This window comes from Kocuria sp. MNB10, from assembly GCF_054073685.1.
In genome coordinates, this window is the sequence record NZ_CM133411.1 from 1,206,944 (window position 1) to 1,668,316 (window position 461,373).

The 461,373-nt window shown below is 68.2% G+C and carries 396 protein-coding genes, 8 tRNA genes, 1 other RNA gene, 11 pseudogenes and 5 riboswitches (2 of these 421 only partly in view); of the genes and pseudogenes, 192 read left to right on the forward strand and 224 right to left on the reverse strand.

All coding sequences use genetic code 11. The features are described from left to right. The 9 genes and pseudogenes from ACW9PK_RS05405 to ACW9PK_RS05445 form a co-directional block, all read right to left on the reverse strand. Nucleotides 1–1,304 carry the 5' portion of a chorismate-binding protein gene (locus ACW9PK_RS05405; RefSeq protein WP_457017167.1) on the reverse strand. Its footprint begins 865 nt before the window's first position, so the window shows 1,304 of its 2,169 coding nt (coding positions 1–1,304); the start codon lies at nt 1,302–1,304; its stop codon lies beyond the left edge, outside the window. A 175-nt stretch (nt 1,305–1,479) separates the two neighbouring features. After that, on the reverse strand, nt 1,480–2,499 hold the full coding sequence (locus ACW9PK_RS05410) for an NADP-dependent oxidoreductase (RefSeq protein ID WP_239321488.1): 1,020 nt from the start codon (nt 2,497–2,499) through the stop codon (nt 1,480–1,482). 171 nt (nt 2,500–2,670) lie between these two features. Beyond that, nucleotides 2,671–2,786 (reverse strand): annotated as a pseudogene (locus ACW9PK_RS05415) (ribosomal protein bL36). A gap of 40 nt (nt 2,787–2,826) precedes the next feature. Next, entirely contained in the window at nt 2,827–4,401 is a 1,575-nt protein-coding gene (locus ACW9PK_RS05420) for an ATP-binding protein (RefSeq protein WP_457016941.1), read from the reverse strand. Then, nucleotides 4,398–5,843, reverse strand: coding sequence for a glycosyltransferase family 2 protein (locus ACW9PK_RS05425; protein WP_400697164.1), 1,446 nt, complete (start codon nt 5,841–5,843; stop codon nt 4,398–4,400). The genes ACW9PK_RS05420 and ACW9PK_RS05425 overlap by 4 nt, the downstream gene beginning before the upstream one ends. Then, nucleotides 5,830–6,927, reverse strand: coding sequence for a HEAT repeat domain-containing protein (locus ACW9PK_RS05430; RefSeq protein WP_318545911.1), 1,098 nt, complete (start codon nt 6,925–6,927; stop codon nt 5,830–5,832). Before ACW9PK_RS05430 ends, ACW9PK_RS05425 begins: the two co-directional genes overlap by 14 nt. A gap of 6 nt (nt 6,928–6,933) precedes the next feature. Further along, nucleotides 6,934–7,317, reverse strand: a complete 384-nt coding sequence (locus tag ACW9PK_RS05435; RefSeq protein ID WP_126874166.1) for a response regulator transcription factor — start codon at nt 7,315–7,317, stop codon at nt 6,934–6,936. A 121-nt stretch (nt 7,318–7,438) separates the two neighbouring features. Beyond that, nucleotides 7,439–8,065 carry a YdhK family protein gene (locus tag ACW9PK_RS05440; protein ID WP_368844621.1) on the reverse strand — a complete coding sequence of 209 codons (627 nt, stop codon included), beginning with the start codon at nt 8,063–8,065 and terminating at the stop codon, nt 7,439–7,441. A gap of 105 nt (nt 8,066–8,170) precedes the next feature. Then, nucleotides 8,171–8,686, reverse strand: coding sequence for a DUF4396 domain-containing protein (locus ACW9PK_RS05445; protein WP_239321478.1), 516 nt, complete (start codon nt 8,684–8,686; stop codon nt 8,171–8,173). A 213-nt stretch (nt 8,687–8,899) separates the two neighbouring features. Here ACW9PK_RS05445 and ACW9PK_RS05450 point away from each other — a divergent pair, with 213 nt between their 5' ends. After that, on the forward strand, nt 8,900–9,748 hold the full coding sequence (locus tag ACW9PK_RS05450) for a restriction endonuclease (RefSeq protein ID WP_457016946.1): 849 nt from the start codon (nt 8,900–8,902) through the stop codon (nt 9,746–9,748). 553 nt (nt 9,749–10,301) lie between these two features. Here ACW9PK_RS05450 and ACW9PK_RS05455 read toward each other — a convergent pair. After that, nucleotides 10,302–11,549 carry an IS256 family transposase gene (locus ACW9PK_RS05455; RefSeq protein ID WP_457016209.1) on the reverse strand — a complete coding sequence of 416 codons (1,248 nt, stop codon included), beginning with the start codon at nt 11,547–11,549 and terminating at the stop codon, nt 10,302–10,304. 267 nt (nt 11,550–11,816) lie between these two features. On the opposite strand from ACW9PK_RS05455, the gene ACW9PK_RS05460 reads away from it, so the two are divergent. From ACW9PK_RS05460 to ACW9PK_RS05475, 4 genes are all read left to right on the forward strand, one after another. After that, nucleotides 11,817–12,947 (forward strand): tyrosine-type recombinase/integrase, encoded by a 1,131-nt coding sequence (locus ACW9PK_RS05460; RefSeq protein WP_098055584.1) that lies wholly within the window; start codon nt 11,817–11,819, stop codon nt 12,945–12,947. After that, nucleotides 12,944–13,300 (forward strand): helix-turn-helix domain-containing protein, encoded by a 357-nt coding sequence (locus ACW9PK_RS05465; protein ID WP_035962946.1) that lies wholly within the window; start codon nt 12,944–12,946, stop codon nt 13,298–13,300. The genes ACW9PK_RS05460 and ACW9PK_RS05465 overlap by 4 nt, the downstream gene beginning before the upstream one ends. After that, the gene (locus tag ACW9PK_RS05470) at nt 13,293–13,922 is read left to right on the forward strand and encodes a hypothetical protein (RefSeq protein WP_098055586.1); all 630 of its coding nucleotides are present in this window, start codon (nt 13,293–13,295) and stop codon (nt 13,920–13,922) included. Before ACW9PK_RS05465 ends, ACW9PK_RS05470 begins: the two co-directional genes overlap by 8 nt. Before the next feature lie 535 nt (nt 13,923–14,457). Further along, nucleotides 14,458–15,816 carry a hypothetical protein gene (locus tag ACW9PK_RS05475; RefSeq protein ID WP_156960903.1) on the forward strand — a complete coding sequence of 453 codons (1,359 nt, stop codon included), beginning with the start codon at nt 14,458–14,460 and terminating at the stop codon, nt 15,814–15,816. Nucleotides 15,817–15,963: 147 nt separating this feature from the next. Here ACW9PK_RS05475 and ACW9PK_RS05480 read toward each other — a convergent pair whose 3' ends face one another. The 3 genes from ACW9PK_RS05480 to ACW9PK_RS05490 form a co-directional block, all read right to left on the reverse strand. Further along, complete coding sequence (locus ACW9PK_RS05480) at nt 15,964–17,202, reverse strand: heparan-alpha-glucosaminide N-acetyltransferase domain-containing protein (RefSeq protein ID WP_457016949.1); 1,239 nt, start codon at nt 17,200–17,202, stop codon at nt 15,964–15,966. 84 nt (nt 17,203–17,286) lie between these two features. After that, nucleotides 17,287–18,138, reverse strand: a complete 852-nt coding sequence (locus ACW9PK_RS05485; protein WP_019310368.1) for a F510_1955 family glycosylhydrolase — start codon at nt 18,136–18,138, stop codon at nt 17,287–17,289. Further along, on the reverse strand, nt 18,135–19,661 hold the full coding sequence (locus ACW9PK_RS05490; protein WP_029603314.1) for a multicopper oxidase family protein: 1,527 nt from the start codon (nt 19,659–19,661) through the stop codon (nt 18,135–18,137). The genes ACW9PK_RS05485 and ACW9PK_RS05490 overlap by 4 nt, the downstream gene beginning before the upstream one ends. Before the next feature lie 158 nt (nt 19,662–19,819). Here ACW9PK_RS05490 and ACW9PK_RS05495 point away from each other — a divergent pair, with 158 nt between their 5' ends. The 8 genes from ACW9PK_RS05495 (at nt 19,820) to ACW9PK_RS05530 (ending at nt 27,050) form a co-directional block, all read left to right on the forward strand. Then, on the forward strand, nt 19,820–20,530 hold the full coding sequence (locus ACW9PK_RS05495) for a response regulator transcription factor (RefSeq protein ID WP_144829076.1): 711 nt from the start codon (nt 19,820–19,822) through the stop codon (nt 20,528–20,530). Further along, nucleotides 20,527–21,666, forward strand: coding sequence for a sensor histidine kinase (locus tag ACW9PK_RS05500; RefSeq protein ID WP_457016953.1), 1,140 nt, complete (start codon nt 20,527–20,529; stop codon nt 21,664–21,666). Before ACW9PK_RS05495 ends, ACW9PK_RS05500 begins: the two co-directional genes overlap by 4 nt. A gap of 84 nt (nt 21,667–21,750) precedes the next feature. Then, a complete protein-coding gene (locus tag ACW9PK_RS05505) occupies nt 21,751–22,089 on the forward strand; it encodes a heavy-metal-associated domain-containing protein (protein ID WP_035962930.1) in 339 nt (112 codons plus the stop codon). Between the two features lie 100 nt (nt 22,090–22,189). Then, the gene (locus ACW9PK_RS05510; protein ID WP_098055597.1) at nt 22,190–22,855 is read left to right on the forward strand and encodes a DUF305 domain-containing protein; all 666 of its coding nucleotides are present in this window, start codon (nt 22,190–22,192) and stop codon (nt 22,853–22,855) included. Nucleotides 22,856–22,934: 79 nt separating this feature from the next. Continuing rightward, nucleotides 22,935–23,210, forward strand: a complete 276-nt coding sequence (locus ACW9PK_RS05515; RefSeq protein ID WP_098055600.1) for an SHOCT domain-containing protein — start codon at nt 22,935–22,937, stop codon at nt 23,208–23,210. Continuing rightward, a complete protein-coding gene (locus tag ACW9PK_RS05520) occupies nt 23,207–24,691 on the forward strand; it encodes a multicopper oxidase family protein (RefSeq protein WP_457016957.1) in 1,485 nt (494 codons plus the stop codon). Before ACW9PK_RS05515 ends, ACW9PK_RS05520 begins: the two co-directional genes overlap by 4 nt. A gap of 87 nt (nt 24,692–24,778) precedes the next feature. Then, nucleotides 24,779–26,110 (forward strand): APC family permease, encoded by a 1,332-nt coding sequence (locus ACW9PK_RS05525; protein WP_457016959.1) that lies wholly within the window; start codon nt 24,779–24,781, stop codon nt 26,108–26,110. Nucleotides 26,111–26,174: 64 nt separating this feature from the next. Next, the gene (locus tag ACW9PK_RS05530; protein ID WP_035962920.1) at nt 26,175–27,050 is read left to right on the forward strand and encodes a potassium channel family protein; all 876 of its coding nucleotides are present in this window, start codon (nt 26,175–26,177) and stop codon (nt 27,048–27,050) included. Nucleotides 27,051–27,105: 55 nt separating this feature from the next. Here ACW9PK_RS05530 and ACW9PK_RS05535 read toward each other — a convergent pair whose 3' ends face one another. The 10 genes from ACW9PK_RS05535 to ACW9PK_RS05580 all read right to left on the reverse strand — a co-directional run bounded on the left by ACW9PK_RS05535 (nt 27,106) and on the right by ACW9PK_RS05580 (nt 36,925). After that, nucleotides 27,106–28,527 (reverse strand): NADH-quinone oxidoreductase subunit N, encoded by a 1,422-nt coding sequence (locus ACW9PK_RS05535; protein ID WP_253270487.1) that lies wholly within the window; start codon nt 28,525–28,527, stop codon nt 27,106–27,108. A 15-nt stretch (nt 28,528–28,542) separates the two neighbouring features. Then, complete coding sequence (locus ACW9PK_RS05540) at nt 28,543–30,039, reverse strand: complex I subunit 4 family protein (protein WP_457016962.1); 1,497 nt, start codon at nt 30,037–30,039, stop codon at nt 28,543–28,545. Continuing rightward, nucleotides 30,036–31,946 (reverse strand): proton-conducting transporter transmembrane domain-containing protein, encoded by a 1,911-nt coding sequence (locus tag ACW9PK_RS05545; protein WP_035962911.1) that lies wholly within the window; start codon nt 31,944–31,946, stop codon nt 30,036–30,038. The genes ACW9PK_RS05540 and ACW9PK_RS05545 overlap by 4 nt, the downstream gene beginning before the upstream one ends. After that, entirely contained in the window at nt 31,943–32,245 is a 303-nt protein-coding gene (locus ACW9PK_RS05550; RefSeq protein ID WP_019310381.1) for an NADH-quinone oxidoreductase subunit NuoK, read from the reverse strand. The genes ACW9PK_RS05545 and ACW9PK_RS05550 overlap by 4 nt, the downstream gene beginning before the upstream one ends. Further along, on the reverse strand, nt 32,242–32,805 hold the full coding sequence (locus ACW9PK_RS05555; RefSeq protein WP_019310382.1) for an NADH-quinone oxidoreductase subunit J: 564 nt from the start codon (nt 32,803–32,805) through the stop codon (nt 32,242–32,244). The genes ACW9PK_RS05550 and ACW9PK_RS05555 overlap by 4 nt, the downstream gene beginning before the upstream one ends. 3 nt (nt 32,806–32,808) lie before the next feature. Continuing rightward, the gene (locus ACW9PK_RS05560) at nt 32,809–33,744 is read right to left on the reverse strand and encodes a complex I subunit 1 family protein (RefSeq protein ID WP_029603322.1); all 936 of its coding nucleotides are present in this window, start codon (nt 33,742–33,744) and stop codon (nt 32,809–32,811) included. Further along, nucleotides 33,737–34,972 carry a hypothetical protein gene (locus tag ACW9PK_RS05565; protein ID WP_457016965.1) on the reverse strand — a complete coding sequence of 412 codons (1,236 nt, stop codon included), beginning with the start codon at nt 34,970–34,972 and terminating at the stop codon, nt 33,737–33,739. Before ACW9PK_RS05565 ends, ACW9PK_RS05560 begins: the two co-directional genes overlap by 8 nt. After that, nucleotides 34,963–35,307, reverse strand: a complete 345-nt coding sequence (locus tag ACW9PK_RS05570) for an NADH-quinone oxidoreductase subunit A (protein WP_019310385.1) — start codon at nt 35,305–35,307, stop codon at nt 34,963–34,965. The genes ACW9PK_RS05565 and ACW9PK_RS05570 overlap by 10 nt, the downstream gene beginning before the upstream one ends. A 104-nt stretch (nt 35,308–35,411) precedes the next feature. Further along, nucleotides 35,412–36,098, reverse strand: a complete 687-nt coding sequence (locus ACW9PK_RS05575) for a DUF305 domain-containing protein (protein WP_098055718.1) — start codon at nt 36,096–36,098, stop codon at nt 35,412–35,414. Nucleotides 36,099–36,514: 416 nt separating this feature from the next. Beyond that, nucleotides 36,515–36,925, reverse strand: coding sequence for a four-helix bundle copper-binding protein (locus ACW9PK_RS05580; RefSeq protein ID WP_019310387.1), 411 nt, complete (start codon nt 36,923–36,925; stop codon nt 36,515–36,517). Between the two features lie 631 nt (nt 36,926–37,556). Further along, nucleotides 37,557–37,705, forward strand: a riboswitch (cyclic di-AMP (ydaO/yuaA leader). A gap of 5 nt (nt 37,706–37,710) precedes the next feature. Between ACW9PK_RS05580 and ACW9PK_RS05585 the strand changes: the two genes are divergently transcribed. Beyond that, nucleotides 37,711–38,373 (forward strand): C40 family peptidase, encoded by a 663-nt coding sequence (locus ACW9PK_RS05585; protein ID WP_186317164.1) that lies wholly within the window; start codon nt 37,711–37,713, stop codon nt 38,371–38,373. 139 nt (nt 38,374–38,512) lie between these two features. Here ACW9PK_RS05585 and ACW9PK_RS05590 read toward each other — a convergent pair whose 3' ends face one another. After that, complete coding sequence (locus tag ACW9PK_RS05590; protein WP_312918225.1) at nt 38,513–39,274, reverse strand: class I SAM-dependent methyltransferase; 762 nt, start codon at nt 39,272–39,274, stop codon at nt 38,513–38,515. Nucleotides 39,275–39,415: 141 nt separating this feature from the next. Between ACW9PK_RS05590 and ACW9PK_RS05595 the strand changes: the two genes are divergently transcribed. The 3 genes from ACW9PK_RS05595 (at nt 39,416) to ACW9PK_RS05605 (ending at nt 40,580) form a co-directional block, all read left to right on the forward strand. Beyond that, nucleotides 39,416–40,081 (forward strand): Y-family DNA polymerase, encoded by a 666-nt coding sequence (locus tag ACW9PK_RS05595; RefSeq protein WP_050899464.1) that lies wholly within the window; start codon nt 39,416–39,418, stop codon nt 40,079–40,081. Beyond that, nucleotides 40,081–40,344 (forward strand): DinB/UmuC family translesion DNA polymerase, encoded by a 264-nt coding sequence (locus tag ACW9PK_RS05600; protein WP_147436644.1) that lies wholly within the window; start codon nt 40,081–40,083, stop codon nt 40,342–40,344. Before ACW9PK_RS05595 ends, ACW9PK_RS05600 begins: the two co-directional genes overlap by 1 nt. A 71-nt stretch (nt 40,345–40,415) precedes the next feature. Next, a complete protein-coding gene (locus ACW9PK_RS05605) occupies nt 40,416–40,580 on the forward strand; it encodes a DUF4113 domain-containing protein (protein ID WP_019310392.1) in 165 nt (54 codons plus the stop codon). 891 nt (nt 40,581–41,471) lie between these two features. Here ACW9PK_RS05605 and ACW9PK_RS05610 read toward each other — a convergent pair. Next, a complete protein-coding gene (locus tag ACW9PK_RS05610; protein ID WP_457016971.1) occupies nt 41,472–42,764 on the reverse strand; it encodes an MFS transporter in 1,293 nt (430 codons plus the stop codon). A 175-nt stretch (nt 42,765–42,939) separates the two neighbouring features. Between ACW9PK_RS05610 and ACW9PK_RS05615 the strand changes: the two genes are divergently transcribed. Next, entirely contained in the window at nt 42,940–43,413 is a 474-nt protein-coding gene (locus tag ACW9PK_RS05615; RefSeq protein ID WP_330445967.1) for a MarR family winged helix-turn-helix transcriptional regulator, read from the forward strand. 24 nt (nt 43,414–43,437) lie between these two features. Here ACW9PK_RS05615 and ACW9PK_RS05620 read toward each other — a convergent pair whose 3' ends face one another. After that, nucleotides 43,438–44,190, reverse strand: a complete 753-nt coding sequence (locus tag ACW9PK_RS05620) for a helix-turn-helix domain-containing protein (RefSeq protein WP_457016973.1) — start codon at nt 44,188–44,190, stop codon at nt 43,438–43,440. After that, nucleotides 44,118–44,456, reverse strand: coding sequence for a hypothetical protein (locus ACW9PK_RS05625; RefSeq protein WP_457016975.1), 339 nt, complete (start codon nt 44,454–44,456; stop codon nt 44,118–44,120). Before ACW9PK_RS05625 ends, ACW9PK_RS05620 begins: the two co-directional genes overlap by 73 nt. Nucleotides 44,457–44,595: 139 nt before the next feature. Between ACW9PK_RS05625 and ACW9PK_RS05630 the strand changes: the two genes are divergently transcribed. Next, nucleotides 44,596–44,889 carry a hypothetical protein gene (locus tag ACW9PK_RS05630; RefSeq protein WP_457016977.1) on the forward strand — a complete coding sequence of 98 codons (294 nt, stop codon included), beginning with the start codon at nt 44,596–44,598 and terminating at the stop codon, nt 44,887–44,889. A 76-nt stretch (nt 44,890–44,965) separates the two neighbouring features. After that, nucleotides 44,966–45,814 (forward strand): alpha/beta fold hydrolase, encoded by an 849-nt coding sequence (locus ACW9PK_RS05635; RefSeq protein WP_457016979.1) that lies wholly within the window; start codon nt 44,966–44,968, stop codon nt 45,812–45,814. 28 nt (nt 45,815–45,842) lie between these two features. Here ACW9PK_RS05635 and recQ read toward each other — a convergent pair whose 3' ends face one another. Both recQ and ACW9PK_RS05645 read right to left on the reverse strand, forming a co-directional pair. Continuing rightward, entirely contained in the window at nt 45,843–47,693 is a 1,851-nt protein-coding gene (gene recQ, locus ACW9PK_RS05640; protein WP_457016981.1) for a DNA helicase RecQ, read from the reverse strand. 70 nt (nt 47,694–47,763) lie between these two features. After that, nucleotides 47,764–48,906: a Fic family protein gene (locus ACW9PK_RS05645; protein ID WP_457016983.1), complete on the reverse strand. Its 1,143-nt coding sequence runs from the start codon at nt 48,904–48,906 to the stop codon at nt 47,764–47,766. Between the two features lie 504 nt (nt 48,907–49,410). On the opposite strand from ACW9PK_RS05645, the gene ACW9PK_RS05650 reads away from it, so the two are divergent. Then, complete coding sequence (locus ACW9PK_RS05650; protein ID WP_457016985.1) at nt 49,411–49,914, forward strand: FBP domain-containing protein; 504 nt, start codon at nt 49,411–49,413, stop codon at nt 49,912–49,914. An 88-nt stretch (nt 49,915–50,002) separates the two neighbouring features. On the opposite strand, the gene ACW9PK_RS05655 is transcribed toward ACW9PK_RS05650, so the two are convergent. The 11 genes from ACW9PK_RS05655 to ACW9PK_RS05705 all read right to left on the reverse strand — a co-directional run bounded on the left by ACW9PK_RS05655 (nt 50,003) and on the right by ACW9PK_RS05705 (nt 59,979). Next, on the reverse strand, nt 50,003–51,352 hold the full coding sequence (locus ACW9PK_RS05655) for a threonine/serine exporter family protein (protein WP_400697140.1): 1,350 nt from the start codon (nt 51,350–51,352) through the stop codon (nt 50,003–50,005). Nucleotides 51,353–51,478: 126 nt separating this feature from the next. After that, nucleotides 51,479–52,786, reverse strand: a complete 1,308-nt coding sequence (gene dnaB, locus ACW9PK_RS05660) for a replicative DNA helicase (RefSeq protein WP_231885474.1) — start codon at nt 52,784–52,786, stop codon at nt 51,479–51,481. 307 nt (nt 52,787–53,093) lie between these two features. Further along, a complete protein-coding gene (locus ACW9PK_RS05665) occupies nt 53,094–53,399 on the reverse strand; it encodes a hypothetical protein (RefSeq protein WP_305143042.1) in 306 nt (101 codons plus the stop codon). A 153-nt stretch (nt 53,400–53,552) separates the two neighbouring features. Continuing rightward, nucleotides 53,553–54,002: a 50S ribosomal protein L9 gene (rplI, locus tag ACW9PK_RS05670; RefSeq protein WP_035962847.1), complete on the reverse strand. Its 450-nt coding sequence runs from the start codon at nt 54,000–54,002 to the stop codon at nt 53,553–53,555. A 20-nt stretch (nt 54,003–54,022) separates the two neighbouring features. After that, the gene (gene rpsR / locus ACW9PK_RS05675; protein ID WP_012399405.1) at nt 54,023–54,259 is read right to left on the reverse strand and encodes a 30S ribosomal protein S18; all 237 of its coding nucleotides are present in this window, start codon (nt 54,257–54,259) and stop codon (nt 54,023–54,025) included. 66 nt (nt 54,260–54,325) lie between these two features. After that, complete coding sequence (locus ACW9PK_RS05680) at nt 54,326–54,973, reverse strand: single-stranded DNA-binding protein (RefSeq protein WP_457016989.1); 648 nt, start codon at nt 54,971–54,973, stop codon at nt 54,326–54,328. A gap of 124 nt (nt 54,974–55,097) precedes the next feature. Continuing rightward, the gene (gene rpsF / locus ACW9PK_RS05685; RefSeq protein ID WP_012399407.1) at nt 55,098–55,403 is read right to left on the reverse strand and encodes a 30S ribosomal protein S6; all 306 of its coding nucleotides are present in this window, start codon (nt 55,401–55,403) and stop codon (nt 55,098–55,100) included. Between the two features lie 129 nt (nt 55,404–55,532). Continuing rightward, entirely contained in the window at nt 55,533–55,952 is a 420-nt protein-coding gene (locus ACW9PK_RS05690; protein ID WP_239320638.1) for a TM2 domain-containing protein, read from the reverse strand. Between the two features lie 50 nt (nt 55,953–56,002). Continuing rightward, nucleotides 56,003–57,172 (reverse strand): hypothetical protein, encoded by a 1,170-nt coding sequence (locus ACW9PK_RS05695; RefSeq protein ID WP_457016992.1) that lies wholly within the window; start codon nt 57,170–57,172, stop codon nt 56,003–56,005. A 9-nt stretch (nt 57,173–57,181) separates the two neighbouring features. Next, nucleotides 57,182–58,441, reverse strand: coding sequence for a glycosyltransferase 87 family protein (locus tag ACW9PK_RS05700; RefSeq protein WP_457016994.1), 1,260 nt, complete (start codon nt 58,439–58,441; stop codon nt 57,182–57,184). A 113-nt stretch (nt 58,442–58,554) separates the two neighbouring features. After that, nucleotides 58,555–59,979 carry a CCA tRNA nucleotidyltransferase gene (locus ACW9PK_RS05705; RefSeq protein ID WP_457016996.1) on the reverse strand — a complete coding sequence of 475 codons (1,425 nt, stop codon included), beginning with the start codon at nt 59,977–59,979 and terminating at the stop codon, nt 58,555–58,557. Nucleotides 59,980–60,201: 222 nt separating this feature from the next. Here ACW9PK_RS05705 and ACW9PK_RS05710 point away from each other — a divergent pair, with 222 nt between their 5' ends. The 6 genes from ACW9PK_RS05710 to ACW9PK_RS05735 all read left to right on the forward strand — a co-directional run bounded on the left by ACW9PK_RS05710 (nt 60,202) and on the right by ACW9PK_RS05735 (nt 67,266). Further along, nucleotides 60,202–60,702, forward strand: a complete 501-nt coding sequence (locus ACW9PK_RS05710) for an NUDIX hydrolase (protein ID WP_064845478.1) — start codon at nt 60,202–60,204, stop codon at nt 60,700–60,702. A gap of 65 nt (nt 60,703–60,767) precedes the next feature. Beyond that, on the forward strand, nt 60,768–62,423 hold the full coding sequence (gene murJ / locus ACW9PK_RS05715; protein WP_206478822.1) for a murein biosynthesis integral membrane protein MurJ: 1,656 nt from the start codon (nt 60,768–60,770) through the stop codon (nt 62,421–62,423). 67 nt (nt 62,424–62,490) lie between these two features. Then, on the forward strand, nt 62,491–64,371 hold the full coding sequence (locus ACW9PK_RS05720) for a hypothetical protein (RefSeq protein ID WP_457016999.1): 1,881 nt from the start codon (nt 62,491–62,493) through the stop codon (nt 64,369–64,371). A gap of 102 nt (nt 64,372–64,473) precedes the next feature. Continuing rightward, nucleotides 64,474–65,511 carry a thioredoxin-disulfide reductase gene (trxB, locus tag ACW9PK_RS05725; protein WP_206399043.1) on the forward strand — a complete coding sequence of 346 codons (1,038 nt, stop codon included), beginning with the start codon at nt 64,474–64,476 and terminating at the stop codon, nt 65,509–65,511. 88 nt (nt 65,512–65,599) lie between these two features. Next, nucleotides 65,600–65,935 (forward strand): thioredoxin, encoded by a 336-nt coding sequence (gene trxA, locus ACW9PK_RS05730; RefSeq protein ID WP_085107233.1) that lies wholly within the window; start codon nt 65,600–65,602, stop codon nt 65,933–65,935. Between the two features lie 152 nt (nt 65,936–66,087). Further along, nucleotides 66,088–67,266, forward strand: a complete 1,179-nt coding sequence (locus ACW9PK_RS05735; RefSeq protein WP_085107230.1) for a peptidoglycan-binding protein — start codon at nt 66,088–66,090, stop codon at nt 67,264–67,266. A gap of 156 nt (nt 67,267–67,422) precedes the next feature. Here ACW9PK_RS05735 and ACW9PK_RS05740 read toward each other — a convergent pair whose 3' ends face one another. The 8 genes from ACW9PK_RS05740 to rpmH all read right to left on the reverse strand — a co-directional run bounded on the left by ACW9PK_RS05740 (nt 67,423) and on the right by rpmH (nt 73,894). Continuing rightward, nucleotides 67,423–68,631: a ParB/RepB/Spo0J family partition protein gene (locus tag ACW9PK_RS05740; RefSeq protein ID WP_408649550.1), complete on the reverse strand. Its 1,209-nt coding sequence runs from the start codon at nt 68,629–68,631 to the stop codon at nt 67,423–67,425. 867 nt (nt 68,632–69,498) lie between these two features. Next, on the reverse strand, nt 69,499–70,359 hold the full coding sequence (locus tag ACW9PK_RS05745) for a ParA family protein (protein ID WP_370520549.1): 861 nt from the start codon (nt 70,357–70,359) through the stop codon (nt 69,499–69,501). 261 nt (nt 70,360–70,620) lie between these two features. Beyond that, nucleotides 70,621–71,211: a 16S rRNA (guanine(527)-N(7))-methyltransferase RsmG gene (rsmG, locus tag ACW9PK_RS05750; RefSeq protein ID WP_457017169.1), complete on the reverse strand. Its 591-nt coding sequence runs from the start codon at nt 71,209–71,211 to the stop codon at nt 70,621–70,623. Nucleotides 71,212–71,348: 137 nt separating this feature from the next. Continuing rightward, entirely contained in the window at nt 71,349–71,891 is a 543-nt protein-coding gene (locus ACW9PK_RS05755) for a Jag family protein (protein WP_457017003.1), read from the reverse strand. 13 nt (nt 71,892–71,904) lie between these two features. Then, nucleotides 71,905–72,885, reverse strand: coding sequence for a membrane protein insertase YidC (yidC, locus tag ACW9PK_RS05760; RefSeq protein ID WP_457017005.1), 981 nt, complete (start codon nt 72,883–72,885; stop codon nt 71,905–71,907). Next, nucleotides 72,882–73,319: a membrane protein insertion efficiency factor YidD gene (gene yidD / locus ACW9PK_RS05765; RefSeq protein WP_064845486.1), complete on the reverse strand. Its 438-nt coding sequence runs from the start codon at nt 73,317–73,319 to the stop codon at nt 72,882–72,884. Before yidD ends, yidC begins: the two co-directional genes overlap by 4 nt. A 67-nt stretch (nt 73,320–73,386) precedes the next feature. Then, nucleotides 73,387–73,707, reverse strand: a complete 321-nt coding sequence (gene rnpA / locus ACW9PK_RS05770) for a ribonuclease P protein component (protein ID WP_241180851.1) — start codon at nt 73,705–73,707, stop codon at nt 73,387–73,389. A gap of 49 nt (nt 73,708–73,756) precedes the next feature. Next, entirely contained in the window at nt 73,757–73,894 is a 138-nt protein-coding gene (gene rpmH / locus ACW9PK_RS05775) for a 50S ribosomal protein L34 (protein ID WP_035962803.1), read from the reverse strand. Between the two features lie 458 nt (nt 73,895–74,352). Here rpmH and dnaA point away from each other — a divergent pair, with 458 nt between their 5' ends. From dnaA to ACW9PK_RS05830, 11 genes are all read left to right on the forward strand, one after another. Beyond that, nucleotides 74,353–75,981 carry a chromosomal replication initiator protein DnaA gene (dnaA, locus tag ACW9PK_RS05780; protein WP_064845487.1) on the forward strand — a complete coding sequence of 543 codons (1,629 nt, stop codon included), beginning with the start codon at nt 74,353–74,355 and terminating at the stop codon, nt 75,979–75,981. A 599-nt stretch (nt 75,982–76,580) separates the two neighbouring features. Beyond that, a complete protein-coding gene (dnaN, locus tag ACW9PK_RS05785) occupies nt 76,581–77,705 on the forward strand; it encodes a DNA polymerase III subunit beta (protein ID WP_064845488.1) in 1,125 nt (374 codons plus the stop codon). A 4-nt stretch (nt 77,706–77,709) separates the two neighbouring features. Next, on the forward strand, nt 77,710–78,957 hold the full coding sequence (gene recF, locus ACW9PK_RS05790) for a DNA replication/repair protein RecF (RefSeq protein WP_457017009.1): 1,248 nt from the start codon (nt 77,710–77,712) through the stop codon (nt 78,955–78,957). Continuing rightward, nucleotides 78,954–79,547 carry a DUF721 domain-containing protein gene (locus ACW9PK_RS05795; protein ID WP_064845489.1) on the forward strand — a complete coding sequence of 198 codons (594 nt, stop codon included), beginning with the start codon at nt 78,954–78,956 and terminating at the stop codon, nt 79,545–79,547. The genes recF and ACW9PK_RS05795 overlap by 4 nt, the downstream gene beginning before the upstream one ends. Before the next feature lie 239 nt (nt 79,548–79,786). After that, entirely contained in the window at nt 79,787–81,856 is a 2,070-nt protein-coding gene (gene gyrB, locus ACW9PK_RS05800; RefSeq protein ID WP_085107213.1) for a DNA topoisomerase (ATP-hydrolyzing) subunit B, read from the forward strand. Nucleotides 81,857–81,930: 74 nt separating this feature from the next. Next, on the forward strand, nt 81,931–84,657 hold the full coding sequence (gene gyrA, locus ACW9PK_RS05805; protein ID WP_457017012.1) for a DNA gyrase subunit A: 2,727 nt from the start codon (nt 81,931–81,933) through the stop codon (nt 84,655–84,657). Then, nucleotides 84,654–85,136 carry a DUF3566 domain-containing protein gene (locus tag ACW9PK_RS05810; RefSeq protein ID WP_457017014.1) on the forward strand — a complete coding sequence of 161 codons (483 nt, stop codon included), beginning with the start codon at nt 84,654–84,656 and terminating at the stop codon, nt 85,134–85,136. The genes gyrA and ACW9PK_RS05810 overlap by 4 nt, the downstream gene beginning before the upstream one ends. 92 nt (nt 85,137–85,228) lie before the next feature. Next, nucleotides 85,229–85,302, forward strand: a tRNA-Ile gene (locus tag ACW9PK_RS05815). Nucleotides 85,303–85,351: 49 nt separating this feature from the next. Further along, nucleotides 85,352–85,474 carry a hypothetical protein gene (locus ACW9PK_RS05820; RefSeq protein WP_255359867.1) on the forward strand — a complete coding sequence of 41 codons (123 nt, stop codon included), beginning with the start codon at nt 85,352–85,354 and terminating at the stop codon, nt 85,472–85,474. A gap of 53 nt (nt 85,475–85,527) precedes the next feature. Beyond that, a tRNA-Ala gene (locus tag ACW9PK_RS05825) sits at nt 85,528–85,600 on the forward strand. A gap of 262 nt (nt 85,601–85,862) precedes the next feature. After that, nucleotides 85,863–87,158: an Nramp family divalent metal transporter gene (locus ACW9PK_RS05830; protein WP_064845492.1), complete on the forward strand. Its 1,296-nt coding sequence runs from the start codon at nt 85,863–85,865 to the stop codon at nt 87,156–87,158. Nucleotides 87,159–87,360: 202 nt separating this feature from the next. Here ACW9PK_RS05830 and ACW9PK_RS05835 read toward each other — a convergent pair whose 3' ends face one another. Further along, nucleotides 87,361–88,266 (reverse strand): hypothetical protein, encoded by a 906-nt coding sequence (locus ACW9PK_RS05835; RefSeq protein WP_098053827.1) that lies wholly within the window; start codon nt 88,264–88,266, stop codon nt 87,361–87,363. Between the two features lie 167 nt (nt 88,267–88,433). Between ACW9PK_RS05835 and ACW9PK_RS05840 the strand changes: the two genes are divergently transcribed. From ACW9PK_RS05840 to ACW9PK_RS05850, 3 genes are all read left to right on the forward strand, one after another. Beyond that, nucleotides 88,434–88,979, forward strand: coding sequence for a peptidylprolyl isomerase (locus tag ACW9PK_RS05840; protein WP_064845494.1), 546 nt, complete (start codon nt 88,434–88,436; stop codon nt 88,977–88,979). A gap of 103 nt (nt 88,980–89,082) precedes the next feature. Then, on the forward strand, nt 89,083–89,841 hold the full coding sequence (locus ACW9PK_RS05845; RefSeq protein WP_457017017.1) for a rhomboid family intramembrane serine protease: 759 nt from the start codon (nt 89,083–89,085) through the stop codon (nt 89,839–89,841). A 509-nt stretch (nt 89,842–90,350) separates the two neighbouring features. Then, nucleotides 90,351–91,601, forward strand: a complete 1,251-nt coding sequence (locus tag ACW9PK_RS05850; protein WP_457017019.1) for an MFS transporter — start codon at nt 90,351–90,353, stop codon at nt 91,599–91,601. A gap of 37 nt (nt 91,602–91,638) precedes the next feature. On the opposite strand, the gene ACW9PK_RS05855 is transcribed toward ACW9PK_RS05850, so the two are convergent. Together ACW9PK_RS05855 and ACW9PK_RS05860 are read right to left on the reverse strand one after the other, a co-directional pair. Further along, entirely contained in the window at nt 91,639–92,175 is a 537-nt protein-coding gene (locus ACW9PK_RS05855; protein WP_457017021.1) for a hypothetical protein, read from the reverse strand. A gap of 169 nt (nt 92,176–92,344) precedes the next feature. Continuing rightward, nucleotides 92,345–93,499 (reverse strand): alpha/beta hydrolase, encoded by a 1,155-nt coding sequence (locus ACW9PK_RS05860; protein WP_312794762.1) that lies wholly within the window; start codon nt 93,497–93,499, stop codon nt 92,345–92,347. 154 nt (nt 93,500–93,653) lie between these two features. On the opposite strand from ACW9PK_RS05860, the gene lysX reads away from it, so the two are divergent. Beyond that, on the forward strand, nt 93,654–96,983 hold the full coding sequence (gene lysX, locus ACW9PK_RS05865) for a bifunctional lysylphosphatidylglycerol synthetase/lysine--tRNA ligase LysX (RefSeq protein ID WP_457017023.1): 3,330 nt from the start codon (nt 93,654–93,656) through the stop codon (nt 96,981–96,983). A 132-nt stretch (nt 96,984–97,115) separates the two neighbouring features. Next, on the forward strand, nt 97,116–97,790 hold the full coding sequence (locus tag ACW9PK_RS05870; protein WP_064845497.1) for a DedA family protein: 675 nt from the start codon (nt 97,116–97,118) through the stop codon (nt 97,788–97,790). On the opposite strand, the gene ACW9PK_RS05875 is transcribed toward ACW9PK_RS05870, so the two are convergent. Then, nucleotides 97,774–98,151 carry a hypothetical protein gene (locus ACW9PK_RS05875; RefSeq protein ID WP_368835666.1) on the reverse strand — a complete coding sequence of 126 codons (378 nt, stop codon included), beginning with the start codon at nt 98,149–98,151 and terminating at the stop codon, nt 97,774–97,776. The two genes, ACW9PK_RS05870 and ACW9PK_RS05875, sit on opposite strands and share 17 nt — an antisense overlap. 140 nt (nt 98,152–98,291) lie before the next feature. Between ACW9PK_RS05875 and ACW9PK_RS05880 the strand changes: the two genes are divergently transcribed. After that, nucleotides 98,292–99,548 (forward strand): MFS transporter, encoded by a 1,257-nt coding sequence (locus ACW9PK_RS05880; protein ID WP_457017026.1) that lies wholly within the window; start codon nt 98,292–98,294, stop codon nt 99,546–99,548. A gap of 93 nt (nt 99,549–99,641) precedes the next feature. On the opposite strand, the gene ACW9PK_RS05885 is transcribed toward ACW9PK_RS05880, so the two are convergent. The 3 genes from ACW9PK_RS05885 to ACW9PK_RS05895 form a co-directional block, all read right to left on the reverse strand. Further along, nucleotides 99,642–101,303, reverse strand: coding sequence for a thiamine pyrophosphate-dependent enzyme (locus ACW9PK_RS05885; protein WP_457017028.1), 1,662 nt, complete (start codon nt 101,301–101,303; stop codon nt 99,642–99,644). 202 nt (nt 101,304–101,505) lie between these two features. Next, entirely contained in the window at nt 101,506–102,936 is a 1,431-nt protein-coding gene (locus tag ACW9PK_RS05890; RefSeq protein WP_457017030.1) for a sugar porter family MFS transporter, read from the reverse strand. A 255-nt stretch (nt 102,937–103,191) separates the two neighbouring features. Beyond that, nucleotides 103,192–104,448, reverse strand: coding sequence for an ROK family protein (locus tag ACW9PK_RS05895; protein ID WP_457017032.1), 1,257 nt, complete (start codon nt 104,446–104,448; stop codon nt 103,192–103,194). Between the two features lie 338 nt (nt 104,449–104,786). Between ACW9PK_RS05895 and ACW9PK_RS05900 the strand changes: the two genes are divergently transcribed. Beyond that, nucleotides 104,787–105,641, forward strand: coding sequence for a phosphatase PAP2 family protein (locus tag ACW9PK_RS05900; protein ID WP_167317875.1), 855 nt, complete (start codon nt 104,787–104,789; stop codon nt 105,639–105,641). A 147-nt stretch (nt 105,642–105,788) separates the two neighbouring features. Here ACW9PK_RS05900 and ACW9PK_RS05905 read toward each other — a convergent pair whose 3' ends face one another. From ACW9PK_RS05905 to ACW9PK_RS05920, 4 genes are all read right to left on the reverse strand, one after another. Continuing rightward, nucleotides 105,789–106,199 (reverse strand): universal stress protein, encoded by a 411-nt coding sequence (locus ACW9PK_RS05905; protein ID WP_064846944.1) that lies wholly within the window; start codon nt 106,197–106,199, stop codon nt 105,789–105,791. A gap of 41 nt (nt 106,200–106,240) precedes the next feature. Next, on the reverse strand, nt 106,241–107,749 hold the full coding sequence (locus tag ACW9PK_RS05910; RefSeq protein WP_457017037.1) for an APC family permease: 1,509 nt from the start codon (nt 107,747–107,749) through the stop codon (nt 106,241–106,243). A gap of 245 nt (nt 107,750–107,994) precedes the next feature. Next, nucleotides 107,995–109,506, reverse strand: a complete 1,512-nt coding sequence (locus ACW9PK_RS05915) for a peptide MFS transporter (protein ID WP_085108195.1) — start codon at nt 109,504–109,506, stop codon at nt 107,995–107,997. Nucleotides 109,507–109,712: 206 nt separating this feature from the next. Beyond that, nucleotides 109,713–110,543: an aldo/keto reductase gene (locus ACW9PK_RS05920; protein WP_085108198.1), complete on the reverse strand. Its 831-nt coding sequence runs from the start codon at nt 110,541–110,543 to the stop codon at nt 109,713–109,715. A gap of 145 nt (nt 110,544–110,688) precedes the next feature. Between ACW9PK_RS05920 and ACW9PK_RS05925 the strand changes: the two genes are divergently transcribed. After that, nucleotides 110,689–111,027, forward strand: coding sequence for a hypothetical protein (locus ACW9PK_RS05925; RefSeq protein WP_144932800.1), 339 nt, complete (start codon nt 110,689–110,691; stop codon nt 111,025–111,027). Nucleotides 111,028–111,105: 78 nt separating this feature from the next. Here the strand turns inward: ACW9PK_RS05925 and ACW9PK_RS05930 are convergent, their stop codons facing one another. Further along, nucleotides 111,106–111,798 (reverse strand): hypothetical protein, encoded by a 693-nt coding sequence (locus tag ACW9PK_RS05930; protein WP_457017040.1) that lies wholly within the window; start codon nt 111,796–111,798, stop codon nt 111,106–111,108. A 43-nt stretch (nt 111,799–111,841) separates the two neighbouring features. On the opposite strand from ACW9PK_RS05930, the gene ACW9PK_RS05935 reads away from it, so the two are divergent. The 4 genes from ACW9PK_RS05935 to ACW9PK_RS05950 all read left to right on the forward strand — a co-directional run bounded on the left by ACW9PK_RS05935 (nt 111,842) and on the right by ACW9PK_RS05950 (nt 116,350). After that, nucleotides 111,842–113,179: a CynX/NimT family MFS transporter gene (locus ACW9PK_RS05935; RefSeq protein WP_457017042.1), complete on the forward strand. Its 1,338-nt coding sequence runs from the start codon at nt 111,842–111,844 to the stop codon at nt 113,177–113,179. Nucleotides 113,180–113,264: 85 nt separating this feature from the next. Further along, the gene (locus tag ACW9PK_RS05940) at nt 113,265–113,750 is read left to right on the forward strand and encodes a MarR family winged helix-turn-helix transcriptional regulator (RefSeq protein WP_064846950.1); all 486 of its coding nucleotides are present in this window, start codon (nt 113,265–113,267) and stop codon (nt 113,748–113,750) included. Between the two features lie 29 nt (nt 113,751–113,779). After that, the gene (locus ACW9PK_RS05945; protein ID WP_457017045.1) at nt 113,780–115,744 is read left to right on the forward strand and encodes an ABC transporter ATP-binding protein; all 1,965 of its coding nucleotides are present in this window, start codon (nt 113,780–113,782) and stop codon (nt 115,742–115,744) included. A gap of 3 nt (nt 115,745–115,747) precedes the next feature. Further along, nucleotides 115,748–116,350 (forward strand): DUF421 domain-containing protein, encoded by a 603-nt coding sequence (locus ACW9PK_RS05950; protein ID WP_085108210.1) that lies wholly within the window; start codon nt 115,748–115,750, stop codon nt 116,348–116,350. Between the two features lie 134 nt (nt 116,351–116,484). On the opposite strand, the gene ACW9PK_RS05955 is transcribed toward ACW9PK_RS05950, so the two are convergent. Next, nucleotides 116,485–117,789: an ISL3 family transposase gene (locus tag ACW9PK_RS05955; RefSeq protein ID WP_457015429.1), complete on the reverse strand. Its 1,305-nt coding sequence runs from the start codon at nt 117,787–117,789 to the stop codon at nt 116,485–116,487. A 155-nt stretch (nt 117,790–117,944) separates the two neighbouring features. Here ACW9PK_RS05955 and ribA point away from each other — a divergent pair, with 155 nt between their 5' ends. After that, entirely contained in the window at nt 117,945–119,363 is a 1,419-nt protein-coding gene (ribA, locus tag ACW9PK_RS05960) for a GTP cyclohydrolase II (protein ID WP_368845101.1), read from the forward strand. 63 nt (nt 119,364–119,426) lie between these two features. Here ribA and ACW9PK_RS05965 read toward each other — a convergent pair. The 5 genes and pseudogenes from ACW9PK_RS05965 to ACW9PK_RS05985 form a co-directional block, all read right to left on the reverse strand. Next, a pseudogene (locus ACW9PK_RS05965) lies at nt 119,427–120,176 on the reverse strand (lysylphosphatidylglycerol synthase transmembrane domain-containing protein); the annotation flags it as partial. Nucleotides 120,177–120,190: 14 nt separating this feature from the next. Beyond that, nucleotides 120,191–121,012, reverse strand: a complete 822-nt coding sequence (locus ACW9PK_RS05970) for a class I SAM-dependent methyltransferase (RefSeq protein ID WP_343902889.1) — start codon at nt 121,010–121,012, stop codon at nt 120,191–120,193. After that, nucleotides 121,009–122,067, reverse strand: coding sequence for a glycosyltransferase family 4 protein (locus ACW9PK_RS05975; RefSeq protein WP_343902890.1), 1,059 nt, complete (start codon nt 122,065–122,067; stop codon nt 121,009–121,011). The genes ACW9PK_RS05970 and ACW9PK_RS05975 overlap by 4 nt, the downstream gene beginning before the upstream one ends. Further along, a complete protein-coding gene (locus ACW9PK_RS05980) occupies nt 122,048–122,428 on the reverse strand; it encodes a 6-pyruvoyl trahydropterin synthase family protein (RefSeq protein ID WP_343902891.1) in 381 nt (126 codons plus the stop codon). Before ACW9PK_RS05980 ends, ACW9PK_RS05975 begins: the two co-directional genes overlap by 20 nt. A gap of 10 nt (nt 122,429–122,438) precedes the next feature. Next, nucleotides 122,439–123,443 carry a zinc-dependent alcohol dehydrogenase gene (locus ACW9PK_RS05985; RefSeq protein WP_343902892.1) on the reverse strand — a complete coding sequence of 335 codons (1,005 nt, stop codon included), beginning with the start codon at nt 123,441–123,443 and terminating at the stop codon, nt 122,439–122,441. 119 nt (nt 123,444–123,562) lie between these two features. On the opposite strand from ACW9PK_RS05985, the gene ACW9PK_RS05990 reads away from it, so the two are divergent. Next, a complete protein-coding gene (locus ACW9PK_RS05990; RefSeq protein WP_368845102.1) occupies nt 123,563–124,351 on the forward strand; it encodes a CDP-alcohol phosphatidyltransferase family protein in 789 nt (262 codons plus the stop codon). Here ACW9PK_RS05990 and ACW9PK_RS05995 read toward each other — a convergent pair. Then, nucleotides 124,348–125,028, reverse strand: a complete 681-nt coding sequence (locus ACW9PK_RS05995) for a TrmH family RNA methyltransferase (protein WP_372711353.1) — start codon at nt 125,026–125,028, stop codon at nt 124,348–124,350. The genes ACW9PK_RS05990 and ACW9PK_RS05995 overlap by 4 nt on opposite strands. Before the next feature lie 16 nt (nt 125,029–125,044). Here ACW9PK_RS05995 and ACW9PK_RS06000 point away from each other — a divergent pair, with 16 nt between their 5' ends. Continuing rightward, nucleotides 125,045–127,234: an alkaline phosphatase PhoX gene (locus ACW9PK_RS06000; RefSeq protein ID WP_368845103.1), complete on the forward strand. Its 2,190-nt coding sequence runs from the start codon at nt 125,045–125,047 to the stop codon at nt 127,232–127,234. Nucleotides 127,235–127,295: 61 nt separating this feature from the next. Here ACW9PK_RS06000 and ACW9PK_RS06005 read toward each other — a convergent pair. Then, nucleotides 127,296–127,709: pseudogene (locus ACW9PK_RS06005) on the reverse strand (transposase); the annotation flags it as partial. A 130-nt stretch (nt 127,710–127,839) separates the two neighbouring features. Between ACW9PK_RS06005 and ACW9PK_RS06010 the strand changes: the two are divergent. After that, nucleotides 127,840–129,144, forward strand: coding sequence for an ISL3 family transposase (locus ACW9PK_RS06010; protein ID WP_457015429.1), 1,305 nt, complete (start codon nt 127,840–127,842; stop codon nt 129,142–129,144). Between the two features lie 4 nt (nt 129,145–129,148). Here ACW9PK_RS06010 and ACW9PK_RS06015 read toward each other — a convergent pair. Further along, nucleotides 129,149–129,415: pseudogene (locus tag ACW9PK_RS06015) on the reverse strand (IS982 family transposase); the annotation flags it as partial. Nucleotides 129,416–129,537: 122 nt separating this feature from the next. Between ACW9PK_RS06015 and ACW9PK_RS06020 the strand changes: the two are divergent. Continuing rightward, a complete protein-coding gene (locus ACW9PK_RS06020; protein WP_457017051.1) occupies nt 129,538–130,845 on the forward strand; it encodes an ISL3 family transposase in 1,308 nt (435 codons plus the stop codon). Between the two features lie 3 nt (nt 130,846–130,848). Here ACW9PK_RS06020 and ACW9PK_RS06025 read toward each other — a convergent pair. The 3 genes and pseudogenes from ACW9PK_RS06025 to ACW9PK_RS06035 all read right to left on the reverse strand — a co-directional run. After that, nucleotides 130,849–131,091 (reverse strand): annotated as a pseudogene (locus ACW9PK_RS06025) (IS982 family transposase); the annotation flags it as partial. An 88-nt stretch (nt 131,092–131,179) separates the two neighbouring features. Then, complete coding sequence (locus ACW9PK_RS06030; RefSeq protein WP_368844989.1) at nt 131,180–131,620, reverse strand: recombinase family protein; 441 nt, start codon at nt 131,618–131,620, stop codon at nt 131,180–131,182. Nucleotides 131,621–131,743: 123 nt separating this feature from the next. Further along, on the reverse strand, nt 131,744–132,613 hold the full coding sequence (locus ACW9PK_RS06035) for a LysR family transcriptional regulator (protein WP_230403920.1): 870 nt from the start codon (nt 132,611–132,613) through the stop codon (nt 131,744–131,746). A 123-nt stretch (nt 132,614–132,736) separates the two neighbouring features. Between ACW9PK_RS06035 and ACW9PK_RS06040 the strand changes: the two genes are divergently transcribed. Then, entirely contained in the window at nt 132,737–133,798 is a 1,062-nt protein-coding gene (locus tag ACW9PK_RS06040) for a YeiH family protein (RefSeq protein WP_029212122.1), read from the forward strand. A gap of 103 nt (nt 133,799–133,901) precedes the next feature. Here the strand turns inward: ACW9PK_RS06040 and ACW9PK_RS06045 are convergent, their stop codons facing one another. The 3 genes from ACW9PK_RS06045 to ACW9PK_RS06055 all read right to left on the reverse strand — a co-directional run bounded on the left by ACW9PK_RS06045 (nt 133,902) and on the right by ACW9PK_RS06055 (nt 138,576). Beyond that, nucleotides 133,902–135,239 carry an ISL3 family transposase gene (locus tag ACW9PK_RS06045; RefSeq protein WP_207387849.1) on the reverse strand — a complete coding sequence of 446 codons (1,338 nt, stop codon included), beginning with the start codon at nt 135,237–135,239 and terminating at the stop codon, nt 133,902–133,904. 304 nt (nt 135,240–135,543) lie between these two features. Then, nucleotides 135,544–136,848, reverse strand: coding sequence for an ISL3 family transposase (locus ACW9PK_RS06050; protein ID WP_368845122.1), 1,305 nt, complete (start codon nt 136,846–136,848; stop codon nt 135,544–135,546). A gap of 402 nt (nt 136,849–137,250) precedes the next feature. Next, nucleotides 137,251–138,576, reverse strand: coding sequence for an ISL3 family transposase (locus tag ACW9PK_RS06055; protein ID WP_457017055.1), 1,326 nt, complete (start codon nt 138,574–138,576; stop codon nt 137,251–137,253). A 401-nt stretch (nt 138,577–138,977) separates the two neighbouring features. Between ACW9PK_RS06055 and ACW9PK_RS06060 the strand changes: the two are divergent. Further along, a pseudogene (locus ACW9PK_RS06060) lies at nt 138,978–139,589 on the forward strand (ISL3 family transposase); the annotation flags it as partial. A gap of 94 nt (nt 139,590–139,683) precedes the next feature. On the opposite strand, the gene ACW9PK_RS06065 reads toward ACW9PK_RS06060, so the two are convergent. After that, the gene (locus ACW9PK_RS06065; protein WP_259462927.1) at nt 139,684–139,818 is read right to left on the reverse strand and encodes a hypothetical protein; all 135 of its coding nucleotides are present in this window, start codon (nt 139,816–139,818) and stop codon (nt 139,684–139,686) included. A gap of 157 nt (nt 139,819–139,975) precedes the next feature. Here ACW9PK_RS06065 and ACW9PK_RS06070 point away from each other — a divergent pair, with 157 nt between their 5' ends. From ACW9PK_RS06070 to ACW9PK_RS06095, 6 genes are all read left to right on the forward strand, one after another. Continuing rightward, nucleotides 139,976–141,142, forward strand: coding sequence for an ABC transporter ATP-binding protein (locus ACW9PK_RS06070; protein WP_144997545.1), 1,167 nt, complete (start codon nt 139,976–139,978; stop codon nt 141,140–141,142). Further along, the gene (locus tag ACW9PK_RS06075) at nt 141,139–141,942 is read left to right on the forward strand and encodes an ABC transporter permease (RefSeq protein WP_240919029.1); all 804 of its coding nucleotides are present in this window, start codon (nt 141,139–141,141) and stop codon (nt 141,940–141,942) included. Before ACW9PK_RS06070 ends, ACW9PK_RS06075 begins: the two co-directional genes overlap by 4 nt. Then, a complete protein-coding gene (locus tag ACW9PK_RS06080) occupies nt 141,939–142,616 on the forward strand; it encodes an ABC transporter permease (RefSeq protein WP_064846971.1) in 678 nt (225 codons plus the stop codon). The genes ACW9PK_RS06075 and ACW9PK_RS06080 overlap by 4 nt, the downstream gene beginning before the upstream one ends. Next, nucleotides 142,613–143,599, forward strand: coding sequence for an ABC transporter substrate-binding protein (locus ACW9PK_RS06085; RefSeq protein WP_457017059.1), 987 nt, complete (start codon nt 142,613–142,615; stop codon nt 143,597–143,599). Before ACW9PK_RS06080 ends, ACW9PK_RS06085 begins: the two co-directional genes overlap by 4 nt. Before the next feature lie 512 nt (nt 143,600–144,111). Continuing rightward, the gene (locus tag ACW9PK_RS06090; protein WP_457017061.1) at nt 144,112–146,076 is read left to right on the forward strand and encodes an amylosucrase; all 1,965 of its coding nucleotides are present in this window, start codon (nt 144,112–144,114) and stop codon (nt 146,074–146,076) included. A gap of 415 nt (nt 146,077–146,491) precedes the next feature. Further along, nucleotides 146,492–147,100, forward strand: a complete 609-nt coding sequence (locus tag ACW9PK_RS06095; protein ID WP_368835657.1) for a hypothetical protein — start codon at nt 146,492–146,494, stop codon at nt 147,098–147,100. Nucleotides 147,101–147,180: 80 nt separating this feature from the next. Here ACW9PK_RS06095 and ACW9PK_RS06100 read toward each other — a convergent pair whose 3' ends face one another. Beyond that, a complete protein-coding gene (locus ACW9PK_RS06100; protein ID WP_457017063.1) occupies nt 147,181–147,837 on the reverse strand; it encodes a GNAT family N-acetyltransferase in 657 nt (218 codons plus the stop codon). A gap of 162 nt (nt 147,838–147,999) precedes the next feature. Here ACW9PK_RS06100 and ACW9PK_RS06105 point away from each other — a divergent pair, with 162 nt between their 5' ends. Next, on the forward strand, nt 148,000–148,620 hold the full coding sequence (locus tag ACW9PK_RS06105) for a superoxide dismutase (protein ID WP_035962724.1): 621 nt from the start codon (nt 148,000–148,002) through the stop codon (nt 148,618–148,620). A gap of 179 nt (nt 148,621–148,799) precedes the next feature. Beyond that, nucleotides 148,800–149,777 carry a 2-hydroxyacid dehydrogenase gene (locus ACW9PK_RS06110; protein ID WP_144933048.1) on the forward strand — a complete coding sequence of 326 codons (978 nt, stop codon included), beginning with the start codon at nt 148,800–148,802 and terminating at the stop codon, nt 149,775–149,777. 108 nt (nt 149,778–149,885) lie between these two features. Here the strand turns inward: ACW9PK_RS06110 and ACW9PK_RS06115 are convergent, their stop codons facing one another. Continuing rightward, nucleotides 149,886–151,322 (reverse strand): cysteine desulfurase family protein, encoded by a 1,437-nt coding sequence (locus ACW9PK_RS06115; protein ID WP_457017066.1) that lies wholly within the window; start codon nt 151,320–151,322, stop codon nt 149,886–149,888. Between the two features lie 71 nt (nt 151,323–151,393). On the opposite strand from ACW9PK_RS06115, the gene ACW9PK_RS06120 reads away from it, so the two are divergent. Continuing rightward, nucleotides 151,394–151,726, forward strand: coding sequence for a cupin domain-containing protein (locus ACW9PK_RS06120; protein ID WP_085108234.1), 333 nt, complete (start codon nt 151,394–151,396; stop codon nt 151,724–151,726). Here the strand turns inward: ACW9PK_RS06120 and nadC are convergent. From nadC to ACW9PK_RS06140, 4 genes are read right to left on the reverse strand one after another with little or no spacing between them, the layout of a single operon-like run. Continuing rightward, a complete protein-coding gene (gene nadC, locus ACW9PK_RS06125) occupies nt 151,723–152,622 on the reverse strand; it encodes a carboxylating nicotinate-nucleotide diphosphorylase (protein WP_167317881.1) in 900 nt (299 codons plus the stop codon). The two genes, ACW9PK_RS06120 and nadC, sit on opposite strands and share 4 nt — an antisense overlap. After that, nucleotides 152,600–154,378 carry an L-aspartate oxidase gene (locus ACW9PK_RS06130; RefSeq protein ID WP_457017069.1) on the reverse strand — a complete coding sequence of 593 codons (1,779 nt, stop codon included), beginning with the start codon at nt 154,376–154,378 and terminating at the stop codon, nt 152,600–152,602. Before ACW9PK_RS06130 ends, nadC begins: the two co-directional genes overlap by 23 nt. 3 nt (nt 154,379–154,381) lie before the next feature. Continuing rightward, nucleotides 154,382–155,713: a quinolinate synthase NadA gene (gene nadA / locus ACW9PK_RS06135; protein ID WP_457017071.1), complete on the reverse strand. Its 1,332-nt coding sequence runs from the start codon at nt 155,711–155,713 to the stop codon at nt 154,382–154,384. Next, entirely contained in the window at nt 155,710–156,417 is a 708-nt protein-coding gene (locus tag ACW9PK_RS06140) for an NUDIX hydrolase (RefSeq protein WP_193519169.1), read from the reverse strand. The genes nadA and ACW9PK_RS06140 overlap by 4 nt, the downstream gene beginning before the upstream one ends. Nucleotides 156,418–157,097: 680 nt before the next feature. On the opposite strand from ACW9PK_RS06140, the gene ACW9PK_RS06145 reads away from it, so the two are divergent. Beyond that, entirely contained in the window at nt 157,098–159,455 is a 2,358-nt protein-coding gene (locus ACW9PK_RS06145) for an AAA family ATPase (protein WP_457017073.1), read from the forward strand. Between the two features lie 6 nt (nt 159,456–159,461). Here the strand turns inward: ACW9PK_RS06145 and ACW9PK_RS06150 are convergent, their stop codons facing one another. Then, nucleotides 159,462–160,892 carry an amino acid permease gene (locus ACW9PK_RS06150; RefSeq protein ID WP_457017075.1) on the reverse strand — a complete coding sequence of 477 codons (1,431 nt, stop codon included), beginning with the start codon at nt 160,890–160,892 and terminating at the stop codon, nt 159,462–159,464. 287 nt (nt 160,893–161,179) lie between these two features. Here ACW9PK_RS06150 and ACW9PK_RS06155 point away from each other — a divergent pair, with 287 nt between their 5' ends. Then, nucleotides 161,180–162,739, forward strand: a complete 1,560-nt coding sequence (locus ACW9PK_RS06155) for an AbgT family transporter (protein ID WP_457017077.1) — start codon at nt 161,180–161,182, stop codon at nt 162,737–162,739. 300 nt (nt 162,740–163,039) lie between these two features. After that, nucleotides 163,040–163,255, forward strand: a pseudogene (locus ACW9PK_RS06160) (ISL3 family transposase); the annotation flags it as partial. A gap of 419 nt (nt 163,256–163,674) precedes the next feature. Here ACW9PK_RS06160 and ACW9PK_RS06165 read toward each other — a convergent pair. The 5 genes from ACW9PK_RS06165 to ACW9PK_RS06185 form a co-directional block, all read right to left on the reverse strand. Next, on the reverse strand, nt 163,675–164,463 hold the full coding sequence (locus ACW9PK_RS06165) for an IclR family transcriptional regulator (RefSeq protein ID WP_085108252.1): 789 nt from the start codon (nt 164,461–164,463) through the stop codon (nt 163,675–163,677). A gap of 147 nt (nt 164,464–164,610) precedes the next feature. Next, nucleotides 164,611–165,864: a M24 family metallopeptidase gene (locus ACW9PK_RS06170; RefSeq protein ID WP_085108255.1), complete on the reverse strand. Its 1,254-nt coding sequence runs from the start codon at nt 165,862–165,864 to the stop codon at nt 164,611–164,613. A 47-nt stretch (nt 165,865–165,911) separates the two neighbouring features. Further along, complete coding sequence (locus tag ACW9PK_RS06175) at nt 165,912–166,691, reverse strand: creatininase (RefSeq protein WP_313362545.1); 780 nt, start codon at nt 166,689–166,691, stop codon at nt 165,912–165,914. Continuing rightward, nucleotides 166,688–168,481 carry a BCCT family transporter gene (locus tag ACW9PK_RS06180; protein ID WP_368844269.1) on the reverse strand — a complete coding sequence of 598 codons (1,794 nt, stop codon included), beginning with the start codon at nt 168,479–168,481 and terminating at the stop codon, nt 166,688–166,690. Before ACW9PK_RS06180 ends, ACW9PK_RS06175 begins: the two co-directional genes overlap by 4 nt. 283 nt (nt 168,482–168,764) lie before the next feature. Continuing rightward, nucleotides 168,765–170,072: an MFS transporter gene (locus ACW9PK_RS06185; RefSeq protein ID WP_368844268.1), complete on the reverse strand. Its 1,308-nt coding sequence runs from the start codon at nt 170,070–170,072 to the stop codon at nt 168,765–168,767. Between the two features lie 733 nt (nt 170,073–170,805). Between ACW9PK_RS06185 and ACW9PK_RS06190 the strand changes: the two genes are divergently transcribed. Continuing rightward, on the forward strand, nt 170,806–171,054 hold the full coding sequence (locus ACW9PK_RS06190; RefSeq protein WP_240505790.1) for a cysteine hydrolase family protein: 249 nt from the start codon (nt 170,806–170,808) through the stop codon (nt 171,052–171,054). Nucleotides 171,055–171,210: 156 nt separating this feature from the next. On the opposite strand, the gene ACW9PK_RS06195 is transcribed toward ACW9PK_RS06190, so the two are convergent. Further along, a complete protein-coding gene (locus ACW9PK_RS06195; protein WP_368844267.1) occupies nt 171,211–171,864 on the reverse strand; it encodes a GntR family transcriptional regulator in 654 nt (217 codons plus the stop codon). A gap of 224 nt (nt 171,865–172,088) precedes the next feature. Here ACW9PK_RS06195 and glyA point away from each other — a divergent pair, with 224 nt between their 5' ends. The 14 genes from glyA (at nt 172,089) to ACW9PK_RS06265 (ending at nt 187,599) form a co-directional block, all read left to right on the forward strand. Continuing rightward, nucleotides 172,089–173,426: a serine hydroxymethyltransferase gene (glyA, locus tag ACW9PK_RS06200; protein ID WP_085108784.1), complete on the forward strand. Its 1,338-nt coding sequence runs from the start codon at nt 172,089–172,091 to the stop codon at nt 173,424–173,426. Then, complete coding sequence (locus ACW9PK_RS06205; protein ID WP_064845408.1) at nt 173,426–174,643, forward strand: sarcosine oxidase subunit beta family protein; 1,218 nt, start codon at nt 173,426–173,428, stop codon at nt 174,641–174,643. Before glyA ends, ACW9PK_RS06205 begins: the two co-directional genes overlap by 1 nt. 11 nt (nt 174,644–174,654) lie before the next feature. Next, nucleotides 174,655–174,951 (forward strand): sarcosine oxidase subunit delta, encoded by a 297-nt coding sequence (locus ACW9PK_RS06210; RefSeq protein WP_085108782.1) that lies wholly within the window; start codon nt 174,655–174,657, stop codon nt 174,949–174,951. Further along, nucleotides 174,948–177,860: a sarcosine oxidase subunit alpha family protein gene (locus ACW9PK_RS06215; RefSeq protein WP_368844265.1), complete on the forward strand. Its 2,913-nt coding sequence runs from the start codon at nt 174,948–174,950 to the stop codon at nt 177,858–177,860. Before ACW9PK_RS06210 ends, ACW9PK_RS06215 begins: the two co-directional genes overlap by 4 nt. Next, nucleotides 177,853–178,569 carry a sarcosine oxidase subunit gamma gene (locus ACW9PK_RS06220; RefSeq protein ID WP_457017083.1) on the forward strand — a complete coding sequence of 239 codons (717 nt, stop codon included), beginning with the start codon at nt 177,853–177,855 and terminating at the stop codon, nt 178,567–178,569. Before ACW9PK_RS06215 ends, ACW9PK_RS06220 begins: the two co-directional genes overlap by 8 nt. A 79-nt stretch (nt 178,570–178,648) precedes the next feature. Next, complete coding sequence (gene purU, locus ACW9PK_RS06225) at nt 178,649–179,539, forward strand: formyltetrahydrofolate deformylase (RefSeq protein ID WP_064845405.1); 891 nt, start codon at nt 178,649–178,651, stop codon at nt 179,537–179,539. Between the two features lie 216 nt (nt 179,540–179,755). Next, nucleotides 179,756–180,883: a YkvI family membrane protein gene (locus ACW9PK_RS06230; protein WP_342358289.1), complete on the forward strand. Its 1,128-nt coding sequence runs from the start codon at nt 179,756–179,758 to the stop codon at nt 180,881–180,883. A 4-nt stretch (nt 180,884–180,887) separates the two neighbouring features. Continuing rightward, entirely contained in the window at nt 180,888–182,264 is a 1,377-nt protein-coding gene (locus ACW9PK_RS06235; RefSeq protein WP_457017086.1) for an L-serine ammonia-lyase, read from the forward strand. 16 nt (nt 182,265–182,280) lie between these two features. Beyond that, on the forward strand, nt 182,281–182,793 hold the full coding sequence (locus ACW9PK_RS06240; protein ID WP_457017088.1) for a metallophosphoesterase family protein: 513 nt from the start codon (nt 182,281–182,283) through the stop codon (nt 182,791–182,793). A gap of 9 nt (nt 182,794–182,802) precedes the next feature. Then, a complete protein-coding gene (gene thpR / locus ACW9PK_RS06245) occupies nt 182,803–183,444 on the forward strand; it encodes an RNA 2',3'-cyclic phosphodiesterase (protein ID WP_457017090.1) in 642 nt (213 codons plus the stop codon). Next, entirely contained in the window at nt 183,441–184,688 is a 1,248-nt protein-coding gene (locus tag ACW9PK_RS06250; RefSeq protein WP_457017092.1) for an MFS transporter, read from the forward strand. Before thpR ends, ACW9PK_RS06250 begins: the two co-directional genes overlap by 4 nt. Before the next feature lie 50 nt (nt 184,689–184,738). After that, the gene (locus tag ACW9PK_RS06255; protein WP_260850481.1) at nt 184,739–185,218 is read left to right on the forward strand and encodes a zinc-binding metallopeptidase family protein; all 480 of its coding nucleotides are present in this window, start codon (nt 184,739–184,741) and stop codon (nt 185,216–185,218) included. 33 nt (nt 185,219–185,251) lie between these two features. Next, nucleotides 185,252–186,427, forward strand: coding sequence for a CaiB/BaiF CoA transferase family protein (locus tag ACW9PK_RS06260; protein WP_457017094.1), 1,176 nt, complete (start codon nt 185,252–185,254; stop codon nt 186,425–186,427). Next, complete coding sequence (locus ACW9PK_RS06265) at nt 186,424–187,599, forward strand: acyl-CoA dehydrogenase family protein (RefSeq protein ID WP_368835642.1); 1,176 nt, start codon at nt 186,424–186,426, stop codon at nt 187,597–187,599. The genes ACW9PK_RS06260 and ACW9PK_RS06265 overlap by 4 nt, the downstream gene beginning before the upstream one ends. Nucleotides 187,600–187,611: 12 nt before the next feature. Here the strand turns inward: ACW9PK_RS06265 and ACW9PK_RS06270 are convergent, their stop codons facing one another. Both ACW9PK_RS06270 and ACW9PK_RS06275 read right to left on the reverse strand, forming a co-directional pair. Continuing rightward, nucleotides 187,612–188,613, reverse strand: a complete 1,002-nt coding sequence (locus ACW9PK_RS06270) for an N-acetylglucosamine kinase (protein ID WP_457017097.1) — start codon at nt 188,611–188,613, stop codon at nt 187,612–187,614. A 30-nt stretch (nt 188,614–188,643) separates the two neighbouring features. Further along, nucleotides 188,644–188,967: a putative quinol monooxygenase gene (locus ACW9PK_RS06275; RefSeq protein ID WP_064845396.1), complete on the reverse strand. Its 324-nt coding sequence runs from the start codon at nt 188,965–188,967 to the stop codon at nt 188,644–188,646. A gap of 134 nt (nt 188,968–189,101) precedes the next feature. Between ACW9PK_RS06275 and ACW9PK_RS06280 the strand changes: the two genes are divergently transcribed. After that, nucleotides 189,102–190,460, forward strand: coding sequence for an MFS transporter (locus tag ACW9PK_RS06280; RefSeq protein WP_206399078.1), 1,359 nt, complete (start codon nt 189,102–189,104; stop codon nt 190,458–190,460). Between the two features lie 199 nt (nt 190,461–190,659). On the opposite strand, the gene ACW9PK_RS06285 is transcribed toward ACW9PK_RS06280, so the two are convergent. The 3 genes from ACW9PK_RS06285 to ACW9PK_RS06295 all read right to left on the reverse strand — a co-directional run bounded on the left by ACW9PK_RS06285 (nt 190,660) and on the right by ACW9PK_RS06295 (nt 192,597). Next, nucleotides 190,660–190,851: a CsbD family protein gene (locus tag ACW9PK_RS06285; RefSeq protein ID WP_035965533.1), complete on the reverse strand. Its 192-nt coding sequence runs from the start codon at nt 190,849–190,851 to the stop codon at nt 190,660–190,662. 194 nt (nt 190,852–191,045) lie between these two features. Next, nucleotides 191,046–192,008 carry a hypothetical protein gene (locus ACW9PK_RS06290; protein WP_239320055.1) on the reverse strand — a complete coding sequence of 321 codons (963 nt, stop codon included), beginning with the start codon at nt 192,006–192,008 and terminating at the stop codon, nt 191,046–191,048. A 121-nt stretch (nt 192,009–192,129) separates the two neighbouring features. Further along, on the reverse strand, nt 192,130–192,597 hold the full coding sequence (locus tag ACW9PK_RS06295) for a MarR family winged helix-turn-helix transcriptional regulator (protein ID WP_144931903.1): 468 nt from the start codon (nt 192,595–192,597) through the stop codon (nt 192,130–192,132). Nucleotides 192,598–192,780: 183 nt separating this feature from the next. On the opposite strand from ACW9PK_RS06295, the gene ACW9PK_RS06300 reads away from it, so the two are divergent. After that, the gene (locus tag ACW9PK_RS06300) at nt 192,781–193,251 is read left to right on the forward strand and encodes a MaoC family dehydratase (RefSeq protein WP_457017101.1); all 471 of its coding nucleotides are present in this window, start codon (nt 192,781–192,783) and stop codon (nt 193,249–193,251) included. Between the two features lie 104 nt (nt 193,252–193,355). Here the strand turns inward: ACW9PK_RS06300 and ACW9PK_RS06305 are convergent, their stop codons facing one another. Continuing rightward, complete coding sequence (locus tag ACW9PK_RS06305; RefSeq protein ID WP_368844257.1) at nt 193,356–194,228, reverse strand: NAD(P)-dependent oxidoreductase; 873 nt, start codon at nt 194,226–194,228, stop codon at nt 193,356–193,358. 778 nt (nt 194,229–195,006) lie between these two features. Between ACW9PK_RS06305 and ACW9PK_RS06310 the strand changes: the two genes are divergently transcribed. Then, on the forward strand, nt 195,007–195,846 hold the full coding sequence (locus ACW9PK_RS06310) for a hypothetical protein (RefSeq protein WP_457017103.1): 840 nt from the start codon (nt 195,007–195,009) through the stop codon (nt 195,844–195,846). A gap of 110 nt (nt 195,847–195,956) precedes the next feature. On the opposite strand, the gene ACW9PK_RS06315 is transcribed toward ACW9PK_RS06310, so the two are convergent. Both ACW9PK_RS06315 and ACW9PK_RS06320 read right to left on the reverse strand, forming a co-directional pair. Further along, nucleotides 195,957–196,751 carry a nuclear transport factor 2 family protein gene (locus ACW9PK_RS06315; protein ID WP_457017105.1) on the reverse strand — a complete coding sequence of 265 codons (795 nt, stop codon included), beginning with the start codon at nt 196,749–196,751 and terminating at the stop codon, nt 195,957–195,959. 31 nt (nt 196,752–196,782) lie between these two features. After that, nucleotides 196,783–198,201, reverse strand: a complete 1,419-nt coding sequence (locus tag ACW9PK_RS06320; protein WP_085106739.1) for a gamma-aminobutyraldehyde dehydrogenase — start codon at nt 198,199–198,201, stop codon at nt 196,783–196,785. Between the two features lie 250 nt (nt 198,202–198,451). Between ACW9PK_RS06320 and ACW9PK_RS06325 the strand changes: the two genes are divergently transcribed. Next, nucleotides 198,452–198,835, forward strand: a complete 384-nt coding sequence (locus ACW9PK_RS06325; protein WP_035960951.1) for an RNA-binding S4 domain-containing protein — start codon at nt 198,452–198,454, stop codon at nt 198,833–198,835. Here ACW9PK_RS06325 and mptB read toward each other — a convergent pair. Beyond that, entirely contained in the window at nt 198,832–200,394 is a 1,563-nt protein-coding gene (mptB, locus tag ACW9PK_RS06330) for a polyprenol phosphomannose-dependent alpha 1,6 mannosyltransferase MptB (RefSeq protein ID WP_144997489.1), read from the reverse strand. The two genes, ACW9PK_RS06325 and mptB, sit on opposite strands and share 4 nt — an antisense overlap. Nucleotides 200,395–200,687: 293 nt before the next feature. On the opposite strand from mptB, the gene ACW9PK_RS06335 reads away from it, so the two are divergent. Both ACW9PK_RS06335 and ACW9PK_RS06340 read left to right on the forward strand, forming a co-directional pair. Further along, a complete protein-coding gene (locus ACW9PK_RS06335) occupies nt 200,688–202,013 on the forward strand; it encodes a glycosyltransferase 87 family protein (RefSeq protein WP_457017109.1) in 1,326 nt (441 codons plus the stop codon). A 130-nt stretch (nt 202,014–202,143) separates the two neighbouring features. Next, the gene (locus ACW9PK_RS06340; protein ID WP_457017171.1) at nt 202,144–203,454 is read left to right on the forward strand and encodes a glycosyltransferase 87 family protein; all 1,311 of its coding nucleotides are present in this window, start codon (nt 202,144–202,146) and stop codon (nt 203,452–203,454) included. Nucleotides 203,455–203,493: 39 nt separating this feature from the next. Here ACW9PK_RS06340 and ACW9PK_RS06345 read toward each other — a convergent pair whose 3' ends face one another. Further along, nucleotides 203,494–204,732: a hypothetical protein gene (locus ACW9PK_RS06345; protein WP_313362475.1), complete on the reverse strand. Its 1,239-nt coding sequence runs from the start codon at nt 204,730–204,732 to the stop codon at nt 203,494–203,496. 147 nt (nt 204,733–204,879) lie between these two features. Between ACW9PK_RS06345 and ACW9PK_RS06350 the strand changes: the two genes are divergently transcribed. Both ACW9PK_RS06350 and ACW9PK_RS06355 read left to right on the forward strand, forming a co-directional pair. After that, nucleotides 204,880–206,163, forward strand: a complete 1,284-nt coding sequence (locus tag ACW9PK_RS06350) for an MFS transporter (protein WP_368844251.1) — start codon at nt 204,880–204,882, stop codon at nt 206,161–206,163. 184 nt (nt 206,164–206,347) lie between these two features. Next, nucleotides 206,348–207,805: a benzaldehyde dehydrogenase gene (locus ACW9PK_RS06355; protein ID WP_457017112.1), complete on the forward strand. Its 1,458-nt coding sequence runs from the start codon at nt 206,348–206,350 to the stop codon at nt 207,803–207,805. Nucleotides 207,806–207,965: 160 nt separating this feature from the next. On the opposite strand, the gene ACW9PK_RS06360 is transcribed toward ACW9PK_RS06355, so the two are convergent. The 3 genes from ACW9PK_RS06360 to ACW9PK_RS06370 are packed head-to-tail and all read right to left on the reverse strand — an operon-like array spanning nt 207,966 to nt 211,120. Beyond that, nucleotides 207,966–209,471: a tripartite tricarboxylate transporter permease gene (locus ACW9PK_RS06360; RefSeq protein ID WP_457017114.1), complete on the reverse strand. Its 1,506-nt coding sequence runs from the start codon at nt 209,469–209,471 to the stop codon at nt 207,966–207,968. Beyond that, entirely contained in the window at nt 209,472–210,122 is a 651-nt protein-coding gene (locus ACW9PK_RS06365) for a tripartite tricarboxylate transporter TctB family protein (RefSeq protein ID WP_457017116.1), read from the reverse strand. Then, complete coding sequence (locus ACW9PK_RS06370; RefSeq protein ID WP_085106747.1) at nt 210,119–211,120, reverse strand: tripartite tricarboxylate transporter substrate binding protein; 1,002 nt, start codon at nt 211,118–211,120, stop codon at nt 210,119–210,121. The genes ACW9PK_RS06365 and ACW9PK_RS06370 overlap by 4 nt, the downstream gene beginning before the upstream one ends. Nucleotides 211,121–211,330: 210 nt before the next feature. Here ACW9PK_RS06370 and ACW9PK_RS06375 point away from each other — a divergent pair, with 210 nt between their 5' ends. From ACW9PK_RS06375 to ACW9PK_RS06395, 5 genes are all read left to right on the forward strand, one after another. Continuing rightward, entirely contained in the window at nt 211,331–211,687 is a 357-nt protein-coding gene (locus ACW9PK_RS06375) for a universal stress protein (RefSeq protein ID WP_035960942.1), read from the forward strand. A 155-nt stretch (nt 211,688–211,842) separates the two neighbouring features. Continuing rightward, nucleotides 211,843–213,234, forward strand: a complete 1,392-nt coding sequence (locus tag ACW9PK_RS06380) for an MATE family efflux transporter (protein WP_419720592.1) — start codon at nt 211,843–211,845, stop codon at nt 213,232–213,234. Nucleotides 213,235–213,344: 110 nt separating this feature from the next. Next, nucleotides 213,345–214,340, forward strand: coding sequence for a universal stress protein (locus ACW9PK_RS06385; protein WP_167317905.1), 996 nt, complete (start codon nt 213,345–213,347; stop codon nt 214,338–214,340). A 53-nt stretch (nt 214,341–214,393) separates the two neighbouring features. Further along, on the forward strand, nt 214,394–215,284 hold the full coding sequence (locus ACW9PK_RS06390; protein ID WP_457017120.1) for a universal stress protein: 891 nt from the start codon (nt 214,394–214,396) through the stop codon (nt 215,282–215,284). A 138-nt stretch (nt 215,285–215,422) separates the two neighbouring features. Then, nucleotides 215,423–216,412, forward strand: a complete 990-nt coding sequence (locus ACW9PK_RS06395; protein WP_064846422.1) for a TPM domain-containing protein — start codon at nt 215,423–215,425, stop codon at nt 216,410–216,412. Nucleotides 216,413–216,487: 75 nt separating this feature from the next. On the opposite strand, the gene pdxT is transcribed toward ACW9PK_RS06395, so the two are convergent. After that, a complete protein-coding gene (gene pdxT / locus ACW9PK_RS06400) occupies nt 216,488–217,144 on the reverse strand; it encodes a pyridoxal 5'-phosphate synthase glutaminase subunit PdxT (RefSeq protein WP_085106751.1) in 657 nt (218 codons plus the stop codon). After that, on the reverse strand, nt 217,141–218,070 hold the full coding sequence (pdxS, locus tag ACW9PK_RS06405; RefSeq protein WP_131332123.1) for a pyridoxal 5'-phosphate synthase lyase subunit PdxS: 930 nt from the start codon (nt 218,068–218,070) through the stop codon (nt 217,141–217,143). Before pdxS ends, pdxT begins: the two co-directional genes overlap by 4 nt. A 177-nt stretch (nt 218,071–218,247) precedes the next feature. Here pdxS and ACW9PK_RS06410 point away from each other — a divergent pair, with 177 nt between their 5' ends. From ACW9PK_RS06410 to ACW9PK_RS06425, 4 genes are all read left to right on the forward strand, one after another. Then, nucleotides 218,248–219,420: an ATP-binding protein gene (locus ACW9PK_RS06410; protein WP_167317909.1), complete on the forward strand. Its 1,173-nt coding sequence runs from the start codon at nt 218,248–218,250 to the stop codon at nt 219,418–219,420. Continuing rightward, on the forward strand, nt 219,417–221,081 hold the full coding sequence (locus ACW9PK_RS06415) for an aminotransferase-like domain-containing protein (RefSeq protein WP_457017124.1): 1,665 nt from the start codon (nt 219,417–219,419) through the stop codon (nt 221,079–221,081). The genes ACW9PK_RS06410 and ACW9PK_RS06415 overlap by 4 nt, the downstream gene beginning before the upstream one ends. Nucleotides 221,082–221,144: 63 nt before the next feature. Beyond that, nucleotides 221,145–221,786, forward strand: coding sequence for a hypothetical protein (locus ACW9PK_RS06420; RefSeq protein ID WP_239316959.1), 642 nt, complete (start codon nt 221,145–221,147; stop codon nt 221,784–221,786). Between the two features lie 80 nt (nt 221,787–221,866). Further along, nucleotides 221,867–222,316 (forward strand): hypothetical protein, encoded by a 450-nt coding sequence (locus ACW9PK_RS06425; protein WP_457017126.1) that lies wholly within the window; start codon nt 221,867–221,869, stop codon nt 222,314–222,316. Nucleotides 222,317–222,463: 147 nt separating this feature from the next. Here the strand turns inward: ACW9PK_RS06425 and ACW9PK_RS06430 are convergent, their stop codons facing one another. The 3 genes from ACW9PK_RS06430 to ACW9PK_RS06440 all read right to left on the reverse strand — a co-directional run bounded on the left by ACW9PK_RS06430 (nt 222,464) and on the right by ACW9PK_RS06440 (nt 225,511). Next, nucleotides 222,464–224,911, reverse strand: coding sequence for a heavy metal translocating P-type ATPase (locus tag ACW9PK_RS06430; protein ID WP_457017128.1), 2,448 nt, complete (start codon nt 224,909–224,911; stop codon nt 222,464–222,466). Further along, nucleotides 224,898–225,107, reverse strand: coding sequence for a heavy-metal-associated domain-containing protein (locus ACW9PK_RS06435; protein WP_035960929.1), 210 nt, complete (start codon nt 225,105–225,107; stop codon nt 224,898–224,900). The genes ACW9PK_RS06430 and ACW9PK_RS06435 overlap by 14 nt, the downstream gene beginning before the upstream one ends. Nucleotides 225,108–225,193: 86 nt before the next feature. Further along, nucleotides 225,194–225,511, reverse strand: coding sequence for a metal-sensitive transcriptional regulator (locus ACW9PK_RS06440; RefSeq protein WP_457017130.1), 318 nt, complete (start codon nt 225,509–225,511; stop codon nt 225,194–225,196). 586 nt (nt 225,512–226,097) lie between these two features. On the opposite strand from ACW9PK_RS06440, the gene ACW9PK_RS06445 reads away from it, so the two are divergent. Further along, nucleotides 226,098–227,948 carry an NAD(P)-binding domain-containing protein gene (locus ACW9PK_RS06445; RefSeq protein ID WP_457017132.1) on the forward strand — a complete coding sequence of 617 codons (1,851 nt, stop codon included), beginning with the start codon at nt 226,098–226,100 and terminating at the stop codon, nt 227,946–227,948. Nucleotides 227,949–227,987: 39 nt separating this feature from the next. Here the strand turns inward: ACW9PK_RS06445 and ACW9PK_RS06450 are convergent, their stop codons facing one another. The 3 genes from ACW9PK_RS06450 to ACW9PK_RS06460 all read right to left on the reverse strand — a co-directional run bounded on the left by ACW9PK_RS06450 (nt 227,988) and on the right by ACW9PK_RS06460 (nt 230,101). Further along, the gene (locus tag ACW9PK_RS06450) at nt 227,988–228,269 is read right to left on the reverse strand and encodes a hypothetical protein (protein ID WP_193519133.1); all 282 of its coding nucleotides are present in this window, start codon (nt 228,267–228,269) and stop codon (nt 227,988–227,990) included. Nucleotides 228,270–228,598: 329 nt separating this feature from the next. Beyond that, nucleotides 228,599–229,288 carry a metal ABC transporter solute-binding protein, Zn/Mn family gene (locus ACW9PK_RS06455; protein WP_457015352.1) on the reverse strand — a complete coding sequence of 230 codons (690 nt, stop codon included), beginning with the start codon at nt 229,286–229,288 and terminating at the stop codon, nt 228,599–228,601. A 339-nt stretch (nt 229,289–229,627) separates the two neighbouring features. Then, nucleotides 229,628–230,101 (reverse strand): DUF805 domain-containing protein, encoded by a 474-nt coding sequence (locus ACW9PK_RS06460; protein ID WP_457017173.1) that lies wholly within the window; start codon nt 230,099–230,101, stop codon nt 229,628–229,630. 192 nt (nt 230,102–230,293) lie between these two features. Here ACW9PK_RS06460 and ACW9PK_RS06465 point away from each other — a divergent pair, with 192 nt between their 5' ends. Both ACW9PK_RS06465 and ACW9PK_RS06470 read left to right on the forward strand, forming a co-directional pair. Continuing rightward, nucleotides 230,294–232,372 carry a glycoside hydrolase family 15 protein gene (locus tag ACW9PK_RS06465; RefSeq protein ID WP_457015353.1) on the forward strand — a complete coding sequence of 693 codons (2,079 nt, stop codon included), beginning with the start codon at nt 230,294–230,296 and terminating at the stop codon, nt 232,370–232,372. A 134-nt stretch (nt 232,373–232,506) separates the two neighbouring features. Further along, nucleotides 232,507–236,115, forward strand: a complete 3,609-nt coding sequence (locus ACW9PK_RS06470) for a bifunctional proline dehydrogenase/L-glutamate gamma-semialdehyde dehydrogenase (protein WP_457015354.1) — start codon at nt 232,507–232,509, stop codon at nt 236,113–236,115. A gap of 149 nt (nt 236,116–236,264) precedes the next feature. Here the strand turns inward: ACW9PK_RS06470 and ACW9PK_RS06475 are convergent, their stop codons facing one another. The 4 genes from ACW9PK_RS06475 to ACW9PK_RS06490 form a co-directional block, all read right to left on the reverse strand. After that, nucleotides 236,265–236,465 carry a hypothetical protein gene (locus tag ACW9PK_RS06475; RefSeq protein WP_144931944.1) on the reverse strand — a complete coding sequence of 67 codons (201 nt, stop codon included), beginning with the start codon at nt 236,463–236,465 and terminating at the stop codon, nt 236,265–236,267. A gap of 71 nt (nt 236,466–236,536) precedes the next feature. After that, nucleotides 236,537–237,859 carry a VWA domain-containing protein gene (locus ACW9PK_RS06480; protein ID WP_457015355.1) on the reverse strand — a complete coding sequence of 441 codons (1,323 nt, stop codon included), beginning with the start codon at nt 237,857–237,859 and terminating at the stop codon, nt 236,537–236,539. Between the two features lie 244 nt (nt 237,860–238,103). After that, nucleotides 238,104–240,767 (reverse strand): excinuclease ABC subunit A, encoded by a 2,664-nt coding sequence (locus tag ACW9PK_RS06485; RefSeq protein WP_457015356.1) that lies wholly within the window; start codon nt 240,765–240,767, stop codon nt 238,104–238,106. A gap of 739 nt (nt 240,768–241,506) precedes the next feature. Further along, on the reverse strand, nt 241,507–242,559 hold the full coding sequence (locus tag ACW9PK_RS06490) for a hypothetical protein (protein ID WP_239316977.1): 1,053 nt from the start codon (nt 242,557–242,559) through the stop codon (nt 241,507–241,509). A 75-nt stretch (nt 242,560–242,634) separates the two neighbouring features. On the opposite strand from ACW9PK_RS06490, the gene ACW9PK_RS06495 reads away from it, so the two are divergent. Next, on the forward strand, nt 242,635–243,882 hold the full coding sequence (locus tag ACW9PK_RS06495) for an MFS transporter (protein WP_457015357.1): 1,248 nt from the start codon (nt 242,635–242,637) through the stop codon (nt 243,880–243,882). On the opposite strand, the gene ACW9PK_RS06500 is transcribed toward ACW9PK_RS06495, so the two are convergent. Further along, the gene (locus ACW9PK_RS06500; RefSeq protein ID WP_085106765.1) at nt 243,854–244,684 is read right to left on the reverse strand and encodes a hypothetical protein; all 831 of its coding nucleotides are present in this window, start codon (nt 244,682–244,684) and stop codon (nt 243,854–243,856) included. The genes ACW9PK_RS06495 and ACW9PK_RS06500 overlap by 29 nt on opposite strands. Then, nucleotides 244,681–245,832, reverse strand: coding sequence for a helix-turn-helix domain-containing protein (locus ACW9PK_RS06505; RefSeq protein WP_457015358.1), 1,152 nt, complete (start codon nt 245,830–245,832; stop codon nt 244,681–244,683). The genes ACW9PK_RS06500 and ACW9PK_RS06505 overlap by 4 nt, the downstream gene beginning before the upstream one ends. Before the next feature lie 173 nt (nt 245,833–246,005). On the opposite strand from ACW9PK_RS06505, the gene ACW9PK_RS06510 reads away from it, so the two are divergent. Continuing rightward, entirely contained in the window at nt 246,006–247,916 is a 1,911-nt protein-coding gene (locus ACW9PK_RS06510; RefSeq protein WP_457015359.1) for a P-loop domain-containing protein, read from the forward strand. Nucleotides 247,917–248,086: 170 nt separating this feature from the next. On the opposite strand, the gene ACW9PK_RS06515 is transcribed toward ACW9PK_RS06510, so the two are convergent. After that, complete coding sequence (locus ACW9PK_RS06515; protein ID WP_167317948.1) at nt 248,087–249,649, reverse strand: nucleobase:cation symporter-2 family protein; 1,563 nt, start codon at nt 249,647–249,649, stop codon at nt 248,087–248,089. Nucleotides 249,650–249,747: 98 nt separating this feature from the next. Between ACW9PK_RS06515 and ACW9PK_RS06520 the strand changes: the two genes are divergently transcribed. Then, nucleotides 249,748–250,251, forward strand: a complete 504-nt coding sequence (locus tag ACW9PK_RS06520; RefSeq protein ID WP_064846448.1) for a phosphoribosyltransferase — start codon at nt 249,748–249,750, stop codon at nt 250,249–250,251. A gap of 135 nt (nt 250,252–250,386) precedes the next feature. On the opposite strand, the gene ACW9PK_RS06525 is transcribed toward ACW9PK_RS06520, so the two are convergent. Further along, nucleotides 250,387–251,619 carry an acetate/propionate family kinase gene (locus ACW9PK_RS06525; protein WP_457015360.1) on the reverse strand — a complete coding sequence of 411 codons (1,233 nt, stop codon included), beginning with the start codon at nt 251,617–251,619 and terminating at the stop codon, nt 250,387–250,389. Between the two features lie 118 nt (nt 251,620–251,737). Further along, nucleotides 251,738–253,831: a phosphate acetyltransferase gene (gene pta, locus ACW9PK_RS06530; protein WP_457015361.1), complete on the reverse strand. Its 2,094-nt coding sequence runs from the start codon at nt 253,829–253,831 to the stop codon at nt 251,738–251,740. Nucleotides 253,832–254,026: 195 nt separating this feature from the next. Between pta and ACW9PK_RS06535 the strand changes: the two genes are divergently transcribed. Next, nucleotides 254,027–254,380 carry a thiamine-binding protein gene (locus tag ACW9PK_RS06535; RefSeq protein ID WP_064846451.1) on the forward strand — a complete coding sequence of 118 codons (354 nt, stop codon included), beginning with the start codon at nt 254,027–254,029 and terminating at the stop codon, nt 254,378–254,380. A gap of 81 nt (nt 254,381–254,461) precedes the next feature. Next, nucleotides 254,462–255,394, forward strand: coding sequence for a spermidine synthase (locus ACW9PK_RS06540; RefSeq protein WP_457015362.1), 933 nt, complete (start codon nt 254,462–254,464; stop codon nt 255,392–255,394). Nucleotides 255,395–255,465: 71 nt separating this feature from the next. Here the strand turns inward: ACW9PK_RS06540 and ACW9PK_RS06545 are convergent, their stop codons facing one another. Beyond that, a complete protein-coding gene (locus ACW9PK_RS06545) occupies nt 255,466–256,926 on the reverse strand; it encodes an NCS2 family permease (protein WP_186317157.1) in 1,461 nt (486 codons plus the stop codon). Between the two features lie 134 nt (nt 256,927–257,060). On the opposite strand from ACW9PK_RS06545, the gene ACW9PK_RS06550 reads away from it, so the two are divergent. Beyond that, nucleotides 257,061–258,542: an FAD-dependent oxidoreductase gene (locus ACW9PK_RS06550; RefSeq protein WP_370520556.1), complete on the forward strand. Its 1,482-nt coding sequence runs from the start codon at nt 257,061–257,063 to the stop codon at nt 258,540–258,542. A gap of 193 nt (nt 258,543–258,735) precedes the next feature. Here ACW9PK_RS06550 and ACW9PK_RS06555 read toward each other — a convergent pair whose 3' ends face one another. Continuing rightward, entirely contained in the window at nt 258,736–260,070 is a 1,335-nt protein-coding gene (locus ACW9PK_RS06555; RefSeq protein WP_457015363.1) for a D-arabinono-1,4-lactone oxidase, read from the reverse strand. Nucleotides 260,071–260,332: 262 nt separating this feature from the next. Here ACW9PK_RS06555 and ACW9PK_RS06560 point away from each other — a divergent pair, with 262 nt between their 5' ends. The 5 genes from ACW9PK_RS06560 to ACW9PK_RS06580 all read left to right on the forward strand — a co-directional run bounded on the left by ACW9PK_RS06560 (nt 260,333) and on the right by ACW9PK_RS06580 (nt 262,721). Continuing rightward, on the forward strand, nt 260,333–261,280 hold the full coding sequence (locus ACW9PK_RS06560) for a universal stress protein (RefSeq protein WP_131332147.1): 948 nt from the start codon (nt 260,333–260,335) through the stop codon (nt 261,278–261,280). Between the two features lie 215 nt (nt 261,281–261,495). Then, a tRNA-Glu gene (locus tag ACW9PK_RS06565) sits at nt 261,496–261,568 on the forward strand. Between the two features lie 89 nt (nt 261,569–261,657). Beyond that, nucleotides 261,658–261,731 (forward strand) — tRNA-Asp (locus tag ACW9PK_RS06570). A 75-nt stretch (nt 261,732–261,806) separates the two neighbouring features. Further along, nucleotides 261,807–261,879: transfer RNA gene (locus ACW9PK_RS06575), tRNA-Phe, on the forward strand. A 386-nt stretch (nt 261,880–262,265) separates the two neighbouring features. Beyond that, a complete protein-coding gene (locus ACW9PK_RS06580) occupies nt 262,266–262,721 on the forward strand; it encodes a hypothetical protein (RefSeq protein ID WP_457015364.1) in 456 nt (151 codons plus the stop codon). An 81-nt stretch (nt 262,722–262,802) separates the two neighbouring features. On the opposite strand, the gene ACW9PK_RS06585 is transcribed toward ACW9PK_RS06580, so the two are convergent. From ACW9PK_RS06585 to ACW9PK_RS06595, 3 genes are all read right to left on the reverse strand, one after another. Next, nucleotides 262,803–264,605: a glycoside hydrolase family 13 protein gene (locus ACW9PK_RS06585; RefSeq protein WP_457015365.1), complete on the reverse strand. Its 1,803-nt coding sequence runs from the start codon at nt 264,603–264,605 to the stop codon at nt 262,803–262,805. Between the two features lie 182 nt (nt 264,606–264,787). Next, the gene (locus ACW9PK_RS06590; protein WP_457015366.1) at nt 264,788–265,702 is read right to left on the reverse strand and encodes a hypothetical protein; all 915 of its coding nucleotides are present in this window, start codon (nt 265,700–265,702) and stop codon (nt 264,788–264,790) included. 3 nt (nt 265,703–265,705) lie between these two features. Further along, nucleotides 265,706–266,512, reverse strand: coding sequence for an exodeoxyribonuclease III (locus ACW9PK_RS06595; RefSeq protein ID WP_064846570.1), 807 nt, complete (start codon nt 266,510–266,512; stop codon nt 265,706–265,708). A 345-nt stretch (nt 266,513–266,857) separates the two neighbouring features. Between ACW9PK_RS06595 and ACW9PK_RS06600 the strand changes: the two genes are divergently transcribed. Then, nucleotides 266,858–268,117 carry a phosphatidylserine/phosphatidylglycerophosphate/cardiolipin synthase family protein gene (locus tag ACW9PK_RS06600; RefSeq protein ID WP_368844231.1) on the forward strand — a complete coding sequence of 420 codons (1,260 nt, stop codon included), beginning with the start codon at nt 266,858–266,860 and terminating at the stop codon, nt 268,115–268,117. A 108-nt stretch (nt 268,118–268,225) separates the two neighbouring features. Here the strand turns inward: ACW9PK_RS06600 and ACW9PK_RS06605 are convergent, their stop codons facing one another. The 3 genes from ACW9PK_RS06605 to nadE all read right to left on the reverse strand — a co-directional run bounded on the left by ACW9PK_RS06605 (nt 268,226) and on the right by nadE (nt 271,502). Further along, nucleotides 268,226–269,602, reverse strand: a complete 1,377-nt coding sequence (locus ACW9PK_RS06605) for an LLM class flavin-dependent oxidoreductase (RefSeq protein WP_457015367.1) — start codon at nt 269,600–269,602, stop codon at nt 268,226–268,228. Nucleotide 269,603: 1 nt separating this feature from the next. Continuing rightward, on the reverse strand, nt 269,604–270,368 hold the full coding sequence (locus ACW9PK_RS06610) for a 3-oxoacyl-ACP reductase (RefSeq protein ID WP_368844230.1): 765 nt from the start codon (nt 270,366–270,368) through the stop codon (nt 269,604–269,606). Between the two features lie 306 nt (nt 270,369–270,674). Next, entirely contained in the window at nt 270,675–271,502 is an 828-nt protein-coding gene (gene nadE, locus ACW9PK_RS06615; protein WP_457015368.1) for an ammonia-dependent NAD(+) synthetase, read from the reverse strand. A gap of 156 nt (nt 271,503–271,658) precedes the next feature. Between nadE and ACW9PK_RS06620 the strand changes: the two genes are divergently transcribed. The 4 genes from ACW9PK_RS06620 (at nt 271,659) to ACW9PK_RS06635 (ending at nt 275,491) form a co-directional block, all read left to right on the forward strand. After that, complete coding sequence (locus tag ACW9PK_RS06620; RefSeq protein ID WP_098053563.1) at nt 271,659–272,441, forward strand: enoyl-CoA hydratase; 783 nt, start codon at nt 271,659–271,661, stop codon at nt 272,439–272,441. Nucleotides 272,442–272,565: 124 nt separating this feature from the next. After that, on the forward strand, nt 272,566–272,967 hold the full coding sequence (locus ACW9PK_RS06625; RefSeq protein ID WP_064846464.1) for a TOBE domain-containing protein: 402 nt from the start codon (nt 272,566–272,568) through the stop codon (nt 272,965–272,967). Nucleotides 272,968–272,987: 20 nt separating this feature from the next. Next, nucleotides 272,988–273,758, forward strand: a complete 771-nt coding sequence (modA, locus tag ACW9PK_RS06630; RefSeq protein WP_368835984.1) for a molybdate ABC transporter substrate-binding protein — start codon at nt 272,988–272,990, stop codon at nt 273,756–273,758. Beyond that, a complete protein-coding gene (locus tag ACW9PK_RS06635) occupies nt 273,755–275,491 on the forward strand; it encodes an ABC transporter permease (RefSeq protein ID WP_457015369.1) in 1,737 nt (578 codons plus the stop codon). The genes modA and ACW9PK_RS06635 overlap by 4 nt, the downstream gene beginning before the upstream one ends. Nucleotides 275,492–275,502: 11 nt before the next feature. On the opposite strand, the gene ACW9PK_RS06640 is transcribed toward ACW9PK_RS06635, so the two are convergent. Continuing rightward, complete coding sequence (locus ACW9PK_RS06640; RefSeq protein ID WP_457015370.1) at nt 275,503–275,916, reverse strand: hypothetical protein; 414 nt, start codon at nt 275,914–275,916, stop codon at nt 275,503–275,505. Nucleotides 275,917–276,019: 103 nt separating this feature from the next. Beyond that, nucleotides 276,020–276,160, reverse strand: a complete 141-nt coding sequence (locus ACW9PK_RS06645) for a hypothetical protein (RefSeq protein WP_367402624.1) — start codon at nt 276,158–276,160, stop codon at nt 276,020–276,022. Between the two features lie 500 nt (nt 276,161–276,660). Here ACW9PK_RS06645 and ACW9PK_RS06650 point away from each other — a divergent pair, with 500 nt between their 5' ends. Together ACW9PK_RS06650 and ACW9PK_RS06655 are read left to right on the forward strand one after the other, a co-directional pair. Next, complete coding sequence (locus ACW9PK_RS06650) at nt 276,661–276,954, forward strand: putative quinol monooxygenase (protein WP_064846468.1); 294 nt, start codon at nt 276,661–276,663, stop codon at nt 276,952–276,954. A gap of 9 nt (nt 276,955–276,963) precedes the next feature. Beyond that, nucleotides 276,964–277,596, forward strand: coding sequence for a hypothetical protein (locus ACW9PK_RS06655; RefSeq protein WP_457015371.1), 633 nt, complete (start codon nt 276,964–276,966; stop codon nt 277,594–277,596). Nucleotides 277,597–277,743: 147 nt separating this feature from the next. Here ACW9PK_RS06655 and ACW9PK_RS06660 read toward each other — a convergent pair whose 3' ends face one another. Beyond that, nucleotides 277,744–278,823, reverse strand: a complete 1,080-nt coding sequence (locus ACW9PK_RS06660) for a permease (RefSeq protein ID WP_457015372.1) — start codon at nt 278,821–278,823, stop codon at nt 277,744–277,746. 226 nt (nt 278,824–279,049) lie between these two features. On the opposite strand from ACW9PK_RS06660, the gene ACW9PK_RS06665 reads away from it, so the two are divergent. Continuing rightward, nucleotides 279,050–279,196 (forward strand): hypothetical protein, encoded by a 147-nt coding sequence (locus ACW9PK_RS06665; protein WP_183085809.1) that lies wholly within the window; start codon nt 279,050–279,052, stop codon nt 279,194–279,196. Nucleotides 279,197–279,275: 79 nt separating this feature from the next. Here ACW9PK_RS06665 and ACW9PK_RS06670 read toward each other — a convergent pair whose 3' ends face one another. Continuing rightward, a complete protein-coding gene (locus ACW9PK_RS06670; protein ID WP_368835990.1) occupies nt 279,276–281,189 on the reverse strand; it encodes an AMP-binding protein in 1,914 nt (637 codons plus the stop codon). Between the two features lie 278 nt (nt 281,190–281,467). On the opposite strand from ACW9PK_RS06670, the gene ACW9PK_RS06675 reads away from it, so the two are divergent. Further along, nucleotides 281,468–282,226, forward strand: a complete 759-nt coding sequence (locus ACW9PK_RS06675; protein WP_085106800.1) for an SDR family NAD(P)-dependent oxidoreductase — start codon at nt 281,468–281,470, stop codon at nt 282,224–282,226. Between the two features lie 208 nt (nt 282,227–282,434). Here the strand turns inward: ACW9PK_RS06675 and ACW9PK_RS06680 are convergent, their stop codons facing one another. The 3 genes from ACW9PK_RS06680 to ACW9PK_RS06690 form a co-directional block, all read right to left on the reverse strand. Continuing rightward, nucleotides 282,435–283,355 (reverse strand): NADP-dependent oxidoreductase, encoded by a 921-nt coding sequence (locus ACW9PK_RS06680; protein WP_457017175.1) that lies wholly within the window; start codon nt 283,353–283,355, stop codon nt 282,435–282,437. Between the two features lie 146 nt (nt 283,356–283,501). Further along, complete coding sequence (locus ACW9PK_RS06685) at nt 283,502–284,524, reverse strand: DMT family transporter (RefSeq protein WP_085106802.1); 1,023 nt, start codon at nt 284,522–284,524, stop codon at nt 283,502–283,504. Nucleotides 284,525–284,625: 101 nt separating this feature from the next. Then, nucleotides 284,626–284,979, reverse strand: coding sequence for a hypothetical protein (locus ACW9PK_RS06690; protein WP_239317171.1), 354 nt, complete (start codon nt 284,977–284,979; stop codon nt 284,626–284,628). A gap of 132 nt (nt 284,980–285,111) precedes the next feature. On the opposite strand from ACW9PK_RS06690, the gene ACW9PK_RS06695 reads away from it, so the two are divergent. The 9 genes from ACW9PK_RS06695 (at nt 285,112) to ald (ending at nt 294,785) form a co-directional block, all read left to right on the forward strand. After that, nucleotides 285,112–285,735, forward strand: coding sequence for a thymidine kinase (locus tag ACW9PK_RS06695; protein WP_035960877.1), 624 nt, complete (start codon nt 285,112–285,114; stop codon nt 285,733–285,735). A gap of 30 nt (nt 285,736–285,765) precedes the next feature. Then, a complete protein-coding gene (gene pyrE, locus ACW9PK_RS06700) occupies nt 285,766–286,347 on the forward strand; it encodes an orotate phosphoribosyltransferase (protein ID WP_457015373.1) in 582 nt (193 codons plus the stop codon). Next, nucleotides 286,340–287,035 carry a TrmH family RNA methyltransferase gene (locus ACW9PK_RS06705; protein ID WP_457015374.1) on the forward strand — a complete coding sequence of 232 codons (696 nt, stop codon included), beginning with the start codon at nt 286,340–286,342 and terminating at the stop codon, nt 287,033–287,035. Before pyrE ends, ACW9PK_RS06705 begins: the two co-directional genes overlap by 8 nt. Nucleotides 287,036–287,120: 85 nt before the next feature. Continuing rightward, complete coding sequence (locus ACW9PK_RS06710) at nt 287,121–288,494, forward strand: lipase family protein (RefSeq protein ID WP_240505638.1); 1,374 nt, start codon at nt 287,121–287,123, stop codon at nt 288,492–288,494. Between the two features lie 248 nt (nt 288,495–288,742). Beyond that, nucleotides 288,743–289,765, forward strand: a complete 1,023-nt coding sequence (fbaA, locus tag ACW9PK_RS06715; RefSeq protein WP_085106806.1) for a class II fructose-bisphosphate aldolase — start codon at nt 288,743–288,745, stop codon at nt 289,763–289,765. 120 nt (nt 289,766–289,885) lie between these two features. Beyond that, nucleotides 289,886–291,280, forward strand: coding sequence for an amidohydrolase (locus ACW9PK_RS06720; RefSeq protein WP_085106807.1), 1,395 nt, complete (start codon nt 289,886–289,888; stop codon nt 291,278–291,280). Nucleotides 291,281–291,339: 59 nt separating this feature from the next. After that, on the forward strand, nt 291,340–292,974 hold the full coding sequence (locus ACW9PK_RS06725) for an AbgT family transporter (protein ID WP_085106808.1): 1,635 nt from the start codon (nt 291,340–291,342) through the stop codon (nt 292,972–292,974). A gap of 111 nt (nt 292,975–293,085) precedes the next feature. Beyond that, nucleotides 293,086–293,508, forward strand: coding sequence for a DUF3151 domain-containing protein (locus tag ACW9PK_RS06730; RefSeq protein ID WP_064846478.1), 423 nt, complete (start codon nt 293,086–293,088; stop codon nt 293,506–293,508). Nucleotides 293,509–293,696: 188 nt separating this feature from the next. Next, nucleotides 293,697–294,785 carry an alanine dehydrogenase gene (gene ald / locus ACW9PK_RS06735; protein WP_085106809.1) on the forward strand — a complete coding sequence of 363 codons (1,089 nt, stop codon included), beginning with the start codon at nt 293,697–293,699 and terminating at the stop codon, nt 294,783–294,785. A gap of 94 nt (nt 294,786–294,879) precedes the next feature. On the opposite strand, the gene ACW9PK_RS06740 is transcribed toward ald, so the two are convergent. Continuing rightward, nucleotides 294,880–296,373, reverse strand: a complete 1,494-nt coding sequence (locus ACW9PK_RS06740) for an amino acid permease (RefSeq protein WP_242670561.1) — start codon at nt 296,371–296,373, stop codon at nt 294,880–294,882. Nucleotides 296,374–296,579: 206 nt separating this feature from the next. On the opposite strand from ACW9PK_RS06740, the gene ACW9PK_RS06745 reads away from it, so the two are divergent. Then, nucleotides 296,580–297,758, forward strand: a complete 1,179-nt coding sequence (locus ACW9PK_RS06745) for a polysaccharide pyruvyl transferase family protein (protein ID WP_457015375.1) — start codon at nt 296,580–296,582, stop codon at nt 297,756–297,758. A gap of 115 nt (nt 297,759–297,873) precedes the next feature. Here the strand turns inward: ACW9PK_RS06745 and ACW9PK_RS06750 are convergent, their stop codons facing one another. After that, entirely contained in the window at nt 297,874–301,734 is a 3,861-nt protein-coding gene (locus ACW9PK_RS06750; RefSeq protein WP_457015376.1) for a S8 family serine peptidase, read from the reverse strand. 283 nt (nt 301,735–302,017) lie between these two features. Here ACW9PK_RS06750 and ACW9PK_RS06755 point away from each other — a divergent pair, with 283 nt between their 5' ends. Further along, on the forward strand, nt 302,018–303,307 hold the full coding sequence (locus ACW9PK_RS06755; protein ID WP_064846482.1) for an adenylosuccinate synthase: 1,290 nt from the start codon (nt 302,018–302,020) through the stop codon (nt 303,305–303,307). Nucleotides 303,308–303,392: 85 nt separating this feature from the next. Here ACW9PK_RS06755 and ACW9PK_RS06760 read toward each other — a convergent pair whose 3' ends face one another. The 3 genes from ACW9PK_RS06760 to ACW9PK_RS06770 form a co-directional block, all read right to left on the reverse strand. Then, nucleotides 303,393–304,934 (reverse strand): amino acid permease, encoded by a 1,542-nt coding sequence (locus ACW9PK_RS06760; RefSeq protein ID WP_085106813.1) that lies wholly within the window; start codon nt 304,932–304,934, stop codon nt 303,393–303,395. A 127-nt stretch (nt 304,935–305,061) separates the two neighbouring features. After that, nucleotides 305,062–305,403 carry a DUF202 domain-containing protein gene (locus ACW9PK_RS06765; protein ID WP_085106814.1) on the reverse strand — a complete coding sequence of 114 codons (342 nt, stop codon included), beginning with the start codon at nt 305,401–305,403 and terminating at the stop codon, nt 305,062–305,064. Further along, nucleotides 305,400–305,792, reverse strand: coding sequence for a YidH family protein (locus ACW9PK_RS06770; protein WP_064846485.1), 393 nt, complete (start codon nt 305,790–305,792; stop codon nt 305,400–305,402). Before ACW9PK_RS06770 ends, ACW9PK_RS06765 begins: the two co-directional genes overlap by 4 nt. Nucleotides 305,793–305,974: 182 nt before the next feature. Between ACW9PK_RS06770 and ACW9PK_RS06775 the strand changes: the two genes are divergently transcribed. Then, nucleotides 305,975–306,418, forward strand: coding sequence for a DUF4190 domain-containing protein (locus tag ACW9PK_RS06775; RefSeq protein WP_085106815.1), 444 nt, complete (start codon nt 305,975–305,977; stop codon nt 306,416–306,418). 60 nt (nt 306,419–306,478) lie between these two features. Here the strand turns inward: ACW9PK_RS06775 and ACW9PK_RS06780 are convergent, their stop codons facing one another. Next, the gene (locus tag ACW9PK_RS06780; protein ID WP_457015377.1) at nt 306,479–308,476 is read right to left on the reverse strand and encodes a M13 family metallopeptidase; all 1,998 of its coding nucleotides are present in this window, start codon (nt 308,474–308,476) and stop codon (nt 306,479–306,481) included. A gap of 316 nt (nt 308,477–308,792) precedes the next feature. On the opposite strand from ACW9PK_RS06780, the gene ACW9PK_RS06785 reads away from it, so the two are divergent. Beyond that, nucleotides 308,793–310,100, forward strand: coding sequence for an ISL3 family transposase (locus ACW9PK_RS06785; protein ID WP_457015378.1), 1,308 nt, complete (start codon nt 308,793–308,795; stop codon nt 310,098–310,100). Between the two features lie 122 nt (nt 310,101–310,222). Here the strand turns inward: ACW9PK_RS06785 and ACW9PK_RS06790 are convergent, their stop codons facing one another. The 8 genes from ACW9PK_RS06790 to paaA all read right to left on the reverse strand — a co-directional run bounded on the left by ACW9PK_RS06790 (nt 310,223) and on the right by paaA (nt 317,689). Further along, a complete protein-coding gene (locus tag ACW9PK_RS06790) occupies nt 310,223–311,530 on the reverse strand; it encodes an ISL3 family transposase (RefSeq protein WP_457015379.1) in 1,308 nt (435 codons plus the stop codon). Nucleotides 311,531–311,795: 265 nt separating this feature from the next. Then, complete coding sequence (locus tag ACW9PK_RS06795; protein ID WP_368835920.1) at nt 311,796–312,656, reverse strand: formate/nitrite transporter family protein; 861 nt, start codon at nt 312,654–312,656, stop codon at nt 311,796–311,798. A 189-nt stretch (nt 312,657–312,845) separates the two neighbouring features. Then, the gene (locus ACW9PK_RS06800) at nt 312,846–313,619 is read right to left on the reverse strand and encodes an enoyl-CoA hydratase/isomerase family protein (protein WP_457015380.1); all 774 of its coding nucleotides are present in this window, start codon (nt 313,617–313,619) and stop codon (nt 312,846–312,848) included. Between the two features lie 111 nt (nt 313,620–313,730). After that, entirely contained in the window at nt 313,731–314,930 is a 1,200-nt protein-coding gene (gene paaE / locus ACW9PK_RS06805; protein WP_457015381.1) for a 1,2-phenylacetyl-CoA epoxidase subunit PaaE, read from the reverse strand. Between the two features lie 2 nt (nt 314,931–314,932). Then, nucleotides 314,933–315,514 carry a 1,2-phenylacetyl-CoA epoxidase subunit PaaD gene (paaD, locus tag ACW9PK_RS06810; protein ID WP_260850448.1) on the reverse strand — a complete coding sequence of 194 codons (582 nt, stop codon included), beginning with the start codon at nt 315,512–315,514 and terminating at the stop codon, nt 314,933–314,935. Between the two features lie 5 nt (nt 315,515–315,519). Further along, nucleotides 315,520–316,356: a 1,2-phenylacetyl-CoA epoxidase subunit PaaC gene (paaC, locus tag ACW9PK_RS06815; protein ID WP_457015382.1), complete on the reverse strand. Its 837-nt coding sequence runs from the start codon at nt 316,354–316,356 to the stop codon at nt 315,520–315,522. Next, nucleotides 316,353–316,649, reverse strand: coding sequence for a 1,2-phenylacetyl-CoA epoxidase subunit PaaB (gene paaB, locus ACW9PK_RS06820; RefSeq protein WP_012397288.1), 297 nt, complete (start codon nt 316,647–316,649; stop codon nt 316,353–316,355). Before paaB ends, paaC begins: the two co-directional genes overlap by 4 nt. Before the next feature lie 2 nt (nt 316,650–316,651). Continuing rightward, complete coding sequence (paaA, locus tag ACW9PK_RS06825; protein WP_457015383.1) at nt 316,652–317,689, reverse strand: 1,2-phenylacetyl-CoA epoxidase subunit PaaA; 1,038 nt, start codon at nt 317,687–317,689, stop codon at nt 316,652–316,654. A 246-nt stretch (nt 317,690–317,935) separates the two neighbouring features. On the opposite strand from paaA, the gene ACW9PK_RS06830 reads away from it, so the two are divergent. The 4 genes from ACW9PK_RS06830 to ACW9PK_RS06845 all read left to right on the forward strand — a co-directional run bounded on the left by ACW9PK_RS06830 (nt 317,936) and on the right by ACW9PK_RS06845 (nt 320,885). Further along, complete coding sequence (locus tag ACW9PK_RS06830; RefSeq protein ID WP_368844215.1) at nt 317,936–318,346, forward strand: PaaI family thioesterase; 411 nt, start codon at nt 317,936–317,938, stop codon at nt 318,344–318,346. A gap of 4 nt (nt 318,347–318,350) precedes the next feature. Beyond that, nucleotides 318,351–319,688 carry an AMP-binding protein gene (locus tag ACW9PK_RS06835; protein WP_368835923.1) on the forward strand — a complete coding sequence of 446 codons (1,338 nt, stop codon included), beginning with the start codon at nt 318,351–318,353 and terminating at the stop codon, nt 319,686–319,688. 107 nt (nt 319,689–319,795) lie between these two features. Continuing rightward, complete coding sequence (locus tag ACW9PK_RS06840; RefSeq protein ID WP_064846497.1) at nt 319,796–320,422, forward strand: TetR/AcrR family transcriptional regulator; 627 nt, start codon at nt 319,796–319,798, stop codon at nt 320,420–320,422. 49 nt (nt 320,423–320,471) lie between these two features. Next, nucleotides 320,472–320,885: a GNAT family N-acetyltransferase gene (locus ACW9PK_RS06845; RefSeq protein WP_064846498.1), complete on the forward strand. Its 414-nt coding sequence runs from the start codon at nt 320,472–320,474 to the stop codon at nt 320,883–320,885. Between the two features lie 39 nt (nt 320,886–320,924). On the opposite strand, the gene ACW9PK_RS06850 is transcribed toward ACW9PK_RS06845, so the two are convergent. The 3 genes from ACW9PK_RS06850 to paaZ all read right to left on the reverse strand — a co-directional run bounded on the left by ACW9PK_RS06850 (nt 320,925) and on the right by paaZ (nt 324,810). Further along, nucleotides 320,925–322,085, reverse strand: coding sequence for an ATP-binding protein (locus tag ACW9PK_RS06850; protein WP_144997047.1), 1,161 nt, complete (start codon nt 322,083–322,085; stop codon nt 320,925–320,927). 68 nt (nt 322,086–322,153) lie between these two features. Then, the gene (locus tag ACW9PK_RS06855; protein WP_368844764.1) at nt 322,154–322,678 is read right to left on the reverse strand and encodes a GNAT family N-acetyltransferase; all 525 of its coding nucleotides are present in this window, start codon (nt 322,676–322,678) and stop codon (nt 322,154–322,156) included. Further along, nucleotides 322,675–324,810, reverse strand: a complete 2,136-nt coding sequence (gene paaZ / locus ACW9PK_RS06860; protein ID WP_457015384.1) for a phenylacetic acid degradation bifunctional protein PaaZ — start codon at nt 324,808–324,810, stop codon at nt 322,675–322,677. The genes ACW9PK_RS06855 and paaZ overlap by 4 nt, the downstream gene beginning before the upstream one ends. Before the next feature lie 183 nt (nt 324,811–324,993). Between paaZ and ACW9PK_RS06865 the strand changes: the two genes are divergently transcribed. After that, entirely contained in the window at nt 324,994–325,476 is a 483-nt protein-coding gene (locus ACW9PK_RS06865) for a hotdog fold thioesterase (protein WP_144997051.1), read from the forward strand. A gap of 298 nt (nt 325,477–325,774) precedes the next feature. Here the strand turns inward: ACW9PK_RS06865 and aceA are convergent, their stop codons facing one another. Further along, nucleotides 325,775–327,061: an isocitrate lyase gene (gene aceA, locus ACW9PK_RS06870; protein ID WP_064846502.1), complete on the reverse strand. Its 1,287-nt coding sequence runs from the start codon at nt 327,059–327,061 to the stop codon at nt 325,775–325,777. A 277-nt stretch (nt 327,062–327,338) separates the two neighbouring features. On the opposite strand from aceA, the gene ACW9PK_RS06875 reads away from it, so the two are divergent. Both ACW9PK_RS06875 and rraA read left to right on the forward strand, forming a co-directional pair. Continuing rightward, the gene (locus ACW9PK_RS06875) at nt 327,339–328,808 is read left to right on the forward strand and encodes an XRE family transcriptional regulator (RefSeq protein ID WP_144932551.1); all 1,470 of its coding nucleotides are present in this window, start codon (nt 327,339–327,341) and stop codon (nt 328,806–328,808) included. Between the two features lie 122 nt (nt 328,809–328,930). Continuing rightward, the gene (rraA, locus tag ACW9PK_RS06880; protein WP_064846504.1) at nt 328,931–329,398 is read left to right on the forward strand and encodes a ribonuclease E activity regulator RraA; all 468 of its coding nucleotides are present in this window, start codon (nt 328,931–328,933) and stop codon (nt 329,396–329,398) included. Between the two features lie 91 nt (nt 329,399–329,489). Here rraA and ACW9PK_RS06885 read toward each other — a convergent pair whose 3' ends face one another. The 6 genes from ACW9PK_RS06885 to ACW9PK_RS06910 form a co-directional block, all read right to left on the reverse strand. Beyond that, nucleotides 329,490–329,936: a hypothetical protein gene (locus ACW9PK_RS06885; protein ID WP_368835926.1), complete on the reverse strand. Its 447-nt coding sequence runs from the start codon at nt 329,934–329,936 to the stop codon at nt 329,490–329,492. Nucleotides 329,937–330,007: 71 nt separating this feature from the next. Further along, complete coding sequence (locus ACW9PK_RS06890; protein WP_144997055.1) at nt 330,008–330,874, reverse strand: 3-hydroxyacyl-CoA dehydrogenase family protein; 867 nt, start codon at nt 330,872–330,874, stop codon at nt 330,008–330,010. Next, entirely contained in the window at nt 330,871–331,662 is a 792-nt protein-coding gene (locus ACW9PK_RS06895; RefSeq protein WP_144997057.1) for an enoyl-CoA hydratase/isomerase family protein, read from the reverse strand. Before ACW9PK_RS06895 ends, ACW9PK_RS06890 begins: the two co-directional genes overlap by 4 nt. A 7-nt stretch (nt 331,663–331,669) precedes the next feature. Then, complete coding sequence (locus tag ACW9PK_RS06900) at nt 331,670–332,893, reverse strand: thiolase family protein (RefSeq protein WP_131332200.1); 1,224 nt, start codon at nt 332,891–332,893, stop codon at nt 331,670–331,672. A gap of 198 nt (nt 332,894–333,091) precedes the next feature. Continuing rightward, nucleotides 333,092–334,519, reverse strand: coding sequence for an MFS transporter (locus tag ACW9PK_RS06905; protein ID WP_098053538.1), 1,428 nt, complete (start codon nt 334,517–334,519; stop codon nt 333,092–333,094). Between the two features lie 354 nt (nt 334,520–334,873). Next, the gene (locus ACW9PK_RS06910) at nt 334,874–336,085 is read right to left on the reverse strand and encodes a cobalamin-independent methionine synthase II family protein (RefSeq protein WP_457015385.1); all 1,212 of its coding nucleotides are present in this window, start codon (nt 336,083–336,085) and stop codon (nt 334,874–334,876) included. A 14-nt stretch (nt 336,086–336,099) separates the two neighbouring features. Beyond that, nucleotides 336,100–336,186, reverse strand: a riboswitch (SAM riboswitch). 250 nt (nt 336,187–336,436) lie between these two features. Between ACW9PK_RS06910 and ACW9PK_RS06915 the strand changes: the two genes are divergently transcribed. After that, complete coding sequence (locus ACW9PK_RS06915; RefSeq protein WP_457015386.1) at nt 336,437–337,186, forward strand: 3-hydroxybutyrate dehydrogenase; 750 nt, start codon at nt 336,437–336,439, stop codon at nt 337,184–337,186. A gap of 212 nt (nt 337,187–337,398) precedes the next feature. On the opposite strand, the gene ACW9PK_RS06920 is transcribed toward ACW9PK_RS06915, so the two are convergent. After that, the gene (locus tag ACW9PK_RS06920; protein ID WP_457015387.1) at nt 337,399–338,202 is read right to left on the reverse strand and encodes an IclR family transcriptional regulator; all 804 of its coding nucleotides are present in this window, start codon (nt 338,200–338,202) and stop codon (nt 337,399–337,401) included. 152 nt (nt 338,203–338,354) lie between these two features. On the opposite strand from ACW9PK_RS06920, the gene ACW9PK_RS06925 reads away from it, so the two are divergent. From ACW9PK_RS06925 to ACW9PK_RS06950, 6 genes are all read left to right on the forward strand, one after another. Beyond that, entirely contained in the window at nt 338,355–339,149 is a 795-nt protein-coding gene (locus tag ACW9PK_RS06925; protein ID WP_085107960.1) for a CoA transferase subunit A, read from the forward strand. Beyond that, on the forward strand, nt 339,146–339,823 hold the full coding sequence (locus ACW9PK_RS06930; RefSeq protein ID WP_085107957.1) for a CoA transferase subunit B: 678 nt from the start codon (nt 339,146–339,148) through the stop codon (nt 339,821–339,823). Before ACW9PK_RS06925 ends, ACW9PK_RS06930 begins: the two co-directional genes overlap by 4 nt. Next, a complete protein-coding gene (locus ACW9PK_RS06935) occupies nt 339,820–341,010 on the forward strand; it encodes an acetyl-CoA C-acetyltransferase (RefSeq protein ID WP_457015388.1) in 1,191 nt (396 codons plus the stop codon). Before ACW9PK_RS06930 ends, ACW9PK_RS06935 begins: the two co-directional genes overlap by 4 nt. A gap of 150 nt (nt 341,011–341,160) precedes the next feature. Continuing rightward, a complete protein-coding gene (locus ACW9PK_RS06940) occupies nt 341,161–341,685 on the forward strand; it encodes a DUF2243 domain-containing protein (protein WP_085107952.1) in 525 nt (174 codons plus the stop codon). Beyond that, entirely contained in the window at nt 341,685–342,566 is an 882-nt protein-coding gene (locus ACW9PK_RS06945) for a cytochrome c oxidase assembly protein (RefSeq protein WP_457015389.1), read from the forward strand. Before ACW9PK_RS06940 ends, ACW9PK_RS06945 begins: the two co-directional genes overlap by 1 nt. Continuing rightward, a complete protein-coding gene (locus ACW9PK_RS06950; RefSeq protein WP_457015390.1) occupies nt 342,563–343,957 on the forward strand; it encodes a short-chain fatty acid transporter in 1,395 nt (464 codons plus the stop codon). Before ACW9PK_RS06945 ends, ACW9PK_RS06950 begins: the two co-directional genes overlap by 4 nt. Nucleotides 343,958–344,036: 79 nt before the next feature. On the opposite strand, the gene ACW9PK_RS06955 is transcribed toward ACW9PK_RS06950, so the two are convergent. Further along, nucleotides 344,037–344,609: an NAD(P)-dependent oxidoreductase gene (locus ACW9PK_RS06955; RefSeq protein ID WP_338066031.1), complete on the reverse strand. Its 573-nt coding sequence runs from the start codon at nt 344,607–344,609 to the stop codon at nt 344,037–344,039. Here ACW9PK_RS06955 and ACW9PK_RS06960 point away from each other — a divergent pair. Beyond that, on the forward strand, nt 344,551–345,117 hold the full coding sequence (locus tag ACW9PK_RS06960) for a LysR substrate-binding domain-containing protein (protein WP_457015391.1): 567 nt from the start codon (nt 344,551–344,553) through the stop codon (nt 345,115–345,117). The two genes, ACW9PK_RS06955 and ACW9PK_RS06960, sit on opposite strands and share 59 nt — an antisense overlap. Here the strand turns inward: ACW9PK_RS06960 and ACW9PK_RS06965 are convergent. Both ACW9PK_RS06965 and ACW9PK_RS06970 read right to left on the reverse strand, forming a co-directional pair. After that, nucleotides 345,114–345,608: an N-acetyltransferase family protein gene (locus tag ACW9PK_RS06965; protein ID WP_457015392.1), complete on the reverse strand. Its 495-nt coding sequence runs from the start codon at nt 345,606–345,608 to the stop codon at nt 345,114–345,116. The genes ACW9PK_RS06960 and ACW9PK_RS06965 overlap by 4 nt on opposite strands. Then, on the reverse strand, nt 345,605–346,234 hold the full coding sequence (locus ACW9PK_RS06970) for a TetR family transcriptional regulator (RefSeq protein ID WP_457015393.1): 630 nt from the start codon (nt 346,232–346,234) through the stop codon (nt 345,605–345,607). Before ACW9PK_RS06970 ends, ACW9PK_RS06965 begins: the two co-directional genes overlap by 4 nt. Nucleotides 346,235–346,351: 117 nt before the next feature. Here ACW9PK_RS06970 and bioB point away from each other — a divergent pair, with 117 nt between their 5' ends. The 4 genes from bioB (at nt 346,352) to bioD (ending at nt 351,177) form a co-directional block, all read left to right on the forward strand. Beyond that, nucleotides 346,352–347,749: a biotin synthase BioB gene (bioB, locus tag ACW9PK_RS06975; RefSeq protein WP_457015394.1), complete on the forward strand. Its 1,398-nt coding sequence runs from the start codon at nt 346,352–346,354 to the stop codon at nt 347,747–347,749. A 76-nt stretch (nt 347,750–347,825) separates the two neighbouring features. After that, the gene (gene bioA, locus ACW9PK_RS06980; RefSeq protein WP_457015395.1) at nt 347,826–349,193 is read left to right on the forward strand and encodes an adenosylmethionine--8-amino-7-oxononanoate transaminase; all 1,368 of its coding nucleotides are present in this window, start codon (nt 347,826–347,828) and stop codon (nt 349,191–349,193) included. After that, nucleotides 349,190–350,464, forward strand: a complete 1,275-nt coding sequence (locus ACW9PK_RS06985) for an 8-amino-7-oxononanoate synthase (RefSeq protein ID WP_457015396.1) — start codon at nt 349,190–349,192, stop codon at nt 350,462–350,464. Before bioA ends, ACW9PK_RS06985 begins: the two co-directional genes overlap by 4 nt. Continuing rightward, nucleotides 350,461–351,177 carry a dethiobiotin synthase gene (bioD, locus tag ACW9PK_RS06990; RefSeq protein WP_064846517.1) on the forward strand — a complete coding sequence of 239 codons (717 nt, stop codon included), beginning with the start codon at nt 350,461–350,463 and terminating at the stop codon, nt 351,175–351,177. The genes ACW9PK_RS06985 and bioD overlap by 4 nt, the downstream gene beginning before the upstream one ends. 20 nt (nt 351,178–351,197) lie before the next feature. On the opposite strand, the gene ACW9PK_RS06995 is transcribed toward bioD, so the two are convergent. Further along, on the reverse strand, nt 351,198–352,724 hold the full coding sequence (locus ACW9PK_RS06995; protein WP_457015397.1) for a gluconokinase: 1,527 nt from the start codon (nt 352,722–352,724) through the stop codon (nt 351,198–351,200). A 265-nt stretch (nt 352,725–352,989) separates the two neighbouring features. On the opposite strand from ACW9PK_RS06995, the gene ilvD reads away from it, so the two are divergent. The 3 genes from ilvD (at nt 352,990) to ACW9PK_RS07010 (ending at nt 358,136) form a co-directional block, all read left to right on the forward strand. After that, the gene (gene ilvD, locus ACW9PK_RS07000; RefSeq protein ID WP_167318001.1) at nt 352,990–354,828 is read left to right on the forward strand and encodes a dihydroxy-acid dehydratase; all 1,839 of its coding nucleotides are present in this window, start codon (nt 352,990–352,992) and stop codon (nt 354,826–354,828) included. 40 nt (nt 354,829–354,868) lie between these two features. Then, nucleotides 354,869–356,518, forward strand: a complete 1,650-nt coding sequence (locus ACW9PK_RS07005) for an amino acid permease (RefSeq protein WP_457015398.1) — start codon at nt 354,869–354,871, stop codon at nt 356,516–356,518. Between the two features lie 130 nt (nt 356,519–356,648). After that, nucleotides 356,649–358,136 carry an alanine/glycine:cation symporter family protein gene (locus tag ACW9PK_RS07010; RefSeq protein WP_457015399.1) on the forward strand — a complete coding sequence of 496 codons (1,488 nt, stop codon included), beginning with the start codon at nt 356,649–356,651 and terminating at the stop codon, nt 358,134–358,136. A gap of 165 nt (nt 358,137–358,301) precedes the next feature. On the opposite strand, the gene ACW9PK_RS07015 is transcribed toward ACW9PK_RS07010, so the two are convergent. Next, entirely contained in the window at nt 358,302–359,552 is a 1,251-nt protein-coding gene (locus ACW9PK_RS07015; protein ID WP_457015400.1) for a YkvI family membrane protein, read from the reverse strand. Between the two features lie 160 nt (nt 359,553–359,712). Here ACW9PK_RS07015 and ACW9PK_RS07020 point away from each other — a divergent pair, with 160 nt between their 5' ends. Further along, nucleotides 359,713–360,288 carry a hypothetical protein gene (locus tag ACW9PK_RS07020; RefSeq protein WP_457015401.1) on the forward strand — a complete coding sequence of 192 codons (576 nt, stop codon included), beginning with the start codon at nt 359,713–359,715 and terminating at the stop codon, nt 360,286–360,288. Nucleotides 360,289–360,337: 49 nt separating this feature from the next. On the opposite strand, the gene ACW9PK_RS07025 is transcribed toward ACW9PK_RS07020, so the two are convergent. Both ACW9PK_RS07025 and ACW9PK_RS07030 read right to left on the reverse strand, forming a co-directional pair. Beyond that, on the reverse strand, nt 360,338–360,829 hold the full coding sequence (locus ACW9PK_RS07025; RefSeq protein WP_167318004.1) for a CoA-binding protein: 492 nt from the start codon (nt 360,827–360,829) through the stop codon (nt 360,338–360,340). Beyond that, a complete protein-coding gene (locus tag ACW9PK_RS07030) occupies nt 360,826–362,250 on the reverse strand; it encodes an O-acetylhomoserine aminocarboxypropyltransferase/cysteine synthase family protein (RefSeq protein WP_457015402.1) in 1,425 nt (474 codons plus the stop codon). Before ACW9PK_RS07030 ends, ACW9PK_RS07025 begins: the two co-directional genes overlap by 4 nt. Before the next feature lie 61 nt (nt 362,251–362,311). Then, nucleotides 362,312–362,409, reverse strand: a riboswitch (SAM riboswitch). 305 nt (nt 362,410–362,714) lie between these two features. Between ACW9PK_RS07030 and ACW9PK_RS07035 the strand changes: the two genes are divergently transcribed. Genes ACW9PK_RS07035 through ACW9PK_RS07045 form a run of 3 tightly spaced genes read left to right on the forward strand, consistent with a single transcriptional unit; the run spans nt 362,715 to nt 365,487 of the window. After that, nucleotides 362,715–362,972 (forward strand): FeoA family protein, encoded by a 258-nt coding sequence (locus ACW9PK_RS07035; RefSeq protein WP_457015403.1) that lies wholly within the window; start codon nt 362,715–362,717, stop codon nt 362,970–362,972. 32 nt (nt 362,973–363,004) lie between these two features. Next, nucleotides 363,005–364,900 carry a ferrous iron transporter B gene (gene feoB, locus ACW9PK_RS07040; RefSeq protein WP_457015404.1) on the forward strand — a complete coding sequence of 632 codons (1,896 nt, stop codon included), beginning with the start codon at nt 363,005–363,007 and terminating at the stop codon, nt 364,898–364,900. Further along, the gene (locus ACW9PK_RS07045) at nt 364,897–365,487 is read left to right on the forward strand and encodes a NifU family protein (RefSeq protein WP_457015405.1); all 591 of its coding nucleotides are present in this window, start codon (nt 364,897–364,899) and stop codon (nt 365,485–365,487) included. Before feoB ends, ACW9PK_RS07045 begins: the two co-directional genes overlap by 4 nt. A gap of 19 nt (nt 365,488–365,506) precedes the next feature. Here ACW9PK_RS07045 and ACW9PK_RS07050 read toward each other — a convergent pair whose 3' ends face one another. The 7 genes from ACW9PK_RS07050 to ACW9PK_RS07080 all read right to left on the reverse strand — a co-directional run bounded on the left by ACW9PK_RS07050 (nt 365,507) and on the right by ACW9PK_RS07080 (nt 372,938). After that, nucleotides 365,507–366,202 (reverse strand): succinate dehydrogenase/fumarate reductase iron-sulfur subunit, encoded by a 696-nt coding sequence (locus ACW9PK_RS07050; protein WP_145003731.1) that lies wholly within the window; start codon nt 366,200–366,202, stop codon nt 365,507–365,509. Beyond that, nucleotides 366,202–367,176: a succinate dehydrogenase cytochrome b subunit gene (locus tag ACW9PK_RS07055; RefSeq protein WP_457017178.1), complete on the reverse strand. Its 975-nt coding sequence runs from the start codon at nt 367,174–367,176 to the stop codon at nt 366,202–366,204. The genes ACW9PK_RS07050 and ACW9PK_RS07055 overlap by 1 nt, the downstream gene beginning before the upstream one ends. Before the next feature lie 145 nt (nt 367,177–367,321). Continuing rightward, nucleotides 367,322–367,840 carry a DUF3995 domain-containing protein gene (locus tag ACW9PK_RS07060; protein ID WP_457015406.1) on the reverse strand — a complete coding sequence of 173 codons (519 nt, stop codon included), beginning with the start codon at nt 367,838–367,840 and terminating at the stop codon, nt 367,322–367,324. A gap of 9 nt (nt 367,841–367,849) precedes the next feature. Continuing rightward, entirely contained in the window at nt 367,850–369,982 is a 2,133-nt protein-coding gene (locus ACW9PK_RS07065) for an AMP-binding protein (protein WP_457015407.1), read from the reverse strand. Between the two features lie 112 nt (nt 369,983–370,094). Continuing rightward, the gene (locus ACW9PK_RS07070; protein WP_457015408.1) at nt 370,095–371,084 is read right to left on the reverse strand and encodes an ABC transporter permease; all 990 of its coding nucleotides are present in this window, start codon (nt 371,082–371,084) and stop codon (nt 370,095–370,097) included. Continuing rightward, nucleotides 371,081–372,130, reverse strand: a complete 1,050-nt coding sequence (locus ACW9PK_RS07075) for an aliphatic sulfonate ABC transporter substrate-binding protein (RefSeq protein ID WP_064846527.1) — start codon at nt 372,128–372,130, stop codon at nt 371,081–371,083. Before ACW9PK_RS07075 ends, ACW9PK_RS07070 begins: the two co-directional genes overlap by 4 nt. A 4-nt stretch (nt 372,131–372,134) precedes the next feature. After that, on the reverse strand, nt 372,135–372,938 hold the full coding sequence (locus ACW9PK_RS07080) for an ABC transporter ATP-binding protein (RefSeq protein WP_368844784.1): 804 nt from the start codon (nt 372,936–372,938) through the stop codon (nt 372,135–372,137). A gap of 7 nt (nt 372,939–372,945) precedes the next feature. After that, nucleotides 372,946–373,037, reverse strand: a riboswitch (SAM riboswitch). A 128-nt stretch (nt 373,038–373,165) separates the two neighbouring features. Beyond that, a riboswitch (SAM riboswitch) is annotated at nt 373,166–373,280 on the forward strand. Between the two features lie 77 nt (nt 373,281–373,357). Here ACW9PK_RS07080 and ACW9PK_RS07085 point away from each other — a divergent pair. The 3 genes from ACW9PK_RS07085 to ACW9PK_RS07095 all read left to right on the forward strand — a co-directional run bounded on the left by ACW9PK_RS07085 (nt 373,358) and on the right by ACW9PK_RS07095 (nt 376,665). Next, a complete protein-coding gene (locus ACW9PK_RS07085; RefSeq protein WP_457017180.1) occupies nt 373,358–374,785 on the forward strand; it encodes an LLM class flavin-dependent oxidoreductase in 1,428 nt (475 codons plus the stop codon). Between the two features lie 285 nt (nt 374,786–375,070). Continuing rightward, complete coding sequence (locus ACW9PK_RS07090) at nt 375,071–375,463, forward strand: SdpI family protein (protein ID WP_457015409.1); 393 nt, start codon at nt 375,071–375,073, stop codon at nt 375,461–375,463. Nucleotides 375,464–375,600: 137 nt separating this feature from the next. Next, on the forward strand, nt 375,601–376,665 hold the full coding sequence (locus tag ACW9PK_RS07095) for an alcohol dehydrogenase (RefSeq protein WP_457015410.1): 1,065 nt from the start codon (nt 375,601–375,603) through the stop codon (nt 376,663–376,665). A 181-nt stretch (nt 376,666–376,846) separates the two neighbouring features. On the opposite strand, the gene cls is transcribed toward ACW9PK_RS07095, so the two are convergent. From cls to purS, 5 genes are all read right to left on the reverse strand, one after another. Next, entirely contained in the window at nt 376,847–378,337 is a 1,491-nt protein-coding gene (cls, locus tag ACW9PK_RS07100; RefSeq protein ID WP_457015411.1) for a cardiolipin synthase, read from the reverse strand. A gap of 13 nt (nt 378,338–378,350) precedes the next feature. Further along, a complete protein-coding gene (locus ACW9PK_RS07105) occupies nt 378,351–378,866 on the reverse strand; it encodes a GNAT family N-acetyltransferase (protein WP_457015412.1) in 516 nt (171 codons plus the stop codon). Between the two features lie 39 nt (nt 378,867–378,905). Further along, the gene (purL, locus tag ACW9PK_RS07110) at nt 378,906–381,203 is read right to left on the reverse strand and encodes a phosphoribosylformylglycinamidine synthase subunit PurL (protein WP_457015413.1); all 2,298 of its coding nucleotides are present in this window, start codon (nt 381,201–381,203) and stop codon (nt 378,906–378,908) included. 160 nt (nt 381,204–381,363) lie between these two features. Beyond that, nucleotides 381,364–382,155 carry a phosphoribosylformylglycinamidine synthase subunit PurQ gene (gene purQ, locus ACW9PK_RS07115; RefSeq protein ID WP_064846534.1) on the reverse strand — a complete coding sequence of 264 codons (792 nt, stop codon included), beginning with the start codon at nt 382,153–382,155 and terminating at the stop codon, nt 381,364–381,366. 2 nt (nt 382,156–382,157) lie between these two features. Next, the gene (gene purS, locus ACW9PK_RS07120; protein ID WP_035960791.1) at nt 382,158–382,415 is read right to left on the reverse strand and encodes a phosphoribosylformylglycinamidine synthase subunit PurS; all 258 of its coding nucleotides are present in this window, start codon (nt 382,413–382,415) and stop codon (nt 382,158–382,160) included. 234 nt (nt 382,416–382,649) lie between these two features. Between purS and ACW9PK_RS07125 the strand changes: the two genes are divergently transcribed. Together ACW9PK_RS07125 and ACW9PK_RS07130 are read left to right on the forward strand one after the other, a co-directional pair. Further along, nucleotides 382,650–383,492, forward strand: a complete 843-nt coding sequence (locus ACW9PK_RS07125; RefSeq protein WP_457015414.1) for an SDR family oxidoreductase — start codon at nt 382,650–382,652, stop codon at nt 383,490–383,492. A 104-nt stretch (nt 383,493–383,596) separates the two neighbouring features. Next, complete coding sequence (locus ACW9PK_RS07130; RefSeq protein ID WP_457015415.1) at nt 383,597–385,414, forward strand: glycoside hydrolase family 15 protein; 1,818 nt, start codon at nt 383,597–383,599, stop codon at nt 385,412–385,414. 39 nt (nt 385,415–385,453) lie between these two features. On the opposite strand, the gene ACW9PK_RS07135 is transcribed toward ACW9PK_RS07130, so the two are convergent. The 7 genes and pseudogenes from ACW9PK_RS07135 to ffs form a co-directional block, all read right to left on the reverse strand. Beyond that, nucleotides 385,454–385,825, reverse strand: coding sequence for a Rieske 2Fe-2S domain-containing protein (locus ACW9PK_RS07135; RefSeq protein WP_085107873.1), 372 nt, complete (start codon nt 385,823–385,825; stop codon nt 385,454–385,456). Nucleotides 385,826–386,055: 230 nt separating this feature from the next. Further along, nucleotides 386,056–386,952: pseudogene (locus tag ACW9PK_RS07140) on the reverse strand (3-methyladenine DNA glycosylase); the annotation flags it as partial. Then, nucleotides 386,945–387,466 carry a MarR family winged helix-turn-helix transcriptional regulator gene (locus ACW9PK_RS07145; protein ID WP_457015416.1) on the reverse strand — a complete coding sequence of 174 codons (522 nt, stop codon included), beginning with the start codon at nt 387,464–387,466 and terminating at the stop codon, nt 386,945–386,947. The pseudogene ACW9PK_RS07140 and the gene ACW9PK_RS07145, both read right to left, overlap by 8 nt. 14 nt (nt 387,467–387,480) lie before the next feature. Then, entirely contained in the window at nt 387,481–388,767 is a 1,287-nt protein-coding gene (locus ACW9PK_RS07150; protein WP_144997114.1) for an aspartate kinase, read from the reverse strand. A gap of 143 nt (nt 388,768–388,910) precedes the next feature. Further along, a complete protein-coding gene (gene recR, locus ACW9PK_RS07155) occupies nt 388,911–389,516 on the reverse strand; it encodes a recombination mediator RecR (protein ID WP_064846538.1) in 606 nt (201 codons plus the stop codon). 48 nt (nt 389,517–389,564) lie between these two features. After that, nucleotides 389,565–393,206: a DNA polymerase III subunit gamma and tau gene (locus ACW9PK_RS07160; protein WP_457015417.1), complete on the reverse strand. Its 3,642-nt coding sequence runs from the start codon at nt 393,204–393,206 to the stop codon at nt 389,565–389,567. A 64-nt stretch (nt 393,207–393,270) separates the two neighbouring features. Further along, nucleotides 393,271–393,367, reverse strand: an RNA gene (gene ffs / locus ACW9PK_RS07165) — signal recognition particle sRNA small type. A gap of 280 nt (nt 393,368–393,647) precedes the next feature. Here ffs and ACW9PK_RS07170 point away from each other — a divergent pair. Continuing rightward, nucleotides 393,648–393,732, forward strand: a tRNA-Ser gene (locus ACW9PK_RS07170). A 178-nt stretch (nt 393,733–393,910) separates the two neighbouring features. Next, nucleotides 393,911–394,624: a tyrosine-type recombinase/integrase gene (locus ACW9PK_RS07175; protein ID WP_457015418.1), complete on the forward strand. Its 714-nt coding sequence runs from the start codon at nt 393,911–393,913 to the stop codon at nt 394,622–394,624. A gap of 6 nt (nt 394,625–394,630) precedes the next feature. Here the strand turns inward: ACW9PK_RS07175 and ACW9PK_RS07180 are convergent. The 4 genes from ACW9PK_RS07180 to ACW9PK_RS07195 all read right to left on the reverse strand — a co-directional run bounded on the left by ACW9PK_RS07180 (nt 394,631) and on the right by ACW9PK_RS07195 (nt 399,424). Then, nucleotides 394,631–395,778, reverse strand: a protein-coding gene (locus tag ACW9PK_RS07180; protein WP_457015419.1) for an IS3 family transposase whose coding sequence is annotated in 2 segments (ribosomal slippage) — nt 394,631–395,505 and nt 395,505–395,778 — 1,149 coding nt in all. Because the reading frame shifts where the segments join, the coding sequence is not laid out codon by codon here. 147 nt (nt 395,779–395,925) lie between these two features. Beyond that, nucleotides 395,926–396,354 carry a hypothetical protein gene (locus ACW9PK_RS07185; RefSeq protein WP_457015420.1) on the reverse strand — a complete coding sequence of 143 codons (429 nt, stop codon included), beginning with the start codon at nt 396,352–396,354 and terminating at the stop codon, nt 395,926–395,928. A gap of 20 nt (nt 396,355–396,374) precedes the next feature. Next, entirely contained in the window at nt 396,375–399,104 is a 2,730-nt protein-coding gene (locus ACW9PK_RS07190; RefSeq protein WP_457015421.1) for a DNA methyltransferase, read from the reverse strand. A 65-nt stretch (nt 399,105–399,169) separates the two neighbouring features. Continuing rightward, a complete protein-coding gene (locus ACW9PK_RS07195) occupies nt 399,170–399,424 on the reverse strand; it encodes a hypothetical protein (protein WP_457015422.1) in 255 nt (84 codons plus the stop codon). 194 nt (nt 399,425–399,618) lie between these two features. On the opposite strand from ACW9PK_RS07195, the gene ACW9PK_RS07200 reads away from it, so the two are divergent. From ACW9PK_RS07200 to ACW9PK_RS07210, 3 genes are all read left to right on the forward strand, one after another. Next, nucleotides 399,619–399,741 carry a hypothetical protein gene (locus ACW9PK_RS07200; protein WP_457015423.1) on the forward strand — a complete coding sequence of 41 codons (123 nt, stop codon included), beginning with the start codon at nt 399,619–399,621 and terminating at the stop codon, nt 399,739–399,741. A gap of 155 nt (nt 399,742–399,896) precedes the next feature. After that, entirely contained in the window at nt 399,897–400,472 is a 576-nt protein-coding gene (locus ACW9PK_RS07205; RefSeq protein ID WP_457015424.1) for a WhiB family transcriptional regulator, read from the forward strand. Between the two features lie 227 nt (nt 400,473–400,699). Further along, nucleotides 400,700–401,242: a transposase gene (locus ACW9PK_RS07210; RefSeq protein ID WP_457015425.1), complete on the forward strand. Its 543-nt coding sequence runs from the start codon at nt 400,700–400,702 to the stop codon at nt 401,240–401,242. 311 nt (nt 401,243–401,553) lie between these two features. Here ACW9PK_RS07210 and ACW9PK_RS07215 read toward each other — a convergent pair whose 3' ends face one another. Then, entirely contained in the window at nt 401,554–402,084 is a 531-nt protein-coding gene (locus tag ACW9PK_RS07215; RefSeq protein WP_457015426.1) for a hypothetical protein, read from the reverse strand. 134 nt (nt 402,085–402,218) lie between these two features. Here ACW9PK_RS07215 and ACW9PK_RS07220 point away from each other — a divergent pair, with 134 nt between their 5' ends. After that, complete coding sequence (locus ACW9PK_RS07220) at nt 402,219–403,646, forward strand: terminase large subunit domain-containing protein (protein WP_457015427.1); 1,428 nt, start codon at nt 402,219–402,221, stop codon at nt 403,644–403,646. Next, nucleotides 403,647–405,323, forward strand: a complete 1,677-nt coding sequence (locus ACW9PK_RS07225; RefSeq protein WP_457015428.1) for a hypothetical protein — start codon at nt 403,647–403,649, stop codon at nt 405,321–405,323. 347 nt (nt 405,324–405,670) lie between these two features. Here the strand turns inward: ACW9PK_RS07225 and ACW9PK_RS07230 are convergent, their stop codons facing one another. The 3 genes from ACW9PK_RS07230 to ACW9PK_RS07240 all read right to left on the reverse strand — a co-directional run bounded on the left by ACW9PK_RS07230 (nt 405,671) and on the right by ACW9PK_RS07240 (nt 408,291). After that, nucleotides 405,671–406,975: an ISL3 family transposase gene (locus ACW9PK_RS07230; RefSeq protein WP_457015429.1), complete on the reverse strand. Its 1,305-nt coding sequence runs from the start codon at nt 406,973–406,975 to the stop codon at nt 405,671–405,673. 116 nt (nt 406,976–407,091) lie between these two features. After that, entirely contained in the window at nt 407,092–407,523 is a 432-nt protein-coding gene (locus ACW9PK_RS07235; RefSeq protein ID WP_457015430.1) for a hypothetical protein, read from the reverse strand. Between the two features lie 111 nt (nt 407,524–407,634). Beyond that, entirely contained in the window at nt 407,635–408,291 is a 657-nt protein-coding gene (locus tag ACW9PK_RS07240; protein WP_457015431.1) for a hypothetical protein, read from the reverse strand. 310 nt (nt 408,292–408,601) lie between these two features. On the opposite strand from ACW9PK_RS07240, the gene ACW9PK_RS07245 reads away from it, so the two are divergent. Continuing rightward, nucleotides 408,602–409,198 carry a hypothetical protein gene (locus ACW9PK_RS07245; protein ID WP_457015432.1) on the forward strand — a complete coding sequence of 199 codons (597 nt, stop codon included), beginning with the start codon at nt 408,602–408,604 and terminating at the stop codon, nt 409,196–409,198. Between the two features lie 283 nt (nt 409,199–409,481). Continuing rightward, nucleotides 409,482–410,629 (forward strand): IS3 family transposase gene (locus ACW9PK_RS07250; RefSeq protein ID WP_457015419.1). Its coding sequence is split into 2 segments (ribosomal slippage): nt 409,482–409,755 and nt 409,755–410,629, totalling 1,149 coding nucleotides; the frame shifts between segments, so codons are not numbered across the junction. 32 nt (nt 410,630–410,661) lie between these two features. On the opposite strand, the pseudogene ACW9PK_RS07255 reads toward ACW9PK_RS07250, so the two are convergent. Beyond that, nucleotides 410,662–411,318 (reverse strand): annotated as a pseudogene (locus ACW9PK_RS07255) (ISL3 family transposase); the annotation flags it as partial. 263 nt (nt 411,319–411,581) lie between these two features. On the opposite strand from ACW9PK_RS07255, the gene ACW9PK_RS07260 reads away from it, so the two are divergent. Next, the gene (locus ACW9PK_RS07260) at nt 411,582–412,889 is read left to right on the forward strand and encodes an ISL3 family transposase (RefSeq protein WP_457015433.1); all 1,308 of its coding nucleotides are present in this window, start codon (nt 411,582–411,584) and stop codon (nt 412,887–412,889) included. A gap of 173 nt (nt 412,890–413,062) precedes the next feature. Here the strand turns inward: ACW9PK_RS07260 and ACW9PK_RS07265 are convergent, their stop codons facing one another. The 9 genes and pseudogenes from ACW9PK_RS07265 to ACW9PK_RS07305 all read right to left on the reverse strand — a co-directional run bounded on the left by ACW9PK_RS07265 (nt 413,063) and on the right by ACW9PK_RS07305 (nt 422,484). Beyond that, nucleotides 413,063–414,058 (reverse strand): 5'-nucleotidase, encoded by a 996-nt coding sequence (locus tag ACW9PK_RS07265; protein WP_368814162.1) that lies wholly within the window; start codon nt 414,056–414,058, stop codon nt 413,063–413,065. Between the two features lie 547 nt (nt 414,059–414,605). Further along, entirely contained in the window at nt 414,606–414,998 is a 393-nt protein-coding gene (locus tag ACW9PK_RS07270; protein WP_314315074.1) for a hypothetical protein, read from the reverse strand. Between the two features lie 171 nt (nt 414,999–415,169). Continuing rightward, nucleotides 415,170–415,364 (reverse strand): hypothetical protein, encoded by a 195-nt coding sequence (locus ACW9PK_RS07275; protein ID WP_239317638.1) that lies wholly within the window; start codon nt 415,362–415,364, stop codon nt 415,170–415,172. Between the two features lie 241 nt (nt 415,365–415,605). Next, a complete protein-coding gene (locus ACW9PK_RS07280; RefSeq protein WP_457015434.1) occupies nt 415,606–417,561 on the reverse strand; it encodes an ExeM/NucH family extracellular endonuclease in 1,956 nt (651 codons plus the stop codon). Between the two features lie 193 nt (nt 417,562–417,754). Next, a pseudogene (locus ACW9PK_RS07285) lies at nt 417,755–418,917 on the reverse strand (endonuclease/exonuclease/phosphatase family protein). 5 nt (nt 418,918–418,922) lie between these two features. Continuing rightward, a protein-coding gene (locus ACW9PK_RS07290; protein WP_457015435.1) for an IS3 family transposase occupies nt 418,923–420,070 on the reverse strand; the annotation gives its coding sequence in 2 pieces (ribosomal slippage) (nt 418,923–419,797 and nt 419,797–420,070; 1,149 coding nt in all). Nucleotides 420,071–420,392: 322 nt separating this feature from the next. Further along, on the reverse strand, nt 420,393–420,686 hold the full coding sequence (locus ACW9PK_RS07295; RefSeq protein WP_098053504.1) for a type II toxin-antitoxin system VapB family antitoxin: 294 nt from the start codon (nt 420,684–420,686) through the stop codon (nt 420,393–420,395). Nucleotides 420,687–420,839: 153 nt separating this feature from the next. Then, nucleotides 420,840–421,505 (reverse strand): TetR/AcrR family transcriptional regulator, encoded by a 666-nt coding sequence (locus tag ACW9PK_RS07300; RefSeq protein ID WP_064846550.1) that lies wholly within the window; start codon nt 421,503–421,505, stop codon nt 420,840–420,842. A gap of 151 nt (nt 421,506–421,656) precedes the next feature. Next, complete coding sequence (locus ACW9PK_RS07305; protein WP_368835957.1) at nt 421,657–422,484, reverse strand: hydroxymethylpyrimidine/phosphomethylpyrimidine kinase; 828 nt, start codon at nt 422,482–422,484, stop codon at nt 421,657–421,659. 121 nt (nt 422,485–422,605) lie between these two features. Between ACW9PK_RS07305 and ACW9PK_RS07310 the strand changes: the two genes are divergently transcribed. Next, nucleotides 422,606–423,352, forward strand: coding sequence for a queuosine precursor transporter (locus ACW9PK_RS07310; RefSeq protein ID WP_457015436.1), 747 nt, complete (start codon nt 422,606–422,608; stop codon nt 423,350–423,352). Nucleotides 423,353–423,416: 64 nt separating this feature from the next. Here ACW9PK_RS07310 and ACW9PK_RS07315 read toward each other — a convergent pair whose 3' ends face one another. Beyond that, on the reverse strand, nt 423,417–424,277 hold the full coding sequence (locus tag ACW9PK_RS07315) for an MBL fold metallo-hydrolase (RefSeq protein ID WP_457015437.1): 861 nt from the start codon (nt 424,275–424,277) through the stop codon (nt 423,417–423,419). Next, nucleotides 424,274–425,584, reverse strand: coding sequence for a tRNA guanosine(34) transglycosylase Tgt (gene tgt, locus ACW9PK_RS07320; protein ID WP_094067146.1), 1,311 nt, complete (start codon nt 425,582–425,584; stop codon nt 424,274–424,276). The genes ACW9PK_RS07315 and tgt overlap by 4 nt, the downstream gene beginning before the upstream one ends. 82 nt (nt 425,585–425,666) lie before the next feature. On the opposite strand from tgt, the gene ACW9PK_RS07325 reads away from it, so the two are divergent. Together ACW9PK_RS07325 and ACW9PK_RS07330 are read left to right on the forward strand one after the other, a co-directional pair. Beyond that, entirely contained in the window at nt 425,667–425,948 is a 282-nt protein-coding gene (locus ACW9PK_RS07325; RefSeq protein WP_457015438.1) for a hypothetical protein, read from the forward strand. Then, the gene (locus ACW9PK_RS07330) at nt 425,948–426,139 is read left to right on the forward strand and encodes a hypothetical protein (RefSeq protein WP_457015439.1); all 192 of its coding nucleotides are present in this window, start codon (nt 425,948–425,950) and stop codon (nt 426,137–426,139) included. Before ACW9PK_RS07325 ends, ACW9PK_RS07330 begins: the two co-directional genes overlap by 1 nt. A 26-nt stretch (nt 426,140–426,165) precedes the next feature. On the opposite strand, the gene ACW9PK_RS07335 is transcribed toward ACW9PK_RS07330, so the two are convergent. Further along, nucleotides 426,166–426,708, reverse strand: coding sequence for an NUDIX hydrolase family protein (locus tag ACW9PK_RS07335; protein ID WP_457015440.1), 543 nt, complete (start codon nt 426,706–426,708; stop codon nt 426,166–426,168). Nucleotides 426,709–426,770: 62 nt separating this feature from the next. Further along, complete coding sequence (locus ACW9PK_RS07340) at nt 426,771–427,949, reverse strand: glycoside hydrolase family 76 protein (RefSeq protein ID WP_457015441.1); 1,179 nt, start codon at nt 427,947–427,949, stop codon at nt 426,771–426,773. 1,590 nt (nt 427,950–429,539) lie between these two features. Here ACW9PK_RS07340 and ACW9PK_RS07345 point away from each other — a divergent pair. Further along, a pseudogene (locus ACW9PK_RS07345) lies at nt 429,540–429,659 on the forward strand (hypothetical protein); the annotation flags it as partial. Nucleotides 429,660–429,944: 285 nt separating this feature from the next. Here the strand turns inward: ACW9PK_RS07345 and idi are convergent. Then, nucleotides 429,945–430,487, reverse strand: a complete 543-nt coding sequence (gene idi / locus ACW9PK_RS07350; RefSeq protein WP_064846559.1) for an isopentenyl-diphosphate Delta-isomerase — start codon at nt 430,485–430,487, stop codon at nt 429,945–429,947. Nucleotides 430,488–430,561: 74 nt separating this feature from the next. Here idi and ACW9PK_RS07355 point away from each other — a divergent pair, with 74 nt between their 5' ends. Continuing rightward, on the forward strand, nt 430,562–431,548 hold the full coding sequence (locus tag ACW9PK_RS07355) for a pseudouridine synthase (protein WP_457015442.1): 987 nt from the start codon (nt 430,562–430,564) through the stop codon (nt 431,546–431,548). A 274-nt stretch (nt 431,549–431,822) separates the two neighbouring features. Next, nucleotides 431,823–432,851, forward strand: coding sequence for a CAP domain-containing protein (locus ACW9PK_RS07360; protein WP_457015443.1), 1,029 nt, complete (start codon nt 431,823–431,825; stop codon nt 432,849–432,851). Between the two features lie 110 nt (nt 432,852–432,961). Here ACW9PK_RS07360 and ACW9PK_RS07365 read toward each other — a convergent pair whose 3' ends face one another. From ACW9PK_RS07365 to ACW9PK_RS07405, 9 genes are all read right to left on the reverse strand, one after another. After that, nucleotides 432,962–434,068 carry a DNA-formamidopyrimidine glycosylase family protein gene (locus tag ACW9PK_RS07365; protein ID WP_457015444.1) on the reverse strand — a complete coding sequence of 369 codons (1,107 nt, stop codon included), beginning with the start codon at nt 434,066–434,068 and terminating at the stop codon, nt 432,962–432,964. A gap of 220 nt (nt 434,069–434,288) precedes the next feature. Then, the gene (locus ACW9PK_RS07370; RefSeq protein ID WP_457015445.1) at nt 434,289–434,492 is read right to left on the reverse strand and encodes a CopG family transcriptional regulator; all 204 of its coding nucleotides are present in this window, start codon (nt 434,490–434,492) and stop codon (nt 434,289–434,291) included. Nucleotides 434,493–434,516: 24 nt separating this feature from the next. Beyond that, nucleotides 434,517–439,517, reverse strand: coding sequence for an Lhr family ATP-dependent helicase (locus tag ACW9PK_RS07375; protein WP_457015446.1), 5,001 nt, complete (start codon nt 439,515–439,517; stop codon nt 434,517–434,519). Next, complete coding sequence (locus tag ACW9PK_RS07380) at nt 439,507–440,337, reverse strand: DUF4232 domain-containing protein (protein WP_144997143.1); 831 nt, start codon at nt 440,335–440,337, stop codon at nt 439,507–439,509. Before ACW9PK_RS07380 ends, ACW9PK_RS07375 begins: the two co-directional genes overlap by 11 nt. A 12-nt stretch (nt 440,338–440,349) precedes the next feature. Further along, the gene (locus tag ACW9PK_RS07385) at nt 440,350–443,226 is read right to left on the reverse strand and encodes an FAD-binding and (Fe-S)-binding domain-containing protein (RefSeq protein ID WP_457015447.1); all 2,877 of its coding nucleotides are present in this window, start codon (nt 443,224–443,226) and stop codon (nt 440,350–440,352) included. A gap of 124 nt (nt 443,227–443,350) precedes the next feature. Next, a complete protein-coding gene (locus tag ACW9PK_RS07390) occupies nt 443,351–443,677 on the reverse strand; it encodes a 2Fe-2S iron-sulfur cluster-binding protein (protein ID WP_085106094.1) in 327 nt (108 codons plus the stop codon). A 200-nt stretch (nt 443,678–443,877) separates the two neighbouring features. Then, nucleotides 443,878–444,699, reverse strand: coding sequence for a thioesterase family protein (locus tag ACW9PK_RS07395; RefSeq protein ID WP_457015448.1), 822 nt, complete (start codon nt 444,697–444,699; stop codon nt 443,878–443,880). Nucleotides 444,700–445,030: 331 nt separating this feature from the next. Beyond that, nucleotides 445,031–446,149, reverse strand: a complete 1,119-nt coding sequence (locus ACW9PK_RS07400; protein ID WP_457015449.1) for a fatty acid desaturase family protein — start codon at nt 446,147–446,149, stop codon at nt 445,031–445,033. 118 nt (nt 446,150–446,267) lie between these two features. Beyond that, entirely contained in the window at nt 446,268–447,320 is a 1,053-nt protein-coding gene (locus ACW9PK_RS07405) for a flavin reductase family protein (protein ID WP_144997151.1), read from the reverse strand. A gap of 284 nt (nt 447,321–447,604) precedes the next feature. Here ACW9PK_RS07405 and ACW9PK_RS07410 point away from each other — a divergent pair, with 284 nt between their 5' ends. Further along, nucleotides 447,605–449,209 carry a fatty acyl-CoA synthetase gene (locus ACW9PK_RS07410; protein WP_457015450.1) on the forward strand — a complete coding sequence of 535 codons (1,605 nt, stop codon included), beginning with the start codon at nt 447,605–447,607 and terminating at the stop codon, nt 449,207–449,209. Beyond that, a complete protein-coding gene (locus ACW9PK_RS07415; RefSeq protein ID WP_457015451.1) occupies nt 449,206–449,997 on the forward strand; it encodes an enoyl-CoA hydratase/isomerase family protein in 792 nt (263 codons plus the stop codon). Before ACW9PK_RS07410 ends, ACW9PK_RS07415 begins: the two co-directional genes overlap by 4 nt. 67 nt (nt 449,998–450,064) lie before the next feature. On the opposite strand, the gene ACW9PK_RS07420 is transcribed toward ACW9PK_RS07415, so the two are convergent. From ACW9PK_RS07420 to ACW9PK_RS07440, 5 genes are all read right to left on the reverse strand, one after another. After that, nucleotides 450,065–450,154, reverse strand: a tRNA-Ser gene (locus tag ACW9PK_RS07420). Between the two features lie 63 nt (nt 450,155–450,217). Then, entirely contained in the window at nt 450,218–450,700 is a 483-nt protein-coding gene (gene tadA, locus ACW9PK_RS07425; RefSeq protein WP_370520569.1) for a tRNA adenosine(34) deaminase TadA, read from the reverse strand. A gap of 6 nt (nt 450,701–450,706) precedes the next feature. After that, nucleotides 450,707–451,375 (reverse strand): DUF1129 domain-containing protein, encoded by a 669-nt coding sequence (locus ACW9PK_RS07430; protein WP_312795040.1) that lies wholly within the window; start codon nt 451,373–451,375, stop codon nt 450,707–450,709. Nucleotides 451,376–451,429: 54 nt separating this feature from the next. Further along, on the reverse strand, nt 451,430–452,713 hold the full coding sequence (locus tag ACW9PK_RS07435) for an ABC transporter permease (RefSeq protein ID WP_457015452.1): 1,284 nt from the start codon (nt 452,711–452,713) through the stop codon (nt 451,430–451,432). Beyond that, nucleotides 452,710–453,639: an ABC transporter ATP-binding protein gene (locus ACW9PK_RS07440; protein ID WP_085106102.1), complete on the reverse strand. Its 930-nt coding sequence runs from the start codon at nt 453,637–453,639 to the stop codon at nt 452,710–452,712. Before ACW9PK_RS07440 ends, ACW9PK_RS07435 begins: the two co-directional genes overlap by 4 nt. Nucleotides 453,640–453,795: 156 nt before the next feature. Here ACW9PK_RS07440 and upp point away from each other — a divergent pair, with 156 nt between their 5' ends. The 3 genes from upp (at nt 453,796) to ACW9PK_RS07455 (ending at nt 456,079) form a co-directional block, all read left to right on the forward strand. Next, a complete protein-coding gene (upp, locus tag ACW9PK_RS07445; RefSeq protein ID WP_064845136.1) occupies nt 453,796–454,431 on the forward strand; it encodes a uracil phosphoribosyltransferase in 636 nt (211 codons plus the stop codon). Between the two features lie 232 nt (nt 454,432–454,663). Then, complete coding sequence (locus ACW9PK_RS07450) at nt 454,664–455,464, forward strand: winged helix-turn-helix domain-containing protein (RefSeq protein ID WP_144997161.1); 801 nt, start codon at nt 454,664–454,666, stop codon at nt 455,462–455,464. 93 nt (nt 455,465–455,557) lie between these two features. Next, complete coding sequence (locus ACW9PK_RS07455) at nt 455,558–456,079, forward strand: SixA phosphatase family protein (protein WP_167318033.1); 522 nt, start codon at nt 455,558–455,560, stop codon at nt 456,077–456,079. An 80-nt stretch (nt 456,080–456,159) separates the two neighbouring features. Here ACW9PK_RS07455 and ACW9PK_RS07460 read toward each other — a convergent pair whose 3' ends face one another. Further along, on the reverse strand, nt 456,160–457,329 hold the full coding sequence (locus ACW9PK_RS07460; RefSeq protein ID WP_144997165.1) for a GmrSD restriction endonuclease domain-containing protein: 1,170 nt from the start codon (nt 457,327–457,329) through the stop codon (nt 456,160–456,162). A 96-nt stretch (nt 457,330–457,425) separates the two neighbouring features. Continuing rightward, nucleotides 457,426–457,498, reverse strand: a tRNA-Arg gene (locus tag ACW9PK_RS07465). 315 nt (nt 457,499–457,813) lie between these two features. On the opposite strand from ACW9PK_RS07465, the gene ACW9PK_RS07470 reads away from it, so the two are divergent. The 3 genes from ACW9PK_RS07470 to ACW9PK_RS07480 all read left to right on the forward strand — a co-directional run. Beyond that, nucleotides 457,814–459,679 carry a phosphoenolpyruvate carboxykinase (GTP) gene (locus ACW9PK_RS07470; protein WP_368844079.1) on the forward strand — a complete coding sequence of 622 codons (1,866 nt, stop codon included), beginning with the start codon at nt 457,814–457,816 and terminating at the stop codon, nt 459,677–459,679. A 127-nt stretch (nt 459,680–459,806) separates the two neighbouring features. Further along, nucleotides 459,807–460,295: an RrF2 family transcriptional regulator gene (locus tag ACW9PK_RS07475; protein ID WP_368835153.1), complete on the forward strand. Its 489-nt coding sequence runs from the start codon at nt 459,807–459,809 to the stop codon at nt 460,293–460,295. 56 nt (nt 460,296–460,351) lie between these two features. Next, on the forward strand, nt 460,352–461,373 hold the 5' portion of the coding sequence (locus ACW9PK_RS07480) for a globin domain-containing protein (RefSeq protein WP_457015453.1). The gene runs 169 nt beyond the window's last position; the window shows 1,022 of its 1,191 coding nt (coding positions 1–1,022); the start codon lies at nt 460,352–460,354; its stop codon lies off the right edge, out of view.

Below are 461,373 nucleotides of genomic sequence, written 5' to 3' on the forward strand. Positions count from 1 at the left end.
TCCAGCAGCGGGGCGGCCTTCACGAGGGTCTCGAACGCCTCCCCGTCCGGGTCCGAGTCAGCGACGATCCCGCCGCCCACACCCAGGCGCACCATGGTGCCCGAGAACTCGAACGTACGGATGGCCACGTTCATGGCCAGCCCCGCCACGGGACTCGCGTACCCGATCCCACCGGTGTAGACGCCCCGCGCGGTGGTCTCCAGGGCGTTGATGATCTCGGTGGCCCTGACCTTCGGCGCCCCCGTGCACGAACCGGGCGGGAACGTGGAACGCAGGAGGGCGGCGTCGTCGAGCCCGGGGCGCAGCGTGCCGTGGACATCCGCGACCAGGTGGTGGACGCCCGTGTGCGGCTCCACACGCGGCACGGCGGGGCTCAGGACGGAGCCGGGGACGCACACGCGGGAGAGGTCGTTGCGCATGAGGTCCACGATCATCACGTTCTCGGCGCGGTTCTTGGCGGAGGCGTGCAGCTCGCGGGGGTCCGAGTCCGCGGGCGCGGTGCCCTTGATCGGGGAGGTGAGCACGGCGGTGCCCGTCCGACGCAGGTAGAGCTCGGGCGAGAAGCTGGCCACCGCGCCGCCCGGCACGCGCAAGAACCCGGCGAAACGCGGCCGCAGCCGCTCGTACCCGGCGCAGAACAGGTCCAGTGGGTCACCGTCGAATGCCGCTGTGAGCTCTCGGCAGATGTTCGCCTGGAAGATGTCCCCGTCCCGGATGTGCGCCAGCGCGCGCCGCACCGCCTTGGCGTGGGCCGCGCCGGTCACGGCGGCCTCGAACGGCCCGCACCGGTACGAGCGCGGCGCGGACGCCCCGGACGATGACGCCGGGCCGGCCCCGAGCGCCCGCTCCACCGCCGCAATCGTCTCAGCCACCCGGGCAGGGTCCGCACCGGGCAGGGACTCACAGAACCAGCGGTCCGCAGCGCTGTCGTGCAACAGGACGTGGTCGTAGCGCGCCAGGTGGTGCTCCGGCAGACCGCCCGAGTGCGGAGGTGCGGGCGGGAGCGACTCCAGGCGGCGCGAGAGCTGGTACCCCAGGTAACCGAGCCACCCGCCACCGAAGCGGGCGGGATCGGCGCAGGGGCGAGCCAGAACGCAGAGATCGTGCCGGTTCCCGCCCGTGCTGGGCGGGGCGGCGCGCGCCACGGTGGGAGGATCGTCGTCGTCCGCGGAGCCCAGAGCGGCGAACGGGTCCTCGTCCGCACCGAGCACGCGCGCGGGCCGGATGCCGATCACCGCGTCCCCGTGCATCCAGTCCCCGAGCAGCGCCGCGAGACCGGGTTCAGCATGCAGCGCGCGCAGCATCTGCACGGGTCTCACGCGATGCGGCAGAGGGTGTCGGGGCACGGTTTCCTCTCGTGGGGCGCCGGGGAGCAGCTCGGACGCGGCCATGATATGGAGAGGAACCGCCACGCAGAGCAGCGGAGCGGTTCCTCGACGACGGTCACAGCGCCGCGCAGCCACGCGGCGAGGACGTCACTCAGATCTTGACGACCATCTTGCCCTTGTTCGCGCCCTTCATCATGTCCAGGAACGCGTCCACGGCGTGGTCGATGCCCTCCACCACGGTCTCATCGTGGGCGACCTTGCCGGAGGTGAACCACTCACCCATCCGCTGGCGGTACTCCTGGGCGACGTCAGTGTGGTCACCCATGGTGAAGCCCTCCAGCATGAGGGAGTTCTTGATGATGTTGCCCATGTTGTCCGGGCCGCAGGGGCGCTCGGTGGAGTTGTACTGGCTGATCGCGCCGCACACGGCCACACGGCCGTGACGGTTGAGCACGTCCAGAGCCGCCTCCAGGTGGTCGCCGCCCACGTTGTCGTAGTACACGTCCACGCCATCCTCACCCACAGCATCGGCCAGCTGCTCACGGATGGGGGCATCCTTGTAGTTGAGCACCTTGTCGAAGCCGTACTTCTCGGTGAGCATCCGGGCCTTCTCGTCCGAGCCGGCGGAACCGATCACGTAGGAGGCGCCCAGCAGCTTGGCGATCTGACCCGCGATGGAGCCCACGGCGCCGGCGGCACCGGAAACGAACACGCGGTCCCCCTCCTTCAGCCCGGCGATGCGGGTGAGCCCGGTGTACGCAGTCATCCCTGTCATGCCCAGCACGCCCAGGTACACGGACAGCTCGGCGTTGGGCAGCTCCTCAACCTTGGTGAACTCCTTGGCAGATCCCTGGGCGAGGTCGCGCCAGCCGTACTGGTGCAGCACGGGGGTGCCTTCGGGGAGATCCTCGGAGCGGGACTCGACCACGCGGCCGATGGCGCCGCCGGTCATGGTCTCGTTCAGGGCGAACGGCGGGACGTAGCTCTTCTCGTCCCGCATGCGCCCGCGCATGTACGGGTCCACGGACATGAACTCGTTGCGCACGCGCACCTCTCCGTCCTGCAGCTCCGGCAGGTCCACGGTGACGGTGCGGAAGTTCTCGTGCTCGGGCCACCCCTCCGGGCGGGAGACGAGCTGGATCTGTGTGCTGGTGGAATCGGTAGTAGCCATGTCGCCATAGTGGCATGCACAAACGTTTGCCACAGCAAGGATTCGCGCCCAGCGGACGCTACCCCCGGTTACTCGTCACATGGGGCAGCCCAGGAGTAATTTACGCACCCCACGGTGATCGCCGACGCCGCACGGACCGGTTCCCGGGGGCGCCCCGCGCGCGGCTCAGCCCTAACGAGCCTTCATGCGCCGATTCTTCCTGTTGATCACATCGGTCGTGCCCCGGTGGCGGACCACCTGCGAGCCGGGATCTGCTTGAGGGAGCGGAGCGAGGTGCGAACCTTCACGGAACCTCATGGTTGCGAACAATTCTCATTCAGGAGAGCATCACGGAGCATCGGTAGCCACAACCCGCTGCACCGGTTCGCTCCGCTGGGTCGCCAGGGGGAGATTCAGCGTGACGGTGGTGCCTTCCCCCTCCACCGACTCCAGGGCCACGGACCCCCCGTGCTGCTCCACGATGGTGCGCATGATCACGAGCCCCAGTCCCGTTCCGGGCACCTGCTGGGCCGTGGCGTTGGAGGCCCGGGTGAAGCTCGTGAAGAGGGACCCCACCTCTTTCTCGGGAATGCCCATCCCGGTGTCCGTGCACGTCAGGCGGACTCCCGTGCCATCGGGCGTGCCTTCCAGCGTCAGCGAGACGGCACCGTGGGGCGGGGTGAACTTGATGGCGTTACCCACCACGTTGGTGACGGCCCGCTCCAGACGGTCCCGGTCCCCGAACACGGGCCACGAACCGTCCGTGTCCGCGTGGACGGTCACCTCGCCCGCCGCGGCCTGGGGAACGAGATTGGTGACCACCCCGGACACGCACTCTGCGAGGTCCAGCACACAGTGGCGCGCCGAGCGGTTCTCCTGGTCCTGGTCCAGCTTGTTGATCAGCAGCAGGTCCTCGATCAGCAGCCGCAGCCGTTCCGTGTTGCGCCGCACCACTTCCAGCACGCGGGCCTGTTCCGGGCCGACACTGCCGAAGTCCCCGTCCTGGAGCATCTCCACATAGCCGCTGATGGATGTGAGCGGGGTTCGCAGCTCGTGGTTGGTGGTGGAGACGAACACGGATTTCTGGCGGTTGAGCTCCGTGAGCTGCTCCAGGGTGCGCTCCCGCTGCTCCACCACGTCCCGGGCCTCGCGGGTGAAGGCGTTGAAGGACGCGGCGAGGCCCACCACTTCACGAGCGCCGTGGGAGGTTTCCGCGACGGCGTCGTGATCGCCCGCGCGCTGCCTCGCCACCGTGCACTGCAGCGCGAGCAGCGGCGCCCCGAGGGCGCGGTCCGCGCGGCCCAGGACGAGGAACGCCACCGCGATCGACAGCATCGCGGCAGTCACCACGGCGGCCGCGGCCAGGGTCATGGACCGGTTCAGATCCGCTCTGCGCTGCTCCCGCAGGCGGGAGGCGTCCGCCCGGACGTCCTCCAGTGTACCGAGGGCCCGGTCCATGGCGGATGTCGTAGTGGGCAGGTCCAGAGATCTCCGCGGGGTGTCCCTCCCTGGTTCCCGGGTGAGGCCGAGCCACGTGTCCACGGACTCGTTCAAGGACCGCAGCTGCGGCAGCCGCCCGGCCGCCACCTCACCCAGGACGTCCTGGGCTGCACTGAGGTCCGCAGTGGCCTCAGCGTACTCCCGCGCGAAAGCCTGGTCTCCGCTGACCGCGTAGCCACGCGCGGCCGTCTGGGCGCGCAGCAGCGTGGCCTCCACCTGGTGCGTGGCATCCATCAGGGGTGTGATGGTGGTGCGCGTGGCAGCCACGTTCAGCTGCACCGTGTGCAGTCCCCACAGTGCGGTGGCGCCGGTGAAGAGCAGTGCGAGGCACAACAGGGCGAGCACCTGCAGGAGGATGGCGCGCACCCCGCGGTGGCGGACACCGTCCCGCACGCGGGTCAGTGCCGGGAAGCGGGCGCTCATCCGTCCACCTCCGTGAAACCCGAACGGGTCATGGTGCCCCACTGCTGGCGGCGCCCCAGCAGGGAGGCCACCCAGCCCTCCATGCGCCACCACGCCGTGAGCTGGCGGTAGCCCAGGTTCTCCAGGACCACCGCGCCCAGCGTGATGCCCAGGTCCCGCCAGCGGGGGTACTTGTGGTAGCTCAGCTCCTCGATCGTCACGGCCGCGAGGGTCACGATGATCGCGTACGCGTAGGCCACGAGCATGAACAACAGGAAGTACTGCCAGGACACGAGTCCCAGCGCGAAGCCCAGGGCGATCAGTACCAGCCCGGCGAGTTCCAACAGCGGGGCGATCAGCTCGAAGAGCCAGTAGTACGGAACCGCAACGAGACCCAGCCGGCCGTAGCGGGGGTTGAACAGCATGTCCCGGTAGGCCCACAGGGTCTCCCACAGACCCCGGTGCCAGCGCGCCCGCTGCCGCCGCAGCACGGGCAGGGTGCTAGGGACCTCCGTCCAGCAGATGGGCTCCGTGAGAAAGGTGACGCGGTAGGGCCGGCGCTGCCTGCGGAAGGTCCGGTGCAGACGCATCACCAGTTCGAAGTCCTCACCGATGCTCGAGGCGTCCAGGCCTCCCACCGCCACGAGGGCATCCCGGCGGAAGACACCGAACGCGCCGCTGATCAGCAGCAGCGCGTTGATCCGGGACCAGCCTGCGCGTCCCAGGTGGAAGGCTCGCAGGTACTCCATCACCTGGATGTCCGCGAGCGGCGTGCCCGGCATGCGCACCTCCAGGACACGGCCGCCCTTCACGCGGCACCCGTTGACGGCGCGGATCACTCCCCCGGCGGCGACCGTGGAGATCGGGTCCTCGATGAAGGGCCGGGACACCGTCAGCAGCGCCCCGGGGTCCAGGATGGAGTCCGAGTCCACGAACAGCACCAGGTCCTCGCGGGCCAGGTTGATGCCCACGTTGATGGAGTCGGAGCGGCCCGAGTTGCGCTTGTGCACCACGGTCAGCCGGGTCCGCCCGTCCCGTGGGACGTGAATGCTGGCCGGTGCCTCCCGCACCGGAACGTCCTCGGGCATCTGCCGGGACACCGGCACCAGGTCGAAGGCCCGGCGCAGCACCTCGAAACCGTTGTCGGTGCTGCCGTCGTCCACCACGATCACCTCGTGGCGCGGGTGCTGCAGCGACAGAAAGGACTCCACGGCCACGCGGATGCCGACCTCCTCGTTGTGCATGGGTGCCACCACGCTGATGCCGGGCATGGTGCGGGAGCGCATCAGTTCCTCCCGCCCCGCGAACGGGATCCGGCGGCGGTAGGCCACGAAGTCCACCGCCGCCAGGACGATCATCACCAGGTAGGACGTGTTGATCAGCAGGAAGTAGATCAGCACCGGCACCGCAATGAACGCCAGGATCCCGGCCACAGCGCCGCGCAGCAGCTCAAGCCACTCCACGGCCGGCTCCTCTCATGGCGCTCAGCTGCAGCGCGTAGTGGGCGGGGTGCACGGCAGGGGTGTCCCCGTCCAGGGCGCCCAGCAGCCGCTCCCTCCCGGCAGGGCCCAGTTCGGTGAGAGCCACCGCGGCCCGCTCCGCCAACCGGGGCCGGGTGTCCTCGACCAGGGGGCCCAGGGCCGCCACAGAGGCCGGCAGACCCAGCCGTTCGAGGGACTCCACGGCGGCGAGCGCCACGCTCTCGTCCCGGTGGCGGGCGAGCTCGGACAGGACGGCGAGGTCCTGCGCTCCCCCCACCCATCCCAGGGCGCCGACGAAGGCGGTGAGGGCCCGGGGGTCGGTCTCCTGTGCCAGGCGCTCACGCACGACGGGAGCGGCACCTGGCACGGGGCGCACTCCGATCACAGTTGCCGCCACATGGCGCACCGCCGGGTCCGGGTGCAGGGTGGCCTCCTCGATCACGGGTGCCGCTGCGTCGTCGAAGGCGCACAGGGACTCCACGGCCACCCAGCTGGGCAGTCCGCGGGGACGACGCCGCGGCGCCACCGCGCGCAGCACGGCGCGGGCCGCGGAGCCGTCGCCGAGCAGCGCCAGGGCACGGGCGGCGGCAACCACCACGTCCGCGGAACGGTCCTGGAGCAGGGGCAGGAGCCGGGGCGCGGACTCGCGAGCGCGCATCAGCCCGAGGGTCCAGGCGGCGTGGGCACGGCGCACCGCGCTGTGGGAGGAGAGCCCCGTGATGGCCCACTCGGCGCGTCCGTGGGCGTCGAGCACCCGGGCCAGAGCACGGGCGGGCTCCCCCCTGACCTTGGAGAGCATCGCGGAGACGGCGCGGTCCACCACCGGTACGCGGCGCCGGGGCACCGCAGTCAGGCGGCGCAGGGCGGAGGCGTCGTCGTCCTCACCGGACGCGACCTCGAGCATTGCGGGGCGCAACTCACCGAGCAGCTTCGCGTCCCGGCGTTCACGCCACTGCCGGCCTGCACGCGATCCCAGGACGGTCGCGAGGAGCAGGGCCGCGGCCCATACCAGAACCCACAGCACCCAGGACAGCAGCTGCGCGGAGACCACCGTGGGGGTCGCCACTGCGGGTCACCGCCCCCGGCCGAGGAGGCTGTTCACACGGTGCAGCAGCTCACGGGGGCTGAAGGGCTTGGTGACGTACTCGTCCGCACCGGTGTTGTACCCGTCGTCCACGTCCGTGTCCCTGGCCCGGGCGGTCAGCAGGACCACTTTGAGGTGTTTCAGAGCCTCGGTGGCACGGATCTGGCGCAGCACGTCCAGTCCGCTGAGACCGGGCATCATGACGTCCAGCACCACGACGTCTGGGATGCCGTCCTCCAGCGCGCTCAGCGCAGCGGTGCCATCCTCCACCGCCCGGACCTCGTATCCCGCCTGTTGCAGTTTGAAGACCACGAGGTCGCGAATGTCGGGGTCGTCGTCCGCAACGAGGACGGACGGGTGTTCAGGGCTCACGAGGGCGCTCCGTGTGTCTGGGGGGATGGACACGCTCCGAATCCGCGGCAGCGGAGGAGATGAAGCCAAGAGTATTCAAAAACATGCAGGTTGGCGGGAGATGACACTTGGTGCGGTGAAATCAGCCGCGGGGCTCCATCTCCTTCTCCACGACCCACTTGTGGTTGGTCATGGTCATGCCGTCCGCCTTGTAGTCCACCATGTAGACGGTCTGGGTGGTGGAGGAGGCAACGGTGCCCGTGGCGCCCTTCATGCCCTCCATGTGGTCCGCCTCGATGGTGACCTCGGTGCCGTCCGCGAGGCGCTCCGAACCGGCACCCTGGAGCTCCTCCTGGACCACCCACTTGTGGTTGATGACCTCGGGCCCGCCGTCCGTGGGGGTGTAGTTCACGGCGTAGGCCACGGTCTTGTAGGCGCCCACCACAGTGGCCGGGGCGTCCCTCATGCCCTCCATATGGTCGGTGGTCAGCGTAACCTGCGTGCCCACCGGGTAGGTGGGCTTCTCCGCGGCGGCGATGCCCTGCGGGGCGGGGCCACCGTCCATGGCGTGCATGTGCTCGTGCCCGCCCTGGCTCGCACTGGGCGTGCCACTCGCGGGCGACGACGCCGCCTGGCTCGTCGCGCTGGAGGTCGCGCTGGTCTCGTGGCCCTCGTGGGCGGAGTGGTCCGCGGAATCGGAACCGGCGGAGCATGCGGTGGCGGTCACCAGGATGGCGAGACCGGCGAGGGTGAGGGGAAGTCGACGCATGGGAAAGGATCCTTTCTGCGGGCCCGCCCGGGTTGCTGGACCCCGGTACGGGCGGGTTTCTGGTGGGAATGCGCGGTGGCAGCGGGGCCCCGCTGCACTTGTTCCCTACAAGAGGGTACCGAGGGACGCGACGAAGCCGCCCAGCATGAACGCGCTGATGCCGTACGCCAGGGGGCGGTTGTCCATGGGGCCGCCGCCGGAGGCGTGGTGGGTGATGGCGTGGCCCTTGCCGCGGCGCAGCAGGGCCTTGTTCACCGGGTATGCCGCGAAGTACGCGATCACGAGGGACAGGGCCATGGAACCCCAGAACAGGGCGTCCAGCAGGCCGGCGTCCATGGCGCCGGGGACCAGCCACATGACGAGGTTGTCCACGACCTCCATGGTGAGGATGGAGACGGTGTCCGTGGCGGTGCTGGTGACGTTGCCCCACCCGAACACGGTGGCCAGGATCAGGCCGAGGATCTCGCCGATGGAGCAGCCGGTGAGGCAGTGGAGGGTGGCGCTGGCGGCCATGTTGGACATGTCGTGGCCTGCGTGGTTGGAGGGGGTATGGTCGTGCATGTCGTGGCCCGAGAGGGAGTCCGAGTGATCGGTGGGGTGGGTGGTGGCGGGCGTGTTCATGCCATCGACTATATACCCTGGGGGGGTATTATTGATATGGATTTCTTTACATGCGTTGATCGGGTGCTGGCACAGCCATCTCTACACTGGACAGGTCGCAGTCGGTTGCATGAACCTATTCATACCTCAAGGCGGTTTCACATGACATCCCCTAATGCTCGCCCCACCGAAGTTCCCACGTGGCCGGAGCTCCTGAGGCCCGTTTTATCGGTCATGACATCCGGGGAAAACCTGCACCGCAAGGACATATTTGATCGCGCCGCCGAAGCCGCCGGATTGAGCGACTCCGCCAAGAGTGAACAGCTGAACACGGGCAGCCTCCGATATGAACAGCGCATGCAGTGGGTGTTGAGCCATTTATCCCGCGCAAACCTGGTGGATCGCCCTGCGCGGGGGTACTACCGGCTCAATGATGCGGGACGGGCATGGACCAAGGAACATCCGAGAGGCATGACATTCAGAGAGGCCAACCAATACTTCAAGCCGTTCTGGAGCCCGGAGGTCTCGAAGCAGCCGAACAGCACGACAACGCCAAAGGTGGCAGAGCTAGAACCCCTTGAAAAAATCGACGAAGGGATTAATCAGCTTACGGCCGAGACAGCGGAAGATCTCTTGGAACGCCTGCGCGGCACCCACCCCGATTTCTTTGAGGAGGCGGTTGTGCAGGTGCTTCTGAAAATGGGGTACGGCGGGGCGGACAAACGAGGGCGCCGCATTGGCGGGTCTGGAGACGGGGGTGTAGACGGGGTCATCGACCAGGACCCCCTGGGCCTCGATCAGATTTACATCCAGGCCAAGCGCTACGCAGAGAAGAACACCGTAGGCCGGGAGGCAATTCAGGCCTTCGTGGGCGCACTTCATGGCAAGGGCGCAACGAAGGGCATCTTTATCACCACAAGCACATTTACTGCGGGCGCGAAAGACTACGCCGCAGTAGTCCCCTCTCGCCCCGTCCTCATCGATGGCGAGCGCCTGGTGGCCTTGATGCTCAAGTACCGGGTGGGAGTGCAGGTGAGGCAGACCTTTGATGTCTTAGCCGTAGACGAGGATTTCTTCGAATAGCGATCCCCGCACATCCGCCGCCGCTGAGATGCAGCTCACGCCCGGCCTCCCGAACCTTTACTCACCGTAATAGGTGCAGTGATCAGCCGTCTTCGCCCTGGCTCATCAACGCGAACACTGTATTCCGCGAAGACGTCGTTGTAAAACCATGAAAATGCGCCTCATCCTTTACGCAGTTGGCCTAGCGTCAATGATCATGCCGCGCGGAGGACCTCGGGCATCCCCATCAACTCGGGAACGTCACGGAACCCTCTAGTTCAACTGACCTCATCATGCCGGCTGAACGGTAACGTTCGTGGCTGGTGACGAGTTCGGCGATCTCGGCAGGCGGATCCCCGTGGGCCCCGATGTTAAGCACTGCGTGGGGCACCCACTCATCGGCCTCATCCCGCCCCTTTCCCAGGAACAGCATTTCAACACTATGGATGCTGGGGGTGGCCGATCGTCGATTCCGGGGGTCCTGCGAGGTAGTTGGCATGACCGTTAGAGCCCAGGACGTTCCCTTCCCCCACGGTCAAGCCCCGAGAAGTGGTGTAGCGATCTTTCGTAGGGGTCAGGCAGTGAGGGCGGTCAGGGGGTCGGGGATCACCTCGCTTCCGGTGCGGGCCACGGGGGTGAGCCGGCAACGGGTGAGGACCTCGAGTCCGAGGTAGCGGCGGCCCTCGGCCCACTCATCGGTCTGCTCGGCCAGCACCGCGCCCACGAGGCGAACGATGGCGGCTCGGTTGGGGAAGATCCCGACCGCGTCGGTGCGCCGGCGGATCTCCTTGTTCAGCCTCTCGGCGGGGTTGTTGGACCAGATCTGCATCCACACGTCTTTCGGGAAGCCGGTGAAGGCCAGCAGGTCCTCCCGGGCGTCGGCCAGGTGCTCAGCCACCTCGGGCAGCTTCTCGGCGACGTAGTCGATCAGCCGGTCGAACTGGGCGTTCACCGCGGCGGCATCGGGCTGGTCATAGACCGAGTGCAGCATCGCCTTCACGGCCGGCCACATGCTCTTCGGGCAGATCGACATGAGATTGGCCGCGTAGTGGGTGCGGCACCGCTGCCAGGACGCCCCGGGCAGGTGCGCGGCGATCGCGTCCTTGAGACCGGCGTGGGCGTCACTGGTGACCAGGCGGACTCCGCCCAGGCCCCGGGCCACCAGGTCGGCGAACAACTCGTTCCACGCCGCCCCGGTCTCGGCCGTGGCCACCCGCATCCCGAGGACCTCCCGGTGGCCGTCGCCGTTGACCCCGGTGGCCAGCAGCACGACCGCGTTGACCACCCGCCCGCCCTCTCGGACCTTCATGGTCAGCGCGTCGGCGGCGACGAACGTAAAAGGGCCGGCCTCGTCCAGTGGCCGGTGGCGGAAGGACTCCACGTGCTCGTCGAGGTCACCGGCCATGCGCGAGACCTGGGACTTCGACAGGGAGTTGATGCCCAGGGTCTTCACCAGCTTGTCCATCCGACGGGTCGAGACCCCGGCGAGGTAACAGTCGGCGACCACGGTGATCAGCGCGGACTCAGCCCGTTTGCGCCGCTCCAGCAACCACTCGGGGAAGTAGGTGCCGGTGCGCAGTTTCGGCACGGCGACGTCGATCGTGCCGATGCGGGTGTCGAGCTCACGGTGCCGGTAGCCGTTGCGCTGCGCAGACCGGGTCGGGGTGGGCTTGCCCCATTCGGCGCCGACCACCGCCTCGGCATCAGCAGACAAGAGAGCGTTGATCACCGTCTGCAACAAGCTGCGCATCAGATCCGGGGACGCGTCGGACAGGGCTTCGCCGAGCAGGCCGGCAGGGTCGACAATGTGAGGAGCGGTCATCGTGATGATGTCCTTTCGAGGGTGCTGTGAGAGGTGAACTCGAAAGATCTCACGGTGGCCGCGCTCTCGTCGGCGACGACGAGCAAGACCACCGCGCTACACCACTATCGGGGGCTCAACTATTAGGTGCACGATTTCGCGTGATGACAGTACCGACGTTCGGCGTCAAGGTGTCTGTCCGATCCGGTGAACCCCTCGTCATGCAGAAGGCCCCGGAATAGTCTCTGCATCAGATGCATGATTCGCCCATTTGGTGATGGGGTTCTGATGGTGAAGGTCGAAGTGCCGCAGGGGGCGGCCTCCTTGGTGCTGGCCCCCGGTGTGACCTTTCTGCAGGAGGAAGAATCCGTATTCGAGGCCATGGTCCAGGGGTGGTCGGCGCAGATGATCGGTGGGCGGGGACTTCAGCGGCGGTCCGTGGCCGCGGTGGTGTCCACGGTGCGGCGGTTCCAGGCCAGCACCAGCGAGTGGCCGTGGCGGTGGAGTCCGCAGTTGTTCGATGAGTGGATGACGGACCGGGTCCGCACTCGGGCGCTGGCCCCGACGACCATCCGTTCCTACCAGTACGCGGTGCGTTCTTTCTGCACCTACCTGTGCTCGGAGCACTACGGGTGGGTCGCGGAGTGCGAAGAGCGCTTCGGTGGGCACCCGAGCCAGATCTACCACGAGGAGAACACCGCCCAGCACCTGCAGGGCTACGAGGGGCGCCCGGGGCGCCGACCGTTGAGCCGAGATGAGCTGCAGAAGTTGTTCGATCAGGCCGATGCCGAGGTGGCGGCCCGGCTGGATGCCGGGCGCAAGGGCGCGGTGATCGCCTATCGGGATGCGACGCTGCTGAAGGTCGTCTATGGCTGGGGCTTGCGCGCCAACGAGGCCGCTCATCTGGATGTCACCGACTTCTACCGCAACCCGCACGCTGCCCAGTTCGGTGATTACGGGGTGCTGCAGGTCCGCTTCGGAAAGGCCTCCCGGGGTGGTGCGCCCAAGCGCCGCTCGGTCGTCTCCCTCTTCGACTGGGCGGTGGAAGCCGTGGTCGACTACATCGCCAACGTCCGTCCCCTAGTCGTGAAGAGCGCTTCCAGTGCGGCCTCGAATGCGCTGTGGCTGACCGAGCGCGGGACCCGGCTGCAGGCCCGTGACGTCGCTGACCGGTTCGGGTTCTACCGCGATGAGCTCGGCTTGGATCCGGCGTTGAGCCCGCACTGTCTGCGCCACAGCTACGTGACCCATCTGATCGAGGACGGGGTGGACCCCCGCTTCGTCCAGGAACAGGCCGGCCACGTCTACCAGTCCACCACCGGGCTCTACACGGCCGTGAGTGGGGACTTCAAGAACAAGATGCTCCATGACGCGATCCGGGCCGTGCTGCCCACGAACCCGGGAGGGCAGAGACAGTGAAGGTCATCGGCTATGAGTGGAAGCTGCGGCAGGTAATGGCGGCCGCGGGCATGTTCAGCACCACCAAGCTCATCCCGGAACTGGAAGCGAGGGGTATCCATCTGTCGGCCAGCCAGGTCTACCGGCTGGCCGCGGAGAAACCGGAACGGCTGAGTTTGCACGTGCTAGCGGCCCTGATGGACATCTTCGGCTGCACGGCCAATGACCTCATCACCCGTGTCGATCTCGGCGCGGCCACCGCTCGCACCGGCACCGGCACCGATGCGGGGTCGCCCGAGGCTTCGGCGGATGCGCTGCGTGCCTCCGGGGCTCGGCCCAAGCGGGCCCGGATCGTGCCTCCCAGCGATGAGTGAGCACCCGGGGCGGCCCATCGCCGAGCTGATCAGCACGGTGGAGGCCGGTGTGCCCGCCGATCGCCTCCGGGAGATCGTGGCTGCCATCGTCGTGCGGCCCCACTCCGGGGCCCGGCAGCTGGGTCAGCTGCACGTGGATCCGGGGTTGTTGACCTCGGCCGACAACGCGATGCCGACCCTGCTGCAGCGCATCATCGCCGCCCTGCTCGAGGCCGGTGCCACCTCGGTGCGCCTGCCGCGCTGCACCGGCTGTGGTCTCGAGCGGATGTTGCCCGAACGCCTCGACGGGCACCGGGTCTGCTCCAAGTGCAAGAAGCGGGCCGGTACCAGGGCCATCACCTGTCATTGCTGCCGACGAGAGCGTCAGCTCGCCTCCTTCGTCGGGGACGCCGACTACTGCGGGGCCTGCTGGCGGGACATGTACGGGCAAGCATCGGCGATCTTCGTCGCGGCCGCCCACGGCCTGATCCCCTCCCTGGATCCTGCGGTCCTGGGGGGTCTTCGCCCAGCTTCCCGCCTCGCCCGGGCGCCGGTTGCGCTTGGCCCTGGACATCGCCGACTACGGAGCGGATTGGTTCGCAGCCCCTGCCCGGGGGTCGGCCCTCTTCGGTGTCCTCTATGATCAGCTGGCCCGCCAGGCGCCCGAGTTGCCGCCGGCGTGCTGCGGGCACTGCGGGCAGCACCGGTCGCTGACCAACGTCTATGAAGGTTTACGCTGCTGCTCCCGGTGCTACACAGCACTGCGGTCCCAACCGTGCGACGGATGTGGGCGTACGGGCCCGATCGCACGGCGGATGCCCGACGAGGCCCGGCTGTGCCAGGGGTGAGCGAAGGCCCTCCCCGACGGCTGGGGCATCTGCAGCCAGTGCGGCACCCACCAGCACATCGTCTACCGCGGCCCCGCCGGACCCGTCTGCGCCCCGTGCCGGTTCGCAGCCCAGGTGGACACGTGCACCCGGTGTGGGCGCACTACACCGTGCCGGTTCCCCGGCACCTCGGGCGCGGTGTGCGAGAGGTGCCGCAAACCCAGGCAACCCTGCTCCCGGTGCGCCCAGGAGCGGATTGTCGCCACCCGGGACGAGTCCGGCGCCCCGATCTGCCACAGCTGTCACCACATTCTCGAGGACTGCAGCGTCTGCCACCGGCACCGGCGCGTCGTGGGACGAACCGAGGGGGCGCCCCTGTGCGAATACTGCTACCCGCGCCACCCGGTCAGCTTCCGCGACTGCACCCGCTGCGGCCGCCATGCCAAGCTGCGACAGACCGGGCTGTGCGACCGGTGCACCGCCGATGACCAGCTCGCCACCTTGTTCCCGCCCGAGCTGCTCGAGCGCCACGAGACCGCCCGCACGATGCTCACCGCCCTCCAGGCCGGGGACCCGGCCACGGTCCGCGCGGCCTTCCATCGCCACCGCGCCGTGGAACTGCTGCGCACGGTGTTGGCCACCCCCGATCTGCTCGACCACGAGGCCCTCGACGATCTCGGGCCCGAGTACACGACCCGGGCGGTGCGGGCGCTGCTGGTCGAGCACGGCCTGCTGCCCGCCCGCAACCTGCCGCTGGCCCGCTTCCAGGCGTGGATCATCACCACCGCCCAGCTGATCGAGGATCCGGGTGAGCGGCAGGCCTTTGTCCAGTTCGCCACCTGGAAGCACCTGCGCGATCTCAGAAGCCGCGCCGAGCCCCTGTCCGGTCCGCTGGTCACCAGCCGCCGGCACGAGCTGCGGGTCGTGCTTGACCTGCTCGCCTGGGCCCGAGACCGGGGCAAGACCCTGGCGAGCCTGGACCAGGCCGACCTGGACCACTGGGCCACCACCGGGGCCGAGAAATACCTCGTGGCCGGCTTCCTCACCTGGGCCCACACCAACGGCCGCAGCCAGCCTCTGGAGATCACCCGACCGCCCAGGACGTACCTGTTGGTGGGAGGTCTCAGCGATGACCAGCGCCGCCGAGTCCTCGACGGCGTCCTGAACCACGACACGATCACGGCGGGGACGAAGCTGGCCGCCGCCCTGGTGCTGGTCTTCGGCTTCCGCCCTGCCCAGATCACCCGGATCCGTCTGGACGACATCCGCTCCACCGGGGAGGCGCTGCAAGTCACGGTCGGGAAGGAACCGCTGCTCCTGCCCGAGCCGCTGGCCGATCTCGCTACCCAGACCGCAGCAGATCGCAGCGCGCGTCGGATGTTCACCCCTGCCCAAGACCACCACTGGCTGTATCCCGGCGCTCAGCCGGGGACACCCTTGTCAGCGGCCGCTCTGGTGCGCCGGCTGGCCGCAGTCGGTGTCCTGGTGAGCCCGGCGCGAACCGGGGCACTCACCTCACTGTCCCAACAGCTGCCACCACCCGTGCTCGCCGACCTCACCGGCATGCACCTGGCCACCGCCGTCCGCTGGCGCAGCACCGTCGCCGCCAGCAACGCTCACTACGCCGGCCTGCTGCTCGCCTCCGAAGAGAGCCCAACCGCAGTGCTGCGAACTGTGCTTTCCTCGGCATCCAGCACAGAGCCGCCCTGAGCGTCGCAAGACGGAGTAGTCCGCGGCCTGAGAAGCGCCTGCCCAACGAGGTCGGTCGGCCGCCCAGGTTTTGCCGCGCACCGCTGTTCACGGGTGAGCAGGCCAGGGTCGACGAGCTTCTTCATGTGGTGGCTGACCACCGTGTCCTCATTCTCGATCGGCGCCGGAGGAGGAAGGCAGGACGGTGGTGCTGGCTTTCTTGGCGGCCGTGCTGACGAGCCGTTCCAGAGGGCCTTGCCCGAAGGCACGTTTCCAGGCGAGGGCGAAGATCGCCGCCAGAACGAGGTAGAGCAGGAACCACAGCTGGGGCTGGTCGTAGTGCAGCTCGAAGGAGAGCAGCACCAGCTGGGTGGAGTAGAGGGTCAGGGTCATCGCCCCCATCGCCGACAGGGGCAGCAGCCACGGACCGACCTTGCGGGCTAGTAGCAGGAACGCCCCGAGCGCGGCCAGGCTCACCCCCAGGCTCCAGGCGATGGCCAGGGGCATGTTGGTGTGCGGGGTGGTGATGGCCAGCCACCACCAGGAGCCCGCGGGCAGCGCGTCGTCGGGGCCCCAGATCAGGATCCCGGCCAGAGTCTCCTCGTCCAAGGACGCGGCGTGGGTGAGCTGGTGATAGCCGCCGAAGATGTAGAGCACCAGCCAGGAGGCCAGCCGGGCCGTGACCGCCAGACCCACCCCGATCACCAACAGACGGGTTTGGATCTCGACGTGGTGCAGGTGCAGGCGTCCGATGCCCAGGCCCACCAGCAAGTAGGTCAGATAGGGCAGGGCCGGGTAGGTGCCGGTGAGCAGCAATTGGGCGAGGGTGGCGCCGGGGTCGGTGAGCACGTCGATGACGGTGGGATTGCCGGAGGAGAATTCCGGGGCCTGGTCGCCCAGCTCCAGCATCAGGACCGGTGCCGCCACCGCGAACCCAGCTGCGCTGAGGAACAGCGTCCGGGCGGGCAGGTGCAGGAAGGGGATGGTCAGCACGAAGAAGATGCCGTAGTAGGTGAGGATGTTGAACGCCGGTGGGTCCTCGGGCATCAGGGAGTTGATTGCCACCCCGAGGGCGAAGATCAGCAGGGCCCGCACCGCCACGCCCACCCGCGCTCCCGTCATCCGTCGGCCTGTTCGGGGGTGTCGGCCACCGGTGGCGAAGGCCAGGCCCACCCCTGCCAGCAGGGCGAACAGGGCGGCGGAGTCTCCGGAGAACAGGGTCCAGCTCAGCGTCGCCTCGTGGGTCTGTTCGTTCTCGGCGGGCAGGAAATGGATGGCGGTCAGCCCGATCAGCGCCAGCCCGCGCGCCGCGTCGATGCCGGTCAGCCGTTTCCGCGGGACACGTCCGGCCTCCGCCGGCATCGCGGCATGGGTGGCGTCCTGGTGCGTAGAGTCGTCCTTACTCATGATGGCCCCCTACTCCCTTGTTGCCTGGCGCGCTGTCAGGCGTGAATGGTCGCCGACTGTGCCTGGGGGCACGAGCGGTGGTGTTCACAGCAGCTGCTCCGTCGTGGCTCCACCGTCCAGGCTCCGCAGCACCCGGGGGCCCTCCACCAGCAGCGCCTCGACCTCCCCGCCGTCGGTCAGACCTGCTCCCAGGGCTACGACCTCGCCGACCGGGTCCCGACTGGCTGTCCAGGTGTCCCCGGCGTCACGGCTGGTCAGCAGGCGCCCGTCGATGCCGGCGCCCACCATCGTTTCGTCGTCGGCCCAGGCCACCCGGGACATCAACTGCGGGGTGTCCACCGTCGTCCACGTCGTGCCGTTGTCGGAGGAGCGCAGCAGGCCGTCCTCGGTGGTGGCCAGCACCGTGCCCGTACCCGGGGCGACCGCCAGAGAAGCAGGGGCGGAGGGGATGGCGGCGGTGTCCCAGTTGCGGCCGTCGGCGCTGATGCGCAGCTGCCCGTCGAAGCCGATGACCCCGTTCGGGCCGGCGGCCAGGGCATGGAAGTCCGATTCCCCGGCCCGCGAGAGCACTCTCCAGCTCTCACCGGCGTCGGTGGACTCGATCAGCCCGACCGGTTCAGGCAGGTCCACGCCCAGACCCGGGTGGCCGGAGGCGAGGTAGCGCCCCTCGCCGGTGGTGGTGAAGCCCATCAGGTCCACCACCGGGCCGACCTGGGTCAGGTCCTGGTCGTCCAGGCGGAACAGGCCTTCGTGGGTGGCCAGCAGGATCGTCCCGGCCGCATCGCGGGTGATGGCGTGGACGTGGGTGATGGCGGTGCCCGTGCTGGAGGCCGGGGCGGTGGAGTTCCCGGACTGTGGTGAGCAGGCGGTGACGGCCAGTCCGGTGCCGGCGACCAGGCCGAAGGTGAGCAGGGAGCGGCGGGAGAGGGTGGTCATGGGCGGTATCTCAGTTCGGTCGTCATGCCGGCTTCGGCGTGGTAGATGTTGTGGCAGTGGATCAGCCAGTTCCCGGGGTTGTCCGCCTGCACGTCGATGGCCATCGATCGCATCGGGGCGATCAGGACGGTGTCCTTGCGCAGGCCGTTGGGCAGCGCGAAGGTGTGCCCGTGCAGGTGCAGGGGGTGGGCCATCATCGTGTGGTTGGCCACGGTCAGCCGCACCCGCTGTCCCTCCTGGATCTGCACAGGATCGTGCTGCCCGTAGGGGGCCCCCTTGAATCCCCACTCGTAAGGGTTCATCTGCCCGGTCATGGCCAGGTCCAGGGACACGTCGGGGTCCCGGGCCTCCAGCCGGGCGCTGTCCGCCGGTGTCAGGTCGGCGCCGATGAGCACGGATCTGTCCAGTTCCGCCGGTCGTACTGACGACGGCGGTGGATTGCCGGCCCCGGTGCGCACCAGGGCCATGGCCTGCCCATCCTTGCCCAGCGGCACGGCCACGAAGGGGAAGACCCCTTCGGCCAGGGTGACGGTCGCGTCGTAGCGTTCTCCCATGCCCAGGTAGAGGGCATCGGTGTCCTGCGGCTGCACCGGGAACCCATCGGTGTGTGTGACGGTCATGCGATGCCCGCCCAGGGCGACCGTGAAGATGGTGTCCGCGGCGGCGTTGATGATCCGCAACCGCACTTTCTGGCCCGGCTTCGCCGTGAGCACCTCCGGGTCCGCGGGAACCCGCCCGTTGACCAGGTAGTGCGGGTAGGACACGTCCCCGGCGTCATCGCCGTACGGGGAGTCCCCGGCGCTTATCGCCCCGTGGTCCATCCCAGCCATGCCCTCCGAGGAGCCGGAGGACATGTCCATGCCCTCCATCCCGCCCATGTTGCCGTGGTCCATCCCGGGCATCCCGCCGTTGTCCCGGGAGGAGGTCAGGGCGGCCAGGACCTCATCGGGGGTACGGCCGGTGCCGTCGACCCAGTCGTCGAGGACGAGGATCCACTCGTGGTCGTAGGCGCCGGGTTCTTGCGGGTCGTCGATGATCAGCGGGGCGTACAGACCGCGGTCCAGCTGCACCCCGACGTGCGGGTGGTAGAAGTAGGTCCCCGGGTCCGGGGCGGTGAAGTCGTAGGTGTAGGTCGCCTCGGCGGCGATCGGATCCTGGGTCACCCCGGGCACCCCATCGGCGCCATTGGCCAGGGCGATGCCGTGCCAGTGCACGGTGGTGTCCGCCGGCAGGCGATTCTCGACCCGGATGCGCAGCCGGTCCCCGGCCGTGGCGCGGATGAGCGGACCGGGGAGACTGTCGCCGTAGGCCCACGTCGCCACCGTCGATCCGCCCAGATCGAGCGTGACCGGCCGGGCGGTGAGCGCCGTGTCCACGAGGCGCTGACCGGCTCCGGCGGAGGCCGTCCCGGCCCCCACCCCTGCTGGGAGGGACGGGGCAGGTGAGGAACAGGCCGCCAGGGCGCCGGAGCCGAGCAGGCCGAATCCGGCGACGAGCAGACTTCTACGGGAAAGGGTGTCCATGATTCCTTGTCGGGTCACCAGAAAATGCGGGGGTTGAGAACCATTCTGGCAGGCCACCGGCAGGCGGGAGCCCAGATTCCATGAAGGTTTGGCGAAGATTGCGGACCATCCGGCCCCCGAGTGGCTTCTACGTCGGGACGGCGGGACACACTGGGATCATGGTGATCTCCGCAGACAGGGATGCGTCCTCAGCCGGGCGGGTGCTGGTGGTCGACGACGAAAAGCCTCTGGCGCAGATGGTCGCCACCTACCTGTCCCGCGCCGGCTACGCCGTCGCCCAGGCGCACACCGGCCCCGCCGCCCTCGAGACCGCCCGCACGGAGCACCCGGACGTCGTGGTCCTGGATCTGGGGCTGCCGGGGCTGGACGGGGTCGAGGTGTGCCGGCGGCTGCGGGCCTTCTCGGAGTGCTACGTGCTGATGCTCACCGCCCGCGGGGACGAGGAGGACAAGCTGGCCGGGCTGGCCGCCGGGGCCGATGACTACATCACCAAGCCCTTCAGCGTGCGCGAGCTCGTCGCCCGGGTGGCCGCGGTGCTGCGCCGGCCCCGCCCCACCGTGGCCCCGGCCGAACCGGCGCGGGTGTTCGGGGACCTCGTCATCGACCTGACCGCCCACGAGGTGCGGGTGGGCGGCGATCCGGTGGCGCTCACCCGCACCGAGTTCGACCTGCTGGCGGCCCTGTCGGCCCGCCCACACCAGGCGTTCTCCCGTCGTCAGCTCATCGACATCGTGTGGGACCCGGCTTGGGTGGGCGACGAGCGGATCGTGGACGTGCACATCGGCCACCTGCGCCGCAAGCTGGGCGAGGAACCGACCGCCCATATCGACACGGTGCGCGGGGTCGGCTACCGGATGGGGGCCCGATGACCCGACGCCCCCGGGGGCTGGTCTCCCGGTTCCTGCTCGCCCAGCTGCTGGTGGTGGCCGCCAGCCTGCTCGCCGCGGTCGTGGTGGCCTCCCTGGCCGGCCCGGCGATCTTCCACGAGCACCTGATCATGGCCGGGCACCCGGAGAACTCCCCGGAATTGCTGCACGTGGAGCAGGCCTACCGCGACACCAACCTCATCACCCTGGGCGTGGCCCTGGGCACCGCCCTGGTCTGCGCCCTGGTGGTCAGCGCCTGGTGCTCCCGTCGTATCCGGGGGCCGTTGGAACGATTGACCGAGGCGGCCCAGGGCATGGCCCACGGCCGCTACGACACCCGGGTCCCGGCGATGGGCGCCGGGGCGGAGGTCGAGGCCCTTGCCTCCTCGTTCAACACCATGGCCGCCCGTCTGCGGAGCACCGAGGACACCCGCCGGCGAATGCTCTCAGACCTGGCCCATGAGATGCGCACCCCCATCGCGGTGCTCACCGTCTACTGCGAGGCCCTCCAGGACGGGGTCACCCACTGGGATGAGACCACCAGTGAGCTCATGAGCGAGCAACTGGCCCGACTGACCCGGCTGGTGGACGACATCAACGACGTCTCCCGCGCCGAGGAGGGCCGGATCGACCTGGACCGCACCGAGCAGCCCGTCGGTGAGCTCCTCCGGAGTGCCGTGGAGGCCCACCGGGAGGGCTACGCCGCCAAGGGCGTAGCCCTGGAGCTCGACGTCGACGAGTCGGCCGGGACCGTGGACGTGGACCGGCAACGGATGGGCCAGGTACTGGGCAACCTGCTCACCAACGCCCTGCGCCACACCCCGCTGGGCGGAAAGGTGATCCTGAGGGCGGCCCGGCAGGGTCCCGGGCAGATCGCCATCCACGTGGCCGACACCGGTGATGGCATCAGCGCCGAACACCTGTCCCACGTCTTCGAACGCTTCTACCGCGGGGACACCGCCCGCGACCGCGACCACGGCGGCTCCGGGATCGGCCTGACCATCTCCAAAGCACTGGTCGAAGCCCACGGCGGCACCCTGACCGCCGCCTCCCCCGGCCCCGGTCAGGGCGCGGTGTTCACCATCCAGTTGCCGCCCCCCCAACTGGCCGATCTGCCTCCCGCTCGGGAAGCTCACTGACATCCTTGCACTATACCCCCCCAGGGTATATACCTGAGAGGCGAGGGGCGTTCCCCGTTCCCTCACGATCCGAAGGAGCCCACCATGACCAGCTCGCCCCGCCGCCCCCTGCCGATGGCCGCCACCGGTTGCGCCTGCTGCGCTCCCTCCTCTGTCCCTGAGGAAGCGGGGACTGCCGTCGAGGCGCAGTCGCCGTCCTCGGACGGCACCGCCACGACCTACCAGGTGGAGGGCATGACCTGCGGCCACTGCGCCGGCCGGGTCACCGAGGCCCTCACGGCGTTGGAGGGGGTCCTTGACGTGCAGATCGACCTCGTAGCCGGCGAGGCTTCGGCCGTTACCGTGACCAGCACCACCCCTGTCGCAGAGGAATCCGTGCGCGCCGCAGTGGCGCGTGCCGGATATGCGGTCACCTCTTCCTGAGCGTGCCGGGACCGGATCCCCCACGGCCCGACCCGGCTCCCGGTCTCCAGGCCCTGCCTGGGGCCACCACCACCCAACCACCCCACGTAAGGACATCCCCATGAACCGAGCCTCTTCCCTCACCGCCGTGGCCCTCGCCTCTGCCCTGGCCCTGGCCGGCTGCGGCACCGGAGGCGAACAGAACACTGACGCGGCCTCCGAGACCACCAGCTCCACAGCTGCCGCCACCGGGGCCGGTAGCCCCTCGAGCACCCCGTCGGGCGCTACCTCAGGGGAGCCGATCGCTGAAGAGCACAACGACGACGACGTGATGTTCGCCCAGATGATGATCCCCCACCACCAGCAGGCCGTGGACATGAGCGAGACACTGCTGGCCAAGGACGACATCCCCGCCGATGTCCAGGACTTCGCCCAGAAGGTCATCGATGCCCAGGGCCCGGAGATCGAGCGCATGAACCAGATGCTGCAGACCTGGGAAGCGCCGATGTCCGGCGAGGACTCCACGTCCATGGACCACGGGGCCGGCGGGATGATGAGCGAGGAGGACATGGGCATGCTCACCGACGCGCAGGGGACGGACGCGGCCCGGCTGTACCTGGAGCAGATGACCGTCCACCACGAAGGCGCGGTCGAGATGGCCCAGGAGCAGATCGAGCAGGGACAGAACCCCCAGGCCGTCGAGCTCGCCCGCCAGGTGGTCGAGGACCAGGAGGCGGAGATCACCGAGATGGAGCAGATGCTCCAGGAGCTGCCGGACGGTTCCTGACTGCCCCGGTGACCGGCGTCGCCGCCCACGGGCGGCGCTCTGCAGGAAGCAGCAAACCGATCGATGAAGGAGGACCGCGATGATGTGGGGCGACGGCATGGGAGGAGGCACGGGCTGGATGTGGATCTTCTGGCTCCTGCTGATCCTGGGCACGGTGGTGCTGATCTTCGTGCTCGTGAAGGCGTTCACCGGGAACTCGGGCGGCGGGACCCGGCAGGGCGGGAGCGCCCCGCCGCCGACGGGCGCGGGTCCGCGCCGGTCCCGGGAGATCCTCGAGGAGCGCTACGCCCGCGGGGAGATCAGCACCGAAGAGTATCGCGAGCGGCTGCGGACCCTGGAGGAGGGCGACCGGTGAGCCCGCTGACCCGCCGGCAGCTGCTGGCCCTGGGTGCGGCCGGGGCCGGCGCCGCGGCCGTGGGCGGGGCCGGGCTGTGGTGGACCGGCGGCGGTGGCGAGGCCCTCGGCGGCGGCCGGGAGCTGCTGCAGCCCGAGGTGCTGTCCAGCCGGGACGGGGCCCTGGACCTGGCCCTGGAGGCCGCCCCCGCCCGGGTGCGGATCGGGGCGCGCACCGCGCACGTGCAGGCGTTCAACGGCTCCCTGCCGGGGCCCACCCTGCGGGTCCGCCCCGGCGACACGCTCCGGGTGGCGATGACCAACGGCCTGGAGGCCCCCACGAACCTGCACGCGCACGGGCTGCACGTCTCCCCGGAGGACAACGGGGACAACCCCTTCGTCAGCATCGCCCCCGGGGACTCCTTCGACTACGACTTCTCCCTTCCGGACGACCACCCGCCCGGCACCTACTGGTACCACCCGCACCGGCACGGGCACGTGGCCGACCAGCTCGCGGCGGGTCTCTACGGGGCCATCGTCGTCAAGGACCCCGACCCCGTGCCCGGGGCCCGGGAACGGGTGCTGGTGGTCTCGGACCTCACCCTCGACGACTCCGGGAACCTGGCCGAGGTCTCCCCGCCGCAGCGGATGATGGGCCGGGAGGGCGAGACCGTGCTGGTCAACGGCCAGGTCCGGCCCCGGGCCGGCGCCGCACCCGGGGAGCGGGAGCTGTGGCGGGTCGTCAACGCCTGCCCGGCCCGGTACCTGCGCCTGACCCTCGACGGCCAGACGCTGCGGCTGCTCGGCCGCGACGTCGGCCGCCTCCCCGAGCCGGTCGAGCTCACCGAGGTGACCCTGGCCCCGGGCAACCGGGTGGAGCTGCTCGTGGACACCCGCGAGGGCGCCTCCACCCTGACCGCCGCCCCCGTGGACCGCGGCAGCATGGACGGCATGATGGGCGGGGCGATGCCGGGGGACGGCCCCGGCACCGACGAGCCGATCGAGCTGCTCACCCTCGAGGTCACCGGGGACCGGGCCGCGGACGCCGGCCCCGTCCCCCCGGGTCCGGTGCTGCGGGACCTGCGCGAGGAGCCGGTCGCGGCCCGGCGCACCCTGGACTTCGCCATGGGCATGGGCATGGGCGGGATGATGGGCGGCATGCGCGGCCCCGGGCAGATGATGTCCTTCACGATCGACGGGCGGCCGTTCGACGCCGAGCGCACCGACCAGCGGGTCCGGGTGGGCACCGTGGAGGAGTGGACCCTCACCAACTCCAGCCCCATGGACCACCCGATGCACCTGCACGTGTGGCCCATGCAGGTCGTGACCGAGGCGGGCCGCGAGGTCGCCGCACCGCGGTGGCTGGACGTGGTCAACGTCCCGGCCTTCGGAGAGGTGACGGTCCGGGTGGCCTTCGACGACTTCGCCGGCCGTACCGTCTACCACTGCCACATCCTCGACCACGAGGACCTCGGCATGATGGGCACCCTCGAGGCCCGCTGAGCACCGTGGGCCGGCCCACCGACCCTGTCCGAACCACCCCACCGCCGGGGGCACTCACCGCCCGGCAGGAAGGACGTGCACCTCCTCATGGACCACGACACGCAGACGCAGCAGAAGCTCTCCCTGACCGGTTCCGTCGCCCTCGGGACGGGGGTGATGATCGGCGCAGGCATCTTCGCCCTCGTGGGGCAGGTCGCCGAACTGGCCGGCGGCTGGGTGCCCTGGGCGTTCCTCGCCGGAGCCGTGGTCGTGGCGTTCAGCTCCTACTCCTACATCCGCTACTCGGCCACCAACCCGTCCTCCGGCGGGATCGCGATGCTGCTCAAGGCCGCCTACGGCCCCGGGGTTCTCGCCGGGTCCTTCTCCCTGTTCATGTACGTGTCGATGATCCTGGCCGAGTCCCTGCTGGGCCGCACCTTCGCCTCCTACCTGCTGCGCCCCTTCGGCCTGCAGGGCTCCGAGGTGTGGGTGGCGGTGCTGGCGGTGGTGGCGATCGTGGCCGCCGCCCTGGTCAACCTGGTGGGCAACCGGTGGGTGGAGCGCTCCGCCACGGTGACCGCGGCGCTCAAGATCGTCGGGATCGCCGTGCTGGCGATCGCCGGCATCCTCGCCGCCGGGGTGTCCTCCCTGGGCCGGCTGTTCAGCGCCGCCGACCGCACCCCGCCGGAGGCGGGATGGCTGGGCTTCCTGGCCGGGGTCGCCCTGTGCATCCTGGCGTACAAGGGCTTCACCACGATCACCAACCAGGGCGCCGACCTGCAGCAGCCGGAGCGCAACATCGGCCGCTCCATCATGATCTCCCTCGCCCTGTGCACCGTGCTCTACCTGCTGATCACCGTCGCGGTGACCGGCAGCCTGACCGTGCCGCAGATCGTCGAGGCCCGGGACTACGCCCTGGCCGAGGCGGCCGAGCCGATGTTCGGCGCCTGGGGCGTGACGCTGACCGTGGCGATCGCCGTCGTCGCGACCCTGTCGGGGCTGATCGCGAGCCTGTTCTCGGTCTCGAAGCTCTACGACATGCTCCGCGACATGGGCCAGGCCCCCGGGCTGCCGGGTCAGGAGGGCCACCAGTCCCTCTACATCACGGCGGGACTGGCCATCGTCATGGCGGCCTTCTTCGACCTGGGCCAGATCGCCTCCCTCGGCGCCATCCTCTACCTGGCGATGGACATCGCCATCCACCTCGGCATCCTCCGCCACCTCAAGGACGACGTCGGGGCCAAACCGTGGATCCCCTGGGTCGCGATCGCCCTCGACGTCACGGTGCTCGTGCCGTTCGTGCTGCTGAAATCCCAGTCGGACCCGTTCACCCTGGTAATCACCGCCGTGGTGGCCCTGGTCATCGTCGTGGCGCAGTGGTTCACCGTGCGACACCGCTCCGACGAGGACGCGCGGCAGGGCGAGCACGAACAGCACTGAGGACCGGTGAGCCGCCCCGTAACCCGGGGACCGGAAGAACAAAAACCAACGACGGAGGTCGATCATGGACGTACTGCTGACAGCTCTGGGGATCGTGGTCATCGTGGCCGGGCTGATGGACATGTTCCACACCCTGTTGCACCCCAGCGGCCAGGGACGTCTGAGCCGACTGGTGCTCTCCACGGTGTGGAAGGTCTCGAAGGCCACCGGTCACCGGGCCGGCTCCGCCGTGGGGCCGGCGGCGATGGTGGCCGTGGTGCTCCTCTGGGTGGTGCTGCAAGCAGCGGGGTGGGCGCTGATCTACTACCCGCACGTCCCGGGCGGGTTCATGTACTCCTCCGGCATCGACGCGGCCGCCTACCCGGACGCGGTCGAGGCCGTCTACGTCTCCGTGGTGACGCTGTCGACGCTGGGCTACGGGGACGTGGTGGCCACCGACTCGTGGATCCGGGTCGCTGCCCCGTTCGAGGCCTTGACCGGGTTCGCGCTGTTGACCGCGGCGCTGACGTGGTTCACGCAGATCTATCCTCCCCTGATGCGGCGCCGGGCGCTGGCCCTAGAACTCAAGGGGCTGGCCGACGCCGACTATGCCGAGACGATCGAGGAGGTCGAGCCGGTCATCGCCTCCCGGGTCCTGGATTCCCTGCAGGCGGATCTCACGAAGATCTCCGTGGACTTCACCCAGCACACCGAGGGTTTCTATTTTCAGGAGAGCGACCCCGATCTGTCCTTGGCACGGCAGTTGCCGTATGCGCTGCGGCTCCGTGATGCGGCCATGGCCCGGTCCGAGCCGGCGGTGCGGTCCAGCGCCCAGCGGCTGTCCTCGGCCCTGGACCAGCTCGGGTCCGAGATCAAGGACGACTTCGTGGGCACCGGGGAGCACCCCGGTGAGGTCTTCGCCGCCTATGCGGCCGAGCACGGCCAGAGCACCCGGGCCTGAGTTCGCCCCTCTCGGCGTTGCGCACGGGCGGTCCGGGGCGCGAAGGTCGCCGCACCTACATTCCCAGGGGGCCCTCGAGGGCCGCCCACAGGGCGCCGGCCAGGACACCCAGCACCAGGCTCGCGACCGCGGCGACCCCGGCGGTGACGGCCGGCCAGGCGGCCGCCCCGCCGCGGCCGGGGAACCCCGCGGCGTGCTGCTCCGGGCGGGCGAAGACGGGGGCGAACCAGCGCAGGTAGTAGAAGAGGCTGAGCACGCTGCTGAGCATCACCACCAGGGCCAGCCAGCCGTGCCCGCCGTCCCAGGCGGCGGTGGCGGTGGTGAGCTTGCCGACGAACACGGCCAGCGGCGGGGTCCCCACCAGCCCCAGCAGCGCCACGAGCAGCGCCAGCCCCAGGCCGGGGCGGGAGCGCGCCAGGCCCCGGTAGTCGGCCAGCTCCCGGTGCTCGGGCAGCGCGGCGGTGACGGCGAAGGCGGCGACGTTGGTGACGGCGTAGGCGGCGAGGTAGAACAGCAGCGAGGGCAGGGCCAGGTCGCTGCGCCCGGCCGCGGCCACGGGCACGAGCAGGAACCCGACCTGGGCCACCGTGGACCAGCCCAGCAGCCGGCGGGGGTCGGTCTGCCAGTACGCCGCGAGGTTGCCCAGGACCATCGAGGCGGTGGCCAGCAGTGCGGCGACGAGCAACCAGGAGCCGTCCCCGGCGGAGACCGTGGCCACGAGCCGGTACACGGCCACCAGCGCCCCCACCTTCGGGACGGTGGTGAGGAACGTGGCGGCGGTGGCCCCGGTGCCCTGGGCGGCGTCGGGCACCCAGAAGTGGAAGGGCACCCCACCGGCCTTGAAGAGCAGCCCGGCGAGCACGCCCAGCACGCCCGCGCCCACGGCCGCGGCCGGGGCCGCGGGCAGCGTCTCCTGGAGCAGGGCGTAGTCGGTGCCCCCGGCCAGGGCGTAGAGCACGGTGACCCCGAGCATGAGCAGGATCCCGGACAGCGCCCCCATGAGGTAGGTCTTCATGGCGGCCTCGGCCCCGGCGCGGCCGCCGGTGAGGCCGACGATCCCGTACAGGGGGATGCTGGCCAGCAGGAACCCCACGATCAGCACGAGCAGGTCGGTGGACCCGGCCAGGACCATCACCCCGGTGGTGGCCAGCAGCAGCAGCGCGTACGTGTCCGACTCCCGCGGGGACCCGGCGATCTCCCCGGAGGCCACCCCCAGGACCAGCAGGGTGGTCAGGGCGGTGATCACCCGGGCGGTACCGGTGGCGGTGTCCACGGTGAAAGTGCCGCTGAAGGCGCTCTGCGCGGGCCCGGCCATGGCGAGGGCCGCGGCGGCCGCGGCACCCAGCAGGGCCAGGGCTGCGGCGGCGCGGGCGATCCACTGCCGGTCGCGGGGCAGGAAGGATCCGCCCAGCAGCACCACCAGCCCGCCGAGGAAGACGAGAATCTCGGGCAGCAGCAGCTCGGGGCGCATCTGCATCGAGGCCTCCATCGGCTACCGTCCCACCAGGCCCACGAGGGCGGCCGAGGCCGGCTCGATCACCTCGAGCAGCACCCGGGGCAGCACACCGATGAGCAGGGACAGGCCCAGCAGGGGACCGGCGGACCACAGCTCCGGCGCCCGGAGGTCCTCGAACCCGGGGGTGTGCCCGGCCGCCGGGCCGGTGAAGACCCGCTGCAGGGCCCGCAGGAACAGTGCGGCGGTGACCAGGATGCCCACCAGGGCGACCGCGGTGACCGGGGCCACCGCCACGCTGCCGGCGAAGATCTGGAACTCGGCGATGAACCCGGAGAACCCGGGCAGGCCCAGGGAGGCGAAGGCCCCGACCGCGAACAGCGCCGCGTAGCGCGGGGCGGGGGCGGCCAGCCCGCCGTAGGAGCCCATGTCGTAGGAGCCGGCCCGGTCCTGCATCACCCCGGCGAGCAGGAACAGGGCGGCGGTGATCAGCCCGTGGCTGACCATCTGCACCACCGCGCCGGTGACCGCCACGGACCGGGCCTGGGCGGCGCCCTCGGCGAGGACCCCGACCGCGCCCAGGGCCAGGACGATGTAGCCCATGTGATTGACCGAGGTGTAGGCGATCATCCGCTTGAGATCCGTCTGGGCCAGGGCCACGAACGCCCCGTAGAGCACCGAGACGACGCCGACGGCCACGATCACCCAGGCCCACGCCCGCCACGCTTCGGGCAGGATCGGCATGGCGATGCGCACGAACCCGTAGGTGCCCATCTTCAGCAGCACCCCCGCCAGCACGGCCGAGCCGGTGGCCGGGGCGTCCGTGTGGGCCGGGGGGAGCCACGTGTGGAACGGCACGGTGGGGGTCTTCACGGCCAGGCCCACCAGGATCGCCGCGAGCACCAACCCCCCGGTGAGCGGATCGCCCGCCAGAGGTGCGGCCGCGACGAGCTCGGGGATGTCGAAGGTGTGCGGTGCCGCCGCCACGTAGAGCCCGATGAAGCCCAGCAGCAGGGCCAGGGAGCCCAGGAACGTGTAGAGGAAGAACTTCAGCGCCGACCGGACCGCGTTGCCGTGGCCCCACCCGGCGATCACGAAGTACATGCCCACGATGGACAGGTCGAAGAAGACGAAGAACAGGATGAGGTCGGCCGCCACGAACACCCCGAGGCTCACGCCCTGCAGGAACAGGAACAGTGCGGCCTGCACGCGCGGGCGGTCCGGGTCCCGCAGGGCGTGGACGGCGCAGGCCAGGAACACGACGGCCGTCATGGCCAGCAGCGGCAGGGAGAGCCCGTCCACGCCCACGTGGTAGCTGCTGTTCACCCCGGGGATCCACGGCACCTGCTCCTCGAACGCCAGCCCGTTGGGTCCCGGGTCCTCGTAGCCCGCCCACAGCACGCCCACGAGCAGCAGCTCCACGACGCTCACCGCCACCCACGCCCACCGCGCGGCCGCGGCCCCGATCGAGGGGACCACGGCCAGGACGGCGGCGGCGGCCAGGGGCAGGAAGACGATCAGGCTCAGCATGTTCATCCCATCACGGCGTAGACGGACCAGACCATGACGCCGACGGCGAGCACCGCGACGGCCTGGAGGAAGTACTGGTGGACTGCCCCGGTCTGCGGGGCCCGGGCCAGCTGCCCGAGCCGGCGGACCCGGCCGGCGAGGCCCTCGACGGCGCCGTCCACGACGTCGTCGTCGAGCCGGGCCGCACCCCGGCCGGTCGCGTCGGCGGCGTGCGCGGTGGCCTCGACCCCGGTGTCGAGGGCCCGGTCGTCGAACCGGGCCGCGGCCCGTGCCAGCACCGGGACGGCCCCGGCGGCGGCGGTCACGGCCCGGTCCAGGACGAGGTCGTCGAACCGGGCCAGGGCGTGCGCCAGGCCCAGTGAGGGGCGGACGACGACGGCGTGCGCGGCGGCCTCCAACCCTAGCCACCGCACGGCCCATCCCGGCTCGGGGACGCGCAGGCGCAGCATGAGCAGCAGGACCACGAGGGCGATCGCGGCCGAGACGAGCAGCTCGGCGGCCGCCACCTCACCGTGCCCGCCCACCGCCTGGGCGAGGGTCGTGCTGACCGGGGGCAGGGCCAGCACCCCGAGGGCGGCCGCGCCGACGGCGAGCACGACCAGCGGGACCTGCTCCAGCACCCCCACTCCCCCGGTGCCGCCCTCCTGGGCCTCAGCGCGGACACCCCGATACCAGATCGTCCACAGGACCTTGCCCGCGTAGGCCGCCGACAGGGCCGCCGCCACGAGCCCGGCGGCGTAGAGCCACGCCGAGGCCTCGAGGGCGGCGGCCAGCACCGCGTCCTTGGTGGCCCACAGGGACAGTGGGGCGATCCCGGCCAGGGCCAGCGCCCCCACGGTCGCGCTCACGCCCACGACCCGCCACCGGCGGCCGGCCCCCCGCAGTGCCGCGAGCTCCTCGGTGCCCAGGGCCGTCAGCCACGCCCCGGCGGCCAGGAACAGCAGCGCCTTGGTGGAGGCGTGGGCCACCAGGTGGGCCGCGCCGCCGCTGACCGCGCCCACCCCGGCGGCCAGCACGACGAAGCCCAGCTGCGCCACCGTGGACGCCGCCAGCAGCTGCTTGAGCTCCCGCTGGGCCAGCGCCACGAACCCCATCAGCACCGCGGTCACCGCCCCGATCCACGCCGCGGCCGGGCCCGCCCACCCGGTGGAGGCCAGCAGCGGCTCCACCCGGAGCAGGAGGTAGCCGCCCATGGCGACCATGGCCGCGGAGTGCAGCAGCGCGCTCACCGGGCTGGGGCCCTTCATCGCCCCGGAGAGCCAGAAGGAGAACGGCAGCTGCGCGGCCTTGCCTAGGGCCGCCACGAGGATCCCGGCCGCGATCACGTGCCGCCACGGGCTCTCGGCGGCCGGCAGGGCGGACAGGGCCATCCCGGCGCCGCCGGCCAGGGCGGCGCCGGCGGCGACGTAGAGTCCCAAGTCCGCGGTGCGGGTCGTGATGAAGGCGGTGAGTCCGGCCGAGACGCGGTCGGCGTCCCGCCACCAGAACCCGATCAAGGCGTAGGACGTGGCGCCCATCAGCTCCCAGGCGAACAGCAGCGCCGGCAGGCTCGCGGCCGTGACCGTGGTCAGGGCCGCGGCGGCGAAGAGCAGCATCAGCCCGTGGAAGCGCGGCCGTGCCGCCCGGATGCTGCCGGCCGCGAAGACCAGCACCAGGAGCGTCACTCCCGCGACCATCGGGAGGGTCAGTGCCGCGAGGGCGTCGGCCTCCAGCGCGAAGTCGGCACCGGCCACGAACGGATACGCCAGGGCGGGCCGCGCCAGGGCGGCGACCGCCGCGAGCACCGTGGTCACCGCGGCGGTCGCCACCGCGACCGGGGCCGCGGCACGCTCCGCCCGGGTGAGGGCGAGCACCGCCCCCACGGTGGCCGGGAGCACCACCACGGCCAGCAGGACGGCCTGGGCCGCGGTCATCGGGAGAGCTCCTCGGCCATGTCCGTCATGTCGGTCTGGCGCCTGCGGTGCAGCAGCGTGGCCACGGCGAAGCCCATGGCCATCTCCACGGTCATGGCCGCCAGGATCACCAGCAGCAGCACCTGCCCGGAGGGGTCCGGGGCGAGGAACCACCAGAAGCCCGCGGCGGCCAGGAGGACCCCGTTGATCATCAGTTCCAGGCCCATCATCACCATCACCACCACCTGCTGGGACAGGGCGCCGTAGAGCCCGACGGCGAACAGTGCGGCGGCCACGACCAGCACGGCTTCCAGGGTCATCGGCCCACACCCCCCGGCTGGGGGTCGTCGGCCGGGCGGCGGCGCAGGTCGTCACCGAGCCGGTCGTAGCGGGTGCGGTGGGCGGCCAGGACCACCCCGGCCACGATGGTGGCCACCATGACAGGGCCCACCACGGCCATGACCAGCATCTTCTCGCCCATGATCTCCAGGCCCAGCGCGTGCGTGAGGTCCTCCGGCGGAGCACCGCGCCGCTGCGGCCACGGCACGAGCAGCGCACCGGCGGCCAGCAGCACGAAGACCCCGGCCGAGGCGACGATCGCGGTCTTCTTCCCGTGGGTCATGTCCATGGGCATCAGCGCCGGGTTCATGCCCATGAACATCACCATGTAGACCGCCATCACCGCCATCTCCATCACCATCATGAGGATCGTGATGATCCCGAGGTAGCTCTGCCCGAGCAGCAGAATCTGCACCCCCACCGCGATGAACGACAGCGCCAGGGCATAGGTGGCCCGGGCCATGGAGTCCACCACGAACACAGCTGCCCCCGCGGTCACGGCCACCACGGCGAGCACCCAGAATACGATTCCGACCAGCACGGCTCAGCCCTTCCAGACGACGACGAGGGACACGACCAGGTCCTGGAGCACGGCGGCCGGGAGCAGGACCATCCACCCGATCTCCATGAACCGGTCCGGGCGCAGCAGCGGAAGCTTCCGCCGCAACCACACGAGCACCGCGAGCACGGCCACGGTCTTCACCAGGACCCACGCCCAGCCGGGCAGGACCGGCCCGGCCCCACCCCCGAGGAACAGCGGCACCGAGAAGGCGGCTCCGGCGGTCAGGAACAGGTAGCGCCCGGCCTGGAGGACGAGGCGGTCGACCCCCGAGAGCTCGGCCAGCACGCCGCCGCCGATGTCGGCGGCCAGCGCCGGGGCGAACGGGCCCCACACGGAGAAGCCGGTCACGCCGATGAGGAACACGAGGAACGCCACCGGCATCCAGACCACGAACCACACGCCGTCCTGGGCCGCCGCGACATCGCCCACGGCCAGGCTGCCGGCGGCGATCGCCGGGGCCACCAGCGCGAACATCAACGGCAGCTCGTAGGCCAGCCCGTGCGCCAGGAAGCGGTAGCCGCCCACCAGGCCGTGGGCGGAGTTCGCACCCCAGCCGGCCAACCAGACCAGCGCCCAGACCATGACGTCCACGGTGTTGAACCACACGACACCGACGTCCAGGTCCGCCAGCGTCCACTCCCCCAGCGGGATCACCGCGATCATCAGGAACGCCCCGACCAGCATGCCCGCGCCACCGATCCGCCACAGCAGGGTGTCCGCGGCCACGGTGCTCCGGCGCCGCTGCCGCAGCAGCCTCGCCGCACGGCCCAGCGGCGCGCCCCATCCGCCGCCGGTGCCCTGCGCCCGGGCCGAGAGCGCCGCATCCAGCGCCACGGCGAAGAAGGCCAAGCCGCACAGGAGGATCCCCGCCAGCACGGCCCATCCTCCGGGGACGGTCGTCACCACGCTCTCAGCCATGCCCCACCGCCTGGACGGCAGGATGCGGATCGAGATCCAGGCTCGCCACGGCCAACCGCACGGAGCCCAGCTCCAGCCCGGTCACCAGCTCCGGCAGCACCGCCCACGGCACCGCGGCGTCCTCCACCGGGACCGGCTCCGCGCCGCCGGCCTCGGCCCGGATCCGTTCCACCCGGGCCAGCAGCCGGTCGTGGGCGTCCCCGAGGCAGCGCCGCGGCAAACCATGCTGCTCCAGGTCGGACGGGTCGAGCGGCAGCACGCCCCGCAGCGACCAGCGGAGCAGTCGTGATCTCCGGATCGTCCGGTGCAACCGCTCGGCGGCGGCCCGGGCGGCGTCCTCGTCACCGCACAGCAGGGCGTCCCGGGCGCGGCGGGCGCAGGCCGCCGCGTCCTCGACCCCCGCGAGAGCCAGCAACGCCATGACCTGGTCGCACCACACCACCGCCGCCGGCGCGGGACCGGGACCCGGTCCGCCTGCTCCGGCGCCGTCGACCACGGAGGCTTCGGCGTCGACCACGACATCCCCCTGCAACGAGCAGCGCAGCACGAGCCCGGCCGGCCAGAACGGCAGCACGGGACCCAGCGGCAGGTGGAGCACGTCCATCTCCAGCCCGTCACGGTCCTCCCCGCCCCCGGCCAGGGCGATTCCCCCCGGGGCCATGTCCATCCCGCCGTGGCCACTGTGGTCCATGCCGCCATGACCGCCGTGGTCCATCTCGCCGTGGTCCATGCCCCCGTGGTCCATCCCGCCGTGGCCGCTGTGGTCCATGCCGCCATGACCGCCGTGGTCCATCTCGCCGTGGTCCATCTCGCCGTGGTCCATGCCCCCGTGGCCCATGCCCCCGTGACCCCCATGATCCGCGTCCTCGGGGATCTCGGGTTCCTGCGCCCGCTCCTGGGCGTCCGTCCGGTGGTGCGGGGTGTCGAGAAGGAGGGCTGCGGCGGCGTCGAGGGCGGAACCTACAGTTCCGGGCGAGGTGATGTCGGCGCGGACGCGGGGACCGGGCATCTGCTCCCAGAGCCGGTCCACGAGCTCCGAGAGCTCGGGGCCGGGGACACCGCACACCGCCAGGACGTCCGCGTCCGCTGGTGTCCACGCCGGTCGCCACCCACGGCGGAGCAGCTGGTGCTCGACCTCCATCCGGGTCGCCCAGTGCCCCGGGACCTCGACGACGAGGACCCGGGTGGCCCGGACCGCGAGCCGGGCGAGAGCACCGCTTAGGCCCATCGGAAGGCTCCTTCGCGCCAGGCCCAGGCCACGGCGACGAGCAGGGCCCCGAGGAACAGGAACATCTCCACGACCGCGGAGATCCCCTTCTCGATCACGACCACCGCCCACGGATACATGAAGAGCATCTCGACGTCGAAGGCCAGGAACACGATTGAGGCGAGGTACCAGCGGGCGTGGAATCGGGACAGCGCGTGCTCCTGGGGCATCCACCCGGATTGGGCGGGCAGAACCGTCAACGGCTCGGCGGTGATGACGGCAGCGCGGTGGAGTGCATAGAGGAGAACGACGACCGACAGCGCCACCAGGGCCATGGCCACGATCCCGGAGTACACGATGGTCTCCCCTTTCGCGCGGTCGGAACATGGAAGTCTGTCGTTGATCGGTGGGGGCCACCCTAACAGGTGGCCCCACCGATCGCGCTGTTTCAGCTCGGTGATCAGGCGCGGCCGGCGAGCCAGGTGCGGAAGTCCGCGACCTGGGCCTGTTGGGTGGTGATCCCCGCGGTGGCCGCCACTCGCAGCTGCGGGTGCACGGCACGGGACTGCGGCTCGAGGAACTCGATGATCCCGCTGTTGTGGTGCGGAATCATCTTCTGCACGAAGGCGACGTCGAAGTCCTCACCGGCCTCCACGGCCGAGAGTTCCTCGATCATCATCTGGGTCTCCTCCTCCAGGATCTTCATCTCCTCCTGGGCTTCTGCCGGGACCTGGGCCATGGCCTCTTCCGGGGTCAGCCCGTACCACTCCTCCAGCCACCGGGTGAACTGGTCGATCTGGTGCTGCTGGTTGGCGATGATGTTCTCCGCGTGCGTGCGGATGTCGGGACTGGTGCCGCGCTCCAGCTCCAGTTCGGCCATCTCGATGGCGGCGCGGTGGTGCGGGATGATCTCGGCCAGGAACGTGATCTCCAGTTCCTCGCCTTCGAGGCCGGCCAGGGTCTCGCCGAACTCGTAGGCGGTCGGGGAGGTGGGCTCGGGCTGGAGAGTCTCGGTCTGGGTATGGGCAGAGACCGGGGTGGCCTCCCAGCGGGCGAAGGCCGGGGCGGTCGCCCCGCCCAGCAAGGCGGTGGCGACGGCGATAGTGGCGGCCACCGTGGGGCGGCCACGGAATGGGGTGGAACCCATGATGATGTCTCTCTTCCACGACGAGGGAGCTCGACCCTGAGATGCCGGCTCGGTGATCACCCCGCCGCCGGGGCGGGAACGATCCGCGCGGGCGGGGCTGTGCTCAATGAGATACGGGGGGAAGAAAGAACCCCCGCCTCCGGAGGTGCCCGGTCAACGGATCAGATTCCTCTTTCACCGACGGAGGCCCATCCACGGCCTCCGTGGGTCAGCGTCGGCCTCCAGAAGAGGCCCGGTTTCCGTGGAGGAACTTCTCCCCAGGTGATCAGTCACCCGGGGCATCACCCGGGCGGTGGGTGTGTCATGGCGTCGCCCGACTTGTGCAGCTCGGGCTTGCTCCGCGGCCTCGCTCCCAGCCAGCCCCGGAGCTTCTCACCGCCGTCCGCCACCCGGGTGATGGGTCCGCGGGGGCAGGCTCAGCCCAGGGCGGCGACCAGCTCGGCGCAGGTGGCCTCGCAGCGCCGACAGGCCTCCGCGCAGATCCGGCAGTGCTCGTGCATCGAGGCGTGCTTCTCGCACTCGTCCGCGCAGGCCTTACAGGCCATCTGGCAGGCCCGGATCGCATCCAGGGTGATGTTCGCGTCGTAGCCGGTGTGCCGGGAGAGAACCCGCCCGGTGGCCTCGCACAGATCCGCGCAGTCCAAGTTGGTGCGGATGCACTTGGTCAGCTCCGCGACCATGTCCTCGGACAGGCACGCGTCGGCGCAGGCGGTACAGGTCTGGGCGCACTGGAAACAGGCCTCGATGCAGGCGGCTAGCTTCTCCTCGTCCACCCCGCCCAGGTCCTTCGGGTAGGTCTCCAGCATCGACGTCACATGATGAGTCATGGCTTGCTCCTTCGTCGGTTCGGCCGAGGAGACGAACCGGCCGGAGCCAATCCGCCATACAACCGACAGCAAACTGCGGATCTGGCCGGATGAAGCACTTACTCCTTGAAGATTCCGTGAAGAAATCCCGAGAGCGAGGCGCGCGCCACGCCACGCATCCATTTCCTTTTGTGAAAGATGCATAGGAACCATGAAGATCTCATGAAGAAATCTCTCTCGCGCCGCCGGAAGAGAACGACTTCCTGAAAATAGCCTGGATGATTTCCTAGCCTTTTCTTACCAATCCCTGTGGGGCGGCAGGGGCTGGCAGCTGCGCTCTTGCACCCCTCTGACGGAGCCGCAGGTACAGGAGGGCCTGGGCGCACACCGCGTAAATCCGCTAGTCGCCGTCAGATATGCACCTCTTCGGCAGCAATGTGCTGGGGCGCGAGTAGAAGGCGGCCGCCGCCTCGGCTGTCACTCCCGAGCGTCTCTCCGTCCCGCTCGGCGGTGAAACAAGGGGGGAGGAGCGGCCGTAACCGTAACGTGACTTTTCCGTTATCTGTTCGCTACTGTCCTCTGCGTGCCGATCGCCGATCCGGTTGGCATCCCCGGGTACATCGCCGAATTCTGCCGGTGCCCGGGGTCCGCTGAAAAGACATCGCTTGGCAGAAGCGGGGGAACCATACACGGTCCCGCCCTTGGGGCCTGGGGGTTAAGCCGGCCGGACGCGCGCGTCCGCCCGGCCGGGTGTCTCCCACCCGCATCCGACAGCTCACCTCGCAGGCAAAGGGAGGAATCCACTCATGCCCATGTTCCAGCGCCGTACTGCTCGCCACCGCGCCCAGACCCCGTCCCGCCTCGTTCGCCGCACCACTCTCGCAGCCGCCGCTGGTGCGACGGTGCTCGGCTCGGTGGCACCCGCCCAGGCCTACGCCGAGCTACCGACCCCCTCGAACACCGCCTCCTCCACCCCCGCCCCCGTGGTGGCGACCCTGGCCTCGTCCCCCGCCGCGGCCCCGATCGTCCCGGCAGCCACCCCGGCCCCTGGGGCGCAGGCGGCCTCGACGCCGCAGATGGCCTCGGCCTCGGATGTTTCCGTCCAGTCCACCGACACTACTGCTGTCTCCACTTCCGGGAGCGGGCTCGTGGGCACCGCCATGCAGGGTGTGGGCGGTGGTTACGTCTGGGGTGGTACCGCCTTCGGCGCCTGGGACTGCTCCGGGTTCACCCAGTGGGTCTACGCCCAGAACGGCATCGAGATCCCCCGCACCAGCCAGGCCCAGTGGGCGGCTGGTACCCCGACCGCCAACCCCCAGCCCGGTGACCTTGTCGTCCAGAACGGTGGCGGCCACATCGGGGTCTACCTGGGCGGCGGCAAGATGATCTCCGCGCTGAATCCGACCCAGGGCACCTTCGTCCACGACGTCAACGCCATGCCCGTGGTCGGCTACGTCACCTTCCGCTGACCCACACCACTGGATGCCTTGGGCATCCACCCAGGGGCTCCCGGAGAAGCCGCCCCCGTGCTGTGGGGGCCCTGTCAACGACAGGGCCCCCACAGCACGGGATCTCATCCCGCAGTCCAGGCCTGGTTGCCAACGCAGGTCACCGCGTAGCTGGCTTCTGGGCAACAAAGCGTAGAATCCGCCCACCGAAGGACAACCGGAGGGCGAGGAGCTCCAGGCCGACCTGGTCGAGAACTGGTTCGAAGGCTCCGGGGTCGATGAGTCGGTGGGGAGAGCGATCGGCCCGGTGCACCAAGGAGGCCATCCGTGAGGCAAGCAGGTCGTATCCCACCAATGCCCCGCCCGGCCGCAAAACCCGGGACCCCTCGACCACCGCGTGTTCCCACTCGATGACGTGGTGGAGCATCAGGAAGCTCACAACCGTGTCAAATGACTCGTCCTCGAAGGGCAGGCGGGTGGCGTCGGCCTGACAGGCCTCAGCATGGGGGAATCTGACAAGGCATTGCTGCGCAACCTCAACCATCACCGGGTCGGCGTCGGTCGTAGTGAGCCGCACCCAAGGGTTGGCTTGGACGATCGCTTCGGCCATCGCCCCGCTGCCCCCGCCGATTTCCAGCACGTTCCCGGTGACGGGGAAGCCTTGGGTCGCCCAGGGGACCATTCGCCGGGCCAAAAGACTCCATGGCGCACTGCGGCAGCACGAAGCTTCTAGAGCGGACATCCTCGGCATGGACTCCCCCTCCCGGTGCATCCGGATCGTGTGCGCCGAGCCTAGTTCCACGATCGACAGCAGTGAACCGGCTCGGCAAGGACGAGGCGACCTCGCTATGCACACCGCCCGGGGTGGGCGCGGCCGCTGATTCGAGGAAGCTAGGTCCCTGGCCTCCGGACCCCCACCCATGCCCCCTCACGCGGGGTCAGCAATGATGTCGCCTCCGGCGGCTATACCTGCTCTCATGGGCAGGGATCAGATCTCCAAGCACAGGGAACATCGCAAGAACGAACATCGCGACATACCAACACGCCCCGTGGGGCGCTCGGCGTGATCGCCCTGGTGGACGTGAACAACTGCTACGTGTCCTGCGAACGTCTTTTCGACCCGTCCCTGCTCGGCAAGCCCACTGTGGTGCTGAGCAACAACGACGGGTGTGTGGTCGCCCGCTCCGCCGAAGCCAAGGCCCTGGGGATCCAGATGGGAGATCCGTGGTTCAAGATCGCCGCCGATGCCCGCCGGTGGGGCTTGCAGCGTAGATCCTCGAACTACCCGCTCTACGCCGATCTCTCCCAACGCACCATGGCTCTGCTGGACCGCTACGCCCAGGCACAGGAGATCTACTCGATCGACGAGTGCTTCCTGACCCCTCCCCCCGGGCACACACGCGAGCTGCTGGCCTGGGGCCGGGAGCTGCAGCGGTTGGTAGCGCGCAACGTGGGGCTGCCCGTCAGCGTGGGCATCGCCCCCACCAAGACCCTGGCCAAGCTGGCCACCGAAGCGGCCAAGAAGATCCCCGCCACCGGGGGCGTGGTGCACTGGGAGAACACCCCGCCGGGCTTCTGGGGCCGGCTTATGGGCACCCTGCCAGTGACCGAGGTGTGGGGGTGGCCGCGCGCACCGCCCGCCGCCTGGCAGCCCAGGGGACCACCACCGTCGCCGAGCTGCGCGACGCTGACCCGGTACGGATCCGCGATCGGTTCTCCGTGGTGCTGATGCGCACCGCGCTCGAGCTCAACGCGGTGCCGGCGATCCCCGTGGAAGAAGAGACCGCCACCAAGCAGCAGATCCTGGTCTCCCGCTCCTTCCCCGAACCAATCCTCGACCCTGCCCTGATCGCAGAGGCGGTGGCCGATTTCGCCCAGCGGGCCGCGCGCCGGCTGCGCAAGGAGGACCAGGAAGCCGCACGTCTGACGGTCTTCGCCGCCACCTCACCCCACCGCCCAGGCCCTGACCACACCACCCCAACGCTCATGTAAGGCTGCCTGCTCCGACACACGAGCCCGGGGCGCTGGCCGCTACGGCCCGCAGGGCCCTGGAGCCGCACCTGGTGCACGGGATCCCGTACATGCGCGCCGGGGTGATGTGCCTGGAGCTCACCGACACCGGTGCTGCCGCGCCCCTGCCCGGTACCGCCCCCACCACAGCGCCCATCGGGTCCCTGATCGACGCCGTCAACACCCGGTTCGGCACCGGCACGGTCGGCTTGGGCTGATCCGCGACCAGCGCCCCCAGCCCTGGGACAACCACCAGGCAGCCCTCTCCCCCGGCTACACCACCGACTGGAACGCCTTGCGCACCGTCAGCTGATTCCTGTTTTTGGCCTGCCTGGCGACACACCAGCGGCGGTTTGTGTACGAATGCAGAATCATGGGGCATACTTTGTCACATGACTGACAAGGGGGCGCGCCGCATACCTCGCGCCTTGGGGCCTATGGTTCCCCTCGTCATCCAGATCCCGCAGGAAGTGGAAACCGCCATCCGCTCCGCTGCGGCGCAGGACGACGTGAGCATGTCATGGTGGATCGTCGCTCAAGCAGCACGGAGCCTCGATCTACCCCAATACGAATACCCGCCCGCACATGACTGAAGGCGGCCCCCCGCCAGGGACCGCCTTCAAAGTCTCGAACACCGTTCCAGCGACCAAACTCTCGCGGTGTTCCGATAGCAACGAAAGTTCCTCATGAGACACCAGGTAAAGCACCCATCGAGGTGTTGCTATGTCTAGGCTACCAGCAGACTTAGCGACGCCGCTAACCCCATTATCCCCATTGGAGGCACGGGGGTTGGTGGGGGCACAAGCCCCCGCAACCCCCGCCCGTCGTCGGAGCATGTGCCGCAGCGCCCAGCGGTTCCCGGTGACCGAGGCCCACACTCCCCGTGCGCGCACGGGCAAGTCCTGGACCCCGGACCCGGCGGAGGGCGCGGAGGCGCGGGTGCCGTGCTGGTGGTCCCGTGACCAGTGGATCCAGGAAGAGAGGGCACCGCCTGGCGCGGAGACGACGAGACGCGCCCACCCGGCCCCTCACCGTCGTCGTCCCCGAACGCAGCCGTACAACGGAAAGGGGCCCGCAGTGAAAACCACGGGCCCCCGAAAGAGCGAACCTCAGTCCACCACGAGCCGCCCCCGCTTGGCGTGCGGGTGCCGCCCGTGAACCGCGTGGTACAGCACGGCGGCAACGACTACCAGCACGGCGAGAACCGCGTACATGGCCCCGAAACCGGCGGCGGAGAGCAACAGACCCAGAATCACGGGACCCACGCCCACGCCCACGTCCATGAGCAACAGCAGCGTGGAGATGCCGGTGCCCAGCTTGTGGGCGGGCACCGCGCTCACGGCGATGGCCTGCGCGGCGGGCATGAGGGTGCCGTAGCCCAGACCGGTCATGGCGCCGGCCACGACCACCTGCCAGTCCTGGTTGGCCACCGCCAGGATGCCCAGGGCCACAGCGAAGCAGACGAGGCCCAGGTAGACCACCACGTTGTCGCCGCGCTGGTCCTGCACCTTGCCCAGCACTAGGCGCATGATCAGCATGGCCACGGCGTACGCCACGAAGAACAGAGCGGCGCCGGTGGTGACTCCGCGGTCCTCGGCATAGGCGTTGAGGTAGGTGATGACGCCCGCGTAGCAGACGCCCACCACCAGCATGAAGGAGCCGATGGGCAGCACTGCCGGGTGGGCGATGTCGCTGAGCGAGAAGGCGGCGCGCTGCTTGTCCACCTCCTGGTTGGCCTGGGCTTCACGCTTGACCAGGGGCTCCCGCAAGAAGACACCCAGCACCAGGCCGAGCACGGCGGTGACGAGGGTCGTCCAGAACAGCCACGTGTAGTTCAGCGAACCCACCAGGAAGAGCCCCAGCGCGGGCCCCACCGCAGTGGCCAGCGTGGTGCCCAGCGCGAAGTACCCGGTGCCCTCGCCGCGGCGGGAGTCGGGGATCACGGACTGCGCGATCGTCATGACGGCGGTGCTCGCGAACGCGTACCCGAAACCGTGCAGCAGACGCACCCCGATCAGCACGGGCAGAGACCCGGCAGGCAGGTACAGCGCGCACGCGACCACCACGACCACGAGCGCGATCAGCAGCATCTTCCGGCGGCCAAGGATGTCCACGAGGTATCCGGAGACCAGCCGCGCGACGGTCGCCCCCACCACGAACGCACTGGACGCGAAACCGCCCACCGCGTCCGAGGCGGCAAAGCTCTTTACCGCGTACAGCGCCATGGTGGTGACCAGCATGTAGAAGGTCAGGTACTGCAGGAAGTTGACCACCCACGCCACCACGAACGTGGGAGTGACCAGCCGTGCCGGGCCCGCCGAGTGCGCGGGACCGGGCGTGGCCTGCTCCACCACAACCGGCAGTTGACCTGTGGGAACGTCGTCCTTCGCGTCGACCGACACGGGCACCTCCTGGAGTTTTTGGGTTTGTATAGTGCAAGATATTACCCCAGGATTTGTATTATGCAATTTTTGTCGACGACCCCGCTCCCCCGTCTTTCCGCCCCGCCTACCGTTGAGAGCTGCCACGGCGGCAGCCCCTCGGAAGCCGTCCACCCGGGGATGAAAGGATGGAACCGTGCACAGCGATGACTCAGTGAGCGAACTCGTCTACGAGAACATGCTGCTCTCGAGATACGCCCTCCAGGGAGCGCCACCCCAGTCCCGCCGAGAGGCGCTGGACCGCAGCTCCACCGTGCTCCTCGCCCGTCTGCAGGCCGGCGGCCCCATGAGTGTGGCCGAGCTGGCCCAGTCCTTCGGCCTGGACATCTCCACCGTCCACCGGCAGGTCGCAGCCGCCATGAAGAGCGGTCTGATCGAGCGCATCAAGGACCCTGAGGGCGGCGTCGCCAAGAAGCACCAGCCCACCGAGGAGGGCGTGCGCCGTCTTGCGGAGGAACTGGAGGTCCGCCGCGAGTCCTACCAGCGTTTCATTGCGGACTGGCCGCAGGAGGACGTCACCGCGCTGGCCCGTCTCACCCGCCGCTTCAACGAGAGCGTGGAGGCCACCCTCGGCCACAGCTGGCCGCGCGACTACCCCACCGAGTCCTAGCGCACGACGCCGCCCGGGCCGTCCTCAGCACCCCTCCACCTCCGTGATCAGCAGCGCCACGTGCAGGGACGTCCGCGACTCCGGATCGTCCAGCGACACCCCCAGCCTGCGTTCCAGCCGGGCCAGCCGCCCGCAGAGCGCCGGGCGGGAGAGGTGGATCCGCTGGGCCAGCAGGCTCTTGTTCCCGTCGCACGCCAGGAACTGTGTCAACAGCTCACGGTCCTCGTGGCGCTCCACGTCCAGGACGCTCCCGAGTTCCGCGCGCGCGAACATCTGCGCGCGCTCGTCCCCGCGCAACATCGCGAGCAGCCCGCGCAGCCGCACGTCCTGTGCGCGGAAGCACCGCCGCCGCGCGGAACCGGAGCGCACAGAACCGGACCGGGCGGCGTCCTGCCGTGCCGCGCGGTCCGCCACGGTCCCGTCCTGCGAGGGGCCACCTTCCGCGCAACCGTCCCGCACGAGCAGGGACACCGCGGCCTCCGCGATCATTTCGGCCTCATCCAGACGGACGGCCGCGCCAATCATCCGCGACTCTGGATCGGAGACCCCCGCGAGCACCCGCCACGCTCCCTCCAGGCGCTGCTCCGCCGCCGTAAGCACCCGTTCCACCACGGCGCCCTGAGGGGTGCGCGCGGCCAGCGGCACCAGCACGGCCACGGAGGCAGCGCCAAGACGGCCAGCAAGCGCCGTCGTGCGCTCCCGGCTCAGCGCCCATGCGAGCGCATCGAGCACGGCGCCGCCGCCGGGCGCTCCCAGCGCACGACCACTGGCAGCCACGCGGCCGGGGCCGCCTCGCTCAGCACGCCGATCCCGAGTTCGCGCGCACGCCGCCGCGCGGAGTTCTCGTCCACGTTCCACGGGCGCCGAAGCTCGTGCAGCAGGGCGGTCTCCGCCTGGCGCTTCTCATTCCGGCGGCTGCGCTCGGACAGCAGCGTGAGCGCCACCGCCTGCCCCGCCCGCTCCAGCACGGTGGCGCGCAACGCGGGCCCGGCACCCCGCGGCTCGGCGGACAGCCACCCGACCGTCTCCCTCGCGACCACCACGGGAACGGCCCCCCCTGTCCTCCGGTGACGACGACGCCGCACGCCGCCGCCACACGACCTCGGCACCCAGTAGCCGCCCGGCTTCCACAACGATCCGCTGGACCGGGGCAGCCTCCAGGGTCAGCTGGGTGAAGACCTCGTGGATGCGGCGGTCCGTCTCCAGCTGCTCGAGCTGGCGCGCGGCGATCCGGCGGTGCACCTCCTGCGTGACGGCCACGAACCGCACTTGGCGGCTCAACAGGTACACGGGCAGCTCCCGGTGAGCGGCCGCCGCGCGCAGCACCCGCACCACGGGCTCCCGCCCGGAGAGCACCTCGACCGCGAGCGCCCCGGTGAGGGCGCCGTGGGCAAGGTCGTGCTGATCGGACTGGCCGTGGTCGTGACACCGTTCACCGTCCTGGTCATCATTGGGCGCGTCATCGGGTTCTTCTAGACCCGCTCCGCCGCAGACCCACCCCAGGTCCGGGGCCACGGCTGACGAGCCCCTCCGTGCGCCATAGGGTGGAGGCATGACTCGGATCACCAGCTTCACGCGACAGGGACTCACGTTCGACGTTCTCGACCAGGGCCCGGAGGACGGCCCCGTGGTCCTGTTGCTGCACGGTTTCCCGCAGGATGCCCGCGGCTGGGACGACGTCGCCGCACGGCTGAACGCGCAGGGGCTGCGCACTCTCGCCATGGACCAGCGTGGGTACTCCCCGGGCGCCCGACCCACCGAGCTGGCCTCGTACCGCCGCGAGGAGCTCTCCGGGGACGCGCTGGCCCTCGCGGACGAGGCCGGAGCGGAGCGGTTCCACCTGGTGGGCCACGACTGGGGAGGGGTGCTCGCCTGGGACATCGCCCTGCGCGCACCGGAGCGGGTGACCTCGCTGACCGTGCTGTCCACCCCGCACCCCACCGCGCTCGGGCACGCGCTCAAGACCCCGGACCAGGTCAAGAAATCTTGGTACATCGGCATGTTCCAGATCCCCGCCGTACCGGAGCGTCTGCTCGCCGGTCGCGTGGGAACCCTCACCCGCCGTGCGGGCATCCCCGAGGAGGCCGCGGAACGCTACGAGCGTCGCTTCGCCACCGCGGACGACCTGCGCGGGCCCATCAACTGGTACCGCGCCATGCTGCGCAAGGACGGCGTGACCGGTAAGAATGCTGGAAACGGCATCATCACGATGCCCACCACGTTCGTGTGGGGCAACCGGGATCCCGCCCTGGGCCGAACGGCCGCGGAGGAGACCGAGGTGTACGTGCACGCGCCGTACGAGTTCATCGAGCTCGATGCCGGGCACTGGCTGCCCGAGCGGGAGGCCCCCGCGGTGGCCGAGGCCATCGTGGACCGCATATCCTCCGTCACGTCCGACTGACGCCGAACGGCCGGGGCAGTTCTCACCGTCAGGACCCCGGGGAGCCCAGCACCTCCAACACGGCGTCCCCGTATTCGGCGAGCTTCTTGGCGCCCACTCCGCTGATGCCGCTGAGCTGCGCGGTCGAGGCCGGGGCGGCCTCCACGATGCCGACGAGCGTGGCGTCCGAGAACACCATGTAGGGCGGGATCTGCTTCTCCTTGGCCACCGATGTCCGCCACTCCCGCAGCGCCTCGAAGGTCTCCTTCGCGGCCTCGTCCAGGGTGTCCGCGGCCCGTGAGCGCCCGCTGCCCCCGCCGCTGCGGGCGCGTCCGTTCGCGCGCGCCGTGGGCGTCCTGTCCACCGCCAGCTCCAGGGTGCCCTCACCGCGCAGCACGGGTCCGGCCTCCGGGCCGGGAACGAGCACGCCGAAATCACCGACGGCCTCCACGACCCGGCGGGCAAGCAGCTGCCGCAGTACCGAGCGCCACTCCCGCTCGGAGAGGTCCTGCCCGATCCCCCACACGCTCAGCTCCTGGTGGCGCGACGCCTCCGTGCGCTCGTTGCTGCGGCCCAGCAGGATGTCGAAGACCTTGCCGGAGCCGAACTGCTCACCGCGTTCGCGTTGCAGCCTGATGAGCGTGGACAGCAGCTTCTGGGCGGGCACGGTGGCGTCCCAGACCTTGGGCGGGTTCAGGCACGTGTCGCAGTTGCCGCACGGCTCGGAGTCCTGTCCGAAGTACCGCAGCAGCTGCACACGACGGCAGTCCGTGGTCTCGCACAGGGCGAGCACGGCGTCCAGGTGCGAGCGCGCATTGCGTTTGTGCAGGTCAGATCCGTCTCCCTGGTCGATCATGCGCCGCTGGTTGACCACGTCGCCCAGGCCGTACGCCATCCATGCCGTTGCGGGCATACCATCGCGACCAGCGCGGCCTGTCTCCTGGTAGTACCCCTCGATGCTCTTAGGCAGGTCCAGGTGGGCGACGAAGCGGACGTCCGGCTTGTCGATGCCCATGCCGAACGCGATCGTGGCGACGACGACGATCCCCTCCTCCCGCAGGAACCGCACCTGCGTGTCCTGGCGCACTGCGGCGTCGAGACCCGCGTGGTAGGGCATGGCGTCGACCCCGCGGGCGCTGAGCCACGCGGCGGTGGACTCCACGCTCTTGCGGGACATGCAGTAGACGATGCCCGCCTCCCCCGGGTGCTCCGACTGGATGAGCCGCAGCAGCTGGTCCTTCGCGCGGTCCTTGGACTCGATCCGGTACTGGATGTTGGGGCGGTCGAAGTTGGAGACGAAGTGCCGCGCGTTCTCCATGCGCAGCCGCTCGGTGATCTCCTGGTGGGTGGCCCGGGTGGCGGTCGCGGTGAGTGCGATGCGGGGAACATCCGGGAAGGCGTCCGCAAGCACGGACAGCCCCATGTAGTCGGGGCGGAAGTCATGCCCCCACTGGGAGACGCAGTGCGCCTCGTCGATCGCGAACAGGGCGATCGGTGCGCGCTTCAGCAGCTCAACGGTGCGCGACAGGATGAGCCGTTCGGGGGCCATGTAGAGCAGGTCAATGTCCCCGGCGAGAAGCTGCCGCTCCACCTCCTGCGCCTCGTAGGGCTCCAGGGTGGAGTTGAGGTACGCGGCGCGGATGCCCACGGCCTCGAGCGCGGCCACCTGGTCCGCCATGAGCGCGATCAGCGGGGAGACCACCACGCCCGTACCGTCCCGCAGCAGTGCGGGGATCTGGTAGCACAGGGACTTGCCGCCGCCGGTGGGCATCAGCACCACGGCGTCCCCACCGGCCACCACCTGCTCGATGATCTCCGCCTGCTCCCCACGGAAGGCGTCGTACCCGAAAACCTCCTGTAGGACGCCCAGGGAGGTGGTGGCAGTGGCGGAGGAAGTCATGCCTCCAGGGTAGGTGCTGAGCACTGGAGCATTGTGCGCTCACCTGCCGTCGCGTGGACAGTCCCGCACCTCAGTCACGCAGGATAGCCGGGAGCATGTCCAACTGGTTGAGGCGGCGCACCACGTGCTTGGTCAGAACGTTGCGATGCAGACTCACCACGTACCGCCCCGGCCCTGACATCTTCTGTAGCAACCCGGACTCGACCATGCGGCGCAGACGGTGGCTCCTGTTCGACGGAGACCCCTTGATCACGTCTTCGAGATCGCCCGCTTTGGCCTTCCCTTGGCGCGCCACCGCGTAGATCACATCTGCCTCCGTCTCCGTGAGCTCCCCCGCCGCGAGGGCGGCATTGACCGAGGGCCCCACGACCTCCTCGGAAATGAAGCGGGGGGCAGCAAGCCGACTGACCCTGTCCATGTCGTCCTTGAGGCCGTGGATCACATACCCGGCCCAGGCCAGCACCCCCTCCGGGCTCAGGGAGTCCGCTCCCGCGAGGTGGTCGTAGTACGACTGCCGGTCGGCACCAAAAACTGCTGTGGGGTTGAGCGGACGCGCGGCGCTCCTGGAGGTGTAGCCCTGGTTGCTCAGCATGGCGTACGTCAGCAGGCGTGAGACCCGCCCGTTACCATTGGCAAACGGATGTATCCAGACGAACCGGTGGTGGACCAGCGCGATCTGGAGGAGTTGGTGCTGTGCGGGTACTTCCTTGTTTGCAAACTCCAGGAGCTGGTCCATGTCCGCCTGGACGGACCCGGGTGCGGGCGGGACGTGGGACGCTCCAGCGATCCCGACGGGGATTGTTCGATAGCTGCCCGGGTGCTCGTCACCCTCACGTTCGAGTCCCTGCACGGCGAGCTGGTGGAGTTCACGGATCAGCCCATGAGTCAGGGACAGCCTTCCATGGGCTGCCAACTCGTCCATGTAGTCAGTTGCCTGCTCCAGCTGCAGAATCTCTCGCACGGCGTCTGCTGCTGGCTGTCCCGTGGCCGCGGCCCGCCGGGCTTCGGCCACGACATCCGCCACCGTGGTCCGGTTCCCTTCGATGCGTGCCGACATGACGCTCGTGAGACCTTGGAACAGCCTGCGCAGCTCCAGGCCAAGAGGGTCGTCAAGGTGCTCAGTACGAAAATCCACGCGCACCCGCTCCAGGGCGAACAGATCCGTCACGAGCGCACTCGCGAAATCGACCTCGGGGAAGACCATGGGTTGCATGTATCAAAATTTAGCCGAGGATTAGACAAATTTGAACATCGGAGCCTCTGTCCCCTAGAAACACGGGGAAAGGGGGTAATACCCACTTGTAAATTCTTGACTTCTACGAGTATGGGAACTTGATGCTCACCTCCAGCGGGATACCCTTCTGGGCGACCCGATGCCAGGTGGTGGGCAGCCCACGGTGGATCTAAACTGTCCCCGTACGTTTTCGAGATCCACAGCCGTGGAGGAACGAGGCTTTCGTGCGTCAGGGGGTTGCCGGCTTCTTCACCGCCGGCACTAGACAGCGCTGACCGGACGCGGCGGGTGAAGACCAGCCCGTCGCGCGCTTTCACCCACCCTTTTCCACCTCCCCGCGGCGACCGCGCTCCACGAGCGCGCCGAACGCCGTCACCCCCCCCCCCCGCACCACGCGGCACTCCTTGGCACCCGGGTGCCCGCGCGCCGTCCTGACCCGCACGTGGCAGGCAGGGGGAGACCATCCTCGAAGGACCAAAGAACATGAATACGCATACAGAAACCGAGATCCGCAAGAGCTTCGTCAACTGCTCCAAGGGCGCCGCGCAGCGCATCAACATCCCGCAGGACGTGCTCCACGGGGACTGGGAGTCCCAGATCTTCCTGGGCTGGTACGACCCGAAGTCACCGCGGGCGGGCTACGTCGTCGTCGAGACCGAGCACGGGCTGCGCGGGCTGGTGCTCAAGAAGAGCGCGCAGAAGGCGAGCGGTGGCGCACGTATGTGTCAGATCTGCCTGACGTTGCACCCGGCCAGCGGCGTCTCACTGGTGTCGATCCAGCGTTCCAAGACCGCGAAGGACCGCTACAACTCCGTGGGCACCTACGTGTGCTCGAACCTGGCGTGCAGCGACTACACGCTGGGGCGCCGCAAGCCCGAGGGCATCCGGCAGATGGAGGAGACCATGAGCCCGGAGGAGCGCGCCGATCGCGCGCTCGCCAACATGCGCGGGCTCGTGGAGCGCGTGGCCGAGGTCATGGGGAAGTAGCGGCCTCCGCGGCGGGGCGGACGCGGGCAGGACCCACCCCGCCGCCGGGCGCGCAGCGCGGACCGCCCCAGCTTGATCTGCGCCCGCGTCAGCTGGTGAAGGGCTTGGAGAAGATCGGAACCATGATGTCGCTGAAGTTCTCCTCGTTCGCCATCTCGCGGCGGAACTTCTGGCCCGGGTGGTGACGCACGAACTGGCGACGCCGCCCGGCCCAGAGGATCTCGGACGCCACGTACTGCCCGAGCATGCCGCCCATGCACAGGCAGAACGCGGTGATGGCAGCCTCGAGGACGTTCTCCCCGGCGTCTTCGAGGCCGAAGATCACGCCCAGGACACCCTGGTAGACGAGCATTCCCGGGAACAGCGGGAGCAGGACGACCATGAGCGTGGCGTTCGAGGCCAGGTTCAGGGCGCGGGTGAGGGTGACGCTCAGGATGCCCGCGACGATCGAGGCGATCAGAATGGCACCGAACGAACTGATGCCCGTGGCGGTGATGGCGAGGACCCCCAGCTGCACCAGGCCGCCGAATAGACCGAGGGACGCCAGCTTCCACCCACGACCACCCGAGGCGAGCGCGAAACCGGCGGAGACCACGGCGGCACCAAGGACGGTGAGGGCCCAGCGGGAATCGTCCATCTGCAGCGTCTCGATGTAGTCCACGGAGTCCCCCACGAGCGGCCGCATGGCGTGGATCCCGATGGTCACACCAGCCACCAGACCGGCAGTGCTCGTGATGGCCTCGAAGATGCGCCCGGAGGCGGAGACGTACCACCCGGTGATGACGTCGTGCACCGCACCGTACGCGGCGATCCCGGCGAGCCACGCGGCCAGCGCGGCCACGATGCACACGGCCGTCTGGGTGATGTCGAAGAGCACCCCCGCCACGGTCGCCCCCAGCACCGCGGTCAGCCCCCCGGCCGCCAGGCTGAAGACCTCGGGGGCCTTGACGCGCTGGACGAAGGCGTAGACCCCGTAGACGGCCGCGGAGACGATCGCGGCCGTGATGGCGGTGGGCCAGCTTCCGCCCAGGATGAGAGCGAACCCGACACCGAACATCCCGAAACCGGTCACCGTCAGACGGTGGCCGATGTGCCGGGACTCCGCGAGGATCTCATCCATGCGCTGGATGCCCTCCTCTGCAGAGATCCGGCCGAGCACGAAGTCCTCCAGCACCTCGCCCGTGTCCGTGCGCAGCTGGATGTCCAGGGTTCCGGGCTGGGACTCGAACACGCGAGTGCTCGGCGCCTTGTCCGGCGCATCCTGGTGGCTGATGGTCACCTGCCCCAGGCCCACGCTCACCGTGACGTCCCGCAGGTCCGTCTTGCGAAAGATCGACAGCAGGGACTTGGTGGTGTTGGCGGACCCGGCCCCGCTGCGGATCAGGGCGTCCGCAATCTGGAAGGCGAGTTTGTAAGCAGCCTGTTCAGTGGTAAGCACCGACAAAGCGTAGTGGGACGGGCCGGTTACGGGCGAGGTGGGTGCGATCCCAGGGGGGTGAGAGGTTGGACGCAAGGCGCAGCTCGGCTTGCCCGGAACGCAGCACAAGACGGGGAGCTGAAGACTTTAGAACCCCTCCAGCGCCATGTTCGCGAACCGTGAGTAGTGGCCCTGGAACGCCACCACGATGGTCTTCGTGGGACCGTTGCGGTGCTTGGCCACGATCACGTCCGCCTCACCGGCGCGCGGGGACTCCTTGTCGTAGACGTCCTCGCGGTGCAGCAGGATGACCATGTCCGCATCCTGCTCAATTGACCCCGATTCACGCAGATCACTCACCTGCGGCTTCTTGTCCTGGCGCTGCTCGGAACCACGGTTCAGCTGGGACAGCGCCACCACGGGCACGTCCAACTCCTTGGCGAGCAGCTTGAGCGCACGCGAGAACTCGGAGACCTCCTGCTGGCGGGACTCCACCTTCTTGCCAGAACTCATGAGCTGCAGGTAATCCAGCACCACGAGCTTGAGGTCGTGCTTCTGCTTGAGCCGGCGGCACTTGGCGCGGATCTCCATTAGGGACATGTTGGGGGAGTCGTCGATGAACAGGGGCGCCTCGTTCATCTTGCCCATGATCTGCGCGATCTTGGCCCACTGCTCGTCCTGCAGGGTGCCCGCGCGCAGGTCCTGCATGTTCAGGGTGCCCTCCGCGGAGAGCAAGCGCATGGCGATCTCGTTGCGGCTCATCTCCAGGGAGAAGATCACGGACGTCATGTTGTGCTTGATGGACGCGGAGCGTGCCACGTCCAGGGCGAGCGTGGACTTACCCATGGCCGGACGCGCCGCGATCACGATCATCTGTCCGCCCTGGAACCCGTGGGTGAGCTCGTCCAGTTCGATGAACCCCGTGGGCACACCCTGCATCCCGGAGCGGTTGCCTGCGGCCTCGATCTCGTCCACGGTGGCTTCCATGACGTCCTTGAGCGGGACGTAGTCCTCCGCCGTGCGCCGCTCGGCCACCTGGTAGATCTCGCCCTGGGCCTCGTTGACGATGTCGTCCACTTCACCGTCGTGCGCGTAGCCCAGCTGCACGATCTTGGTCCCGGCCTCCACGAGCCGCCGCAGCACCGCGCGTTCCCGCACGATCTCCGCGTAGAACCCCGCATTGGCGGCCGTGGGCACGGATGCGATCAGCGAGTGCAGGTACGCGATCCCCCCGATCCGTTCAATCTCACCGTTCTTGGTGAGCTCGTCTCCCACGGTGATCGCGTCCGCCGGTTCGCCGCGCCCGTACAGGGAGACGATGGCGTCGTAGATGTTCTCGTGCGCCGGCTTGTAGAAGTCCACGCCCCGCAGCACTTCCACCACGTCCGCGATGGCGTCCTTGGAGAGCATCATCCCGCCCAGCACCGACTGCTCGGCCTGGTTATCGTGCGGCATGGTACGGCCGTAGTCCTCGCGCGGCCCGGACGAATATTCCGACACCCTCACTCACTTTCCTTGCAGACGAATGCGCCCACCTCGAGCGGCGCACCCGTTCATTCTCCCACCGCTCTCCGACCCCCATAGCCGCCCGTGCTCGTTGCAGAACCGGTCGCTGAGTAGACGACGACGCGAGGCCCGGTGGCGCGCCGTCGTCGTCCACGGCCTGTGGAAAAGTACGTGGAAAACATGTGGAAAACGCCGTGCAGTGCTGTGCACGGGCTGTGGAGAGATCTGTGGAAAACCCGTCGCAGCTGTGGGTAACTCACCCAAGCAGCGCGAAGAAGAGCAGCCAGAGCAGGGGCGATGTCACGATGGCCAGGAGCAACACCAGAACGTAACGGCCCCGCAGGGCCGGGAAGGCCACGGTGCCCGCAATGCCTAGGATCAATGCCACAAGGGACGCGACCACGCTCAGGATGAGGCCGACCACCAGGACGACCACCGCACCGCGCGGCGCCAAGGAATTGCCGGCGAGGAATGCCCCCAGGAAGAACACCAGGGTCAATGCCACGCACCCCAATGCCACCCAGAACAGCGTGCGGCCCGTGCTCAACCTGCGTGCGCTCATGATCATGACCGGCATCCTCCCACGGTGCTCTGCGCAATCTCTGGAAGCCCGAGGAGGGCAAGAACCCCGTGGAACGACTGTTCCACGGGGTTCTCAGACATCACCCGCGAGCCCCGCGAACAGCTCAGGGGCCCGGATGCACTCGAGGTGCGATCAGGCGGGGACGACCTCGAACTCCACGTTCGCGTTGACGTCCTCGTGCAGGTGGATCACGGCCTGGTACACGCCGGTGGTCTTGATGCGCTGGGTCAGGTCCACGCGACGCTTGTCGATGGAACCCAGACCGGCGGTCTCGACCGCGGAGGCGATGTCCCCGGCGCGGACCGTACCGAACAAGCGACCCTCGGCACCGGACTTGACCGGGACGGTCAGGGTGGTGGAGGTCAGCTTGGCGGCGAGAGCCTGGGCGTCCTCGAGGGAGGACAGCTCACGGGCCGCACGAGCCTGCTTGATGGAGTCGATCTGCTTCTCGGCGCCGCGGGTCCACGGGGTCGCGAAGCCGCGGGGGAACAGGAAGTTACGGGCGTAGCCGTTCTTCACGTCCACCACGTCACCCGCGGAACCGAGCCCGGAGACTTCCTGGGTCAAAATGATCTTTGCCATGAATTCTCAGTCCTCTCTGATCAGCGGCCGGCGCCGGAGTAGGGCAGCAGTGCCACTTCACGAGCGTTCTTGATCGCCTGGGCGATCTTGCGCTGCTCCTGAACGGACACGCCGGTCACGCGGCGAGCGCGGATCTTGCCGCGATCGGAGATGAACTTACGCAGCAAGGCGACGTCCTTGTAGTCGATCTCGGTGACGTCGGCCGCCTTGAGCGGGTTCTGCTTCGGTTTCGGCTTGCGAATTTCAGCCTTGGCCATCGTGGTGCTCCTTTTCTGGTGCGGAGCCCGCAGGCGTACCTGCGGGATGGGTTGGAATGGTTGTGTTTAGAAGGGGGGCTCGTCCTCGGCGCCAGCTCCCCAGTCGTAGTTCCCACCGGAGGACTGACCCCAGGGATCGTTGCCCTGCTGACGCGGTTGCTGGCCCCCGCGGCCGCCCTGGTTCCCGTTGAACCCGCCGCCCTGGTTGCCACCGCCGGGGTTGCCGCCACCCTGGTTGCCGCCGAAGCCGCCACCCTGGTTGCCGCCGAAGCCGCCACCCTGGTTGTCGTTGAAACCGCCCTGACCGCCGCCGAAGCCTTGGTTCCCGCCGTAGGAGTTGCCTCCGCCGCGCGAGTTCCGGTTGATCTTGGCGGTCGCGTACCTCATGGAGGGGCCGATCTCGTCCACTTCCAGCTCGGTGCTGGTGCGGCGCTCCCCTTCCTTGGTCTCGTACGAGCGTGCCTTGAGCCGACCCTGGACGATCACGCGGGTTCCCTTGGTCAGGGACTCCGCCACGTTCTCGGCAGCCTCACGCCACACCGAGCAACGCATGAAAAGGGTCTCCTGATCCTTCCATTCGTTGCTCTGCCGGTCGAAGGCGCGCGGGGTGGACGCAACGGTGAAGTTGGCCACGGCGGCTCCGGACGGCGTGAAGCGCAATTCGGGGTCTGCAGTCAGATTTCCGATCACTGTAATGACGGTGTCGCCAGCCATGTGAACCTCCGGATTCTGTGGACGCTGGATGCGAGACTCAGTGGGGTGAAAATCATCTCACGGGGACTCTCACGAGCCCGCGGTGAGTGCATGCTGTGCAGCCCGGGTGGGCCGCACGCTCACCTCACTTGCCGTGGATCTTCTGCTCTTCCGGACGGATGATCTTGGTGCGCATCACGGCCTCATTGAGGCTCAGCACGCGGTCCAGTTCCTTGGCGGTCTGCGGCTCGGCGGTGAAGTTCACCACGGCGTAGATCCCCTCGGACTTCTTCTGGATCTCGTAGGCCAGACGACGACGGCCCCAGATGTCGAGCTTATCGACGGTGCCGTTCTCCTTGGTGACGACCTCGAGGAACTTCTTGAGGGTCGGCTCGACGGCGCGCTCCTCCACCTCGGGGTTGAGGATGACCATCAGTTCGTATTCACGCATGTAAAGAACCCACCTCCTTCGGGCTAAGCGGCTGCGGTCCTTCCGCAGCAGGAGGTTCTGTGCGTATGTCGGTGCCGGCAGCGATCGGCGCACGGCACACAGACTTCCCCACTTTACTACAACGGGGGCTCAGTAGCCACCGACGCGTCGGGCCAACCGAGCGTTGAGCGCGCCCACGCGCAGGGGGATCACGAACAGGTCGATCAGCATGAGCAGCCACAACAGACCCAGGAAGAACCAGCCGATCAGGATCCCCACGGTGAGCCACCCGATCGCGGAGAGCACCAGGTAGAAGATCCCTTGGAAGGGCTGGGCCAGGTAGAACTTGTGGACGCCGAAGTTGCCCAGGAAGAACCACAGGACATAGGCCAGCACGATGGACCTGCCGCCCACCACGTTGACGTTGACCGGCTGGCCGACGGGGCGCTGGTGACCCCACCCGGGCGCGGTGCCTGCGGGGCCGAAGCCGACGCCCTGGCCGTAGCCGCGGGACGGCTCGTCGCGGCGCGGTAGCGGTTGTGCCGTGTAGTACTCCGGTTCGTCGGCCATGATGAACCCCTCTTCCACTCCCCGGTTGCCTTGATGCAACCGATCCCATCCTAGGAGCGCTGGCTGGCCCTCTCCCGCTCGGTCAGCGTCGAGCGCAACTGCACGTCCGTGTCCAGGTCCTCACCGTTGGTCCGGGCCGTCACGTCGATCCCGAAGCCCACGGTCCCCGAGTGCTGCCGCCCGTTCTGCAGCCAGGTCACGGTGGCCACCGCGGGGCGGAACCGCACGGCGTGGAAGGCCAGGGGATCGTCGTCATCCTGTGCCAGGAGCAGTGACGGGCGGGACTGCAGTTCCCACCGAATGTTGGACACGCCCGGCGGGACCTCCGTGGGAGCCCCGGTGGGTGAAGCACTGGGCGAAGCGGAGGGTGACGCCGCGGGCCCGCCTCCCAACTGCGCGGGCAGCGGGCACTGCGCAGCGTCGAAGCGCAGCACGCGTTCGCATTGGCCCACGGCGTCCTGAACGGCCCGCTCCGCGCCCTCCCACATGTGCGGCGACGCTGTGAAGTCCAGTTCGACCGCGGCGGACCGGGGATCGCTCATGGATATTTCCGCGGAGGCATGTTCGCTGGCCAGGAGATACGAGTCCTCGGGCATCGCGATGTCGTAGACCCCGGGCAGGCCCTCGAACTGCCACGTGCGCGCGGGTGACCCGGGATCGGAAGGGTCCGTGGGGAAGAGCTCGGAACCGTGCGGACGCACCTTGTTGCCGTTGACGGACGCCGCGTCCACCGCCGCGGGCAGTCGGACGTCCACAATAGCGTTGTCGCGTTCCACCAATCGCCACGAGTCGTTGAAGGGGCCCCAGGACGCCACCTTCTCGACCGTGTACTCACGGTGCACGGTGGAACCGTCCCCCAGGTGGATGTCCACCCCCACCGCGGCGTGTTCCCCGTGCTTCTGTACCCCCACGAAGTCGTGGCCCTGCGGGCGGTTTGCGGCATCCCGGTACACCCCGTTGGACAGCAGCTGCGCCAGGGGGCGGTCCCCGCCGATCAACAACGGTGCGAGGACCTGACGGGAACTGCCGCCCTCGAGGTACCCCAGGTATCTGCCCACGGGAGCCTCGGGATCCCGCGAGACCAGGAAGTAGTTGGCGAGCGCGGCCCACACGGTGGACACGACCGCGACGAACACCAGCACGAGCAACAGGGGTAGGCGGAGGGAACGCCAGGACGGCAGCCTCAGACGAGCGAGGGTCTCGGAGTCGCGCGGTGCCATGCCGGGTTCTTACTGGACCGCGGACGCGCCGAGCGCCGCAGCCTTGCGTCCCCGGAACATGTCCACCACGACCGCCACCACCAGATAGATGAGAAAGACATAACGTACTACGGCCAATATATCTTGGGCACTCCAGCCGAGTTCCTCGACCCACGGCAGGGTGGGCCATGCCGAGGCCGGCAGCACCACGGTGGCCCAGTAGAGCACTTCCACCACCTGCCACAGCCCGAACTCGGTCCAGTTGCGACGGCACAGGATGACGAGGGGCACGAGCCACACCACGTAGGTCAGGGAGTACTCCTTGGCCAACAGGATGTAGAGCGCGAGCAACAGGAACGTGATCTGCACGGCCGAGGGCTCCCGCTTGCTGAGCAGCGCGATCAGGAGCACGAACACGAGCGCCAGGATCATGCTCAGCAGGACGTACTGACCGTCCGCGCCGGTTCCCAGGGACACCCCGGTGCGCGGTTCAACGGTGGAGCTCCACACGTTCCACAGCGAGGGTTGTTCGGTGTCGGAGCGCACCATGTCCCCGAACTGGGCCCGCCAGCGGTCCCACGCCGTGATCATGTACGTCCCGTTGATCAGGGCCCACGCGACCACGGCCCAGATGAACGCGGAGAGGATGTCCTTGAGGAACCGGTGACGCGCGGCCATGATCAGGATCGCGAGCAGCACCACCACGGGGAAGAACGCCACGGAGGCACCGAAGCCCACCATGATCCCCGCGAGCGCCGGGTTCCCGCGTACGTAGCCCAGCAGGGCGAGCATCATGAACAGCACGGCCCACAGGTCCCAGGACTGGAATCCCACGAGCACGATCACGGGGGCCAACGCCATGACCAGGGCATCGGAGCGCCGGTTGCCGCTCAGCGAGGAGACCACGCCCACGATGGCCAACCACACGAGGGCCAGAAGGATCAGGGAGAGGTCCAGGTAGAAGCCCTGGCCCACGTCCAGACCCAGCAGGGAGGTCAGGTTGGAGGCGAACCACCCGATGATCGTGGTGATCATCCCCACGAGCACCGGCTGATCCCCCGTGGGACCCCCGGTGAAGAACCCCCCGGCCACGTCCGACGAGCGCACACTGAGATCCCCGGTGCCGATCACCGTGGCACACAGCTCGGGAACCTGCTGGGCCATGTTCCAGTCCGGTACCCGGCACGGGATGCGCAACAGGTAGGCCATCATGACCGTGTACAGGCCGAGGCCCAGCAGCATCAGACCGGCATTGCCTCCCGATCTGTTGCGCGCACCTTCCAGGCTCATGCGGGATCTCCTCGGAACGCGGGTACGGATGCTGTCAGTGTTCCACGGGGGCGGAGAGTCCACGCGTCATGGCGCGAGTGTTCCGCTGCGGTACCTCGGCGTGGCCCTCTCCGTCAGGAGTCGATGACGCCCTTCTCACGCGCCCAGGACACGAGGCGCTCGCGTGCCACGTCCTCCCCCACGGCGCCCTCGTCCAGACGCATCTCCAAGAGGAATTTGTACGCGCGGCCCACCTGGGGCCCGGGCGGGATGCCCAGGATCGCCATGATCTGCTGGCCGTCCAGCTCGGGCCGGACGGCGTCCAGCTGTTCCTGCTCGGCGAGCTGGTCGATGCGGTGTTCGAGCTCGTCGTAGTGCCGGGCGAGCCGGGAGGCCTTGCGCTTGTTGCGGGTCGTGACGTCCGAGCGGGTGAGCCGGTGCAGCCGCTCGAGTTCGTCCCCCGCGTCCCGCACGTACCGGCGCACTGCGGAATCGGTCCAGTCGGCGTCACCATATCCGTAGAAACGCATATGCAGTTCCACAAGGCGGGTGACCCGCTTGATCGTGTCATTGTCGAAGCGCAGCGCCTTCATCCGCTTGCGCGTGAGCTTGGCCCCCACCACCTCGTGGTGCCGGAAGCTCACGACGCCGGATGGTTCGAAGCGGCGCGTGGCGGGTTTTCCCACGTCGTGCATGAGCGCCGCGAAGCGCAGCACGAAGTCCGGGGCGGGCACAGGGCCGTCCGGACCGGTCTCCTTCTCCGCGGCCTGTTCCATGACCGTGAGGGAATGTTGGTAGACGTCCTTGTGATGATGCGCCTCGTCGGTCTCCAGCTGCAGCGCGGGCACCTCCGGGAGCACGATCTGCGCGAGTCCCGTGTCCACCATGAGTTCGGTGCCCCGGCGGGGATGGGCGCCGCAGATCAGCTTGACCAGTTCCTCGCGCACCCGTTCGGCGGAGACGATCTCGATCCGCTCGGCCATCGCGGTCATGGCCTCCCGCACGGGCTCCGCCACGGTCAGACCCAACTGGGAGCTGAACCGCGCGGCACGCATCATGCGCAGGGGATCGTCCGTGAACGAGTCCTCCGGGGTCCCGGGGGTGCGCAGCACACCGGCGTGCAGATCCTTGATCCCGCCGAACGGGTCCACGAGCTCCATGCCCGGCAACCGCAGGGCCATGGCGTTGACGGTGAAGTCGCGGCGTCGCAGGTCTTCGGTCAGATCGTCCCCGAAGGCCACGGTGGGCTTGCGGGAATCGGGGTCGTACGCCTCGGCGCGGTAGGTGGTGACCTCCAGCTGCATGCCGGACTTGCGCATCCCGATGGTTCCGAATTCTCGGCCGATCTCCCAGTGTGCATCCGCCCAGTCCCGGATCAGCTCGAGGGTCTGATCGGGGCTCGCGTTCGTGGTGAAGTCCAGGTCCAGCGCGTCCCGGCCCAGCAGGAGGTCGCGTACGGGCCCGCCCACCAGGGACAGCTCGTATCCGGCGCTGTCGAAGAGGCGCCCCAGCTCGTGGGAAACGGGGTGAAGTGAGGAGGTGTCCAGCAACTGCGTCATGATGAGCGTCATTATCGCATCACGGCGAGCGCCGTCGGCCGGCTCGGGGCGGCGTCTGCGTCGGCGGGTGCGAGCGGAATGTGCCGTCGGCCGGCCCGGCCGGCCCGACCGGAGCGGGCGTCGTCGGGCCCGCGGCGGTACAACCGCTCTCGACCGCAGCGGACGGACCGCCGCCGGACCCATATCAGGGAGTGTCCCGGGAATGTCGCTAAGGTAGATGGCATGGCTTTCCCCGTACCCAGCGCGCCCAAGAGGCGACCGAACCAACCGGTCTCCGCGCTGCCCACGGTGGAAGAGGTGTCGGCCGGTGGGATCGTGGTGGACCTGTCCGATCCCACGCATCCGGTGGCCATCATTGCTCGGATCAACCGCGGTGGACGGCTCGAGTGGTGCCTTCCCAAGGGTCATCCCGAGGGCGAGGAGACCAACGAGGAAGCCGCCGTGCGGGAGATAGAGGAGGAAACCGGAATCATGGGCCGCGTGCTCTCCCCGCTGGGCAGCATCGACTACTGGTTCACGGTCTCCGGACACCGCGTGCACAAGACCGTCCACCATTTCCTGCTGGAGGCCATCGGCGGATTTCTGACCACGGAGAACGACCCCGACCACGAGGCCGTGGATGTAGCGTGGTCCGGGATCGACGCCCTCGGCCGGAAGTTGTCCTTCCCCAACGAGCGGCGCATCGCGGACATCGCCCGGGAATACATCATTCACCAGTTGTAGGCTGTCCCGTCCGATCCGTCGTGCGCCGTATCCGGCCCGTCCCCCCGCGCAGGAGGCCTTGATCCATGCAGAAGTCCGGTGCGCGCTCCAGCGCGATCATGGCCTCCGGGACCCTGGTGTCTCGCATCCTGGGGTTCGTCAAGACGTTCCTGATCACGGTGGCCATCGGTTCCGCCGCGACCATGGCGGACGTGTTCCAGCTGGCCAACACACTGCCCAACCTGATCTACGTGCTGATCGCGGGCGGTGTGTTCAACGCGGTGCTGGTGCCGCAGATCATCAAGGCGTCCAAGGCGCAGGACGAGGGCGCCGATTACATCTCCCGGCTGATCACACTCGCCGTGATCGCGCTGTTGGTGATCACCGCGGCGGTCGTGCTGTTGGTGCGCCCCATCATGAATCTCATGGGCCCGGGGTGGTCGGATGCCCAGCTGGCCATGGGCACCACGTTCGCGCTGATCACGTTCCCCCAGATCTTCTTCTACGGCCTCTACACGGTCGTGGGTCAGGTGCTCAACGCCAAGGGTGCGTTCGGTGCGTACATGTGGGCCCCGGTGCTCAACAACGTCATCGCGATCGCCGCCCTGCTGGTCTTCATCCAGCAGTTCGGTCCGTTCCGCACCAACCCGCACACCCTCGAGAACTGGACCTCCGCCCAGACCTTCTGGCTCGTGGTCATGGCCACGGTGGGTGTCGCCGCGCAGGCCTTCATCCTGTTCTGGCCGCTCTCCCGGCTGGGACTGCGGATCCGCCCGCGCTTCGGGTGGCGCGGGATCGGGCTGTCCACCGCGGCGCGCCTGGGCGGCTGGACGCTCGCCACCGGCGTGATCGCCAACCTCGCGTTCATGGCCCTGTACCGCACCGCGGCGATCCCCACGGGTGCCCGGGCGGACATCGCGTCCGGTCCGGGTGGGGCGCCCCCCATCGCGGGTACGGCCGTCCTGGACCAGGCCACCATGCTCTACGCGCTGCCCCACGGGGTGATCGGGCTGTCCATCGCCACCGTGTTGTTCAACCGCATGGCGGCCGCGGCGTCCGAGAAGGACCGTGACTCCCTGGTCTCGTCCCTGTCCTCGAGCCTGCGGGTCACCGGTGTGGCCACCGTGTTCTGCATGGTGGCCCTGATCATGTACGCGGGTCCGCTGGGCATGCTGTTCTCCGGTGGTGTTCCCGCCGCGGGCGCGGTGATCGGTCAGGTCATCACGGTGATCGCCATCGGCGCGCCGTTCATGTCCACCGCGTTCATGCTGGGCCGCGCGTTCTACGCCCAGGAGGACGCGCGCACCCCGTTCCTCGTGCAGCTGGGGGTGTCCGTCTTCACCGTGATCGCCGCCGTGCTGATCGCCCGGGTCTTTCCACCCGAGCACATGGTGTTCGCCGTCGCGGCCTGTTATGCCATCCAGAACGTGCTGGCCACGGTGATCTACCACTACGCCCTCACGCGGCGGATCGGGGACTACGGCCTGTCCCGGATCGTGAGCAGTCACGTGCGCATCCTGGCCGCCTCGCTCGTCGCGGGCGTGGCGGGAGTCGTGACGCTGTGGTTGCTCGGCGGGTACCGCACCGACGGTTTCCCGTGGGGTAATCAGGCAGCAGCCCTGATCAGCCTGGCCGTGGGCGGGCTCGTGATGGCCGCCGTGTATGCCGTGGCCCTGAAGCTGTTCCGAGTCCAGGAGTTCACGGGTTTGCTGGCCCCGCTGCGCGCCAAACTCGGCCGGTAGACTGCCCGAAAGATCGTTCTCGCGCCCGTGCGACCCCCGTGGCGCCCGATTACCAGAGGGAGCCACCGTGTCCCAGCCCATTGCGCTTGGAGCCGTTCTGGGGGGCCGTTACAAGGTCACCGCGTCCCTGCTGAGCACCGCCGAAAACGATCACGTGCTCCAGGGCGAGGACCAGATCCTGCGCCGCCGGGTCTCGATCCTGGTGCCCTCCCCGGCTCACGAGTCGCTGCTCGTGGACAACGCGCGTTCCCTGGCCGCCGGCGCCGGGCACAGCGGCTTCCAGGTCCTGGACATGGGTCAGACCGAGGACTCCACCTACCTGGTCACCTCCTATGCACCCACCGCGGACCTGTTGGACGCGCTGCTGGTCCAGGACGACGACGCCGACGACTACTCCCTCTCCGACGACATCTTCGGGGACTCCCGCTCGGCCGCCTCCTCCGCCTACATCTACGAGGAGCCGGACCCCACACAGCCGCAGCAGACCGTCTCCCGGGATCTTGAACCCTCGGCGCGCCCCGCCGTCACGCGCTGGAACGCCTCCGACTACGACGATTACGACGACGCCCCCGCCGCCCCGTCCGTGCGCAACAAGCTCGGCTTCGCGCGCAAGGTCCGCCCCGACGCCGTGCGCTCCACGATGTTCGACCGCGCAGCCACCCGGGGCGCTGCCGCCGGGGCGACCGCAGCAACGTCGGCCGAGGCGATCGATCCCACCTACGACGGCGACAACCGCTACGAGAGCTACGAACGGACCGAGGGCAAGCCTGGGCGCCTGGATGAACAGCCCTCCGCGCCCCGCTCGGCCCGCGATGACGACGCCGCTCACGACGGCACCGCGGCCATCCGCACGGTCGCACCGGCCTCCCGTGCAGCGGCCGGGCATGCTTCGGCATCGGACGACGACGCCGCGTCGCTCCCCGACACGGCCCCTGGTGACGACGCTGCTCCCCTGGACGATCCCGCCGCCCCGGCCAGGACGGCCGCCGGTGGTTCGGATGCCGCCGCGTCCGCCGAGAGCGTGGGTACGGCCCATGCCGCCGGGGGCGGGATGATGAACGCCGCGGCGACCACCGCGGCGGCGGGCGGGATCGCGGGTGCGGCAGCGGCGTCGTCGGCGAACGCATCCGCAGGGCACTCCCCCGCGGGGACGGACACCGCAGCGGCGCGCACCGCGGACGGGGCGAGGGAGCCCGCGGCCGGCGGCGCAGCCGCACGCACCGCCCACGCCGCCGAACGCGAGCATGCCGTTGATCCGGCGGGCGCGGGTGGCGCCCGGCCCGGCTCCACCGAACGATCCCGCAAGGGTCCGCTGCGGTGGCTGTTGCTGGTGTTACTGATCATCGCGCTGATCGCGGCGATCGTGCTGGGTTTCCGCGGGCTCGGTGCGCTTACCGGGCAGTTCGGACAGGGCGGGGCCCCGCAGGAGAACGCAGCGCCGAGCGGGCCCGCGGGCTCCCCCGCGGCGTCGAACACGCCGAGCCCGGCCGCCACACCGCAGGTCGGGACGGTCACGCGGGTGACCCAGGACCCGAACTTCATGACCGACACGGACGCCACGCTGGGCCAGGCCACGGACGGCAACCCGGGGACCTCGTGGCTGAGCTACGGTTTCTCGAACTCCCAGTTCGGGAACCTAGTCCAGTACGTGGGACTCGCCGCGCAGCTGCAGGACCCCGCACCCGTCCGGGAACTCACGATCCAGCAGGACGGTGGCACCGGCGGACAGTTCACGGTGTACGTCTCGGACAGCCCGTCGCTCGACGGCGCGCAACAAGTGGGCACGGGCTCGTTCACCGGGCCGCAGGTCAGCGTCCCGCTCTCCGAGGCCGCGCAGAACGACCCGCACCGGTACGTCCTGGTGGTGTGGAACGAATTGCCGCGACTGAACAATCCCATCGGCGGCTACCCGTACGGCTTGCGGATCAGCGAGCTGTCCGTGCGCTGAACCCGGTGACGCCGCCGAACGGAATATCTGGCGGTACTCCCCACGTTCTTGGGTGTAGTTGACATCCGCACACGCGGTGACTCGTGGAAAGGTTTCGTACCAGTGAGCAATCAGCCCGGCATTTTCGCGAATGCTGTGAACCTCAAGGTCGGCGGCGCGGCGGAGGCCTCCGCTGCGTCCGAGGACGCCCGCACCACCTCCGCGGACGACGCCGTTCACGACGTCGTCATCGTGGGTTCCGGTCCCGCGGGGTACACCGCCGCCATCTATACGGCGCGCGCAAACCTCAACCCCGTGGTGCTGGCCGGGTCCGTGACCGCCGGTGGTGAACTCATGAACACCACGGACGTGGAGAACTACCCGGGGTTCATCGACGGCATCATGGGCCCGGACCTGATGAACAACATGCAGCAGCAGGCCGAGCGCTTCGGGGCGGACATCCGCTACGAGGACGTCGTCTCCGCGGAACTCGACGGAGAGATCAAGACCGTGACCGTGGAGGACGGGACCGTGCTGCGCGCCCGCGCGGTCATCATCTCCACCGGTTCCGAGTACCGCAAGCTCGGTCTCGAGGACGAGGAACGGCTCTCCGGCCACGGTGTGTCGTGGTGTGCCACGTGCGACGGGTTCTTCTTCAAGAAGCAGAACATCGCGGTGGTGGGCGGCGGTGACTCCGCGATCGAGGAGGCCACGTTCCTGACCAAGTTCGCGGACAAGGTGACCCTGATCCACCGCCGGGACCGGTTCCGTGCGTCCGAGATCATGCAGCAGCGCGCGTTCGACGACCCCAAGATCGAGATCCTCTGGAACACCAAGGTCACCGGGATCCAGGGCGCGGACAAGGTGGAGTCCCTGGCCCTGGAGGACACCGTCACGGGTGAGGCCTCTGAGCTGGCCGTGACCGGTCTGTTCGTGGCCATCGGCTCGGACCCCCGCGTAGGACTCGTGAAGGATCAGCTCGAGTTGACCGTGGACAACACGATCGCCGTGGACGGGCGCAGCTCCACGACCTCGCTGGCCGGTGTCTTCGCCGCCGGCGACGTGGTGGACGCGACCTACCGCCAGGCGATCACCGCCGCGGGCTCGGGCTGTGTTGCCGCGGTGGACGTGGAGCACTACCTCGCGGCCCTCGACAGCTGATCCGAACCCACCCGACAACCCACTCCTGCCCGGAACCGCCGGAACGATTCGGCGACCGAGCGGGGAAACCCATCGAAAGGAAACGCACATGAGCTCTGCAAAGGACGTCACCGACGCCAACTTCAAGGCCGAGGTGCTCGAGAACTCCAAGCCCACCATCGTGGACTTCTGGGCCGAGTGGTGCGGTCCGTGCCGCCAACTCGGACCCGTGCTGGACGCGATCGCCGCGGAGCACGCGGATCACGTGGACGTGGTGAAGGTCAACGTGGACGACAACCCCGCGATCGCCTCCCAGTACGGCATCACCTCAATCCCCGCGGTGTACCTCTTCGCGAACGGCGAGGTCGCCAAGACCTCGATCGGTGCCAAGCCCAAGTCCGCGCTCGAGAAGGAGTTCGGGGACTACCTCAACCCCTCCGCGTGACTCATCCGACCCGGGCCCGCATCATATACGTGCGCGGGCCCGGGTTTTCTCGAACCCAATTGCAGTGTGCGAACCACACCGTGGGAGTGGCTCGCCGACCCCAGGGAGACCACGTGCCGCCATCCACCCCCGGAGCCGCGCTCAGACACGGTATGACCGACCGCCGCATCACGGGTCTCAGGGAACGCCTCGTCAGGGCAGGGGGCGAAGACCTACCCCTGGCCGGCGACAGCGTGCCGGACCCCACGGTCTTCGACGACTGTGTGGACCACGCCGTGCGGGTGTTCCAGCAGCGCAAGGGGCTCATTGTGGACGGCGTGGTCGGTCCGGAGACCGAGGCAGCACTCAACGACGCCCAGTACAGGCTGGGTGACCGTCCACTGTTCTTCGACGAGGTGGCCCCGTTGCACGGCGACGACGTCGAGGAGTTGCAGGACAACCTTTCGCTGTTGGGTTTCTACTACGGGCACCTGGATGCGGTGTTCAACCGACAGACCGAGTACGCCGTGAAGGAACTCCAACACAGCCTGGGTGTCCCGAGTGACGGCACCGTGGGTCTCGATACCCTCTCCGGACTGGCTCGCGTGCGCAAGAAGATCACCTCAGCCAAGGCCTTCTCCTTACGAGATCACCACCGGCTGGAGAGCCTCCAGGAGGCCCTCCGTGATCGCCTGGTGCTCCTGGTGCCCTCCGGTGCCGGTCCTCAGGTGTCCCCAGCCGGGGCCCCGGATTCGTTCGCCGCGGATCAGGATGCTATCACCCTCGACGTCGCGCAGCGCACCCGCGACCTTCTCCGCGCGGTAGGCGCCAAGCCCGTGATCGCAGCAGCCCAGGGCGCCGGCGCTTCATCGTCAAGTGCTGGACCGGAGGACTTGGACGGGAGCGTCCCAGAGGTCCCCGAGGTCCTCCCCGACGACGCCCTTGTGCTCACCCTGCAGTGTGAGTGGAACTCCTCGCCCCTGGCCCAGGGTGTGGCCACCTTCTTCTGGGGTGCACCGGACACACGTCAGGCGTACTCCCCCGTGGGTCAGCTCGCGTCGGACATGATCCTGCGTGAGCTGGTGGCCCGCACGGGTGCCCTGGACCTGGGGAGCCATGCGCGGCAGTGGAGTGCACTCCGTGAGGTCCGTACCGCGGCGGCATGGGTCGATCTGGGATACCTTTCGAACGAGGATGAGGCCTCCCGGCTGCGGAGTGGTGAGTACCGCGCCCGTTTGGCGGAGGCGCTTCTGTGTGGCCTCCAGCGTGTTCTGGCGTCCACTCCGGAACCCACCGCCACGGGAACCATGAGCCTGGCGGACATCCAGGACTATTACCGTAGGGACGGCTGAACGCACCTCATCATGGGGCGATAGCGACTCGTTGGAGACAAGGCTGATCGCCTTGCTGGTGACACTCAATCTCCCGGCTGATCTGTTTAGGTGATGGAAGTAGGGCCGCGATGTTTCACGTGAAACATCGCGGCCCTTATTCGTGGCTGCGGAAGCTCAGTTCGCGTCCAGCTTGGGGTCCAGCACGTCGATGATGCGGTTGAGGTCCTCGACCGATGCGAACTCGATCGTCATCTTGCCCTTGCGTGCACCGAGCTGGATCTTCACGATCGTGTCCAACTTGTCGGAGAAGGCATCTGCGATGTAACCCAGTCGGTCATCGTGGCGGGTTACGGGGGTCTTCCGCTTGGTCGCGTGTCGCTTGAGACCGTCGGAGAGGGCGACGAGCTCCTCCGTGGCGCGCACCGACAGCCCCTCCGCCACGATCCGCTGGGCGACCCGCTCCATCTCGGCGGGATCCGTTAGCGCCAACAGGGCACGCGCATGTCCCGAGCTCAGTACCCCCGCGGCCACGCGACGCTGCACGAGCGCCGGGAGTCGGAGCAGGCGCAGAGTGTTGGAGATCTGCGGCCGGGAGCGTCCGATCCGTTCCGAGAGCTGCTCCTGAGTGGCCCCGAACTCCTCCATGAGCTGCTGGTACGCGGCGGCTTCTTCAAGGGGGTTGAGCTGAGCCCGGTGCAGGTTCTCCAGCAGGGCATCCCGCAGGAGATCATCGTCCGCCGTGTCCCGAATGATGGCAGGGATGACGGCCAGACCGGCCTCCTGAACGGCTCGCCACCGCCGTTCGCCCATGACGAGCTCGTACTTCTGCTCTCCCTTCTCATGACTGGGACGCACGACGATGGGCTGCAGGACACCGAGTTCTTTCACCGAGAAGGCGAGCTCGGCGAGCTCGTCCTCATCGAAGTCCTGGCGCGGCTGTTTGCGATTGGGGTGGATGTCCATAACCGAGATCTCCGCGAAGGTCGCTCCGGGGATGCTCTGCAGGTCTTCCTGGGCAGAGTGTTCGGTAGTCACGGCCTGTCGCTGTGATGCGATGACATCCGCCGCGGGGATATTCTCTCCGACGGTGTCTGCAGCACCATCGGCGGAGGCGGAAGGAGGCGCTATGTTCTGCGTGGTAGAAGATTGGACCGATGTTTCACGTGAAACGTCGGCAGAACCGGACTTTACCTGCTGGTTCTCCTGACCGGCATTCGTGGGTGTATTGCGCACGGTCTCCTGGTGGGACCCATCCGCTGCACTCGAGGGGGTCACCTCTCCGGCCTGCGAAGAGTCACGGACTTCGTCGGTACGCGAAAAGTCGTCAGAGTTTTTCGCATCAGTTTCTTCGTCACCACTCGATGGTAAGAAGAACATGTCCACCGGGCGGCGCACATTCGTTGTACTGCGTAGGGCCTGGCCCATGTCCCTCCGGGTCCGTGGCGACTTGCTTCCACGTGATGCCGGAGCCTTCGGGGAATCGGATGTTTCACGTGAAACATCGTCGGATCGTGACCCAGCGACGTCGGCACCGTCTTTGGTCGTACTCACCTGCGTCTTAAGCTTGGCCGCGTCTGGTTTAGTGCCCACACCCTTTTCGGAGCCCGCTTCCCCCGTTTTAGTCGATCGCGAAGACCGACGTACTGAGGTTCCACCTCTATTGCCGTCACCGGTCGGGCCGGCTTTCTTACCAGCTGCCTCAGCGTCGGCGCCTGATGCCTCGGTCTTGTTGCTCTTCGCCGCGGTCTTCTTGGGGGTTGCCGTCGCCCGTGGAGTTGCCTCCTGGCGATCCTCGTCGGCAGACTTCAAGGCGAGGGTGGCCCGTACGCCCTTGGCAGTACCGGCTTTACGAGACGAGCTCCGACCGGGGGTCTCGGTCGCGCCGCTTCGAGAGGACTGCTTGCCACTACTTGCGGTCTCCCCAGGGTCGACCGCCGGCGGTGTCGTTTGCTCCTGGGCGTCCCCGCTGGGGATGAGAGCGCCTAAACCGCGCCCGAGACCACGACGTCGTTCTGCCACGATGAATTCCTCCCGGTGGTGATGGTGTATCCATCGTAGTCAAGAACGGATCGTTCATATGACCCATTCACCGGCGGTAACCGCGCGCCTGACATCAGATTGCCCCGGATGTTTCACGTGAAACATCCGGGTCATGATGGAAAGATCTATTAGCGCAGCGTTTTGCGACCTGGCGCCCGCCAGCTCCAACTAGGCAGACAGGGGCTGCATTGTTCGCGGTATCGGAGATGCCTACTCGGCCGCACCGGATCCGCGGCTGGCCAGTTCCGCCGCAGCCTCCAGGTACGACAGCGCTCCGGTGGAACTGGGGTCGTAGGTGATGACGCTCTGCTGATAACTCGGTGCCTCCGAGACACGAACCGACCGGGGGATCATGGTCTCCATGACCTCCCGGGGGAAGTGCTGCCGGACTTCGTCGGCCACCTGCGACGCCAGGTTCGTCCGCCCGTCGTACATCGTCAGCAGGATGGAGGACACCACGAGCTTCGGATTCAAGTGCTTCTGGATCATGGCGATGTTGTTGAGCAGCTGGCTCAGCCCTTCGAGCGCGTAGTACTCGCACTGGATGGGGATCAGTACCTCGGTCGCCGCGACGAACGCGTTGATCGTGAGGAGGCCGAGGCTGGGCGGGCAGTCGATGAACACGTAGTCGAGACGGGGGAGCCCATGCTCCTCGCGCGATGTCGCGTACTCCGCCAGAGCCCGCTGCAATCGCTGTTCACGAGCCACCACGGACACGAGTTCGATCTCGGCACCGGCAAGGTCGATGGTCGCCGGGAGGACCCACAGGTTGGACACCTCGGGGGACTCCTTAACCACCTCGGCCACCGGCACCTCGTCGATGAGCACGTCATAGACGGAGTCCGCATCCGCACCGTGGGGAATCCCGAGTGCGGTGGACGCGTTGCCCTGCGGATCGTTGTCCACGACCATCACGTTCTGGCCCTGCTGCGCGAGCGCCACGGCGAGGTTGACCGACGTACTGGTCTTCCCTACACCACCTTTCTGATTGCTGATGGTGATGTAGCGCGTGTTCTCGGGGCGGTCCAGGTGCACGTTCTTGAGCTTGGCGCGGCGCTTGTTCTCTTCCACGAGTTTCCTCCCCAGGGCGGTATCCGCCACCGCGTCTTGTGCCGTCACTCCTGCTTGACCGTCTGTTTCACGTGAAACATGGCGTCCGCGATCAGGAACAACTTTTTTTGTTTGCGAAATTGGATCAGGCGGCAATCCGAAGTCGTGTCCACGGGTACGTCCTGAGGTGGGCCGTTCCGGCTCGGTCATCGACTGTCCCTTCCGTGACTGGTGCGGTGCTCCTAGTAGCTTATCGACAAGGCCGCACCGGCAACGACGGATTCACAGCACGAGCCGGACCACCGTGGTGGGTTCCTCCAGGAGGTCCTCGCCCACGGTCACGACCTCCGAGGACCGAACCCCGAAACGATTGAACTTCTTGCTCGCCTTGCGCAGCTCGTCCTGGGCGGAGCGTCCCTTGAGCGCGAGCAGCTCACCTGAACCCTTCAACAGCGGCAGGGTGATGTCCACCAGACCGATGAGCGCGGAGACGGCTCGGGCCGTGACCACATCCACCGGGCCCACCTGGTTCTTCGCCTGTTCGGCGCGCGCCCGCAGCACACGGACGTTGTCCAGGCCGAGATCCGCCGCAATCTCCTCGAGCCACGCGACACGGCGCTCCAGCGGCTCGATCAACGTGATGGACAGATCGGGCCGGGCGATCGCGAGGCACAGGCCGGGAAGGCCGGCCCCCGAGCCCACGTCCGCGACGTGAGCGTTCCGCGGGATCAGGCTCTCCACCACCGCGCAGTTGAGTACGTGACGTTCCCACAATCGCGGGGCCTCACGGGGACCGATCAGTCCACGGACGATGCCCGAGGACGCCAGGTGCTCCGTGTAGCGCCGCGCCAGGTCGAGGCGGTCATCGAAGATCGTGCGCGCCGCGGCCTCGTGCTCACCGAGCTCGGGGGCTGGCTGGGGCTCGGGAGCGGGACGCGACGCGCCCTCGGCGCCCGACCCGTTCTTGTCCTGCCCGGACGCGGCGGGGTGCGGGGTGGAACGCGACACGGTCACTGAGCCGCCGAGACCACGATGTGGCGCCCGGCGCCGTCGCCCTCGGACTCGGAGACCAGACCGGCGTCCGCGATGGCGTCATGGACGATCTTGCGCTCGTACGGGGATAGCGGGGGCAGGTGCACGCTGCCGCCCTCGGACTCGACCTTGGCCACGGCGTCCTGCGCCATCTCGCGCAGCTCCGAGGCTCTCTCGTCACGGTGCCCCGCGATGTCCAAGATCAACCGGCTGCGCCGCTGCGTGGCGCTGAGGACACACAGCCGCGCGAGTTCCTGCAGCGCCTCGACCGTCTCGCCGTTCTCGCCCACGAGCTCTCGCAGAGGGGAGTCGTCACCGTCCTCCGCGACCACGGAGACGTACGTGCGGCCGTCCCGGACCTCGATGTCGATGTCGCCGTCGATGTCCGCGGTGTCGAGGAGCTCTTCGATGTAGTCCGCGGCGATCTCACCCTCCTCCTCGAGGGGGGAGAGCTCGGAGGTCTGCGCGTCGGAGGACGCGTCCTGCGAGGGCAGCTGCTGCTGTTCGTCGATGTCGTTCATCGGGTGCGACCTCTCAGCCGTTCTTCTTGGCCTGTTGCTTCTGGCGCTTCTTGGACACGGGCTGCTGACGCTGGCCCGCCGCCGCGCGTTCACGCTGCTCCTCGAGCTTCTCCTCGTGTTCCTTCTTGGTCATGCCCACCGGGGGCAGACCCTTGGCCGCACGGCGTTCGTTGAGTTCACGCTCCGCCTGGGACCCCTTGGTGGGGTTGTTGCGGATGACCCACCACTGCTGGCCCATGGACCACAGGTTCGAGACTGTCCAGTAGATGAGCACACCCAGCGGGAAGTTGATGCCACCGATCGCGAAGATGAGCGGGAACAGGTAGAGCATCATCTGCTGCTGGCGGTACATGGGCGATTCCTTGGCGGCATCGCTCATGTTGCGCGCGGTCAGCTGCTTCTGTGTGATGAACTGCGTGGCACACATGGCCACGATCATGACGATCGCCAGCACGATGGTGGCCGTGTGGTTGCCCGCACCCGGCTGCATCAGGGTGGAGAACAGGGGAGCGCCGAAGATCGTGGAGTCGTTGAACTGGTGGACCAGCTGCGGCGTGAGGACGTGGATGGACTCGTCGTTCTGGGCGGCCTGCGGGACCGAACGCAGCACCTGGAACAGCGCGAAGAAGATGGGCATCTGCACGATGATCGGCAGGCACGCCGCGAACGGGTTGGAACCGTGTTCCTTGTACAGGGCCATCTGCTCCTCGGCCATGGCCTGGCGGGAGAGCTGGTCCTTCTTGCCCTTGTACTTGGCCTGCAGCTTGGCCATCTCCGGTTGCAGTTCCTGCATGCCGCGCATGGACTTGATCTGCTTGAGGAACAGCGGGATGGTCAGTGTACGCATGACCAGGGTCAGGCCCACGATGCACAGCACCCAGGTGACACCGGAGGCCGGATCCATCCCGAGGGCGGTGAACAGTTCGTGGAACACCCACAGCACGGCGGAGACGATCCACCTGAAGGGGAAGAGAATGATGTCGAAGAAGTTCATCGAGCGTTGGCTCCTTGAGCCGCGTGGTCGTCACGGGCCGGGCAGTCGTGCACGTGGTCGCGCACGAGGGTCGGGTGGTTGAGCAGAACGATTTTGGGGGTCGAGGCCACGGAGGGGAACTCCCGACCGCCGCTCGGGACCCTATCGATCCCGCCGGCCGCCCACGGGTGGCAGCGCAGCAGACGTCTGACGCTCAGTCCCAGTCCGCGCACCGCGCCGTGCACGGTGAACGCCTCCAGCGCGTATGCGGAACAGGAGGGGAAATACCGGCACACGTCTCCGTACAGCGGGGAGACAATCGTGCGGTAGAGCTTGAGCAGGGCGATGCAAAGATTCTGCGGAAGATGCTTCATGGTGCGCACGAGGCCACCGCCGGGGTTGTACTCGTGCGGCGCGCGCGCGAGGAGTTGCTCGGGAGACGGACGTGATGTCACGTGCGGGCCTCCTTCTCGACTCTGTACAAGCAACGTTACGGCATCCGCCGCGTACGCAGCGGGGAGGTCATCGCGCCTTGCGCAGCGCGGCATGCAGGGCGTCGCGGTAGTCACGCCCCAGTTCGTCCCACCCTGCCGCGGCGGCCGCGGGCAAAGCACGGACGACGACGTCGAGCCCGGCCGGGTGTTCGCGGACGGTCACGGCAGCGAGTTCACGCAGGCGGCGCTTAACCTTGTTCCTGACCACGGCGTTGCCCACCGCCTTGGAGACGATGAACCCCACGCGGGACGCCTGCTCCGTGGTGCTTCGCACGGATACGACGACGTTCCGGCGGCCACTGCGGGCGCCGGAACGTACGGTGTCTGAGAACTGCGCCGAGGTCCGCATCCGATGCCTGGTGGGCAGCACGATGCGAACCTCGCGAGTTGACGATGAGTTAGGCCGACAGGCTGGCGCGGCCCTTGCTGCGGCGGGCGCCGATGATGGCGCGGCCGGCACGGGTGCGCATGCGAGCACGGAAGCCGTGCTTGCGAGAGCGGCGGCGGTTGTTGGGCTGGAAAGTCCGCTTGGGCATTAGTCACTCCACGAGGTTGGACAACGGCGCGCCAACTGCGACGGATCACAGGGGACGCACGCGGTACGTATTTGGGGGCATGCGGACGCGCAGAAATCGCAATCCTACACGCACAAGACTGATTCACAGTAGTCAAAAGGGCCACACCGGTCAAATTGCCGCACACTACGATCGGCGGTCCGGTGGGCTGCCAGACGGGCGGCCGTGTCCCTCCACAAGTGTGTACACCGCCCCCCGGGAGCATGTGGAAAAGCGCCGGATCACACCCCGCCAGAGCAAGTTATCCCCAGGTGGGAACTACACAGTTGTAGTTCTGTGCACCGGCTCCGACGGGCTATGTCGAGCCCGGAACCATGCTCTAGGCTGAGGTTTGCGGCCGCCCCCACGAGGTTATCCACCGCTGTGTACAAGTCTGTGGAAAACTGGGGCTTCCCCGTATCTCACGTCAGGAGTCGTTCATGCAGCAGGACAACAGGGCTTTGCTCGAGCAATGGGCAGAGTGCGTCCGCGTCATGAACGAGAACCCGCGGGTCACGGGACGGGCACGCGGGACCATCGCGGTGTGTGAACCCCGCGGCCTGATGGGCACCACGCTGCTGATCGCGGTCCCGAGTGAGGCCACGCGGGAATTCCTGCAGAACCGCCCCATGTCCGAGATCCTGGACGAGAGCGTAGGCCGGGTTCTGGGAGCGGACACGCTCGTGGCATTCGTCGTGGACCCCGAGCTCGAGGTCCAGCCGCCCACCACTCGCGCCGCGACCGACGCGCGGTCCTCCGACCGCACCATCCCCTCGCTCAACGAGCTCGAAGCCGAACGTACGCCCGGACTCTTCCAGCCTGCTCCCGGCCGCGATGCGCCGTCGGGCGAGAGCGTCCCGCGCTCCCCGGCCGGCCTGGCAACCACCGAGCCCGGCGACGGCGCCGGCGAGTACGACGATCTGCCCCCGCGCCGCCTACCCGAAGCCGCGCCCCCGGGGCCGCAACAGCGCGAGGTGCTCAGCACCGGCAACGGTTCGGACACCAGCCCGGCGGATTCGGAATGGGACAGTTCCGCCCGACTGAACCCCAAGTACGTCTTCGACTCCTTCGTGATCGGCCAGTCGAACCGGTTCGCCCACGCCGCAGCCTTCGCGGTCGCAGAGACCCCCGCCAAGGCATATAACCCGCTGTTCATCTACGGGGATTCGGGTCTCGGCAAGACCCACCTGCTGCACGCGATCGGGCACTACGCCAAGCGGCTCTACCCCAAGCTGCGCGTGCGGTACGTGAACTCGGAGGAGTTCACCAATGACTTCATCAACTCCATCCGCGACGACGAGGGCTCGTCTTTCAAGGGCATCTACCGCAACGTGGACCTGCTGCTGATCGATGACATCCAGTTCCTCGCGGGCAAGGAGCACACGCAGGAGGAGTTCTTCCACACCTTCAACGCGCTGCACAATCACGAGAAGCAGATCGTGATTACCTCGGACATGCCGCCCAAACAGCTCACGGGATTCGCCGAGCGGATGCGCTCCCGCTTCGAGTGGGGACTGATCACGGACGTGCAGCCGCCCGAGCTCGAGACCCGGATCGCGATCCTGCGCAAGAAGGCGATCAGCGAGGGGATGGACGCCCCGGACGATGTTATGGAGTACATCGCCTCCCACATCTCCACCAACATCCGCGAATTGGAAGGGGCGTTGATCCGGGTCACGGCCTTCGCGTCCCTCAACAAGCAACCGGTGGATCTCCCGCTCGCAGAGCTCGTGCTGAAGGATCTGATCACCGACGACGGGGGACAGGAGATCACCGCGGCCTCGATCCTGGGGCAGACCGCCGCGTTCTTCAACATCACCCTGGACGAGCTGAAGTCCAAGTCCCGCACGCGCACCCTGGTGACCGCGCGCCAGATCGGCATGTACCTGTTGCGGGAACTCACGGACATGTCCCTGCCCAAGATCGGTCAGGAACTGGGCGGGCGGGACCACACCACGGTCATGCACGCGGACCGTAAGATCCGCACGCTCATGGCCGAACGCCGACAGATCTTCGATCAGGTCACGGAGCTGACCAACCGGATCAAACAACAATCGCGCGAGGGCTAAGACCCGCCCCGATCACGCGACACCCGGAGACGGGCCCTCGGAACACGGTTCCGGGGGCCCGTTCTTCTTGTGATTCGTCCACAGGCCGAGCCCGCGGATCCACTGCTTTCGCCGCCCACGGTGCACAGGAAAATTCGGGGGTGTGGACGCGCTGTGCACAGTCCTGTTCAGCGCCGTGTGGAAAAATCTGTGGACAACGCAGAACAGGCGGTGGACAACCGCCGCGCATCGGTGGGCGAGCCTGTGGAATCCGCGGAATCACGCGGAAGTTGTGCACTCGGCACGCACAAGGCAATCCACAATCGTCCACACCGGATCAACACCCTCGAACCGCGGGATTGCTGAGGAACAGGCAGTTATCCACAGAGTCCACAGGGGTTATTAACACTTCTACCCCTTAAGAAAAGATCGACCGAATAACAAAAATCCGGTTCTCTCCGGCCGAACGGCTCCCCGGGATCTCTGTAATTACAAGAATCCAGGAACCGCCACGGGCGGATCCTGTCCGAACCCGACGATCCGGGGGTTCGGATGACGTCCCCGCAGCCGGATACCATGCAGACAAAACACTTCGGTTCCGAACCAAAGAGGGGCACCCCGTGAAGTTCTCGGTCGAGCGCGACGTACTGGCTGAAGCAGTCACCTGGACTGCCCGTTCGCTGTCACCGCGGCCTCCCGTCCCCCTGTTGTCCGGACTGCTCATCAAGGCGGAGAACGGTTCGCTGTCCATCGCAAGCTTCGACTACGAGATCTCCGCGCGCCTGACCATCAGCGCAGATGTCCTCGAGGAGGGCACCACCCTGGTCTCCGGCCGTCTGCTCGCGGACATCTGCCGCTCGCTGCCCTCCGCTCCTGTGCAGCTCGAGGCCGACGGCGGCAAGGTCACCCTCACGTGCCGTTCCGCCAAGTTCAACCTCGCGGCCATGCCCGTGGACGACTACCCCCAGCTGCCCGGACTGCCGGACCTGTCCGGCGTCGTGGCCGGGGACGAGTTCGCGCACGCCGTGGCACAGGTCAACATCGCGGCGTCCAAGGACGACACCCTGCCGATCCTCACGGGCATCCGCATGGAGATCGAGGGCGAGAAGATGACCCTGCTGGCCACCGACCGCTACCGGTTGGCCATGCGGGAACTGACCTGGCGGCCCTCCGATCCCACGATCTCCACGGCGGCCCTGATCAAGGCCAAGACGCTCAACGACATCGCCAAGACCCTGGGATCCTCCGGGGACGTGAACATCGCGCTCGCTCAGAACACGGAACTCGTGGGATTCGAATCCGGCGGACGACGCACCACGAGCCTGCTGATCGACGGCGAGTACCCCAAGATCCGCTCGCTGTTCCCGGATCACACACCGATCACCGCCGTGGTGAAGACCTCGGAACTCGTGGAAGCGGTGCGCCGCGTGTCCCTCGTAGCCGAACGCAACACCCCCGTGCGGCTCGCTTTCAGCGAGTCCCGGGTCGCGCTCGACGCGGGAACCGGGGAGGACGCCCAGGCGTCCGAAATTCTGGACGCCCAGCTCAACGGGGACGACATCACCGTGGCCTTCAACCCCACCTACCTCTCCGAGGGACTGCACGCGTTCGACTCCGACTACGTCCGGTTCTCGTTCACGGCACCTCCGAAGCCGGCCGTGCTCTCGGCCCAGAGCGAGCCCGACGGCGAGGACAGCGTGGACTACAAGTACCTGCTCATGCCGGTGCGTCTGCCCAACCAGTGATCGTGTGTTCGTAGACCACCTGTCGCTCGCCAACTTCCGGACCTACCCCGGTCTGGACCTCCCACTCGCCCCGGGTCTCACGGTGTTCGTGGGACCCAACGGTGTGGGCAAGACCAACATCGTGGAGGCGATCGACTGGGCCGCGACCCTGGGCTCCCACCGCGTCTCGGGCAACGGACCGCTCATCACCACGGGATCGGACCAGGCGATCATCCGGGTACGCGTCAACCGCGGGGGACAGCGCACAGTCCTCGAGTACGAACTCAACGCCGCGCGGGCCAATCGCGTGCGGATCAACCGGGCGGCCCCGGTCCGCGCCCGTGAGGCCCTGGGGACCCTGCACACCGTGTTGTTTTCCCCGGAGGACCTGACCCTGGTCAAGGGGGATCCGTCCCACCGGCGGCGGTTCCTGGACGATCTCGCCACGGCCATGCGGCCGGTGCTCGGTGCCGCGCGCTCGGACTACGACCGGGCGCTGAAGCAGCGCAACGCCCTGCTGAAATCGGCGCGGCGCTCCCGGGGGTTCTCGGACTCGGATCGTGCGACGCTCGCGGTGTGGAACGACCAGCTCGCGCGCGCCGGCGCGGCCGTGATGGGTGCGCGGTTGCAGTTGCTCAAGGCTTTGGAGCCCGAGGTGGACCGGGCATACCAACAGCTCACGGACGGACCCAAGCACGTGTCCCTGGGCTACGAGAGCTCGTCCGTGGCACCCGGTGCCGATCAGGAAGCGCTCGAACACTTCTCGGTCACGGACCTCTACGAGCTCATGATGAATGCCTTCGAGCGCATGGCACGTCATGAGCGGGATCGCGGGATCACCCTGGTGGGACCGCATCGGGACGACCTCGTGATCCGGCTGGGCGACACCCCCGCCAGGGGCTACGCGTCCCACGGGGAGACCTGGTCCACGGCCCTGGCCCTCCGCCTGGGCTCGTGGTATGTCCACCTCGCCGACGATCCGGCCCGGGGTTCGGCGCCCGTGCTGATCCTGGACGACGTGTTCGCGGAACTGGACGCGCGCCGTCGACGCCGCCTGGCCGAGCTCGTGCGGCAGGCCGAGCAGGTGCTCGTAACCGCCGCGGTGGACGAGGACCTACCCGCGGCGCTGCTCGAGGACTCGCCCACGGTGATCGAGGTAGAGCCGGGGGCGGTATGGAACCGCGCAGCGTCGTCGGCCGAGCCCGAGCCCGAGCCCGGACCCGAGCCCGGGTCCGGCGGGAACCAGAACGCTCCCCAGGCGGAGCAGCCGTGAGCGAGCCCGTGCATCGCGACGTCGTGGACGCGGCGGCCGTGGCCCTGCAACGGGCCCGGAAGGCCGCCCGCGACCGCGGGGACACGCCCCTGTCAAAGGCGGCCGCGGCCAAGAACATGCGCGCCTTCGGCACGGCCATGGAGGAGGGAACGGGCTCCCCGGCATTGCGCGCGCGGGACCGCTACGGCGTGGATCCGCGGCAGCTCGGGGGCTTCTCGGGACCGGGGCGTTCCGCGCGGGACCCCCGAGCGCTGTCCACCGTGGTGGACGCGCTGATGACCCACAGGGGCTGGAAGACGCCCGTGAACGTGAGCAGTGTGCTCGCGGACTGGCCATCCCTCGTGGGGGCGCGCAACGCTGAGCACACGTGGCCCGAGAGTTTCGAGGACACCGTGGTGCGCGTGCGCTGCGACTCCACGGCCTACGCGACCCAGCTGCGGTTGATCCAACCCCAGATCATCAGGAAGTTCTCGGACAAGCTGGGGGAGGGGATCGTCACGCGGCTCGAGATCCACGGTCCCGTGGGGCCGAGTTGGAAACGGGGGCGCTGGTCGGTGCAGGGCAGGGGGCCGCGGGACACCTACGGGTGAGCTGAAAGCGCCAAAAACGCGCCAGAAGCGCGCGAGGCGCACCGCACCCCGAAAATGGGTCCACCCAGCGCGGCGGGGCTCCGGGGCGTCTGCGGGCCGTCCAGCGCTTCATGCGGTAGAATGGGAAGCCAAAGATCTTCCCGTCCCGCCAGCCGATGAGCCGCGAGCCGTCTCATCGGCTGTATTCATATGGGCCGGGTGATGATCGCCATCGATTACGCAGGAGGACCGGAGACCCCGTGGCTACAGAGGATCCCCTACAGCACGAGTACGGCGCGAGCGACATCACCGTTCTGGAAGGCCTCGAGGCGGTCAGGAAGCGCCCGGGGATGTACATCGGTTCCACTGGCCCCCGCGGCCTGCACCACCTGGTCTACGAGGTGGTCGACAACTCCGTGGACGAGGCGCTCGCGGGGTACTGCGACCACATCGAGGTGACCCTCCAGTCGGACGGCGGCGTGCGCGTGAGCGACAACGGCCGCGGCATCCCGGTGGACATGCACCCCACGGAGGGCAAGCCCACCGTGGAGGTCGTGATGACCATCCTGCACGCCGGCGGCAAGTTCGGCGGCGGTGGCTACGCCGTGTCCGGCGGTCTGCACGGCGTGGGCATCTCGGTGGTCAACGCCCTGTCCCGGCGTGTGGACACCGAGGTCCGCCGGCAGGGCTACGTCTGGCGGATGAGCTTCGCGAACGGCGGCCACCCCCAGGGTGAGCTTGAACGCGGCGAGCAGACGGACGAGACCGGGACCACCCAGGTCTTCTACCCGGACCCCGAGATCTTCGAGACCGTGGATTTCGATTTCGAGACCCTGCGGGCGCGGTTCCAGCAGATGGCGTTCCTCAATAAGGGTCTGCGGATCACGCTCACGGACGAGCGTGTCACGGACGAGACCGGCGAGGAGATCGCGGGGGAGTCCCCCGTGGACGCCTCCGGTCCGGTCGAGGGACAGGACGGAGGGACGGTCGGCGCGGACGACGCCGCTGTCCACGCCCACGCGGGCGCCCGCCGGGTGGTCTACTGCTACGAGCACGGGTTGCTGGACTACGTCACGTTCCTGAATTCGGCCAAGAAGGTCGATCTGATCCACGACGACGTCATCTCGCTCGAGGTGGACGACCCGGACAAGAAGATGTCCCTGGAGCTGGCCATGCAGTGGACCACGGCGTTCAACGAGTCCGTGCACACGTACGCCAACACCATCAACACCCACGAGGGCGGCACCCACGAGGAGGGCTTCCGCACCGCGCTGACCACGCTCATCAACCGCTACGCGCGGGAGAACAGGCTGCTGCGCGACAAGGACGACAACCTCACGGGCGAGGACGTGCGCGAGGGGCTCACCGCGGTGATCTCGATCAAGCTCGCGGAACCCCAGTTCGAGGGGCAGACCAAGACCAAGCTGGGCAACTCGGAGGCCAAGACCTTCGTTCAGCGCGAGATGTTCGACCTGTTCGGGGCGTGGTTGGAGCGCAACCCCAACCCCGCCAAGGACATCATCCGCAAGGCGATCTACGCGTCCCAGGCGCGGTTGGCCGCGCGCAAAGCACGCGAGACCACACGACGCAAGGGCCTGCTGGAGTCCGGGGGCATGCCGGGCAAACTCAAGGACTGCTCGTCCAAGGACCCCACGGTCTCCGAGATCTACATCGTGGAGGGTGACTCCGCGGGTGGCTCCGCCGTGCAGGGCCGCGATCCCGCGCACCAGGCGATCCTGCCGCTGCGCGGGAAGATCCTCAACGTGGAGCGGGCCCGGTTGGACCGGGCGCTGTCCAACGCGGAAGTGCAGTCCATGATCACAGCCTTCGGCGCGGGGATCGGTGACGACTTCGACATCGAGAAGGCCCGCTACCACAAGATCGTGCTCATGGCGGACGCGGACGTGGACGGTCAGCACATCACCACCCTGCTGCTCACGCTGCTGTTCCGGTTCATGCGTCCGCTCATCGAGCACGGGTACGTGTACCTCGCGCAGCCGCCGCTGTATCGCATCAAGTGGTCCAACGCGCCGCACGATTACGTGTTCTCGGACGCGGAGCGCGACGCCGCCCTGGCCAAGGGTCTCGCGGAGAACCGCCGGCTGCCCAAGGACAACGGCATCCAGCGTTACAAGGGTCTGGGCGAGATGGACTACACCGAGCTGTGGGAGACCACCATGGACCCGGAGCACCGCACGCTGCTGCAGGTCACCATGGACGACGCCGCCGCGGCGGACCAGGTGTTCTCGGTCCTCATGGGCGAGGACGTGGAGTCCCGCCGCGAGTTCATCCAGCAGAACGCGAAGGACATCCGCTTCCTGGACATCTGAGCATGTGACGCCCGGAATATTCCGGCGCGAGTATGAACGATGATCCCGGGGACGAGAGAAGGAAACAGCAACCCATGAGTGACGAGACGCAGGACGGCAACGGCCCCGTGGGCCCGCAGGACGCACCCGAGGCCGGCGACGGCGTCGTGACCGACGAGGTGGCGATCACGGGCGACCGCGTGGAGCAGATCGATCTCCAGACGGAGATGCAGCGCTCCTACCTGGACTACGCCATGGCGGTGATTGTGGGGCGCGCGCTGCCGGACGTGCGGGACGGTCTCAAGCCCGTGCACCGGCGGGTGCTCTACACGATGTACGACGGCGGTTACCGCCCCGATCGTTCGTTCAACAAGTGCGCGCGCGTGGTGGGCGACGTGATGGGCAACTACCACCCGCACGGTGACTCCGCGATCTACGACGCCCTGGTGCGACTGATCCAGGACTGGATCATGCGCTACCCGCTCGCGCTGGGGCAGGGCAACTTCGGTTCCCCCGGTAACGACGGCGCCGCGGCCCCCCGGTACACCGAGACCAAGATGGCGCCTCTGGCCATGGAGATGGTCCAGGACATCCACGAGGACACCGTGGACTTCCAGGACAACTACGACGGCAAGCAGCAGGAACCCGTGGTGCTGCCCGCGCGGTTCCCCAACCTGCTGGTCAACGGCTCCTCCGGCATCGCGGTGGGCATGGCCACCAACATCCCCCCGCACAACCTGCGCGAGGTCGCGGACGGCGTGCAGTGGTACCTCAAGAACCCGCACGTGGACCGCGAGACCCTGCTCGAGGAACTCATCAAGCGGATCAAGGGTCCGGACTTCCCCTCCGGGGCGCAGATCCTCGGCCACAAGGGCATCGAACAGGCCTACCGCACCGGTCGTGGTTCCATCACGCAGCGCGCGGTGGTCAGTGTGGAGGAGATCCACAACCGCACGTGCCTCGTGGTCACGGAGCTGCCGTACCAGGTCAACCCGGACAACCTGGCCATCAAGATCGCGGACCTCGTCAAGGAAGGGCGGGTCCAGGGCATCGCCGACATGCGCGACGAGACCTCGGGGCGCACGGGTCAGCGGTTGGTGATCGTGCTCAAGCGGGACGCCGTACCCAAAGTCGTGCTCAACAACCTCTACAAGCACACGCAGTTGCAGGAGAACTTCTCCGCCAACATGCTCGCGCTCGTGGACGGGGTGCCCCGGACGCTGTCCCTGGACGCGTTCGTGCACCACTGGGTCACCCACCAGATGGAAGTCATCGTCCGGCGCACCACGTACCGCCTCAAGCAGGCGCAGGAGGAAGCGCACATCCTGATCGGCCTGCTCAAGGCCCTGGACGCCCTGGACGAGGTCATCGCCCTGATCCGGCGCTCGCCCACCGTGGAGCAGGCACGCACCGGGCTTATGGAGCTGCTCGAGATCGACGAGGCCCAGGCCCAGGCGATCCTCAACATGCAGTTGCGCCGCCTGGCCGCGCTCGAACGGCAGAAGATCCAGGACCGGCACGCCGAGCTGCAGCGGTTGATCGCCGAGTACGAGTCGATCATCGCGTCCGAGGAGCGTCAGCGCGAGATCATCTCGGAGGAACTGCAGGGCATCGTGGACCACTACGGTGACGACCGCCGCACCGAGGTGCTCTACGGCTTCGACGGGGACGTCTCCATGGAGGACCTCATCCCGCAGGAGCAGGTGGTCGTGACCATCACGCGCGACGGCTATGTCAAGCGAACCCGCGCGGACGAGTACCGCGCCCAGCACCGAGGTGGCCGCGGCATCAAGGGCGCGCAGTTGCGCGGCGACGACGTCGTGGAGCACTTCTTCGTGACGAGCACCCACAACTGGATCCTGTTCTTCACGACCCTCGGGCGCGTCTACCGCGTCAAGGCCTACGAGTTCGTGGAGGCCGGCCGGGACGCCAAGGGCCAGCACGTGGCCAACCTCATGGAGTTCCAGCCCGAGGAACGCATCGCCCAGGTCATGGAGCTGCACTCCTACCAGGACGCCCCGTACCTCGTGCTCGCGACCCGCAACGGGTTGATCAAGAAGTCGCGGCTCACGGACTACGACACCAATCGTTCCGCGGGCGTGATCGCGATCAACCTGCGCGAGAACGACGAGTTGGTCTCGGCCATGCTCGTGAACACTGACGACGACGTCATGCTGATCTCGCGCCTGGGCCAGTCCCTGCGGTTCACCGCTGACGACGACGCCCTGCGCCCCATGGGTCGCGCGACCTCCGGTGTCACGGGCATGAAGTTCCGCCCCGGGGACGAGTTGCTCTCCGCCAACGTGGTCAGCGACGACTCCTACGTGTTCGTGGTGACCGAGGGCGGCTACGCCAAGCGCACGAGCGTCCAGGAGTACCGCGTGCAGGGTCGCGGTGGCCTGGGCATCAAGGTTGCCAAACTCGCCGAGGTCCGCGGTGGCCAGGTGGGCGGGTTGATCGTGGGCGAGAACGACGAGGTGCTCGTGGTCATGGAGAGCGGCAAGGTCGTGCGCTCCAACGTGAGCGAGGTCCCCGCCCGCGGCCGTGACACGATGGGTGTGATCTTCGCCAAGCCGGGTCCCAACGACGCCATCGTGGGGGTCGCCCGCAACGCCGAGCGGGAGATCGAGAAGGAGGTCGCGGAGGAGGATGCCGCCGAGGCCACCGGGCCGAGCGACGTCGCCCCCGGCTCCGCGATGGACTCCCCCGAAGCCACGACCGCGGACGTCCCCGCGGGCCAGGACGGTGCCGACGCCGCTGCGCCGGTCTGTGACGACGATGCAGTAGCGTTGGAGCACAACGACAACGGAGGTGACGCATGAGCGCGAGCTCAGCCTCGAAGGCGGGCCAGCCCGTGAAGACTTCTTCCCCCCAGAAGCCGTCCCCGCAGAGCGCCAAGAGCTCCGGCAAGGGACTCGTGCGACCCGCCCCCCGGGCCAAGGTGCGCCGCGCACGGCTCGTGGTGTCCAAGGTGGACACGTGGTCCGTGCTCAAGCTGGCCTTCCTGCTCTCCGTGGCGCTCGGGATCATCACGGTCGTGGCGTCCCTGGTGCTGTGGATCGTGCTGAGCCTCACCGGGCTGTTCGACGGGATTAACGAACTGCTGTCCATGCTCGGCGGCAGCGCCGGGGGAACGGACATCAAGCGGTTCCTCTCGCTCGGCAACGTGGCCCTGTTCGCCACGATCATCTCCGTGGTCAACGTCATCCTGCTGACCGTGCTGTCCGTGCTCGGGGCGCTCGTGTACAACATCGCGGCGTCCCTGATCGGGGGCATCGGGGTGACCCTGACCGACGACTGATCCCGCGGTCCGTCCGATTTTGTGCGGCGGATGAAACTCCGGTAAAGTCTTGGCGTGGCCGATCAGAGGACGATTCTGGCGGTGCACGCTGAGGGCGTATAGCTCAGACGGTTAGAGCGCTTCGCTGATAACGAAGAGGTCCCAGGTTCAATTCCTGGTACGCCCACCCATCGAATTCCCGCCAACCGCGAGATGATCTCGTTCGGAGGGTCCCCATGAAGGCACGAATCGCAGCCCTGGCCGCACTGGCCGGCTTGTCCGTGGCAGCCTTCAAGTCCTGGCGCGAGGCGGAAGCCAAACGAGAGGCGTGGAATTCGGCCGTGGACCCCGTGGACTGACCGTCCCGGTACCGCGATCCGCGTTCTGCAGGATCAGCACTACAATTGAACACGGGGCCTTAGCTCAGTTGGTAGAGCGCCGCCTTTGCAAGGCGGATGTCAGGAGTTCGAATCTCCTAGGCTCCACATCCGAGAACCCCCGGGGACCGCAGCGCCGGTCCCCGGGGGTTCCTTCGTGCCGGGCCTGTTCCTGCTCCGTGCTCATCCGCTTTCATCCGGTTCGTCCTGGCCCGGTTCCTCCTGTCCCCGGCTTTGCGTGCGCGTCCCCGGTCCTCGGCGGGGACACACCAGCCATACTTCGCCACCGAAGGAGTGTGGCGCACCCCGCGTGAAAGACTGCATGAGCACAACTGTGACCTGATTCATGCCCGAAGTGTGGAGCCCCCCGATGCGCGACAAGACCCCGCTGCAACCCCTTCCGTCCATCGACCCCGATGAGTCGTTGGAGAAGGTCAAACGGTGGCAGCTGATCGGTCCCGGTCTCGTGGTGGCGGCCACGGGCGTGGGTGCCGCGGACATGGTGGCCACGCTGACCGCCGGCTCGCGCTACGGCTACACCCTGTTGTGGGCAGTCATCGCGGGCACGATCATGAAGATTGTGCTCGTGGAGGGCGCCGGTCGGTACTCGCTCGCGAGCGGGCGCACCATTTTCGAGGGTTGGCGCTCCCTGGGCCGGTGGACGTCCTGGTACTTCGGTCCGTACATCCTGATCTGGGGATTCGTGTACGGCGCCACGGCCATGTCCTCCTCCGCCCTGCCGCTCGCCGCGCTGTTCCCCATCCTGCCCCTGTGGGCGTGGGCCATCCTCATGGGCCTGATCGGGTTCGTGATCGTGTGGGCGGGGCGCTACGCGGTGATCGAGAAGATCACCGCGGCCATGGTGGGGATCATGTTCCTGGTCATGGTGGGGCTCGCGATCATCACCCTGCCCAACATCCCTCAGATGCTTACCGGGCTGATCCCCGTGATCCCGCAGGGCGGTGTGGTCTACACGCTCGCGTTGGCCGGCGGCGTGGGCGGCACGATCACCCTCGCGGCTTACGGTTACTGGCTGCGGGAGAAGGGCTGGCACCAACCGCGGTGGATGCGCGTGATGCAGCTCGACAACACCGTGGCCTACACCGTGACCGGTATCTTCGTGCTCGCGATGCTCGTGGTGGGTGCCGAGGTCCTCTACTCCGCCGGCTATGCCATCAGCGCCGGGGACAAGGGCCTGCTGGACCTGGACCGGGTGCTGCGCGACCGCTACGGGGACGTCATCGGCATCGCGTTCCTCGTGGGGTTCTGGGCGGCCTCGTTCTCCTCGGTGGTGGGTGTGTGGTCCGGGGTGTCCCTCATGTTCGCGGACTACTGGGGCAACATCCGCAAGAAGCCCAGCGGCCACCCGGACACCCGCAACGGCGGGAAGTACTTCAAGTTCTACCTGCTGTGGCTCACGTTCCCGCCCATGCTCCTGCTCCTGTTGGACCGGCCCGTGTTCCTCATCCTGCTCTACGGCGTGCTCGGGGCACTGTTCATGCCGTTCCTGGCGGTCACGCTGCTGGGACTGCTCAACACGTCCCGCACGCCCAAGCGCTGGCGCAACGGTGTGTTCACCAACGCGGTCCTGGTGGTCTGCGCCGTGCTGTTCATCATCCTGGGCGTCTACCAGATGTGGGACACGGTCTCCGACATCTTCTCCTGAGTCCCACCGCACGGGGCCGCGGGTCTCCCCGCACGGCCCGTGCGTTCGCAGCGAACGACTCATGAGTTCCTTCCATGTAGCCCGTGCGCTCGCCATGCACGGGTTCGTGTGTTCATTCCGGTACGACGACGGCGCCGCACCCCCGAAGGGATGCGGCGCCGTCGTCGTGCGGGTCACGCGCGGTCGACGCGCGAGAACCGGCTCAGTGCTTGGGATCGCCCGGGTTGTGCTTGGAGCGGTTGTCCGGGGTGCCCATGTCGTCCGTCTTGGAGCCCTTGATCTGCTCCTTGACCTCGTTCACGGTCTGCTTGGCGTCCTCGGCCACGGACTTCACGCTGTCCGAGGCGCGGTGGGCGGCCTGGGACGCGGTGCCCGCCTTCTGGGCGGAGGAGGTGGGGTCCTTGACGTCGTCCACCTTCACACCGGTGCCGGCGGCGACCGTGGAGTTCGTGTTGACCGGGGAAGCCGAGACACGCGGGGAGGCCGTGACGGGGGTCTTCCAGGGGTCCTGCACCGGGCGGGACGCGCGCCACGCGGCCACACCGGCCACGCCACCGGCGGCGAGGAGACCGAGGAGCAGCAGACCCTTGTGGCCACCCTGGGCCTTCTTCTGCTGCTTGGCGTATTCCTTGGCCGAGTTCTTCGCGGCCTTCTGGATGCGCTTGACGGTCTTCTTGTCACCGGTCAGCTTGGCCACGAGGGCGTCGAACTGGTCCGAGGTGTCCGCGTGGGCGACCTTGGAGGCCAGCGCGGCCACGGCGCCGGAGTACTTGTCCTGCGCCACGGCACGGCCCTCGGCGGTCTTTTTGGCGGCCTTCGCGGCCATGGGGGCGGCGGCAGCGGCACCGGCGGCCTTGGCCTTCTCGCCGCGGTGCTTGATGTCCTCACCGAGGTTCTGCGCCTTGCCCAGACCGTCCTGGACGTAGGGACCCGTGGCCTCCACACCGCTCGCGAGGGCGGACGCACCCGCCTGCACGCCGTGCTGCAGCTTCTCCCCGAGCTCACCGATCTCGCTGGAGAGCCAGTCCCCAGCGCTGACGACCTTGGACTCGGCGTTCTTCCTGGCGTGCTCGGTCTGCTTCTGGGCCTTGCTCTTGAACAAGCTCATTGTGTGTCCCTCCTACAGTGGTGACCGTAAAAATCTCCACCTTCAGCATACGGTCTGACAACCCCGGGATTCCTGGGGAAAAGCGACACCCCAGCCCTTTTCACTGTGCGCTGAACACCTCGGGAGCGTTCTGCCGACCCCGAGGACGCCGTGTCACAATGTGAATCATGACTTCCGCTATCGCCACGCACAAGGCCACCATCCACACCAACCACGGGGACATCGTGGTGGACCTTTTCGGCAACCACGCGCCCAAGACGGTCAAGAACTTCGTGGGTCTCTCGGACGGCACCCAGGAATGGGCGGACCCCCGCACGGGTGAGAAGCAGAACGGCCCGCTCTACAAGGACGTCGTCTTCCACCGCATCATCAAGGACTTCATGATCCAGGGCGGGGACCCGCTGGGCCAGGGCATCGGTGGCCCGGGCTACAACTTCGACGACGAGATCAGCCCCGAACTGAACTTCAACGCCCCGTACATGCTGGCCATGGCCAACGCCGGTACCCGCAACGGCCGCGGCACCAACGGCTCCCAGTTCTTCATCACCACCGCGCCCACCACGTGGCTGCAGGGCAAGCACACCATCTTCGGTGAGGTCGCGGACGACGAGTCCAAGAAGGTCGTGGACGAGCTCAACAACGTGCGCACCGGCGGCCAGGACCGTCCCGTGGAGGACTGCGTGATCACCTCCATCGACATCGAGAAGCTCTGACCCGCAGCTTTCACGCCCGGCACGAAGCCCACCCGGTCCCCGGGTGGGCTTCGTCCGTATTCGAGCCCCGTCCAGCCGCCCCGCCCACTCCCGGAGGATGACCATGACCCACCACCCCGACGACCCGCCGGACCACGGACGGCCCGCCGGCGCCCCGGACGCTCCCGCCCCGTGGAGCGGCGCGCCCGTTCCCGCCCCGCGGTACGGGCAGTACGTCCACGGTCAGCAGTCCGCCCACCCGGGTGGCGCGCCACGCGGCGGGTACGACGGCGCTGCGCCGCGCCGTCGTCGCAGCCCCCAGCGCGTCGGGGGCATGCCCGTGACGTGGACGCTCATCGGGATCTGCGTGGTCATGTGGGGCCTGCAGTGGCTCACGAGCCTGTTCACGCCCTATAGCCTGACGAGCATCCTGGGATACGCTCCCTCGCTCACGGACACCCAGCCGTGGCGGATGCTCACGAGCGGTTTCGTCCACGCGATGCCCTCACCGCTGCACCTACTGCTCAACATGTACACGCTCTATCTCTTCGGTCGGATGCTCGAGCCGCTGCTGGGGACCTGGCGGATGGCCGTCCTGTTCGTGGTGTCCGTGCTGGGCGGATCCGTGGGAGTGCTGTTGCTCGGTGATCCGTGGGTGCTCGTCATCGGGGCGTCCGGCGGCGTCTTCGGGCTCTTCGGCGCCATGTTCGTGTTCATGCGCCACTTCAAGAACAACATCACGCCCATTGCGGTGTTGATCGCGATCAACCTGGCTTTCGGTTTCTTGGTGGGCGGCATCGCCTGGCAGGCGCACGTGGGCGGGTTGATCGCCGGTGGTCTCGTGGCGCTCGCCATGCTGCCGGGGCTGCGTCGCCGACTCTGACCGGGCCCGGCCGCAAGCAGGGAAAGCTCTCCCGTTCCGCCGGATCCGGGTCGGGGATCGCGCTCTGATCCGTGCGTCCCAATGGCTGTCCACAGGGGTTGTCCACACCTGTTAACAACTTACAGATGTGTAATTCCACAACTGTGAACACCCCTGTGGATACCGCGACAGTGCGCTAGGACTGCCCCGTAGGGGACATGTCGATCGCGATATGCACAAGGTTCTCCACACCTGTGGATAACTTTCGTGCACGGGGTGGGGACAGTTCACGATCGTGACCTCACCCACACGTGTGCGGGCTCGTGAATAAATCGCGCGTGCACCGTGTTGTACTGATCCTGTGCCCGCCCGGGTGCTGCCCGAATGGTCCGCCCGCGCGGTTCACCCGCTACGAGCGCCTGCGCGGTGCGCTGTCATAGGCCACGGACCGATCGCCACGGTCTCTGCGGCCACTCGCCCGCATCCCTCTGGGGAGCCCCACCTGCGAATCCTCGAAAGGTCGCGCGTCCATGTCCCAGTTGACCCCCGCCCGTCGCAGACTCGCGCTGTTCGCCCTGGCCCTGGGCGGTTTCGGCATCGGCTGCACGGAATTCGCGTCCATGGGACTGTTGCCCCAGATCGCCCAGAACCTCCTGCCCGATCTCTACGGTGCGTCCTCCGAGACCGGGATCGCACGCGCCGGGTGGCTCGTGAGCGCGTACGCCATAGGTGTCGTGGTCGGGGCCCCGGTCATCTCCTTCTTCGCCGCGAAGTCCTCCCGCACCACGATGCTGCTCGTGATGGCCGCGGCACTGCTCATGGGCAACCTCGCCTCGGCAATCGTGCCCACGTTCGAGTCCCTCCTGGTGATGCGGTTCCTCGCGGGTATTCCCCATGGCGCATACTTCGGTCTGGCGTCCCTCGTGGCCGCCACCGTGATGGGTCCGGGGAACCAGGCCAAGGGTGTGGCACTCGCTTTATCGGGGCTCACGGTCGCCAACGTCGTAGGTGTCCCCGTGATGACGGCGGTCGGTCAGGCCTACGGCTGGCGCATGGCATACGTCGCGGTGGCCGTGGTCTTCGCGGTCACTGCGATCGGCGTGTGGCTGACCGTCCCCCACCAGGACCGGGTGGTCGGAGCGAGCCGGCGCCGTGAACTGCGGGCGTTCCGGCTGCCGCAGGTGTGGATCGTTATGGGGATCGCGGGGATCGGTTTCGGCGGGTTCTTCGCGATCTACAGCTACCTCACCCAGATGAGCCGTGAGCTGGCGGGGCTGTCCGGCGCCGGCATCCCGTGGTTGCTTGCGGTCGTGGGAATCGGCATGACCCTGGGCAACATCCTGGGCGGGATCAGCGCGGACCGCAGTGCCCGGCGCACCATGGCCGTGGGTTTCCCGGCCCTCACCGCGGCACTGTTGCTCGTGGGGGCGCTCGCGGGATCCCCCGTGGGGATCTTCGTGGCCGGGTTCTTCATGGCACTGGCCAACTCGTTCATCATGCCCAGCATCCAGAGCTGGCTCATTACGGCGGCGGGGCCCGCCCAGCTCATGGGCGCATCGCTCAACCACGCGGCGTTCAATGTTGCCAACTCGATCGGGGCCCTACTGGGCGGTGCGGTGATCTCCGCCGGTTTCGGCTACCGCTCCCCGGCCCTCGTGGCGGCCGCGCTGGCCGTGATCGGAGGTCTCCTCGCGCTCGCGGGTGTCAAGCGCCAGAAGGCGGACCGGCGGCGTCGGCTCGAGGCCGGCCTCCCGGTGACGGCCTCGCAACAGGCCGTCTGACGCCCCACCCGCGCTCCGCGGACACCTGGCCCGCGCTTTACTGGACCAGGAAGTGGCCCACCAGCAGGAACTCCCCGGCGTCCAGGAGCATGAGCATCGCCGCGAGGCCCAGCACCGCGGTGACCAGCCGGTTGACCCACGGGGACACGGCGGCCCATGCCCTGCGCATGACCCGGGAAAACCGCTGCTGTTTCCCCAGGATCGTCAGTAGCATCAGAAGTGTCAGGGGGAACTGACTGATGAGGGACCACGCGATCCATCCGGCCACCCCGTGGGACGGGGGTTGTGAGGCGGCGGTGGCCACGTGCACGTCGAACGGGAGATCGAAGATCACGATGCCCACGAAGACCACCGCGGTCACGTACAGGGCCCACGGACTCGTGGCGGGCTTCTCCTCGGGGGTGTCGCGGCCCCGGGAGCGCCGCGCCGCCACCACCCGCCACACGGCGTAGCCACCGATGGCCAGGGCGAGGACCAGTTCGATCCCCGCCGAGATGCTGCCGTGGCGGAGGAGTTCCCCCAGTTCACGCGCTGCAGACCGGGGCCCACGAGCAGGGTCAGGGTCATGCCCCACGCGGCGGTGCCGCCCAGCAGCACCGCGGCGGAGCCCATGATGTGCCGTTTCCGGATCCCCGCGCCCAAAGCTGCCGCGAAGATGAGCATGGGCGCGGGGTCGAAACCACCCAGGGCCGTGAGCAGGACGCTGAGCGCGTATTCCTGGGTGTTCATCTACGCCGTGCCGGTCAGGAGCTCACGGGCGCGAAGGCCGGGGACGTGCGGCCGAGCCATTCGAGGGACGGATCCAGCTGGGCCTCCCACAGCGCCACGCGGTGGCCGCCGCTCTGTGAGAGGTTGGACACCAGGGTCGTGGGCGGAGATACCGACGCCGCGAACTTGCGCACCGCGTCGACCGAGATGGTGTCCTCACCGCCGGAGAAGAACCAGATCTTCACGTCCGGTTTGTCCCGGGCCACGACCGAGGCCAGGTCGTAGGAGCGAGGATCCGTGGTCTTCCACTGCTGGCCCTTGCTGTACGTGGGGGCGAAGTACCCGGCCAGGTTCACGCTGCTGGCCCAGACGTCCGGGTGACGCACGGCGAACATGGACGAGCACCAACCACCGGCGCTGTAGCCCAACGTGCTCCAGGCTTCCCGGTCCGTGGACACCCGTAGATTGCCGCGGATCCACGAGACCACGTCCTTGCTCACATAGCTCTCCCACTGACCGTTGTTGCTGTCCACGCATTCGGTGTCGTTGTTACCGGGATAAACGTTCGGGATCACCACGATGGCTTCCCGCATGGCGCCGCTGTTGACCCGCGAACGAATGTGCTGGGCGATGTCCATGGCCTTGGTATAGGTCTTCACGTCCCCGGGGAAACCGGTGAAAGCGGTGATCACCGGATACGCCCGCTGCGGTTGTGTCATGTAGGACGGCGGTAACCAGACGGTGGCTTCCTGCGTGATGCCGGATTGCGGTCCGTGAATCTTCAGATTCACCCACTGCCCTGACGTGTTGTTGGGATCCATCTGGGACCCGAAGAACGCGTTCTGCGTGGGGTTCGTCTGCATGGCGTTGAACGCCCGATGCGGCAGGTCCTTGATGGGCTTGGCCGCCGCGGCGGTGGCACCCACATCCGTGACGGCCACCTGGCCGCCACCGTCGGAGAGTAGGTCCCCCCAACTGGAATACCACTGGTTGTCCATGTTCATCTTGAGGAAGATCCCCACCAGCACCAACAGGGACACGAGCGCCACGCCCACGAATTGCATCACGTACTTGAGGATTCCCGGCCGGCGTTGCCGCGGCAGCACCACGACGGTGAATGCCAGCGCCAGGAAGGCCAAGGTCACGGTGATGATGAACAGGGGCCACCCGTTCAGCTCGAAGAACGCCATTGCGAATTGCTCGTTTCCAGAGATTCCCCACGTATCTTGTGTGCAGTACGAAGCCCGGCGGAATAAGACATAACCAATGGGTAGCCGCACGGAAAAACAGCATAGGTACATCGGCGCCGCGCGCTACACTCGCCGGGCCCGTAAGGGGAAGTTGATGGTTGACGCCCAGCTCGCGCACGGTTGCCGTGTGCCCGAGCTCAGCACCACCACGCCGGCGCAACGGCGGTGGGCGAGGATCCTCACGTGGGTCTTCGCCGTGGCCACCCTCGTGGGGGTGGTCCTGCTCCTGCTGCACTGGGTGGTGCGCATCAATCCGCTGCCCACCCTGCTCTTCGGGACCCTCAACATCCCCGTGGCGCCCTCGCTCGTGTCCGTGGTGGTGCTCGGGTTGCTCACCGGTGCGCTCGTGCGCCGCAAGCGCATTGCGCTGGTCACGGTCGCGATCACCCAGATCGTGGGTGTGTTGTGGTCCGTGTTCCAGGAGGTCCTGCGGGCAATGGGCCCCGAGGTCCCCAATCACGGGCCCATCCCCTCCGTGGTGTTCGTGACCCTGGACGTCGTGGCCATCGTGGTGGGCATCGCCGCGCTGTGCCTGCTGTGGTGGTTGCGCCCGGCGTTCCCCGCGCGCACGGCCCCGCGCGGTGCGATGGCCGCCCTGGGGACCCTCGTGGGCGGTGTGATCCTGACGATCATGGCCACCCACGCGGTGCTACTGGTCACGACGAACTCGGCGATCGACGACTGGAACGTCCTCGCCCAGGCCCTCGTGCGCAGCCTCGGCTGGGCGGGCCCCCGGCGACACTTCCACGGCACGGTCCCGCCGTGGCTCCCCGAACTGACCTCCGTGTCGCTGGCCCTGACGATCGTGCTCGCGGTGCTGATCTTCCTGCGCTCGTCCTCCCGTGCGGCGTCGTGGCGGCCCGGGGACGAGATCGCGGTGCGCTCGCTGCTCGCGCAGTACGGTGACGAGGACTCCCTGGGGTACTTCGCGACCCGCCGCGACAAGATCTCGGTCTTCTCCGTGGACGGACGCGCATGCGTCACCTTCCGGGTGGTGGGTCAGGTGGCGATCGCCTCCGGTGACCCGGTGGGGGACCCCGCGGCGTGGACGAACGCCGTGGAACGCTGGCTCGCGCGCACGCATCACTACGGCCTACTCCCGGCCGTCACCTCGGCATCCGAACGGGGTGCACGGGTGTATGCCTCTCAGGGAATGAGCGTATTGGTCATGGGGGACGAGGCCGTCCTGCATCCCGACCGCTTCTCCCTGGCCAACTCCTCGATGACCGCGGTGCGCCGGGCGGTGCGGCATGCGCGCCGGGCCGGGCTCACGGTGGAGATCGCCCGGCACGAGGACCTCGACCCGCAGGAGCTCGAGCGCATGGGGCGGCTCGCGGACGAGTGGCGCGGGAACGAACCGGACCGCGGGTTCTCCATGGCGCTCAACCGCTGGGGGGACCCGGCGGACGGTCGCTGCATGCTCGTCGTCGCCCGCGATCGCGACGGCGCGGCGCTGGGCCTGCTCTCGTTCGTCCCGTGGGGTCGGCGCGGACTGTCCCTGGACGTGATGCGGCGCAGCCCCCAGGCGCCGAACGGCACCACGGAACTGATGGTCTCGGAGCTCATGGACTACGGGGCGTCCCACGGGATCCGCGAGGTCTCCTTGAACTTCGCGATGTTCCGCGGGGTCTTCGAGGACTCCGAGAAGCTCGGTGCTGGTGTGATCACCCGCTTCAACTCCTCGGTGCTGGGTTTCATGGACCGGTTTTTCCAGCTCGAGAGCCTGTACCGGGCCAACGCCAAGTACCTGCCCGAGTGGGTACCCCGCTACGCGTGCTTCGACGGCTTCCTGTCCCTGCCCCGCATGGCGGCCGCCACGGCCCAGGTGGAGGGGTTCCTGCCCGCGGTGTTCGTGCGCACGGGGTCACAGCCGCAGCTCGACGCCGAAACACTCGCCGCGGTGCGCGCGATCGACCACGAACCCGCACCCAGGCGCGTCCTGGCCCCCAAGCGCTCGCAGCAGACCCGCCACCGCATGCGGCACGCGCGTGCCCTGGCCCACGCGGGGATCGACCCTTACCCTGTGGGTCTTGCGGAGGCCGAGCCCCTCGCTGCGGTGCTCGCGCGCCGGGGCGACGCCGCGGCGTCGTCGGCCGTGCGCACGAGCGGGCGCGTCCGCAGGTTCCGCGACTTCGGAGGCGTGGGTTTCCTGGACCTGACCGACGGCGGCGCGACCGTGCAGGTGCTCGTGGACCGCGAGCGCGTGGACGCGTCCTGGGCGGCGATCCGGCCCAACCTGGACGTGGGTGATCTCGTGGTGGTGGACGGGCACTGGGGTGTGTCCCGCACCGGCACGGAGTCCGTGCTCGCCGAGCGGGTGACGATGGCCGCGAAGGCGCTGCAGCCCGTCCCGTTCGGCAGTTTCGAGAACCCGGAACAGCGGCTGCGCAAGCGGTCCATGGACCTCCTGGTGCACCCGCGCGGGATGGACCTGTTGCGTCAGCGCTCGCTCGCGGTGGACACCGTGCGCCGCGTGTTGACCGGGCAGGGCTACCGCGAGGTCGAGACACCGGTGCTGAACACGGTGCACGGTGGGGCCTCGGCGCGCCCGTTCCGCACGTACATCAACGCGTACGGGATGGACCTCACGCTGCGGATCGCACCCGAGCTGTACCTCAAGCGACTGCTCGTGGCGGGCAGCGGGCCCATCTTCGAGGTGGCCCGCAACTTTCGCAACGAGGGCGCGGACGCGACCCACAACCCGGAGTTCACCGCGCTCGAGGCGTACCACCCGTTCGCGGATTACACGGTCATGCGCGAGCTGACCGAGACGATGATCAAGACGGTGGCCCAGGCGTTGCACGGTACCCAGGTGCTGCCCCTGTACGACGTGCACAACCCCGACGCCGCGCCCGTGCTGACCGACGTGTCCGGGCCGTGGCCCGTGATCGCCGTGACGGATGCGGTGAGCAAGGCGGTGGGACGGCGGATCTCGATCGAGTCGGACTTCGAGACCCTGCTCGCAGTGGCCGCGCAGCACGACGTGGTGATCGGTCCGGGCATGGGCCCCGGGGCGGTGCTCGAGAGCCTCTATGAGGAGCTCGTGGAACCGCACACCGTGTTCCCCACGTTCTACTGCGACTTCCCGGAGGAGACCTCCCCGCTGACCGCACCCCACCGCTCCGATGGCGGGCTCGTGGAACGCTGGGACCTGGTGGTCAACGGCATGGAAGTCGGTACGGCGTACTCCGAGCTGACCGACCCGGTGGTCCAGCGCCGCCGGCTCACGGAGCAGTCGCTCAAGGCCGCCGCGGGGGACCTCGAGGCCATGCAGGTGGACAATGATTTCCTGGACGCCCTGGAGGTGGGCATGCCCCCGGCCGGTGGCATGGGGATCGGGCTGGACCGGTTGGTCATGCTCATGACCGCCACGACCATCCGCGACGTCCTGAGTTTCCCGTTCGTGAAGCCGCAGCAGCCGTGATCGCGCCCCGCGCGACCCCGGTTGCGGGCACACCGCGGGACGAACGAGCTACCCCGGGCGAGCGCCGTCGTCCGGGGAGGAACAGGACCGTGGTGCGCGGCACCCGGCCCACGAGGAGAAGAGTGGGTCACCATGACGCTTGAACTGCTGCACACCGCGGGAACGCTGATCCCGCAGCTGCCACCGCTAGGCGATCCCGCCCAACTGCTCGAGCAGCTGGGGCCGTGGGCGCTCGCCGGGACCACCCTGATGGTGTTCGTGGAATCGGGGCTGTTGTTCCCGTTCCTGCCCGGGGACTCCCTGCTGTTCACGGGTGGACTGCTGCACGAGGCGTTGCAGGTCCCGCTGTGGCTCATGATCCTGGTACCGTTCATCGCGGCGGTCGCGGGGGACCAGGTGGGCTACTTCCTGGGTAACCGGTTCGGCCGGCGCTTCTTCTCCGACGACGCCCGGTTCCTGAAGACCTCCTACCTCAACCGCACGGAGGACTTCTTCCTGCGCTACGGCGGCAGGGCGATCGTGCTCGCGCGCTTCGTCCCGATCATCCGCACGTACGTCCCGCTCGTGGCGGGCACGGCGCGCCACCCGTACCGCCGCTTCGTGGGGTGGAACGTCCTGGGTGGCTTCCTGTGGGTGACCATCATGGTGGTGGCCGGGTCCCTGCTGGGCGGGATCCCGCTGATCCGTGACCACGTGGACCTGATCGCGATCCTGATCGTGGTGATCTCGGTGATCCCGGTGGCCCTGCAGATCCTCAAGGGGTTCCGGGACCGGGGGCCGCAGGAGAGTGCTACGGGACGATCGTGAACTTGACGTGGCCGTCCCCGCCGCGTTCGACGATCCGCAGCACCTCGCCGGCCTCCTCGAACGGGTATACGGGGCCCAGGCAGTAGTCCACGGTCACCTCGCCGTCGTGGATGCGGCGCACGGCCTTGTGGAAGGATACGAGACCGGGCTCGGACCGGGCGGCCACGGAGGCCAGTTCCTCGTCCGGGACCCGGACCGTGTGCGCCCCCAGCTCCCGGGCGATCCGCAAGCGTGATTCCTGCTTGTCCGAGACGATCACCTGCTCGAAGCCCCGGCGCAGCGCGTCCTGGAGGAAGAACAGATCCGCGAAGCCCGCACCCATGATCACGCACGTGCCCGCGTGGCCTCCGGGGTCGGTCACTGCTCGGTCAAGATGATCCCCTTCTCGAGGACATGGGTTGCGCGCACGATGACTCCTCCACGGCGGGGACGGACAGGCTTCCGTCCTCACCGTATGGCACCGGTGTGGTCCCCGTGACAACGTACCGGTAACCTGTGCGGGTGAAACTTCCCCGGGCCCTGCGGCCGTTCTCGTCACGTGCGTACACGGTGCTCGCCGTGGCCATGTGCATGAGCGTCTTCGGCTCCGGGTTGTGGGCCGTGGCCCTCGTGGCGCGGGTCATGGCGCTCGGGGGTTCCGCAGTGCAACTGTCCCTCGTTATGGCCGCCGGCGCGGTGGGCATGGTGTGCTTCGTGCTGCTCGGCGGGGTCACCGCGGACCGCCTGCCCCTGGGACTTATCCTGCGGTGCGTGGAGGTCACCAACCTGGTCACGGCGTTGACCATCGTGATCCTCACCTGGACTGACACCCTCGCGCTTTGGCACCTCGCGCTCGCCGCGTTCGTCTTCGCCGGCACCGTGGGGTTCTTCTACCCCGCCTACTCCGCGGCCCTGCCCAGGATCCTGCCGCCCGATCAGCTGCTCGCGGCCAACGGCGTGGAGGGCACGGCCCGCCCCCTGCTGCAGATCGCGGCCGGGCCCGCGGTGGGCGGGGTCCTCACGGGCCTGGCCCTCCCGGGGGCGTCCGTCCTGGCGATCGCGGTGTGCCACGCGATCGCGCTGTCCTTCATGCTGCGGTTACGGATCCCGGAGCGCGAGGTCACCGGACCGATCCCTGCGGTGGACACCGCCCGGCCCTCCGTCCTTCGCGATCTTGTGGACGGGTTCCGGTACTGCGTGCGCACCCCGTGGTTGCTGTGGACGCTCTTGTGGGCCATGAGCGCGGTGTTCCTGTTCATCGGCCCGCTCGAGGTGCTCGTCCCGTTCCTGGTGGTGGACCGGCTGGGCGGATCGCTCGCGAGTTACGGCGCCATGCTGGGGCTGTACGGCGTGTCCACGGCCGTGGGCTCGAGCATCATGGCATCAGTGCAACTGCCCCGCAAGTACCTCACGACCATGATCTGGCTGTGGGGTTTCGGCACCCTGCCGTTCGGTCTGGTGGGTGGCACCGACTCGTGGTGGGTCATGGCGGCGGCGCTGTGCATCTTCGGGGCCACGGGTGGCGCGGGTCAGGTCATCTGGGGCACGCTCCTGCAACGGCGGGTGCCCGGGCACATGCTGGGGCGGATCTCGTCCCTGGACTTCTTCGTTTCGCTGTCCCTCATGCCCATCTCCATGGCCGTGGCCGGACCCGTCTCGCAGGTGCTGTCACCGGAAGCGATCTTCTGGGGCGTCGCACTGCTGACCCCCACGCTCGGCGTGGTCGCGGTCGTCGTCGGGCGGATGTACCGGGATCAGGCCGCCCACCCCTTGCGGTGATCCTCGCGCGCGTGTCCTGAACGGACGACGACGCCGCGGTGCCCCTCCCTGGGGACGGGCGACGCGGCGTCGTGACAAGTATTTATATCGGGATCAGTATGCCTTGTTGCGCTGCTGGACGACCAGGTGGATCAACGCGAACGTGTGGTCCCCGTCGATCGCCTTGTAGGCCTGCTCAAGCGCCCCGGGGATCTCGGACTCGCGCTCCACACGCACGCCGAAACCGTGGAACGCCGTGGCCATGGCCGCGAAGTCCGGGTTTTTCAGCTGGGTCCCGGAGACGTGACCCGGGTAGTGCTGTTCCTGGTGGGTACGGATGGTGCCGTACTCCTGGTTGTCCATCACGATGACCAGGGGAGTGGCGCCGTACTGCGCGGCGGTCGCGAGTTCCTGGCCGTTCATGAGGAACTCGCCGTCCCCGGCGATCGAGATCACGCGGCGGCCGGGGTAGTTCAGGGACGCCGCCACAGCGGAGGGGATCGAGTAACCCATGGAGCCGTTGCGCGCGGAGATCATGGACGCGTAGCCGTTCGTGGGGAAGTAGCGGTGGGCCCAGTTGGTGTGCTCGCCCGCGCCGAAGGTGACCATGGCGTCCTCGGGGAGGGTCGCAACGAGGTTCGCCATCATGGTGTCCATCGAAGCCGGGCCGTCCGCGGGGGAGGCGTCCTTGGGGGTGGAGAAATCCACCTGCTGCTGACGCATCCGCGCGCACCAGTTCCGCCACACGTCCGAGACGGGCAGGTTCATGCGCACCAGGTCACGCACGAACACGTCCGGCTTGGCCACGATCTGGTAGGTCACCGCGCCGGAACGCCCGCGCATGGAGGGGTCCATGGTCACGATGAAGTTCTTCTTGGTCCAGTCCTGGCGCACCAGGAAGCCGTTGGTGATCACATCACCGGGGACCGTGCCCACGAACACCAGCAGGTCGGTCTCCTCCAGCAGATCGTGGGTGGGCTTGGGGCGGCCGTAACCGATGGGTCCCACGTACGAGGGGGAGTCGAACGGGACGGTGCCCTCGCAGCGCCACTCCGCGGCGGCGGGGATGTGGTGTTCCTCGAGCCACGCGGTGAAATGCTGCGCGCCCTGCGAGGTCCAATCGTTACCACCGAAGACAAACAGGGGCTTCTGGGACTCCTTGAGCGCGGACTCGAGGGCCTTCCAGTCCTCCACGGTCATCCCGCCGCCGGCCACCGGGATCTCCGGGTGCACCGTGGGTTCAATTTGCCGGGTGATGATGTCCTCGGGCAGGCCCACCACCACGGGCCCCGGACGCCCGGAACGCGCGGCGAACATGGCCTCGGCCACGTACTCAGAGGCCCGCTCCGCGTGGTCCAGGACCATCACGCGCTTGGCCCCGGAGGCGAACCACTGATGCGGGTCGAACTCCTGGAACGCTTCCTTCTCACGGTGCTCGAACGGGATGAGTCCCACGAACAACACCATGGGCGTGGAATCCTGCCACGCGGTGTGCAGGCCCACGTGCGCGTTGGCTGCGCCGGGACCACGGGTCACCATGGCCACGCCCGGGACGTCGTTCATCTTCCCGTCCGCTTCTGCCATGTACGCGGCGCCACCCTCCTGACGGCACACCACAGTGTCGATGGGGGAGTCGTAGAGCCCGTCCAGGACGTCCAGGTAACTCTCGCCGGGAACCACGTAGGCGCGCTCGACCCCGTGCGCCGCGAGGGAATCCACGATCACGTGGCCCGCGGACTTGCGTCCTGAGGTCGAGGAGTCGGTGTGCTGCGTCATGGGAGGCTCTCTTTTCGTCGTTGAATGTGTCGTGCTTCCCGGGCCCCGATGCCCGGGCAGCGGCAAATCTGTCTTGAAAATACCCGAACACCGGACCCCTACCGGTATTACGACGAGCTGTTATCACGGCCTTGAACCCGGTGTGACGATGCCCCGGTGCGCGTGTAACGCGAACCGGGGCATCGGGACGGGGAGAGTGGGATCAGGCGTGCATGTCCTCGAGTTCCACGTTGTTGGTCTCCCGCACCATCTTGATGGTGAAGACCAGGGACACCAGCGCGAAGAACGCGTAGATGCCGTAGGTCAGTCCCAGCGAGAAGTTGGACAGTGAGGGGAAGGAGACGGTCACGGCCCAGTTGGCGATCCACTGCACCGCACCGGCCACGGCCAGCGCCGCGCCGCGGATGCGGTTGGGGAACATCTCACCGAGCAGGACCCACATGAGCGGACCCCACGAGACACCGAAGAACACGACGAACAGGTTGGCGGCGATCAGCGCCACGGGTCCGGCCACGGGGCCGAGCTCGGGGGTGAGCTGGCCGTCCACCATGACCTTGGTGGCAGTCGCGAACACCACGGACATCACACCCAGGGACAGGGCCATGCCGGCGGAGCCCAGGAGCAGCAGCGGTCGGCGCCCGATCCGGTCCACCAGGAAGATGGCCACGATGGTCACCGCCACGTTGACCACGGAAGTGGCCACGGAGATGGTGAACGAATCGGACTCCTTGAAGCCCACTGACTCCCACAACACGTTGGAGTAGTAGAAGATCACGTTGATGCCCACGAACTGCTGCAGGGCGGCCAGGCCGATGCCCACCCACACCACGGGCTTGAGCCCGGCCATGGAACCGCGCAGGTCCGCGAAGCGGGGCTTGCGTTCGTCGTCCACGGTGCTGCGGATCTTGGAAACGCGGGCGTCCACGGCGTCGTCACCGTGGATCCGGGAGAGGACGGCGCGCGCCTCGTCCGGACGACCCACCGAGACCAGGTAGCGCGGCGACTCGGGGATCAGGAACGCGCCGATGCCGTACAGCACGGCGGGTACGGCCATGACCAGGAACATCCAGCGCCACGCGGCCAGCCCGAACCACATCTCGTTGGCGGCGCCACCGGCCGCGTGGGCGAGCAGGGCGTCGATGAGCAGGGACAGGAAGATGCCCAGCACGATACCCATCTGCTGCAGGGAGCCCAGGCGTCCGCGCAGGTGTGCGGGGGAGACCTCCGCGATGTACGCCGGTGCGATCACGGACGCCACACCCACGCCGATACCGCCCACGACCCGCCAGAACACGAGCCATTCGATGGACTGCGTGAAACCGCAGCCGATCGCCGAGAGCAGGAACAGCAGTGCCGCGATCTTCATGATGGGGATGCGCCCCGTGCGGTCCGCGATGCGGGAACCGAAGAACGCACCCACGGCGGCGCCCAGGAGGGCCGCGGCTACCGCGAAGCCCAGGGGCGCCGGACCCACGTCGAACGTGGACTGGATGGAGGAGACCGCACCGTTGATCACGGCGGAGTCGTACCCGAAGAGGAGGCCGCCGAACGCGGCCACGGTGGTGATGCGAATGACCGCGCCGGTGTTCGTCTGATGACGCTCCGGCGAGTGTGCTTGCGCTGGATGGCTCATCCCGCAGCTCCCTTGCTGTATCGAAATTCAACGCTTCCCGCTCCCGGGCATCATGCGTCCCGTTCCGGGGATGTACCGGTCGAGGGGCCCGTACGAGGCGGGTTTTCGTCTCCTGGAACCAGCTCGTGGGACCAGGGAGGGCAGCTGCCGGGGAAGGACAGTGAACCCAGGGTAGGACCCAGATCACAAAATGTCCATGAGTCGAAGACAAATTTCCCGCGTGTCGTTTGCGGCGGCCGGCGCGCCCCGGACGTCTTAAACGGGGAGGGACGTCTCGGCCCGCGCACGGATGAGCGCACCCATGAGGTGCGCCCGGGCCCCGAGCTGCGCGGTGACGATCCGCAGCCCGGACACGCAACCGCGCACCGCGTAGCGCTGCACTGCGTCCCGCACGGGATCGAGCAGCAGGTCCTCGGCGCGCGCGAGCTCCCCGCCCACGACCACGAGTTCCGGGTTGAACGCATTGCACAGCTGCGCCACGGCGCCGCCGATCAACCGCCCGGTGTCCGTGATCACCCGGGTGCATCCGGGATCGCCGGCCAGCGCCTCCCGGACCACGTCACCCACGGATTCCACGCGCCGACCCGAGGAGGCCACGACGTCCAGCACGGTCTGGGAGGACACGAAGGTCTCGAGGCACCCTCGGTTGCCGCACCTGCACAGCCCCGCGCGTTCGTCGAGCGTCACGTGGCCGATCTCACCCGCGGACCCGGTGGCCCCGCGGTACAGCCCGCCGCCCAGGATCAGCCCGGCACCCACGCCGTGCGAGAGCTTGAGGTAGGCCATGTGAGCCGTCCCACGCCCCGCGCCGAGCGCGTGCTCGGCCACGGCCCCGGCGTTCGCGTCGTTCTCCACCACGGTGGGACAGCCCAGCGTCCCGGTGGCCAGCGCTCGCAGGTCCAGCCCGGCCCACGCCGGGAGGATGGCCTCCGAACCGAGGCCGCGGCACTCGGCGTCCACGGGCGCGGGAAGGGTGAGCCCCGCGCCCAGGATGCGCTGGGCGGGGACGTCGAGCGAGGTCCGCAACTCGTCCAGGATCTCTCGCGCCCCGGTCAGTACGTCCTCGGCGCGGTGCCCGGCCGGGAGGTCGATGCGCCGCTGCGCGCGGACGTCCAGGTTCAGGTCCGCCACGGCCACGCTCGCGTGACGGTGGCCCACGTCCAGGCCCACCAGGTAGCCGGCGCTCTCGCTGAAGTGCACGCGCTGCCCGCGCCGCCCGCCGTTCTCGGGTTCCATGGCGAGCAGGTCGCACGCGGTGAGCTCGTGGACGATGGACGAGACCGTCGACGGCGCCAGGGCCGTCTCCCGCGCGATGCTCGCCTGGGTCGCCGCACCCAGCTCGCGCACCGCGTCCACGACCCTGCGGCGATTGGCGAGGCGCAGTGCGGCCTGCGATCCCGGGGCGGGGGGCTGGGTGAATGGTGGCTGCGGCGAGGGCGGCTGTGTGGAGGGCGGACCGGCCCGGGCCCAAGGCTCTCGCGTGGAGTGCGGGGGCGGGGGTGTGGACGCCATCGTCTCTTCCCTTCTCGAATGTTTCTTGAGGGCTGAGTGTAGTCAGTGTTCGGGAAATGAACTTTTCGGGCGTCCCGTGACGGTGTCCGCGGCAGAAAAACCACATGACTGGATTTCCTATCCCCATCAAGGATATTCCAATCGACGCATGCAACCATAAAAAAGTGTTTTCAGATTAAGTGTTTCACGTGAAACCCCATTTCCAGCCCGCGGGGCACGGTGCGCCCGCGCAGCGACGCCGACCCTGGAACACCCCGGAACTCCGCATCACACACGCCACACCGCGTGCGACACGCCCACTTCAGGAATCGTTGAGTGTCTCGTGTCACCATTGACACATGACCTATCCGGCGCAGCACACTTCCCCCTCGCCGGGCGGGTCCCCGTGGCGGTTGCCGCAGTTGCGTCACCGAGTGGCCGTTCCCTTGGTCACGGTGTTGTTGACGGCAACCCTTGGGCGTCTGGTGGTGTTGTCACCGCAGATCACCCACGGGGAGACCGCGTTGCTCGAGGGGTTCTCCCAGCATCGCAACGTTCTTCTGGACGCGGTGGCCACCGCGGTGCAGTACGCACTGTCCAACGGCGCGGTGGTGTTGATCATCGCCGCCGTCATCGGGTGGCTGGCCGTCCTCAGACGCCGCCCCCTCGACGCCACCGGGTTCGGGATCACCGCCCTCGCCGGATGGGGTGCCGTGGGTCTGGTCAAAGTGTTCGTGGAGCGGCCGCGTCCCATGTTCCTGAGCGGAGAGGCCCTCGCGCCGGTCACTGGCTCCATGTCCTTTCCGTCCTCGCACACGGGTGCGGTCGTGGCGATCGCGCTGGCCATGGGTCTCGTGGCCTCCCGCCGTTCCTCACGGCGTCGGATCGCGCTGCTCGGCACGCTGGCCGTGGTGATCGTCGGGGCCGCCCGCATGTACTCGGGCGCGCACTACCCGTTGGACGTCCTGGCCGCCGTGCCCGTGGCCTGGGCAGGGGTCATCGCCGGGTGCACCCTGGCCAACAAGGTGGTGCCCGCTCTCGCCTTCGGGTTCTCGTGGCGTCAGGCCGGGGTGTCCCAGCCCGCACCCGCGACCATGCGCCGCGCCGGCTCCACGACGACAACCGCGCCCGCGCCGTCGTACCGGCCCGCGCGGGGCAGTACCGCTCTGGACGGCGCCGCGCAGCACGACGAGCGCACCGACCGCGCGGCCTGAGCGTCCTTTCCATCACGTACCACCGACGACGGCGGGCCGGACCTTGGGGGTCCGGCCCGCCGTTCCACGGGGCGATGGTTGGTGCCCGCGTGGTCTCTCCCCGTCAGGGCCGCCGGCGCGTGACGGGAAACTGTCGACGTCGCTCGCTCAGGCGGCGTCGTACCCCGCCTTCACACACAGCACAGGGCACCCGGCCTCGAGCAGCAGCCGCTGCGTGGTGGGGGCCATGATCAATTTGCCCACCGGGGTGCGCCGGCGGGTCCCGATCACGAGCAGAGCGGTCCGGTCGCGATCGGTGGCCTCGAGGATGACGTCCGCCGGATCGGCGTCGTGCGCCACGGGGACCAGCTCGTAGGACACGCCGCTCTCGTCGAGCGCGGCGCGGTCCTCCTTCACGGCGGCTTCGGTGTCCTCGGGGCCGGTGTGCCGCCCCCAGCGCTTGGTGTGATGGCCCTGGACCACCACGAGGTCCGCCGAACGCAGGGTGGCCTCGGTGATCCCGGCGCGCAGGGCGGCCCGGCCGGCGGGGGTGGGAAGGTATCCGACAACGATGTTCATGACGTCTCCGGGTCCGTGAGCGGGTGGGTGGGGGAGCGGACTCAGCGGTCCACGTCCTCCAGGTTGGCGAGGTCCTCGGGGCGCTGGAAGCGGGTGCGGCGACCCGTGAACAGGCGGGCGTACAGGAAGTTCAGCAACCACAGGACCAGGCCCAGGGCGATCAGGACGAGCGCGATCTGGTACTCGATGACGTCCTGGGCCCACGGCCCCAGCAGGAACGCGCACGTGATGGCGCCGAGGTAGGGCAGGACGCGCGGGGCGTGGAAGTAGTCGTGACCCTCCTGGGAGCGGCCGCGGCGCAGGATCACGGCGGCCACGTTGACCACGGTGAACACCGCGAGCAACAGCAGCGCCGTGGTGCCGCCCAGTGCCGCGGCGGTGCCCTTACCCATCGCGTTGTTCACCAGGATGATGAGCACCATGCCCAGCGCGGTGGTGAAGATGATCGCGGTCCAGGGGGTGCGGCGCCCGGGGAGCACCTTGCCCAGGAAGCCCGGGATCACGCCCTGCCGTGCCATGCCGTAGAGCAGGCGCGAGGCCATGAGCATGTTGATCAATGCTGTGTTGGCGACCGCGAAGATGGTCAGGAACGGATAGATGGTGTCGATCGGCAGACCGGGGGCGCCGATGCGCACCACGTCCAGCAGCGGGGTCGTGGACTGTCCCAATTCACCGATGGGCACGATCGCCACCGTGAACACGGACACCAGCACGTAGATCACGCCGGTGATGCACAGGCCCAGCAGCATCACGCGCGGGAAGTTACGCGTGGGGTCCTTGGTCTCCTCGACCATGTTGACCGAGTCCTCGAAGCCCACGAAGGAGAAGAACGCGAGGGACGTGACGGCGGTCAGGGCCAGGAACATGCCCTTGTCGTCCGAGGTCTCGAAGATGACCGTGCGGCTGAAGTCCGCGTTGCCCTGGGCCGCGGCCCAGAACCCCACCAGGATTACGATCAGCAGGCCGGTGAGTTCGATGCACGTGAGCACCACGTTGAGCTTGACCGATTCGGACACCCCGCGCAGGTTGATCAACGCGAGGATCGCCAGGAAGGCCACGGCCACGATGGTGATCCCCAGCGGGCCCACGTCCAGGTGGAAACCCTTGGCGAAGTTGGAGGCCACGGTGCTGGATGCCGTGGCGGCGGAGGTCAGTCCCGAGCACAGCACGGCGAACGTCACCAGGAACGTGAGGAAGTGGATCCCGAACGCCTTGTGCGTGTAGAGCGCCGCACCCGAGGCCCCGGGGTACTTGGTCACGAGTTCCAGGTAGGAGAACGCGGTGATCGTGGCCACCACGAACGCGATGAGAATGGGTGCCCACGCGGCGCCGCCGATCTCACCGGCGATGTTGCCGGTCAGCGCGTAGACGCCCGTGCCCAGGATGTCGCCCACGATGAACAGGAGCAACAGTCCCGGACCCATGACCCGCTTCAGCTCATGCCCGCCCCCCGAGGACGCGGGTGCCCCGGCGGCACCGGATGCGCCCGGTGTCCGGCTGTTCGCCGTGGATGCCGGGGTGGCACCCTTCGACGCTGATGAATCGCTCATGGTGTCCTCCGCGGATCGGCCTCGTGCAGCCGCTGACTGGCACCCGTTTCCGATGACATGGATGTGACCCGCGGCTCATGCGTACAGGTAACCCTAAAGGATGCGGTCCGGGTGGTGGGAGCACCGGAGGACCCGGCGCGGCGAGCCGCGTGGGGGAAAGGCGCGGGCGGCGTCGTCGTCCGGTACGACGACGCGCCCCGCACCCGCCGCTGCGGGTACGGGGCGCGCGCCCACGGAAGGGGAACTCAGCGGATGCCGCGCATGAGCCGCAGGATGGGCTTGGCGGCGAGCAACATGATGATGCCGAGCACGATGGTGATCGCGCCCATGGTGCCGAAATAGCCGACCTCGTTCTCACGGGAGTAGAAGCTCGCGAGGGAGCCGGACAGGGCGGTACCGAGGGCCACCGCGAGGTTGTTGAGGGCCACCATCTGCACCGGGAACTTCCGCGGGGCGAGTTTGGTGGACAGGGACAACCCCACGGGGGAGAGGAACAGCTCACCCATGGTCGCGAAGAACAGGACCAGGACGATCCACCCCACGAACACGGAGGCGGTGTTCGCCTGCGTGATGAACAGCAGGAACGCCACGCCGATCGCCAGCAGGGCCACACCGAACTTCACGGGGGTGCTGGGCTGACGGGTACCGAGCTTGGTCCACATGGCCGCGAACACCATGCCGAACAGGATGATGAACACCGGGTTGATGGACTGCACCCAGGAGGGCGGGAACTCGTAGCCCAGGAAGTTCAGGTTCAGGCGGGTGTCCGCGTAGATGGCGAGCACCGTGAACTGCTGCTGGAACAGGGCGAAGAATGCCGCGGTGGCGATGAACATGGGGATGAAGGCCAGGACCCGGGAGTGTTCCTCCGGGGAGAGGTCCTTGTCCCGGAGCATGATCGTGAACAACAGGATGGTCGCCACCAGCACCACGAGGACCACGGCGTCGGCCAGGTTGCCCGGGTTGAGGAGGCCCGTGAACAGCAGCACCAGGATGATCACCACGGCGGCCACGGCGATGCCGATCCACTTGCCGTACTGCGAGCGCGGCAGGGGGTTGGCCACGGTGTGCACGCTGGCGGGCAGGCCCTTGCGGGTGAGGACGTACTGGATCAGGCCGATCGCCATGAAGAAGGCGGCCAGGCCGAAGCCGAAGTGGAAGCCCCACGTGTTCCAGGCGAAGCCGGTCAGCAGGGGGCCCAGGAAGCCGCCGATGTTCACGCCCATGTAGTAGATGGAGAAGCCGGCGTCACGGCGGGGGTCCTCACGGTCGTAGAGGGTTCCCACGAGGTTCACGCACGTGGTCTTGAGGCCACCGGACCCCACGGCGATGCACAGCAGACCGATGGTCAGCCCGGCCACGCTGGGGATCAGGGCCAGGGCGATGTGTCCCGCCATGATGAGCACGGCCGAGGCGAGCATGGTGCGCTCGGAGCCGAGCAACCGGTCCGCGATCCAACCGCCCAGGATGGAACACAGGTAGACGGTGCCGCCGTACGCACCCACGATGCCCGCGGCGACGCCCTGGTCGATGCCAAGACCGCCGTCGGAGACCGCGTAGTACATGTAGTACAGCACCAGTGCTTGCATGCCGTAGAAGGAGAAGCGTTCCCACATCTCCACGGAGAAGAGATTGGCCAGCATTCCTGGCTGGCCGAAGAAGGATTTACGACCCGCGGGGTTGTGCGGGTCCACGTGTGTATTGGGAGCAACGGGCACGCTGCTGGCCTGGCCGCCGTCCGAAGTGTTGTGACTCATAACTCTCTATGATGCACCCGCGCGCCGGGTGCGGTGACCTTTGACGCCGTACGAACGTGCCCCCGGGGCCCTCTCGTGAGGGCCTCGGGGGCACGTTTCCGGGGCATGTTCCCGCCGTGTCGCGGGGAGTCGACGCCGCCTGGTGGCCGGCCGACGCCGCGTCACAGCAGTGTGCGCCGCGTCACGGGACGCGCGTGTCGGAGGTGTCAGTCGTTGAAGTCGGCGGGGTCGGGGCCGAGGCGCCCGTCCTCGCGGGACAGCCCGCTGATCCGCTCGATCTCGTCCTGGCTCAGGGTGAGTTCCTGGGCGTCCCAGTTCTCCTGGATACGCTCCGGGGTCACGGACTTGGGGAACACCACGTTGCCCAGGGCCAGGTGCCACGCGATGATGACCTGCGCGGGGGTGGCGTCGTGGGCGCGGGCGATCTCACCGATGGTCTCGTCCTGCAGCTCCGCCTTGCCCTGGCCCAGCGGGGACCACGCCTCGGTCACGATCTGGTGCTGGGCGCCGATCTCGCGCAGGCGCTCCTGGGTGAAGTACGGGTGCAGCTCGATCTGGTGCACTGCGGGGACCACGCCGGTGTCCAGGACGTCCTGCAGGGCCTTCTCCGTGAAGTTGGAGACACCGATGGAACGCGCCTTACCGGACTCCTTGATCTCCTGGAACGCCTTCCAGGTCTCCACGTACTTGCCCTTCTCGGGCTGCGACCAGTGGATGAGGTAGAGGTCGACGTAGTCCAACCCGAGCCGTTCGAGGGACGCGTCGATGGCCTGCAGTGCGGAATCGTGGCCCTGGTCGTCGTTCCACAGCTTGGTGGTCACGAACAGTTCCTCGCGGGGGATCCCGCTCTTGGCGATCGCACGACCCACACCTTCCTCATTGCCGTAGATCTTGGCGGTGTCGATGTGTCGGTAGCCGATCTGCAGTGCCTTGCTCACGACGTCCTCGGCGACGTCCGCCGCGACCTGCCACACCCCGTACCCGAACTGGGGGATGGTGTTTCCGTCGTTGAGCTGCACGGTCTGGTTGGTGGGCATGAGGGCAAATCCTTTCGTTGACAACTACCGCTCAGTCAACTGCCTACCGGGTGGTTCTGACAAGCCCTTTACGTTCTGGGTGAAGTCCCTGGTGGGGGCGGGTATCCCGGCGGGAGGCCCCGCGGAAACGTGATGGAATAGGGGTATGCAGTTCAATTTCCGGCGCGTCAAATCCCCCGCTTACCTCACGTCCGTGGGTCTCCTGCTCATCGGTCTGCTGTTCGCCCTGGCCTCGGTGGCCGTGGCCGCCTGGATCTTCTTCCTCCTGGGTATCGCCCTGAACGTGGTGACCGTGAGCGTCACGGACGTTCCCGATTCCTCGTCCCGCGCCCGCGGTGCCGGCACCCGGGTGGTCGTGGAGCCCGAGGCGGACACCGAGCAGCACGCGGCGGTCCCACCCGCCGGATCGTCTCCCGCGGGTTCGTCGTCCCTGCGCCGGGACGAGGAGTGGGTCCGGGACGCACACGAGGGTTCCCGCCAATGACCCTGCCCTGGCAGTGTGCCGTCGTTCCGCGGCACCGGAGCTGATGACGACGGCGCGGTATGGGACCCTGCCCCGCGGTCAGTTCATGGCCGCGGCGCGGTAGATCTGCTGCACCGTCAGTTCGGGCAACCGGGTTTCGATCCCCACCGTGTTCTCCGGGTCCGAGCGCAGGTAGCGCACCGGCCCGTGCGATCCCACGGTGAGCTTCTCGGCGTCAGCCAGTGCGTAGACCGCGTCCAGCACGGCGGTGAACGCCGGGCCCTGCGTGGGGTTCACGCGCAGGGTGAGGTGGGCGGTCACGGTGTCCGAGACGCCGTTCTCGTCGAAGGGGGACTCCACGTCCAGCTCGCGTACGATGCCCACACCGTGGCCGATCACCCCCGGCAACCGCGCGGCCAGGTGGCCCCGGGCGCGGGCGAACGCGCCCCGCAGCACCGCGACCCAGGACAGCGCGGCCAGCGCGAGCACCACCGCGATGACCCCGAGCCACAGCCCGTTACGGGTGTCCGTGTACCGGATGGCGCTGAGCACCACCACGAGCGCGGAGACCAGGGGGATCACCAGCAGAAGGGACGTGGCCCACTTCTCGCGCAGGGTGGGCTTGACGGAGAGGTCGGGATCGGCCCCCGGGGCCCCGGTGCCGGTACCCGCGGAACCGGTCCCTGCGGCGTCGTCCGACGCGGGTACGCGGCCCAAGTGGCGCATGGCGGCGGCATCGAACGCGCGGTCGTCAACGGTCACGGGCGCGGGCCAGGTGTCGTGGGAGTCCATGCCTCCCATTATGGTGGCATGGACGTCCAGGAGAGGTGGCCCCGTGCTCGCAGTCGATCCACGCCCCGAGCGTTCTGTGTCCGCCCGTGCGTCCCGCGCGGGACTGCTGCTGGTCGGCGTGCTCCTGCTGGGGGCCAACCTGCGGGCGGGGATCACCGCGGTGGGCCCGGTGCTGCCGCAGATCGAACACGAGGTGGGATTGAGCGCGTCGCAGGCGTCGCTGCTCGTGAGCCTGCCGCTCGTGGCGTTCGCCGTGATCTCCCCCTTCGCGCCGCGACTCGCGGAGGCATTCCGGCTCGAACGGGTCCTGGGTCTCGCCCTCGTGGTTCTCGCGGCGGGCATCGTGGTCCGCTCGGTTCCCGGGCCCGGGCTGATCTGGGTGGGCACGGGACTGCTGGGCGCGGCGATCGCGGTGCTCAACGTGCTGATCCCGTCCCTGATCAAACGTGACTGGCCGCACCGGATCGGCCCCATGACGGGTGTGTACCAAGCGGTCACGGCGCTGACCGCGGCGCTCGCTTCCGGTGTGGTGGTCCCCATCGCGGACGTCGCCCCGTCCGGCTGGCGGTTCGCACTCGGGATCTGGGCGGCCGTGGCGATCATCGGCGTGGCCGTCTTCCTGCCGTGGATCCTGGGGGTGGCCTCCCGGGTGGGCTCGGGCACTGCCGCTCCCCGGGCTGCGGCCCCCGGCCCGGCGGCCCCCGATGCGACGGGGCCTGGTTCGCCGACTCCGGGTTCAGGAGCGGACGACGACGCCGCACCGGCGGTTCCCCCGGCCGTCACCGCGTCCGTTGCACGTTCCCGGGCCCGGCTCCCGCTGGGCTCCGCCCTGGCCTGGCAGGTGACCGTGTACATGGGGCTGCAGTCCACCGTCTACTACACGATGGTCACGTGGCTGCCGACGATCCAGATCTCCGACGGCGCTACCCCGGTCCAGGCCGGGTGGTACCACTTCGCGTTCCAGGCGTGCGGACTCGTGGGGACTCTCTTCGCCGCGTTCATGATCCCCCGGCTCCGGGAGCAGTCCGGTCTGGGTGCGGTGTTCGCTGCCTCAGCGGTGATCGGTCTGCTGGGTCTGCTGTTCGTCCCCTCCCTGTCCCTGTTGTGGGCGCTGTTCATCGGGTTCTGCACCGGCGGGGCGATCGTGCTGGCCATGGCCCTGTTCGGGCTGCGCACCACGGACTACCACCGGGCTGCGGCCCTGTCCTCCATGGCGCAGAGCGTGGGGTATCTCTTCGCCGCGCTCGGCCCCGTGATGATCGGGTTGTTGGAGGACGCCTCCGGGTCCTGGACCGCACCGCTGCTCGTGATGGTCGGGGTGGCCGTGGCACAGGGCGTGTTCATCGCGCTCGCGGGGCGGCGTCGCACGCTGGGTGCCTGAGCGGTCGGCGTGGGGCGGGGTCACCCAGGTCCTTAGATACACGAGATATTTGCTGCGTCAATATATGCTCACTACACTCGTGAGTATGGAAGAGACAAAGTGGCTGTCAGAGGACGAGCGGGAAGCGTGGCTCGCGCTCGTCTCCATCATGTTCCGCCTGCCGGGTGCCGTGGAGGGGCAGTTGCGCAGCGAGGAGGACATGTCACTCGCGGAATACCTGGTGCTCGCCATGCTGTCCGAAGCCCCGGACCACCGGCATAAGATGTCCGCTCTGGCCACGGCCACGAACACGTCCCAGTCCCGGCTCTCGCGAATCGTCGCGCGGATGGAGAAAGACGGGTTGGTCACTCGCGCGGGCCGTCAGGACGACCGCCGCGTGGTGATCGCGGAGATCACCCCCGCGGGACTCGAACGTTTGCGTGAGGCTGCTCCCGCCCACGTGCGTCATGTGCGGGAAATCGTCTTCGACCGACTGGCCCCCGAGCAGGTGGGCCAACTCAGTGAGATCGGCCGCGCCCTCAACCGCGGCTCCAATACCCGCGGTGCCATGGGGCTGGACTGCCCCGCGTGATTCCCTGACCCGGGGATACAGTTGCGAGCGTGAGTATGCAGAGCGCCCACATGGCCATGTGGCGGACCATGAAGGGGCAGGAGAACAAGGGCCGCAAGATCAGCGGTGAAACCGTGCGACGCATCATCACGTTCGCGCGTCCCCACCGCCATGCGATCCTGGCGTTCGTCCTGGTGTCGGTGGCCCTGGCCGTTCTGGGTGTGGTCACGCCCGTGCTGGCCGGGCGGGTGGTCAATGCGATCACCGGCGGGCACGACGTCTCCGTGGTGGTGTGGCTCGCGGTGGCCATCGCGGCGGTAGCCATCACGGACGCTGGACTGTCCCTGCTGAACAGGTGGCAGTCCTCACGAATCGGTGAAGGGCTCATCTACGATCTGCGCACCGCCGTGTACGACCACGTGCAGACCATGCCGCTCGCCTTCTTCACCCGCACGCGCACCGGGGCTCTCGTGTCCCGGCTGAACACGGACGTGATCGGCGCGCAGCGCGCGTTCGCCGGGACCCTATCGGGTGTGGTGTCCAACGTGGTGTCCCTGCTGCTGACCGTAGGGGTCATGGTCACCATCTCGTGGCAGGTCACCGCGCTGTCCCTGCTGCTGTTGCCCATCTTCCTGATCCCCGCCCGGGCCATGGGTGGCCGGTTGGCCGCGTTGCAGCGTCGCTCCGCCCAATACAACGCCCAGATGTCCACGCGGATGACCGAGCGGTTCTCTGCCGGTGGCGCCACCCTGGTCAAGCTCTACAGCGATCCCGCGCAGGAATCGCGGGAGTTCGCCGCCCGCGCGAACGACGTCCGGGGAATCGGGATCCGCGCGACCATGTTGCAAACCACATTCGTCACCGCCCTGACCCTGGTCTCCGCCCTCGCGCTGGCGCTCGTGTACGGCGTGGGCGGAGCGCAGGCCTTGCTGGGCCACCTGGACGCGGGCTCGGTCGTGGCCTTGGGCATGCTTCTGACCAGGCTGTATACCCCGTTGACCATGTTGGCGAACGCCCACATGGACATCATGAGCGCGGTGGTCAGCTTCGAGCGCGTCTTCGAGGTCCTGGACATCAAGCCCCTCATCACCGAGAGCCCCGAGGCGCGTGCCCTGCCCGAGGGGCCCGTGGCCGTGGAGTTCGATCACGTGCGCTTCTCCTACCCCTCCGCGGACAAGGTCTCGCTCGCGTCCCTCGAGGACGTGGCCGTCCTGGATTCACGCGGCGGCGAGGAAGTCCTGCACGACATCGACTTCCGGGCGGAACCCGGCCACACCGTGGCCCTTGTGGGGTCCTCCGGGGCCGGGAAGTCCACGATCGCGCAGTTGGTCGCGCGGTTGTACGACGTCGACTCGGGCGCGGTCCGGCTCGGCGGCCAGGACGTGCGGGACACGACCTTCGAATCCCTGCGCCGCTCCGTGGGAATGGTCATGCAGGACGGGCACCTGTTCCACGACACGATCCGCGCGAACCTCGGTGTGGCCCGGGAGGGGGTCACGGACGCCGAGCTGTGGAACGCCCTGGAGCGCGCTCGGTTGCGGCACGTGATCGAATCCCTCCCGGACGGTCTGGACACCGTGGTGGGGGAGCGCGGCTACCGGCTCTCGGGTGGCGAGCGCCAGCGCCTCACGATCGCTCGCTTGCTGTTGGCCCAACCCCGCGTGGTGATCCTGGACGAGGCGACCTCCGCCCTGGATTCCACGAACGAGGCCTACGTGCAGGCGGCACTCGACGAGGCGATGTCCGGGCGCACCGCCGTGGTCATCGCGCACCGGCTGTCCACGATCCGCCAGGCGGACCAGATCCTCGTGATCGAGGCCGGCCGAATCGTGGAGCGCGGTTCCCACGAGGAACTGCTCGCACGCGCTGGCCGCTACGCGGAGCTGCACGCCACGCAGTTCGCGGCGGGCCGCAAGGACGACGCCGCTACCCGGCTCGATGACGCCACCCGGCCCAAGGAAGGCGCCGGACCGGCGTCGTCGGCGTCGCTGGAACGCGGTACGGGCCGGGGCTGAGGCGTGCCGTCCTGGGAGGGTCTGGGCTCCGAACTGGGGATCACGTCCGCCCATGCGATCGTGGTGGTGCTCTCCGCGGTGGGGATCTACGTGGCATTCCTCGTCTTTGTGCGGATCTTCGGCCAGCGGGTGCTCACGGCCATGTCCACGTTCGACGTGGTGATCACCGTGATGCTGGGTGCCGTGGCGGGGCGCGTGATCCTGGGGCACCCGCCGACACTCATGAGCGGGGTGCTGGGACTGGGCACCCTGTTCCTGCTGGAAGTGGTGTTCGGCCACCTGGGCACGCGGGCTCGGTGGCAGCGCGTGTTCAATTCACCCGCCCGCCTGCTCATGATCGGTGACCGCGTGGACGAGCACGCCCTGCGTCGCGCCCACATCACGCATTCCGAACTCAACGGGGCACTGCGTCGGGCGGGGGTGCGCTCCTACCGCGAGGTGGCGTGCGTGCTGCACGAACCCGGGGGCGGGATCAGTGTGCTGCGTCGGGGGGTTCCCATCGACCGGAGGATCCTCGCGGACGTGGCCGGGGCGGACCGGATCCCGGAGGAGTTCCTGACCGAGGACATCGGGGACGCGCCACTTGATGCGCCACAGGATCGGTGAACTCACTGATGGGAACCCGCCCCAGTGGTGCGGGGCGAAGTCCCAGGGATGCTCTATAGCAGGCTCGGTTGGTGGAACCTCGTAGAAAGAGAATGTCATGGAATTTAAAAGCCCGATCACAGTTTACTGGCCCTTCACAGATGAGCATGGGTAGGGGTCTTGCGCCACGGCCGGTGTCCGCCGGCGGCGAGCAGGGCGCGTAGGCGGTAGTTGTCGAAGTTCCGGAAGCCGCGGGCGACCCGGCGCATCGTCTCGATCACCCCGTTCACGGCCTCGGTGGGCCCGTTGGAGGCCCCGGCGGTGTCGAAGTAGGCCAGGATCGCGGCCTTCCACCGGCGCAGGGTCCGCCCGAGCCGGGCGATCTCCGGGATCGGGCAGGACGGGAAGGCGGCAAGGATCTCGGCGACCAGCCGGCGGCCGGTCTCGGGGCGGGCGTGGTAGATCGCACGCAGCTTCTGATAGCAGTGCCAGGCCAGGGTCACCTCGTGGTGCGGGTCCCCGGCCTCAAGCTTGGTGTTGAGCCGGGTGATCTGTTTGGCGGTGAGGTGCTCGGCGCCGATCTGCAAGGTGCGGCGGATCCCGTAGAGCGGGTCCCCGGCCCGGCCCCGGTGGCCCAGGGTGTCCTGCTGCACCCGACGACGCACCTCGTCCACGACCTGCCCACCGAGTTTCACCACGTGGAAGGCGTCCAGGACGGTGATCGCCTCAGGGAGTTCGTCGCGGATGGCGTTGGCGTAGCCGTGGAACGGGTCCAGCGTCGCCGTGCGGATCCCGCTCGTGAACGCCGGACCCTGCTCGGTGAGCCAGTCGCCGTAGGCCGCCCCCGTGCGCCCCTTGACCAGGTCCAGCAGTCGCGCCCGGGGCCGGCCGTCCTCGCCGCGGGAGTGGTCCACGATCCCGGTGACCAGCCCGGTGCCGGGTGGACCCACGTGGCGCCACACGTGCTCGTCGACACCGAGGGCGTCCACCCCGGCCAGCCGATCCTCCGCGGCCAGCTGGCCTTCGATGACCGGGGCCACGGCGTGCCAGACGGTGTTCCAGGCGACTCCGAGCATGTCCGCCAGGGCGGAGACCGCGATGTCGTGGGAGCGCAGCTGCGTCACCGCCCAGGCGATCGCGCGGGTGGTGAGCTTGGCCCGCGGCGCGGCCAGCTCGTGGACCTCGCTGAACGTCACGACCTCGCAGGCGTCCTCCCGGCACCTGAAGATCCGCTTGCGCCACACCACCCGCACGGGCACCCCAGCGCAGGGCAGATCGTGGAGCACGACCTCCCGGCGGCCGTGGCCGGTGGCGAGCACCCCGCAGGACGGGCACCCCACCAGCGTCGGAGAAGTCTCCACCACCACGGTGAACGAGCGTGGTCCGCGTTCCACGGCCCTGACATGGACGTCGGGCAGGTCGAAGAGCGCGCACGCGGGCGCGCAGATAGCATGAGACACGTCGAGGCCTTCATGGATCGGGTTGCTTGGTCGCTACCCATCCTGGAGGCCTCGACCTCTACCCAGACCTCACAACACACCCCTCGAGACGCCCACGCGCACACCGCTACCCATGCTCATCTGTGAAGGGCCACTTATTCATCTAGGCTGAATCCATGGCTCTCGAATATCGGACTTCCGGGGAATCGCCTGATGTCACCCGGCTCGTGACCACCCGGCTGCCCACCCGACATGGGGAATTCGCACTGCTGGGCTACCGGGATGCCCGCGGTGTCGACCATGTCGCGCTCACCCGTGGCGAGCCGGCGGCCGGCGGGGGGCCGGCGCCGCTGGTTCGGCTGCATTCGGAATGCCTGACCGGCGATGCCCTGGGTTCCTACCGTTGCGATTGCGGGGAACAACTCGACGCCGCCCTGGGAGCCATCGCCGCGGCGGGTCGTGGCGTCTTGATCTACATCCGCGGACACGAGGGCCGCGGCATCGGCCTCATCGACAAGCTCAGGGCCTATGCCCTGCAGGATTCAGGCATCGACACCGTGGACGCGAACACCCATCTGGGTTTGCCCGTCGACGCCCGCGACTACGACCAAAGCGCCCAGATCCTCCGCGAATTGGGCATCGAACGGATCCGGCTGCTGTCATCGAACCCCGCCAAACAGGCGGCCTTGGAAGCACTCGGCATCGGTGTCGAGTCACGGGTGCGGTTGAACGTCGCGGACCGCCAGGAGAATTCCGGCTATCTCGCCACGAAGCGGGCCCGAATGCACCACGATCCGCCGCCTGGGCGAAATGCCTGGGATGTGCTGGTCTCGGGCCACCTCCCGGGTGGCAGCCTATCTACCGAGGAAGAAGCGCTGCTGCTGCGCTACGGACCACTGGTCGAGGCCGGCCCGCGCCTGGTGATCGGCCAGCTGGGGCAGAGCCTGGATGGGTTCATCGCCTCGCGGACCGGAGATGCCTGTTTCGTGACCGGAGAACCGGATCGCAAGCACCTGCACCGCCTGCGGGCTTTGGTCGACGCTGTGCTCGTGGGGGCAGGCACCGTGGCGGCCGACGATTGCCAGCTCACGGTGCGCGCCGTCACGGGCAACCATCCCGTGCGCGTCGTCGTGGATCCGCAGGCGCGCATCCCGCGGACCGCCAAGGTGCTCACCGATGCGAGCAGTCGAACCCTGTGGCTGGTCGGCACCGACACCGCGGTCCCGGAGCCGTTGGCGCCGCACGTGAGCGTGCACCGGTTGGACTCGGTGCGGGGATTCGAGCCCGCGTCCATCCTCGCGCTCTTGGAAGGCCAAGGCCTGGGCCGGGTCCTCGTTGAGGGTGGCGGGCTGACCGTGTCCAGGTTTCTGCACGCCGGAGTGCTCGACCGCCTCTACATCACCAGCGCACCCCTACTGGTGGGTGACGGTGTCCCCGGAATCCGCTTTGATGGAACCGATGCGCTGTCCGGGGCCCTCTCCGCTCCGGTGCGTCGTTTCGTCCTGGGCGAGGACATCTGCACGGAGTTTGATTTCGCCGCGGCGCGGACGACGGCGTCGGCCACTTCGCACCAGGCGGATCAGCAGGACCGCTAGCCCGGGCAGTACCGACACCAGCGCGAGGAGCCCATAGGCCACCGACACGGCCACGCCTTGCTCCGGTGGATGGCCGAGGGCCATGAACCCCAGGGCGGCCGCGCCTTCCCGCGGCCCCCAGCCGGCAACATTCAGCGGGATGGACATCCCGCCCAGGGTGATGGCGGCCAGCACCGGGATCTGTCCCGCCGCCAGGTGGGGTGCCACCGCGAGGCAGGCCATCAGGAACATCACGGCAAACGCGCACCATCCCACCACCGACAACCCCAACACCTGGCCGATGTCCCTCTGGGGCAGCCGGCGCAGCCACGGCCAAGCCGCAGCACCAGCGGCCACGGCCACCAGCAACCCGATCGCCGCGGCCGCGGGCCAGGCGAACAGCAGTGCGATCCCCGCGGCCAGGAAAACCACCGAGGTGCCGGCGAGCCGCTCGGCGGAGACGGCGCCGACGCTGCTCTTGATCGTCTCGCGGCGCCGCTCGTGGCCCACCGGTCCTTGTTCGACCGCCCGCACCGCGTCGCCGGCCAACCCTCCAGGGAGCACCGCGTTCAGGAATGCCGCCTGCCAGCAACGCCCGATGGCCGCGCGCAGGCCCAGTTCGATGCCCTGCCCCCGGGCCACCAGCCTCCACCGCTGGGCTTGGACCACCACACCGGCCGTCCCCATGGCCAGCGCCCCGATGGAAGCCGGCCAGGACAGCACCCCGGCTGCCGCAACGAAGGGCCCCCTCCCCCACAGCAGGGCGGCCCACACCAGCAGTGCCGCCGCGACGGCGACCTGCAGCAGGGACAGTGCAATCCTTCGGCGGTTCATGCCATGACCGCCCCTCAGTGCGGGGGCAGGCACAACAGGTCCCGGTGGCCGACGGTGAGGTGCAAGCGCCCCGTTCGCACCTCCGCCAGCCGGTCCGCCAGCCAGGTGGCCACCGGGGAGGCCAGGGCCGGATCCTGTTCCACGACGGCTTCCGCCCGGTCACGGAGGTATCGGTCCATCAGGTCCCTGTCATCGGAGCCCAGTGCCCACGGGGTTTCCGCGGTCTGCACCTGCATGCCTCCGGCGCGGAGCCGTTCGGCTGCCTGCCCGACAGCGAGGGGGCCGGCAAGACCGTCGCGCCCCTGATGGACGTTGAATGCCGTGTTGACCAGGGCATCCGAGGGATGGACCGGGCTCAATTCCACATCCCCGACGACGCTGAGGCTGAGCAGTGCCGGGATGTTCCGGTCCACCAGGTAGTCGCAGAGTCCCTCCAGCTGCGGCATACCCAGCAAGTCGAGTACTGCGGAACAGGTGAGGAGGACGGGGCCGTCGGCGTCCCGTCCCAGCGTCGGCAGGTCCTCGATTCCCGCGACGACGCGGTCGATGTGCTCCACGGGCCCTCCGCCGGGTTGCGGGATGAGTCCCAGCAGGTCGGGATCATGGTCCAGCAACGTCCATGTCTGCCTGAACCGCAATCGCGGTGCCAGCCAGGCCAGGTTGGCGCCGGTCCCCGCACCGATGTCGATGACGTGTACCGGAGCCGCCGCCCGGGAGGGGGTGAAGTGGTCGGCCAGCGCATCCAGCAGCGGGCGCGAGGCTTCCCGGGCCCGCTCGTCCGCCGGCCGCCTCAGGGCCAGCCAGTCACTGGCAATGGGCCGCTCGGGGCGGCTCACGGGCCGAGGATTCGTAGCATGTCGATCGCCGCGTCGTGCCATGTCGGCATTCTATCCCGGGCGAGTATGGCGGCATTCCGCCAGCTGTTGCGACGGGCGGGGTCCTGGAGCCAGGAACGCAGCACCGCTTCGAGGCCGACCGGATCGTTCGGGGCTGCCGCGGCACCTGGTAGCGAACCCCCTCCAACGGCCAGCGCCTCTTCCGATCCCGTACCGGCCCCGACGATCGCGGGAATACCGCGGGCGAGCGCCTCGGTCACGACCATCCCAAAGGTCTCCTCCCGGGAAACCAGCAGCAGCAGGTCCGTCGCGGCCCAGATCGCGTCGAGTTCGGGGCCGGTCCGGGGCCCGGTGACGTGGACCCTTCCGGGAGCGAACGCGGATGCCGCGTGCTGCCGCACCCGGCGTGCATAGCCGGGCTCCGCGGCGCCGGGGCCCACTAGCATCGCCCGCCACGGCAGTGATTCAAGTGCCGAGAGGGCATCCAGCAGGGTGAGTTGGTTCTTGCGCGAGGTGAGCGAGGCCAGGACCAGCAGTTGCGGTGGGTTGCTGCCTCGGGCCAGCGGTGCGGGGTCCGTGCCGGGGGGCACCACCCGGGTCGGCAGTAGACCGTAGCGGGCCACGACGTCGCCGGCAGCCCACTCGCTGGTGCAGATCACGGTGTGAGCCGCCTGCAGGGCCCGGCGTTCCCTGGCCTCCACGCGGGCCCGGTCCGCGGGCGGCACGCTGCCCTCGGCCAGCAGGGACAGGTGGAACAGGACGTGCACCCGTGTCCCCCCGGCGACAGCGGCCTCCACTTCCGCGGGGGCCGCCGAGGCGATGATCCCGTCGAGGACGACCTGTGCACGACCTGCCAGGGTGGCGCGCAGCTCGTGGAGATCCGACTGCCCCGGGCGCGGCCAGCGTCCCCCGACCCCGCAGACGGACACGGTGCCGCCTGCCGCCCGGAGCGCGCGCGTCAGGGCCTCGTTGTACGCCGTCCCCCCGCTGGGGCCGGTGAGCCCCGCAGGAACCACGAACGTCGTTTCGCGGGGCTCACCCGAAGTCGACATCATGGGATGCCCAGGCATCGGGGTGCTCGCGCAAGAGCACCTCCAGGCCGGCGAACTCCGAGGTGTCAAAGTGCCGGCACAGTTCCTCGCTGATGTGCCCGGCGATGGCCTCCGTCGTGCTCAGCCGGCCGGCAAAGGCCGGATGCTCATCCAGGTTGGCATAGCGCAAGGACTCCAGGACCGCGGAAAGCATCGAGGACGCGGCCCCGATATCCATCACGACAGACTGTGGCCCGAGCTCGCGGCGACGCCAGGTCACCTCCACAACGAGGGTCGCACCATGCAGCGCTTGGGCGGGGCCAAAGAACGGATCAGGGAGGCTATGCGCGATCATGACGTGGTCGCGAACTGTCAATCGATACATGCGTACGACCCTAGCGACCGGAAGGGGAATCGGGATACCTGATGGCCCGGCAGAGCGAGGGCAGGACACCGCTGGAGAGGTCGGCCATGACGCCGGGCAAGTCATCGAAGTCCGACTCCCCGCTGATCAGGGCATCGAATGTCGGGTCCGCCAGCAGCTGCATGACCAGTTGCATGCGGGAGGCGTGGGTGCGGCGGTGGCGGCGCGCGCTGCCAATCATGGACACCTGGCTGGCGCTGATGCGCAGCCGGCGCGCGTGAAAGCCGGCCCCGAGGGGTACCTGCGGGGACTGGGAACCGAACCACGACAATTCGACCAGGTCGCCTTCGTCGCCGAGCAGTTCCAGCCCCCGGGCCAGCCCCGCGGCGGTGGTGGACGCATGGTAGACGATGTCGCATTCGCCGTCGGCGGCCCCTGGTTCCACCGCGTCCACGCCCATGGACCGGGCCAGGTCGCGCTTGGCCGGGTCCGGGTCAACGACTTGGAGACCGGCCAGCGGAAACCGGCTCAGCAACACGGCGAGCGACGCGCCGATCATCCCGGCGCCGAGGACCGCGATGCGGTCCCCCGCGCACGGCGGAACATCCCACAGTGCGTTCAGCGCAGTCTCCACCGGACCGGCCAGGATGGCACGGCGGCTCGGTACATCAGCGGGCACCGCCGTCAGGGCGTCCAGCGGCACCACATAACGGTCCTGGTGCGGATGCAGGCAAAACACCCGGTGTCCCACCCATTCCGGCGGGCCGTCGTCGACGACGCCGACCGATAGGTATCCATACTTCACGGGGTAGGGGAATTCCCCTTCCTGGAAGGGCGCCTTCATCCGGACGGCGACCTCCGGGGGGACCTGGCCCCGGTGCACCAGCATCTCGGAACCCCGGCTCACCCCCGAGTACAGGCTCCGTACCAGCGCCTCCCCGCCCTCCGGTGGACGCAAGCGCGCCTGCCGAAGTTCGCCTGCCTCGGGCGCGGTCGTCCAATATGCGGTGCTCTCCATCGGCTGCGGTGAATCCATGGTCCGATTATGCCCACACGGCCAGGAACACCGCAGTCCGGGGCGGTCATGAACCCCCGCCGCCGGGCGCCACGCCGGTAGACTCGCCACGCAATACCCGACGACCACGGAGGATGCCGATGCGCCGCTCGACGGCCCGGATGCGGCGACAGGCGCTCGTTGATGCGCTCTGCGCCCTGGTGGGCTCCGTGGGGCTGGGCATTGTCCTGGTGCAGTTCGGACAGGCCTCCTCATGGGGAAGCGTCGCGGCGGTGGCCAGCGGACTGACACTCGTCCTGGTTGCCGTGCTGATCGTCGTGCGGCGCAACCCGCTCTTCTCCACCCTGGCGGACCGGGTGACCCTCAGCCGGGCCGTGCTCGGCGGCGGATGCACCACGATCGTCGTCCTCGCCGCCCTCGGCACGGCCCCGCACCGCTCGTGGTGGCTGGTGCTGCTGGCTGCCCCGGCGGTGCTGCTGGACGCCGTCGACGGGTGGGTGGCCCGGCGCACCGGCACCGCATCAGTCCAGGGTTCGCGCCTGGACATGGAGACCGACGCCGCCCTGATGCTGGTGCTGTGCGTGCCTTTGGCCTTCACCCTGGGGCCGTGGGTCCTGGCGATCGGCGTGATGCGCTATGCGTTCGTGGCGCTCTCGTGGTGGCGCCCTGCGTTGCGGGGGCACCTGGAGTTCAGCCAATTCCGCAGGGTCGTGGCAGCCATCCAGGCGGTGGTCCTGGTGGTTGCCTTGGTCCCGTTGGTCCCCGAGCCGGCGGCGCAGGTTGTCGTGGCGCTCAGCCTGGCCCTCCTGGCCACGTCCTTTGCGCGCGACATCATCAGCCTCGAACGCGGTCACGGCTCCAGTCGCGGCCAGGCCCCCTCCCCTGCCGGCGGAGCCGCGGCCCCGGGCACGGAATCTGTGGGCCGCTAGCGGGGCGCCTGGCCGAAGGCGTGCCTGCGGATCCAGGCGTGCATGGCGATGGCGGCGGCGGAGGCGGCGTTGATCGAGCGGGTGGAACCGTACTGCTCGATGCTCAGCGTGGCCTTCGCCGCAGCGTGCACCGCCGGGCTCAGCCCGGGGCCCTCCTGGCCAAAAACCAGCACGCAGCGGCGCGGCAGCTCGTAGGTCTCCAGCTGCTCGGAGTCCGGGAAAATGTCGATGCCGATGACCTCCAGCCCCTCCTTCCGCGCCCAGGCGGTGAACTCGTCCACGGTCGGGTGGTGGCGCACATGCTGGTACCGGTCGGTGACCATCGCCCCGCGACGGTTCCAGCGCCGTCGTCCGATGATGTGGACCTCCTTGGCCAGGAAGGCGTTGGCAGTGCGCACCACGGTGCCGATGTTCATGTCGTGCTGCCAGTTCTCGATGGCAATGTGGAAGTCGTGCCGCCGGGTATCCAGGTCCGCGACAATGGCCTCGTGCAGCCAGTAGCGGTACCGGTCGGCGACGTTGCGCCGGTCTCCGTCGCGCAACAGGACCGGATCCCACTGGTCCCCGTCGGGCCATTCGCCCTCCCAGGGCCCCAGGCCCACCTCGGGCGGTGCCGCGGCCTCCCCGGCGGGCTGCGGTTCACCGGTCGGGGCACTGGGTTGCGTCGATTCGTCCACCGTCCCAGCGTAGTGCGTGGCACCGGGCCCCGGCGCGGCGGGACCGGCAACGGGCGCGGCCGCCGGGCAGGTGGCAGACTATGCGCTGGAGGTGGTCATGGCCATTGTCGATAACGGGATCTATGTCAACGGGCACCGGGTGCAGGATCCGGCGGAACTGGGTCACACGGTGCAGCAGATGCGCGAGCATTCGGGGATGGCGTGGCTGGGGCTCTACCGGCCCAGCGAGCAGGAGCTGCAGGCGGTCGCCGGCGAGCTGGGGTTGCACGCGCTGGCCGTCGAGGACACGCTGAAGGGCCACCAGCGGGCCAAGCTGGACCACTACGGGGACCATTCGCTGCTGGTATTGCGCCCGGCCCGCTACCTGGACGACGTCGAGAAGGTCGAGTTCGGCGAGCTGCACGTCTACATCGGCGAGGACTTCGTCGTCACGGTCCGGCATGCGGAGTCCCCCGACCTGGCCAAGGTCCGGCACCGCATGGAACAGGAGGAGCCCGAGCTCCTGTCCCTGGGGCCGCGCGCCGTGCTCTACGCGGTGGTCGACCAGGTGGTGGATGAGTACGAACCGGTCGTCGACGGGCTCTCCAACGACATCGACGAGATCGACGACCAGCTCTTCTCCGGCAACCCGAACGTGTCGCGGCGCATCTACGAGCTCTCCCGCGAGGTGATCGAGCTGCAACGGGCGACCCTGCCGCTGGAACGCCAGCGCCGGAACATCTTCCGCAACGCCGTCGGCCTGAGCGTCGTCGAACTGCGACGCAAGAAGAACGCCGGGCCGTGGGACTACGTCTGCGGGGCCCACAAGAATCGCAGAATCACCCTCGACACCGAATTCGAGCTGACCGGACCAGCTGCAGGATCCGAGCTTCTGAAAACCAAGCGGGACCGCCGCGCACGCTTCGTCGAGGGCACGCTGGGAAACTGCTCCGGCGGAACCACCCCCTGGGGAACAATCCTCTCCGGCGAGGAGAATTTCAACGGCTTCTTCCGCACCCCGGGCACTTCCGTCGAAGACAAGCGCTATGGCTTGGAGAACAAGGCCACCGGCATGGGCTGGGAGCTCGAGGATCCGCGCTTCGACGCCCGCGGCAAGGACTTCGCCAACGAGCCCCACCGCTTCGGCTACATCGTCGAAATCGACCCGGAGGATCCTCGTTCGACGCCCGTCAAGCACACCAGCCTGGGCCGCTTCAAACACGAAGGCGCCAACGTCATCGTCGCCGACAGCGGGCACGTGGTTGCCTACATGGGCGATGACGAGCGGTTTGATTATCTCTACAAGTTCGTCTCCAAGCGCAAGTACCGCAAGAACGACCGCCGCCACAACATGACCTTGCTGACCGAAGGGGACCTGTATGTGGCCCGGTTCTCCGGTACCTCCGAAAACGAGATCGACGGATCCGGCGACCTCCCCTCCGACGGCAAGTTCGACGGTTCCGGCCAGTGGCTGCCGCTCGTCGAGGACGGCAAGAGCCGAGTCAAGGGCATGGGCATCGAGCAGGTCCTGGTCTTCACCCGTCTGGCCGCCGACGCGGTCGGGGCCACCAAGATGGACCGTTGCGAAGACGTGGAACCGAGCCTGAAGTCCGGCAAGGTCTACATCGCGTGCACCAACAACTCCAACCGCGGCGTCGGCGCCAACGCGCAGGCCGATGAGGCCAACCCGCGGACCGAGAACCGCGATGGACACATTGTGGAAATCACCGAGCGCCGCGGCGACCACACCGCCACCCGGTTCAATTGGGACCTGCTGATGCTCTGCGGCGATCCCGCCCAGGGCGATGCGACCTACTTCAGTGGCTTCCCCGCGGACCAGGTCTCCCCGATCTCCTGCCCGGACAATGTCGCGTTCGACTCCGAGGGAAACCTCTGGATCTCCACCGACGGCGCCCCGGACGGCATCGGCTACAACGACGGCTTGTTCAAGGTCACCGTCGACGGCAAGAACCGCGGCAAGGTCGAGCAGTTCCTCTCGGTCCCCCGCGACGCCGAGACCTGCGGTCCGGTCATCCACGACGACGACTCCATGGTCTACGTTGCCGTCCAGCACCCGGGAGAGGAGGGCTCCTACTCCGAGATCCACTCGTACTTTCCGGACTACGTCCCCTCGGAGGCGCGCCCGGCGCCCGGCGAGGCCAGCGCCCCCCGCCCGTCGATCGTCCAGGTGTACCGCCCCTCGGCGCAGGCCGGTACGGGCCGGTAGACGGCCCGCGGAAGGCGGCGGAAAAGGGGCTGTTCCCCTAGATGATTAATTCCTATTGGTTTCAGTGGTCGTAGGCAGTCAATGAGCGTTTGTTCGGCGCGTTGAGGCGCCAGTTGTGCCAGATGCCCGCAGCCAAGGCGAGCAGGCGTGAACCGACGCGTGCGTAGACGCCGGCGATGGTTCGCCCTGCGTGCTCTTCGAGCGTGAGCTGGCCCTTGACCGTGTCGAATACCGATTCGATCCATTGACGGGTGCCGCTGAGCTTTCCGAATCTCTTGGCTTCGCCCTTGCGATCCGGGCGAATCAGCGTAGCTGCTGCTTCCTCGCTGATGAACGATTCGAACTCCTTTCCGGCGAATCCCTTGTCCGCCAGGATGGTTTGGCCCGGTCGCACCAGGCGGTGGTCGTGGCGGATGAGGGCTTCGGTGACTTCACGTTCGCCGATCTTGGGATTGGCCAGCCCCCAGATAATGGGCCCTTCACAGATGAGCATGGGTAGCGGTGTGCGCGTGGGCGTCTCGAGGGGTGTGTTGTGAGGTCTGGGTAGAGGTCGAGGCCTCCAGGATGGGTAGCGACCAAGCAACCCGATCCATGAAGGCCTCGACGTGTCTCATGCTATCTGCGCGCCCGCGTGCGCGCTCTTCGACCTGCCCGACGTCCATGTCAGGGCCGTGGAACGCGGACCACGCTCGTTCACCGTGGTGGTGGAGACTTCTCCGACGCTGGTGGGGTGCCCGTCCTGCGGGGTGCTCGCCACCGGCCACGGCCGCCGGGAGGTCGTGCTCCACGATCTGCCCTGCGCTGGGGTGCCCGTGCGGGTGGTGTGGCGCAAGCGGATCTTCAGGTGCCGGGAGGACGCCTGCGAGGTCGTGACGTTCAGCGAGGTCCACGAGCTGGCCGCGCCGCGGGCCAAGCTCACCACCCGCGCGATCGCCTGGGCGGTGACGCAGCTGCGCTCCCACGACATCGCGGTCTCCGCCCTGGCGGACATGCTCGGAGTCGCCTGGAACACCGTCTGGCACGCCGTGGCCCCGGTCATCGAAGGCCAGCTGGCCGCGGAGGATCGGCTGGCCGGGGTGGACGCCCTCGGTGTCGACGAGCACGTGTGGCGCCACGTGGGTCCACCCGGCACCGGGCTGGTCACCGGGATCGTGGACCACTCCCGCGGCGAGGACGGCCGGCCCCGGGCGCGACTGCTGGACCTGGTCAAGGGGCGCACGGGGGCGGCCTACGGCGACTGGCTCACCGAGCAGGGTCCGGCGTTCACGAGCGGGATCCGCACGGCGACGCTGGACCCGTTCCACGGCTACGCCAACGCCATCCGCGACGAACTCCCTGAGGCGATCACCGTCCTGGACGCCTTCCACGTGGTGAAACTCGGTGGGCAGGTCGTGGACGAGGTGCGTCGTCGGGTGCAGCAGGACACCCTGGGCCACCGGGGCCGGGCCGGGGACCCGCTCTACGGGATCCGCCGCACCTTGCAGATCGGCGCCGAGCACCTCACCGCCAAACAGATCACCCGGCTCAACACCAAGCTTGAGGCCGGGGACCCGCACCACGAGGTGACCCTGGCCTGGCACTGCTATCAGAAGCTGCGTGCGATCTACCACGCCCGCCCCGAGACCGGCCGCCGGCTGGTCGCCGAGATCCTTGCCGCCTTCCCGTCCTGCCCGATCCCGGAGATCGCCCGGCTCGGGCGGACCCTGCGCCGGTGGAAGGCCGCGATCCTGGCCTACTTCGACACCGCCGGGGCCTCCAACGGGCCCACCGAGGCCGTGAACGGGGTGATCGAGACGATGCGCCGGGTCGCCCGCGGCTTCCGGAACTTCGACAACTACCGCCTACGCGCCCTGCTCGCCGCCGGCGGACACCGGCCGTGGCGCAAGACCCCTACCCATGCTCATCTGTGAAGGGCCAGATAATGGGCATGCCATCCGGTGCGCTGATCAGATAGAGCCGGAAGCCCCAGAAATAACGTGAATGGGAGGCGCAGTAGCCATAGGACGCATGCCCGGCGAGATCGGAACGCTTGGCAGTCTCGCGGCTCTTGCCGCAGGGCACCGGAGTGGAGTCGAGCAGGCGCAGGTCCTCGTGCCAGGAGGGTGTGTCGCGGGCGAGTTCGGTGATGACCGCAGCTATCAGGACACCGGCGGCGCGGACGCGTTTGTTGTAGCCGGATTGGGGGCTCATCATAAAGCAGGGTGTAGCGGTGTCTTGAGCTGTGCGGCGCGTCGATACGTGGATGGGGGTCGAGGCCTCCCGAAGATGGAAGTTCTCACACTGCCCATCCGGAAGACCTCGACGTGCCCCACGCTACCTTCGTTAGCCCTGACCTGACCACGTTCACCCGCCTCGATGAGCTCGGCCTCGAGGTCATCGGCCAGCATGTGGAGCCGAACCAGGCGGTACTGGCCTGCCGGGTCGCCAATCCCGACCCGTGGTGCCGACGGTGCGGCTGTGAGGGAACCCCGCGCGGCAGCGTGGTTCGCCGGTTGGCGCACGAGCCGTTCGGTTGGCGACCCACCGTCCTGCTGATCACGGTGCGCCGCTACCGGTGTTCCGAGTGCGAACACGTGTGGCGCCAGGACATGAGCAAGGCCGCCGAACCGCGATCCAAGCTGTCCCGGCGGGCGCTGCGCTGGGCGCTGGAAGCACTCGTGGTCGACCACCTCACCATCGCCCGGATCGCCGAAGGCTTGGCCGTGTCGTGGAACACCGCCAACGACGCCGTCCTGGCCGAAGGCCGGCGGGTCCTGATTGATGACCCGAAGCGGTTCGACGGCGTGCGCGTGCTCGGCGTCGACGAGCACGTCTGGCGCCACACTCGCCGCGGCGACAGATACGTCACCGTGATCATCGACCTCACTCCGATCAGGGACAACACCGGCCCGGCACGCTTGTTGGACATGGTCGAGGGCCGCTCCAAGCAAGCATTCAAGACCTGGCTCGCTGCCCGTCCCAAGCAGTGGCGGGCCGGGGTGGAGGTCGTCGCGATGGACGGCTTCACCGGGTTCAAGACCGCCACCACCGAAGAGTTGCCCGATGCCACTGCTGTGATGGATCCATTCCACGTGATCCGCCTCGCCGGGGATGCCCTCGACCAATGCCGCAGGCGGGTCCAGCAAGACCTCCACGGCCACCGCGGCCGTGCCACCGACCCGCTCTACCGGGCCCGCCGCACCCTCCACACCGGTCTGGACCTGCTCACCGCCCGACAAAAGACCCGCCTAGAGACCCTGTTCGCCGGCGATGACCACGTCGAGGTCGAGACCACCTGGGGCATCTACCAGAAGATGATCGCTGCCTACCGGGAACCCGACCGGGCCACGGGACGCATCCGCATGCAGGCCGTCATCGACGCCGTCGGCAGCGGTGTCCCCGCCGCTCTGAAGGAGGTTATCGTGCTGGGCCGCACCCTGAACAAGCGGGCCGCTGACATCCTCGCCTACTTCGACCGGCCCGGCACCTCGAATGGCCCCACCGAGGCCCTGAACGGTCGGCTCGAACACCTCCGCGGCTCAGCCCTCGGCTTCCGCAACCTCGTCCACTACATAGCCAGATCGCTGCTCGAGACCGGCGGATTCAGACCCCAACTACACCCTGCTTTGTGATGAGCCGGATTGGGTGGGCACGTTGGGGAACATCTCACGCAGGTGGGCTCGGGCATGGCGTATCCATCGGGTCTCGGAATTGAACTGCATCAGTTGCTGGGCGACGACCAGGCACAGTAATTCGGCGTCGGAGAGCAGTGGTTTGCGCCCCGGTTGGTGCGATCGCGTGTAGCCGATCTCGGGCATTATGCGATCTTCCAAATCGATGTAGAGTGTTGTCAGGAGGGTGTTCAGTTGATTGTTCACACCAAAGGCTTAACACCCTCCGCCGGCAATTAATAGACCCCCAGCGAGATTGCTGGGGATCTATTCTGCAAACACGCGGAATTAGGACTTATTCATCTAGTTTCGGTTTCTGCCCGCCGGTCCGGCCCCGCGCACGGGCCGCGGCCAGCCCGTCACGGGTCCGTTCGGACATCAGGGCGTGTTCGAACTCGGCGATCGAGCCGAGGATCTGGAAGAACATCCGACCGATGGCTGTGGAGGTATCGATGCCCTGGTCCAGGACGACCAAGTCCACACCGCGTTCCTGCAGCGTCTTGGACAGATCGATAAGGTTCTCCAGCGACCGGCCGAGCCGGTCGAGCTTGGTGACGACAAGCTGATCCCCTGCCCTGTTGGCTGAGAGTAGGGCCTTGTCCAGTTCGGGCCTGCGTGCCAGTTTCCCTGAGGCCATGTCGAGGAAGATCTGCTCGCAGCCGGCCGCGGTCAGGGCGTCATGCTGGGCTTCGGGGTGCTGATCGCGGGTAGAGACCCGTCCGTATCCGACTCGCATCACCAAAACGTATCACCAACCCTGCTGAGCATTACACAGGCACGTACACGGGAAGCATTACAAAACTTGCCGCGCAGTTCTGCGGTTCGATACACATGCCCTGGAGTGTCTCGCGAACGATCGTTACCGGTCAGTTCGGGCGATGACATCCAGGAAGTCCCGTACATGAGGCGGCGGAGCCGTCCCCGCCCAGATGGCGGTGAGCGGGCGGGTGATCTGGAGATTGTTGATCCGAACTCGGACGAGTCGGCCGGCACGGGTGTCCTCGGACACTGCGAGGGAGCTCAGCGCGCCGGGGGCGATGCCGGCCATAATCGCGCTGCGAACGCCGAGCGTGGTCGTCAGCACGGCTGCGGGCTCGGCTGCGAGTGGAAAGCCCGCCACGGCGAGGGCGTTCTCGAGCGCTCGTCGGGTGCCGCTGCCGGTCTCGCGGAGCACCAACCCAGTGGCCGCCAGTTCACGAACGGACACCTGGCGGGTCTTCGCCCACCGGTGACCGTGCTGCACAACGACTTCGATGGTGTCGTAAGCAACAGTGACTGACCGAAGGCCGGCGGGAACGACAGGGGTCTCGATGAGCCCGAGGTCTGCGGTTCCCTCGCGTATGGCCTCGACGACCGTGCTGCTGTTGGCGGCTGTGAGCTGAACGACCGGGCCGTCATCGCCGTGAGAGATGCGCCACCGGGCGATCCATTCCGGTAGGAGGTGTTCTGCGATCGTGAGGCTCGCGGCGATGCGCATCATCTTCCCGCGATCCGTGCGGAGCGAATCGACAGCATCCGAGAACTCATCGGCCGCCGTCAGCAGCGTTGTTCCCCAGCCGACAATCAGCTCGCCCGCCGGAGTCAATCGCGAACCCCGTGCAGAACGCACCAGGAGTCGCACGCGCAAATCTTTTTCCAGTTTCCGGATGCGCAGAGACACCGCCTGCTGACTCACGCCCAACTGCGTGCTTGCCGCCGACATGCTGCTTTCCTTCACGACGAGCGCCAAGGCTCGCAGTGCCTCCAAGTCCGGCCCGTTGCGCATCTTCCGCCTCCCAAGCACAAGCATAACTTGTATGGCGGACGGTATCTGCCTCTACTCGCACGAGCGGTCCGAGGAAATGATGGATGCATGACCCATGCCCAGGACGTTGCGACCGCCCGACCGGAACACACGCTGCTTGCCCGAGTCCGCGCGCTGCTGCCCGGGCTTGTCCTCTGCCTCGCCGCGGCCGGAGCATCGTACGGGGTCAGCCTGCTGCTGCCGGGAGTCAGCCCGCTCATTATCGCGATCGTGCTTGGCGTACTCCTGGCCAACGTCGTCCGGCTGCCAGCGGCAGCCTCCGACGGCATAGACTTCTCCGCGAAAAAGCTCCTGCGCGCCGGCATCGTCTTCCTCGGACTCCAACTGGTACTGACAGACATCCTCGAACTCGGAGCCCCGATGCTGGTCGTCATCGTGTGCATTGTCGCCGGCGGACTGTTCGGCACCGTTCTCCTGGGGAAGCTGCTACGGGTTCCATCCGGGCTCTCGCTGCTAATCGCCTGCGGATTCTCCATCTGCGGCGCGGCAGCCGTGGCGGGCGCGGCAGGGGTCACCGATCCGGACGACGAGGCCGAGGAAGACACCATCACCGCGGTCGCCCTCGTGGTGATCTTCGGAACGCTGATGATTCCCCTCGTCCCACTGATCACGGACCTGCTTGGCCTGGGCTCCGAGACGGCCGGGATGTGGGCAGGGGGTTCCATCCATGAAATCGCGCAAGTCGTCGCCGCTGGAGGCATCATCGGTGGCGGAGCGCTCACGGTCGCGGTCATCGTCAAACTCGCCCGAGTGCTGCTGCTCGCCCCTGTCGTGGCCATCCTTAGCATCCGGCAGCGCCGTCTCAGCCGTACGGCAGGCGAACCCGGTCAACAGATGTCGCATTCGAAGCTGCCGCCCGTCGTCCCGCTGTTCATCATCGGGTTCATCGCGATGGTGTTCGTGCGTTCCTTCATCCCTCTGCCGGGCACCGTGCTGATGGCCGGTGGGCTGCTGCAGACAGGACTGCTGGCTGCAGCGATGTTCGGACTCGGCTGCGGCGTCAAGGTTCGGAACCTCGTCAAGGTGGGCCTCAAGCCCTTCGCCCTAGCCGCACTCTCCACCGTTCTCGTCGCAACGATCGCCTACTGCGGAGTCACCTTCGCAGGCTGAACATGGCCAGCACCAGGGCGTCATTATCACCCCTGGGATGGGAACACATCAACCTCACCGGTGACTACACCTGGCCCCGCGCCAACCACATCAAACCGGGCCTTCACAGCTGAGTGTGGGTAGCGGTTCTCCGCCAGGGGCGATGACCGCCTGCGGCGAGCAGAGCCCGTAACCGGTAGTTGTCGAAGTTGCGGAAGCCGCGGGCGACGCGACGCATGGTCTCGATGACGCCATTGACCGCTTCCGTGGGCCCGTTCGAGGCTCCTGCGGTATCGAAGTAGGCCAGGATCGCGGCCTTCCACCGGCGTAAGGTCCGTCCGAGCCGGGCGATCTCCGGAATGGGACAGGACGGGAAGGCACCGAGAATCTCGGCGACGAGCCGGCGCCCCTGCTCGGGGCGGGCGTGGTAGACCGCGCGCAGCTTCTGGTAGCAATGCCAGGCAAGGGTGACCTCGTGATGCGGGTCCCCGGCCTCGAGCTTTGCGTTGAGTCGGCGGACCTGCCTCTCGGTCAGGTGCTCGGCGCCGATCTGCAGGGTGCGGCGGATCCCGTACAACGGGTCCCCGGCTCTCCCGCGGTGGCCCAGAGTGTCCTGCTGCACGCGGCGGCGGACCTCATCGACGACCTGCCCGCCGAGCTTGACCACATGGAAAGCGTCGAGAACGGTGATCGCCTCCGGGAGCTCGTCGCGGATGGCATTGGCGTAACCGTGGAACGGATCCAGCGTCGCCGTGCGGATCCCGCTCGTGAACGCCGGCCCCTGCTCGATGAGCCAGTCGCCGTAGGCCGCCCCCGTGCGCCCGGGCACCAGATCCAGCAGTCGTGCCCGGGGCCGGCCGTCCTCGCCGCGGGAGTGGTCCACGATCCCGGTGACCAGCCCAGTGCCGGGTGGGCCCACGTGGCGCCAGACGTGCTCGTCCACGCCCAGGGCGTCCACCCCGGCCAGCCGGTCCTCGGCGGCCAGCTGGGCCTCGATGACTGGAGTGATGGCGTCCCAGACGGTGTTCCAGGCGACCCCGAGCATCTCGGCCAGGGCCGAGACCGCGATGTCGTGGCAGCGCAGCTGCGTCACCGCCCAAGCAATCGCGCGGGTGGTGAGCTTGGCCCGCGGTGCCGCCAGCTCGTGGACCTCACTGAAGGTCGTCACCTCGCACGCCGTCTCATGGCAGCGGTAGCGGCGTTTGCGCCAGACCACCCGCACGGGCACCCCGGCGCAAGGCAGGTCGTGCAGCAGCACCGCCACCCGGCCATGGCCGACGGCGAGCACCCCGCAAGCCGGACAGCCCACCAGTGACGGCACGGTCTCGACCACCAGGGTGAACGAGGAGCGGTGCCGCTCGATCGTGAGCACGTGGACATCGGGCAGGTCGAAGAGCGCGCACGCCGGCGCGCACATAGCATGGGACACATCGAGGCCTTCGAGGACGGTTGGATTCAGCACCCCCATCCTGGAGGCCTCGACCCCTACCCGACCCCCGTGACACGCACCCCGCTTGGGCCTTTACCCACACTAATTTGGGAAGGGCCATCAAACCCGGCAAATACAGGCCGCTACGGCGCCAGGCAAAACCTTAGCGTCGGATAATTCACTTTTTCACAAGCCACCCCTAAAAGATGGTGTCAATAATTCTTTCGAGTAATCATCGGCTGTAGATGATGGTGATCGCTGAGGTGGCCACTGCGGTGATGATAGGAAAGAATCGCTAGAGCGAAATAGGTGGAAACCACCCCTGTTAACCGGCCCTTCACAGATGAGCATGGGTAGCGGTCTTGCGCCACGGCCGGTGTCCGCCGGCGGCGAGCAGGGCGCGTAGGCGGTAGTTGTCGAAGTTCCGGAAGCCGCGGGCGACCCGGCGCATCGTCTCGATCACCCCGTTCACGGCCTCGGTGGGCCCGTTGGAGGCCCCGGCGGTGTCGAAGTAGGCCAGGATCGCGGCCTTCCACCGGCGCAGGGTCCGCCCGAGCCGGGCGATCTCCGGGATCGGGCAGGACGGGAAGGCGGCAAGGATCTCGGCGACCAGCCGGCGGCCGGTCTCGGGGCGGGCGTGGTAGATCGCACGCAGCTTCTGATAGCAGTGCCAGGCCAGGGTCACCTCGTGGTGCGGGTCCCCGGCCTCAAGCTTGGTGTTGAGCCGGGTGATCTGTTTGGCGGTGAGGTGCTCGGCGCCGATCTGCAAGGTGCGGCGGATCCCGTAGAGCGGGTCCCCGGCCCGGCCCCGGTGGCCCAGGGTGTCCTGCTGCACCCGACGACGCACCTCGTCCACGACCTGCCCACCGAGTTTCACCACGTGGAAGGCGTCCAGGACGGTGATCGCCTCAGGGAGTTCGTCGCGGATGGCGTTGGCGTAGCCGTGGAACGGGTCCAGCGTCGCCGTGCGGATCCCGCTCGTGAACGCCGGACCCTGCTCGGTGAGCCAGTCGCCGTAGGCCGCCCCCGTGCGCCCCTTGACCAGGTCCAGCAGTCGCGCCCGGGGCCGGCCGTCCTCGCCGCGGGAGTGGTCCACGATCCCGGTGACCAGCCCGGTGCCGGGTGGACCCACGTGGCGCCACACGTGCTCGTCGACACCGAGGGCGTCCACCCCGGCCAGCCGATCCTCCGCGGCCAGCTGGCCTTCGATGACCGGGGCCACGGCGTGCCAGACGGTGTTCCAGGCGACTCCGAGCATGTCCGCCAGGGCGGAGACCGCGATGTCGTGGGAGCGCAGCTGCGTCACCGCCCAGGCGATCGCGCGGGTGGTGAGCTTGGCCCGCGGCGCGGCCAGCTCGTGGACCTCGCTGAACGTCACGACCTCGCAGGCGTCCTCCCGGCACCTGAAGATCCGCTTGCGCCACACCACCCGCACGGGCACCCCAGCGCAGGGCAGATCGTGGAGCACGACCTCCCGGCGGCCGTGGCCGGTGGCGAGCACCCCGCAGGACGGGCACCCCACCAGCGTCGGAGAAGTCTCCACCACCACGGTGAACGAGCGTGGTCCGCGTTCCACGGCCCTGACATGGACGTCGGGCAGGTCGAAGAGCGCGCACGCGGGCGCGCAGATAGCATGAGACACGTCGAGGCCTTCATGGATCGGGTTGCTTGGTCGCTACCCATCCTGGAGGCCTCGACCTCTACCCAGACCTCACAACACACCCCTCGAGACGCCCACGCGCACACCGCTACCCATGCTCATCTGTGAAGGGCCAGTTTACTGCAGTGCGTTTGCAGTGATCGGATTGACCATATGCGGATGGTTGCTGATTTCTAAGGGGGTTGTTTTCCCCTTGGCCCTGACTCTGGCGTTTTTCTGTCTAGGGTCTCTCATGACATCCTTTTTCGTCGTTTCCGATGCCGTCTGGGGAAAGCAGATGCGGTGGGATTCGAACGCCTACAGGTCCGGTAGTGCGAGTGAATAGGACGTAGACAAGGATCTCAAGACCGGCCGGCGCATATTTGATCTGCGTTTTCAGGCTCTTCAGAGTTGAGTGTGGGGTGAGGCGTCGAGTCCACCGGTGATGAGGAGCATGCGGAGGCGGTAGTGCTCGAAGTTGCGGAAGCCGCGGGCGATGCGGCGGCCGAGTTCGATGATCCCGTTGATGGCCTCGGTACCACCGTTGCTCGCGCCGTCGGTGTCGAAGTAGGCCAGGAACGCGGTCTTCCAGCGTCTCAGGGTCTTTCCGAGCCTGGCGATCTCGGGAATCGGGCAGGTCGGCAGCGAGGCGATGAGTTTTTCGGCAAGCTGGCGTCCTCGTGCAGGCGTGGGCTGGTGGAACACGTCCCGAAGGTCCTGAGCGCAGCGATAGGCGACTTCGACCGCGATGTGATCGGGATGGGCCGTGAACGCAGCTTCCAGGCGAGTCTGCTGGCGAGACGTGAGGCGTTCTCGCCCGGCGCGGAGAACATGGCGGATGCCGTAGAGGGGGTCGCCCTTGCGGCCTCGGTGGCCGAGGGTCTCCTGTTGGATCCGGCGGCGGACGTCATCGACTGCCGCGCCGGCGAGCTTGACGATGTGGAACGCATCCAGCACGCAGGTGGCGTCCTCGAGTTGGTCATCGATCGCGTTCTTGTATCCCTGGAACGGGTCCAACGTCGCGATCTCGACCCGCTTCCGGAACCCTTCGCCCCGCTCGTCCAGCCAGTCGCGGTAGGCCTTGCCGGATCGGCCGGGGACGAGGTCGAGGAGCCTGGCGGTGGGGTGGGGTCCGCGGGTCAGGTCGACCATCCCGGTGAGCTCTTTCGGACCGCGCCGGCGGGGGTCGCGGTGATGCCAGATGTGTTCGTCCACGCCCAGGACCTGCACGTTCTCGAACCGGACCGGGTCGTCAGCGGCCGTGGCCAGGACGGGGCGGACCTGAGTCCAGAGGGTGTTCCAGGTCGTGCCGAGCTGCCGGGCCAGGCCCTGGATCGTCGCTCCCTCGGCCCGGAGCTGACCGATGGACCACCGGATCGCGCGTGTGCTCAGCAGACCGCGCGGCGCACAGACCTCCGGGTCCTGCTCGACGAACGAGACCACCGCGCAAACGTCCTCGTGACAGATCCAGCGGCGCTTGCGCCATCGGACCCGCACCGGCCTGCCAGCCCAGGGCGCATCGGTCACCTCGACCACCACACGGCCGTGACCAGTAGCGATGACTCCGCAGCCGGGACAGCCTTGGACCGGAACGCAGGACTCCACCTCGAGCACCAGGCCCGAGGGAGCCTGCGTGACCGAGACCAGGTGGAGGCCGGGGAAGTCGAGGAGGAGATCGCATCGGTCGCAGCGATCGAGCGCGTCAGGGCATACGCAACTATGGTTAAGCATTGTCGAGGTCCTTGGTGCGAGCAGAGGTAAGAGTCCGCTCATCATCGAGGACCTCGACGTCTATCCCCAGCTACCCCGCACCACCGGCGCGCCCACACTCAACTCTGAAGAGCCCGTTTTCATCATCAGTGCGATACTGGCAATCTGGTTCTTCGTGGTTGGGGGTGTGGTGGGGGTTCGCGCGGCGGTGGTCGTATGGACGTCGGGGTCCCCGTGGATGGAGGTTTTGCACTCACCATCCGGAAGAGCTCGACGTGTTCATCGCTACCTTCGCCGCGCTGTGCCTGATCACGTTCTGCCGCCTCGCCGTACTTGGCCTCGAAGCCGTCGGGCAGCGACTCGACCCGGATCGGGCGGTCATTGAGTGTCGTGTCGTCGGGGGTGATCCGTGGTGGCGTAAGTTCAGCGGGTTAAAGGCCGCCGCGGCGGAAGAGCTGCCCGACGCGGTCCCGGTGATGGACCCGTTCCATGTCTTTCGTCTGGCCGGCGACGCCCTCGACCGGTGCCGGCAGCGCGTCCAGCAGGACACTCTGGGGCATCGTGGCGGCGTCGGCGACCCGCTGTAGAAGGCGCGCCGGGTCCTGCACGCCGGTGCCGGTCTGCTCACCGAGAAGCACACCGCCCGCTTCAACGCCGTGTTCGCGATCGAGGAGCATGTCGAGGTCGAAGCGACCTGGGGCATTTACCAGCGCATTGTCCCCGCCTACCGCGAGCCCGAGAAGAAGAAGGCGAAGCAGATGATGCAAGCGGTGATCCACGCGCTTAGCAGCGGCGTCCCGGCTACGCTCGTCGATATCCGCAAGCTTGGCCCCACCTTTAGGCAACGCGCCTTCGACGTGTTCGCGTTCTTCGACCGGTCAGGTATCAGCAACGGGCCGACAGAGGCGATCAATGGGCGCGTTGAGCACCTGCGCGGCTCCGCTTTCGGTTTCGGCAACCTCACCAACTTCATCACCGGGAGCCTGCTCGAGGCTGGAGGATTCAGACCACACCTATACCCTCGAATGCGATGAGCCGGCAATCCCGGTGTTCATCCAGACGCGGGACATCATACAAATCTGACTCGTGAGCGGCGCGCGTGAGTGCAAAATAAAATGGGTGGGGCATTTACGAGTGTTCCGCCCATCGCTGTGGTTGGGGCTTGGGGGCGCGCGTGGCCGCGCGTTGTCCCCGCTCGCGCAGCTTCTGGTCCAGTCCGGACTCGCTGGTGCTGCCCAGGCGGTTCCGATCCTTGGCCGCCATCGCGGACGTCTTCCTCGTGCCTTCCTTCCGGACGGCATGCTTCAGCGGCACTTGTGACGGCTCCACCGGGTGAACCGTCACGAATCTGGAAATGGTCCGCTCACCGATGGTTTTGCGCCGTTAGGATGAAACCACGGCTACGAAGGGATACGGCCCCATGACCGATCTGGCGATCCGCTACCGCGGGGTGAGCAAAGTCTATTCGGACGGTACTGCCGCGGTGGATAACTTGGACCTGGACGTTCCCGCGGGTTCCCTCACGGTGTTCGTGGGCCCATCCGGCTGCGGCAAGACCACGTCCCTGCGGATGCTCAACCGCATGGTGGAGCCCTCCTCGGGGACGGTGGAGGTCAACGGTCAGGACGTCGCGAGCATCCCGGCCGCCAAGCTGCGCCGCTCCATGGGGTACGTGATGCAGCAATCGGGTCTGCTGCCCCACAAGACCGTGGAGGACAACATCGCCACGGTCCCCCGGCTGAACGGGGTGTCCAAACGGGAGTCCCGCGCGCACGCCCGGCAGTTGCTGGGCTCGGTGGGATTGGACGAGTCCGTGGCCACCCGGTACCCGGCGCAGTTGTCCGGAGGTCAGCAACAACGCGTGGGCGTGGCACGTGCCCTGGCCTCGGATCCGCCCATCCTGCTCATGGACGAACCGTTCTCCGCCGTGGACCCCGTGGTGCGCCAGGACCTGCAGAGCGAATTGTTGGACCTGCAGAAGCGGTTGCACCGCACCATCATCTTCGTGACCCACGACATCGACGAGGCGATCCTGCTGGGCAACCGCGTGGCCGTGTTCGCGCGCGGGGGCAGGCTCGCGCAGTACGCGACCCCGGAGGAACTGCTGCGGGCCCCCGCGGACGACTTCGTCGCGGACTTCATCGGCCGTGACCGCGGGTTCCGTTCGCTGAGCTTCGACAACGCCTCCGTGGCACTGCAGCCCGTCACGGTTCTGGTCGTGGACACCGGCGAGCGCTTCCTGGTGGGCCCCTGCAGTGAGGACCCCGCGCCGTGGCAGGCGGCGGGAGCGGCGTCGTCGTCGGACTGGGTGCTCGCGGTGGACGAGCGCCGCCACCCGCTGGGCTGGCTGCCCGTGACGGCGTCCGGAGAACCGGCCGCGCGCGAGGAACTGCGTGTGGGAGGGACCCTGTGGCACGACGGCGGGTCGTTGCGCACCGCGCTCGACGCCGCCCTGTCCTCCCCGTCCGGGCAGGCCGTGGCCGTGCACCGCGACGGCTCCGTGGCGGGCGTAGTGCCCGGCGAGGACGTAATGCGCGCGGTCGAAGAGCAGCGCTCGGCGCGCTACGACAGGTCGGAACGCTCGTGAACTGGCTGTCGAACAACTGGTCCACGGTCCTGGACCTCGCTGGCGCGCACCTGATCCAGTCCATCGTGCCCGTGGTCGTGGGCCTGCTGATCAGCGTCCCGCTTGCCCGGTTGGCCACGAGCAGACGCTGGTTGCGTCCGGTGTTCGTCACGGGCTCGTCACTGCTGTACACGATCCCCTCGCTGACCCTGTTCGTGGTCCTGCCGCTGATCCTGGGCACGGGCATCACGTCCGTGGTCAACGTGATCGTGGCGCTGACCCTGTACGTGATCGCAATCCTGGTGCGCTCGTGCGTGGACGCGTTCGAGTCCCTGGACCGAGATGTCCTCCAGGCCGCCACCTCGCTGGGGTACAAACCCGTGCGCCGCTTCTTCGGGGTGGAACTGCCGCTGGCGGTGCCCGTGATGATTGCGGGGCTGCGCGTGGCCACGGTCTCCAACATCTCCATGGTCTCCGTGGGCGCCGTGATCGGCATCCAGTCCCTGGGCACCCTGTTCACGGACGGGCTGCGCCGCTCAATCGTCTCGGAGATCGTGGTGGGCATCGTGGCCACCGTGCTGATCGCGATCGTGCTGGATCAGCTCTTGCGTCTGCTCGGCCATGTCCTGACCCGCTGGCAGCGCACGGGGACCACGACGGCGCGCGAGCGGCGTCGTGCCGGCGCGGCGCGGCACGACAGCGCTAACGGCCGAGCCGACCGGCCCGGGGGCGGGGACCCCGAGGGCCGCGATTCCGTGGCCGGTGCGCCCGGCGGCGCGGGCGCCGTCGCCGCGGTGGAAGCCCGGGGTGATTGCGCGTGAACCTGTTCTCGGAAGCCGCGCAGTTCCTGACCGACCCCGCCAACTGGAGCGGAGCCACCGGGATCCCGCAGCGTTTGCTCGAACACGTGGGCTACAGCGTGCTGACCATGGGGATCGCGCTCGCGATCGCCGTGCCCCTGGGCCTGTGGGTGGGCCACACACGCCGCGGCGGTGGCGTGATCGTGGGCCTGGCCGGCGCATTGCGCTCGCTGCCCACCCTGGGTCTGCTGAGCCTGTTCACGCTGCTCATGGGGCTGGGGCTCATGCCCCCCATCCTGGCGCTCGTGTTGCTGGCCATCCCGCCCATCCTTTCGGGCACGTACTCGGGGGTCGCCGCGGTCTCCCCGGCGCTCGTGGACGCCGCCCGTTCCATGGGCATGACCGAGGGTCAGGTACTCACGCGCGTGGAGATCCCCGTGGCGCTGCCGGTGATCCTGGGCGGGATCCGCAATGCCGCGTTGCAGGTGCTCGCGACCGTGACCATCGTGGCGTACATCAACCTGGGCGGTCTGGGCCGCTATCTGATCGACGGGCTCGCGGTGCGTGACTACGCGCGCATGCTCGCGTCCGTGGTACTCGTGGCCGTGCTCGCACTGGCCGCGGATGCAGTACTCGCTCTCGTACAACGCCTGGTGACGTCGCCGGGCCTTAGACTGGCAGGAGATCGACCATGACACCGTCCCCCTCTACGCAGCGCACGCGCGCTGCGCACCGCGCCCTCCGCCCCGCCGTGTGGGCGGCCATGACCGCCACGGCCGTGTTCGCCCTCACCGCGTGCGGCGGCGGTTCCGACCCGCTCGCGGAGAACTCGGGCCACGCCGCCTCAGGCGGCTCCTCGGACGCCGTCACCGTGGGCTCTGCGGACTTCCCCGAGTCGCAGGTCATCGCCGAGCTCTACGCCGGGGTGCTGCGGGACGCGGGCGTCACGGTGGAGACCAAGCCGGGCATCGGCGCGCGCGAGGCCTACGTGGGTGCCGTCAAGGACGGTTCCGTGGACGTGGTCCCGGACTACTCCGGGAACCTGTTGCTCTTCGCGGACAAGGACGCCACCGCGGCCTCCGCCGAGGACATCATGAAGGCACTGCCTTCCGCGTTGGAGGGCCAGCAGCTCTCGGTGCTCGACCCCTCCCGCGCGGAGAACAAGGACGCCCTGGTGGTCACACAGGCCACCGCGGAGAAGTACGGTCTGACGTCCATCGAGGACCTCTCCTCGGTGTGCGGGGACCTGATCATGGCTGGCCCGCCGGAGTTCCAGGAACGCGCCTACGGCGTGGACGGGTTGAAGCAGAAGTACGACTGCTCCTTCAAATCCTTCCAGCCCATCAACGACGGCGGTGGCCCCCTCACCGTGCAGGCCCTGACCCAGGACGACGCCCAGGTGGCGGACATCTTCACCACCACCCCGGCCATCCAGGACCAGCACCTCACGGTGCTCGAGGACCCCAAGAACAACTTCATCGCCCAGCAGGTGCTCCCGCTCACCGCCCCGGACCGCTTGCCGCAGAACGCGGTGGACGCGCTGAACGAGTTCTCCACCAAGCTGACCACCCAGGACCTGATCGACCTCAACCGCAAGGTCAGCGGGGACCAGCAGCAGAACCCCGCGGACGCCGCCAAGCAGTGGCTCTCCGACCACGGGTACGAGAAGGCCTCCTGATCCGCGACACCCGCAGCGACGTCGGCCGACGAACCGCCGTCAGGGTCACCTGGTGACGTCCGGAATCCACCCCACGGGGTGGGAGCGCCCGGTGCTCCCCGCATGGGGAAGCACCGGGCGTTCGTCATGTTCCGTTCATCCGCGCCCGGCCGAGCGCGTTCTCCACGACCGTGTGCGCGGTTCTGCACAGGCTTGTCCACACCCGCTGGGGATTCGCGTCATATCGCTCTGACCTGGGGTTTCAGAGGTATCGCCCCACGTGGCCCACCCGGGAACGCGCCATGGTTTCCACACCTGTGGATAACTCTGTGCACAACCTGTGGGGTGAATACGGGGTGCGGGGACGAGTCACGCGGACGTCACCTGAGCGTCGGGTGCAACCGCGCCCGTATCCTGGACGCAACCGGCCCGCGGGAACGCGGAGGCGGTCGATCCGAGCTCGGCATCAAGGGGGATCCCGGGCACCATGACTCCCCACGCACGTGACGTGCGTCAACCGAGGAGGCATTCCCGTGCTGTCCGAACCCTCGATCCCCCGGGACACCACCGATCGCGAACACGTACTCGAATCGGTGCGGGAGCATCTCGCGCTGGATACGCGCGCGACCCCCGAGGAACGCACCGTCTTCCTTGGTCGGCTCAGCCGTCAGCTGGACCGTCTGATCACCTCCTTGCACGCGGTCTACGGACCCGGGCTCGGTATCTGGGACACCGTGACCCGCGCCGTCCTCACCGCGTGGGAGGCCTATGTGCAGCGCCCCCGGGACCTCAAGGACCTGGACCGCCGCCGCGAGGACCAACTGCCGTGGTTCACGTCCCGGGAGGCCGTGGGCGGGGTGTGTTACGTGGACCGCTACGGCGGGGACCTCGCGGGGATCCGGGAGAAGATCCCGTACTTCGAAGAACTCGGGCTGACCTACCTGCACCTCATGCCCCTCTACGAGAGCCCCGCCGGCAACTCGGACGGGGGGTACGCGGTGTCCTCCTACCGCCGGGTGGACCCGGAGCTGGGGACCATGGCAGAGCTCGCGGACCTGGCGGCCGAACTGCGGGCCCAGGGGATCGCCCTGGTGCTGGACTTCGTGTTCAACCACACCTCCAACGAGCATGAGTGGGCCCGGGCCGCGGCCGCCGGGGACCCGTTCTACGAACGCTTCTACTGGATGTACTCGGAGCGCACCGTGCCGGACGAGTTCGAGCGCACCGCGCGGGAGATCTTCCCGGATGACCACCCCGGGGTGTTCACGCGCGTGGACAGCACGCCGGCGGGACGGGACGCGAGCCCCTACGACCCGGATCCCCGGTGGGTATGGACCACGTTCCACCGCTTCCAGTGGGACCTCAACTACTCCAACCCCCACGTCTTCCACGCCATGGCCGCGGAAATGCTGTTCCTGGCCAACCAGGGGGCCCAGGTGCTGCGCCTGGACGCCGTGGCGTTCATCTGGAAGCAACTCGGCACCTCGTGCGAGTCCCAGCCACAGGTCCACGATCTGCTGCGCGCGTTCAACGCCGTGACGGCCCTGGCCGCCCCGGCCGTGGAGTTCAAGTCGGAGGCGATCGTCCACCCGGACGAGGTCATCCGCTACGTCCACCCGGACCAGTGTGCGCTGTCCTACAACCCCCTGCAGATGGCCCTCACATGGGAGGCCATGGCCACCCGGGATGTCTCCCTGCTCTCCGCCGCGCTCGCCGAACGTCACGAGACGCCAGCGGGCACCGCGTGGGTCAACTACGTGCGCGGCCATGACGACATTGGGTGGACGTTCTCCGACGACGACGCCGCTCGCCTGGGTGTCGATGGCCACGACCACCGCCGCTTCCTTAACGCCTTCTACACCGGGCGCCACCCCGGTAGCTTCGCGCACGGCGTGGCGTTCCAGGGCAACCCCCGCACGGGCGATTGCCGGATCTGCGGCACCACCGCGTCCCTGTTGGGTCTGGAGACCGAGCCGGGTCCGGCCGTGGACCGGATCCTGCTGGCGCATTCGCTGGCCATGAGCACCGGCGGAGTCCCCCTGCTTTACCTGGGTGACGAGGTGGGTCAGCGCAACGACGTCCATTGGGACGAAAACCCGGACGCCGCGGACGACGCCCGCTGGGTCCATCGCCCGCGCTACCCCCGCGACGACTACGATCGCCGCCACGACCTGTTCTCGGTGCAGGGGCGGATTTTCGGCGGGATCCGGGGGATGATCTCGGTGCGCCGTGCCACCCCGGAGTTCGAGGGCACCGCGCTCATCCCGTTCATCACGCACAACCGCCATGTCCTGGGCTATCAGCGTCCCGGCGAGCACAGCGTGGTGCTGTGCCTGGCGAACTTCAGCGACTGGCCCCAGTTCGTCACGGGTGAGACGCTGAGCGGTTTCCTGCCCTCGGCGACCATGCTGCACGAGAACGAGCGGGTGGACCTGCGCGGGGGGATCCTGGTGGAGGCTCACGGTTTTCGGTGGCTGCGCGTGATTCCCACCTCCTGACACCGCGGAAATCACAGCGTCACATAACTGCCCCCTAAAAGGGGGTAACTCAACGCAGATAAGCGGGCAGTGAGCGTTATCCACAACGTTTCTCCACAGGAGTGGATAAGTCACACGACTGTCATTCGACCCGGTTGGCCAGACGCTTGTTCGGTATTTACCCTGGTCATGCGTCGTTTTCTGCCGTTGCGGCGCCTGCCCAGGGTGTGTGCGTCGAAACTGTGTTCGAATTGTGCACAGACTTTTCCACCCCTGTGGATAACTTTTCTCCACCTCTTGTGGACGCGTCACACTTCCCCCGGCGGAGTGACGGCTTGTCGTCTTTGCATCAGACTGAGCGTCATAAGTTACTCGCGTGTAGTTGGTGTTCGGTGGGACGAACGCCATGGGGGGAAGCACGCACCAAGGGGGAAACATGTCTGTTCGCATCTCCGAGGTCGATTCCACCGACCACGGATTCTCGCTGCTCGTGGAGCAGGACGTGGCGGTCACCGCCCAGGAGTTCGATCTGGCCCTGGGCAGGCCCAGGGGGATGGGCCGATGGTTCGGGATCCACGTCACGTGGCCCACGTCCCTGGACGATCAACTGCACGTGGGCTCGGCGATCGAGTTCGACGCTCCGGTGGGGCCGTTCACGTTCGACTACGTCATGATCGTCGCGGACCGCGTGCCCGGTGAATCGCTCATGCTGCGCACCACCAAGGGGTTCGCGGACGTGATCATGGAGTACGCGTGGCAGCCCACGAGCTCGGGGGTGACCGTCCAGCTGCGCGCGGATTTCCGACTGCGCGGGGGGTTGTGGTGGAAGCGCCCGTGGGCCCGGATGATGGCCCGCCGCCGACTTGCCCAGGGGCTGGAACGCATGCGGCGGGATCTGGCCGCGGGGCAGCCGGGGGAGTTGGCGACGTCGTCGACCGAGCATCCCTCTCGCGGCACCGGCCACGGCGTGCGGGCTGCTGCCCACGGCAGGCACGCGGGAACGCACCGCAAGGCCACGGGGCGGCGACGCGCGCGAACCGCTTGAAACGCGCTTACTACTGAGAGCTGTGCGGACGCCACCGGGACCAACGGGGGGGGTGTCCCGCGGCGCCCGTCGGCACCGGATTACGGGCTGAGGCGGCGCTCCATGCGCATGACCGTGACCCGGTAATCCAACCGGGGGACGGTGAAATCCACGGCACCGCGGGGCGTGTAGCCCAGACCCGTGTAGAAACGCTTGAGCACCGGGTTCTCGTCATCGCAGTCCAGGCGGGAGACGCTCCGTCCGGACTCGACGATCACCCGTTCTGCGGTGCGGATCAGCCGGGCACCCGTGCCGGTGCCTGCGAGCGAGCGGTCCACCGCGACCCCGTGGGTGTAACCGGCGGGCTCCGGCTGCTCGCCCCAGATCTCAGGATCCGCCCAGATCACACGGATGCTCGCCAGGATCAGGCCGGGCTGCACAGGGGATTCCACGACCCACCACTCGCCGCGGTCGATCTCGCGGCGCACCTCGGCGGGGTCGAACTCGCCCTCGCGCCACTGGTCGATGCCCCGGCCCTGCAACCACCGCGCCAGACGGTCCCGCAGGTTCACGATGCCCTGCGCGTGCGAAGCCTGCGCGCGCGCGATCTCGAGGCCCGCGGGGTCGCCCTCGCCGGTTCGGGCCGCCAACGGGGCGTGGGCGGCGGCGGCGCGTCCCGGCGCGTGGGCGCTCGCGGTGGCGCCGCCGGAACCGGTCGCGGTCGCGGTGACCTCCAGGGCAGTATCGGGGGTGGACATGGGCCCGAGGATAGGTCACGGCCCGGGCGGCAACGCACCGGTTGTGACGGAAGATGACGGGCTCCATGAAACATACGCTAGTGGCTGAACGTCCTTGACCCGCCGAACCGCAGCGACGGACAGTTGAAGCATCACGCACCCGCAAAGGAAGGATGATTCACCGTGGCTGAAAAATTCACTCTCCCCGATCTTCCCTATGACTACGCAGCGCTCGAGCCGCACATCTCGGCCCAGATCATGCAGCTGCACCACGACAAGCACCACAACACCTACGTGACCGGTGCCAACACCGCGCTCGAGAAGATGGAGGAGGCCCGCGCTAACGGCGACGCCGCCGGTGCCGCCAAGCTCTCCAAGGACCTCCAGTTCAACCTGGGCGGCCACATTAACCACTCCATCTTCTGGAAGAACCTCTCCCCGGAGGGTGGCGACAAGCCCGAGGGTGAGCTCGCCGCGGCGATCGACAACTTCTTCGGTTCCTTCGACGCCTTCCGCGACCAGTTCACCGCGGTGGCCACCACCATCCAGGGCTCCGGCTGGGCCATCCTGGCGTACGAGCCCATCGCCGGCAACCTGGTGATCGAGCAGATGTACGACCAGCAGAACGGTGTGCCCGTGGCCACCATCCCGCTGCTGCAGCTGGACATGTGGGAGCACGCCTTCTACCTGGACTACCAGAACGTGAAGGCCGACTACGTCAAGGCGTTCTGGAACATCGTCAACTGGGCGGACGTGGCCGAGCGCTTCGAGAAGGCTCGCGGCGGCGCCAAGTCCCTCATCTGATCCGGATGTGAAGTCCGCACCCCACGGGGTGCCTCGGAACCCCGCACGGCAGTTCTCGTGGCCGCGCGGGGTTTCGTGTTCCTCCGGGCGGCCGCCGCCGACGCCGCTCCCCACCTCCCACGCCCGCCCGCCCGGTCCGTGCCGCATGAGTCGGTGCGTGTCGTACCCGAGGAGAGTTCATGAAGACACCGCGTTTCCTGGTCACCCGTGAGATCCCCGAACCGGGGCCGTCCATCCTGGAGGACGCGGGCGACGTCGAGATCCGGGACGGGATGAGCGCGGACGAACTGCGCGAGGCAGTGACCGGCGGCGAGTACGACGTGGTGGTCTCGCAGGTCTCCGACCGGTTCGACTCAGAGCTGCTGAGCGAGGCGCGGATCCGGGGGATCGCGAACTACGCGGTGGGGTACAACAACATCGACGTCGCGGCGGCCGCCGAACACGGGATCGCCGTGGGCAACACCCCGGACGTCCTCAATGACGCGACCGCCAACACCGCCATGTTGCTCCTGCTCGGCGCCGCGCGGCGTGCCCACGAGGCCGCCGAGTACCTGCGGGACGGGAAGTTCACGGGGATCGGACCCAAACTGCTGGTCGGTCAGGACGTCACCGGGGCCACCCTGGGGATTGCGGGCATGGGCAGGATCGGCAAGGCCGTGGCCCGCAGGGCACTGGGTTTCGACATGACGGTGATCTTCACGCAGCGCCCGCCCGAGGACCGCGCGGTCTCCGACGACGAACTGGACGATCTGGCCGGGCGGGTGCGCCAGGTGCCGTGGGACGAACTGGTCGAGACGAGTGACTACCTCTCGCTGCACGTCCCGCTCACCGAGGACACCACGCACCTGGTCGACGCGGACGTGTTGCGGCGGATGAAGTCCACCGCGGTGCTCGTGAACACCGCCCGCGGCCCCGTGGTTGATGAAAATGCATTGGTTTCGGCGCTGCGGGATGGGGAGATCTTTGCGGCCGGGCTGGACGTGTTCGAGAACGAACCCGAGCTCGCGGACGGGCTGGCCGATCTGCCCAACGCGTTCTTGCTGCCGCACGTGGGCTCCGCAGAAGTGAGCTCACGGGCGGGGATGGCTCGCAAGGCCGCGGAGAACGCCGTGGCCATGGCCCGCGGTGAGAAGCCGCCGTACGAGGTGACGCCGTAGCGTCCCGCCCCCTCGGGGCGTCGCGCGGAGCGTGAGCTCACGACGAGCGGCCCGCAGCGCGGCCCTGCGTCACGCCGACATCGGTGTGGCCGCGGGTGGGAACACCGGTCAGAGTGCGTGCTCGCCGCGGAGGTGGGCAATCACTTGCGCGGTGGCGCGGACGGCGCTGTCCACGTGGGCCTCGGTCGTCTCTCGGCCCAGGCTGAACCGCACCGACGTGGTGGCGAGCTCCGCGGGGATCCCCAGGGCCGTGAGCACGTGGGAGGGCTCGCTGGAACCGGCCGCGCACGCCGAGCCCGAGGACACGAGCACCCCCAGGTTCTGGAGGTCCACCAGGACGGTTTCGCCATTGACGCCAGGGAAGCAGAAGGACGCGTTGGTCGGTAGTCGCGTGATCCCGTTCCGTCCCGACGTCGCTCCGACGGTTGCTGTCGCACGGCCGGCCGGCGGGATGAGGCCCTCGGAGGTGATCGAGGCTGGCGGGTCGACGGAAACGGCCGGGTCCGCGGACGCAGCCGGGCCGTCCGGAGCGGCCGGGGTGGCACCGCCATTGCCGAGGCCGCCCACAACGTTCCGAGGATCCTGGCCGGTCAGGATTGCGTCCGGTACGGAGTTCAGGATGCCCGAGATCAGTCGGTCACGCAGGGTTGTCGAGTGGGCCGCGTAGGCCACCCGTTCTCGCTCGGCCAGCTCCAGCGCCACCGCCAGGCTCACGGCGCCGGCCACGGTGGAGGTTCCCGAGCGGCGCCCGCGCTCGTGACCGCCGCCGTTCAGCAGCGGGCGCAGCGGGGTGCCGCGCTTGAGCCACAGCAGGCCGATCCCTGGCGGCGTGCCGATCTTGTGTCCCGCCAGCGTCAGCGCGGCCACTCCCAGGTCTTCGACGTTCAGCGGCAGAGTGCCGGCCGCTTGCACGGCGTCCGTGTGTAGTGGAACCCCGTACTCCGCCGCGATCTCCGCCAGGGCGCGGATGTCCTGGACGGTCCCCACCTCGTTGTTGGCGAGCATCACCGACGCCACGGCCACGGTGGTCGGATCGGAGGCGCTGCTGCTCCCGGGAGGGGCATGGGAGGCGACGCCGCGGCAAGGGGCGGCACGGTCGGGGAGGGTGCGAGCGGCGTCGTCGGACACGAGGGCGGCGCGGAAGGTGTCGGGGGAGAGCGCACCGGAGGGATCGACGGGCAGTTCGAGCGTCTCGAAACCGTCATGCCGGGCGAGTGCGCGGGCGGATTCCAGGACGGCGTCGTGCTCGATGGCGCTGACCAGCACGCGGTGACGCGAAGGCTGCCGTTCCTGGCGGGCCAGGGCGATGCCCTTGACCGCCAGGTTGTCCGCCTCGGTGCCGCCGGAGGTGAAGATGATCTCACCCGGGCGGGCCCCGAGGACCGCGGCAACGCGCTGGCGGGCGTCCTCGAGGGCGCGGGCGGCGCGCTGGCCGCGCTCGTGATGACTGGACGCGTTACCGAACCCGCCGGTTAACCACGGCCACATGGCCTCGAGCACTTCGCGGCGCGGGGCGGTGGTCGCCGCGTGATCCAGGTAGATCATGATGTGACCTCTCGTGATGACGGACATGTCGTGCCCGTGACGGGCGATGAGCCGGACTGTAAAAATGGACCATGGAAGAAAATACGCTGACCACCATTGCCCAGGACATGCTCACCGAGGCGCGCGAGGCGTCCAGCGGGCGTTCCGCCCACCACCTCAACGGCGGCCGCGAGCACACGCTGCAGCAGACCATGATCGCGCTGGCCGAGGGCCAAGACCTCAAGGAACACGAGAACCCGGGCGAGGCCACGATCCAGGTGATCACGGGCCGGGTGGAGCTCGTCGCCGGCGACGAATCCGTGCAGCTCGGTCCTGCCCAGTACGCCGTGATCCCGCAGCAGCGTCACTCCCTGCACGCGCACGAGGACTCCGTGGTGCTGCTGACGCTCGTGAACAAGGGCTAGTCCACGGCCACGTCCAGACCCAGGTCCAATGCGCGCACCGAATGGGTGAGCGCGCCCACGGAGATGACGTCCACGCCGGTGGAGGCCACCCTGCCGATGGTCTCCAGCGTGATGCCACCGGACGCCTCCACGATGGCGCGACCGTCCACCACGGCCACGCCGCTGATCAGGTCCGAGTGGGCGAAGTTGTCCAGCATGATGGTGTCCACCCCGCCGGCCAGGACGTCCTCGATCTGATCGAGCCGGTCCACCTCCACCTCAATGTGCGTGGTGTGCGGCAGCTTCTTGCGCAGTTCGCGCAGCGCGTGGGTCACGGAGGTACCGTCCGCGGTGAGCACGGCCAGGTGGTTGTCCTTGAGCATCACGGCGTCCGAGAGGCCGAATCGATGATTGTGGCCGCCGCCGCACGTCACCGCGTGCTTCTCCAGCGCTCGTAGTCCGGGGGTGGTCTTGCGGGTGTCGGTCACGCGGGTGCGCGTGATGGTCCCGGCGGGCAGGTTGTTGGCGCGTTCCACCTCCGCCACGGCCTTCTCGACCTCGGCCACATACCGGGCGGTGAGCGTCGCGATCCCGGACATCCGCTGCACGAGGTTCAGCACGCTGCGTTCGGCGCTCAGCAGTGGTCGCGCCGGGCCGGTGATGGTCGCGATGGCGGTTCCGGGGGTCAGCGGGTCACCATCGCATACGTGGAGCGTGACCTCCAGGCCCGGGTCCGCCGTGGCGAAGCCGGTCCGGATGATCTCTTCTCCCGCGAAAATTCCTGCTTCCCGCGAGGTGATCGTGGTGGTGGCGGTCGCCGCGGCAGGGATCACGAGCTCGGAGGTGATGTCACCCCACGGCGCATCCTCGGCCAGGCTCGCACGCATCACGACTTCAACGGCTGAGCGAGTCAGCATGGTCTGTCCTTTCGGGGGTGGGTGCTGCGGATCCGGAGGCGATCCATGCGGTGCTCGTGGCCAGGCGGGGGTCGGTGGCCGGATGGTCCACGCGCTGATGGGCCCCGCGGGATTCGGTGCGAGCCAACGAGGCGCATACGAGCGCGTGCCCCACGGTCAGGAGGTTCCGGTCCTCCGCTTCAGCCAGGGTTCCAGGGGCCGCCGCCGTATCCTCCTCGTCCGACGACGACGCCGCGAGCCAGCCTTCCAGCCGCGCCTTCGCCCGTTCAAGGCCCTCGGCGGCGCGGAACACCCCGGCGCCCTGCCACATGGCTTGCTGCAGGCCAGCGCGGGAGAACGGTTCGGCGCCGGCCGAGTCCGTCGAGGACGGTTCCCTTCCCGTGGAATACGGCCTGGTGCTGAGCAGCGGGTCGTTTCGGTCTGCCAGGCGGGGCTGGACGTGGGCCGTTGCCTCATCGAGCACGCACGGCTCCGGTTCGCTGCAGAGGGCCACGGGCGACGCGTCCGCGGGTTCCCCCGGACCGGCGAGCAGTTCGCCGATCCTGCGGCCGAGGACCGTAGCTTCCAGCAGGGAATTCGAGGCCAGGCGGTTGGCCCCGTGCATGCCGGTGCGGGCACATTCCCCGGCGGCCCACAGTCCGGGAACAGTGGTGCGGCCCAGCGCATCGGTGGCGATGCCACCCATGAGGTAGTGCGCGGCGGGGCTCACGGGGACCCACTCGGTGGACCAGTCGATGCCTCGCTTCGTGAGTTCGGCGTGGATGGACGGGAACCGGCGGGCCAGGAACTCGGCGCGGGTCAGCCCGGACGGGACGGGGATCGTGGAGCAGTCCAGGTATGCGGCGCCGTCGTCGGATGCCGTGCGCGCCGCGAAGACCGCGCGCGCCACCACGTCCCGGGGGGCGAGTTCCGCGCGGGGGTCCACATCGGTCATGAAGCGGTGGCCGTGCTGATCGCGCAGTACCGCTCCCTCACCGCGGACCGCCTCGGAGATCAGGAACGAACCCGGAGCGGCCATTGCGGTGGGGTGGAATTGGAAGAACTCCAGGTCACGCACCTGGGCACCGGCGCGCAGGGCCAGTGCGATGCCGTCCCCGGTGGCCACCTGGGGATTGGTCGTCCACGGATACAGCTGACCCGCGCCGCCCGTGGCGAGCACCACGTGGTCCGCGGGGAGGAACTCCTCGTCGCCCAGCTCTCCGCCGTGGAGAACCGGGCGGACGGTGCAGCCCACGACCCGGTCACCGACCACGATGACGTCCGTGACCAGGGTGTATTCGCGCAGACGGATATGTCCCCCGTGGGCCATCTCGCGTGTCCGAGCGGACAGGGCCTCCTGGATCGCGTGCCCCGTGGCGTCGCCCCCGGCATGCAGGATGCGCGAGATGCTGTGCGCAGCCTCCAGGCCCTGCACCCACGGGGAGTCGGGGCCGGCCACGTGGTCGAAGGCGACGCCGTGGTCTGTGAGGTCGCGAACAGCCGCGGCGGAGTCCCGGACGACCCCGTGCACCACCAGCGGATCACACAAGCCCGCACCGGCCACCAGGGTGTCCTGGACGTGCAGCCGTACCGAATCCGCGGGGTTTCCGCCGGGGAGGGAGCCGGTCATCGCGGCCATCCCACCTTGGGCGCGATCGGTCGCGGTGTGGGTGAGTGCGGCCTTGGTGACCACGGTGACGCGGGCATTGGCCTCCGCCGCGGACAAGGCCGCGCTGAGACCGGCGACCCCGGTGCCGATGACCAGGACGTCAGTCATGACTCACGCCCCCGGGACGGCGGCGAGCATGCGTTCGAGAGCCACGGACGCCTCCCGTGCGACGTCCTCGGCCACGGACACCTGATTGATCACGCGACCGGCCACGAGTTCCTCCAGGACCCACGCGAGGTAGCCCGGGTGGATGCGGTACATCGTGGAGCACGGGCAGATCACGGGATCCAGGCAGAAGATCGTGTGCTCGGGATGCTCCGCGGCCAAACGGTTGACCATGTTGATCTCGGTACCGATCGCGAACGTCTGCCCCGGCTCCGCGGCCTCCACGGCCTTGCGGATGTGGTCGGTGGAGCCCGAGGAATCGGCGGCGTCCACGACCTCCATGGGGGACTCGGGGTGCACGATCACGGTGCAGCCGGGGTGTTCCGCGCGGGCCTTCTCGATCTGGCCCACCGTGAAGCGCTTGTGGACGGAGCAGAAGCCGTGCCACAGGATCACGCGGGAATCCTGGAGGACCTGCGCGGTGTTGCCGCCCAGCTCCCTGCGGGGATCCCACAGGGGCATGTGCTCCAGCGGCACACCCATGGCCTTGGCGGTGTTGCGACCCAGGTGCTGGTCCGGGAAGAACAGCACGCGCTGGCCGCGGCCGAAGGCCCAGTCCAGCACGGTCCGCGCGTTCGAGGACGTGCACACGATTCCGCCGTTGCGACCGCAGAACGCCTTGAGCGCGGCGGACGAGTTCATGTAGGTCACGGGGATCACGGAGGCGAGCGGCTCGCCGTCCTCGCCCTTGATCGTCCGGCCGTGGGCGTCCGTGGCGTGGGGGCCGAACACGTCCATGAGATCCGCCCAGCACTCCTCCACGGAATCCGCGTCCGCCATGTCCGCCATGGAGCACCCCGCAGCGAGATTGGGAAGGATCACGGACTGGCCGCCCCGGGAGAGGATGTCCGCCGTCTCGGCCATGAAGTGCACACCGCAGAACACGATGGCTTCCGCCTCCGGGCGCGCCTTGGCCTGCTGCGCGAGCTGGAACGAATCACCGATGAAGTCCGCGTGCTTGACCACTTCGTCCCGCTGGTAGAAGTGCCCCATGACGACGGCGCGCTCACCCAGAGTCTTCTTGGCCGCCGTGATCATGGCGTCCAGTTCCTCGGGGGAGGCATCCCGGTAGCGCTGCGGAATGGTGGGCTGCGCGGGGGAGCCGGCCGGAGCGGCGTCGTCCTGGGAAGCACCCGGGCCGTAACCCGCCGAGAGCGGGGCGGGGAACTCCCACGGGTCCTGGGTGAGAGCGGCGTTGCACGAACCGCCCTCAAGGGTCGCCGCGGTGCCGGATGGGCGGGTGGGTAGCAGCGTGAGTCGGGTGGCCACGGAGGTCATGGGGTCTCCTCGGTACGGTCTGACGGGGATGGGCGGAAGAGTCCGGGCGGTTCGGCCGCCGCGAAGCGGTACAGCGTGGGAGGGCGGTGCCGGGCGCCGGCGAGGCGCTCGCCGGTGTCTCGGAGCTGGCCGGAGGACAGGACGTGGCGCCGGAAATTGGGGGGATCCAGGGCTTTGCTGATGATGGCTTCGTGCACCTCGCGCAGGGCCGCGATCGTGAACGTCTCCGGCAGGAACGCCCGGGCCACGGTTGGCTCGGCGATGCGACCGCGCAGGTGTTCCAGTGCGTGGGCCACGATGAGTGAGTGGTCGAACGCGAGGTCCGGCAGGTCGGTGACGCGCAGCCACGTGACGTTGAGGTCGTTCTCGCCCATCGCGGCCTCGTGCGGCGGGAGGGAGGCCCAGTAGACCACGGTGACCTGGCGTTCTTCGGCCCCGGCGGAGCGGGTCAGCCCGCCGAACGTGGCCAGTTGTTCCAGGTGGGTGGGGGCCAACCCGGTGGTCAGGGTGAGGCTGCGCAGGGCGGAGTCCTCGAGATCTTCAGTGGATCGCAATGGACCGCCCGGCAAAGCCCACATGCCGCGGTAGGGATCGCGAATCCGGCGGACCAGGGGTAACCACAGCTCGTGGGCACTGTTCTCGCCCGTGGGGCGGACCGTGAAGATCACCGTGGACACGGCCAGCAGCACGCGCTGATCGGTCATGGCGGCTCCCCGGTCTTCGACGCCCCGCGGGGCCGAATCGTTAGTGTCAAGATGACTCTAACTTGCTAAAGTCGTTATGACCATAAGTGCGACGGGATGCTTCACCCAGCATGGAGCAGGGCGGTCCACCGAGCGGGGGTCCCGTTCCCCGGGGATGCCAGGAGACCATCGGGGTGCGGGAGCGTGTCGGCGGGCCCGGCTTGCCGTGCGCCGTCGCCGACGCCGTCGGTGCGAGGGGTCGAACGCTCGGGATGCCTGCTACCGTGTGCCGTCGCGGTAGCCGTCGTCCCCCACGGCCGTCGAGTCCGTCGCGTTGGAGGTGGCCCCACCGCGGCGTAGCTAACGTCCAGGTCCGAGTGTTCGACGCCGGCCCGGGAGAGGATCTCGCGACCGTAGCGGACTGCTTCAGCAACCGTTCCGCCGTTGGCCACCACGGCGGCCATGATCCGTGCCGCGAAGTCCACGGCGAGCACGTCCGTTCCGGTGCCGTGGGACTGGGATGTGTGCTGGGTGCTCACGGGTGGACCGTCCTCGGACTCGCGGGTGGTGGATGTGGCCGGTGGTGGGTGTTGCTGATGGTGGGTGCCGCTGGTCAGCCTCATTCAGGGCGGGGAGGCCGGACCCCGCGGTGGGCGCGGTAGGGTCACACGTGCACCGCCGCATGGAAAGGATAGGCCCGGGTGAACGCGACCAATCCCTCCGAGCTGGTTCTCACCGGCGAGTTCCGGGAGGCCCTGCAGCGGCTGCACCACGGGGAGAGCGTGTTCCTCACGGGCAAGGCCGGGACCGGTAAGTCCACCCTGATCCGGGAGTTCATGGCCCACACCCGGCGCAACGTGGTGGTCGTGGCACCCACGGGTATCGCGGCGTTGAACGTGGGCGGGTACACGATCCACCGGTTGCTCTCGTTGGCCCCGGGGATGTCCCCGGAGGAGGTGCGGCGCGGGCGGTACTATCCCGGCCGGTTCGCGGCCACCCTGCGCGAGTTGCACACGCTGATCGTGGACGAGGCGTCCATGGTCCGGGCGGATCTCTTCGACTGCCTCGTGGCCGCCTTGGAACGTTTCGGCCCCAAACCCGGGCGCAAGTACGGCGGTGTGCAGCTGGTGTTGGTGGGGGACCTCTACCAGTTGCCGCCCGTGGTCACCGATCACGAACGCGAGTACTTCGCGACCCGCTACTCCACCCCGTACTTCTTCTCCGCGGACACCTACCACCGGGACGACTTCGCCACGGTGGAACTGACCACAGTGTTCCGTCAGCTCGGGGACGACCGTCTCGTGGACATCCTCAATGCCGTGCGGGAGGGTGCGCTGCTCGAGGAGGCCCGCCGGGAGCTCAACGCCCGCACCGACCCGGACTTCACCCCGCCCATCGACGAGTTCTGGCTGACCCTGACCACGACCAACCGGATGGCCACGTCCCGCAACCGCGGGATGCTCGAGCAGATCCCCGAGCCGGCCGTGCACCACTCCGCGATCCTCACGGGGCAGCTGGACGGGTTCGAGATCCCCGTGGACCGGGAGCTCGTGTTCAAACGCGGCGCGCAGGTCATGATGCTCACCAACGATCCCTCCGACCGGTGGGTCAACGGCACGATCGCCAAGGTGGCCGACCACTTCTGGGAGGACGGCGAACTCATCGTGTACATCGAGCTCCCCGACGGTCACCTGGCCAAGGTCGAACCCAACCTGTGGGAGGTGACGCGGCCCGCCGTCGAACACGGAACGCTGCGCCACGACGTGATCGGGACGTACACGCAGCTGCCGTTCCGCCTTGCGTGGGCGGTGACCATCCACAAGAGCCAGGGGCAGACGCTCGACAACGTGGTGGTGGACTTGACCGGGGGCACGTTCGCCGACGGCCAGTTGTACGTGGCGCTGAGTCGCTGCACGTCCTTCGAGGGGCTCGTGCTGCGGCGCAACGTGTTGCCGCGCGATCTCAAGGTCGATCAGCGCATTCGCCGCTTCCTGCGCTCGGGGTCCCGGGACGCGGACACGAGCAAGGGCAACGTGTACCTGGGCATCTGCAGCGTGGGGGACGTGGGCGAGCGCTGGAGGCCCCGGCCCGTGGAGCTCGCCCTGGTCACGGACGACGGCCTGGAGCTGAGCACCCTGGTCAACCCCACGCGGGACATGGGGGACGCCCGCAGCGCATACGGGATCATCGCGGGCCAGGTCCAGCTCGCGCCCCTGCTCACGGACGCGTGGGCCGCGCTCGCCCCGCACCTCGCGGGTCGCGTCCCCGTGGGCGCGGACATCGACCGCCAGCTCGGGTACCTCGATTACGAGCTCAAACGCACGGGGTACGTCACGCACATGCCCTTGGGGTACGACGTCGCCGCGGGGCGGGTCTCCGCCCAGCAGCGCCGCGGTCTCGAGGCGGCGACGGCGCTCGAACGGGCCCGCGCGGTGCGTGAGATCGCGGCTTCGTCGGGCGTCACGGAGGGGCTGGCCGATCCGTTCCCCGAAGCTCAGGACCGGTCGGGCTATCTCATGCCCCGGCCGGACGGCGTCACCGGGTTCACCGTGCGGTGCAGTGCGGATACCGCGGGGCACCCGGGTGCGGTACTCGCCGAGAAGTTGCGGGAGGCCGGGGAGCGCGGGCGGCTCTCTGCGCAGAGCCTCGCGGTGGTGCGCGCCGCGGAGGAGCACACGGGTGAGTACATCCTGGACGGGTCGGCCGATGCGGCTCAGGGGATCGAGGCCGTCCTGGTGCCGGGTGCGCGGATCTGTTTCACCGGAACGGTGATCGGCCCCGACGGGCGGGAGGTCTACCGGGAGGACCTCGAGGACATGGCCGTGGAGCGTGGGCTGCAGCCGGTGGCCAACGTGACCAAGACCCGCTGCGACGTCCTGGTCACCGCGGAGGACGGCTCGCAGTCGAACAAGGCCAAGAACGCCGCGAAGTGGGGCAAGCCGGTGTTCACCGCCCGGGAGTTCACGGCGTGGTGGCGGGGTGAGCCCGCCTCCGCCGGACCGGAGTCGGCCGCGGAAGCGGGCGTGGTGATCCGCCCACTGATCGACCCGGCCGGCTGAACCGGGTTACCTGGAACCGGTGGCCACGGGACCCGGGGTGACCGCAGCGGCGTCGTCGGGCAGGACCGTGCGCTCGCGGCCCTTGCCGCGCACGAACGCGAAGAACACCGCCGTCATGATGACGAGCCACGCGAAGCCTGCGATCAGGGCGATGCGGGTGTCCGGGGTGAAGGCGAGCAGCACGATCACGAACGCCATGAACGCGAGGGCCGCGTACGTGCTCACGCGACCGCCGGGCAGGGGGTAGGAACTGCGCGGGGCGCCGGCGCGGGCGCGCTCGCGGGACATGCCCAGGTGGGAGACCAGGATCATGATCCACACCCACACGGTCGCGAACGTGGCCAGGGACGCGATGATCAGGAACACGTTCTCCGGGATCACCGCGTTGAGCACCACACCGATCAACAACACCACGGCCATGAGCGCCACGGTGAGGGTGGGCACGCCGCTGCGGCCCACATGGGTGAACGCGCGCGGCGCGTGACCCTGCTGCGCGAGCCCGTAGACCATGCGCCCGGAACCGAAGATGTCCGAGTTGATCGCGGAGATCGCCGCGGTGATGATCACCGCGTTGAGGATGTGGGGTGCGAACGGGATGCCCAGGGAGTCGAAGATCTGCACGAAGGGGCTGACCTCGCCGGTGACCTCGTTCCACGGGAAGAGGCTCATGAGCACGAACAGGGTCAGCACGTAGAACAGCAGGATCCGCACGGGCACCGTGTTGATCGCGGCGGGGATGGTCTTGGCGGGGATCCGGGCCTCACCGGCGGTGATGCCGATGGTCTCGATCCCACCGAACGCGAACATCACCACGGAGAAGGACAGCAGCAGACTCGTGAACCCGTTGGGGAAGAGGCCGCCGTGATCCACCAGGTTGTGCAGCCCGGGCGGGGTGTCGGAGGGGACGGCGAAGCCGAAGAGCAGGATCGCGAAACCGCCCACGATCATGAGGATGATGGCCGTGACCTTCACGACCGAGAGCCAGAACTCCAGCTCACCAAAGACCTTGACGTTGAGCAGGTTCAGCCCGGTGATCAGCAGCACGATGGCCAGCACCCAGATCCACTGGGGTGTGTCCGGGAACCAGAACTGCATGTAGATGCCGAACGCCGTGACGTCCGCGAGGGCCACGATCGCCATCTCGAACACGAACGTCCACCCTGTGATGAAACCGGCCAGAGGACCCAGGTAGCGGCCGGCGTACTGACCGAAGGACCCCGAGACGGGGTGGAGCACGGCCATCTCACCGAGCGCACGCATCACCAGGAACACCACGGCCCCGCCCACGATGTACGCGAACAGCACCGCGGGGCCCGCGGTCTGGATGGCCGAGGCCGAGCCGTAGAACAGCCCCGTCCCGATCGCCGAGCCGAGGGCCATGAAGCGGATGTGGCGCACGGTCAGTCCGCGTTTGAGGGCGGCGGGGAATTCGCTCACGGGCGGTCCTTCTCGAGGGTTTCCAGGTGGCGGCCGGGGCGCCGCACACCAGGGGCGGCCGGATCCGGGCCTCTAGGAGATTACACCGGGCGCGTACCCGCCCCGGCTCGTGGGGCGAGGATGAACGGGGTGCACGCCAGGATGCAGGTGCGCCGGCGGAACAGGACGCCGGTGTATCGGTGACAAAGGTGCGCCACGTCACCACCGCTGCGCCGTAATCACGTGTCATGGCCCCGCGGTTGCGTACGTTGGGCGCAGCAGACTCCGCCGGCAGAACGGAACCAGAGATGTCCTCGTCCACGCCCCGTGCCCGCTCGCACGGCACACAGAAGGGAACCGGTGGCCTGCTCCGGGTCCTGAACTGGATCGAGTGGGTGGGCAACAAGCTTCCCGACCCGTTCTGGCTGTTCCTCCTGCTCGCGGGGGTCGTGATCCTGCTCAGCTGGATCCTCTCCGCCGTGGGACTCAGCGCGGTCAACCCCGCCACGGGCGAGACGGTGGCGGTCACCAACCTGTTGGCCCCGGACGGGCTGCGCAAGATGGTCGCGGAAGCGGTCACGAACTTCGTGGAGTTCCCGCCCCTGGGGCTCGTGGTCGTGATCCTGTTGGGCGTGGCCGTGGCCGAACAGTCCGGAATGCTCTCCGCGGCGCTGCGCGGCTCGGTGTCCCGCGTGGGTCCCAAATGGCTGACCTTCGTCCTGGCACTCACGGGCATCACGGGGTCCATCGCCTCGGACGCGATGTACGTGGTGCTGATCCCCCTGGGTGCGCTCGCGTTCAAGGCCGCCGGCCGGTCCCCGGTCGTGGGGCTCGTGGTGGCGTTCTGCTCGGTCGCGGCGGGCTTCAACGCGTCCCTGTTGCCGACGGCGTCGGACGCCCTCCTGGGTGGCATCACCACCGCCGCCGCGGGGCTGATCGACGACAGCGTGATCGTCACCCCGGTCTCCAATTACTTCTTCACCTTCGTGTCGTCGCTCGTGCTCGCGGCGATCATCACCCTGGTCACGGAGACCGTGCTCGCCAAACGCGGTGCGGCGCTCGAGGAGGACACGGATACCAAGCAGCAGAACATGGGGGACTTCGAGGACATGCGCCTGAAGCCCCGCGAGAAGCGGGGTCTGCGCAACGCCGGCATCGCGTTCGCGATCATGCTCGTGATCTATCTCGCGGTCCTGCTGATCCCCGGCTCACCCCTGCGCGCGGAGGACGGTTCCGTGCTGATGTCCCCGCTGCTGCTCAACGTGGGCATCGTGATCGCGGTGATGTTCGCCGTCGTCGGTTGGATCTACGGACGGACCGCCGGGACCATGACCGAGGCGCGACAGATCCCCGAGGCCATGGCCACGGGACTGACCACCGTGACCCCCGTGCTGGTGCTGTTCTTCGCCGCGGCCCAGTTCACCGCGTACTTCCAGTGGTCCGGAATCGGTCCCGTCCTGGCGATCTACGGCGCGGACTTCATCGGCTCGCTGGGACTGCATCCCATCCTCACGTTCACCGGGATCGTGGCGATCGTGGCCGTGATGAACCTGCTCATCACCTCGGGCTCGGCGCAGTGGACCCTGCTGGCCCCGGTGATGGTGCCCATGCTCATGCTGCTCGACGTCTCACCGGAGATGACCCAGGCGTTGTTCCGGATCGGGGATTCCCCCACCAATGTGATCAGCCCCGTGAGCCCGTACTTCGCCCTGGTCCTCGGGTACCTGCGCCGTTACCAGAAGGAAGCGGGCGTGGGCACGCTCATCTCCCTGGTACTGCCGGTCTCGATCGCCATGCTCATCGGCTGGTTCCTGCTGTTCATCGTGTGGTACCTGCTGGGTCTGCCGCTGGGCCCGCAGGACCTCTGAGCCCACGGTGCCCGCGGGACCGTCTGAGTTGCTGGGCGGTCTCTGGGCGGACGGACTGCTGGAGAGACAGCTGGGCACCTCCCGGGGCAGAGGTGGCCTTTCGTGCTGACACCCCCTCCTTTGAGAAAAAGTTCTTCACCCGCGCACGCCATTCAATGGAGGGCCGTATATCGATGCACTGACCGAAAGGAGCGATACCATGCTGAGGGGTGTCCTAGTTTGCGTATTCCTCGCAGTTCTATACCTCTATCCGGGGAACTGCTGCATGGATAGGCCAGGGAGCTATTCAAGCAGTAGTCCCGTCTGACTGTGTTGGAGGTGCGGCTGTGTCGGTACCGGTGCACCGGGGGCGGGCACGAATGGCGTCAGGACTGCGGCGTTGCAGCGCAGCCGTGGGCCATGCTCTCGCGCTGGGGGCTGCGGTGGCCTCTGGTAGTCGACGTGTGTGAGCACCTGACGTTCGCCAGGGTCGCTGAGGGCCTGGGAGTGTCGTGGAACACCGCGAACGACGCGGTCTAGTTGTTGCGGGGCATGAGGTATTCGCCGTGGGTGTGCCACTGAGATGAGGAGCGGGCTCCTCGCCACACGATGTTAGTTCCTACACCGTCCGTCCGCAGCAAGAGAGCCCGTTCATGCCCCACAACATTTAGCATTACCCATTTTTGGCTCCGACGGTTCCATGGACGGCCTGAAAAGGCACGAATACCCGTTCATGGTTCGTGCCTTCTGGTTCACGGAGCGGTACGCGCGTTCGGGTCGCTTGGAGAGAGCTTAGGAACCCGCGCGCACTCCGGTGGGGTCCTTATCGGAATTGGGCCTTCTGGTCGAAGAGTACGACGTAGCCGCCCACAGGATGGCGGGTAATTTTCCGCAAGGGTTCAGTCACCTGGGATTGACTCGAGCTGCGGGACGCGGGTAAATAATCGATCCGCCGGTCAGGCGCCGGTATGGCCCATGCGGCGGGAAATCTCCGTGGCCGCAAGACTGGCCGCATGGCACATGTGCCGCGCCTGTTCCTCACCTACGCGGAAGCGTGGCGCAGCGACCATGAGACCGGCCACCAGATCGCCCCGGTGGTCCCGGATCCCGGCGCAAATGCCCACCTCGTCCACGGAGGTCTTGCCGTAGTTGAGGGCCACGCCCGAGAGGCGGACCTCCGCCAGTTTCCCCAGGTAGTTCGCCACATGGGGTTCGTCCTGGACGGGTAGCTCTATGGCGCCCGACGTGACCAGAGACCGGATACGCGGTTCGGGGTGGTCGGAGAGGAACAGCTGGACGGATGAGCTGTATGCGGTGTTGTACCGGGTGCCCAGAGGGGAGGTGTGCTTGATCGAATGCGGGCTCGGCAATTGTTCCACGCACACCGCCTCGAAGCCGTTCCACAGCAGCAGGGCGGTGGTCTCCCCGGTCTGCGCTGTGAGCTCCTGCATGTGCGGGTAGGCTACGCGCCGAACGTCCATAGTGGCCAGCAGCGGACCGGACACCGTGATCAGCCCCATCCCCAGGCGGAACTGGCGGGACACAGGATCCCGCTCGACCACGTCCGAGTTCTCCAGGGTGGCGAGGATCCGGGACACCGAGGACTTGTGCAGGCCCACCCGGCTCGCGATCTCGGTGACCCCCAGCAGGGGTTCCTCCGCCGAGAAGCAGCGCAGGACGGCCAGGGCGTGGTCGATCACCGAATTGCCCTGCGGTCGCCCCGGTTGCTGGGATGTTGCGCTCATCGGTGTTTCGTCCTTCCGAGGGGTTGTCGACCGGGCCGGGGTGCTCGGTGGTGACACGGGTGGGGGCCGTGGGACGGTGATGCCGTCCCACGCCCCCACCCGTTCGGCGCCACATCGGGTTGCGGCGCCAAGGCCCGATATCGCGGATCAGGCGTCCACGATGTTCTTCTCCGGGCCGTACGGGAACTTGGTGATGTTCTCGGCACCATCCTCGCCGACCACCAGGATGTCGTGCTCACGGTACCCGCCCGCTCCGGGCTGGCCCTCGGGAACGGTGATCATGGGTTCCATGGACACGACCATTCCCGGTTCCAGAACGGTGTCGATGTCTTCACGCAACTCTAGGCCCGCCTCGCGGCCGTAGTAGTGGGACAGCACACCGAAGGAGTGACCATAGCCGAAGGTGCGGTTGGGCAGCAGGTTGTGGGAGATGTAGATCTTGTTCAGTTCCGCGGCGATGTCCTTGCAGACGGCACCGGGCTTGATGAGTTCCAAGCCAGCCTCGTGAACCTCCACGTTGACGTTCCACAGTCGTAGGGACTCGGCGTCCGGCTCACCGAGGAACATGGTGCGCTCCAGGGCCGTGTAATAACCGCTGGTCATGGGGAAGCAGTTTAGTGAGAGGATGTCCCCGCGGCGCAGCTTGCGGGTCGTGGCCCAGTTGTGGGCCCCGTCCGTGTTGATCCCGGACTGGAACCACACCCACGTGTCGCGAATCTCGGAATCCGGGAACGTGCGGGCGATCTCGTGGGTCATGGCCTCGACGCCAGCCAGAGCGACCTCGTACTCCATGATGCCCTCGCGGATGGCCTTGCGGATCGCCTCGCCACCCAGGTCGCCGATGCGGGCGCCGTGCTTGATGACTTCGATCTCTTCTGCGGACTTGATCGTCCGCTGGCGCATGGAGTCCTGGGAGACGTCCACCAGCTCGGCGTCCGGGAAGGTTTCCCGGAAACGACGGCGGATCAGCTCGGGCATCGTGTCGTCCTCCACACCGAGGCGCTTGGCGGTGATCCCGCGCTCCTGCAAGGCCTGCTGGACGCCGTAGTAGTAGTTGTCACGGCGCCAGTCGGTGTAGACGATGTTCTCGCCGTAGCTGCGCCGCCACGGCATGCCGGCGTCGATGTTGGCCGTCACCGAGACGGAGTCCTCGGGGGTGACCACGAGGGCGTATGAGCGGCCGAAGTAGGTGAACAAGAAATCGGAGTAGTACTTGATGCCCTGGTAGCTAGTGAGCACCACGGCGTCCAGGTCCTTCTCCGCCATGATCTGACGCAGCCCGCCCAGTCGACGCTCGAACTCCGCATCCGAGAACGTCAGGGGCGTTTTCTCGCCGTTGTGCAGGACCTTGAGGCGCTCGAGTTCGGAGACGCTGGTGGTGGTTGGGGTATTGGTGGACATTATTTCTCCTTTGTGTGGTGTGGATGTCCAGACTCGAGGGCGTACGTTCAGCGCTCGAGCCCGAGTTCGGTGGAAAGATCGGTTGCCAAGTCCGTAACGGTCCGCTCGAACAGCAGCCGCCCTTTCTGCGCCGTGGAACCACTCGGTGCGGACAGTGCGCCCGTGTGCGGGGTCCGTTCCGGAACGACCGGAAGCCGGTCGAACCGGGGGAGCAGCGCGGGGTTGTGTTCCACGGCCTTGTCCATGTGCACCAGCTCGGGGTGCAGATGGAGCATGAGGGAGGTTTCGAGGACTCCGCCGTGTTCGATGTCCCAGCCCGGGAAGCCCTGGGGGTACACGGTTGCGAGGGTGCTCTCGGAAACGTAGTCCCAGTAGGACAACAGAAGGACCGACGGGCCGGCGGGGTCGGACAGGCCGAGTTCACGCAGCGCCAGGTCCACGCCCTCGTAGAGAAATTGGTAGTTCTCGTAGTGGCCGTTGACGAACACCACGTTGCGGACACCTTGCTGCAGGAACGAGCGGGTGATGTCCCGGGCGATGCCGATCAAGTTGTCGGCATCGAGGCTCAGGGTGCCCCGCAAGTGGTTTCCCCCGCCGGACTTCTGCTGGGATTTGTATCCGTAGTTGAGAGTCTGGGCCATCTTGGCGCCGGTGCGCTCGGCCGCCCCCAGGCTCACGGCGGTCGCGAGCAGGCTGTCGGTTCCCAGGGGGAGGTGGGGCCCGTGTTGTTCGAGCGCTCCCACGGGGACCAGGACTGTGGCGCGTTCGTTGTCGAGCCAGTTGGAGAATTCAGGTGCCGTGGCATGTGCGAGCAGGGAAGTTTTCACGCGTGTCCCCCTTTCATGGGATCTTCATCCGGCGCGGTGGAAGGCCGGCGGGAATCCGCGACGGAGGTGTCGGTGAGGATGGGCATCTCTCCGGTGGGGAGACCGTGCTCGTCCACGTAGTCGTCCTCAGGGCGAGGATTCGGGTCGTTGATCTCTTTCTCGAGTCTCCTGCTGTCCTTGGTCCGTGTGACCAGCCTGCGGATCAGGTTGGCGATCATCAGGAAGATGATGAAGGAGAAGGGGAAGGCCCCGATAATGGTGCCGGTCTGGACCGTGTCGACCACCGAGGTGCCACCGATGGACAGGAGCACGGTTGCCACGGCGGCAATGCTCACAACCAGGACCACCCGGAACCACGGACCGGCCTTCCGGGGTGCGGACACGAACTCGGCAAGCGCGTAGGTCCCTGAGTCAAGGCTGGTGACGTAGTAGGTCGCCACGAGGATGGTGGCCACCACCAGGAGGATCCCTCCCACGATCGGGACCATTTCGAGCGCTGCGAACAGACCGGAGGAGGTGTCTGCGGCGACCTTCTCTGCAATTTCACCGCCGCTTTGTTGGTTGTAGTACACCGCGGCAGATCCAATGATGCCGATCCAGATCATGACGATCAACGACGGGATAATGGTCACGCCCAGGATGAATTCCCGGATGGTGCGACCACGGGAGATCCTGGCGATGAATCCCCCGACAAAGGGGGAGAAGGCGATCACCCAGCACCAGATGAAGACTGTCCACGGTCCACTCCAGCTATCGGACCAGCTCTCAAGAGGGGCGCCGGATGTGCCGGAGTCGGACCAGAAGCTCATCGGGATGAAGTTGTAGATGAAGGTACCGAAGGTCTGCGTTAGGTTCGAAAGAACGAAAACGATGGGGCCGAAGAGGAAGACCCCCACCACCAGCACGATACTGAGCACCGAGTTGGCCTCGCTGATGCGCTTCATGCCCTTGTTGACCCCGACGAATGCCGAGAAAGCGGCGAACGCGGCCAGTGCGACGATGACGATGACCCATACGGTGATGCTCGGCTCCACGCCGGTGAAGGTGGACAGGCCGCTGGTGAACTGCATCACGGCGAAACCGAAAGAAGTCGCGAGACCCAGGACGGTGGCGATGATGGCCAATAGTTCGACAATCACGCCTGCGGAACGCTGCAGGGGTGCGGGGAGAATGTCAACGGTGGCCTCACGGAAGGTCAGGGTCTTCCCCAGATTATGGTGGGAGTAGGCAAGGCAGATGGCAACCACGCAGTACATCGCCCACGCAGTCAATCCCCAGTGGAAATAGGCCCAGACCATCCCGGGTTCCCCCGGACTGTCGGAGCTCGGGACCACGGGAGCCTCGTCGCCCAGCAGGATGGGCTCGGCAACGGACCAGAAGATCAGTCCCACGCCCTGCCCGCAGGCGAACAGCATCGAGTACCAGGCGAACTTGCTGTGCTCGGGCCGAGCCTTCGGGCCGCCCAGTCGAACCCGGCCGATCTTGCTGAACGCCAACCACGCGCACACTGCGATGGCCGTCAAGGAATAGAGCACGAACCACCAGGTGAATCCGGAGGTCACCCACGTCCGAAGATCGTTGATGACGCGAGCCGACCCGTCGGGATTGACGCTGACGGCCACGATGACCGCGATGATCAACAGCGGGGGCAGGACCGTGATGATCGTTCGATCGACCGGTGGGATTACCCGTCCTCGGAACCGTGGAAGCGAAACCTTCAGCTGCTGATCTGCCTCGGGCACTGCTTCGCCCGTGCGGTCAGTGACCTGCTGGTCTTTAGTGCGGGCCATGGGGCCTCCTTCTATCGACGGCGATCTCGCCGACGACCGTTCGCTAAAAATGCAGGATGGCTGGCTGTCCACCGAAGTTGCATTCAGCAATACGGTGTTGCAAAGAAAGTGAACCACACCACAGTGCCTTGGTCAAGGGTGCCAGCAGATCTGGGATCTTTTCTTCATACGCACGTAATTTCCCCACGAAACGTTGATGTAAGCGGAACCCGTACGCAACCCTGTTGCAACACTGGTCAGTTCTGCGACCCCAGCGCAACGGAGGGTGTAGGGACAAACGCGATCAATGGGTGAGTGGGCGGCCTGCAGTCTCTTTGGAGACGGCTACGGCGATCAAAGATCCAAGAGCTGCAACCACCAAGTACCACGCGGGTGCCAATGGTGTACCGAGAGCTGAAATTAAAAGGGTAGCCATGAAAGGCGCGGTGCCGCCGAACAACGCATTGGAGACATTGAAACTGACGGCAAAACCGCTGTAACGCATTCGGGTGGGGAATGATTCGGCCAGGAAGCTGGGTAGTGTCCCGTCGTTGAGGGTCAGCATGGCTCCGAGGACCACCTGAAGTATGAGGATCAGGACAAACGAGCCGGTGTCCAAGAGCATGAAGATGGGGACCGTGAGCACCATGAAGCTGATAGACGCCGCCATCAGCACTTTCTTTCGCCCAAATCGGTCTGAGGCCATCCCTGTCAGGAAAATGAATCCCACATATGTGACCAGGGCGATGGACGTGGCAATGAAGGACTCCGTCTGGCCGAGCCCCACTTCCTCGTGGAGGTACGTGGGCATGTAGCTGAGCAGTATGTAGAAGCCCACCGCGTTCAGTAGTACCGCGCCAATGGTGCGCAGCAACGTCCACCAGTGGTACTTGAACATGTCCAGGACCGGGGTTGATTTTGTCTGTTCCTGTTTCGCGAGTTCGCGGAACACGGGGGCGTCCTCGAGCCGGTTGCGGATGTATCGGCCGATGAGACCCATCGGTCCCGCCAGAAGGAAGGGGACCCTCCAGCCCCAGGACAGCATCTGATCGTCGGAGAGAATGGCCGTGAGACCAGCGACGAACAACGAGCCGAAGAGCAGGCCACTTGCCGTACTCGCCGGTACCACCGCTGCGTAAATCCCTCGCTTGTGGTCCGGGGCGTACTCCACCAGGAAGGCCGAGGCGCCCGCGTACTCGCCCGCGGCTGAAAACCCTTGGACCACACGCACGAGCAGCAACAGGATGGGTGCCGCAATGCCAATAGTTTTGTAGTCGGGAATCAGGGCGATAGCGAACGTGGCGGCGGACATCACCAGGATGGAGAACGACAGAGCCACCGTTCGCCCGATTTTGTCCCCGATGTGCCCCCAGACGAACCCGCCTATCGGTCGGATGAAGAACGAGATGGCGAAGAGGCCGAAAGTTGCGAGCAGGGCTGTTTGCGGGTCCGATTCCGGGAAGAACACTCGTGCGATGGTTGCGGCCAAATAGCCGTAAACCGCGTAATCGAACCACTCCACGAAGTTGCCGACGAAACTCGCAGCAATGACTCGGCGTCGCTCGCTGGAGGTGACCGCGTTTGAGGTGATGCTGGATGTGTGTTGTGCCACAGGATTCCTTTCGGGCGGCCTGTCATGTAGAGGCAGGAGTGTGATCAGTGGCAGTGGAAAACTCGCTAAGCAGACAACTACGTTGCAGTGAGTGCAAGCTAGTTGCTTAAAAGTAAGCTACATCACATGTCGAGTCAAGGCTTGGAGGGCAAAATTTCGCGGTCGTTCGCTCCGGAACACCCCTCGGAAGACCTCTTCCAGGGCGCTGGGCCCTGATTCTTACAAACCCGGCGGGAGGGGGCAAACCTCACTAGAACGTCGCGACGGAACAACTTCGTTGCAATCTATGCAACTTTAAGGACGTTTCGACTCAACGACTGCGGCCAGCCTGCCGCCCCGGGAGGTTGGCCGGGAAGCAGAAGGGCATTGCTTCTCGGCGAAGACCCCACAGCCGCGGACCTCGCGAGGGGCGGGGCGCCAAGGGGGGTGGGAATTCGGTCCCTGCGGGACGGGCATCCACTTTCTCGCCGAATGGAGCCGCGGCGATATCGGTGGCGGACGGGACGATTTGGTGGGGCTGGGTGTCGTCCATGACCTGGTGCCGGGTTTCGGGCAGCAGCCATGTCGCGATAAGCGCCCCCGCGGCGGTCATTGTGAGATAGGTCGCGGGGGCCAGGTGGTTGTTGGTTTGATAAGAACTGCGCTTCTGCGTTCCCGGGAACGAGCCTTGAGCTCTTCCTGACCTCCAACCGCATAGACACTCTGATTGTGACCGGTGCGACTGCGGCCGGGTGTGTGTCACACCGTCGAGGATGCGATCGGGAAGGGATTCCGCCCGATCATCCCCAGGGAGACCATCGGCGATCGTGTCCCCGGCGTCGCGCAGTGGAACCTCTACGACATTGACAACAAGTTCGGTGACGTGGAGTCCACGGATTCGGTGGTGGATTACCTGAACGGTCTCCCACGGTTCGAGGACACGGTTCCGAAGAACCTCTCGGGTCCCCAGTCCGAGGTGCTGGCTCCTGCGAATCCGGCTTGAGGCGCATCGCGCTGTAGAGCCCGCTGCCCAAGGTCCCCAGCCCGGTCCGACTGTCGTCGGACCGGGCTGGGGACATGTGTATCTGACATAGGGCAAGCGGCAAAGATCCCGCTACGCCGAACCATTGCCGATACCGTCCGCTGATCCCGTGGGGTGTCAGAGCACCTCGCGCATGTGTTGTTCGAACTCCCCCACGTGCTCACGCATGATCTCCGCAGCGTCTTCACCGCGGCCGTTGAGAACGGCATCCAGCAGTTGTGAATGGGTCGCGATGTGTTCCACGGGAGTGGGATTCCGGGTGGCGGCCAAGCACCAGATTCGGGTAGCCAGGTTCCCGTACCGGTTCAGCGTGGCCTCCAGATGAGCATTGCCAGCCGCGCAGTAGAGAGCGCGGTGGATCGTGCTGTCCCAGCGCAACGCGTCCTGCGGATCCGAGGAACCTCCCGGGGTGGCCGTATCGAGCTGGTCCTTGAGGTCCTTGAGCTCACCGCGTGATCGGTGGTCCAGCCGCTTGGCCGCCAACCGCACAGCGAGGGGCTCAAGCACTTCTCGGACCTCGGAGATTTCGGAGAGCACGGTGATGTCCACAGGGGTGGCGAACGTGCCGCGACGAGGGAAAGTGGCCACCAATCGCTCGGTCTCCAACCTTTTCAGCGCCTCACGCAGTGGAGTGCGTCCCACCTCGAGCTCAAGTCCCAGCCGCGTCTCGTTCAATGGTTCACCGGGGGCGATCTCCAAGAAGACGAGCTTGTCCTGGAGGAGTTCGAACGCCCGGGTGGCCAGTGATCCGCTGGATTTAGTCTCTTTCATCCACCCACTCCTCTCGGTTCCGCTCAGATTCTAACCGGGCCCCGTGTCGACCGACCGACGGGCTGCCGGGCGGCAGTGTCCGGACCCAGGGTGGGTCCTGATAACGCCGGGGTCACCAGTTGTCAGAAGTTCATTGACGGCGTGCGCCTGCAACAGTAACCTGGATCACACCCTGATATATCAATTACGTATCAGACGCGGACTAACACCTGAGGAGGCCGAGGATGGTCGATCTGAACACTCATCTCGCCCAGGGCGACCCGGAAGTGGCTGAGGCCATCGAGGCCGAGCTGCGACGCCAGCAAGGAACCCTGGAAATGATTGCGTCCGAGAACTTCGCTCCCGTCGCGGTGATGCAGGCGCAGGGGTCGGTGCTGACCAACAAGTACGCGGAGGGTTACCCCGGCCGCCGGTACTACGGCGGCTGCGAACACGTGGACGTGATCGAGCAACTGGCCATCGACCGGGTCAAGGACCTCTTCGGGGCCGAACACGCCAACGTGCAGCCCCACTCCGGTGCGCAGGCCAACGCCGCGGCGATGTTCGCGCTGTTGGACCCAGGGGACACGATTCTGGGGTTGAACCTGGCTCACGGTGGTCACCTGACCCACGGCATGAAACTGAATTTTTCCGGCAAGCTCTACAACGTGGTGGCCTACGGCGTGTCGGAAGAGGACCTGGAGATCGACATGGCCGAGGTCGAGCGCCTCGCCCTGGAGCACCGGCCCAAGCTGATCGTGGCCGGCTGGTCCGCCTACACCCGCCAGCTGGACTTCGAGCGGTTCCGGCGAATCGCGGACAAAGTAGGCGCCTATCTCATGGTGGACATGGCCCACTTCGCCGGTCTGGTGGCCGCCGGCCTGCACCCCAATCCCGTGCCCCACGCGGACGTGGTGACCACCACCACGCACAAGACCCTGGGCGGCCCACGCGGTGGGGTGATCCTGTGCAAGCAGGAGCTGGCCAAGAAGATGAACTCCGCGGTGTTCCCCGGCCAGCAGGGCGGCCCGCTCGAGCACGTGATCGCGGCGAAGGCCGTGGCCTTCAAGTACGCCGCCGGTGAAGAGTTCAAGGACCGGCAGCGCCGCACCCTCGAGGGCGCCAAAATCCTGGCCGAGCGACTGCTGCACGATGACGTGGCGGAGCAGGGGATCGGGCTGGTCAACGGCGGCACGGACGTGCACCTGGTGCTTGTGGATCTGCGCAACGCCCAGCTGGACGGCAAGCAGGGCGAGGACCTGCTGCACCGAGTGGACATCACGGTCAACCGTAACGCGGTGCCTTTCGACCCGCGCCCGCCCATGGTCTCCTCGGGGTTGCGGATCGGCACCCCCGCGTTGGCCACCCGAGGATTCGGCCCCGACGAGTTCCGAGAGGTGGCCGACATCATTGCCCGGACCTTGCTGACGGCCGCCGACGACGCCGCCGCCCTCGACGGCCTACGCGAGCGCGTGAACGCCCTGGCCGCCGCCTTCCCGCTCTACCCCGAACTCTCGGCGAGCAACGCTGACGCCGAATCCACCCATGACTACGCCGAAGCGGCGATGAACGGAGTGTCCTGATGGCTGATCTCTTGCCGGACCACCCGGATTTTCTGTGGCGCAACCCGGATCCCAAACCCTCCTACGACGTGGTGATCGTCGGCGGTGGCGGGCACGGGCTGGCTACCGCCTACTACCTGGCCAAGCACCACGGCATCACCAATGTGGCGGTGCTGGAGAAGGGTTGGCTGGGCGGCGGCAACATGGCCCGCAACACCACCATCATCCGCTCCAACTACCTGTGGGACGAGTCCTCGGGGATGTACGAGCACTCCTTGAAATTGTGGGAGCAGCTGCCGGACGAACTCGAGTACGACTTCCTGTTCTCCCAGCGCGGGGTGCTGAACCTGGCCCACACGCTGCAGGACGTACGTGAAAGCACACGGCGCGTGAATGCGAACAAGCTCAACGGCGTGGACGCGGAGTGGATCGACCCCCAGCAGGTCAAGGAACTGTGCCCCATCATCAACATCGGTGACGACATCCGGTACCCGATCATGGGAGCCACCTACCAGCCGCGCGCGGGTATCGCCAAGCACGACCACGTGGCCTGGGCCTTCGCCCGTAAGGCGGACGAGATGGGCGTGGACATCATCCAGAACTGCGAGGTCACCGGATTCGTGAAGGAAGCCGGGCGGGTAATTGCCGTGGAGACCAGCCGGGGCCGGATCAATGCCGGCAAGGTTGCGCTGTGCGGGGCGGGTAACTCCTCGGTGCTGGCCGAGCTGGCGGGCTTCGAGCTGCCCATCCAGTCCCACCCGCTGCAGGCTCTCGTCTCTGAGTTGCACGAGATGGTCCACCCCACCGTGGTGATGTCCAACCACGTCCACGTGTACGTCTCCCAAGCGCACAAGGGCGAGCTGGTCATGGGCGCCGGCATTGACGCCTACAACGGCTACGGGCAGCGCGGTTCGTTCCACGTGATCGAGGAGCAGATGGCCGCTGCGGTGGAGCTGTTCCCCATCTTCGCCCGGGCCCACGTGCTGCGCACGTGGGGCGGCGTGGTGGACGTCACGCTGGATGCTTCCCCGATTGTGTCCAAGACACCCGTGGATCAGCTCTACGTCAACTGCGGCTGGGGCACCGGCGGTTTCAAGGGAACCCCGGGGGCGGGCTTCACGCTCGCGCACACCATTGCCCACGATGAACCACACCCGCTCAACGAGCCCTTCAGCCTCGAACGTTTCGAGACGGGCATGCTGATCGACGAGCACGGCGCTGCTGCCGTGGCGCACTAGAGGGAGCGAACATGCTGCAGATCAATTGCCCGTGGTGCGGTCCACGGGACGAGACCGAATTCCATTACGGGGGAGAGGCCCACGTGCCCTACCCCCGGGACCCGTTCGAGCTGGACGACCACCAGTGGGCCCGCTACCTGTTCTACCGCGCCAATCCGCGGGGGCTGCTGTCCGAGCGCTGGTCCCACGCCGCCGGCTGCCGCCGTTGGTTCAACGCCGTGCGTGACACGGTGACCTACGAGTTCAAGACCGAGTACAAGATGAGCGACCCCCGGCCAAACCTGGGAAATGTTGGAGGTGCCCTGTGAGCGAGCAGACCCATCGCCTGACGGCCGAGCGAGCCGCCGGGCACGGCATCGACCGTTCCACCGCGGTGGACTTCACCTTCGAGGGCGTCCCGTACACGGGCTACCGCGGGGACACCGTGGCCTCCGCGCTGGTGGCCAACGGCAAGATCGACTGCGCCCCGTCCATGTACCGGCGCCGCCCCCGCGGGCTGTACTCGGCCGGCGTGGAGGAGCCCAACGCCTTGATCAAGGTCTCCCCCCGTCACCAGCAGGACGTGGCCGAGTCCATGCTGCAGGCCACGGTCACCGAACTGACGCCCGGGATGGACGCCGTCTACCTCGGAGGCCACGGACAGTTGGACCCCGAGACCGACCGCGCCTACTACGACCGCAAGTACGTCCACACGGACGTGCTTGTCATCGGCGCGGGCCCGGCGGGGCTGTCCGCCGCCCGGGACGCCGCGGCCTCCGGGGCGCGCGTGATCCTCATGGATGACCAGCCGCGCCCGGGCGGGGCCCTGCTGTCCGGCAACGGCGAGCGCATCGACGGTGTCCCGGCCCTCGAATGGGTCGAGCGCGTGAGCGCCGAGCTGGAGGCGGCCGAGGAGGTCACGGTGCTCACCCGCACCACCGCCATCGGCAGCTACGACAGCAATTACGTGGTGGCCGTCCAGCGCCGCACCGACCACCTCACGGGGGAGGTGCCCAAGGGTGTGTCCCGCGAGCGAGTGTGGCACGTGCGCGCCCGGCAGGTGGTGCTCGCTCAGGGCACTCACGAACGCCCCGTGGTCTTCCGCAACAACGACCGACCCGGGATCATGCTGGCCTCCGCGGTGCGCAGCTACCTCAACCGCTACGGCGCCGCCGCCGGCTCCACCGTGGTGGTGGCCACCAACAACGACTCCGCCTACCGGCTCGTGGCGGATCTCATGGAGCGAGGCATCACGGTCGCCGGGATCGTGGACGCCCGCCCTCAGGCCTCCGCGGTCTCCGCCGAGATCGCCGAGGCCGGCGGCCTGTCGGTGCGCTACGGCTCGGCCGTAATCGACACCACCGCCGACGCGGACGGGCGCGTGAGCGGCGTCGTCGTCAGCGCGCTCGACGACGCGGGCGAACTCGCCGGTGAGCCCGAGACCCTCGAGGCGGACCTGCTGGCGGTGTCCGGTGGCTGGAACCCCGTGATCCACCTGCACAACCAGCGCCGCGGCCCGCTGCGCTGGAACGAGACGATCGCCGCGTTCGTGCCCGAGGCCGCGATGGCGGGCCAGCACGTGGCCGGCGGAACCGCGGGTACCCTGGACCTGGCTGGGTGCCTGGTCGAGGGTGCCCAAGCCGGGGCGAACGCCGCCCGCGCGGCGGGCTTCAGCGCCACGGCGCGTGCCGCCACGACCGACCCGGAGGCCCCGGGACTCGTGCGCCCGCTGTGGTTGGTCCCCGGCGCCGAGGGCGAGCCCGGCACGTGGGACGAGCACTTCGTGGACTTCCAACGCGACCAGGCCGTCAAGGATGTGATGCGCTCGCTGGGTGCCGGGATGCGCTCGGTGGAGCACGTCAAGCGCTATACCTCGATCTCCACGGCCAACGATCAGGGCAAGACCTCCAGCGTGAACACCATGGGCGTGATCGCCACCGCGCTGGGCGGCAGCTCACCGGACGAGATCGGCGTGACTGCCTTCCGTGCTCCCTACACCCCGGTGGCCTTCGCGGCGCTCGCGGGCACCCAGCGCGGGCAGATGTTCGACCCGGCCCGGTTGTCCGCGCCCCACGGGTGGCACCTGGCGCACGGGGCGAAGTTCGAGGACGTGGGGCAGTGGAAGCGGCCGTGGTACTACCCCCAGGACGGGGAAGATATGGACACCGCGGTGCTGCGCGAGTGCGCGGCAGTGCGCAACTCCGTGGGGTTCATGGACGCCACCACCCTGGGCAAGATCGAGATCCGCGGCAAGGACGCGGGGGAGTTCCTCAACCGCGTCTACACCAACGCGTTCAAGAAACTGAAGCCCGGTATGGGCCGCTACGGCGTGATGTGCAAGCCGGACGGCATGGTCTTCGACGACGGCGTGACGCTGCGGCTGGACGAGGACCGGTACTTCATGACCACCACCACCGGTGGGGCCGCCAACGTGCTGGACTGGCTCGAGGAATGGCTGCAGACCGAGTGGCCGGAGTTGGACGTGGTGTGCACCTCCGCGACCGAGCAGTGGACCACCGTGGCCGTGGCCGGGCCCCGTTCCCGGGACGTGGTCGCCAAGCTCGTCCCGGAGTTGAACGTGTCCAACGACGCGTTCCCGTTCATGGCCTACCGAGAGGTCTCCCTTGCCAGCGGGATCCCCGCCCGCATCTGCCGGATCTCGTTCTCGGGGGAGCTCGCGTTCGAGATCAACGTCCCCACATGGTGGGGAGCGGCGATCTTTGAGGACGTGTGGCAGGCCGGTCAGGAATACGGCATCACGCCCTACGGCACCGAGACCATGCACGTGCTGCGTGCCGAGAAGGCTTTCCCCATCGTGGGCCAGGACACGGACGGTACCGTCACCCCCCAGGATCTGGGGATGGATTGGGTGGTGTCCAAGCGTAAGGACTTCATCGGCAACCGCTCGTACTTCCGCAAGGGACTGGAGAGCGAGGTGCGCAAGGAACTGGTCGCCGTGCTGCCCGTGGACACCGACTATCGCTTGCCGGAAGGCACCCAATTGGTCAAACAGGGCACACCGATCACTCCTCAGGAGGGACCTGTGCCCATGGAGGGGCATGTGACCTCAAGTTACAACAGTGCCGCGCTGGGCCGGACCTTCGGGCTGGCCCTGATCAAGGACGGCCGCAACCGCATCGGTGAGACCCTGCAGGCACCCCTGGACGGGCAGCTGGTGGACGTGCTGGTGGCCGAACCTGTCGTGTACGACCCGGAAGGAAAGCGTCGAGATGGCTGAGCAAACCATGATGAACAGGGCCGAGCGCACGGCGGAGCACGTGGCGCACTTGCGCCGCAGCCCGGTCGAGCACCTGGCCGGGGAGATGAAGAGCGCGAGCGTGTCCGGCGAGCGCGGGGTGAGTCTGCGGGAGGTGCCCTTCCTGACCATGGTCGGGATCAGGGTGACGCCGGGGACCCCCGCCGCGGAGGCGGTCACCGAGGTGCTCGGCGTGGGGCTCCCCGCCGCATGCGGTGAGGTCACGGGGGACACCTCGGAGGTAGCCGTGGTGTGGCTGGGCCCGGACGAGTTCTTGGCCGTCACAGGGGACGAGGTCGCCCCCGTGCCCGGACTGGACACCCGCTCCGAGCGCGAGCCGGGCGCCCTGCCCACCCTGGCCACCCACCCGCTCGCGCAGAAGCTCGCGGCGGTCTTCGCCGAGGGTGGCCCGGCCGGGCAGGCCGTGGACCTGTCCGCCAACCGCACCACGTTGGAGCTGTCCGGGCCCTCGGCGCGCGACGTCCTGGAGAAGGGCTGCCACGTGGATCTGCACCCGCGCAGCTTCACCCCCGGTCGGGCGGTTTCCACTTTGCTGGGGCCGGTACCCGTTGTCTTGTGGCAGACGGAGGACCTCACCTACCGGATCATGCCCAGGGCATCTTTCGCCGATTACACGGTCCGGTGGCTCCTGGACGCGATGGTGGAGTACTCCGGGGAACAAATCGCCTGAGGGTTCCGCCCGTGACGGTCACCATCAGCTCGCGGGCGGAGCCACCACAGTCGTGAAAGATCGAACAAGGAGTTGCCTCGTGACGGACGTACAACGGGCGCGCACCGGCGCTGACACCACCGAACTGGTTCTGACCCTCGACTGCCCGGAGGACGTGGGCATCGTGCACGCGGTCACCGGCGTGCTGCTTGAGCACGGGTGCACCATTGCGGAACTGAAGCAGTTCGACGATCGCCGTCAGGAACGGTTCTTCATGCGCGTCCACGTGGTGTCATCCAGGGATGAGGCACTGGATGAGCAAGCGCTGCGGGCGGACTTGGAGCCGGTGGCGCAACGGTTTCACATGAACTGGGAGCTGCGACCTCACGAGCAGAAGCGCCGCGTGCTGGTGATGGTCTCTAAGTACGGTCACTGCCTCAATGACCTGCTGTTCCGTGCCCGAGTGGGGGAACTTCCCATTGAGATCGTGGCGGTGGTATCCAACCATCTGGATCACCAAGCGCTGGTGGAGTGGCACGGCATCGACTTCCATCACGTGCCTGTGACCAAGGAGAACAAGCCGGAGGCGGAGACACGACTCCTGGATTTGGTGGACCAATACACGGTGGATCTGGTGGTGCTCGCCCGGTACATGCAGGTGCTGAGTGAGTCCCTGGTGGAACGCATGCGGGGGCGGGTCATCAACATTCACCACTCGTTCCTCCCCAGTTTCAAGGGCGCCAAGCCGTACCACCAGGCGTACGAACGTGGGGTGAAGACCGTGGGAGCCACCGCACACTACGTGAGTGACGAACTGGATGAAGGCCCCATCATTGCTCAGCAGGTTCTGGAGGTCGATCACACTCACGGCCCGGAAGACCTGGTGGCCGTTGGGCGGGACTCGGAATGCAAGGCGTTGTCCAACGCCGTTCGGTGGCACTGCGAAGGCCGTGTGATCCTCACCGGGAACCGCACGGTGGTGTTGCGGTAGCCGATGTCGGCATCCAGGCCGCCCACCGCAGCAGTTTGATCGCACGGCCCGGTACGGAACCCCGCCAGGTGGTTAATGAGACAAGTCAGGTGGGCGGTGGAGTCTCCGCGGGAAGACGGGGACGCCAATCGCAGCCGGTAAAAGGGAGTCATTATGGCAATGCCAACGAGAACGGGAACCCGTCTGGATACGGCCGAGCGAACGAGTGTCTTGCGAGTGCTCACCTACGCGGGAGCGATCATCGCCTTCCTCATCGGATCCGGCTTCGCAACGGGCCAAGAAATACTGCAGTACTTCGCGTCCTACGGATTCCAGGGAATCGTCGGTACGGGTGCCGTGGTGTTGATCCTAATAACCTACGTGGCCGCTGAATTCCTCTTCGTGGGTCATATGAAGAAATTCGAACACCCCTCGATGATCTTCCGGTACTACACGGGGAAGCACCTGGGCACGTTCTTCGACTACTTCTCAATACTTTTCGTGTTCCTCAGCTTCACGGTGATGGTCTCCGGTGCGGGGGCAGTGTTCGAGGAGCACTTCGGATTGCCCAAGTACCTGGGCGGTGCGAGTTTGGCCATCGTGGTGAGCGCAACGGTCTGGTTCGGGTTGAAGAACCTTGTCGATGTGATCGGCAAGATCGGCCCCGTCATCGTAGTTGTGGCGGTGCTGCTGGGGGTTCTATCCTTCATTCGTGAACCCGGGAACATCGCGGCGGGAAACGCCATGGTGGCCGACCTCGAACTTACCCGAGCATCGACTAACTGGTTCATGTCCGGGTTGTCGTACGTGGGGTTCTGCATGTTGTGGTTGGCTGCTTTCCTCACGGCACTCGGGAAAACTGCTCGCAGTCGTAGGGAAGCAGTGTCCGGTGGCCTAGTCGGCGGTGCGGCGTTCTCGGCGGCGTGTGTGGTGGTCGGGTTGGGGCTGCTCGCCAACATCGCACGGGTCAACGGGACTGAGATCCCGATGTTGGTGCTTGCCAGGGACTTCAGCCCGGTACTGGCCGCCGCTATTTCGGTGATGATTGTCGCCGGTATTTACACCACGGCCGTTCCTTTATTGTGGACGGTTTCATCGAGGTTCTTCACGGACAGCACTCGAAATTTCAAATACCTCGCGATAGCGCTGGCGGCGGTCGGTGCCGTCGTGGGTCTTCTGCTCCCGTTTTCACGGATGGTCAACGTCGTTTATGTCATCAATGGCTACGTGGGAATTTTCTTGCTAGTTCTGATGATTGTGAAAACATGTCGTCGTCTCATGCCCAGGCGGTCTGGGTGGGCCCATGACGCCGGAGCCAATATTGATAATTTTCAGGAATCATTGCTACCAGAAAACCGGAGGTGAGATCGTGGCACTCAGTGCTCTGGATTTGTTCTCGGTGGGTATCGGACCGTCGTCCTCCCACACGGTGGGGCCCATGCGGGCCGCACGGCTCTTCGTGGCCGGGCTCGCCGCCGACGCCCTGCTGGAGTCCGTGACCCGGGTCCATTCCCAGCTCTTCGGCTCCTTGGGGGCCACCGGGTGGGGCCACGGATCGGACAAGGCCGTGGTGCTGGGGCTCATGGGCGAGGATCCCGAGACCGTGGACACGGACCTCGCGGACCAGAAGGTCGCGCTCGCGGGGGAGAAAGGGCAACTGCTGCTCGGGGGCACACACCCCGTGGCCTTCGACCGTTCCCGTGACGTGATCATGCACCGCAGGAAGTCCCTGCCCACCCACCCCAACGGGATGAGCTTCACCGCCTACGACGCCGCCGGCGAGGCCATCCGCGAACGGATCTTCTACTCCGTGGGCGGTGGTTTCGTGGTGGACGAGTCCGCGAGCGGTGCGGACAAGGTGGTCGCGGACAGCACCCCCGTGGCCTACCCGTTCAGCACGGGTGATGAATTGCTGGCCATCTGCGAGACCGAGGGTCTGAGCATCGCCCAGATCATGGCCGCGAACGAGCTGTCGTGGCGGCCCGCGGAACAGACCCGGGAGCAGCTGCTGCACATCTGGTCCGTGATGCAGGAATGTGTGGAGAACGGGTGCACGCGCGAGGAGAAGACCCTGCCCGGGGGACTGAAGGTGCGCCGTCGTGCGCCGGAGATGCGCAAGCGGCTGCTCACCAAGGAACCCGGCAACGATCCCTTCTACGGCATGGACTGGGTCAACCTGTACGCGCTCGCGGTCAACGAGGAGAATGCGTCCGGCGGGCGGATCGTCACGGCCCCCACGAACGGCGCGGCGGGGATCATCCCGGCGGTGCTGCACTTCTACACGCGGTTCATGGCGGACGCGTGCGATGACAAGATCGTGGACTTCCTGCTCACCGCCGCGGCGATCGGGATCGTGATCAAGGAGAACGCCTCGATCTCCGGCGCCGAGGTGGGTTGCCAGGGCGAGGTTGGATCGGCGTGTTCCATGGCGGCCGCCGGCCTGTGTGCGGTGCTGGGCGGGAGCCCGCGGCAGGTGGAGTGTGCGGCGGAAATGGGGATCGAGCACAACCTGGGGCTCACGTGCGACCCTGTGGGCGGGCTCGTGCAGATTCCGTGCATCGAGCGCAATGCGATCGCGAGCGTCAAGGCCATCAACTCCGCCCGGCTGTCCATGCAGGGGGACGGGACCCACAAGGTCTCCCTGGATCAAGTGGTCAAGACCATGCGGGAGACCGGCGCGGACATGAAGATCAAGTACAAGGAGACCTCGCGCGGCGGCCTCGCGGTCAATGTGATCGAATGCTGACGGGCACAATGGGGGCGTGAGCACCTCGATCCTCCTCCTCGCGGACACCCACCTGCCCAAGCGGGCCAAGGCCCTCCCGGACCAGGTGTGGCGCGAGGTCGACGCCGCGGACGTGGTGCTCCACGCCGGTGACTGGGTGGACCTGGCCACGTTCGAGGCCCTCGAGCAGCGCTCCCGGAAGCTGATCGCGGTGTGGGGCAACAACGACGGCCCCGAGTTACGCAAACGCATGCCTGAAACCGCATACTGGGAGCTCGAGGGGGTGCGGTTCGCCATGACGCACGAGACCGGCGCCTCAAGCGGACGGGAGCGGCGTATGGACCGGGCGTTCCCGGACACCGACGTCCTGGTCTTCGGCCATAGCCACATCCCGTGGGACACCGTGGCGCCCTCCGGGATGCGCCTGCTCAACCCCGGCAGCCCCACCGACCGACGGCGCCAACCACACTGCACGTACATGCGCGCGGTCGCTGACGCGGGTGCCCTCACGAGCGTGGAGCTGATCCGGTTACCGCCGCGCACCGTCTAGGGTGGGCGCATGAGGCTGTTCGCGGCTGTTCACCCCACCCGGGCCGCACGTGAGCACCTGGTCGGTGCATTGCGTGAGGTCCGTGAATTCACCGGCACCGCACTGCGCTGGGGCGACCCCGAGCAGTGGCACGTCACCCTTGCGTTCTACGGCGAGCGACCCGAGGCTGCGGTGCCGGAGCTCGGGGAGCTGCTGAGCGACGTCGCCCGGGACCACGCACCGCTCACCGTGTGTTTGCGAGGCGCGGGATCCTTCTCCGGCACAACCCTGTGGATGGGCGTGGGTGGTGCCTCGGACGCGCTCGTGGAGCTCATGCACGCGTGCTCGCTGGACCCCGAGGAGCGCGCAAGACAGCGCGCCCATCTCACGGTCGCGCGCATGTCCCGTGCCGAGCGCACGCGCAAGGCTCGCGAACGACGCCGCAGCTCACGCACCGTGGCGCGCCCCGGGCCCGAGCTCGCGCACGTAGTGCACGCGCTGTCCGTGTACGAGGGGCCCGCGTGGACCGTCAGCGAGCTCTCCCTGGTGTCCTCTGAGCTCGGCGAGGGCCGCAGCGGTGGCGCCCTGCACCGCACCGTGCAACGATTCCGGCTGTCGGAGCGCGTCGCCTCGGACGCCCCTGGGCGTATGCCTGAGGAAGGCTGCCGGTGACTGATTCGGTTCGTGGGGCACGCGCCGGCGCGTGGTTGTGGCTGCTCGTGGCGTGCGGGGTGTTGACCCAGGCCACCGTGAACCTGTTGCGACCGGTCACGTCCTACAAACTGCTCGCGCTGCACGCGGACTCGATCACGATCGGGTTGACCACGGCCGCGTACGCCCTGGTCCCGCTGCTCACCGCGGTGTGGCTCGGGCGGTACTCGGACCGCACCCGGCAATTGCGCGTGCTGACCCTTTCCGGGGTGTTTCTGCTGGTCGCCGGTGGGGCGCTGCTGGCGCTGTCACCCACGGTGTGGGCGGTCGTGGCCGCGAGCGCCGTGCTGGGCATGGGACACCTGAGCTTCACGATCGGGGGTCAGACGGCGATCGCCCGTTACGCCGCGGACCGGGACCTGGACAAGGGGTTCGGGTGGTTCACCGCAGCGTTCTCCGCGGGGCAGATGATCGGCCCCGCCCTGGGCGGTTGGCTCGTGGGGCACAGCTCGTCCGCGACCTCCCCAGAGCGCCTCGCGGACGTGAACCAGGCACTGTGGATCGGCGCCGCGATCTCGCTCGCGGCCGTTCCGCTGTTGCTCCTGCGCGCCGGGACACCCGCGGGGGACGCCGCCCCGTCCCGCGCGGCCTCTGGTACTGCGGCGCGTTCCGAATCAGCCGACAAACCCACCATCGCGCGGGTGCTCAGGGTGCCCCGGGTGGCGTCCCACATGCTCGCCGCACTGTCCCTGCTCGCGATGCTCGACATCCTCACCGCGTTCCTGCCGGTCATCGGGGAGGAGGCCGGTGTAGCTCCCGCGGTCGTGGGTCTGTTGCTCGGCGTCCGGGGTTTCGCGTCCATTGCCTCCCGGTTGCTCCTGCCGTGGTTGTCCCAGCGGTTCTCGCGGCGGGGTCTGCTGCTGACATGTTTGTTCGGGGCCGGCATCACGCTGGTCATCCCACCGCTTGTGCTGGGGAACTTCTGGGCCGCGGCGTTCTTCCTGGCCGTGGGTGGATTCCTGTTGGGTTTGGGTCAGCCACTCACCATGACCATGATCACCACGTCCGTCCCGGGCAACTGGCGCGGCTCCGCCCTGGCGGTCCGGTTGACGGGTAATCGCCTGGGGCAGGTGATCCTCCCCCTGGTTGCGGGTGTCTTCGCGGCACCCCTGGGCCCGGCCGCCGCGGTGTGGATGTGCTGCGGGGTGCTCTTGGCCAGCGGTGCGGAGAAGGCGTGGGGGGACCGCCGCGCGGACCGTTCGTGATGTGACCGTGCCTACCGTGGCCGCAACTGGTTCATGGCTCAGGAGGGTTCATGTCCGCACTGCATCAGGCGCTCCCGCGGGATTTCCGGCGGATGTCCCGCAACGCCGGGCTCGAGTCCGGGGGAGTGGAGTGCCAAGCGGCGACCACCGCGGACGGGCTCAATCGGCAGTGGTTCGTCGGGTGGTTGATCGCGCGCGGTGCCACGGTGTACTACGACGCGATCGGTAACGAGTTCGGCCTCTTCGAGCTGTGTCCGGGCGCCCCGTACGTGATGGTCGGCTCGCATCTGGACTCCCAGCCCAGGGCCGTCCGGTTCGACGGCGCCTACGGTGTGCTTGCCGGGGCGACCGTGTGCGCGGAGCTGTACCGAGCGGCGCCGTCCGGGGAGACGGAACTGACGTACAACCTGTGCGTGGTGAACTGGACGGGTAGCGCGCCCGGCCGAGCGTCGTCGCCCGTAGACGTGCGGCGGGCGGCGACCCGGAAGCGTAGCGACGTCGTCGAGCCGCGGCCGCGGCGGCGCACCTAGAGTGGAGGACATCGTCGATCTGAGGAGGACCCCGTGACCGAAGCGCTGCCCCTGGACGGTGTGCTCGTGGCCGATTTCTCGCGCGTGCTCGCGGGGCCGCTGTGCACCATGACGCTCGCGGACCTCGGTGCCCGCGTGATCAAGGTCGAGCGCCCGGGCACCGGTGACGACACGCGCGCGTGGGGTCCGCCCTATTCCGAGACCGGTGCCACGTACTTCGAGTCCGTGAACCGCAACAAGGAATCCGTGTGCCTGGACCTGCGGGACGAGGACGGGCGGGAACTCGCGCGCGAACTCGCCCTGCGCGCGGACGTGGTCGTGGAGAACTTCAAGCCCGGCGGGATGGCCAAGCTTGGCCTGGGCTACGAGGAGATCTCGCGCGAGAACCCCGGCGTGGTCTACGTGTCCGTGTCCGGTTTCGGCACCGCCGAGGGCGCCCACCTGGCCGGTTACGACTTCCTGGTCCAGGCCGTGGGTGGGCTCATGAGCATCACGGGCGCCGCGGACGGCGAGCCCACCAAGGTGGGCGTGGCCCTGGTGGACGTCCTGACCGCCAAGGACGCCACGATCGGTGCGCTCGCGGCCCTCGAAGCGCGACGCCGCACGGGCCGCGGCGCGCACATCGACGTCAGTCTGCTCTCGAGTCTGCAGGGTGCCCTCGTCAACCAGGGCCAGGCATACCTGGGTGCCGGTAAGGTCCCCGAGCGCATGGGCAATGCCCACCCGTCCATCGTCCCCTACCAGTTGTTGCACTGCGCGGACGCGCCCCTCGCGGTGACCGTGGGCAACGACGGACAGTTCCGCAGGTTCACGGCAGTGCTGGGCATCCCCGACGTCGCGGACGACGAACGGTTCGCCACGAACTCGGCGCGCGTGGCCCACCGCGACGACCTCGTGCCGCTTCTGGAGGAGGCGCTGTCCGCCCGGACCGCCCGCGAGTGGCAGGAAGCGCTGACCGAGGAAGGGGTGCCTGCGGGCAAGGTCGCCGGGATCGGCGAGGGCGTCACGCTGGCCGAGGACCTCGGACTGGAACCCACCGTGGACGTCCAGGATCGGGAGGGCAGGACCGTGGGACGGCAGTTCCGTCATCCGGCCCGCTGGACCCCACCCCTGGAATCCCCCACGGTCGCCCCGCCGCAGCTCGGGCAGGACACGGAAACGATTGTGGCGTGGCTCCGTGAACCCCGTCACCGTACAGTGAGAACATGAGCCAACAGAACACCGTCAACGTCATGGACCTGGTGGGCTTCGACTCCCTGCTGAACGAGGAAGAGATCGCTCTGCGATCCACCGTGCGGGAGTTCGTGGACACCACCATCCGCCCCAACATCGCCGAGTGGTACGAGAAAGCGGTCTTCCCCCTGGAGATCGTCCCGGAGATGGCCAAGCTGGGCCTGCTGGGTATGCACCTGAAGGGATACGGCTGCGCGGGCCGTTCCGCCGTGGAATACGGCCTGGCCGGCGCCGAGCTGGAAGCCGGGGATTCCGGTCTGCGCACGTTCGTGTCCGTGCAGGGCTCCCTGGCCATGAGCGCCATCTACAAGTGGGGCTCCGAGGAGCAGAAACAGGAGTGGCTCCCGCGCATGGCCGCCGGTGAGGCCATCGGGTGCTTCGGGCTCACCGAGCCCACCGCGGGTTCCGACCCCGGTTCCATGAAGACGTTCGCGCGCCGCGACGGCGAGGACTGGGTCATCTCCGGCGCCAAGCGGTGGATCGGCCTGGCGACCGTGGCCAAGGTGGCCGTCATCTGGGCCCAGACGGACGAGGGCATACGCGGTTTCGTGGTGCCCACCGACACCCCGGGCTTCAAGGCCACGCCCATCCAGCCCAAGCTGTCCATGCGGGCCTCGATCCAGTGCGAGATCGAACTCACGGACGTGCGACTTCCCGCATCCGCTCTGCTACCCGAGGCCAAGGGGCTGCGCGGCCCGTTCTCGTGCCTCAACGAAGCCCGGTACGGGATCATCTGGGGTGCCATGGGCGCCGCCCGCGACTCGTTCGAGGTGGCCCTGAAGTACTCCCAGGAGCGCATGCAATTCGATCGCCCGCTGGCCGGGTACCAGCTCACGCAGCAGAAGTTCGCGGACATGGCCCTCGAGATCGACAAGGGCTTCCTGCTCGCACTGCAGATCGGCCGCCTCAAGGACGCCGGCACACTGCAGCACCACCAGATCTCGGTGGGCAAGCTCAACAACTGCCGCGAGGCCATCAAGATTGCCCGCGAGGCCCGCACGATCCTGGGCGGCAACGGCGTCACCCTCGACTACTCCCCGCTGCGCCACGCCAACAACCTGGAATCCGTGCGCACATACGAGGGCACGGATGAGGTGCACGCCCTCATCCTGGGCCAGCAGCTCACCGGGGAGGCGGCCTTCCGCTGATCCCGTGGGTGTTCAGCCCGCCCGACCCGCTCGCCCGTCCCACAGCCCCGTGGCGCGGGCGAGCAGGGGCGCTCCCAGCACGGGTTCCCGGTCCAACAGTGTGACCCGCAGTCCATGATCGCCCAGGCGTTCCCTGAGCTCCACGCCCACCGAGGTGGTTGCGAGCCCGCCTCCCATCACTACGGGGAGGGGCTCGCCCAGGTTCCTGGCCACGGTGATGCTCAGCTCCGCGAGGTGCGCGGCGGCCGCCGAGACCAACTCGCGAGCGGCGTCGTCGTGCGGGGCCAGCTCGATCACCGTGCGGGCCAGACCGGCCCAGTGGGTGCGGTCGGGGCGGTCGTGGAACGCCGCGATCAGCTCGGTGGGCGTGTCGACACCGGCGTGTCCCAACACGGCCCGAGCGAACCGGTCGTCCTCTGCGGGGGTCACGTCGCTCGCTCCCCGGTGCTGCGCGTCCCGCAGCACATGGCGCACCGCTTCCCGGCCGAGCCAGTACCCGCTGCCCTCGTCGCCGAGCAGGTAGCCCCAGCCCCCGGCGCGGGTCCCATGGCCGGAAGCGTTCACACCCCACGCCACGGAACCGGTTCCCGCGATCACCGCGATGCCCTCGGTGTGTCCGCCCGCGGCGAGGATCAGGCGGGTGTCATGCACCGCGATCACGGGCGTCTCCGACGCCGGGTAGGCGTCCGGTGCAGGGTGACCGTCCGCCGCCGAAAAAATGTCCGGCGCCGGGCCAGCGCCCGCTGCGGCCTCAGCCACGGAGCGAATGAGCTGCGTCAGTGCAGCGGCGTCGTGCGGGGTGTCCACACCGCCGGCGCCGGCGAGAACCGTGGTGCCGGGTGGCGGTTCCAAGCGGGCGAAGATCTCCCGCAGTGACTGGGCGGCCCGCTCCCGGCTGACGTTCTGCACGTTCGCACTGCCGGAACGAGCTTCGCGCACCGGGGAGTCCCCGCGGAACAGTACGCCGCGGGTGTGGGATCCGCCGATGTCCAGGCCCACGAGGAACCGGTTCACGGGTTCACGGGTTCCCCGGTCATCAATGCCTCAGCCCTCGACGGTGACTTCACCCATCTCATCCCAGCCGTCACCGTCGATCTGGCGGGAGATGATGCGCGGGGTGCGGACGAGGTACGGCGGGAACTTCTCGGTCATGGCGGTGAAGTGCTCGGACTTCACGTGGGCCTCGGCGGCGTCGTCCTCGAAGGCCTCCACGAGCACGTACTCGTTGGGGTTGTCCAGGCTGCGGGACCAGTCGAACCACTTGTTGCCCGGCTCCTGGCGGGTCGCGGCAGTGAAGTCCGCGACGATCTCGGGCCAGCGCTCGGCGTACTCGTCCTTGACCTCGAACTTGACCACGATGAAGATCATTGCACTGCTCCTGTCCTGGGGTGTGACACGTCCCGTGCCGGTTCCATGCCGTGCCCCAGTATAAGTCGGCGGCTCGCCGTCATGCGGCGTCACGGCGGCCGCGGGAGGAGCGAACCGTGGGCTAGTGTGCAGACATGAGTAGCGCACCTACCCATCTGCCCGTCACGCACGAGCAGCGTGTCACCGCTCGCCGCGCCGTGGTCGCGTCCTCGATCGGTAACGCGCTCGAGTGGTTCGACATCATCGTCTACTCGTCCCTCGCGGTCGTGATTTCCGCGCTGTTCTTCGAGTCGGATTCGATCGGACAGGTCACGGGCACCCTGCTGACGTTCGGTACGTTCGCGCTGTCGTACCTGATCCGCCCGCTCGGTGCCCTGGTGCTGGGCTCCTACGCGGACCGCCACGGTCGCCGCCCGGCCCTGACCATCACGATTGCCCTGATGATGCTCGGCACGCTCATCATGCTGCTCGCCCCCACGGCGGCGGTCATCGGCCCCGCGGCAGCGCTGCTCATCCTGCTCGCCCGCCTGATCCAGGGCTTCTCCGCCGGTGGCGAGTTCGGCACGGCCACCGCGTTCCTGATCGAGAACGCCCCCGACAAGCGCGCCTTCTACGGGTCGTGGCAAGTGGCGACCCAAGGCCTTGCGATCCTGATGGCCTCCGGTTTCGGGTTCGCGCTGCACACCCTGCTGAGCCACGACGCGCTGTACTCGTGGGGCTGGCGCATCCCTTACCTCTTCGGCCTGCTCATCGGCCCCGTGGGTCTCTACATCCGCTTGCGCATGGACGAGACCCCGGACTTCCGGGCGTTGCAGGACGAGCGTGCGCGAGCGGCGTCGTCGCCCTCGGAGAGCACGGGTACAACGACGCCGCCCCGCCCGTCCCTCGGGCGCGGTCCCCTCGCGCAGACCATCGTCCACTCCGCCGGCCGGTGGCTCACGGCCGCAGGTGTGGTGGGCCTGGCGTCCATGTCCGTGTACACGATCCTGTTCATGCCCACGTACTCGATCCAGAACTTTGACCTGCCCTCGTGGGCCGCGTACTTGGGCGGTGTGGTGGCCGGCGCGGTGACCCTGGTGGGCTCCCCGTTCGTGGGGCACCTCGCGGACCGCGTGGGACCTGCCCGGGTCATGCTCGTGGCCTCCGCGGTGGGCATCGTGGTGGTGTACCCGCTGTTCCTGTGGTTGGTCGCGGTCCCGACCGTGGCTACCCTAACCGTGGTGCAAGCGGTGCTGGGCGTGATCATGGCCCTGTACTTCGGCCCCATGCCCGCGCTGCTCACCGACATGTTCCCCACGCAGATCCGCACCACGGGGATGTCCGTGGCCTACAACCTGGGCGTCACGGTGTTCGGGGGATTCGCACCCCTCGTGCTCGCGTGGCTCGTGAGCTCCACCGGCTCTCTGACCTCACCGAGCATCTACTACGCGGTGGTGGCGGCCCTATCCCTGGTGTGCCTGCTGATCGCGCGCAAGCGGTTCGCGGTGCGGTGATCCGGACCCACTGCAGCCCCTGCTTTATCTGAGTAGAAGCAGGATTCGGTGCCCCGAAGCTGCTTTTGCTCCACTAATGCAGGGGTGGTGGGGCGGAGTGCACGACAGGCGCCGTTGCCGGCGGTGGGGCGGGCAGACGAAAGGCCCCCGTCGTGTTCACGACGAGGGCCCTCCGGTCGAAAGGTGGCGGGTGCGGATCTCAGCCCAGCCCGTCCTTCAGATTCTTGCCGGCGTCTTTGATGTTCTCCACGGACTGCTTGGCGCCACCGGAAGCTTTCTCCCCGGCACCCTCAGCTTGCAGATCTGCGTTGTCCGTGGCGTCACCAAGCTTTTCCTTGGCGGAACCGGAAGCCTTCTCCGCAGCATTACTGATCTTGTCACCGAGTCCCATAGGCACTTCCTTCCGTGGAGCGAACAGGTCCTCATAATCTAGACCCGACATCCCGGCCGGGGGAAGACATGGCGCGGAACAATTTCCTGGGAGCACCCGCTTCGAAAGCTCGGGAGTGGCGGGCCTTCCGGCCCGGGCGACTCACCGGAACCGCGGTGTCTGCCGAACCAAAAGACTCCGCCAGCCCGAGCGGCTCACTGGTAGGACACGAACCACGGCTTGGGCGTCAGCTCGAAGGTCTGCTTGGGGGTGAACGTGGGGGTGTCCTCGTCGTAGAAGTTCTTCCACGCCATGCGGATCCCCCGGGGCAGCTCGTGCTGCAGAGCGTCCCACGTGGACATCTTCAGATCCGGGGTGCCGTGTCCGTCCGCATGCAGGAGGAACGCGAGCTCGGGGTGGTCCGTCGTGATGGCCTCACGGTTCTGGATCATGGGCATGGAGAACTGGTGCAGGATCAGGGTCTTCTGGGGCAGGCCGTTCTCGGTCGTGAGCCGGGCGAGCCACTGCGTGGTCTCGTTGATCTCCTGAGCGCTCACGGACCCGATCTGCTGCAGCGGGTACTGCCCGGGCCCCAGCCGCCACTCGGGGTCCAGGGCCAGGCCCACGTTGGGCCGCTTGAGCAGTTCCTCGTACCGCTTGGCCTGGGACAGGAAGTCCGAGCGGCCGGGCTGCAGGTCCAGGACCACGTAGATCCCGTGCTTCTGCGCGGCCTCGATGTACGGCATGAGGCGCTCCACGGGAGCCTCGCTGGAGAAGTCGCCGTCCGGTCCCGGGTCGGAGGAGGCGGTGGTCGCGATGATCTCGAACGCCGGGATCACTTTCTCCTGGCTGTAGGGCTCGTACTGCTTGGCCAGCTCGATCGCCCGCTCGGCGGATTCCTCCGGCCCCTGCTCACCCAGCGCGCCCAGCCCCGGGGTGCCCGGGTGTCCGTAGAGCGCCACGAACCGGCGCTCGGGGAACAGGGTGGTGCCCCCGCCGATCAGCTCTGGCGGCTGGGTGGGCGTGGGTGTCGCGCTGGGCTGTTCGGTCGCGGTGGACGACGTCGCTGCGGTACCGTTCGCGGCGTCGTCGCCCCCCGCGTCGCCGCCGGAACCGCAACCGGTGAGCAGCAGCATGGCGCAGAGGGCGGAAAGGGCGGCGGGGGCGACGGAGCGCATGGTGCGTGACCTCGATCGGTAGGGGGAGCGCGGGGGAGTCGAGTGTGCTGGTTCCACGGTACGTGTTCGCGGGCGTGAACACCCGGAATCCCGGGGCGGGCGGGGCCGTATGACGGTGCGCTCAGCCCAGTGCCACGCGCTGCAGCAAGTCCAACAGGGTGGCCCGTTCGTCCTCGCTCAGGGGTGCCATTGTCCCGTCCGTGCAGCGGTCCACCGCGGCGCGCGCACGCCGGTAGAGCTCGCGGCCCTTGTCCGTGGGCTCGATCAACTTGGAGCGGCGATCATTGGGGTCGGTGCGCCGCACTACGGCCCCGCGACGCTCGAGGGAATCCACGATCAGCACGATCTGGCTGGGGTCCAGGACAAGGTACCTGCTCAGGTCCCGCTGGGACGGGTGCAGGTCCGAACACACGAGGGACAGGGCCGAGTAATGGCGCACCTTCAGGTCCAGTTCCCCCAGGGCCCGGTTGGCGGACGCGGAAGCCAGGGAACTCGCCCGGGCCATGAGGAACACCGGCTCGCTCGCGAGATCACTCGTCCTCAGGTCCGGCGCTGGGTCAAGGGCGTCCTGCGGAAGGGGGGTGGTCATGTCGCTGCTCCTGGGTGTCGTGTCGTGACGTGCTCCGTGCGGTGGGCGGGGGGTGGGACCGTCCGCCGAAGGATCATGGTGGATAATCTTAACCGTTGGTAATCTCAATTAAATACGGTCCCATGAAAGAAACATGCGGTGACGCCCATCACCGCCGGAGCAGAACCCCAGAGGGAGCATGTCATGACCGCCAGGACCGTTGTTCTGTTCGACGAGGTGGCCGAGCTCGCGGGGAAGGATTTGGGCTACTCCGAGCGGCGCGAGATCACCCAGGACCAGGTGAACCTGTTCGCGGACGCCACCGATGACCACCAGTGGATCCACACCGATTCGGAGAAGGCCGCGGACGGTCCGTTCGGTGGGCCCATCGCACACGGGTTCTTGACCCTGTCGCTGCTGATCCCCATGTGGTCCGAGCTCTTCGACGTGTCCGACGTGAAGACCAAGGTCAGCTACGGCGTGGACAAGGTCCGTTTCACGTCACCGGTGAAGGTGGGCGCACGCATCCGGATGACCTTGACCATCGCGGAGGTCTCGGAGGTCTCGGAGGTCAAGGGCAACGGCCTGCACCTCGTGGCGGATGCGACGATCGAGATCGAGGGGGAGGAGCGCCCCGCGGCGGTGGCGCGCTTCCTGAACCGGTTCTACAAGTAGGGTTCAGGGCCCCTCACTACATTCCTGCCCCGATAATGCACGCTACGACGCTGTGGCGTGCATTATCGGGGCACAGGTGTTCTCAGGGGTGGGTCCCAGGTCGTTCACTTCTCGGTTCTGTCCGCGATCCACTTCTGGAACACCGCGGAGTCCTGCTCGCCCAGCCCCCCATCGATGAGCTGTTGCGCCGCGGCCACGATGGGCCCGCCCAGCACCGACGTGGTTCCGGTGGCACGGGCGGCATCCAGGTACGCGGAGACGTCCTTGTGAACGAAGGCCGCCTGCGCGGACACCGAGTAGTCGTGGGCCACGAGCTTGGGAGTCTTGTCCGCCAGGATGGTGGATCCCGCGTAGCCGCCCTGGAGCAGGTCCAGCAGTGTGGCCAGGTCCAGTCCGGCCCGTTCGGCCACGACGCTGGCCTCGGAGATCGCCACGATCTCCGCCGCGCAGATCAGCTGGTTGCACGCCTTCGCTACCTGCCCGGCCCCCAGCGGCCCCAGGTGGACGGGGCGACCGCACGAGGACAGAACGTCCGAGACCAGGCCTGCGGCGGCGGCGTCGCCACCCACCATGACGGACAGGTCCCCGCGGATCGCCCCGGCCTCCCCGCCGCTGATGGGCGCGTCCACGAACTCGACACCCGAGGTGTCCCGGTGCCAGCGGGTGATGTCCACGGGGGAGACGGTGGAGCTGATCGCCAGGACCAGGCGGTCGTGGTCGGCGTCGCGCTCGCGGGCGCCCTCAGCGAGTTCTTCCAGCACGCCGTCGATTTCCGGGGCGCCGGGCACCAACAGGATCACGACGTCGCACTGGCGCGCCATGTGCCGCGGCGTGTCCACCGCGCGGGCCCCCGGGGCCTTGGGGAGGCTGCGATGCAGAACCACCACGTCGTGCCCGGCGCTGATGATGTGCCCGGCCATGGGCTTGCCCATGGATCCGAGACCGATGATTCCCACGGTGTGCGGTGACGGGCTCATGCTGCGGCTCCTCGCGACGGTGACGGGTGGTCCCATCATGCCCCGAATGCTGGCGCCGGCGTCCAGGGGTGGGGGCGAATTACCTCGAACAGAAATGCCGAAATGAGGATGGGCGTCGTACTGCCGGGAAAATTCTATGCAATCTTTGATTTGGTGGAACTGGGTGGCAGTGGGTTATCGCCATGGGAGGTGCCGAGGGTGCATCCAGCCCTTATGGGTGGGATATTTATGACTGGATTTATGACTGCATTACGTGCATTGCGGGGCCGCGCCCCAATATCCGGCGTCTCGAGCGTTTGGTCATCGGCGTCGGCGTGGATCATCCGGGTCAGATGGCCAGTTGGAGCCGCCGCACAGTGCGGATTTAAGGACACTTCCGAAAAAGTAAATGAGGCCAGCAACCAGAAGGATAAGCAATATCGAACCGATAAGAATGGCTAGGTGATCCATTATTCACTCCTCGCACGTCGTGAAGTCCATTGTCATGTGTATTGATGGGGATTCAGTCTAGCAGGATCACCCTCATGAAAATAGTGTGGTACTTCATTCGCATTTCTTCTTCGAAACGGACAGGGAATGCCGGCCATTGATTGGGCGATGCACGGGGGTAGGTCATGGAGCCTCCCGCAGTCATGCTCACCACCCGCACCCGGGGGCGTAATGACATCTCACGGAGGGGCGGTCTGGGGCTGGAACCGCCGGGCCCACCCGGAGGGACGAGGGAACCGGTGGGGCCGATGGTACGACCGAACGGAAGACCGAGCACCCGCACCACGGTGTGGCGCTCGAGCTGACCGACGGCACACTGTTCACGACCCAGGGCACGGAGGATGAACGGCACACCGCGCGCGTGCTTGGCAAGGACGGCGCCGTCAAGGCCGAGACGACGGACTGCCCGGGCGTGCACGGTGAGGCGGCGGCCGCGCCGGGAGCGAGCACCGACACCGTGATGGCGGGTTGCGAGAACGGGCCCGTGATCTATCGGGACGGGACGTTCCACAAGGTGGCCGTGGCGGACGCCTACGCGCGCTCGGGCAACCTCGCAGGTTCGGAGAGGTCGCCGATCGTGCTCGGCGACTACAAGGTGGACGAGGATGCCGAGCAGGAGTGCCCCACGCGAGTGGCCCTCTTCGACACCCGGGACGGGTCGCACCGGCTGGTGGACCTGAGCTCGTCCTACTGGTTCCGTTCGCTGGCCCGCGGGCCGGAGGGTGAGGCTTTGGTGCTCACGTACGACGGCAAGCTCAACGTGATCGACGTGGAGTCCGGAAAGGTGGTCCGGAAGATCGACGTGATCCAGTCGTGGGAGGAGAAGGCGGACTGGCAGGAGGCGGGTCCCGCGATCAAGGTGGCCGGCTCGAGCGCCTACGTGACCGACGCGCAGAACAAGAAACTGCACGTGGTGGATCTAACCAAGGGTGAAGTGGCCAAGACCATCGACCTGCCGCAGACGCCGGTGGAACTCGCGGTGGTGACGGGCAAACCGGAGGCTCCGGCGCGGGAGGAGAAGGCGCACGGACACGTTTCCCACGAGGGTCACGACCATGCCCACGACGACGCCTCTCCCTCAGCGGGTGCCCCTGCGGACGCCGGAGGTCACGGCGGGCCCGGGCGCTGACGGTCCCGGATGATGTGCTCCTCGATCACTGGAACAGATCGGGCAGTGGCCCCGTGGACGCCATCACGCGTCCACGGGGCCACTGCATTGTCAGGTCGTCTCGGTCAGGTTCAGTCCGCTACCGACGTGAACGCACCGTGCGGGTGCGCCAGTTCGTCATCTGACGGAACCGGTCCGATGGCGTCCCACAGTTCGACCCACGCGCCGTCCTCGATGCGCCACAGTTCGCAGAAGAAGTGGCGGTCACCGGCGATGGATCCTTCCGAGAACGTCAGGACGAAGTTCCCGTCAGCCACCGTGCGGTGCAATGTGTCGTAGGTCAGTGCAGAACCGTCCTCCTTGAGTTGTTTCAAGAAGTCGACCATGTTCTGCACACCGTCGGCGATGTCACCCGAGTGCTGCGTGAACCGCCCGTCCGAACGCGTGAAATCGCCCGCGGCGTCGTAGTCCTGGCCCTGTAAGAACGTAGCCCAGGCCCGCTTGACGAACTCCCTGTTGGCCTCGGTATCGGCGGATGTGTCCACCTCCGTGGGGCCGTCCAGCTGGGTGTGGCCCGACTCGTTGGGTGGTGTCTGATCCACCAGGCCGTCCCAGTGCTCCACGATCTTGCCGTCGGCCACGCGGTAGATGTCGAACCCCACGAACACGGTGTCCGGATCCAACCCGGGATAGGCACCGTGCAGCGCGACCAAACCGGCCTTTTCGTCCACGACTACGCGCGCGACGTCGTGCCGCAGACCCTCGCCCGCGTCGGTGACCAGCTCCCGCAGGCCTTCCTTACCGTTGGCCACGAGCGGCGAATGCTCCACGTAGTCCTCGGCGAAATTGCGGCCCAGGGTGCTCAGGTCGTGTTCGGTGAACAGCTCGCGGTCAGCGGTGAGCACGAGTTCTCGAATGTCGGTCATGATGCGCTCCTTCCTTCGTTCGTTCCCGCCGTCAGTCCAACGAGCTCATCACGTGCTTGACGCGGGTGTACTCCTCCACGGCGTACTTGGAGAGGTCCTTGCCGTAGCCGGAGTGCTTGAAGCCGCCGTGGGGCATCTCGGCGACCAACGGGATGTGGGTGTTGATCCATACGCAGCCGTAGTCCAGATCGCGGGACATCCGCAACGCGCGGCCGTGATCCTTGGTCCACACGGACGACGCCAATCCGTATTCCACCCCGTTCGCCATCTCCACGGCCTGCTCCTCCGTGGAGAAGGTCTGGACGGTGATGACGGGACCGAAGATCTCATTCTGAATGGCCTCGTCCTCCTGCTTGAGATCCGCCACGATGGTCGGCTCGAAGAAGAAGCCGGGCCCGTCCGCCTGCTTGCCGCCCGTGGTCACGGTGGCGTGCTCCGGCAAACGATCGATGAACCCGGACACCTGTTCGAGCTGCTTGGCGTTGTTGAGCGGGCCGTAGAGGATGTCCTCCTTGTCCGGGGTGCCGAATGCCGTGTCCTTCGCGGCCTGGGTGATCTTCTCCAGGAACTCGTCACGGACCGATCCCTCCACGAGGATGCGGGTGGAGGCGGTGCAGTCCTGGCCGGCATTGAAGAAACCGGCTTCTGCGAGCGTGGCGGCGGCGGAGTCCAGGTCCGCGTCCCCGAACACCACGCAGGGCGCCTTTCCGCCCAGTTCCAAGTGAGCGCGCGTGAGGTTCTTCGCTGCGGATGCGGCGACAGCCAGACCGGCTCGGATCGAGCCGGTGATGGAGACGAGTCCCGCCGTGCGGTGTGACACGACCGTTTCCCCGGTCTTGGCATCGCCCAGGACGATGTTGAAGGTGCCTTCAGGAAGGAACTCCGAGGCGATTTCAGCGAACAGCAGTGTCGACTCCGGAGTCGTGTCCGATGGTTTCAACACGATGGTGTTGCCTGCGGCCAGGGCTGGCCCCACTTTCCAGACGGCCATCATGAGGGGATAGTTCCACGGCGTCACCTGGCCCACCACGCCGATCGGTTCCCGGCGGATCACGGAGTTGAGACCCTCCATGTATTCGCCACTCGCGAGGCCCTCCATCAAGCGGGCTGCGCCGGCGAAGAAGCGGATCTGGTCCGCGGAGACATCGACTTCCTCGGACTGGATCAGGTACTTGGGTTGGCCCGTGTTGCGAGATTGCGCGTCCACGAGTTCGGACCCCCGTGCTTCGAGGGCGTCGGCGATGCGCAGCATGGCGAGTTGTCGCGCACCGGGGGTCATGCGCCCCCATGTCTTCGATGCTTTAGCGGCTGCCTCGTACGCGGCATTCACATCTTGCTCGTTCGAGTTGGGGGACTGTTCCGTCACCTCACCGGTAGCCGGGTTGACCAGGTCGAAGGATTCCTCGGATGCGGATTCCACATAGGTGTTGTTAATGAAGTTCTTGAGCATGAGTGCTCAACCCCCGTTCTCAACTGCCTCTGCGTCTTTCGCAGATGCTTCGGGGCTCACGTCCTTGTGAAGCCCCGCTCCCACCGTACCCACCGCGGCGTGAGATTGCTCACAAAGAGCCAGGGGTTCCCGTGTGCGCGCCGAAACCAGCACAGGGATGGTTTGGTGATGGTTCATGACCCGGGTGATCCATTGACCCCACTGGGGGCAGGCGGGAGCGACGTCGTCGTCCCCGAGTACCGTGGACCCCATGAACGCCCCAGCCAACGAACCCGGTAGCGCCCGCCTGGACGTGTGGTTGTGGTCGGTGCGGTTGTTCAAGACCCGCTCCGCCGCCACGACCGCGTGCCGCGCGGGACACGTGCGGCTCAACGGCGCCCCCGTGAAGGCCGCCCAGCCGGTGCGGGTGGGGGATCGGGTGAGTGTGCGCCGCCCGGGGTGGCAGCAGGAGTTCCAGGTCACCAAGCTCATCGTCAAGCGTGTGGGCGCCCCCGTGGCGGCCCAGTGCTACATCGACCACTCCCCGCCGCGGCCCGCGGAACTCAGCGTGCCGGTGGCCCGCCGGGACCGTGGGGCGGGGCGGCCCACCAAGAAGGACCGCCGCGAGCTCGAAAGGCTCAGGGGCCTGCGTTAGTCCTTGTGCGCCGTCGTACCCGCGGCCACCTGAGGGGGGCCGGGATCCACCCAGCCCCGGAACCCACCGTGGGTCAGCAGGGTGCGGGTGCGGGGATCGATCAGCGCCAGGTAGAGCGTGAAGGCCACCGTGATCACGAACGCCACCTGGGACACGCTCACGCTGAGGTCGATGAACGGCCACACGGACAGCTGGTCCTGGGCACCGAAGACCACGAAGAACGTGATCACGATGTACAGGATGCGGATCTGCCAGTTGTCCTTGATGCCGGTCGCGGCCAGCAGGGGGATGAGCCACAGGATGTACCAGGGCTGGATGATGGGGGACAGCAGCACCACGGCGGAGAACGCGAGGGCCATCCGCCGCACGATCCTGCGGTCCTCGCCCACGAACATCAGCACGAGGACCAGGGCGATGGCCGCGTACTGCAGCACCTGACGGAACACCGATGCGAGGGCGTCCCCCGGCAGGCCGAAGAAGTTTCCCACGCGCTCCACCTGTTGTCCCAGGAACCCGGACGGCGAGTACCCCGTGTACCCCGGGGTGGGGTCCAACAGGGCCCAGGCCCAGCCCAGACCGAGGTTATCCGCGTAACCGCTCACCGCGAGGATCCCGAAACTGAGGAGCGCGGTGGCCGCCCAGATGACGAACCGCCGCGGCCACGAGGCACCCTTGCCCGCCCAGAGCAGACCGATGAACGGCAGCAGCAGGATGGTGATGGGTTTGATCCCGATGGACCCCGTGACCAGAAGTATGCCCAGCAGGGGATATTTTGTGGCCGCGGCGTATACGCCGGCCACGGCGAGGCCCACCATGAGTGCGTCGTTGTGGGCGCTGGCCACGAAGCTGATGAGGAACAGCGGGTTGGCCACGGCGATCCAGAGAGCCCGGGCACCGTTGATCCCGTGCAGGCGCGCGAGCTTGGGCACGTAGATCATGCACAGCACCACTCCCACGTACGCCACCGCCCGGAACAGCATCACGGAGGCGTCCGGCTGGGCGTTGGTCAACCGGACGACCCCGGCGGCGATCCACAGGAAGTAGGGGCCGTACGGGGTGCGGGCCTCCGCCCATTCCGGATCCGCGCCCAGCATGAACCAGTTGTCGAGCGAGGAGATCCCCTCCACGTACGGGTCCTTGCCGGCCAGCATCAACCGGCCCTGACCGATGTACGCGTACACGTCCCGCGAGTAGATGGGAACGGCGAGGAACAGGGGCAGGGACCATGCGATCACGGCGATCATCACGGTGCGCAACGACCCGTGCGGCCATCCCCGCAGGCGTTGACCGAGGCGCAACCACGATCGGATGAGCAGCATGGCGCCCACGGTGAGCAGCACGGTGCACCCGTACACGCCCCACACGTTCACGCGCAGTTCGATGACCAGGGGGTGCCGGACCATGGGGGAGCCGTTGGCGATCCACCCGGTCCCCACGGACCCCACGAGCATCATGAGCGAACCAATGACGCCCTGGATGATCGCCATGTGGGCGCGCGAATCATTCTTGGCGGTGGAGCCGGTGTGCGCGGGAGAGGGGCGAGAACCGGTCGCGGTCATGGATTCCAGCCCCCTCAGCCAACCAGTGGTGGGCGAGCCGAGGTGTCCAGCGGCTCCGACCCCTGACTTTACAGGACGGTTTGCACTCGAACAGTGCGCGTTCTGGGGGTTCCTTGGGGGCGGGGTGAGCGCATCATGGCGCCGTATGCGGTCCCCGGAGTGGTTCCCCATAGAATCGGAACCGGTATGTCCGAGGCGCCGGGACCCTCGGGCGCCGCACGCCCCGAACAGGACCAGTGCACACCCCCGGACCAGAACAGAATCCCGCGCGCATTCGGACAAGGACCTCATCCGTGCCCACAGAGAGATATTTCACGGCCGTTACCCGGGCACGGGACGCCGTGCTCCCCCGCGCCGCGCAGGATCGTCTGATGACACCGGGCGCGCTGCTCGTGGGGTTCCTGCTGGTGCACGTGGGCTTCCTGATTTTTGCCCTGATCGTCTCGCTGCAGGGCAATGCCTTCAGCGACACCAACATCTACCGCGCGTGGGCGGAAGCGGGTTTCGACGACCGCAACATCGCGTACGGTCCCAGCCCCTGGGTGTACCCCGTGCTCGCGCAGATCCCCATGGGACTCGCGGGCATCGCGGGACCGGGCCCGTACTTCTTCCTGTGGGTGCTCATCATCGCGGTGCTCAACGCCGTGGCCATGGGCAAGCTGACCGACTGGGGTCGTAACCGCGCCGCCCTGCCCGCTGGCTGGTGGTGGCTCGTGTTCATCCTGCTCATGGGCTGGCTGGGCTTTGCGCGCGTGGACGGTCTCACGGCCCCGCTCGTGCTGCTGGGTCTGGTCTACGGGGTGTCCCGCCCGTTCGCGGCCTCCGCGATCCTCAGCCTGGCCACGTGGATCAAGGTCTGGCCGGCCGCCGTCGTGATCGCCCTGTTGACCGCCGCACGACGCCGCGGCGCCGTGTTGCTCGCCGGGATCCTGGTCACGCTGTTCGCCGTGGCGGCCGCGTTCGTGTCCGGATCACCGCGCCAGATCGCGGACTTCATGACCCAGCAGGGCGACCGCGGCATGCAGCTCGAGGCCACGTTCAGCACCCCGTGGCTGTGGCTCTCGGTGCTGGGTGTGGGTGATTCCCGCATGTACATGAACACGGACATCAACTCGATGCAGGTCAGCGGCCCCGGCTCGGACGTGATGTCCCGGCTCATGCAGCCGCTGTTCGTGGTGGCCGCCGTGGTGGTCGTGGTGCTGATCGCCCGCGGGCTGCGTCGCGGCGTGCACGCCGGTGCCCTGGACCGCACGGCCCTGTTCCTCGCGGGTTCGCTGACCATGGTCACGGCCTTCATCGTGTTCAACAAGGTGGGCTCGCCCCAGTTCATGGTGTGGCTGGGCCCCGTGATCGCGGTGGGCCTGGTGCACAACTGGAAGGTGTGGCGCACCCCGGCGTTCCTCGCGGTGTTGATCGCGATCGCCACGTTCTTCATCTACCCGCTCTTCTACACCGCGCTGAGCCACAACAACCCCGTCATGGCCGGCGTGCTGACCCTGCGCAACCTGCTGCTCGTGGTCCTGCTGGGGTGGTCCGCACGCGGGCTGTACCGGCTGGGGTCCTCCGGGCCCGCCGGTTCCGCCGCGAAGGGAGGCCCGGTTGCCGGCCCGCACGCCTGACGACGACGCGGCTCCCGCCCCCGGGGACGCCCACCGCACCTCGGTGCCGCGCACGGGTGCCCCCGCGGCACCCACTGGCGGAGCCACGGCGCACCCCGAGGCTGCCTCTGCCGACGACGCCGCTCACTCGGTGACGGGCGCGCGGCCCGGGCCGCAGCGTCGTCGTCCGCCGGAGTGGCTGAACCGCCCCGCCGCCGTGTGGGTGGGCTTCGCGGTGGTGCACGTGTACTTCCTGTGCTGGATGGCAACGTTCTTCCTGCACGGGTGGGCCTTCAGCGACACCGAGCAGTACCGCGAATGGGCGATGGCCGGGTACAACGCGCCCGACCAGGGTTCCGTCAGCCCGTGGGTCTACCCCGTGCTCGCGCAGATGCCCATCATGTTCCCGAGGATCGCGGGCTACGACCTCTACCTTCTGGCGTGGACGCTCATGATCACCGCATTGAACGCCGTGGCCATGTGGTTCCTCCTCCACCGCGCCCCGCGCAGCGGTGTGCTGGCCGGGTGGTGGTGGGTCGTCTTCACCGTGTTCCTGGGGTACCTCAGCTTCGCGCGTGTGGAGGGTGTGGCGGCGCCGATCGTGTTCATCGGCCTGCTCTACGCCGTGCGCCATCCGGTGGTGGGATCGGCGCTGCTGAGCATCGCCACGTGGATCAAGGTGTGGCCGGCCGCGGTGCTGCTGGCCATGGTCATCGCGCTCAAACAGCGCGTGCGCATCATCACGGCGGGCGTGGTGGTCACGCTGTTCGTGGTGCTGGGCGTGCTGGTGCTCGGCGGGATCGAGCGGATCGCGGACTTCCTGCTCAACCAAGGTTCCCGCGGGATGCAGCTCGAGGCCACGTTCTCCACGCCGTGGGTGTGGGCCGCTGTCCTGGGGCTCGCCGACTCCCGGATCGCGGACAACACCGCGATCAACTCCACCGAGGTCTACGGTCCCGGTGTGGAGGTCATGGCTTCCCTCATGCAGCCGCTGCTGCTCATGGCCGTTCTCGTTGCCGCGGTGCTGCTCATCCGGGCACTGCGGCGCGGTGCGGACAGGGCGCGCCTGGTCCACGCCGGATCCTTGCTGCTGACCATCGTGCTGATCGTGTTCAACAAGGTGGGCTCCCCGCAGTTCATGATCTGGCTGGCCCCAGTGATCATGGTGGGTCTGCTGCACGACCGCGTCCGGTGGCGCATCCCGGCCTTACTGACCCTGGGCATCGCGGCGACCACGTTCGTGATCTACCCGCTGTTCTACACGCCGCTGATCCACGCGAACCCGGTCATGGCCGGGGTGCTGACCCTGCGTAACGTGCTGCTCGTGATCCTCCTGGGTTGGACCGTGCGGCGGATCTGGCAGCTGGGTGCGCCCGCGGCGGCCGGGGCCCGGCCCGGTGCCACTGTGTTGAATGCGGAGGAGCCAAGCGCCAAAGATAAGAAGTCATCCCCGCGACGATAGCCAAACGCCGGAGAAGCTCCCCGTGGCGGTCGTTGAGCGTTAGGAGTCGTCCCCGCGCCTCGTGAGCCGGTTTTTGGCGTACCCCCACAGCGAGGGCGCCTCCTCGGGCTGCCGGGCCTCCGCATTGCGCAACCGGTCCTCCCGCTTGTCGCGGTGGCGTTGCATGTGGTCCTCGTAGCGCTTCTGGTTGAGCCGCTGCTGTTCCTGCTCCGCGGCCTCCCCCTGCGGATCCGTCTCATAGCCGTCCCGCGGGTCGGTGCGCTGCGAATCACGTACCACCCGGGGGGCGGTGGCGTGCGTGTCCGCCCGTTCGGCCTCGACCACGCGCGGGAGCCTCCGCCGGATCGCCTCGCGCTCCGCCCGCTCCGCCAACCGTCGCTGCGACGCACTCATCCGGCGGGGCTCGGTGTACCGGTCGCGGATCTTCTCGATCACGGGTAGCTCGTCGGTGGTCTCGTACGGCTCCTCCGGGTCGTCGACCTCGTACGACGACGGCGCCGCTCGCTCCCGTACGTGCGGCGCCGCGGCGTCGTCGTCCGTGACGTAGGAGACCCGGGTGACGGGGTGGTGTGCGGTGTCCTGGTCCCGCAGCGGGGTGACACGCGGGAAGGAACCGGTGTCGACTTCCCGCGGCGCCTGCCACGGCGTGTCCGCGAAGACGCGGTGGCTGCGCCAACCCCGGAAGAGTTTCCAGCCGAGGTAGAGCACGCCCAGCAGCAGGACGGCGGCGGGTTCGGCGTAGCCCGTGGAGTAATAGATCGAGGCCGCGATGAGCGCCACGATCCCCGCACCCAGGGGCACGAGGGCCGCGGGCGACTGAACGGGCAGCAAACCCAGGAGATCACGGGTGTAGCGGCTGTCGTGACGACGACCGTGCACCGTGTGGGCCCGGATCTTCACGCCCGGGGGAGTGTGCTGCGAGAGTCGGTGCGTGGTGACCGGGGGATCCTCCGGGTCCTCGGGCTCGAGCACCACGGTGCGGGCGCGCCCGGCGGCCAACGCCGCCCTATTGGTCGCCAGAAAGCCGGCGAGCAGTAGATACACGCCCATGGTCAGAAGCACGTAGGGCAGCATTACCGCCACGACCAGGGCGATCACACGCCAGACCCAGGCCACGTCCCCGGCCGGGAAGTTCTCGAAACGGAAGGGTCCGTGGGTTACCCACAGGAGAAGCGCCCCGAGGATCACGGCTCCCACCCCGTTGCGCACGGCGTGCACGCGCAACCGCGGCCAACCGCGAGCCGACCGCGCGGCCCGGCGCTGTTCGCGTGTGCGCATGAGGACTCCTGTGATCCCGGGGAAAAGGGTGCTCCCAGGGTATGTGGTGCGGGGGACACGCACGAGGACTCAGGGGTGGGACGCACGGGCCGTACTTGCATCGTGACGGGTGAGGTGCGCACCCCCGCCTGCCCCTAGGATCGACCCGTGGCCCGTTTCCTGCTCGACATCGCCCCCGTGCGGGACATCCCCGCCTTCCGGCGACTGTGGATCGGGTCCACGCTGTCGATGCTCGGAAGCCAGTTCACCGTGATCGCGATCAGCCTGGAAGTGTTCGAGCTGACCGGATCCACGTTCGCCGTGGGGATGGTGGGCTTCTTCGCGCTCGTGCCCCTGATCATCGCAGGTCTCTACGGGGGCAGCATCGGGGACGCCACCGACCGGCGTTCGGCGGGCCTGTGGACCACGTTCGGCCTGTTCATCATGACCGTGGCGTTGGCCGCGCACGCGTGGCTGGACATTGCGAGCGTCGCGGTGCTCTACGGCATCGTGGCCCTGCACTCCTTCGCGCAGGGACTGAACCAGCCCGTGCGCGGTGCGATCGTCCCGCGCCTGGTCCCCATGCGACAACTGCCCGCCGCCAACGCCCTGTTCCAACTGACCATGGGCTCGTGCCTCATGGTGGGCCCGCTGCTGGGCGCGCTCACGGTGGCCGGACTGGGTTTCCGGTGGGCCTACACGGTGGACGCCCTGAGCTTCGCCGTGAGCCTGTGGGCCATGTACAAACTGCCACCCCTGCCGCCCATCCCCGGGGAGGACGGCGCCACGAGCAAGGCCGGTTTCCGCTCCGTCGTGGAGGGGTTCCGGTTCCTGGCCACCCGCCCCAACCTGCGCATGACGTTCCTGCTGGACCTGGCCGCCATGATCTTCGCGATGCCCCGCGCGCTGTTCCCCGTGCTCGGGGCGTCCGTGCTGGGCGGGGACCAGTTCACGGTGGGGCTGCTCACCGCGGCGCTCGCGGCGGGATCCGTCCTCGCGGGAGTCTTCTCGGGAACATTCATTCGCATCAATCACCACGGTCGCGGGTGTGCCGCCGCCGTGGCCGCGTGGGCCGTGTGCATCATGGCGTTCGGTGCGGTGATCCTGGTGGCCTCCGGCGGCTGGGGTCGGGACACCGCGTGGCCCCTCGTCATGTCCTGCCTGGTGCTCGTGGCCGCGGGGGTCATGGACTCGGTGTCCATGCTGTTCCGCACCACCATCCTGCAGGCGGCCACCCCCGACTCGCTGCGCGGCAGGCTCCAGGGCATCTTCATCGTGGTGGTTGCGGGCGGCCCTCGCCTGGGCGACGCCGCGATGGGCACCGGCGGCCAGTGGCTCGGTCCAGGGTTCGCCGCCCTGGTGGGTGCCGTGATCTGCTTCCTGCTCGTGCTGCTGCTCATGCGGATGTTCCCCGGGTTCATGCGCTACGACGCCCGCGACCCGCAACCCTGACCGCCTGCGCCTTCCTCGACGGGGCTCGTCTTCGGGGACGACGACGCCGCTCGCGCACCCTCGGGTCGCCCGCTCACTCCCATGCCGTTCGCGGGCCGCAGATGTCACCCGGCCCCGTGGTCAGGATGGGGCCGGCTCCCGCACAATGGAGATCCATCACGTGGCACACCAGGAGGTAAGGGACATGGCGATTCTCAAGGACGGCCGATGGGCCGGGAAGATCTTCGACGGGGAGTGGGCGGAGGGTTCCGGTGAGCCCATCACGGTGCTGAACCCGGCCTCGGAAGCGGTCCTGGGTCACGTGGGTGCGGCCACGCCGGAGGACGTGTACCGGGCGGCGACAGCGGCGTCGTCGGCCCAGCAGTCCTGGGCAGCGCTCAAGCCCACCGAGCGCGCGGCCGTGCTGCGTCGGGCGGGGCAGTTGTTCGAGGAGCACGCTGACGAGGTCGTGGACTGGGTCGTGCGCGAGACCGGCGCCATCCAGCCCAAGGCCGGGATGGAGGCCCACGTGGCCGCGCAGGAATGCTTCGAGGCGTCCGCGCTGCCCACGCACGCGAAGGGCCAGGTGCTGGCCTCGGACGACCCGCACTGGTCGCTCGCACGGCGTCTGCCCGCCGGGGTGGTGTCGGTGATCTCCCCGTTCAACTTCCCCCTGATCCTCTCGATCCGTTCCGTGGCACCCGCGCTCGCGCTCGGTAATGCGGTGCTGCTCAAGCCGGACCCGCGCACGCCCGTGACCGGCGGAGTGCTGATCGCACGCATCTTCGAGGAGGCCGGGCTTCCCGAGGGTGTGCTGCACGTGCTGCCCGGCGGCGGGGACGCCGGTGCGGCCGCCGTGGACGCACCCGAGGTCCGGATCGTGTCCTTCACGGGTTCCACCGAGGCGGGGCGGCACGTGGGCGCGGCCGGCGCCCAGCATCTCAAGCGCACGCACCTGGAACTCGGTGGCAACAACGCGATGATCGTGCTGCCCTCCGCGGACCTGGACCTGGCCGCGAGCGTGGGTGCCATGGGGACCTTCTTCCACCAGGGTCAGGTGTGCATGACCACGGGACGGCACATCGTGCACCGGGACGTCTACGAGGAATACGTCCAGCGACTCGCGGACAAGGCGGACTCCCTCGTGGTGGGCGACCCCTCCGAGGGACAGGTCCACCTGGGCCCGATCATCGACGAGAAGCAGCTGAAGTCCGTGGACTCCAAGGTCCAGGAATCGGTGATCGCCGGCGCCACCATCCGGGCGGGTGCCACCCACGACGGGTTGTTCTATCGCCCCACGGTGGTGACTGATCTCACCCCTGAGATGCCGGCGTGGAACCAGGAGATCTTCGGCCCGGTGGCACCCGTGATCGCGGTGTCCTCCGTGGACGAGGCCGTGGCGCTGGCCAACGCCTCCGAGTACGCGCTGTCCCTCTCGATCCTGGGCGAGGTGGGGGAGGCCATGAAGGTCGCGGACCGCGTCACGGCCGGGAAGATCCACATCAACGAGATGACCGTGATGGACGAGGCCACCGCCCCCATGGGTGGGATGAAGGCCTCCGGCACGGGCGTGCACTTCGGTGGGGCGGACGCCAACGTCGAGGCGTTCACCGAGCCGCAATGGGTCACCCTGAGCCCGGACATCCCGCAGTACCCGTTCTGATCGGGCAATCCCGCCCGGCCCCGAGGACCGCGACGGCGTGTGATTTTGCTGAGCTAAAGCAGCGAACCACCCTCTGAGAGGGGGTTTGCGTGCTTTGGCTCAGCAAAATCAGTGCACCCGCACTTGGGAGAGGGTGGGGTTTACCCGGAGACGAATCGGCTCAGACGTCCCTGCGGGTGCGGCTCGTGACTTTGCTGCGCAGTGTCAGGAGCAGGATGATCACCAGGACCCCGTAGAGCACGAGCACGATCGGACCGCTCACCAGGACCGAGGCGTCACCGTCCGCGCTGATCAGGGCGTCCCGCAGGCTCGTCTCCGCGAGCGGACCCAGGACCATCCCGATGATCAGCGGCGCGAGCGAGTAATCATGCATACGCATCAAGAAGCCGACGAGTCCCACGCCCAGGAGCATGAGCAGGTCGAAGGTGGAGCCGGACGTCGCGTAGATGCCCAGGCCGCAGAACACCGTGATGCCCGCGTACAGGTACGGGCGCGGGATGAGCAGTAGCTTGGCCCACACCATCGCGAACGGCAGGTTGATGATCAGCAGCACGATCATCGCGATGAAGAAGCTGGCCAACAGCGCCCACACGAGATCAGGGGCGCGCTCGAACAGCAGCGGCCCTGGTTGCAGCCCGTACTGCCGGAACGCGGCGAGCATGATGGCGGCGGTCGCGGAGATGGGCAGGCCCAGCGCGAGCAGCGCACCCATGGCCATACCGGTGGTGGCGTTGCCCGCGGCCTCGGGTGCGGCAAGACCTCGAATGGCGCCCTTGCCGAATTGCGGGTCGCGACGACGCCGATCCAGCTTGCGTTCCGCGCCGAATGCCAGGAACGTGGGGATCTCCGCGCCGCCGGCCGGGACCACGCCGAACGGCAAGCCGATGGCCGTGCCGCGCAACCATGCCGGGGTGGCCTCCCGCAGTTCCTTGCGGCTCAACCAGGGCCGCCCCTGGGCCTTCAGCATCCTTCCCTGGCTCTGGAACCGGGCGGTCGTGGCGAAATAGATCACCTCACCCAGCGCGAGCACCGCGACCGTGACGGTCACCAGGGAGATCCCGTCGAAGAGGTAGGGGGAGTTCATGGTGAACCGCGGGATGCCGGTCACGGAGTCGATACCCACCACGGCGATCCCCAGTCCCAGGGCGAGGGACAGCAAACCCTTGACCGCGGAGTCCGTCACCACGGAGGACGTGGCCACGAACGCGAACAGGGCCAGGGCGAAGAACTCCGCCGGACCGAACTGGGTGGAGAACTCGGCCAGGAAGGGTGCGAAGAACACGACCACCACGGACGCCACGAAACCACCGATGAACGCTCCGATGGCCGCCGTGGCGAGCGCTTGTGGGGCTCTGCCGGTGAGCGCCATCTTGTGGCCCTCGAACGTGGACGCGATGGCCGAGGCCTGCCCCGGGGTGTTCATGAGGATGCCCATGGTGGAATCCCCGAACAGCCCGCCGAAATACACGCCGGAGAACATGATGAACGCCGCGGTGGGATCCAGGGCGAACGTCACGGGCAGCAGCAGCGCCACGGCCATGGAGGACCCCAGGCCGGGCATGACACCCACGGCGGTGCCCAGGAAGCATCCGAGCACCACCCAGAAGAGGTTCTGCAGGGTGAGCGCCCCGGCGAAACCGTCCAGCAACAGCGAGAGGGTCTCCATCTAGAACCCACCCCCCAGGAGGCCGGAGGGCAGGGACAGCCCCAGGGCCATGTCGAAGGCGATGTACGCGAGGGAACTCACGGTCAGCCCCACGACCAGTGAGAACAGCGGGCGGGTGGAGCCGAAGCCGCGGGCCACGCACCAGAACAGTACGGCGGCGCCGATGATCCACCCCAGGAACTCGAGCAGTAGTGCAAACACCAGGAAACCGCCCACCACCCAGGCGAAGGACCGCCACGAGAATTGGGGCGTGGCGGGCTCGTAGGCACCTACGAACTCGTAGCCGTCATCGTCCGCCGAGGGTGCGGCGTCGTCATCGGCGGGGGAGGTGTGCGCGGTGCTGCCCGTCGACGTCGTCGGGTGGCCTCCAGGGGAACGGTCCGCGGACCGGCGGCGCAGGATCGAGAGCACCTCCACGATCACCAGGGCGTAGATCACGGCCGTCACCACGGCCGGGAAGAACCGGGGCCCGGGGAAGTCCACCGACTCCGGGACGGACATGCTGAGCATGCCCACCAGCAGGTACGTCGCGAAAGCCGCGAGCACCAAAGGCATGGTCAGCTCGGACAGCAGCGACCGGTGCGCGGAGGGCGGCGCCTCCTGCGGGGGTGGTGCGGACGCCGGGGTCGACCCGGTCACCTGTGATGTCACAGTCCCAACTCCTTGTAGAGGCCCTGGATGCGGGTCTTCTCGTCCGCGAGGAAACGGGTGAGCTCCTCGCCCGTGATCACGTTCTCGTTCCAGTTGAAGCGTTCGATGGCCTCCCGCCACTGCGGTGTGGCGATCGTTTCCCGCACGATGGTCTCGAGCTCGGTCTTCTCCTCCGGCGTGATCCCACCCGGTGCCACGAGCAAGCGCCAGTTGGCCAGGGTGACGTCGAAGCCCTGCTCCACGGTCGTGGGGATCTCCACCCCGGGCACGGGTTCGCGGGCCACGACGCCCAGGGCCCGCAACCGCCCGGACTCGATCTGGTCGATGGAATCCGGGTACCCGCTGGCCGCGGCGGCCGCCGTGCCGTTGAGGAGGGCCTGGGTGGATTCACCGCCGCCGTCCGAGGACACGTAGATCATGTCCTTGGGTGCCAACCCGGCACTGATCGCCATCTCGGTCACGACCAGCTGGTCGAAGGAACCGCCTCCGGTCCACGGGACCTTGCCGGGGGTCTTGGCCCACGCCGTCATGAGTTCCTTCAGGGACGTGTACGGGGAATCGCCGGGGACCACGATCACGTCGTACTCCTCCACCACCACGGCCAGGGGATTCACGTCCGCGTAGGTGGTGGCGGAGTCGTACTGGATGGTGGCCGCCAACTGACCCGTGCCACCCACCATGAGGTTGTTGGCCTTGCCGGAGAGGATCTCCAGGTTCCCGAGCGCGATGGTCCCGCCGGCACCCGGGATGTTCACCACCTGGGTGTTGTTCACGATGCCGTTGGCCCGTTGGGCCTGCTGCATCTCCCGGGCCACGGTGTCCCACCCGCCGCCCGCGGCCGCCGGGGCGATAATGGTCAGCGACGAACGGAGGTCGTTGCCGCCGGATGCCGATGCGATGGACCCCGCCGTCGCGGTTCCGATGGCCCCCAGGGCCACGAGTCCCCCGAGACCGTAGGTCAGGAACGTGCGGCGGTCGGGGGAGTGGGTGGAGCTCATGGATTCTCCCGGGATTCGCGGTAAGGGGAATTCCCGCCGCCCACGGGGCCGCGAGAAGTGTGACTTAGGATACACATATCCCCACGTGGGAGGCGGTACCGACGCGGACCCCGGGATTCACCGAGCCGGCACCGGTTCACCGCCCGGGGGCGATCTCGCCCCGCCCCGGAACCTGCCCCCCAGATGGATCGCGCACAGAGAAGAGGACCCATGGCCATCATCCTTGCCGCCGCCGAGACTCCGGCCGGTCACGCCGCCCGCGACTTCGCCGTGCAGGAAGCCCGGCGTCGCGACACGGACCTCGTGGTATTCCCCGTGGACGGGAACGAGCCGGATCTGTCCGCGATCCCGTACGAGCGCGTGAGCGTGGAGCATGCCGCCGCCCGCAGCCGCAATGCCGTGGGGGATCTGGTGGACGCCACCAACCGCGCGGAGATCGACGCCGTGGTGGTGGGGGTCCGACGGCGGTCCCCCGCGGGCAAGATCTTCCTGGGTTCTTCCGCGCAGCAGATCATCCTGGAATCCGCCGTCCCCGTGATCGCGGTGAAACCCGCCCCGGGACGCTGACCCTGCCCGCCTCGGCGGGTGACTGATCCCCTTACCCTGGTGCGGTGCCTTCCTTCCGCTCACGCCCGAACCCCCGCGCGCCCCAAGACGCCCGCCCCTCGGAGCCCGATCCCGGAGGTCTCCACCGCGGGGGCCCCGCAGCTTCCGAGGAGCCCGTGACGCCCGAGGGCCCGGCAACGCCGTCGGATCCTGGGACCCCGTCCAAGACCGCGGGCGGGAAGAGCCTGAACCGCCAGATCCTCGCGCTCGCCGTCCCGGCGTTCGGAGCGCTGATCGCGGAGCCGCTGTTCCTGCTCGCTGACTCGGCGATCATCGGCCACCTGGGCACGGCGCAGCTCGCGGGGGTAGGGATCGCCGCGACGGTGGTGCAGACGGTCGTGGGACTCATGGTCTTCCTGGCCTACAGCACCACCCCCGCGGTGGCCCGGCACGTGGGTGGTGGCAGACTCGCCGATGCCCTGCGCGTGGGTCGGGACGGACTGTGGACCGCCGCGGGTCTCGGGGTGCTGCTCGCCGCGGTGGGTGCCGTGGCCGTTCGTCCCCTGCTGCGCGCCCTGGGTGCGGAGGGCGAAGTGCTGGAGCACGCGACGTCGTACGCGTTGTGGTCCCTGCCCGGACTCGTGGCCATGCTGATCGTGCTGGCCGCCGTGGGTGTGCTGCGAGGTCTGCAGGACACGACCACCCCGCTCGTGATCGCGGGCGTGGGCGCCGCCGTGAACGCGGGGCTGAACGTGGCGCTCGTATACGGCGCGCAGCTGGGCGTCGCGGGCGCGGCGATCGGCACGAGCATCACGCAGTGGGCCATGGCTGTGACGTACCTGATCATGCTCACTCGGCAGTTCCGACGGCGCGGCGTGAGCCTCGCGACGTCCTGGGCCGGGGTGCGCACGCACCTCACGGTGGGGACATGGCTCATGCTGCGCACCCTGTCCCTGCGCGCCGCGATCCTGGTGACCGTGGTGGTGGCCACGGCGCAGGGGGCCGAGAACCTCGCGGCCTACCAACTGACCATGACGATCTTCAACTTCCTGGCCTTCGCACTGGACGCCCTGGCCATTGCCGCCCAGGCGCTGCTGGGCAAGGAACTCGGCGCCCGGGACCTGCGACGGCGCTCGGAACGCGAACATGTCCGGAGGCTCATGCATCGACTGATCCGGTGGGGCCTGGGCTTCGGCGTGGTCACGGGCGTGATCGTGGGTCTGCTCGGGCCGCACCTGGGCTTCCTCTTCACCTCGTCGCGGGACGTCCAGGTGATCTTCGGGGTCGCGTTGATCGTCGTGGCCGTGGGTCAGCCCCTCGCGGCATTCGTGTTCGTGCTCGACGGCGTTCTGATCGGCGCCGGCGACGCTCGCTATCTCGCCCTGGCCGGGGTCATCAACCTGGTCGTGTACGCGCCCCTGTTGTGGCTCGTTCTCGAACGGGGTGGGAGCGGCACCGTGGGCGCGGCGTGGCTTTGGATTGCGTACGCGGGCGGGTACATGGGCGCCCGTGCCGTGACCCTGGGTCTGCGCATCCGCGGGGACCGGTGGATGTTCGTGATGGCGTGAGCGGCCCGCGGAGCCGGCCCGGCGCCAGGAGGCTCCGTGCGGCGTCGTCACAGGCCTGAAATCGCGTGGTGGACCGCGCCGTTGCGGGGTGCGGAGACTATCCTGGAGGTATGAACAACGACGTTCTGAACACCTCGTCCAACGCTCCCGTCCTGGTGGGTATTGATGGTTCCGAGATCGCGCTGCGCGCCCTCGACCGTGCCCTCACGGAGGCGGCCGCCCGCAAAGTCCCCGTGCGCCTGTTGTGCGCGTTCCCCGTCGCGGTCGTGGGGGATCCAGGCCTGGAACAGCGCTTCCACGACGCCGTGAAGGCGGAGAGCGAATCCCATCTCGAGGCCGCCGAGGAGTACGCCCGCTCCCACGCCCCGGACGTCGAGATCCGCAAGGTCCTGGGCGAGGGCGACGCCGCTCGGGCCGTCCTGCACGCCGCCAAGGACGCGTGCCTGGTGGTCATGGGCAAGCGCGGCAAGGGCGATGCCCTGCGGGGTCGGCTGGGCTCGGTCTCCGCGGCCGTGGCGGCCCACAGCCCCGTGCCCGTGATCGTGGTCCCGCCCGGAACCCACGAGGACGACTCGGACGCCGAACTCGCCCGCGAGGAGGGCCGGGACGGCAAGGACGTGCGCGTCTCCGACGACCAGGCCCAGGGTGGAACCCGCACTCCTGCCTCCGAGATGGACTTCTCCGGCTCCGTGGTCGTGGGCGTGGACGGCGCGGGGGAGAAGAACCCCGCGGTAGCGCACGCGATCCAGTACGCCCTGTCCCATGACGCGACCCTGAGCCTCGTCTCCGTGAACGGCGCCCTGTCCGGGACCCCGGAGTGGTTCCAGGACCAGTACAACCAGACCTACTACTTCCAGGAATCGCTTGAACGGCTCTCAGAACTGGCGCGCACCATTGCTGAGCGGGAACCCCGGTTGCGGGTCACCCAGCACGCGTTCCTGGGCCGCCCCGGCCGGGTGCTCGTGCAGGCCACCCGGACCGCGGACCTTGTGGTCGTGGGCTCCCGCGGGATCGGTGGGTTCACGGGTCTGTTGCTCGGATCCGTGTCCCAGGCCGTGCTGAGCTCCGCTGCCGGGCCCGTGATGGTGGTCCCCAGCGGGCGCTGAGTCCCGATCCGCACTCCCCCTCGAAATACAGTTAAGAAACTAGGTGCAGACAGATGACACAGAACATCGTGGTGGCGTACGACGGTTCCGATCACAGTGAGCGGGCCCTGGACTGGGCGATCCTCGAGGCCCAGAAGCGGCAGGAGCCGTTGAAGATCGTGCTCTCCATGGGCCGCCAGACCGGCCTGGACCAGTCCATCTATGGAGCCTTCGCGGATGCGCTGCACCAGGAGTCGGAGCGGCTGGCCACGCGCGCCGTGGAGAAGGCCAAGGCGGGCGGCGTCACCGGGCAGGGCATCATCGAGCGCGGCGACGCCGCCGGCGTGATCGTCTACGAGGCCCAGGACGCCTCCGTGGTGGTCCTCGGCAAGCGCGGGCACCACGGGGTGCGCGGGCGCGTGGGTTCGGTCTCCGCCGCGGTGGCCGCCCACTCCGCCGCGCCCGTGGTGATCCTCCCGGAGGAGTGGCGCCCTGACGAACGTGAGACCCGGCCCGAGGGTGAGAGCTTCGAGGGTCGCGTGGTCGTGGGCGTGGACAAGCTCGGCGCCAAGAACGAGGCGGTCCCGCAGGCCGCCCGGTACGCCGCGGATCACGGGCTGCGGCTCGCGATCGTGAGCGTGGTCCCCACCACGAGCTACCTGCCCATGAACTCCGCCGAGCTGGATCGCGCCGTGCAGGAACAGCTCATGGCCCCGGCCAAGGAGCTCACCGATTCCGTGGCCGAGGAACTGCGCAAGGACTTCCCGGACCTGGAGATCGAGACCCGCGTGCTGGAGGGCCGCCCCGCGGACGCACTCGTGGACGCCTCCTGCACCGCCGAGCTGCTCGTCATGGGCACCCGCGGGTACGGCGGGTTCCGCGGTCTGCTCATGGGTTCGGTGTCCCAGGCCGCCCTCGCGGACGCCGAGTGCCCCGTGATGGTGGTCCCCACCGCGCGCCGCTGAGTCGGGCGCTCTCGAAACCCACTGGGTCTCGAGAGCAACGCGCCGTCGGGACCGCCGGGCCGCGCGGCGTCATCGTACCCGCACCCTGGCCTACGAGAACCTGTGTCGGCCAGCATGTGACGAAACCCGGGAGGATCCGTGGACACCGAGACGCTCAGGATGGCGCCCCTGCGGCGCATCATCACGACCGGCGCGCTGGGGGCGGTGCTCGTCGCGGGAGTCGCCGAGCCCGCCCACGCCCTGGACGTGCCACCCCGCCCCACCGAGGGTGCGGTGCAGGACCAGGCGGACCTGCTGACCCCGGACCAGGAAGCACAGCTGAACCGATTGATCGGGGAGAAGAACTCCGAGAACGAGTACATCCGCGCGGCCGTGCTCACGGTGGACGACACCCAGGGAGAGAGCATCGAGGACTACTCCCGCACGGTGGCCACGGACTGGGGCGTGGGAGACGACGGCCGCAACAATGGGGTGCTCGTGGTCGCGGACATGGGCGAACGTGAGCTGCGCATCGAGGTCGCGGACGGGGCCCGCGAGGTGCTCTCGGATGGGGACGCCCGGAACATCATGCAGGACGAGCTGGAACCGGGGTTCAAGAAAGAGGATTACGCGGGAGCGTTCACGAACACCATCACCGAGGTCTACGACGAGGCGAATCCGCAAGCGGCCGCGGATCGTGAAGCCAAGAGCAACACCTTGCTCCGCGTGATTCTGGGCCTCGTGGGAGCGGGTGTCCTGGTGGGGCTTTTTCTGGCATGGCGCCATCACCGGCAGAACAAACGGATCCGGGAGCAGGCGGAGGGCGAGATCGAGCAGTTCCAGCGGGAGCACCCGGACGAGGAGATCACGGACGGGATGCGCCAGGCGTACTACAAGTACCGCCTCCAGAACCGCAAGGCCCCCGGGCTCAACGACAAACCCAATCGGGCCAAGGACGCGGACGGCATCGAGCACGAGATCCGGTACGCGCCCACGTTCCGCTCGTGGTTGCCGCTCTACGTGATGTACCCGGCGGTGTACAACGGTTCGGCGGCATCCTCGGCGGGGTCGTCGTTCGGGAGCTCGTCCCCGTCGTCCTTCGGCGGGGGCGGCGGGTTCACCGGCGGGGGTTCATCAGGGAGTTTCTGACCAGGGACGTTCCGGGAACGTGTCTTCGACACTCCGAGCGGCCGCCGCGGGACGAACGCGCGGCCGTGGCCCGCGCTATGCGTTCGCGCCCGTCCGGACCATGCTCAGCAGTTCCTCGTGCACGGTGGTCTCTCCCATGAGCTCGGGGTGGAAACTGATGCCCAGGACATTGGCCTGGCGAACGGCCACCACCGTGTCGCGGTAGCGGGCCAGCACCTGCACACCGTCCCCCACCTCGGTCACCGAGGGTGCTCGGATGAAGGCCGCGCGGACGACGCCGCTCGGGGTCATCGCGGTGTCGTCGTCCGTCTCCGCGTGGCCAGCGGTGCCGGCCCAGGGGAGCGAAACTTCCGCGGAGTCGACTTGGGAGCCGAACGCATTGCGGTCCACCGTGACGTCCAGAACACCCAGGCTCTGCTGCCCCGGCGCGGGATCCGCAATCCGCGTGGACAGCATGATGAGTCCCGCGCACGTGCCCAGAGTGGGCAGGCCGGCGCGGATGACCCGCTGGAGGGGCTCGAACAGACCGAACGTGCGGCACAGCCGGTCCATCGTGGAGGACTCACCCCCGGGCAGGACGAGCGCGTCCACGGCGGGAGCGTCGTGGTCGCCCAGCAGGTCCGAGACGGAACGGACGCGAACCGCCCGGGCACCCAGCGATTGGAGCATCGCCAGGTGCTCGGCCACCCCGCCCTGCAGCGCCAGGACACCGACGGTGGGGGCGGAGCTCACCAGCCGCGCTCCGCGAGGCGGTGGGGTGCGGGCAGGTCCGCCACGTTGATGCCGACCATGGCCTCGCCCAGGCCGCGGGAGGCCTCTGCGATGCGGGCGGGATCGTCGTAGTAGGCGGTCGCGGCCACGATGGCGCGGGCGCGCTCGGCGGGGTTGCCGGACTTGAAGATGCCCGAGCCCACGAACACGCCGTCCGCACCGAGCTGCATCATCATGGCGGCGTCCGCGGGGGTCGCGATCCCCCCGGCGGTGAACAGCACCACGGGGAGCTTGCCCGTGCGGGCGACCTCCGCCACCAGCTCGTACGGCGCGGACAGTTCCTTGGCCTTGACGTAGAGGGCGTCCGGGGTGGAGGTGTAGAGGCCCTGCAGCTCGGCGATCTGGGCGCGAATGGTGCGGATGTGCTTGGTGGCCTCGGAGACGTCCCCCGTTCCGGCCTCGCCCTTGGAGCGGATCATGGCCGCGCCCTCGGTGATCCGGCGCAGCGCCTCACCCAGGTTGGTCGCACCGCACACGAACGGGACGTTGAAGCGGTGCTTGTCGATGTGGTTGACGTAATCGGCGGGGGAGAGCACCTCGGACTCGTCGATGTAGTCCACCTTGAGGTGCTCGAGCACCTGGGCCTCCACGAAGTGCCCGATCCGCGCCTTGGCCATCACGGGGATGGACACCGAGTCGATGATCTGCTCGATCAGATCGGGATCGCTCATGCGCGCCACGCCACCCTGCGAGCGGATGTCCGCGGGAACGCGCTCGAGCGCCATCACGGCCACGGCTCCGGAGTCCTCGGCGATCCGGGCCTGCTCAGCGGTGACGACGTCCATGATCACACCGCCCTTGAGCATGTCGGCCAGGCCGCGCTTGACGAGGCGCGATCCGGTCACGGGGGTGGGGTTCTGGGCGGAGGTCTGCAAGGTTTCGGTCATGGCCTCCATCCTGGCAGCGTGGGTGGTCCATTGACAGAGCCAAAATCGAAGAAATGAAGTGGTCCACTTACGCGACGACCGGCACTTAACCCGCGGCCTCTGGTAGCCGTCGATCGAGACGCTATCGAAATCTAAGTAAGTATAAAAATATTTATATAATGCTTTACACTTCGGTACATGGACCTCGCAGCCAACCCCTACAGCCCCGGATCCGGGCTGCGTCCCAAGGTGCTCAGTGGCCGGGAGGCAGAGATTTCCGCCTTCGACCTCATGATCGCGCGCGCCAAGCTCCACCGCCCCAACAGGGGCATGGTGCTCACGGGTCTACGCGGAGTCGGAAAGACCGTCCTGCTCAACGTCCTGCGTGCGCACGCGGACAATCACGGCTGGCTCACCGTCCAACTGGAGGGGCGGGCGGAGGCTCGGGGCAGGCAGGACGTGAGAGACAGGTTCGCCCGGGAACTCGTGGTGGCGGCTCGGCGTCATCTCGGCCGTCACCCCGGTCAGTTCTTCGCTGATGCGCTCACGACCATCCAGTCCTTCAGTGTCTCCGTGGGGACGAGCGGTGTCTCGGCCAGTGTCGATCTTCATCCCGTACGCGCGCAGTCCGGGCGGATCGACATCGATGTGGAAGAGCTGGTCGAGGATCTCAGTGAACCACTGAAGGCACAGCACAGCGCATTCGGCCTGTTCATCGACGAGATGCAGGACCTAGACCCGGACATGATGAGCGCAATCGTCACGGTCCAGCACATCGCGGGCCAGCGTGACTGGCCGTTCTACGTGATCTGCGCCGGTCTGCCGAACCTTCCCACGATCCTGAGCGCCACACGCAGTTATGCGGAAAGACTCTTCGACTACCGGGTCATCGGACCGCTGGACCCGGAGCAAGCGCGATACGCGGTGGCACGCCCGGCCAAGGACGTGGGCGCCGAATTCGACACCGAGGCGCTGAACGCCATCGTCGCGGCGTCGGGTGGTTATCCGTACTTCATCCAGGAGTTCGGGAAAGCAGTATGGGAAGTCGCACCGACCACGCCGTTCACGCTCGAGGACTCGAGGGTGGCCATCGAGAAGGGGTGGGCGCAACTGGACTCCGGATTCTTCCCGGCCCGCTGGGGCAGGGCGACGCCCAAGGAGCGCGAGTACATGAGCGTCATGGCGGTGGACGGTGCGGGCCCCTCCCGCACGGGTGAACTCGCAGCCCGGCTCGGTACCAAGGCCAGCAGTCTGGGCCCTACAAGAGCGCAACTGATCCAGAAGGGGATGATCTACGCTCCCGATCACGGTCAGGTGGCGTTCACCGTTCCCGGCATGGCCGGCTTCATCGCCCGGCAGTCCCGGGAATGAGGCACGCCAGGGACACCGACCTCCCCCTGACCGTCGATCGCACCGCGAGCACGGGTCTGGGGGAGCAGCTCGTGCGGCAGATCCGCGAGCTCGTGGCGCGCGGGGTGCTGCGCCCGGGCGACCCCCTGCCCTCGTCCCGGGCCCTGGCCGCCCGGTTGGGAATCTCGCGCGGAACGGTCACGTCCGCGTGGGACGTCCTCGCGGGTGAGGGCTACCTCGTGGCCGATCGCGGTGCCACGCGGATCACCCCGCATCTGGAAATGCGGCGCGATACAGGGCCCGTTGCCCGTGCTGCCGCTGCGACCGCCGATGCTCCTCGAGCCCGCCCGTCCGGCCCGGTGCCCGGGGGCGACGCCGCGGCGTCGCCCCGCGTCGGACAGCATTCCACCCCCACGTCGCCTCGTGCTGACATACCGGCCGCGGGCATTCCCGCCCCGACGACGTCGCCCGCTCCCACTTCGCAGCGCACGGCCCGTCGGTCCGCGGTGCGGCCCGAGATGATCGACCTGCGCCCTGGGAAGAGCACCATCACGTCCCTGGACACCCCCGCGTGGCGCGGGGCGTGGCGGGACGCGGCGAGCGGCGTCGCCACGGGGCGCACCCTGCGCACCGATCTGCGGGACCACCTCGCGGACTACCTGCGGCTCAATCGCGGGATCGTGCGTTCTCCCGAGGACATCCTCGTCACTGCGGGCGTGCGGGACGGGTTGCAGCTCGCGTTGCGGGTGCTGGGGCTCGCGCGCGGCAGGAGGCTGCGCGTGGCCGTGGAGAATCCCGGGTACCCCGCGCTTCGTCGTGTGGTGCGCGCGCTCGGGCACATCGCCCTGCCGGTGGGGGTGGACGAGCACGGTCTCGTGCCCGAGCATCTGCCCAGCGGGTGGTGGGGTGGGGCGGGGCGGTGGGACGTCGCCCCCGCGCCGGACGCCATCGTGCTCACGCCCGGACACCAGTACCCGCTGGGCGGGACCATGCCCGTGACGCGCCGGATGGAACTGCTCGCGTGGGCCCGTGAGCACGGCGCGCTCGTACTCGAGGACGACTACGACTCCGAACTGCGCCACAGCGCCCAACCCCTGCCCGCCCTCGGGGCATTGGACACCGCCCGGGACACCGTGGTGACCCTGGGTAGTTTCGCCAAGGTGCTCGGCAGTTCCGTGGGCGTGGGGCACCTCGTGGCCCCGGATTCCCTGCTCCCGGACCTTGCACGCACGCGTGCGGAGCTGGGTTCGCCCGTCTCGCTCATCGCCCAGGAAGCGCTCGCGCGGTTCGTGGATTCGGGGGAGTTCCAGCGCCACACGGCCAGGATGCGCCGTTCCTTCCGACGACGCCGCTCGCTGCTCTCCGACGTCCTCGGCGGCCTCCCGCACGTGAGTGTTCTGCCCATGGCCGGCGGTGCCCACGCGGTGCTCGCCGTTCCGGACGAGGACGCCACGATCGAGCGCGCACGACGCCGCGGGGTCCTCGTGGGTGCCCTGGGCGAGTACTGGACGGGGCAGGGCCGCGAGGGTGGTGAACGTGGTGGGGCAGGGGCGTCGTCGTCGCTGGCGGAAGCGCACCGGGGATCCGACGAACGGGGCGGGGTGGTGCTGGGCCTGACCGCGCCGGACCGGGACGTGGAACGCGGTGCCCGGGTGCTGCGGGAGGTGCTGGGCGAGCCCTGAACCCGTCCAGGGAAGCTCGTTAGACTGGGCGGGACATCCCCGGCAGATTCAGGAGTTCTCGGCGTGCCCCAACAGATTTCCGCACCGCACGGCGGGCAGGACCGCGGCAGGTCCCGCGGGGCCGACGTGCGCCACGACCTGTGGGGACCCACCCTGCTGCGCGCCGTGGTGGCGCTGATCTTCGCGGCGGTGACCGTCTTCTGGCAGGAACCGTCCCTCGGGGCGGGCCGGTGGGTCATGGCGTTCTTCCTGGTGGGAACGGGCGTCTCCGCGATCTTCCTGCAGCTGCGGCTGAACCGCCGCGAGGACGTGGACCTGGGCCCGAGCCGGAATATCCCGCAGTCCTACGGTGTGCTGTACGTCCTGGGCGGGGTGCTCACCGCGGTGGTTGCGAGCAGTGACTGGCTCTTCGTCCTGTTCTCCGCCGTGATCCTGGGTCTGTGCGGGATCACCGAACTGGTGTTGGGCATGCGTTTCCGTGGCCAGTTCCCGCTGGGTCGTGACTGGACGCTGTGCGGCGTGGTGACCGTGTTCGCGGCCACGGGTATGGTGCTCGTGGAGACCCTCGGAACCAAGGCAGAACTTGGTGTGGTGGGCGGTGCGGCCATCATCGTCGGCGTCACCCAGCTCATCGCCGCACTGAGCCTGCGCCACGATGCGCGCGCAGCGGACAAGGCTCTGACGGACCCAGGCCGTACGGCCTGAACGCGTACACTGACACGTTGAACTCGCGGGCGGATCCCCTACCCCCGCCCCACACCCCGACCACCGCCAGGAGGAATCACGTGGCCCAGCGCACTGAGCACAATGGCCGGCGCAGAACCGATATCAAGGGGCCCCTGATCATCTCAGCCGTTCTGGCGGTCGTGGCCTTCGTGGTGGTGTCCGTGGTAGCAGCGGGCGGCACGGACAACGCCGCCCGGATGGGCCTGGGCCTGATCGCGGCGGGCATCGCGTTCATCGCCTCCGTGGTGGTGTGCGCGACCCTCATGCTGCTCGAGAAGCCCAACGCGGAAGAGCTCGGTCAGGGCACCGGCGTGAACCGGTCCTCCGCCAAGCTGTACGCGGAGAACAAGGCCCGCCGGCAGGCCGAACAGGCGCGCGGGGAAGGTTCGGCGGCGACGTCGTCCGGTACCGGCGGTGCTGCGGGGGCGGCAACCACCGACGAACCCCAGTTCGGCCAGCGCGTGCGCCCGGACACCAAGGGCGAGGAGCCGGGCTCGAGCGCTCGCTGACCGCAGCATGTAGGGCTCCCATACAGAGCGAGGCCCCGGGGAACCACTGGTTCCCCGGGGCCTCGCTCTCTCATGTCGTGTCACCCGTGCCGTGCGGCTCTGGTCGCCTGACCCGTGCCGTGCGGCCGTTCGGCACGTCGAGCGCACTCAGCGCGCGAACCGCTTCAGCCGCAATGAGTTCAGCACCACGAACACCGAGCTGAAGGCCATGGCGGCGCCGGCGATCATGGGGTTCAACAACCCCAGGGCCGCCACCGGAATGGCCACGGTGTTGTAGGCGAAGGCCCAGAACAGGTTGGACTTGATGATGTGCAGCGTCTGGCGGGAGAGCTTGATCGCCAGCGGGATGGCCGTGAGGTCACTGCGCACCACGGTGATGTCCGCGGCCTGCATGGCGGCATCCGTGCCGGAACCCATGGCGATGCCCAGGTCCGCGCGGGTCAGGGCGGGGGCGTCGTTGACGCCGTCACCCACCATGGCCACCACACGGCCCTGCGACTGTAGCTCTTCCACGGCCTGGACCTTGCCGTCCGGGGTGACGTCCGCGATCACGTCTTCCGGGGCGATCCCGACGTGGGCGGCCACGGAACGGGCCACGGCGGCGTTGTCCCCCGTGAGCAGCACCGGGCGCAGCCCGAGCCGCTGGAGTTCCGAGATCGCGGCCGGCGCCTCGTCCTTCACGGTGTCCTGCAGGTCGATGAACCCGGCCACCCGCCCGTCCACGGCCACGAGGATGGTGGTGAAACCGTCCTCACGGGCGCGGCGCAGGGCCTCGGACTCGTCCTCGGTCAGCCGGATCCCGTTCTGGGCGAGCCAGGCTTCCCGGCCCACCACGACGGCGCGCGCGTTCATGCCGTCCGGGACGTACCCCTTGACGCCGCCGCCCGGGGCGGACTCGAAGTGGGAGACCTCGTAGCGGTGGGGCGTGGCTGCGGTGATCGCCTGGGCGATCGGGTGCTCGGAGTAGCTCTCCACGGCCGCGGCCAGGTCCAGCACCTGATCCCGCGACCACGAGTTCACCGGGGTCACGGTGGTCACCGCCATGTCCCCGTGGGTCACGGTCCCGGTCTTGTCCAGTACCACGGTGTCCACCGAGCGGGTGTCCTCCAGTACCTCCGCGGAGGTGATCAGGATGCCCAGCTGAGCGCCGCGCCCGGTCCCGGTCAGCATGGCCGTGGGGGTGGCCAGACCCAGGGCGCACGGGCACGCGATCACCAGGACGGAGACCGCCGCGACGAACGCCTGGTTCAGTTCCCCGGACACGAGCCACCAGATCGCGAAGGTCAGCACCGCGATACCCATGACCACGGGCACGAACACGGCAGAGATCCGGTCCGCGAGACGCGCCACGGGGGCCTTGGTGGCCTGCGCGCGCGCCACGGTTCGGCTCATGGAGGCGAGCACGGTGTCCGCACCCACGTGGGTCGCCCGCGCCAGCAGACGACCCGTGGTGTTCACGGTGGCACCCGTGAGTTCATCCCCCGGGCCCACCTCCACGGGAACGGATTCCCCGGTGAGCATGGAGGCGTCCACGGCGGACTCGCCCTCCACGACCACGGCGTCCGTGGCGATCTTCTCGCCCGGGCGCACCGTGAAGGTGTCCCCCACGCGCAGCTCGGACACGGGCACCGTGCGTTCGGTGCCGTCCTGATCCACCACGGTGGCCTGTTGGGCGCCGAGGTCCAGCAACGCCTTGAGCGCCTCACCCGAGCGGGACTTGGCGCGCGCTTCGAGCCAGCGGCCCAGCAACAAGAACGTGGTGATGATGGCCGCGGACTCGAAGTACAGCTGATGGCTGGACATGTCCATGGCCATGCCCGGATCGGCGTGGGCGGTCATGTCCGGTTCCACGAGCAGGTGGCCCAGCGAGAACAGGTAGGCCGCGGTCACGCCCAGGGACACCAGGGTGTCCATGGTCGTGGAAAGGTGGCGCGCGTTCACGGCGGTGGCCTTGTGGAAAGGCCAGGCCGCCCACGTGACCACGGGCAGTGTCAGCAGCGCGGCCACCCAGCCCCAGTGGGGGAACTGCGCGCCGGGGACCATGGAGATCACGAAGACCGGCACGGAGAAGACCGCGGCCACGATGAACCGCTTCTTGAGGTCGCTCATCCGCCGTTGCGCGGGGGTGGTCTCGAGCGCGGGATCCCGGTGCTCGTTCTCGGCCCGCAGGGTCTCCTCGGCGGTTCGCTCGGGGGTTGTCTCCGAGGACGCATGCCCGCGGGGGTATGCGTCGGTCGTCCCGAGCGCCGATGACGCCCCGCCCCGCGTACCCGCGTGAGCGGCGTCGTCGGCTTGTCTGGGCGTTTCGGCAGGAGCGGAGGCCCGCTGCACGCGGTCCCCACCCGTGATCTCGGCGCCGTAACCGGCGTTGCGGATGGTGTCCAGGATCTGCTCGTCGGAGACGTTCCCGGGGACCTTGACGGACGCGGACTCCAGGGCCAGGTTGACCGCGGGATCCACGCCGTCGATCTTGCGCAGCTTCCGCTCGATCCGTCCCACGCAGGACGCGCACGTCATGCCCGTGATCTGCAGGTCCAGATCACGCAGCGGCCCGTGCACCTGCGGTTCGGCCGTAGCTGGTTCAGACGACGGCATACCCGGCCTCTTCCACGGCCGCGGAGATCTCGTCCGAGGTCAGTTCGCGCGAGCTCTCGATGGTCACGGGGGAGACGCCGCCGGCGTTGAGGTCCACGGCCACGGAGGTGACGCCGGGAACCTCGGCCAGTTCCTCCTTCACGGAGGCGACGCAGTGTCCGCAGGTCATGCCGGAAACGTTGACGGTGGTGTTCATGGGATTCTCCTCAATGCTCGTGATTCTCCTGCCGGGCCGTACGGCCCGAAGTCCTGGTGGCCGCGGCGTGGGCCGACGGCGCCCGCTCAGCTCTTGACGAGCCGGGCGATCGCGGCGTTGGCCTCCGCGAGTTTGGCGTCCATGTCCGAGGGGTCCCCGGAGTCGTGGGCGGCCTCCACGGCGTGCTTGACGCAGTGACCCAGGTGCTCCTCCATGAGCCCCAGGCTCACGGATTTCAGGGCGGACTGGATGGCGGAGATCTGGGTGAGGACGTCGATGCAGTAGGTGTCCTCGTCGATCATCCGCTGCACACCGCGCACCTGACCCTCGATGCGCTTGAGGCGGCGGGCATAAGCCGCCTTGTCCTGGGTGTAGCCGGGGGACGGGGTCTCGGAAGCGCTCATGCCTCAAAGTTATACCCTAGGGGGGTATTGTGGCAATGTGGTGGTGGACACGTGCGGGTGCAGGACGGTGCGCATCGAGGTGCGCAGCAGGTCGGTCATCTCGGTTGTGCTGGCCGTGGCGGTGGCCGCGCGCGCCCGGCGGGTCTCAGGGCGGGCTGGGTCCATGGGGGGACTGTTGGCTGGCGGGCGTGAGGGGCGTTGGCGTGACCGCCGGAGTCAGGCCGGGGGCGCACCGGCCTTCGTGTGATCTCGTCGCGCGACGGTCCCGATGGGCCGGAGGGGCTCGTTATGCAAAAAACCCCCACGTTACCGGGGCGGTCAACGGTGCCGACGTGCAGTGGGGGCCGCCCGGGCCAACCTCGAGGCTCTCGTGTTCTGGGAGGCAGGCCTCTGCACGCCTTGGTGCCATGGGGCTTCGCGGTGCGGGCGGCGTCGTCGTCATCCACTCGCAGATCCGGACGCACGGTCGGCAGACCGGATCGCTGGAGATCGTGGCGACCCAGGGCTTTCGTCCTGCCCGGTGTTGTCCGCGGGTGAAGCGCGCTAGTGTGACACAAATCATAGCTCAGCCACATTAGGAAGTGACATGACTCAGACCCACGATCATGCAACCGATCCCGGCGAGAGCTCCGCAGTGAGTGATGATCCGCAAGCGGCCAGCAGCGCCGTCGAGAAGTGGCTCGCTGCCTTCGACCGGGCACTCCGTGCGCACGACGAGGACGCGCTGCGGGAACTCTTCGCCGAGGACTGCTACTGGCGTGACTTCGTGGCATTCACATGGAACCTCAAGACGCTCGAAGACTTCGATGAGATCGCGGCGATGCTCCATGCCCAGCTGCCGACGGTCGATCCGCACGATTGGCAGCTCGCCGAGCCCGCATCGGGCACGGCCGAGAACGCAGAGGCATGGCTCAACTTCATGACCGCCGCCGGGCGTGGTTGGGCTCACGTGAGGCTCGTGGACGGGCGTTGCTGGACACTGCTGACCACCCTGCAGGAACTGACGGGGCACGAGGAGAAGAAGGGCCCCCGCCGTGAGCTCGGCGTCACCCACGAGATCACCCGGGGACGCAAGACGTGGAAGGAGTCCCGGGCGGAGCGGGACGCCCGGCTCGGTTTCGACGAGCAGCCATACGTGCTGATCATCGGCGGGGGTCAGGGGGGTATCGGGCTCGCCGCGCGGCTGCGACGTGTCGGCGTGCCGACGATTGTCGTCGAGAAGAACGAGCGGGCGGGTGACTCGTGGCGCAAACGCTACAAGTCGCTGCACCTGCACGACCCGGTTTGGTACGACCACATGCCCTATCTGCCCTTCCCCGACGACTGGCCGATCTTCCCGTCGAAGGACAAGATGGGGGACTGGCTCGAACACTACGTGGACATCATGGAACTCGACTACTGGGCTGGCACACGGTGCCTGGGCGCGCAGTTCGACCAGGGCGCGGGCACGTGGACCGTGCGGGTGGACCGCCGTGGCGAGGAGGTCATCCTGCACCCCACCCAGCTCGTCTTCGCGCTGGGTGTCTCCGGCTACCCGAACATCCCCCGTTTCGAGGGCGCCGATGACTTCGCCGGGTGGCAGGGTCACTCCTCCGAGTTCACGGGTGGGGAAGAGGACGTCGAGGGCAGGCACGCTGTGGTCATCGGGTCGAACAACTCGGCCCACGACATCGCGGCGGCCCTGTGGGAGAAGGGCGCCGAGGTCACGATGATCCAGCGTTCCTCCACGCACATCTCTCGCAGCGACTCCCTGCGGGAGCTGGCGCTGGGCGCGCTGTACTCGGAGGAGGCCCTGGAGAACGGGGTGACCACGGAGAAGGCCGACATGCTCTTCGCCTCGTGGCCGTACCGGCTGCTGCCGGCTGCGCAGATTCCTGTGTACGAGCAGATGGCTGAGCGGGACGCGGACTTCTACCGTGCGCTCACCGACGCCGGCTTCGAGTTGGACTTCGGCGAGGACGGCTCAGGCCTGTTCTTGAAGTACCTGCGGCGCGGATCCGGGTACTACATCGACGTGGGTGCATCGCAGCTGATCATCGACGGCCGGATCCAGCTGGAGCGCGGTCAGGTCACCAAGATCGTGCCGGAGGGGGTGGTCGTCGACGGCGACCGGTTGGTTCCCGCGGACCTGCTCGTCTATGCGACCGGGTACGGATCGATGAACGCGTGGCTCGCGGATCTCGTCTCGCCGGAGGTTGCCGACGCGGTGGGCAAGTGCTGGGGGTACGGCTCGGACACGACCCGCGACCCCGGTCCCTGGGAAGGGGAGCTGCGCAACATGTGGAAGCCCACAGCGGTGCCGCAGTTGTGGATTCATGGTGGCAATCTGCACCAGTCCCGCCACTACTCGAAGTACCTCGCGCTGCAGCTCAAGGCCCGGGAGCTGGGGATGGACACGCCCGTCTATCAGCTGCAGGAATCGCACCATGTGCGGTGACCGCGAGAAAGGGGTCGAAGGGCGGCTCCCGCCACTCCGTCAGGCGGTGGTCTCGGGCGCCGGGGTGAGGGCGGGCGCTGCATCCGTGTAGTCCAGCGTCACCCGGGCGAACGGGGCGCCGATGATGACTTCCAGCCCCGGGATGAGTTCGTAGCGGATCTCGTCCTTGATCCGCTGGTTCTCCAGGGCGGGAGTGAAGACCAGCGTGACCGTGAGCTCGGGGGCCCGAGGGCTGCCAGTGATGCTGAACTGCGCGGAGGCCACGGAGGGGTAGATCTGGATGCCCCTCGTGGCGGCGCGGGCCACGGCGTCGAGCGGCACGCCCGGTACGCGGGCGGGAACGGGGGAAGAGGGGTCGACGGCGGTCGTCCCGAGGGGGCTCGACGTCGGTTCATGAGGGGGCAGCAGGCAGGCCCTCCGCTCCACCTGTAAACCGCCTGGCGGGGCGGTGACAGGGTAGTGTGACTTCCACCCAAGCGGGTGGTCTACCGGAGTGTATGCACACGACATGAACTTCCCGCGCCAGGACGCACCGTGGAGCGCCTGCATGACGTCCGGTTGCTCGGTGAGAGGTTTTCTGCCTTGCTAGAGTCTCCCACCATGTCGGTCGCGAAGCTCTCGGTGAGCCACCAGAACTACCTGCGGGCCATCTAGAACCTGGGGGAGTGGTCCGAGGACCCCGTCACCACCTCGGTCGTGGCCTCGACCACCTGCTGCATCTGCCGGTCCGAGACGGTCGACTCGCAGAGCACCGCCGGGACGTGGTTCTGCCGCACGGTGTCGATCGCCGAGCGCAGTTCCTGTGGACCCGCCTCCTGTTCGGAGTTCACGGGCCAGAGGTAATGCTCGCTCGGTCCGGCGTCCCGCGCGAAGTAGGAGAAGGCGCCCTCGCACGTGAGCAGTGCGCGTTGGTTCGCGGGGACCCGGTCCAGCCGTTCCCGTAGGTCCGTGCGGACCTCGTCCAGCTGCTCCTTGTACCTGTCGCCGTTCTCCCGGAACTGCGCGGCGTGCTCGGGATCGAGGTCGCTCAGGGCGGTCGCAATGGTGTCCACGTAGCGCTGCCCGTTCGTAGGGCTCATCCAGGTGTGGGGATTGGGTGTTCCGGGCTGGTCCGCGATGTCCACCGTGGGAACGCCCTCGGAGACCACCGCGTGCGGCACGTTGGCCGAGGCCACGAACTGCCCGAGCCAGCCCTCCAGGCCGAGCCCGTTGTCCAGGACCAGCTGGGCACCAGACGCTTTGCCCACGTCCGTGAGGGTGGGCTCGTAGTCGTGGATCTCCGCCCCGGGCCTGGTCACGGACTCCACGGTCACGTGCTCACCGCCAACCACCCGGGCCATGCCGCGAGCACCGTGAAGGCGGCCAGGACCGTGGGTTTGCCGGACTTTGTTGCGCCGGAGGCGCCCGGCGCCTCGGTGCCTCCAGACTGCGCGCACCCGCTCAGGCCCGGCACTCCGACCACGGCCACCACCGCTGCTCTCCCCCCGAGCCGACGTCCCACCAGGACGCACCTCCGCCATGTTGAATCGTACATATTCGGTGTGCCGAACTTGAGGGGCGGGGCGGGTGCTGGGCACGCGCTGCGAGGTGTGGCGCCACCGGGTGGCAGTGGGGAGGCACTGACCGCATGGTGCTGCCGGGCCCGTTGTGCGTCCATGTGCTGTGGCTGAAGAAACCGCTCAGCGAGGGCCCGCGCCCGGTGCCTGAGGCAGGAGCTGGTTGTCGAAGCGCACGCCCCGCGGGCCCGGGGGCAGCAGCGCCAGGATGAGCAGTGCCGGAGCGCCCAGGAAGGGGACCAGGATCAGGAGGTACCAGAGCCCGGAGAGATTGGCGTCGTGCAGTCGCCGGACGGACAGCGCGATCCCGAATACCACGCACAGGATCGCAGCAGCCAGCATCGCGAGGGCCAGGAGGAGGTAGACCACGGCGATCCACTCGGGTCCGTCGGTCAGGGGTCCGCTGAAGTAATCGTGGTCGTCAGCATAGTTGCCGCCCCAGGACAGCAGCGCGGCGTACAGGGTGATCCACCAGTAGTCGGAACGGGATGCGCGGCCGGAGAACTGGAAGCCCCTGCCGAAGAAGTTGCGCAGGGCCTTCAGGGGGCCCACGCGCTCGCCGGGCTGGGTGGCGCGAAACGCTGGCTGGTAGGGCATGGTCACGGGTGGTGTCCTCCTGCATCGGTCGCGGTGGCGTCCGCCGGGTCGAGGGGGCCCGGGCCCCGGAGCCGTCGGACGGAACTGGATGGAGCATTCACGGTATCGGGGACCCGCCCAGCGGGCACTGGCCGAACGGCCAGAGTTCCGTGCGGCGTGAGCCGCCGGGGGCGTTTATGGGATTCTGGGTCCATGGCTTCCAAGATCGAGGACTACGCCCTGCTCTCCAACATGCGCAGCGGGCCGTTGGTCTCCCGTCATGGCTCGGTGGACTGGTGGTGCGTCCCGCGCTTCGATTCGCCCGCGCTGTTCGCGGCGCTGCTGGGCACCCCGGACCACGGCCGCTGGTTGCTGGCGCCGTACTGCGCGGTCAACGACGACGCCGCTGTGGACCTCTCGCTGCCCGGCGTCACCGCGGTGGAGCGGTTCTACGCGGAGAACACGTTCGTGCTGCACACCGTGTGGACCACGGACACCGGCACGGTGCGGGTCACGGACTTCATGCCCCTGAACTCCCGCACGGAACTGATCCGCCGGGTGGAGGGCCTCACGGGCGAGGTCGAGATGTTCCAGGACCTGCGGCTGCGCTTCAACTACGGCTCGTCGGTCCCGTGGCTGAGCCGCTTTGACGTGCTCGAGGAGGAATCGGAGGAGGGCGCGGTCGCGGAGTCCGTGCTCGTGGGCATGGCCGGCCCCGATTCCGTGGTGTTCCACGGTGACCCGCTGCCGGAGGCGGACCCGGACCGCAGCAAGCGGCGCCATGCGGGCTCCTTCACGGTGGCCGCAGGCCAGACCAGGGACTTCACGCTCACGTGGTTCCCGTCCCACGGCGTCCCGCCGGAAGCGGTGGATGTCAATGAGACCCTCACGGCCACGCTGAACCTGTGGCAGGAGTGGACGGATCTGTACGAACCGTACGATCCGCTCACGGACCCCGAACTCCCGGAGGACGGGGACGACGGCGCGTGGGCGGCGTCGTCGGCGGAAAGAAGAAACGCGGGCGAGCCCGCGTCAGGCCGGGACGTGGGGCGCCACGGGGATCGCCCGGCGGACGCCGACGCCCAGGAGGCGGTGCACTTCACGAGCACCCAGGATGCCCCCGGGGACATCATCCGCCGCAGCCTGCTCGTGGTGCGCGGGCTCATGCACCAGGCCACGGGCGGACTGATCGCCGCGGACACCACGTCCGTGCCGGAGGTGCTGGGCGGGGAACGCAACTGGGACCACCGCCACGCGTGGCCCCGGGACGCGGCCTCCGCGCTGGAGATCATGCTGGACCACGGCCACGACCGGGAGGCCGCGCAACTGCGCAACTGGTTGCTGCGCGCCGTGGCCGGGAACGTGGACAACCCCTCCAACATCTACACGCTGGACGGCTCCGGACAGATCCGCGAACGCCTCGTGGACCTGCCGGGTTACGAGCGATCGCGCCCGGTGCGCGAGGGCAACGCATCCGGCAACCACTACCAGGCGGACGTGGCCGGTCACGTGCTGCGGGTGTTCGAGATGCTGCGCCGGCGCGGCGTGCAGGAGGACCACCTGTCCTGGCCGTTGCAGCAGGCGTTGCTGCGCGCCGTCGTGGCCAACTACGAGGAGAAGGACCAGGGCGTCTGGGAGATGCGCGGCGAACCCCAGTACTACACGCACTCGCGCGTGATGATGTGGGCCGCGCTGCAGGCCGGCGTGGACGCCGTGCGGATCCACGGGCTGCCCGGGGACGTGGAGACGTGGGAGGAACACCGGGACCAGCTCGCGCACGAGATCTGGACCAACGGCTACGACCCCCAGGTGGGTTCGTTCGTGCAGTACTACGGCTCCACGGACGTGGACGCCTCCCTGTTGCAGCTGCCCACGGTGGGTTTCGTGGCCTACGACGACGAACGCATGCTCGGCACCGTGGCGCGCATCCGCAAGGAGCTCACGGACCGGTCGGGGCTGCTGCACCGCTACCGCAACCTCCCGCAGCTCACCGACCTGGACGACGCCGAGGCGTTCGCGTCCTCGATCGGTCAGGACGGTTTCGCGGGGCAGTCGGTGCCGTCCGTGTCCGCGACCCTGCAGTTGGCCGAGCAGCTGGCGCTGTGCGGTCACACGGGGGACGCCACGCGGCTCACGGACCTCGTGCTCGGCACCGCCAACGAGCTGGGTCTGTTGCCCTCCACCTATTCGCCGTCCCAGCGCCGGGCCACCGGCAACTTCCCGCAGGTGGAGGCCCACCTGAACCTCATCCGGGTGCTGGACATCCTGCAGACGGAGCTCGATCGGTCGTAGGCCGGCGATTCTTCGCCGTGGTGGGGATCACGATAGCGTGTGAGGACCAGCCACGCCGGGCCCGGTGAGACTCGGCTGGTGGCCGAGGGAGTGCCTCGGCACCCTTCCCGGGCCGAGACTTTGGAGGCGTTGCAATGGCACGCACCGTCAATACCGGAACCGATCCTCACGCCCTCGCCGATCCCGCCGTGGACCTCGTGCGCACGTGGCTGCTCAGGGCGCAGGAGAACCAGCGGAAGAACACACAGAAGAACCCCGCGGAGGACCGTCTGGCCGCCGTGCTCCAGGACCCCAACGGGTTGGAGTTCACGGTGGGATTCGTGGATCGCGTCGTCCGCACCGAGGACACCAAGGCTGCGGCCAAGGCCCTGCAGGACATCGCGGCGTTGACCCCGCAGTCCATGCCCGCCACGGACCGGGCCCAGATCCAGGCGGGCACGGCGCTGTCCGGCGTGCTGCCCTCCGTGGTGGTCCCCGCGGCACGCACCCGGTTGCGGCAAATGGTGGGACACATGGTCGTGGACGCCCGCCCCGGCCCGTTCGGCAAGTCCGTCAAGGCCCTGCGGTTGCACGGGCACCGGCTCAACATCAACCTGCTGGGCGAGGAAGTGCTCGGTGAGGACGAGGCCAAGAAGCACCTCGCGGACGCCGAGGGCCTGCTGCGCCGCGAGGACGTGGACTACGTCTCCCTCAAGGTCTCCTCCGTGGTACCGCAACTGTCCCATTGGGGCTTCGACCGCACCGCCGAGCGCGTGGTCGAGCGGTTGCTGCCGTTGTACGAGACCGCGGCCACCAAGGGCACCGGCAAGATGTTCATCAACCTGGACATGGAGGTCTACTCAGACCTCGAACTGACCATCGAGGTGTTCCAGCGGCTGCTGAACAAGCCCCAGCTGAAGAACCTCGAGGCCGGCATCGTCATCCAGGCCTACCTTTCAGACGCCCTCGGCGCCATCCAGCGGCTCTCCGAGTGGTCCGGGCAGCGCGTCGCGGACGGCGGCGCACAGATCAAGGTGCGCCTGGTCAAGGGCGCGAACCTCGCCATGGAGAACGTGGACGCCGAGATGCACGGCTGGCCCCTGGCCACGCTGGAGTCCAAACAGGCCACGGACACCAACTACAAGCGCGTGCTCACCTGGCTGTTCCACCCCGAGCGCATGCGCGGTATGCGCCTGGGGGTCGCGGGGCACAACCTCTTCGACATCGCGTTCGCCCACCTGCTCGCGGCGGAGCGCGGTGTCACCGACCGCATCGAGTTCGAGATGCTCCAGGGCATGGCCACCTCCCAGAGCGAGGCCGTGTCCACGGACGTGGGCCAGTTGTTGCTCTACGTCCCGGCGGTCAAGCCCGCGGAGTTCGACGTCGCCGTGTCCTACCTGGTGCGGCGGCTCGAGGAGAACTCCGCGAACGAGAACTTCATGTCCGGGATCTTCGACCTGGGTCCGGACAACTGGGTCTTCCAACGCGAGGAGGCCCGGTTCCGGGCGGCGCTCGCTGACCTCGAGGACGATCCCCGGGCGCTCGATCCGCGGCGCGTGCAGGACCGCCGCGCGGAAACCGCGGGGGAGACCCCCACGATCCCCCTGGACGAGCCGTTCCGCAACGAACCGGACACGGACGTCTCCGTCCCCGCCAACCAGAAGTGGGCGGAGGAGATCGCCGAACGCATCGGGGACCCACAGTGGTACGCATCGCTGGCGGTCCCCGAGCTGCTGCGGGACGTCGAGGAGAACTCGGGGGATGCGGTCGAGGCCGTGAACGACGTCGTCGCCACCGCCAAGGCCGCGGGGCAGCGGTGGGCCGCCACGCCCGCTCGCGAGCGCGCCGAGATCCTCAACCGCGCCGGGGACATCCTGGCCGCGCGCCGCGGTCACCTCATGGCCGTGGCCGGCGCGGAGACGGGCAAGGTGTTGGGGCAGAGCGATCCGGAGGTCTCCGAGGCGGTGGACTTCTGCCGCTACTACGCACGGCGCGCGCTCGAGCTGGCCGCCGTGGACGGCGGGGACTTCGTGCCGCACGCCGTGACCGTGGTGACCCCGCCGTGGAACTTCCCGCTGGCCATCCCCACGGGCACTACGGTGGCGCCCCTGGCCACGGGCTCGGCCGTGATCCACAAGCCCTCGCCCGAATCGCGGCGCTGCTCCACCGCCTTGTGTGAAGCACTGTGGGAGGCCGGTGTGCCCCGGGACGTGCTGCAGCTCGTGGCCCCCGTGGAGGGGGAGGCCGGTCAGCAGCTGATCTCCAACCCGGACGTGGAGCGCGTGGTGCTCACGGGCGCGTACGAGACGGCGCAGTTGTTCGCGTCGTGGGATCCCGCGCGGCCCCTCACGGCCGAGACCTCCGGGAAGAACGCGCTCGTGATCACGCCCAGCGCGGACCGTGACCAGGCGGTGTGGGACCTGGTGTCCAGCGCGTTCGGTCACGCGGGGCAGAAGTGCTCCGCGGCATCGCTCGGCATCCTGGTGGGTTCGGTGGCCACGTCCGAGCGGTTCCGCCGCCAGCTCGTGGACGCCGCCTCCTCCATGGTGGTGGACTGGCCCGTGAACCTGCAGGCCTCGGTGGGCCCCACCGTGGAGCAGCCCTCGGACAAGCTCCGCCGCGCCCTCACCCAGCTGGAGCCGGGTGAAGAGTGGCTCATCGAGCCGAAGCAGCTGGACGACTCCGGGCGGCTGTGGCGTCCCGGGATCCGCACCGGTGTGAAGCCCGGGTCCTTCTTCCACCTCACGGAGTGCTTCGGTCCCGTCCTGGGGCTCATGTCCGCCGACAGCCTGGAACAGGCCGTGGAGCTGCAGAACGCCACGGACTACGGGCTCACCGCGGGCATCCACTCGCTGGACGCGGACGAGATCCTGCGCTGGGTGGACTCCGTGCAGGCCGGCAACCTCTACGTGAACCGGGGAATCACGGGTGCGATCGTGCAGCGCCAGCCCTTCGGCGGCTGGAAGCGCTCCTCCGTGGGCCTCGGCGCGAAGGCCGGCGGTCCGAACTACCTGGCTTCCCTGGGCCGGTGGACTCGGGCGCCGTTCTCGGACTCGAGCACGGACCGCGGCGCGGCCGGTGCATGGGTCCTGGACCCGTGCGTGCACCGCGCGCTGGACGCCGTGACCCCGCTGATCTCGGACGAGGACCTCGTGTGGTTGCGCCGCGCCGCGCAGGCCGACCAGTCCGAGTGGCAGCGCGAGTTCGGCCAGGTCAAGGACCCCACGGCCCTGCTCAGCGAGGCCAACCTGTTCCGCTACCGCCCCCGCACCGTGGTGGTCCGCGCCCAGGAGGGTGCGTCCCTCACGGACGTCCTGCGCGTGGGTCTCGCGGCGGTGCGCTCGGGCTCGCAGGTGGTGCTCAGCGCCGCCTCGGAGGTGCCGGCCGCCGTGAACGGTCTGTTCGCCACCGTGCTGAACCCTGCCACGGACGAGGAGTTCGCGCACGCCCTGGGCACGGGCTCGCTGGGCCCGCTGGGTCAGCTCTCGGACCTGCGCGCCCTGGACGACGCCGCCCTGGACGTCCGCCACGGCGCCCGCGTCCGCGTGATCTCCCCGTGGGACGGCTCCGAGGAGGACCTCAAGGACCTCTACGCGGTGCGCGCCGAGCACCCGGACATCGCCCTGATCACCGAGGACGTGGTGGGCGCCGGGCGCGTGGAGATGATGTACATGCTGGCCGAGCAGGCCGTGTCCATCACCATGCACCGCTTCGGCAACCATAGCCAGTCCATGCAGCGGGTGGTGGACGAGCTGGTGCGGTGACCCGGTGGCGTCGCCCCTGACGCCTGACCGACCACGAGTCGCGCTCCCGATCCACGGGGGTGCGGCTCGTGCCGTGAGGGGCGGTCCCGGTGCGCCGCTCCCCGGCCCACGGTGCGGTTCCCGGCCCCGGGGCATTTCGCGCCTCAGATTCACCGCCCCCTGGTGTTCTCCTTCTGCTGCCGCCACCTCCGCCCACCGGTCACCATCACGAGCACCGCCACCAGCAGGAGGGCCCACCCGATGAGACCGCGCCAGGCGACGTCGGTGAACGTGAGGAGAGTCGCCGCCAGCACGGCCAGGAGGGCGCCGGGGAAGTAGAGCCGGGCCCGTCGTGAGGCCTGCGCAGTCATGTCTCCACGGTACCGAGGGCCAGGGCACGGGAGTATTGGCCGAACGGGTTGGCGCTTGCCGGAGGACCGGGTCACTCGCTCGTGAGCGCCTTGACGAACACGTCCTGGATATCCTCCGGGGTGCGGGCGACGTGCGAGGAGCCGCCCGTGGCCTCCGCGATCTGCTTCAGGACGTCCTCGTCCGCGTCCTTCGAGATGCCCACGGTGATGATGCGCACGGGGTTGTCCGGGTCCTGCTCGTCCTTGAGCATGGTGAGCAGGTTGTCGAGGGAGATGGAGCCGGGGTCGTGGTTCATGCCGTCGGTCAGGACGATCACCGTGCGCAGATGCCCGGGGGCGTCTTCGTGGAGCACCTCGCGGTAGGCGGCCAGGGTGGTGTCGTACAGGCCGGTGTAGCCGTCGGGGGCGTAGGTCAGGGACTCCACGTCCCGGGAGAGCTGGTCCCGCTGGGTGCCGCCGTCCACCGACGCGGAGAGCTCGCGCACCGGGGTGAGGGAGCGGTAGTCCTTGTCCCCGTCCAGGTGCCGCTGGAAGGTCCACAGGCCGAGGGCGTCGTGCTCGGGGAACAGCTCCACGGCGGTCGCGGCGGCGGCCTTCGTCAGATCCATGCGGGTGGAGCCGTCCTGGTCCACCTTCTCGCCCATGGACCCGGAGGCGTCGATCGCCACGAGTGCGTGGAACGGTTCCGCCAGGTGCTGCCACTGGGCGAGCGCCTGCTGCAGGGCGGCGTCGTCCGCGGTGGGGGCGTCGTCACCGGGGGTGCTCGCCACGAGCTCCGTGTCCGCGTTACGGGAGTGGTAGGCGTCCCACTCCGCGCGAGAAACCACGGTCGCGCTGCGCGGCGGGGCGCCGGAGGCCGCGCCCGCGGCCAGGGCGGGGCTCAGTGGGCTCGGGCTGGCGGTGGTCGCCGCGGTGGAGTGCTTGACGAGCTGCTCGAGTCGCTCGTCGGCACTGCGCACGGGCGCGGCGTCGCCCTCCGTGCGCGCACGGAATTTCAAGGCCTCGTCCGTGGCGGCCTTATCCGCGCGCCCGTTCTCGGCCTCGCCCAGCGCACGGGAGACCAGCTCGCGCGTGCCGGCGTCCTCCTGGGGGCGCCCCAGCTCCACGTTGCTGTCCTGCAGCACGGCGGACCAGGTGGTCGCGCTGGTCTTGGCGCGGGCGACGACGACGGGCTCCCCACCCGCCGTACTCGCCTCACCGGACGCGGCGCTCGAGGCCGCGTCCGAGGGTTTCTCGCTCGCGGCGTCGTCCCCGCGCGGGATCAGGAAGACGGCGGCGAGCAGCAGCAGGACGGCCACCAGGCCCAGGGCCAGCCAGGTCAGCAGCGTTCCGCTCGGCCCGCGGCGTTCGGCGCGGTGCGCTCCGCGGTGCCGGTGCGTTCCAGGATCGGTCATCTCGGTGTTCCCCCGTCTCGTGCGTCACGGCCCCTGCGGGCGGTGGTGCACAGCCAGCCCGCTGCCCGCAGTGATGCGGCCGCGGTGCGTCCCCACGCCGTGGTGAGGTGGCACACACGACGTCTTCCCCGGGGATAACATTACGAGGTTTCGACGACGCCGCGGCGGCATGACGCCGTTTGGCGCCGCCGCTGGGGCCGGGCCATCCCCCTGCCCGTGCAGACCACCCGGCCCGACCGCCGGGTCAGCCCAGCACGGCCCGCAGGTACGGTGCAGTGGCGCTGTCCGGGTGCGCCGCGACGTCGGCGGGAGTGCCCGCGACAACCACCCGCCCGCCGTCCGAGCCGGCACCCGGGCCCATGTCGATCACGTGATCGGCCTGGGCAACCATGCGCATGTCCAGCTCGGCCATGACCACCGTGTTGCCCGCGTCTGCCAGCCCCTGCAGGTGGTTCATGAGCCGGTCGCTGTCCGCGGGGTGCAGTCCGGCGGTGGGCTCGTCCAGCACGTAGAGAGTGTCCCCGCGCGAGGCCCGCTGCAGCTCGGAGGCGAGCTTGACCCGCTGCGCCTCCCCGCCGGAGAGCTCGGTGGCGGGCTGGCCCAGCCGCAGGTAGCCGAGTCCCACGTCCCGCAGCACGCCCAGGGTGTGGTGGACGGCGTCCTCGCCCTCGAAGAACGTGTGCGCCTCGTCCACGCTCATGGCCAGCACATCCGCCACGGAGCGCTCCCGCCACAGTACCTCCAGGGTCTCGACCTTGTAGCGGGTGCCGTGGCAGTCCGGGCAGGGTGCATAGATGCTCGGCAGGAACAGCAGCTCCACCATCACACTGCCCTCGCCCTCGCACGTGGGGCAGCGCCCGCCGGCCACGTTGAACGAGAACCGCCCGGCCTTGTAACCGCGCCGTTTCGCCTCGTCCGTGGCGGCGTAGAGCTTGCGGACGGCGTCGAACAGCCCGGTGTAGGTGGCCACGTTGGAGCGCGGGGTGCGCCCGATGGGCTTCTGGTCGATCACGACGACGCGCCGCACGCTCCCCGGCAGGGAGACCACGTGCCCGCGCACGTCGTCCGCGGCGTCGTCGGCCGTCAGCAGGTCCGACTCCGGGTCCCCGGTGATCTCCGTGTCCTCCTGGCCGCCGTGGCCCAGCCGCTCGCGCACCAGCACCGGCAGCGCCTGACTGACCAGGCTGGACTTGCCCGAGCCGGAGATGCCGGTGACGGCGGTGAGGCACCCAGCGGGGAGGCTCACGTCCAGACCGCGCAGGTTGTTGCGCGTGACGCCTTCGAGCTGCAGCCACCCCTGCGGCGTGCGGGGCTCGCGCGCCTCTGTCGACGGCGCATGTTCGGCGAAGAGGTAGCGGCGCGTCGCGGACTCGGGAACTTCCGCGAGACCGCTCGGCTTACCGCTGTAGAGCACCCGCCCGCCGCGCTCGCCGGCGTCCGGGCCGATGTCCACGAGCCAGTCCGCCTCGTGGATCACGGTCAGGGAGTGCTCCACCACGAACAGGCTGTTGCCGCGGTCCTTGAGTCCGTGCAGGATCCCGATGAGCGCGTCCAGGTCCCGGGGGTGCAGACCTGCGGAGGGCTCGTCGAGCACGTAGACCACCCCGAAGAGCTGGGAGGAGAGCTGGGTGGCCAGCCGCAGCCGCTGCCGCTCACCTCCGGAGAGCGTGGGCGTGGTGCGGTCCAGGGAGAGGTATCCCAGGCCCAGGTCGATCATGGGCTGCAGCCGCGCCACGAGGTCCGCGGCGAGGCGCTGCGCGGCGGCCCGCTTCTCCACGGAGAGGTTCGGGGTGCGCCGGACGTCCGGGGCGGCGTCATGCGAGGCACCGCCCTCCGCGACCCGCGAGGCGGTGGAGGCGGCGCGGGTCTCGGCGTCGAGCACGTGGTCTTCCAGGTGCTGCGCCTCGCCGGGGGTCCAGTCCTCGGCAGTCACGGAGCGCGCGATCTCCGCCAGGCGCGCGAGCGGCAGGTGCGAGAACTCGGCGATGTCCAGGCCCTCGAACGTCACGGACAGGGACTCGTGCTTGATCTTCTTGCCGTGGCACTCCGGGCACAGCTCGCTCGTGAGGTACTGGGCCGCGCGCTTCTTGGTGCTCGGGCTCTTCGCGTTGGCGAAGGTGTCCAGCACGTAGCGCCGCGCTCCGACGAACGTGCCCTGGTACGTGGGCTCCACACCCTCCTGCTGGGCCCTGCGCGTCTGGTTCGGGGTGAGACCGCGGTACACACCCACCGTGGGGCGGTCCTCGGTGTAGAGGATCCAGTCCCGGTCCTTCTTCGGCAGGTCCTTCCAAGGGGTGTCCACGTCGTAGCCCAGGGAGACCAGGATGTCCCGCTGGTTCTGCCCCGCCCACGCCACGGGCCAGGAGGCGACGGCGCGCTCACGGATGGTCAGCGACGGGTCCGGGACCATGGTGTCCTCGGTGACCTCGTAGACCCGCCCGATCCCGTGGCACGTGGGGCAGGCGCCCTGCACGGTGTTCGCGGAGAAGTCCTCCGCGTAGAGCATGGCCTGTTCCGGCGGGTACCAACCGGCGCGAGAGTACAGCATCCGGACCAGGCTCGACAGCGTGGTCACGGTGGCCACGTCCGAGCGCGCTCCGCCCCCGCCGCGCTGCTGCTGGAGGGCGACGGCGGGCGGCAGCCCCTCAATCACGTCCACGTCCGGGACACCCGCCTGGTCGATCAGCCGGCGCGCGTACGGCGCCACGGACTCCAGGTAGCGTCGCTGCGACTCCGCGAACAGCGTGCCGAAGGCGAGGGACGACTTCCCCGAGCCGGACACCCCCGTGAACACCACGATGGAGTCCCGGGGCAGGTCCAGGGAGACGTCCCGGAGGTTGTTCTGGCGCGCGCCGCGCACCACCACGCCGTGCTGCCAGGATGCGGTGCCGTTCTGTTCAGTAGTCACCTGGTCCACGCTACCCGGGGGTTCCGTCAGGCGGAGCGGGCCTGCCCTTCGGCGGTGTCCGGCATGGGGGACGACCAGCCATACAGCGTCCTCAACACCGTCGACATCCCCGCGGGCGCCGCATGACCGCCCATCACCACGGGGCGCGGTCGAGTACTGCTCGAACGCCCCGCAGAGCGACCCGGACCGGGGCTGCGCTCGCCCCGATTGAGCACTATGGGATGGACGTGGACTTCGAGCGCACGGGTATTCTCAACCCGGCCGTGGAGCCTTACCGGGTGCAGTGGCTGAACAAACCCCATGCTGAGGACGGTTCCAGCGTCTTCCTGGATGAGCGCGCGGTGCGTGGGCAGGTCCACTCCCCACATACCTCGCCGGGCGGCGGAGGAAGCGGGCGTGTGCCATAGGCCACCCCGCCACACTGGCCCGGGTGGTCGCGGAGCTGGGTGGCGAGATCCACGAATACAGCCGCGTGACCGAGCTGGACACCTCGGGTGACGGCGTGGTGGCCCGCACCGACGCCGGGCTCGTGGGGGCGCCTCGTGCCGTGCTGGCCACCAACGTGTTCCCGTCCCTGCTCGAGCGCGACAGGCTCAAGACCGTCCCGGTCTCCGACTACGCGCTGATGACCGAGCCGCTCACCGACGGGCAGCTGGACTCGATCGGGTGGCGCAACAGGCAGGGCCTGGCGGATCTGGCCAACCTACCGGCCCGGCGGGGGTCGGCGGTCCTGAAGCGGTCAGAACAGGAGCACCAGCACCACGATGACCGCCACGATCACTGCGAACACGATGGCCCAGTTGCGGGCCACGTGGCGGTCCTCGGCCCGGGTCTGCTCGCTGTCCGGGTCCCGGTCCGCGTACCGGTCGCTGCCCACGCCGTAATACAGCTCGTTGGTGGACGGTTCGCGCGGGGGCACCGGCGGTCCGTGGCGGTCGGGCGAGCCCGAGGGACCGGCCGGGTGGGCGGCGTCGTTCCCGTCCTGGGACTCGCCGCCGGTGGGACGTGCCGAGAGGCTGCCCGGCTCCCAGATCTGCCGCGGTGCGTTGGCGCCGGGGCCCGCGATCGAGTCGCGCACGGGCACACCCTCGCCCGGGTAGCGATGTCCGGGCCGGGAGGGCTCGTCCAGCTCGTCCTCACCCAGCATCTCGGAGGCCGGGATGCCGGTGGTCGTGACCGCGGGGCCCTGCGAGCCGACGGGCCCCTGCGGCGTCGGCATCGAACCGGGCGCGGACGACGCCGCCGCTCCGCCGTCCCGGGGGTTGTCCGCCGCCGCGCGCAGCACCTCCGAGAAACGGGCCAGTGGCTCCCGCTGCGCGGGTGCCGCGTCGTGGGCGACCTGGTCCGCGCGATCCGCGACGGAACGCAGCACTGCAGCGTCGGACAGCCCGAGATCCCGGGCCGCCATGGCGAGTTCGAGGGGCGGGTGAGAAGGGTTTGCGGTGGTGGCCCACTCCAGCAGGCCGGTGCGGACGGGGGAGGACAGGGATTCCCGCAGGGCGGGCTGGAGCGCCGGGACGTCCGCGAGCGCGAGCAGTTCGGACGGCGGGGTGCTGCCGTAGCCGTGGGCGGCCTGGTCCAGCGGGCCGCGGTGGCCGAAGAGGGCGGCGAGCATGGCGGCCGCCGCGTACCGGTCCTCCACGGTGCGCACGTCTGAAACGCGGCGCATCAGTTCCGCCTGGGCAGGGGAACCCGCCTGGCGGACCGTGTCCAGCAGTGCAGGGTCCGCGCGCACCAGCCGCGCCGGTTCCTGCAGGGCCCGGGCGAGCTCCGGATCCAGTGAGTCACTCATGACGTCCGCCTTTCTCAGTCGTGGGGAAAGCCTACGGGAGGTCGAGGGCGCGGTGCGGGGCTAGGGTGATCGACTGTGACCCGCACCCCATCCGCGCCGACGCGCAAGGCCCCCGGAATCCTGCTGGCGGTGCTCATGGCCGCGATGGCCGCCGGGCCGGTGTTCAACTACGGGGTGGGTGCGCTGAGCGCCACCATCGTGGAGAGCTACGGGATCACCGAGGGGCAGTATGGGTTCATCATCACGGCGGTGTTCGTGGTAGCGGGTCTCGCGGCGCCGCTGCTGGGAGTGCTCGCGGACCGCATTGACACCCGCGTGCAGCTCACCCTGATCTTCGGGGGTGTGCTGGTGGCGTTCCTGCTCAGCGCCACGTGGCAGTCCTACGCCATGCTGCTGGTCGCGGCCCTGATTGCGGGTCTCGCGCAGTCCTTTTCCAACCCGGTGACCAACCGCATCGTCGCGCAGCGCGTGCCGCTGGCCCAGCGCTCCGCGTGGATGGGGTGGAAGCAGTCCGGGGTGCAGGTGGGTCTGCTGGTCGCGGGCCTCACGTTCCCGGTGGCGGGCGCGGCGTTCGGGTGGCGGGGTGCCGCGCTGTTCGGCGCGCTGCTGTGTGTTCCCCTGCTCGTCACGGGGTGGACCGTGGTCACCCGGCTACAGCGCCGCGTCCGAGAGAACACCCCGACGACGCCGCCCGCTCCCTCTCCCGTCGCGCCCTCCGCCGCGGCGTCGTCGGGGGCGCTGCCGCCCGCGGTGTGGCTGCTGACGCTGACGTCCTTCCTCAACGCGGTGGGCACGCAGGGCGTGAACGTGTACGCGTCCCTGTTCGCGGTGCGGGCCATGGGGTACACCGTCACGGTGGCCGGGTTGCTGCTGGGCATGATGGGGGTGATCGGGATCGGAAGCCGGATCGGGTGGGGCCGGGTGACCGGCAGGCTCGGCAGACCCGCACCGCTGATCCAGGTCATGAGCCTGGGCGGGATCGTGGGGCTCGGGCTGCTCGTGCTCGCGGAGACGACGCAGCAGCACTGGCTCATGTGGCTGGGCGTCGCCTTCCACGCCGCGCTGCCGCTGGCCGCGAACGTGGTGATCAACTCGGGGATCGTCGCCGCCGTGTCCGGGGCACGGATCGGTGTGGCGTCCGGACTGGTGGCCACCGGGATGTACCTGGGCTTCGCGCTGGGGCCCGTGGTGGTGGGCCAGCTCGTGGACCTCACGGGGGCGTTCACCGCCGGATGGGCCGCCGTCGCCGGGGCGTACGTGCTGTGCTTGGTGGTGGCGCTGGTGCTGGGGCGGGTTACTGACCGTCCAGTTCCTGGAGCCTGAGAAGCAATTCCTCCACCAAGAGGACGAACGATTCTGCTACCTCCCCTGCGTCGTCATCGGCGGCGTGCGCGGCCAGCTGTGGCAGGAGCGAGTTAGTGTCGGCAGAGCGCGTTGCCAGGAACGAGATTGCCTCGCGGGACTCACTGTCGGCTTCGGGAGAGCTGCGGTGGATCATGAACCTGTCAGCGAGAGGCGCAGTTTCTGTGGCGTACAAGAGACGAAAAATATCCAGCGAATCTTTGGCCTTGATGCGGTTCCGCTCGCCCGCCTGCATTGCCTCGTGGCGTTCCTTGATTTTGATGCACTTGGCCACGATTAGCGCAGCCGGAGACGCCACTAAGACCTGCGCCCTCCGAAAGTCTCGAGGGCTGAGGGCCTCGATGGTGCGCAATTCATTGTCGATGAGTGCGGGGGCCAGCCCACGGCCCCGTCTGGCCACGAAACTTTCGTGCGGTGGGATCTTGGCCGAACGGCGACCCTTCCCTGCCTGGTGCTCGGACACCATGAGGTCGACGGCTATGTCATTGCTGCTCAGCCACTGCCCAGGATTCCCACCGGGGCGGCGGGAGAAACCGTGCGCTGTGAGGGTCGCGGCGATTTCAGGTGTGGGGTCTAGCCTGTTGGCATCTAGGGCTAGGTCTGCGTCCGTGGTCATGACGGCGACGGCAAGTTCACCCTCCCCCGTCCACTCGTAGACGGCCTGCGCCCCGATGAGGATGATGGTTGAGCTGTGATCGCGCAGTGCGATAAGCGCGTCGATGAGTGCGGACCTGGCCATGACATATTCGACGGGAGCAGTCATTTGAACCTCCAAGACGTGCCGGTCTCTCCGCTGATCCAAGGTCGGCCGTCGTCTGGCAGCCGTTCCATCACTTGGTGCGCCAGGTCGGCTTCTCGGCCACCACTGGACTGGAGATCCACCAGAACCTGTCCCGTGGGCGCAAGTCTGAGTTCCGTCCGGGGCGAGACCCACCCCTCCTCCATAAGTCTGCCGTCCATGGGGGCAGCCAGAAGAACGTTTGCTCGCGCTCGCTCCCCGCGTCGCAGCCCCAGATCTTCGGCGAGAAGGAGTGGGTCTGCGGTGTATGCCAGGACGCGTTTTGCGGGGACCACGGCAGTGGTTCCCTCCGGCAGCAGGGCACGTCCTGCATGGACACCACTGAGCAGAACATCCTCTCTGCCGTGCAGCATCGTCAAGGCATGCTCCGGGCCCCTGGGGTCAAGCAGGGAGAGGGGGTGCCGATTGCCGGAGAGGAAGCTGTAGTCCTGCGCCCATCGGTAAATAAGTTCCCGGCGATGGATTGACTGAATCCCCCCCCGGGGGGTCCGGGTGATGATGCCTTCTCTTGTCAGGGTGGGTAGGAGCTTGGCAACTGTGCCGGGGCTGACACTGCATGCCAGGGCAAGCTCTCGCACACCGAGGGGGGCATCAGAGGTGATCAACTGTCGGAGGACGCGGGAGGTTGAGGGGCCCGTGAGGCGTTGAATTGTCTCATCACGTACCCAAGGTGCCCGGGTGGCCCCGGGGTGCGTCATGAGAATCGCGGGATGGCTGGAGACGATACGGACCCATCCCGTGGTGTCCACGCTATTGATGCCCAGTTCCTCCAACCGTCCACGAACGGAGGGGGGTATGTATTCCGCGAACAGTGCTGGTTCCCCGCCCGCCATGGAGGCATAGTGCGAAACCTGGTTGGCGACCTGGGAGAGCAGCTGACCACCTACCGAACGTTTCACCTCTGTGACCAGTTTGAGCGGTTCTCCGGCGGGGGGCGTGATGGTGACGATCGCATCCGGGCGAACAACGCGCCCGCCGCCGTCTGTGCCACCGAAGCCCACGCGGCGCGGTTCTTGCTGGGCCTCTATGTCCCACGAGCCAGGCAGGAGGGATCGAAGCAGCCCCGTGCACTCACGCAGGAGAACTGTTTCTTCAAACTGCTCGTTTCGCATATTGCGAAACTTAGCATATGAAGAAACAGTAGTCGCGGGTTCGTGGCGTCAATCTTGGCCCGCCCATCCTTCTGGATCCTGCCAAGCTGCTGCGTCTGGTTCGTTCGCCGGCTCCGTGGAAGAGCTGGCGCCAGGGCGTGCTGAACCCCCGGTTCGTGTGGTGCCATGGACCCATGAGCTCACCGCGCACGGACCTCGCCCAGACCCTCCGCCGCCTGGACGGCAGCAGCTACGGCGCCTACAAGCAGCTCAAGGGCTCGTGGCGGCTGGGGGATGCGGAGCTGATCGTGGACCGGGTGCAGTCGGACCCGTACGCCCCGCCGTCCCTGGCCCGGATCCGGGTCAGCCTGTCCGACACGAGGATCCCGCCCGAGCTGATCGCCACCCGGGACGCCCGCGTGGCCGCCGGGGACTTCCTCACCCGGGAGTTCGCCCGGGCCGCCCGGGACCTGGGTCCGCGCGGCGGCAAGGACTCCGGTGGCATCTCGATCCAGCGCACGGGCCAGGAGATCCTCGAGCGCTCCTCCGTGATCGTTCCGAATCCCGGGAACGCGGTGGATCCCGCCCCGGCACGCGAGTCCGGGATGCGCCGTGCGGGGGACGCCGGAACGGTGGACCGGGGGCGCGGAGCCGGCCGTGCGGCGTCGTCGGAGACCGCTGACGCGGGAGCCGTGGAGGTGCGCTGCGAGATCGCCCTGCCCGCCGCGGGCCGCCGCATCAAGGGCCATGCCGCGCACCGGCTGCTCACCGAGGTGCTGCCGGGCGTCGTCGAGCGCGCGCTGCGGTACGAGAACCTGGACGCCCGCGCCCTGCAGGCCCACGTGACCTCCCACCTGGACGCCCAGCACCTGCGGGAGCAGCTGCCGCAGCGTGGACTCGTGGCGTTCGTCGCGGACAGCGCCGTGCTGCCGCGCGCCTCCGGGCACCGGGACGAACCGCTTGCCCGGGGCGCCGTCCCGTTCGAGACGCCTCCGGAGCTGCGCGTGGAGCTCGAGCTCGAAGACGGGTCGACCGTGAGCGGCATGGGGATCCCCGAGGGCGTCACGGTGGTCGTGGGTGGCGGCTACCACGGCAAGTCCACGCTGCTGCAGGCCCTGGAGCGCGGGGTCTACAGCCACGTGCCTGGCGACGGCCGCGAACGCGTGGTCACCCTGCCGAGCGCCATGTCCGTGCGCGCGGAGGACGGCCGGGCCGTGAGCAACACGGACGTCTCGCCGTTCATCAACAACCTGCCCACCGGCGCGGACACCCGCGACTTCAGCACGTCCAACGCCTCCGGCTCCACGTCCCAGGCGGCCGCCACTGTGGAGGCCGTCGAGGCGCAGGCGGCGGTGCTCCTGCTGGACGAGGACACGTGCGCCACCAACCTCATGGTGCGGGACGAGCGGATGCGGGCCATGGTTCCGGGCGAACGCGAGCCCATCACACCGTTCGTGGACCGCGTGGGGGCCCTCTACACGGAGCGTGGGGTGTCTTCGATCCTGGTCACGGGTGGCTCCGGGGCGTTCCTGGACGTCGCGGACCTGGTGATAGCCATGGACGCCTACCGCGCCGTGGATGTCACCGACCGCGCCCGGCAGGTGGTGCGGGACTTCCCGCGCCCCGAGGACATGCGTCCTGCGGCATCCTTCGGGGAGATCCGCCCGCACGTTCCTGGCGGCGCCCCGGAAGCGCCCGGCACGGTCCCGGTCGAACGCGGTGCCACCCTGTCCGGACCAGGTGCCGCGGGGCACGACGTCTCCCGGTCCGGTCCGCGCCATGGCGCCGCCCAGCGGGGCGGCAGGGACAAACCCGCTCGAGCTCGCGGTCTCGACACCATCCAGTGGGGCCGCGAGGACGTGGACCTCTCCGCTCTGAGCCAGCTCGTGGACCCTTCGCAGACGGAAGCGATTGCGCGGCTTCTGGAGGAGGTCGAGCGCACGGCCGACGGCCGCACTCCTCTGACCGAGCTGGTGGACGCGGCCCTGGAACGGGTGGTGCGGGACGGACTGGATGCCCTGGCCCACCACCGCGGCCACCCGGGCCATCTGGCCCTGCCCCGTGCGCAGGACGTGGTGGCGGCCTACCACCGGGTGCGCCGATGAGGGGCAGCGCGTGATCCCGGCAGCGGTGTGCGTCCCCTCGTACGGCTGCTCCCTCGGGGCGGAGGAGGGGCAGAAATCCGCGGCGGTGGAGCGCCGGCGGTGCACAGGCCGAGACTCGCGGAGGAGAAGGGGAGGAGAGACGCGCAGGTGGGGAGCGACGTCGTCCGGGGTTAGTTATCCACCGCGCGGCGAATGTCCTCCAGCGAAGTCAGCTCGCCCGCGTTGATGCGTTCGCGCACCGACTCGTACTGCTCCTGGGAGGACGCGAACGGGATCTCCCGCCCCTGGGCGTCCAGCAGGCGGCCGTCCACGAACTGGTCGCCGTCCTGCAGTGCGCCAGCCTCGCGCGGGGAGAGCACCCGCAGCCCCACGGTGTTCATGCCCATGGCCTCGGTGGTGCGCCGGCTGCGGCCCATCTCGTTGAAGAAGAAGTTCAGGACCAGCGCGGCCACGGCGGCGGACGAGATGCCGGAAGAGAAGATGATGCCCACCCAGTCGGGGAACGCGTCGTAGAAGGTGGGGACCACGATCGGGACCATGCCGAAGGACAGGGAGACGGCCACGATGATCAGGTTCATGCCGCCGCGGTAGTCCACACGGGCCAGCGTGCGGATGCCCGAGGACATCACGGTGCCGAAGAGCACGAAGCCCGCACCGCCCATCACCGGCAGGGGGATGGCGGCGATGACCTGGCCGAGCACGGGCAGCATGCCCAGCAGCACCATGAACACGCCACCCAGGGCCACCACGTAGCGGCTCTTGACCTTGGTGATCGCCACCAGGCCCACGTTCTGCACGAACGCCGTCTGCGTGAAGGAGTTGAACACCGGCGCCACGGCGGAGGACAGCATGTCCGCGCGCAGCCCGTCCGCGATGCGTGCCGAGTTGATGCGCGAGCCCGTGATCTCGGACAGGGCCAGGATGTCAGCGGTGGTCTCCGCCATGTTCACCAGGATCACAATGCCCATGGCCACGATCGCCGCCATATGGAACGTGGGTGCACCGAAGTGGAACGGGGAGGGCAGCGCAACCCACGGCCCCTGCCCCACGTGCGAAAAGTCCGCCATGCCGGTGGCCCACGCCACCACGGTGCCCACCACGATCGCCACCAGGATGGCCAGCCGTGACAGCACCGCTCCGCCGAACTTGGACAGCAGCAGCACGGCAAGCAGCGTGACCCCCGCCAGGGCGATGTTGCCCAGCGAGCCGTAGCCGGGTGCCTTCTCGTCCCCGCCCATGGACCACGACGCCGCCACGGGCACCAGGGTGATGCCAATGGTCGTGATGATGGACCCCGTGACCACGGGCGGAAAGAAGCGCAGCACGCGGGCAAAGAAGGGGGCCACCAGGAACCCGAAGGCGGAGGCCACCATGATGGAGCCCATCACCGACTGGATGCCGCCCCCCGTGGCCAGCACGGACAGCATCGTGGCGATCCCGGTGAAGGAGACCCCCTGCACGAGCGGCAGCTGGGAACCGATCCGCGGCAGCCCCCACGCCTGCAGGAACGTGGCGAACCCGCCCACGAACAGGGCGGCGGCCACGAGCAGGGCGGTGGTGGCGGCGTCGTACCCGGCGGCACTGGCCACCACGAGCGGCACGGCGATCAGACCGCCGTACATGGTGAGGATGTGCTGCACGGCGTACGCCACGGTGCGCCCGGCGCCGAGCCGTTCGTCCTCGGGGCGGGACCCCCGCTCGTGGGAAAGGGCGGGTGATGCGCTGCTGGGCATGAGGATCCTCGATCGGGGCAGTCGTGAGGGGACACAGAAAGTGTAGGCGGGCGCGGCGCGTGCAGTGCCCGCCGCGCAAAACCGACTACCCTACGGGAATGGCCTTTCACGCGGACTCCACCGAACTGGACAACAAGGAAATCCTGACCTGGGAGGGGTTCGGGACCGCCACCCGGGAACTCGCCCAGCAGATCGTGGACTCGGAATTCGTCCCAGACATCATCATCGCGGTGGCGCGCGGTGGTCTGCTGCCCGCCGGGGCACTGTCCTACGCCATGGGCGTGAAGCTCTCTGACGCCGTGAACGTCGAGTTCTACACGGACGTCCACGAGACCCTTCCGGACCCGGTGCTGCTCGCCCCCATGCTGGACACGGACTCCATCAGCGACAAGAAGGTGCTGGTCGTGGACGACGTCGTGGACTCCGGACGCACCCTTTCCCTCGTGCTGGAGCTGCTGCGCGGCTATGGCGCCGAGTGCCGCTCCGCCGTGGTCTACGAGAAGCCCCGCTCGGAGGTCCGTCCGGACTTCTCCTGGAAGTCCACGGACGAGTGGATTGTCTTCCCGTGGTCCGCGCAGGAGCCGGTGACCAAGCAGGGCTGATCCGCCCGTCGGCGCCGCCCCGCGCGCTGCAAAAACTCAGCAGGTGCCGTCTACCGAACAGTAGATGGCACCTGCTCCGTTACAGCACGCGATTGCGGGGGGGGGCGGGGCGTGGGGGGTCTGGTGCGCGAGGTGCTACTTCTTGACCCGCTCCCACACCAGCCCGGCCGTGGCCTCCGCGATGGCCCGCTCCTCGTCCGTGGCCACCACGAGGACCTCGATTGCGGAGGTCTCCGCACTGATGCGGGCCACGTCCCCCCGGGGGGCCTCGTTGAGCGTGGGGTCCAGGGTGATCCCGAGCGCGCCCAACTGGTCGCACACCAGGGCGCGGAACTTGGGGGAGTTCTCGCCGATGCCCGCCGTGAAGATCAGCGCGTGGGCTCCACCGACTGCCACGTGGTAGCCGCCGATGTACTTCGCCAGGCGGTAGGCGGCCATGTCCAGTGCGAGCTGCGCCCGCCGGTCCCCGGAGCTGGCCCGCTGCGCCACGGCCCGCATGTCCGAGTCCCCGCAGACGCCCTGCAGACCGGACTCGTTGTTGAGGATTCGGTTCATGTCCTGGGCGCTCATCCCGGGGTTGCGCTCCAGCATGGCGGTGACCACGGAGGGGTCCAGGTCCCCGCTACGGGTGCCCATGACCAGTCCGGCCAGGGGGGTGTAGCCCATGGAGGTGTCGTAGGAGCGGCCCTCGCGGATGGCGGTGGCCGAGGCGCCGTTGCCCAGGTGGGCCACCACGGTGTTGAACTGTTCCCGCGGGATGCCCAGGAACTCGCAAGCCTTGCCGGTCACGTAGTCGTGCGAGGTGCCGTGGAAACCGTAGCGGCGCATCCCGTGTAGCTCGTACCACTGCTCGGGGACGGCGTAGCGCCATGCCTTCTCGGGCATCGTGCGGTGGAAGGCGGTGTCGAACACGCACACCTGGGGCATCCCCGGATAGGTCTTCTGGATGGCCCGCAGTCCCAGGGCATGCGCGGGGTTGTGCAGCGGTGCCAGCGGGGCCAGCCGCTCGATCGCCCGGATGATCTCGTTGTTCACCAGCACGGGGGCGGAGAAGCGCTCGCCGCCGTGCACCACGCGGTGGCCCGCGGCGTCGATGGTGCGCCCGCCGAGCTCTTCGTCCAGGCGACGTGAGAGGATCTGCAGGGCCTGGGTGTGGTCCTTGACGTCCGAGGTGCCGATGTTCTCGATGAGCCCCTTGGCGATCACTTCACCGCCTGCCATGCCCGCGGTGGCCGTGGCGAGGGGGACGTTCTCGTTGATCGCGGGCATGGAGGAGGTGTACACGCTGGGCTCGGAGCCCTCCGGTGTGACCTCCCGCACCTGGTACTTGATGGAGGACGAGCCGCAGTTGACGACCAGTACGAGCATGGTGGTTTCCCTTCGGCGGCGCGCGGGCCGCGGTTGCCAGTGGCGGAGTTCGGGGTTGACGACGCCGCTGCGTCACCAACGCGGACACGGCGGCCCCGCGCGCGGGGCCGCCGTGTCGTCACAGCGTTTGTGCTTGGATCGCGGTGATCGCGACCGTGTTGACGATGTCGTCCACGGTGCAGCCGCGGGAGAGGTCGTTCACGGGCTTGCGCAGCCCCTGCAGCACGGGGCCCACGGCCACCGCGCCCGCGGACTGCTGGACGGCCTTGTAGGTGTTGTTGCCGGTGTTCAGGTCCGGGAACACGAACACGGTGGCCTGCCCCGCGACGTGCGAGCCCGGCAGCTTGGACCTGGCTATCGAGGCGTCTACGGCAGCGTCGTACTGGATGGGCCCCTCGACCTCGAAATCGGGGTGGGCCTCGCGCACGAGGTCGGTCGCGGCGCGTACGCGCTCCACGTCCTCCCCGGAACCGGACCCGCCGGTGGAGTAGGAGAGCATGGCCACGCGCGGCTCCACTCCGAACTCCCGGGCGGTCTGGGCGGAGGCGAGGGCGATGTCCGCGAGGGCCTGCTCGTCCGGGTTGGGGTTCACGGCGCAGTCGCCGTAGACCAGCACGCGGTCCGCGAGCAGCATGAAGAACACGGAGGAGACGATGTGTACGCCCTCGCGGGTCTTCACGAATTCTAGGGCGGGGCGGATGGTGTTGGCGGTCGTGTGGGCCGCTCCGGAGACCATTCCGTCCACGTCCCCCATCTGCACCATCATGGTCCCGAAGTAGGAACCGTCGGTCATCCGTTCGAGGGCCTGTTCCTTGCTCACACCCTTGTGGGAGCGCAGTTTCACGTACTCGTCGGCGTATTTCTCGCGCAGTGCGGCGTCGTGCTGGAAGTCGACGACGTGCAGACCCTCGGCGTCGAAGTCGAGATCGATGCCCTCCGACTGTGCGAGCGCCCGGACGCTCTCGGGTTCGCCCAGCACGGTGAGGTCGCAGAAGTTGCGGCGGTGGATCATCTCCGCGGCGCGCAGGATGCGGGGGTCGTCACCCTCGGGCAGCACGATGTGCTTGCGGTCCGCGCGCGCGGATTCCACGAGCTCGTGGAGGAAACGCAGCGGCGTGCGCTTGACGGGTCGCGGCAGGGAGAGCCGGTCGGAGAGTTCGTCGCTGTCCACGTACTCGGCCCACGCGCCGCGCGCGGCGGCGATCTTGCGGGAGTGGGCGCCGGCCAGGGTACCGCGCGTGGTGCCCACGGCCTCCGCGGTGGAGAACGTGTCCTGGTCGGTGGTCAGCACGGGGAACGGCGCCGCGGCCAGCAAGGACGCGACCGCGCCCTCGGGGCGGAACCCGCCCGTGAGCAACATTCCCGCGGGCACGGGCAGGGTCGAGGCGAACGACGACGCCAGGGTCGCAGAGACCACGTCCGTCCGGTCCCCGGGGGTGATCACCAGATCCCCGTCCGCGATCTGGTCCAGGAAGTTCCCGGCGGTCATCGCGGCCACCTTCACGGCCTTGATGTCGCGGTCCAGGGACGTGGAGTTGAAGTCCGTGCCGTAGCCCTGGGCATCCACGAGCTCGGCGACGGTGGGGTTCGAGATCGCGGGGATCTCCGGGATCACGTACGCGGGGAGGTTGTGGTTGCCGGGCTTGGCCTCCCGGCGGATCTGCTCCGCCTGCTCCGGGTCCGCGCGGTTGACAATCACGGCGTAGATGTCGCACCCGGCCTGGCGCAGCTCGGTGCGGGTCACGTCGATCGCGTTGAGCACGTCCTTCACACGCCCGGACTCGTGGGCTCCGATCACCGCGGCCACGGAGCAGCCCATGTTGTTGGCCAGGCGGGCGTTGAGGTCGAACTCGGCGGTGACAGCGTTGTGGGCCAGCAGGTCGGTGCCGTCCACGACGATCACATCGCACTCCAGCGCCATCTCGGAGTACACGGCCATGGCGGCGGAGTCGAGGTCGTCGTGCTCACCGGAGGCGAGGATCTCGCGGCAGCGCTCCAGAGACACCGCGCCCCGGCACCGGGAGTCCGGGAGGTCGAAGGTGCGCTTCATGAGCTGCAGCACGGGATCCTCCTCGGGGGAGGTGCCGTCGAACACCGGGCGGAAGAAACCCAGGGCGTCCGTGCGCTTGAACATGGTGTCCGCGAGGCCCAGTGCCACCAGCGTCTTGCCGCTCCGCGGTGTCATGGCGGAAATGTAGATGCCCTGCGTCATGGAACGAGCTCCCTCACGGTCGACCGGCTATACGTCCCAGTCTAGGGAACCCGCCTCCGACCACGAGTCGTCCCACCGGGCTGGTTTCGTACGAAAATCGCATGAACAGGCGGTGTGCGGGCCTCGGGGCCGACGCCGAGGGAACACATTGTGGCGGGGGTCGCGCTCGCCCGACACCGGTGCGAGACTGGGTCCATGTTGGTTGCCTTCTCAGTTTCCCCCAGCGGCGGGGACAACCCGGATGCCTCCGTCCACGACGCGGTGGCCGCGGCGGTGCACGTGGTGCGCGAGTCCGGGCTGCCCAACCGCACAGATTCCATGTTCACCACCATCGAGGGTGAGTGGGACGAGTGCATGGCCGTGGTCAAGGAAGCCACGGCCGCGGTGGCCGATTACGGCCCGCGTGTGTCCCTCGTGCTCAAGGCGGACATCCGCCCGGGGCACACCGGTGAGCTCGCGGGCAAGGTGGAGCGCCTCGAGTCCGCCCTGCACACCCACGAGCTCGGTAGGTCCCAGGAGCGGCGCGGGATCACGACCGGTGACAAGTAGCGGCCTCCCCACCCTGTGCGTGTCCAGCGGCGAGCGCGCGGGTGAGCACGAGCGGGCGAGCACGCGGGTGACGTCACACAGGTGAGCAGGAAGAACCGGAAGAAGGGCACGGAAGCGGGTGGCGCGGCGTCGTCGTCGGATGCTCCGGGGCTCGTGGAGCGCACCTGGACCACGGACACCGGGACCGTGGAACTGCAGCGGGATCCTTACGTCCCGGGGGCGTGGTTGCTGCGCGTGAACGGGGTGCCGTCCTCGCACATCGTCCCGGACCGCCCGGACCAGCTCGAGTTCGAGTACATGCGCTGGTTCTCCACCGTGGTCGAGGAGCATGTGAACACGCACCTGAATCCCACCTCGCTGCGGGTCCTGCACCTGGGCGGCGGCGCGTGTTCCATGGCCCGCTACCTCGCGTGGCGCTATCCGCAGGCACGCCAGGTGGTCGTGGAGTTCGACGCCGCTCTCACGCGCCTCGTGCGCGAATGGCTCGATCTGCCCCGCGCACCGCTGCTGCGGATCCGCGCGGGCGAGGCCCGGGAGGTCACGGAGACACTCACGGAGGACTCGCGCGACGTCGTGCTGCGGGACGTCTTCGCGGGGGAGCAGACCCCGGGACACCTGCGCACGGTGGAGTTCACCCGGCACGTGGACCGGGTGCTCTCCCCGGACGGGATCTACGTGCTGAACGTGGGGGACACTCGCAACCTCAAGGGCACACGCGCGGAGATCGCCGCGTTGCTCGAGGTCTTCGAGCACGTGGCCGCCGTCGCGGATCCCGCGATGCTCAAGGGCCGCCGCTACGGCAACGTGGTGCTCGCGGCCTCCCGCGCCGCCCTGCCCGCGGCCGGTTCCGCCGACGCCGCCGCGCTCGCCAAGGAGCTACTGGGCGGTTCCCTGCCCGCGCAGTACAAGGACACCGCGTGGTGCCGGGAGTTCGCGGGGGATGCCCAGCCGTGGCACGACAAGCCCGCGGATCCGGTCCCGATGCCCTCACCCGGCAACGGTTCCGAGGCGTGACCCGTCACGGCACCCGCGGGGGCTGAGCGCGGAATGGCGCGAGTGGCGTCGTCGTCAGGAGAAGGGCGGTGTCAGCGGGTCCAACCCTCTACGACGCCGATGCCGAAGAACAGCACGAAGGCGAGCGCCACCACGTACATGAGTGGGTGGACGTCCTTGGCGCGGCCCTGCACCAGGCGGATGAAGACGTAGGAGACGAAGCCCGCGCCGATGCCGTTGGCGATCGAGTAGGTGAACGGCATGACGGCGAAGGCCAGGAACGCGGGGACGGAGACACCCCAGTCGCTCCAGTCGATGTGCACCACGTTGCGGGCCATCAGGAAGCCCACGACCACCATGGCCGGGGCCACGGCCTCGAAGGGCACCACGTTCACGAGCGGGGTGAGGAACATGGCCGCGAGGAACAGCACGCCGGTGACCACGTTGGCAAGACCGGTGCGGGCGCCCTCGGCGATACCCGTGGAGGACTCCACGAAGATCTGGTTCGAGGACACGGAACCGGTACCGCCGGCCACCGCGCCCAGCGCGTCGACGAGCAGCACGCGGTCCACGCGTTCGATCCGTCCGTTCGCGTCCACGAGACCCGCTTGTTGGGACAGGCCCACCATGGTGCCCATCGCATCGAAGAAGATGGAGAGCAGGATCGTGAAGATCAACAGGGCGCACGCGATGACCCCGAGCTGACGGAACGCGTCGATGGGCGCGGCCGCACCGATCAGGGACAGGTCCGGTAGGGCGAACAGACCCTCGGGGTTGGCGGGTACCACCAGCGACCAGCCGTGAGGGTTCTCGGTCGCGGACCCCGCGGGGGAGACCGCTTCCAACACGTGCGCCAGGATGGTAGTGAGCACCACGGAGATCAGGATCCCGCCCTTGACGTTGCGCACCACGAACGCCACGGTCAGCAACAACCCCACCACGAACGTGAGCGTGGGCCAGCCGAACAGCTGACCGCCGTTGCCCAGTTGCACGGGAACCGTGGTGTGGGCGGCGTCCGGGATCCGCCGCACGAAGCCGGCGTTGACGAAACCGAGCAGTGCGATGAACAGCCCGATCCCCACCACGATCGCGGTCTTGAGGGAGTCCGGCACGGCGTTGAACACGGCGGTGCGGAACCCGGTGAGCACCAGGATCACCATGATCACACCGGCCCAGATGACCAGACCCATGACCTCGGGCCATGTGAGCCCCGGGTTCGTGGCGATCGTCACGGCCAGGAACGCGTTGACGCCCAGACCCGTGGCCATGCCGAACGGGGACTTGGCCCACAGCCCCATGAGGATGGTCAGCACGCCGGCCACGAGTGCGGTCATCGCGGCGACACGTTCACCGCCCAGGATGTTGCCCGCGCCGTCCTCGCCGTAGCCCAGCACGAGAGGATTGAGCACCACGATGTAGCTCATGGCGATGAACGTGGCCACGCCACCGCGGATCTCACGGCCCACGGTGGAGCCGCGACGGGTGATCGAGAAGTAGCGGTCCAGTCCGCCTCGCGGTTCGGTCCGGGTGGCTGGCGGAGTGCTTGACGACATGGGGATCCTCACGGACGGCTGGGCAGGGAGCACCGACAACGGCGGGGGTGTTTGTGTAGAAATACTACGTCGACGCCGCTCGCACCCTCCGCAGATGCTCGTTCGTCCGCCCGTGTTTAGGCACTAATGAGTTGATGTCACTACCGTGGAGGCAGTCCCCGCAAGCACGTGAGACACGCGTGCGCGTCGAAAGGAATTCCGTGACAACTTCCAACACCCAACGTCCGCTGCGCGTGGCCGTGATCGGCGCAGGCCCGGCCGGCATCTACGCCGCGGACATGCTCACCAAGACCGAGGCGGTCCGTGAGGGTGAGCTCGAGGTCAGCGTGGATCTGTTCGACCGTTACCCCACCCCGTTCGGGCTCATCCGCTACGGCGTGGCCCCGGACCACCCCCGGATCAAGGGCATCATCACGGCGCTGCGTTCCATCCTGGACCGCGGTGACATCCGGTTCTTCGGCAACGTGGAGTACGGCAAGGACATCACCCTCGGGGAGTTCCTGACCCACTACGACGCCGTGATCTTCGCCACGGGTGCGGTCAACGACGCGCCGCTGCAGATCCCCGGCGCGGACCTGGACGGCTCCTACGGCGCCGCCCGTTTCGTGGCGTGGTACGACGGCCACCCCGACTACCCGCGCACGTGGCCGCTCGAGGCCAAGGAGATCGCGGTGATCGGCAACGGCAACGTGGCCCTGGACGTGGCTCGCGTGCTGTCCAAGCACGCCGAGGACATGCTCGTGACCGAGATCCCGGGCAACGTGTACCAGGGGCTGCGCAAGTCCCCCGTCACGGACGTACACATCTTCGGCCGCCGCGGTCCCGCCCAGATCAAGTTCACGCCGCTCGAGCTACGTGAACTCGCGAAGTCCCGTGACGTGGACATCGTGGTCTACGACGACGACTTCCAGTTCGACGAGGCCTCCGAGAAGGCCATGACCGAGAACAACCAGATCAAGGTCATGATGAAGACGCTGCAGAAGTGGCGCGAGGACGATTCCCCCAAGACGGCGTCCCGTCGCCTGCACCTGCACTTCCTGCAGACCCCGGACGAGATCCTCGGGGACGAGAACGGCAAGGTCCGCGCGATCCGCATGGAACGCACCCGGCTCAACGGGGACGCCTCCGTGACCGGCACGGGCGAGTACACCGAGTTCCCCGTGCAGGCCGTCTACCACGCGATCGGGTACCTGGGCTCGCCCCTGCCCGAGCTGCCGTTCGATCCCGAACGCGGGGTGATCCTCAACGAGGAGGGCCGCGTGATCGAGGCGGACGGTTCCCCGGTTCCCGGCGTGTACGCCACGGGCTGGATCAAGCGCGGCCCCGTGGGCCTGATCGGGGCCACCAAGTCCGACGCCCTCGAGACCGTGAACCACATCATGGAGGACCGCGCGTCCCTCGCGGATCCGGATCACCCGCAGCCCGAGGCCGTGGTGGAACTGCTCGAGGACAAGGGCGTTCAGTACACCACGTGGGACGGCTGGCTCGTGCTGGACGAGTACGAACAGAGCCTGGGGCAGTCCTCCCACGACGCCGAGGGCAACCCCCGCGAGCGCGTCAAGGTCGTGGAGCGGGACGAGATGATCTCGGTCTCGCGCGAGGGCGTCGCCAAGTAGTCACGCGCCCGCGCTCCAGCGGCCCGCACCCGGGTTCATGACACCGGGTGCGGGCCGCTGCCGTTCCCGGGGCCGGGTCGACGACGTCGCACGGGCCGGTGCCGCCGTCGCCATGCCGCACGGGTCGGGTTCACGACGCCGCGCCGGCCGGACCTGGACCCCCGGCACCGCGCGAGTGGGGCGGCCCGAGGGCTCAGACCCCCAGCACCTCCCGGGTGTGTTCACCCAGCAGCACACCGTCCGGGTCGAGCTCTGCACGCAGCGCGAGGAACTCGTCCCAGTGGGGATAGCTCGGCGCGAGGTCCGCGGCGGCACGGGTGTGCAGGGTGGCCCAGTGGGGGCGCCCGCCGTGGGCCACGAAGATCTCCTCCGCCGCGCGGAAGAACGTCTTGTGGGGGCGTTTGCCGTACTGGCGCAGGTTGATCCACCCCGTGTACCGACCGGCCGCGGGAGAGAGGTAGCCCTGCTCCGGCGGGGAGCAGCGCACGATCACGGGGAAGGTGAGTTTGTACCCGTCGCGATCCACGAGTGCCTTCAGCTCCCGGAACGCGGGGACGGTGGCCTCGAGGGGCAGGGCGTACTCGCTGGCCACGTAGTGCACCGGTCGTGAGGCGGTGAAGGCTCGGTAGGAGATGTCCGTGTAGCGCCGGGAACTCACGGCCATGGACCCGATCTTGTTCAACCCGCCCACGGTGCGGGGCATCATGGTGCCCACGCGCCCCAGTCCGGCGGACAGTGAGGTGCGCAGAACGGCATCGTCCGTGCGGCGCAGTGCGCGGGAGATCGGGGAGGCGGGGCTCGTGTAGGTCGTGGAGAGCCGGTGCAGACGGCTCATGACGCGCGTGTGGGCCACGGACGTGCCGGGCATCCACGAGAACTCGAAGTGGTCCGCGCCGGACATCCGTTCCTGCAGTGAGTCCACGAGACCCGCGACGGGTTCGCGGAACTCGGCGCAGTGCAGGCGGAACGCGCTCACGCAGCGCAGCGTGACCGTGAGGACCACGCCCAGCACGCCCAAGTGCACGCGAGCGGCGCGCAGCAGATCGGGGCGGTGGGTCTCGGAGCACTTGATCACGTCCCCGGAGGGCGTGGCGAGGCTGATCCCGATCACCTGGTCCCCCAGGGAGGGCTGTCCGAGCCCCGTGCCGTGGGTCCCCGTGGCGATCGCGCCCGCCACGGTCATGTGGGCGCAGTCCGACAGGTTGGCCAGGGCCAGTCCGTACTCCTCCAGGATCAGGTTGAGCTGGTGCACCGTGGTGCCCGCGAAGACCGTGACCTGCTGGCGGTCCTCGTCCACGCTCGCGAGTCCCGTGAGCAGGGAGGTGTCCAGGCGGACCCCGTCCGTGGGCACCAGCGGGGACCAACTGTGGCCGGAACCGGAGGGCCGAACGCTCAGCCCCGCGGTCGCGGCTTCCTCGAGCACACGCAGCACCTGGTCCGAGTCCTCGGGGCGCACGGTGGCGCCGGGTCTGCTCCGGAGATTGCCACCCCAGGAATGCCATGCGGCGCTCTTCACCTGCGCCGTCATGGCGGGCGGGTGTGCTGATCCGCGTGTGCTCACGGTTCGTCTCCGTTCCGGGGTCCCGTGGACCCCTGTGTTGGACGGGCCGGTGCCGCAGGCCGTGCGGCCCCCGGGATCGATCCGTCAAGTGTCCCCCCGTCCCCGTGCGTGCCGTGGCGCGCGAGCGGGGCGTCGGTTCCGAACCACACCATCATGTCACCGACCCCGCCCGATCCGCTCCCCGCGTGACTAGGCTGGGGCCAGGAACCGAGGGCGCAGGAGGATCATCATGGACACACGTACTGCCGAGATCGTGGTGGGCGTGGACGGCTCCGAGCAGAGCATGGGCGCCCTGCACTGGGCTGCCCGGGAGGCCCACCGTCGCGGGGCGCCGTTGCACGTGGTGACCGCCTACTCGGTGCCGATGATCGGGGGCTCCACTTTCGACGTCGGCTACGCCGCGTTCGACGACGCCGCCATGAAACGGGCCGTGGAGGACCTCGTGGGCGAGGCACGACGCCGCGTGGCCGAGTTGGACGTGGACGTCCGGTCCACCGTCCAGGCCGGGGACCCCTCCGGTGTGTTACTCGAACTGAGCGAGGACGCCCAGTTGCTGGTCCTGGGTTCCCGCGGCCGGGGCGGGTTGATCGGCCGCCTGCTGGGTTCGGTGTCCACCGCGGTGCCCGCCCACGCGCACTGCCCCGTGGGGATCATCCCCCTTCAGTGGGGCAGGGAGTACCAACTGCACGAGAACGTGAGCCGCCGTCAGGCGTTCGTGGACGGTGTGACCGTGGGCTCGGATGGTTCCCAACAGGCGAGTTCCGCGATGCTGTGGGCCGCGGAGGAGGCCGAACAGCTCGGGGTGCCGCTGACCGTGGTGTGCGCCGCGCCGTCGGACTCCGGATCCTCCGCGTGGCTGCCCTCGCCCGTGGACTTCGACAACCTGCGCGGGGAGATCCAGGCCGCGATCGACGCCGGCGTGCGGTGGCTGCGCGGGCACTTCCCGAACCTGGACATCACCGGCGAGCTCGTGGATGGATCCCCCATCCACGTCCTCCTGGAACGTTCGGCCCAGAACCAACTGGTGGTCACGGGGACCCGCGGTCGCGGCGGATTCGCGGGCATGCTGTTGGGCTCCACGTCCCAGGGGGTGCTGCACAACAGTGCCGGGCCGGCCATGATTGTGCCGTGCATCCGGGACCCGCGACTCTCGGACAGACCGGACGTCGCGATCTGAATCGACGCGGCGCCGCTGCTCGGTGCCGACGCCTGGTATCGAACGCGATGTGCCCCATCGGGGTGCCGCCCCCCGGGGTGCCATCCCCGCCGTTCCGCGGCGTGCGCGGGCCCGGCGGGACACCGCGCGGGTTTGTGCAACCGAGCCGTTTGCCTCTAAGCTACTCACGGTCCATCGTCCGATATTGCCGCTGGTGATGCTCGGACGGCGTTCTGGCCCCCATCGTCTAGCGGCCTAGGACACCGCCCTTTCACGGCGGCGGCACGGGTTCGAATCCCGTTGGGGGTACGTTTTCCCGTGCGAGGTACCGCGGGGTGAGCGATTTGCACAGTGAGTCGTTCGTCCTGGTAGGATATTCACTCGTTGGAAACAATCAAGGCCCTGTAGCGCAGTTGGTTAGCGCGCCGCCCTGTCACGGCGGAGGTCGCGGGTTCAAGTCCCGTCAGGGTCGCTCAGGCGGCGATGAAAAGGAAACTTTTCGCGCCGTTGCGGCATATCACCGGATGTTGCCTCCGGGAACGTGCCTGGCTCTGTAGCTCAGTTGGTAGAGCGTACGACTGAAAATCGTAAGGTCACCGGATCGACGCCGGTCGGAGCCACTGAACCCCCGCGTGGCTTCTACACGCGGGGGTTTCTTCATGTCTTCCCGCTTCTCGGAGCGGCCCGACGTTCGCCGGGCGGGTCCCTCGAAGTAGCTCGGCATGGGCCGGGCGGTATCTTCGACCAGCACTGCTGCGGGTTGGTGGCGTGGTGGTGGCGTGCACCCGACCTCCAGGGTGCGCCGAGGTTGGGACCCTAGCGTGGAGAGGGCCGTTCGCGGACGCTGCGGAAGGACTGCGCGGTTCCGCTGCGTCGGTCCGGCAGCCCTGGGCCAGCGAGCGCAGCGGGTTCCGACGGCGCGGACGGCCGTAAGAGGCGTCGTCGTCGCAGCGGGACCCGACGCCGGATCGGACGGACCCGGACGGCCGGATCGGAAGGATCAGCTGTGAATCACCAAGTGCGCGCACTGCTGGCGGGGGCCGGTCTCATCGTGCTCCTCACGGCGTGTGACGCGCGGCAGGGCCAGACCACCACGATCGAACTCTCACCCATCACGCCGTCCGCGAGCGCCGCGTCCCGCGCGCCGTCCGCGAGCCCCGCGGACACCCAGACGTGCTTCGACGTGGCCGAGGTCTACAGCGGGCTGGAGCTGCTGCCCCTCACCGATCGCAGCGAGGACGAGGACGCGAACGAGGACACCCTGGAACAGGCCCTTGAGTCCGTCAGCCGGCTCCGTGGGAAGCTCCCCGCCGAGGTGCGTCCGGCGTTCGACGACGTCCGGGACATCCTCGACGACGCCGGCGCCACCCTCCAGCCCTCAGAGGCCGTGCGGATCCACCGGGCGTTGGAGCCGGCCGAGTCGTGGTTGCGGGCTAATTGCGCGAGCACACCGCGCCACTGATCCCGAGGTCCGTTCCGAGATCCGTTTTGCCATTCGTCCCGGGCTTCGCCCTTTAGACGGGGGTCAGCCTCGGCACGGGGATCACATCAGGCGCAGCCAGACCGCGCTGTCCACGCTCAACCGGTCGTTGACCACGGCGTTCTGGCCACTTGCCAGAAGCAGCTCACCGCGGGAGAGCTCGTCGAAACCGATTTCGCTCTCCCCGAGGTTCGCGGCCACCAGCACGGTCTCGCCGGTCCCGCACGACATGGTGTAGGCGAGGACGTCCTGGTCACCCTCGCTCAGGGGATGCCACGTGAACTCGGCCGTGCCCAGTTCCAGGTCGTGCCGGAGTTCCAGAGCCCGGCGGTACAGGTTGAGTGTGGACTGCGGGTCACCCAGTTGGTGGTCCACCGTGATCCCAGCGAAGGACTCGGGCTGCGGCAACCACGGATCCGGACCGAAACCCAGCCCGTCACCCACGGGAGCCCACGGCAGGGGGACGCGAGCGCCGTCGCGCCCCAGCTCCGAACCCGCGGTGCGATGGAAGGTGGGGTCCTGCCGCGCGGCATCCGGCAACTCGGTGTGCTCCGGCAGACCGAGCTCGTCGCCCTGGTAGATGTACGCGGAACCCGGGAGGGAGAGCTCCACGAGGGCGGCGGCGCCCGCCCGGCGCAGCCCCTGACCGGCGTGTGGTTGCTCGTCCTGCGCGCCGATCCCGTTGGGGTAGGCCGTGCGGGAGCTCAACCCGTAGCGCGAGGCGTGGCGGACCGTGTCGTGATTGGAGAGCACCCACGTGGACGGCGCGCCCACGGCCGCATTGGCGCGCAGGGAGATCTCGATGGTGTCCCGCATGCGGTCGCGATGCCACCCGGCCACCAGGAAGTCGAAGTTGAAGGCCTGCTGCGCCTCGTCCGGGCGCACATAGCGAGCCAGGCGCTCGGCGGGACCCACCCATGCCTCCACCACGAGCATGCGATCACCGGGGTACTCCTGAAGCACCGTGTGCCAGTCCCGGTAGATCTCGTGCACCCCGTCCTGGTCGAAGTAGGGGCCGGTGTCCATGGTCTTGCTGGGCCCGTCGGGCTCGTCCTGGGCGCCCTGGACATCCGTGCCCTCGACCATGTGGACCTGCTCGTCCCAGTCCGGCAGGCCCGGGGCCTTGATCATGCCGTGGGCCACGTCCACCCGGAAACCGTCCGCCCCGCGGTCCAGCCAGAACCGCAGGATCGCCCGGAACTCTTCCCACACCTCCGGGTTCTCCCAGTTGAGGTCTGGTTGGGAAGAATCGAACAGGTGCAGATACCACTGCCCGTCCGGCACCCGGGTCCACGCCCGGCCCCCGAACAAGGACTTCCAATTGTTGGGCGGCTCCTCGCCGTTCTCGCCCCTGCCCTCGCGGAACATGTAGCGGTCCCGCTCCGGGGAGCCCGGCTCGGAGGTCAGGGCGGCCCGGAACCACTCGTGGTCCTCGGACGTGTGATTGGGTACCAGGTCCACGATGATCTTCAGGCCCAACCGGTGCGCTTCCTCCCGCATCCGGTCGAAGTCCTCGAGCGAACCGAAGCGCGGATCCACGGTGCGGTAGTCCGCGACGTCGTACCCGGCGTCGTGCTGCGGGGAGAGGTAGAACGGGGAGAGCCACACCGCGTCCACGCCCAGGTGCTTGAGGTACGGCAGCTTCTGGGTGACCCCGCCCAGGTCCCCCATGCCGTCCCCATTGGAGTCCTTGAAGGAGCGGGGATACACCTGGTAGATGACGGCGTCACGCCACCATTCGGTGCCGGTCGCGGTACGGGCGCTGGTGTCGCTGGCGCTGGCAGTGGAGACCGAGGCGGTCTGGTCGGACCGGGCGGAGGGAGCCGTGGCGCGGTGGTCGGAGTGCGTTGAGGGGTCGGAAGTCACGGGATCCAGGCTACCCATCTCCCACGGGGGCCTCGCAGCCACCGCGCCCCCATCGCCGAACGTCCCCCCGCTTTTACTTAGCAAAAACAGCTCAGCGCCCGAAAATCTGCTTTAACTGAGTAAAAGCGCAAGGATGGGTTGGCGCGGATGCGTCGGACGACGGCCCGCCGCCCCTCCCCGCCTCAGTTCGCCTGCTGCAAGTGGGCCAACGGTGCCCAGCGCATGAAGATCCGGCGCAGCGCCGCGGTGGCCGCCGCCAGATCCCCTTCGCGCAGCAGTTCCACGGCGTCCGCCATGTCCCGGGGGCTCTCGTCCGGCTGGATTCGATCCGCGATGGACCCGTAGTCCAGGCTCACCACGGAGGCAGCGCTGAACGCGCCCAGCCACCGCCCCAGGCGGGTGAGGTCCTGCGCGAACGCCGCAGCCTGGCGCGCCTCGTCCGGGAGGTCGTGCTCGTCAGCGCCCCCCGAGGCTTGCTGAGCGGCGTCCTCCACGGTCTGGGCGGCCTGGATCACCCGGCGCGCGGCGGTGTCCGCGGGGGCGATGAGTCGGTGCACCTCGTGCCCGGAGTGGTAGGAGGTCACGTGGTCCTCTGGGGCGAAGGCCGCGAACCACGCGAGCGGGACCACGTACGCGGACTCACGGGTGTACACGGGGTCGAACGTCTCGCGGGACGTGGCCTTCGCAGCGTCGCTGACCTGCTTCTCCGGAACGAGTAGCGGCAGCAACTGGGCGCTGTCGTCGTTCTCCGCGGCCGTGAACAGGCGAAGGGATCGACGCAGCCGTTGCGTGGGGTGGAAGACCGGGAAGTCGCCGGCGGGTCCGGGCAGGCGCCGTGAACCGGCGGGTGCGGTGGAGAACGGCATGGTCCACAGCGGCTCGCGTGCGGGCGGGAGCAACGGCTGGGAGGTGTCGGACAGTCGGGCCAGTTGCTCCGAAAGTTCGTGCACGCCCGCGGTAAAGGGGTCCAGGGCGCGGGGGATGCCGGGTGCGTAGGCGGCGTCGAGATCCTGCTGGGGCACGTAGATCCGCAGCGCGAAGCGCATGGGCGGGCCCGTGATGCTGCGGTAGGCGCTGCCCACGTTGATCAGGGGCATGGCTCAGTCGATCTCGATGACGACCGGGGCGTGGTCGGACGCGCCCTTGCCCTTGCGCTCCTCGCGATCGATCCACGCGTCCTGCACACGGGCCGCGAGCGCGGGGGAGCACAGCTGGAAGTCGATGCGCATGCCTTCCTTCTTGGGGAAGCGCAGCTGCGTGTAGTCCCAGTACGTGTACACGCCCGGTCCGGGGTGGCGCTCGCGGACCACGTCCTGGAACCCGGCGTCCTCGATGAACGCGTTGAAGGCCGCGCGTTCGGGTTCGCTCACATGGGTGTACCCGCCGTCGCGGAAGAGCTGGATGTCCCACACGTCCTCGTCACGCGGGGCCACGTTCCAGTCACCCACAAGTGCGATCTGGGCCTGCGGGTCCTCCTGCAGCCACTGTTCGGCGTGGCCCTCCAGGACACGCAGCCACTCGAGCTTGTACGGCATGTGGGGGTCCTCCAGGCCGCGACCGTTGGGCACGTAGAGGGACCAGATCCGCACGCCGTCGCACGTGGCGGCGATCGCGCGCGCCTCCTGGGCGGGTTCCTGGCCGGGTTTGCCGAACGTGGGCTGACCGGGGAACGTGCGCTCCACGTCCTTGAGCCCCACGCGGGACGCGATGGCGACGCCGTTCCACTGATTCACGCCGAAATGCGCCACTTCGTAGCCCGCGAACTCGAACAGCTCCCATGGGAAGTTCTCGTCCTTGGCCTTGGTCTCCTGGATGGCCAGGACATCCACGTCCGAACGGTCGAGCCACGCCTCGATGCGGTCGGCGCGGGCGCGGATGGAGTTCACGTTCCACGTGGCGATTCTCATGGGGTCCACCGTAGCGAGCCGCGGCCCACGCTGGGAAACCGCGGGCGGGCACGGCCCGGGTGCGCGGCGGCAGCTGTCCACGGGAACACCCGGGAAACGACGACGACGTCGCGGCCGCGAGCGTCCGGGGCCACGGATGCGGCGGCGCCCGGGTTCTGTGTGGCGGCGTCGCCCACGAGGTCGTCCTTCCACGAGGGCTTATGGGACGGGGTGGATTGCCATTCGGCGGATTCCCGCCGCGTAACACCTCAGTGCCCCTGGTCGCGGGACGGGCGGTGTGAATTCCCAGGGCCGGTCCGGTCATGATCCGGGACGCGCCATGTGACGCCGCAGTAGTGTGAGGTCATGGACGCAAGGCGGGCGCTAGCCGAGATCAGAGAACGCCGTATCCTCCTGAAAGCGGCCGGTGCGGGTGCTGGTGCCCTGCTGGGGGCGCAGGCCGTGGTGATCGCCTCGCTCGCCGGGCTCGACTGGTGGAAGCATCACGGGCGTCAGCAGCGTGACGCCCCGCACCCCGGGACGTTCAACGCGCACGTGCAGGACTCGGACATCACCATCTACACGTCGGGTGAGTCGGTGTACGAGGACATGCTCGAGGCCATCGACAACGCCCAGCACTCCATCCACATGGAGACGTTCATCTGGAAGAACGACGAGACGGGTCAGCGCTTCCTGGACGCGTTCAACCGGGCCGCGGATCGGGGCGTGGAGGTGTTCATCATCTACGACGGGTTCGCGAACCTCGTGATCCCGTCCTCCTTCTACGACTTCTCGGACCGGGTCCACGTGTACCGGATGCCGGTGGTGCGCCGCCCGTTCTGGAAGGGGCCCCTGCGGTTCTCGGGCTTCAACCATTCCAAGATCCTGGTGGTGGACGACAACATCGGTTTCGTGGGGGGCTACAACTTCGGTTCTCTCTATTCCCGGCAGTGGCGGGACACGCATATCCGGGAGATCGGGCCTGCGGTATGGGGGTTACGCAGCTCCATCGCGAGCGTGTGGAACGAGGACCGGGACCCGGAACACGCCATCGACTGGGTGGCGCCCAAGAATTGGGACCCGGAGGTGCGGGTCTCCGCGAACCTGCCCATCCAGCTCGTGTACCCCATCCGCGAGATGTACATGAACGCGATCAACAGGGCGCAGCACCACATCTGGGTGAACACGCCCTACTTCATCCCCGACCAGCAGATCCTGGACTGCCTCCTGGACGCGGCCGCTCGCGGGGTGGATGTGCGGATCATGGTCCCCAAGGACTCCAACCACATCCTGGCGGACTGGGTGTCCCGCGGGTTCTACGGCCAGTTGTTGGAGGGTGGGGTCACCATCTTGCTGTATGCCGCCTGCATGATCCACGCCAAGACCGCCACGATCGACGGCGAGTGGTCCACCGTGGGCACCGCCAACATCGACCGGCTCTCCCTCTCGTTCAACTACGAGACCAACGTGGAGATCGTGGACCCGGATTTCGCGGCCGAGATGGAGAAGGTCTTCCTCGCCGACAGCGAGCACTGTGAGGAGCTGTCCTCGCCCCAATGGCGCGATCGCCACCCCATGGCCCGGGTCGCCGAGACAATCCTGGTACCGCTGCGCCCGTTCCTCTGACCGGACCTTTCCGATCGACGACGACGCCGCTGACGCCACCGACGATGCCGCCCCGCCCACCGTGCGGGGCGGCGTCGTCGTCCTGTGGCGGGGTTGCGCCGCGGGGCCTCAACCCCGCGTGAGGTGACCCCTCAGCGTGGTGGCGGTGTACGCGGTGCGGAACAGGCCGCGGCGCTGGAGTTCGGGGACCACGAGGTCCACGAAGTCATCCAGGGAGTCCGGCTGGACGGGCGGCATGAGGTTGAAGCCGTCCGCGCCGGCGTTGTCGAACCATTCCTGCATGCGATCCGCGATGGACTCCGGGGTGCCCACCATCGTGCAGTGACCCCCGCCGGCGGCGAGGCGGCCGAGCAACTGGCGGACCGTGGGGCGCTCGGCCTCGATGATCCGCAGAATGGTGCCGTAGCGGCCCTGCGGACCGGTGAACTCCTCCAGGGGCGGCAGCGTGGGCACGGGCGCATCTAGGTCCCACTGCGCGCAGTCCTGCTCCACGAACGTGGAGAGCTGTGCGAGCGACTGCTCCACAGGGAGCAAACGGTCCACGCTGGCCTGCTTCTCGAGGGCCTCTTCGTGCGTGCGGCCCACGTACGTGACTAGACCGGGCATCACGATCACGGAACCGGGATCACGCCCGGCGCGGGCCACTTCGGCCTTCACCGCCGCGTAGTACTCCTGTGCGGCGGGCAGATCGTAGGCCACGGCGTAGATCCCCTCTGCAAAGTCGGCCGCGAGTGCCTTGCCGGGCCCGGAGGCACCCGCTTGGAAGAGGACCGGTTCCCCCTGCGGGGAGCGCGGGACCGTGAGGGGTCCGTCCACCAGGAAGTGGCGGCCCTCGTGGTGCAGGCGGTGCAGCTTGGAGGGCTCAGCCCACCGGCCCTCCGGGTCTGCGGTGACGGCGTCCTCGTCCCAGCTGGCCCACAGGGCGCGGGCCACCTCCACGAACTCGCGGGCGCGCTCGTAGCGCTCATCCTTGGTCGGCATGGCCCGGTAGCCGTGGTTGCGGGCCTCGGAGTCCCACATGGAGGTCACCACGTTCCACCCCGCTCGCCCGCCCGAGATGTGGTCCAAGGACGCAAGCATCCTGGCCGCGTGGAACGGGGTGAAGAACGTGGTGGACACCGTGCACACCAGGCCGATGCGCTCGGTGGCCCGCGCCATCGCGGACAGCGCTGTCAGGGGTTCCAGGCTCCAGCGGGGCCCGCCGGAGACATCACCCACGCTGTGCCCGTCCGCGAAGAACACCGCGTCGAACAGACCGCGTTCGGCAGTCCGCGCGAGCTCCTCGTAGTAGGCGATGTCCGTGAGGCGGTGCACCGGGGAGCCCGGCGCGCGCCACGCGGCCTGGTGGTGGCCGGCCCCGTAGAGGAAGGCGTTGAGGCGCAGCGTCCGGGCGGGTGTCCCGGGCAGCTGGTTCACCTGGGTGGGACGGGTGGACGCCGCAGGGGCGGCGGACGGGGTCCGCGCGGTGTCGTGCGGGGCGGCCATGTCAGTCCATCACCAGTCCACCGTCGACCACGAGGTTCTGCCCGGTGACGCCGCGGGACCAGTCGGAGGCGAAGAAGAGGGCGGTGTCCGCGAACTCCTCCGGGGTGGTGACCCGACCCAGGGGCGTACCGGCGGCAATGGCGTCGAAGACTTCGGCCGGGGTAGCGGCACTCGCGTCCGTGGTGCGTAGCAGGCCACCGGAGATCATGTTCACGGTGATGCCCAGGGCCCCCAGGTCCTTGGCCGCCGTACGTGTGAGGGAGAGCAGGGCGGCCTTGGCTGCGGTGTAGTCGTGGTAGGGGACCACGGGGTTCTGGAAGAGATTGGTGCCGATGTTGATGATGCGCCCGTGTCCAAACCGGCGCATCCCCGGGACGACCGCCTGGATCACGTTGAGTCCGCCCACGACCGCGCCGGTGAACTGCTGGGAAAGATCCTCGGCGGCGAGGTTTTCGAGCGAGGGGCGGGCGTCCCCGTTGAAGCTGAAGTCCACCAGCGCGTTGTTCACGGCCACCGTGATGGGCGCGCCGAAATGGTCCTGGGCGAGTGCCACCATCTCCTGCACCTGCCCGGCATCGGTCACGTCCGCCCGAACGGCAATGACCTTGTCCTCACCGAGTTCGCGCACCAGTGAGCGGGCGCGGTCCTCGCTCGCGTGGTAGTTCACGACCACCCGGGCGCCTTCGCGGGCGAAGGCTCGGCTGAGATGTTCACCCAGACCCCGGGCTCCTCCGGTGATCAGGACGATGGTGGTGTCGATCCGCATGCTCACTCCTGTGGCTCACGGCGAAGAACGCGGTGCGCCACCCGTGCGGTGCCACCGTGACATCCCTTCGCCAGTACTAACTGGACAGGTTCGACGGGTGTCATCTCAGCCATTGCCTCCAGGGCTCCCCGGCCCGGTGGGTCGTGGGAACGTGCAGCGGCACCCCGTGTCACTGGGCCCAGTCTAAGCACAGGGGTCCGGACCGGGGTCGCGCACGGCGCAGGCCGTCGGCGGGCATGGCCAATGCGGTTGTCCAGCGCAGTCAGGCCAGGGCCGTCCCCTTGGGCATCGCGCGGGCGGGGAGGATCAGCCCTCCCGCCACCACTTGTCCGCCGGGGTCACCGGGACCGTGCGCTTGTGGCGGGTGCGCAGGAACGTGCTTTCGATCTTGCGGGCCACCTCCTCGGGGACGTCCTTGCCCTCGAGGAAGTCATCGATGTCGTCGTAGCGCAGGCCCAGCTCGTCCTCGTCCGTGCGCCCGGGGTTCTCGTCCAGGAGGTCCGCGGTGGGGACCTTGCCCACGAGTTGCTCGGAGGCCCCCAGGTACGCGAGCACCTGGCGGTTCTGCCGTTTGTTCAGCCCGCCCAGGGGCAGGACGTCCGCGCCGCCGTCGCCGAACTTGGTGAAGAACCCGGTGACCGATTCCGCCGCGTGATCCGTGCCGATCACCAGCAGGTTGTGGTCCCCGCCCACCGCGTACTGCGCTGTCATACGCACGCGGGCCTTGGTGTTACCACGGGTGAAATCGGTGAGCTGCTCACCGGTCGCGGCACCGTAGGCGGACTCGAAACCGCGGACGGCCGGCGCGACGTCGTACGTGATGACCCGGTCCGGTTGAATGAATTCGAGCGCCGCCTGGGCGTCGGCCTCGTCGTGCTGGATCCCGTGAGGCAGTCGCATGGCCACGAACTCGGCCTTGATCTCGTCCTCGCGCAGTTTCTCGACCGCGAGCTGGGCCAGGCGCCCGGCCAGGGTGGAGTCCACGCCGCCGCTGATCCCCAGGACGAACCCCGCGGTGTGCGTGGCCTTGAGGTAGTCGCTCAGGAAGTCGACGCGGCGTTGGGCCTCCCGCTCCGGATCGATCTGCGGAGAGACGCCGAGCTCGGCAATGATCTGTGCTTGCAATTCACGCATGCGTCCATGCTAGTGGCCGGTTCCCGCGGGGACAGGGGCCTACCGTCGGCCCGTCCCATGGCCCGGAGGACGGAGGACGGAGGCCGGCGCTGGGCCCCGGTGCTGGACCCCCACGCTCGGACCCGCCCCCCGGGGGACCTATGAGATGCTGATCACATGAACGAGAACTCCTACGAGACCATTGAAGTCCGCCGCGAGGGACGCGTGGGTGTCATCACCCTGAACCGTCCCAAGGCACTGAACGCGCTGAACGAACAGACCATGCGGGACGTGGTGGCCGCCGCGACCGAGCTGGACCGTGACTCGGGGATCGGCGCGCTGATCCTCGCAGGTTCGGAGAAGGCCTTCGCGGCCGGTGCTGACATCAAGGAGATGTCCGGCAAGTCCGCGTCCGATATGTACCACGAGGACTTCTTCGCGGGGTGGGATGCTTTCGCCCGGCTGCGCACCCCCAAGATCGCCGCGGTGGCCGGTTACGCGCTCGGCGGTGGGTGCGAGCTCGCGATGATGTGCGATCTGATCCTCGCCGCGGACACTGCAGTGTTCGGTCAGCCCGAGATCGCCCTGGGTGTGATCCCCGGGATGGGCGGCACCCAGCGCCTCACCCGCGCCGTGGGCAAGGCCAAGGCCATGGACATGATCCTCACCGGACGGCAGATGCGCGCCGAGGAAGCCGAGCGTTCCGGTCTGGTCTCCCGCGTGGTCGCAGCGGACGAGCTCATGGACACCGCCCTGGAGGTCGCCGGAAAGATCGCGGAGATGTCCAAGCCCGCGGCCCAGCACGCGGTCGAGACCGTCAATGCCGCGTACGAGTCCGGGTTGTGGGCCGGCGTCCAGCACGAGCGGCGGGTCTTCCACGGGCTGTTCTCCACCGCGGACCAGAAGGAGGGCATGTCCGCGTTCGCGGAGAAGCGTAAGGCGCGGTTCTCCCACGAATGAGCCCTGTAGGGGACGACGACGCCGCGCGGCCCGGTCCGCGCGGCGTCGTCGCGTGTCAGGTCAACACTACGCAAGTGCGGTTCAAACACGGCCGTGGTTCCGCAGATGCGGATAAACTCCTCCCATGACCCACCTCCGTATCTCCCAGGCCGCGACCTTCGTGGGCGTCAGCGATGACACCGTCCGGCGGTGGATCGAGCAGGGCACGCTCACCGGGCACAAGGATTCCGCGGGGTACGCCGTGGTGGACGGCGCCGAACTCGCGGCATACGCGCGCGACAACGCCGTGAGCCCTCAGGATCCCGCCGGGGTGAACAGTTCGGCGCGCAACCGCCTCGTGGGACTCGTGACCGCCGTGACCTCCGATCCCGTGATGTCCCAGGTGGAGCTGCAGTGCGGCCCGCACCGGATCGTCTCGCTCATGAGCACGGAAGCGGTGCGTGACCTGGGGCTGGAACCGGGGTCCGTGGCCACGGCCGTGGTGAAGTCCACCGCGGTCATCGTCGAGACCGAGGGGCGCAAGTGATGGGGCGCGCGGCGACACGCATGCGCGCCCTGGCTTGCGCGGTGAGCGCGGTGGCGCTCTCCGGATGCGCGGGAGCGTCGGACGGGGGAGGGGACGCGGCGTCGTCGTCCGATCAGGAGACGACCCTGCGGGTGTCCGCGGCGGCCTCGCTGACCCATTCCTTCGACGAGCTCGCGCGCACGTTCGAGGCGGCGCACCCGGGGGTGAAGGTCAGCATGAACTACGGAGGCTCGTCCGGGCTCGTGCAACAGCTGACCGAGGGCGCCCCCGCGGACGTCTTCGCCTCCGCCGATCAGAAGAACATGAAGAAGCTCACGGACGCGGGCCTGGCCGCGGGGGAGCCGAGCGTGTTCGCGACCAATGTGCTCACCCTCGCGGTACCCAAGGACAACCCCGCGGACATCACCTCCTTCCGGGACGTGGTGGACCGGGACGTCAAGCTGGTCACGTGCGCCCCGGAGGTACCGTGCGGTGCAGCCACGCAGGAGATCGAGAAGGCCAACGGTGTCGCGCTCCACCCCGTGAGCCAGGAGAACGCGGTCACGGACGTGCTCGGCAAGGTGACCTCCGGGCAGGCGGACGCGGGGATCGTGTACGTCACGGATGCCAAGTCCGCGAAGGACAGGGTCACGACCGTCGAGATCCCGCGCACGGATCAGGCGGTCAACAACTACCCCGTGGTCGCCCTCAAGGATTCCGCGGAGCCGGAGCTCGCCCGGCAGTTCGTGGACCTCGTCCAGGGTGACGAGGGCCGGAAGGTCCTGGAGGACGCGGGCTTCGGCGCACCGTGACGCGCGGGTTCGTCACGACCCCCCGGTGGGTCCTGGTCCCGGCGGTGGTGGGGGCGTTGGTCATCCTGTTGCCCTTGCTCGGCATGGTGCTGCGCATCGATTGGGCGCACCTGGGGGAGTTGCTCACGAGCGAGTCCTCGCTCGCCGCGCTGTGGTTGAGCCTTCGCACCGCGGTCGCGTCCACGGCGCTGTGCCTGGTGCTGGGGTGCCCGCTCGCCCTGGTCCTGGCCCGTTCCACCGTGCGCGGCCTCACGCTCCTGCGCTCGCTGGTGCTGCTGCCGCTCGTGCTGCCACCCGTGGTGGGCGGTATCGCGCTGCTGTACACCTTCGGACGCATGGGTTTCCTGGGCAGCACCCTGTCCTCGGCGGGCGTGGACATCGCGTTCACCACCGCGGCCGTCGTGCTCGCCCAGACGTTCGTGGCCCTGCCGTTCCTGGTGGTCTCCCTGGAGGGCACGCTGCGCACCGCGGGCGTTCGCTACGAACGGGTCGCGGCGGGCCTTGGTGCATCCCCCACGCGCACCCTGTTCCGGGTCACGCTGCCCCTGGTGCTGCCTGCAATGCTCTCCGGGGCCGCGCTATCCTTCGCGCGCTGCCTCGGCGAGTTCGGCGCCACCCTCACGTTCGCGGGCAGCCTGCAGGGCGTGACCCGCACGCTCCCGCTCGAGATCTACCTGCAGCGCGAGACCGATCCCGACGCCGCCGTGGCCCTCTCCCTGCTGCTCGTGCTCGTTGCTCTGCTCGTCGTGGGGGTCAGTGCTCCCTCCCGACGACGCCGCGGCGCCGGCTTCCGCGCCAACCTCACCCGGTGGTTCGCGCCGGGTCCGCAGTGGGGTCCCCATCCGGAGGGATCACGGCCCCGGTCCGGCGGCTCGACGCAGTCCTCGAAGGACAGCCGCACTGCCCATGCGGTCGGTGACCGACCCGCGGCCGGGTCTGGGGCGGTGGACGCCGGGGCCGGGCGGAATGGCGCCGTGGTCAGGACCGCAGCCGCATCCGCGGTTGCACCCGGGGGCGCGTCGGGCCTAGGGGTGAGCACGCCCCGCGCGGCGGGGGAGGCGCCCGGACTGATGGTCCGTGTTGAACACGACCGCCGCCGTGTGGCCGCCGAGTTTACGGTGGAGCAGGGAACCACCGCGGCCCTGATCGGGCCCAATGGCGCGGGGAAGTCCACCGTGTTCGACGTGATCGCGGGCCTGCTGGCCCCCGACCGCGGTGAGATCCGGGTGGGGGACGAATCCGTGCTGCGCGCCGGTGGGACGGCCCAGGACATGTGGGTCCCGGCGCATCGCAGGGGTGTGGCCCTGATGGCCCAGGAACCGTTGCTGTTCCCCCATCTCAACGTGCTCGACAACGTGGCCTTCGGCCCCCGGGCGAGTGGCGCGGGGAAGGCGATGGCGCGGCGTCGTGCCCTGGCGTGGCTGCGCGAGGTGGACGCGCGGGCGTTCGCCCAGCGCATGCCGGACGAGCTGTCCGGCGGGCAGGCCCAGCGCGTGGCGATCGCGCGGGTGCTGGCCGCAGAGCCGCGCGTGATCCTGCTGGACGAGCCCCTGAGCGCCCTGGACGTGACCGCGCGGCCTCGGATGAGGAAGGTGCTCCAGCGGGTGCTCGCCGGGCGCACCACCATGATCGTGACGCACGACCCGCAGGACGTGGCCGAGCTCGCGGACCATGTGGTGCGGCTGGAGCGGGCCGGCAACCGGGATCCGGCACCGCGCACGGCCGCCGACTGAGCGCGGCGCGCCTACTTCACCTCGCGCGTGAGCACACGCCAGATCCCGATCACCAACGGGATCCCGATCCACAACAACCCGGAGGTGTCCACCTGCGCCCATTGCGTGCCGGTGAGATCCAGCCCTTCTGCGAACGGGGTGAGTGCCGCGTTCACGTCCACCCACGCGCCGAGGATCAGGAAGGCCCCGAGGGCCAGGACCCAGGCGAGAGCCGCCGCGATGGTGCCCAGCGCCGCCGCCGAGAGCAGTTTGGCGAGGACCACGCGCAGCCTGCGGGGTTCCTGCGTGAAGGGGATGAGCGCGGTGCGCTGGCTCCACTCATTGCATGCCGTGATGATCCCGAGCACGGGCAGCAGCAGACCCTGGGGGTCGTGGTCACGGCCAGGGCCGCCGACAAGGGTGCGCCGTCGTTGCGTGCGACCCACATGAACAAGCCCAGGGCCAGAGCGGTCAGCACGCCGATGGCGATCAGCAGACCGCGCCCGGCGCGGGTGTCCACCTGCTTGCGCAGCTCGCCGCGCGGCAGGGTCAGGGGCACACGGCGTCGAGCTCCAGCATCTCGTCCACCCGCGCCCTGCCCGCATCCGTGATGGTGGCGGAGAGCTGCAGCACCTCGCGGCCGGTGGGCCCGGGGTGCTGGGCAGCGGCGGCCCAGCACGAGCGCCTCACCCGAGCTGGCCGGCGTGAGACCGGTGAGCCTCCGCAGCAACCGAGGCAGGCGTGGTTTGTGGACATGTGCCTCCCACATGTCCAGGTCGATGGTGACCCCTGGGCCCACCGAATCCTGCACCCTCCCTGCGAGTCGTTCGCCCTCATGGCGGCTGGCCTCCCGCTGCTCTGCCGTTGGCCAGCCCCTCTCGTGGTCGAAGTTCCGAGTCCAGACCAGGACGTCCCTGGTGAGTTTCAGCAGGAGGGGGAAGTCCTCCTGGTCCGGGAGACCGTCCTCTCCCCAGAACGGCCAGCTGAAGGTGTACTCGTTGAACATGCGAACGATGGGTGGTTCTGCCATGGCCGGTGCTCTCGGGTGGACGGACAGCGCGTGGTGGGGACATCTTGCCGGGCCACGGTGCGCGGCAGCGCATGCCTCCCGGCAGAACCGCGCCAGCTCGGGTCGGTAGCATGAGTCGGGCCGGTGACCGTCCGGCGTCAACATCGAGAGAGGACAACCCATGGCCTTCGTCTGCAGCGCCACCTGGACTGCGAAGCCCGGAGAGGAGGACACCGTGCGTGACGCGCTCTCCCACCTCTCCCCGGCCGCTCGCCAGGAGCCCGGGAACCTCTACTACCAGGCGTACCAGAGCCCGGAGGAGCCTGCCGTGTTCCGCATCTTCGAGGTGTACACGGACGAGGATGCGTTCACGGCCCATGTGAGCTCCGAGCACTTCGACCAGTGGGGAACACGCCAGGCGATCCCCGCCCTGGCGGAGCGTGCGCACAAGACCTACGAGACGCTCGACTTCTGACCGCCACACGTGACCAACCACGAGGAGACAACGCCGCCGCGCCCGGATCCTGCCCCGGCTGAACGAGGGCCCGCGTGGGCCCTTGTCCTCAGCGAGGTCTTCCAGGCGCCGCTCGTGCTGGCCGCGCTGCTGGTGGTCCTGCCGTGGACCGTGCACAGGAGCCTCGGGGCACTGCTGTGGGGCGTGGTGGCGGCGCTGGCGGTCTGCGGGGTCTCACTCGCCACGGTCACGGTGCTGGCGCGCCGGGGTGTGCTCACCGACCACCACGTGAGCGTCAAGGAGCACCGCCGACCCGTGATGCTGGGGACCTTCGCGCTGGTGGCCGTGTTCCTGGCGGTCAACCTTGCGTTCCACGGACCCGTGGAGATCACCGGACTGCTCATGGCCACGCTCGCGGCGAGCGCGGTGGTCGCGCTCGTGAGCCCGTTCTGGAAGATCTCCGTGCACGGGATGATGATGGGCGGCACTGCGGTGATCCTGCCCATCGCGGTGGGGCCGTGGGGTCTGCTGTTCCTGCCCGTCGCGGTGGCAGTGTGCGTGAGCCGCCGCGTCCTGCGCGCCCATACGTGGGCCCAGTTGTTCGCGGGCTTCGGTTTCGGGATCGTCGTCCTGGGCGGGATCTACGCACTGATCGCCGGTTGACGACGACGCCGCGCGGCCCGGTGCCGTCGCCGCGCCAGGGGTCATCGTGCCGTCGGCCCATGTACGGGCGGCCGGGGCGTCGACCGCTATGCGGACGACTCGAGTACCTGGTTTGTTGCCCGGACCAACCGGCCCTGACCCGCCGGCTCAGACCAGCGCGGTGAGCAGCGCTGCGGCCACCAACCCGCCGATCACGACCCACCCGGTGACCAGCAGCGTCTGTTTGGTCCCGAAATGCCGGGCGACCATGATGATCGAGGGGATGCTCAGGGCCGGCAGGGTGATGAGCAGGACCCCGGCCACCCCGTAGCTTGCGCCCGCCGCGGTGAGCCCCACGATCACCGGGATCTCGCCGCCGGTGGGGATCACCAGGGCCGCCCCGATCAGGCCCACGATGAGCAGCGAGAAGAGCCCGGCGTGGTCCGCGAGACCCGTGAAGTCCGAGAGCCATCCGGCGAACAACCCCACCAGCAGCACCAGGATCACGTACTCCGGGACGATCACCACCAGGTACCGGCCCAGTGCTCGCCCGAACCGGGTGACCAGCTCACCCCAGTGCTGCGGATCGGCGGGGAGGGCCTCGGGGGTCTGCACCGTGACGGTCGAGAACGTGCGGCTCACGAGCACTGCGGCGATCAACACCACCAGGATGCCCACGGCCACGCGCGTGGTCACGAAGGGCCAGGACATGGTCAGCGCCAGGAACACCAGCACGGCCGGGTTGAGCAAGGGGTTTGCGAGCCAGTACGCCATGGTGGCCCCCGCGGGCGCACCGCTGCGGCGCAGTCCGATGGCCACCGGCGCGGTGCAGCACGTGCACATCATGCTGGGCAGTGCCAGCAGCGCCCCGGAGATCCCCTGACCCCACGAGGTTTTGCGGCTGAGCACCCGCAGCAACCAGCGCCGGGGGACCAGGGATTCGAGGGCCGCGGCCACGAGCAGGGCAACGAGAGCGGCCTTCCATACGGCCTTCAGGTAGACCACGGTGAAGTCGATCGCACCCCGCAACGACGGCGCGGACCCCGGTTCGCCCGCGGAGCCGAAGATCGCCGCGCCGTTCCACACCCCGGTTTCGGCGAGCGTCTGGGTCTTGGCCTCGTAGGGGAGCCACTTGGCCCACAACAGCCCGCCCACGAGGATCGCCAGGGTGATGCCCAGTCCCACCCACCCCAGGACGCGGGCGCGTGAGCGGTCGGTGGTCTCCACGGAAGTGACGGTGATGCTCACGGCGGGCCTTTCGCAGCAAGGAGGTTCCAGGGCGCCGTCATCCGGGGACGACGACGCCCGGCAAGCTTACGTCCGCGCCGGAGCTTCGGAGCACAGGCCCGGGAACGCGCGACCCCGACATCACGCCGTGACGTGGGAGTGACGCACTGGACCCCTCTGTTGCACCCGTCACAGCGCTTTGGAAGGCTGGCTGGTGGATCAACAGTCGCCACCTCCAGGAGTTCCCGTGACCCGTGGTCAGGGAATCGTGCCCGCCGCACTGCCCGCCCACGTCGCGGACAACAACGCCTATTCCTGCGGTGTGCTGGACGAAGATACCCTGCACGTGTCCGGGATGGTGGAGGTCGCTGCGATGGCGCGGATCGTCACGTAAGGACGACGACGCCGCTGCGGCGCTATCCTGCCGCGCGGTCTGTCGGGTGCCGCGCGAGGTGGGTGAACTGCCCGGACCCCTACTTCCCGCGCAGCGAGGGGAAGTCAGAGTCCGAGAACTCGGTGTGCTCCCCGGTGGTCCCGCCCTCCGGGCCGCCCGGGTGCAGCTGGGCTTCCCGGGTGCGCAGTTCCACCCGGCGGATCTTGCCGGAGATGGTCTTGGGCAGGTCGAAGAACTCGAGGCGCCGGATTCGCTTGTACGGCGCGAGGTTCACGCGGCAGTGATGCAGGATGCTCTCCGCGGTCTCGGCGGTGGGCTCGTGACCCGCGGCGAGCACCACGTACGCCTTGGGAACGGCCAGGCGGATGGGATCCGGCGAAGGCACCACTGCCACCTCCACGACCGCGGGGTGCTCGATCACCACGGATTCCAGCTCGAAGGGAGAGAGCCGGTAGTCGGAAGCTTTGAAGACGTCGTCCGCGCGGCCCACGTAGGTGAAGACCCCGTTCTCGTCCCGCGAGACCACGTCCCCGGTGTGGTAGACGCCGTCCCGGAACGCCTCATCGGTCTTCGCGGCGTCCCCGTGGTAGCCGGGTGTCAGGCTCACGGGACGCGGGTCCAGACGCAAGCACAGTTCGCCCTCGGTCTCGCTCACCTCACCGGTCGTGGTGTCGATCAGCACGGTCTCGTACCCGGGGAGCGCACGGCCCATGGCCCCGGGTTTCACGGGCATCCCGGGGGTGTTGGCGATCTGCAGTGAGGACTCGGTCTGACCGTACCCGTCACGGATCTCGGTGCCCCACGCGGCCTTGACCCGCGCGATGATCTCCGGATTCAGTGGTTCACCCGCGGACACCGTCTTGCGCGGCGGGTTCTTCAGATGGGTCAGGTCCGACTGGATGAGCATGCGCCACACGGTGGGCGGTGCGCAGAAGGACGTCACGCCCTCGCGGTCCATCTGGTCCATGAGTGCCACGGCGTCGAAGCGCGAGTAGTTGTAGAGGAACACGGTGGCACCCGCTATGAACGGTGCGTAGAAGTTGGACCACGCGTGCTTGCCCCACCCCGGCGACGCCACGTTCAGGTGCACGTCCCCGGGTTCCAGCCCGATCCAGTACATCGTGGACAAATGCCCCACGGGGTACGTGACGTTGGTGTGCTCCACGAGTTTCGGTAGGGACGTGGTCCCGGAGGTGAAGTACAACAGCAGCGGGTCATCCGCGGGCGAGGGCTCGGTCACCTCGAACTCCTCGGGACCCGCGAAGGAGTCCCGGTAGTCGATCACGGGGTGCTCCCCGATCTTCCGCGGGCTCGGTTCTTCACCCTCGCCCGACGACGCCGCAGTCCCGGCCTCCGGCGCTCCCGCCGCGTCGTCGCCGGCAGCAGCGGGCGACGACGCGGCGTCGTCGTGCCCAGCGGAGGACGCGAAGACCGACGGCGCGGAACGGGGACGGTGATCGGGCTGATCGGGAACCTCGATGATCGTGAAGTCCCCGGGGACGTCCTCGAACTTCAGGGCGTTCGTGTGGGACGTGACCACCCAGGCCGCCCGGCCGCGCTCCACGCGGTCCTGCAGATCGGCGGGCCCGAGCATCACGGTCGTGGGGATCATGGGTGCGCCCAGTTTGGTGCACGCAAGCATGGTTTCCCACAGCTCCACCTGGTTGCCGAGCATGAGGATGACCCGGTCACCGCGGCGCACGCCCCGGGAGCGCAACCACGTGGCCAGCTGCGACGAGCGCCGGGACAGCTGCGCGTACGTGCGGCGGGTCTCGGTGCCGTCCTCCTCCACGATCACGAGGGCCTCGCGGTCCGCTTCCTCGCCGTTGCCCAGGACATCGAACCAGTCCAGGGCGAAGTTGAAATACTCGAACCGGGGCCACTCGAACTCGCGGTGTGCGGCGTCCAGGTCGGTGCGTAGGCGCAGCAGCTGGTCCCGTGCGGCGCGCAACCGCTGCGTGACGGAGTGTTCTGAGGCGGTGGTCTCGCTCATGGGATCCTCGTTGCGACGTGTGCGGATCCCCGGCCCGTCCACGGGAGGGCGGCCCGGCGCGCCGGTGGTGCTCGCGCCTCGAACCGGGGGTGGCTGGTTCCTCAAATTTACTGCACCACACCGGGGCGTCGTCGCTGGTCGCGCGCTGACCGGGGCTTGCCGGCTCATGGGGCCCGTCGACCTGCGCGCACCGGAGCCGTACGATCGGGCGGAGAAAGCGACGAACGGCGTCATCAACAGCGTGCTGGACCGCCCACGAGGCGGGGAACGGAGCGGACATGGACATCAGGGACTCGACGGCGGTCGTCACGGGTGCGGCCTCCGGGCTGGGGGCGGCCACGGCCGCGGAACTCGTGGCGCGTGGGGCGCGCGTGATCGGCCTGGATCTGCCGCAGGTCGTGCACGCCGCCGCGCCGGTCGATGGCGTGCAGTACGTGTCCGCGGACGTCACCGACGAGGAGCAGGTGCGGGCCGCCGTGGTCACCGCCGCGGACGTGGCGCCGTTGCGCACCGTGGTCAACTGCGCGGGCATCGGGACCTCCGCGCGCGTGGTGGGCAAGAACGGCGTACACGACATCGCGTTGTTCGAGCGCGTGGTGCGGATCAACCTGGTGGGCACGTTCACGGTCCTCGCGCTCGCCGCGGAGGTCATGACCGCGCAGGACCCCGTGGACGAGGCCGGTCAACGCGGCGTCATCATCAACACCGCCTCCGTGGCTGCCTTCGAGGGACAGATCGGCCAGGCCGCGTACGCCGCGTCCAAGGGCGGTGTGCATTCGATGACGATCGCCGCGGCGCGTGACCTCTCCTCCCGCGGGGTGCGCGTGATGACGATCGCCCCCGGGATCGTGGACACCCCCATGCTCGGTCGGGTGAGCGAGGATTTCCGCAGCGCCCTGGCGGAGTCCGTCCCCTTCCCGCGCCGCCTTGCCCGCCCGGACGAGTACGCCCAGCTCGCGGGGATGATCGTGGAGCACGACTACCTCAACGGGGAGACCATCCGCATGGACGGCGCCCTTCGCATGGCGCCGCGCTGATCCTCGCTGGCGCGCGCCTGTCCCGTCCCGGGCACGCAGCCACGGGCGACGACACCGCACGGCCCCCGCACATGACGATGCCTCGTCACGGTCCACCCGTGACGAGGCATCGTCGTGATGTGGTCAGAGCTCCCTGGCTCCGGCCTGCGCGAAAGGCCCCCGGGAGTCGCCTCGCTGAGGTCGAGACGCCCCCGGGGCGTTCCGCGGATCAGTCGACCGTGAGCACGACCTTGCCCACGGCGTGGCCCTCCTGGCTGGCGGTGAATGCGTCCGGCAGCTGCGCGAGCGGGAAGGTGCGGTCCACTCGGACGGTGAGCTTGCCGTCGTCGGCCAGGCGACCGAGCTCGGTGAGCTGCTCTGCGTCCGGAGAGACCCACATGTAGCTCCCGCCGTGCTCCTCCACCTCGGGGTCCGCGATGGAGGCGTGCTGGCCGCCGTCCGCGAGCACGGCGACGGAGTCCTCCACCACGCCGCCCACGAAGTCCACGACGATGTCCACACCGTTCGGGGCAAGCTCCTTGACGCGCTCCACGAGACCGTCCCCGTACTCCACGGGCTCCGCGCCGAGCTCACGCACGTAGTCGTGGTTCTTGGTCGATGCGGTGCCGATCACCCGCGCGCCGAACGCCTTGGCGATCTGCACGCCCATGCTCCCCACACCACCGGAGGCCGCGTGGATCAGCACGGTCTTGCCCTCCGCGAGACCCAGTCGGGTGAGCACCTGGTACGCGGTGAGTCCCGCGAGCGGCAGTCCTCCGGCCTGTTCCCAGGAAAGACTCTTCGGCTTGGGGGCGAGTGCGCGCACGGGGACGGAGACGTACTGGGCAAACGTACCGCCGTGGATCCAGTCCTTGCGGGCGTAGGCGATCACTTCATCGCCCTCGGAGACGCTGGGGGTGTCGAAGCCCTTGCCCACGACGACGCCCGCGACGTCCCAGCCGGGGGCCGCCGGGAACTGGACGGTCATCATGGGATCCAGCCCGCCGGACATGACCTTCCAGTCCACCGGGTTGATGCCCGCGGCCTTCACCTTCACCAGGACCTCGCCGGGGCCCACCTTGGGCATGGGCTGGTCGGTGAGCTCCAGTACGGAGGTGTCGCCGTACTGCTGATATGTCTGCGCCTTCATTGTGGTCATGTCTGTCTCAACAGCCCCGGGCGGGGACCTTATTCCATGCCGCAGCAAGTTTTTCGTGCGCGCTGCCGGACGACGCCGTCCGGTGGCCTTGGTCTTCCAGTCTCCCCGGGGGTACCCGGGCGAGTGGGGGAGCAGCCTCAGGCGGAGATCAGCGCAATGCCCGTGAGCACGGCGGCGCAGCCGATGAGCCGCGGCACCAGGCGGTTCTCCTTGTAGATCCACCACGCGAGCAGCGAGCCCACCACGATGCTCGACTCCCGCAGGGGAGCCACGAGCGCCACCGGGGTGGACTGCATGGCGAAGAGCACCAGGATGTACGCGAGCGGGGACAGCAGGCCCACCGCGACGATCCGGTTCCGGTCCACGGCCCACGAGCGCACCATGTCCTGGCGCTGCCGCCACGCCTTGGGCGTCAGGGTGAGCACCAGGACCACCGAGGTCAGCGCGAAGTACAGCACGGGCGGCAGGTCCAGGGTGGCCATGGAGTGGTTGTCCCACAGGGTGTACCCGGCGATGCACGCGCCCACCGCGGCACCCCACAGCACGCCGGTCAGGGCGGACTCGCGGGTGGGTGTGGCAGCGGCGTCGCCCCCCGGTGAGTGCCCGTCCGCCCCTTCCGGGGTCGACGTTCCGTACGCGGAGGAGTCCAGCGGGGCGGCGTCGCGCGCGATGACCGCGCCGGGATCCGACGCGTCGGACGAACTCGGCGGGGCGGCGTCGTCGTCCCGGGTGGAAGTGGGCGTACCGAACGTGGCGACCACGGCCACGCCCACGAGCACGGCGATCGCCCCGGCGGCGGCCGTGAGGGAGAGCTGCTCACCCAGGAACAGGACCGCCACGATCATGGTGATCATGGGCCCGGTGCCGCGGGCCACCGCGTAGACCACGCCCAGAGGTGCGCGGTCGTAGCCGGTCTGCAGGGCGGTGCCGTAGACGGTGTGCAGCAGCCCGGAGACCACGGCGGCGCCCACGAGGGGCCACCCCCAGGACTGCCACGCCCCGGGTTCCAGCAGGCTCACGGGGATCAGCACCACCGAGGAGACGAGCCCGTACCACCACACGAACAGGGTCCCGTTGCCGCGGATGCCCTTGGCGAGGATGTTCCAGACCGCGTGCACCACGGCGGCCAGGAGGATCAGGGACACGCTGAGGGTGGACATCACCGTCCATTGGAGCGCACGCGGGGACGCGCGGCCGAATCGGAGCGCGGATTGTGTCGCCGCGCCACGCCCGCCGGGCGGCGGGCAGCGTCCGGGGCGGTTCAGTCCCGCCGGTACCTCAGCAGCTCCGCCATGGCCGCCACGGTCTCCCGGGCGATCCCCGTGCGGTTCTCCACGTGCAGCTTGAACATGACGCCCTCCCCCAGGGAGATCACCAGCTCCGCGGGAACGGTGGTGCACCCGCTGAGCCGCAGCAGCTCGCGTGCCTGCCCCTCGAGCCGCACGCGCTCCTCCGCGAGCACGGTGGCCAGCTGCGCGTTCTCCCGGGTGCGCGTCCGCGCGGAAGGCTGCGGCGGCACCCCGGTGAAGGCGGTGACGCTGCTGAGCCGCCGGGCGGACGACGCGGAGACCACCCGCACGCCCATGCGGGAGACCGCACTGAACGGCGAGTACACGGCCCACCTGCCGCAGGCCCGGCCTCGGGTGAGATCGAGTACGCGGTCGAGGCGACCCCCGAGGACGGCCGCGTGCAGCGCGGGTCGCGCCCGTCGAAGGCGTGGCTGCGGGCGGCGATAGACTGACCGACCGTGGCCAAGCTCTACTTCCGCTACGGCGCGATGAACTCCGGGAAATCCACGGCGCTGCTCCAGGCCGCCTACAACTACGAGGAGCGCGGGCAGCGCGTGCTGCTCGCCAAACCCCACGTGGACACCAAGGGCGAGGACCAAATCCTCTCCCGGCTGGGTGTCACCCGCACGGTGGACTTCCTGATCCAGCCCGGCGAGAGCGCCATGGGCCTATTCAAGCGCCACTCCACCGGCGATGACCCGGAGGCCCTGCTCGAGCACGTGGACGCCCAGCCCGTGGCGTGCCTGCTGGTGGACGAGGCGCAGTTCCTGGAGACCGGGCAGGTGGACGACCTGCTACGGATCGCCGTGCTGCTGGACGTGCCCGTGATGGCCTACGGCATCCGCACCGACTTCCGTACCCGTTCCTTCCCCGGCTCCGAGCGGCTCATGGAGCTCGCCCACACCTTGGAGGAGCTCAAGACCATCTGCCGCTGCGGACGCAAGGCCCTGTTCAACACGCGGAAGGTGGGCGACGACTTCGTGTTCGAGGGGGACCAGGTGGCCATCGACGGCGTGGCCGTCACCTACGAGTCCCTGTGCGCGGCGTGCTACCTGCGAGAATCCGGCGGCAGGCTGGGCTGAGGGGTTAGCCCCGACACGTAAACTGCCCGTATGAGCACCGACTTCTCTCCCGTGGACCTGGCCACCGCCCGTGAGCGCCTGCGCGAACTGATCAAGGACCTCGCCGTGGTGCGGGGCAAGGTCACGCTGGCCAGCGGCATCGAAGCGGACTACTACGTGGACCTGCGCCGCGTGACCCTGCACCACGAGGCCTCCCGGTACGTGGGTCAGGTCATGCTCGGTCTGCTGGACGAGGCCGGGATCGCGTTCGACGCCGCCGGTGGGCTCACCATGGGCGCGGACCCGGTGGGCCACGCGATCATGCGCACGGCCGGGGACCAGGGCCGCGCCGTCGACACCTTTGTGGTGCGCAAGGCTCAGAAGTCCTACGGCATGGGGCGTCAGGTGGAGGGCCCCAGCGTGGTGGGCCGCAACGTGGTGGTCGTCGAGGACACCTCCACCACGGGTGGTTCCGCCCTGACCGCGGTGGAGGCGCTGCAGAAGGCGGGCGCGAACGTCGTGGCCGTTGCCGTGATCGTGGACCGCCGCACCGGCGCCAAGGAGCGCATCGAGGAGACCGCGGGCGTCCCGTGCCTGTACGCCTACTCCAAGGACGAGCTCGGGCTTGACTGAGCCGGACGCGTCCGGGTCTCGGCAGGGCGACGACGCTGCGTCCCGCGTCGTCGGCGTGGGCCCCTGGCAGGGTGAGTGGCCCGCCGGCGAGCGCTGGGACCCCGAGCTGCTGCGCGAGGGCGACCGCCGCAACGTCGCGGACCAGTACCGCTACTGGCGCATGGACGCGATCATCGCGGACCTGGACTCCAGGCGCCACGCCTTCCACGTGGCGGTGGAGAACTGGGAGCACGACTTCAACATCGGCTCCGTGGTGCGCACCGCCAACGCGTTCCTGGCTCGTGAGGTGCACATCATCGGACGACGCCGCTGGAACCGCCGCGGAGCCATGGTCACGGACCGCTACCAGCACGTGCGCCACCACGCGAGTGTCGCGGAGTTCACGGCCTGGGCACGCGGCGAGGGACTCGCGGTGCTCGCGATCGACAACGTCCCCGGTTCCCAGCTGCTCGAGACGTTCGAGCTGCCCGAACGCTGCGTCCTGGTGTTCGGTCAGGAGGGCCCGGGGGTCTCCGAGGAGCTCGTCGCGGAGGCGGACGCGGTGCTGGCCATCGAGCAGTTCGGCTCCACCCGCTCCATCAACGCCGGAGCGGCCGCCGCCGTGACCATGCATGCATGGATCCGCCGCCACGTGTTCGAGCAGCGTCCTGCGCCCTCGTCCGACGTCACGAAGGGCGCGGGAGCGTGAAAAAGGCCGGCCGACCATAGCCAGGAGGCAGAAGTTACCGTATGGTCATGTGAGTTGAATCACATGATGAAAGGTTCGCATGCTCATGGCTGCCTCGACCACTCGGCCATCGTCCTTGCGGCGTTCTGCGGGTGCCCTCGCCCTGGGCGTTGGGCTGCTGCTTGCTGGACTGCAGCCCGCGAATGCGCAGAGCGCAGCAGGCTCCGCACCGGATGGCGGTTTCTCCGAGCTGCCGCGCAGCGAGCAGGACCAGAAGCTCCAGGAGCAGGGTCTGACCCGCGATGATCTTGCTCGCGAGGATGCGCTGAAGAAGCTCCGCAGCTCCACGGACACGGACTTCTACAGCACCCCGGCGCAGCTGCCTGCCGCCAACGGGGGCGTGGTGCGTTCGGAGCCGTCCACGTTCTACCTGGACCCCGTCAAGCTCATCAAGCCCAATGCGTCCGCCACGCGCATCATGTACAGGACCACCAACAGCAAGAACCAGGCCGTGGCCACCACGGGCACCGTGCTGCAGTCCAAGGCTGCGTGGCGCAAGCCCGGCCCACGGCCGCTCGTGGTGCTGTCCTCGGGTACCCAGGGTATGGGCGACTCGTGCGCACCGTCCCGTCAAATGGCCATGGGCACGAACTCCGAAGGTCTCAGCCTGGCCGGCCTGATCAATGCCGGCTACAACGTGGTGGCCCCGGACTACATCGGTCTGGGCACTGACGGCGCCCACACCTACATGAACCGTGTGGACCAGGCTCACGCCGTGCTCGATGCCGTGCGCGGTGCGCAGCAGCTCGGCATGGAGGGAGTGGACGCTAAGACCCCCGTGGCCGCCGTGGGATACTCGCAGGGCGGCGGTGCCACGGCTGCAGCCGCGGAGAGCGCCCCTGAGTACGCCCCGGAGGTGCAGCTCAAGAGTGCCTGGGTGGGTGCGCCGCCCGCGGACCTCACACTCACGGGTCAGCACATCGACTCCTCTCTCTTCTCTGGCCTGTCCTTCTACGTGATGGGGGCGGCCGAGGACTCCGGGGTGGCGGTTCGGGACAGACTCAATGCGGAAGGGCAGAGACGCTATGACAAGGCCCAGGACAGCTGCCTGGTGGGCACCGTCCTCTCCGACGCCCTGGTGCCCTCCGAGAAGCTCACGGCTGACGGGCGCTCCTTCTCCCAGCTGCTCGGGGACCCCGCTCTGAAGGCGTACCTGGACGAGCAGACCATCGGTGCCGCGGGCCGCCACCCTCGTGTCCCGGTGCGCATCGCCCACACCGTGGCGGACGACGTCGTGCCCTACCAGTCGGGCCGACGGCTCGCCCAGAAATGGTGCGCCTCCGGGGTGAACGTCTCCATGCAGACGCTCGCTACGCCCACCCATGTGGGGGCCTCCCTGGAAGGCATTCCCTCGATGCTCGTCTACCTGGACGCACGGTTCAATGGCATCCCGCAGACCAGCTCATGCTGGCGGTTGTGAGCGCCACGGGGCAACGACCCCCGGGCGCTGCGCACCCACCGAGGAGGTCACCCGTGGGTCCGCATGTGGTCGCGGCGGCGTGACCACGGCGCGGCTCTGAGACGATCGGCCCGCCACGGTTCATCCCGTGGCGGGCCACAATTTTGCGGTGCCGTCCCGGGTCACGAGCAGACCCGTCGCCTAGACTGGAAACAGGCCTCAGGCCACGGTCCAGCCGTGCATCGGGAACCCAGTAGAAGGAGTGTTTCATGCCCATCGCAACCCCTGACGTTTACTCCGAGATGATCGACCGGGCCAAGGAGAAGGGCTTCGCCTACCCGGCCATCAACGTGACCTCCTCCCAGACCCTCAACGCCGCGATCCGCGGTTTCGCCGAGGCGGGTTCGGACGGCATCATCCAGGCGTCCACCGGTGGTGCGGCGTACTGGTCCGGCTCCTCCGTGAAGGACATGGTCACGGGTTCGCTGGCCATGGCGGCGTTCGCCCGCGAGGTCGCCAAGAACTACGACGTCAACATCGCGCTGCACACCGACCACTGCCCCCAGGACAAGCTCGAGGGCTTCGTGCTGCCGCTGCTGGCCGAGTCGGAGAAGGCCGTGGCCCGCGGTGAGGACCCCATCTTCCAGTCGCACATGTGGGACGGTTCCTCGATCGATCTGGACGAGAACCTCAAGATCGCCCAGGAACTGCTGGAGCGCACCCACAAGGCCAAGATCATCCTCGAGGTGGAGATCGGGGCCGTGGGCGGCGAGGAGGACGGCGTCGTCGGCGAGATCAACGACACGCTCTACACGACCGTCGAGGACGGTATGAAGACCATCGAGGCCCTGGGCGCCGGAGAGAAGGGCCGTTACATCACGGCGCTGACCTTCGGCAACGTGCACGGCGTGTACAAGCCCGGCAACGTGCGCCTGCGCCCCGAACTGCTCAAGCAGATCCAGGACGAGGTGGGTGCCAAGATCGGCAAGGACCGCCCGTTCGACCTCGTGTTCCACGGCGGCTCCGGTTCCACCGCGCAGGAGATCGCGGACGCGGTGTCCTACGGCGTGATCAAGATGAACGTGGACACCGACACCCAGTACGCGTTCACGCGCCCCGTGGCCGGGTTCATGTTCAGCAACTACGACGGCGTCCTCAAGGTCGACGGCGAGGTCGGCAACAAGAAGAAGTACGACCCCCGCGTGTGGGGCGCCGAGGCCGAGACCGGCATGGCCGCCCGCGTGGTGGAGGCGTGCCAGAACCTCGGTTCCGCGGGTACCTCCATCAAGTAGGTTCCCCGTGCTCCTCCGGTGCCCCGTACCCCGTGGTGCGGGGCACCGTCGTGTCTCGGGCCGCAACACTACAGGGTCGCTCACCGGGGTGATGCGAATCACTTGTTACGCTCCCCAAGTATGGGAACGAGCCACTCGCCGGAAGAAAGCCCAGACCGCGACCGCCACCACCTGACGATCAATTCCGAGCCCTCCCGGGCCTACCTCGAACAGCTCGAGCAGGATACGGAACGTCGTAAGAACGAGCTGAAACATCACTTGGCCAGCCACGACGGCGCAGCGGATGAGCTGCATGAGCGTCTCGAATCCTCGATCGAGGGCCAGACCACGGCCCTCGGTCACGTACTGCACGAACTGCATGAGAACCCCGAAACGGCATTCCAGGAACATCGTGCGGTCAAGCTGATCGTCGATCATCTGGCGGACCATGACATTCCCGCGGAGAACCCCGCTTTCGGTCTGGACACCGCCATTCGCGCTGAGGTGACCTCCGAGGACTTCGACCCGGCGTGTCACCGCACCATCGCGATCATGTCGGAGTACGACGCCCTGCCCGGTATCGGCCACGGCTGCGGACACAATGTGATCGCCGTGACCGGCCTGGGTGCGTTCGTGGCACTCGTCGAGCTCATCCGGGGCACACCCTCCGCGTTTTCCGGCCGCGTAGTTTACCTGGGAACGCCCGCAGAGGAGGGTGAAGGTGGCAAAGAGATCATGGCCAGAGCAGGTGCACTGGAGGGTATCGACGCCGCGGTCATGGTGCACTCCTACATCGCGGATCTCGTGGACCAGGTGTGGCTCGGTCGCCGTCAGTGCACGGTGCACTATCGCGGTGCGGCAGCTCACGCGTCGTCGCACCCGTTCATGGGACGCAACGCTCTCGACGCCGCGGTGCTCGCCTACCAGGGGCTGGGCCTGCTGAGACAGCAGACCCCGCCCACCGATCGGATCCATGCCGTACTACCCGAGGGCGGAGAACGCCCCAACATCATCACCGAGGCAGCCACCCTGCAGCTGTACGTCCGTTCCCAGCGCCCTGCGACCCTAAAGGCCTTGTCCCAACGGGTGACCGAGGTTCTCCAGGGTGCCGCGCTGATGGCCGGGGTGGATGTCGAGATCGATTGGGATTCGTCCCCCGCCACCCTTCCCGTGCTGGGCAATTCGCCCCTCTCCGATCGGTGGGTCCTCGCTCAGCGACGCCGCGGGCGCGATCCTTACCCGGCGGGCACGGTGTCCGAGGTGCTGGCCGCGTCCACGGACTTCGGCAACGTCAGCTATCGGATTCCCGGTATTCACCCGTTGATCAGCATCACGGACCAGGACATGGGCCTGCACACCCGGGATTTCGCGGCTGCTGCAGCTACCCCGCAGGCAGAAGCTGCGGGTGTCGACGGCGCCTACGGACTGGCAGCGGTGGCTCTCGACTATCTGGTCGATGATGCACTGGCTCAACACGTCCTTGATGACTTCCACGCCGGCGGGGGCGGCATTGCCGTGGAGAGCTATTTCGACTGAACCGGAGCCGGCGGGCCACGCATCGACATTTTTCGACCACTGACCTCGATGGAGTACACATGACCGCCACCGCGACCAAGAGATCGAATGTGGGAGACAGACTCCTCACCGGTATCGAGCGGGTGGGCAACAAGCTGCCCGAGCCCTTCGCCCTGTTCACCATCCTGTTCCTCATCACGGCGGTCGTGTCCACCGCCATGGCCTGGGGCAACGTGGTCGTACACGTACCGGGGAAGGATGAACCCCTGGCGATCAAGGGTCTGTTCACCGGGGAAGGTCTCGCGTGGTTCACCACGACCCTGGGTGAGAACTACATCGGGTTCCCGCCGTTGGTCACCGTGGCCACCATTCTGCTGGCGATCGGGATCGCGGAGAAGTCCGGGTTCTTGGCCGCAGCCATCCGATTCACGATCGGTGGAGCCCCGCGCTGGTTGCTGCCGTACACCGTGGGTTTCGTGGGCGTGGTGGGGTCGATCATGGCCGATTCCGCGTTCGTGGTGATTCCGCCCCTGGCCGCCCTCGCGTTCAAAGCAGCCGGCCGTCACCCGGTGGCAGGTCTGCTCGGCGGCTTCGCGTCGGCCGGTGCTGGTTACTCCACCAATATCTTCCCGACGTCGCTCGATGCCCTGTTCGCGGGCATTACCAACGCCGTGATCCCTACCGTGCCCGCGCTCGCGAATCACGCCACCGAGGCCAACCCGCTGTCCAACTACTACTTCAACATCGTCGCGGCGGTCGTACTCTCCTGCGTGGCGGGGTTCGTCATCGACAAGGTGGTGGAACCGCGAGTCATGCGAGCAGGGGTGTCCAAGGACGAGGTCAACCCGGAGACGGGTCAGCTCATGACCGACACCCGCGCCATGCGCGTCGTGGGGGACGAGCAAACCGTTGCGGAATCCCGGGAACCCCAGGTCGAGGCCGAATTGTCCCCCAGGGAGAAAAAGGCACTTCTGTGGGCATGTGTGACGTTCGTGCTGATCGGTGTCGCACTGACCGTCTTCACACTCTTGCCGAGTTCACCATGGCGCAACGAAGACGGGAACTTCCTCCCCAAATCACCGCTGCTGGCGTCCATCGTCTTCATCATCTTCGTGTTCTTCTCCGTGAGCGGTTACGTCTACGGCCGGATTGCGGGAACCGTTCGGGGATTCAAGGACGTCCCGGTGATGATGGGAGCAGCCCTCAAGGACATGACGTCCTTCCTGGTCCTGGCGTTCATCCTGGGGCAGTTCATCGCGCTGTTCAACTGGTCCGGGATCGGTTCCTGGATCGCGGTCACCGGCGCATCGGGTCTGGAAAACGCAGGTGTCACCGGCTTCCCCGTGATCATCGGGTTCATCATTCTGTGTTCGATCCTGAACCTGTTCATCATTTCGGGATCCTCCATGTGGACTCTGATGGCCGCAGTCTTCGTGCCGATGTTCGGCATTCTGGGATTCGAGCCCGCCTTCATCCAGGCCGCGTTCCGCGTGGGTGACTCGGCGACGCAGGTGATGACCCCTCTCAACCCCTACATGGTCGTGCTGCTCGCCATGCTCCGTAAGTACGAACCCTCTGCCGGGCTGGGGACGGTGATGGCCAGGATGATTCCGTTCGTAGTCCCCTTCTGGGTGGTGTGGGTTCTCATTCTCATGGTCTTCTACTTCCTCGGACTGCCGTTGGGCCCGGGAGTGGGCATCATGATTACGCACTGAGCCGCGTCGACGGCGCTCGGTGACGTCGTGCGCGAACGGCGTGGAGCGGCGTCGTGCACGCTGCGTAGAGTGGCTACGAACCCTTGAACTCGGCGTGGAAAGGAACCCACCGTGGCACTGCTCGGCAAGAATCTGCTGGACGAACCGGCTCCCACCTATCTGGACGAGAACCCCGAGCTGACGGCCCGCCTCGACGCGGGTGACGTGGCCGAGGACCTCGCGGCGGCCTTCCCCAAGGAGCAGTTGCCGTGGGCGATGCTCGCGGAGGAGGCGCTCGCGGACGGCCGCACTCTGGAGGGGTACGCCTACGCCCGGGTGGGCTACCACCGCGGGTTGGACTCGCTGCGCGGCCATGGATGGAAGGGGCACGGCGCGGTGCCGTACTCCCACGAACCCAACCGCGGGTTCCTGCGGGCGCTGGCAGCGTTGGGCCAGGCCGCCGCGCAGATCGGCGAGATGGATGAGGCCGCCCGGATCGAGAAGTTCCTCCACGATTCGGACCCGGAGGCGGCGGAGCAGATCGCTCGCCGCTGACCCCGTCCGGCTGCGACGATGAACCGGTCGCCCGGTCCTGAACGGACCGGGCGACCTGGTCATATTCGCCCCGGCCCCCTGTGCGGGTGCGGGTGACGCGGGGCACAATGGAAGGACAGCCGGGGCCCATCGTCAGACCCGAGCACACCTCCTCGGGTACGCGTGCCCCATGAGAGGAGCGCGCCGTCATGAGAATCTCCGTACCCCGTGAGATCAAACCGGAAGAGGCCCGCGTGGGCCTCACCCCCACCATGGTCACCGCACTGGTTGCCGAAGGCCACGAGGTGTTCGTCGCGGAGCACGCGGGGGAGGGCGCGGGTTTCTCGGACGAGTCCTACCGCGCGGCGGGAGCGCGGATCACGTCCCAGGAGGACGCATGGGCGCAGGCCGAGCTGCTGGTGAAGGTCAAGGAGCCGATCGCCTCCGAGTACGACTTCCTGCGCCCGGACCTCACGCTGTTCACGTACCTCCACCTGGCCGCGAGCCGTTCGCTGACGGAAGCACTGCTGGACAGGGGCACCACGGGGATCGCCTATGAGACCGTTCGGGTGGGACGCACGCTGCCCCTGTTGCGCCCGATGTCCGAGATCGCGGGCCGTCTGGCGATCGCCAACGCCGCACACCACCTCCAGCACCACGCGGGCGGCCCCGGGATCCTCCTGGGTCGGGTGCCCGGCGTTGTTCCGGCCACCGTGCTGGTGATCGGCGGTGGCACCGTGGGTGAACACGCGGCCCGCGCAGCGGTGGGGGCCGGCGCGGACGTCACGATCCTCGAGGCCAACGGCGATCGCTTGCGACAACTGGACGCGCTGTTCCCCCACGCCCGGGTCCTGATGAGCGACACCCACCGCCTGGATGAGGAACTGCCGCGCGCGGACGTGGTCGTGGGTTCCGTCCTGGTCCCGGGCGCCTCCGCCCCCAAGCTCGTGCGCCGGGAGCACCTGTCGATCGTGAAGCCCCATGCGCTGCTCGTGGACGTGGCCGTGGACCAGGGCGGGTGCTTCGAGACCACCCGGCCCACCACGTACGACGACCCGGTCTATGCCGTGGACGGTATTCGTCATTACTGCGTGGCGAACCTGCCCGGTGCCGTGCCCGTCACGGCCACCCAGTCGCTCACGCACGCGACGTCCCCGTACGTCATGGCGTTGGCGCGCGGTGTGGACTCCGCCCTGGAGAACGACGCCGCTCTGGCCGCCGGGCTCTCGACCCGTGCCGGGCAACTGCACTCACCGGGCGTGGCGGCGGCCTTCCCCGATCTGCCCGCGGCGAGCTGAGGACGCCGACGGCGCGCCCTGGAGCCGGGGCGCGCCGTCGTCCGAGCGACTCGGGATCTGCGCTCGGTCACGCCGTTGTCGGCGTGGAGCGGGGTCAGAGCCGGGGTACGACGTCGTCGGCCTCGCCGGTGGAGGAGGTTTCCTCGGGGCGGACGCGTGAACTCGTGAAGATCTTGCACGCGAGCGCGATCAGGCACACCAGGATGAACGTGGCGATGAGCTGGAACCGCACGGCGGTGTCCAGGAGGCCCAGGATGACGATCGCGGCCAACAGGGCCAGGGCGAAGTAGGACAGCCACGGGAAGGCCCACATCTTCAGCGGCGAGGACACCCCGGCGCGGTCGGCGCGCTTGCGCAGGATGATCTGGGAGATCAGCGCCAGGGCCCAGACCACCAGGCACGTGGAGCCGATCACGTTGAGCATGACGTTGAGCACCGTCTCGGGCCACAGGTAGTTGAGCACCACGGCGATGAAGCCGAAGAGCACCGAGATCGTGACGGCGAGGCGGGGAACCCCGCGCGAGGAGGTGGCCGCGAGCCCACGCGGTGCGGATCCCCGGCGCGCGAGGGAGTAGAGCATGCGCGAACTGCCATACACGTTCGCGTTGAGCGCGGACAGCAGCGCCAGGATGATGACGATGTTCATCAGGACGTTCGCACCGGGGATCCCCACCTCCGTGAGGACCGCGACGAACGGGCTGGAGGAGAGGCCCTCATTGTTCCACGGCAGCACCAGCACCATGACGGTCACGGAGCCCACGTAAAAGATCAGGATGCGGATCAGGATGGTGCGGATCGCGCGGGCCACGTTGGTCTGCGGGTCCTCCGTCTCGGCGGCGGCGATAGTCACGAGCTCGGTGCCGCCGAACGCGAAGACGACCACCAGCAGTGCGGCCGCAACCCCCGTGATGCCGTTGGGCATGAACCCGCCGTGCTCCGTGAGGTTGGACAGCCCCGGGCTCGGAGCGGGCAGCACACCGATCAGCAACAGCACACCCACGACCAGGAACGCCACGACCGCGGCGACCTTGAGCAGCGCGAACCAGAACTCCGTCTCACCCAGCGTGCCCACGCGCACCAGGTTGATGACCGTGAACACGGCCATGAAAATCAACGCCCACAACCACTGGGGCAGCGAGGGCCACATCTCGGTCACGAGCTGCGCGGCGGCGGTGGCCTCCGCGGCCACGACCACCACGATCTGGGCCCACCACAACCACCCGAGGGCGCGACCGATCGTGGGCCCCATGGCCTTGCCCGCGTAGGTCGAGAACGCGCCGGAGGACGGATCCGCGGCGGCCATCTCGCCCAGTGCGCGCATCACGAGCACGAGCAGCAGACACGCCACGAGGTAGGAAATCAATACGGCGGGCCCGGCGGTCTGGATCGCCGCGCCCGTCCCCACGAACAGGCCGGTGCCGATGGCCGAACCGAGCGCCATCATCACCAGGTGGCGCGGCTTGAGGTAACTCCCCTGTGGCGGTTGCGACGGCGCGTGCGGCGAGTGCTCGCGGGATCCCCCGTGGATCACGCTGGCCGAACCGCGTGCGCCGGTGGGACCGTCATGGGGTGGGCGGGGTGCAGTCATGGGAGAGAACATTACCCGTCCGCACGGGCACCGGTGGTGGCCGTCCGTCATCCTGCGCACGGCAGACGGGACCGGACGGGGCTACTCTGGGGCTGCCGCGGCCGATGTGTTCGGCGCGGTGATTCGCCGAGCCGACAACGGCCCCGCCGATGGGGACACCGTGCAACCCCCGAATCCTGGGTTCCGCCTGTGGGTACCCTGCATCCATGCGCAATCTTCTGAAGGACCATCGACGGGTCCCTCCCGCTCGCAAGCCCCCGATCTACCTGATCTCGTGGGCGGGCTACCCGAATTTCGGGGACGAGCTGATTGCGGCCACCTGGGTCAATTACCTGGCCAAGGTGGCACCCACCACGGACGTGTGGCTGGACGTCCGCGAACCGGGGACCGTCACCGCCCTGCTGCGCGGCATCCATCCACGACTGCATGTGGTCAATACGGTCTTCCGCGCTCTGCACGACGTGGAACACGGCTCGGGGCGCTCGATGCGCAGCTTGATCGAGGATCTGGGGTCCCCGAAGTACGACGCGGGATTGCTCGCCCTGCGCGAAGCGAGCACCGTGCACCTGCTGGGCGGCGGGGTGCTGCACCGGGACTGGGCCGCCAACCTGCACATCGTCGAGGCGATGCGCGCGGTCCGGGACATCTCGGGGGCGCGGTTGTTCGCCACGGGTCAGGGGCTGATGCCCTTCGCGGGGGACCCGCTCACGGACCTGGACCACCTCAGCGTGCGGGACCGCCCCAGCGCCCAGGCCGCCGGAGTGCCCGTGGGGTTCGACGACGCTTTCCTCCTCGCGGAGGACGCCCGCCACGCACGGGCCCTTGGGCTCCTGTCCGGGCACAAGGGGGATGGGTCGTCCGCTCGCACCGAAGGTACGGACGCCCCGAGCGAGGTGGTGGTGTGCGTGCAGTCGGACACCCTGGCGGAGGGGTCCTTCGAACGGATGCTGGACTTCGCCGGGGCGCAATTGCGGCGGTGGGATCTACCCCGGGAATCTGTGCGCTACCTCGAGGCCATCCCCGGGGACGATCATGAGGGCTTCGACCGGCTGCGGGATCTCGTGGCCCCGGACGGGTTCATCCCGTTCCAGGCCGCATGGGACGGGGATTTCACGTTCGGGCCGCACCAGGTGTGGCTGACCACCCGTTTCCATCACCACCTGGTCGCGGCGCTGCACGGGGCCAGGGGTGTCGCGCTCAGCGGCAAACCCGGGTACTACGACGTCAAGCACCAGTCCGTGATCGAGGTCGGCTCCAACTGGTCGCTGGTCCATGCCGGGCAGACCTCGGAGCCTGTGGCCCTGGAAGAACTGACGGCGCCCGCGGGCTTCGCCGAGGCGGTGCGCGCCAAGCGGGACGAGGCGAAGCAGCTCTACGGCCGGTAGGGCAAAAGGCCTGACCCGGACACGGCGAGGGCCCCGTGACATCCACACTGTGGCTGCCACGGGGCCCTCGCCGTTGCGGAGGATCAACCGATGTGGTGAACCCCGCTGGGAGCGACTACTTCTGCTGGTCGTAGCGGAAGAGGAACGCCGCCATCTGATCGCGCCTCACGGGCTCGTAGGGGCGGAAGGTCCCGTCCGACCAACCACGGGCGATGTTCTGCCCGTTCATCCAGGCGATCTCCTTGTAGAAGACGCGGTTGGGGGGCACGTCCTTGAAGGGGGAGGCCTTTGGAGCGGTATACGCCGGGGATCCGGCCATCCGGTAAAAGAACGCGGCCATCTGGTCGCGGTTGATCTGCTGGTACGGGCGGAAGGTCCCGTCCGGCCACCCCTTGGTGATGCCCTGCTCGCTCATCCAGGCGATCTCCTTGTAGAAGACGTGGCTGGTGGGCACGTCCTTGAAGGGGGACTTGGTGGGAGGCGTGTACTGCGGCGAACCGGCCATCCGGTAGAGGAACGCGGCCATCTGGTCACGGTTCACGGCCTGGGCGGGGCGGAACGTCCCGTCCGGCCAACCGCGGGTGATGCCCTTGTTGGCCAGCCAGGAGATCTCCGAGTAGAACACGTGGTTCTTGGGAACGTCCTTGAACATCGGGTTCTGGGTCTCGGGGGCCTTCGCCGCGGACTGGAAGGTCTTGACCTCGGCCTTGGCGCCGTCCTGACCCGCGCGGATACCGGAGAGGTCCCCGGTGGCGTTGTGCAGGTGCAGGAACAGGGCCTCGCCCTTGGCGCTCTCCGAACCGCGGTGCGCGGTCAGCTTCTTACCGGGCAGATCGGTGAACAGCGACGTGTTGACCTGTTCCCCGCGGAAGGAGATCTTCGGGGTGACCGGGCTGTACTCGATCACGCCCGTGCGGTCCACGGGGCCGTCGATGCTCCCGGAAAAAGTGGTCACCTGGTAGGTCAGCTTGGTGTCGGTCTTGGTGGGATCGATACCCAGCTTCGCGGCGCTGACCGGCATCACCATGGCGTTGGTGTCGAACGTGTTGGTGTCTACGTCACCCCAGGAACCGTTCAGCGGCTGGCTGTCGATCACCGTGAGTTCACCGTTGACGTAGCCGTACAGGTTCACCACCGGGTAGTCCAGACCATCCGTCCGGCCCAGGGCCGCGATGTAGTTGGGGCGACCGTTGCCGGTGGTGTCTATCGCGATCTCCGTGGAGACGTCCGGCTTGATCGTGCTCGCGTTGCCCCAGCTGGAGACACCGAAGTTGATCATGCCGTCCTTGCTCACGTCCTTCTTCTCGGCCTTCAGTTGCGGGAGGTTCGAGGAAGCGCCCACGTACTGCAGATCGGCGAACTGGGAGTTGCCGCCGGCCAGCTTGGTGGAATCCAGGCGGCCCGACTTGGCGCCCAACTCGAAAGCCCCCAGGGCCGACTGCCAGCCGCCCTGGTCCAGGCCGGTGCCGGCGAGGGCGACGGCGCTCGTGCCGTTCTTGTCCCACCGGTCCAGCGTGGCGTTGTCCACCCGCATGTCGGCCGCCGGCTTCGGGGCGATCGACATGGGGACGCGCAGGTCCTGGCCGTTCTCCGTCAGGACCAGGCGGCCGGATTCGGAGGCCAGGAACTGACGGGCGAAGCCCAGCTGGGTCACGGCCTCGGAGGGGTCGTGGGTCTTGGCCAGCTGCGCGCGATCCACGGTGGCGGTCACCTTGACGGTGGCCTTGCCGCCCTTGGCCACACTGACCGAGCCCGGCGTGGAGAAGCTCACGCCCGGGACGTCGGTGGAAGCGTCGAAGCGCACCTGGTACGTGTGCGCCGCGCCGCTGGTGTTGTCCACGACCAGCTCACGGGAGAAGGTCTCCTTGCCGTTCTTGATCTCGGTGACCCCGAAGGTCGAGGAGATCAGGGCAGGATTGGCCTTGTCGTAGACCAGCACATCCTGGTTCACGGCGCGCAGTGCGTCCACACGACCCGAACCCACGCGGTCCACCGCGGAGGTGGCCCCGTTCGCGGCGTGCACGTCGTGCACGGCCGAGTTCATGATGGCGGCCTTGATCATCTGGGGGTTGTAGTTCTGGTGCTTCTGCTGCACCAGGGCGGCGATCCCGGCCACGTGCGGGGTGGCCATGGAGGTGCCGGTCTTGACCGACACGCCGTTGCCCGCGGCCACACCGGCGGAACCGATGTTGGTGCCGGGTGCGGCGACGTCGGGCTTGATGACCCCGTTGCTGCCGTGCTGACCGCGGGAGGTCGAATCGTTGACCTGGTCCTTCTGGCCGGTCTGCGCCCTGGCGGCACCGATCCACTCCGGGGCTAGCTTGACCCGGGCCCCGCCGGCCTGGGCGGCCGGCTTGATCTTGGCGATGGATTCCTTGCTCATCAACAGACCCGGGACGCCGGCGTTGCCCGCGATGCTCGTGGGATCCACCGAGTAGTCGGACTCCAGGACCACGCCCTTGCCGCCGGCGGCCTGGACGTTGTCGAAGCGGACCTTGGAGCCGCACGGGAAGCCGGCCTTGTCCTCCCAGTCGAGCATGACCCACTTGCCGCCGAAGTCCTGCGAGAAGGGAGTGCAGCCGAAACGGTTGTCCTGCGGGCCGACCACGACGTCGCCCTGGAGCTGTTCGGGCTTGGCATCGCTGTAGTTGAAGCTCCCGCTGTAGGAGCCGGTCAGTTCACCCTGGGCGCTGTCAGGCGAGAGGCCCTCGGCCTTGTCCTGCGCGGCGGTGCTGCCCTGGGAGTTGGCCACGGTCAATGCGGAACGCGCGCTGCCCGGGGAGCCGGAGATCTCGTGGGCGTCCCCGGCGTTGCCCGCGGCGATGACCGAGAGGATGCCCTGGCGGGACAGCGCGTCGATCAGGTCGTTCTGGGGGTCGTCGGCCGGGCCGAAGTCGGACCCGAGGGACATGTTGATGATGTCCGCCTTGTCCGAGAAGTCCCCGTCCATGTTGGGGTCCAGGGAACGGTCCAGGGCGTCGAGGACCAGGTTGGTGGAACCCTCACAGCCGAAGACGCGCAGCCCGATCAGTTGCGCCTCGGGCGCGGTGCCCGGGCCGATCCGCATCTTGCCGATCTGCTCCTGCGTCAGCTTGGTGAAATCGCCCTTGTAGGTCTTGCCGTCCGCGCCCACGCCGTAGCCCGCGGTAGTGCCCGCCACGTGCGTTCCGTGGCCGCCGGCCTCGCAGTCCAGCGGGTTGTTGTCCGGCTTCGGGACGCTGGTGGGAATCTGGGCGTCGTAGGCGTCGCCCGCGAGGTCGTACCCGCCGAGGAACTTCTTGGAGTCGTACAGACCCGAGTCCTTGCCCGGCAGGTCGTTCGAGGCCTTGGCCTTCTTGTAGGCGTCGACGGTGCCCGGACCACCGAAGTCGGCGTGGGTGTAGTCGATGCCCGAGTCGATGATGGCGACCTTGACGCCCTTACCGGTCTGGCCGGTTTGGGTCCAGGCGTTGAGGGTGTTGGTGTCCAGCACGGAACCCGCGTTGTTGCGGTAGGCGGGGACGATCTTGGAGATCTTGACCACGTCGGAGCGCTTGCTCAGCTCACGCAACTGCGCGGCATCTCCCTTGAGGGCGACTCCGCGCAGGGCGTTGGATGTGGTGTACAGCAGGTCGGACCCGGAGGCGGAGCTCAGGGTGGAACCCATGCTCTCCACCGACTGGCGGATGGCCCGCACCCGCGCGGCGGCCTGGACCGGGTCCTGGCTCCCGGAGCGCACGCCCTCGGGTTGCGTGGCCTCGAAGGCACTCGGTCCCTGCAGCTGCACGAAGACCGCCACCTGGCCCTCGGCATCCTTGAGATCCGAGCCGATCAGCCGGTCGGGGTTCTGGGTGTTGTGGTCGTCCGTCTTGGGCGCCGGGGTGATGTCGACGGCGCTCGCCGGCAGCGCCGTGCCCAGGGCCAGTGCCAGGCCCAGGGCGGTCGTGAGGCAGGCCTTGGCGGCTCTGCCACGACCAGCCCTTGTCTCGTGGTTCATGTCTCGTCCTTTGACATTCGGGGGATGTCGTGAGGTGCATCGCAATGACCCAAGCCTGCGTGCGCCCTACCGAAAAGTAAAGGTTTCATCAAAATATTCTGTGCTCTCACCAGTCGCGATGTCCGTGGCGTGTCGGACGCCGGATTCGCGCCGTGACCGGGGTGGGCGGACGAGAGCGGCGGTGGTGGGCGTCACCGTTAGAATTGGTTGGTACGTGCCCCGCGCGTACTCCTCAACCGTTGTCGTGCCGAATGGGTGCAAGCCCGGGCAGGAGTAGCCAGCTATGCCAGCAATCGTGATCGTCGGAGCCCAGTGGGGCGATGAGGGCAAGGGCAAGGCCACGGATCTCCTGGGTGGCCGGGTGGACTACGTGGTCAAGCCCAACGGCGGCAACAACGCCGGGCACACCGTGGTGGTGGGCGGTGAGAAGTTCGAGCTCAAGCTCCTTCCCGCGGGCATCCTCAGCCCCAACGCCACCTCTGTGATCGGCAACGGCGTGGTGATCAACCCCCAGGCCCTGTTCGAGGAGATCGACGGCCTCGAGGCCCGCGGCGCGGACACGTCCCACCTGCGGATCTCCGCCAACGCGCACCTCGTGGCCCCGTACCACCAGACGCTGGACCAGGTCACCGAGCGATTCCTGGGCAAGCGCGCGATCGGTACCACGGGCCGCGGGATCGGTCCCACGTACATGGACAAGGTGGGCCGCCTGGGCATCCGCGTGCAGGACGTGCTGGACGAGTCCATCCTGCGGCAGAAGATCGAGGGCGCGCTACGCCAGAAGAACGAGCTGCTCGTCAAGCTCTACAACCGCCGCGCGTTCGAGGTGGATGAGATCGCGGAGTACTTCCTGGGCTTCGCCGAGCGCCTCGCGCCCATGATCGTGGACTCCACGCGAGTGCTCAACGAGGCCCTGGACCGCGACGAAGTGGTGCTCATGGAGGGCGGCCAGGCCACGTTCCTGGACGTGGACCACGGCACCTACCCGTTCGTGACGTCGTCGAACCCCACCGCGGGCGGCGCGTCCGTGGGCTCGGGCGTGGGCCCCACGCGCATCACCCGGGTGATCGGCATCCAGAAGGCGTACACCACGCGCGTGGGCGCCGGTCCGTTCCCCACCGAGCTCTTCGACGAGATGGGCGAGCAGCTGCGCAAGACCGGCGGCGAGTTCGGCGTCAACACGGGCCGGCCGCGCCGCACCGGCTGGTACGACGCCGTCATGGCCCGCCAGGCCGCGCGGATCAACGGCTTCACGGACTTGTTCATCACCAAGCTGGACGTGCTCACCGGGCTGCGTGAGATCCCGGTGTGCGTGGCCTACGAGGTGGACGGTCAGCGCTTCGACGAGATGCCCATGACCCAGTCCGACTTCCACCACGCCCAGCCCGTGTACGAGAACTTCCCGGGCTGGACCGAGGACATCACCGGGGCCCGCACCCTGGGGGACCTCCCCGCCAACGCCCGCGCATACGTCGAGGCATTGGAGAAGATGTCCGGGTGCCGGATCTCCGCGATCGGTGTGGGCCCGGACCGGGACGACACCATCGTGATGCGGGACCTGATCGCGGACTGACGCCCCGATTCCCACCCGCGGACACAACGACGCCGCTCCAAGCCTTGGAGCGGCGTCGTCGTGTCATCCGTGGGGCACGGTCGGATCAGTGCTGCGAGACGTCTGCGGTGAGCAGGTCCACGGGCTTGTCCTTGGTCACGACCTTGTGCCCGAGCCACAGGGCCAGGAACACGGGCAGGCCCAGGTACGAGGACAGCAGGCCCAGGGCGTTGACCTCCCCGGACGTGATCAGGCTGTAGCCCTGACCCAGGATCACCACGGCACACATGATGAGCGCGACCACGGGGCCGATGGGGAAGAACCGGGCACGGTAGGTGAGGTTCTTGGGATCCCCGCCCTGCAGGACGTAGGCCCTGCGGAACCGGTAGTGGCTCCACGCGATCCCCATCCACACGATGAAACCGGCCAGGCCGGAGGCGTTGATGAGCCACACGTACGCCTGACCCTCACCGATCAGGGTGGTCAGGAAGCAGAACATGCCGATCAGCGTGGTGGCCAGCAGTGCGAGCATCGGGACACCGCGGCGGTTGACCCGGGCCAGGAACCGGGGAGCCTTCCCGCCCTTCGCGAGCGCGTAGAGCATACGGGTGGAGGCGTACAGCCCCGAGTTGCCCGCGGAGAGGATGGCGGTGAGGATCACGGCGTTCATCACGCTCGCCGCGGCCAAGACACCGGCGTGCTCGAACACCAGGGTGAACGGGGAGATGGAGACGTCCTCCACGTCGCTCGCGAGCAGGTGGGGATCGGTGTAGGGGATCAGGAAACCGATCACGGCGATCGCACCGATGTAGAAGAGCAGGATGCGCAGGAAGACCGTGCGGATGGCCTTGGGAACGGTCTCGCGGGGGTTGTCGGCCTCGCCGGCCGCGACACCCACGAGCTCGGTGCCCTGGAAGGAGAACCCCGCGACCATGAAGATGGCCATGATGCCGGTGAAGCCGTTGACGAAGGGCGCCTCGCCGGCGGTCCAGTTGTGGAACCCGGGGGACGGGCCGCCCAGGATGCCCAGGATCATCAGGACACCCAGGACCAGGAAGATCACCACGGTGATCACCTTGACCAGGGAGAACCAGAACTCACTCTCGCCGTACGCGCGAGCGCTGAGGGCGTTGAGGGAGAAGAGGATCACCAGGAACAGTGCGGACCAGATCCACGCGGGGACGTCCGGGAACCAGTAGCGCATCACCAGCGCGGCCGCCACGAGTTCCGCGGCCACGGTGATCGCCCAGTTGTACCAGTAGTTCCACCCGATCGCGAAGCCGAAGGAGCGGCTGATGTAGCGGGTGGAGTACTCCTCGAACGAGCCCGCCACGGGCAGGTGCGTGGCCATCTCGCCCAGGGACTGCATGAGCAGGAACACCATGAACCCGATCGCAGCGTAGGCGACGAGCGCCCCGCCGGGACCCGCGGTGTTGATGGAGTTGCCGGAGGCCACGAACAGACCGGTGCCGATCGCCCCGCCCATCGCGATCATGGTCAGGTGACGCGACTTGAGGGTGCGGCGCAGCGAGCCGTCGGGCGCGACGTCCTGGCCGGTGGGCCGTGGATCGGGGCGGTGGGATGCGTGTGGATCGGGCGGCGTGGCCGCCGTCGAGATGTTTCCCCCACCGGACGAAGATGAAGACACAGGGTTCTCCCGTAGTTGTGATGGTCCGGCGCCGCAGCGGATCGCGGCGGCTGAGGGACATTATGCGCGGCATCGCAGCACACGTGGGGATCCCCACGCAAGGGTCCACCGAAGTGGCCACAAATTCTCAGAAGACGATCACCGTGATGATTCCTAGGACGCCCAGCACCAGACACGTCCCGGAGGTCACGACCACGGCCACCAGGTCCGGCGTGATCCGCTCCCCGGCGATTCCCACGGATTCCCGCCGATAACGCATGCGTTGTGTGGCATAGATCCCTCCGGAGAGGCACAACGCCACGGTGAACAACGAGAGCACGAACGCGCCGTGGGCCGGGAGCCACTTCAGGTAGATCGCTGCGGCGGTGCACAGTGCCAGCATGGTCCGGCCCCAGGACAGCACGGTGCGCTCGGGTTGCAGTCCCGGATCTTCGTGCGTGCGCACGCCCGGCGGGGTGATGGAACTCATCGGGTCAGCACCACGACCACGAGCACCCCGGAGGCGATCGCGCCCCCTACCGCCACGAGCGGGACGATCAGCGGCAGGGGCAGGGGAGCCTTGTGCCGCATGGAACGTTCCACGCGCAGCCACCGCAGTGCGGCTCCGGCACTGAGGAACATACCCAGCACCAGCAGGACCAGGGCCAGGAACTTGCGCACCGCGATGTCGAAGATGTCCCCGGTGAACGCCTCGATGGCGATGCCCCCGGCCAAGAAGGCCAGGGACGTGCGGATCCAGGCGAGGAACGTGCGTTCGTTTGCCAGCGTGAAGCGGGGGTCCGGTTCCGTCCCGCCGCGCAGGACACGGTGGCTGATCGATCCACGACGCCGCTCGGCCGGGTCTTCGGGGTGGCTCACGGTTCTCCTTCGTCTGGGCTCTCCGTACGCGCCTCTCGGTGCAGAAGCAGGATCCTGAGGTGATGGTATGCGCTCGGGGGCCGGAAGCGGCGTCGTGGGCGGGGGGGCGCACCCTTGTCCGCTCGTGCCGCGCACGAGAAGATGGTCGCACTCGCAGACCACTGGCGTAGGGAGAACAGGTCATGAGCACGAGCAACCACCCGGGCAGTGGCACCTCGCCCCACGAGGAAGGAACCCGGTACTCGGGGACCGAGTACCACCGCGACACGCGGCCCCTGTCCGTGTCGGCCGATACCCACCGCCCCTACGCGCAGCCCGCAGGACAGTGGCACTACGTCCCCGCCGGACCGGAGGACGCCCAGCGGCAACAGCAGGCGAGCTCCAGCTCGGAGACGTCACTCGTGCTGGGCATCCTGGGAGTCACCGTCCTGCCGATCCTCGCACCGTTCGCCCTGTGGCAGGCCACGAAGGCTGAGAAACTCGGCGGCAGGGCGACCGCGGGCAAAGTCCTGGGCTGGGTCGGTGTGGTGCTGCTGATCCTGATGGTGCTGTGGTTCGTGTTCTTCTTCGCGATCTGGGGATTCGCGATGAACGAGTTCATGCAGCAATCCCGCTCGAGCGTCTGAGACGCGCAGGAGCCCCGCCGGTCCGACCGGCGGGGCTCCTGTCCACGTAGCTCGAGGGCGCTACCAGATGGCCACGCGTTCCTCCTCCGGCAGCCACATGCCGTCCGAGTCCTGGACGTCGAACGCCTCGTAGAACGCGTCCACGTTGCGCGGGGTCTGGCCGGCACGGAACTCGGCGGGAGAATGCGGATCCGTGGCGATGCGTGTTTTTAGCGCCTCGTCCCGGGACTTCTCCTGCCACACGTAGGCCCAGGAGATGAACAGCCGCTGCGCGGGGGTGTACCCGTCGACGCTCTCGCTGTCCGGACGGTCCTTCTTCTCCTGCGCGGTCTTCCATGCCTTGTAGGCAATGGACAAGCCGCCCAGGTCTCCGATGTTCTCACCCAGGGTGAGTTCGCCGTTGACGTGCGGAGCGGCGTCGTCGTCCGCGAACTGCGCGGGGGACAGCGCCGCGTACTGGCCCACGAGACGGGCCGTGCGCTGCTCGAACGCCGCGCGGTCCTCGTCCGTCCACCAGTTGCGCAGCTTGCCCTCGCCGTCGCACGTGGAACCCTTGTCGTCGAAGCCGTGACCGATCTCGTGACCGATCACCGAGCCGATGGCCCCGTAGTTCACGGCGTCGTCCGCGTCCTCGTTGAAGAAGGGGGGCTGCAGGATGGCCGCGGGGAACACGATCTCGTTGCGCAGCGGGTGGTAGTACGCGTTGACCGTCTGCGGGGTCATGAGCCATTCGTGCTTCTCCACCGGCTTGCCGGCCTTGCGCGCGAGCTCGTCCACCGCGAACTGGGCGGTGCGCACTACGTTGCCCACCAGGTCGTCCCCGCGCACCAGCAGGCCCGAGTAGTCCTTCCACTTCTCCGGGTAGCCGATCTTGGGAGTGAATCCGGAGAGCTTCTTGAGCGCCTCGGCCCGGGTGTCTTCCGTCATCCAGTCCAGGTGCTCGATCGAGTCGCGGTACGCCTCCAGCAGGTTCGCCACGAGCTCGTCCATGCGTGCCTTGGCGGACGGCGAGAAGTTCTCGGCGACGTACAGTTCGCCCACGGCCTCACCCAGGGCGCCGTTGACCAGCCCGACGCCGCGCTTCCAGCGTTCGCGCAACTGCGGCGTCCCGGAGAGCACGGTCCCGTAGAACGAGAAGTTCTGGTCCACGAAGGCCTGCGGCAGGTACGCGGCGCGGGCGGAGACCACGTGCCAGCGGGCCCAGGACTTCCACGCGTCCAGCAGGTCGTCGGTGAGCAGCTCGTCCAGGCCCGTGAAGAAGCTGGGCTGGGCGTTGATCACGGTGCTCAGGTGCTCCGGGGTGAGCCCCATGCCCTCGAGCACGGCGTCCCAGTCCAGGCGGGACACCTGGTCCGTGAGTTCCGCGAACCCCATGGGGTTGTACATCTTGGTGAGGTCCCGCACCGTGACCTTGTCCCAGTGCTGCGCGGCGATGCGCGTCTCCAGCTCCATGACCGCCTGCGCCTGTTCAGCGGCGTCCTCGAATCCGGCCAGTTCGAGCATCTTCGCCACGTGCGCCACGTACTTCTCGCGGATCTCGGCGTACTGCTCCTCGCGGTAGTACTCCTCGTCCGGCAGCCCCAACCCGGACTGGCCCACGAACACGAGGTTGCGCTGCGGGTCCCCGGGGTCCGAGTCCAGGTCGATGTCCAGCGCCGCCCCGATCCCCCGGCGCATGGCCGTACCGAACCACTTGGACAGCGCACGTGGGGAGTCGATCGCGGCCACGGCGTCCAGGTCCTCGCGCAGCGGCTCGGCGCCGAGCTCCTCGATCCGGTCCGTGTCCATGAAGGACGCGTACAGCAGCGCGATCTTGGTCTCGGCGCTCTGCCCCGCCGGGTTCGACGCCGCTGCGCCGCCCTCCGCGCTTGCGCCCGTGATGATCTCGCGCACCGCCTGCTCGGCCTGATCCCGCAGTTCGATGAACGCCCCGGTGCTGGCCTTGTCGTCCGGGATCCGGGCCTCCTTCAGCCATGAACCGTTGACGTGGCGGAAGAGGTCGTCCTGCGGGCGGACCGAGCGGTCGAAGGCATCGAGGTCAAACACGGAAGTGGTCATGAGCCCCACGGTACTGAGCGGCGGTGGGGCGGGTCGCACCGGGGCTCGGCCTGTTCCCGCAGGGCGGAACCGTACGGCGTCGTGACCCCGGGGGCGGGACGGTCAGTCATGCGCAGAACATCTGAGGCCCGGAAATGCCATCCGAACCCGCCACCACCGGCCTTTTGGGGACTCAGATGTACCGGCCGGATTGGCGGCTCTTCACAGATGAGGGTGTAGCTGTGGTGCGACCTGGGGCGGCGCGTCGGTGTCGGGGTGAGGGTCGAGGTCTTCCGATGATGGGAGTTCTCACACAACCCGTCCGGAAGACCTCGACGTGCCTGACGCTACCTTCACGCGCCCTGACCTGACTACCTTCACCCGCCTCGACGGCCTCGGTCTGGAGGTCACCGGCCAGCTGCTCGAGCCTGACCGGTCCGTGCTGGCGTGCCGGGTCGTGGAGCCGGACGACTGGTGCAGGCGGTGCGGCTGCCAGGGCGTGCCCCGTGACACGGTGAGCAGGGAGTTGGCGCACGAGCCGTTCGGGTGGCGCCCTACCACGCTGGTGCTCACCGTGCGCCGCTACCGCTGCAAGGAGTGCTCGCACGTGTGGCGTCAGGACACCACCGCTGCGGCGCCGCCGCGGGCCAAGATCTCCCGCGCCGGCCTGCGGTGGGGTCTGGTCGGGATCGTCGTCGGCCACCTGTCGATGGCCCGAGTTGCCGAAGGACTGGGCGTGGCGTGGAACACCGCCAACGACGCGGTCCTGGCTGAGGGCCGGCGTCTGCTCATCAAGGACCCGACCCGCCTGGACGGTGTCAAGGTCGTCGGGGTCGATGAGCACGTGTGGCGGCACACCCGGCGCGGTGACAAGTACGTCACCGTGATCATCGACCTCACCCCGGTCCGGGACGGCACCGGGCCCTCACGCCTGCTGGACGTGGTCGAAGGTCGGTCGAAGAAGGCGTTCAAGGACTGGCTGGCCGAGCGGGACCAGGCTTGGCGCGATGGGATCGAGGTCGTGGCCATGGATGGGTTCGCGGGCTTCAAGACCGCCACCACCGAGGAGCTGCCGGACGCCGTCACGGTTATGGATCCCTTCCACGTCATCCGGTTGGCCGGGGACGCTCTCGATGAGTACCGCCGCCGAGTCCAGCAGGAACTGCACGGACACCGCGGACGCAAGGGCGACCCGCTCTACACCGCGCGGCGGACCCTGCACACCGGGGCTGACCTGCTCACCGACCGCCAGCACGAGCGCCTTGACAAGCTCTTCGCTGGGGACCGGCACGTGCAAGTCGAGTGCACCTGGGGGATCTACCAGCGCATGATCTCCGCCTACCGTCACCCCGACCGGGCAGCCGGCCGCGTCGAGATGAGCTCCGTGATCGACGCCCTCGCCGACAGTGTGCCTGAGGCGTTGGTAGAACTGCGCAAGCTCGGCCGCACCCTGACCAGACGCGCCTGCGACGTCCTGGCCTACTTCGACCGGCCGCGCACGAGCAACGGACCTACCGAAGCCGTGAACGGTCGCCTCGAGCACCTGCGTGGCCTGGCCCTCGGCTTCCGCAACCTCACCAACTACATCGCCAGATCGCTCCTGGAGACCGGCGGGTTCAGGCCGCGACTACACCCTGGATCCTGAAGAGCCCTCAATGGTTGGAACACCGAAGCGGAAGGGCTGCATTAGAGGAATTAATGGTCGATTTTGCTGGGCGTACAGGCAGGGTTCCCATCAGACAGGCGAGAGCGTCCATTCCTGGCTCTTCACAATTCGGGGTGTAGGTGTGGTCTGAATCCGCCGGTCTCCAGGAGCGATCTGGCGATGTAGTTGGTGAGGTTGCGGAAGCCGAGGGCCAGGCCACGCAGGTGCTCGAGGCGACCGTTCACGGCTTCGGTAGGTCCGTTGCTCGTGCGTGGCCGGTCGAAGTAGGCCAGGACGTCGCAGGCGCGTCTGGTCAGGGTGCGGCCGAGCTTGCGCAGTTCTACCAACGCCTCAGGCACACTGTCGGCGAGGGCGTCGATCACGGAGCTCATCTCGACGCGGCCGGCTGCCCGGTCGGGGTGACGGTAGGCGGAGATCATGCGCTGGTAGATCCCCCAGGTGCACTCGACTTGCACGTGCCGGTCCCCAGCGAAGAGCTTGTCAAGGCGCTCGTGCTGGCGGTCGGTGAGCAGGTCAGCCCCGGTGTGCAGGGTCCGCCGCGCGGTGTAGAGCGGGTCGCCCTTGCGTCCGCGGTGTCCGTGCAGTTCCTGCTGGACTCGGCGGCGGTACTCATCGAGAGCGTCCCCGGCCAACCGGATGACGTGGAAGGGATCCATAACCGTGACGGCGTCCGGCAGCTCCTCGGTGGTGGCGGTCTTGAAGCCCGCGAACCCATCCATGGCCACGACCTCGATCCCATCGCGCCAAGCCTGCTCCCGCTCGGCCAGCCAGTCCTTGAACGCCTTCTTCGACCGACCTTCGACCACGTCCAGCAGGCGTGAGGGCCCGGTGCCGTCCCGGACCGGGGTGAGGTCGATGATCACGGTGACGTACTTGTCACCGCGCCGGGTGTGCCGCCACACGTGCTCATCGACCCCGACGACCTTGACACCGTCCAGGCGGGTCGGGTCCTTGATGAGCAGACGCCGGCCCTCAGCCAGGACCGCGTCGTTGGCGGTGTTCCACGCCACGCCCAGTCCTTCGGCAACTCGGGCCATCGACAGGTGGCCGACGACGATCCCGACCAGACCCCACCGCAGGCCGGCGCGGGAGATCTTGGCCCGCGGCGGCGCCGCAGCGGTGGTGTCCTGACGCCACACGTGCGAGCACTCCTTGCAGCGGTAGCGGCGCACGGTGAGCACCAGCGTGGTAGGGCGCCACCCGAACGGCTCGTGCGCCAACTCCCTGCTCACCGTGTCACGGGGCACGCCCTGGCAGCCGCACCGCCTGCACCAGTCGTCCGGCTCCACGACCCGGCACGCCAGCACGGACCGGTCAGGCTCGAGCAGCTGGCCGGTGACCTCCAGACCGAGGCCGTCGAGGCGGGTGAAGGTAGTCAGGTCAGGGCGCGTGAAGGTAGCGTCAGGCACGTCGAGGTCTTCCGGACGGGTTGTGTGAGAACTCCCATCACCGGAAGACCTCGACCCTCACCCCGACACCGACGCGCCGCCCCAGGTCGCACCACAGCTACACCCTCATCTGTGAAGAGCCCCATTCCTGCGGGGGCTACCCAGTTCTCGGTGACGGGGTAACTCTTCCAGCCGCGATCGAGAGGGCGATCGGAAGATTGTTGATCAAACGGGTAAACCCTTCACGGGAAACCGAACATGTGTCGGCGAGGGGCATTTATCACGGTCAGTCCTCTTCTTCGTCCTCGGAGGACGCGTCCGAGATCTTCTCCCCCCGGCGCTCGGCCATCAACAGTTCCCACGTGCGGATGAGGCGGGGGATGGAGATGATCACCAGGCCGCCGATCATGTTCAGCGGGATGACCCACGCGAACCACACGAACCAGTCCAGGTAGGAGTAGTCCCAACCGGCGTGCATGGCCCCGAAGATCACGATGGAGTTCAGCGCCCCGTGGAGCATGCCCAGGCCCACGACCAGCAGTCCGCCGATCAGGGAGATCACCGCGGTCATCATGTCGTTGTTCGTACCCTGCTGCATGCGGGTCATGAGGGTGATGGTGGAACCGGCCAGCAGGGCAAGACACACGGTCTCCAGCCCGATCCCGTCCGCCACGTACCCCGAGGCCACCTCCACCAGGGAGTCCGTGAAGTCGGGGAATGCCGCCACGACCACCCACATGAACACCCAACCACCCACGAGGTTGGCCAGCAGGGTCACGACCCACAGCCGCACCAGGGACCACCAGGAACCGTGCCCGGCCACCACCGCGTTGATGGGGAGCAGGAAGTCCTCGGTGAACAGCTCGGAGTGGGCCAGGCGCAACGCGAGCAGCCCCACGCCGAACGCGATGCCCGCCAGCAGTTTGGAGTCGGTGACATCCATGACCGCGAGCATGGCCATGATGCCCAGGCCCACGTCGATCCCGCCGAAGAGGCCGGTGATGATCAACGCCCGCCACGTGCGGTGCAGCCGATCCGTGCCTTCCTGGACGGTGTTCTGGAACTCCTCGACCAGTTCGTCCTCGAGGGGTTGATCGGTGCGTCCCGAGGAACGCCGCTTGGACTCGCTGTCACGCGCTGTGGGCATGGGCCTCAGCGTAGGCCACGCGAGAAGCCATCACGCGATACATCTGTGTCCCGAAAAAACACGGACAGGCGCTTCCCGTGGTCTTTCCGGGGCACAGATCTACTCACTGCGTCGGAGCAGCCGCCCAGGTATGCGCAGCGAAGGCCGACGGCGTCCCTACTCACCGCGGCCCGGCTGCGGCCCAAGCGCTCAGCCCCGTCCCGTGAACTCCGGCTTGCGCTTCTGCTGGAAGGCCGCGAAGCCCTCCTTGTAGTCGTCCGTGGCGCACAGGGCCGCCTGGGCCTTGTTCTCCGCGGCCATGGACTCCCACAACCCCACGCGGTTGTCCCGCACCTGGGCCACGAGTTCCTTGGACGCCAGGTAGGACTGCGTGGCACCGCGGGCCACCTTCGACACCCGCTGCATGGTGAACTCCATGAGCTCCTCCGCCGGCACGGCTCGGGAGAACAGTCCCGCCGCCACGGCCTCAGCGCCGGTCATCATCTCGGCGGTGTAGATCAGGTCCAGGGTGCGGTGGGGGCCCAGTCGTTCGGTGAACAGGGCGTGCCCGCCCGAGTCCAGCGTGGCCCCCAGGTTGGCGAACGGGGATCCGATGGTCGCGTCCTGCGCCACGTACACCACGTCCGTGGCAATCGCGAGCCCCAACCCCACGCCCAAGCACGCGCCCTGCACCGCGGCGAACGTGGGCGCGGGGAACCGGGACATCTGCTGCAGCAGCGGTTGCACCTTGCCGGTGAGGTAGCCGTCGGTGTCGTCACTCGCCGGGTCTACGGCGGAGATGTCCCGGCCCGCGCAAAACGCACGCCCCTCGCCACTCAGCGCGAGCGCTCGCACGCCGGCCCGCTCGGCCTCGGTGTATGCGGCGGCGAGATCGTCCAGCGCGGCCTCGTCCAGCGAGTTGAGCTTCTTGGGCGCGTCGAGCACCACGCGGGCGATCGCGTCCTCGATCGTCAGGTCGATCATGGGGTTCTCCTTGCGGTTCGGGGTTCCTGTGCGCCCCGTGGGGCGAGCGGGCAGGTACGACGACGACGCCGCGCGGTCCCGGCGCGGCGTCGTCGGCGGAGTGCATGGGACTCAGGCGTCGAAGTCCACACTCAACCGGTCGGACGTGGGGCGCGTCTGGCAGGTAAGGACGTACCCGGCGTCCAGCTCGTCCTTCTCGAGCGCGAAGTTCTCCTCCATCTCGAACTCGCCGGAGGTGACCTTGGCGCGGCACGTGCCGCACACCCCGCCGGCGCACGCGAAGGGGACGTCCGGGCGCACGCGCAGGGCGGCGTTGAGAACGGTCTCCGCGGCGGACGTGGGAGACTTCACCTGGGCGGAGGTGCCGTCCAGGGTGAAGACGATCTCGTAGTTCTCGCCCTTGGGGTCCGCCTTGACCACGCGGCCCTGCTGGCCTTGCGGTGTGGTGGGCTTGCCGGTGGTGAACAGCTCGTAGCGCACGCGGGACTCGTCCACGCCGCGCTCCTTCAGGACGTCCCGGCACAGCTGCACGAGCTCGAAGGGCCCGCACAGGAACCACTCGTCCGTGGAGTCCACCTGGACCACGTGGTCCAGCAGCTCCTCGAGCTTGTCGTGGTCGATCCGCCCGGACATCAGCGGGGAGATCCGCTGCTCGCGGGAGAGCACGTGGTGCACGGCCAGGCGGGCGGGGTACTTGTCCTTGAGGTCGCCCAGCTCCGCCGCGAACATCACGTCCATGGACGAGCGGTTGGCGTAGATGACGTCCATCGCGGCGGTGTCGGAGGCGCGCAGCAGCGCGCGGGCGATCGCCATGATGGGCGTGATCCCGGACCCGGCGGCGAACGCCACCAGGTGCACGTTGCGCTTCTTGGCCACCTCCCGCTCGGCGAGCTTCTCGGGGTCGTTCATGGAGGTGATGTTGACCTTGGAGGTGAACGCGCCCTGCGGGTTCATCACGTCGAGGGTGTCCCCGGCGGCGAGCTGCTCGTTCGCCCACGTGGAGAACACGCCGCCCATGTCCTTCTTGATGGCCACACGGATCTCACCCGGGGTGGGGTCCGCGCAGATCGAGTAGGAGCGGCGCACCTCGTGGCCGTTGATCTGGGCCCGGATGGCCACGTACTGGCCCGGGAGGTAGTCGTAGTCCGCCACGAGGTCCTCGGGGACCTCGAACGTGACCTCCACGGCGTCGGAGGTCAGCTTGCGCACCTCGGAGACCGCGAGGGTGTTGAACGTGGCGCGGCGCTTGCCGTCACCCGCGCTGGCCTCGGTGGCTTCCTCCACGGCGGAGGTGTCCGGCGTTTCGCTCATGATCAGTGCACCTTGAAGTAGTCGAAGGGTTCTTTGCAGTCGTTGCACACCCACAGGGCCTTGCAGGACGTGGACCCGAAACGGGTCATTTCGCGGGTGTCCAGGGAACTGCAGTGCGGGCACTTCACGGCCAGGCTCAGTCGCACCGGTCCGGAGTTGTGCCCGGCGGCGGTGCGCCCGGTGGGCGGGGCGATGCCGTACTCGCGCAGCTTGGCCTGGCCCGCGGTGGACATCCAGTCGGTGGTCCACGCCGGGCGCAGCACCTGCACCACGCGCACGTCCTCGTAGCCGGCGGCGGTGACCGCGGCTTCGAGATCCGCGGCCATGGTGTCCATGGCGGGGCAGCCCGAGTAGGTGGGGGTGATGACGACGACGTTCTCGTTCTCCCGCGCCACGGCGTCCCGCAGCACCCCGAGGTCCTCGAGCGTGAGCACGGGGATCTCGGGGTCGCACACCGTGGCGGCGACGTCCCACAGGGCGGCGTCGCGCGCATCGCCCGGGCGCCGGGACGGCCCCAGGGGGACCTCCCGGGGCGCCACGCCGCCCGTGGGTGGCAGCGAGCGGGGCGGAACGCGGGAGAACACGGTGCTCACCACGTGGCGCCGGGATGCTGGCGGGCGAGCCACTGCATCTCAGCGAGGATGTACCCGCGGTACTCGGAGTAGGAGCCGTCACGCGGTGCGGCGGAGAGTCGGGCCTGGGCCACGTTCGGGACATCGAGCTCGGCCTCCGCCAGCAGGGCGGTGACGCGGTCCATGGTCCGCTCGCGCAGGCTGGAGGGCCGCACGGCGATGCCCTCGAGCTCGTCGTGCAGGGGCTCGTCCGCGAACAGCTCGTCCAGGTAGGGCCACATGTAGTAGAGGCCCTCCTGGATGCGCCGCTTGGACTCCTCGGTTCCGAGGCCCAGGCGCAGCATCCACTGGGCGGCGTGGTCCTGGTGGTACTCGACCTCCTTCAGCGCCTTGTCCGCGATCGCGGCCAGGGTCTGGTCCGTGGAGGACTGCAGCGCCGAGTAGAGCTCGTACTGGTAGAAGGAGAACAGCAGCTGACGCGCGATGGTCTGACCGAAGTCCCCGTTCTCCTGCTCCACGAGGCGCACGGAGCGGAACTCCTCCTCGTTCCGGAAGTAGGCCAGCTCGTCCTCGGTCTTGCCCCACGCGGAACCCGCGTAGGTCAGCAGGAACCGCGCGTGCCCGATCAGGTCCAGCGCGATGTTGCCGAGCGCGATGTCCTCTTCGAGCTCGGGCGCCCGCGAGATCCACCAGCCGAGCCGCTGGGACAGCATGAGGGCGTCGTCGCCCAGGCGCAGCGCGTACCGGGCGACCGCCTCGGACGCCTTGCCGCCGGTCTCGGCGATCTCCTCGGCGGTGATCGCGTCCCCCGCGGACTGCTTGGTCGCGGAGTCGTGGGAAGCGAACGCGCTCACAGGTGCTTCACCCCTTCGCTCTTGGTGTAGTACGTGGCGTGGCGGTAGCTCTTGCCCTGCGCGGACTCGAAGTACCCGCCCTTGGAATCGGGGTCCGACGCCGTGATGGCGTCCGCGGGCACCACCCACACGCTCGTGCCCTCGTTGCGCCGGGTGTACAGGTCACGCGCGTTACGCACGGCCATGGTGGCGTCCGGGGCGTGCAGGGATCCGGCATGCACGTGGGACAGCCCGCGTGACGAGCGCACGAAGACCTCCCACAGGGGCCAATTACCGTTCTGGTTCTCGCTCATGCTCACGCTCCGATCAGTTCTGCGGAGCCGCGGCCCGCCATGACGGTGGTCTGGTCCTGCGTGTCCTCGGACGACGCCGCGGCTTCGCGCGCCTGGCGCTCGGCGTAGGCCTGCGCGGCCTCGCGCACCCACGTACCGTTCGCGTGGGCCTCACGACGGCGCTTCATGCGCTGGACGTTGCACGGCCCGGAGCCCTTGATCACGGACATGAACTCGTTCCAGTCCAGCTGGCCGTAGTCGTAGTGGCCGCGGGCCTCGTTCCACTTCAGGTCCGGGTCCGGCAGGGTCAGGCCGAGAGCCTCGGCCTGCGGAACGATCATGTCCACGAAGCGCTGGCGCAGCTCGTCGTTGGAGAAGCGCTTGATGTTCCACTGCATGGACTGCTGCGAGTTGGGGGAGTCGGCGTCCGGGGGGCCGAACATCTGCAGGGCGGGGCCATAGAAGCGGTTCACGGCCTCCTGGGCCATCCGCTTCTGCGCCTCGGTGCCGTGGGAGAGCTCGTAGAGGATCTCCCAGCCCTGGCGCTGGTGGAAGGACTCCTCCTTGCAGATGCGCACCATCGCGCGGCCGTACGGGCCGTAGGAGGCGCGGCACAGCGGCACCTGATTGCAGATCGCGGCGCCGTCCACGAGCCAGCCGATCGCGCCCATGTCCGCCCAGGTGCGGGCCGGGTAGTTGAAGATCGAGGAGTACTTGGCCTTGCCGCTCAGCAGCTGCTCGTTGAGCACGGAGCGCGGGGTGCCCAGGGTCTCCGCCGCGGAGTAGAGGTACAGCCCGTGGCCGGCCTCGTCCTGGACCTTGGCCATCAGCACGGCCTTGCGCTTGAGGCTCGGGGCGCGGGTGATCCAGTTGGCCTCCGGCTGCATGCCAATGATCTCGGAGTGCGCGTGCTGGGAGACCTGGCGGGTCAGGCTCTTCCGGTAGGCCTCCGGCATCCAGTCCCGGGGTTCCACGCGGGAGTCCTCGCTGAGGAGGTGCTCGAAGTGCTGCTGCTCGGCGGTGGGCTCCGCCTGGTCCGCAGAGGTGGTCTGCTCAGTCATGGTGTGTGTCCTCGATTCGCGGGTGAGATGGGAGCGGAGGATGAACTCTGTACGCTGCCGACAATAATAACTGACCGCTCGTTCAGAATATAGGCCCCCGGTGTGGTCGTCAACACATTTCGGGGGGCTGTTCCGCGCTCGCGGGAGGCCTCACGGGGCTCGCGTCATGCACGGATTTTTGTTGACACGGGTCACATTTCTGCGATTACATACTGACCGATCGTTCGAATAATCTGAGGAGCGCCCGTGCCACATCATCCTGTTCTGACGGGGGACCGTGCATCCGAATGGCTCGGGATCACGGTGGAACGAGCCGACCCCGGGCACAGCGTCATCACCATGCCCGTGCGCGAGGAGATGCTCAACGGCTTCGGCGTCGTGCACGGCGGGATGATCTTCGCGCTCGCGGACTCGTGCTTCGCCATGACGTGCAACGACCCGGAACCGGACGGCACCTCCATGATCGTGGCCCAGGGCGTGGACATCAACTTCCTCAGCTCGGCCCACCCGGGCCAGACCCTCGTCGCGGAGGGTCGCCAGATCGCCACCACCGGGCGCAGCGGCCTGTGCGACATCACCGTCTCCACCCAGGACGGGGACGTCGTCGCCCAGTTCCGCGGCCGCAGCCGCACCGTGCCCCTTCGCCAGAAAGCGTGAACCCATGACGTCGTGCTCCGTGCCCAGCCCGTACCACCCCGTGGCCTCCGGGGACTCCTCCCAGCCGGATCCCGAGGAGCTGATGAGCCGGGACCAGATCGAGGCGCTGCAGACGGAGCGCCTGAACTGGACCCTGCACTACGCGTACGAGAACGTGCCCGCCTACCAGGAGCTCTTCGACGAGCACGGGGTGCACCCGGATGACTTCCGGGAGCTCGAGGACCTCGCGAAGTTCCCTTACACGGACAAGGAATTCCTGCGCAAGGCCTACCCGTTCACGTCCTTCGCCACGCCCATGTCCGAGATCCGACGCATCCACGCGTCGTCGGGCACCACCGGGCAGCCCACCGTGGTGGCCTACACGGAGGAGGACCTGCAGACGTGGGGGGCCCTCGTGGCACGCTGCTTCCGGCTCTCGGGAATGAAGCCCGGGGACAAGGTGCACAACGCGTACGGTTACGGGCTGTTCACCGGCGGGCTGGGCGCCCACTACGGTGCGGAGCGCCTGGGATGCGCCGTGATCCCGATGTCCGGAGGGCAGACGGAAAAGCAGGTGCAGCTCATCCGGGACTTCGAGCCGCAGGCCATCCTCTCCACCCCCACGTACCTGCTCACCATCGCGGACGGCTTCCGCAAGCTCGGTCTCGACCCGCGCGAGACCTCCCTGCGACACGCCGTACTCGGGGCGGAGCCGTGGACCGAGGAGATGCGCCACGAGATCGAGAAGACGTTCAACATCTCCGCGTGCGACATCTACGGCCTCTCCGAGGTCATGGGTCCCGGCGTGGCCGGCGAGTCCTGCGAGACGAAGGACGGTTCGCACATCTGGGAGGACCACTTCCGCCCGGAGGTCATCGACCCGTTCGACGACACCGTGCTGCCCACCGGCCGCCCCGGCGAACTCGTGTTTACCGCCCTGACCAAGCAGGCGCTGCCAATCATCCGCTACCGCACCCACGACCTCACCCGTCTGCTGCCGGGCACCGCGCGTCCGGGTCACCGGCGCATGGGCCGGATCACGGGGCGCTCGGACGACATGATCATCCTGCGCGGTGTGAACCTCTTTTCGTCCCAGATCGAGGAACTCGCGCTGAAGATCCCCGCGCTTTCCCCGCACTTCACGCTCGAGATCACCCGGCCCCACCGCATGGACCAGATGACCATCCACATCGAGCGCCGCGAGGAAGCCACCCTGGAGCAGGCCCAGGAGGGTGGCAAGAAGCTGCTGCACGACATCAAGACGAAGATCGGTTCGAGCGCCACGATCGACATCGCCGAGCCCGGGACCCTCGCACGTTCCTCGGGCAAGCTGCGCCGCGTCTACGACCACCGTGACAAGTGAGTTCCGGCGTTGCCGGGGCCCGCTGCGGCGGTGGAGCCCAGGTGACGAGCCGGTAGCCTGAGGTTCTCCGTTCCCGACAGCCCGACAGAAGGTCGAGGTCCCCGTCCATGCCCCCCGCGAGCACTCCCCCCGCCTCCGACGACGCCGCGGCGGCCCCCAAGCGAGGCCGTCCCGGGTACGACCGAGAGACCCTGCTGTCCGTGTGCGTGGACGTCTTCAACCGCTACGGCTACGACGCCACCTCCATGGGGACCCTCTCCAAGCACCTGGGGATCTCCAAGTCCGCGATCTACCACCACGTGGAGTCCAAGGAGGCGATTCTCGGCCAGGCCCTGGACCGTGCGCTGGACTCGCTGGAGGCGGTCTTCGAGTCCGTCCTGGCCTCGGACCACGGGCCGGTCAACAAGCTCGAGGCGATCCTCGACGGCTCGGTGCGGGTGCTCGTGGACCAGATGCCCTACGTGACCCTGCTGCTGCGCCTGCGTGGGAACTCGGAGATCGAGGAGGCCGCGCTGCAGCGTCGTCGCACCCTGACCCGCACGGTCGAGGACCTGGTGCGCGAGGCGCAGGAGCTGGGGGAGCTGCGCACGGACGTCTCCGGCAAGTCCGCACCGCGTCTGATGCTGGGCATGGTCAACTCGATCGTGGACTGGTACCAGCCCGGCCGCTCGGGCACAGTGGACCAGCTCACGGCGACCGTGGTGACGATGGTCTTCTCGGGCCTGCGGGCGTAGCCGGCGCTCCCTCCGCAGGGAGGTGTCCAGGCCCGCCTAGGGTGAGCCCATGGACATCTCCCGTTCCCGAGATCTCGACCACGCTGCGCTGATCCGCCTGTACGACGCCGTCGGGTGGCGCTCCTACACGCGGCGCCCCGAGGACTTCGGGCCCATGGTCCAGAACGCGTGGCTGGTCATCTCCGCGTGGGATGCGGGGGAGCTCGTGGGAATGGCCCGGGTCGTCGGCGACGGTGTGACGGTGGCGTACATCCAGGACCTGCTGGTGGACCCGGACCACCAGCGGCGGGGCATCGGTCGTGCGCTGCTCACCGAGGTGCTGGACGAGACGTCCCACATCCGCCAGGTCTACATCACCACCGACGATCCCCTCTGGAACCGCCATGTGGTGAAGCTCTACCGCTCCCTGGGATTCCGCCCCACCTCGGACCTGGGCTGCACCACGCTCGCCATCATGCGGTGAGCCGATGCGCTTGAGCAGCCCGTCGTCGAGGTTGAGTTTTCAGTCCTCGGTGCCGTCCTGCTCCAAGATGTAGCTGCTGAATCCGGGCGCTGTGAAAGCCAGCAAACCCCTGGCGGGCGAATCGAGAATCCCTTTGTCCATGAGAGAACGCCGGGCCATGCTGATGGCCGTGGTCGGCTTTCCCATGGCGGCTGCCACGTCGGCCCTGCGCGGTGCGGGGCTGGACTGCAGTGCGATGGCGCGCAGCAGTTCGCGTTCCGCAGGCGTAGCTTTACCCCATCTGGTGCGGTAGAACACATCCAGCTGTTCGAGCACCTCATCCTCGGACGCCTCCACTGCACCCAGCGTGATCGTCCCGCCAGGGTCGGGAAAACCCGCCGATTCCCATGCGGCGTGTGCCCACAGCTGGAGGAAGTGGGGGTAGCCGTGAGCTTTCTCCAGGACGGCCTCCACTGCTTGGTACTGCCAGGAGACACCGAACTTGATGGCGGGTTCGGACAGCGCGTTGTACGCGGCTTCCCGGCTCAGGTCCTTCAAGCGGACGAACTCGAAGCGTTCTCCGAACGTGGCGGCATCCGTGACCACATCCGACGTGTGACCCAATCCGGCCGCTACGAGGGTGGCTGGCAGGGGGCTTTCATCCCGGGAACGAAGATGCTGCCATGCATAGGCCAGCGCTTTCAGTGCCGTGTGATCCGCTGCCTGGAGCTCATCGATGAAGATCGCCAGGCCCCCGCCGTGCCGGTGCAGTGAGTGCGCAGTGGCGGCGATCAGGGCTTCAAGGGCCTGTCCCGGGGCCTCGGCCGTGGAGCGTCCCTGACCGGGAGAGGTTGTGGCCCCCAGACCTGCGACACTCACGGAGAGTTCCAGGTTCCGGATCAGGGATGCGATCTCCTGCGCGGCCGCGGAGTGCCACGCGCGGGTCAGCTTCTCGAGTTCTGCGGACAGGACGGGCAGAAGGTCGGCATCGCCAGCGGTGATCCAGACCGGGGTCAGTCCTCGTTCGCGTGCAGCTCGTTGGCCATACCGCAGCAAAGACGTTTTGCCGACCCCTCGGCTCCCTACGTACACGCGTGGCCGAGCAATGAATGCTTTTTCGTCCGCTACATGCTGCATCTGAACGCGTAGTCGAACCATGTGTGTTTCTCGCCCGGGAAGGAATGCGGTGACCTCGCCAGGGGTGTACGGGGAGCGCTGCATGGATACTCCTTTATAAAAACCGCTGAACTATAAAGAAGTATATAGAGGCTTCTGGCCAACGTGCCCGGTCAGTACAGCTGGGATGCCGGGCCCGGGTTCTGCAGCTGCTTCTTGAAACCGACGTGGGACGAGCGGTAGCCCAGACGCTCGTAGAAACGGTGGGCATCAGGCCGCGAGGTGTCGGTGGTCAGCTGCAGCAGTGAACAGCCCGAGTCGAGCGCAACGGTCTCCGCCCAGGCGAACATTCGTTCCCCCAGCCCCTGACCGCGAAGGGTGGAGGACACCCGAACGGACTCTATCTGCAGGCGGCGTGTGCCCCTGCGAGACAGGCCCGGGATCACCGTGAGCTGCATGGTGCCCACCACATCGCCCGCGTCGTTCCGGACGGCGGTCAGGAACTGGTGCGGATCGGCGGCGATCTCCTGGAAGGCGCGCTCGTAGGCACCCATGTCCCCGCCTTCCCGAGTGCTCCCCAGCGGATCGTCCGCCAGCAGGCGCACGATTGCGGGGAGGTCCTCCGGACGTACCCGGATGGGGCGGTACCGGGACCCGTCCAACAGTGTCCAGGTGGTGTCCGTCACATGGATCGTCACGCCACGTCCTGGTCTGCCCCGCTGTCCGCCACCGGCCACCGCTTGGCCACCAGCGTCAGGACGTCGTAGGTGGCCACGATCTCGTCCTTCTGGTTGGTCAGGCGGGCATCCCAGGCGACTTCGCCGTACTCGTCCGTGACGCGCGGGGTGATCTTCTTGGCGGTCAGGGTGACCCGGATGGCGTCGTCATACGTCACGGGGGTGATGAACCGCAGGTTCTCCAGCCCGTAGTTGGCGAGTACTGGCCCGGGGGCGGGCTCCACGAAGAGCCCCGCGGCCCACGAGACCAGCAGGTAGCCGTGGGCCACCCGCCGGGGGAAGAACGGGTTGGCCATGGCGGCTTCCTCGTCCGTGTGGGCGTAGAACGTGTCCCCGGTCTTCTCCGCGAACTCCAGGATGTCCTCGAGTGAGACCGTGCGCAGGTCCGAGACGAACTGGTCCCCGATCCGCAGGGTCTGCAGCGACTTCCGGAAGGGGTGCTCCCCGGTGCCGTTCTCCACGTCCTCGCGGGTCACGGTGTTGGCGGTCGCGCCCCAGTGCCACTTGCCAGTGATCCCGGTCAGCAGGTCCGGGGAGCCCTGGACGGCGGTGCGCTGCATGTAGTGCTTGACCGCGCGCACGCCACCGAGTTCCTCCCCACCACCGGCGCGGCCGGGGCCGCCGTGGACCAGGTGGGGAACGGGGGAGCCGTGACCGGTGGAGGTTTTAGCGTCGTCGCGATCCAGGAAGAGCACGCGACCGTGGTACGCACCGATTCCGGAGGCGAACTGCGCCGCGAGCTCGGGGGAGTGAGTGCACACAGTCGCCACGAGCGAGCCGCCGCCCAGCGCGGCGATCTCCACGGCGTCCGCGATGTCCCCCGAGTAGCCCAGCACCGAGGTGACCGGGCCGAACGCCTCGAGCTCGTGGACGGCGGGGGTGCGGGCGTCGTCGAACGAGAGCACCGTGACGGGGAAGAAGGCGCCCTGGTCCGGCAGGGACGCGAGTTCCTCGGGACCGCCGAGTTCCACGGTGGCGCCGGCGTCGATCAGGGTGCGCACGGAGCGCAGCACCTCGAAGTGCTGGTCGTCGGACGCGAGCGGGCCCACCGTGGTGGCGGAATCGCGCGGGTCGCCGACGACGGCGCGCTGCGCCACCCGCTCCCGCAGCGCGCCGATCACGGCGGGCTTGAGCGACTGCGGAACGATGACCCGGCGGATCGCGGTGCACTTCTGCCCGGCCTTGGCGGTGATCTCCAGGACCACGGACTTCACGAACGCCTCGAACTCGGGGGAGTCCTCGGTGACGTCTGGGGCCATGATCGCGGCGTTGAGCGAATCGGTCTCCGCCGTGAAACGCACGCCCTTCTCCTGCGCGTTGGTGTGGGCGCGCAGCAACTGGGCGGTGGCGGCCGAGCCGGTGAAGGCCACGTGGTCGCGGGCGTCCAGGTGGTCCAGCAGATCGCGCGCGGCGCCGGAGATCAGCTGCAGGGAACCCTCCGGCAGTATACCCGAGGCCAGCATGAGGCGCACGCACGCCTCCGTCACGTACCCGGTGGGGGTCGCGGGCTTCACGATGGTGGGCACGCCCGCGATGAACGCCGGCGCGAACTTCTCCAGCATGCCCCACACGGGGAAGTTGAACGCATTGATCTGCACGGCCACCCCGGGCACGCGGGTGTAGACGTGCTCACCCAGGAACGAACCGTCCCGCGAAAGCTGTTCCACCGCGCCGTCCACGATCACGTTGGCGTTGGGCAGTTCGCGCCGTCCCTTGGACGAGAACGTGAAGAGGGTCCCGATCCCACTGTCGATGTCGATCAGGTGGTCCTTGGCCGTGGCCCCGGTCGCGTAGGAGATCTCGTACAGCTCCTCCTTGTGCTCGCCCAGGTATTGCGCGAGCTGCTTGAGGATCAGGGCGCGGTCGTGGATGCGCAGTTGCCCCAGTGCGGCCTGGCCCACGGTGCGTCCGTGGTCCACGGCGCCCGCGGTGTCGATCCCCTCCGTGCTCACCCGGGCCACGAGCTCCCCGGTGGTGGCATTGCGCACGTCCGCGATCTTCTGCGGGTCCTCCGGCCGCCACCACTTCCCGGCGACGAAGCTGGGCAGGATCTGCGGTTCCTGGGTCTCGGATGCCTGGGTCTGGGTGTTCACGCGGGGTCCTCCGGACTGTCGCGGCCATAGCCGAACGATCGGTCAGTATATGGTCCAGGATAACCTAGGTCACACAAGGGCACCATGGTCACCACGCTCCGCCGTCGGCGTTCGACGCCGCTCTGCGCACCGCTCAGCGCGGCCCACCGGCGCGGCGTGGGGCCTGATCACCGAGGAGTCAGCATGCACGAGGATCCCACCCGCGCGGACGTCCGCGCCGAGAACGCACGAGTCGCGTCCCCCGCCGAGGAGTTCGGTGAGGCGTACGAGCCATGGACCATCGAGTTGGGTGAACTGGACGAGAAGATGGGCGTGGTGGTGGAGGAGCAGTCCGCCGAGCGCGTGGTGGCGACCATGCCCGTGGAGGGCAACCGCCAGTCCCTGGGGCTGCTGCACGGCGGCGCGTCCGTGGCGCTCGGGGAGATGCTGGGCTCGTGGGCCGCGGTGATCCACGGCTCCACCATGGGCAAGGTGGCCGTGGGCGTGGACATCAACGCGACCCACCACGCCTCCGCTACAAGCGGCCGGGTGCGCGGCGTGGCCACGGCGATCCACCTGGGGCGCAGCGTTACGAACCACGAGGTGGTCATCACCCACATCGACACCGGCAAGCGCCTGTGCACCGTGCGGATCACCAATTACCTCAAGCCCGCGAAGCGCTCCTGAGCATTCGTCCGACGAGGCCGCGGTGCCCGTCCCTCGGGAAGGGCACCGCGGCGTCGTCGTCCGCTGAGCCGCTCCGGCACCGCGGAGGGAGCGCGGAACCGCTCCGGCGCCGCAGGGAATACACGGAACCGCCCCGGCACCGCATGGGAACGGTGTCGGGGCGGTTCGTGGTCCGCGGGAGGGCTGAGGAGTCCCCTCTCATGCCGCGCGGACAGGGTGGACGCGGAGACCGGATGCCCGGAGTTCTTTGGCCTCAGTGACCGTGCTCCGGTCTCCGCGGGTCTTCAGGGCGCCGGGTTCAGAACTGGGCACTCTCGGTGGAGCCCGTGAGGGCGATCGTGGAGGAGTTGGGGTTGACCACCTGGGAGACCAGGTCGAAGTACCCGGTACCCACCTCGCGCTGGTGCTTGGTGGCGGTGTAACCGCGCTCCTCGGCGGCGAACTCGCGCTCCTGCAGTTCCACGTACGAGGTCATCTGGTTGCGGGCGTAGCCGTGGGCCAGATCGAACATCGAGTAGTTCAGCGCATGGAAACCGGCCAGGGTGATGAACTGGAAGCGGTAGCCCATGGCGGAGAGTTCGCGCTGGAACTTGGCGATGGTCTCGTCGTCCAGGTGCTTCTTCCAGTTGAAGGACGGCGAGCAGTTGTACGCGAGCATCTGGTCCGGGAAGTCCTCATGCACGGCATCCGCGAACTGGCGGGCCAGCTTGAGATCCGGCGTGCCGGTCTCCATCCAGATCAGGTCCGAGTAGGGGGCGTACGCCTTGGCGCGGGCGATGCAGGGCTCCACACCGTTGCGGACCTTGTAGAAGCCCTCCGGGGTGCGCTCGCCGGTGATGAACTCGGCGTCCTGCTCGTCGATGTCCGAGGTGATCAGGGTGGCCGCCTCGGCATCCGTGCGGGCGATGATGATGCTGGGGACGTCCTCCACGTCCGCCGCGAGGCGGGCCGCGTTGAGGGTGCGGATGTGCTGCTGGGTGGGGATCAGCACCTTGCCGCCCAGGTGACCGCACTTCTTCTCGGAGGCCAACTGGTCCTCCCAGTGCACACCGGCTGCACCGGCGTCGATCATGGACTTCATGAGCTCGAAGGCGTTGAGCGGTCCGCCGAAGCCGGCCTCCGCGTCCGCGACGATCGGCGCCATCCAGTTCTCCACGGTGTGGACGTCCTCGGCGTGCTCGATCTGGTCCGCACGCTTGAGCGCGTTGTTGATCCGGCGCACCACCTGGGGAACCGAGTTCGCAGGGTAGAGAGACTGGTCCGGGTAGGTCTGGCCCGCGAGGTTCGCGTCACCGGCGACCTGCCAACCGGAGAGGTAGATCGCCTTGAGTCCGGCCTTGACCTGCTGGACGGCCTGGTTACCGGTCAGAGCGCCCAGAGCATTGATGTAATCCTCCGAGTTGAGCAGGTACCAGAGCCGTTCCGCACCGCGGCGGGCGTTGGTGTGCTCTTCTCGAAAGGAACCCTGCAGACGCAGGACCTCCTCGGGGGCGTAGTCACGGGTCACGCCGGCCCAGCGGGGGTTCTCCTCCCAGTCCCGGGCGAGTTCCTCGGCGCTGCGGAGGTTGCTGTTCTCGTTGCTCATCTCGTTCTCCTTTGATCGTTCGAGCCGGCGGCCTCGGTGGGAGCTCCGCACGGGTAACTTGATGTGTTCCACTTTTGCCGCGATCTGCACTCCCGCATAGAGGCTTTTAGGATGAAGAATTGGTTTTCTTCACGTTTGAGAAAAATCTGCCTAAACTCGGACTATGACCCCGGACACAGGACCCCGCAGGCGCCGTCGCACCGGCGACGGCGCTCCCCCTCGCCCCGCCGCACCGCGGAGCGCTCATGGCTCGGAACCCGCGCGCTCGTCGTCCGACGTGCCACCCGAGGAGTCCGGGGACCCGACCGATCCGATCGTGCTGGGGCGGCGGATCCGCTACCGCCGCAAGCGACTGCGGATCACGCTCGAGGAGCTCGCGCGCACCGTGGGCATGGCGGCGTCGGCGCTGTCGCTGATCGAGAACGGCAAGCGCGAACCCAAGCTCAGCGCGCTGTCCGCCATCGCTGCCGCGCTGGACATGAGCGTGGAGCAACTGCTGGGGACCAAGGCGCCGTCGCGCCGCATGGAACTGGAGATCCAGGTGGAGCGCGTGCAGCGCGGACCCATGTACGCGTCCCTCGGGTTGCCCACGGTGCGGGTGGGGCCGGGCACGAGTACCGAGACCCTCGAGGCGCTCGCGGCACTGCAGCGGCAACTCGCCCAGCGGCTCGAGGAACAAGCGGCCACGCCCGAGGAGGCCCGGCGCGCCAACACGCAATTGCGAGCACGCATGCGGGGGATCGACAACTACTTCGAACGCATCGAGACCATGGCCGCGGACCTGCTCGCCGCGATCCGCCACACGGGCGGACCGCTGTCCGAGCACCACATCTCGCGGCTCGTGGAGCACGTGGGATTCGAGATCCACCAGGTCCCGGACCTGCCGCACTCCACGCGCTCGGTCACGGACCTGCGCAACCGCCGGTTCTACCTGCCGGCCACCGCCGGGGCGGGCTCGCCGTGGTCGGTGTTGTTGCAGGCCGTGGGGCATCACTTGCTTGAACACCACCGCCCGGCGGACTACGGCGAGTTCCTGGAACAGCGCGTGGAGACGAATTACTTCGCGGCGGCCCTGATGATCCCGGAGGCCTCCGCGGTGGACCTGCTGGGCCGCGCCAAGTCCCAGCGGGAGTTGTCCGTGGACGACCTACGGGACGCGTTCGCGGTGTCCCACGAGACCGCGGCACACCGGATGACCAACCTGATGACCCACCACTTCGGCATCCCCACCCACTTCGAGAAGGTGCACTCCTCCGGGATCATCCACAAGGCCTGGCAGAACGACGGGTTGCAGTTGCCCACCGACCACAGCGGCGCGGTGGAGGGGCAGAGGGCCTGCCGGTTCTTCTCCGCGCGGCAGGCGTTCTCGGGGACCAACCGGTTGCTGTCCCACTTCCAGTACACCGACACCCCGCACGGCACGTTCTGGTGCTCGGCCCGCGTGGAGGGATCCGAGAACGGGGAATTCTCCATCTCTTTCGGTGTGCCGTACGAGCACGTCAAGTGGTTCCGGGGCCGCGCCACCACGGTGCGCCACACCTCCACCTGCCCCGACCCCGCGTGCTGCCAACAGCCCGCCCCGGCGCTCGCCGAGCAGTGGGACGGCCAGTCCTGGCCCTCCGCCCGCCCCGCGTCCCACATGCTCGCCGCCATGCCCGCCGGCGCGTTCCCCGGGGTGGACGAGACCGAGGTCTACCGCTTCCTGCAGCGACACGCCCCCGTTGCCTCATCCGGCGACCTCACGTAACCTCCATCACGTTCCCGCCGATGACGCCGCGCCACCCCTACGCGCCCGGACCGTCCGTGTCCGGACGCCGCGTGCCCGGGCCCCGAGCGTCGTCGGCGATCCGTAGGCATGAAAGGTGACCCATGAGCTTCGCGACCGCCGACCTGTACGACGAACACGGCGAGGACCTGCAGTCCGTGACCACCCAGTTCATCTCGGTGGGTGGTGTCCACCGGTTCACCGGACCCATCCGCACGGTGCGCTGCTTCGAGTCCAACGTGGACGTCAAGAAGCTCGTGGCCACCCCCGGTGAGGGCGCGGTGCTCGTGGTGGACGGGCAGGGATCCATGAACCGCGCGCTGCTCGGGGACAACGTGGCCCGCACCGCCATGGAGAACGGGTGGGCCGGGCTGATCATCAACGCCCCCGTGCGGGACCGCGTGGAACTGGGCACCCTGGACATCGGCATCAAGGCGCTGGGCACGAATCCCCGCAAGTCCGAACCCAACGACTCCGGGGAAGTGGACGTGATCGTCACCTTCGGCGGCGTGACCTTCCGCCCGGGCAGGACCCTGTGGGCGGACGAGGACGGGGTCCTGGTGGAGCGCTGAACCCGCCACCTCCGCTGGACGGATATACGACGGCGACTTCCGCACCCGCGGGGGTCGCCGTCGTCGTTCCGGTGGGGGCCGGGTGTTGTGATTACTTCTGGGCCACGAACTCCTGGCCATCCGTCAGGTACACGTTGCCGTACTTGTCCACGGTGGAGTTGGTGCGCAGATCCCACTCCTGAACTCCCAGCACGGGAGCGGGGCCGGAGGAGACCACCGTGGTGCCCTCCCTGGGCGGTACGTACCCCACGGCCTGACCGTTCTGGTACACGGCGTAGCTGGCCTGCTTGTCCGCGGGGACACTGCCGGGTTCCACGACACGTTCGTAGCTCACGATCTCCATGGCGCCGAAGACGGGGTGGTGCACCGGGATCGCTGCGGTCTTGTCGCACGGCCCCGCGCAGGGGTCCGCGACGGCCGGCAGGGACGGCGCCGTAGCGGTGGCTGACGCGGCCGGGGTGCTGCCCGCACCCGCGGTGTTCGCAGCGGTGACCGGGCCGGGGGTGGGGAACAACCCCGCGGCGTCGTGGAACCCCAAGTCAGAAGGGGTTCGACGCGCGGAACAGCCGATGCGCACCCGACCCGCCACGAGTACGGCCGTGCACGCGCTCAGGAGTAGTCGTAGAACCCCTTGCCGGATTTACGGCCCAGTTCGCCGCGCTCGACCATGTCCCGCATGAGCTGGGGCGGGGCGAAGCGGGGGCCGAGCGTGGATTCGAGGTACTCCGCGATCCCCAGGCGCACGTCCAGACCCACGATGTCGGTGAGGGCGAGCGGGCCCACGGGGTGCTTGTAGCCCAGGACCATGGCGTTGTCGATGTCCTCCGCGGACGCCACACCCTCCTCGACCATGCGAATGGCCTCGAGGCCCAGGGCCAGCCCGAGCCGGGAGGACGCGAAGCCGGGAGCGTCGTTCACGGTGGCCGGCGTCTTGCCGATGCCCGCGACCCACTGCAGGGTCAGCTCTTTCAGCTCCTGACGGGTCTTGCGCCCGATCACGATCTCCACGAGCGTGGAGGCCGGGACGGGGTTGAAGAAGTGCATGCCGCAGAACCGCTCGGGGCGCTGGAGCTCATCGGCGAGCCCGTCCACGGAGAGCGAGGACGTGTTGGTGGCCAGCCACGCCGTCTCGGACAGGTTCTTCTCGACCCGCTGGAGGGAGGAGACCTTGAGGTCCCAGGTCTCGGGAACGGCCTCGATCACGAGCTCGCAGTCCGCGAAGTCCGCGTAGTCCACGCTCACGGAGAAGTTCTGGGTCCACGTCTCTAGGTTGCCGTCGATCTTCCCGCGCTCGAGGGACTTGACGAGGTCCGATTCCACCCGCTCCTTGGCGCTCTCCGCGGCCGGCCCGTCCACCTCCACCACGGTCACGCGCGCTCCGGAGATCAGGAACGCGTGGGCGATCCCCGCGCCCATGCGCCCGCCTCCCAGGACTCCCACGCGGGACGGGACGGTTGCGGTGGTGTTCTCGGTCATGTCTTGGGCTCCTTCTTGCGGTCCAGGAACGCTTGCATACGGTCGAATTTGGCCTGCGACTCGAACAGGATGGCCTGCGCGAGCTCGTCCACGTGGGGGTGCGCCTCGCGCGGCATGGCGAACACACGCTTGGACACGCGCACGGCCAGCGGGTCCTGCGCGGCGATGCGATCGGCCAGGGCATCCGCCGCGACCAGCAGCTCGTCTGGTTCGTGGATCTCGGTGATCAGGTGGGCCTCCAGGGCCTCCTGCGCGGAGAGGGTCCGACCGGCCAGCAGGATGTCCTTGGCGAGTGACTCACCGGCCAGTTCCCGCAGTCGCCACAGGGCCCCCGCGGCGGCGATGATGCCCAGGCCGGTCTCGGGTTGGCCCACCTTGACCCGCGGCGTGCCGATCCGGAAGTCCGCGGCCCACGCGAGTTCCGCGCCCCCGCCCAGCGCGTAGCCGTCTAGGGCCGCGATCACGGGCATGGGTAGCTTGGCGATCCGGTCGAACAGCTGCGAGTTCACGCCGCGCAGGGCGTCCTCACGACGCCGCTCGCGCAGTTGCGCGATGTCCGCACCGGAGGCGAAGATCCCCTTCCCGTTCACGTGCGTGCCGCTCAGGATCATGATCCGGGGATCGCGTTCCAGACGGGCGCACACAGCGTGCAACTCGTCCACCATGACCTCGTCGATGGCGTTGCGCACCGCGGGGTGGTCCAGCGCCACGTGCAGGCGGTCCGGGGTCTCGGTGATGCGCAGGGCCGTGAACTGCGCAGCCCACTCGGGGGTGTCGTGCTGCGTCATGGCCGGATCACACCCGCTCCACGAGCAGTGCTGCACCCTGGCCCACGCCGATGCACATGGTGGCCAGGCCCTTGGCGGTCTGCTCCCGTTCCATCCGGCCCAGCAGGGTGATGACGATGCGCGAGCCCGAGGAACCCAGGGGGTGGCCCAGGGCGATCGCCCCGCCGTCCCGGTTCACGATCTCCGGGTCCAGGCCGAGCCGGCGGATCGATGCGAGCGACTGGGTCGCGAACGCTTCGTTGATCTCCACGGAGCCCAGATCGCCCGCGTTCCAACCGGCGCGCTCCAGGACCTTCTCGGATGCGGGCACCGGGCCCAGGCCCATGATCTCGGGGGCGAGACCGGCGGAAGCGCCGTCCACGACGCGGCCTCGGGCGTTGAGCCCGTACTTGGTCACGGCCCGTTCGCTGGCCACGATCACGGCGGACGCGCCGTCGTTGAGCGAGGACGAGTTGCCGGCCGTGACCACGGACCCGCCCTTGACCACGGGGCGCAGCTTGGCGAGCACCTCCGGGGTGGAGCCCTCGCGGGGGCCCTCGTCCGTGTCCACGACCGTGACCGCACCCTTGCGGCCGTGGACCTCCACGGGCACGATCTCGGCGTCGAAATGACCGGCGCGGATCGCGGCCAGGGCCTTCTCGTGCGACTGCGCGGCGAAGGCGTCCGCGTCCTCGCGGGAGATTCCGTCCACCCGGGCGACCTCCTCGGCCGTCTCGGGCATCGAGTAGGTGGCCTTGCCGTCCCGCGAGAGTGGGCCCTCCACGAACGCGGGGTTCACGAACCGCCACCCGATCGAGGTGTCGAAGACCTCCCCGGGCTTGGCGAACGCCGTACGGGGCTTCTCCATGACCCACGGCGCGCGGGACATGGATTCCACGCCACCGGCCACCACGATGTCTGCGGCCCCGGACTTGATCATCTGGGACGCGATCGTGATCGCGGACATCCCCGACGCGCACAGCCGGTTGACCGTAATCCCGGGGACCGTGTCCGGGTACCCGTTGAGCAGCCACGCCATCCGGGCCACGTTGCGGTTCTCCTCACCGGCGCCGTTGGCGTTGCCCAGGATCACCTCGTCCACGAGCGCGGGATCGATGCCGGCGTCCTCCACGACGGAACGGATGCACAGTGCGGCTATGTCGTCCGGGCGCACCGAGGACAGGGCACCGCCGTAACGACCCACGGGGGTTCGCGCCCCTCCGACGAGGAAGGCTTGGGGCATCGAGGACATGGCAACTCCTAAGTGGGGCAATAACTGACCGAGCGTTCACTGCAAAGGTTCCCCGATCATGTGAGCCACGTCAATCGATGACGGTCACGCGGGGAAGAGCGCGACGGGCCCGGCAACCGTATGGCTGCCGGGCCCGCCGTGCGCCGTCGTGACCTCCGACGAATCAGAGGCCGGGACGGTTGGTTCGTGTGTCGGGGATCAGTGGCGGCGGATGCGCGCCGGAGCGGTGGTCTCGGGCTCGCCGGCCACCGGGGGAACGATCTCGTCCGGGTGAGCCCGGACGTACTCCTGGTGCACCTCCGCGACGTGCAGGTCCTTGCCCTGGTCCGACTTCTTGACGAAGGAGACCGCGATGAAGGACACGAGCGAGATCAGGGAGATGTACAGGCCGATGGTCCACGCGGCGCCGGTGCGGTTGAGCAGCAGCTGGGCGATCATGGGGGCGAACGCGCCACCGATGATCGACCCCAGGGCGTAACCGATCGAGACACCGGAGTAGCGGACGCGGGCCGGGAACATCTCGGCGTACATGGCGGACTGCGGACCGTAGGACGGACCCAGACCGATCGTCAGGATGAAGATCGCGGCCGCGAACAGGGGCAGGGACGCCGTGTTGAGCATCCACCACATGGGGATGGCCCACAGGATGATGATGCCGTAGCCGACCTGGAACGTGAGCTTGCGCCCGATCTTGTCCGAGATCCACCCGCCGAACATCGTGAAGATGAGCCACCCGACGCCGCCCACGAGCGTGGCGATCAGCGTCTCGGGGCGGGACATCCCCAGGGCCTTGGTGCCGTAGGACGCGAAGAACGCGATGACCAGGTAGCCTGCGGCGTTGTTCGCGGCGAAGATCAGCGCGGCCAGGATGACCTGCGGGGAGTTGGTCCGGAACAGCTGGCCCAGGGGAGCGGAGGACTCCTTGGCGCGCTGGCGCATCTCCAGGAACACGGGGGACTCGTCCACGGAGCGGCGGATCAGCCAGCCCACGAAGATCAGCACGATGGAGAACAGGAACGGAACGCGCCAGCCCCAGGCCTCGAACTGCTCGGGGGTCAGGATGGTGCTCAGACCGAACATGAACAGGGTGGCCATCAGTACGCCCAGGGGCACACCGATCTGGGGGTAGGCGCCGAAGAAGCCGCGCTTGTTCGCGGGCGCGTGCTCCACGGACATCAGGGCCGCACCACCCCACTCACCACCGGCGGAGAAGCCCTGCAGGATACGCAGGACCAGCAGGATGATGGGGGCCGCGATACCGATCTGCTCGTACGTGGGCAGCAGACCGATCAGCGTGGTGGCCGCGCCCATCCCGAAGAGGGTCATGACCAGGGTGATCTTGCGCCCGTACTTGTCACCGATGTGACCGGCCACGATCGCACCCAGGGGACGGAAGAGGAAGCTGATGCCCAGGGACGCCCAGGCGACGATCTGTCCCAGCGTGGCGTTCTGCTCGCCCGCCGGGTTGAAGAAGTGGGTGGCCAGGATGAAGGCGGCCGCCTGCGCATAGATGAAGAAGTCGTACCACTCGATGGTGGTGCCCACGAGGGTGCCCGCAAGGACCTTGCGTTCTTCTCGGGTCATGGTGTGCGCCGGCTGAGCGGGCGCTGAGGTGGTGGATGCCATGTGGGTCTCCAGGATCGGCGGACGCGGGGTCCGTGGGGTGCCAGTGGCGGAGTGGATCAGGGGAATAACCGACCGATTGGTCTCGAAATAAGTGTACGAAAGAATGTGAAGCGCGCCACACATTTCGTGTATTAAATCGTATATTTTTCCCGGGCCGTTCACCCGGGCGGGCAGCATGCCGGCCGTTGTGACGCGTTCATGACACGGCAACGCCCCCTCCCGCCGTGCCGCACCGTGGAAGGTGCGGGCGCAGCGGAAGGGGGCGGGCGGCGTCGTCGTCCGGGAAGATCGGGGAGCCGGAACGGTCAGCGACGCGGTGGGACTAAAAGCTGCAGGACCAGTCGCGCGGCCTGATCAGAACAGGCGCTCGGACGCGATCCGCGCACCCTCCACGAGGGACTCGAGCTTGGCCAGCGCGATCTGCGGGTGCAACCGCCCGCCCAGACCGCAGTCCGTGGAGGCGATCACGTTCTCCTTGCCCACCACGGACGCGTACTGCTCGATCCGGTCCGCCACGAGCTCGGGGTGCTCCACCACGTTGGTCGAGTGGGAGACGAAACCGGGGTAGACCACCTTGCCCTCGGGCAGCTGGTGGTCCTTCCAGACCTTCCATTCGTGGCCGTGGCGCGGGCTGGACGCCTCGAAGCTGTAGCCCTGCGCGCGGATGGTGAGCATGAGGTCCACGAGGTACTTGAACTCGAGGTCCGTGGTGTGCGGGCCGTGCCACGAACCCCAGCACAGGTGGAAGCGGATCTGCTCCTCGGGGAGGTCGCGCAGTGCGTAGTTCAGCGCGTCCACGCGCAGCTGGGTGAAGGCCAGGTAGTCCTCCACGGTGGGCTCGGGATTGATCTGGTCCCAGGACTCGGCGATCGAGGGGTCGTCGATCTGCACGGTCAACCCGGCGTCTACGATGGCCTTGTACTCCTCGCGCATCACGTCCGCGCACGCGTAGACCAGTTCCTCGTCGCTCGCGTAGTACTCGTTCTTCACGCGCGCGCACGAGCCGGGGGACAGCGCTGCCACGAACCCCTGCGTGGCCCCGGTCTCGGCCATGGCCTCCTTAATCCGGCGGATGTCACCGGCCACGGCTTCCTGACCCGTGTAGGTCAGCGGGCCCGTGATCTTCGGCTGGGACACGCTTGCGCGGTGGGCCAGGACCCCGGCCGTGGGATCCTCGTAGGCCTCCCGGAACTTGGAGCGATCGCGGCGGTCCGGGAAGCTCGTGAGCACGATGTTGCCCGGCGACGAGCGCAGCGTCTCCGCCGTCTGCCAGCGGTCCTCGTCCGTGGGGGTCAGCCCGCCCAGGCGGTGGAACGAGTAGTTCCACCAGGCCCCGTAATCCACGGCGCCGGACGTGGTGTGGCCGTACTCGCCGTCATTGACGATGTCCAGGCCGATCTCCCGCTGCTTGCGCACGACGTCGATCACCCCGGCGTCCAGCGCCTCACCCAACTGCGCCAGGTCGATCTCCCCGGCCTGGAAGCGGTTGTTGGCCTCGAGCAACTGCGGCGTGCGGGGGAGGGACCCCACGTGGGTGGTCTGGATGCGATCGGTGTTCAAGGGCATGGCTGTGCTGATCCTTTCCATCGGTCCTGGCGTTAGCACCGGTGTCACCCCGGTTGCTGCGGCTTCCACGAGCCAGATCTCTCGGCCGCTCTGGATGGGTACTGCTCCATCCAACAGCATCGCGAGGAGTGGACGCCAGCCGGGGCGTGTCGGACGACGACGCCGCTCCCCGGGTTCCTCCTGCCCGGCCCCTCGGGCTCGGGTCACCGGGGCTTCCGTGACCGGGCGGCCCCCGGTGCGGGCCATGACTCGTAGCTGGTCCGGGGTGGTCCGTTCCGGATCGTGACCCGGCGGCCCCCCGGGGCGTAGCGTGACGCGGTAGGAGAACCGTCCACGCGCAAAGAGGCTGTCATGGAGCAATCGCTCGAGGGGAAGAAGGCCCTGGTCACCGGTGGGGCCAGCGGGATCGGCCGCGCCGCCGTGCAGGCGTTCGCGGACCGCGGCGCCCACGTGGTCGTCGCGGATATCAATGAAGAAGCCGCTCAGACGACGGCCTCCGAGGTGGGCGGGGAAGCCTGGGTCGTGGACCTCTCGGACACCGCCGCGCTCGCCGAACTGGGCCTGGACGTGGACATCCTGGTCAACAACGCGGGGATCCAAAAGGTGACACCCGTGCAGGACTTCGACCCCGCGGACTTCCACCGCATCCTCACGCTCATGCTCGAGGCTCCGTTCCTGCTGATCCGTGCCGCACTGCCGCACATGTACGAGCGCGGATGGGGCCGAATCATCAACGTCTCCTCCATCCACGGTCTGCGCGCGTCCGCGTACAAATCCGCGTACGTCACGGCCAAGCACGGGCTCGAAGGGCTGTCCAAGACCGTGGCCCTGGAGGGCGCTGAGCACGGTGTGACCAGCAACTGCGTCAACCCCAGCTACGTGCACACCCCGCTCGTGGACAAGCAGATCAAGGACCAGGCCGCGACCCACAGGATCCCCGAGGACCAGGTGATCGAGAAGATCATGCTCACCGAGTCCGCGATCAAGCGCCTCGTGGAACCCGAGGAGGTTGGCGAGCTCATCGCGTTCCTGGCCGGCCCGTCCGCGGGCATGGTCACGGGTGCGTCCTACACGATGGACGGTGGCTGGACGGCGTCCTGAGCGCGGGGCGACGTCGCCGCGTCCACCCTCGCTGCCGTTCGGTGTCGAGGCAATGGCCCGCGTTCCACGGCCCCTCTCCGGCCAAGGGCCCGAACATCTGTGTCCCGAAAAAACACCCGCAGTCGCACAACGCGTGCGGTATCGGGGCACAGATGTTCCGGGGTGCGAGGACGCGGGGTCTGACGGTACGGGACGACGCCGCTGCGTCCGGTTCACACGGTCGTGGCCCCCGCGCGCAGCGCCGCGGAGAGCCTGTGGGCCTGGTCCAGCAAAGCCGCCCCGAGGCGGGGTCTGCGTTCCGTGGTGAACCGGGGTTCGATCCCCGTCAGGGAGAGCGCGTAGCGGGGTTGGCCGGTCGCGTCGAACACCGCGGCCGCCATGCCCCACGAGCCCTCCACAATACGTCCGGGGTTCAGGGACCAGCCGTCCTCCCGGACCTGGGCGACGAGGCGGCGGACGTGAGCGTCGTCGTGCTGTGGACCGAGGCGCGTCCGCTCCTCCCGGGTGTCCGCGAGGGCGGTCTCCAATTGGTCCGGGGGTAGGTGACCGAGGATCGCGAGTCCCGCAGAGGCCACGCCCAGGGGCAACCGCAGACCCTCGTAGAGCACGTGCGAGCGCACCGGGAACGCCCCCTCCACCCGGGCCAGGCAGATGACCTCGTTGCCGCGGCGAGCGGAGAAGAACGCGGACTCGCCCGTGGCCTCGGCGAGCCGCTGCAGGCACGGGGTCGCGAGGTCCTGGGCGGGATAACGTTGGGCGGCCACCGTGCCCAGGATGTGCAGTTCGGGACCCAGGGCCCAGTTGCCGTCCTCCGTGCGGTCCACGAGCCCCTCGGCGGCGAGCGCTGCGAGCAATCGGTGCGCGGTGGGCCGGGTCAGCCCCGTGCGGTGGGCGATGGCCGCGGTGGATCCGGTTGACTCCCCGGATGCCACGGCCTGCAGGATCGCGGCGATCCGGGAGACCACCTGCGTGCCCTGCGGGGAGGGCTGCGGGTTCCGGGATTTCTGCGGGGTCATACACGCTCCTGCGTCGGGACGTTCACAATATGGACAGACTAGCGACAGTTTTTCAGATTGTGATCCCTTCATCGACGATTACGGGTGAAGCATTGACCAAGATGTGGTCACTTTCTAGCCTAAGAGGCAGATCACGCACTGGAGGGGTGACCATGTCCAAACTCAGGGACAACGTGGCCGAGTTGCTCGCCGAGACGCTGCGGGACGGGATGACCGTGGCGGTGGGCGGTTTCGGACTGTCCGGGATCCCGCGGGACCTCATCGAAGCGGTCCGGGACAACGGAGCCAAGGACCTGACCGTGGTGTCCAACAACATGGGCGTGGACGGCAAGGGGCTCGGTCTGCTGCTGGAGAACAAGCAGGTGAGTAAGGTGCTGTCCTCGTACGTGGGGGAGAACAAGGAGTTCGCCCGCCAGTACCTGGAGGGTGAGCTCGAGGTCGAGTTCAACCCGCAGGGCACGCTCGCCGAACGGCTGCGCGCGGGCGGTGCGGGGATCCCCGCGTTCTACACCGCCACCGGTGTGGGCACGCGCGTGGCGGAGGGGAAGCCCACCGCGGAGTTCGACGGGCGCACCTACATCCTGGAACGCGGGATCGTCGCGGACATCGCCCTGGTGCACGCGTGGCGAGGGGACACGGACGGCAACCTGATCTACCGGCGGACCTCGCGCAATTTCAACCCGGTGTGCGCCACGGCCGCACGGATCACGTTTGCGGAGGTCGAGGAGGTCGTGGCCCCGGGCGAGTTGGACCCGGACCACATCGTGACCCCCGGGGTCTTCGTGCAGCACGTGGTGCAGTACTCGGGGGCGCCCAAGGAGATCGAGCAGCGCACCACGCGACCGAGGCCCGCGGCGTCGTCGTCGGAGGGCGGGACGGACGTGCGGACCGGCGGTGGTGCCGCCCGGGGCGCGGGCAACGGCGGAGCGGAAGGAGCGGTGGCATGAGCTGGACGCGTGATGAGATGGCGGCCATCGCGGCGTCGGAACTGACCGACGGCGACTACGTGAACTTGGGCATCGGGATCCCGACACTCGTGGCGAACAACCTGCCCGAGGGCGTGAGCGTGGTGCTGCAGACCGAGAACGGGGCGCTGGGCATGGGCCCGTTCCCGTACGAGGGGGACGAGGACCCGGACCTGATCAACGCCGGGAAGCAGACGATCACCCTGCAGCCGGGGGCCGCGATCTTCGACTCCGCGATGTCCTTCGCGATGATCCGCGGTGGACACGTAAAGATGGCGATCCTGGGGGCCATGCAGGTCTCGCAGCGCGGCGACCTGGCCAACTGGATGATTCCCGGCAAGATGGTCAAGGGAATGGGCGGGGCCATGGACCTTGTGACCGGAGCACCTCGTGTGCTGGTCTTGACGGAACACGTCGCCAAGGACGGCTCCGCCAAGCTCAAGCGGGAGTGCGATCTGCCCCTGACCGGTGTCGGGGTCGTGGACCGCATCATCACCGACCTGTGCGTCTTCGACGTGGAGGAACACGGGCTGGTGTTGCGGACCCTCGCCCCGGGTGTGACCGAAGAAGAAGTAGCAGCCAAAACCGAGGCCGAATACCGGGTTGAGCTCGTGGACGTCACCCCGGACTCCGTGCCCGTACAGGAGGAGAAATGACAGAGAACGCCAATGACGTGGTGATCGTCAACGGAGCACGCACACCCCAGGGCAAACTGCTGGGCGCGCTCGCGGACCTGAGCGCCGTGGACCTGGGCGCGCACGCGATCAAGCACGCCGTGCAGCGCGCGGGGGTCTCCCCCGAGGACGTGGATTACGTCTACATGGGCAACGTGGTGCAGGCGGGCACCGGGCAGAACCCGGCCAAGCAGGCCGCGGTGAAGGCCGGACTTCCTAAGACCGTCCCGGCGGCTGCCCTGAACAAGGTGTGCCTGTCCGGTCTGGTGGCTGTCACGGAAGCGGCGCGAATGCTGCGCCTGGGTGAGGCGGACGTCGTCGTGGCCGGCGGGATGGAATCCATGACCAACGCGCCGCACCTGGCCCTGGGCGCCCGCAAGGGCAAGCCCTACGGGGACATGCGGCTCACGGACTCGCTCGCCCACGACGGGCTCGTGGACGTCGAGAAGGGCGTGCCCATGGGTGAGCTCACCGAGTCCGGCAACGGTGAGCGTCAGATCGACCGCGCCGAGCAGGACGCGGTGGCCGCGCGCAGCCACCAGCTCGCGGGCAAGGCCCAGCAGGACGGGATCTTCGCGGACGAGATCGCGCCCATCGAGGTGCCCCAACGCAAGGGCGATCCGATCACGGTGTCCGAGGACCAGGGCGTGCGCCCGGATTCCACCGCGGAGGGCCTCGGCAAGCTGCGCCCCGCCTTCACGAAGGACGGCGCCATCACCGCGGGCAACTCGTCCCCCATTTCCGACGGCGCTGCGGCCCTCGTGCTGACCACGCGCGGTTACGCGGAGGAGCACGGACTCGAGTGGCTCGCCGTGGTGGGCAAGCCCGGTCAGGTGGCCGGCCCGGATACCTCCCTGCACTCCCAGCCCTCCCGGGCCATCGAGCACGCGCTCTCGCGGTCCGACTGGACCCTGGAGGATCTGGACTTCATCGAGATCAACGAGGCGTTCGCGGCCGTGGCCGTGCAGTCGGTGCGCGACCTGGGCGTGGACCCCGAGAAGGTCAACATCCACGGTGGTGCGATCGCCCTGGGCCACCCCGTGGGGGCCTCGGGCGCGCGGATCGCGCTGCATGCCGCTTTGGAACTGGCGCGGCGCGGCTCCGGCAAGGCCGCCGTGTCCCTGTGCGGTGGCGGCGGTCAGGGTGAGGCGTTGTTGTTGAGCCGTTGAGCCTTTGAGCCTTGCAGGTGGGTCACGCCCGTCCCGGACCCGGGGTGGGCGTGACCCACACCAGGGGCGGCCCGGCTCGAGCCGGCTGACCGACCCGGGTGCTAGCCGGGGGCGGGCGGCCGGGTTGATCGAATGGATTCAGGAGGAACCATGGCGCACACGGCATCCACACCGGACTCGACATCGTCGGAGGGCCCTGGATCAGGGGGCGGGCCTGTCCCGGACTCCCGGCGCACCCGCAAGCGGGCGGCGCTGTCCGGGTTCCTGTTCGGATGCGGTATCGCCGCCTCCATGATCGACTTGTTCATCTTCCACCTGGGCCTGCAGTGGCACCACTTCTACGACCTTTCCACGCATGAGGTGGCCCTCGTGACGGACGGGTTCTTCCACGCCTTCGGGTGGTTCATCACCATCTGGGGTCTGTTCCTGCTCGCTGACGTGCGCCGACGGGGTGGGGTGCACTGGCCCCACTGGATCGGGGCCGTGATCCTGGGCGTGGGGACCTTCCAGCTCTTCGATGGCATCGTGGACCACAAGCTGCTGGGCATCCACCAGATCCGCTACGGGGTGGACATCCTGCCGTACGACCTCGTGTGGAACGGCACCGCGGTGATCCTCATGCTCATCGGGTTCGTGGTGCTGCGGCGCGGCGCGCGGGCCTATCGGACCCGCTGATGTCCTCGGACCACGCCCACCATGCGGATCACACCCACCACGCGGAGACCGCCGCTGCTGTCGGATGGCCTGTGTTCGAGTGGCTGGTCGTGGTGGTGCTGGTGCTGGCTGCCGCGGGGTACGGGTGGTTGTTGTGGTCGGGCCGTCACAGGACGGGCCCGAGTCCGTGGCGTCCCGTGAGTTTCTACGTCGGCCTGCTGGGCGTGGGGGTGGGCCTCGTGGGGCCCCTCGCCTACGCCGGGCACACCAGCTTCACCGCTCACATGGTGGGGCACCTGTTGGTGGGGATGCTCGGACCCCTGCTGCTCGTACTGGGCGCGCCCGTGCGGGTGGCGCTGCGCGGACTGTCCACCGCCGGGGCGCGCCGGGTCTCGCGGGTGCTGCGGTTCCCGGTCGTCCGCTGGGTCACGCACCCCGTGGTGGCCGCGATCCTCAATGCCGGCGGGTTGTGGTTGCTCTACACCACCGCGCTGTTCCACTGGATGCACGCCTCCGCGTGGGGCCACGCGCTCGTCCACACCCACATCTTCCTGGCCGGCTACGTGTTCACGGCGGCCATCGCCGGACCGGACCCCGATCCGCATCGTTCGTCCTTCCGGGTGCGCGCCGTGGTCCTGGTGCTCTTCATCGCGGCGCATTCGGTCCTGGCCAAGTGGCTCTACGCGCATCCGCCCGCGGGAGTCGCGCCCCACGACGCCCACGTGGGCGCGCAGGTCATGTACTACGGCGGCGACGTCGTGGACGTCCTGCTGATCGTCCTGCTGTTCCTGGGCCACCACCGGGCCACGCGCCCGCGCCCGGCAACCGATCGCATGTACCCGACCCTGATCCAGATCGGAGAACCACCCGTGTCCCGCCACCACCGAGAGCCGTTGTCATGAGCACCCCGGGAACCCCGCAGGCCACCGCCGCCCGGTCCGAACCGCCGCTGGCCCGCGTGATGCGGCCGCTCAACACCGCCGTGGAGAGGTTCATCCCCTCGGCGCTGATCTTCGCCATAGTCCTCACCGTCCTGGTGGCCCTCATGGCCCTGCTGCTGACCGATTCCGGGCCCGTGGCCGTGATCCAGGGATGGGGCACGGGACTGTCCGGGCTGCTGGAGTTCATGACCCAGATGGCGCTGGTGCTGTTGCTCGGTCATGCCCTGGCCAGTACCCGGCCCGTGCGCGCCGGTCTCGGCAAGTTGGCCTCGGTGCCCCGCTCACCCCTGCGCGCCTACGTCTTCGTGTTCGTCATCGCTGCGGTGGCCTCGCTCATCACATGGGGTTTCGGCCTGGTGGTCGGCGGTCTGCTCGCCCGGGAGGTCGCCGCGGAGTTCGCGCGCAGGCACCAGGCCGTGAGCTTCCCGATGCTCGTGGCGTCCGGGTTCTCCGGGTTCGTGGTGTGGCACATGGGGTATTCGGGCTCCGGCCCACTGACCGCCGCGACCCCGGGCTCGTTCATCGAGAAGCAGGTGGGCCACATCATTCCCATCAGGGAGACCATTTTCTCGTGGTGGAACATCAGCGCGATCGTCGTCACCCTGATCCTGGTGGCCCTGGCGCTCTGGCTCGTGGCACCGCGCAGCGTTCCCGAGTCCCACACGGTCACGGCCGAGGCGCTCGCCCAGTCCGAACAGGAGATCGAGCGTCCGGTCATAGAGGCCCCGGCCGACCGGTTGGATGCCTCCCGCATCCCCACGACTCTCGTGGGCCTGGCACTGGTGGCCTACCTGGTCATCCACTTCGCCGGGGGTGGAACGGTCACCCTGAACATCGTGAACTGGATGTTCCTGGGGCTGATCTTCCTGTTGTCCCGCAACACGTTCGAGGTCATGGGCCTGGTCAAGAACGCCGCGTCGAACGTGGGGGACATCCTGCTGCAGTTCCCCCTGTACGCCGGGATCATGGGCATCATGACCGCCACGGGGTTGATCCAGGTGCTCTCCGACTCGATCGTCGCCGTGGCATCGCCCCAGACGCTGGGCCTGCTGGCCTTCCTGTCCGCAGGGTTGGTCAACTTCTTCGTCCCGTCCGGCGGTGGACAGGTGGCCATCCAGGCGCCCATCCTGTTGGATGCCGCCGCCCGCCTGGACGTGGACCCCGCCGTGGTGATCATGGCGGTGTCCTACGGCGATCAATGGACGAACATGATCCAGCCGTTCTGGGCCCTGCCGTTGCTGGCCATCGCGGGACTGAAGATTCGGGACATCCTGGGCTACACGACCGTGGTGTTGTTGGTGTCCGGCATCGTCTTCGCCGCCACCATGCTGGTCGTGGGCGCGGGGGTCTGAGTGCGTGTCGTGCTCCGGGCGCACTGCGGTCCCGGAGCACGACGGCGCTCGACGTCACCTCGCTGAGGTGGCCGGGGTGTCAGACCTCGTCCGGGTTCCAGCCCTGGACCTTGCCGTCCGGGGCCGCGTACTTCACGATCAGGCTGCAGTCCAGATCCCCGTAGCCCTCGTCGATCAGACGTGGGAAGCGCTGGGCCGCGAGCTCGGCCGCGGGCAGGTCCACGCCCGTCTGCTCACCGGCGGACAGCGCGAGCCCCACGTCCTTGGCGGCCAGGACCGCGGAGAACGTGGACTCGAAATTGTTGTTGGCGGCGGCCGAGGGGACGATGTCCGGGACGGGGTACCACGTCCGCAGGGCCCAGGAATCGCCGGAGGACACCGACGCGATGTCCCAGAACACCCGCGGATCCAGGCCCAGTCGTTCGGCCAGGACGGAACCCTCCGCACACGCTTCGAGATTGATGAAGAGCATCATGTTGTTCACGATCTTGGCCGATTGCCCCATGCCCGGCCCGCCGGTGTGCACGATCCGACCCGCCATGGGAGTGATGACCTGCTCGGCCCGGGCCACGGTGTCCTTGTCGCCCCCGATCATGAACGTGAGTGTTCCCGCCGCGGCACCGCTGATCCCGCCCGAGACCGGGGCGTCCACGAACGCGAAACCCTTCTCCGCCGCGGCCTACTTCCTGGGGCTCTACGCGTCCGCGGCGTACGTGGAACACCACCCGGCCATCGAGTCCCCCGCCCAGCTGCAGAAGCATCCCCTGCTCTACTTCATCGAGTCGATGCAGGACGTCCCGGAGCTGATCGATCCCGTGCGGCATCTGCCGCGGATGCACCAGTCGATCGGGGCCACGTCCTCCATGGTGCACGTGGAGTTGACCCGCTCCGGGGCGGGTATCGGCCTGCTGCCGTGCTACCTGGCCGATCGCGCCGGGGACCTCGTGCGGCTCTTCCCCGAGGAGTTCGCGTTCCGTGCGTCCTACTGGGCGGTCTCGCGCCCGGACCTGTTGAAGCGCCCCGCGGTGAAGGCCGTGATGGACGCGCTCCGGGCGGCGGTCGAGGACATGAAGGACACGCTGGTCGCGTCGGCCGGCACCGGTCGTTCGCGGCCCCGCGGCGAGCGCCGGGGTCCGCGCGCCAACGCACTCGCGCGCTAGCGCACCATCCTGAGCTCGCGCAGATCCGACAGTCGCGGGTCCACCGTCTCGGTCCCGTCCGCGCGGAAGCCATTGCGCTCGTAGAACCGGATGGCGCGCGCGTTGGCCGCGGCGACCCACAGCTGCGCGGGCTCGGCACCCAGCGCGGCGTCCAGCAGCGCCTGTCCCGCTCCGCCGCCGTGGTGTTCGCGCAGAACGTACACCATGCGCAGCGCGGTCTCCCGCGCCGGTTGCGACTCCTCCGGTGCGCCGACCGCGGCGAAGCCCACGATCCGTCCGGCCACCTCCGCGACGCGCACCGCGCTCCGGCCGGCTTCATCGCGCAGCAGGCCGTCCCACATGGTGCGACGACGCCGCTGCGCCGTCTCGTCGTAGAAGCGCTCCGGGAGCATGCCCGCGTACGTCTCACGCCAGGAACGCACGTGGACGGCCGCGAGGGCGGGAGCGTCGTCGGGCTCGGGGAGACGGATGGTGAAGGCGGGCCGTGTCATGGGTCGGACCTCTCGAGGGGTGCTGCCTCACGACCGAGGATCAGGGCCAGTCCGGCCTCGAACCGCGGAGCGCTATCAGTGGTGGGCAGCCCCATGGCCTCGCGGGTCTGCTGAGCGGTGACGGAGCCCAGTGTGAACCGGACCAGGGTCAGGGCCGTGTTCTCGGCGGTTCGCTGCGTGAGACCCGTGGCGGACAGGGCCGCGACGAGTAGCGGAACCGGCGGCAGGTCGAGCGGATCGAGGGCGTGGGCCACGCCGACGACCTCCGCGCCGTCGCGCACCGCGAGGATCAGCCGACGGAACTCCGCGGCAACCCGAGCGGGGTTGAGGTGGCCGGGCTCGGTGCGGCCGTCATCGGAGTGCCCCGGACCCGCCCCGTCGTGACCGGCCGAGCGGACGGCGCGGGGAGCGGCGTCGTTGCGCACCGCGCGGTCGGCGGCGAGCGGTGCGACCATGCGCTGGGCGAGCACCGCCAGCAACTCCTGCTTGTTGGCCACGTGCCAGTAGAGGGCGCCGGGCTGGACCTCGAGCTCCTTGGCGAGGCGGCGCATGGAGAGGTCACCCAAGCCGTAGCTCTGCAGGATGTGCCACGCGGCATCCACCACGTCATCGCGGTTCAGGGCCACGGTGCTCCTCTCGGGGTGCTCGGTCGGGTGCTGCGTGTGACTTTACCGATCGGCCGGTGCGGCGCGGGGCGGGCGTTGGAGAATTGACTTTCTTGAACGGCGTTCAATAATTGAACAATGTTCAAGAACCCTGCCGAGCTGGCCGATCGCGTCCTGGCCGGTGCCCCCGTGACCCCGGACGAAGCCCTCGAGCTGCTGCACACCGACGACCCCGGCATGCTGGACCTCGTGGCCGCCGCCGCACGGCTGCGCCGCGAACACTTCGGGATGACCGTGAAGGTGAACTACCTGGTCAACCTGAAGTCCGGGTTGTGCGCCGAGGACTGCGGCTACTGCTCCCAGCGCCTGAACGCCGGGACAGACATCCTCAAGTACTCGTGGCTGAGCCCCGAAAAGGCGGTGGAGCAGGCCGAGTACGGCATCCGCGGTGGTGCGAGCCGCGTGTGCCTCGTGGCGAGCGGTCGCGGCCCGTCCAACCGTGAGGTGGGCAACGTGACCCGCACGGTCGAGGCGCTGAAGGAGCAGCACCCGGATGTGGAGGTCTGCGCATGCCTGGGCCTGCTCAAGGACGGCCAGGCGGAGACGCTGAGCGGCGCGGGCGTGGACGCCTACAACCACAACCTCAACACCGCCGAGTCCAACTACGAGTCCATCTGCTCCACCCACACCTACCAGGACCGCGTGGACACCGTGGAGCGCGCGAAGGACGCCGGGCTCTCCCCGTGCTCCGGGCTGATCGTGGGCATGCGGGAGACGGACGAGCAGCTCGTTGAGGCGCTCTTCGCGCTGCGGGACCTGGGCTCGGACTCCGTGCCGGTGAACTTCCTCATGCCCTTCGACGGCACGCCCCTGGCAGGCACGTGGCAGCTGAGCCCGCAGAAGTGCCTGAAGATCCTTTCCGTGGTGCGCTTCGTGTGCCCGGACAAGGAGATCCGCATGGCCGGTGGCCGCGAGATGCACTTGCGTTCGCTGCAGCCGCTCGCCCTGCACGTGGTCAACTCCCTGTTCCTGGGCGACTACCTCACCTCCGAAGGGCAGGCGGCCCAGGCGGACCTGGACATGATCGCGGACGCCGGCTTCACCGTCCTTGGTGCGGGGCCAGACCTTTCCCGTGAGCACGACGCCGCGGCGCCCGCCCACGCCTCGAGCGGTACGGCTCCCGAGCAGGCTGCGGCGGGCCAGGCAGGTCAGACGGGCTCGGCAGGCCCGGCGAGCACGCCCTGCGGGTCCACGTGCGGAACCGGTGGAGCTGCCGGTCCCGATGCCACCTCGGGCGGCGGTCCGGCCCCCTTCGACCCCGTCTTTTCCGATCAGGGTGACGACGCCGCGCTGCCCTCGACCGCCCAGGGCCCGGTCCCTGCTCGGTCAGCTGCCCCGGTCTCCGCGGCGCTCGCCGCCCTGTTGAGCTCGGGCGACGGGCCCGAACGCGACGAGAACGACACCCGGGTGAGGATCGAGCTGAGCCCGACCGTGCGGCGTCGTGGTGCGGGGACCTCGGTGGCGCCGAATGCCTGAACCGGCACCGCAGATCACACACGGCACCGCGCCCGCCGAGGGCAGCGGGGAGGCTTCTTGCCCCGCCGCGGGTGCCGTGGCAGAGACGGCAGAACAGGGTGACGACGCCGTGGAGCCCACCCGCCTCGCCGCTCGTGACCGCGGGCTGCTCTGGCACCCCTACGCACCGCTGGACGGACCCGCACCCCACGCGGTGCTGGCCGCGGAGGGCGTGACCCTGACCCTGGAGACTCCTGAGGGGGACCGGATCCGGGCAATCGATGGCATGGCCTCGTGGTGGTGCGCCGTGCACGGCTACCGCAACCCGGAACTGGACCGCGCCGCCGTGGACCAGATCACCGAGTTCTCCCACGTGATGTTCGGGGGGCTCACGCACCGCCCGGCCGTAGAACTCGCGGAGCTGCTGGTGGAGGTCACCCCGCCCGAGCTGCAGCACGTGTTCTTCGCAGACTCGGGCTCCGTGAGCGTGGAGGTCGCGCTGAAGCTCGCAGTGCAGTACCAGGCGGCGCGCGGCCGGCCGCAGCGTCGGCGCATCCTCACGGTGCGCGGCGGCTACCACGGGGACACCACTGGCGCCATGAGCGTGTGCGACCCCGAGGGCGGGATGCACGCCGAATTCTCCGGGCTGGTGGCGGAGCAGCTGTTCGTGGCACCGCCTCCCGCGGCGTCGTCGTCGGGGGAGGATCACGAGTGGGTGGGGTCGGACGAGGACGTCGCGCGGTGGATCGCGGACGTGCGCGCCACGGCCCGGGCGCACCGGGACGAGCTCGCGGGCGTCATCGTGGAGCCCGTTCTGCAGGGAGCCGGCGGGATGCGCACGTACGACCCGCGCTGTCTGCGAGCCCTGCGGGAGGTCGCGGACGAGCTGGACCTCGTGCTCATCGCGGACGAGATCGCCACGGGGTTCGGACGCACCGGGCGGTGGTTCGCGTGCGAGTGGGCCGGGGTGGTCCCGGACGTGATGTGCGTGGGCAAGGCCCTGACCGGCGGATACATGACCCTCGCCGCTGTGCTGGTGTCCGGATTCGTGGGAACGGTCATCACGGCGTCACCGCAGCGTGCGCTCATGCACGGGCCCACGTTCATGGCCAACCCGCTCGCGTGCGCGGTGGCCCTGCAGTCCGTGCGGATGCTCCGGGACACGTGGCGCCGGGACATCACCCGACTGGAAACCGCCTTCCGGGAGATCCTCCCCGCGGCCGCCGAACTCGACGCGGTAGAGGACGTGCGGGTGATCGGCGGGGTGGGTGTCGTGGAATTCCACCGGGCCCCGGACAGTGCACGGTTGACGCGCGCAGCCCTCGAGCACGGTGTGTGGGTGCGGCCCTTCGGTCGGTTGCTCTACGCGATGCCGCCCTACATCTGTTCGGACGACGACGCCCGCCGCATCGCCCACGCCGTGGTGCACGCGGCCCGGGACGTGACAAGGGGGGCCGGAGCATGAACGCGCACACGGAAGCGGCCGCGGCCGGAACCGCCGCGGGACCCCTTGACGATTGGCTTCACGACCGGGTGCGGGAACGCGACGAACTGGGAATGCGGCGTGAACTGCGGCCCATGCGAGGGCCGTGTGTGGACCTCGCGTCCAACGACTACCTGGGTCTGTCGCGGGACCCCCGCGTCGTGGCCGCGGCGCACCGCGCACTGGACGGGTACGGGGCCGGTTCACGGGCGTCGCGGCTCGTCACGGGCACATTGCCCGTGCACGAGGAGCTTGAGCGCGCCCTGTGCGAGCTCACGGGTCAGCCTGCGGCCCTGGTCTTCTCGAGCGGGTACGCGGCGAACACGGGTGTGCTCACGGCGTTGGGAGATGTGGACACCCTCATCGTCTCGGACGCCCACGTGCACGCCTCCCTCGTGGACGGTGCCCGGTTGTCCCGCTCGCCCGTGCGGATCGCGCGGCACTCGGACGTGGCCCACGTGGAGCAGCTGCTGGCGGAGCGGTCGCAGTCGCGGGCGATCGTCGTCGTCGAATCCTTGTACTCGGTGTGGGGGGATCACGCACCGCTCGAGGCGCTGGCGCGGGTGTGTTGCGCGCACGATGCGTTGTTACTCGTGGACGAGGCCCATGGGATCGGGGTCGCTGGCCGTGGTCGCGGGCTCGTGCACGAACTCGGTCTCGCGGGCGCGCCGCACGTGGTCCTGACCGTGACGCTGTCCAAGGCGCTCGGCGCGCAGGGCGGGGCGGTGCTCGGGTCCGAGCTGCTGCGCGACCACCTGCTCAACCGTGCGCGCCCGTTCGTGTACGACACCGCCCTCGCACCGGCGAGTGCCGCGGCCGCCGCGGAGGCCGCCCGGATCGTCCTCGGGCGGCCCAAGCTTGCGGACCGGTTGCACGAGCGCGCGGCCTTCGTGGCCCGCGCGCTGGACGTGCCTCTCGCGCACGCTGCGGTGCAGTCGGTGCCCGTGGGATCGGCGGAACTCGCCGTGGACGCCGCCCGGACCCTGCGTGAGCGTGGGGTGGCGGTGGGATGCTTCCGCCCGCCGTCGGTGCCGGACGGCATCAGCAGGCTGCGTCTCACGGCGCGCGCGAACATGGAATTACAAGAATTGTCGGAGGCGGTGAATCGGGTGCGGGAGGTTCTGCGCGCTCTGGAGCCGTCCACGCCGGGAATGGGCGCCGGCCTCGGTCGGATCGCGCCGTCGCGACCCGTTCCGACCCCGGGTTCCGGCGCCGATAGAGGTACGCCATCCGTCCAGGAGGTCACCGCATGACTCACAACCCACTCGCCCACGCGCCCCTTCCCCGTATCACCATCGTCACGGGGACGGACACGGACGTGGGCAAGACCTACACGACCGCGGCGCTCGCGGTGGCCGCATGGTCCTCCGGAGTCCAACGGATCGCGGTCTACAAGCCCCAACAGACCGGCGTGCGCGGGGACGATCCGGGGGACGTTGACGACGTTGCTCGGCTGGCTCATACCGTCGGCGTGCCGTCCGCGGCGCTCACCGTGGCGGAGGGACAGCGGCTCACCGAGCCCATGGCCCCGCCTCCCGCGGCGGCGATCGACGGGGTGGACCTTCTGTCGATCACCGCGCACGTGGAGCGGGTCATGGAATTACAGGAATCCCACGACCTCGTGCTGGTGGAGGGTAGCGGGGGAGTGCTCGTGGAGCTGGACGGGCAGCAGCACACGATCGCGGATCTGGCGCGGGAGCTGCAAGGCCGCGCGGGGGAGGACGTCGGGACGGTCGTGGTGACCCGCCCGGACCTGGGAACCCTGAACCACACCCTGCTGACCCTGGAGGCCCTGCACCACCGGGGCGTGCGGGTGTCGGGGGTCGTGCTGGGATCCTGGCCGGCTCACCCCGATCCGGTGCAGGAATCCAATCGGGACTACCTGGCGGACCTGCCGGATGTGAGCGGCCACCACATCCCCCTACTGGGCGCGGTCCCCGCGGGATGGAACGTCGGCGTGAGCTGAAGACGGCACATGGACGGGGCTCACGAGCCCTCCACCGCCGCCCCGTAGAGCCGCTCGAAACGGTCGTGGACACCCCGGTAGTACTCCTGCGCGGAATCGCGAGGGGTGTACGTCCCCGCGGGTTCCGGGGAGGAGCACTCCACGTCCGGCGCGAGTGACTCCAGCATGAGCAGGGCATTGCCGCGGCACGTGGACCGCTTGATGATCTGGTGGATCACGGGGGTGCCCAGGTAGTCGCCCAGGATCTGCAACCAGGACGGCAACTCCTGGGTGACTCGGCCCGCCGCCACGATCCGCTCCACGTCCGTGGCGGCCCGTTCCAGCTCGTCCGACACCCTCCGGTAGGAACCAGCGATCCCCTCCAGCATCCCGCGTGCCATCGCGGAGGCATCCGTGGACGCTGACACATCCGCGAACACCGCCCGCGCACTGCCCGCCCACCCGGTGGAGCGTTCGCCGGTCAGGAAGGGGAGCACCCCGGGGGTGTCGGGGGAGGGATCCGCGGCGGCGATCTCGTCGAGTACGACGCCCTCGAGCGCGAGGGTGTCGAGCATCCAGCTCACGGCGCGGCCCACGTCGTTGAGGGCGCCGCCCAGCAGGCACCGGGAGGAGTCGATGCGGTAGCACCACAGCCCCGGCGGGATGTCCTGGGGGCGGTGGTGCAGCAGGACCCGCATGGCGCCGGAGGTCGCCGCAGACGCGACGATCGTGTGCTCGTCCGATCCGCCCACCCCCAGGTTGGCGCACAGCCCGTCCGCCACGGGCGCGAACCACTGCGCGTCCGCGAGCCCCTGCCAACGCGCGGTGCGATCGGGATCCACGTCCGGCAGCGGCTCGTGGGGTTCGAGGACCGGGGAGAGCACGTCCGCGGTGATGCCGGCGGCCTTGAGCATCCGCCGATCCCAGTTGCCCGAACGGCGGTTGAGCAGCCCCGTCCACGCGGCGGTCGCGGTACCCGCGGCGGTTGTGCCGAGCAGACGCAACCACACGTACTCGCCGATGCTCAGCCAGCGCTCTGCGGCCTCGAAGTCCTCGGGGCGCGTTTCCGCGAGCCACCGGAACCGCGGGGCCAGGTAGCTCGTGTGCAGGCGCGCGCCCACGGTCTGCTGGACCTGCCGTTCGTCGAGTTCCTCGCGCATTTGTTTCAGCTGCGGCGCGCACCGTGAGTCGGCGTACGTGAAGCACTCGGTCACGGGGTCACCCTTCGCGTCCACACCCACCAGGGAGGACGCGAAGGAGTCCAGGCCGACGCCGCGCACCCGCCCCGCGAGCTCCTTCCGGTCGCACACCACGTCCAGGATCTCGCGGATCTCGTCCACCACCTGGTCCGGGTCGATCACGGAGGTGCCGTCCGCCGCGGTGGTGAACGCGTGGGGGATCTTGTGGCGGTACCCGCGCACGGGTGTCCCTGTGGCGTCATGCACGGAGCCGCGCGTGGCGGTGGAGCCGATGTCCAGGGTCATCACCAGGGGGTCCTGCGCCCGGTCCAGTTCCACGGCGAAGTCCACGCCGTCGTCCGTGCACGGTGTGTTCTTGTGCTTGCCCATCTGCGTCTTGCTCCCTCGCGGTTGTGCCGTCCTCCCAGTCTAGGGACGGGCCCGGTGTGCGCTCGGCGGACGACGGCGCCGGGGTCCGGGGCGCGCGGGACGGACGGCGGCGTCGTCGTCCTCTCGTTCCGAATGGTGAGACGGCTGTCTGCTATGTGAAAACTGTGTCGGGGTCACGCGTATCCTGGAGGGAACACTTTTTGCCGGGAGAACGGCGCATTTCGCGCCGTCCACGTCCCGGTTCAGCCTTCGGGAAGGGGTCACAGTGCCGCAGCTACGTTCAGCAACGTCCACCACCGGTCGGAACATGGCGGGTGCCCGCGCCCTCTGGCGCGCCACCGGCATGGGCAGCGAGGACTTCGGCAAGCCGATCATCGCGATCGCGAACTCCTTCACGCAATTCGTCCCCGGTCACGTGCACCTGAAGAACATGGGGGAGCTCGTGGCCTCCGCGGTGCGCGAGGCCGGAGGCGTGGCCAAGGAGTTCAACACCATCGCCGTGGACGACGGCATCGCCATGGGCCACGACGGCATGCTGTATTCCCTGCCCTCCCGGGACATCATCGCCGACTCCGTGGAGTACATGGTCAACGCGCACTGCGCGGACGCCCTGGTGTGCATCTCCAACTGCGACAAGATCACCCCCGGCATGCTCATGGCCGCGCTGCGTCTGAACATCCCCGTGGTCTTCGTCTCCGGCGGCCCCATGGAATCCGGCGAGGGCGTGGAGGGCGTGGTGGAGCACCGCGTGGACCTCGTGGACGCCATGGCCCTGGCCGTGGACGAGTCCGTCACGGACGCGCAGCTGGCTCAGATCGAGGAGAACGCGTGCCCCACGTGCGGTTCGTGCTCCGGGATGTTCACCGCCAACTCCATGAACTGCCTGACCGAGGCGCTGGGTCTGTCCCTGCCCGGCAACGGCACCACGCTGGCCACGCACGTGAACCGCAAGCGGTTGTTCCTGGAGGCCGGGCGGCGGATCGTGGAATCCGCCAAGCGCTACTATGAGCACGACGACGACTCCGTGCTGCCCCGCAACATCGCGACCAAGGCGGCGTTCCGCAACGCCATGGCCCTGGACGTCGCCATGGGTGGCTCCACCAACACGGTCCTGCACATCCTGGCCGCCGCGCAGGAAGCCGAGGTGGACTTCAATCTCTCGGACATCGACGCGCTGTCCCGGAAGGTCCCGTGCCTGGCCAAGGTGGCGCCGAACTCCACCAAGTATCACATCGAGCACGTCCACCGGGCCGGCGGCATCCCCGCGATCCTGGGTGAACTGCGGCGCGGCGGGCTGCTGAACGAGGACGTCCACACCGTGCACTCGCAGACCATGGGCGAGTGGCTGGACGAGTGGGACATCCGCTCGGGCAAGGCATCCGACGCCGCCAAGGAGTTCTTCCTGGCGGCACCGGGCGGCGTGCGCACCACCCAGGCGTTCTCGCAGGCCAACGAGTACGAGGACCACGACGTGGACGCCGCCGAGGGCTGCATCCGCTCCGTGGAGCACGCCTACACCAAGGAGGGTGGGCTCTGCGTGCTGTTCGGCAACATCGCCGAGGACGGCGCGGTGATCAAGACCGCCGGGATCGACCCCGACCTGTTCCACTTCACCGGCCGGGCCTTCGTGGTGGAGTCCCAGGACGAGGCCGTGCACGAGATCCTCTCCAAGAACGTGAAGGAGGGGGACATCGTCGTCATTGCCTACGAGGGACCTAAGGGCGGACCGGGCATGCAGGAGATGCTGTACCCCACGAGCTACCTCAAGGGCCTGGGGCTCGGGAAGAAGTGCGCGCTCATCACGGACGGCCGCTTCTCCGGGGGCACCTCCGGGATCTCGATCGGCCACATCTCCCCGGAGGCCGCGGCCGGCGGTGCCGTGGGTCTCATCGAGCACGGTGACGAGATCGAGATCGACGTGGAGAACCGCGTGCTGCGGGTCAACGTGGACGACGCCGAGCTCGCGCGCCGTCGCCAGGAGAAGGGTGACGCCCCCTGGAAGCCCACCAAGCCGCGTGAACGTCGCGTGTCCAAGGCGCTGCGGGCGTACGCTTCCATGGTGACCTCCGCGGACAAGGGCGCAGTGCGCGTCGTGGAGGACTGAGGACGGTCCGACCCGGGCGGTCAGGACGAAGGGAACAGGTATGTCCCAGAACGGCCCGCGGTTGACCGAGGCCCAGGAGAAACACATCCTGCGGCGGCGCTTCGAGGACGAGACGGCGGGGTTCCACAAGGGGCTGGGTGCTCGCCAGTTGCAGATGATCGCGATCGGCAGCGCGATCGGGACCGGGCTGTTCCTGGGAGCCGGTGGCCGGTTGGAGCAGGCCGGTCCGTCCCTGTTCCTGCTGTACGCGGTGTGCGGTTTCTTCGGCTACCTGATCCTGCGCTCACTGGGCGAACTCGTGGTGCACCGGCCGTCCTCCGGTTCGTTCGTCTCTTACGCCCGTGAGTTCTACGGCGAGAAGGCCGCGTACGTCTCCGGGTGGTTGTACTGGCTGAACTGGGCCATGACGGCGGTCGCGGATGCCACGGCCATCGCGATCTACATCAAGTGGTTCGGTCAGTACAGCGCGTTCGTGGCGGGGATCCCGCAGTGGATCCTCGCATTGATCGTGGTGGTCCTAGTGGTGTCGCTGAACCTGGTCTCGGTCAAGGTGTTCGGTGAGCTGGAGTTCTGGTTCTCCCTGATCAAGGTCCTGGCCCTGGTGGTCTTCCTGGCCATCGGCACGTTCTTCGTGCTGTTCGGCACGCCCACCGGTTCCGAGGTGGGGTTCTCCCTGGTCCGGGACAACGGAGGCCTCTTCCCGTCCGGCGTGCTGCCGGCACTCATCGTGGTGCAGGGTGTCGTGTTCGCGTACGCCGGTATCGAGCTCGTGGGCACCACGTCCGGGGAGACCCGCAACGCGGAGAAGGTCATCCCCCGGGCCATAAACACGGTGATCCTGCGGATCGCGGTGTTCTACGTGGGCTCCGTCCTGCTCTTGTGCCTGCTGCTGCCCTACACCGCCTACAGCGCCACCGAGAGCCCGTTCGTCACGTTCTTCTCGTCCATCGGCGTGGACGCGGCCGGGCCCATCATGCAACTCGTGGTGATCACCGCGGCGCTGTCCTCGCTCAATGCGGGCCTCTACTCCACCGGGCGCATCGTCCACTCCATGGCGCAGGCCGGTTCCGCCCCGAGGTTCACGGGCAAGCTGTCCGCGTCCGGCGTGCCCTACGGTGGCATCCTGTTGACCGCCGGGGTGGCCGTGCTCGGTGTGGGGCTCAACTTCGTGGTCCCGGAGCAGGCGTTCGAGATCGTGCTGAACCTCGCGGCACTGGGCACCATGGCGGGCTGGGCCGCGATCTCGCTGTCCCACCAGCGATACGTCTCCCTGGCGCGGAAGGGCTTCTATAACCGCCCGACCTACCGGGCACCGCTGGCGCCGTTCACCAACTGGCTGACCATGTTCTTCCTCGCGGGGGTCCTTGTGCTGATGGCCGTGGACTACCCCGTGGGCACCTTCACCCTGGCGTCCTCCCTGGTGCTGATCCCGATCCTGGTGATCGGGTGGTTCATGGTGCGGGGCAGGGTGGGCAAGATCGCCGCCGAACGCGAGGGCTTCACGGGGGCGTTCCCGGTGCTCGCGGAGCGGCCCGTGGTGGGTGCGTTCCGCCCGGTGGGCCGGGAGAACTCCACGGGTTCCGGGTCCACCACGTCCACGGCGTCCCTGCATCGGGCCCCGGGGCCGGGTTACACCGCCGGTGCCCCGATGCCGCCCCCGGGACACCAGGGCCCTGACACGTCCCGCTGACACCCACTGAGGGCCCGGTTTCCGTTACTGTGACCTAGATCGGTGCAACAGCACACATCAGACACTTGGTTCCCCGTTGACCACTGCGCAGCGGCCGGAACCGTCTCGAGGCAGAATTCCGGGGAATCACATGGAGGCGTTGACAGAACTCGTGGGAACGCTGGGCGGCTACATCTGGTACGTCGTCTTCGCGATCCTGATCGGTGTGGGGTTGTACCTGACCGTCCGCACCAAGGCCATCCAGCTGCGCGGCATCCCCGAGATGTTCCGGGTGCTCACCGATCCGGCCGGTGAGGAGGACGGGCGCAAAGGCATCTCCTCGTTCCGCGCGTTCACGGTCTCCGCCGCGGCCCGCGTGGGCACGGGCAACATCGCAGGTGTGGCCATTGCCATCACCCTGGGCGGACCCGGTGCCGTGTTCTGGATGTGGATCATCGCCGCGATCGGCGCGGCCAGCGCGTTCGTGGAGTCCCTGCTGGGCCAGCTCTACAAGGTCAAGACGTCGGACGGCTACGTGGGCGGCCCGGCGTACTACATGGAGCGCGGGCTCAACAAGCGCTGGATGGGCGTGCTCTTCGCGGTCATCATCACCGTGACCTACGGCTTCGTGTTCAACTCCGTGCAGTCCAACTCGATCGTGGACGCCGTGGCCGGCTCCTTCAACGTGGACGTCACCGAGGGCCAGAACATGTGGCTGCGCGTGGTGTTGGGTCTGGCGCTGGTGGTCATCACCGCCCTGGTGATCTTCGGCGGCATCCGCTCCATCTCCGCGGTGACCCAGATCCTCGTGCCCGTGATGGCCGTGCTGTACCTGGTGCTGGGGCTGCTCGTGGTGGTCCTGAACATCACCGAGATCCCCGCCATGTTCGGCATGATCATTCAGGGGGCCTTCGGCATCCGCGAGTTCATCACGGGTGGTCTGATCGGTGTGATCATCCAGGGCATGAAGCGCGGCCTGTTCTCCAACGAGGCCGGCATGGGCTCCGCCCCGAACGCCGGCGCCACCGCGTCCATCTCCCACCCGGCCAAGCAGGGCTTCGTGCAGTCCCTGGGCGTCTTCTTCGACACCATGCTGGTGTGCTCCATCACCGCGTTCATCGTGCTGCTGTCCAACCCCACCTACGGTGACCAGCGCCAGGGTGCGTCCCTCACGCAGACCGCGCTGGGCATGCAGCTCGGCGACTGGGCCGTGCACTTCCTGACCGTGGCGATCTTCCTCTTCGGCTGGTCCTCGGTGATCGGCAACTACTACTACGGCGAGTCCAACATCCGCTTCATGACGCGCTCTCGCATGACCATGGGTGTCTACCGCTTCGCCGTGCTGGTGTGCGTGTTCATGGGCGCGGTGCTGGCCCTGGACCTCGTGTGGTCGCTCGCGGACCTGTTCATGGCGTTCATGGCCACGCTGAACCTGATTGCGCTGGTCATGCTCGCGGGGGTCGCGGCCAAGGTGCTGCAGAACTACATGGAGCAGCGCAAGGCCGGCGTGGAGCCCGTGTTCAAGGCGGGCGACGTGCCCGGGCTCCACGGCCTGTCCGCGTGGGACGGCACGGACACCGTGACCCTGCCGATCTTCTGGGAGCAGCGCACGCAGGAGAAGAACACCGCCCGCGGCTGAGCCCTCCCGCGGGCGCGCGGCGGATCGGTTCGAACCGGACGACGCCGCCGCCCGCTCCCGTTTACCACGAAACTCCCGGCCGCTGCCGGGGGTTTCGTCGTTCCCTGCCCGTGGGCAGCGAAGGTGAGGTGGCGGGGGGGGGGGGGGGACAACCCGGCGGCGTCGTCAGGAGGAGGACTTGCCCTCACCGAGCTCGCGCTTGACCTGGATCTCTATGGCGCCGGTGAGGGCCTCGTTGTCCGCGGGGGACTCCTCGGTGGCGTCGCGCAGCTGGTTTTCGTTGTACTCGGTGAACTCCTTGGTCTCGTCACCGCGCTTGGTCATGAGCGCGCGGATGCGGGTGCGGCGCCCGGCCTCCACACCGATGGCCTCGCGGTTGCGGAACCACCACACGAACATGACGACCACCAGGACCATGCCCACGTAGCCGATCACCGGGTACACCACGCTCATCAGCGTGCCGAAGCCCACCAGGCTGATCACGTAGCCCAGGGCACAGATGCCCAAGAACACCGGGACGTAGCGCTTGCGGTGGTTGACCGTCATGCGACGGCCCAGCGCGTAGAACATGCTGATGGTGGTGTTGTAGATCATCAGGAAGGTCACGAACACCATGGCCAGCGAGGCCACCGGGTGCATGCTTTCGAAGAGCTTGAGCATGGGCACGTCCGCGCCCCCCACGGCGTCGAAGTTCACGAGCAGCGCGACCGCGTTCATCACCAGCAGGATCGTGTAGACCACGCCTCCCAGCAGGCCGCCGCGCCCGGCATCGCGCGGGTCCAGGGTGTTGCCGCCGATCATCAGGGACATGGACACGCCCAGCATCAGCGCCATGCAGGTGTAGTTGATCGCGGAGAGCCACCACGGGCTCACGGGGGAGTCGGCCTGCACGGCCAGATCGCTCATGGCGCCAAGGTCCACGGGCAGCTGCATGAGGGTGTAGACGAACGCGACGATCACGGCCACGAAGATCACCGGGGTCACACCGGAGATGATGTTGGTGACCTTGTTGACGTCCAACAGGCCGGTGAGCATCACGATGGCCACCATGATCGCGGAGCCGATCCACGCCGACAGCCCGAACTGCTGCTCCAGGGCGGAGCCCGCGCCGGCGAGCATCACGATGCCCATGGCCAGCAGCGTGAGGGACACGGAGATGTCCAGGAAGCGGGAGACCACGGGCGCGGAGACGGAGCGGAACACCCCCAGGTGCTCGTCGGCCAGGAAGTAGCTGCCGATGTTGATGATCACCGCTCCCGCCGTGATCATCAGGATGCCTGCGACGACGGCCCCCGCGAGCCCCCAGAGGCCGAACGAGACGAAGTACTGGATGACTTCCTGGCCCGTGGCGAAGCCGGCGCCCACCATGAGGCCGATGAAGGCCAGGGCGACTTGAAGGGTCTTCTTGACTGACACGAACGCGACTCCTCGCACGTGATGGGCCTGTCGGATGTGTTCCGCGTGGGAACTCTTACCGGCCAAGCATAGAGAATGGGCGCGCACCCGGTGCCCGACGGCCCGGCGGGCAGCCGGTGGCATACTCGGGAGGGACGTTTTCCCGCGGATGGAGCAGCTCATGACACAGCAGTGGCAGTCGGATCTCGAGGCCTGGGCGGGCGGCTGGGCCGCCATCCGCGAGGACGAGGCCCCGCAGGGCGTTCGGGCATGGAACGGTTCCCTCCCCCAGGACACCGTGGGAGACGAGGAGCTGGTCCTGGTGTGCGAGCCCTCGGAAGCCGATGCGGTCCGGGAGGCGGTGGCCGCGGCGGGCCGCGAGGTGCTCTCCTCGCAGGTGCTGCTCTCCGGCGCGGTGCAGGATCTCGACCGCGGCCTGGGCCTCCCCGGGGATGCCGGACTCTTCGACGCCCCCATGGGCGACTGGTCCCGCTTCGAGGTGGACGAGTGGGGTCACCCCGTGGTGCACTCCACCCTGAGCGTCCAGGACGAGGTGGCGTTCATGGGGCCGCTGGTCGCGGATCCCAGCACGGAACGTGATTCGTCCGAGGTGCTGGACCCGCTCGTCTCGACCATGGCCAATGAAGCGTTCCTGGCCGATGCGCAGCGGCTCTACACCGTGGTCCCGGAGGACCAGGTGGGCCAGCGCGAGTCGCAGGGCTGGCAGCGGGTGGCGGCGGTGTTGCGCCTGGCGTGAGCGAGGCGCAGCGTCGGCGGCCGTGCGCCGGCACCGTCGCGCCCCGCTCTCAGGCCAGGACCTGGCGCTTCGAGGAGATCACTCCGGTGTTGAACCCGGCCAGGTGGAGACCGCCGTGGAAGCGCGCGTGCTCGATCTTCACGCACTGGTCCATCACCACGTCCAGCCCGGCGTCCTCCGCGATGGCCGCCGCTTCCTCGTTCCACGAGCCCAGCTGCAGCCACAGGGTCTTGGCGCCCACGGCTACGGCCTCCCGTGCCACGCCGGGCAGGTCCGCGTCCTTGCGGAACACGTCCACGAGGTCCGGGACCTCGGGCAGCTCCGCGAGCGACGGGTAGGCCTTCTGGCCCAGCACCTCGTCCAGCACGGGGTTCACGAAGTACACGCGGTACGGGCTCGACGACTGCAGGTACGTGGCCACGAAGTAGCTCGCACGGGACGGCTTGTTGGACATCCCCACGATCGCGATCGAGCGCGTGCCTCGGAGGATGCCGAGCCGTTCGGGGGCGCTGGGGCCCACCCAGGTGCGTTGCGTGCTCATGCCTGTTCTCCTTCGTCTCCGGGCAGCGCGCAGGCCGCCGCACTGTTGCCCTGGTCCAGGGTGGTGCGCGCCGCGCCCGTGAGCGCGGCGGAGGGGGCGACGACGCCGCCCTCCCGGTCCCTTCCGCTGGCTGCGCTCAGTGCCTGGTCCAGGTCCCACAGGATGTCCGCGGTGTCCTCGAGACCCACGGAGATCCGGATCAGGTCCTCCTTGACCCCGCCCGCGGCGAGCTGTTCGGAGCTCAACTGCTGGTGGGTCGTGGACGCGGGGTGCAGCACGAGGGTGCGGGCGTCCCCGATGTTGGCCAGGTGTGAGGCCAGTTGCAGGCTCCCGATGAATCGGGCGCCCACCTCACGGCCGCTCAACTCGTCCGTGCCAGCCACACCGAAGGCGAAGACGGATCCGATGCCGTGGGGCAGGTACTTCTGCGCGCGTTCGTGGTGGGGGTGGTCCTCGAGTCCCGCGTAATTGACGTAGGAGATGCGTGGATCCGTGGCGAGCCACTGCACGACCTCCTGCGCGTTCGCCACGTGGGCGTCCATGCGCTGGGGGAGGGTCTCCACACCCTGCAGCAGGTTCCACGCGGCCTGCGGGGTCAGGGACGCCCCGATGTCGCGCAGCTGTTCCGAACGGAGCTTGGTCAGGAATCCGTACTCACCGAAGTTCCCCCACCACGACACGTTGTTGTACGAGGGAACCGGTTCGGTCATGGCCGGGAACTTCCCGTTGCCCCAGTCGAAGCCGCCGGATTCGACCACCACGCCGCCCAGGGTGTTACCGTGCCCGCCCAGGAACTTGGTGATCGAGTGGATCACGATGTCCGCGCCGTGCTCGAACGGGCGGCACAGGTACGGGGTGTTGAGGGTCGCGTCCACGATCAGCGGGACACCCGCCTCGCGGGCCACCGCGGCGAGCCCCTCCAGATCGGCGATCTCGCCGGACGGGTTGGCCACGAGTTCGGTGTACACGGCCTTGGTGTGCTCGGTGATCGCAGCCTTGTAGTCCGCCGGGTCGGTCCCGGGGACGAAGGTGGTTTCCACACCGAAGCGACGCAGGGTCACGTCCAGCTGGGTGACCGTTCCGCCGTAGAGCTGGGACGAGGCCACCACGTGGTCACCCTGGCCACACAGCGTGGCGAACGTGATGAACTCGGCGGCCATCCCGGAGGACGTGGCGACCGCCCCGATCCCGCCCTCGAGGGAGGCGATGCGCTCTTCCAAGGCCGCCACGGTGGGGTTGCCGATGCGCGAGTAAATGTTGCCGTACTTCTGCAGCGCGAACAGGTTGGCGGCGTCGTCGGCGTCCTTGAAGACGAACGAGCTGGTCTGGTAGATGGGCACGGAGCGGGCGCCGTGCTCGGCGTCCGGGGTGCCGCCGGCGTGCAGGGCGCGGGTGCGGAAACCGAACTGGTGCTCGGCCATGGATGTCCTCCTCGTCGGCCGGGTACGGCTCCCGTCCGACAGCTGCCCGGGGCCGCGCAGCACTCCATCGGTCCTGACGGTAGCACCGTGCAGTTGGCCGAGCACTGCGGGTTGCTGCGGCGTCATGGATCCAGGTCTCTCGGCCGCTCGGGATGGTGCGTCTATTGTGTCGCGCGCGTGGGTGACGGACCAAACCGTGCGGATCGCAGCCGCCCGAAAGCGGGTGAGATTGATCCAGAAAAATGACTCGATGACCTCGGATAACACGGTGTTCTGAATCACTTAGATTAGGAAAGGTGAGCCTTGCCTTACTCGTATTTCAGGCGCACAGTAAATGCGCCCGGAGCATCCGCCGACACGATTCGGCGGGGAGGAGTGACCCGGGTCCACCAGGAAAAGGGGGCACGGCCATGAGGTCCGCGCGTAAAACCGCTGTCGCGGCAAGCGGCACGACACTGTGTGACATGAAGCCGGGTGATTCCCAACGGGTCGACTCAGTGCTGCAGGCCGCGGATCCCGCCGTACGCCGTCGCCTCGAGGCCCTGGGCTTCCGCCCCGACGAAGAGGTCACGTGCGTGCGACGCGCCCCCATGGGGTGCCCGATCCTGTTCCGCGTGTGCGGCGCGGACATCTGCCTGCGCAAGGAACAAGCACGCATGATCACGGTGGCCGGTTCCGCGGCGGTGAGTGATCGACCCGAACTCGCCCGGTCGGCGTCGTGACCTGTCATGCACCCGAGGGGCGTGGGAACACCGTGTCCCTGGACGCCGCCGAGGTGGCCCTGATCGGATGCCCCAACACCGGCAAGTCCTCCCTGTTCAACCGGCTCACCGGCCTGACCGCCGCCACGGGTAACTACCCCGGCGTGACCGTCACGCGCTCGCGAGGTGTGGCCGCCACCCCCGCCGGCAGGATCACGCTCACCGACCTCCCCGGGACGTACTCGCTCGAACCCGCGAGCCCGGACGAGCAGGTGGTCCTGGACCACCTCACGGGAGCCCTGGAAACCGACGAGGCACCCGGTGCCCTGCTCGTGGTGCTGGACGCCACGACCATGCACCGCGCCCTGGGACTGTGCGCGGAGGCGCTCGCGCTGGGGCGGCCCACCGCGGTGGTGCTGACCATGATCGACGAGCTGCGCGGCCACGGCGGGGACATCGACACCGCCGCCCTCTCCCGAGCGCTCGGGGTGCCCGTGGCGGAGACCGTGGCGCACAAGGGCCGGGGGATCGACGACGTCCGGGAGCTGCTGGGCCGCGCCGCCCAGTGGCCCGTGGCACTCGTCCCGCCGCCCACGGGGGATCAGGCCCAGCTCGGCGCCTGGATCCGTTCCGTGCTGGACGCCGCGAGCTACCGGGCACCGCACGAGTCGCGGGCCACCACGGGGATCGACCGCGTCCTGCTGCACCCCGTGTGGGGAACGCTGGTCTTCTTCGGCGTGATGTTCGGGTTCTTCCAGGTCATCTTCACCGTGGCCGCCCCCATCCAGGATGCGATCCAGGGGGTCTTCGACTCCCTGGGTGCGGCGGCATCCGAGAACCTGGGGTCGGGGTTCTTCGCGGACTTCGTGGGTACCGCACTGATCGGCGGTGTGGGCGGGGTGCTGGTGTTCCTGCCCCAGATCTTCTTCCTCTACCTCATGATCTCGATCCTGGAATCGGTGGGATACATGTCCCGCGCGGCATTCCTGATGGACAAGATCATGGCGCGCAGCGGGCTGGACGGCCGCGCATTCGTGGCCATGCTCTCGTCCATGGCGTGCGCGGTCCCCGGGATCATGGCCACGCGGACCATGCCGTCCTCGCGTGACCGGATCACGACCATCATGTCCGCTCCGCTCATGACGTGTTCGGCCCGGCTGCCCGTGTACCTGTTGTTGATCTCCATGGTCGTCCCGGCGGACGCCAGCTGGGGTCCCGTGGGTCTGCAGGGCGCCGCGCTGTTCGGCATGTACCTCCTGGGTGGTCTGGCGTCCCTGGTGGTGGCCCGGATCTTCAAGGCCACGGTGCTGCGGCGCGGAGCCCTCCCGTTCTACCTGGAGATGCCCCCGTACCGCGTTCCCACCCTGCGCGGTTTGTTGCGCGCGGTGTGGACGCCGGTGAAGATGTTCATCCGCAAGGTGGGCACCATCATCCTGGTGGTCACAGCGGTGCTGTGGGTCCTGATGAGCTTCCCGGCCCGCGAGGCGGAGACCGCTCACATGGACGAGGCCCAGGCACAGTCGTCCCTCATGGAGAACTCGTGGGCCGGCAGCGCGGGCAAGGCCGTGGAGCCCGTCTTCGAGCCACTCGGTTTCGACTGGCGCGTGGACATCGGCCTGATCGGCTCGTTCGCGGCGCGTGAGGTGTTCGTCTCGACCATGGGTCAGGTGGCCGCCGCGGAGGATCCGGAGGATCCCGGGGAAGCTCTGCAATCCATGACCTACACGCACGGTCCGCGCGAGGGTGAGCGGGTGTTCACCGCACCGACGGTCGTGGCGCTGTTGCTGTTCTTCGCGTTCGCCATGCAGTGCGTGTCCACACTGGCCACGATGCGCCGCGAGACCAACTCGTGGAAGTGGCCCGCCGTGGCTATCCTGTACATGTTCGCGCTGGCATACTCCGCGGCGTGGCTCGGCCACACCGTGACGGCGTGGGTGGTGGGGTCGTGAGCATCAGGACCGAGCCCGTACTCATGCACCCGGAGGCCACCTCGGATCCGCGGGTTTTGCGGTGGGTGCTCACCGGGCGCAGCGATTCCCTGGCTCACACGACGGCGGAGCCGGACAGCCCGCTGCAGCGTCTCGTGGTTCACGGAACCTTGCGGCGCGCGACCGGCGGGGCCGGGTGGATCGACACCGAGTTGGGTGTGGGGCGCGAATGGCGCGACATCGCGGCCGAGGTGCGCGACGCCGTCGGCGAATGCGCCGCCCATGCCGCGCCGCACACCGCGAGCGATGCCGACCTGCGGGAACTCGCCCAGGAAGTGCTCGAGCGGGAGATCGCACCCTTAGCTGGGGCGCACGGTGGCCGGATCGAGATCGTGGGCGTGGAAGGCCACACGGTCACGGTGAGTCTGGAGGGCGCGTGCCACGGGTGCCCCGCCGCGAAGGTCACGTTGCAGGACAGGTTCCAGTGTTCACTGGCCCGCAGGATCCCGGACGCCACGGTGGTTGAGGACTCACGCTCGGCGGCCCGCACCACCGCGCGTCCCGCCGGACCGCTGCGGTTGCCCTTCCCCCGGTGGCGCAAGGACTGAACTCCTCGCGCGGCGGAACTCAGCCGTACTTCTCGGGGTCCTTCCGGCGCAGGTTCTCCCGCGCCACCGCGGTGAGGTTCTCGAGTGGCAGCCCCGCCGGGCAGACCTCCGTGCAATCGCCCAGCAGGGAGCACGGGCCGAACTCGTGCTCGGCGGCGTCGAGCACCTTGCCCGAGCGCTCGTCGCGTTCCTCGGGCGTCTTGGCGAGCGGCGGCAGTTCCTTGAGCAGCGTGCCCACGTAGAGCTGCCCCGAACCGTTGGGGCACGCGGCCACGCACGCGCCGCAGCTGATGCACCCGGCGGTGTTCAATGCCTTCATCGCGACCGGGAACTTGGCCTCCTTGGCCACGCGCCGCAGGGCCTTCTTGTCCACGGACAGGTCCTTCTTGACCGGGAACGCTCCCGCGCGCAGGGGCTCGATGAAGATCTCGTCCCCGTCCCGGTAGGCCCTGAGCGACTGCGTGCACGAGGCCCGGTTCTTCTCCGGTCCGTGGGCCACGCCGTCCACGGTCACGCCGCACTTGCCGCAGATGCCCTCGCGACAGCCGTCGTCGAAGCTCACCGGCTCTTCACCCTGGCGCTCAAGCGTCTCGTTGACGGCATCGAGCAGTTCGAGCACGCTCATGTCCTCGCGGGCCTGCACGGGGTGGACGGTCTCGAAGCCACCGGGTTCGTCCTCGCCCGCCTGGCGCCACACGTGAACGGTCAACAGCATCAGCGCACCACCTTGGTCAGTACGGCCACGGGAATGCTCACGTTCCCCAGGGCGACGACGCCGCCCACGGCCTTAGCGATCGTGTCCACCTGTCGTACGCGTCGCGCGGTCCCGGTCACCCCGGTGTCCATCGCGGCGGTCCGCAGCCCGTGGATCATGTGTCCGGCGAGCGCGGCCATCGAGGCCGTGTAGAACACCGCCACGGACGGCCGGGACAGGCTCGCCACCAGGTTGCCGTACGCGTCACCGTGGGCGTGATCCACGGACGCGGCCGGACGGGCGCCCGCCGTCAGGTCCAGCACGTGGTACACCGTGAACAGTCCGAGCACCGCGCCCGTGGAGCGCATCGAGCGGGCGATGATCCGGGGGACGGAGCGGCGTCGGCCCCGGGGGCGCTGACGTGGCGCGTGGCGATCGGAGCGGCTGGCCAGGAAGGCGCCGTTGAACGCCGCTTTCCGGTACCGTTGCGTCCCACCCGGGGGAGGCGCGAGGGGGAAGCCACCCCGCACCTTCTGCGCGGCGGCACCCACCCGCCACGTGATCGGCCGGAGCGCATCCGTGACCGTGCGGCCCTCGGCCCGCATGGCCCGCAGCGTGAGCTCGGTGCCGGCCAGCACGTGGGTCGCGGCACTTCCGAGCAGCCCGATCCGCACGACCCACAACACCGAGGTGCGGGGCAGCACCGGTGCGCCCACGGTGCGAATGAACTCGGCGTACTCGTTGTAGTGCTCCCGGCCTAGGTAGACCTGCATGTTCCCGGCCATGTGCCCCACCGTGAACACGCTCAACACGGTGCCCGAGGCGGCCATGGCGAGCTTGAGGTCGGAGCTGTGGGCGTCCCCGAACATGCGCTGCCAGGCATCGCCGGCCACGGCAGCAATCCCGGCAGAGGTAAGCGCATCCGCGGGGGCGGCGGCCGGGCGGGTGGTGCCGATGACGGTTCGCTCGGTCGAGGGCTGGGCGGCGGGATTCATCACTGAGCCATCCTAGAAGTTCCTTCGGGACATATCAGTTCGCGGGGTCACACGCGGTCATCGTCACGGATCGGGGAGAAACCTGGGCGGTGGTCACCTGCAGTTGGCGGCGTGGGTTCCACGGTCGTTTTCTTCGTGCGGATGTTCACCTTCCGATAAGTGATTCACGTGTGCCGTGCGTGCGCGTCCGCGCAGGCCGGGACCGCCACAGATGGATCAGCAGCGCGGCACCCCAGACCAGGAACAGTGGATCCCACAACCATGCGTGACCGATCATGGCTTGTCGCTCGTATCCGGTGGCTGGGCGGATGAGCCCGATGAGCACGGCATTGCTGATTACCGTGTTGGCCCCGCCGTAGATCACCAGGACCACGGCACCCACCCAGCTCAGGGCCCGCCAGAACCGCCGCCAGGGCACCCTGCCGTAGGCCTCCGCCACTGGGATGACGGCCGCCATGAGCTTGAAAAGTGAGACCATGCCCAGCGCCAGCCCGGCGGCCAGGGGTGCCTCGTAGGACAGCCGTACCGCCCACTGCCCCACGGTGTCCAGCAACCAGTGCCCGCCCAAAGCCCAGTAGAGGCTGAATCCGGTATGCACGACCCCGGCCGCACACGCCAACCAGACCCAGCTGCGACCGTCGCGGGATCGGGACAACAAGCTCATGTGGTCAAGCTAAGCGCGCTCTGCCAAGACCTCCGCGATCGCGTCCAGCGCTTCCTCGTTCTGCAGCGAGGAACGGTCGCCCAGCTGCTCGCCCTCGTAGAGCTGGGTCAGCAGGCGGCGCGTGATCTTCCCCGAACGGGTCTTGGGCAGATCCGGAACCACGATGACCTCGCGCGGTTTGGCGATCGGGCCGATCTCCTGGGCCACGTGCGCGCGCAGCTCCTCGCGGACCTCTTCCGCGGACAGCGATTGCGCATCCGCCGTGAGCACCACGCACGCCAAAATGGCGTGGCCCGTCACCGCGTCGCGGATCGGGGTGGCCCCGGCCTCCACCACGTGGGGGTGGGTCACCAGGGAGGATTCGATCTCGATCGTCGACAACCGGTGCCCGGACACGTTGATCACGTCGTCCACCCGCCCCAGGATGTAGAGGTCGCCCTCGTCATCGGTGCGTGCGCCGTCCCCGGCCAGGAACCAACCGCGCTCGCCGTAGGCCGCCCAGTAGGAGAACAGGTAGCGCTGCGGATCGCCCCATACCGTGCGGGCCATGGACGGGCCGATCTTGTCGACCACCGCGAAACCCTGCAACCCCGGGGCCACTTCCTCGCCGGCCTCGTCCAGAACCCGCACCGACACGCCGGGGACCGCACGCGTAGCGCAACCGGGCTTGAGGGAGCTGTGCGCAGCGGCGTCGTCGAACGTTCCGGGAGGGGCGAACTGCGGATCGTGCGGGCGTGGGGATGCGACGCACGAGCCCGTCTCGGACTGCCACCACGTGTCCACGAAGGGCACCTCGTCGCGGCCCACCTGGGTGCGCAACCAGCGCCACGCCTCCGGATTGATGGACTCGCCCACGGCGCCGAGCAACCGGATCGAGGAAAGGTTGTAGACCGGGGGTAGTCCCTTGGGGAACGCTCCCATGAGCGAGCGGATCAGCGTGGGTGCCGTGTAGTAGTTGGTCACGCCGTAGCGCTCGATGATCTCGAAGTGGCGGCCGTAATCCGGGGTGTTGGGCGTGCCCTCGTAGATCACCTGGGACACGCCGTTGACCAGCGGGCCGTAGATCTCATAGGTGTGCGCGGTGACCCACGCGAGGTCCGCGGTGCACCAGTGCACGGTGGAGCCCACCTTGGCGGGGTCGTTCACGGTGGAGAGCTCGTCCGGGCGCAGCACCCCGGACGCGTCGGGCACGTCCGGGAGCAGATCGAACAATAGGGCATGCGTATATGCCGTCTGCACCATGTACCCGCCCATCGTATGGACCAGGCCCTTGGGCCTCCCCGTGGTGCCGGACGTGTAGATGATGAACAGGGGCGTCTCCGCGTCGAACGCCTCCGGTTCGTGGACGTCCGAGACGCCCGCGGTGAGCTCGTGCCACCACACGTCACGCCCGGGGGTCCACGGCACGAGTTCCTCGTCCTTGGAATGCAGGCCCCGGGTGCCGCGCGGCAGATCGGTGCGCCCGGGCCGGGACGTGCGGCGCACCACGATCACGTGCTCGATGCTGTTCTCACCGCTGCAGGCCTCGTCCGCATTGATCTTCACGGGGACGACGGCGCCGCGCCGGTTCTGCCCGTCCGTGGTCACCAGGACCTTGGCTCCGGTGTCCTCGACCCGGAACTTGAGGGCTTCTGCGGAGAACCCGCCGAACACGAGCGAGTGGATCGCCCCGATGCGCGCGCACGCGAGCGTGATGATCACGGTCTCCGGGATGACCGGGAGGTAGATGACCACGCGGTCGCCCTTCTCCACGCCCAGTCGGAGCAGGGCGTTGGCGGCCCTGGATACCTCACGCTGCAGGTCCGCGTAGGTATAGACCAGGCGGTCCCCGGGTTCACCCTCGAAGTACAGGGCCACGTGCTGACCACGCCCGGCTGCCACATGGCGGTCCACGCAGTTGTACGAGACGTTGAGTTTCCCGCCTTCGAACCACGCGATCTCGGGCACGGTGTAAGTGGGGTTGCCGTCGTGGTCCTCACCCGTGCGCTGCGGCTTCTCGAACCGGTGAGCCGTGTGCCATGGCTGCGCCCAGTCCAGCCGCCCGGCCTGCTCGACCCAGAACTGCACCCGGGCGTCGTCGGAGATCAACGCCGGGTTCGGTGTGGGGTGAGCGGGGTCTGAGTACGAGTGTGTACCGGTCACGAGTCCTCCTGTGATGTCGATCCGAACGGTCGGTGTCTGCAACGGCCGGGCCCCCGGTGGAACGACCGGGCCGCGGTGGAACGGCGGGCGCCGGCGGGAACCGGGCGGGTTGTCACCTGGTTCCGGCCACGCTCCAGCGCCGCTGCGTCCACCACTCGAAGATGCCGAGCAGGGCGTCCGTGAGCTTGCCCAGCACGGCCAGCAACAGGATCGCGAGCAGCAACCGGTCCGTGCGGCCGTTGTTCTGCGAATCGGTGAGCAGGAACCCCAGGCCCATGGAGGAACCCAGCAGTTCCGCGGCCACCAGGAACAACCACGCCTGGGCCAGGGCCAGACGCAGCCCGGAGATCACGGAGGGCAGCACCGCGGGCAACTGCACGGTGGTGAAGAGTTTGACCCCGCGCAGCCCGAAGGACCGTGCGGCTTCGATCAGGTGCCGGTCCACGTGGCGCAGCGCGGCGGACACCGTGGTGTACACCGGGAAGAAGGCGCCGATTGCCACCAGGGTCACCTTGGAGTTCTCCCCGATCCCGATCCACAGCAATAGCAGCGGCACCCACGCCAGGGACGGCACGGCGCGCAGCGCGCCGATCGTGGGCGAGCCGATGGCCCGCGCCCACGGGGAGAGCCCCAGCAACGCGCCGAGCAACAGCCCGAGCCCACTGCCGATCAGGAAGCCCACGATCACGCGCTGCGTGGAGATCCCCACGTGCAACCACAGGTCACCGCTGCGCAGCAGCTCCCATCCCGCGGCGAGCACCGCGGACGGGCGCGGCAACTGCACGGGGGAGAAGGTCCCGTTCGTGGAGAGGGTGTGCCACACGAGCACCAGCAGCACGGGCAGGACGATCCCGATCAGCCCCAGGGCCCAAGGATTGCGCAGCGCGCTGGGACGCGTGCGGGAATCCGCCGCGGCAGGGGTGTCTGATGGGGGTGCGACGTCGCCGGGCGCCACCACGCCCGCCCCGTGGCGTCCGTCGTCGTCGGACAGTGTGGCCACCGCAGTGACGCCAGCTGCTTCGGAGGACGTGCCGCCCGGTGCTTCGCGGGACGCGCCGTCCGAGGACCGCGGTGCGGCGGAGGAGGTGTCGTGAGTGCTCATGAGGACTGCTTCCCTTCGATCACCTGGGCCACGGCGGCCGCATCGGCGTGTTGTGCGTAGTGCTGCTCCACGATGTTCGCGAGCGCCTCGTCCACGTCCTGCTGCGAGGAGACGTCCCCGGATTCCACCAGGATGGGCCCGACCCGCTCGAGCACCGCGAGCTGTTCGGGGCCCGGAACGGGGTCGATGTCCAGGTGGGTGCGCTGCCAGACCCGCCGGGCGGTGTCGCGATCGATGCTCGCGCCTTCCGCGAGGATCGCGATCCCCTCCTCCGGGTGCTGCAGCGCCCACTGCCGCGCGTAGGCGTACGTGTTCACCACGTCCTGCGCACCCGTGGGGTTCAGCTGCAGGAACACCTCCCGCGCGTTGAGGAACCCGTACGTGTTGAACTCCAACTGCCGGTGGAACAGCACGTCCCCCGCCTTCTCCGCGGCGGCCATCACGGGGTCCAGTCCGGACCATGCGGCCACCTGACCGGTGTCCAGCGCGGTGCGCCCGTCCGCGTGCTGCAGGTTCACCACGGTGACGTCCTGGGCGCTCATGCCCGCCGCGCCGAGGGACTGTAGGAGGAAGAAGTACGGATCCGTGCCCTTCGTCGCGGCCACGGACGTGCCCGCGAGATCCGCCACGGTGCGCACGGGGGAGTCCGGGGTGCGCACGAGCGCGGACCACTCGGGCTGTGAGAACAGGTCGATCGTCCTGATCGGCGAGCGGTTGGCACGCGCGAGCAGTGCGGCGGAACCTGCCGTGGAGCCCACGTCCACGACCCCGGCGCGTAGCGACTCGTTGGCCTTGTTGGAACCGGCCGAGTACACCCACGTCACGGTCTGACCGTGGGCCTCGGCGACCTTCTCGAGCCAGCCCTTGGCCTTGATGATCAGGGACAGCGGGTTGTAGGTCGCATAGTCCAGGTAGATCTCGTGCGCGGAACCGCCGGCCACACCGCGGCCCGGACCTTCGCCCTCCATGACGCATCCGCTCAGGGGCAGCGCCAGCGCGGACAGGCCGAGTGCCTGCAGGGCGCGGCGTCGGGACAACTGCGCCATGCGCTCAGCGCTCCACGCCGAGCAAGGCCAACAGGTGGGCGCGCAGCGCGGTGATCTCACTGTCCTCGCGGGAGCGCGGGCGGGCCAGCTCGGGGGAGATGATCTCGGCGATGGTCGCGGGGCCCGTGGCCGTTTCCCGCGCGAGCACCACCACGTGATCGGAGAGCACCAGGGCTTCCTCGACGTCGTGGGTGACCATGAGCACGGTCGTGGGATCGGCGCGGTGCACGTCCAGCAGCAGATCCTGCATCCTGATCCGGGTCAGGGCGTCCAGGGCCCCGAAGGGCTCGTCCAACAGCAGGACCCGCGGGTTCCGTGCCAGGGCCCGGGCGAGGGATGCGCGCTGTGCCATGCCCCCGGAGATCTCCGAGGGACGGTGATTCGCGTGGTGGGACAGGCCGACGAGCTCCAACAGCTGCGCCACCCGCCGCTTCCCTTCCCGGGCGGGAGTCCCGTGGGGCAGACCCAGTGCCACGTTGCGCGCCACGCTGCGCCACGGCAGCAACCGCGGTTCCTGGAAGCCGACGGCGCAGCGCGGGTCGATCTCGCGCACCACCGAGTCGTCGATCCGGACTTCGCCCTCGCTCGCCGTGCCGAGCCCGGCCACGGCGCGTAGCAGGGTGGACTTGCCGCACCCCGAGGGGCCCAGGACGGAGACGATCTCGCCCGGACGCACCGTGAAGGTCACGTCCCTCAGGACGTCGTGGACATGCGCTCCGTGGTGTGCGGGGAAGGACTTGCCGACCCGGTCGAAGGTGACCGCAGCGGCGTCGACGGCAGATTCCGGGCGCGTGAGGATATGGCTCAATTCATCAACTCCATCGTTCCTGGCATTAGCACCTTGCCCGCGTGGGGCTGGTTGCTGCGACGTCAACGAGCCAGGTCTCTCAGCCGCTCCGGATGGGAACCACACCATTGAACGGGCCGGGAGCCCGCGGGTGCAAATCGTGTGACGCGCCGGGGCGCCGTCGTGACGTGCCGTAACCCGAGGTGTTTCCGAGGACCGGGGATCCCCGTTAGGATCGATGCCACAACGATCACGAGTGCCGACGTTTAGCCCTGGCTTGTCGGACGGCAACCCTCTCCCGTAGCGGGGTGCCCCAGGTGAGGATCGGGCCGCATGACACACCGCATGCGGCAAGTACGGCGCCACACAAGCGCGCTGGACCCGCAAGGTAGGCCGCCGTAGGTGGTGCACGGGGCGCGGGTCGTGTTCCTGCTGAGGGGCTGACCGAGATGAGCAAACGGATTTCCGTCAACGCGTTCGACATGACCTGCGTGGATCACCAGAGCTTCGGGTTGTGGCGTCACCCGCGGTCCCGGGCCACCGAGTACAACACCATCGAGTACTGGACGGGGCTGGCCAAGCTGCTGGAGCGGGGCAAGTTCGACGCCCTGTTCCTTGCGGACGTGGTGGGCATCTACGACATCTACAAGAACTCCGCGGCTCCGGCCGTGCGTGACGGGGCCCAGTTCCCGGTCAACGACCCGTTCATGCAGGTCTCGGCCATGGCCGCCGTGACCGAGCACCTGGGCTTCGGCGTGACGAGCGCGGTGACCTACGAGCAGCCCTACACCCTGGCCCGCAAGTACGCCACACTGGATCACCTCACCAAGGGCCGCGTGGGATTCAACGTGGTGACCTCCTACCTTCCGTCCGCTGCGGAGAACCAGGGCCTGCCGCGCCAGATTGAGCACGATACGCGTTACGAGATCGCGGAGGAGTTCCTGGACGTGTGCTACAAGCTTTGGGAGGGCTCGTGGGAGGAGGACGCTGTGGTTCAGAACCGTGAGACGGGTGTCTACGCGGATCCCACCAAGGTCCATCCCATCCGGCACAGCGGGGAGCACTTCACGGTTCCCGGAGCGGGGCTCACGGCACCGTCCCCGCAGCGCACACCGCTGATCTTCCAGGCCGGCGCGTCCTCGCGCGGGCAGGCGTTCGCGGGTAAGCACGCGGAAGCCGTGTTCATCGGCGGGTTGCGCCCGGACCTCACGCGTTTCGTGACTGACAAGATCCGCGACCGGGCTCAGGCCGAGGGCCGCAGCCGTGACGACGTCAAGATCTACGCGATGCTCTCCGTGGTCGTCGCGGACACGGACGAGCAGGCCCAGGAGAAGTACCGCGATTACTTGCAATACGTGGACCTGGAGGCCTCCCAGGCGATCATCGGTGGGTGGTCCGGCGTGGACCTGTCCCAGTTCGACGAGGACGAGGCCTTGAACTACATCAAGACCGACTCCATCCAGTCCTTCCTGACCCCGTTCACGCTGCAGTCCAAGGACAAGCAGTGGACGCGCGAGGAGATCGCCAAGCACTGCGCCCTGGGTGGGATGGGTGCGGTCCTCGTGGGCTCCGCGCAGACCGTCGCGGATCAGCTCGAAACCTGGGTGGACGAGGGCGGCCTGGACGGCATCAACCTGGCCTACCATGTGAGCCCCGGTTCCTTCGAGGACTTCGTGGAGTACGTGGTCCCCGAGTTGCAGAAGCGCGGGCGCTACCGCACCGAGTACGAGGGCACCACCCTGCGCGAGTCCCTCTACGGCGAGGGCCGTCCCCGGGTCAAGGACACCCATCCCGCTGCGAAGTACCGCGGCGCGTTCGTGGGCGAGCCCTCCGTCGCGGACACGCCGTCCCGCGAGCTGGTGGGCTGACACCTCCCTCCAACGACGACGCCGCTCGCACCCGGTCCCGCAGGTCCGGCAGGGCGGCGTCGTCGACCCCGGTCACCGTGACCGCCCCATCCCTGGCGATGGGGAAGAGAGCGACCCCGTCATGACCTTGTGTCAGCTGACGACGACCAGGATTCCCCACTGGGTTCTGCCCTGCGGCGGAGCACCTTGCCGTGGAGGCGTTCGCGGATGACGTCACCGGATCCGCAGTGCCCGGATCCGTGACGGTCGTAGGGTGGAGGAAATGCCCGTGACCCGGAGGGAACCGTGGACGAGGACCTGCTCGGAGTGATCATGCTGTCGTTCAGCACGGTCCTGGTGTGCGTCGTGACAGTGGTGACCGTCAGGGCAGCGGCCGCCGGCTCGCTCGATCGCAACGGGGCCGTGGGCCTCCGGACCCGGCACACGCGCGCGTCCGACGCCGCGTGGTCCGCGGGTCACGCCGCGGCCCTTCCGAGGGTGCGGTGGTCCGTTCCCGTGGCCGTGTGTGCCGTGGTGGCGGCGATCGTGTTGCTCGTTCTGGGGTGGCCCGAATGGGGCATCGTCGCCGGGCTGGTGGGTGTACTGCTGCAGGTCGCGGTGCTGGTGTCCGCCGTGGGGCCGGCCAACCGTGCCGCTCGGCGGGCCGCGCAAAAGTCGGCTCCAGAACCCCGCGCCTGAGACCGGGGCGCGTGAGCGGCGTCGTCGTCCCCCGATGCGACGGGCACGGACCCGTGGACAACTCGGCGTAGCGGCCTAGAGTAGTGACACAGCTCACCTGATAAGGCGACTTACACACACGCAACGAAGGAGTGGCCATGAAGGTTTTCGCGCACACGGAGCCGGGCGGAGCAGCCCAGGAACTCGAGGTGGAACGGCCCGAACTGGAAGGCTCCGCGGTCATGATCCGCGTGACCAATTCGGGGGTCTGCCACTCGGACGTGCACTGCCAGGACGGGTACTTCGACCTCGGCAGCGCCGGGCGCTACGAACTGACCGCGGCGGGCGCGCAGTACCCCGTGGTGCTCGGGCACGAGATCGTGGGGGAGGTCGTGGCCGCGGGACCGGACGCCACGGTGACGCCCGGGGACACCAAGTACATCGTGTTCCCGTGGATCGGTTGCGGCGAGTGCCAGGCCTGTTCGGAGGACCGCGAGAACTACTGCAGCGGGAAGAAGCGCAACCTCTCGGTGCAGCGCCGCGGCGGCTACGCAGAGGAGGTCCACGTGCCGGACGAGCGCTACCTGGTGTCGCTGGGCGACATCGACCCGTCCTTCGGCGCCACGCTCGCCTGCTCCGGCCTGACCTCCTACTCAGCGGTCAAGAAGATCATGCCACTGCCCGCGGATAAGCCCGTGGCCGTGATCGGCGCGGGCGGTGTAGGGCTGATGACCATTGCGGTGCTCAAGGCCCTGGGTCACGAGAACATCGTGGCCGTGGACATGAGCGAGGCCGCGCTGAAGAACGCCCAGGCGGTGGGCGCGTCCGCCACGGTGGTCGTGGGCGGCGAGGACCTCGTGGGCGACATCGTCCGGGCCGGCGGGCAGAAGATTGCCGCGGCCATCGACCTCGTCAACAACGGGGACACCTCCAACGCCGCGCTCTTCGCCATGGCCAACGGCGGGACCCTGGTCAGCGTGGGCCTGTTCGGGGGCCAGTACCAGTTCCCCACCGCGCTCACCGCGTTCAACCTGCTGAACATTCGCGGCAACTTCGTGGGCAGTCTGCCCGAGCTCAAGGAGCTCGTGAAGCTCGCCCAGGACACGGATCTGCCCAAGCCGCCCATCACGGAGCTCCCGCTCACCGCACAGGAGGTCAACTCCGCGCTGGACGGCCTGCGCAACCGCACGTTCAACGGCCGCGCGGTGCTCGTAGCGGGCTGATCCGCACCGGGCCCCGTTCCCACCGTGCACGACGACGCCGTCGCCACCCCGATCTCTGCGGGCGGCGACGGCGTTCGCGCACCCGGGCGAGGAACGGACGCTCGCGCCCGCCCCGGGTGGGCGGCACCGAGGGGACGGACGACGCCGCACCCGGCCCCGCGGCGTCGTCGTCCGGGGCGCGTCAGAGCAGGCCGGAAGTAAGGCGGCAGACGTTCTCCACGAACTTGCGCCCCAGCGAGCGTTTCTCCCAGGCGTCCAGGTCCAAGAGGGTGGAGTTGGCGCGGAACTGCCCCACGACGTCCTCCATCCGGGTGCGGAACGACTCGTCCACGATCAGGACGGAGACCTCAAGGTCCAGCGCGAAGGAACGCTCGTCCATGTTGGAGGAACCGATCACGGAGACGATGTCGTCCACGAGCACGAACTTGGCGTGCAGCACGGTGGGGGAGCTGTAGCGGTAGATCTCCACCCCGGCGCGCGCGAGTTCGGAGTAGTACGAGTTCTGGGCGTGCTGCGCGAGGAACTGGTCCGAGGTCTCACCCACGAACAACTGCACCCGTACGCCCGCCTGGGCCTCCGTGGTGATGGCGTGGAGCAGGGACTCGTCCGGGACGAAGTACGGGCTGGAGATCACTACGCGGTGATTGGCGTTGTAGATCAGGTGGTTGAACAGGCGCAGGTTGTTCTCGGTCTCGAACCCGGGCCCGGACGGCACCACCTGGGCGTACATGGGCCCGGCCGTGTGCTCGAGTGCGGCAGGGGTCTCGTCCAGCAAGAGGTCGTCGGTTTCCGAGTACCAGTCCGAGACGAACACCGCGTTCAACTCGGTGACCACGGATCCCGTGCCCCGGACCATGAGGTCCTTCCACTCGAGGCCCTTCCGCAGGTTCTTCTTCTTGTTGTACGAGCGGTGGATGATGTTCTGTGAGCCCGTGTAGGCCACCTGGCCGTCCACCACCAGGATCTTGCGGTGGTTGCGCAGGTCCGGGCGCTGCCACTCACCACGCCACGGGCGGATCGGGAGCATCCGCCGCCACGGCACCCCGGAGCGGTTGAACTGGCGGACCAGTTCCGCGTACCCCGGGTAGCCCAGGGACCCCACGTGGTCGATCAGGATCCGCACGCGCACCCCGCGCTCGTGGGCGCGGATCAGGGCGTCCAGCAGATCGCGGGAGATCCGGTCCATGGCCACGATGTAGAACTCGAAGTGCACGTAGTCCGTGGCGCGGTCCACGTCCCAGGCCATCCGGGCCATGGAATCGTGATTGTCGGTGAGGATCTCGAAGTCGTTACCGCCCACCATGGGCAGGGCACCCAGGTTCTGGTTCAGCTCCGCGGTGGTGCGCACCCATTCCGGGTACTCGGCGAGCTCGGGCCCCAGCGGGAGGTGCTCGGGGGTGTTCTCCTGGATCACGTGGTTCATCCGGGCCTGCTTGGCCATGCGTTTACGCGGTAACCGGGTGGAACCGATCACCACGAACAGCAGGAGCCCCGCGTACGGCATCAGGAAGATGGCGAGCAACCACGCGAGCGCCACGGACGGACGGCGCTGGTGGGGGATCCAGCCCAGGGCCAGGATCTTCAGGAGCAGGTCCAGGACCGCCAGGATGATGAGGATCCACTCCGGCAGGGTGTCCGCGGGGAGCAGGTCGAAGGGTATCCAGGGGTACATCCGTGACCGTTCGTCAGGGGCGTCGCAGGTAGTAGGTGTCCTCCGAACCCTCGGAGGGTCGTTTCACGAACCCGCAGCGCACGAGCACCCGGCGTGCCGGTTCGTGGTCGGCCGGGACGGAGCCGTGCACCGCACGGATCCCGGGGTCCTCGAATGCGCGGTCCACGAGCGCGCGCAAGGCCTCGGTGGCCAGCCCCTGGTTCTGGTGCTCCGGGACGATGGACCCCTCGATCTCCAGTTCGTGGTCCATGGCGGGTCCCGCGAACCCCGCGGCGCCGATGATCTGCCCCGAGCTGAGCCGGATCACGGCGAGCAGGGCGCAGTCGCTCTCCGTGAAGAAGTGCTCACCGGCCTCGATCGCCTCCCGGGCCCAGTCCTCGTTCTCGGGGGTGGGGAAACCCGGCGCGAACTGGGGCAGTCGTGAGCCCCCGGCCACGGCCTCGAGTTCGTCCGGTGTGAACGCGCGCAGCTCCAACCGCTGCGTGCGCAACGGCTGCGGCGGAACCGGCCGCGGCATGTCGTCCAACATGGCTCCCTCCGAGGGTTCTCGTGCTGTGGTCCCGGCCCGTCAGCCGAAGTGACGGGGCAGGGTTGATGCGTGGGCGGTCTTCAGCTCGTCCAGCGCCACCGTGAACTCGCCCTGGAAGTCCAGGGCCCCGGCCTCGGTGTCCACCACGCCGATCCGCGCGAACGGGTAGCGGCGCACGGTGCACATGTCCTGGAAGCGCACCTCCTCCGAGCGCGGCACGGCCACGACGGCGCGGCCCTGCGTCTCGGAGAACAACAGCGTGAACAGGTCCACGCCGTCCCGCTCGGCGACCTCACCGAGGCCGATCCGGGCGCCCACGCCGAAGCGCAACGCCATCTCGGCGAGCGTGGCCCCGAGGCCGCCTTCCGCGACGTCGTGCGCGGCGTCGATCATGCCGTCCCGGGACATGTTGATGAGCATGTCACCCAGGACGCGCTCGCGGTCCAGGTCCACGCGCGGGGGCAACCCACCCAGGTGGCCGCGCACGCGCGCCCACTCGGAGCCGTCCAGCTCGTCCGCGGTCTCGCCGAGCAGGTAGATCGCCTGGCCATCCTCACTCCAGCCCGAGGGCGTGCGGCGCGTGACGTCGTCGAACACGCCCATCATGGCAATCACCGGGGTGGGGTTGATGGCCACGCCGCCGGTCTGGTTGTAGAGGGAGACGTTACCGCCGGTCACGGGCACACCCACGGTCTGGCACCCGTCCGAGAGGCCGCGCACGGCCTCCGCGAACTGCCACATGATGTCCGGGTCCTCGGGGGAACCGAAGTTCAGGCAGTCGGACACGGCCACGGGGCGCGCGCCCGCGGTGGCCACGTTGCGGTAAGCCTGGGCGAGCGCCAACTGGGCGCCCTGGTACGGGTCCAGGCGGGTGTAGCGGCCGTTCGAGTCCGTGGAAAGGGCCACGCCCAGGTTGGTGCGCTCGTCCACGCGGATCACGCCGGCGTCATCCGGCATGGCCATGGCGGTGTTGCCCTGAACGTAGCGGTCGTACTGGTCGGTGACCCAGTCCTTGGAGCACAGGTTCGGGGAGGCCATCAGTTCCACGAGCGCAGGGCCGAGCTCCGCGCCGGACGGGCGGGCGGCGTCCTCCGGGGAGCCCGTGAAGTGGGCTGCCTGCAGGGCGTCCTGGGATTCGGGGCGCGCGTAGGGGCGTTCGTACACGGGACCGTCGTGGGCCACGGTGCGGGGGTCCACGTCCACGATGACCTCACCCTGGTAGTCGATGACCAGGCGGCCGGTGTCCGTGACCTCGCCGATCCACGAGTACTCCACGTCCCACTTGGCCATCACGGCCTCGAAGCCCGCGACCTTCTCGGGGGTGACCACGGCCATCATGCGTTCCTGCGACTCGGACATCAGGATCTCGCCCGGGGTCAGGGACGGATCGCGCAGCAGGACCTCGGTGAGGTCCACGCGCATGCCGCCGTCACCGTTGGACGCGAGCTCGGACGTGGCACACGAGATGCCCGCCGCACCGAGGTCCTGGATGCCCTCCACGAGCGAGCCCTTGAACAGTTCCAGGCAGCACTCGATGAGCACCTTCTCCGCGAAGGGGTCACCCACCTGCACCGCGGGGCGTTTGGAGGGCTTGGAGTCGTCGAAGGACTCGGACGCGAGCACCGAGGCGCCGCCGATCCCGTCCCCGCCGGTGCGCGCGCCGAAGAGCACCACCTTGTTGCCCGTCCCGGACGCGTTCGCCAAGCGGATGTCCTCGTGACGCATCACGCCCACGGCGAGCGCGTTGACCAGGGGGTTGCCCTGGTAGCACGGGTCGAACTCCACCTCTCCGCCGATGTTCGGCAACCCCAGCGAATTGCCGTAGCCGCCCACGCCGGCCACGATCCCGTGCACCACACGCGGGGTGTCCGGGTGGTCGATCGCGCCGAAACGCAACGGGTCCATCACGGCCACCGGGCGGGCACCCATGGAGATGATGTCCCGCACGATCCCGCCCACGCCCGTGGCCGCACCCTGATAGGGCTCCACGTAGGACGGGTGATTATGGGACTCGATCTTGAAGGTCACGGCCCAACCGTCCCCGATGTCCGTGACGCCGGCGTTCTCACCGATGCCCACCATGAGGTTCTTGCGCATCTCGTCCGTGACCTTGTCCCCGAACTGGCGCAGGTGCACCTTGGATGACTTGTACGAGCAGTGCTCAGACCACATCACGGAGTACATGGCCAGTTCCGCCGCGGTGGGGCGGCGGCCCAGGATCTCCTTGATGCGCTCGAACTCGGTCTCGTTCAGCCCCAGTTCCGCCCAGGGCAGCTCGGTGTCCGGGGTGGAGGCGGCGTGCTCCACGGTGTCCAGGTTGAAGTGGGTTTCGCTCATGACGACTACTAGATCCCTTTGCGAACGATGGGGCGTGCGGTGCCGGGCGGGCGCTCACGCGGAGGCATGGTGTGGGCCGGGTGCGGTTCCCCGAACTGGCCCGATGACGAACGGATGGGACGCCGCGGTCCTCGCTGCGGGCGAGCGCGGCGTGGACGGGTCAGCGCAATAGGTGTTCCAGGGCGGAGACGAAGACGTCCAGCCCGTCTGTTCCCTGGCGCATCTGGACCGGACCGGAGCCGGAAAGATCGGCGCCGAAGCCCGGTTCCACGGCGTGCTCGGGGTGGGGCATGAGTCCCACCACGTTGCCCCGCGCGTTGGTGATCCCGGCGATGTCGTTGCGGGAACCGTTGGGGTTGCCGCCCGCGTAGCGGAAGACCACCCGGTGCTCGGCCTCTAACTCGTCCAGGGTGCGCTGATCCGCGACGTACTGCCCGTCCTGGTTCTTCAGCGGCACCACGATGGTCTGGCCCTGCTCGAATCGCCCGGTCCACGCGGTGTCCGTGTTCTCCACGCGCAGCGCCTGGTCCCGGCAGATGAACTTGAGCTGTTCGTTCTTGATCATGGACCCCGGCAACAGGTGGGCCTCGGTGAGCACCTGAAAACCGTTGCAGATCCCCAGCACCGGCATGCCCTCCCGGGCATTGGCAGCGTCCACGATCCTGTCCATGAGGGGGGCGAAGCGGGCGATCGCACCGGCGCGCAGGTAGTCCCCGTAGGAGAAGCCACCGGGCAGGATCACGGCGTCCACACCGTTGAGGTCCTTGTCTGCGTACCACAGCGGCACCGCGGTGCCGCCGGCGATCTCGACGGCGCGAGCGGCGTCGCGGTCGTCGAGCGTGCCCGGGAAGGTCACGACACCCACCCGCACGTCCGCGAGTCGAGAATCGGTGGCGGGTTCGGAGAGGTCCGCCACGAGGGGCGTCTGCTCGGCCGTGAGGTTCTGGGCCACGCTCAGTCCTCCTCGGGGGCCACGGAGACGTTCACGACGTCCTCGATCACCGGGTTGGACAGTAGCTTCTCCGCGGCTTCGCGGGCCTGGGCGAGCACCTGCTCGTCCGCTTCGCCCTCGACCGTGAGTTCGAACCGGCGGCCCTGGCGCACCTCAGTGAAACCGCTGAGCCCGATCCGGGGCAACTCATTCGCGATCGCCTTGCCCTGCGGGTCAAGGATTTCCGGTTTGGGCATGACGTCAACGACGATACGGGCCATTTCCACTACTCCTGCGCTTACGGGCCAATCCTCGCCCATCCTATCGGCCCGCGGGTGGGCCGCGGGCAGACGGCAGAGCTGCCGTGCGCGGCCCGCAGGGGATGTTTCCGGACACGGGCGTCCCCTACGATGGAAAGTGTGCTGAGCGTCGGCCCGCCCGGGAGTCCTCCCGGTCACCGGGTCGGCGAAGCGCGAGAGCTCGCCCGGACCCGCTCCACCAGAGAGGACACTGTCATGGGATTCCCTGAACAACAGCAAGAGGCCCCCGGACTGCAGGCCGAGATGAACCCTGTCCCCGATTGCGGTGAGGACAGCTACCGCGGATCGGGCAAGCTCGAGGGCAAGGCCGCGGTTGTCACCGGTGGTGACTCCGGGATCGGCCGAGCGGTGGCTATCGCCTACGCCCGCGAGGGCGCGGACGTGCTGATCACCTACCTGCCCGAGGAGGAACGGGACGCCCGCGACGTCGCCCGCTACATCGAGGAGGCGGGACGCAAAGCCGTCCTGGTCCCCGGGGACCTGTCCGAAGCGGCGCACTGCCGTGCCGTGATCGCGAAGGCCGTGGAGGAGTTCGGCAAGGTGGACGTGCTCGTGAGCAACGCCGCCTACCAGATGACGCGCGAGAGCCTCGAGGAGATCCCCGACGAGGAGTGGGAGCACACCTTCAAGCTCAACGTGGGGGCGTACTTCTACCTGGCCAAGGCCGCCGTGCCGCACATGGCGCCGGGATCGGCGATCATCGGCAGTTCGTCGGTCAATTCGGACATGCCGGTCCCCACCCTGGCGCCGTACGCGGCGACCAAGGCGGCGATCGCCAACTTCTCGGCCAGTCTCGCGCAGTTGCTCGGGGAGCGCGGGATCCGCGTCAATAGCGTGGCCCCCGGGCCCGTCTGGACACCGTTGATCCCTTCGACCATTCCCGCGGAGCAGCTCGAGAGTTTCGGGGACGCGGAGCCCCTCGGGCGCGCCAGCCAGCCCGCAGAACTGGCCCCGGTGTACGTGTTGCTCGCGTCCGACGACGGTAGTTACGTTTCCGGGGCGAGGATCGCCGTCACTGGCGGCAGCCCGATCCTGTGACCCGGCCGCGCTGACGTCAGCGAGTCCTCCGGATGGCGGGTCGTGGCGTTCCCGCGGCGCGATCCGCCGTCCTCCCGTCCCGCCCCACGAGAGAAACGAGCCCCGTGAACGCAACCCCCGACCCCGCCGAGCCCCTGAACAAGGTGACCCGGCGCCGGGACGGCTACGTGGACCTGCGTTCCTACGCAGCCCTGGGTAACGGGCGCACCGTGGCGCTGGTGGCCCAGGACGGATCCGTGGACTGGTACCCCGTCCCGGACCTGGACTCCGCGCCGCCGTTCGCCAAGCTGCTCGACGCCGAGCACGGCGGGTGCATCGAGCTGCGCCCGGAGGAGGAGTTCGAGGTCACCCGGGAGTACGTCCCCGGGACCAACATCCTGACCACCACGTTCTCCACGGCCTCGGGGACTGTGCGGGTCACCGATTCCCTCAACATGGGGTCCACGGGGCAATTGCCGTGGAACGAACTGGCCCGCTCGGTGGACGGTGTGACCGGGAACGTGGCCATGGTGTGGCGGGTGGCCCCGGGCACCATGTTCAACACCGTCTCCCCGTGGGTCGAGATGATCGGGGGGGAGCCTGTGCTGCGCACGAACCGGGTGGGCATGGGGGTCCGCACCGACGACGCGGGGGAAGCGCAGGTGGGGACCCAGCAGATCTCCGGGCGGTTCACCACGCGCCCCGATTCCGAGCACCTGCTCGCGGTGGTCGCCACGCACGGTGAGCCCTTGCGCCTGCCCTCGCCCCGTGAGATCCGCAAGAACGTGGCCATGACCCGGGACATGTGGCGCCGATGGCGTGATCTGCTCGACTATGACGGTCCCTACCGCGCGGAGGTCGAACGTAGCGCCCTCGCGCTCAAACTGCTCAGCCACAGCCCGTCGGGCTCCGTGGCGGCCGCGGCGACCACGTCCCTTCCCGAGAACAGGGAGGGCACCAAGAACTTCGATTATCGCTTCGCGTGGATCCGTGACGCCACCTACACCCTGCACTCGCTCTTGCGACTGGGGGAGCAGGAGGACGTGCACGCGCAGGTGTCCACGATCCTGCGCCGGGCCCGGGCACAGACCCCCGACCTGCACGTCCTCAACCGCTTCGACGGCGAGGTCCCCGCCTCCGAGATGACCGAGTACGACGCCCCCGGGTGGCGGGGGATCGGCCCCGTGGTCTCGGGCAACGACGCCGCGGACCAGTTGCAGTTGGGCGTGTACGGGGACGTCTTCGACATCGCGCACCTCTACGTGGGCGGCGGCAACGTGTTGGACACCGCCACCGCCCGGATGTTCGCCGACCTCGCGGACGCGGTGTGCGACCTGTGGCGCCGCCCCGACTCCGGGATGTGGGAACTGCCTGAGCACCGGCACTACACGAGCTCCAAGCTGGGGTGCTGGCACGGCCTGGACCGGGCCGTGAAACTGGCCGAGGCCGGTCACATCCCCGGGTGCGTGGACCGGTGGCGCTCGGAACGGGAACGGATCCGGGAGTGGATTGAGACCGAGGGCTGGAGCGAGGAACGGGGCGCGTACGTCTGGTACCCGGGAACCGACGAGCTGGACGTGTCCGTGTTGCTGCACGCGATGGCCGGGTTCGATCGTGGTCCCCGCATGTCCTCGACCATCGACGCCGTTCGGGAGGAGCTGGGCCGCGGTGCGCTCATGTACCGCTACAGCGGCATGGAGAAGGAGGAGGGAGCGTTCGTGGCGTGCTCGTTCTGGACCGTGGCGGCGCTGGCTACGGTGGGCCGCCGCGAGGAGGCCGTGGACCTCATGGACGAGATGCTCCCTCTCGCCAATGACGTGGGGTTGTTCACCGAGATGATCGACCCCAAGGACAACTCGTTTCTGGGCAACTTCCCGCAGGCCCTCAGCCACCTGGCCCTGCTCAACGCCGCCGTGGCACTTGAGCAGGCGGCGCTCGAGTAGGACGCGCTGCAGCAGGGGACGACGAACGCCGAGGTCCGCTCAGTCGAAGCGCGCCACCACCCAGCCGTCCACTACATCCACGGCGGCCGCGGGGAGGTCCTTGGCCGGGTCGTGCGGCAGCTGCCGGCCGGCGGCCATGGCCAGTCGCGATCCCAGGAACCGGCCGTCCGGGCCGAACACCCAGTAGTGGTTGGGACACTCGAAGCTCTCGGCGCGCCCCGCGGCCTCCCGGCACACCGTGGCCTGCTGGTGTGGGCACGTGTTGGACAGCACGTGCAGCGCCCCGTCGGCATCCCGGGTCACGAGCACCGGGCCCGCGCTCGAGCGGGCCGTCACGAAGTCGAGGGGTTCCGCCACCGCGGAGACCACGGTGATCCGTTCCCATCCGTGGGCGGTTTCCCCGGGCCTCATGAACGGTCTCCGCGGGTCCGAGCGGTTCGGCCCTGCATGACGACGCCGCTCGCGCCGTCCCGTCCGACTGCTCCGGTCTGCGCCATAGCGCCGATGTGCCCGCCCGCTCCGGACTGCCTCGTCGCGCCATCATGCCCGGCCGCGCGGACGGGCACCGCGGCGTCGTCCGAACGGCGTGACCGGGGCGCGGAGCCGGTGGAATCGAGCGGCGCGGCGGCGTCGTCGACCCCGTCCAGGAGCCGCTCGACGGCCGCCGCCAAGCGCTCTCGCAGCCGATTACCCCGCTGCGCGAAGGCGCGCTGGCGCCGGACGTACTCGGCCTTGCCCTCGGGCGTCTCGATCCGCACGGGCTCGTACCCCCATTCCGTGAGGTCGTAGGGGGAGGCCTCCATGTCGGTCACGCGCACGTCCCACGCGAGGTCGAAGCAGTCCGCGAGCAGGTCCGAATCCACCGCGGGCAACAACTTGTAGGCCCACTTGTACAGGTCCATGCTCGCGTGCAGGCACCCCGGCTGTTCCATGCGGCGCTGTGACTCGCGCGTGGGCTGCAGCTCGTTGCGTTCCACGGCCTGGGGCTGGAAGAAACGGAACGCGTCGAAGTGCGAGCAGCGGATCCGGTGGGCCTCCACCACGTCGTCCGTCCCGGACGCCCCCAACCGCAACGGCGCGTCCTCGTGGCGCACACCGTTGCTCTGCGCGCGGTAGGCCATGGCCCACTCATGCAGCCCGAAGCAGTCGAACGTCCCGCTCCTGGCCAGGGTGTTCGCGAGGATCTCGCGGGTGAACCGCACCGCGGTGCCCCGCTCGGCCACGAATTCCTCCACCGCGACGACGACGCCGCTCATGCCCTCCCCCACGCCCGCCGCCTCGAGCTCCGCGGTCGTCGCGGGACGGTAGTGCTTCCAGCCCTCGCGCTCCGGGGCATCCAAGAGGATGACGCCGGGCCCAGGGTGCCACCGCGTGAACTGGGCCGGGGACAGCGTGTAGTACGTGAACAGGAAGTCCTCCACGGGATGCTTTTCCCCGCGGGACCGCCGGTCCAGGAACGGCCGGGTGTGGGGCGCCACCCGCTCCGCGTGCGCGTGCGCCCGGCGTGACCACTCCTCCCGGGTCAGCGCCTCATGCACTCTCGGCGTCCTGGGTGTTGTCGATCAACCGCTGCATCCCGCAGTTCAGCAACCGGACCTGTTGAGGGGACAACCGCAACCGGCGCATCATCTCCGGTTGCACGGCCTGCGCCCCGTCCTGCAGACGCGCGCCCTCCTCCGTGAGAGTTACGGCCAGGGCCCGCTCGTTGTGCGGATCGCGTTCCCGCGTGAGGTAACCGCGGGCCTCCAAGCGTTTGAGCAGGGGCGAGAGCGTTGCCGAATCTTGCATGAGCTGCTCGCCCAGGTCCTTCACCGTGCGCGGGTTGGTATCCCACAGCGCGAGCATCACGAGGTACTGGGGCAGCGTCAGTCCCAGGGGCTCCAGCACGGGGCGGTAGCTGTGCGCGACCCTGCGTGACGCCACGGACAGCGAGAAGCACAGCTGGTCCGCCAGGGACAGCGGATCCTCGACGGTGGATTCGTCCGAACCACCCAGGAAGTCGATGATCTCGGCGAGCCGGGGATCCTCGGACGGGTCCGAATCAGAACTCATGGATGAAGCCGGGGTCAGCGTCCCGTACCCCCGTACACCGTGGCGGTCTCGTCCGAGTCCAGACCGAACGCCGTGTGCACGGCCCGGACGGCCTCGTCGAGCTTGGCGATGGACGTGATGATCGAGATCCGGACCTCGGACGTGGAGATCATGTCCACGTTGATGTCGCTCTCCGCGAGCGCCTCGAAGAACGTGAACGCCACGCCGGTGTTGGTCTTCATACCGGCGCCCACGAGGGAGAGCTTGCCCACCTCGTCGTCGTAGTCCAGGTTCGCATAGCCGATCTTCTCTTCGGCGGCACGCAGCAGGTTCATGGCCAGGTCACCCTGGGACTCGGCCAGGGTGAAGGACACATCGGTGAGCGGGTTCTCGCCGGTGGAGACGTTCTGGACGATCATGTCCACGTCCACCTTGGAGTCGGCCAGCAACCGGAAGATCCGCGCGGCGATCCCGGGGCGGTCGGGGACCCCCACGATGGTGATCTTGGCCTGGCTGCGATCATGAGCGATACCGGCGATCAGCGGCTGTTCCAAGGGGATCTCCTTCTGCGGCGTGAGGTTCTCGTGCGGGCTGGGGATGACCATGGTGCCCTCGTTGTGACTGAAAGACGAACGGACGTGCAACGGCACGTTGAAGCGGCGGGCGTACTCCACGCAGCGCAGGTGCAGGATCTTGGCGCCGTTGGCGGCGAGCTCGAGCATCTCCTCGGAGGAGACCCGGTCCAGTTTCTGGGCGGTGGGGACGATGCGGGGGTCCGCGGTGTAGACGCCGTCCACGTCCGAGTAGATCTCACACACGTCCGCGTCCAGGGCGGCGGCGAGCGCCACGGCGGTGGTGTCCGAACCGCCGCGGCCCAGCGTGGTGATGTCCTTGGAGGAGCGGTTGACGCCCTGGAACCCGGCAATGATCGCGACGTTGCCGTGGTCGAGCGCCTCACGCACCCGGAGGGGGCTGACCTCCACGAGCTTGGCCGCACCGTGGGCGCCGTCCGTGATCATTCCGGCCTGGGATCCGGTGAAGGACTGCGCGGGAACGCCGAGGTCGGAGATGGCCATGGCCAACAGGGCCATGGAGATGCGTTCCCCGGAGGTCAACAGCATGTCCAACTCGCGAGCCGGTGGTTTGCGGGCCACCTCACCGGCGAGGTCCAGGAGGTCGTCCGTGGTGTCACCCATCGCGGAGACGACCACGACCACCTGGTGGCCGGCGTTCCTGGTCTCGGCTACTCGCCGGGCGACCCGGCGGACACCGTCGGCATCGGCGACCGATGAACCGCCGAACTTCTGGACAATGAGGCTCATACATTCCTCTCACAGGCAGGCACCCGGCCCGAACGCACGGGCGGTCTCGCGGGATCAGTGATCCATGCTATCCGCTCACCCGCAGCCGCACGGAGTCGAGCGGGCATTCGTGGACACAAAGAGGGACGCGAATGTTACGGGCCTCAGCGGGCCTCGGAGACCACCGTGCGTCCCTCGAAAGCCCTGCCCAGCGTGACTTCGTCGGCGTATTCGAGGTCACCGCCCACGGGCAGCCCCGAGGCCAGCCGGGTGACCCGGATACCCAGCGTTTTCAACATCCTGGTGAGGTACGTGGAGGTGGCCTCGCCCTCCAGGTTGGGGTCCATGGCCAGCACGATCTCCTGAACTGTCTCGTCCGACAACCGGGTCATCAGCTCGCGGATGCGCAGCTGATCCGGTCCCACACCCTGCAGCGGCGAGATCGCGCCGCCCAGCACGTGGTACAACCCCCGGTAGCTGCGGGTGCGTTCGATGGCCATGACGTCCTTAGACTCCTCCACCACGCAGATCACGCTGCGGTCCCGGCGGGCGTCCCGGCAGATCGCACACTCCTCCTGCTCTGTGACGTTGCCGCAGATCACGCAGAACGACACCGAGGTCTTCACCGTGGTGATGGCCTCCACGAGCTGCTGGACCTCGTCCTTGTCCGCGTCCAACAGGTGGAAGGCGATGCGCTGCGCGGACTTGGGGCCGATACCCGGCAACCTCCCCAGCTCATCGATGAGGTCCTGGACCGGTCCTTCGTACACCGTGCTCCTTCATTGTCGTGTTCGTGATCAGCCGGGCGATGGGCCCGGTCACTGATCCGTTCCGTGGGCGTGCTCGTCGATGAGCATGCCGCCCAGGATGCGCTCGATGGCCGCCCGCCCGTAGAGGGACGAGTCCTCGAGGGATTCGTCGTCCGCGCCCGGGACGAAGTTCTCGTCCTCCATGCCGGGGCTGCGCGAGGTCGGGGGCGCGATGTCGGTGGAGCGCCGTTCCGCCGCGGCAATCGCTTCCGCGTGGCGCTCTCGCCAGCTCGGGCGGTTCCCGCCGGGGCGGGTGTCGCCGTTCTCGCGAGGGACGACGCCGCCGGGGCGGGTGTTCCCGCGCCCATCGTGGTCGGGACCGGGACCCGCCGGGTTGTCGCCGCCGGGGCCGTTCCCGCCCTGGGCCCTACGATCCCTCGCGGGCGACGGCGCTCGGGGCACGGGTTCGTCGTACATGTCCGCCGGGGGGTCATCCTCCGGTGGGGGCGGCGGTTCCTCCGGGATCCAGTACTCCGGGCCGCGATCCCGCGGCTGCGGGGCACGGAAGGAAGGAGCACCGGATGCGGGATCCTCGGGCACGGAGCCGTCGCGCACGGAACCATCCCGCATGGAACCGTCACGCATGGACAGATCGGGTCCGCTCGTCCCGGCCCCGGAATCGTGGGACTCGGACGCCGCGGAGTCATCGGAAGCGGGAACATCCGACCCGGGGCCATCCGACGCGGGGGCACCGGGGGTCCACGAGGTCGCGCCGACGTCCGCGGAGTCACTGGCACTGCCCAAGCCCTCACGAGACGGAACCGAGGTGGAATCGCCGGTGCCAGCGCGGTCGTCCGCCGGGGAATCCGTCGCTCGGTGGGCATCGTCCCTGGAGGAGTCGCCTACGGAACTATCGGACGTGTCCGGATTCTGGTCCGAATCATCACGCGTGGGCGCCGCATTGGCGGTGTTCGACGTGGAATCCCCGCCGCTCGGTGCGGCGAAACCCGGTTGGGGAATGGAGGCCACGGACCACGAGGTGACGGGTTCGTCGTCGTCCGGGGCGGATGCGGGCGCCGAGTGCGACGAGGAAGCGGGCACGGAGGACCGGTCAGTGCCGGACGTGGAACGAGAGGCGGAATCGGGCATGGACCGCGACTCGCGTTCCGGTGTCGGTTCACGGTCGGGCGCGGGAGGATTGCCCCGACGACGATTGACCCCGAAGCCCTCCGGCTCGCGGAAATAGTCCGGTTGATCGGAGGATCTGGCCTGGCCCGAGGCGTTCAGCCTGGTGTCCCGCCCGGTGGGTCCGTCGCCGCGAGATGCACCGGTGTCTCGCCGTGAGCCGGATCCGTACCCGGCATCAGCGCCGTAATGCGAGTCCGAGCCCTGACGGGGTCCGGGGCCGTACTGTTGGCCGTGCTCCGAGGCGGAATCGTCGCGTTGATACCTGCGGTCCTGCTGCGATCCGCGATCCTGCCGGGATCCTTGAGCGTTCTGGGGCCCGCCGCCCCGGGGCGCGGGGCGATCTCCCCGGTAACCCTGTCCACCGTCGCCCTCCCGCCCGGGACCGGGCCCGGTGCCACGGCCCGCGTTCGACGGCGGACCACCCGCACCCGGGGTGTCCTGCCGGCCGCGTGTGTCACCGGGGCGCACTGCTTCCACTGCACAATCCAACCCCACCACGCTCTGGATGGCATTACGGACGTCCGCCTCGAAGCGGGGGAAGTTCAGGAGGTCGCCGTCGTTCTCGAACGCGATCCGCAGAGTGCGGTTCTCGAACGAGATGGGCGTTCCTCGCACGGTGATGGCCCAGGCCACGCGGCGGATCTCCGCGAGCGCGGACACGATCTCGGGCCACGAGGAACGCAGCAGTTCCAGTTCACCGCTGGTGACGTCGCTCGGGGCGGCCTGCTCCTCGGACGCCTGCGGGGCTTGCGGCTGGTGGTCATCGTGCGGCGCGACGTCACGGCGAGGCTCCCCCTGCGCGTACTGGCGGGATGCGGCATCGTCAGGCCGCTGGGACCCCCCGTACTGGTTCGACGTCTCCCGTTGCTGCATGCGTGCCGAGACATCGGTTCCCGCGTCCTGTGCCGCGGGGGAGCGGGTGTCGGTCGTGCCGTCCGCGGGCGGGTGCTGGGCGTCGGGGCCGCGCTCGCCTTCCGGAACGGGATCCGCAGCGGCGGGGTGGCTGCTGCCCCCGGGCTGTTCGGACTCGTCCTGCGGGTCCGTGGGTTCCTGGACGTCCGGGGTCTCCTCCGCGGGGCGACCCGTTGCGGAACCGTCCGCGCCGTCCGCGGCGGACCCGTCCGGGCGCACGGGCTGCGACGGGGCAACGGAGTCCGTTGCGGCGGCGTCGAGCTCGGGGGGTATCGGGTAAGGTACCCCGGCGGATTCCGGTGCGGGGGCGTCGTACGACGCGGGTGCCGGCGCGGCGGTGCCGGATTGCTCCGGAGATGTGGGCTCCTGGCTTCCGCGTGCGGTCGGTTCCACCGCGGGGGACGACGACGCGGCGTCGTGCGCCGTCGTACGAATTCCGGTGCCCCGAGGAATGCTCAGGCGGCGTTCCAAACGGTCCACCCGGGACGTGATGCCGCGCGTTGTGTGATCCGCCGAGGGCAGTAGGATGCGGGCGCACAGCAGTTCCAGGTGCAACTGCGGGGAAGTGGCCCCGGTCATCTCGTTGAGGGCCTCGTTGGTGATGTCCGCGGAGCGGGAGAGCTCGGCCGCGCCCAGCTGGGTGGCCTGGTTCCGCAACCGGTTGATCTGGTCCGTGGGCATCCCGTGCAGGATGTTCGCGGCGGAATCGGGGACCGCGTTGACCACCACCAGGTCGCGGAAGCGTTCGAGCAGGTCCTCCACGAAACGGCGGGGGTCCTGCCCGGTTTGGATGACGCGGTCCACGGACGCGAAGACCGTGGCGGCGTCGCCGGCGGCGAAGGCGTCCACGACGTCGTCGAGCAGGGCCGCGTGCGTGTAGCCCAGCAGGGCGACCGCGAGATCGTAGGTGATGCCGCCGTCGTCGGAGCCGGCCATGAGCTGATCCAGGACGGAGAGCGAATCACGCACCGAGCCGCCGCCGGCGCGCACCACGAGGGACAGGACGCCCGGTTCGGTAGTGACGCCCTCCTCCTGGCACAGCTGCTCGAGGTAGCGCATGAGCGGTTCCGGGGGAACGAGGCGGAAGGGGTAGTGGTGCGTGCGGGAGCGGATGGTGGTGAGCACCTTGGAGGGCTCGGTGGTGGCGAAGATGAACTTCACGTGCTCCGGCGGTTCCTCCACGATCTTCAGCAGGGCGTTGAAGCCCTCCCGCGTGACCATGTGGGCCTCGTCGATGATGAAGATCTTGTAGCGGTCCCGGACGGGGGCGAACGTGGCGCGTTCCCGCAGGTCACGGGCATGATCCACGCCGCCGTGGGAGGCCGCGTCCATCTCGATGACGTCCAGTGAGCCGGCACCGTCCCGGGCCAGATCCTGGCAGGACTCGCAGTGACCGCACGGTGTGGCCGTGGGCCCTTCCGCGCAGTTGAGGCAGCGGGCCAAGATGCGCGCGGACGTGGTCTTACCGCAGCCGCGCGGACCGGAGAAGAGATAGGCGTGATTGACCCTGTTCTTGCGCAGCGCGGTCATCAGGGGCTCGGTCACGTGTTCCTGACCGATGACATCCTGAAAGGTCTCCGGGCGATAGCGACGGTACAGGGCGGTAGTCACGTATGAAACCTTAGCCGGGGACTCGGACGCGCACAGCGCGCTCGCGGGAGTGGGGAGCCGGGTACGAAAAGACCCCCCGTGCACCCGCCAGAGCCCATATACCCTTGCTACCTTCCGGTCCTGGGGGAGTTTTACGAGATGGCGCCACACGAGGGGCTGCCCCATACTTTAGCTCAAGCCGGCGAGGAGTTCGAACCGAGCGGTGCCGTCGAGGATCGTGCGATGAAGTGGGCCCGATGCAGTTCGTGGCCGGCGGTGACCGGTTCCCCGGCCAACTGGCGGGTCAACTGGCGTCAGAACAGTTGCGCGGCGCGGGTGCGTTGACGACGTCGCTCGGCGTGGCATTTCCGGGCGACTACCTTCCCGATTCGCGCCCGCCCGCCCAGTTCCGTTATGCTGATGGCCGCACGTTGCCCACGGATGTGATGCACGTGCGTGCCTGGAGGATTCGCCTAGCGGCCTATGGCGCACGCCTGGAACGCGTGTTGGGTTAACGCCCTCGGGGGTTCAAATCCCCCATCCTCCGCGATTGGCCCGTCTGCCGCGTGTTTACGCGGGAGGCGGGCCATCCTCATGCCATCGACACGCCGCGAGTAGGGTGACATGGACCACCCCCCGACGAAGATGACCGTCGCTCAACCGATGATCTGTCGGACGCGCCCTCTCCGCGCAGCAAATTCGCCAACCGAAAGCGCAAGCAGCGTGTGCGCGGCTACGGTGAGGGCACTGTCTATGAGTTCGAACGCCAACTTCCGTCGGGCGCGATCTGGCGCGGCTACCGGGCGAAGCGCAGTATCAAGCATGGTGAGCGCTCGATTCGGGTGGTTGGGCAGGGCAAGACTCGTCAAGAGGCCCTCGCCAACCTCGAACGCAACATCACGCGTAGGCGCATTGCGCTAGCGGAGTTGCCGCAGTCCTACATTCGTCTCACTGAACCCGAAGAAGCTCGCACGGTTGGTCGCGTGCTCGACGATTGGTTGAGCTACCAGCGCTCACGTATTGGCGTCGACTCGTGGAAGGGGTATGAAGCGAAAGTGCGCCTGTACTTGCGGCCAGCACTGGGCAAGACGCCGGTTCGCTTGCTCACACGCGACGACGTGGAAGACTACATCCACTCCACTTTGCCGGCGACGGTCCCCTACAACCGCACCACACCTCTAGGCAAGTCTGCCATTCGAGCAATCTACTGGACGCTTTCGGCCGCGCTCGACTTCGCTCTTCAACGTGGCTGGGTCGACCGCAATGTCGCCAAGGGTGTCGAGCCGCCACAGAGGCGCAAGCCTACGCGGCAAGAGCGCGACCAGCTGTACAAGGCTGCACGGTGGACAGCGCAACACACCATCAAGAAGCTTGAAAAACGCGATGACAGAGCCCGTTGGCTTGGGACTGCCCCGACTTTCCCTGACTCTCGGGGTTGATGGTTTTCAGGCGGCTCGGAGGCCTTGATTAATGGTCTCAAACTCGACCGGCGTGAGGCGACCGAGACGGCGTTGGCGGCGCCGGCGGTGATAGGTCTTCTCGATCCAGGTCACGATCGACAGCCGCAGGTCCTCCCGGGTGGACCAGCGTTGCCGGTCCAGGACGTTCTTCTGGAGTAGGGCGAAAAAGGACTCCATGGCGGCGTTGTCCGCGCACGCCCCGACCCTACCCATCGACCCCACGAGGCCATGGTGGGTGAGCTCGTGCACGAACTTCCGGGCTCGAAATTGACTACCCCTATCCGAATGAACCACGCATCCGGTCACCGTCCCCCGGCGAGCCACCGCACTGCGCAGGGCCGTGACCGCCAAAGACGCCTTCATGCGGCTGTCGATGGAATAGCCGACGATCCGGTTGGAGTAGACGTCCTTGATCGCGCAGAGGTAGAGCTTGCCCTCATCGGTGCGATGCTCCGTCAGATCCGTGAGCCACAGCTCGTTCGGGGCGCCGGCGGTGAAGTCGCGCTCCACCAGGTCGTCGTGGACCGATGGACCGGGCCGGCGATTCAGGCCCCGCTTCTTGGAGTGGACGCTGAACAGGCGCTGGGCCGAGCACAGGCGCTGGACGCGGTTCTCCCCAGCCGTGATGCCGTGATCGGGCAGCTCCTCGGCGATGAACCGGTAGCCGAACGCAGGATCCTCGGCGTGGATAGCGATGGCGGCGTCGATCAGGTGGGCGTCGTCCCAGTCCCGGGCGGTAACGGGCTTGGCCCGCCACTCATAAAAGGACTGCTTGGAGAAACCCAGCGCCCGGCAGGTCACCGCGACGGGGATCCCGTCAGCGGCCAGGTCGAGGACCAGCGGGTACGTCATTTTGGGGGCAACTCGCGGGCAAAGAAGGCCGCTGCCCGGCGCAGGATCTCGTTCTCCTGCTCGAGCAGCCGGTTACGCCGCTTCAGCACCCGCAACTCCTCCGACTCGGCCGTCGTCACGCCGGGACGGACGCCGTCGTCGACGTCAGCCTTGCGCAACCAGTTGTGCAAGGTGGCTTCTGAGATCCCGAAATCGCGGGCGATCTGCGACAGCGGCGCCTCGTGCTTACGGGCCACCGCCACCACGTCGCGGCGGAACTCCTCGGGGTAGGGCTTGGGCACTGTTTCATCCTCACTGTGAGGAGAGATCCTCACAAGTCAGGAGTCAGGTCAACCGGGGCAGTCCCATGTGAGACGGTAAGCGAGTCAACAGACACTCCCCGTGTCATCGACAACAGTAGGACCATCAGAGCTTCGGCCCTGATGGTCCTACTGCTTTTCTCCAGCGGGGGTGGTGTTCGGCCGGTTGTTTGACTCGTCGAGAATCTTCAGGGCGGCATCGATAGATTCGATTTTCTCCACCGTCTCCAAATCGCTCCTCAAGATGGGCGGCTTGGTTGCCGAGCGAACTGCGGAAAAAAGCCCTATGGTCAGGCCCACTGTCAGTATGACTATGACCGTGATGGATCCCGGGTCAGAGGGAATGAGGCCTACAATCTGGCCTAGACCAGCAAGAACGGCGCCTCCAAAGATGGTGCCGAGAGCTTGCACCACAACGTCACGCGTCGCCCGTTTGATCTCACTGCTGCGGTTTCTGGCCGTTTCCTCGCCTGCTTCCGATGACCGCTGTAGATCAGCGACCAGCTTGGCGCGTTCTTCGGCCAACCGTTCTCTATCGCTTGAAGCACCCATACTCATTTGTGAATAGCTCCTTAGGTTCAAGAGCTGAGTTCGGCGTACCGAGCAAACAGGATCTCTTGTCGCTCCTTCTCGGTGGTGCAGGTTCGCTTAGCCCCGAATGCGCGATCCACCACGGCATCAAGCTTGTCGTGAGCTTTCACAAGTCGGGGATCCATCGCCAGCGGGTTGTAGTGCGCGGCCAAAGACCGTTCGGGGTGAAGTTCGCGCGCCTCGAGGACGCCTTGGCCGGCTTCGATGATCTTTTGGCGCGTTGCCTCGCTGACTTCTGGCAGCGGCAAGTTGTTCCAGACCAAGGTGTTGGAGAAGTTCGGGTCTGACTTAAGGCGGCCGCCAACGGTCTTTTGCCAGGTGATGAACATGGACGAGCTGAAGATCCCGAAGGTGAAACCATCTGGATCGGTGGCCGTGTAGATCTTGTTGCCCGCAATGACGTCAGGGGAGAAATGCGCTGCGGTGGCGTAGCGACGGTTCTCGCTGAAGACTGCCGGAACGCCAATGTAGGGCACCTCTGGCTGGGAACGCTGGCCAAAAAGGTACGGCGTCGAAGCCATCTTGTATGTCGACTCTGCCTTGCTTGCCAAGCGGAACTGACGCACCTTCTCGATGCGGTCGCGCAAGATGGGGCTGCGCTGCACGTCGTCAGGATCCAGCTCCACCATCCAGAGACACCAGCGAGGGGCATTGTGGATGAGCTCTCGTCCCATGACGAACGGGCGGACGTACTTGGCTGCGATGGGATCAGCCATGACCCCTGCGTAGTCCTCGGGTTCGATGATGAGGTCCCCGCCTCTGGGCATGTTGCCGAATACGAAAGGCGGCAGCTGATTGGACAGAAGTGCTCGGCGTTGCTCAACGAGGACGTTGGGCCCGTCCACCAGGTAGCCGTTGATGACCTTCGCGGGCTCCTCGGCCGGCGAACCACGCAGCTCCGAATATGAGAACAGTCGAGCTGACGACTTGTGGTTCCTGTCGAAGCCAACGACGACGCAGTGCACGGCGGCCGCGCCCGGCGCCTCGGAGGTCCAAGCAAAGGTGCGATGAGCAAAGCGGATGCGCCAACCTGCGTTGAAGACCGGGCCGAACAGCGCCGGCACGGGTTCGCCTTGGGCGATGGAGTTGGTGGACACGAACGCCCAACGCCCGTTCACCTCACCGAAGTAGTCGATTGCCTTCTTGTACCAGCCGGTGACGTAATCCAGGCGCCCGATGTCCTTGCGGTTCCACACCTGACGTAGCTCCGCGGCTTGGTCACCGCTGCGAGTGGCATGGCCGAGGAAGGGAGGGTTGCCGAAGATGTAGACGTTCTCAGAAGGAGCCACAAGCTCGCTCCAGTCGGTCTGCAAGGCGTTACCCACGTGAACGGTAGACGACTCCACTAACGGCAGCATCTCGGGTGCGAGGCCGAGCGTGAGCGCCATGTCTTGGTTGGCCTGGTGGTCAACAAGGAACATCGCGGTCTGAGCAATGGTGGCTGGCCACTCTTCGATCTCAATACCAAAGAAGCTGGTCATTTTCACTGACAGCAGCTCCGAAGCGTCCAAGACCATCTGAGCTGAAGCAGGGTTGAGTTCCTGTAGCCGCTTCAAGATGGACAGCTCGAGTGCTCGCATCTCGCGGTACGCGACGATCAAGAAGTTGCCACACCCACAAGCAGGGTCCATGAAGCGGAGCTTGCCCATGTCCTCCTGAAGCTTGCGAAGGCCTCGCGCGTTGTGCTGATTGTCGATGAACCGCTGGCGCAGTTCGTCGAGGAATAGCGGCTGGATCACCTTCAGGATGTTGGCCTCGGTGGTGTAGTGCTCTCCGAGGGCGCGACGGGCATCCAGTGACTTCACTGCCTGGAACAGTGAGCCGAAAATTGCCGGGCTAATCTCGCCCCAGTTGAACAGACAGGCTTCCAGTAGCTTGTCCCGCATGGCCTTATCGAAGTAGGGAATGTCGATCGTTTCCCCGAACACCGAGCCGTTGACGTACGGAAAGCGCTGGATCAACTCGTCGGCCTTGCTCAACCGCTTATCCAGCGGCTTGTTGAGCGCTTGGTACAGCATGGCGAGCTGACTCCCGAGGTCCGACCCATCAGGGCTTGTGCGGTTCTCGAGGTATTCCAGGAACAGGTCGCGTTCCCAAAGGCCTGAATCATCGGCGAACAACGCGAAGAGGGTGCGCACCAAGAAGATTGAGGCCTGGTGCTCGTCATAGCCGGACTTTTCCAGTTCGTCGTAGAGGCTCGCCATCAGTTGCGCTGCCCTCACCGATGCGATGGCTTGCTCGTCGGAGCCGAAGGAGCGTTTTTGGTAGCCGGCAATGAAGCCAAGCCGTTCAGCCTCAGTGGGCAGATCCTGCAAAGCGAAGCTCACAGATTCTTCACCAGCTGGAGCCTCGAGGTCGCGGACGCGGAAGGTGGAAAAATCACATGTCACCACGTATCGCGGCATCTCTGCTTCTGAGAGAGTCGTGAGATAGTCCATGGCCTGGTCCTCAGCGGCGTCGAGGTCCTTGCCCAGAGACTTCTGCTCGGCGATCATCATGCCCGGCCAGAACACGTCGATGAAGCCGGTACCCCCAGCGATCCGCTTGGCTTGGGCCTCAAACCGCGCCACGCTGCGCCGGCGCATCCCATAGACCGCGAACAGATCCGACCAGAACGACTGAGACTCGCCCTTCTCGTAGGACTCACCTGCCCACTCGTTCACGAAGGCTGCGGCGTTCTTACGGATCTGGTTCCAGGCCAGGGGTTTGGTGTGCATCCCTCCATCCTCAGGGAGGGATGCCCCTGAGTAGCTGGTGGCGCGCCGTCAGGTCGTATGGCTTGTCAGGCGGCCACCCACACAAGCGGGAAGCGGTCGTCTGTGCTGGTTTCGGCCACCCCTACCCTGTGCCCACATGCTGATGGTGAGAGCGTCGGGTGCTCGGCCAGGATCAAGTTCCACATCGCAGCTTGGTTCTCACTGCTCTTGCGAGTCCTGTAGCTGAACTGGTCTGCGTCCAACGGCACACCATCGGCCGGCGCGCTGAGGTCCATGCCTTCGAGGTCGGTCCAAACATAACTGACGTCTGTCTTGCTCATGGCGATTGCCTCTCTTGAATTACACCGCTGTAGTTCAAGAGTCCTCCTGCGTGTCTCAGCAGGTCAAGGGGGTATAGGGGCATCCATTTCACGCACATGGGTGTTGGTCTAAGCTGCTCGGCCATGCATGACATCCCCTATGACCTATGCCGTTGTGGCAAGCCCTGGCCCTGCTACGGACCCGCCAAGCCCTGATGGCGATTCTGTCTTCCGTGCTGCTCGGCCTGGTCCTCATCGCCGCTCTTGGCTTGGCCCTGTACGGCGCGATCGAGCTGGCTCAATGGCTCGATAGGAAAGGCCCCAAGCCCCGCACGTGATGATCGCTATTCACCATCTCCGCACTGACCTGGAGTTTCTGCTTATCTGAAGTGGTATGCGCTCTGTCTTCTCGCTAGTCACTCGTTCGGGCCACTCCGCTGTTGCAGGACTAGGAACCGTCCCATGGCAGCGACGATCCAGAACTCGAGACGACTTGCCCAAGATCGCGGTGAAGGTAGACACCTCTTGGCGCTCACGAGGGGCATGCAGGGACTACCCACTCCCCGAGTTTGAGCACTACTGGTATCCCGAAGGTGCCGACGTCGAGCCGGAGGCCAAGGCCATCTGCGCGGGGTGTCCGGTGCGGGAGCGATGCGAGGAGTACGGTCGCCAGCACGAGGCCTTTGGCGTATGGGGCGGAACGTCGAAGGCCGAACAGCAAGCCCTCGCCAGGCGGGCCAAGCGCGAAGCTATCCGCAACGGCCACGAGGCAGTGATTCAGAAGTGCGCCTCCCCCACCTGCGAAGTCGCCTTCGACACGATGCGGACCCTCGACGGCAAGCCAGCCAGCAGGCATCGCATCTTCTGTAACAAGGAGTGCAAGTTAGCCAACCGGCGCCGCAAGGAACGAGACGACGCGGTATGCAAGTGCGGGTGCGGCGAGGTCTTCAAACCCTTCTTCACCTACGACGGCAGGAAGCGCCGCGAACCTCGGCAGTTCTACTCCCCCGAGTGTTTCAGTCGCTACAAGAGCGCTATTCAGACTCGCGATAGGTCGGATGATTCATAGGCAGCCATGTTGGCGCTGACTAGCCTGCGGGCCATGGCAAAGACGAAGAAGCAGGAGTGGTGCAGATGCGGCCACATCCGGCGCAATCACCACGGAATCTGGAAAGCCATGGGCCGGGGTTCCGGCTACTACGAGCAGTTCCAATGCCAAGCCACGTTCTGCAACTGCCGTGCCTTCACCCTCGACACTTCGCTACGATCCCGGATCAAGCGAAAGCTCAACGCACGATGACCAGACGCACCTACACCCCCAAGCAAAAGAAGGCAGCGCTAGAGAAGCTCAAGGAGCTGAACGGCAACCTGGCAGAAGCAGCCAAGGAAATTGGTATGCCCAAGCAGACGCTCCATAACTGGGCAGAGGCCGCCGAGGTCGATACGTCTGGTGACAAAAAGACGGCCGTGGCTACCGAGGCCAAGAAGATCGACATCGAGGCGCGCAAGGCTGTTCTGGCCGACGAGCTCATGGACTCGATCGTCAGGCTCAATGCTCAGATGTTCCAGCCCCACATGGTCTTCAGCTTCGGTGGCAAGGACAACACGTTTAACAGCAAGACGCTCGACGAACCCACGACCGGCGACAAGAAGAACCTGGCCACGTCCCTGGCTATCCTGATCGACAAGGTGCAGCTGCTCACCGGCGCGGCCACCAGCCGCAATGAGGACCGCCAAGTCCTGGAGGTACGGGATCAGGCTGGCTCACTCATCGACCGCTTCAGGGACAAGAAGCAGCGCGACGAACTGGCTGAGCGCCGGAAGGCCAAGCACGGATGAAGCGCATCACTGCTGCCTGCCTTGGCGATCAGCACGACCTCTGCAAATGCAAGCTTCGCGGGCAGGACCCTCGCTACGCAGCAGCCATCATCGAGTTCAATCCGGTTACGGGGTGCTTTGAGATCGTCGGTCGATGTGAGTGCGAGTGTCACGACGATGCGCCAGTTGACGTTGCTCACCGAAGCGCGACTCTTGTAGGGGCCGCGTCATGACCGCTCTCAAAAAGATCAAGCCTGAGTGGTGGGTGGCGCTGGGCATCCTCGCCTTCGCCGCCTATATCGGTGCTCTCAGCCCGTACATGGGCACCTGAATCAGTACTCCAACGAAGGCCCGCGCAAGCGGCGCCGCGCCTTCCGGATCCACCGCCTGATACGGGGCCACTTGCGTTTCACGGGAGGCAGTTTCTCGTCCCTCGCAATCCACGCAGAAATCTCTTCTTTGTCGTCGTCTCGACTATGCATCTCGCCAAGGGTGATCGGTAGGCGTTTCCGAATGAGCTTGTTGTCGGCGTCCCGGTAAGTGACCATAAAGTGGTCGTTTTCGTAGTTTCGGAACCGGAAACCCGTCTTAGCCATTTGCCAAGGCAGGATGTCGCCGGGCCTCATTGACATGCCTCCTCCGCCTTCTGTGACGTGCTCCAGATACACGCCATTGGCCGGGTAATGCCCTTGGTTCATCACTATCAATGTTCGGTACCCACCTCCAGCGCCCTCTGGTCCCTCATGCTCTCTGCCGAGCATGAGTCGGAGTTTCGTCTTGCGACGGGGACCGAGCGTCTTCCAGCCAAGGATGGCTGTGAGGCAGAGGTTTACGACAGAGAGCCAGTCGGGGGCAAAGTCCATACCGGCATTCTCCGGGTGAGTCGCTCCAACTCCAACTCCGACATCCCACGCCGAGAGTGACCCCAACGCGCCACTAGCAGGGTTCGCCATGCTGGAATCACCATGCATGGACCGTCGCAGTTGGCCGCTGAGCCGTGAGCCTTCTCGATGACCTTGATGCCGTAGAGGCCTATCTAGCCAGCGACGAGTGCGGGCCAGAAGAGACCGCCATCATTAAGGCCGCCCTGGAAAAGGAGTGGTACGACTGGCACAACCACGCACGGCCTGAGCAGCTGCCACCTGAGGGCGATCACAACATCTGGTTCTTGCTGGGTGGCCGTGGTGGAGGCAAGACCCGCACGGGTGCCGAGACGGTCAAGTGCATCATGGGCTACGCCGATCCCCCGCTGGCAAACGTTCCGGTTATGCCAGGGAGCCGCGGAGCCATCGTTACCCCGAAGTTCGCCGCCGGCCGTGACGTCTGCATTGAGGGTGATGGTGGTCTGCTGGACGTACTGCCGCCCGGTGCTGTGCGGGCATGGAACCGTTCCAACGGAGAGCTGATCTTGGAGAACGGCTCATCGCTCAAGCTCTACTCCGACGAGGCACCCGAGGGTCTGCGTGGTCCGAACTTTGCCTGGGCCTGGTGCGATGAGCCAGCGTCCTGGCTGAAGAACGGCATCCTTACCTGGGACATGCTTCGACTGGCACTCCGTAAGGGCGACCCGTTCACCGTCGTCACCGGTACGCCGAAGAACCTCCCCCTGATCCGTCACCTGATGGGCAAGGACGTGGAGATCGGCACTCGGAAGCTCAAGGGCCGCAAGGACGTTGCAGTCAGTCGCTTCTCCACCTACGACAACGCGGCCAACCTCGCTGAGCAGTCGCTGGCCGAATACGAGGAGATGTACGAGGGCACGCGCCTTGGACGCCAGGAGCTGCACGCCGAGCTGCTCGAAGACGTTGAGGGCGCGCTGTGGCGCACCGAGACCATCGAGCCGTACAAGGAGCTGGACTTGGCCTTCGAGGGCCTCGACCTGCGCAAGGTCGTCGTGGCTGTCGATCCTGCCGTGACCTCCAAGCCCGACAGCGCCGACACCGGCATCATCGTGGCCGGCAAGAGCCGCATCGATGGTGACGACTACGTCATCGCAGACCGGACCATCCATGGCACGGGCTACGAATGGGCGTCTCGGGCGATCAAGGCGTACCACGAGTTCCAGGCCAACTACATCGTGGCTGAGGTCAACCAGGGCGGGGATCTGGTCATCGACAACATCCATCAGATTGACCCGAACATCCCTGTCGAGACGGTGCACGCCAGCCGCGGTAAGGACATCCGCGCCCAGCCAGTCGCTACCCGGTACGAGAAGGGCAAGGTGCACCACCTGACGTCGTTCCACTATCCGACCGACAACCTGGCGAAGCTGGAAGACGGCATGACGACGTGGGATCCAGCGTCAGGGATCAGCAACGACCGCATCGACGCGCTGGTCTGGGCCATCACGGATCTTTCAATCAAGCAGGCCGGCACCGGTCAGCGAGGTACGGTGCGCGACACACGCTTACGAGGGAGACGCTAGGTGGCCTACGAGGCGCCCATCTTCGATCAATACACGGCCCTGGACTTCAAGAGCGTCCTCGGCGGCGATGGTTTTGGGCCTCGGGCTGATCTAGCACCAACGTGGATCGGCAAGGAACATCAGCGCCGCCTACGCGCATACACGGTACTCAACGCCTACCTGACGAACTCCTCTCGCAAGCTGCTCGACCGTCGCAAGACCAGCGAGAGCGAAGGCCGCAGGGAGTACGGCGATGCTGCCAATATCGTGGATGCCTTCGTTGCTGCCGTGCTCGGTGATGAGCAGACGATCCACGTCGAAGGCGCAGAGGACTACGACGAAAGCGGCGAGGGTGAGGGCAACACCAGTGGCGAAGCCGCGGCTGCCCATGCTGTGCAGGAGAAGCTACGGGAGTGGGCCAAGGATGAACGCCTGCCCCTGAAGCTCATCGAAGGCGAGAACAAGGCTGTAGGTCTGGGCGACGTCGTCTACTCGCTGGGCTGGAACACCAAGAAGAAGCGGCCCCGGCTACGGGTCTGGGATCCCGGTTTCTACTTCCCCGTGATCGACGATGACTCGGGCGACGACTTCCACAGTCGTATCCATTTGGCGTGGGAGCTGGACGAGGACGAAGCGATACACACTATCCGGCGCATCACCTACGAGCTACGCACCGTCGAGCCATACCGCGTGCCCTGGAGCGACGAGCCGGTCGATCAGGAGTGCTTCATATCAGACGGCACTTGGCGCTTTGCCACACTGGATCGCTCCGTGGACGACTTCAAGGAGTCGGCCGGCACGTACATGGTTGATGAAGATGGCCTGGTAAAGGACCGGGCGCTGGGCATCGACTACATACCTGTGGTCCATGTGCCGAACACCCCGAGCACGATGGAGCACTTCGGCGTCTCGGTGCTGTCGCTGGTGCTGCAGATCATCGACGACCTCCAAGAGGCCGACACCGACAAGACCAAGGCCTCCGCCTTGGTGTCCACCCCGTTCCTCGGCGTTGCCGGCGCACGGATCGGCAACGAAGGCCTGGTGTTTGGGCCTGGCTCCTACATCGAGATGGCGGAGAACGGGAAGCTGTTCCCCGTGGATCTGTCTGCAGGTCTCGAGCGCCTCGCTACCCACATCGAGGAGCTACAGAAGCGCCTCAGCGTGAACGCCAAGCTGCCCCACGCGGCCCGTGGTCGTGTGGATTCCAGCGAGATCGAGTCCGGTCTTCATCTGCTCCTGCTGTTCGCGCCCATGGAGAAGATCGTCCGAGCCATGCGCCTCGTTCGCGGGGAGAAGTACCCGCTGTTGCTCAAGTTCGTCCAGCGCTTCTTCATGCAAGCTGGAGAGCTGCAAGGCCCCGAGCGTGCCGCGGAGCTAGTGCTTGGCTCGTTCATGCCGAACGACGAAGCGGCCAGCGTGGATTTGGTCGTGAAGCTGCTGCAGGCCGGGGCCATCAGCCTGGAGACTGCAGTCAAGATGCTGATTGAGGCAGGACTACCGATCGAGGACGCCGCCGAAGAGGTTCGCAAGATCCAAGAGCGCGACTTCGAAGGGGCTGCCGATCTGTTGGCTGCTACTGGCAACGAGAAGGACGTGGCGGACTACCTGGGGCGTGATGTCTCTACGGTGCGACCGCCGGCGCCACCGATCGACCTGGACCTGCCAAACGACAAAAATTTGCCAGAGGGCAGGGGTTAATTGTTTATCTAACCCGGAAGCGCTTTTCCAAGTTCTAGGGCGCGGGCCAATTTTTCGGGTTCTATTTCAACTCCACCAGACGCCACTATCAGTTTATGCTTTTTGATCGTCTCGTAGGACAGCTGCTTGTAGGTAAAGGTCCTCGGGAAGCCATCTGAGGGGTCTCTTGGACTGGAAAATGTGGGTTGCCACAACGACCATACGGATCCGGCACGTTGCCAACCTTTTTTGCGAAAGGGTCCAACTCGTTTCCAGTGTTCTTTTGGCGCGCCTGTCCACATGCCCGCCGCGTCACAGCTCAAGCGGATGCCCATTTGGACTGGATTCCGACCAAACAAAGAGGCCCTTCACAGATGAGCATGGGTAGGGGTCTTGCGCCACGGCCGGTGTCCGCCGGCGGCGAGCAGGGCGCGTAGGCGGTAGTTGTCGAAGTTCCGGAAGCCGCGGGCGACCCGGCGCATCGTCTCGATCACCCCGTTCACGGCCTCGGTGGGCCCGTTGGAGGCCCCGGCGGTGTCGAAGTAGGCCAGGATCGCGGCCTTCCACCGGCGCAGGGTCCGCCCGAGCCGGGCGATCTCCGGGATCGGGCAGGACGGGAAGGCGGCAAGGATCTCGGCGACCAGCCGGCGGCCGGTCTCGGGGCGGGCGTGGTAGATCGCACGCAGCTTCTGATAGCAGTGCCAGGCCAGGGTCACCTCGTGGTGCGGGTCCCCGGCCTCAAGCTTGGTGTTGAGCCGGGTGATCTGTTTGGCGGTGAGGTGCTCGGCGCCGATCTGCAAGGTGCGGCGGATCCCGTAGAGCGGGTCCCCGGCCCGGCCCCGGTGGCCCAGGGTGTCCTGCTGCACCCGACGACGCACCTCGTCCACGACCTGCCCACCGAGTTTCACCACGTGGAAGGCGTCCAGGACGGTGATCGCCTCAGGGAGTTCGTCGCGGATGGCGTTGGCGTAGCCGTGGAACGGGTCCAGCGTCGCCGTGCGGATCCCGCTCGTGAACGCCGGACCCTGCTCGGTGAGCCAGTCGCCGTAGGCCGCCCCCGTGCGCCCCTTGACCAGGTCCAGCAGTCGCGCCCGGGGCCGGCCGTCCTCGCCGCGGGAGTGGTCCACGATCCCGGTGACCAGCCCGGTGCCGGGTGGACCCACGTGGCGCCACACGTGCTCGTCGACACCGAGGGCGTCCACCCCGGCCAGCCGATCCTCCGCGGCCAGCTGGCCTTCGATGACCGGGGCCACGGCGTGCCAGACGGTGTTCCAGGCGACTCCGAGCATGTCCGCCAGGGCGGAGACCGCGATGTCGTGGGAGCGCAGCTGCGTCACCGCCCAGGCGATCGCGCGGGTGGTGAGCTTGGCCCGCGGCGCGGCCAGCTCGTGGACCTCGCTGAACGTCACGACCTCGCAGGCGTCCTCCCGGCACCTGAAGATCCGCTTGCGCCACACCACCCGCACGGGCACCCCAGCGCAGGGCAGATCGTGGAGCACGACCTCCCGGCGGCCGTGGCCGGTGGCGAGCACCCCGCAGGACGGGCACCCCACCAGCGTCGGAGAAGTCTCCACCACCACGGTGAACGAGCGTGGTCCGCGTTCCACGGCCCTGACATGGACGTCGGGCAGGTCGAAGAGCGCGCACGCGGGCGCGCAGATAGCATGAGACACGTCGAGGCCTTCATGGATCGGGTTGCTTGGTCGCTACCCATCCTGGAGGCCTCGACCTCTACCCAGACCTCACAACACACCCCTCGAGACGCCCACGCGCACACCGCTACCCATGCTCATCTGTGAAGGGCCAACAAAGAAGCTTCTTCCCAAACGACTCCAAAAGTGCGCATACTTTGGTTTGCCAGACTGTGGCTTACAACTACTTCAACGACCTCGCCTGGTTCTAGCTTACTTGGCATCGAAAAGCTGACCTCATAATCTCCAAATAAGACGCTGCTGGGAGTCCAGTCATATACCGTGGGGTGGAACATTGTCTGATGTCCCCTGTTGGCAATTATGATCAGCATTGCTCTCGCGACCACATCTTCGTGCGTGTCTGTTTCAGCGATCCAGGTCTTTGCGAGATGATCGCTATGTAATACCTCGATTGACGGCAGAGGCCTCTTGTGAGATGCCAGCTGATTAGCCGCGGCAATACCAGAAACTATTAGGGCAACAAAAGACACAAACAAAGCCGTTAAGTCGTGCCACTCCGGTATGTCCATGCTGCTATCTCCGTCCGTCGATCCTTGCCTGCTCTTCCATAAACTTTGGACCGTTGCTGCTCCCGTGATTTGAATTACACGGCCAAAGACGCCCGTCGAGGACGTAGACGTCTAAGCGGGCAGGTCTTCTCCTAATTCGTGCATGCGCTCGATCTCCTCAGGAGTGAGATCTGGGCGTCCCAAGATATTTTGCTCAAAAACCCCTGGTCCACTCGCCACGACGTTTAGCTTGTCGTAGATATCTAAAGCGGCTTGGTCTTGGATGCTCCCCCAAGACGCGAGATGGCTCATGGGCTTTTGCTTCGAAAACTGAAGCTGCCACCCCTTCCACCAAGGTCCCTCGAATGCGGTCTTTTGCCAACCTTTGACCTTGAAGGGGCCGGTACGCGTCCATCGCTCCACTGGGGGCGCGTTCCACTGCCCTGGCAGAGCATTGGAGAGTCGGTATCGGACACCCATAGTGATGGGCTTCCTACGGAAGAGAGAAGCTTCCTGCCAGACGACGCCGATGATGCGGTCGTTATCATTGGCCACGCTGTAGTTAGTTACCAGTTGCACGTTCTGGCCAGCACCAAGAACGCTAGGCATGGCATTTTTTCTTTTGCTCAAGCTGGTCAGAACTAGCCCTTCCGTCCAGTCGTAGACCATTGGATGCAGCATCGGTTCGTGCCCTCTATTGGTGACTCGGATCATCAGCCCAGCCACGAACATTTCTTCCTTTGAGCCTGCATATTTTGAAATCCCGTAGTCGAGATGCTCGATGGACATGAGGTCAACGGTCGGAAGTGGGCGTTTGAGTGACGCCAACTGGTTAGCCGCCGCAATACCAGCGACTACCAAAGCTGCCAACGCCACTGCTAGCGACGCGGCACCCAACCACTCAGCGGGTCCCATTTAACTTCTCCGTTCGTCGACCTTCCGCCCCTTCTCCGTCACTTCACGCTGCGGATTGGGGCACTAGCTCCTTAGCTACTCTCCCCCACAAGTCGCGTCACAGCGACCCGCCGCACCGCTGGGCACCAAAGCGGGAAGGAACCCATGCCTACCTGTGGGGCCGACGTATTGGGAGATACACCGAGTGCCAGAAGACCTCGACCTTGACGACAACCCTCTTGAGGCAGACGACAAGGACAAGCCAAGCCGGACGTTTTCACAAGACGAGCTAGACCGCATCGTCTCCCGTGAGAAGGACCAGGCGAAGCGATCAGTAGCCAAGCAGCTCCAAGAGCAGTTGGGCGTCTCGATCGAAGAGGCTCGGACGATTCTCGATGAAGCTCGCAAGCGTTCTGACGCTGAGAAGACCGAAGCACAGCGAGAACGAGAAGCAGCCGCAAAGGCGAAGGCAGATGCCGACGCAGAGCGTGCCGAAGCAGTTCGTGACCGTCATGTGTTGCGACTTGAGCGGAACCTGTTGAAGGCCGGAGTGCCTGATGCAGCTCTCTCTCGCGTTGCTCGCATGGTCGATGTGGAGGTCGGAGCAGACGACGTCACCTTGTCCGACGCGATCACTTCGCTGAAAGACGAGCTGCCGTCGCTGTTCGAAGCCAAGACAGCCGATGAACGCAAGCAGCCCCCATCTTCCGATCCGAAGGGAAAGCCGAAGCAGCCTTCACCCGACGACGACTCCCTTAGCAAGGGTGCCGAGCGGGCGAAGAAGCACTACGGCTCCGCTTGAGTCGCGCCAACAATGGGGGCTAATTACACATGGATCTGAACCTGAGGACGGAGACTTTCACTCCGGCCGAAGATCATCGCTGGTTGGGGTCGAAGCACGGCACCGACACAGCCGAAAGCATCACTCTCGACGCAGCTACCTTGCTTGCAGTCTTCCCCGATGGCCGTGTGCCATCCGGCGTTGTGCTCGGCAGGATCACTGCAACCAACAAGTACGGCGGGACTGCCCCGGTTGACCTGACTCCTGACTTGTGAGGATCTCTCCTCACAGTGAGGATGAAACAGTGCCCAAGCCCTACCCCGAGGAGTTCCGCCGCGACGTGGTGGCGGTGGCCCGTAAGCACGAGGCGCCGCTGTCGCAGATCGCCCGCGATTTCGGGATCTCAGAAGCCACCTTGCACAACTGGTTGCGCAAGGCTGACGTCGACGACGGCGTCCGTCCCGGCGTGACGACGGCCGAGTCGGAGGAGTTGCGGGTGCTGAAGCGGCGTAACCGGCTGCTCGAGCAGGAGAACGAGATCCTGCGCCGGGCAGCGGCCTTCTTTGCCCGCGAGTTGCCCCCAAAATGACGTACCCGCTGGTCCTCGACCTGGCCGCTGACGGGATCCCCGTCGCGGTGACCTGCCGGGCGCTGGGTTTCTCCAAGCAGTCCTTTTATGAGTGGCGGGCCAAGCCCGTTACCGCCCGGGACTGGGACGACGCCCACCTGATCGACGCCGCCATCGCTATCCACGCCGAGGATCCTGCGTTCGGCTACCGGTTCATCGCCGAGGAGCTGCCCGATCACGGCATCACGGCTGGGGAGAACCGCGTCCAGCGCCTGTGCTCGGCCCAGCGCCTGTTCAGCGTCCACTCCAAGAAGCGGGGCCTGAATCGCCGGCCCGGTCCATCGGTCCACGACGACCTGGTGGAGCGCGACTTCACCGCCGGCGCCCCGAACGAGCTGTGGCTCACGGATCTGACGGAGCATCGCACCGATGAGGGCAAGCTCTACCTCTGCGCGATCAAGGACGTCTACTCCAACCGGATCGTCGGCTATTCCATCGACAGCCGCATGAAGGCGTCTTTGGCGGTCACGGCCCTGCGCAGTGCGGTGGCTCGCCGGGGGACGGTGACCGGATGCGTGGTTCATTCGGATAGGGGTAGTCAATTTCGAGCCCGGAAGTTCGTGCACGAGCTCACCCACCATGGCCTCGTGGGGTCGATGGGTAGGGTCGGGGCGTGCGCGGACAACGCCGCCATGGAGTCCTTTTTCGCCCTACTCCAGAAGAACGTCCTGGACCGGCAACGCTGGTCCACCCGGGAGGACCTGCGGCTGTCGATCGTGACCTGGATCGAGAAGACCTATCACCGCCGGCGCCGCCAACGCCGTCTCGGTCGCCTCACGCCGGTCGAGTTTGAGACCATTAATCAAGGCCTCCGAGCCGCCTGAAAACCATCAACCCCGAGAGTCAGGGAAAGTCGGGGCAGTCCCGCGAGCCAGGTCTTGAATGCTTGCTTGGAGCGGCCCTCGACCATGTCCAACAAGCGTGCCGGGCCGGTGTTGTCCCTGATCGGAGTGAGGTCGATGATCACGGTGACGTATCTGTCGCCGCGGCGAGTGTGGCGCCAGACGTGCTCGTCGACGCCGAGCACGCGCACGCCGTCGAACCGCTTCGGGTCATCAATGAGGACCCGCCGGCCTTCGGCCAGGACGGCGTCGTTGGCGGTGTTCCACGACACGGCCAAGCCTTCGGCGATCCGGGCGATGGTGAGGTGGTCGACCACGAGTGCTTCCAGCGCCCAGCGCAGCGCCCGCCGGGACAGCTTGGATCGCGGTTCGGCGGCCTTGCTCATGTCCTGGCGCCACACGTGCCCGCACTCGGAACACCGGTAGCGGCGCACCGTGATCAGCAGGACGGTGGGTCGCCAACCGAACGGCTCGTGCGCCAACCGGTGAACCACGCTGCCGCGCGGGGTTCCCTCACAGCCGCACCGTCGGCACCACGGGTCGGGATTGGCGACCCGGCAGGCCAGTACCGCCTGGTTCGGCTCCACATGCTGGCCGATGACCTCGAGGCCGAGCTCATCGAGGCGGGTGAACGTGGTCAGGTCAGGGCTAACGAAGGTAGCGTGGGGCACGTCGAGGTCTTCCGGATGGGCAGTGTGAGAACTTCCATCTTCGGGAGGCCTCGACCCCCATCCACGTACCGACGCGCCGCACAGCTCAAGACACCGCTACACCCTGCTTTGTGATGAGCCCGAAAACTGAAGACGAGTGGGCATGGCTTGAGCGGCTCTTCAGGATCCAGGGTGTAGTTGGGGTCGGCGCGTCGGTCGCCGGATAGGGGTCGAGGCCTCCCGAAGATGAAGGTTCCTACACGCCTCATCTGGAAGACCTCGACGTGCCTGACGCTACCTTCGCCTGCCCTGACTTGACCACCTTCTGCTGTCTCGACGAGCTCGGTCTTGACGTCGTCGGTCAGCGCCTCGAGCCCGAGCAGGCGATCCTGGCCTGCCGGGTCCTGGAACCGGACCAGTGGTGCCGGCGCTGCGGCTGCGAGGGCACGCCCCGCGACACCGTGGTGCGGCGCCTGGCGCACGAGCCGCTGGGCTGGCGACCTACGACGCTGCTGGTCACGGTTCGCCGCTACCGGTGCACCGGGTGCGGACACGTGTGGCGCCAGGACACCACCAAGGCAGCCGAGCCGCGGGCGAGGCTCTCCCGTCGCGGTCTGCGGTGGGCGCTGGAAGGGATCGTGTGCCAGCACCTGACCGTGGCCCGCGTCGCCGAAGGCCTGGGAGTCTCGTGGAACACCGCCAACGACGCCGTGCTGGCCGAGGGCAAGCGGGTGCTCATCGACGACCCCGGCCGGTTCGACGGGGTCAAGGTCATCGGCGTCGACGAGCACGTCTGGCGCCACACCCGCCGCGGCGACAAGTACGTCACCGTCATCATCGACCTCACCCCGGTTCGCGCCGGGACGGGTCCCGCCCGGCTGCTGGACATGGTCGAGGGCCGCTCCAAACAGGCGTTCAAGACATGGTTGGCCGAGCGCGAGAACCCTTGGCGCCAGGGCGTGGAAGTAGTCGCGATGGACGGGTTCAGCGGGTTCAAGACCGCCACCACCGAGGAGCTGCCCGAGGCGACCGCGGTCATGGATCCCTTCCACGTCGTGCGCCTGGCCGGCGATGCCCTGGATCAGTGCCGGCGCCGCGTTCAGCAGGACACCCGTGGCCACCGCGGCCGGGCCGGCGATCCCCTCTACTCGGCTCGCCGGACCCTGCACACCGGAGCGGACCTGCTCACCGACAAGCAGCGGGACCGGCTGGAGAAGCTGTTCACGGCCGACGCCCACGTCGAGGTCGAGGCCACCTGGGGGATCTACCAGAGGATGATCGCCGCCTACCGAGAACCCGACCGGGCCCGAGGCCGAGCGCTGATGCAGCGGCTGATCCACTCCCTCAGCCACGGCGTCCCGGGTGCGTTGAGCGAGGTGATCACGCTCGGCCGGACCCTGACCAAGCGGGCCACCGACGTGCTGGCCTACTTCGATCGTCCTGGTACATCCAACGGCCCGACCGAGGCGATCAACGGCCGGCTCGAACACCTGCGCGGCTCCGCGCTCGGGTTCCGCAACCTCACCAACTACATCGCCAGATCGCTCCTGGAGACCGGCGGGTTCAGGCCGCGACTACACCCTGGATCCTGAAGAGCCGCTTGAGCTCGACCGAGAGTACGTCGCCATCAGCAAGAAACTACGGGCTGTTAGGAACAACTACCCGGACGATCCGTGGTCTGTCGTCGGCGTGAGCGAGACCGACTACGAGAACTTAGTCGCGCGGGCCGACGAAAAGTTCAGTTCCGTCTTTCGCCGCTGAGAAACTACCGGGCGCCGTGGGTTTCTGCAGTCTGCGTGATCTCGACATCGGGCGCTGTGCCTTCCTTGATCACGTTCTTGACGCCGTACGGCACGTGCACCGATGGAACGTCGTTGGTTGCGGTTTTGAAATTATTGGGATCGTCGTCGAAGAAGATGTGCGGGCGCAGCTCACGTAGCACAGGGTATTTGTCGACTCCTCCCATGAAAAACGCGTCGTTGATGCGCACTTCATGCGCTTGTAGCGTGCGGATCATTCGCAGATGATTCGGCGCGTTGCGTGCCGTAACGACGGCCACATGAACTCGCCGCTTGTAGTCCACGTTTAAGCTGAGGCGTTTGTCTTCGAGCCGCTGGATTTTGTTGATGCCTCGCAAGAATGGAAGTAGCGGGCCTGGTTCAATTGGCTTGTCGGCATCTTCGAGCTCACTTTTGCTGTATTCATCGAGGTTGCCGCCTAGCTCTAGCAATTTTTGTTCTGCGGAGTCGGAGCCGAGCACTCCGTCAAAGTCGAAGGCTATCCTCAACTCGTTCCCCGTGGAATCGCTCGCAGGCTGCCCGATCACTCGGCCGGCAGTTAGCCCGACTGCGGTGGCGTCTCGTACATCCTGGTCTTCCGCAGACAAAAAGAGGGACACGTTGAATGCCTTGCAGAACTTGTACGGAGACTTGCCCTGCATGAAGACTCCCCTCGTCATGGCGAGACCATGATGTCGGATCGACTCCATAACTCGAAGGCCGGTTTCGGGATCGTTTCTAGAAAGGATCACGACCTCCACGAGTGGGTGATCGGCGTCTTCAGCGAGGTCGTTCAAGCTCAACAGTCGCCGAACAAGCGGGAATGCTACTCCCGGCCCTAAAGGTTCTTTGAATCGTTCGTGTGAGTAGGAGCGGTAAGCGTCCTCGCCGTGCTTCTTGAAAAACGCATCTGACTCAGCCAGGTCGAACAGAGCACTGGATGCGACGCCCACCACAAGGCGTGAAGATAGATCGACGGGCATAATTCTCGCCTTTGCTAAGAGTCTCAAGGCACACCTACGTACCTGAGCTCATCTTACTGGATCGAGGGCTCTGCGTTCCTGCGGTTGCAGCTCCGCACGCAGTAGACTGCCGCCGAACAGCAAGTCCGACCGGTGCCGACCGTGCATGCGCCGCCCGAAAAGTCGTCTGTCTGGCTGCAGGCTACTGTGTTTGTCTTTGCGACACAGTTTTCACCGAGTTGCCAGGCCTTCACGCTCGCGCCGAAAATAGGGTGAAATTCAGGGTGACACGGTTTTCTGAGGGCTCCAGATTTGTTGATCTACCGCGTGTTTTGAGGATTTAGGCAAAATCCCCCATCCTCCGCGCTGTGATCGACGAAATGCGCCCCGTGTCAGCACGGGGCGCATTTCTCATTCGTGAACGCCGGCGCGTGGGCGTGGGCCCTGCGTCGAACCTCGTGTCGAATTCCTCGTGGAGTAAAAGCAGCCTCACGTGCGCCAGGCTGCTCTTACTCCACTTAATTTTCACCAGCGGAAGGGGTGGGAAGGTGGCCCCCCACCCGAGGCGTCAGCGCTTCGGCGTGAACGACGTGGAGCACTTCCACGTGGTCTTGCCCGAGGTGGCGACGACGTCCACGACCACCTTGCGGTTCAGGGTGGCCCGGCCGATCGAATAGGTCGTCACGGCGGTGCCCTTGGTTGAGGCGACCGCGGTCTTCTTGGTCGTGGTGGTCTTGTACTTGGCCGTGGTGGTGACGTTGGCGCGTGCGCCCACCTGGGAGACCTTCACGGAGGTCTTGGTGTACTGGCGGGGCTGCGTCACGGACATGCTGGCCTTGCACGGCTTGACCACGGCGGCCTCGGCCGGTGCGGAGGAGCCCACGGCAACGGTGCCGGAGGCGAGGAACAATGCGATGAGTCCGGTCGTGACCGAGCGGCGGACGGAGGTTGCGGCGGACATGCGCGGATCCTTCGTTAAGGGTGAGGAAGCCCGTGGCGGGCGTGTGATGACAGCTCCGCCGGCCTGTGCGGTACTCACCGATCAAGGGGGGTGAGCACATCATAGGAACAGGAATGACCCCTGAGTAATATCTGCCGAATAATTACGATCGCACATGTCTGCGCGGATCCGTCACCGGTTCGCGAGGCCCCGGCACTGGTTGGTCAGCCCGGTCATCTTGCCCTCGACCGCTTGCATGGGGTTGTTGCCGTTCTCGAAGTTGTACAGCACCTGCTTCATGCCGCGCAGGTTACCGCTGAGCTCCTGCGGTGCCGCCGAGCGCGGCCGCGCCACGGCCTCGCGGGCACCCGCGGGATCGTTGCTCACGTTGCCCCGGCATGTTGGCCCGGAACGCGTCGATGGGCTCGCACGTCTCGGCCGCCGTGAGCGAGCCGGTCACCGCGGCCATCCCGCCGATGGGGTCGCTGCTGTCCGCGGAGTTCCCCGATCCACCCGTGGCGGCCGGGGAGTCCCGCGCCTCCGAGGTCGCGGGGGCTGGCAGCATGACGCCGCCCAGCCGCGTTCGTGCGCAACGGGCCGGGCGGCGTCGTCGTACCGGAAGGGAAGGCTACTTCTTGCCCGCCCGGAACCCGGCGATGAACGGGTCGTGGTCGGAGGAGGCGATCTCATTCGGGACGTAGTAGTCCAGGGCCGTGGTGCGGTACTGGGCGTACTGCAGCAAGGGCGACTGGCCCGAGTTGATGTTCCACGCGGCCGCGCCGGTCATGCGCTTGGCAAGCGACGGCGAGATCAGCATGTGGTCGAGCGAACCCACCTGGCCCCCGAACACGTAGGTGTAGTCGTCCTCGGCGGCCCGTGCGTACCCGGCGCGGTAGAACTCCTGCAGGGGGTCCTCCTGCGCGTACGAGTTGAAGTCGCCGAGCACGGCCACGTCCTGGGAGCCCGCGGCGGCCGTGAGTTCGGGGATCCAGTCGACGACGGCGCTCGCCTGCGCCACGCGCGACGCGTTCCAGGCGCCCTGGCCGTCACCGGTGTCCCGGTTGGGACCGGTGCGGGGAGCGGAGCCCTTGGACTTGAAGTGGTTGACCACCACCGTGGTGGGTGCTGCGCCGTGCTTGCCGCCGCCCTTGGTCGCGGTGAACGTGGCCGCGATCGGGGTGCGCGCGTTCTCGAAGGCGCCGCCGGCCACGGCCTCGGAGCCGAGGGCCCGGGCCTGACCCACCTGCGTGACCTCGCGGGGCTGGTAGATGATCGCGTTGGTGATGAAGTCCTGCTCTGCGACCGGCTGCAGCTCGGAATCCGCCACTGGGACGTAGGCCCACTTGGTGTAGCCGGCCGCCTTGTTCAGCGCCTTGACCAGGGAGGCGAGCGCCTCGTCCTTGGGCTCGCCGAGCTTCGCGGAGTTCTCGACCTCCATGAGCCCGACCACGGAGGCATCCACCTTGTTGATCGCCGAGACCGTCTTGGCCTGCTGGCGCTCGAAGTCCGCGCGGTCGTAGGCCCCGCGCGCGTCACAGCCCTGCGCCACGTTGTACGTGCCGTCCGTGGAGTAGTTCCCGCCGCGGCAGCCCTTGTCCTGCCCCACGGTGGTGAAGTAGTTCAGCACGTTGAAGGACGCGATCCGCACCTGTCCACCCACCCCCGGCTTGGGGTCCGCCGAGCCGGAGAACCGGGCCGGTTCCTTGCCCGGGACCACCGGGGCGGTGGGCTGCAGGCGCCACTTGTCGAAGCGGAAGTCCACGATCACCGGGGCGGTGATCCGCGCGGTGTCGCCCACGGCCACGGGGTTCTCGGGGGTCAGGTACGGGACCTGGCGGGTTTCCTGGGTGGGCGAGGCCGCGAAGCCCCGGTTGGTGCCGTCGTCCAATGTGACCGAGATGGCGTCATTGCGCTGTGCCTGGGTGCGCGCCTCGGGACTGTTCGGGCGTGCCACCTGAGTGGGTTGGGCGGGCAGCTCCTTGCCCGCGGACAGGCCCAGCTCACCGTAGCGGCCCACGCCGTAGGTGTCGGAGACCCGGAACTTCTCCTTGGGCAGGTAGAGCATGGATTCGAGGTTCTCGCGGTTCGCGGCGGTGGACGCCCAGTTGTTCGTCACGGGCTTCACTGCGGGGAGCTCGTCCCGCACCGGAGTGACCTCCACGTTGCCCGCGAGCTGGGTCAGGCCCTTGAACTCCCCGGCCACACCCGTGACCTGTACCCGGTCACCCACGGCGACCGTGGACTGGGTCGCGCCCGTGTACACGAACACGGCGTTCGAGGCCCGGGAGGTGTCCACGTGCCCACCGGTTCCGGGGGTCTGGATCACGAATCCGCCCAGGGTCCCCGGATCACCCGGGTACACGGCGGTGACGACGGAGGGCTCGGTGGTGACCGTCTGGCCCTTCAGGGGCGTCTCGTCCCCGGTGCCCTGGATCTGAGCGATCGACACGGTCCCGGTGGAACCGGAAGGCGCGGGGGTGGCCATCGCGGGTGTTGCGGCCAGGCCGCCGCACAGCAGGAGCGCGCCGGAGGACACGGTCGCGATGCGGGTCCGCAGGCTGAACAGGGGTGATGTCACGGGCATGAGGGGTCTCCAGTCGAGGGTTTGTCGGGTGGGGGATCGGGATCGCACGCCCCGGGGCGGGGTTACGCAAACAGAGGATGCGAAAACAGGGGGTGTGGGAACAGGGGGTGTGGGAACAGGGGGTGCGTGACAGGCGGTGTCGGAAGCGGGCGGCGCTTCACACGAAGACCCGCGACGCGCCGTCGTGCGGGGATCAGCGCCTGCCTGGGACCTTGACGTCCACCCACACGAGGCGGTGGTCGGAAGTCGGGAACGGGTACTCACCGGTCAGCTCGGAACCGGGCCGGCCCGGAGCGGGCCAGAAGACACCGGCGTCGAGCAGGGGCAGGTTCTTGGACGGCAACGCGTAGTCCACCGCAGGTTCCCGGGGGCGGGATCGTCCGAGAAGTCCGCGGTGTCGAGTGCCGGGCGCGTCACGTGCGTCCGGTTGGCGCCGCCCTGGCGCGCGCTCGCCACCACGGCGCCCGTGGACGTGGGCTGCGGATCGTGCACCCGGGAGTTGTCGAGCAGCTGCCGCGCGGCACCCGGGAAGGAATCGCCGTCGTTCGGGTCCGAGTTGTAGTCGCCCACGATCACGAAGCGTTCGCCGCGGGGCAGACCGCCGCGCCGCCCGGCGTCGTCGTAGATGTAGCGCGCCGACTTGGTGCCCGTGATGTAATCGGCCCAGAACCGGATCTCGTCGTTGTTCCGGCGCCCGTTACGGTCCTCGGGGCCGTCGAAGCTGGGCGGCGTGGGGTGCGCGGCCAGCACGTGCACGGTCTTGTGGCCCACGCGCACGGGGACGTCCCAGTGGGACTTGGAGGACAGCCGCAGCTGCGCAGCCTGCTCCGGCGTGTAGTAGTCGGTGGGCAGGCGGTTGCCGGGCATGTCCTGCCACCGGAAGTGCTGGAACGTACGGACCCGATCCCGGGCGATCGGGTACTTGGAGTAGATCACCATGCCGTACTGGCCCGGGAACAGCCCGAAGCCCCAGGCGTCGTCCGGTCCGCCTACCGTGCCGTCCTGGTTGAGGTCCAGACCGGACGGCACGCCCGTGTTCACCGGTGCCACGTAGTGGTAGGGGTAGTCCACGGGCGCGTGGCCGTTCTGGCTCACCGCCAGGTAGTTGTCGCGGAACGCCCGCGCGGCGCGTCCGCCCGGGACGTAGTCGAACTCGTTGAGCAGCACGATGTCCGGGTCGTTGATCTGGATGATCTCGGCGATGTTCCGGGCCTGCTGGTTGTCCGGTGTGGACAGGTCCCGCAGCAATTGCCCCTGCTCGCCCCGGTTCAGGGACGCGTTGTACGTGGCCACGCGCAGTCCGTGCTTGTCCCGGCTTTGGGACTGCCCCGACTTCCGTTGACTCTCGGGGTTGATCGGTTTCAGGCGGCCTTGAGGCCGTGATTGATGGTCTCAAACTCGACCGGCGTGAGGCGACCCAGACGGCGTTGCCGTCGCCGGCGGTGGTAGGACTTCTCGATCCAGGTGACGATCGCCAGCCGCAGGTCCTCCCGGCTGGACCAGCGCTGCCGGTCCAAGACGTTCTTCTGCAGCAGGGCGAAAAAGGACTCCATGGCGGCGTTGTCCGCGCACGCCCCGACTCTGCCCATAGACCCCACAAGATCGTGATGGGCGAGCTCATGCACGAATTTCCGGGCTCGAAATTGACTGCCGCGGTCGCTGTGGACCACGCAGCCGGCCACTGTCCCGCGGCGGGCCACCGCGCTGCGCAGGGCCGTGACCGCCAAGGACGCCTTCATCCGGGAATCGATGGAGTACCCGACGATCCGGTTGGAGTAGACGTCCTTGATCGCGCAGAGGTAGAGCTTGCCCTCGTCGGTGCGGTGCTCGGTCAGATCGGTGAGCCACAGCCGGTTGGGCGCGCCGGCGGTGAAGTTCCGCTCCACCAGGTCGTCGTGGACCGGTGGACCGGGCTTGCGGTTGAGCCCGCGCTTCTTGGAGTGGACGCTGAAGAGCCGCTGGGCCGAGCACAGCCGCTGCACGCGGTTCTCCCCGGCGGTGATGCCGTGGTCGGGCAGCTCGTCGGCGATGAACCGGTAGCCGAAAGCCGGGTCGTCGGCGTGGATGGTCATGGCGGCGTCGATCAGGTGCGCATCGTCCCAGTCCCGGTCGGTGACCGGGTTCGCCTTCCACTGATAGAAGGCCTGCTTGGAGAAGCCCAGTATCCGGCAGGTCACCGCGACGGGAATCCCGTCGGCGGCCAGGTCGAGGACCAGCGGAAACTTCATTTTGGGGGCAGCTCGCGGACGAAGAACGCCGCGGCCCGGCGCAGGATCTCGTTCTCCTGCTCGAGCAGTCGATTGCGCCGCCTCAGCGCCCGCAGCTCCTCCGACTCGGCCGTGGTGACCCCTGGCCGGACGCCGTCGTCGACATCGGCTTTGCGCAACCAGTTGTGGAGCGTGGCTTCTGAAATCCCGAAGTCGCGGGCGATCTGGGACAGCGGGGCCTCGTGCTTGCGGGCTACCGCCACCACGTCGCGGCGGAACTCCTCGGGGTAGGGCTTGGGCACGGTTTCATCCTCACCGTGAGGAAGGATCCTCACAAGTCAGGAGTCAAGGAAACCCGGGGCAGTCCCTTTCGTTTCCTTTGGACGACGACGCCGCTCGCGGGCCTTCCCCCGCCGCGGCCGGTGCCACGGTGGTCACGGCGAGGACTCCGGCCAGTGCCGCGGCCGAGACAACAGCGGTACGAGAACGCAGACGCATGGCAAACCTCCAGGTCAGGATGAGATGACCCGAGGGTAGGGAGGCCGAACGACCAGGTCGTGGCGGGAAAGTGAAGATTTGGTGATCCGTGCTACGTGCGCCGCGAAGGCTCGTGCGACGGCGCGGTCAGAGCTCCAGGACCCGCGCGTGGATCACGGAACGGTGGTGCAGGGCCGTGCGCAGGGCCCGGTGCACACCGTCCTCGAGGTAAAGGGTTCCCCGCCAGGACACCACGTGGGGGAAGAGGTCCCCGTAGAAGGTGCAGTCCGAGTCCAGGAGGGTGGCCAGGTTCAGGGTGGAGGTCGTGGTCACCAGATCCCCCAGGCGGACCTGCTGCGGGGCCACCTTGGACCAGTCGGAGGGCGTGACCAGACCGTGGTCCGGATAGGGGCGATCGTCTCCCACGGCCTTGAAAATCATGGATTCACCCTAAAGCCGTACGCCCCGGTCCGCAGAACCGGGGCGTACGTGGCGGGTAGGTGGCGTCGGCCGGGCTGAAGGCTCCCCGTGCTGCAGCAGGCGGCAGGCGTCTGGGCAAGTCGACCGGACCCGACGGAGGAGCCGGGCTCGGGATCAGGAGACCGCGCTCAGCGCGGGCGGCTGCGAGGGCAGGCGCACGGGGCGGGAGTCGGCGTCGAACTGGGCGCCCAGACCCCGCTGGATGAACCGGACCGTGGCCAGGGTGCGTTCGCGCTGGGCGCGCTCGCTCTGCACCGACTTGCTGCGATCCGCGGTGGAGGTGAGGGAGCCGTGGACCAGGTCGGACAGCTCGTCGGTGTCGCCCTCCGGGAGGTAGCCCTCGTCCATGGCGCGCTGCAGGATGGACGCGAGGAGGGACTGCAGTTGCTGCACGTGCTCGCCGAGCTTGGCGAAGTCCTCCGGGGACAACACGGTGCGCATGGCCTGGCCGGGAGGCAGGTGCCGGCGGCTGAGGTCCTCGATCTGGAACCGCACGTACACGCCCAACTGGTCTACGGGGTTTTCCACCGCGGCGAGTTCTCGATGCAGGTCCGAGACGAAGCGCTCGGTCTTGTCCAGGGCGTAGGCCACGAGCAGTTCGCCCATGTCCGCGAAGTAGTTGTACACCGCGGTGCGCCCCACCCCGGCGGTCTTGGCCACCTGGGTCATGGTCAGATCGGTGAGCCCGTTGCTGTACAGCAGGTCCCCGAACGCGTCGAGAACGGCACGCTGCGTGCGCTCGCGCTGGGCGGCATTACTGGAAGCGGTGATGCGGGGCATGACGACACCTTACCTGATTCTGTCAGCAAAAGGACGGGGCGCTGACGGGCCGTGTGTGTTCTTCCCCCATTCCACCGCATGACCGCGGGGAATGCCCCTTACTTCAGGGCATTCCCCGCGGGCTTTCAGGAACTTCGTCGCCGGTGTTCGGTCAGGCCTCGGCAGCGAGCCCGCCCTGCCACAGGGAGTCGAACGGCAGGTGGGATCCCAGCCGGTGCCGGATGCCGGCGGAGACGAAACTCTTGGCGGTGCGGGCGGCGTCGAGCGGGGAGGCGCCCTTGGCCAGCTCCGCGGTGACGGCCGCGGCCAACGAGCAGCCGGCGCCCGAGACCGGGACCTCGCCCACCTTGGGTTCGGACAGCACCTCAAGCGTGGAGCCGTCGTAGAACACGTCCACGGCGTCCGGGCCGGAGAGCCGCACGCCACCCTTCGCGAGCACGGTGGCCCCGGAGGAGTCGTGGATGCGCTGGGCCGCCTCCTTGAGGTCCTCCACGTCGTTGATCTCCTCCATCCCGGATAGGGACAGGGACTCGAAGTGGTTGGGGGTCACGAACGTGGCCAGGGGCAGCATCTGTGCCTTGAGCGCCTGATCGGTGTCGAGCGCGGCGCCCGGTTCCTGGCCCTTGCAGATCAGCACCGGGTCCAGCACCAGGTGGCGGGGCGCGAGGTCCTTCATGGCCGTGGCGACCGTGTGGATCGTGTCCGGGGAACCCAGCATGCCGATCTTCACGGCGTCCAGGTCGTACGCCGCGGAAATGGTCTGCAGCTGGTTCGCCAGGGTCTGCTGGTCCACGGGCGTGAGGCGGTGGCCCCAGTCGTTCTCGGGATCGAACGCCACGATGCACGTCAGCGCGAGCGATCCGAAGACTCCCAGGGACGTGAAGGTCTTGATGTCTGCGAGCGCCCCGGCGCCGCCGGTGGCCTCGGAGCCCGCGACGGTCATGGCAACGGGCGGTTGGTTACGTGTGGTTTCGCTCATGCACGCTATTGTGCTCCCGCACGGGACGTGCCCGCGACTCGGCGCACCACCCCATTACACTGGGCTCGACGCCGGGTGGCAGACGACGTCCCTGACCCTTCCGTACATCCCAAGGACACCCGTGTCTGACGCCACCCCGCCCCACACTTCCTCCTCCCGCACCGCCGCGCTCGCGCAGGGCGAACGGCAGTCCCTCTTCGCGCGCCGCCCCCGGACGTACTTCGACGTGATCCTGGCCGCGTACTGCGTGATCCTGGTGCTCTCCAACATCGGCGCGACCAAGGGCGTGCAGTTCGGCCCCATCATCACGGACGGCGGGTTCTTCCTGTTCCCACTGGCCTACGTGTTGGGGGACGTGGTCTCCGAGGTCTACGGTTTCCGGGCCGCACGCAAGGCGATCATCACGTCCTTCTTCTTCGGGGCGTTCTCCTCCCTGGTGTTCTGGATCGTGATCATCCTGCCGCCGGCGCCCTTCTACGAGAACCAGAGCGCGTTCGAGACGGTGCTGGGCCCGGTCCCGCTGATCGTGGCGGGTTCCCTGCTGGGCTACCTGGTGGGTCAGCTGCTCAACGCATACGTGATGGTCAAGGTCAAGGAACGCACCAAGGAGAAGCACCTGTGGGCGCGGCTGATCTCCTCCACCATGGTGGGCGAACTCGTGGACACCGTGATCTTCTGCTCGATCGCCGCTCCCATCATCGGGATCGACTCGTGGTCCGCGTTCTCCAACTACGTCCTGGTGGGCTATGTCTACAAGGTCCTCGTGGAGGTCGTGATCATGCCGGTCACGTACGCGGTGATCGGCTGGATCAAGCGCCGCGAACCCGGCTACGACACGCGCGCCCTCGAGGAGGCGAACGCGCGGTAGCAGGGCGCGAGCGTCGTCGTCGTGCCCCCGGCTCGGGAGCCCACGTAGGCGAGGTGCCCCCGGGTCAGTACCCCAGGTAGGCGAGCTGCGCGGCGATGGAGCGCTCCGCGGCGCGCCGTACCCCGGCGGGGACGTCGGTGTAGACAGCGTCCGTGATCGCCTCGACGCTCGCGTCGCGGCCGAGTCCGGCGACGATCTCCCGCACCTGATCCAGGCGTTCGAGCCGGTGCTCCGTGAGTTCCTCGCACACCTCCTGCAGATCCGGCAGGGGTGCGCCGTGAGCGGGTAGCACCGTGGCGCCCGAGCGTTGCCCGAGCAGTTCGAGGGAGCGCAGATAGTCGCCCAGGGAACCGTCCGGGTGGTCGATCATGGTGGAACCGCGCCCCAGCACGGTGTCCCCGGTAATGACCGTCTCCGGCTCGTCGTGGGGCAACCGGAAGCACACGGAGTCGGAGGTGTGCCCGGGGGTGGCCAGCACGCGGATGCTCACGCCCGCGGCCAGGATGCAGTCGCCCTCCCGCAGGGGCTCGCCGCTGTCCCGGCAGAACTCGGGCAGGGCCGCACGCACGGGCGCACCGGTGATCTCGTGGAGTCGGTCGATGCCGTCCGTGTGATCCCCGTGGCGGTGCGTCACGAGGATCAGCACCACGGTCCCGGTCGCCGCGACCGCCTGCAGGTGCGCCTCGTCCAGGGGCCCGGGATCCACGACGACGACATCCGGTCCGGGCCACTCGCCCCGGCCCTGCGCGGACGGGTGGTGGCCGTAGTTCGGGTGCTCCGGGCCGTCCCCCGGGGCGGAGAGGATCCACGTGTTGGTGCCGTCGAGGGTCATGGGCCCGGGATTGGGCGCGAGCACCACGCCGGCGCACGCGCTCACGCGGCGCAGGACACCTGGGGTGGCGTGCACGGGCTTGGGGTCGCTCATCGCGGGCCTCCCGTTTCGGAAGGAACAGTGGAGGTCGACGGCGCGCCGTAGTACCTCGCCAGGAAATCGTCACGGTAGTCGAAGTACGTCCCCGCGTCGATGGCGTCCCGCGCGCCGGAGACGAGGTCCAGGATGAAGCGCTCGTTGTGGATGGACGCGAGTGTTGCGGCGTTGCGCTCCTTGGCCTTGAACAGGTGACGCAGGTACGCGCGGGTGTAGTGGGCGCACGTGTAGCACGGGCACGTGTCCGAGATGGGCGTGAAGTCGCGTTTGAAGCGGATGTTCGTGAGGTTGAACCGGCCATCGGGGGAGTAGACGGCCGACGAGCGGGCCACGCGAGTGGGGGAGACGCAGTCGAAGGTGTCCACGCCATTGTCGATCGCGGTGAAGATGTCGTCCGGTTCGGAGATGCCCAGCAGGTGCTTGGGGGTCTCCTCGGGCAGTTCTTCCGTGCACCACCGCACAATGGTCCCCAGCTGACGTTTCTCCAGGGCACCCCCGATCCCGAACCCGTCGAAGCCCATCTCGGCCAGGTCCCGGCAGGCCATGCGCCGTAGGTCTTCGTACTGGGCGCCCTGGATCACCCCGAACAGCGCCTGGTAGGGCTTGTCCGCACGGGCCTCGGTGAGCCGGCAGTGTTCGGCCACGCAGCGCAGGGCCCACTTGCGGGTGCGTTCCAGGGCGTCCTCCTGGTACTCGCGGGAATCGTGGAGCGTAGTGAGCTCGTCGAACGCGAACATGATGTCCGCGCCGATGTTGTGCTGCACCCGCATGGAGACCTCCGGCGTGAACCGGTGCAGGTCCCCATTGAGGTAGGAACGGAACCACACGCCGTCGTCGTCCACGCGCGCCATGCGCTTGTGCCCGGGGGCGGGCTGTGCGCCCCCAGGGGACGGTGTGAGCGCGGACATGTCGATGACCTTGCCGAGTCCCGAACCCAGGGACATTACCTGGAACCCGCCCGAATCGGTGAACGTGGGGCCGGGCCAGTTCATGAAGGTGCCCAGCCCGCCGGCGGCGTCCAGGATGTCGTCGCCCGGCTCGAGGAACAGGTGGTACGCGTTGGCCAGCATCGCCTGGGCGCCCTCCGCCGCCATGGACTCCGGGAGCACGGCCTTCACGGCGGCCTGCGTGGCCACCGGGATGAACGCCGGGGTACGGATCGGGCCGTGCGGCGTGGTGATGGTGCCCGTGCGGGCCTGGAACTGGCCGCCATTGTCCCGGATGCGCTGCTGGGGAACGGGAGAATCACGCAGGCGCGTGTGGAGCCGGAAGGTGAACGGGGAGGGGGATTCGGTGCTGGACACCACACCATTGTGCCGGTTGCGCGAAAGCGAGAGACAATGTGGTCTCCCCTCCACCCGATGCCGAAAGAACGAGCGCAATCCGGTGAGTCAGGTCACAGAATTCTTCAGGGTCCCACCGTCCCAGCGCAACCACGTCCCGGCCGCCCGCATCGCCCTGTCCGTGGCCGTGCCCCTGTTGTTCCTGCTGGTCGTCGGGCGGACGGATCTGGCGATCTACGCGGCATTCGGTGCCTTCACCTCCATCTACGCGCGCAACGAGCCCATCCGCGCGCGGTTCACGCACCAGACCCAGGCGGGGGTTCTCATCACAGCATGCGGGATGCTCGGTGTGTTGCTGTCCAACCTGGGGCGTCGGAACCGGTGATGCCCGTCCCGGAGCATCATGGGCTGACCACGGGACAGCTGCGGGCCCACGCCGGTCGGTTTTTCCTGGCCACGGGTGTGGCCGGCATCCTGGGCAGCCTCAGCGGGCTGTCCCACAGCTACTGGGCCATGGTCGCGGCGCACGCCCAGGAGATCCCGCTCATGCGGCAAGCGGCCAACGGGGGCACGTGACGCCCTCCGGGCAGATCATCCGCTGTTCAGCGGCCCCATCCCGCGTGGGCGATCGCCTGGCGGATGAGGTCCTCGCGCCCGCCCTCGAACTCGTCCTGGACATCCGTGGACAGTGCCTCGTCCGGGGTCATCCACGACAACTGCAGGGCGTCCTGACGGGGCTCGCACTCACCGCGCACGGGGACGATGTAGCTCAGCGCCACCGCGTGCTGCCGGTCGTCGGTCAGCCCGGTTTCGGACGGGGACGGGAAGAACTCGGACACCGCGAACGGGACCGTGGTGGACGGCATCTGCGGCATGGCGAGCGGTCCCAGGTCCTTCTCGAGGTGACGCAGCAGCGCCGCGCGCACCGTCTCGCGGTACATCACGCGTCCCGAGACGAACGTGCGCACCATGCGGCCCTCGTCATTGGGCGTGAGCAACAACCCGATCTCGGACATGCAACCGAGCGGGTCCAGGCGCACGGGGATGGCCTGTACGTACACGATCGGCAGGGACGCGCGGGCACGATTGAGGTCGTCCTCGCTGAGCCAGCCAGGGTTGGGGTCCGGGGTGCGTACTGAACTCATGGTTCGTTTCTACCGTCGTGACGCCCCCGCGGGCCAGGAATCTGCGGCGTCAGCGGCCGAGTTCAGCGATCAGCCGAACGCGCGGCGGCTTCCAGTACGGTCCACGCCTGCACCTGCGTGCTGAGTTCCACCGGGGCGCCGGCCCGCTGCGCCTGGTTCGCGTGCTGCGCCGGTTCGGGGGAGAACACCGCGACCGTCTCGCCCACCGCTCGCACCGCGGCGGGCACCGTGAAGTCCTCGTTCGGATCGAATTCCCGACGCCCGTCCCACAAGGCGTCCGCGGTGTCGGTGACGAGCGCGCGGGCGGTGGCCCGAGCGTCGTCGTCCAGCAACGACGACGACGCGGCTTCGCCCAGGTAGCGCACCAGGATGCCCGTGAACAGCCCGGCGTCACCGCCGCCCTGGCCGCGCAACACGGGTGCACCGTGGGGGCCGGGGACCGTGAACTCCCGGGCCGCGCCGTGGACGAGCCGTGCCGCCCGGTCGAGCCACAGTGCGCGCTCGGCGGGGTCCGCGGTGACCTCCGCGAGCTCGAGGGCCGCACCGAGGGCCGGGCCGCTGTTGTAGGTGTAGACGTGCGGGTCCACGGACGTGATCTCCTTCCCGGAGCCCGCCGCGGCCATGCGGATGCCGTCCAGGAACACGCCGCGCTCGGCGTCGAAGAGGGTGTCGAACAACCACGTGAGCAGTGCGCGTGCCTCGGCAGTGCGGTGCATGCGTAGGAATGTCAGCGCCACCGGGGCGGTGGACGCCGTGTTCTTGTAGTCCCGCGTGGTGTTCCACCACGCACCGCCGCCCATGGTGTCGTCGCAACCGGAGGCGAGGCGCGTGGCCAGAGCAGCGCCGTCGTCCTGCAGCGCGCGCGATGTGCGGCCCGTGGCGGCGAGGTCCTCGTCACGCAGGCGCCCCAGGGCGAGGGTCAGCCAGGCCATGTCGTCGAAGAACACGTTGTTGGTCACCCGCCCGCCGCTGTACACGGCGATGCCCCGCAGCAACCGATGCGCGCGGGAGCGGGCCAGCTCAGCGGTGTCCTGGTTGCCGGCGTGGCGCTCGCGGGCCGCGGCGTCCACGAACGCGTCCAGCAAATGGGCCTGCCACCAGTAGTGCCACGGCCCCCGCCACGGGCGCGGGAACGCGACAGCCCCCAGGTACGTGCCCGGCACGCGCAGCGCCCGCGCACCGAACAGGTGGTCCACGGAGTGCGCGGCCTTCGCGGCGCGGTGGGCGGGGGATTCGGACATCGCGGGGCTCCTGGGAGGACGGGTGGGGTGTGTGAGGAGTTTATCGCCCGGTGCTGCTGCGGCTCGCCCGGTGCCCCCGCTGCCTTTTCTGAGTTATCGCAGCTTTTCCCCGTGGTCGGGTGCTTTTACTCCACCAGGAATTCGCGTCGGGGCGTGCGCGGATCCCTGAGCACCTCCCCATACACTCGCGTCATGGGCCCCATCGATTCCCCGACATCTCGCTCTCACCAACGCCGCCTGCCCCGTTGGTTGGTGGTGCTGATGTCCTTGGGTGTGGTCCTGGTTCTCGGCGGAGCCCTGCTGGTGGTGTCCAACCCGCCCACCCTGACGTTCGGGTGGTTCGCATACGCCCCCTTGAGCGAGGAAACGTATGCTCCCCTCGGCGAGAATCCCTGGTCGTCGCTCTTCCCCCCGGCGGCCATCGCGGGGTGGGTCAGTCTCCTGGTCGGCCTACTCCTCTGGGCGTTCTGCGCCGGCTGGCTCGTCGGTCGACGACGCCGCCCCGCCGACTAGCTCTCAGTGTGGCCTTGGCCTGTCGCGGGCAAGGCCCGGACCAGGATGAGCGTGGGGCCCGGCCATTCGAGGTCCTCGTGCTCCTCCAGGGGAAGGAAACCCATCCTGGTGTAGAAAGCCCGGGTCTGGGCATAGGGGGCGTTCTCGAAGGACGGCCCCACCGGGTGCACGGAGAGCAGCGTGCGGCCATCGCCGGCAGGCAGGGACGACCGTCGGGGCCGAGTGCTCGGCATGGCCCCAGTAAATGCACGAGGAGTGATCACTTGCGGGTGGACTAGGCGCGTGGTGCGCGAGCTCGTGTATGGCATCGACCCAGATCACCCCACTTTGTCTGTTTGTGCATCTGAGCGGATTGGAGGCCTGGGCGCAAGCTCCGATCGCGTCCCTGGAGAGCACTTCTGACCAAGCTGAGGAACGGCAGGGGTTCGACAACTTGGTCGCGCCGGTGGCCGGACCGCTGCCCGGAACAGTGCGACTCACCTTTCCTGGTGAGCGACGATTCGAAGCTCACCAAAAATTTTTGGTCAGGCGGACACAGCTGGAGTGGACGGGCCGTGAACCGATGCCTCTACAAGAAGTGACTCAATGCTTTGCTGTCCACCTGTAGGAGTTCTTCTCCTTGCTGCGCATGAACCGGGCTGTGGCCGACCGGTACCGAGTGAGGATCGCCGGAGGGCCCGAGCGGCCGTTGGAGGTCGACGGTTGGATGGTTGAAGATCCCCTAGACGATCAAGGTCATGACGGCATGGCCGCTCGGAGGGGCGAGTCTGACGTCGAGCTCATTGCTGCCTGGCTGGAACGACGTCCAGAACTGGGGCGGGCTCCTGAACTCAAAGCGGATGTTCTAGCTCGTGGCACGCATGGCGAACGGTTCGTGGACGCAGACTTCTCCACGATGGTCATGTCACTGGAGGGGCTACACCGCAAGCTTCACTCTGGGAAAACCGGTGCCCTGACAAAAGCTCAAGAAAAAAGGCCCGTCGCGCCATCGGGGACATCATCGCGAGGGTCAAGGATGAAGGGGAAATAGACGATCTCATAGCCTCCACCCTGAAAAATCGTGTCCTCAATAGCCAGTTGGGAGAACCCACACTTGAGCAGCGTGTCCAGGACATTTTGGACGATGTACAGCCACTGGTGCCGATAATCTGTGGGACGGTTGCCGGGGCACACGACCTGTGGAAGAGAGAAGTGAAGAGCCTGCGGAACAACTACGCCCATGGTCTGGAGAAGCAGACCCAGCTCAGGAAAAACCTTGTGCTTTCTACCTCGCTGACCGTCTTGGTGGCCTCCCGTTGCCTCGTGTATGTCGGGTGCTCCCCGGAGAAGCTGGTGGAGTCGATCCCACTCACCGAGGGTGGAGGTAATTTGGTGCACTGGGGAAGAACACTGATGCCAGATTTCTACGCCCCGAATGACCCGAGGGACGATCAACACACAACGGCCAAAGGTGACCCGATCCAGGGTGGTGAACCTGGGCCCTCAGCCCAGCGCCTCCCGCAGCACGGGTTCGCGGATCTGGTCCGCGAGCCACGGGCTGAACGCGAACGGGGCGCTCTCCACCGCGGCCACGAGGTCGTGGGGGGCGGCCCACGAGTACTCGGCGACCTCGGATTCGGCGGGGCGGGGATCGTCGTCGGCGACGGCGATGAACACGGGGCAGAACTCATTCTCAACGACCCCGGAGGCGTCCGTGGCGCGGTATCGGAACTCGGGCAGCACCACGGTGAGGTTGCGGATCTCCAGGCCGAGTTCCTGCTGGGCACGGCGGGCGACGGCGTCCTCGAAGGACTCGTCCGGGCCCGGGTGACCGCAGAAACTGTTGGACCAGACGCCGGGCCACGTGCGCTTGCCGAGCGCGCGGCGGGTCACCAGGACCTGGCCGCGGGAGTTGAGCACGTGGCACGAGAACGCCAGGTGCAGGGGGGTGTCCTCGGTGTGAACCGTGGATTTCAGGGCCGTTCCGGTGGGTTGGTGTTGATCGTCCAGGAGCACCACGCGCTCCGGGCTGGTGTGCTCGCTCACGAGGCCGCCTCACGGTCATGTGTTAGGTTCCAGGCCATGGTAACCGCCGGATCGGACACGCAGTGAGACGACGCGTGAACCCTCCGCTACCCACGGTGCGCGGCGTGGGGCCCGCGCGGGTCCGGATGCCCGGCCCGGGTTCCCCGGACCCGGTCTTGCGGGCTCTGGACGGTCTCCCGACCACGGCCGCGGACTACGTCCAGCAGCGTTTCCCGGACGACGCCGCGTGGTTCGCCCACGAGGTCGCCGCCGGTCGTGTCCGCGGGGACGACGGCGCCGTCGTCACCCCGGCCACCCCTTACGAAGCGGGGGCCTCGGTATGGTTCCACCGCCCGGTCCCGGACGACGGCGCCGCGCCCATCACCCTCGACGTGCTGTACGAGGACGAATGGATCCTGGCGGTGGACAAACCGCACGGGCTGTGCAGCACACCGAAGGGCGAGAACGTCCGCCGCTCCGTGGTGGTGGCTGCGCGGTGCCAGTTCCACAACGACGAGATCTCCGCCTTGCACCGGCTGGACCGCTCCACGGGCGGGGTGCTGCTGCTGAGCAAGCACGCGGCGGACCGCGGGGTGTTCCACCGCATGTTCCAGGAGCGCACGGTGACCAAGACCTATTGGGCCGTGGCCCGCGTCAATGATCGGGTGGGGAAGGAGCCGGTGCGCGTGGAGTCCCGGATCCGCAAGATCCAGGGAGTCGTGCAGGCCTTCGAGGAACCGGGTGACGTCAACGCCGTCACGGACATCCGCCTGCTCGAACGCTTCACCGATGACGCGGGGCAGTGGGGTTGCTACGAGATCGCTCCGCTGACCGGGTGCACCCATCAGATCCGGGTGCACATGAACTCGTTGGGCCTCCCATTGCGCGGGGACAAGCTGTACCCGGTACCGCTGGACGATTTCGACGTGGAGGATCCGGACAACCCCATGCAGTTGATCGCCCGCTCCCTGACCTTCACCCATCCCATGACGGGTGAGACGATCACCGTGAGCTCACGTCTGTCACCCAGCGCCCACACGGCTCGTCGATCCGGGGCGCCCAGCGAACTTCTGACACATTGACCTGCAAGGGCAAAGTTGACCATCCGTCGAAGGATGCCGAAACGTTCCGACCGAGTGTGATGTAACACACCAAAACCCGGCTACCCCGGGGTACCCTTATCAGCGGGTCTTCCCCCCTCATCGGGCCCGTACAGGGGCTGTCGTACACACAGCCCCGAGTCGGTTGGCACATGCCACCACGAGCTGTCCCCCCACAGCGCGTACGTCTGTCACACCCTCGTGGTGTCATGCCACGGAGGTGCGGGCGCGTGCGCCCAACGACGAAATGGTCCCCATGTCACATCACCGCATTCCTGCCATCGACGGGTACTCCCCGACCCGACGAGCCTTCTCGAACCTGGCCGCGACCATCACTGCGGCTCTCATGATCCTGAGCGGGGGCCTGTTCATCGGCACCCCCGCGCAGGCCGCACCCTCCGACATCGTGTCCGTGTCCAGCAGCACGCGGGCGGCGGACGCCCAGAAGCTCCTGAACCTGATCAACCAACACCGGGCATCCAAGGGCTTGGCCCCGGTGAAGTACTCCAAGTCGCTGTCCGGCATCGCCCAGAGCCAGTCCGACCGACTGGTCAAGGAAGAGGTCATCGACCACAGCAACCTGTTCCTCACGGACCGCCGGGCCGCCGGGTACAACGCGGCGGGGGAGATCCACGCGCTGTCGTGGCAGAGCTCGGTTCCCGACCTCATGAACTGGTGGAAGGGCTCCCACGCGCACAACAAGGTCCTCACGGACCCCCGGATGCAGGTCGTGGGGATCGGACTGACCTACGTGGACGGCCGGTTGTCCGGCACGGGCGAGGGCTGGCGCCTGGTGGGCACCGTGGATTCCTACGGCTACCCGGCCGGCAGCGGTCCCTCGGACGTCACCCGCACGGTCACTGCGGCAGCGCCGCGCCCGCAGGCCGACACCGTGGCCCCCGTGGCCGCGAAGCGCGTGGCACCCCCGGCCTACACCGTCAAGGGCGGCATCAAGAGCCGGTACCAAGCACTGGGTGGGGCCGCCAAGTTCGGCTACCCGACCATGAACGAACGCGGCGGCCTGGTCAACGGCGGCGTCTACCAGAACTTCAGGGCCGCGGGCGGCGCCCAGTACAAGTTCATGTGGTCCCCGTCCTCCGGCGCGCACGTGATCAAGGAGACCGGCGCGATCGGTAAGCGCTGGAAGGCAGCCGGCTTCGAGCGCGGGTGGGGCTACCCCACCACCGAGGAATACCGCGTGGGCTCCGAGATGCGCCAGCGCTTCTCCAAGGGCTACACCGTCCATTGGTCCTCGGTCACGGGCAAGACCTGGGTCACCCGCTGACGCACCACGAACCGGAACGTCCGGATTCGCCGACGGCGCGCGCACGGGGTGCGTTCCGGTCCTGATGGGCCCGGGCGCACCCCGCAGCCGATTCCCTTTTCGTCAGCCCGTCACTCGCTCTGGCAGCGCGGGCACCACACGATCTTGCGCAGGTGCTGCACTGCGGTGCCCGGCGCCGTCGTGGTGCCGTCCGGCGCGGGGACGGTGAGCAGAGCGTCGTCGATCTCTCCGCGCCGCAGCACCGCGCCGCACCGGCGACACGGTTGGCCGTCCTTGCCGTACGCCCAGAACAGGGGGCGACCCTGCGGTGCCTGCCCCACGGTCGAGCGCATCGAGCGGTCCTTGTTCAGGTGCAGCAGCTTGTGCGCGAGCGTCACGATCTCGCGCAGCTTGCCCTCCGGCAGGGAGCCGACCGTGACCCATGGATTGGTGCGCGACATGAACAGCACCTCCACGCGGTACACGTTGCCGATCCCCGCGAGGTTGCGCTGATCCATGAGCGCGGTGCCGATCGCCCGGTCCGGTTGCGCACTCAGCCGCTCGAGGGCCTTCTCCAGGTCCCAGTCCGGTCCGAGGATGTCCGGGCCCAGGTACCCCACGAGTTGCTCGTCCTCCAGGCGGGTAGGCACCAGTCGGACGTCCTTGACGTCGAAACCCACGGCCTCGACGTCCTCGGTGCGCAGGATCGCGCGAATGGTGTGCGAGCCCTGCCCGATGGACACGTCCGCGCTGAGCCGGGTCCTCGCTTCTGCGCGTGAACGCACGCTGCCGCCCCGCCGGGCCTGCCCCCGCGGTCGGTAGGGACTCGCCCCGGGTCGGCTCGTGCGCATTCCGTTCCTTGCTCGTGACGACGACGCCGCTCGCCCGCTTCCGGCCGGAGCATCACCTTTGCTGCGTGCCGCTTGTGGTTCCCCGCCGGAGCCGGTTGGGGCGCCCCCCGCCGGTTCCCGGTCGAAGACCCGCCACGTGCCGTCCATCATGAGGTGGGAATGTAGGGTGAGGGGCTCGGCCCCGGATTTCAGCTCGGCCGCATCGGGGGCCTCGGAGAGTCGGATGAGGATGTGCTTCCCCCGCGGCACCACGGCCACGACCGTGCGCCCGGACACGTCCGATGTGGCGAGTGAGGGCACCCGGAAGTCCGAGCTCACGATCACGGACCCCTCCAGCGCCTCGCGCAGCATCTTGCACTGGCGGTAGACGGAATCACCTTCAGGCACCTGGGCCTCCTAGGTAGGGTGGGGTGTTCAGTGTCGAACGGGAGTGGGCTCGGCGGCAGTTCGCAGCTGTGGCGTCAGTGCCACCGTCGCAGCATTGCGGCGACATCATGGAGATCGGCTCGGCCACTCGCCGTGGCCTCCAGCAACCCCACATCGCGTAATGGACCGACTCCGAGATCGTTGATCACCACGAGTAGGTCCTCGGTCGTGAGGTACCGCGTCACCGCCCGAGCCGGTCCAACACATCGGCATAGCGTGCACGTGCACGCGCCGACGCTTTGGTCACCTGCCGCTCGTGACCTCTCCGGGCCGCAACTTCGTGGATGGCTCGGATCGTGGCTTCCTGACGGCTGATGCCGTCCGCTTCGGCCAGGGCGGCGAGAGCGAGTTCGTCGTCCTCGGTCAGCCGCAAAGTCATCGACATGCCCCTCAAGGTATCAAAGTGGTATCAGCCGGACCTGCCCCCGCCCACGGGAGCCCGCATCCGCACGCTGCGCGGGGTCTGGTAGAAGCCGCCCGCCAGCAGACCGTCCCGGACCGCGGTCACGAGGTCCTCGGAGGAGAGCACCGAGTCGCCGTTGACCTTCTCGACCACGAGCGAGTCCATGGCCCTGCGCTGCACGAGCCCGGCCACGGCCTCCGCCGCGAGGCGCAGCAGGGCCGGGTCTGACACGAACGCGAGCGCGGTCTTCCCGCCACGTTCCAGGTAGAGGATCAGCGCCCCGTCCACGAGCACCACCACGGCACCGGCCTTGCGTCCCGGGCGGTGCTTGGTGCTGGTTTCGAGAGCCACCGCTTCCGGCCAGTCCAGCGCGGCACCGTAGGGGTTGGCGGGGTCCGTGGCCGCGAGGGCGAGGACGCGGGGTTCGGCCTTGCGAGCGGCGTCGTCGTCCGTGAAACTGCGCAGCACGTCAACCGTCGCGGGTTGCGTGAACTGGGCGGCGCCGAGGCCCTCGATGAAGTACCCGCGCCGCGCGCGGCCCGCGTCCTCGAGGGCGCGCAGGACCTTGTAGACGGTGGAGAACCCGCCGGGGACGTCCTCCACAGCCACGGGACCGCGCGTGAGGATGCCGTAGCGGTCCAGCAACAGCTCCGCTTGGGCCTGCGCCCGCACGGTGGGGTTGAGCGGTTCGGGGCGCAGCACGGACCAGCGCCCGGCCGTGACACGGTCCTCACCGCCCCCCGCGGCGCGAACGACGCGAGCGCCGTCGCCGGACGCGGACGCCGCCGGATCCACACCGCCGGGGCCGCGGGACGCGGCCCGCAACCGCGCGGCGCCGCGCCGCCCGGCCGTACGGGAACGGCCCGGGCGCTTGGGCGTCTTGTGCGCGGAGTGCCCGCCCGAGACGAGTGCGCGCACCGGGGCGTAGGTGTCATTGGTGATGAGCCCCGCCCACAGCAGGTTCCACAGCGCAGTGCGCAGCTGGGCCATGTCCACGGACACGCCCGCCTCGGCGAGCGGCTGGATGAGCTGCCACGCGAAGTACGCCCCACCGGCCCGCAGCACGGCGAGCAGTTCACGTTCCAGCGTGGAGTCCAGGGCCTCGGCGGCGGCCTCGAGCTGCGGCACGGGCGGCAGGGACAGCTCCGCGGACTCGGCCAGGTGGAACGCGACCCACCCGTCCTCACCGCCCAGGGACCCCGCGCCCGAGAAGAGCACCTCGCCCGCGGCCATGAGCTCGTCCAGCATCGCGGGCCGGTAGTCCACCACGCGCTGCGCGAGCACGAGCGGTTCCCACGCGGACGCGGGCACGGGCACCCCGGCCAACTGGTCGACCACCGTGAGCACCCCGTCCAACCCGCGCAACTGGTGCCCCGGGACGGCGTGCTGCCACGCGGGCAGGAAGGTGGCGTATACCTGCGGGTCCACGGGTTCCACGTCCGCGCGCAGGGCGGCCAGGGAACGGCGGCGCAGGGTCCGCAGCACCTCCACGTCGCACCATTCCGACTCCGACGCCGCGGGGTCCCCGCTCGGGCGGAACGCCCCCTCGCTCACGCGCCGCTGCGTGGCGAGCGAGCGCAGCGCGGTCTCGACCACGGCGGGCCCCAGGCTCAGGGCCTGCGCGGCCTCCGCCACGCTGAACGGACCGTGGGTGCGCGCGTACCGGGACACGAGGTCCCCCACGGGATCCGCGACCGGTTCCAGGAACGCCAGGGGCACACCCATGGGCAAGGGCTGACCCAGGGCGTCCCGCATCCGCGCGGCGTCCTCCACCGCGCAGTAGACCTCGCGCCCGCCCACGCGCAGGACGATCGCCCGGTTCGTGGATACCAGGGCGTCCAGCAGCTCGCGGGCGGCGTCCGCGCTGATGGGTTGGTACTCGGGGGCCACGTCCTCGGCCGCGTCGACATCCTCGGTGTCGTCGGTTTCCGGGGCATCGGGGGTCTCCGGCGCGCTCTGCGCGGGGGGCGACGCCGCTGCGGTGCCTTCCGCGCGCAAGCGCACTGCGGCGTCATCGGCCGTCATGGGACCGAGCAGGCGCAGGAGGTCCGCCGCGCCCTCCACGCCGCGCAACCGACGGTCCGGCGCGAGGCGCTGCAACTGCAGGACCGTGGTCTCGATGACCTCGAGATCCAGCAGCTCGCGCAGCTCAGCGCGACCGAGCAGCTCGTTGAGCAGGGAGGGGTCCAGGGACAGGGCCGCGGCCTTGCGCTCGGCCAGGGGCGAATCGCCCTCATACAGGAACTGGGCCACGTACCCGAACAGCAGGGTGCGCGCGAAGGGGGAGGGGGTGTCCGTGGTGGTCTCGACCATGCGCAGTTTGCGCCCGGCCAGATCGCGCTGCAGTTGCAGCAGCGCGGGGACGTCGTACACGTCCTGCAGGCATTCGCGCACGGTCTCGAGGATCACCGGGAACTGCGGGTACTTGCGGGCTACGTCCAGCAACTGGGCGGAGCGCTGACGCTGCTGCCACAGGGGCGTGCGCTTACCGGGATCCGCCCGCGGCAGCAGCAGGGCACGCGCGGCGTTCTCCCGGAACCGGGACGCGAACAGCGCCGAGCCGCCCACCTCCTCGGTCACGGTGCGCTCGAGCTCGTCCGGGTCGAAGAGGAACAGCTCCGCCCCGGGCGGTTCCTCGTCCGTGGCGGGGACGCGCAGCACGATGCCGTCGTCCGCGGCCTGGGCACTGGCATCCAGACCCCAGCGCTCGTCCAACCGGGCGCGCACCGCGAGCGCCCACGGGCCGTGCACGGGGGTGCCGAACGGGCTGTGCAACACCACGCGCCAGTCCCCGAGTTCGTCCCGGAACCGCTCGACCACGAGCGTGCGATCGTCCGGGACGTGTTCCGTGGCCTCCCGCTGTTCGGAGAGGTAGGCCATGAGGTTGTCCCGGGCCCATTCGTCCAAGCCGGAGGCGGCCAGGCGCTCGCGGGCCTCGGTGTCCTGGGCACCGGCGAGTTCACGGGTGAACCGACCCGTGGCGCGGCCCAATTCCACGGGCCGGCCCAGACCGTCCCCGTGCCAGAACGGGAGCTTGCCGGGCACGCCCGGGGCCGGGGCCACGACCACCCGGTTGTGCGTGATCTCCTCGATGCGCCAACTCGAGGCACCCAGGGCGATGATGTCCCCCACGCGGGACTCGTAGACCATCTCCTCGTCCAGCTCACCCACGCGCTTGGGGGACTTGCTGTCCTGCTCGCCCACGAGGAACACGGGGAACAGACCGCGGTCCGGGATGGTGCCACCGCTCGTGACTGCGAGCCGCAGGGCACCGGGGCGGGCCTGCAGGGTCCCGGTCTCGCGGTCCCACACCAGCCGGGGCCGCAACTGGGCGAACTCGTCGGACGGGTACCGCCCGGCGAGCAGGTCCAGCACGGCGTCGTACGCGGAGCGCGGCAGCGAACGGAACGGGGCGCTGCGGCGCAGGGTGTCGTACCAGCTCTCCACGTCCACGTCCTCCGCGGCAACCGCCGAGACCGTCTGCTGGGCCAGGATGTCCAGGGGGTTGGTGGGCACGGACAGCGGTTCCAGGTGCCCCGCGAGCATCTGCTCAGCGATCACCGCCGCGTCCCGCACGTCCCCGCGGTGCTTGGGGTAGATCCGCCCGATCGAGACCTCGCCCACCTGGTGGCCCGCGCGGCCCACGCGCTGCAAACCGGACGCCGCCGAAGGCGGGGACTCGATCTGGATCACCAGGTCCACGTGGCCCATGTCGATCCCGAGCTCCAGGGAGGAGGTGGCCACCACGCACCGCAACCGCCCGGTCTTCAGGTCCTCCTCGATCAGGCCGCGCTGGTCCTTGGACACCGAGCCGTGGTGGGCGCGCGCGAGCACCGGGGACGCGCCCTCGTGGCGGTTGTGCTGGCGGGGGATGTCCGCGGGGGCGGAGTCGCGGGCCCGAGAAGTGCTGACCGCGCCCTCGCTGCGCGCGGCGTCGTCGGCCTGCGCGGCGGCGCCGCCCAGGAGGTCGGAGAGCGCATCACCCAGCGCCACGGGATCGCCACCGTCCAAATCCGCGGGGCTCTCTTCCGCGGCGTTGGCGAGCCGGAACTCGTGGATCTCGTTGAGTCGCGCAGTGAGTTTCTCCGAGAGGCCACGCGAGTTCGCGAACACGATTGTGGAACGGTGCGCCTCCACGAGGTCCACGATCCGTTCCTCCACGTGGGGCCAGATGGACGCGGTGGCCTGGTAGTCGGACGCCTCCAGGTTGCCGTCCAGGTCCCCGGACGACGGCGACGCCGCCGCCCCGCCCAACACGGTCATGTCCGGGATGGGCACGGACACCGTGAGGTCCCAGTCCTTCTCGGACGGCGGGCGCACCACGTCCACGGGCTGGGAGCCGCCCAGGAACCCGGCCACGGTGTCCACGGGTTCCACGGTCGCGGAGAGCCCAATCCGTTGCGCGGGACGTTCCAGGAGGTCGTCGAGGCGTTCGAGGCTCACCGCCAGGTGCGCCCCGCGTTTGGTCCCGGCCACCGCGTGCACCTCGTCGATGATCACGGTGTTCACGTGGCGCAGGGTCTCCCGCGCCTTGGACGTAAGCATGAGGTACAGCGATTCCGGGGTCGTGATGAGCACGTCCGGGGGATGCGCCAACAGGGCGCGGCGGATCGCCTGCGGGGTGTCACCTGAGCGCACACCCACCGAGATCTCCGGGGGCTCCCCGCCGGCGGCCTTGGCGGCCTGGGTGATCCCGATCAGCGGTGCGCGCAGGTTGCGTTCCACGTCCACGCCCAGGGCCTTGAGCGGGGAGATGTAGAGCACCGAGGTGCGGTCCTCCGCGTCGTCGGGCCCGTCCGCCTTCTTGTCGGTCAGCAAGCGGTCGATCGACCACAGGAACGCCGCGAGCGTCTTACCGGAACCGGTGGGGGCCACCACGAGAGCGTGGCGGCCCGCCGAGATGGCCTCCCACGCGCCGCGCTGGGCCGCCGTGGGCCCGCTGAACGCGGCGTCGAACCACTGCGCGGTCGCGGGGGAGAAGAGGTCCAGGACGGGGTCAGGACCCAAAACCCTTGACCTGCAACTGGGAGACCTTGGGGTTGCCGCACGCCTGACCCGAGTAGGGCACCACGAGCGACTCGTAGCTGTCCGGCGGGTACACGCGCACGCCCGCGGCCTGGTGCGGGTTGCACACCTGACCGATCACACCGGGCTGGGTGATCCGCACCCCGGCGCTCGCGGACGCGCCGGGCTGTAGGGTCACGGTGCCCGCACCCGAGGCGTCCCGGGAGGCCGGCGCACCCACGGGAGCACCGTTCGCGTCCACGAAGGACACACCCGGGTAGCCGCTCAGGGTGCACGGTGCGGAGCCGTTGTTGGTGAGCGTGAGGGACGCAATGACCGAACCCGCCGCGCCCTGCTGCGGCGTGAGCGATCCGGAGAGCTGCCCGGCACTGCACGTGCCGCCGGCGCGCTGGGCATCCGCCTTCGCCTGGTCGAACGGGCTCGCAGTGGGCATGCCCAGCTCGGGAGCGGACGCGAGGCGATCGGGCTCGGCGGACGGCTGCGCCGACTCCGCGGCCTGCCCCTCCTGTCCACCGGACGCCGCGGCGTCTGTGGCTTCCGTGGCCTCGGTGGCCTCGGCGCTCGCGGACGGGCTCGCGGAGCGGCTGGCCGACGGGCTCGGGGACGTGGACGAGGCGCTCGGGGACGCCGTGGCGCTCGCGGAGACGGAGGCGCCGGCGGGTGCGGTGTTCTGCTCCTCGGACGAGGCGCCGTCCGAGGAACCGCAGGCCGAGAGGACCATGAGAGCGCTCAGCGCGGTGGCCGCGAGCAACGGACGGGTGGCGGTGTGGGTGCCCCGGGGGACGGGCAAGTGACTCCTCATGGCAACAGTGTGCTACTTTTCCGCCCGTAATGCGGCATACATCACCTGTGCCAGGTGAACTCCTTCCGCGTCGGTGCCCTGGGCGATCTGCGTGCGGCACGAGAAACCGTCCGCGAGCACGATCGAACCGGGCCCCGCGGCACGGATCGCGGGGAACAGGTTGCGTTCCCCGAGGGTCTGGGAGATCTCGTGGTGACCTGGTTCGAAGCCCCAGTTCCCGGCGAGACCGCAGCAGCCACCGCCCACCACGGCGGTGTCCACCCCGAGCTTCTCGAGCACGCGTAGTTCCGGCGTGTAGTCGCCCTGGGCCTTCTCGTGGCAGTGCACCTGGCACACCGCGGTGCCCGGTCCCGCGTGGGTCTCGAGCGTGTCGAACGGCCAGTCCCCGCCGTTCTCGGCGTGGCGCGCACTGAACTCACCGAGCGTTACCGTGAGGGCCCGGACCTTGTGGGCGCGCGGGTCATCCGGGAGCAGCTCGGTGATGTCGTGCTGGAGCATCACCGTGCAAGACGGTTCCAGCCCGATGATCGGGTAGCCGGCCTCGAGCAGCGGCTTCATCACGTCCAGGGTCTGCAGTAGGGTCCTGCGGGTCATGTCCAACTGCCCGGTGGAGTGCCACGTGAGTCCGCAGCACACGTTGCCCATGGGCATGAGCACGCGATAGCCCATGGCCTCCAGCACCGCCACGGCGGCCTTGCCGGGCCCGTCCGCGGAGAAGTTCGTGAACGTATCCGGCCACAGCACCACGGACGGTTTCCCCGCCGACGACGCCGCGCGGCCGCCTCCGCGCGCCACCGCGCCCTGCTGGGTGCGGGTCTTGAACCACGACGTGAGCGGGGTGTCGTTGAAGCGGATCATCCGCCGCTTCGGTTCGATGCCGCCGAGCTTCTTGGTCAGCTCCTCGATCGGGCGGAAGCGTTCCAGGAAGTTCACCGCGCGCAGCGAACCGGGGACCCTGGTCACGAGCTTCATGAGCCACGGCATCCACCCCATGGTCAGGTGCGCCATGGGCCGGCGGTTCCTACCGATGAACGAGCCCAGGCCCTGGCGGAAGTGGTGGTGCAGGAACTCGGCCTTGTAGGTGGCCATGTCCACGTTCACGGGGCACTCCGTGGCGCACGCCTTGCACGAGAGGCACAGGTCCAGGGCCTCGTAGGTCTCCTTGGACTTCCACCCGTCCGTGATGTGCTCGCCGCGCAACATCTCGGCGAGGGACCGCATGCGCCCGCGGGTCGAGTGCACCTCGTCGTGGGTCGCGTGGAAGGACGGGCACATGGCCCCCGAGTCCGAGCGGCACGCGCCCACGCCCACGCAGCGGTTGATGGCCTGGCCGAACGAGCCGTCGTCCGCGGAGAACGCGTGCACCGGGGTCAGCTCGAACGTGCGCGCGCCGGGACCCGGGCGGATGCCCCGGTCGAGGGGTTCGGGATCCACCACGACCCCGGGGTTGAAGAAATTGTCGGGATCGAAGATCCGCTTGAACCGGGCGAAGGCCCCGCGTGCCTCGTCGGAGTAGATGGTGCCGAGCAGCTCCGAGCGGGCACGGCCGTCCCCGTGTTCACCGGAGACCGAGCCGCCGTAGCGGTGCACGAGTTCCGCGGCGCGCTCGATGAAGCGGCGGTAGTGGGCCACGCCCTCGTCGGTGTTGAAGTCGAAGGAGATCCGGATGTGCACGCAGCCCTCACCGAAGTGACCGAACGGGATGCCGCGCAGGTCCATCTCGTCCAGCAGCGCGTAGAGGTCCTTGAGGTAGGCCCCCAGGTGGTGCGGGGGAACGGCGGAGTCCTCCCACCCGGGCCACGCCTCACCACCGTCCGGAAGCCGGGTCACGATCCCCGCACCGGCCTCGCGGATGCGCCACAGCGCGCGGGCCTCGGCGGGATCACCCACGACCACGGAATCCACCACGGTCTCCTCGACGAGTCCCGGCAGTGCCCGGGCGGCCTCGAACGCGGCCTCCTGGGTGTCCGCGCCCACCTCGCAGTAGAGCCAGCCGCCGCCCTCGGGGAGCTCACGGCCCGCGTTCTCCTGACCGGGACGGGTGCGCAGGGCGTCCAGCAGGTCCGAGCCCATGCCCTCGATCGTGGTGACGCCCCGGACGCGGAACTTCGGGGCCGCGGTGGCCGCCGCGATCGCGTCCGTGAAACCCAGTACCGCGAGCGCTGTGAAGCGCGGCTTGGCCACGAGTTTCACGGTGAGCCGGGTGATGATCCCGCACGTGCCCTCGGTCCCGGCGAACGCCTTGGCCACGTCGAAACCGTTCTCGCTCAACAGGTAGTGCAGTCCGTACCCGGAGACCTGGCGGGGGAACTGGCCCAGTTCGGTGCGCAGCATGGCCAGGTGTCGGTCCCGCAACTGGGTGAGCTGGGAATCCAGTGCGGCGTCCGAGGTGCCGCCCGCGTCCAGGGTGACCTCGCGCCCGTCGGCGAGCATGACCGTAAGCGAGACAAGGTTCTGCGCACTCGTACCCCACGCGACCGAGTGGGAACCGCACGCGTTGTTGGCGACCATCCCGCCCACGGTGGCCCGCGAATGCGTGGAGGGGTCCGGTCCGTAGGTCAGGCCGAACTCGCTCGCGGCGTCCCGCAACTGATCGCAGATCACACCGGGTTCGATCGTGGCGGTGCGGGCGTGCGGATCGATCTCCAGGATGCGGTTGAAGTACCGGGAGGTGTCGATGACCAACCCGTCACCGATCGCGTTGCCCGCCACGGAGGTGCCACCACCGCGGGAGATCACAGGCCAGCCGTTCTCCCGGGCCGTGGACAACAGCTCACGGATCTCCTCGACCGAGCGCGGTTCCGCGACCGCCGCCGGCAGCCGGCGATAGATCGAGGCGTCCGAGACGTAAGCGGCGCGTGTGGTGAGGTCATCCCGGAGAGCAGTCATGCTCCAACTTTCACCCACGCGGCGCCGCGTTACCAACTCGTGTCACCGGTCACGAGGCCGCCGGTGACGACACCGCCGGGCCGGGGCGGCGGTGTCGTGCTGCCACCGCGTCAGCGGCGGACGATCACCACTCGGGGGCGATCGTGATCTCCGCGCCCGCGAGGTCCTCGGACCACTCCACCTGGCACGTGAGCCGGGAGTTGTCGTGGCGGGTGTCGTCCAGCATCTCCAGGAGGTCTTCCTCCTCCTCGTTGGTCCCGCCCGTCTTCACGAACGTGTCCTGGTCCAGGTACGAGTGGCACGTGGAGCACGAGGCGTTGCCGCCGCACGTGGCTAGGATCGGGAACTTGTGGCGGGTGAGGCACTCCATGAGCGTCTCGTAGTCCTTCCACTCGACGCCCTCGGTGCGCTCGCCCTCGCGGTTGGTCACATTGATCAGGATGCTGCTCACGCGGCTGGACCTCCTGGGGTTCTACCCCGTCCGGATGTTGCGGATTACTGGGAACTAGCGGCCATTCTATGATCGGGCGTCAACTCCGGGGACATCGCGTGGCGAAGTGTGATGAGACCCGCACCCGCCCGGCCCCTGCTCAACCCCCGGCGGAGCCGGGCGGTTCCGGCCCGCCCAAGTCCTGGCGGGCCACCGGCTTCTCAGCTCGTCCGGCGCAGGGTCAGCGCCTGGGCCACCCGACCGATCGGACCGTGCTCGTCGAACAGCTCCGAATGAGTCAGGCCCGCGCCGTCCCCGCCGAACTCCACCCGGGTGTCGAGTCCCACCCACGAGGACACCGGGGCGCGGAACATGTGGATGCTCAGGTCCACATTGGGGAACGCCCACGGTCCGATCTCCGCGCGCGGAGCGATCCCGTTGGCGGCGTCGACCGAGCTGATGAACCGGGCGGTGGGGGAGGACTCCTCGCCCTCGACCACCGACTTGGTGATCCGCAGCCAGCCCGCGCCGTTGCCGGGTCGGGGCCGCCGGGCGATACGTGCCTCGACGGAGCTGATGAACCCGCCGCCCCACGCCTCGGACATATTGACCGGCTCGCACTGCTCCACGGGGGGCAGCGGCTCGATCTCCCCGCCGGCCACGTCCTGGGTGTCCGAGGTCTTCAGCCGCCACAGGCTCAACCGGATGCAGTCCCGCCCGCCGGCGCTCATGGTCGCCTCGACCAACTCGATGGTCCTGCCCGGGCGCAGCACGCGCGTGTGCACCTCGATCTCACCACCGGGGATGACCCCCAGAATGTCGAAGGAGAAACGCACCGGCAGCACGTCCTCCCGCGGGTGGTTGCGTTCGATCTCGTGTACCAGCAGGCCGGACGACGCCGCCATGTGCTGTTCCAGGGGGCTCCACGCTCCCTGCGTGTACACCGTGGTGCGGAAACCGTGATCGCTCGTGCGCACGTAGTGGGCGTCCGGGACGTCCTCGCCGTTGGCGCCCAGGTGCCCGGGGGCTTCTTCGGTACTCATGCGTGCTCCTGCCTGTCCTGACCGCGGGCGGGGCCGCGTCCGGTTCCTGGAACATGGCCGCCCGCGATGCGAGTGTGTGCCGGAATACACCCTAGGGGAGCGCCGCGGGAACACCTATCGGACTTGCGACGCGTGCCGGGCAGGACGAGTTGCCCGCCCACCCGCGGGCTCACGACCCGCGCACCCGCCCGGCAACTACCCGCCCGGCCCTCCCAGCGGGTGGCTGCTCCAGTGGAGTAAAAGCAGAATCCGGGCACCCCGAGCTGCTTCTACTCCACTGGGAATTCGGAGCCGGTAGATGCAAGCGCCGGGGCCGCGAGCGGCGTCGTCGTCAGGGCAGCGCGAGCCGGCACACCTTGCGCCACGCCTGGAAGACCTGCCGGGGCAGGGGGCCGGAGGTGTAGCGGATCCCGTACTTACGGCAGATCTCCCGCACGCGGGGTGCGATGCGCGCCAGGTGGTTGGACGGCATGTCCGGAAAGAGGTGGTGTTCGATCTGGAAGGAGAGGTGCCCGCTCATGAAGTGCATGAGGCGTGAACCGTCGATGTTCGCCGAGCCCATGGCCTGGCGGCGGTACCAGTGCCCCCGAGTCTCGTCGCGCACGTCCTCCTCCGTGAAGGTCTCCGCGCCGTCCGGGAAGTGGCCGCAGAAGATGACCGTGTGCGCCCAGACGTTGCGGATCACGTTCGCCGCCAGGAACCCCTTAAGCGACGCCTTCCCCGAACCCGTGAGAGACGCCAGCAGCGGAGAGACCACGAAGTCCTTGGCGGACTGGCGGCCCAGCTTCTTCAACACGCGCTTGAAGTCCTCGAACGTGGCCCGCCCGGACTTCTTGCCGGTCAGGAACTGGTCCAGTTCGATGTCGTAGATCGCGATGCCCCACTCAAATGCCGGTGCCAGGCCCAGGTTGATCACCGGGTTCAGCAGGTTCACGGGCTTCCACGGCTGATCGGGGTCCATGCGCAGCACGTTGTACCCCACGTCCCGATCCTTGCCGAGCACGTTGGTCCACGTGTGGTGCGTCTCGTTGTGGGTTCGCTGCCAGCCCGCCGACGGCGCCACGAAGTCCCACTCCCACGTGGTCGAGTGGATCTCCTTGTCGTTCATCCAGTCCCACTGCCCGTGGAGCACGTTGTGGCCGATCTCCATGTTGTTCAGGATCTTGCCCACGCTCAGGCACCCCACACCGGCCCACCACAGGGGTGTGTGACGGGAGAAGAGCAGACAGGCCCGCCCCGTCATCTCCAGGCTGCGCTGCAGTACCACCACGCGGCGGATGTACTGGGCGTCGGACTGGCCGCGGCGGGAGAAGACCTCGTCCCGCACGGCGTCGAAATCGGCCGCGAGTTCCGCGAGCTCGGCCTCCGTGAGGCGCAGCGGATCGCGGCGCGGGGGTGAATTCGTCACGGCCGTGGTGGCCGTGTGGCGGGCGGCGGGTGCGAGTGTCATGGGGTTCCTTCGTGGGAGGGGGTTGCCGCCGGGTGGATCGTTCCCGGAGGGCGAGTCGGGTGGCGCCGGGTGTAGGTGCCGGAGGTTCGGTGTCGGCGCTCGGCGCCGGGTGTGGGCGTCAGGCGTCGAACGCGGCGTGGGGAGCGGGTCGGGTCACGCACGTCTGGACGGGACCGGGTTCACGGTGCAGCTCACCGGTGCGGATGTTGGTCACGGCCCCGTCCGTCAAGGGAACCAGACAACTGTGACAGATGCCCATACGGCATCCGTGGGGCAGCTGGTGTTGCGCGCGTTCGGCGGCCTCCAGGATGGTTTCGTCCGGGCCCACCTCCAGGGTCATCTCGGAACGGGTGAACCAAACTTCCCCGCGTTGGCCGCCGCTGAACTGCCTGGTGACATCGAAGCGTTCCACCACGGGGGGGCCGCCGTGGCTGCGCGAGAGGTCCTCCACGGCGCTGACGAACGAGTCCGGGCCGCTCGCGTACGTCACCCGGTCCGCGTGATCGGGACACAGCTCGGCCAGGGCATCGGCGTCGGAGGCGTCGAGGCGGCCGCGTTCCTCGGTGAACCAGAAGACCGGCCGCAGACCCGGGAACTGGTCCGCGAGTTCCAGGATCTCGTCGTGGAAGATGCACGACTCCCGGCTCCGGGACACGTAGACCAGCACGACGTCGTGGTCCGGCCTGCGCGGCATGAGGGTCCGCAGCATGGACATCACCGGGGTGATCCCGGAACCGGCCACCATGAACAGCAATTCTGTGGGGGTGTCCGGGAGCAGGAACTGTCCTTCGGGGCGTTCCAGGTAGAGCACGTTGCCCGGGGCGGTGCGCTCAACGATGTGTTCGGACACCAGGCCCTGCGCTTTGACGGTGATCGACGGGTCACCGTGTTCGGGGGCGCTGATGGAGTACGGACGCCAGATCCGCTTCCCGTCCACTTCCACGCCGATCCGCGCCCACTGCCCCGCCCGGTGCGGGATCCACCCCTCACCCGCGGTGAAGAACAGGGTCACGGTGTCGGGGGTCTCGCGCCGCACGTGCGTGATGCGGCCTCGTGTGTAATGTGCGCTCGTCAGGGAGCCGAAGACCTGCGCGAAGGACCGTGGGTCCTGGGGGTAGCTCAGGATTCCAGCGGCTGCACGAAAGAATCCCTTGATCCCGGGGTGGCCCATACCCCAGTTCTACCTATTAGTAAGTAAACGTGCAATATGCGTCCAGCATGTGGGCGCCCCCTGCACCCCTCTGCTTTTACTGAGTAGAAGCAGCATCCGAGCACCCCGAGCTGCTTTTGCTCCACTAGATATTCGAGGAGGGCGGATGTGGCGCGGAGCTGGCGTGATCTGGACAACACCCCCGCATTTGGGCACTGTGGCTACTACGCGCGCGGACCCGGGGAGCGCCGTCGTCCCCGGATCCGCGCCGACTCCGAGGACCCGACCATGAGGGGAACCCCGCCATGACCGATCCCGCACCACATACGCCGCCATCCACCGAGGACGAACCGCAGGGCGAGGCCCGCGCCGACACCGTGGGGGCTCTGCTGCAACGGGCCGTGTCGCGCAACGGCGGTGCCACCGCGTTGCTCTTCCAGGACCGGTGCTGGTCGTACCGGGAGCTGGGGGACGCGGTCCGGCGGGTCGCGCGCCGCCTGGCCGATGCGGGCCTGACCCCGGGGACGCGCGTCGCGGCGTTCGGCGTGAACTCGGACGTCTACACGATCCTGTACCTCGCGTGCGCCCAAGCGGGGCTCGTGCACGTCCCCGTCAACTTCGCACTGAAAGGGGACGAGCTCGCGTACGTCCTCGAGGACTCCGGGGCCACCACGGTGATTGCCGATCCCGAACTGTTGCCGCTCGTGGCGCAGGTCCGGAACTCCGGGAGAGCACGCGCCGTCGAACGCGTCCTGCCCATGCTGCCCGGCGGCGAGGACGACGACACCTCGCTTCAGGAGACCGCGTTCGATCCCCGGGCCGACGACGCTGCCGTCCGGGTGACGGTGCGCGGCCACGATCTGCTGCAGCTGCTTTACACCTCCGGCACCACGTCGGCGCCCAAGGGCGCCATGATGACGCACGCCGCTCTGTTGGCCGAGTACACGTCTGCGATCATCGCGCTGGACCTGACCGCGCAGGACCGTCCGCTCGTGGCCATGCCGCTCTACCACTCGGCGGGCATGCACGTGTTCCTGCTGCCCTACCTCGCTCTGGGGGCGGCGGTGCGATTGACCCGGAAACCGGATATCGCCGAGATCCTGCAGCTGGTCGAGGAGGAGCACGTGGGTTCGCTGTTCCTGGCGCCCACCGTATGGGTGCCGCTGAGCAATCACCCCGACCTCGAGACTCGGGACCTGTCGTCGTTGCGCAAGGCGCAGTACGGCGCGTCCATCATGCCCGTCACGGTGCTGCAACGGTTGCGCTCCCGCTATCCGGGCATCGGGTTCTACAACTGCTTCGGGCAGTCGGAACTCGGGCCCCTGTGCACCGTCCTGACACCCGCCGAGCACGACGCCCGTCCGGCGTCGTGTGGGCGTCCCGTGTTCAACGTGGAGGCGCGGGTGGTCACGTCCGAGGGCCGGGTCGCTCAACCCGGGGAGCCAGGGGAGATCCAGTACCGCTCCCCGCAGCTGCTGACCGGCTACTGGAACAAGCCAGAGGCCACGGCGGACGCGTTCGTGGACGGCTGGTTCCGTTCCGGGGACCAGGTGGTGCAGGACGAACAGGGGTACATTCAGGTGGTGGACCGGATCAAGGACGTGATCAACACCGGGGGTGTCCTGGTGGCTCCTCGCGAGATCGAGGACTGCATCTACGAGCTGCCCGACGTCGCCGAGGTCGCGGTGGTGGGGCTCCCGGACGAACGGTGGATCGAGGCCGTCACGGCGGTGATCGTCCCCAAGGAGGGATCGGAGTTCACCGCGGAGTCGGTGCGCTCCCATGTGAAGGCCCGCCTGGCCGATTACAAGGTGCCCAAGCGTGTGGACTTCGTCGCGGAGCTGCCCCGCAACCAGTCCGGCAAGTTGCTCAAGCGCGAACTGCGGGCGGAACGGACGAACCCGGTATGAGGCAGGAGGACACCGTGGAACACCCCGATGCCGTCCGGGTGGAGCACAGAGCCGGCGTGGTGCGGATCGTGTGGGACCGCGCGGCCACCGGCAACGCCGTGGACCTGGACCTCGCGCGCGAGACACTGTCCGCCCTGCGACGGGCGGAAGCCGATCCCACCGTCCACGTGCTGAGCCTCACGGGTTCGGGGCGGTTCTTCAGCGCGGGCGGTGACGTCAAGGGCATGGCCGGTCGTCCGGCCACCGAGCGTCCCGAGTTCCTGCGGGAACTCGCCTCCGCGGCCCGGGATCTGGCCCTGGCCATGGTGCGCTCGCGGCTGCTCATCATCGCCGGGGTCAATGGCACGGCGGCCGGGGCCGGACTGGGGCTGATCCTCAACTCCGACTGGGCGCTCATCCGGGAGGACGCCACCGTGCTCGCCGCCTACGCCGCGATCGGCCTGACGCCGGACACCGGTGTGTCCTATCTGCTGCCCCGCGCAGTGGGTCATCAACGTTCGGTGGAACTGACCCTCGGGGGTCGCCGGCTCACCGGGACGGAAGCGGTCGAGTGGGGGATTGCTGCTGAATCCGTTTCGGCGGAGGAGTTCGCCGAGCGATTGACAGAGGTGGAGGACCGTTTCGTCGCGGGAACCGCCGGTTCCTACGGGTCCACGAAGCGCTTGCTGCGCCGCGGCGTCGTCGCGGAGTACGAGACCCACCTGGCGGAGGAGATCAGCGTAATCGCCGAGCGCTCCGGGACTCCGGAGTCCGTGGCCCTCGTGGACGGCTTCGCGGGCCGGGGGTGAACCGGCTCTGGTCATGAACGAGGCCCCTGCTCCCCCGGAAATTCGGGGAGGCAGGGGCCTCGAAAATTGGCGGTGACGGTGGGATTTGAACCCACGTTGGCTTTGACACCAAACATCATTTCGAGTGATGCACCTTCGGCCGCTCGGACACGTCACCAACTCCCAGCACTTTACAGCCCGGGGCGCAACCCCTCCAAACCAGGGCTGGGCGCGGCCCGGTTCAGGGGTTGCGGTGGCCCCGGAAGAACTCGTGCAGCAAGGCGGCGCACTCGGCCTCGCGAACCCCGCCCGTGACCTCCACCCAGTGGTTCAGGCGCGGATCACGCACGATGTCGAACACCGATCCGCACGCCCCCGCCTTGGGGTCCCATGCCCCGAACACCACGGTGGGCACCCGAGCCAGCACGATCGCCCCGGCGCACATGGCGCACGGTTCGAGCGTCACCACCAGGGTGCAGCCTTCCAGCCGCCAGGACCCCAGCGCGCGGGAAGCCTTCCGCAGGGCCAGGACCTCGGCGTGGGCGGTGGGATCGCCGTCGGCCTCGCGGCGGTTGTACCCGCGCCCGATGACCCGGCCGTCCGGGTCCAGGACGACGGCGCCGATCGGCACGTCCCCCGTGCCTTCCGTGGCGCGAGCCTCTGACAGAGCCAGGTCCATCCAGCCCGAGAGCTGGATGGACCTGGCGGTGTGCGGTAATGCCACGCTGTGTCAGCGCTGGACGCGGTTCTGGTTGAACCACGCGGAGGTAGGGGCGCGGAACGCGGTCACGATCCACAGGATGTCCACCACGACCTTCACGATCATCAGGATGGCCATGATGATGTTCCACGGCGCGGGGTAGATGAAGACACCGAACAGGCCGAAGATTCCGCTCAGGATGGCGATGGCCGCGAGGACGGTGCCCAGGATGCGAGCCCAGTTCTTGCCCTTCTTCAGGCCGTTGTAGACCAGGAAGTACAGCGCGAGTCCGATGATCAGGCTGATGATGCTGGCGACGGGGCCGGTGGTCATGGCCATCTGGCTCGCGCTCTGATCGGCCATTTCCGTGCTCAGGCCCATGTCGCGGTACATCTGGGTGTAGTCCACGCTGCTCGCCGCGATCAGGCCGATGATGCCGTTGAGGACGTAGAGCCCCAGGGACGCCAGGGTCAGCTTGAGCAGCTTGTCCACCGTGGAGGGGCGGCCCATGGTGCCGGTGTACTGGTTGGGGTTGTACTCCGAGGTGCCGTACTTGCCGCCGGTCATGCCGTACTGCTGCCCCTGGGGCGAGCCGTTGACTGCGCCCTGCCCGAGGGGCTGGGGCGGCACGGGCTGGGTCGCGCCCGGGTCACCGTACGGAGGGTTGTGCGGGTTGTTGTTGGGGGTGTCGTTGCTCATGAGGACTGTCCTTCCTGTGCATCGTGCGAGTGATACTGCGTGAGTGTGGGGGGATTACTCGTATCGAAGGGCATTGATGGGATCCTGCCGGGCCGCCCGCATGGCGGGGATGGTCCCGGCGAGGAACGCGATGAACATCACCGCGAGGATGATGATCACGATCTTGAGCGGGTCGAACAAGAACAGACTCAGCCCGGGCAGCGAGGAAAGCAACCCGTTGGAGAGGACCCCGCTGAGGATGCTGCCGGTGGCCACGCCCACGGCGGCTCCGATCGCGGAGCCCAGGAAACCGATGAAGATGGCCTCGAGGGAGAACAGGCCGAAGACCTTGCCCCCGCTCATCCCCATGGCCTTCATGAGCCCGATCTCGCGGGTGCGTTCCTGGACGGACATGAGCAGCGTGTTCACGATGCCGAATCCGGCCGCGAGCAGCGCGATGATCGCGAAGGAGTTGAGGATCCACACGATCCCGTTGATCACGGCCCGGAACATCCCGAGCTGGTCCTCGACCGTTACGCCCAGCATGTCGTCGTCCGCGAGCTGGGACTTGATGGGGCCCACCTCGGCGTTGTCGCTCAGGTTGGCCGTGGCGGTGAAGTACGTGTTGGGCATCTCCCGGGGTGAGCCCGAGGTCTGGTACTCGTACAGCTTCCTGTTCAGCTCCGACGAGGGAATGGGGCTGGTGGACGCGCCCGCGAGGGAGGCCTGGCTGATGCCGGAGACCCGGACGTCGAAGGCTCGGGTCTCGCCGGCGGCGTTGCGCATGGCGATCGTCACGGTTTTGCCCACGGCGTCCTCGTTGGAGTCGAAACCCAGGGGCGCCACCCAGGAGGCGGGCAGCAGGATCTCGTCCGCGGACCGGTCCGGGGTCTCACCGGCCTCCAGCTGCAGCCCTTCCGCTTCCGCCGGGGAGCCCAGGCTCAGCTGGAACTTCTTGCCGTCGGGGGCCTCCAGGTAGGTGGGCGTGACCATGTACATGGGGTCCACGGACTCCACGCCGTCGATATCCCTGATCTTGTCGATGTCGGCGTCCGTGAGCCCTGCGATCGAACCGAACCCCGTCTGCACATTGGCCCGCTCGGGGTCGTACTCGGTGGGCCCATCCTCTTGGCCGGAGCCGGGGGTGGAGGGCTCGGACACCTTCTGGACGTACAGGGCGTTCTGGTTACCGAACGCGGCCACGGTCTTGTCGATGTAGTCGTTGACGCCGGTGCCGATGCCCGAGGTCAGTGTGAGCGTGAAGGAACCGATGAAGATGGCGATCACGGTCAGGACGGTGCGGGCCTTGGACCGGAACGTGTTGGCGATCGCCGTGCGCAGCAGATCGAGGAATTTCACGCGGTGGCTCCTGGCTGGTCGGTCGGGCGGTGTGGGGTGTTGGTGGCCCAAGGGGCGGCGTGCTTGCCCGGCCGCATGGGTTCCTGGGCGGCGCGGGTGAGCTCGGCGGCGTCGGCCTCGCTGAGGGTGATCATCTCGCCGGTCGTGGGCTCGGTGATCCGGACGGTCCCGGTGGCGTCGTCGGCGCCCGCCGGGTGCGCGGCGCGGCGCGGCTGCCGATCGACGACGTCGTTCGTGGCCGCCTCCGGGGTCGGTACGATCTGCCCGTCCACGAGGTAGATCTGCCGGGAGCACCGCTGCGCGAGGTCCAGATCGTGGGTCACGACCACCAGGGTGATGCCCTTGTCCCGGTTGAGCCCGAAGAGGATATCCTCCACAACCCGGGACGTTGCCGAGTCCAGGTTCCCGGTGGGCTCGTCCGCGAAGATCACGGAGGGTTCGTTGATCAGGGCTCGCGCGATCACCACGCGCTGTTTCTGACCACCCGAAAGATCGGTGGCCTTGTTCTCGGCCTTGTCCGCCATGTCCAGTTGGTCGAGGACTTCCATGCCGCGGCGTTTGCGCTCACCGGCCGGAACACCTGCGATCTTCAGAGGGAGCGTGACGTTTTCCAACACGCTCTGATTGGGGGTCAGGAAGAACTGCTGGAACACGAAACCGAACGCGGAATTGCGCAGTTCGTTGAGTTCTTTGGCATTCAGATCTCCGGTGGGCTTGCCCTCCAGGGCCACGACGCCGTGCGTGGGGGCGTCCAGCAACGCCAGCAGGTGCATGAGAGTGGATTTGCCCGAACCGGATTTTCCCACCACCGCAACGGACTCGCCCTTGCCGATCTCCAGGTTGATGCCCTTGAGGGCGTCGAAGCGGGTTTCTCCTCTGCCGTAGATCTTGACCAAATTCTCTGTTTCGAGAACCGGAGCCGTCATATTCAGGTGTCCCTTCCGAGGATTGCCGTGCGCAGAACCATGTCGAGTCTCCCGTATGACCCTATGGCACGTCCTCGTCCCCTCGGCTGATCTTCCCCGGCGTGTGATGAATCCGTGACGTCCGCGGGCCCTGCGGCGGCTGCTAGATTCTGAGGTATGCGAGTCACTGTCTTGGATCACCCCCTGGTCGCCCACAAACTGAGTGTGCTGCGCGACAAGGACACCTCCTCCCCGGTGTTCCGGTTGTTGGTGGAGGAACTGGTCACCCTGCTGGCGTACGAGGCGACCCGGGACGTGCGCGTGGAGCCGGTCACGGTACGGACCCCGGTGGCCGAGACCCAGGGGATCGCGCTCGCGTACCCGCGGCCGCTCGTCGTGCCCATCCTGCGCGCGGGGCTGGGCATGCTCGAGGGGATGACCCGGTTGATCCCCACCGCGGAGGTCGGGTTCCTGGGGATGGCGCGTGACGACACCACGCTGGACATCATCACGTACGCCGAACGGCTGCCGGACGATCTCACGGGCCGTCAGGTGTACGTGCTCGATCCCATGCTCGCCACGGGTGGCACGCTGAGCGAGGCCATCAAGTTCCTCTACCGCCGCGGTGCCGAACAGATCACGTGCGTGTGCTTGCTGGCGGCGCCCGAGGGCCTCGACCGGTTGACCCGGGAACTGGACGACAGCGAGGTCAATGTGGTGCTGGCGTCCGTGGACGAACGACTGGACGAGAACGCGTACATCGTTCCCGGCCTCGGGGATGCGGGCGACCGCCTGTACGGCGTCGCGCACTGAGGCCCCGCTCGTCGGCTCTCGGAAAGCATCTCGAGCAGGGAAGTAGCCCCTCATCTCGGCGAGAATGCAATCCATTTCGCCATGGGATCGCGTGAATCAAGAGTAGGTCTCACTATGTGAGAAAAAAACCCATATATTACTTGCCAGTCCAGCCGCGCGTCGCAGAACATGATGATAATGCCGTTTTCCAGGGAATTCATGGGAACGGGGGCATCACGAGGCAGGGGTTCGAATGTCAGGCGCACCGGGTTACGTCCACATCTCGCAGCGACACCGACTGGGTGGAGCCCAGTCCACGGCCCGACCCCGCGGGGCGCATCGCATGGTGGGGACCGCTGAGGATTTCCGACACCTGCGTTCCGTCGCCGCCGAACACGGTGCCGATTCACGCCTGGAACGTCAACCGGGCGCGGGGCAGCAGCCCACCGAGGCCCGCGGCTTCGTGATCTACGTGGGCGTGGACGAGCAAGCCGCCGCCGACCGCGGGATCAACCTCGTGCAGCTCGTGCAGGACGTCCGCCAGTTCATCAGCTCCGCGGTCCCCGAGTCCGATTCCTACGCCGCCGTGGCCCTCGCCCCGGTGCACGCGGAAGGTACGGACCTCGAAGTCGTGCGCAGCGCGTTGGGTGACCCCACGTTCTCGGACCCGGTGATCGAACCCATTGCGCCGCTGCCCGCGGCCGGTGCCGGGAGCGCGATTGACTGTCAGCGGGTGGGCGTGCTGATCGACCTCTCCCGCCGCGAAGTGTTCCTGGACGGGGAGCTGCTGAACCTGACCCACCGCGAGTTCGAACTGCTCAACTACCTCGTGGAGAACGGCACCCGCACCGTGGGTCGCACCGAGCTGCTCGACAGCCTGTGGGGCGACGCCGAGGAGGTCCCCTCCGAGCGCACGATCGACGTGCATGTGCGGCGGTTGCGTTCTAAGCTGGGTCGCTTGGCCAACACCGTGCGCACCGTTCGCGGTCAGGGGTACCGGTTCTACGACCACCCCGAGGTCGTCGTGTGGGCCGCGCCCGAGTACTCCATCTGATCCTCCTCAGTCGCGAGACCGCGCTCACCCGGGAGCGCGCCGTCGCGTTGCTTCCGTGACCGGGCTGCACCCCGCCGTGACACACTGGGGCCCATGGCACCCCACGACCTCAAGCACCTGGTGATCATGCGGCACGGGGAAGCGGACTTCCCGCGGGACGTCCCGGACCACGACCGCCCCCTGGCGCCGCGCGGTGCCCGTGAGGCCGCGGACGTGGGACGGTGGCTGGCCGAACATGCCGCGCCGGACATGATCCTGGTGTCCCCGGCGCTGCGCACCCGCCAGACCATCACGTGGGTGTGCCATGAACTCGGGGAGAAGGCCCCCACGCCGCAGTTGTGGGACGGGCTCTACGACGCCACCGACGCGCAGATCATCGCGGCCGTGAACCACGCCCCGGAAACCGTGCGCACCCTCATGGTGGTCGCCCACATGCCCGGGGTGCTGGACACCATCCTGCGCCTGGCCTCTCGTGACTCGGACCAGGACGCCATGATGGATGCCGCCACGGGTTTCCCGACCGGGGGCACCGCGGTGCTCGAGGTCCCCGGGGACTGGGCCGTGCTCGACGGCGCCGACGCCCGCCTCACGCGCTTCCACACCCCGGGGGTTTAGAACCCGCACGGTTCCATGCGCCGCGGGCATGGGGCTCATGCGGAGCCCCCTCGGGTGTGGAGTTCACCCCGAGCCGGTGCTCAGCTCCTGGACTCGCAGGCCACGCCGTCGCCGTCGCCGTCCAAGCCGGGACGGTACCCCGGCGTGCCGGCGTAGAGCGGGGCCATCCCCGCCGTGCGCGCCTCGGCGCACCGCGAGAAGTAGACGTCCGCACCCGGAACGCCCGGAGCTCCCGCACCGGGCGCCTCGGCCTCCGCGACGGCACCGTCCGCAGGATCGGATCCCGCGCCCGCACCGGGTGCGGCCGGAGCTGGTGCCACAGGAGCCGATGCCTCCGGAGTCGAGGGCGCCTCGGCGGCTGCCGCTTGCGCAGCCGGCGCCTCGGTCACGGGAGCCACGGGTGAGTCCGCGGGATCCGGGATGGGACGCGCTTCGGGCAGCGGCTGCTCGGGGCACGTGTCGAGCACGCGCACCATGGCGTTCTTCTCGGCGTCGGTGACCCACAATTCGTAGCGCTGCTTGACCGCGATCTGGGTGGCCACGTACTCGCAGCGCTCGCCGGTGCGCGGCGGCAGCCACGTGGCGGCGTCCGCGTCCGACTTGGTGTTGTTGCTCGGCCCGTCCACGGCGAGCAGGTTGAGCGGGTCGTTCGCGAGTTCGGTGCGCCGCGCGGCGTCGAGCTGCTGCGCGCCCTTCTGCCACGCGTCCGACAGTGCGACCACGTGATCGATCTGCACCTGTGAGCTCGTGGTCTGCCCGGCCACGAAGTCGATCGTCTCTCCGGTGTACGGGCTCTCGAGCGCCCCGGAGCTCACGTTGCACCCGTGCGTCCCCGGCTTGACGGCGATCCCCGTGAGGTCCCGGCGCAGGATGTCGTTGCGAGTGTCGCAGCCGTTGTGATCGGTGTCCGCCCAGCGCGGGCCGAACTGGTCCCGCGAGTAGTCGGTCTTGGGCGCGCGCCCCTTCACGGGCAGGTCCCCGAGCGCGGCCAGCGCGGTCCCGGCCGCCGCGTGATCGGTGGCGTCCTGCGGGGACGCCGCCGCCGCGGGGGACGTCGCGTCTTCCGCGCCCCGGGTGGGGGACGGTGACTGCGCGGCGGGCGTCGTCGTCGGGGCCGCAGCGCTCGTGGTCGCGGAGGCGGACGGGGAGGGTGCCGCCGAATCGGTGGGAGCCGCGCACCCCGTGAGGGCCAGCGCGAGCGCCGCGGCGCCCAGGGTGAGACGACGAACGGGGGTCGTGAGAGGGGACACGGCGGTACCTCGATCCTGGAGCCGATCCTGATACCGAGGCGCGGCGGTGAATGAGAAGGACCCCGCATCCTGGGGGATGCGGGGTCCGACAAGAAGTGCGCCCGATAGGATTCGAACCTACAACCTTCTGATCCGTAGTCAGATGCTCTATCCGTTGAGCTACAGGCGCTCCTGAAGCAACGACCGAGGCCCTTGCAACGGGTAATAACTTACACCCGCCGGTGCCCGGCGACAAATCGCGCCGGAGTGGTGCCCGCGCGGTGCCGGGGCGGCTGGGCGGTGCGAGCCGTATGGTCGGGGCCGCGATGTGGTGTAACTCGCGTTCCGGAAGGGCCCCCCCGCGATAGACTCCAGGCACACCCGCGCGCAACCCCCTGCGAGGTCGGCCCCCGGAACCGTTCCACAGTGACGTGGCAAGCATGAACGGACGGCGCACCTCGGCGGGAAGCGGCACGTACGACGGCCTCAACGAGGAGACATGTCAATGGCTGACAACGGCACAGCAACCACCGGGACCACCGCCCTGAACCGCGAGGTCCAGCAGTCCCTGGACAATCCCCCCACGGATTACCGGGAGCTCGTGGACTGGGTGCGTGGGATCGCCGAGCTGGCCCAGCCGGATCACATCCACTGGGCAGACGGTTCGGAAGCCGAGTGGACCCGGCTCACCGACCTCATGGTGGAGGCGGGCACCCTGGTCCGGCTCTCGGACGAGAAGCTCCCCAATTCCTTCGCGGCGTTCTCGGACCCCGAGGACGTGGCCCGCGTGGAGGAGCGCACGTTCATCTGCACCAAGACCGAGAAGGGTGCCGGTCCCACCAACAACTGGGAAGACCCCACGGCCATGAAGGAGACGCTGACCAAGCGTTTCAACGGGGCCATGCGCGGTCGCACCATGTACGTGATCCCGTTCGTGATGGGCTCACTGGACGCTCAGAAGCCCCAGTACGGCGTGGAGATCACGGACTCGCCCTATGTGGTGTGCTCCATGCGGATCATGGCCACGATCGGCACGCCCGTCCTCGAGAGGATGTCCCGCGACAAGGCGGAGTTCGTGGAGTGCGTCCACTCCCTGGGTGCCCCGCTGCAGCCCGGCGAACAGGACGTGCCGTGGCCGTGCAACCCCGCCAAGTACATCGTGCAGTTCCCCGAGGACCGGGCCATCTGGTCCTTCGGCTCCGGTTACGGCGGCAACGCGCTGCTGGGCAAGAAGTGCTACGCGCTGCGCATCGCCTCGGCGATCGCCCATGACGAGGGCTGGCTGGCTGAGCACATGCTCATCCTCAAGATCACCGACCCGCAGGGGGAGTCCCACTACATCGCGGGGGCGTTCCCGTCCGCGTGCGGCAAGACCAACTTCGCGATGCTCGAGCCCACCATCGAGGGTTGGAAGGCCGAGATGGTCGGGGACGACATCGCCTGGATCCGCTTCGGCAAGGACCACACCCCGCGCGTGGTCAACCCCGAGGCCGGCCTGTTCGGTGTGGCACCCGGCACCGGGTGGTCCACCAACCCCAACGCCATGCGGGCGATCGAACGCGGCAACACCATCTTCACCAACGTGGCGCTGACCGACGACGGCGGCGTGTGGTGGGAGGGTATGACCGACGACATCCCCGAGCACCTCACGGACTGGAAGGGCAACGACTGGACTCCCCAGTCCGGCCGCCCCGCCGCGCACCCCAACTCCCGGTTCTGCACCCCCATCAAGCAGGTCGAGATCCTGGCCCCCGAGTACGACGACCCCGAGGGTGTGCCGCTGTCCGCGATCATCTTCGGTGGCCGCCGCAAGACGACCGTGCCTCTGGTCTCCGAGTCCTTCGGGTGGGAACACGGCGTCTTCCAGGGAGCCACGCTGTCCTCCGAGACCACCGCGGCCGCCAAGGGCGCCGTGGGCGTGGTGCGCCGTGACCCCATGGCCATGCTCCCGTTCATCGGCTACAACGCCAATGACTACCTGGAGCACTGGCTGGATACCGGCGCCCGCGTGGGCGAGGAGAACATGCCGCGGATCTACTACGTCAACTGGTTCCGCCGCACCCCGGAGGGCGGTTTCGCGTGGCCCGGCTTCGGGGAGAACTCCCGCGTGGTCAAGTGGATCGTCGAACGCCTCAAGGGCACCGCGGAGGGACACGAGACCCCCGTGGGTGTGGTCCCGGGCAAGGAGGACCTGGACCTGACCGGCCTGGACATCTCCGACGCCGATCTCGAGGCCGCGCTGCGCGTGGACAAGGACGAGTGGCTCAACGAACTGCCCGGGATCGACGAGTGGTTCGCGCGCCTCGGCGACGTGCCGGAGGTGATTCTCGAACAGCGCGCCGGGCTCGAGGACCGGTTGCGCAACAGCTGACGCCGGTCTTCCGATCCGCGTTGTCACGCGGCCGGGGCCATCCTGTATGATCACGCCGCGCGGCCAGACCGGCCGCGCGGCGTCGTCATCGGTGGGCTGAGGACGGGCCGGTGACGAAGGGACAACTGTGCGGCTGACAGCTTTTTCGGACATCGCGCTGCGGGTGCTGCTGCTCATGGGAGGGCTGCCCCCGGACACCATGATGTCCACGCAGCGCATCGCGGACGGCGTGGGGGCGCCGTACAACCACGTGGCCAAGACGGTGGCCAAACTGCGCGGGATGTCCCTGTTGTGCTCGCAACGCGGGCGCGCTGGCGGGGTCATACTCACGGACGAGGGCCGGGAGGCCAGTGTGGGCCAGGTGCTGCGGATCCTGGAGGCGGACACCGCGATCGTGGAGTGCGAGGCGGACGAGGTCGCATGCCCGCTCAACCACGGCTGCCGGCTGCGCCGGGCCCTGGCCGGGGCGCGTGAGGCCTTCTACCGGGAACTGGACGGCATCACCATCGCGGACCTCGTGAATCCCCGCCAGGTGGGCCCCATCGCAGTGCAACTGGGGCTGCGTCCCCCGAGCGTGCGAACCCCCGCCGCCAGGGATGGCGCGTCGGTTCTTTAACGTGCATTTCAAATGCTAAATTGACTCTCGTCACACCGCGATGAGAGGAAATCATCATGCTGTCCCAGAAGTCCCGCCCGGTCATCGAGCAAACCATCGGCGTGATCGCCGATCGGATCCCCGCGATCACCCCCGAGTTCTACAAGTCCATGTTCAACGCCCGCCCCGATCTGCTGGACGGCATGTTCAGCCGTTCCAACCAGAAGAACGGCACCCAGCCGCAGGCGCTTGCCGGTTCCATCGTGGCCTTCGCCTCGCACCTGCTCAACCACCCGGACTCCTACCCGGACGAGGTGCTCTCGCGCGTGGCCCACAAGCACGCGTCCCTGGGGCTGCTGCCCGAGGAGTACCCCACCGTCCACGAGCACCTGTTCGGGGCCATCGCCGCGGACCTGGGTGACGCCGCGACCCCCGAGGTCGTGGCCGCGTGGGACGAGGTGTACTGGCTCATGGCGGATGCGCTGATCAAGCTCGAGAAGGGCCTCTACGGCCAGCAGGCCAACGACGTCATGTTCGCGCCCTTCAAGCTCGTGTCCAAGGAGGACATCGCCGAGGGCGTGGTGGCGTTCGAGTTCGAACCCGCGGACGACACCCCGCTGACCCGCCCCATCCCCGGTCAGTACGTGACCATCCAGGTCAAGGTCAAGGACGGGATCCGCCAGCCCCGCCAGTTCACGCTGGTGCCGTCCCAAGAGGGCCATCGCCGCGTGGTGATCCGCAAGGATCCCCAAGGCGAGGTCACGCCCATCCTGCACGAGGACATCAACGAGGGCGACGTCCTGGAGATCTCCAACCCCTACGGTGACGTGGTGTTGGACGAGGGCCACGGCTCGCTCGTGCTGGTCTCGGCAGGCATCGGCACCACGCCCATCGTCGCGTTCCTGGACCGCCTGGCCAAGGAGGGTTCGCAGCGCAAGGTCACCGTGCTGCACGCGGATCATTCCAAGGAGCGCTGGCCCGGCCGCCAGATCATGGAGCGTCTCGTGGACAGCCTGCCCAACGCCACGATGATCACGTGGATGGAGACCCCCGGTGAGGGCGACCACGAGGGCTTCATGAACATCACGGACGTGGACCT

Bases quoted from the DNA above. Each gene is read 5' to 3' on its own strand.
- ACW9PK_RS05410 (WP_239321488.1), bottom strand. From the start codon at position 2,499: ATGGCTACTACCGATTCCACCAGCACACAGATCCAGCTCGTCTCCCGC.
- ACW9PK_RS05420 (WP_457016941.1), bottom strand. From the start codon at position 4,401: ATGAGCGCCCGCTTCCCGGCACTGACCCGCGTGCGGGACGGTGTCCGC.
- ACW9PK_RS05440 (WP_368844621.1), bottom strand. From the start codon at position 8,065: ATGCGTCGACTTCCCCTCACCCTCGCCGGTCTCGCCATCCTGGTGACC.
- ACW9PK_RS05445 (WP_239321478.1), bottom strand. From the start codon at position 8,686: ATGAACACGCCCGCCACCACCCACCCCACCGATCACTCGGACTCCCTC.
- ACW9PK_RS05450 (WP_457016946.1), top strand. From the start codon at position 8,900: ATGACATCCGGGGAAAACCTGCACCGCAAGGACATATTTGATCGCGCC.
- ACW9PK_RS05455 (WP_457016209.1), bottom strand. From the start codon at position 11,549: ATGACCGCTCCTCACATTGTCGACCCTGCCGGCCTGCTCGGCGAAGCC.
- ACW9PK_RS05460 (WP_098055584.1), top strand. From the start codon at position 11,817: ATGGTGAAGGTCGAAGTGCCGCAGGGGGCGGCCTCCTTGGTGCTGGCC.
- ACW9PK_RS05470 (WP_098055586.1), top strand. From the start codon at position 13,293: ATGAGTGAGCACCCGGGGCGGCCCATCGCCGAGCTGATCAGCACGGTG.
- ACW9PK_RS05480 (WP_457016949.1), bottom strand. From the start codon at position 17,202: ATGAGTAAGGACGACTCTACGCACCAGGACGCCACCCATGCCGCGATG.
- ACW9PK_RS05485 (WP_019310368.1), bottom strand. From the start codon at position 18,138: ATGACCACCCTCTCCCGCCGCTCCCTGCTCACCTTCGGCCTGGTCGCC.
- ACW9PK_RS05490 (WP_029603314.1), bottom strand. From the start codon at position 19,661: ATGGACACCCTTTCCCGTAGAAGTCTGCTCGTCGCCGGATTCGGCCTG.
- ACW9PK_RS05495 (WP_144829076.1), top strand. From the start codon at position 19,820: ATGGTGATCTCCGCAGACAGGGATGCGTCCTCAGCCGGGCGGGTGCTG.
- ACW9PK_RS05500 (WP_457016953.1), top strand. From the start codon at position 20,527: ATGACCCGACGCCCCCGGGGGCTGGTCTCCCGGTTCCTGCTCGCCCAG.
- ACW9PK_RS05505 (WP_035962930.1), top strand. From the start codon at position 21,751: ATGACCAGCTCGCCCCGCCGCCCCCTGCCGATGGCCGCCACCGGTTGC.
- ACW9PK_RS05510 (WP_098055597.1), top strand. From the start codon at position 22,190: ATGAACCGAGCCTCTTCCCTCACCGCCGTGGCCCTCGCCTCTGCCCTG.
- ACW9PK_RS05515 (WP_098055600.1), top strand. From the start codon at position 22,935: ATGATGTGGGGCGACGGCATGGGAGGAGGCACGGGCTGGATGTGGATC.
- ACW9PK_RS05525 (WP_457016959.1), top strand. From the start codon at position 24,779: ATGGACCACGACACGCAGACGCAGCAGAAGCTCTCCCTGACCGGTTCC.
- ACW9PK_RS05530 (WP_035962920.1), top strand. From the start codon at position 26,175: ATGGACGTACTGCTGACAGCTCTGGGGATCGTGGTCATCGTGGCCGGG.
- ACW9PK_RS05535 (WP_253270487.1), bottom strand. From the start codon at position 28,527: ATGCAGATGCGCCCCGAGCTGCTGCTGCCCGAGATTCTCGTCTTCCTC.
- ACW9PK_RS05540 (WP_457016962.1), bottom strand. From the start codon at position 30,039: ATGAACATGCTGAGCCTGATCGTCTTCCTGCCCCTGGCCGCCGCCGCC.
- ACW9PK_RS05545 (WP_035962911.1), bottom strand. From the start codon at position 31,946: ATGACCGCGGCCCAGGCCGTCCTGCTGGCCGTGGTGGTGCTCCCGGCC.
- ACW9PK_RS05550 (WP_019310381.1), bottom strand. From the start codon at position 32,245: ATGACCCTGGAAGCCGTGCTGGTCGTGGCCGCCGCACTGTTCGCCGTC.
- ACW9PK_RS05560 (WP_029603322.1), bottom strand. From the start codon at position 33,744: ATGGCTGAGAGCGTGGTGACGACCGTCCCCGGAGGATGGGCCGTGCTG.
- ACW9PK_RS05565 (WP_457016965.1), bottom strand. From the start codon at position 34,972: ATGGGCCTAAGCGGTGCTCTCGCCCGGCTCGCGGTCCGGGCCACCCGG.
- ACW9PK_RS05575 (WP_098055718.1), bottom strand. From the start codon at position 36,098: ATGGGTTCCACCCCATTCCGTGGCCGCCCCACGGTGGCCGCCACTATC.
- ACW9PK_RS05580 (WP_019310387.1), bottom strand. From the start codon at position 36,925: ATGACTCATCATGTGACGTCGATGCTGGAGACCTACCCGAAGGACCTG.
- ACW9PK_RS05585 (WP_186317164.1), top strand. From the start codon at position 37,711: ATGCCCATGTTCCAGCGCCGTACTGCTCGCCACCGCGCCCAGACCCCG.
- ACW9PK_RS05590 (WP_312918225.1), bottom strand. From the start codon at position 39,274: ATGGGTGGGGGTCCGGAGGCCAGGGACCTAGCTTCCTCGAATCAGCGG.
- ACW9PK_RS05600 (WP_147436644.1), top strand. From the start codon at position 40,081: ATGCGCACCGCGCTCGAGCTCAACGCGGTGCCGGCGATCCCCGTGGAA.
- ACW9PK_RS05635 (WP_457016979.1), top strand. From the start codon at position 44,966: ATGACTCGGATCACCAGCTTCACGCGACAGGGACTCACGTTCGACGTT.
- recQ (WP_457016981.1), bottom strand. From the start codon at position 47,693: ATGACTTCCTCCGCCACTGCCACCACCTCCCTGGGCGTCCTACAGGAG.
- ACW9PK_RS05645 (WP_457016983.1), bottom strand. From the start codon at position 48,906: ATGCAACCCATGGTCTTCCCCGAGGTCGATTTCGCGAGTGCGCTCGTG.
- ACW9PK_RS05650 (WP_457016985.1), top strand. From the start codon at position 49,411: ATGAATACGCATACAGAAACCGAGATCCGCAAGAGCTTCGTCAACTGC.
- dnaB (WP_231885474.1), bottom strand. From the start codon at position 52,786: ATGCCGCACGATAACCAGGCCGAGCAGTCGGTGCTGGGCGGGATGATG.
- ACW9PK_RS05665 (WP_305143042.1), bottom strand. From the start codon at position 53,399: ATGAGCGCACGCAGGTTGAGCACGGGCCGCACGCTGTTCTGGGTGGCA.
- rplI (WP_035962847.1), bottom strand. From the start codon at position 54,002: ATGGCAAAGATCATTTTGACCCAGGAAGTCTCCGGGCTCGGTTCCGCG.
- rpsR (WP_012399405.1), bottom strand. From the start codon at position 54,259: ATGGCCAAGGCTGAAATTCGCAAGCCGAAACCGAAGCAGAACCCGCTC.
- ACW9PK_RS05680 (WP_457016989.1), bottom strand. From the start codon at position 54,973: ATGGCTGGCGACACCGTCATTACAGTGATCGGAAATCTGACTGCAGAC.
- rpsF (WP_012399407.1), bottom strand. From the start codon at position 55,403: ATGCGTGAATACGAACTGATGGTCATCCTCAACCCCGAGGTGGAGGAG.
- ACW9PK_RS05690 (WP_239320638.1), bottom strand. From the start codon at position 55,952: ATGGCCGACGAACCGGAGTACTACACGGCACAACCGCTACCGCGCCGC.
- ACW9PK_RS05695 (WP_457016992.1), bottom strand. From the start codon at position 57,172: ATGGCACCGCGCGACTCCGAGACCCTCGCTCGTCTGAGGCTGCCGTCC.
- ACW9PK_RS05700 (WP_457016994.1), bottom strand. From the start codon at position 58,441: ATGAGCCTGGAAGGTGCGCGCAACAGATCGGGAGGCAATGCCGGTCTG.
- ACW9PK_RS05705 (WP_457016996.1), bottom strand. From the start codon at position 59,979: ATGACGCAGTTGCTGGACACCTCCTCACTTCACCCCGTTTCCCACGAG.
- ACW9PK_RS05710 (WP_064845478.1), top strand. From the start codon at position 60,202: ATGGCTTTCCCCGTACCCAGCGCGCCCAAGAGGCGACCGAACCAACCG.
- murJ (WP_206478822.1), top strand. From the start codon at position 60,768: ATGCAGAAGTCCGGTGCGCGCTCCAGCGCGATCATGGCCTCCGGGACC.
- trxA (WP_085107233.1), top strand. From the start codon at position 65,600: ATGAGCTCTGCAAAGGACGTCACCGACGCCAACTTCAAGGCCGAGGTG.
- ACW9PK_RS05735 (WP_085107230.1), top strand. From the start codon at position 66,088: ATGACCGACCGCCGCATCACGGGTCTCAGGGAACGCCTCGTCAGGGCA.
- ACW9PK_RS05755 (WP_457017003.1), bottom strand. From the start codon at position 71,891: ATGAACGACATCGACGAACAGCAGCAGCTGCCCTCGCAGGACGCGTCC.
- yidC (WP_457017005.1), bottom strand. From the start codon at position 72,885: ATGAACTTCTTCGACATCATTCTCTTCCCCTTCAGGTGGATCGTCTCC.
- rnpA (WP_241180851.1), bottom strand. From the start codon at position 73,707: ATGCGGACCTCGGCGCAGTTCTCAGACACCGTACGTTCCGGCGCCCGC.
- rpmH (WP_035962803.1), bottom strand. From the start codon at position 73,894: ATGCCCAAGCGGACTTTCCAGCCCAACAACCGCCGCCGCTCTCGCAAG.
- dnaA (WP_064845487.1), top strand. From the start codon at position 74,353: ATGCAGCAGGACAACAGGGCTTTGCTCGAGCAATGGGCAGAGTGCGTC.
- gyrA (WP_457017012.1), top strand. From the start codon at position 81,931: ATGAGTGACGAGACGCAGGACGGCAACGGCCCCGTGGGCCCGCAGGAC.
- ACW9PK_RS05810 (WP_457017014.1), top strand. From the start codon at position 84,654: ATGAGCGCGAGCTCAGCCTCGAAGGCGGGCCAGCCCGTGAAGACTTCT.
- ACW9PK_RS05820 (WP_255359867.1), top strand. From the start codon at position 85,352: ATGAAGGCACGAATCGCAGCCCTGGCCGCACTGGCCGGCTTGTCCGTG.
- ACW9PK_RS05830 (WP_064845492.1), top strand. From the start codon at position 85,863: ATGCGCGACAAGACCCCGCTGCAACCCCTTCCGTCCATCGACCCCGAT.
- ACW9PK_RS05835 (WP_098053827.1), bottom strand. From the start codon at position 88,266: ATGAGCTTGTTCAAGAGCAAGGCCCAGAAGCAGACCGAGCACGCCAGG.
- ACW9PK_RS05840 (WP_064845494.1), top strand. From the start codon at position 88,434: ATGACTTCCGCTATCGCCACGCACAAGGCCACCATCCACACCAACCAC.
- ACW9PK_RS05845 (WP_457017017.1), top strand. From the start codon at position 89,083: ATGACCCACCACCCCGACGACCCGCCGGACCACGGACGGCCCGCCGGC.
- ACW9PK_RS05850 (WP_457017019.1), top strand. From the start codon at position 90,351: ATGTCCCAGTTGACCCCCGCCCGTCGCAGACTCGCGCTGTTCGCCCTG.
- ACW9PK_RS05860 (WP_312794762.1), bottom strand. From the start codon at position 93,499: ATGGCGTTCTTCGAGCTGAACGGGTGGCCCCTGTTCATCATCACCGTG.
- lysX (WP_457017023.1), top strand. From the start codon at position 93,654: ATGGTTGACGCCCAGCTCGCGCACGGTTGCCGTGTGCCCGAGCTCAGC.
- ACW9PK_RS05870 (WP_064845497.1), top strand. From the start codon at position 97,116: ATGACGCTTGAACTGCTGCACACCGCGGGAACGCTGATCCCGCAGCTG.
- ACW9PK_RS05885 (WP_457017028.1), bottom strand. From the start codon at position 101,303: ATGACGCAGCACACCGACTCCTCGACCTCAGGACGCAAGTCCGCGGGC.
- ACW9PK_RS05890 (WP_457017030.1), bottom strand. From the start codon at position 102,936: ATGAGCCATCCAGCGCAAGCACACTCGCCGGAGCGTCATCAGACGAAC.
- ACW9PK_RS05895 (WP_457017032.1), bottom strand. From the start codon at position 104,448: ATGGCGTCCACACCCCCGCCCCCGCACTCCACGCGAGAGCCTTGGGCC.
- ACW9PK_RS05900 (WP_167317875.1), top strand. From the start codon at position 104,787: ATGACCTATCCGGCGCAGCACACTTCCCCCTCGCCGGGCGGGTCCCCG.
- ACW9PK_RS05905 (WP_064846944.1), bottom strand. From the start codon at position 106,199: ATGAACATCGTTGTCGGATACCTTCCCACCCCCGCCGGCCGGGCCGCC.
- ACW9PK_RS05910 (WP_457017037.1), bottom strand. From the start codon at position 107,749: ATGAGCGATTCATCAGCGTCGAAGGGTGCCACCCCGGCATCCACGGCG.
- ACW9PK_RS05915 (WP_085108195.1), bottom strand. From the start codon at position 109,506: ATGAGTCACAACACTTCGGACGGCGGCCAGGCCAGCAGCGTGCCCGTT.
- ACW9PK_RS05920 (WP_085108198.1), bottom strand. From the start codon at position 110,543: ATGCCCACCAACCAGACCGTGCAGCTCAACGACGGAAACACCATCCCC.
- ACW9PK_RS05925 (WP_144932800.1), top strand. From the start codon at position 110,689: ATGCAGTTCAATTTCCGGCGCGTCAAATCCCCCGCTTACCTCACGTCC.
- ACW9PK_RS05930 (WP_457017040.1), bottom strand. From the start codon at position 111,798: ATGGACTCCCACGACACCTGGCCCGCGCCCGTGACCGTTGACGACCGC.
- ACW9PK_RS05940 (WP_064846950.1), top strand. From the start codon at position 113,265: ATGGAAGAGACAAAGTGGCTGTCAGAGGACGAGCGGGAAGCGTGGCTC.
- ribA (WP_368845101.1), top strand. From the start codon at position 117,945: ATGGCTCTCGAATATCGGACTTCCGGGGAATCGCCTGATGTCACCCGG.
- ACW9PK_RS05975 (WP_343902890.1), bottom strand. From the start codon at position 122,067: ATGATGTCGACTTCGGGTGAGCCCCGCGAAACGACGTTCGTGGTTCCT.
- ACW9PK_RS05980 (WP_343902891.1), bottom strand. From the start codon at position 122,428: ATGTATCGATTGACAGTTCGCGACCACGTCATGATCGCGCATAGCCTC.
- ACW9PK_RS05985 (WP_343902892.1), bottom strand. From the start codon at position 123,443: ATGGATTCACCGCAGCCGATGGAGAGCACCGCATATTGGACGACCGCG.
- ACW9PK_RS05990 (WP_368845102.1), top strand. From the start codon at position 123,563: ATGCGCCGCTCGACGGCCCGGATGCGGCGACAGGCGCTCGTTGATGCG.
- ACW9PK_RS06030 (WP_368844989.1), bottom strand. From the start codon at position 131,620: ATGCGAGTCGGATACGGACGGGTCTCTACCCGCGATCAGCACCCCGAA.
- ACW9PK_RS06040 (WP_029212122.1), top strand. From the start codon at position 132,737: ATGACCCATGCCCAGGACGTTGCGACCGCCCGACCGGAACACACGCTG.
- ACW9PK_RS06055 (WP_457017055.1), bottom strand. From the start codon at position 138,576: ATGCTTAACCATAGTTGCGTATGCCCTGACGCGCTCGATCGCTGCGAC.
- ACW9PK_RS06065 (WP_259462927.1), bottom strand. From the start codon at position 139,818: ATGGCGGCCAAGGATCGGAACCGCCTGGGCAGCACCAGCGAGTCCGGA.
- ACW9PK_RS06070 (WP_144997545.1), top strand. From the start codon at position 139,976: ATGACCGATCTGGCGATCCGCTACCGCGGGGTGAGCAAAGTCTATTCG.
- ACW9PK_RS06085 (WP_457017059.1), top strand. From the start codon at position 142,613: ATGACACCGTCCCCCTCTACGCAGCGCACGCGCGCTGCGCACCGCGCC.
- ACW9PK_RS06095 (WP_368835657.1), top strand. From the start codon at position 146,492: ATGTCTGTTCGCATCTCCGAGGTCGATTCCACCGACCACGGATTCTCG.
- ACW9PK_RS06100 (WP_457017063.1), bottom strand. From the start codon at position 147,837: ATGTCCACCCCCGATACTGCCCTGGAGGTCACCGCGACCGCGACCGGT.
- ACW9PK_RS06110 (WP_144933048.1), top strand. From the start codon at position 148,800: ATGAAGACACCGCGTTTCCTGGTCACCCGTGAGATCCCCGAACCGGGG.
- ACW9PK_RS06115 (WP_457017066.1), bottom strand. From the start codon at position 151,322: ATGATCTACCTGGATCACGCGGCGACCACCGCCCCGCGCCGCGAAGTG.
- ACW9PK_RS06120 (WP_085108234.1), top strand. From the start codon at position 151,394: ATGGAAGAAAATACGCTGACCACCATTGCCCAGGACATGCTCACCGAG.
- nadC (WP_167317881.1), bottom strand. From the start codon at position 152,622: ATGCTGACTCGCTCAGCCGTTGAAGTCGTGATGCGTGCGAGCCTGGCC.
- ACW9PK_RS06130 (WP_457017069.1), bottom strand. From the start codon at position 154,378: ATGACTGACGTCCTGGTCATCGGCACCGGGGTCGCCGGTCTCAGCGCG.
- nadA (WP_457017071.1), bottom strand. From the start codon at position 155,713: ATGACCTCCGTGGCCACCCGACTCACGCTGCTACCCACCCGCCCATCC.
- ACW9PK_RS06140 (WP_193519169.1), bottom strand. From the start codon at position 156,417: ATGACCGATCAGCGCGTGCTGCTGGCCGTGTCCACGGTGATCTTCACG.
- ACW9PK_RS06155 (WP_457017077.1), top strand. From the start codon at position 161,180: ATGTCCTCGTCCACGCCCCGTGCCCGCTCGCACGGCACACAGAAGGGA.
- ACW9PK_RS06165 (WP_085108252.1), bottom strand. From the start codon at position 164,463: ATGAGCGCAACATCCCAGCAACCGGGGCGACCGCAGGGCAATTCGGTG.
- ACW9PK_RS06170 (WP_085108255.1), bottom strand. From the start codon at position 165,864: ATGTCCACCAATACCCCAACCACCACCAGCGTCTCCGAACTCGAGCGC.
- ACW9PK_RS06180 (WP_368844269.1), bottom strand. From the start codon at position 168,481: ATGGCCCGCACTAAAGACCAGCAGGTCACTGACCGCACGGGCGAAGCA.
- ACW9PK_RS06195 (WP_368844267.1), bottom strand. From the start codon at position 171,864: ATGAAAGAGACTAAATCCAGCGGATCACTGGCCACCCGGGCGTTCGAA.
- glyA (WP_085108784.1), top strand. From the start codon at position 172,089: ATGGTCGATCTGAACACTCATCTCGCCCAGGGCGACCCGGAAGTGGCT.
- ACW9PK_RS06205 (WP_064845408.1), top strand. From the start codon at position 173,426: ATGGCTGATCTCTTGCCGGACCACCCGGATTTTCTGTGGCGCAACCCG.
- ACW9PK_RS06210 (WP_085108782.1), top strand. From the start codon at position 174,655: ATGCTGCAGATCAATTGCCCGTGGTGCGGTCCACGGGACGAGACCGAA.
- ACW9PK_RS06220 (WP_457017083.1), top strand. From the start codon at position 177,853: ATGGCTGAGCAAACCATGATGAACAGGGCCGAGCGCACGGCGGAGCAC.
- thpR (WP_457017090.1), top strand. From the start codon at position 182,803: ATGAGGCTGTTCGCGGCTGTTCACCCCACCCGGGCCGCACGTGAGCAC.
- ACW9PK_RS06255 (WP_260850481.1), top strand. From the start codon at position 184,739: ATGTCCGCACTGCATCAGGCGCTCCCGCGGGATTTCCGGCGGATGTCC.
- ACW9PK_RS06265 (WP_368835642.1), top strand. From the start codon at position 186,424: ATGAGCCAACAGAACACCGTCAACGTCATGGACCTGGTGGGCTTCGAC.
- ACW9PK_RS06275 (WP_064845396.1), bottom strand. From the start codon at position 188,967: ATGATCTTCATCGTGGTCAAGTTCGAGGTCAAGGACGAGTACGCCGAG.
- ACW9PK_RS06280 (WP_206399078.1), top strand. From the start codon at position 189,102: ATGAGTAGCGCACCTACCCATCTGCCCGTCACGCACGAGCAGCGTGTC.
- ACW9PK_RS06285 (WP_035965533.1), bottom strand. From the start codon at position 190,851: ATGGGACTCGGTGACAAGATCAGTAATGCTGCGGAGAAGGCTTCCGGT.
- ACW9PK_RS06290 (WP_239320055.1), bottom strand. From the start codon at position 192,008: ATGCGCTCCGTCGCCCCCGCCGCCCTTTCCGCCCTCTGCGCCATGCTG.
- ACW9PK_RS06295 (WP_144931903.1), bottom strand. From the start codon at position 192,597: ATGACCACCCCCCTTCCGCAGGACGCCCTTGACCCAGCGCCGGACCTG.
- ACW9PK_RS06300 (WP_457017101.1), top strand. From the start codon at position 192,781: ATGACCGCCAGGACCGTTGTTCTGTTCGACGAGGTGGCCGAGCTCGCG.
- ACW9PK_RS06305 (WP_368844257.1), bottom strand. From the start codon at position 194,228: ATGAGCCCGTCACCGCACACCGTGGGAATCATCGGTCTCGGATCCATG.
- ACW9PK_RS06315 (WP_457017105.1), bottom strand. From the start codon at position 196,751: ATGACCGACATTCGAGAACTCGTGCTCACCGCTGACCGCGAGCTGTTC.
- ACW9PK_RS06320 (WP_085106739.1), bottom strand. From the start codon at position 198,201: ATGCTCAAGAACTTCATTAACAACACCTATGTGGAATCCGCATCCGAG.
- ACW9PK_RS06325 (WP_035960951.1), top strand. From the start codon at position 198,452: ATGAACGCCCCAGCCAACGAACCCGGTAGCGCCCGCCTGGACGTGTGG.
- mptB (WP_144997489.1), bottom strand. From the start codon at position 200,394: ATGACCGCGACCGGTTCTCGCCCCTCTCCCGCGCACACCGGCTCCACC.
- ACW9PK_RS06345 (WP_313362475.1), bottom strand. From the start codon at position 204,732: ATGCGCACACGCGAACAGCGCCGGGCCGCGCGGTCGGCTCGCGGTTGG.
- ACW9PK_RS06355 (WP_457017112.1), top strand. From the start codon at position 206,348: ATGGCGATTCTCAAGGACGGCCGATGGGCCGGGAAGATCTTCGACGGG.
- ACW9PK_RS06360 (WP_457017114.1), bottom strand. From the start codon at position 209,471: ATGGAGACCCTCTCGCTGTTGCTGGACGGTTTCGCCGGGGCGCTCACC.
- ACW9PK_RS06370 (WP_085106747.1), bottom strand. From the start codon at position 211,120: ATGAGCTCCACCCACTCCCCCGACCGCCGCACGTTCCTGACCTACGGT.
- ACW9PK_RS06375 (WP_035960942.1), top strand. From the start codon at position 211,331: ATGGCCATCATCCTTGCCGCCGCCGAGACTCCGGCCGGTCACGCCGCC.
- ACW9PK_RS06385 (WP_167317905.1), top strand. From the start codon at position 213,345: ATGAACAACGACGTTCTGAACACCTCGTCCAACGCTCCCGTCCTGGTG.
- ACW9PK_RS06390 (WP_457017120.1), top strand. From the start codon at position 214,394: ATGACACAGAACATCGTGGTGGCGTACGACGGTTCCGATCACAGTGAG.
- pdxS (WP_131332123.1), bottom strand. From the start codon at position 218,070: ATGACCGAAACCTTGCAGACCTCCGCCCAGAACCCCACCCCCGTGACC.
- ACW9PK_RS06410 (WP_167317909.1), top strand. From the start codon at position 218,248: ATGGACCTCGCAGCCAACCCCTACAGCCCCGGATCCGGGCTGCGTCCC.
- ACW9PK_RS06415 (WP_457017124.1), top strand. From the start codon at position 219,417: ATGAGGCACGCCAGGGACACCGACCTCCCCCTGACCGTCGATCGCACC.
- ACW9PK_RS06430 (WP_457017128.1), bottom strand. From the start codon at position 224,911: ATGCCGTCGTCTGAACCAGCTACGGCCGAACCGCAGGTGCACGGGCCG.
- ACW9PK_RS06435 (WP_035960929.1), bottom strand. From the start codon at position 225,107: ATGAACACCACCGTCAACGTTTCCGGCATGACCTGCGGACACTGCGTC.
- ACW9PK_RS06440 (WP_457017130.1), bottom strand. From the start codon at position 225,511: ATGAGCGCTTCCGAGACCCCGTCCCCCGGCTACACCCAGGACAAGGCG.
- ACW9PK_RS06445 (WP_457017132.1), top strand. From the start codon at position 226,098: ATGACTCAGACCCACGATCATGCAACCGATCCCGGCGAGAGCTCCGCA.
- ACW9PK_RS06455 (WP_457015352.1), bottom strand. From the start codon at position 229,288: ATGGCCCGGGTGGTTGGCGGTGAGCACGTGACCGTGGAGTCCGTGACC.
- ACW9PK_RS06460 (WP_457017173.1), bottom strand. From the start codon at position 230,101: ATGCCCTACCAGCCAGCGTTTCGCGCCACCCAGCCCGGCGAGCGCGTG.
- ACW9PK_RS06465 (WP_457015353.1), top strand. From the start codon at position 230,294: ATGGCTTCCAAGATCGAGGACTACGCCCTGCTCTCCAACATGCGCAGC.
- ACW9PK_RS06470 (WP_457015354.1), top strand. From the start codon at position 232,507: ATGGCACGCACCGTCAATACCGGAACCGATCCTCACGCCCTCGCCGAT.
- ACW9PK_RS06475 (WP_144931944.1), bottom strand. From the start codon at position 236,465: ATGACTGCGCAGGCCTCACGACGGGCCCGGCTCTACTTCCCCGGCGCC.
- ACW9PK_RS06480 (WP_457015355.1), bottom strand. From the start codon at position 237,859: ATGACCGATCCTGGAACGCACCGGCACCGCGGAGCGCACCGCGCCGAA.
- ACW9PK_RS06490 (WP_239316977.1), bottom strand. From the start codon at position 242,559: ATGAGTGACTCACTGGATCCGGAGCTCGCCCGGGCCCTGCAGGAACCG.
- ACW9PK_RS06500 (WP_085106765.1), bottom strand. From the start codon at position 244,684: ATGACTGCTCCCGTCGAATATGTCATGGCCAGGTCCGCACTCATCGAC.
- ACW9PK_RS06505 (WP_457015358.1), bottom strand. From the start codon at position 245,832: ATGCGAAACGAGCAGTTTGAAGAAACAGTTCTCCTGCGTGAGTGCACG.
- ACW9PK_RS06510 (WP_457015359.1), top strand. From the start codon at position 246,006: ATGAGCTCACCGCGCACGGACCTCGCCCAGACCCTCCGCCGCCTGGAC.
- ACW9PK_RS06515 (WP_167317948.1), bottom strand. From the start codon at position 249,649: ATGCCCAGCAGCGCATCACCCGCCCTTTCCCACGAGCGGGGGTCCCGC.
- ACW9PK_RS06520 (WP_064846448.1), top strand. From the start codon at position 249,748: ATGGCCTTTCACGCGGACTCCACCGAACTGGACAACAAGGAAATCCTG.
- ACW9PK_RS06525 (WP_457015360.1), bottom strand. From the start codon at position 251,619: ATGCTCGTACTGGTCGTCAACTGCGGCTCGTCCTCCATCAAGTACCAG.
- pta (WP_457015361.1), bottom strand. From the start codon at position 253,831: ATGACGCAGGGCATCTACATTTCCGCCATGACACCGCGGAGCGGCAAG.
- ACW9PK_RS06535 (WP_064846451.1), top strand. From the start codon at position 254,027: ATGTTGGTTGCCTTCTCAGTTTCCCCCAGCGGCGGGGACAACCCGGAT.
- ACW9PK_RS06545 (WP_186317157.1), bottom strand. From the start codon at position 256,926: ATGTCGTCAAGCACTCCGCCAGCCACCCGGACCGAACCGCGAGGCGGA.
- ACW9PK_RS06550 (WP_370520556.1), top strand. From the start codon at position 257,061: ATGTCACTACCGTGGAGGCAGTCCCCGCAAGCACGTGAGACACGCGTG.
- ACW9PK_RS06555 (WP_457015363.1), bottom strand. From the start codon at position 260,070: ATGACGGCGCAGGTGAAGAGCGCCGCATGGCATTCCTGGGGTGGCAAT.
- ACW9PK_RS06560 (WP_131332147.1), top strand. From the start codon at position 260,333: ATGGACACACGTACTGCCGAGATCGTGGTGGGCGTGGACGGCTCCGAG.
- ACW9PK_RS06590 (WP_457015366.1), bottom strand. From the start codon at position 265,702: ATGCCCCTGATCAACGTGGGCAGCGCCTACCGCAGCATCACGGGCCCG.
- ACW9PK_RS06595 (WP_064846570.1), bottom strand. From the start codon at position 266,512: ATGAGAATCGCCACGTGGAACGTGAACTCCATCCGCGCCCGCGCCGAC.
- ACW9PK_RS06600 (WP_368844231.1), top strand. From the start codon at position 266,858: ATGGACGCAAGGCGGGCGCTAGCCGAGATCAGAGAACGCCGTATCCTC.
- ACW9PK_RS06605 (WP_457015367.1), bottom strand. From the start codon at position 269,602: ATGGCCGCCCCGCACGACACCGCGCGGACCCCGTCCGCCGCCCCTGCG.
- ACW9PK_RS06610 (WP_368844230.1), bottom strand. From the start codon at position 270,368: ATGCGGATCGACACCACCATCGTCCTGATCACCGGAGGAGCCCGGGGT.
- nadE (WP_457015368.1), bottom strand. From the start codon at position 271,502: ATGCGTGAATTGCAAGCACAGATCATTGCCGAGCTCGGCGTCTCTCCG.
- ACW9PK_RS06620 (WP_098053563.1), top strand. From the start codon at position 271,659: ATGAACGAGAACTCCTACGAGACCATTGAAGTCCGCCGCGAGGGACGC.
- ACW9PK_RS06625 (WP_064846464.1), top strand. From the start codon at position 272,566: ATGACCCACCTCCGTATCTCCCAGGCCGCGACCTTCGTGGGCGTCAGC.
- modA (WP_368835984.1), top strand. From the start codon at position 272,988: ATGCGCGCCCTGGCTTGCGCGGTGAGCGCGGTGGCGCTCTCCGGATGC.
- ACW9PK_RS06650 (WP_064846468.1), top strand. From the start codon at position 276,661: ATGGCCTTCGTCTGCAGCGCCACCTGGACTGCGAAGCCCGGAGAGGAG.
- ACW9PK_RS06670 (WP_368835990.1), bottom strand. From the start codon at position 281,189: ATGAGCGAGACCACCGCCTCAGAACACTCCGTCACGCAGCGGTTGCGC.
- ACW9PK_RS06675 (WP_085106800.1), top strand. From the start codon at position 281,468: ATGGACATCAGGGACTCGACGGCGGTCGTCACGGGTGCGGCCTCCGGG.
- ACW9PK_RS06680 (WP_457017175.1), bottom strand. From the start codon at position 283,355: ATGAAGGCGCAGACATATCAGCAGTACGGCGACACCTCCGTACTGGAG.
- ACW9PK_RS06685 (WP_085106802.1), bottom strand. From the start codon at position 284,524: ATGTCCACCCTCAGCGTGTCCCTGATCCTCCTGGCCGCCGTGGTGCAC.
- pyrE (WP_457015373.1), top strand. From the start codon at position 285,766: ATGAGCACCGACTTCTCTCCCGTGGACCTGGCCACCGCCCGTGAGCGC.
- ACW9PK_RS06710 (WP_240505638.1), top strand. From the start codon at position 287,121: ATGGCTGCCTCGACCACTCGGCCATCGTCCTTGCGGCGTTCTGCGGGT.
- fbaA (WP_085106806.1), top strand. From the start codon at position 288,743: ATGCCCATCGCAACCCCTGACGTTTACTCCGAGATGATCGACCGGGCC.
- ACW9PK_RS06720 (WP_085106807.1), top strand. From the start codon at position 289,886: ATGGGAACGAGCCACTCGCCGGAAGAAAGCCCAGACCGCGACCGCCAC.
- ACW9PK_RS06725 (WP_085106808.1), top strand. From the start codon at position 291,340: ATGACCGCCACCGCGACCAAGAGATCGAATGTGGGAGACAGACTCCTC.
- ald (WP_085106809.1), top strand. From the start codon at position 293,697: ATGAGAATCTCCGTACCCCGTGAGATCAAACCGGAAGAGGCCCGCGTG.
- ACW9PK_RS06740 (WP_242670561.1), bottom strand. From the start codon at position 296,373: ATGACTGCACCCCGCCCACCCCATGACGGTCCCACCGGCGCACGCGGT.
- ACW9PK_RS06745 (WP_457015375.1), top strand. From the start codon at position 296,580: ATGCGCAATCTTCTGAAGGACCATCGACGGGTCCCTCCCGCTCGCAAG.
- ACW9PK_RS06750 (WP_457015376.1), bottom strand. From the start codon at position 301,734: ATGAACCACGAGACAAGGGCTGGTCGTGGCAGAGCCGCCAAGGCCTGC.
- ACW9PK_RS06755 (WP_064846482.1), top strand. From the start codon at position 302,018: ATGCCAGCAATCGTGATCGTCGGAGCCCAGTGGGGCGATGAGGGCAAG.
- ACW9PK_RS06765 (WP_085106814.1), bottom strand. From the start codon at position 305,403: ATGAGTTCCATCACCCCGCCGGGCGTGCGCACGCACGAAGATCCGGGA.
- ACW9PK_RS06775 (WP_085106815.1), top strand. From the start codon at position 305,975: ATGAGCACGAGCAACCACCCGGGCAGTGGCACCTCGCCCCACGAGGAA.
- ACW9PK_RS06780 (WP_457015377.1), bottom strand. From the start codon at position 308,476: ATGACCACTTCCGTGTTTGACCTCGATGCCTTCGACCGCTCGGTCCGC.
- ACW9PK_RS06795 (WP_368835920.1), bottom strand. From the start codon at position 312,656: ATGCCCACAGCGCGTGACAGCGAGTCCAAGCGGCGTTCCTCGGGACGC.
- ACW9PK_RS06800 (WP_457015380.1), bottom strand. From the start codon at position 313,619: ATGATCGACCTGACGATCGAGGACGCGATCGCCCGCGTGGTGCTCGAC.
- paaE (WP_457015381.1), bottom strand. From the start codon at position 314,930: ATGAGCGAAACGCCGGACACCTCCGCCGTGGAGGAAGCCACCGAGGCC.
- paaB (WP_012397288.1), bottom strand. From the start codon at position 316,649: ATGAGCGAGAACCAGAACGGTAATTGGCCCCTGTGGGAGGTCTTCGTG.
- paaA (WP_457015383.1), bottom strand. From the start codon at position 317,689: ATGACTGAGCAGACCACCTCTGCGGACCAGGCGGAGCCCACCGCCGAG.
- ACW9PK_RS06835 (WP_368835923.1), top strand. From the start codon at position 318,351: ATGACGTCGTGCTCCGTGCCCAGCCCGTACCACCCCGTGGCCTCCGGG.
- ACW9PK_RS06840 (WP_064846497.1), top strand. From the start codon at position 319,796: ATGCCCCCCGCGAGCACTCCCCCCGCCTCCGACGACGCCGCGGCGGCC.
- ACW9PK_RS06845 (WP_064846498.1), top strand. From the start codon at position 320,472: ATGGACATCTCCCGTTCCCGAGATCTCGACCACGCTGCGCTGATCCGC.
- ACW9PK_RS06850 (WP_144997047.1), bottom strand. From the start codon at position 322,085: ATGCAGCGCTCCCCGTACACCCCTGGCGAGGTCACCGCATTCCTTCCC.
- ACW9PK_RS06865 (WP_144997051.1), top strand. From the start codon at position 324,994: ATGCACGAGGATCCCACCCGCGCGGACGTCCGCGCCGAGAACGCACGA.
- aceA (WP_064846502.1), bottom strand. From the start codon at position 327,061: ATGAGCAACGAGAACAGCAACCTCCGCAGCGCCGAGGAACTCGCCCGG.
- rraA (WP_064846504.1), top strand. From the start codon at position 328,931: ATGAGCTTCGCGACCGCCGACCTGTACGACGAACACGGCGAGGACCTG.
- ACW9PK_RS06890 (WP_144997055.1), bottom strand. From the start codon at position 330,874: ATGACCGAGAACACCACCGCAACCGTCCCGTCCCGCGTGGGAGTCCTG.
- ACW9PK_RS06895 (WP_144997057.1), bottom strand. From the start codon at position 331,662: ATGACGCAGCACGACACCCCCGAGTGGGCTGCGCAGTTCACGGCCCTG.
- ACW9PK_RS06900 (WP_131332200.1), bottom strand. From the start codon at position 332,893: ATGTCCTCGATGCCCCAAGCCTTCCTCGTCGGAGGGGCGCGAACCCCC.
- ACW9PK_RS06905 (WP_098053538.1), bottom strand. From the start codon at position 334,519: ATGGCATCCACCACCTCAGCGCCCGCTCAGCCGGCGCACACCATGACC.
- ACW9PK_RS06910 (WP_457015385.1), bottom strand. From the start codon at position 336,085: ATGCCCTTGAACACCGATCGCATCCAGACCACCCACGTGGGGTCCCTC.
- ACW9PK_RS06915 (WP_457015386.1), top strand. From the start codon at position 336,437: ATGGAGCAATCGCTCGAGGGGAAGAAGGCCCTGGTCACCGGTGGGGCC.
- ACW9PK_RS06920 (WP_457015387.1), bottom strand. From the start codon at position 338,202: ATGACCCCGCAGAAATCCCGGAACCCGCAGCCCTCCCCGCAGGGCACG.
- ACW9PK_RS06925 (WP_085107960.1), top strand. From the start codon at position 338,355: ATGTCCAAACTCAGGGACAACGTGGCCGAGTTGCTCGCCGAGACGCTG.
- ACW9PK_RS06930 (WP_085107957.1), top strand. From the start codon at position 339,146: ATGAGCTGGACGCGTGATGAGATGGCGGCCATCGCGGCGTCGGAACTG.
- ACW9PK_RS06935 (WP_457015388.1), top strand. From the start codon at position 339,820: ATGACAGAGAACGCCAATGACGTGGTGATCGTCAACGGAGCACGCACA.
- ACW9PK_RS06940 (WP_085107952.1), top strand. From the start codon at position 341,161: ATGGCGCACACGGCATCCACACCGGACTCGACATCGTCGGAGGGCCCT.
- ACW9PK_RS06945 (WP_457015389.1), top strand. From the start codon at position 341,685: ATGTCCTCGGACCACGCCCACCATGCGGATCACACCCACCACGCGGAG.
- ACW9PK_RS06950 (WP_457015390.1), top strand. From the start codon at position 342,563: ATGAGCACCCCGGGAACCCCGCAGGCCACCGCCGCCCGGTCCGAACCG.
- ACW9PK_RS06960 (WP_457015391.1), top strand. From the start codon at position 344,551: ATGAACGTGAGTGTTCCCGCCGCGGCACCGCTGATCCCGCCCGAGACC.
- ACW9PK_RS06965 (WP_457015392.1), bottom strand. From the start codon at position 345,608: ATGACACGGCCCGCCTTCACCATCCGTCTCCCCGAGCCCGACGACGCT.
- bioB (WP_457015394.1), top strand. From the start codon at position 346,352: ATGTTCAAGAACCCTGCCGAGCTGGCCGATCGCGTCCTGGCCGGTGCC.
- ACW9PK_RS06985 (WP_457015396.1), top strand. From the start codon at position 349,190: ATGAACGCGCACACGGAAGCGGCCGCGGCCGGAACCGCCGCGGGACCC.
- bioD (WP_064846517.1), top strand. From the start codon at position 350,461: ATGACTCACAACCCACTCGCCCACGCGCCCCTTCCCCGTATCACCATC.
- ACW9PK_RS06995 (WP_457015397.1), bottom strand. From the start codon at position 352,724: ATGGGCAAGCACAAGAACACACCGTGCACGGACGACGGCGTGGACTTC.
- ACW9PK_RS07005 (WP_457015398.1), top strand. From the start codon at position 354,869: ATGTCCCAGAACGGCCCGCGGTTGACCGAGGCCCAGGAGAAACACATC.
- ACW9PK_RS07010 (WP_457015399.1), top strand. From the start codon at position 356,649: ATGGAGGCGTTGACAGAACTCGTGGGAACGCTGGGCGGCTACATCTGG.
- ACW9PK_RS07020 (WP_457015401.1), top strand. From the start codon at position 359,713: ATGACACAGCAGTGGCAGTCGGATCTCGAGGCCTGGGCGGGCGGCTGG.
- ACW9PK_RS07025 (WP_167318004.1), bottom strand. From the start codon at position 360,829: ATGAGCACGCAACGCACCTGGGTGGGCCCCAGCGCCCCCGAACGGCTC.
- ACW9PK_RS07030 (WP_457015402.1), bottom strand. From the start codon at position 362,250: ATGGCCGAGCACCAGTTCGGTTTCCGCACCCGCGCCCTGCACGCCGGC.
- ACW9PK_RS07035 (WP_457015403.1), top strand. From the start codon at position 362,715: ATGAAGCCGGGTGATTCCCAACGGGTCGACTCAGTGCTGCAGGCCGCG.
- ACW9PK_RS07050 (WP_145003731.1), bottom strand. From the start codon at position 366,202: ATGCTGTTGACCGTTCACGTGTGGCGCCAGGCGGGCGAGGACGAACCC.
- ACW9PK_RS07055 (WP_457017178.1), bottom strand. From the start codon at position 367,176: ATGAATCCCGCCGCCCAGCCCTCGACCGAGCGAACCGTCATCGGCACC.
- ACW9PK_RS07060 (WP_457015406.1), bottom strand. From the start codon at position 367,840: ATGAGCTTGTTGTCCCGATCCCGCGACGGTCGCAGCTGGGTCTGGTTG.
- ACW9PK_RS07070 (WP_457015408.1), bottom strand. From the start codon at position 371,084: ATGAGCACTCACGACACCTCCTCCGCCGCACCGCGGTCCTCGGACGGC.
- ACW9PK_RS07075 (WP_064846527.1), bottom strand. From the start codon at position 372,130: ATGGCGCAGTTGTCCCGACGCCGCGCCCTGCAGGCACTCGGCCTGTCC.
- ACW9PK_RS07095 (WP_457015410.1), top strand. From the start codon at position 375,601: ATGAAGGTTTTCGCGCACACGGAGCCGGGCGGAGCAGCCCAGGAACTC.
- cls (WP_457015411.1), bottom strand. From the start codon at position 378,337: ATGTACCCCTGGATACCCTTCGACCTGCTCCCCGCGGACACCCTGCCG.
- ACW9PK_RS07105 (WP_457015412.1), bottom strand. From the start codon at position 378,866: ATGTTGGACGACATGCCGCGGCCGGTTCCGCCGCAGCCGTTGCGCACG.
- purL (WP_457015413.1), bottom strand. From the start codon at position 381,203: ATGAGCGAAACCCACTTCAACCTGGACACCGTGGAGCACGCCGCCTCC.
- purS (WP_035960791.1), bottom strand. From the start codon at position 382,415: ATGGCCCGTATCGTCGTTGACGTCATGCCCAAACCGGAAATCCTTGAC.
- ACW9PK_RS07125 (WP_457015414.1), top strand. From the start codon at position 382,650: ATGGGATTCCCTGAACAACAGCAAGAGGCCCCCGGACTGCAGGCCGAG.
- ACW9PK_RS07135 (WP_085107873.1), bottom strand. From the start codon at position 385,825: ATGAGGCCCGGGGAAACCGCCCACGGATGGGAACGGATCACCGTGGTC.
- ACW9PK_RS07145 (WP_457015416.1), bottom strand. From the start codon at position 387,466: ATGAGTTCTGATTCGGACCCGTCCGAGGATCCCCGGCTCGCCGAGATC.
- ACW9PK_RS07150 (WP_144997114.1), bottom strand. From the start codon at position 388,767: ATGAGCCTCATTGTCCAGAAGTTCGGCGGTTCATCGGTCGCCGATGCC.
- ACW9PK_RS07185 (WP_457015420.1), bottom strand. From the start codon at position 396,354: ATGAGTATGGGTGCTTCAAGCGATAGAGAACGGTTGGCCGAAGAACGC.
- ACW9PK_RS07190 (WP_457015421.1), bottom strand. From the start codon at position 399,104: ATGCACACCAAACCCCTGGCCTGGAACCAGATCCGTAAGAACGCCGCA.
- ACW9PK_RS07195 (WP_457015422.1), bottom strand. From the start codon at position 399,424: ATGAGCAAGACAGACGTCAGTTATGTTTGGACCGACCTCGAAGGCATG.
- ACW9PK_RS07200 (WP_457015423.1), top strand. From the start codon at position 399,619: ATGGCGATTCTGTCTTCCGTGCTGCTCGGCCTGGTCCTCATCGCCGCT.
- ACW9PK_RS07210 (WP_457015425.1), top strand. From the start codon at position 400,700: ATGACCAGACGCACCTACACCCCCAAGCAAAAGAAGGCAGCGCTAGAG.
- ACW9PK_RS07215 (WP_457015426.1), bottom strand. From the start codon at position 402,084: ATGGACTTTGCCCCCGACTGGCTCTCTGTCGTAAACCTCTGCCTCACA.
- ACW9PK_RS07235 (WP_457015430.1), bottom strand. From the start codon at position 407,523: ATGGACATACCGGAGTGGCACGACTTAACGGCTTTGTTTGTGTCTTTT.
- ACW9PK_RS07240 (WP_457015431.1), bottom strand. From the start codon at position 408,291: ATGTCCATCGAGCATCTCGACTACGGGATTTCAAAATATGCAGGCTCA.
- ACW9PK_RS07265 (WP_368814162.1), bottom strand. From the start codon at position 414,058: ATGCCCGTCGATCTATCTTCACGCCTTGTGGTGGGCGTCGCATCCAGT.
- ACW9PK_RS07270 (WP_314315074.1), bottom strand. From the start codon at position 414,998: ATGTCCGCCGCAACCTCCGTCCGCCGCTCGGTCACGACCGGACTCATC.
- ACW9PK_RS07280 (WP_457015434.1), bottom strand. From the start codon at position 417,561: ATGCCCGTGACATCACCCCTGTTCAGCCTGCGGACCCGCATCGCGACC.
- ACW9PK_RS07295 (WP_098053504.1), bottom strand. From the start codon at position 420,686: ATGATTTTCAAGGCCGTGGGAGACGATCGCCCCTATCCGGACCACGGT.
- ACW9PK_RS07300 (WP_064846550.1), bottom strand. From the start codon at position 421,505: ATGCCCCGCATCACCGCTTCCAGTAATGCCGCCCAGCGCGAGCGCACG.
- ACW9PK_RS07305 (WP_368835957.1), bottom strand. From the start codon at position 422,484: ATGAGCGAAACCACACGTAACCAACCGCCCGTTGCCATGACCGTCGCG.
- ACW9PK_RS07315 (WP_457015437.1), bottom strand. From the start codon at position 424,277: ATGAGCGACCCCAAGCCCGTGCACGCCACCCCAGGTGTCCTGCGCCGC.
- ACW9PK_RS07330 (WP_457015439.1), top strand. From the start codon at position 425,948: ATGCCCGTCCCGGAGCATCATGGGCTGACCACGGGACAGCTGCGGGCC.
- ACW9PK_RS07335 (WP_457015440.1), bottom strand. From the start codon at position 426,708: ATGAGTTCAGTACGCACCCCGGACCCCAACCCTGGCTGGCTCAGCGAG.
- ACW9PK_RS07340 (WP_457015441.1), bottom strand. From the start codon at position 427,949: ATGTCCGAATCCCCCGCCCACCGCGCCGCGAAGGCCGCGCACTCCGTG.
- ACW9PK_RS07360 (WP_457015443.1), top strand. From the start codon at position 431,823: ATGTCACATCACCGCATTCCTGCCATCGACGGGTACTCCCCGACCCGA.
- ACW9PK_RS07370 (WP_457015445.1), bottom strand. From the start codon at position 434,492: ATGTCGATGACTTTGCGGCTGACCGAGGACGACGAACTCGCTCTCGCC.
- ACW9PK_RS07380 (WP_144997143.1), bottom strand. From the start codon at position 440,337: ATGAGGAGTCACTTGCCCGTCCCCCGGGGCACCCACACCGCCACCCGT.
- ACW9PK_RS07385 (WP_457015447.1), bottom strand. From the start codon at position 443,226: ATGACTGCTCTCCGGGATGACCTCACCACACGCGCCGCTTACGTCTCG.
- ACW9PK_RS07395 (WP_457015448.1), bottom strand. From the start codon at position 444,699: ATGAGTACCGAAGAAGCCCCCGGGCACCTGGGCGCCAACGGCGAGGAC.
- ACW9PK_RS07400 (WP_457015449.1), bottom strand. From the start codon at position 446,149: ATGACACTCGCACCCGCCGCCCGCCACACGGCCACCACGGCCGTGACG.
- ACW9PK_RS07405 (WP_144997151.1), bottom strand. From the start codon at position 447,320: ATGGGCCACCCCGGGATCAAGGGATTCTTTCGTGCAGCCGCTGGAATC.
- ACW9PK_RS07410 (WP_457015450.1), top strand. From the start codon at position 447,605: ATGACCGATCCCGCACCACATACGCCGCCATCCACCGAGGACGAACCG.
- ACW9PK_RS07415 (WP_457015451.1), top strand. From the start codon at position 449,206: ATGAGGCAGGAGGACACCGTGGAACACCCCGATGCCGTCCGGGTGGAG.
- ACW9PK_RS07430 (WP_312795040.1), bottom strand. From the start codon at position 451,375: ATGAGCAACGACACCCCCAACAACAACCCGCACAACCCTCCGTACGGT.
- ACW9PK_RS07440 (WP_085106102.1), bottom strand. From the start codon at position 453,639: ATGACGGCTCCGGTTCTCGAAACAGAGAATTTGGTCAAGATCTACGGC.
- upp (WP_064845136.1), top strand. From the start codon at position 453,796: ATGCGAGTCACTGTCTTGGATCACCCCCTGGTCGCCCACAAACTGAGT.
- ACW9PK_RS07450 (WP_144997161.1), top strand. From the start codon at position 454,664: ATGTCAGGCGCACCGGGTTACGTCCACATCTCGCAGCGACACCGACTG.
- ACW9PK_RS07455 (WP_167318033.1), top strand. From the start codon at position 455,558: ATGGCACCCCACGACCTCAAGCACCTGGTGATCATGCGGCACGGGGAA.
- ACW9PK_RS07470 (WP_368844079.1), top strand. From the start codon at position 457,814: ATGGCTGACAACGGCACAGCAACCACCGGGACCACCGCCCTGAACCGC.